We start from the raw sequence: 392,624 nt of genomic DNA on the forward strand, positions 1-392,624 counted from the left end.
TTCACGGAGGTAACAGGGGTTCGAATCCCCTACGGGTCATATATGGAGGCTTAGCTCAGCTGGGAGAGCATCTGCCTTACAAGCAGAGGGTCGGGGGTTCGAGCCCCTCAGCCTCCACCATTTTAGGGGCATAGTTTAAAGGTAGAACAACGGTCTCCAAAACCGTTGGTGTGGGTTCAATTCCTGCTGCCCCTGCCATTTTATTATGAGCCATTAGCTCAGTTGGTAGAGCACCTGACTTTTAATCAGGGTGTCGAAGGTTCGAGCCCTTCATGGCTCATTGTTTTTGTACGTGTTGGGAGAGTATTCATCCCGCGTGTAACTTCTATAATCATCAAAATGGACCATAGTTATAAGCTATACTGACGATGGTGCCTACTGAATATCAAAACCCTTGAGTATTCCTCAAGGGTTTTTCGTTTTTCTCAAATTCTACGGAGTAACTATAACCATCTACTATTCCCCTTAGAAAGTCGCTATTTTAGCGGCTTTTTAGTTTATCGGTGCAAGGGTCTAGACTTAATTACAGATTATCTAAAAATTAAATGATAACTCCCTACACTTTAGCTTAGTTAACGACAGCACAAAGATTACTAAAGGGATTATTATTCTTTACTATGTATAATTATACTATTAAACTAATTGAAGACTTGCATATTAAGTATAATTATTTGAAAGGTTGATAAAAATGAATCTAATCTGTGAAACTCAAGTCGTTGCGGATTATTTGACCGTGACTGACGAGGTCAATTATGATCACCCACTGGTTGCTCGACTTGCTTCGGAATTAGCAGCATCATCGGAAGATCAGGTGGATTATATCAAACAGTCATATATGTATGTCAGGGATCAAATTGCCCATTCCTGGGATATCAAGAGTTCTAGAGTCACATGTTCCGCTTCAGAGACATTGATTTATAAAGAAGGTATTTGTTATGCCAAAGCAAATCTACTATGTGCCATATTACGGAGAGAGGGAATACCATCTGGCTTCTGTTATCAACGACTTACGATCGGGGACACTCCAGATACGGGCTATTGTATCCATGCACTAAATGCTGTCTATATTCATCATTTAGATTCATGGATCCGTTTGGATGCACGAGGAAACAAGCCTGGAATCCAAGCAGAGTTTTCATTGGATGAAGAAAAACTTGCCTTTACGATCCGAAAAGAGTACGACGAAGCCGAGTATATGACGATATTTAAGTCTCCACATGTTAAGACTATTGAAGCTTTGAAAAATAATACAGACTGCATAAATATGTATTTGTACGGGCTGCCTGAACAACTGTGATTAACGAGCTGTGGTGCAATACGGTACAGTTTAGAACTAAGATCAGCATGGGGATAGATAAATTCTAATGCATAACCTAGAAGTACTTTGAGTGAAGAATGGATCAAAATATTATTGAATCTCTATAAAACTCCTTTCAACTATTTTTGAATGGGAGTTTTTTTGTTTTATCAGAACCCATAACTGATTAAGTACTCATTGATCTACTTAAAAGTAAACTTAGGTAAAATATGCTAAAATAGGAATTATAACTAAAAATAACATGCCTGTAGCTTAGACGTTTCTGCTTTGATCAGGTTGATTAGGAGGAAAAAGTATTGTTCTCAATAGTGTCAATCTTTGCAATTATATTTAACTTGGTGTTATACGGATTGGGCATATATGCTCTAATCCTATTTATAAAACTTGCTCAACGTGGAATCCAAGCATTGGATATCTATCTAAGTGAAAAACGCGGGGGACGCTTCTAATTCTCTCATGAATCAACCAACCACAAGATTATCATTTTTCTCTCAGTGTTTTATTTCTACTGGTTTAGTATGATTAACACATCAACTAAGTAAAGAGAGGGCAAATGACATGGTGGATACTTTTTTAGAACAAATCAACGAGTTGAACGATCTTCAAAAAGACTTGGTCAGCATACATCCTTTATTTGCAGAGCATTATCCTGTGGTTGTTGCATTTGAGGCCCTATTATATATGTATGATTACTCAGTAGAGAAAGGGCAATATGAATGGGTGAAAACTGTTCCGGATGATCTTAACATCCCTGACGAGTGTCTGGCAGCCATGCCAGTGCACCACATGAACGAACGAATGTGTGCAATTGTGACAGACTCAGCCTTCCAAAATTTTGAGCAGAAAGTGTACCTGTTTCACGAGTATGTTCATTGTTATGTCCATGAGAAATATGAGGAGATCGGGAATCGTCTTCAAATCAAACATAGGATGGAGAAGATTAAACGTGTGACATGGGAGCTTGATTACGAATTCCCTTATGAGGATGAGAATGTGGTCCAGCGGATCAATTCACTGTTGTCTACCTTGAAGAGCGGAGATGTAGTCCAGGTACAATCAGCAAGAAAAATGTTATTCAGCTCTTTAACTGAGGAACAAGGGGAGTACTGGAACTGGCTGGAGTGGAACGAAGGCTATGCGCGATATATCGAAAATCGGATACGAGAAAAATTCGGGCTGGAACTGAATCATTTGGGGGACGCAGCCCCTTATAATCGTCTGGTTTTCTATGAGTGCGGTTCGGAGTACATCAGTCTGTTGGTTCGTGAACAGCCGGCTCTTCATACAGATTTGGAACAGTTGTTTAATACAATTCTGTTAGAACGAGTTCAGGGATGAATTTGCTTTTCCTCGGCTAAATGCTGTTAAGTAATGGTTCTTATCGGTTCTATGAGCAGCAGACTCTGATCTAAAGGAGAACATTCCATGCCACTGCCTATGGTTCACTTACATGTAGCTGTGCTATTTGCTGATGCTAATCCAAAACGTGTTGATCGAGGTCCGTTCTATCTTGGGAATATTGCACCGGATTCCATTCATATGCGTGAAGGTACAACAAGGGAGGACAAGGAATACACCCACTTCAACCCCAAGGGTGATGAGAATTATGTCGCACGTTTACAAGAGCTATACTCCGTCTACATTCAACAACGTTCAGATGAGGGCTGGAAGTGGTTTATACGCGGTTATTTCATGCATGTCATGACGGATTATTACTGGTTTCGGAGTTTGTATCCTGAATTCGTGGAACGAGTCACCAGCACGGATGAAACCAATGATGTGATGCGAACGAAGGATGAACTCGGCCGGTTGTACTACCAGGAGACGGATCAGATTGATTTTAACCTCTATCATTATGCTAGTTGGAGTGGGGAAGTATGGCATATGCTTAAAAATACTCTGTGTTATGATGTCGAGGGTCGTTTAACAGCAGAAGAGATTCTGCGCTGGAGGGATCGTACAGTTTCTTTTTTTAACGAGCAGGCCAACGAGCCCGGGATCGTGCCCACATATTTGACTGATGATTTGGTACAGGCGTTTGTGACCGATACGGTGCAGCGGTTGATCTTGTTATTCCAATCGTGGGACCCTGAGCTGCAGCATCTGAATGTGAACATGGGAAGCTAAGGGAGAGGGTGTTTACGGATGAAAAAAGGAGCAATCTTCTTATGTTTGTTCGCAGTTTTCCTTGCGAGCTGTACACATACCGATACTTCTGGTTCAGATGAAAATCTTCCCTCGCTCATCACTTTAACCTGTAACCCTGATTACACATTTGAACCCTGCCAAGATATTCAGTTCGATGAGCCAACCGAAGTTCGGGTGATCATGAATGCGATAGAAAACGCGGAACTTTTACCTGGAAATCTTAATTACCTAGCACAATACAAAATGAGTGTAACGAATACGGATCAATCCGTGACCAAATATGATTTTTCTATAGGAACTGATCCTAAAATGAAGGCCCTGTTGGTAGACGGGATAGACACCACCACGGGATATAGCATATCGCTAGAGGATGCAAATCAATTAAGATCATTGATTGAACAGCATACCCATTAACCAGACATCATGAAATGGAGAGACCGTTATATATGGATCAACCGACTATCATTCAACCCTTAAATTCAACAGATGTGGAGGGTGCCTACCTGGTGTTTGAACGTTCCATTACGCAGGCGTTTAATCAAGAGGGATTGGGTTCGCTTCAAGATGATATGAAGGATGAAATTCAACACAAAAAGTCGCTGCTTCAATCAACACTGCATCCGGACGAGTATAGTGAGTCTACTGATACCGGGTCTTTTTTTCTGCTGGCTAAACGCGGAAATAACGTAGTTGGGACGATTTCATATGCACCCTGCGGCGAGGAGATTCGGATTCTGAGTGAGAATCGACTGAATGATATCGGGGAATTGGGTAGCTTATACATACTGCCGGAAGTTCAAGGTCAGGGAATAGGTTCGATGCTCATTGAGGCGCTCGCAACTGAACTTCAGAAGCGAGGAGTTAAGCAATTTTGCCTGGATAGCGGCTACCGGACCGCGCAGAAGAAGTGGAAGCGAAAGTTTGGAGAACCCTATACTGTGGCACACAACTACTGGGGCGAGGGAACGGACCATATGGTGTGGTTATGCAATGTGAAGGATTTTGCAGTAAATTAGAAGCCAAAAGAGATGACAGCCTGGAATGCACAGGGGTCATCTCTTTTACGAAGTGGGACATTTCATGTGAGGGGTTATTCTGCTAAGGTTTTGTATTTCTCAGTGTATTCAATCCAATTTACGCAGAAGAGGGGGAAGAACGTTTGATTCGAATTGTATTCTTCGATGTAGACGGTACATTGTTAAGCGAGACGGATCATAGATTATCATCAGCTACGGCGGATTCCATTCGCGAATTGATACATAAAGGCATACGGGTGGTGCTTGTCACAGGCAGGCCCTACAGTTTGTGCGAGGAATTCATTGATTTGGGGATCGATACCATTATTTCAGCCAACGGGGCATTGATCAAAATCGGGGATGAGATTATACATAAGTCCGTGCTCTCTGGACAGACGGTCCGGGAATTAAGTGAATTTGCCGAGTTGAACAATCACAGCATTTCATATTTTACAGAGTCGTTTGCAATGAATGGTGTACGTGCCACGGATGTCCGCGTCTTAGGCGCCTTGCGGGAAACCCTCGGAGTAACGCATTCTCCGCAGCAAATGGATTCTCTGGAGCAGGAAGTGGTTTGCATTTGCTTATATGCGGATGAGCTAGAGGCTAAAAAATTTCAGGACAGATTCCCTTCATTGCGCTTTGTGAGATTTCATCCGTATGTGTCCAATGTGCTGGAAGAAAACGAAGTATCCAAATCTGTAGCTGCTGCGAGAGTCCTTGACTATCTCCATCTGACCAGAGAGGAAGCCATGGCCTTCGGTGATGGAGAGAATGATATCGATCTGCTAGAGTTTGTGGGCCTCGGGATCGCAATGGGCAACGGGGGAGAACGTCTTAAACAAAGCGCAGATTACGTTACGCTAAGAGCGAGTGAGGAGGGGGTCACCCATGCATTGAAGAAATTTAGGCTGATATGAGCAAGAAGGATTTAATGTAAAATATATCCTTAATATGGATTTTAATATAAAATGGTAGATAAAGAGGTGAGGGTGATCGAAGAGTTGATTCTTTTGGTGTGTATCTTGATTATGACAGTCACATTACTTAGCATCGAAGTGAAAACCAAAAAAATAATGCAGGAGCAAGCCCGAATAAATCAGAAGCTGGAGCAATTTTTGGAGAAAGACTCCTAGCAAGGGACAGATTCAAGTAATCTTAGGCAAAGTTAAGGGGGCAGAAGTACAATGGACCAGATTAAAGCCATTATTTTTGATTTGGACAATACCATTTTGAACAGGACACGAACTTTCGAGGGATTTACTCAAAGCCTGTTGAAGACATATTTCAGTCACCTGGAGACTACTGACGATATCAACCAACGAATTATAGAACTTGATCAGGATGGTTATAAGGATAAACCGCTTCTATTCAATGAATTGCTGCAGGAGCTACCTTGGTCCGTGTACCCGCCGCATGCAGAGCTTATGGAGTTCTATGGCAAGGAGTATGTAAGAAGCGCGGTGCTGATGGAAGAGGCGCGGGAAGTGGTACAGCAGCTCCGAAGCAAATACCAAACCGGATTAATCACCAATGGCAAAACAGATATACAGTATGGCAAAATCGATCAGCTTGGAATTCGGGATGATTTTGACCTGATTATTGTTTCAGAAGAAGCCGGGGTGAAAAAGCCCGATCCGCAGATATTTCGACTAGCACTCGATCATTTCGGTCTGTCTCCCGAGCAGTGTATTTACATAGGAGATCATCCGACGAATGATGTTGAAGGAGCTGCTAATGTAGGCATGAACACCATCTGGATGAAAGTCAACCAGCCTTGGCAGGATAGCATCACCGCCCGTCCTTTGCATTCCATCACGCATCTGCGTGAATTGCTGCCCTTGCTATAGGGAGATCGTTGTAAAGAGTGAGGATGTTGGCTGCATCCCCACTCTTTTTTAGTATGACCAAGCTCAAACCAAGCATTGTCTATCTAACAAGGTTCAGGCTGTTATGATTCGAGATTTCGAGCGTCTGTTGCGATTATCAATGGCCTCTTCATAGTCCCTGATCAACCCGTCAAAAATATGTTCCCAGGATCGTTGTAGAGCCAGCTTCCTGCCTTCCAGACCCATCCTTTGAAGCTGATCCACGTGATCGCCCCAGAGACATATCTCTCGAATCAAGGCCTCGGGATTACCCGGCTCAAATAAAACACCACTACGATGATGCACCACCAGATCCTTCACACCTCCAGCATTTGCAGCAAGAACAGGCAGTCCGGAAGCCATGGCTTCCAGCACTACATTACCAAAGGTCTCTGTGCAGGAAGGAAACACAAACCAATCCGACGAAGCATACATAGAAGCAAGCTCTTCGCCATGCACATAACCGGTAAAAGTCACATTGGGTGGGCATTGCGAACGCATTTTGGGAAGCAGAGGTCCGTCCCCTACAATGAGCCAATGTACACGGGATTGAATGTGTTCAGGCAGGTGCTGCATGGCAGACGTGAGCGTAGCGATATCTTTTTCTGGGGCAATTCGTCCAACGTAGAGTAAAATAAGAGGGGCTGTTATATTGTAGCGAGTACGAATTTCATCTCTTTGTTTATCGGGTGCATACAGATCGCAATCAATTCCGCGTGACCAGAGCTTAAGACGCTGAATACCTTGCGACTGGAGTGTGTTTAGCGTTTCCAAGGACGGTGTCAGGGTGGCATCGGCGGATCGATGGAACCATTTGATGTACTTCCAATAGAGGGGAATCATGCTCTTTAATCGGTAATATTCGAGGTAACGATCGAAGTGGGTATGGTAGGAGACCACATGTGGCAGATGATGCTTGAGTGCATACTTGAGACCGAGGAGTCCCATATTGAAAGGTGTGGCGATGTGCAGCAGATCTGGCTCAAAGGCTTGCAGCTGTTGATGGATGGAGTTCCGGTTAGGTAAGGCGATCCGACATTCCGGATACAGAAAAAAGGGGATATTGGCGACCGCTCGTACCGAAGCGGAGTCACTGCCATCAATGACAGACATCGGAGTAAACAGCAGATGTTCGATACCTCTGCGGTTCATGTGGTTACTCAGGCGGTGCAGCGTACCGGCAACACCATTGGTTTCGGGAATGTAGGTGTCGGTAAACAAGGCCAGGCGCATCATTACCCCTCCCATGACTCTTGATGTGAAGATCATAACAATGGATCGTTTTCCGCAGGTCAAATGAAGGTTAACTTCAAGACGTTCTATGTAAATTTGAAGATAGCCTGTCCAGGAGAAATCATGAATGTATTCAATTAAAATAGGTTATTCTGCTATGATATAAAAGTTCAAGCGACTGAGAGGTTGTTTTGACCGTAAATGGGTCTAGTGTATATAGGAGGAAATGGATGAATACCTTACAGGAAGAATTACAACAATTATTGCCTTTGGATCAGCTTGAAGCCATGTCAGGTGAAGAAGTGGTGGGGAGTGTGGCGATGGATCTATACCGTGCGGAGTTTGCAACCATTCGTGAAAGTGGGCCTGAACTTCCGCAAGTTCTGCGTGACGTGATCCTAATTATTGATCTGGATACCGAGCTGTCCATGAACGGCATGACCGGATTTTTGGAAAACGCAAGCGGAGGATTTCTGCAGGAAACCATAACCGCGATGCAGCGGATCGGGAACGAGGCTGATGCAGAGATCTTGAAGAGTATCCAGCTCGAGTTATCCGGGAGTGGTGTCACTTCCGAGCAACTGCGGCAGAATGTGAATGCATTGTCAGAGCACGATGTAGCCACGTCGCTGAAAACACATGGACCGCACATTCATGAAGTCTTACAGCGGGTAGAGTTGCAAGCCAAAAGCTTAAGCATGCAGGAAGATAATGAAGAAGTATTCGATCTTCTGTATCAATATGTGGACAATAACAAAGACAGCTTAAGACAGGAAATCGAGCACATCTTGATGAATTAAATTCAGTTCACGGGGAGAGCTACCATGATTGTGATGATTAACGGAGCGTTTGGATCAGGGAAGACATCGGCTGCGCATAAGCTGCACTCACTCATGGCGGACAGTATGATCTTCGATCCGGAAGAAGTCGGTTATATGCTGAGAAATGTGATTGTGGACGATGTGAAGCTGGAACATGAGAAAACGGACGATTTTCAGGATATGGAGCTGTGGAAAGTCCTTACCGTACAAGCCGCCCGTGAAATCAAGCAGAAATATGGCAAACATCTGATTGTGCCAATGACAATCTATAAAACCGAACAATTCGAGTACATACATCGTGGCCTGCGAGAGATCGATTCTGAGCTGTTTCACTTTACACTGATGACTTCAATGGACACATTACACGAGAGATTGCTAAAACGCGGGGATACGCCCGGCGGGTGGACATTTAAACAAGGAGAGAAGTGTGCTGAAGCTTTCCGTGGATCTCAATTTGAGGAGTATGTAATGACCGACTGCTTAACGACGGATGATGTGGTGGATCATATATTATTCCGACTGATGGGTGAACACACCGTGTAAAAGGGGGCCAACTGATGAGGATCAATAAGCGTTTGTGCGTTGAATCATTACTGGTTACACTGTCCATGATTTTGGGTATGATCGGTTGGAAGGTAGCTCAAGGCATGTGGATGACAGCGACTTACGTACCTGATATGTCAGAGAGCTATTCATCTGCGACTAACATGCAAACCCAAGTTGCTTTTGGAGCTATCGTTCGATGGGATGTCAGCATGATTCTTCTCTATGGAGCTGGTCTTATCCTGTTTGCCGCCGTTTATTATGGAATACGGTCAGGCCTCATGCGGAGAAAGCAACGTTCTTAGAAGCTGCGTTATCTCGTATTTTCTATACACCAAAGGGCAGCTCTGCTCGTCAGGTCATGACGGCGCAGGCTGCCCATTTTGCTACATCGGCATTAGCGAGGCCAGATGACTATTTAGTCGCTTCCTTAAGAATGCCGGCTGCTGCCTTCTGCCCGGATAACACGGCACCTTCCATCGTGGTAAACATGGGCTGTTTGGTATAATCACCAGCAAGATAGAGTCCACGGATTGGAGTCACCTGTTCGGGACGCTTGCGTTCATTGCCTGGGGCGATTCGATAAAAGTTTTCATTCCCTCGGACAATACGATACTCGGTTACGGATGAAACCCCTTCATGAAGTCCGATGGCAGCAAGGCCTCTCCGGGCCCGATGCCAGACTTCCTCATCAGGGAGATCAATTAGCTCATCCGGGTTTACCATAATGATAGAAGCTCTGCCAGGTCGTCCACGAAACGTAGTGCGGGATTGTTCTCCGAACGAACCAACATCAGTACCTGGTCCAAATGTTGTCCGGTCTTCGGGCAGAAGAGGAATTGCCGATTCGAATTGTACCGTAACATGCGGCATTGCATCCAGGGTCAGGAAAGGTTGGAACCATTCATGCTCACTGAAATGCTCCTCAAGCAATTGCTGGGAACGACGGATATTGGCCGCAACAACGATACGATTCGCTTTGATTCGTTCACCATCTTTTAATTCCACACCTTCCAAACCATTCACTCCCACTAACAATCGCCTTACAGGGGCGTTGGTGCGAATGTGCCCTCCTTTTTGCTCGATTGCTGCTGCAAGAGGGGCACACATCACATCCGTCATGCCCCCGGTGAAGGCACCAATCCGCATTTTATGAATACGCGGGATGCCCGGCAGAAAGAGGCCGAAGAAGGCGTATGCCGAATATTGCTCAAGAGGCATGAAGAAAATGCCGGAAGATAACGGTTCAACGATGCGCTCCAGAGCCTGCTCATTTACTCCGTGCTGCTTAGCATAATCAAGCAGCGATATCTCATCCAGTTCCTCAGGTCTAGAGACACAGTCCTTGAACCCTGCAGCCAGAAACGGGACAAGGGAAGCCTTATCGCCAGGTGTAATAAAATCATTATTGCCTAGTACGCCTGATAATGTTTTAAGTGGAGCATGGATAACGTCCAGTCCAAATTCACCGTACTCTTCTGCATCAGGATGGCGGACTTGCATGGTTGTTTCCCAAGCCAGCATCTGATCCAGATCTATGCCTGCCCGCTCAAGTAATTTTGGCAATTCTTTATAATATCCGATGAATTTATGAAATCCCGATTCGACTTCCATCCCACGCTCGTCCCAATTGCCTGTGCGTCCCCCCACATATGGGGCTGCTTCGAGAATCAGCACGGGCTTTCCCTGGTCCACAAGTTCAAAGGCACAGCTTAAACCAGCCAGGCCTGCGCCAATGATAATCGTTGGTTCTTCGTTCTTTTCCTGATTTTCACGTTGTGCACTCAAGTGAAATTCGCCTCCTCTGTTTCTATTTAATATACCCATTATTTCCAGCAGACAAGCTGGATAAGAAGATCCCGTAAGAGGCTATCTATAATTCAAATCAACAAATGAAAGAAAAATAGCCCTCTTACCGCATGAAATGCAGTCTGAGAGCTGTTGATACTACAAAAATGAATTTATAGATGCTTGGAAATGACTTCTTCAAGCCCTTGGGCTACAGAGTGAGCTCCTCGTTCCAAATGTCTGTCATACAGATGCAGGCGCACGAAGCTTTCATCCGTACCCATCGCTTCCGCAAAAATGCCGCCAAGACCACGAGCTCTTCGGTCGATCTGCAGCAGCAATTCCATGGAATCGCCCATCGGATAGAACAGTACTTCGAGTTCATCCAGGTATCCTCTGAACTTGTTTGTAGGCACAAACTCGAACTCCTGTACAAATGGCAGATTGCCGCCAAGTTTTGGAGCATAATCATTGGTCACTTCCCGCAGCCGGAAACCAAGGATGTCGATGGCATCCAGCACGGTACGCATATCCTGAGTGGGCACAACGCGAAGTCTATCCCGATCTGAAGGGTCAACGGCGCTTGAGATATCCAGGCCGGTCTCTACCCAAACCTCTGCGCTATGGAGCGTAATTGGAAGGTTTTCTGGCAGGTCGAACGAGAATTTCTTCTCAAGCTTCGTCCCAGGTTGCAGTGTAAATCCTTCGGTCAGCAAATATTTGGCGACTACGGCTGTTTCCTTTACTTTGCGATCATCATGTTCCCTTATGTAATGCGTGTTGATGGTCAGATAGATCCGGTCCACATTTTGTTCCACATCTCCAGCTTGAATATAGACGGTTCCCGAAAGGACTCCTCCTGGCTCAACCTCTGGTGTATCGAGTTCCGTGTTGACCTTAGCTGCCCCCACACCTACGCTGGCTAACATTTTCTTGAAAAAAGACATCCGCTCAACCTCCAGATCATAATGGTTTATACATGGAAAATAATTCGACTTGGACCTTAATACGGAATCGATGAGATAGTCGTTTCAAATTTGTTGTGAATGGTTGTTGCGAACGAACATAGCATTCGTTTAGCCAAAAAAGATAATGAAAAAGACAGGAGAAATAAACTCCAGTTGTCGAATATTGTTTATTTAGGAATTTCCTTCTGGAAGGAGATGTAACGATGGGAATGGATTGGTACGATATGATCGCCCTGCGAAACGGAGGGTATAAGGGGAGGTCTACATACACTTGGGAAGGTCAATCGGCTGAGGGCATTTTCGAGGAACGATTGATCCGGTTACTTTCTCAGCATCGAACCGTGCTCGATGCAGGCTGTGGTGATGGTGATTTTACACTAAAAATGTCGGCACATACCCGTCATATTACGGGCTTTGATAATTCTAAGGAGCTGCTGCATATCGCACAGGCTGCGCTTGAAGCGGCAAGCGAAGTGAACAATGTTGACTTTGTCTATGCCACAACGAAGACTGAAGTCCCTTTTGAAAATGAACAGTTCGATCTGATCTATGACCGCAGAGGGCCTACTTCCATCATTGAACATGGAAGAGTGCTACGAAGTGGCGGCATGATCTTCGGCATACATACAGACGTAAGCAAGGTGAAGGAACGATTGCTGCGCAACCGTTATGAGCAGATCGAGATTGAAGAGTTCAATGAGGCGTTCATGATTTTCCCGAATGAAAAGGAATTTGCACTCTTTCTCTCCGATGTTCCAGGCAATCCGGATTACACACTGCCCGAGTATCGCGAACAATTGCAGATGAAAATTCAGGAGCATTACATGAACGGAAGAATTGCTGTGCGAGAGCATAAGTACATCTGGAAGGCCGTAAAAACCGCCACATAACAACAATTTATCGGTATGAGATGCAACGATATGCAAAAAGGCAGCTAAGCAGTCAGGGGGATGGACTAATGCGAAAACGAACCATATTTTGGATCACGGGGATCGCTATTGTAGTTGTTGTGATCCTGCTTACCTACAACAACTTGGTCCCCAGTCTGAAGGAGCAGGATGTCAGCATGAAAGGCACCATTCGTCAGGTCGATACGGATAAGTTTGAGGTGGATATGCAGATCACCCGTACCAGAGAAGACAATGGTATTCACATGGTATACCCCGTGATTTTCGGTTGGGGCAATCTGTCTTTCAATGAGGAACTGAACGATTCATATTTCAGACCTTCTTCCGTGGGGACTTCAGGCGAATCGGAACAGCTCGTTCATCAAGCATTGCAGGATGAGGGGATTAATACGAGTAACGAAAATGGGGATTTCGCGGGATTCTCCATACCTGATGAAGCAGGTAGTTACAGGGTGCGCTTCACGATCTCTCCTTTGAGTGAAAATGTTTATTCATTAAATAATCCCAAGATCTATTATGTGCATCAAGAGAAGGTACTCGGAAAAAATCTAAACTGGGTCAAGAAAGAGCACATGGTGATGATTAAGGAGAATGTGGAGTGAAGTTAATATACCGAATCAATGAGATTGTTGTACGATTGTTGGGAAAAGCAGACGAAGTTCATCTGGTTCAGTGGCTGTCTGACCCGGCCGTACTGCAATATTACGAGGGTCGTGATCAGCCGCATGATCTGGAGCGGGTAAGAGAACATTTTTACAGACAGGAGGATGCCACGAGTCGTTGCCTGGTTGAGGTGGAAGGTAAGCCCATAGGCTATATTCAATTCTATGAGCTTGAAGAAGATGAACGAAATGAATATGGCTATGGAGATCCAGTTGAGAAGATTTATGGAACAGATCAATTTATTGGCGATGTAGCGTACTGGAATAAGGGTATTGGCACAAAACTTGTGCAATCTATGGTAGCCTATTTAACAGAAGAGAAGCAGTCTCAGAAAGTGGTCATGGATCCCCAGACATGGAACGTACGAGCCATCGCTTGTTATGAGAAATGCGGGTTCAGAAAAATCAGGCTGTTGAGGGAACATGAGCTCCACGAAGGCCAGATGAGAGACTGTTGGTTGATGGAGTATGACAAGGAGGAATGGAGAATGGATTTGCGTTATCCGATAGGCACATTCGAACATACCGACGAGATTACATCCGCACAGAGGGATCAGTGGATTCAGGATATTGCCGAGCTTCCAGAACGTGCGAGAGAAGCTGTAAAAGGATTAAACGAAGAGCAGTTGAGCCTGCCCTATCGTGAAGGTGGATGGATGCTCAAACAGGTTATACACCATATGGCAGACAGTCACATGAACAGCATGATCCGTTTCAAATTGGCTCTCACCGAGGATACACCAACGATAAGACCATATTATGAAGAGCGGTGGGCAGAGCTAAGTGATTCAAGGGATTTGGATATTGAGTTCTCCCTGCAAATACTGGATGCACTGCATCGGCGATGGGTCGCACTGCTGCATACATTATCCGATGAGGATTATGCTAAACCATTCTACCATCCGGGTTCGCAGGAAACGACGAGACTGGATTACAACCTGGGGGTTTACTCCTGGCATGGCAGACACCATGTTGCTCATATCACTTCGCTCAGACAAAGGCTGGGGATCTAACAGAGAGGTGCAGCTATTGTGAAAGAGCCGAAATGGTTTTATTTGAATGAAATGGAGCAGCCTGAACGAGGAATTGCATTCGTGATTATGGTTACACAGTTTCAGGAGAAATACGTCGTTGTTTACAACAATAAACGCAAAGGATGGGAGCTTCCCGGAGGTACTTGTGAACCCGGTGAAACTCCGCTGAACGCTGCAGGCAGGGAACTCTACGAAGAGACAGGAGCAATAAGGTTTAATCTTGAGCCTTTTGGTATTTACAAAATGAATGGGAACCTCGGTATGGTTTATTATGCTTCTGTCGACGAGTTCAACTCCATATCTGTAGAGCTTCCGAATCATGAAATTGGAGGGCTGAAATTGGTGGATGCCTTGCCTTCGGGCATGAGCTTTGGAGAAATGTTCTATACTTTTTTGGATCAATGGATAGCGTACCCCTCTAAGGGAACTATCCAGTATGATATGGATTTAACGGATGCATTACTAAAATCTAAACGATGTGTAAGGGAGAGACAAGATGAACATACATATTCGAACGTTGAATGAGAATGATCCAGCCTTAATCTCTCGGGCATTTCAGGAACAAGGCTGGATCAAACCTGTGGAACAGTACCTTCACTACCTGGTAGAACAGGAAAAGGGTGAACGCGTCACATTGGTCGCCGAGCTGGACGGAGCATTTGCGGGATACGTCAATGTCCTATGGAATTCACCATACCCATCGTTCAAGGAGCAGGGAATCCCTGAAATTAATGATTTCAATGTGCTCATCCAATATCAGCGTCAAGGCATAGGTTCACGATTAATGGATCGCGCGGAGGAATTGATTCAAGAACGCACGACTACTGCAGGGATTGGGGTTGGCGTATTCACCGATTATGGCAAAGCCCAGATCCTGTATGCGCGCCGCGGATATATCCCGGATGGCAAGGGAATTCACAAGCATGATCGCTATCTTATGCCAGGGGATGAAACCATCATTGATGATGACGTCGTACTTTATTTAACGAAGAAATTGAGGACGGTTTAAAATTAATAATATACATTTGATCGTGGCAGTAAAACAGGGCTTGAGCAGAGGTTATTCTCCTGCGATAAGTTCTGTTTTTTTGATTCATATTAACTAGGTTTTATCTATGGAAACGTACAAAAAAATAGAGATAGTTCGGCAAAAATGGTATAATATAGTGTGTAGTTTTAAAGCAATATGACGAGTTAAAAGGGCTAGATATTAAGGGGTTTGCATGGATAACTAACGATTAGTTTCATACATAAAAGAGAACAGGTGGGAACACTTTTTGGTGGAATTTGAGGAGGGATATTGCGTTGGAGAAGACGATTAAAAATGTACAGGATCTATATAATATGCTGGATGCAGAGTTTAGGTCAGCGAAGCAATTCTGGGAGCCATTCTATGAAAATCGGGATCGTCCGATTCCCTTTTTCCCTAACAAGCCTGATGAGAATCTGGTCGAGCAAGTGAATTCGGGCTTGCTTACGGGCGGAAAAGCGATGGAGCTTGGGTGCGGACCAGGGCGGAATGCACTCTATTTGACACAGGCAGGGTACAGCGTCGATGCGTATGACCTTTCCGAAACAGCGATTGCATGGGCCAAGGAACGAGCTGCCGAAATGCAGTTGGATGTGAACTTTGAATGCCGATCCGTATTTGAACTAGAACCGCAGCAGGAGTATGACCTTGTCTATGATTCCGGCTGTTTGCACCACTTGCTACCACACCAGCGTATCCCGTACATTCAGATGATTACTGATGCACTCAACCCTGGGGGTTATTTTGGCATGACGTGTTTTGCTCCCGGTTTTGGAGGGCTCGGCGGACCTGAGACCGTGATGAATGACTGGGAAGTGTATCAAGAGAGATCCATGAAGGGCGGACTGGCTTTTACAGAGGAGAAGCTTCGTTATTTGCTTGAAGATCCGTTTGAATGCGTGGAGCTGCGCCCGATGCAGGCGATGGGTAAGGAAGATCATCGTTTCGGCCTGCAGATCCTGTGGGTGACGCTATGGAGAAAACCACTTACTGAGAAAAGAAAGGGTGACTAAGCATGAGGAACAGAGGGTTTATTATTACTGGTGCGTCCAAGGGGATTGGCTTGCAACTGGCCCAGTTGCTACTGGAACAGGGAGATCGGGTCTATGGCGTTTCACGGGAAACTGCTGAGCTTCTGCATGGCCATGACCAGTATAGGCATTTTAAGTATGATCTGAGTGATCTGATGGGCATAGAGATGTTGGTGACACGAATACTGGAGCATATTCCTTTACAGGAAACCGAGTTCATAGGACTTATTAATAATGCAGCAATGCTCGAACCCTTGAAACCGATAGATCAGTGCAGCACAGAAGAGATAAGCAAGAATTTGAATATTAGTTTGGGAGCCCCGATGATGTTGAGTTCTTCTTTTATACGGCAAACTAATCATTTTGCCGCGCGGCGGAAAATTGTGAATCTGACCTCGGGTTCAGGTAGTTATCCGGCACCCTCGATGGCCGCATACTGTACTTCAAAAGCTGGAATTAACATGTTTTCGGCGTGTTTGGCGATGGAACAGTCTGAGAGGATGAACCCTGTAGAGGTCATAGCGTTTGATCCTGGCATGGTAGATACAGAACTTCAGGCTGTGGCAAGAGGTAAGAGTACAGATGAATTTGTGCTATCTGGTCTATTTAATCAAGTATATGAAGCGAAGCAATTAAGATCGCCACGGGAGGTAGCCAAGCAGCTCATTGAACGGATCGAAGAGATCAGTGATACAAACAAAGTCATACATACCATGGAGAGCTAGCATTATCCATTACGTTTTCTCGATTTTACTGCTCCATGTTAAGATCTTTTTGATCTAACTTCAACTTCGCTGTACACTGACAACATACTGAGATGGGATTAGTTCATTTGTAATGAACTTATTCCAGCCTTAGAAGAACGGAAATGTGGTGAAGGAACTTGTTTAAAATTATGCTCATTGAAGACGATGAATCCTTATTCAGCGAGATCAAGGAAAGGCTGTCCCAATGGTCTTATGACATATATGGCATACAGGATTTCAGTAAAGTCATGCAGGAGTATAGTGACGTTCAGCCGCAGCTGGTCATTATTGATATACAATTGCCCAAATATGACGGTTTTCACTGGTGCCGGATGATTCGAGCTCACTCGAACGTGCCCATTATCTTTTTGTCCTCACGGGATCATCCTACGGATATGGTCATGTCCATGCACCTGGGAGGGGATGATTTTATCCAGAAGCCCTTCCATTTCGACGTCTTGATCGCGAAAATCCAGGCCACATTGCGGAGGGTGTATAACTACAACACGGAACGCATTGAACTTCGAACCTGGCGAGGGGCTGCGATAGAATATGTGAAGAATACACTTACACTGGGTTCTGAAGCGGTTCTTTTGACCAAAAACGAGATGTTTATTCTCAAAGTGCTGGTAGAGCACAAAAATCAGATTGTCACCCGTGAGGAACTGATTCGAAGCTTGTGGGATCATGAACACTTTGTAAGTGATAACACGTTGACGGTCAACGTCAATCGGCTTCGGAAGAAGCTCGAGCCAATTGGGCTGGATGGGTATATCGAAACGAAAGTGGGACAGGGATATATGGCAACGGAAGAGGCCGAAGCATGATCGGCAAATACATCAGAGAAAAGCTTAGCTGGATCTTACTGCTGGTAGCCATGCAGCTCATCATTTTGTTTGTTGCCTATATGGATTCTTCCATCCCTCTTCAATCATTGGCATACGTTGTTATCCTGAATGTGGTGATTTGCATTGTGTTTATCTGGGCGAGATATCCGAGGGAGACACGTTTCTATAAAAAACTAACGACCTGGGACCATACCTATGATCTGGCAGATCTGGATACAGCCGATAGTCCCTACGAGCTTATCGTACAGGATGCTGTAACCTCTCAGACCGAGCGCTATCGGAAGGAATCCTCATCTAGTCTGATTCTGCTCGAGCAGGAGAAGGACCAGATGTTATCCTGGATCCATGAAGTGAAGACACCGCTCACGGCGCTGCAGTTAATGATCGAACGCACCCCGGATGAGAAACTCCGGAATCAGATGACGTACGAGTGGCTGCGAATTCATCAACTGCTTGATCAGCAGCTGCATCAGAAGCGGATTCCATTTATGCATAACGATCTGTTTATCGAAGAGACGGAGCTTGAACCGATTTTGAATGCGGAGATTCGAGCCTTGAGATCCTGGTGCATTTCCAAAGGCATCGGTTTCGATGTGTCTCTAGGTGTTACGCGTGTTCTGACCGACAGCAAATGGCTGAGTTTTATGATCCGGCAGCTGCTGAGCAATGCGGTCAAATACAGTGAATCCTCGGATATTATCATCGGGAGCTGGGAGCAGGAAGGACATCATATTCTCTCAATTCAGGATCACGGGCGAGGGATTGAAGCGCAGGATTTACCCCGTATCTTCGATAAAGGTTTCACCTCAACCCGAGGCAGGCTGGAAGGTGCGGCTACCGGAATGGGGCTGTACCTGACCCGGCAGGTGGCCCAAACGCTTCATATGGACATTCACGTCGAGTCTGCTCCCGGCGAAGGCACAACCGTCAAACTAACCTTTCCCCGGAAAAACGACATGGTGCATCTTGCGGGCGTGTGACAACAATGTCACATGCTTTTTCATTTTGTTCGGTGAATCGCACGATAAGTTGGCAGATCCCGCCTATGATAGAGACATACCGAAGGAGAGTGTGTGGGATATGTGGATACTGGAAGCCAAAAAAATCAGCAAAGTATACGGCAACAAACTAAATAAGCAGGAAGTGCTGAAAGGAATAGATCTCGGGGTTGGCAGAGGAGAATTCGTAGGCATCATGGGACCCTCGGGTTCAGGAAAAACAACACTGCTTAATGTGCTCTCTTCGATTGACCGGGTAAGTCAGGGTACCATTGAGATCGAAGGTAAGGAATTCACCGGGATGAAGGAGAAGCAGCTTGCTGAATTCCGCAAGCATCATCTTGGTTTTATATTTCAGGAATATAACTTGCTTGATATGCTTACCGTGAAGGAAAATGTGCTGCTGCCTCTGTCCATAACGAGCGTTCCGAAGCAGGAAGCAAATCGGAAGTTCGAACAAATTGCCCGTGAATTGGGCATCTATGAACTAAAAGACAAATACCCATCCGAAATTTCGGGTGGTCAGAAACAGCGGACCTCGGCTGCGCGAGCCTTTGTTCATGATCCGAGCATCATATTTGCGGATGAGCCGACAGGCGCACTGGACTCCAAATCAGCTTCGGATCTGCTTGGCAAATTAAGCGAAATGAATATCAAGCATCAGGCTACCATCGTGATGGTCACTCACGATCCGGTTGCCGCGAGTTATTGCAGCAGGGTGATTTTCATCCGGGACGGGCAGATCTATACTCAATTGAATAAAGGAGACGAGTCCCGTCAGTCCTTCTTCAACGACATTATCAAAACCCAAGGCGTGTTGGGTGGTGTGCAGCAATGAGTTTGCGTTACATCATCTTCCGTAATCTGAGAAAGAACCTGAAAAGCTATTATTTATATGTATTTGCGCTTGTTTTTAGCGTGGCCTTATATTTTTCATTTGTGACACTGCAGTATGATCCTTCCATGGATGAAGTGGCAGCCTCGACCAAAGGAGCGGCGGCGATCGGTACGTCTTCCGTATTATTGATCGTCATCGTGGGCATTTTCCTGCTCTACGCCAACACCATCTTTATTAAGAGACGGAGTAAGGAGATTGGGCTATTTCAGTTGATTGGGCTGACCAAAGGAAAAATTTTTGGCATTCTGAGTACGGAAAATTGCATCCTCTATTTTGGCTCCATGGCAGTCGGTGTTCTGATCGGTTTCCTTGGTTCCAAGTTGGTGCTGATGATTTTGTTCAAGATCCTTGGCATTGATGCGATGACGAAACTGTACTTCTCTCCAATGGCCTTGGTCCAAACCTTGATTGTGTTTGCGGTGCTGTATTTGCTCATTATGCTGATGAATTATACCTTTATCAAGGCACAGAGTATTCTCTCGCTCTTTCAGGTAACGGCCAAGGCTGAGCAGCAGGTGCAAAAGATGTCTATCGCACAGATCATCATCGGCATCCTGGGTATTGTCCTGATCGTGTTCGGATACGTATTATCCGCAAGGATGTTCAGTGGCGAGGCACTGGATATGCAGCAGCTGATGTATATAATGCTCTTGATCCTGTTTTCGGTCATCCTGGGGACGTATCTGTTCTACAAGGTTTCAGTCAGTTTTATATTCAATTTGATTCGCAAAAGCAAAAACGGCTACCTTTCCATCCATGAAGTCTTGTCGCTATCCTCGATCATGTTCCGCATGAAGTCGAATGCGCTGCTGCTTACGATTATTACGACGGTGTCCGCGCTTGCCATCGGCATGCTGTCACTGAGTTATATTTCATACTATTCGGCTGAAGCCCAAGCGAAAGAGAGTCTGCCGGAAGATTTCTCTTTTGCTCAGGCAAGTGTAAAAAATCGGTTTGTAGCAGAGCTTAAGGAGAAACAGATTCCATACGAGGAGAAGCACAGACAGCCCATTTATATTGAAATCGATGCCAGCGAAGTAATGGACGATTCATTGAAAGGAGAGCTTCTGTTCAGCAGCGTGGTCAGTGACAGCATGGTCGATGACATGGATCTGAAGCCCGGTGAAGTGATCTTTATGGGGTATGGCAATGTTGTTAAGCAGATGATTTCCATTCAGGAAAAGGGGTCAATCGTTCTGCATGGCTTGAAGCAAACCATCGATCAACAGTTGATCGGTACAACCAAACAGGCAGTCCTTCCCGTATACTATACCAAGGGCACACCCGTAGCTGTGGTGGATGACACGGTCTATCAGCAGCTTCAGAAGGATCTTGATCCTTCATTGCAAGAAGGTGAGCCGACGGATTATTATGGTGTACGCATTGTGAATACACAGCAAGCAGAAGAAGCTTACGGCGTTTTCCAAGAACAGCAGCTTACGGCCCCAAGCTTCTCGCAGATCGAGTTCAGAAATAACCAGCGCACTAGTATGGGGCTGATCATGTTTATTGTCGGTTTCCTTGGTCTGACCTTCCTGATTACTTCTGGATGTATTCTGTACTTTAAACAAATGAATGAAAGTGAAGAGGAGAAACCGAGCTATACGATTCTGCGCAAACTTGGATTTACACAGGGCAATCTGCTGCATGGCATTCAACTCAAGCAGGTCTTTAATTTCGGAATTCCGCTGGTGGTGGGATTGAGTCATAGCTATTTTGCGGTGAAATCCGGTTGGTTCTTTTTCGGTACGGAACTGTTGACACCAACGGTCATTGTCATGATTCTGTACACACTGCTATATTCGATCTTTGGATTGTTATCTGTGTGGTATTACAGACGGGTCATTAAGGAAGCGTTGTAGATCGGAATATATGATATGGCAAAATAAAACGTAAAAAGGTCAGGCTGTATCACTCGCAGCCTGGCCTTTTTTGTTAACACGATAAAGGTTAATTGAATCCGCTTTTATCCAGCAATTGCTCCATTCCATAAACATGAAAATCCGACTCTGCTCTGAACCTGACATTATAAACATGCTATGCATATTCAAATCGCCTGCTGGCTAGTCTTTTTGTGTAGGTTCAGATGTCACATTCAAAAAATATCCTTTGGAAAAACAGGTGATAATTGGTTGTTGGGCGAAATGATTAGAAGTAAGAGTACTTTCGGATGATCTTATCATGGAAGGGGGATGTACGATGAATTGGGCTAATCGAATCACGCTCGCGAGAATGGCTTTAATTCCGTTGTTTATGCTGTGCTTTGTTCCGTTATCGCCTTCAATTCTGGGGCAGAGTGGAATTCTGCAGATCATGAATCAGCATGGAACTACCCTTGGTGTAATTATTTTCATTATTGCTGCCGGTACAGACAAGCTGGATGGTTATGTTGCCAGAAAGTATAGCCAGGTGACCAATCTGGGGAAATTGCTGGATCCACTTGCGGATAAACTGTTGATTTCCGTAGCCCTGCTTATCATGGTACAACAAAATATGATCGGCTCATGGATCGCGGTTATCATAATTGGACGTGAGATTTTGATTACGGCAATAAGAATGGTCGCAACCGAACAAGGTATTGCTCTTGCGGCTGATCAGTATGGCAAACTCAAAATGGTGCTACAGGTTGCTGCAATCATTGCAATATTGCTGGGCAATTACCCATTTCATCTGCTGACGGATATCCGGGTTGACATGGTTCTACTCTGGGTGGCAGCAGGCGTTACACTCTTATCCGGTATGAATTACATACGGGTGAACTATAAGATGCTTCAACTAGGAAAATAGATTAGGAAATACGGTTTACCTGTTCAGATGAAGGGGGTTCAGGGCACTGATTAAAGCTAAAACTTTGCTTCTCAAACCAGGTTCATTAATAGAGGAGGAAACGGGGACAGATAACTGGCTGATTGCCGTGACACAACAGCCGGAGGTTCAGTATGCCGATGTAAATGATCGTAATCAGATAAATCGATTGATGATGAGTAGAAAATTTGGACTTGATGCTCTTCAGATGGCTATTCACGTATTCGATGATAGCGGACAACCGTTGATCGGATATGAAGTCCCGAGTGGTTTGAATATCTGGCACGATTATCTGAAAGCGATTGGCAAGTTGTTGGAGCAGGGCAAAGCCTCTGTGGGTTATGGAATTGATCCGTACTTGCTTGAAATGGAGCAGTTTGCAAATGGACATTTAAGGTTTACTATACTTTTGGAGCTGGTTCCCCACCATATACTCACACAGTTCACCATACATGCCCGGACGTTTTTGTTGGAAATTTTGAGATCTATTGAATTTCTATGGATCAAGATGCTGCGTGAGTACCCTATACCAAGTGGGCTTGATATAACCAGACCAAAAGATGACGGTGAAGAACTATTTATAGAAATTGATGCATTGCGTAAATGGGTATCTGAGTTACCCGAATAGTATACATTACAAAACGGAGCCTGCATGAAAAATGCAGGCTCCGTTTTTCTATAACACGACAGCCATCAAAAAAGTATAGGGCCTTAGCAGAGTTCCCGAGTATACTTGTAGTAGTAGCTGAAACCACATGATACATATCGGAAAATGGCACAAATGTGCTGATTCAGGAGGATTTTAATGCACCAAGAGCATACCGTGGGTCTAGAGGATAACTGGATTCAATTCATGATTTTAAAGACCAAACTGGAACTGCCTCCTTTGCCTCCAAATATGTTGGATCGTCCAAGGCTCAGTTCAACCAGAGAACAATTATACAAGTTTAAAGTTACGTTACTTACTGCTCCGGCGGGCTCCGGCAAATCCACATTGTTAGGCAGCTGGGTGCAGCACGAGCAAGCAGCCTGTGTTTGTTTGGATGACAAAGATCAGGACCCGCTTCAATTTTGGTTATATATTATTCACGCACTTGATCGGGTTAAGCCGGATTTCTGCCGTGAAATCCTAGCGCATTTTTTGCGAGGCTACAGCATGGATCCGCGATCAGCACTGGTGTTGTTAATGAATCACCTTGCCTTGGCAGAGAGTCCGGTATTACTTTTTTTGGATGATTACCATGCTGTAACCCAAGCAGAGATTCATGACCAAATGGAGTATTTTGTTGAGAATATGCCTCCGTCCGTTCATCTCGTATTATCGAGTCGGACATCTCCGCCGCTCAAGCTGGAGAAGCTGAAGCTTCGAGGGGAACTCAGGCAGGTTATGCTTCAGGATCTGGCGTTCACTGCCGAAGAAGGAGTAAAGTTCTGTCTGGATGCCCTGAAGATCAATGTTACCAGTTCCGATGTCCATGACTGGGTGCGGCAGACGGAAGGGTGGGTGGCCGGGCTTAAGCTGCTGGCACTGTCCTATACCGATAGCACAGAACAAGTAAGATCGCGCAGTGCCAATCGACTGGCTCCAACTTCTCAGGATGATCAGCATCACTACGGTGATCGGTCAGTTTCCGAATACTTGCTGGAGGAAGTGTTTCATCGGCAATCCCCGGAAATGCAGCATTTCTTGCTCAGCACCTCTATCGTACAGCGGATGAATGGAGATCTATGCAGAGCACTGACCGATATAGGGGAAGCTCCGCAATTGCTCAGACATCTGGAGAAGGAGCATCTGTTCCTAATTACAATGGATCGGGGAGCGTACTGGTTCCGTTATCATCACATGTTCTCATCCTTTTTGCGGCGTGAGCTTGCTCGTTCGGGAACGGAACAGGTGAACGCACTTCATGCCAAGGCTGCACGGTGGTACGAACAGCAAGGATATGCAGCCGAAGCACTGGATCATTATATTCACGGTCAGCATGTGCAGGATGCGGCCCGGCTGCTGGAAGAGTTGTTTGCACATTTTATTATGGGTGAATGGTGGACACTTCGAAGGTACTTCGATGTTCTGCCACAAGATGTAGTTAAGACTCGTCCCAAATTATATATGTCATATTTATTTCTTGTTGCTCGTGAACGGCCATATGGTGAGATGATGAAGGAGCTTGATGGACTGGAGCACATGATTCAAGTGCATTTACAGGACCAATTGCCACCTGAGATAAGCAGTTACTTGCTGCAGGTCGTTTGTGTGATGAGGGCTTATATGGCTTATCTAAACAGGGATTTACAAGGGCTGTCTGATTATCTCATCTCCTATATCGATCAAGGTTATCCGGATGATATTGCGTTTCAGTATATGGATTATGACCGGAGGGAAAGCATGCGTCTGCGCAGCTTCCACGGTGTGAACGGTTCCCTGCAACGAGGCGAACAATGCTTCGGTGCAATCACGAATCGTTGGTTTGAAGAGAGTTCTTATGTGACCTCCTATTATGGTACTGGCTACGCTGAAATAAAGCTGGAGCAAAATCGCTTGTCCGAAGCGATTCATTATGCGGATCGTGCTCTTAACATTGCACTCCAGATCAAAGTCGCTGCACTTCTGGTGCCTGCCTACGTTCTCAAAGCAAGAATAGAAATGGCTCAAGGCAGACCAAATGAAGGGGTGAAGCTGCTGCAGCAGCTCTGCATTCTGTTATCTGTCAAGGATCTGGAATACTGGCAGCCGATCATTCAGGCACATCAATACCGATTGCAACTCGGGATTCAACCTACAGCAACAGCACAACTTGTGGTTGATGACTCCCTTATCGAAATCGTGAACCCTGAGATCAGCTGTGATCAGGTATTCAGCTCGCTTTTACGTGTGCGGGCTAAACTCCTGTTAGGGGATGATGAAGAATCCTTGAATGAGCTGAAACGCATACGTACGCTTGCTGAAGAACGGAACTGGTTAACGGAACAAGTCGAATGCGGACTGCTTGAGGCTCAGATTCTTCAACGCCAAGGGCGTCAGGAGGAGTGTATGGCTCCGCTGCTGCGTGCTATAACGATTGGGAGTACCGAGGGCTACATTCGTTCTTTTATAAACGAAGGCGAACCGGTCAAAAGCCTTTTGCAGCATTACCTGCATCTGCGTCGTACGCATTCCATACCAGATTCGGGCATTAAACTGGCCTATGTAAAGGAGCTGCTATCTGCATTTGCAAAAGAAAATCGGGATGGCATTCCCTCCGTGAGACTTAGTCCCATGGAACAAAGAGTATTTGGATACATTGCTGAAGGGTTAACCAGCAAACAAATCGCAGCTGAGTTTGGGATTTCGGCAGGAACGGTTAATACGCATATCAGGCGGGTGTTTGCGAAGCTGGGCGCGAGTAGTCGTGCGCATGCCGTACAGATTGCTGAGCAGCAAGGCTGGTTGTGAATGTACAGCAACAAGTTGTCTATCGTTTTGTAGACTATTTTCTCATGGAAGTCTCTCCTACAATAAAGACAATTAACAACTTTGCTTTTTAAGAAAAAGCACGGTTAGAGTCATGTGGGAGGTAAAGCTTAACCATGTCAACACATCTATCCAAAGGAAAAACACGAAACAAAAGCAACAGAATCTTACCTTATCTGGCAGTTCTATTGTCCGTCTCATCACTTACTGTTCCTGGTAACGTAGGGGCAGCTGCGGGAACCGGGAGCACAAATGACTTACAGCAAGCCTCGTCTTGGGCGAAACAGGCCATTGAGATTGTTACAGAACAACAGATGTTCCCAGGTACGCAGGATGGATTGTTTCATCCGGGAGGGAGTCTTACACGCGGTGATCTGGCGTATATTTTGGTCCGCATGGCGGATTTGAATCAGGAGTCTGGAGTTCAGAATTCATCCGAAGCTTTCAAGGATCTGAATTCAGGGACGGATCACCTTGCTTTTATTGAATTGATAAACTCTGCAGGAATCATGAAAGGCTATCCTGATGGCACATTTCGTCCGGACGGATTGGTCACCAGGGAACAACTCGCAGTGACTCTGATGCGTTTGATTCATTTTAGAGGATTTACTGAAGCAGGGGGTACGAACTCCATGCTATCTTTCAAGGATGCTTCCAGTATCAGTCCATGGGCTGCAGACAGCGTGAAGCAGGCAGTTAAACTGGGCTTGTTAAAGGGCGAGAATGGCCAGTTTGCTCCGAAACGTGCTACAACAAGACAAGAAATGGCTGTAATTGCTTTGCGCGGAAGCGACGCGATCAAGACGCTTGAAGAATCAACGGAACAGGATGATGCTGCTTCAGATTCTGATTCGGATAAGCCAGATCAAGTGACGGAAGTTGAGGGGACGACTACAGGTAGTGGAGTTACAGGGAATTCTGGTGGAAACGCAACGAATGGGAGTGGAAACAATTCCGGCAGTGGAAGTGGAAATGCAGGAGGAGGCAGCGGATCAACGCCAACGAATCCAACCAATCCAGAAACTCCTTCCAACCCAGAACCTGAAAATCAAGCCCCAGTGGAGATCAACGATGGGTTACCCGATCAGGAACTTATTCTGGACCATGCGTCTCTGGAGTTTCAGGTCTCCTCTTACTTTAGTGATCCGGATGGGGAAGTCCTGCAATTTAGTATTATAGATGGAGATGAAACGGTTGTTTCTACTGCGGTAGATGGTCAGACAATCAAGCTCACAGCAGTGGCAGAAGGAGAAGTTGTACTGACAGTCAAGGCTGTCGATAACCAGGGTGCCAGTGTTACTGCACAGCTCAAGATCACGGTCCTTGCGAATACGATCAGCAGGCAATTCCCTGATCCTAATTTGGCGGCAGCTATTGCCTATTGGCTTGAGAAGGATGTGAATGATCCGTTAACCAAGCAGGAACTGGTGGATGCACTGGTACAGACGGACGGAGGACTGTATGCGCGAGATGCGGGCATCTCTGACCTGACAGGATATGAAATTTTCAAAGGCATGAACGTTACGGAAATTGACCTATCCGGGAATAACATCAGCCTTGTGAATGCTGAAGGTTTTACACAATTGAAGAAGCTGGATTTATTCAGCAATAAACTTACAGAGGTCCATGTGTCAGGACTTTCAAATCTTGAGGAGCTGGTATTGTCCTACAATCAGTTGACATCACTTGATGTAAGTGGCCTGAATTCCCTTCAAGTGTTGGACGTGGGCGATAACCAACTGAATCATATCCCTATCGGAGTTGCTGACCTGACTTTACTGCAAAACTTAAATATCCGTTACAATTCCATTATGCTCAGAGACGAGCCTGACTTTACTTTGCATATGGGTCTGATTGAACGTTTACCGATGTACGATTTCGATGATGTTGCTCCAGTTCTGGTGGAGGCCCCCGCTGGGAACACCGTTTATGTTGGTGACGAAGAGACTGAGATCGATCTGGCATACATGTTTGAAGATGAAGATGATGACCGTTCAACACTGATTTTCACAGCAGAGTCACCGGATCCGCAGCTAGCTGAAGTCAGAATGGAAGGACAGAAACTCTACGTCAGAGCTCTTGCATCAAGTGAAACCCCGATTCGAATCCACGTGCAGGCTAGAGACGTGCTGGGCAAAATGGACATAGGATACGTAGAGGTCATGCTTAAAACGAAAGAAGAATTGCTCTAAAATTAGTAGCTCTTAAATCCAAGCAAATGAATCATAAAGGTGTTGCGCATCTCCTCTGGAGGTGCGTTTTTATGTTACATTCAGCCCAATAATGTTAATATATTCAAGGGATGTACAGGAATGATTTTGTTTATAACGGCGAGAGTGACAGGAAGGAGAATGAAAATGTCCGAAGGTACGTTGAATCCAAGTAATGCAGAAGAATCAGCCTATGTGCGTAATCAACTGATTGCATTTAATGCGGCTCATCTGAGCGAGGATCTGAAGCATCGGTATGAGGAATTGAATTTTAATATCAAAAATGAGGCAGGGACCATCGTTGCCGGCGTCCTCAGCACGCTGTGCTGGAACTGGTTGGAACTTGATATCCTCTGGGTGGATGAGAAGCAGCGGCATCAAGGCTATGGTTCCCAATTGCTGCTCGAGATTGAACGTATTGCGCGTGAGAAAAGCTGTGATTTTATTATGCTGAATACATTTTCGTTCCAGGCACCGGGCTTCTATGAGAAGCATGGATACCAATTGATGACAACTCTTGAGAACGCGCCAACTGGGCATCGTCATTATTACTTTAAGAAGGATCTAACGTAGGGTAAGATATAGAGTACGGAACAACATGATAGGAACTTAGGAGGAACGATCTATGGTTACAATCAAAGCCATTGAACTTCAGGATTTGCCGGCGTTAAGCCAATTGTATAATGAGTTGATGGGAACCCCCACCAATGAGCAGCAGATGCAGAAAATGTTTCGATACATACAGCAAAATGGTCATTATCATGTGCTTGGTGCATTTTACAATGGCGAGCTGGCCGGATCTGTCATGGGGATCGAATGCATGGATCTCGTGGGTCAATGCAAGCCCTTCATGGTTGTGGAGAATGTGATCGTATCCGATAAGGTGCGGAGACAGGGACTCGGTCAGAAGCTGATGCTCCAGATTGAACGGATTGCGAGAGACCTCGGGTGCGAGTACATGATTCTGGTTTCTGGAGATCAGCGCAAGGAAGCACATCTTTTCTATGAAAAGCTTGGATTCAAGGATGAGAAGGTTCAAGGGTACCGGAAGCATTTTAACTAACCAGGAGGATTACTTAAGGAGCAAGGCGAATAAGGCATAGTCAAAATGATAACAGCATGGATCTGAGGGAGGCACTCTCGTGTTCAAAAAATGGGCTAATGTCTTGATGATTGTGAGTTTGATCTTCGCCGTATGTTCCCCAACATCCTACGCCGCTGCCAAAACGCTTAAGGTAACAGTGACGCTGGTCAGCGCCGAGCTGGTAGAGAACAACTCCGTCGGCAACGAATGGGCGATAGGCGCAAGCGTAAACGGCAAAAACCTGAAGGAAGGTTCATCGGTTACATTAAATCTGAAATCAACCGATACGCTGAAATTAAAAGCGGAAGCCGAAGAACAGGATAAGATTCCGGATATCGGAAGTAAGAGCGCCAATGTCAAAGTATCTTCATTCTCCAAATCAACGAATAAGACTCTTTCCGTTGTTGTGAAAGAGAATAGAGGCCGTTATTCGGGTAACACGGCAACATGGGAGTTCAAATTTAAAATCAGCAAAAAGTGATTTGTATTGGAATTGATTCGGAAGAAAAGGGAGCTTAGGCTCCCTTTTTTTATTTATATTTGCAGGGCTGTACTGAAGGAATTGATAGTATCGGCAGGATACTCACTTTTGGTAAAATGAAGAAAGCTTTGGAAAACGAACGTGTACCAGTTGAGTTGATATAAGTTAGATGAGGAGGTAGACATAACATGAGAATCGTGGATAACATCAAAGTATGGGGGGAGCCGCTGGAGAATGCAGTGAGTCAGGCGGTGACGTGTTCACAGCATGGAGATGTGCTCGGTGTTGCACTAATGGCTGACCATCACAAAGGGTATTCACAACCGATCGGAGGTGTTGTCGCCTACCGTAACATGATCAGTCCTTCTGGCGTTGGATACGATATTGCCTGTGGAAACAAGGCGGTACGCACCAATCTCATGTGGGAGGATATCAAGGACCAGATTGCCGTTATTATGGATGATATCAATGCAAACGTATCGTTCGGCGTGGGTCGCAATAATCCAACTCCAGTTGATCACGAGCTGTTTGATGATGCGAGTTGGAAGCTGTTCGATTCGATTGAACCTGGGCTGGAGCACAAATTGAAAACACTCGCACGCAACCAGCTTGGTACGGTAGGCAGCGGCAACCACTTTGTGGATATTTTCGTAGAGGAATCAACGGGTAAAGTATGGGTTGCGAATCATTTCGGCAGTCGTGGTTTTGGTCATAAAGTCGCAAGTGGTTTCCTCAATCTGGCTGCGGGTCGTGAGTTCAGCGGGAAAGCGCCCGGAGAATCCATGGATCAGCCACCAACGTTGTTTGACTTGAACAGCGAAATGGGCGAGTTAAAGGTATCTCTATAAAATCAATTGTACATAAATATAAAATTCATCCAAAGCCTTCTCTGACCTGAGAATATGTCTTAACATAAAATGTACATAATGATAGAATTGCACATAAGTGGCCTTAATAATGTACATAAAAATCATGAATAAGTATACATACCTTCACATTAAATCGTTTCTCTTTAGTCCAGCGTGAAAAGCATTAAAGCTATAAGAACAGCGGATCATTGTGATGATTGGATGCTTTTGTTCAAGTATAGGCAGCTCAGTTTAATAAAAGCGTAGCATCTCAGTTGCTAACATAAGGCGGATGTATACTGGTAATAACTTTGGTCTCTGGAATTCCTTTATAAAAAATAGCTTGCCATGAAAGATAATTTATCATAAACTGTTGATATATCAACGTTGATATATCAACATTTTGAAGAGAAGTTACGGAGCAGTGATTTTAAGATTGCCCGTAATAAAAGGAGAAGAACAGATGACAAAGACAGCATTAGTAACTGGTGCAAATAAAGGAATAGGATATGAGATCGCAAAAAAGTTATTAGAAGCAGGATATCGTGTTTTAGTTGGAGCGCGTGATCAGGAGCGAGGAGAGACGGCAGTGACTTCCCTTCGAGCTTTTGGTGATGCACAGTTGCTATTGGTAGACGTAGCTGATTTACACAGTATTGAGGATGCGGTGGTAACGATTACACAGAATTACACCGATATATCGCTATTGGTGAACAATGCTGGTATTCCAGGCGATATGCATAAAGTGGGATGGGAGTTTACTGTGGAGGAGCTTCAAACCACTCATGAAGTTAACTTTATCGGTCCTTTTGCACTCTCCAAAGGCTTGCTCCCGCTACTGATTGCCAATAATGGCATTATTCAAAATATCAGTATACCTATCGAGCCTTTACCTTACTTCAATGCATTTGCCTATACAACATCCAAGGCTCCATTAAATGTCATGACAAAGTCTTGGGGGATGAGTTTTGAGAAGGAGAACATACCTGTAGAGATTTTTACAGTGATGCCTGGCGCAGTTTCAACAGATTTGAACGGACATATGAAAGGAGATTTTGTGAAAACACCTGCTCAAGCAGCGGAATTAATCGTTAATTTTGTGCTGGATGATGAAAACCACAATGGACAAGTGATTAATTATGACGGTACGCTGTCCGTCTACTAAGTACTATTTTTTGGATAGCCCTCTTTCTAGTTGAGAGAGGGCTTTTCGGTTTTGAATGGGTAGGATGGCGGCTCCAAACGAAAGAAAACCATGTTTTTGCAGGGGAGTAAGGCAGCCTACTTGTAAAAAAAGAAAATAAATTGTATATTGTGTAATACATTGCAGGCACCTAGCAGTCAAATAATATTACGAAAGATGTGATGGTTTTGAGCAAAGATTGGTCAGAGGAGTCGAAGTTGTTATACGAGATGTACCGTGTGAACAACGCCATAAATACTACATTTGACGCTTACATCAGCATCAGCCAATCTCGCTTTGAAATACTCGCATTAATATATCAAGAGATTGAAATAAGTCAGGGGGATTTACAAAAGAAAGTAACCCTTGATAAGGCAGCTGTTGCAAGACATCTCAAACAGCTCGAAGACAATAGGATCGTATCACGAAGAAAGAAAGATGGGGACAACCGTATAATTATAGTCCAATTAACGGATTACGGAAGAGAATTGATTGAATCCTCACAGAAGGAAAAAGAGTATTTCGCCAAGGAATTATTAACTGATATACATGATTCAGAACTGACTGTGCTAAAAAAAGTATTAGTGCAGTTAAACAAAAATGTTGAACAAATGAAGGAAAGTGTTTGATATATAGAATAACAAAAACGCTCTTATTGGAATCTAATCAGAGGTAGGGTCGCTATTTTAGCGGCTTTTTTCAATTTATTTGTCATTTGTACGCGCATCCGGCTTTAGCTCCAACGAAGTAGGGCTTGAAGTACTGCAAGAGCATTGACCTTTCCGCAGGCTCTAGTATGAAACCCGCAAGGCAAGCCTTTATGCTTCAAGATTACATATAAATAATGCATGTCTTCTCCCAAAGACTCAGATACAAAACAATGACAAGGGACAAAGAAAACTTGTGGGGGTACAATAGCAGAATGGAAACAAAAGCAGCCAAATCATTGAACTGCACCCCAATTGTTGGACACCATCTAACAATCGGAGGTGCAGTTTTTTTGTCAAAATTTAATTTAGACTTGAAGATAGAGGCTATTCATCAATACTTATCAGGAAATGAAGGGATTAAAAGCATTGCGAAATCCTTAGGAATTAACCATGAAATCCTGCGTATGTGGATCAAGCAATACGAATATCACGGTTTAAAGGCTTTTGAAAAAACCTATACAGCTTACTCCCTAACCTATAAACTAGACGTACTCAACTACATGAACGAAAATGGGACGTCTCCAAATGAAGCAGCTGTCATTTTCAATATCTCTTCTCCAGGGGTTATTCGAAGGTGGCGTAGTCAGTTCAATGGAAATGGAATCGACGCCCTAAAACCAAAGATAAAGGGGCGTCATCGTATGACGGATAAGAATAAAAAAGGACTTAAAAAACAAGAACCTGCTGAAGGATCCCTTGAAGCTTTACAAGCTGAATTAGAACGTTTGCGTATGGAAAACGCCTACTTAAAAAAGTTGAATGCCTTAGTTCAAAACAAGGAAAAATCACCAAACAAGACAAAGCACAAGTAGTCTATGAGTTAAGGCTTGAATTCCCGGTGGTTGCATTGCTAGCGTTTGCTAAAGTCCCACGTAGTACCTTCTATTACTGGGTGAAACAGTTTGACAAGCCCGATCTAGACGCAGACCTGAAACTACTTATTCAATCCATTTACGAGGAGCATCAGGGGCGTTATGGCTATCGCCGTGTCCGTGCTGAACTATTTAATCGTGGACATCGAGTTAACCACAAAAAAGTACAGCGTATCATGAAAGAATTAGGCCTGAAATCCGTGGTGCGTATGAAGAAATATCGTTCCTATAAAGGAACAGTCGGTAAGATTGCACCTAACGTACTGAATCGTAATTTTAAGGCAGAAAAACCAAATGAGAAATGGGTTACGGATATTACAGAATTCAAGTTGTTTGGAGAGAAGATGTATTTATCACCTGTCCTGGACTTGTATAACGGTGAAATTATTACTTACACAGTAGGCTCTCGCCCTACGTATTTATTAGTCTCCGAGATGCTCAATAAAGCCTTTAAACGCTTATCCAACGAGGATGAACTCCTTCTGCATTCGGATCAAGGCTGGCACTACCAGATGAAACAGTATCGACAGGCTTTAAAGGGACAAGCGATTACCCAGAGCATGTCACGCAAAGGCAATTGTTATGATAACGCAGTAATGGAGAACTTCTTTGGCATTTTGGTCCGAGTTTTTTTATCTTCATGAATTTGAAAGTGTAGACCACTTCAAGAAAGAACTAGCACGATACATGAATTACTATAATCACAAACGCATCAAGTCAAAATTAAAAGGCATGAGCCCGATACAATACCGAGCTCATGCCCAACAAGTTGCATAAAAATATTTGTCTAACTTCAAGGGGTCACTTCACATATGATCGGCTGCTTTTGTACCTTTAAACGTAGATTGGTTTAGCGAAAAAAATTACATACGAGATTGTTTAGGAGTCCGTTCTTAATTAGAATAAACAGGTTGAACTTTAATATAAAGTTGTATATCCTTCATCTTAGTTTTAGTTATAGGTGAGAGGATAATATTGTTTCAAGCTGCATGGCTTTAGGTATAACTCAGCAGAGTGCAATTATAAATTACGTGTTATATAATATTATAACGATCAGAAATCTAAACGAGGTGCTGAATTCAGTGAATACAAAAGAGCGAAGAGAAGAGTTGCTTATTGAAAATGCACTCATGTCTTCCATGTTTAATAAAATTTGGTTGACCGACTGGAATTCAAAAAATCATCTGAATCTTTCTATGACTGAGGTAAGCATACTGGAAATGTTAGCTTCTGAGGGGCAAAAGCGTGCAAAAGAATTATCTGAGCCACTTCATATTACTTCTGGAGGAATAACGGGTATATGTAACAGGTTGATTAAAAAAGGCTTTATTGAAAGGACACGGGACGAGTCGTTTGATCGCCGTTCGGTTGTTCTTGAGATTACCGATACGGGCAGAAAAGTTGTCCAGGAAGCCTTTGATATGAGACTGGAAGTATTATCTACTCATTTTAATTCGCTGACGGATGAAGAAATCAAAGAATGGAATCGAATATACAAAAAATTGCTTAAACAGGTTATCTCGAAGTAGATAAACTCATACCTTAAACAGGCGAAGCAGGACCATTGTTTCGCCTTTTTTTTATGCCTGCAGACTGCCTGATATATTAATATGTGAAAAATATCACGATTTTAATATTATCAAGTGACAAAATTATGAATTGTAAAAAATAAATATTAGGAGTATTATTTATCTTGCTAGTAAGATAATTATTGAAAAGAATCTTTTTGATAATTTAAAACATAAATGAAAAAAGGATGTGCAGACAGAATGAAAGCAGTCACGTACAAGCAAGGTCAATTTGTAGTCAAAGAATTACCGGAACTTCAACCAAACCAAGATCAATTGTTGGTAGAACCTCTCGCCATAGGTATATGTGGAAGTGACCTTTCAGCCGTTGAACACACGGAGGATTTTCTTGAGAGTGTTACCAAAGCAGGGAGTGTAGGACAAGCCTTTGATCCGAAGAAAGACCTTGTTCTAGGTCATGAATTTACAGCTAAAGTGATTGAGGTTGGCGAAAATGTGACGGAATATGCGCCTGGCGATCTGCTCGTTGTTCTTCCGTGGGTCATTGGCGATGATGGAGTTCCCTACACCGTTGGATATTCCAATGATTATCCTGGCGGATTATCCGAACGTGTTCTTGTTGGAAATGGTGGACATTATAAAATTCCTGATGGGGTGAACCCTTATCACGCTGCGGTTACCGAGCCTCTTGCAACCGGATACAACAGTGTTCTACGAGCTGCGATCGATTCTACAGGCGGAGCGATCATTACAGGTGCTGGTACAGTGGGACTGGGAGCTGTAATCGCATTAGCCACCCGAGGGATTCATCCAATTGTGGTGTCAGATCCCTCCGAGACGCGGCGTAATATTGCTCTGAAATATGGCGCTCATGCAGTAGTCAATCCAATGGAACAAAATCCGGTAGAAGTATACAACAAATTGGCTAACGCAACTCAAAGATTGTATGTATTTGAAGCCTCTGGCGTTCGAAATCTGATTAATAGCATGATTGATTCTGTACCTCACTACACTAAATTTCTCATTGTGGGTGCATCGATGGCGGATAACACGATTAAGCCAACTTCTCTGATTAATAAGAACATTACATTGGATTTCATTACAGGTCCTGGCTATGGAGAAACCTCGTATACCGCTCTAGGTGAGACATTCAGTGACATGAAAGAAGGAAAGTTTGATCCATCGCAGATTGTAACTTCTTATACAGGATTTGAGGGCGTTGGTAAGGCTTTTGCTGCACTGCGTCCAGGCGGAGATAAAAAAATTGATCAAGTCAAAATCTTGATTTTGCCTCACCTACAGGGGGACAGATTCTATACTTCAGATGAATTGGAACTCTAAAATTGATTTAATTTTTGTTTTTAAAACTAGATATTACAGCCAAAGAGGTGAATACAGTGTTGTCAGGCTTCAAGAGTCAGACAGCATGAAATTATGGAAAGTCAGCCTAGTTACTCTAAATATCGTTGGGTTATGCTCGTATTGTCTGCTTTAACATCTTTGGTACCTACGATCATTTTTGTAGGGCCAACGGTCTTTATTCCCATGATGATGGAAGACTTGAATATTACTACAGCAGAAGCTGGAATTATCGTTACAATTGTTTTGTTGGGAGCGGGGTTAACAGGAACCTTAGGGGGTCCGCTTATGAGCAAATTCGGAATTAAACATACCCGAACCATTGCCCTTGTGTTTTATACAATAGGAGGGTTGGTACCGCTCTTTACGTCTAGCTTTACCGTACTCTTGCTAAGTCGTATATTGATCGGAGTTGGGATGGGGATTGCTGCAGGTACCTCTGTTGGAGTAACCATGGATTGGTACCCCCCGAAAGAAAGACCGTTAATTAATTCATTAAATTCCATTCTGTCTTTAGCCGGATCTTTCTTAGCGCTCGTTCTTGCAATACCTGTCTACAATCTAGTGGGTGGAGATTGGAAGATGACATTGGAATTGTTTGGCGTTGTCATGCTGATTACGACAATTCTTTGGATGATTTTTGCCAAAAACAATGTACAGGCTAAGACAACCGCCCCAGTGGGCGTAGATGCTGATCCTTCTAATGTTCGTCCAAAAGAAAGTGTACTGAAACAGGTGTTAAGAAGAAAAGAAGTCATTCTTCTTATCGTTGCTTATTTATCCTTCATGTTGGCGAGTCAAAGTTTGCAAACCTTCCTGCCAACCTTCTATCAAACAGATCTTCAGATGTCTGCAGCCAAGTCAGGTACAATCACCAGCTTGATCTCTCTGGCTTCCGTAGTGGCAGGTGTACTTGTGGGTGTTCTCATGGCCGCTTCAGGTAGACGGAAAATCTTCATGTGGCCACTACTGGTGTTGCTACTTATAGGCTGCGTTGGTTCCGTAACGTTACCAGATGGCTGGATGCTCTACGCTTCCGTCATTTTAATTGGTCTTGCTTTAAATGGCTGGCTTCCTGCTATGTTTACGAGTGTAATGGAACTCGAAGGCATGACTCCAGAGAAAGCTGGTGCGGCACAAGGTGTGATTTTGAGCGTAGGTATGTTCGGTGGAGCTGTTTCGACGCTTGTCATCGGAATCATTGCTGAACACACGGGACTTCGTAACGCGTTGCTGTATTTCAGTTTTCTTGCAGTATTCGCGATTATAGCTACCTTAATCTTCCCGGAGACGGGGCCCAAAGCCAAACGAAATAAAGTCACAATCCAATAGCTTTAAATGAATGAACTGGCAGTTTCCTTTTAATCAAAAAGGGCTGTCAGTTTTTCTTGTGTAAACATAAACTTTACCATATTGCTTACCGATAAGATACTTACGAGAAATATATTTTATAATCATTAGACTGTACGAATACAAAGGGGAGATTGAATATGATAAGAGCAATGAAGAGGATTTATAAGAAATTAAAAATAAAAAAATTAGGCACAAAGCTGATTGTAATTGTGTCTTTATTAATCGTGATTCCACTGGGCATACTCGGCAAGATATCTTATGAGGAAGCTAAAATGCAGATTGCAATTAAACTTGGAGAAACTGCAAATGGAACCGTAGAGACATTAAGCACAAGCCTATCCAGTTCCTTTTACGCCCAACAATTGAATGTACAACAGTTATCTTTGCTAGTAAGTGATTTAAATGAAAATAATAGTTATTCTGAAATCGACATAATGATAGATGATTTCCTACGTCTACATCCTGAATTGAAATCGATTTTAATAGTAAATGATGAAGGCAAGTCAGTAGCTGCCGCAGGAACGAATCTAGAACAAGAGAATAGCAATGAGAGCCAATGGATTAAAGATGCGAAATCCCAACCGGATGAAGTGATTATTTCTTCCCCTAAACCAGAAGGAGATCAACAAAATTTAACTTTACATATTTCAAAATCGCTGGAGAACAAACAGGGAGTCATAACATTCATTTCTGCCGTAGATCAGCTTGGATCATTATTCAGTTCAACTCAATTGGGACAAAGTGGATTTATTTACGTGCTCGATCAGAATGGTACAGTAATTTATCATCCTTATGTCCCTCAGGGGACATTACTTCACGATGATGCCAGTAATGAAATTATGAAAGGTGATCAGGGAGAATTGACGATAGTTAACAATGATACTGGTGAGATGGGGCAAGGGTACTACTACACAAATGAAATAACAGGATGGAAAGTTATCGCAATTATTCCTTTTCAAGAGTTTGCCGACGCAGCTACTCCAATTATGAAGAAGACCTTATGGGTTCTCTCCATTAGTGTATTGGCAGCTTTGATTTTACTTGTAATATTTACTCGTAGTATTACGAGACCTATTAATCAGATTGTCCAGTTATCTCAGAGGATCAGCGAAGGTTATTTAAATGAACGTGTTCGAATCAAACAAGATGATGAGATCGGTCGTTTAGGTGATAATTATAATCATATGGTAAATTCACTGCATGATATCATTCGCAACGTTTCCAGATCTACCGTAATTCTTGCTGAATCAAGCAATGAGTTAAGTAAAAGCTCGGATGATACTACTGCAACCGTAGAACATGTAGCTAGTTTACTTGAAACCTCAGCTGAAGGCGTACGAGCACAGTCACGATTAACTAAGGAAGCCGCGAATGCGATGGAAGAGATGGCCGTTGGTATTAGTAAAATTGCAGAATCCTCAGCCAATATTGCTGAACTTTCTAGTGATACTGACCACGAAGTCAAAAACGGAAGCAAAATGGTCGAAACCGTTGGGAGTCAAATGGAGCTAATTCGATCATCAGTTAAAGAATCTGCAACATATATTGAGGAGCTAAAGCACCTGAATTTCAAAATAACTGATATGAGTAAAGCTATTTCTGATGTATCGGAGCAAACGAATCTTCTAGCTTTGAACGCATCGATTGAAGCTGCACGTGCTGGAGAACACGGAAAGGGATTTGCCGTTGTTGCTCAGGAAGTAAAAGTACTGTCCGAACAATCGAGAGCATCCTCGGTACAAATACAGGAAACTATTACACTAGTTAATCGACTGGTAGATAACGTGCATGAAGTGATGACTGATCGAGTCATCGTTGAAACCGTTCGTGGTGTAGAATTATCGGCAGAGGCACTAATTGCATTAAAAAAAATTGAGATATTTACACAAGATGTAGTTAAGCAGATGTATGATGTTTCAGCGGTAACAGAGGAATTGTCAGCGAGTACAGAACAGATTACAGCCTCTGTTACTGATATATCTCATGTTTCTTCGAATTCGTCTTCGGCTTTTGGTGAGATTAGTGGTGCAGGTCAAGAACAACTGGCATCCATGGAGGAAATCTCAGCTTCAGCACAAAATATAGCTAAGATTGCATCAGATTTAGAAGGAAAAGTGAATAAGTTCATCCTCTAACAAGAATAATATCTGAAGTTTGTTCATAGCCGGCCATTATCACTGTCTCCCAGGATGTGGCCATAGAAGACAGGGAATCCACGGAAATTGTATACTGCATTCTGATATTTGTAGTTAGACAACAATCGATCCAAGGAACTTGTACTATAATTCCATTTGTCTGTTACATTTCTATTCATCGTTTCGCTTAACAGGTCTCCATCCCACCAAATTCGTAGGGCCGGCCATGGAGATTTATCAAAGGTAGTAATCTGTGTGTTCGTTGATCCGTTATAGATCCCGGAGAAAGACCATGTTTCGATACCAGGGTAACGCGGGTCGATATCACCGATGTCACCACGACCAACATCACCTGCTGGTGGCGTGGTACTGTGTTCCTAAATTATTTCGCCTGTGCTTGCATTATAGTAATATTCTAGCAGTCCGTAAGGATTGTCCTGCTATATTCCGTAGCCTTGGAGGCCTTCTGCGTCGGGATCCAGTTTGCCAATATAGAACCTGTCTCCATGAATAACATTATACTTAGTAAGTGTGTATTTTAATGTGCCATCTCCATTCAATACATAACCGATTTGAGCAATCTCATCTTTGCCGTCGCCATCCAAGTCAATGATTCTGAATTGGTGACCGTCTGCGCCTTGTTCATCGCCAGGAGTCCATTTCCAGTCCATTTCAAGCTTGTTGGTTCGATAATTGAATGCTGCAATCATGACATTAAAGCTCCCTCGGTTGGGTTTACGGTTTTTCATATATGCGACAATGCTTGGCGTCGTCCCGTTGAGATAACCGATGCCCAGCTGCAGGGCCAGAGGACCATCGGATAGGAAATCTTCCGGGATATCAATAGAACTGCTCAAAGCTCCCGTCATTCCATCTACCACAGCAAGCCACTGTTTATCATCGGAGTACTTCGTTGACCATGTCATACCATCCCCAAACGTCACACCGTTTGCAATGCGGAACACCACTTCGGCCTTTCCATCGCCGTTTAAGTCGTATACGTTAACGCCGTCCCAATGTCCCACATCAATCGTAGTAGATCCGGGAGAAATATTATTTTGATTTGTGCTATTGTACCCCAGTTGTATAGACCACAGAAATGTGCCGTCACGTTTGTATGCTTCAATCGTCTGGGGGTTGGTTTGCCGGGATAGAACGTAATCGTATTCGTGATCACCATCCAAATCTCCTACCCAAACGTTACCGATAGGTCCTCCTTCGCGTAAAGGTACGACAAATGCTGGTCCGATTGCACTATTCATGGAGAGAGTGTACGTATCATTTGAACTCTGCTCGATCCCTTTAACTACAGGTTTAACATAATAAGTGTTGTCCTGAGTTAAATCTGCAGTCTTGTCTGTAAAATTGGTTCCTTTCTCGAGAATAGAATCATTCAGTTTTACATCTTTCCCGTTTGGAGTAGATCGAAAAAGGTTAAATCCCATACCGTCCGGATCAAACGCGAGTAAGCGCCAACTTATAAATACACTGGAACCAATACGCACAGCGACAATCCCTCTTCCCAAATTCTCCATTTCCCTGGATGCTGATTCAGCACTGACAGTGACAGACGTATAAGAGAAAGCGGATGTTGAAAAGATCATTGCCGCTATTGCTAAGAACATCGTAAATTTTCAGTAGTTTACCTCTCGTTTTCATGTGCAAACCTAGTCTCCTTTACATGATAAATGGGTAAACAATTAATTCGAGACAACAAGATTAGATGGCTAGTAGTATAAAATCCCAATAGTTCTTTGAACTGGGCCCCCAAATGTAGAAGCGGAGATTCGTTGTGTAGATATACATATTTCTTAATGTTATTAATAAATCTTTCAGGAATAACAAGAACTAGCCTGACATAAAAACAAGATAAAACTCTGGCATATGTATATTTGGTATTGGGGGCTCTTTTGATGTGGATCGGCCAATTGTTAGAGAATGAGAAGGATAGCGTGTTATCCTAAGCATTTCTACGGTAATCACTCGGAGTAACATTCATCAGTTTACGAAATACTTTACGAAAATGTCCTATGTCTCTGTATCCTGTTAATGCAGCAATTGTAGAAATTTTCTGGTCCGTTTCAAGCAATAAATGACATGCTTGCTCAATGCGCTTAAGTTGAAGATAGTCAGAGAACCCCATACCTGTTGCTTTACGAAATAATCGAATGAAATTCCTTGGGCTTATATTTCTTTGTTCGGCAAGTTGCTCGAGAGTTAAAGGTTCATAAGCATGATTATCTATAAAAGAAACGATTTCGGACATCCCAACATCTCCAACACATAGTGAACCCAGCGATGAAGCATAGGTTTTTTCAGGTTTTTGTAGCCTAACAATATTGATTATTAATTGCATTAAAGCCCCGAACATACTTGTTTCCCAGCCTAAACGTTTCTCGGTATATTCCCAGTATATTTGTTCAAACCAACGATTTAAGTTCATGTTGCGATCAACGAGCGATATGTAGCCAAGAGGAGGAGCGGTAAACATAGAGAGTATATCATAGTCCTCCAAATATGGTTTCAGCCAGCTTTTCAGTGTGGCTATAAACTCTGGATCAATACAGAGATTATAAACAATTAATTTTTTTTTGGTTGATGTATCATTGGGACGTAGAATATGAGATGTACCTACTGGCACGATGTATAACTTACCTTTTGTGATTCGTTCGACTTGACCACCAATATAATGGTACCCCTCACCAGACTTGATATATACAATCTCCCAATAAGCATGATCATGCTCTCTCAGATGAAATCCTTCTTCCCAGATATTAATAAAAAGTGGAAATAGATCTATAAAATGATCAGAAATTAATGAGTGATGTACAGGCGCTTTTTCTGCCCTTTGTGATGTGTTAATTTGAATTTTGTCATTATTAACTACCATTGTTGTCACGTTCCTCTCCCTTTATTTTTATTTCTTTATTATACAATCGAATCAATGAACACGGAACTGAAAAGGAGTGTTGATGAAGATGAACTCACAAAAGGATGAATCAAAGTCTTTATGGATTTGGTATCCAGGAGATTTTGAAATACGATTGCATGAAAAAATGTCGATTAAACGCAGAGCACGAGATGTCATGTACCCTGTATTTTGGAGACTAGACCGGCACTACTCAAATATCCAATTTAGATATACATACGATCTTCCCGAAGAAGAAACTGTTAAGATCTCTGCTGAAGGTGAATTTTCTTTATATCTGGATGGTAAAGACAATTTTCGATTTAATGACTCTATTTTAACGCTTCCAGCAGGTTGCCATGAAATTAGAATAAGTGTCTTTAATGATACTGACGCACCTGCTTTGTTTATAGAAGGACAGCATGTTTACACCAATTCATCTTGGCAGGTCACTTCCTACCAAAATGAGTGGAAGCAAGTGGGTTCATGGACATTTGACTCCTTGGAAAATAGACCTTCATGTTTTCGACTTGAGACCGTCCCTCAAGAACCAGTATCCGAACAGCTTCATCAAGGATTTCCGTTATTTGACTTTGGCCGTGAAACGTTTGGTTACTTACGTTTTCATCGAATTAAGGGATTTGGAGCAGTACGCATATTTTATGGAGAATCGTTGGCAGAAGCATTATCATCCCAGGAATGTTACAGTTTGGATCAATTTCAAGTTAAAGATGATAAAACAGGACCGAAAAATGGAAGAGAAATATATACGGTAAAAGAAGCGAAAGCTTTTCGCTACGTATGGATACAAGCTGATCCTGAAATCACTTGGGAACGAATTTCAATGTTGTACGAGTATGTTCCGGTGAAATATCAGAGTTCTTTTGAGTGCTCAGATCCCAGAATAAATGAAATTTATAATATGAGCCTGTATACATTGCATCTGAATACAAGAGAATTTTTCATAGACGGAATCAAACGAGATCGCTGGGTTTGGTCAGGAGATGCCTATCAATCGTTTCTAATGAATTATTACAGTTTTTTTGATCTCGATGTAACACGAAGAACATTGATTGCATTGAGAGGTAAAGATCCGCTTGTGATGCATTGCAATACAATTCTGGATTATTCCTTGTATTGGTTCGTTTCCATATACGACTACTATCAGTATACCGGCGATCTCGAATTTATAGAGCAGTACTACGACCGAGCTGTCACATTAATGGAGTTCTGTCTTGCACAGCGGAATCCAGAAGGCCTACTTGAGGGCAGGCCGGAAGATTGGGTGTTTGTGGATTGGGCAGGTTTCGAGAACACAGGTGCTGTCAGTAGCATTCAGCTTTTATTAGCTCGTAGCTTAGAATCCATGAGTTTGTTTGCCCATTTGCTTGGGTACGAGACGGATTCCGTGACATACGGGAAACTTTCAAGTGAACTGAAAGATAAGACAATCGAACTTTTCTGGGACGATACCCAAGGAGGACTGTTACATCACCGGACTGAAGGTGTCACACGTTTGACTCTAACAAAGCATGCTAGCATATTTGCATTAGCATACGATTATCTGACTGCTGAGCAAAGACACAGTATTATCCAGAATGTAATGTTGAATGCTGAGGTTCCTAAGATACGTACGCCATATATGCGTTTTCACGAATTGGCGGTGCTCTGTGAGAATGGACAGCATGAACATGTTTTGAGCGAAATAAGGTCTTACTGGGGAGGGATGATCGAGCTTGGCGCGACGACGTTTTGGGAGGAGTATGATCCATCTTTAAAGAATGATGCCCATTACGGCATGTACGGCGTGACTTTCGGTAAAAGTTTATGTCATGCTTGGGGGGCCAGCCCCATATACCTTATTGGTAAATATTTCCTGGGAATTACTCCTTTATCACCGGGATATGAAAGTTATTCTATACAACCTAACTTAGGCGGCCTTGAGCATATGAAAGGAACCGTACCTACAGGCAAAGGAAAAGTAACTGTTGAGATGGATGGGGCGATGATCCGCGTAGAGAGTACGTACGGTCTAGGCACATTATCATTTGTTAGCGCAGATATTCCAGAATGTGCTGAAACGGAGGTTGTCTCATCGGGCAGGGGATGGTACAAGGTTAACATTGAACCCGAAAAAGTGTATATGATAACCTACAAAAAATAGCTTCACTCTTTGATATTAACTGTACAAGAAAAAAGGGGGGATCTTTAGGCAAATAGACTCGGAAGTATACGAAAATCCGAGATGTAAGGTATATTTTGAAGGAACCAGGAAAAATATCTCCTGGTTCCTTATCGCTTTCGAGTTTATATACCATTCTTACAAATCATTAAATTGATGAGACCATTCAATTTATAAACCTTCTCGAGTGGAAAGTCCTCGTCGAATTCAAGCTCTTTGCAAATAGGATATATAACTCCCATATTTATTGCACAAGTTAATTAATACGTAACATCATAATAAGATACTAAGTTGCAAGAATTAGATATTTATTAACCTTATGTTAGGTGTGTAGAATTTAATGATCAAGAGAGGAGAGACTTTATTATGCGAATTGATGCTCATCAGCATTATTGGTCAATCACCCGTCAGGATTATGGTTGGATAAATGAAGAACTACCTATTCTATACAGAGACTTTTTACCAGAAGATTACGGAATTCATTTAATTAAACATGATATTGACGGATCAATAGTAGTGCAGGCTGCACCTACAATAGAAGAGACCGAATATTTATTAGAATTGGCCAATCTGTCGGATTCGATATTAGGTGTAGTCGGATGGATAGATTTATTTACATCTCATAAGGAACAGTTCAAACGTTTTTGTAAACATAAGAAGTTCGTTGGCTTCCGTATTATGATGCAGGAGATGTCTGATGTCAGCCGAGTGCTTGAACAGTCATATTTGGAAGCGCTTAAGTACTATGAAGCCTTGGATCTGCCCATTGATATTCTTGTTAAAGAAAATCAACTTGGTGTGCTTAATGAACTTCTCAGAGAGGTTCCTGATTTAAGGGCTGTTATTAATCATATTGGTAAGCCTCGCATAAAGGAACAAGTTTTTGAACCATGGGAACACCTCATGGGAGAGATAGCAAAACACCCAAAGATACATTGTAAAATTTCTGGGATGGTAACCGAAGCTGATCATCATAACTGGGAAATTGGGAATTTCAAGCCATATATTGAGTATATCCTTCGTATATTCGGTCCAGAGCGTATTATGTTTGGTTCTGATTGGCCGGTCTGCTTGCAAGCTGCAAGTTATGATGATGTGCTTAGTATTTTGCACAATTCAATCCCACAATCTTGGATAGAGGAAAATAGCTCAGGTCTGTTTGGAGAGAATGCAAGAAAATTTTACAAGTTAGGGTAGTTCCGGTGTTACCTGATTTCTCACTTTTATTTTAAAATCCAAAATAACTTTCATCCTCATAACACTGCGGTGTCTGTTGACCCTCCACTTTGAGTGTTTGATGCCACTAGGAATTCGACCATGAGACAATCATTTGAAATTGTGGTCTATGATGATAATTGTTGGCTAATGAAAGAAGATTAAATTTTCTCAAGTGATCAGACATGTAATGATACTAATAGACACATTTCTTAAAGAGTGAAATTATCGGTTCATTCGGAATTTAAGTCGATCCGGAATTGAAAGTGATTAAGATATTATTGATGTGTAGATGTTATTCAACAAGAAATAATCAATCATTTTGTGCATTCAATTAAAAGGGAATCCTCAATTAGCGGATTCCCTTTAATTGTCGAAAAAATTGGAATTCAAATACCTATTCCGTTTTTTGTATCGTGATAAAGAAATAAAATAGATATTGAGGATAGACCTGATTACTCTCGAATTTTATAAAATAGTGTAAGTAAGTGAATTTATCTAGAACCTTCCACAAACTATACTATAAAAAGAAATTAAATGACTACAACAAGGAGAAGTGCAAATGAAAAAAAATGTTGTGAAAGCGCTTAGTTTATTGACTTCAATATTATTAATCGTGGTTATTACAGCATGTGGGAACGAAAATAGTTCTAATTCAGGGTCCGATTCCTCCTCAGATGATTCGGCTACAGGAGGAAAAGTTTCAATCACGCTAATGGAGAAGTATTCCGATCCAGTTGAAAAACTCCCCCTTGATTATGCATTAGCTGAATTAAAAGAAGAGTTCCCAAATGTTGAAGTGAGAATTGAACCAATGCCACGAGACAGTGGACAAAAACTGAAGGTTCTTGCGGCAAGTGGTAATCTTCCGGATATCTTCCATCTAGAAGGTGCACAAGCAGAGGTGTTCTATAAGTCGGGATCCCTTCTCCAACTTGATGAGTATGTTGCGGATACTGAACTCGAATCCAAAATGAAACCACAAGCTTTTGAAAGTTTGAAGGGGACTGATGGACATATTTACTATTTACGTACAGAAAACTCCGACAATGGATTGCTATTCATAAACAAAGACTTATTTGCTCAAAACAATGTCAAGATTCCCGGAAATTATGATGAACTTCTTGAAGCAGTAAAAGTATTCCACTCAAAAGACATTCTGCCTATGGCCATTTTTGCCAAAGAGAAATGGCCTGGATTAACCTTTTTTGACATGTTTCTAAGTCGAGAGGTTCCAACAGGATACAAAGCGTTAGTGGATGGATCGATTAGCGCAAATGATCCTTTAGTGCTGAAAGCTGCGCAGAAAGAGCTGGAACTCGTAAATTCAGGTTTGATCTCCAAAAGTGCTTTTACTACAAGTTATGATGACGCTTTCGCACTTTTTTCATCTGGAAAAGCAGCGATGCTACCTAACGGATCATGGGTGACAAAAGATATGTATGATAAAATGGGTGATTCCGTTGATTTTCTCTTGCCGAGTGTTTTCGCTGATGGTGAAAAGGCTGAAACTACAAAAGTTAATGCCGTAGGTGGAGGTGGATCTTACGTAGGAATAGGTGTATCTGCCAATACTAAAAACAAAGAAGTGACTGCAAAATTCGCAGCTGCACTTGCACTGAAATTAAATGAAGGATTTACCGTGAAAAATGGTGCGCCTACAACCATTTTAAAAGAAAATCCAGTATACGAAGGTACACTTGACCCACTATCACAGAAGAAAAATGATTACGTGGAGACTATAGAAACAATGTCTATCTTTGATTGGGAATTTACAGACATCAAGGTCAAGACAGCCGTTGGGGATGCGACTGAAAAACTACTTGGCGGATTTGTCACAGTTGAAGAGTTCATCAAGCAGCTAGAAAAAGCTGTCGAGACAAAATAAGCGTCTTTTATTTACCAATTCCCTATCCTGCTAGATTTCCACGATGGCTTGATAGGGATATTTCTTAATATAGAAAGTGTAGGGTGATGAGACAAATGCGGGTTGCGAGCAAATGGAGTTACAAATCCAAAATAGGGATTTTTATTCTTCCGGCATTCATCGTGTATACAGTAATTGTAATATATCCGATTCTGCAGACACTATATCGTAGTCTCTTTGACTGGGATGGTATTGGATCAGGAACATATATTGGTTTTGAAAATTATACTAGATTATATGAAGATCCTCTATTCATGATTTCTTTGAAGAATGGCCTAATTTTTGCTGGATTAATACTTGTCTATCAATTGACAATGGGCACGATTCTCTCTTTGATTATGATCTCAAAGCGTAAGATTTTTGCAAAACGGCTGTTTAAGACCAGTTACTTTATTCCAGTAGTTTTATCAGCCACTGTAGTAAGTCAGCTCTGGTTGTTTTTATACAATACGGATCGTGGCGTTGTTAATAAGTTGTTTGAAATGTTAAACATTAATTACACTCAAAATTGGCTTGGTGATACTACTCTGGCGATATTTGCTATAGCATTTGTTAACGCTTGGCAATACATGGGCTATCAATTCAGTCTTATTTATACAGGTGTAAAATCTATACCTGAAACTTATTATGAAGCAGCACTTATTGATGGCGCCTCTTCCTTTACAGCCCACCGAGTGGTCACTCTTCCCTTATTAGCAGATGTCTATAAATTTTGTATTATCTTGAGTATTACTGGGGGACTGAAAGCCTTTACTGAGATGTATCTCATGACCAATGGTGGGCCGGCTGATTCTACATTTACCTTTTCGATGATGATGTTCAAATCGGCTTTCATATTAGGCGAGTATGGTTATGGATGTGCGATTTCAATCATTCTTGTTCTGCAATGCTTATTATTTATGCTGATAGTTAACCGGATTTTTGCCAGAAGTACACAACAATAAATAGGAGAATGAAAAATGAAAGCAAAGGAAAATTCCATTTCCATACTAAAATACTTATTCCTGATATTTCATTTCGGTATATCAATATATCCATTGATTTGGATGGGACTCAATTCTTTTAAAGACAATGAAGAGATTTTTTCTACTAATCCGTTTGGGCTTCCTCAACAATGGAGAGTAGAAAACTACTTTAAAGCTCTAACAGAATTAAACCTTCATGTTTACTTTAAGAACAGCCTTATCATTGGACTTTTTGCAGTTATTTTTACTGTTCTACTATCTTTAATGTTCTCGTATGCTACGGCAAGGATGACATGGAAAGGGTCATCTCTAATGCAGACCTACATGTCTCTAGGGATGTTCATACCCATTCAAATCGTCATCATACCCCTAGTAATTCTTGTCCAGGATTTGCATATACAGCAAACCTATACATCCATTATTCTTCCTTATATTGCTTTTCAGCTCTCATTTACTTCCATGGTTTTCTTCGGTTTTCTGAAGGGCATACCAAAAGAGGTTGAAGAAGCAGCTGCAATTGATGGCGCAGGATTATTTAGGACTTTCTTTCAGATTATTGTACCGCTTGTGAAACCATCTATCGCAACGATGTCTATTTTCATAATACTTAACAATTGGAACGAATTTTTTGTATCCAATATTCTTATTTCCGATGATAAGATTCGTACATTGCCTTTAGCGGTCATGTTTTTACAAGGGAGATTTGATCAAGATTGGGGAACTACAGCAGCTGTTCTAACGCTGTCTAGTTTACCTGTAATTATTTTGTATCTTATCTTTAGTGAGCAAGTGGAAAATGCTATGACCGTGGGTTCAGCTGTCAAAGGATAAGGTGGAGGAAATTTAATATCATTAACGAATATTTATAGCAAAGAACTAAAGGACTGGGGGATCATAAGTTGAAACGATGGTTTCGTAACACTCCAATTAGGTATAAAATAATCATCGTTTTTCTTCCTTTGATTATCATTCCTTTGGTATTGGTAGGCTTATTTACGAATTCAATATATACACGAGTGCTAATTAGCAAGTCTATTCAAACCGTAGAAGACGATTCGGATCTCATCATTACTCAGTTAAATTCAATTCTCAAAGTAACCGAAGCCAGTATCAACACTCTATTACTTGAAATTGACAGGACAGAAAGAGAAGTAGAGCAGATGAACGCTACTGATAAGAACGAATTACTTCTACGGAATGTTTTACAAACAAAATTATCGTTAGCAACAATGAATTTCGAAGATATCGATTCAGCAGTCTTCGTAGATTTTAACCATAATATATACGCAACGGATGATTTTTTTACAAGGGGCTCTCAATTTCCATTTATTAATGAAACGATGAATAAGGTTATGACAATTCCCACAATTCAATCCGTATGGTTTCCCATGCGTAAAACAGCTGAACCTAATAAAAACGGAGAAACTTTTTTTCTTACGTTGGCTAAAAAAGTTATGAACACTGAGACAGGCGATATTTATGGAGTCGTTTTATTAAATATCCGAGAGGGGACAATAGCCAACCTATATCGTAATGTGGGAGAAACAGACAATAGGGATTACTATATTGCGAGTTCAGAAGGAGTTATCTCATCAGTTAATAAAGAACGAGTACTCAAGCCCATTATGGATGAAGGTTTAAGAAACAATATTATAACAGACAATTCGGGTGCCGAACTGTTAGAAATTAATGGAGAAGATAAACTGGTCACAACAGCTAGTATTTCCCACTTGGGTTGGAAACTAATGAGTGAGACCCCTCTCTCTATTTTAACGAAAGAAACGAAAAAAGTATCAAGACTACTTTTTTATATATGTTGCATTTGTCTCATCTGTGCATTAATCTTCGCAGGACTCCTATCTAAAATGATTGTAAATCCTCTGATTAAGCTCACTGCCACGATGAACCAAATTAAGCGAGGTAATTTTCAAGTACGCAGCCCTATTGTTTCTGAAGATGAAGTAGGCTTGGTGGCTTCAGTCCTTAATCAGATGATTAATCGGATCAATGAGCTGGTAGTTGATATAAGCATACAACAGAAGAAAAAGCGGGAGATGGAGCTGGCTCTTATTCAAATGCAAATCAAGCCCCACTTTCTCTACAACACCTTAGATCTCATTTATGTTATGACAAGAGCGGGTGAATATAAAGAAAGTGAAAATGCAACGTTGGCATTAGCACGTTTTTATCGAACCGTTCTAAGTCAAGGAAAAGAGATTATTACTATTGCGGATGAAATCAATAACGTAAAGAATTATCTCATAATTCAGCACAGCCGTTACGCTGATATATTTGAATATGAAATCAACATTCCTGACGAGGTAGCGAAAAGCGAAATATTAAAATTAACACTGCAGCCATTGGTAGAGAACTCAATTTATCATGGTTTGAAATATAAAGTTACTCCAGGAAAAGTGTCTATAACAGGCTATTTGGAAGAAGAACGAATCATCATAAGCGTACTGGATACAGGAATCGGTATTCCTGCCGAAAAAATAAAAAGCTTATTTAGCGAAAACAATATCTCTGAGACGGGGTCTTCATTTGGTTTTAAGAGTGTTGATGAAAGAATCAAGCTCCACTTCGGAGAAGCTTATGGCTTATCTGTTAGAAGTGAATACGGTTCCTGGACAGAAGTTCGAATTACATTGCCAAACGTTGGAGGGAACGATTAATGAATAAGGTACTTATTGCTGAAGATGAATTTCGCTTCCGAAATTTCCTACGAACGGTAATTAACTGGAATGAATTTGGATTTGAAATCTACGCTGAGGCTAGAAATGGGGTCGAGGCACTAAATTATGCAATCGAGATAAAACCAGATCTCGTGCTCATCGACATCAATATGCCTTTCATGGATGGTTTGGAAGTAACAGCGAGGCTAAGAGAGTTGTACCATGACTTACCGATTATACTAATTACGGGGCATAGTGATTTCGAATATGCCAGAAAAGGTATTAAGCTGGGCATACTTGATTACGTCTTAAAACCCTTCAACGAGGAGGAATTACTTCCATCTATACAGAAGGCAAGAGCTTTAATACGTAAGCAATTGGTTGAACAAACATTCTCATTAACTGACTCACTCCTCCGAAGAGAGAGGCTTTTGAATCTTCTAATAAGTAATGAATGCAAACTGAGTGAAATGGAGATTATCACTCAGCTTGCAGAACTTGGTGTATCAATAAAATCAGTCAATTTTATTGTGAGTAGCATTGAGATTGATTTTCTTTATAAACGTTGGAGCGATCCTAAAGAGATATCACTTTGGAAGTATGCTGTATCCAATATAGTAGATGATGTTCTAAAACCAAAAGAAAACTATATCTCATTTAACGGTCCCGAGGGACGAATCATTGTGATTGTTCAGGTAGATGACGTACAAACCGAGTTAAAATCAAAGGTTAAACAGTTACAGAAAGTTTGTGAGCTTGTTGAGAGATATTTGAAGTTTTCAATTACTATCGGAATTGGAAAAAGTGTAAATGAGTTCAAGGAACTTAGAGTGTCGTATACCGAATCCATTATGGCACTTACAAACAAAATGTTAATAGGCTCAGGACAGACAATCGAACATGTTGTATTAGAATCAAGAAATGCTAATATTGGTTTCTATCCAAACGAAATTAATGAAAACCTAACAATGGCACTCAGGTTGAATGACTCCCCAGAAATTAAGGCAAATTTAGATCAAGCTTTTCGATATATACAACAAAAAAAACTTTCTTTTGACTTTACCAATATGGTATTGGTAAATCTAGTTTCTTTATGCTTATCGTATGTTACTGAGATTGGTCATAGTATTGATGATGTGTTTGGGAAAGGTTTCTCTCCCTTCTCAGATCTTAAAAAGATGGGATCACTTGATGAGATATTTGTATGGATTAATAAGCTTTTCGGACAAGTATTAGATTACTCGAGTGCTAAAAAATCTACGAAATCAAAGAATCTTTTGGAACTTGCAAAGTCATATATAAACAATCATTTTTCAGATAGTGAATTAAGTGTTGAACAGATTTCGCAAGATCTTTATATCAGCTCAAGTTACTTGAGGAAGATATTTAAGAATGAATTAGACATCACTGTAACAGACTACATTACCAAATTAAGGATGAATAAAGCTAAAGAATTAATTTTACAAGGCAATGTGAAGATTACTGATATTTCTAGTATGGTCGGCTATAATTATTCTCCATATTTCAGTACTAGCTTTAAGAAATTTTTTGGGGTCAGCCCGAGTGAATTCGAAAACAATAAAAATCGGAACGGTAATTAAATGATGCGAAATAAATAAGTTTGTCCCGAATTCTGAATGTATTTTAGCCCGAGTTGAAGTTAAGATAATTATGCAATTCATCGTTCGCAAGTGGAGGTGAGAGACAGGTTTAGAATGATGAATTGTATTAAATTCCGGGAGGATCGTTCTTGATGAGAAAAAAAATGACCAAATTTGTAATCGCTTTCTTTGTTGTGGCCCTCGCTTTCTTTGATTCTATTTATGACCAAAGTGTGTATGCAGAGGATGCAACTACGGATTTTACATGGTCTCTTGGTACGTACAATGCATTGCCATACTCAGTATCTGGCGATGGTCAAGGAACGATAATGAAGATAGGTAGCGAGTATTGGTTTTTCCTTACAAGATCTTCAGACCCTTATGCCAAACTAAGACGGTTTAAGGGAACTAGTGTAGATAATATGACGGAACAAACCGCCGGATCAATGGACACCACTAGCTTTACTAAACCTAATGGTGATGATAGGTATTGGTGGATTGGAGGCATGTGGCGTGATCCAGCAACCGGTCTACTATATGCACCAATGCATGTAGAATACGATTATTCAGGGGTCGAACACACGTATAGCCGAAGTGAGTGGACTTGGGCATTTCGAAGAGTTGTACTAGGTGTTAGCGCAGACAATGGTCTTACTTGGACTAATTCCGGTGACATTGTAACCAGTGATAACCCTAGTCAGCGCGGCGATCGATCTAAATATGCTGGCTCTTATCAAATGACAGGTCTTGGGGACCAAAGCATCGTAGTGGATAATACAGGCGGCTATATTTACCTTTACTCTAGTTACGCATGGTATCCAAAAATCAACAATAGTAAGTCCTTTTGGGGACCATCTACGTGGGCAGTACAGGTTTCAAGGTCAGCTATAAGCGATAAAATGGCTCCAGGAACCTGGAAAAAGTTTTACAACGGGACATGGACAGAGCCAGGACTTGGCGGGAAGGGTAGTGATGTGTTCGCCAACGCAAACGTAACCTCAGTTTCATACAACACATATTTGAACAAGTTCATGGCAATAGGTAATTGGCAAGATACACAGTCCGGAGTTGCGTCTACATTTATTACTACTGCTTCTTCACTGGAAAGCCAAGACTGGGCACCGCAACAAGAGTTCATTGATCATGATAATTCAAGATGGTATAACTGGTTCTGGAATCCTACTGAGGAAACGATGAATACTACAGGTCAAACGTTTAGGTTTTATTCAGGAAAAGGTGGTACTAATTATGGATACTACAATGTAACACTAGGGGAAGGAAGTACCACATCTGTAACACTGCCTCAAACTTATCCTTACGAACCAGTAGACGAGGACCAGCCCATGTATGGGAATCGCGGGACAAAGATTATAGATGACACGGCTTCAAATATCACATATAACGGAACCTGGGCCCAAAATTCGAGTGGTGCTTTATATGGCGGAAAAGGTCGCAATACGAATGCAACTAACGCATCTGTAGAATTTACTGCTAAAGGGCCAGATATATATCTATGGGGTGCGCGGAACGGAAATGCGGGTATAGTGGACATCTATGTTGACGGAGAATATATAGCAACATCTGATATGTACGCTCCTGTATGGCTGACCAATAGTTTTATATATGCAATCAAGAATCTGAGTGATGATAATCATACAATTAAGATAGTTAACACAGGCCAGAAGAACAGTAAGTCAAGTGGTACCTATCTTTACTTCGATGGGTATGAGTATTCAGCCGAATCATACAAGGCTTCTGCGGGTTTTAGCTCCGTGCAAGGAAAAAAGAATTGGTACTATCAGCGAATGTCAAATGGCAGATACGCTAACTTAAGTTTTGATTCCAGCGCATACTGGCCACCGTCAGGCTATAGCTTTGATTTTGCTGCCAGTGACCCACTAGCTTCTACACAGGCTAGCTTAAAAAGTGAGCGTAATAATTTTTGGGTGGGTAATGAAGCATGGTTAAGAGTTGGTCCAAATTATCAGCATCCTGGTGCGAACTCAGATTCAGTGAGAAAATTTGTGGCTCCTGAATCAGGGACTCTACGTTTTGAAGGTACACCAAAACTTGAGGCAACAGGTGGCGATGGAGTTATCGTTAGTATTCAGAAGAACGGAACCACAATTTGGGGACCTAATACGATTACAACCACAACGGGCAGTAGTTATGATTTTTCAATTGATGTAAATGCAACGGATTCTATTACATTTATCGTCAATAAGAACCAAAACAATACCAGTGATAAAACACTCTGGGATCCTGTATTGACATATGAGACCAGCCAGGTATCTTTTAATACTAACATGAATCAAGATGAGTGGGAAGCAGAAGAAGTCGAAGGGCTGGAACCGCTGGAACCGCTGATAGAGCATTAATCGATCAGTATACCGTAGGGAATGCTTCTCATCAAAAGATAAGAAATTTTGGAGGTAAAGCGGATCATTCACAATCTGGTGATCAATTAATACAAAAGCCAATTAATGCGAATGATCTTTCGATGCTGTCGGAAGTCACTGATGTACGGTGCCTCTGTCATCGGTTGGTCTTATACAGGTGTTGATACAACTAAGGAGTTTTGTTTCTATTTCTAATTAAGAGATGTTGAAGCATCTATTTGCTTCAACATCTCTAATTGCGCTCTCAATGGAGGGGATTTGATTGTTTAAATTTTCATATAAGCACAGAAGAGCCATTTTAGTCCTACTCATGGTAGTTGTGGCAGTTACATCGATCATAATTATAAGAAATGTACAAGAAAGCGGAAGCCAAAAACTGAAGGATTCGGTAATTGGAACTCTTGGTAACCGGGAGATACATGGTTGGGAATTTGATTATTTTAAGTCAGTAGTGTCGGATGAGTGGGAAAGTGCTAATCCAGGGAAACAGCCTGACAAAGCTCATTTACGCAAAGAAATTTTATCACGTTTGACAAGTTATGTTATTGAGTCACAGAAGGCAGAGGAAGAAGGTGTTCAACTTAGTGAACAAGAGAAATTATCAATCTGGGGGATGATTTCAGACAATGATAATAAACTTAGTAAGCAAGACCGCTATATACATTGGCCAAAAAATGTATTTGGCTCGGTTACGCAGGAACAGCTGTTTGAGATTGAAAGCAACAAAGAAAGGATAAGTAAATTGTTTAACAAAATTAATTTCGATGGAAAAAATGTTACAGCTGAACTTAAAAAAATCTACGAAATGAATAAGGAGAGCTACAGAATTGATCGACGCTTTAAGGTGAAAAAAATTGTTATTAAGCAACAGAGGGATAATGAAGAAAAACCTCCTGCACTAGTTGAAAAAGCATATAAGGAAGCTTTAATAAACAAAGAATTTGAAAATGTAGTTGTACAATATTCTACAGAGCAACCTGTTAGGGATTCTAAGGGTGATGACTTTATTATGGAGGGTGCATCAGATGATACAGTTTACGCTGCTATTCATGGACTTAAGAAAAATGAGATTACAAGACCTATAAAGGTTCAAGAGTATTGGGTCATTTACAAACTTATTGATATTATCCCTCCTTCATATCGGGCATTTAATGATGCTGATACCCAAAAGAGCCTTACAACATTATTGAAAATTCAACGAATTGAGGATTTGAAGCAAGAATGGAAAAAGGAACCTGATATTGAATATGATGACGATCTCATTACAAATTTAGTTTCTTAATCAATCTAGTTGAAGAGAAGTGAGGAATTCATTACAAATTGGAGATTGGGGATTTTAAAGACTTTCTCACAGAACAAGATGTTAATCGCAGACGAAAGGCAGATAAACGACGGACCGCTGTGGACTGCCCCTCAATGTCGTTTAGCAGTTTCGTTTTTCAGTCCTAAATTTACATCTCTGAGTGAAGATGCTCGTTATTAAATATAGAGAAATGAACGTATTGAAAGAAGATGATTCATGTAAATATTTATCAGTTAGGCAGAGCACATACCTAGACTTTAGTAGGATTAATAGTTGATATTTCTTGTATTCACTTATTTTGATGATTAGTCACAGTGAGATCCAAGAGTTCACTCAAAAGGGACTACGATGAAATTATAATGAACATAGTATTTTATTTTTCCTATCGCTACAACTGATATGTAAAATTCATTAAAAAGGAGAACTTCTATTACTTCTTGGGAGCGCTTAGATCATATGTAATCTACTATGACTGGATTTAAGAAAGAGAGGATTTACATGAATTTATTTTATAAAAGGCCAGCTCAAATATGGACTGAAGCACTTCCCGTTGGGAATGGGCGTTTAGGGGCAATGACTTTTGGAGGAATTGAAAACGAAAAGCTTATGCTAAATGAAGAAACGTTATGGTCAGGTATGCCTACAGATTGGCATAATCCTAAAGCTTTAAATGCTTTGTACGATGTTCGTAACTACATTGCACAAGGGAAATATACGGAAGCTGATCGAAGCACACTTGATATGATGGGGCCATATACGCAGTCATACTTGCCTTTAGGGGAACTTATATTGAAGTTTGAACACGGCAATATAGCTGAAGATTATACGCGTACTTTGTCCCTGGATAAAGCAATTGTTCTAACTGAATATCAGATCAGTAATACAAGATATACAAGGGAAGTGTTCGCTTCCCATGAGGATGGAGTAATCGTTGTTCACCTGAATTCGAGTACCCCGGGGGATTTAACTCTTCATGCAAGTATGAGCAGTCCCTTAAGGAGTTGGGTAGACGTTAGAGATAATCAGCTCTCCCTTCAAGGACAAGCTCCTGAACATGTGTCACCAAGTTATTATGCTGAAGACAAGCCCATCCGTTATGGAGAGTTTGATACTACAAATAGTATACGTTTTGTGGGTAGACTATCTGCACATCATGCAGGTGGGACAATGACACTTGCTCCAGATGGTTTGAGGGTTGTTGGTGCAAATTCTATAACCCTTGTATTCGCTGCAGCTACTACATTTCGGGATTCCAAAACTGTGCCGGGTAAGAACATTCAGGAAGCAGAAGTTAAAGCTGCAACCTCAGTTTCAGCTGCATTATCATATAGTTATTTAAAATTGCGTGAACGACATATTGACGATCATAACCGCCTGTTTGGACGAGTTAAACTACATCTAGGGACCGAAGAACACAATAAGTCTCCAGATAAGACAACAGATAAGAGAATTATGGAAAAGGGGGCACAAGATTCACAACTTATAGAGCTTTTATTCCATTATGGAAGGTATTTATTGATCGCAAGTTCCCGCCCAGGAACATTACCTGCAAACCTCCAAGGTATTTGGAATGCAGATACCAGACCACCATGGAGCAGTAACTGGACCTTAAATATCAATGCAGAAATGAATTACTGGCCTGCAGAGACTTGTAACCTAGCAGAGTGTCACGAACCTTTACTACGTTTTATTGAAGTTTTAGCATCTAACGGATCTGAAACTGCTAAACGACATTACGGAGCCACTGGTTGGGTAGCCCATCACAATACGGATATCTGGGGGCAAACAGCACCTGTCGGTGATTATGGTCGTAATGGTGATCCTGTCTGGGCTTTGTGGCCTATGGGAGGCGTTTGGCTTTGTCAACATCTGTGGGAACACTATACTTTTGGGGGGGACGAACAGTTTCTTCGCTCAATTGCTTATCCGACGATGAAAGAAGCAGCTCTGTTCTGTTTGGATTGGCTGATTGAAGATGAAGCAGGTCAACTGATAACCTCACCTTCTACATCTCCCGAACACAGGTTCCACACCCTTGACGGGCTTGCGGGTGTAAGTGCAGCGTCAACGATGGACTTGTCACTCATTTGGGATCTATTCACAAACGTAGCGGACGCAGCCAAACGTATTGGGAAAGATGAAGAGTTCCGGAAAACGGTAATAGAACATAGAGATAGACTTTTTCCTCTACAGAAAGGCCGGAACGGGCAACTTCAGGAATGGTTTTTAGATTTTGAAGACGAAGATATTCATCATCGACATGTCTCGCATCTGTTCGGTGTATTTCCCGGACGGCAACTTACAGAGCAGAAATCGCCTGAGTTAATCGAAGCAGCCAAAAGATCATTAGAATTACGAGGTGATGATGGTACCGGCTGGAGTCTTGGTTGGAAGATTGCATTGTGGGCCAGGTTGAGGGATGGTAACCGCGCTTTTGCGCTTATCGATCGTATGTTAGAACTTGTGGAGGATAAGATACCAGTTGATTCTCATCACGGGGGTGTTTACGCTAATTTACTCAGTGCACACCCACCTTTTCAAATTGATGGGAACTTTGCAGCAACAGCAGGAATCACAGAGATGCTTTTGCAGTCGCATCAAGGCTTTATAGATTTTTTACCAGCACTCCCAGAAGCATGGCCTTCCGGATCCGTTAGTGGACTTAGAACGCGTGGTGGGTTTGAAGTTTCGTTCTCGTGGAAAGACGGTAAAGTAAAAGAGGCTGAAATCCATTCAGTAAGAGATATTGAATTTGCAGTCCGGATACCGATGGGAACAATATTCACCAGTGAAGAGGAGAGACTTCCCACGTCTTTGGTCAGAGATAATATAGTTGCTTTTACAGCTGAAAAGGGGAAAAAGTATCGTATTATTTCGAAACCAGAAAAATGCTAATTGCAGCTAGTATTCCTCCGAATCAACTGTTTTGGGGAATTAATCAGTAGGTGAAAACTTTTTTAGAGCGCGTTTGATAATTGCAGGAGTAAATGGCAGTAGGTAGACAATCTACTCTCGAGGGATAAAAACATTATTCCCATTGAAGTCGCTAACTTAGCGGCATGTTTTTTTATAGTTACAAGTTCGTGTCCCGGACAAGGACAAGAACTTGTAACGATTACCGGAATTGACAAGAACATAGTCCGATTGATGATTAGGTGTACATCTAATCAATATTTTTCCAGTTACTCATTAAACTAACAGGCAGGGTAGTTTAATGTCTCTGCAATTTCACAGTATAAGCGTAAAGATGCTCGAAGATCGTCATCGCTTTTCGTGAAAGTTTTAAAACAATGAGTTGACTACCATACTGTTTTTTTAGTAGGTAAATAGCAGCTAAAGAATGCGGCTTTAATCAATTTATGATCTTTGGGCTAATTATAATTTATCTAAGCAAGCTCCCGCACATGTTAAGAAGAAGGTAGCATCAGGTCAATTAAATCAATAGCTAAAGATTTTGATCCACTCACGCCTTTTATATATTTTAAAGGTCCTTCTGAAGACCAATTTAATGAGGTAAGTCTGTTCACATACTTATGCATCAAATCATAATTTAATCTTCCACGATCATTAACACATTTGGTTAGAACCTTTGCTCCAGCAATTGAAAGAGCATCCAAACAAACAATATGAGTTATGCGATATTCCCCATAATTCATCCATTCCTTCGTAAAAGCATCTTTGATATACCTATAATAATTTAAAGCTATTTGATATTTTTCTTCGTTCGTCAAACCTAGAAATTTTTGTTCTTTAAACAATAATTTAAGTGTCTTATACAGATTTTGAAGAGTAATATATCTTCCACGAGTACGTTTACCAATGATGCTCCCAATATTGTGAAAAGGACTTTCGGTGCGTGTTACTAGCTCAGTCGCTATCCAGCTATAATCATCGTCATTGCGTCGCAAATACTTGCTTAGAGAGGTCCCAATGCCTTTGGCTTTAGTATTTATGGTATCAAAGAAATGTATTTCCTCATCCTCATCAAGATAATGGAAAGCTAGAAAAGGAACATTGATTTCTGTGTTTGTTTCTTTAATATAGCGTTCAATACCGCCAAGACGGTGTTGTCCGTCCATTAGCGATGCCTTTCCTTTACATACTAGTCTCCCATAATTTGTTCGCATGTTATCGTAAGACGAAAATTCCCAATGGCCCGCAGCATTCAATAAAACAGGTGCAAACAAAGCATCTTCACCTTTAGATAAATATAAGGCAAAATCTTTGCTTCTTTTTGTATCAACTGGTCGCTGATAACCTTTTCCTGTTGGATCATCATAACGCTTAACATACGTAACATTTATAGCAGTGGAGGCAGTTAAGTAACTTTGGTAGGCAACTTTACCACGCATTTTGTATTGAAGGACATTTTCAATAACAATAGTCGTAGGTAAGCTATTCATAATTATTCACCTTTCCTGTATCTCAAAGTTGTCTTAGCCTAATATAGACCCAAAATTATATATTATCAAATAGAAATATATAACATGAGTATCTTTAATGCCTGGAGCAACTTACCTAATCTGTTAGTAGAGGTGGTTGCGTTGGGAATCAGAATTACTGAATTTGTAGGAGAACAAGTAAGGACTATCCGAAAAAGCAAAAATTATACCCAAGAACAGTTGGGTGAGAAGGTTGGTTTACCTCAGCCTTATATTGGAGGCATAGAACGAGGTGAGAGAAACATTTCGTTGGATACTTTTGAACGTATTTTAGAAGCTCTTGAAGTATCTCCTAGCGAATTTTTCAGAAGTTACAATGATAATTATTTCTCTGAAAGCGAGAAAGGGAAAGAGACAGTTTTGATTAAATTGAGTGAGTTATTATCCAAAAGGTCCATTCATGATATTGAAATGGTTCAACTCTTGGCTAGTAATGTTTTAGCTACAATTGATAATCATATTAAAACTGAAAAAAAGAAATAAAAAAACTACCCGCTACAATAAAACGGGTAGTTTTTCTTTTGCCTTTATTAAAGTGATTCTAGACTTTATTAAATTTTTTAGAGGCTTCTCCATTATCACAACTTTAGCAAACTGATCATCCACCTGATCTATATTTCCCCCTGTAGCCTATTCAGTTTGAAATAAGAAAAAAAGTAAGATGTTGTTCTGGTACAAGACGAAGTTTTTTTAAAACTATCTGGAGATCTACCGTTCTTTTTTAAATATATTCCGGTACTTGTCTTCCATTTTTGACAGACTGGAATTTGTTTCTGATAAATCCGATCCTTCTGTTTCAAAAAATGTTTCTAAATCTTCCAAACTGACATGTTTTCTGTTGTTTTTATCAAACTGTATTAAATTGTGTTTGACCTGGTATTGAGAATGTAGGTGAGAAAAGACACTCGAAACCATTTGCTGATTATATAACTGTTCGTAATGTCTTACTTGTGATTGCAACAACCGTATCTCATCGTTTTTCATTTTCAACTCAGCACTGTAGTCTTTTCTTTGATTCAGCTCTTTTTTTAAAGTGTTAACCTTACTATATAGCTCGTGGAATGCCGTTTCAATGAAATAAAGCTCGTTAATTATTTTGTTCTTATCATTTTTATAATAGTCAAAAATTTGTTCAATATTTGGGAAGTAGACATCATCATTTTCGGATATTCCTACTGACACTGAAACAGGATTATTTAACGTTTCTAATGTATCAGGAATACGTCTACTCCACGTATTTCTTCCGATACCGGTTTCTTTCTCTAATAATAAATAAGTTAGTTTTTTACCTTTAAATTTCTTTTTTATGTCCAACGCAATTTCCTTGAGTTGTTTGTCAGTATAATTGGAAGGTCTGCCTTTCCCGGCTCTTTTTTCTTGTTCTTTAGTCATATCTTTCTTCCTCCATCAAGATCGACTCCACGACTGCTTTATGATTCATGTATTTAACAAGTTTCATCGAATTTGTCTTTAAAATTTCATCCGAATAAGGATGCTTTGATAAGAGTGATGAACTGCTCTGTTCCTTCATTACTAGGTGTAGTTCATTCATTCGTTGATTAAGCATACCGGAGTAATCCTGCAGCCATTCAATCCCTTGTTCATATTTCTCAATATCCGGTTTAAAAACGTAGTTATTGCATATCCTACAATCTTCAACACACGAAGATGGGAAAATTTCTTTCATTTCCTTACAATAACCGTAGTCTACTTTTAACATATCCCATGTGTCTTGGTTATTGTAAATCTTTCCTCTATCGTATGCATCCCGTCTCCATCCAATAAATCCTTCAGGCATAGTATCTGAAATCTTACGTTCTAGCATTTTTTGAGCCAATATATAGACATATGATTGAGAGAAATGTTCGGCGTGTGAATAATAATTATCCTGTGTGGCAATAACATCGTGCCCAGCCATTCTGGCGATAGAAAGCATGTTAAAGCCCTGCAGGAACATATTGATAATTGCAAAATGTCGGGTATCTCCAGGCTTAATTTTTTCAAGGTTTGTCTCCGAATATAAACCTTCAACAACCTCGATATAAAATTCCTGCAGCAAAAACTCAAAATTGTACAGTGTCATTCGATTGAATGCTTGACGTTTTGGTTTTTTTCGAAACATCTGATAGAAATCTCTTGGAAAAAGGTATTCATCTTTAATTCCAAATTCATTTAGCTTCATTTTGTAGATAGAGATTAATTGGTAGGTTTTGGCGTCTATTTGGATTGAATCATACTTAATAACTCTTTCTGGTGAATCACTTTCATTTTTGATCCTGGGGACTTTAAGCCACATGGATTCATCGTTTCTATGTTCAAGGCAGTCTATATTCATTAAGAGTAACTCAGTCGGTCTTTGAGGCAAGATATTCGTGATAAGCCACCAAAACATAATAGGCATAAATTTTAGGGTGTTTTCTATTGGTTTGGTTTGAAAAAAATCATTTACAATATCATTGAAAATAAGTACATCGTGGAAGTGTGGCAAGTTTCTATTTCCGGATGTTGCAAAAGGAATGCTACTACAGATCCGTAATACTTCCTCTCCTTGTTCGAAGGGGAAGAAACTGATGAAGTTCTTTAGTACGTTTGAAAGGGTGTAAGCACGTGGTTCTGACATTGATAACAACTTGTCTTTCAAGTTATTTGTTTGTTCTAAACCCTTGGATAATCGTATAGTTTTTTTTAAAAATTGCAATTCGTCATAACACTTATGCGAGCTTACTCCAGAAGATTTGCGCAAGGTTATAAAGGCTTTAACCGCTTCATTTAGGTCCCCATATATATCAAGATCAAATACCAGTTGAAAATCATTCGCCTTTATCTTGCAAGGCAAAGTCCAAATATGGTCATAAAAAGAATCTGCCACAATATACCCATTTTCTTTTAGAGTAGAAAAATTGTTCAGATATAATGTGCTATCTGTTTTATCGTACTGTAAATGTTCGATCACACTTACTGTTGATTTTCCAACCAAGTCTTGAGAAAGTTTAAATTCCAAAATGTCCACCTTATTCAATATATATTTTGTCTGCCAGTTGGCTGAGTTTTTCTCGAACATATTGGATACTTAAAAATGCCTCAATATATTCCTCACCAAAAAAGTTGATTCCTTCGTCAAGAAGGAGTAGTAAATTTAAAAGAAAGTAAGACTCTTTTTTGCGAATGGCATCATGTTCAGTACTTTCAATCGAATTAATTAACCGATCAAATTCACCACTAAGTTCAATTAATAAGTAATTCTTTGGAATGATGTTTGCGCATGAATAACATGAATTCAATCGCGGGTATTCACATTTTGGAAATGTAATGCACTGAGCGTTTTCTGTTTTTGACGGCATCTCTCCTTTAAAAATCTTTACTATTAATTTAATACAACTTTCTTTTTTCAACTTTGCCAATCTCGACATAACTGAGCTTCGTTTTTCCCTTATCTGCAAGAGAAATTGAGCCCATAATTCGGTTTTAACAGGACTAGCTAATTGATTTCGCATTGCTGAAATGGCCAGTGTTTTATCTTCCAATGTTCGGTACATATCATCTTTTTCGTTGGCCAACAATATTAAGTAGTTATATAACCACCCAAAGTGTCCTCGTCTGAATAAGTTGGACGAGACCTGATCCAAGCTCCCGTCTTTGTTTGTAGATTGAACATAAATAGCCGTGGTTTCAGCTTTGTTGTGAGACCGTACCCTTTGAGTTAGTTCTAACGCTATATCAGAATCATTTCCATCTTCTTTACTAATACTAAAAAAAAGGTAAGTTAAGGTGCTATTGTTAAACTTCAAGCTTTTAAAAGGTTCAAGTGTCGAATCCCACTTGAAAAAATGATGATGCCGGTCTTTCCCAGAGGTGGCAATCGTCTTGATTTGGGTCCCTATAATGAAGGATTCAAGAAGCAATGAGTCTCCATTTTTCTTTCTGTGCAATTCAGAGACAATCATTGCTGTTGATAGTGGCTCCACCAGATCTGGATCGACTAGGAATGTAACGAATGAAGTTGTTTTGCTTGTCTTGGTCGAGCGAAATTTTAAATACAATTGATTAACGACTTTTTGGCATTGTGTTTTCGTTAATGTATTATTATTGAACCAGTCCAAGGAGTCGACTTGAATGGAGGAGAGATCAAGAGTAGGAGTCTTAAAAACAATATCCGACGCTCTCCATGCGTTCGTAAGATGCATAATTGTAAAGAACCACATGTTTGCATAATACTCATCAATAATGGCATTAGGTAAGTGTAACACTATATCTTTTACATACCTGTAAAAGGAATGAAATATCACAGGTGAATATATTTCTTTTTCTTTTTTTTTAAAGTTGTTTTTATTAGATACTACATATTGTTTGGGAACAGGGAGGTTCCGACTGGAAAAGTAATAGTAATAAAACTGAACAAAAATTCGTTTAGTATGTGCATTAATCAGTTGTTCAAATATGATTTGGTCTAGTTCATTAACGCCCAATTCATGTAAATTTTTGTCCTGACTCCTTAATTTTTCGAACAAAGATTTGTAAATATTGAAAAAAGAACGGATGTGTCTTGGGTTTCCTCTTAACTTACTAAATTTAATTTTACAAAACTCTGAAAATAGGTCAGCCGTTTTTCCTAAATGAGATGGCAAAGGAAAAACAGTCATATAATCTAATAGCTCTTCTAAGGCGTATTTATTCGTGTAGATATCTAACTTATTATCGTAGTTGTGGTGGCGAGTGTTCTCAATAAATTGATTAGCCTCATCAATTGGTACAAAATACATTCCTTTAATCTTTAGGGCATTTGGAAACAACTGTTTCTTTCTAACTTTCAATCGAAGTGAACCTTGTGGCACTCCGGTTTTTTCGGCTATCATCCCTAGACTTAATGTATTTACAGGAATACGCTCTGCTTTCTTTTTCTCAATTAGAGAAACAGGAATACGATCTACTTTCTTTTTCTCTATTAGAGAAATTCGAGGTTGTTTATAATCAGCAATTGATTCTAGAGGAATCATCCATCTGGTCTGGTTTTTGTTTAACGGAACTTTAATAGCTTCTTTAATTTCTCCTGTGTTTATAAGATAGTACACCCTCATGAGATCGATTTGTAATATCTCGGAAGCTGCTTTGATAGTTACATAGTTTTCGTAACCTGGAATTAAAAGATGTACTTTATTTGAAGGGGAGACTTTAGGCTTCTTATCATTTACTAGCTCTTTAATAAGATCTAAATCCTTATGATGTATATATGGAGTGTCCATATGCAAGATATACGGTATTTTTGATTTCCAATATTGAAAATCAAAGTCTATATTCAATATTTTTTTAGCCTGAAATATTCTTAAGTATTTATCTGGACTAAAACCAGTGAAATATCCAATGCTTTGTTTAATCTCCCCTATAGAATCCACTTTAAATAAGTATTTGTCTTTGTAGTAATGGAAGTCTACAAGTAAGCCACTTTTAATAAGCCTATATATTTTCTCAGGATTAATATGCAGAATTTCACTCAGTTGTTTGACATCTATACAATCATTTTCATTTACGTAACCACTCAGTTTCTTTATTACATCAATGGAGCTAAGGGGGATAAAGGCTCCCTTGCCATTCTGAAAAACCCGATCTTTTACCCATCCTTTTTTTATCCAATTCAGATATGTTTCATGACTGATATTAAAGAGCTCAAGAAATTCTTGCAGACACATATGCTCGTCAGTATTTATATATCCGAGATTCTTTTTTATTAAGGGGATAGTTTCCTGTGGTATTAAGAATTTATTATCCATTTTAATGATTGATTGAATTTTCCCCTCAGATATCCATTTTAAAATGGTGCCGTAGGTGACATTAAAAACTCTTGCAAGTTCAAATGTAGTAAGATATTCAGATGTATTATTCAATTCATTAATGCTCCTTTTGACTGTTACGTTCTTCAATCAATTTTGGAATGTATAAGCCATGCATATTATTAAATTTATCTTCTAGTTTCTTTCGGATGCGTTCAGTCCTCGACATATAGGAAAGAGAAGAAAGAAGGCTTTTGTCACCGCGAGGAAATGCGATATCGTAAGGATTTTCAGCTACCTCTGCTAATATATTTGTAAAAGTTCCTCTACCAATGTGGGTGGACCAATTCATCATGCTCAAATGGTGGGCAATCAGTTTATCCTCGCTGTTTCCGTATGACTTTAGGTATTCTATAAAGCTTCTTTTTAATTTATCAAAGTATTGACGATAACTACGTCCGGACATCGCTTTTCCATCTCTGTTTACAAAAAGCGCGTTGCTTTTATCTGTCGGTGCGAACAATTCAATATGATCAAGGAATAGAGCCTCACCCCAATCCCTAATTTGAAAAACCCTTTGGTTTCTACTACGTTTTACATTACTGCTGCCAGAACTATCCTTAAGGTCAGTACGGAAGTTTTGATCCTTGATTTCAAATAGAAAATCTCCATTTACTATTTTTCTTCGTAGCTGAGTACGCTTTAAATTGACAACTTCTCCAGCCCGAAGCCCACCAAACATTTGTAGATAGACTCCAAGCGCAATCGGCCTTGCGACAAGGATAGCTATTTCTATTAATAGAGGTATATATTGAATGGGGAATGAATGCTCCACATTTGATGGACGATGATCCGGGTAGATTACTTGAAAAGGGGATTCGTAATAGTATTTTCCGTACAGTGTTTCTTTTTTGTTAAACTTATTTATGTTTAGGTTACTTACGCCCTTGTTAATCAACCAAAGATAGAAGCGTGTAAGAGTCCTTTCATTGTCTTTTACTGAACCTCTAGATTGTCCTTCAGAAGTAAGTAAATTAAGATAATAATTTCCCTCCACAAAAGTCAAATCAGACAGCGAGTGAATATTCATATTACGTTTATTTAATAGTAAGTAATTAAGGAATTTAACAGTATTCAGGGCGTGCTTCCGCTGAGTGTTGAACTTCCTTGTCTGCCAGTAGTTTAAGATAAACTCTGTAAATGGATGGATTATGTGAGTGCCAGTTGTAAGATTTTTTAATGCTATCACTGCGAATTGCTTTTTTATAATTTTCCCGTCACTTAATGTTCCCCAATCAATCCAAACAGAAATCATAATAAATTTAAATTTCCGCAATTTAATTATTGTAGATAATTTTGATTTGCCCATTTGTCCTCCAATAGGAATGTACTTTTGTACAATATTATCAAATTGTAATATGATGGATATAATATGTTTACCATAATAACATTTTGATATTTTCGTACAGTTAATTTTTTCACGAAAACCCTTAGAATCTTTAATTTCAACTCTATTTTTCAATTATTTTTGTGCATTTTATTTTTGTGCAAATGAATGGAGATAAATGTATTGGGACGGAATGACACTCGCTGGCCGGTATGCCTATGCAGGACGAGATTATGTTATAGAACAGGTCCTTGGTATTCTTGGAGCGAGTGCGGAGTACTCGGTGCATAACCATCATAACTTTGCCTGGAAAGAACAGCATATGGGTGAAGACGTGGTTGTCGTCCGCAAGGGAGCAACCCCGCTGGCACCCGGGCAGCTTGGTTTTGTCGGAGGCAGCATGGGAGATATCTCAGTGATTGTCGAGGGCATCCACAGCGAGGAAAATACGGAATCCTACCGCAGCACGGTACATGGGGCTGGACGGATCATGAGTCGTACCCAGGCTGCCGGGAAAATGAACTACAAGCTGCGCACCCGCATGGGCGGGGAGATAAGTGAAGAACAGATGCATGCGGCCATACGTGCGTATGGCGTGGAGCTCAGGGGTGCAGGTACAGACGAAAGCCCATTTGTGTATAAAAAGCTGCAGGACGTCCTGAATGCTCATGCAGACACTCTGAAAATCAATCATGTGCTGCGCCCTGTTGGCGTTGCCATGGCTGGTGGCAATGAATTTGATCCATATAAGGACTAGTGAACGAGGTTCTGTCCGGGAGTCCTTGTTTAATTATGAATGATATGAACTTAAAAGAAGAAGGTGAGCACCATGAGAAACTGCGCATTGTACAGCTCCCAGTTTGACCTGGATCAGCTGTTGGAACTTATTCAATCCATCTATCCACAGGATAAGATCATACGCAAGGAAGACAAGACTCATATTCAGGTTATCCGCAAGAAGTGGCTCAGCAAGACAACCAAGGGCTTCAACATCATGACAAGTCAGACACATCCTGAAGAATTTGCTTCAATGATGAACGGCATGATGGGGTTCATGAGTCAGATTGAAGGACGAAATCCGGCACTGCAGGAAAAAGTGCTAATTAAATGCTCGACCCTGAATATGGTTGTTGGAATTGAGACCGAAGAGGACATATCGGAGGAGTTTTTCCAAGAATTATTGAAGCTTGCTCAAGGGCTGGATGCGGTTATTTTTTGGGGAGGCGGCTCCCTGCTGAACGCACAAGGGCAGCTGTTGCTGGACGTGAATGGGGAATCGGAGGTAGAGGATTACCAAGTGACAGCGCACACCAGTCTTTTGGATGATGTCAGACCACCGTCCGAGACAGGCACTCGCCGCAAGGAAAATTCCGAGTCTATTATGGCAACGCAGGGGATTCCATTCAATGTGCACTTACCCGCAAGGGCTGGAGATGAGCATACAACAATCCGAAGCGTGGAAGAAGTGGCACAACGAGCGGTAGCTTTATGTATTGCAGCACTCAAGGGTGAATGCCTCGGTGCAGGAGAAAGTGCAGAGGACACGGCAACACTCGTTCAGGAAGTCATCGACAAGTACGATGCAGCCTCATTTTTCTCCCCAGCGGAGAAAAGGTTTATCGAGCAGCATGAAGCGCAGCAGCAGGAAGTCATCACCTTTTCGTGGGGATACGAAGCCTATCATGTCATGCTGTGGGCGCTTGGTTATGTCGATGAGCTGGGAGCTCCAGTAGAGCTATGTAACGTTGGACAGGCCGTAGGTCATTTGCAGCAAAAGGATAGCTTCGAGGAATTCCTCGCAGGTGCATCCCTGCGGAGCAAAAGTGAAATTCTCGATGCGGCCGACCTGATCTACCGTTACAACTGGGTTTGTGTGAACAGCCGGATTAATGAGCAGACACCTCCCGCGGGATTGAATGGAGGCGTGGCTTACGAACGCCACCGTGCATTGAATTGGCTCATTTGTTATATGGATCAGGGATGGGATGACGTTCGGACAGATACGTAATAAGCATAGCGGACTATAATATGTAGGCATGATCTCAAAATCCCCCAAGCCAGTCAAACACTGGCGTGGGGGATTTTTTGTCGTTAGCGTGGTTTATCCACTATGCCGGCTATATTGCTCCCGAATGAGGACATCAGCCATAATCAGCTTTTTCTCCACATTACTTTCGGGGTTTATAATCCGCCATAACATCTGGTCCACTGCACGTGCACCGATTAGTTCCTTGTTCACATTGACCGTGGCAAGCACGGGAATATTGTCGTACGTGTTATCAAAACCGGTGACAACACATTGTTCTGGTACGCTAATCCCCATGCTCTCCAGTGCTTCAATGGTGTAGAGGGCGAAGAAGTCATTGGCACATACAAACACCTCTGGCAAGTTCGCTTCATGGACCACAGAGGTAAATGTTTGCCGGAAATCATCAACCGCAGGACTGCACAATTCAGGTATTTGATTCATCTCTATCCCGTTACCCATAAGCACAGAGCTGTAAGCAATCCAACGTTCATAAAAGCTGTGGGCGTCACTGGTGTTTCCAACAAATTGAAAGCTTTTGAACCCCTTACGAAGGAGATATAGCATAATTTCACGCATGGAAGCAAAGTTATCCGTAAAAATGCTGTCACTGTGGAAGACTGGATCGAGATGATCCACCATAACAACAGGTATTCCCAGACGTTTAATTTCTAGCAAAATGGGTGTCGTAATCGAACCGACTGTAATAATGCCCCGAATGGCATCGGGATTCAGCAGTGTAAATAATTGATCTGTAGAAGGCTCCGTCAGAGTGAGGATATTAAACCCTTTCTGGTTCAGTCTGGCTGATATCCCGTTAAAGATAGGACCCCAGTAGACAGATTCCTGGTTCTGATAACGGACATTGGGAAACAGAATGAGAATCGTTCCGCTCCACCGTATGTTTTGAGGGTCGTGAAGTTCATTGCTGTTGTTCATATCGCCAGATAACAGGCTATTATCTTTGAAATATCCAAGTTTGCCAGCGGCCTTGAGGATGATATCACGTGTTTGGTCGCTCACACCGGATTTACCCGAGAGCGCACGTGAAACCGCAAATTTTGACAGACCCGTAAAATGTGCAATTTCCTGAATTGTTACCTTCGTCTTCATCATACCATCCTTACATTCTTAGTTCTGCCGTATTCTTGACCATGTAGCATGAAACTGATTCCAGTATATCATGATATATTTCCTCTAATCTAATAACGGATGCAGAATAAAAAATGTTAGTGATTCTATCGTTGTGGGTGGGCCTTAAACGGGAATGATGAAGCTTGGTAAGAGAAAAGCTCAGAATATGTCATTGGATATTATTCATTTGTTATTTAATTAAAATAACAAATTTTAACGATTTAGAAATCGCGAAACAAAGGTTAGGAGAGGGATTGATTTTCGAAATATGCTTATAAACAACAGTTTTCAAGGGTTATATCAGCATCTTATCAGATAAATTAGAAAATGTTAACAATAAAATGTTGACGCTTACATTTTGCTGTGTTAAATTTTGTTTGTTCAAACCAAACGTTAAAATAACAAATGGTGGTGGTGTGCTGATTTCATTAGGTGAGTGAGTGCTAGTAGTTTGATATGACCATTTCAGGCATACACATTCGGGGAGGTTGTAAAAAAACATGATTAGAAAATGGAACGTTCTGCCGCTGATGTTACTGGCTGTGATGCTTTTTGTATCCGCTTGCAGCGGAGGTGGGACAGCACAAAATGGCACGGATTCAGAGGGGACGGTCAATTCGGGCACGACAACCGAAACCGCCGAGACAGAGACAGAGACAGAAGGTGGGGCCGAAGAAGTTGCGGCAGATATACCCGATCTGGGTGGACGTGTCATCAAGGTTGCTGCCTGGTGGGATCTGACGCCAGCGGGGGAGACCGCATCGGATAAGGCCCGTCTCGATAAGATTGCTGAAGTTGAGAAAAAATATAACGTGAAAATCGAGTTTGTTAATGTCCCATTTGAAGAGTACATGAATAAATTCACCACGACTGCGCTGGCTGGCGAGCCATTCGCAGACATCGTTCAGATGGAATACAAGTCCGCACTTCCCGCCATCCTCAAAGGGCAGCTACTGCCGATCTCCGAATTCACCACAGCTGAGAACAACATCAATCAGGAAGCAAACCTAATCACCAAATTTCCCGCCATCGCGGGCGAATACTACTCATTCGATAATCCGATCAGCATCGGTCTGGGACTTCACTATAACCGCGACCTCTTCAAAAAAATGTCGCTGCCTGATCCACAAGAGCTCTATAACCAAGGCGAGTGGAATTGGGATAAATTCATGGAACTGGCCAAACAGGCAACGAAAGATACGGATAACGACGGCAAAATTGACGTATACGGATTCTCCGGCTGGCCGATTGACGTGCTTCGTCACCTTACCGCTGCCAATGGTGGCACGATCGTAGATGACGAAAATTCAAAAGAAGGATTGTCCGATCCCAAAACTATTGAGGCTGCCGAATTTGTTAAACGCCTGTATAACGTGGAGAATGTCGTGAAGGTCAAAACAGGCGACAAAACCAACTGGGAGGAAAGCAACACATTCAAGGATGGAGACGTTGCTTTATTCACCGCTGCTGAATGGCAGCTTGGTGATATCACCTTCGCTGCTGGTGTTGTTCCCATTCCGAACGGACCTCAGGGCAGCAAGGATGTGACGTACGCCAACAACGCAGCCTCAGCGAAATTCATTCCCAAAGGTGTAGAAGATCCTAAGATTGTCTACCAGATTTATGAAGAGACCTATGATATCCCGCAGATTGAAGAGTATCCGGGTCAGGATTACCTAGAGAGCCGCTATACCGACGAGAAGGACATTGCCATGATTCGTGAGCATATTGCCGGAACGGGACGTATCCTGCTCGATGATGCCTACGCAGGGTATCCAATCGGAGATTATGTGAACGACATCATCAAAAATAACGCGTCCGTTACTGCGACAGCTGAGAAATATAAGGCCCAGGCACAAGCTGCAGTTGATAAACTTGGCAAGCAATAACACCAGAAAGTGATTCAGAGAGGGGGTCCAGTGCCTGTAATCATGCACGAAACCCCGTTTTTCTGAATTCTAACCAGGGTGTTGCTGTCATCAGCCTTGATGAGGAGGACTCGTAGAATGGCTGGAATTCTACAACGAAACCAATGGATCCTGCCTACTGTAATCGTAGCGGCTGCAGCCGGCATTTTGCTGTATTTCGCCTCTGGTACGGATGTAGAGAGTGCAGATGTCCCACCTGGTAGTCTGCCAACTATTGAGGTGGATGCGATCTTGCAGCAGACGAGGCAGAAGAAGGGATATGAGCAATATTTAATTCAAGCAGGTGAGGCATTGCGACCAGAGGTGGATATCACCATTGAAGTGGAGGACTACATACGAGCTGAAGGTGAAGAGGTCCGCACACTGATCGATTATGAAGGCAAGGAAGGGGTCTCCTTGTATACCGGCGAGACAGGAGAGGTCGATTGGGTTGTCAATGTGCCGGAAACCGGAATGTACAATCTCTCGGCAGAGTATTTTCCGGTAGAAGGCAAAAGTTCCGCGATTGAGCGTGCGCTATATATTGACGGTGAACTTCCATTTGCGGAAGCCGCCTATTTGCAATTCGACCGGGTATGGGGCAGTGAGAAAGAAGTCGCTGAGCAGGATAATCAGGGGAATGATCTTCGTCCGAAGCAGGTGGAGAAACCCCGCTGGATGGAAGAGACGTTCCAGGATTCAGATGGGTACGAACAGGCACCATTTAAGTTTTTTCTTGAAAAAGGGGAACACACCCTAACGCTGAAATCATCGCGTGAACCGATGGTCATTCGATCCTTGCGCCTCTTTAATGAGAAGACAGCCCTTCCTTATGCAGAAACCACAGGGGCACAGCAGACGGATTCTTCCGGGCAGCCGAAAGATGTACTCATTCGGATTGAAGGAGAAGCGGCGATTGCCAAATCTTCACCAACGTTATACCCGACCAGCGAAAGATCAAGTTCAGCGGTATTCCCTTATAGTGCTTCCCAGGTGCGCGTCAATACGATCGGTGGCTACAACTGGCGTCTGCCGGGACAGTGGATTGAGTGGGAGGTAGATGTACCGGAGAGTGGACTTTATCATATCGGCTTTACCGCACAGCAGAATTTCGTCAAAGGCATCTATTCCACGCGCAAACTGACCATTGATGGTGAAGTGCCATTTGCTGAGATGGCGAAAGCATCTTTTCGTTACCAAAGCGACTATCGCGTGGATGTGATGGGAGGGAAGGAACCCTACAAGTTTCAGCTGGAAAAAGGCAAACATGTCATAAGGCTGGAGAACAGCCTTGGTGACTTCGCGCCGCTCATCCGCAATGTAGAGGACAGTCTGTATAACCTGAACTCCATGTACCGGCGAATTCTGATGATCACAGGCACGAAGCCGGATGAATTCCGGGATTACCGAGTGGAGAAGCAGATTCCGAACCTGCTGGAGGTATTTGCCGGGGAGAGTAAACGACTCAAGGACGTGGCAGCGCAGCTTCGCCTTCTGTCTGGCCAGTCCAGTGATCAGGAAGCGTTGATCAAGACGATGGCGCAACAGTTGGACGAGATGATTGGCAAGCCGGATACCATTCCAAGACGGCTTGCAGCTTACAAGACCAATACGGGTGGTCTCGGAACATGGGTACAGCAGGCACGGGAGCAGCCGCTTGAAATTGACGCTCTGTATGTCACGTCCATCGACAGCAGCATTCCTCATAAAGGGATGGGAGCACTGGCGAAGGTCGGCCATGAAGCGAAGACATTCTATCATTCGTTCTTCATTGACTATAACCAAATCGGCAATGTTGCCACTTCGGAAGACCAGCGTACGGTGACGGTTTGGATTGGCAGTGGACGTGACCAGGCCAATACGATGAAGGCAATGATTGATGAGACCTTTACGCCGGAGAGCGGCATTAATGTCAATCTGAAGCTGGTCAACATGGGGACGTTATTGCCGGCTACCTTGTCCGGTGAAGGGCCAGATGTAGCGATGCAGATCGGCAATGATCTGCCGGTAAACTTTGCTATGAGGAACTCGGCTGTGGATCTGACGAAGTTCGCTGACTATTCCTCGGTGGAACAGGAGTTCAGGGAAAGTGCCATCATCCCCTATGTCTATGATTCAGGTGTGTATGCCCTACCGGAAACACAGACCTTTAATATGCTCTTTTACCGGAAAGACGTGCTCGCAGAACTGGGACTTGAAGTCCCTCAAACGTGGGAAGACGTCGAGAGCCTACTGGCCATATTGAGCAAAAACCATATGGAATTTGGCATGCCGGTTGTAACTCAGGCCAATATGCAGGGTGTCAACATTCCGCCCAACTCGCAGTACGCAACCATGCTTCTACAGAATGGGGGATCCTTCTATCGCAATGATGGCAAGGAATCCGATCTGGATTCTCGTATCGGGATCGAGACATTCAAGCAGTGGACAGAATTCTATACCGATTACAAGCTGGAGCGGGAATATGATTTTGCCAACCGCTTCAGAACAGGGCAGATGCCGATCGGCTTGACGGATTACACGATGTATAACCAGCTATCCGTATTTGCACCGGAGATTCGCGGACTATGGGGCTTCGTTCCTGTTCCGGGTACGGTACAGGCGGATGGAACATTGAATCGCGATGTGCCTGGCGGGGGCAGTGCAGTCATGATGCTGGAGAGCGCTAAGGACCAGGAAGCCGCGTGGGAGTTCATGAAATGGTGGACCAGCACGCCGGTACAGGCTGAATTCGGCCGTGAGATGGAAGGACTGATGGGCGCTGCTGCGCGTTATCCAACGGCCAACATCAAGGCGCTTGATTCATTGCCGTGGCCAGCTGAGGATTATGCCAATCTTAAGGCACAATTCGAAACGGTGAAGGGAATTCCCGAAGTGCCAGGCGGTTATTTTACTGGGCGCCATTTGTTCAATGCCTTTTACAAAACGGTGGTTGGTCAAGTGGAAGCCAGAGAATCCATTATGGACTACACCCAGTATATTCAGGACGAGATTCGGATCAAACGTAATGAATTTGGTCTTCCGTAAGCAGAGGGAGGGTTAACAGTGTCACAAATATCACTCCGAGACGGTCAACACAGTCCTCCTGAGAAGGCTTCAAGGATGGGCATGAAATCATGGTGGAGCTGGAAGCTCCAGGAGATGAAAGCCAGCAAGCATTCCTACGTCCTGCTAGCTCCCTACATGATTCTGTTCACCATGTTTACCGTGATCCCGGTTGTTATCTCAATCATACTCAGCTTTACCTATTTCAACATGCTGGAGTTTCCGCGATTTATTGGCTGGCAGAACTATACTCGGCTGTTTTTGGAGGATGACGTATTCCTGATTGCCATCAAGAACACGCTGCTGTTTGCCATTATTACCGGACCCATCAGTTATATTGCCTGCTTCGTGTTTGCCTGGATCATTAATGAATTGACGCCCAAATGGAGGGCATTCATGACATTGATCTTCTACGCGCCATCCATTTCCGGAAATGTCTACTTTATCTGGTTGATGATCTTCTCGGGCGATCGTTATGGCATCGCCAATGGATTATTGATCCGATGGGGCTTCCTGCTGGAGCCGATTCAGTGGCTGAAGACGGAGGCGTACATTATGCCTATCCTTATCCTCGTGCAGCTGTGGCTGAGCTTGGGTACAGGGTTTCTGGCATTCATCGCTGGTTTACAAACGGTTGACCGGACGTTATATGAAGCAGGTGCGGTAGACGGGGTCAAAAATCGCTGGCAGGAGCTCTGGTATATTACTTTGCCTTCCATGCGGCCGCAGCTGATGTTCGGTGCAGTCATTCAACTGACCACCTCGTTTGCCGTGGCGGACGTCTCCATAGCTCTGGCTGGGTTTCCAAGCGTGAACTATGCGGCAGAGACGGTGGTCACTCACCTGATCGACTTTGGTACAACACGGTTTGAGATGGGTTACGCTTCGGCGATTGCCACCGTACTTTTCATGATTATGGTAGGTACCAACTTACTGGTACAGAAATTGCTGCGAAGGGTGGGAGAATAACTATGGCTGCAATTGCGACAGGAAAAAAGCGGGTGAATCGATCGTTATCCGGCAGTCTCTCCCTGTTTGCCCTTTTGCTCGTATTTGGTGCCTTCATGGTACTGCCGCTGATCTATGCAATCAACAATGCCTTCAAACCGCTGGATGAGATTTTTACCTTTCCACCGACGCTTTTTGTCAAAAATCCAACGTTCAGCAATTTTACGGATTTGCTGAATCTGCTGAGCGACTCGTGGGTGCCCTTCTCACGATATATATTCAATACCGTATTTATTACGGGCATTGGTATTGTGGGTCATGTGCTCTTGGCTTCAGCAGCGGCTTATCCACTTGCCAAGCATAAATTTCCGGGGAAAGTGTTCATGTTCCAGGTGGTTGTGCTATCGCTCATGTTTACCCCTGCCGTAACAGCAATTCCCAATTATATGATCATGTCTTGGCTCGGCTGGATCGACACGTATTGGGCCGTTATTATTCCGGCATTCGCCTATTCACTTGGTCTGTATCTGATGAAGCAGTTCATGGAGCAGATTCCGGATGCCCTGCTGGAAGCAGCGAAGATTGATGGTGCGAGTGAATACCGGATCTTCTGGTCGATTGTGATGCCGAACGTGAAGCCAGCCTGGCTGACCTTGATTATCCTGCTGTTCCAGATGTTATGGGGCAGTGACGGCAATGGCTACATTTACAGCGAGCAGCTCAAGACACTACATTACGCAGCAGGACAGATTATTCAAGGCGGAATATCCCGGGCAGGAGCAGGTGCTGCGGTGGCACTTATTCTGATGAGTGTGCCGATTACACTGTTTATTTTCTCGCAGAGCCGCATTATTGAGACGATGGCGAGCTCGGGCATGAAGGATTGAGGGGGAGCGATATGGCACGCACAGTGAAAAGATGGCTTGTTCTCCTGGCGGCAATATCCCTGCTGCTGGCGAATGCCGTGCCTGCGGCGGCTTCTTCGGCGCCGTATGAGAGTTATAACTACAACTCGTGGAGAGAAGCCGTTCCTTCCCCGGATGCCTATCTGCCCAAGCGAACCATCTCGGGCAGCGATTTGGGCATCGGGGAGTTCAAGGATCCCGCTGATGTGAATGTATCTCCATCGGGTCAGATCTATATTTTGGATAGCGGGAACAGCCGAATTGTTATATTGGACGCTGAGTATAAGCTTCTTCAGGTCATGGACGGATTCACGAGAGAAGGCAGCAAGGAAACATTTGAGGCTCCAGGTGGACTGTTTGTGGATGAAGAGGAGCGAATCTATGTCGCAGATACAGGGAACAGTCGGGTCGTGATCCTGGATGCAGAGGGACAATTGGATCATATGATCCAGGCACCCGAGTCGGATGTTCTGGCGACGGATTTTCAATTCCAGCCGCTGAAGTTGACGGTTGACCATGTGGGCCGGGTTTATGTAGTAGCTCAAGGCGTTTACGAAGGAATTATGCAGTTTGACGAGACGGGGAAGTTCATCGGATACGTCGGCACCAATAAGGTGGAGCGGGACTACGGCGAATATATTTGGCGCATGTTCTCCACCAAGGCCCAGCGGGCACAGATGGTCCTGTTTGTACCGACCGAGTTTTCGAGCGCGGATATCGACCATAAAGGGTTTGTCTACGCAACCAATATCGATCCTGGTTCGAATGAGCCGATCAAACGACTCAATCCGTCCGGAGAAGATGTGCTGAAGCGGTTTGGTTATTTTGACGTCAAGGGAGACATCCGGTTCCGTAACAATACGGGGCCATCCAAGCTTATTGATGTGAAGGTGCTGGGCAACGGCATGTACAGTGTGCTGGACGCGACACAGAATCGCGTGTTCACTTACGACGACGAGGGTCATCTGCTCTACATTTATGGTGGCAAAGGAAATCAGGTAGGCACGCTCAAAACACCCGTTGCCATTGAGCAATCCGGCGATCACCAACTGGTTCTTGACCGTGGGAAGAGCAACCTGGTGGTCTATGAGCCGACTCGGTTTGGAACAAACGTAAATGAGGCGGTTGCCCTTCATTATCAGGGTGAGGATACGGAAGCTGTACATATTTGGCAAGAAGTACTGAAGCTGAACGCCAATTATGATATTGCCTATATCGGGATTGGCAAATCCTTGCTCATGGAGAAGAAAAATAAGGAGGCTCTCGGTTACTTCGAGCTTGGGATGGACCGCAAGAGTTATTCGGTTGCGTTCAAAAGGTACCGGCGGGAGATGATGAAGGAACATTTTGGCACGTTCCTGACTGCAGGTATTGCACTGATTTTCATTCTGATCCTGGCCCGGGTGGCGGTTAAATGGAGACGGAGGAGGCAGATTGACCGTGAAGCAGGATTACATTAAGTTTCCGCTGCATCTCATTTTTCACCCTATCGATGCATACTGGGACCTTAAGTCGGATAACCGGGGACGGATGCTTGTTGCCTTTTTGGCACTCGCGCTAACCATCATCATGATGACTTTGCAAAAGCAATACGCGGGATTTCTCGTTAATTTTACTGATCCTCGCACCATCAACAGTATTGTGGAAATCGCAACGGTAGCGGTGCCGTTCTTTCTATGGTGCATTGCCAACTGGTCGGTGACGACGCTGATGGAAGGGGAAGGCAAGTTTAGAGAGATCTTTCTGGCGACAGGATACTCGCTCATTCCGGTTATTTTGATCTATGCGCCGATGATTGTGATCAGCCGGTTCATGGTGCAGGAGGAGACTGCTTTTTATTATCTGTTTAATAGCATTGCGTTCTTCTGGTTTCTGCTGCTCCTGTTCATTGGCACGATGACGGTGCACCAATATACGGTGTTCAAAACGATCATTACGATGCTGCTGACCCTCATTGTGATGGGGATTATCGTTTTCCTCGGAGCGCTCGTGTTCAGTATGCTGCAGCAATTATATGAATTCGGTTATAACATATACCGCGAGTTGATTTTTCGGACCTAAAGGAGGCGGCATCCGTGATCAAAAGGCAACGATTATATACGGTGCTGGCCAGTGGCACAGCTGTGATTCTGATGACAGCTGGGCTGCTGTATATCAACAACAGGGGAGTACCCGCTGTAGAAGTAGCGGCTTATCTGGAAGCAACAACGGAGGCAATACCAGTCGAAACGAATTCACTGAAGTATCTTACGGATACCTCACAGGGAGTGCCAGGCATGCAGTTGGTCGCTGAGGATCAGGGCTTGGCGCTTTATTATAACGAGGAGACGACCGAGATCGCCGTGCGTGACGGGGCTAGCGAGGAGATCTGGTACAGCAATCCGAAAGAACGTGCCCAAGATGGTCTGGCTTCGGCTTACGAGAAAGAAGTCCTGTCGTCCCAACTAAACGTCTCCTTCCGGGATGCGATGGGTACACTGGAGAACTTTCCGAATTTCAGCACCAGTATTACCAACAAACAATTTGTTGCTGCCAATGTGGATGGGGGAATCCGGATTACCTACACACTTGGAGATACCTCGCTCGGAATCGATGCATTGCCCAGATTGATTAGCAAACAGCGCCTGGAGGAGAAGGTTCTTTCGAAACTGGATGCCACCGCCGCAAGGTACGCTTCTGCCCGTTACTATCCAACCAAGGACAACCCGGATGTTCTGGAAAGGCTGGATGGACAGATCTCGAAGCAGCTTGTCCTGAACAAGATGCTGGATGCCTTTGAGACAGCGGGTTACACGGCAGACGACCTTACTTATGACAATCAGGAAAATGGGGTTGATGGCGGTGGTGCATCGGATAAGCCCAGCTTCGTCATCCCAGTGGAATATCGGCTGGATCAAGGCTCTCTGGTAGTGACCGTACCTCTGAGTCAAGTGGAAGAGAGTGGTCAATATCGTATTCGTAACATGGATTTGCTCGCTTACTTCGGTGCCGCGGATACCAAAGGACAAGGGTATATGTTCGTGCCGGACGGGTCAGGCAGCTTGATCCATCTAAATAACGGAAAGGTCAAGGAAGAGCAATATGTACAACGTGTATACGGTGCAGACCCTAACGACAATTCGCTCAGTCGGCCCCAGGTCAGCGAATCCGCACATATGCCTGTATTTGGCCTCAAGAACGGGGAGCATGCCTGGTTTGCCGTGATTGAAAAAGGAGACGCAATGGCCAGCATCTCTGCCGATATCGGAGGCAGGCAGAACAGTTACAACCATGTACATGCGACCTTCTCCCTGCGTGGGGAGGATGAACTGGAGATGTACACCTCGCAGAAAATGCAGGAGATTCAACTGCTGAGTGAAGAGCCTTTTCGCGGAGATATCCAGGTCCGATATCATTTCCTGCATGGGGAAGATGCCAGTTATTCCGGTATGGCTCGCCTTTATCAGCAGCAGTTGGTAGATGGGGGTGTGCTGAAGCCGCTTGAAGAACAGATGGAGCTGCCGTTTTACGTGAGCATACTTGGTGCAGTTGACCAAAAGGCCTCTTTTCTGGGTGTGCCTTATCGGACCACACTAGCCATAACAACGTATGAACAGGCTGCCGACATGGCAGCAAAGTTACAGCAGGAAGGTGTGAGCCGCGTACAGATGCGGTATCAGGGCTGGTTCGGTGGTGGGTTCAGCCACCATACGCCGACCCAAGTGAAGCTGGATCGTGAAGTAGGCAGTCGTTCTGAGCTGCAGGAGCTGTCTGCCCGATTGCATCAGTCAGGGGGAGCGCTATTCCCTGATGTGGCATTCCAGCGGATCTATCATGATGACTGGCGTTTTGCGCCGTCTTCCGATGCGGCCCGGTTTGTAACCAAGGAGACGGCAGAATTGTATCCTTACAGTCCTGCTCTCAACAGAATGGACCAGAGCAAGGATAGCTATTATCTGCTCTCGGCTGCGAAGCTCCCATATGTGATCAGCGAATTTGCCGGGAAAATCACAAAACTGGAGCTCGGCGGATTATCGCTCCGTGATCTCGGGCAGGTTCTGACTTCCGATTATCGGGATAGCCGTGTCATTCACCGCGAGATGGCCAAGAACATTGTGAAGGAGCAGCTTGGCAAGCTGCAGCAGGAATATCCGAGCATGATGTTGTCATCGGCTAATGCTTATGCATGGGGATATGCGGAGCATGTAGTGGATGTGCCTGAAGGCTCCAGTTGGTTCAACCTTACCGATGAAGAAGTTCCTTTTTATGAAATGGTCATTCATGGATATATGAACTACGCAGCATCTCCCATGAATACGTCAGGAGATCAGGACTTGCGCAAGCAGCTGCTGCGAAGTCTTGAGCTTGGTGCAGCTCCGCATTTCCAATGGACTCATGAACCATCATCCAGGCTGAAGTTAACGAATTATGATTCGGCTTATGCTACCGCGTACGAAGACTGGATAGATGATGCGGTTGCACTGTACAAGGAAGCAAATGAGGTGTTGAAAGGATTGGGGAATCAGCGGATTACCGGACATGAACGAATTCAGGAAGGCGTGGTCCGGGTCACGTACAGCGGCGGTACGTCTATCCTGGTAAACTACACTGACGATCGGGTAACTGTAGACGGAGTGTCGGTTGGCACAACGGACTATGCCGTGGAAGGAGTGAGCCAATGAGAACCCTGCGTTTATCATTGAAATCACGGAGAGCGCTGCTCGGTCTTGCATTTATCTCACCGTGGCTGCTTGGTTTCATCTTCCTTTTTGCCACGCCGCTCCTGCAATCGATTCGGTTCAGCTTCAGCAATTTGTCAGTGGCTCCAGGAGGATACGTTCTTGACTTTGTTGGGCTGAAAAATTTTAAGGATGCACTTCTCGTGGATGCTACCTTTAACCGAATCCTGATTGACTCGGTTGGGGCCATGGTGCTGAATGTGCCCATGATATTGTTTTTCAGCCTGTTTACGGCGACCTTGCTCAATCAGAAGTTCAAGGGCAGAACCATGGCGCGGGCGATCTTCTTCCTGCCCGTTATCCTAGCCTCCAGTGCGGTGGCGGCAGCCGAATCCGCAGGTCTGATCAATCTGATGGGCGACGCCAGCGCCGTTGAATCGACAGTTGATGGAGGCGCTTCGTTTAACGTGGTTTCCATCGTGCGGATGCTGGCTGATGTTGGACTACCGATGGCCTATGTGGATTACATCGTAGAAGCCATTATGCGAATTTACGAAATTATTAGCCGCTCAGGCGTTCAGATTCTGATCTTTCTTGCCGCCCTGCAGTCCGTACCGGGCTCGATGTATGAAGTGGCCAAAATTGAAGGAGCGACAGCCTATGAATCATTCTGGAAAATTACATTTCCAATGGTGAGTCCGTTGATATTGACGAATGTCATTTACACGATTATTGATTCATTTGCAGGAAGTCCGGTCACACAAGCCATCTACCAAACGGCATTTAAGACCCAGAATTTTGGCTTAAGCTCGGCGATGTCCTGGCTGTATACACTGGTGATTGGCCTTGTGCTGCTCGTTGTCGGCTGGGTATTGTCACGGCGGGTGCATTACAACTGACGGTTCATGTAAAAGGAGGGCTACTAGACTATGGCTGTGTCGGGAACGGATCGCATGGTGGTGGTTCCGAAGCAGAATTATCAACTGCAGAGAGTTCGAAACAAAACATCGGACCTCCTGTATTCCATATTCAGATATGCATTGATCATCGGCATTTCATTTATTATTCTGTATCCGTTATTTCTTAAAATTTCGGTTGCGTTTAAAGATAAACAAGACATCTATAATCCAACCATTTATATGATTCCACAGCATTTTACGCTGGACAATATCAGGCTGGCGGCACAGGTAATGGATTACCTGCCCTTACTGGCGAACACCTTGCTGTTTGTTACCATAACGACGCTTTTGACGGCAATATCCTGTGCGCTTGCCGGATATGGATTTGCCCGCTTTACTTTTCCAGGAAGCAATGTCCTCTTTGTGCTGGTGATTCTCACCATTCTGGTGCCGACAAGCACGTTGATGGTGCCGATGTATCTGCATTTCCGCAGCTTCGACTTTCTGGGCATCATACAGCTGTTTACGGGCAGGGAAGGGGTCAATCTGTTAAACACCTATTGGCCTTCCATGATTACTGCAGCGACGGCCGGTGGGCTAAAGGCAGGGCTGTTCATTTATATTTTCCGACAGTTCTTCAAGGGTATGCCCAAAGAGATCGAAGAAGCTGCGCTGATCGATGGTGCGGGCGGGTTCCGTACATTTGCCCGAATCATGCTGCCCAACGCCATTTCACCACTGATTACAGTCATTCTGTTTTCCTTTGTGTGGCAGTACAATGACACGTTCTATTCGGCGCTGTTCATGAGTGAAAGCTCACTGATCTCGCTGAAGGTCGCTTCATTACCCGCTCAGGCGAATCAGTTGATTCCTCAACTGATGGGGTTTGGTTCGGGCTCCGGCATGAAGGCCGATCCGAACTATGTCGCGATGATCGTGGATACAGGCATTTTGCTGGCGATTGCGCCGCTGATTATATTGTATCTGTTTGTACAGCGTTATTTCGTGGAAAGTATTGAGCGTTCTGGCGTTGTTGGTTAAGCGGACCTGGCGTAGTCAGATAGGATACGCAATTCGGTTGATTTTGATATTGGGGTCGCTATGTACCCTGCCTTGGAATGGGGGATTATCAATGACGGAAAATAAGATAAGCAGTACCTTGGTGAATCAAGATGCGACTTCCGAGGCCAGGGAATTGATGAAGTACTTGTTAAAGAGTTATGGGACAGCAGTACTCGCGGGTCAGCAGGAATACAGCAACTTGAACTGGATTAATGAGAATACGGGACGGAAACCGGCTGTGATTGGGTTTGATCTGATGGAATACTCACCTTCAAGGACAGAGCGGGGGGCGACCTCTGAGGAAATACGAGATATGATTGCATGGCATCAGCAAGGCGGGATCGTGACCTTGTGTTGGCACTGGAATGCACCGTCCCAACTGATCGATGAACCCGGCAAAGAGTGGTGGCGGGGATTTTATACGGAGGCCACAACGTTCGATCTCGCCTCCGCGCTGGCTCACCCCGAATCGGATGAGTATGCCTTGTTGATCCGGGATATCGATGTAATCGCCGGCCATATGCAAGAGCTTAAGGATGTAGGTGTACCTGTGTTATTCCGCCCACTTCATGAAGCTGAAGGAGGGTGGTTCTGGTGGGGAGCGAAAGGACCGGAGCCTGCCAAACAGTTGTATCGTCTGCTGTATGATCGATTGGTCAACACGCATGAGCTAAATAATCTCATCTGGGTGTGGAACTCGGAACAGCCGGAATGGTATCCGGGGGATGATGTTGTGGACATTGTGAGCGTGGATGTATATCCGAAGTCAGGGGACCATGATCCACTTGCAGAACGTTACGAGAACTTGCGGAATTTGGTGAGTGACAGCAAAATGATAGCACTCGCGGAGAACGGCTCCATTCCTGATCCGCAGCAGATGGAGGAGCAGCGCATTCATTGGAGCTGGTTCTGTACCTGGACAGGTGAGTTTCTAAGGGGTGGCCAGCATAATACTGTGGAATTCTTAAAAGAAGTGTACAACAGCGACTATGTCATAACTCTGGAACGATTGCCTGAGTGGAGTTGGAAATAGTCGTTCAAGGCGTTCAGCGCATTGTGAACCTAAAAAGCGTTAGCATGGCATAAGAAATTATGCGGATGCCAGCGCTTTTTTATTAGTGATTTACAACAGTTATTTCCATCATTGTTCACATGATGTACACTATGACTAATAAATGTAAGGCACAGAAAGGCCTGATTCGCTATGAGAGAAGAAGTGGTCGTATCGGAATATGACCCAAGATGGGTTGAGGATTATCACGAAGAACGTAATAAAATCATGATGGTGCTGACAGAGATCTGCGTGGATTTTAAACATATTGGGAGTACATCCGTGCCGGGTCTAGGCGCGAAACCATTAATCGATATGATGGCAGGAGTACATGAGTTGAACGATGTGAAGGCAGTACATATAGAAGCATTGGGACAACTGGGATACGAGTATGTGCCCAAGTCGGATTTTCCGCAACGTTTGTTTTTCCGAAAAGGACAATGGAGAGCAGGAACGCATCATCTTCATGTCTACAAGTACAGGAGCCTGGAATGGACGGATAACTTGCTGTTTCGCAATGCTCTCAGGAGAGACTCGGAAATTATGCAAGAGTACTACGCGTTGAAGAAAAAGCTGGAACAGCAGTTCAGACATGACCGTGTGGGGTACACCGCAGCCAAAGCTTCTTTTATTAAATCCGTCATCCGGAAGGCCAGGCTGTATGATGAATAGATAACGCTAGATTGATAGAAGAGTGTGTATTTGTATCAATGACAAAGGTGTGATCTGTATGACAGACCTGAACGCATATCATTATTTTGAGAAAAGTATTGGACCGTTCCGCAATCTCTCCAGCTTGTCCGAACAGGATGCTGAAGTTGTTGCACAGCAAATCAGGCAGGAAGGCCGAAATTTTGCCAGTCAACGTTCAGCAGATTACTTGATGATTCGCAGAATGCTTGAACAACAAGCGTTAGAGCAGTTTACTGCCAAAGGTGGGAAACCGACAAGTTCCTATCCCCATTACATGACTCTGGGTAAATGTGAGTGGCTAACATCGTGGTATACCTTACCTAATTGGATTGCAATTCCTTGGTGTAATCTGCCTACCGAATCCGTTAGTTTTACTTATGGAGACCTCTTCCCAACCATGCGTTATTCGGATGATAAGCCGTATCGTAAGCAGGTATATACCAAAGATGAAATTTTGCAGATCATTCAGTACTATGGATGGCCACAGGAATGGAACCGGAATGGGGAATTGGGCCCGGAACGTTATATTGAAGTTCAGGTGTGGGATGAGCTGATCATCCAACCATACCAAGGCATTTGAGGTCTATTTACTGCCATGATTACCAGTGCAAAAAAGTGCAATTGCAGGAAATACGGGTGTTCGTTATAGTGAGTGAAAGCTTTGAGGTGACCGGGAATAATCTTTTCCAGGGTCAGTCAAAGCCCCTTTTTTAATCGTTAATCCGATTAATACGATAGGTTTAAGAGACTAAGGAGGATGGGAAAGCCTATGCTAAACGTGGGGAAACGTAACACCCGTAATTTGATCTGGATCATTTCCGTTGTGTTGGTCTTGTCTGTCTTGCTTAGTGCATGTGGGAGTCAAGAAGCAGGGCAAACGAGTGGAAGTGGCAGCAGCGGCAATGCGAATGATCCACTGGAAGTCAGCATCATGACCATTACACCCAGTGCGGTTCCAGCGGCTGATGACAATGTAATCAAACGGGCGATCGAAAAAGCAACGAATTCCAAAATGAGCATTCAGTGGGTTTCGAACAATATTTATGGTGACAAGCTGAACCTGACGCTCGCTTCTGGCGATATTCCTGATCTCATCATGATTAACGATCCATTTGGAAGCACCTTTACCAAGATGGTCAAGCAAGGAGCGTTCTGGGATATCACGCCATACATCCAGGAATATCCGAACCTGAGCAAGGGCATCCCCGATATTGCCTGGGAAACAACCAAGGCAGCAGACGGCAACAATTACGGCATACCACGCCCTAGGCCGGTGACGGGAGATTCCTTTTTCATTATCCGGAAGGACTGGCTCGACAGATTAAACCTGCAGGTTCCTGAGACGACAGATGAATTATTCGATGTTATGAAGGCATTCGTAGAGCAGGATCCTGATGGCAATGGACAACCGGATACCACAGCGCTCGCCGCTTATGTCAGTCCGGATGATCTCGGTTGGGGTGGCAATCTCGGCCCGGTGCTGGGTGCCATTGAGAATTCTTTTATCGGAAGCAACAGCAGTTGGAAGTGGGATGAAACAGAGGGGAAACTGATATATAGGGAGCTGCTGCCCGAGGTCAGGGAATCTCTCCAATATCTGACGAAAGCCTACAGCAGCGGCATGATGCCCGAGGACCTTCTGTCGCTCAAGCTGACACAGGCAAGAGAATTGTTCAAGCGCAATCAGGCAGGCATTATTGTGGACAAGACAGGCACGATGCGCAAAATTTATGCGGATGATCTGAAGAAAGTCGATCCTTCCTTTAAGTATACGGACTTCTACCCTCTGACCAATCTGAATGGCTACAACCCAAAAGGCTCAGGTTACAACGGCATTCTGGCGATTCCTGCAAGCGTATCGGAAGAGAAGATGAAACGAATTCTCCAACTTGTCGATACCTGGATGAACCCGGAAGTGTTTGAAATTCAGCAGTTTGGGATCGAAGGTACCCATTATGAAGTGGTTGATGGCAAAAAAGTAGTAAGTACCGAGAAATTAACGGCGGACAACGCCTCGGATTTTAATCATATCGTTAACGTTATTGATCTTCCTTGGGATACCACGGGTGAGACAGAAGAAGAGACCCAGGCGAATGAACTATTCAAAAAAGTAGAGGCCGAGAGGGAAAAAACGAGTGTAGCCGATCTGTCCGCGGGTCTTCAATCGGAGACAGGACAGAAGATTCTGCCGGAATTAAACAAGAAGATACAGGATCTCAAGGCCAAAATCATTCTGGGCCGCGAGCCCATCGAAGCTTGGGATACCTTTGTGGAATCTTTGCGAAGTGATCCAAATGTCCAGGCTATGAGTGATGAGATGACGGAGGCTTACAAGAAAAGAAACGGACAATGAATCTGAAGGGGGGAGCTGCAGCCCATGAGCGTAACCGAGCAACACCTTAACACACACAAGGGAAGGCAGACTTCATCCAAAAGAAACAGACGGACGAAATGGCTCTCCGCACTGCGGCGCGATCGATCGTTATATTTGCTTGCCCTACCGGGCATCCTGTTCTTTCTCGTTTTCAAATATATCCCGATGTGGGGCATCGTCATTGCGTTCCAGGACTATTCCCCCTTCCGGGGAATTCAGGGCAGTGAGTGGGTTGGGTTACAGCACTTTACCACCTTTTTTGCCAATCCAGACTTTGTCCTGCTGTTTCGAAACACACTGGCAATCAGCCTGCTGAATCTGATCTTGTTTTTTCCATTCCCGATTCTGATCTCGCTGGGGCTCAATGAGCTGCGTAACGTGGCGTACAAGCGATTGATTCAGACGGTGATCTATATGCCGCATTTCCTCTCCTGGGTCATCATTGCGGGACTGACATTCCTTCTGTTCGCCAAGGGGACAGGACTGGTCAACGAGTTATTTGCCTTATGGGGCTGGCCGAGGGTGGACTTTCTGACGAACCCGGACAGCTTCTGGATTATGGTCACCTTGCAGGCAATGTGGAAGGAAGCCGGATGGGGAACGATCGTGTTTCTCGCTGCCATGGCAAGTGTGGATACCCAGCTGTATGAGGCAGCACGAATGGATGGGGCGGGACGGCTCCGTCAGATCTGGCACATTACGCTCCCTGCCATCCGGAGTGTCATCGTCGTGCTTCTCATTTTAAGACTGGGAGACATCATGGAGGTAGGATTTGAACAGATCTTCCTGATGTACAACGGTGCAGTATCAGAAGTGGCTGAAGTGTTTGACACTTATGTATACCGTACGGGAATTGAGCAGGGAGATTTCAGCTACAGTACGGCGGTTGGATTATTCAAATCAGTGGTTGGACTGGCGCTCGTCGTGATTGCAAACCGTTTGGTGAAGCGCATGGGTCAAGAAGGGGTCTATTAGTACCTGTGCTTCCGGTCCGTGTCTATAAGAACTAGTGGGAGGGAGGAGGTCTTGAGATGCATCGTTTGAAATGGAGTGAGAGGATTGGTCAGTCTCTGAATGCAATCGTCCTTGGGCTGCTGGCGGTGGCGATGTTTTTTCCGCTGTACTATGTTTTTGTCGTTTCGTTCACCGATCCTGGAGAGTATCTGCAAAAGAAAATCGTACTCTTCCCGCAGCGCTGGTCTGCGGAAGCGTATACCTATCTTCTATCCACGCCTGCCTTCGCACGCTCGCTGGGGAACAGTGCCTTTCTAGCAACTGTAGGTACAGTGTGCAGTCTCGCCGTATCCTCTTCCCTGGCCTATGCCTTGTCCCAGAAGAGGTTTTATTTCCGAAAAGTACTGATGTTTCTGATCGTACTGACCATTTTGTTCAGCCCTGGAATTATTCCGAACTACTTGCTGGTCAGGGAGCTCGGGCTAATCAACAACATTTGGGCATTGATTCTGCCTGCGCTTGCCAATGGCTGGACGGTGCTGCTTATGAAAAATTTCTTCGACAGCCTGCCTGCGGAGATCAGTGAAGCGGCTTCCATCGATGGTTGCAGTGCGATCCGGACCTGGTACACCATTGTGCTCCCCTTGTCGATGCCTGCGCTTGCGGCATTTGGCTTGTTCTTTGCAGTAGGGTACTGGAATCAATTTTTCGCGGCACTTTTGTATTTGAATGATTCTGCGAAGTGGCCCATTCAGGTGCTGCTGCAGAACATGCTGCTGAATGCATCCAATATTGATCTGGTTGCACCTGGACAGCAGGTGGAGACACCGCCAACAGAGATGTTGAAGATGGCTGCCATCATTGTAGCCATTATGCCGGTGCTGGTGGTATACCCGTTTATTCAGAAGCATTTTGCAAAAGGAGCCATGGTCGGCTCAGTGAAAGGATAATCTGCATTCAGACGGGTATTCCCGGAAAGGAGGTACAGCGAGATGTTATTCAAGCGTACACGAGATCCTATGCCCAAAGGGCGTTATTTCAGGCGCAGCCTGATGATGATTCTGTTGATCGCCTGCATTCCGGGAGTCATTACGGGAGTGCTGCTGTATGGATGGATTACTATCAAAATGGAACATATTTTGCAGCAAACGCATCTGCGGCAATTTGAACAACGCACCGCATGGGTCGGCGAACAATTGGATGCGCTTGAACTGACTTTCTCACAGTGGGCCTTCGATCCGGTGTTCGATAACCGCCTGAAGGAGCTTGATTTTGTCTACAAGTACAAGCAGGTTCATGAGCTCTATCGACTGCTCCTGATGATTCAGAATTCCAATACGCTGATTGGCAAGGTTCAACTGTATCTGGAAGAACCCAGAGCGGTGAAGATGGATTCGGAGCGATATGATTTTATGAGCGACCCTAAGGAAATTGAAACGTATCACAGCCTGACTGAACAGCCGCGTGCCACCTATTGGTCCCGTTCCTTGGATGGCGCCTCCATGATGATGGTGAATCGGCTTCCGAGTGGCAGTGACGATGCTCTGGGTGCGTTAACTATAACCTTGGATAACAAACAGCTTGGCAGCATGCTGCAAACCTTGTCTCCGTATGAGAGCGGGACGACCTTTTTGCTGAATGAACAGGGAGTACCCTTGCTTCCACAGGACAAAAATCTGGGTGGATTACATCAAGCTGTCCGTGAACATGTGCTCAAGCTTGAAGAGAAGCCCAGCTCCTTCCTGATGGAATACGAGGGTATGACCTATTCGATTCAGTCGGGCACATTTCGCAGATTGGGTACAGATTGGACTTACGTATCTGTGGCTCCGTTGAATGAAATTGTAGCTCCGATTGTGTCAGTACCCCGAATCGTTCTGCTCATTAACGGAGGTGGATTGTTACTGGCTCTGCTCCTGTCATGGGTTGGTTCGCTACAGCTCTACAAGCCATTCACGAGATTGCTGCGAATATTTACTGCAAACGGTGAGGCTGAAGAGGTTGCTGTTCCTGCTCGGACTTTATGGCCAAATAGAGCGGCATCGTCTAGCTCGGCCGTGCAGCTGGATGAAATCAAGCATATCGAACAGCACTGGATTGGCGTGAATCGGGAACGTGAATCCCTCCAGCGGCGGCTGGAGGAACATCTACCACTCGCGAGGGAGAGTCTGCTGATCCAGCTGACGCTAGGTCATCTGCTGTTACCCAGTGACCGTGAATGGCGGGAACGTCTGTCCCAAGTGGGATGGAATCTCCACGACGAGCAGTTCATGATTATGCTGGCTCATATACGTCCGAGTGCTGTTACCCTTCAAGAGGGCGGCTACATCAATCGGAGTGAATCACCAGAATGGATCAGTTTGGCAGCAGCCGAGATTTTGGGAACACAGCTCGAAGATTTCCCCTACCCCTCAGAAATACTCAATTATCACGACATGTCGATCGCTCTGCTGCTCGCCATTTCTCCAGATGACCAACCGGAGGCTCTTGCATTCCGGGAACGATTCATTGCAGTAGGGCAGCGATGGTTGGATACCGTGCAGTCCGAGTTGGATGTACGCATGACGATCTCCATTAGCAAGATCACATCCGATGCCTCTCATATACCGCAGCTGGTCAGAGAGTCGAGAGCTGTTTTGAGGCAAAGGCAGTTTTCTTCAAGTGCAGGCATCATCGATATGAATGAAAAGGCAGAACAGGATAGGAAGGAACAGGGAACGTATCCGCTTGAATTGGAACAGGACATCATCTCGGCCTTACGTAACGGCGATCGGGAAACAGCCATGGAGCGCTTCCGATTGTTCATTGGCAGCTACGCCCATGTAGAAGCTACAGAGAATCAGGCCAGACAGGCAGTTTTTCAACTGCTCGCCCGGATCCAACACACCCTTTTGCAGTTAGGCGAAGATCCGGTACAGCTATTCGGTTTGGCGGTGTATGAAGAGGTGCTGCAGCTTGGTGACCTGGATGAGTTATTCTCATGGTTCAAGGAACGAATCGTGCATGTTTGCGTGGAGGAATTCACTGGCAAGGAGGAGAAGCAGATACAGATGGCTGTGCATCAGATCAAGGAGCATGCGGAACAAGAGTATGCAGAAGCGTTATCGCTCGATGAACTCGCAGACATTCACGGAATTCATTCCTACACGTTAAGCCGGGCATTCAAGCAGGCATTCGGACAGAATTTTGTGGACTATTTGACAGAGGTGAGACTCAGTCGGGCTAAGGTACTGCTCGAATCCACAGACGTCAAAATCAATGAAATTGCAGAGCAGGTTGGTTATCAGCCCAGTTATTTTAACCGTTTGTTCAAGAAAAGCGAGGGAACGACACCCAGTCGATATCGGGAGGACGTTCGTAAGCAGCGTGAGCATACTCGGGGCAACTGCTCCGTCTAATCTTCGGGACTAAGGAGAGTGGAATGTAACGTGTCACAGGTCAAGCCCGACATTATTTTTCTGATGACGGATCAACAGCGATGGGACTGCATTGGAACATTTAACGAACATATTCATACGCCGAATCTGGATCGACTTGCTTCGGAAGGGATTACGTTCCGTGAAGCGGTATGTCAATCTCCCATGTGTGCACCAAGCCGTAGTTCGATGATGATGGGATATTACCCATCACAGCTTGGAGTTCGCACGAATTATGGCGGTCTCTTTGAGGAAGACAAATTGCCCTCCGAGCCGCTGCCAGCATTAATGCAGCGAGCAGGGTATCAAACAGCCGGATTCGGGAAAACCCATTGGAATCATGGCGAAGGCGTGGATGAACCCTCTACACGCGGGTTCGAAGTGAGGTCCATCGGCCTCTCCCGGCAGAGCGGTCATTACGAGCAAGGGGCTACCATGATGGGAGATTCTCATCCTGAAGCGCTTGAAGCTTACCATCAGGAGACGAAGGACTTTGGTGGCGGAGAGGAAAACGTCAACGGCTACACGGGTCTTACGAGCCAGATTCCCATGAATCAGCATCGAGACGGATGGGTAGCCGAGCAGGCACTACAATTTTTGGATGAGGGAATAGACCCGGAAAGGCCATTGTTTTTTTATCTGTCCTTCCTGAAGCCGCATGCGGGATTCAATGTACCTCGGGAGTTTGAAGAACTCTACAAGCTGGAGGACATCCCGGACATTCCTCAGCCGCCATGGGAAGATGAAGCTTCAACGCATCTGGCAGCTTCGGATGATCTGAATGGCAATAGTCGTGATGCGTACCTCGACAAGAAGAGAGTGTGGGAGGAACGAAGTCCGGAAGAGCGGCGGAGGACCACACTCAGGTATTGGGCAAACTGCTCCTGGCTGGACCATTATTTTGGACAGGCTTTGGAGAAGCTGGAGAAACTGGGAAGGCTGGACCATGCACTGATTGTATTTGTATCGGATCATGGAGAAATGCTGGGAGAGAGGCAGTACCGCTTCACCAAATATAATCTGTATGACAGCAGCGTAAGAGTGCCGCTCATTCTGGCGGGTACCTACATTCCACCTGACAAGCGGGGAACGATGGACCGGATGCCTGCGGAGCTTGTGGACCTGGTACCGACGTTAACGCGAGCAGCAGGACTTGCCGCGAACCCGATGTTACCGGGGGTGGATTTGCTGGGTAATCTCCGGCACCGCGGAACATTTTGCGAATTTCATGGCAAAGGTGTAACGGCGCCCCATTCAGCGCCAGCTTATATGTGGCGGACAGCGGAGTGGAAGCTTATTCTGTACATTGAAGGTTCTGTCGCGGAGTCTGCTTCCAGAGTGCATGAAACCAGGGGCGAATTGTATCATCTGACTGCTGATCCGCATGAATGGACGAATCTGTATGAAGAACAGCAGCATGCCAGCATTAGGGAGCAGTTGAAGACGGAGCTGCTGATGCATCTGGCGGTTAGCTGGGCGAAGGGCCCGTTTTTCTACGATCGTGGAGGAACCAAGCCGTTAGAGTCGTGAGAGCAATAGTTGCTCTAATACTCATTGACATTTCCTAATGAAAATTCATCCCGTTGTACAAGTAAGAACAGGTTGGATAGAAATAGCTGTTGACCGGGCAGCCGGAGGCAAAGCGATTATCACTAAACCAGATCAGTCGATCTCACTCGACTGGGTCATGGGGAGGAGGTAGCAGGCTTTGCCTTTTTTGATATGCATAGTGGTAGGTCAATCCAAATAATGGAGGGGAAGCGTTGATGAAATCCATAACGACTGCAGCAAGAAAAAATAGAGTATGGTTAACCTGGCTTTTGGGTGGATTGATAGTGTTGTCTGGTATAACTTCACCGGAAGGTAGTATACCTCGGGCACATGCTGCAGGAGGGTCTGTGCCGCGCCTGGTTGAAGATCTGGGAAGAGGTCTTACTGCCGTATATCTGGGTGATAACAATGTATATCTTAGCTGGCGTCTGCTGGGTACCGAGCCACGGCAGGTTACATTTGATATTTATCGCCGTACAGGGTCCGAAGAGATCAAGCTGAATGATCAGCCACTTGCCCAAGGAACGAACTACACAGATGAGGATGTAGATGTAACCCAGAGTCATACGTATATTGTGAAGTCTTACGTGAGTGGGACTTTGCAAGGGGAAAATGCAGAGGTGGAGCTCGCAGCCGACCCTGAGATTCGCAATTACTTCCGTATTCCAATGCAAGACATAACGTCCAATCCTTCCGATTATTTTGTGCAGCATGGCTGGCCAGGTGATCTGGATGGCGATGGAGAATACGAAGTTGTGGTGACCCGGATCCCTGTCAATGGGGGCAACAAATATGTGGAGGCGTACAGCCTGACTGAAGGTTTCCTATGGCGGATTGATCTCGGTCCCTATAGTGTTACAACCATTGATACTTATAACGCACCACCTGCTTCCGTCAGCGAATTCGGGGTTGCAGGACTTGGCGGGTGGCGGGATAACGATAATATTACCGTGTTTGATCTCGATAGTGATGGGAAGGCCGAGGTGCTGCTGCGTACCTTTGAAGGTGTAACCTTTGCTGATGACAAGGTTATCCCTGCTTCAGCAGAGCGTGCGCAATATGTGTCTGTTGTGGATGGACTGACCGGTAGAGAGGCAGCACGCACAACCATTGCCAATGATTATGCAGCCGATGGTCCACTCAGCGGCCACTTTGGCATTGCCTATCTGGACGGGGAGCATCCCAGCCTGATTACAGCACTTAAGAATCGTGCACTCAGCCGCAATTTTCAGTATGTGACGTCAGCTTATGACTATACAGGTGGAGCATTGAACGAGCGTTGGAGACACGCCGGAGCGGACGGCGAATTTTTCCACCAGATTCGCATATTGGATCTCGATGAGGATGGGAAGGACGAGGTTTCCTTTGGCGGCTGGGCACTGGATGATAACGGGGAAACGTTATACAGTCTGCCTGGTGTAGTCCATGGCGATCGGTTTCATATCGCGGATATCGACCCGAATCGTCCGGGATTGGAACAATTCGGTATTCAGCAGGCCGAGAACGGAAATGTGAATCAATTTCCTTGGTTTTATGCCGATGCAAAAACGGGCGAGCTGATTCGCACAGGAGAACTTCCGCAGGACGTTGCACGGGGGACACTGGCCGATATTGATCCTCGGCACAGCGGGCTTGAGATGTGGTCCAGCTCAGGCAATATTTACAACGTGGACGGCGAAGTGATCAGTTCAGTCCAGCCTTCGACCAATTTCATAATTTGGTGGGACGGGGATGTGCTGGGTGAACTGCTGGACAAGAATTTTGTGGAAAAGTGGGACTGGGATCAGAATGGTACGATACGTCTGTTTACCGCAGATGATGTTCGTGTGAATTCCAGAAATGCTCCTGTTCTGTATGGTGATCTGCTTGGAGACTGGAGAGAAGAGGTTCTCTACGAAACAAGTGACTTCAAGGAGCTGCGCCTGTACACAACAACGATACCTTCTGACGTTCGCATCTACACACTGCCGCATAATCCGGCTTATCGCAATGGCCTGGCTGTAAAAGGATACATGCAATCCCTCCTGACCGATTATTATCTGGGCGACGGCATGTCAGAACCTCCGTATCCGAATATTCGTCCAGCTGTGTACAATAAGGAATAGGCCATAATCCTGCGGAAGGAGATGTTTCAGATGCATGATCAGTTTCGCCAAAGCACATCATCCTGCTGCTGTGCTGCAAGTCGAGGCGGGCAGTTGAAGGAGAAGACCGTTCCTTTTAGCGCATCGGAGGTTTTGGCTTCCAGGGAGCTTGATTCGCCATCGGCTGGTGAGAAGGAATCGGGACGCATCTTAATTGAAAGTGGACGTTTCCTGATGGGTACGAATGACCCCGAGGCCTTTACAGCTGATGGAGAAGGACCTGTCAGGGACGTCAAGGTAGACTCCTTTTACCTGGATGCATGTACGGTCACCAATGCTGAGTTTGAACGATTTGTAAGGCAGACAGGCTATCAGACTGAAGCTGAACAATTCGGCTGGTCCTTTGTGTTCCATTCGTTCGTCAATTCGCAAACGGCAGCACAAGTTCGAACAGTAGTTCAGCAAACGCCCTGGTGGTGGGTGGTTGAAGGTGCAAATTGGGCACACCCTGAGGGTCCGGACACGCATATCCGTGAAAGGGATGACCATCCGGTTATCCATATTTCCTGGAATGATGCTAACGCCTATTGTCACTGGGCTGGTAAACGGTTGCCAACCGAAGCCGAGTGGGAATATGCAGCCCGTGGGGGATTGATTCAGAAGAAATACCCTTGGGGAGATACCTTGCGACCTGAAGGCCAGCACTACTGCAACATATGGCAGGGCGTTTTCCCAACCAAAAACAATGCAGCGGACGGTTACGCGGGTACGGCTCCATCCAGATCATTTCCACCAAACGGGTATGGATTGTATAACATGGCAGGCAATGTGTGGGAATGGTGTGCGGACAACTACGTCACAAATCACGAGAAGCCTGCAATGGCTGACACTGCATTGTACGATGAAGTCCGCAAGGTGTTAAAAGGGGGTTCCTACCTATGCCATCGCTCCTACTGCAACCGTTACCGAGTGGCAGCAAGAATTCCCAACACACCGGATACATCCACTGGACACATCGGTTTCCGATGTGCCGCGAATGTGTTGACCGTATAGCTGCTAGACGTCAATCCGCTACTTTGACCCGAATCAGCAATCCAAACAGCCCCAACACGGCAAACGCGATAAATGCTGTCGTATTGGAGAACACATCAATCGTGTAACCCGCAATGGAAGAGCCAAAGAACTGTCCTGCACCCAGCGCAAGAAAGGCAAGGCTAATCCCAATCGACGTATTTGGACGAAATAGTCTGGTCGCCCACACGATAAACACGCTGGTCAGGAAGATGTAGGTGCTTCCGAACATAACGGCAGACGTCAGGCTCGCGGTCATGGATGGCAGAATAATAACACCAAGGGAAATGGCGAGCAGCAGGATACCGACATGATAGGAACGCCCAATTCCAATTCGTTCGATAATTCGGCCGGCACAACCGCCCAAAATTCCCAAAATACCCATCACAATCCAGAACAATACGGCTTCCGAATCGGAGGCCCCTTTTTCGTCCGTCAGAAAGCTTCGCGCGAACGTCCAATAGATCGCAGAACTAAAGCCTGTCAATAGGGAAGCCATAAGCAGAGCTACACCAGGTCTGGTGGGTTTCATGCAAGCCCAGAGTGATTTGGTGCAAGGCTCAGTTTTGAGTGGAGAAAGAGCGCGTCTGTTCCACAGTAGAACCAAAACACCAAGAACGGCGAAAAAAATGTAGGACCAGCGCCAGTATTCACTGAACAATAGATAAATTGGGCCGGAAACGATAATGCCGAAGCTTGTTCCCGTGTTAATCCAGCTGTTACCCCTGGCCTGCTGCTCAGGCTGAAGTTCCGCATAGACGGTGTTACCCAAGGCAGGAGAAGCCAGGCCTGTGCTCAGTCCCGCGAGAAATACGGCTATGGTTAGGACCAAGGCATTTGGAGAAAGGGCGATGCCAAGTAAACCAAGTATGGCGCTTATACCTGCCATATGAATAACCGGGTAGTGACCGATGCGATTAATAATCAAAGGTGCAATGATCAAAGACAGACAATAGGCAATATAAGTAGCCGAATTGATTGCACCGGACTGGGTATCATCCAGCTGCAGCGATTCCGAAATTTCCGGCATGAACAGACCATAACTGAATCTTCCGAACGCATAACATACCGAAATAAGTGCGATCCCGGGAAAAATAATTTTTTTCAACATATCCACCGCCTTTTTAGATAGAACGATCATTATATTTCTGCAGAAATAAAAAAGTGAGTTGAACTATAACTCACCCGGTGTGGGACGACTTGAAACTATTTCGAGTCATGTCAAGTAGTTCCCGACAGACAATACCCACATCTTGGGTCTCAGCGAGCGCGGTGGAGCCCTCCAAGAGTAGGAAAAATCGGATCATATCCCGATCCGTTATCGATGCATCCAATTTTTTTATCAGAGTCATCACATGTTTTTTGTGTGCATGGACAGTCTGGACAATCATGTGTTCCGAATCACCGCCAAACTCTTCCTTGGCACGCAAAAACATACAACCTCGGGACTCGTGCTCCATCAGCCAACGTGCATGCCCTTCAGCTAGATTCAGAAACAGGGATTGCGCCTTGTTATCTGCGTACTGTCTCAGTTGTTCCAGATATCGTTGTTCTCTCCGAAGGAGAACTTCCACGATGAGGTGATCCTTGGAATCAAAGTGATTATATAAGGTCATGATGGCAATCTCTGCATCCGTGATAATCCGCTTCAGGCCGATGGAGTGAAATCCATGGTGATAGAATAATTCTTCCGCGACGTTCAACAGCATTTCCTTTTTGCTGCTCATAGCTACAAACTCTCCCTTTAGGCTCAGATAGAACGATCATTATACCCCAAATTATAACAATCCAATTCGGTTGTCAAATTCTGTGAACCATTTCGATCTCCATTCCGTGCAGTGTGTCTACCCACTCTGCGGGACATCCATCGTCCGTGATCACCATGGAAATCTGATCCAGGGGTGCGATCTGTGCAAAGGTGGAACGTCCAAATTTGGTATGGTCCGCTACAAGAATAGATTCCTCCGCACGTTCCATCATCTTGCGGGAGATCTGGGCTTCCTCCAGCATATAATCTGTGATGCCGTCTGTTAACGATACACCCCCGGCAGAGATGAATGCTTTGTTGACTTTGAACTGATTCAACAATTCATGAGCAAGATGCCCAGTTGAGGCTTGTACCGCGGGATTGATATCGCCTCCGGCAAAAATGATCTTTCCTGCGAAATCCTCCAGTGCACAGGCAAGAATGGGCACAGAGTTGGTAATAACCGTGATCTGCGACCGATTTCTCAGCTGACGCATGATTTCCAGCGTGGTTGTTCCATTGTCTAACATTACAGTTTCCCCATCCTCAATAATTGAGGCTGCAGCAGTGCCGATGCGCTGTTTCTCGGTCATTTGCAGTAATGAACGCTTCTGAAAAGAGGCTTCAATCATCCCTGATCGCACACGAACTGCACCGCCATAGACTTTACGCAATTCGCCTTCCTTTTCAAGCCGGTCCAAATCGCGCCGGATGGTCTCCGTTGATACCTGAAAGTGGTCAGCCAGCAGCTGCACCTGAACTTTTCCCTGGGTTGCCAATTGAGCTAGAATGGTCTGTCTGCGTTCTTCGTAGGTTAATGACATAAAATGTCCTCCGTATTCCATTTCGTACTTTTTTCTATTCTACGTTAATTTTCATACTTCTAGCTATAGTCTGCTTGTTGCATGACCGGAATAATGTATTGACAGGATGAAGAGGTGGAGATAAGATCGGATCAAATAATCAACATAAAACCACATAAAACCACAATGATGTGGTATAGGTACATAACGAACTATTAGGGGGAACCAATATGAGAGTTCAGCTTGCATTTCAAGCGGATGAAACGTTCAAAATTGTTCAGTTTACAGATCTGCATTGGAAAGATGGTCGGCCTGAAGACTTGCGTACCCGTCAGTTGATGAAAACGGTCATTGAAATAGAGCAGCCGAATCTGGTCGTATTTACGGGTGATGTGATTTACACAGGTCCTGTTGATCCTGGGAAGAAGGCATGCGAGCATCCCGAACAGGCCTTCTGCGAAGCCGTATCTGTTGTGGAGGAATGTGGGATTCCGTGGGCCTTTGTGTACGGTAACCATGATACCGAGAATCGCATTACACCGGCTGGTCTGATGGATGTGATTCAGGAACATCACCACACGGTAACGGAACCGGGTCCCGAAGAAATTGCAGGGCTGGGCAATTACACCCATGAGATTGCAGGAGCAAATGGCACTCCGGCAGCCGTGTTGTATTTTCTTGATTCGGGAAGCTATTCGGTGTTCCCGGAGATCCCCGGTTATGGCTGGGTTCAGCCCAATCAGATCCAATGGCTGATGTCTGAATCCACACGCGTGAATCCCGGCCGGAGCCGCGGGGAGAAGCTACCAGCCTTGGCGTTTTTCCATATCCCGATTCCCGAATATCAAGTGATGTGGGACACTAAGACATGTTACGGCAGCAAGCACGAACCCGTCTGTGCTGCGCAAGTCAACTCTGGTCTGTTCTCGGCGCTGCTGGAGATGGGTGATGTGATGGGAACGTTCTGCGGGCATGATCACGTAAATGATTTTCACGGTGAACTCCACGGCATTCGTCTCTGTTACGGGCGCTCGAGCGGGCACAATACCTATGGAAGAGAAGGCATGCTGCGCGGCGGAAGAGTCATTCAGCTGAAGGCAGGGCAGCGCAGCTTCAATACCTGGATTCGTCTCGAAGACGGATCGCTCGTCGTAGAACAGCCGGAACATCAACCTGAGAACACTTCAGCTAAATAGACTTGAAAGAGCAAGGGAAGTAGAGAGGAACGAATGACGTATGATTTTACCGATATTACTGGTGCTCGCATCCGGAATGGCTCATGCCGTCTGGAGCATGTTCACCAAACGAAGTTTGAATAAAAGTGTATTTTTGTGGTCCATCATGATGATTCCTACTGTCATCCTGCTGCCTGTACTCATTGTGGAGTTGGTACGTGAACCCTTAACCATGCCGGCTTATGCCCTGTTGGTTCTGTCAATGGCTTTGCAGGCATTATATTCCTGGTTGTTATCCCAAACCTACGAGCTGGGTGACTTGTCTCAGATTTATCCAATTATGCGGGGAACAAGTACCTTGCTGGTGCCTTTGATCGGTGTTATTTTCCTCGGGGAAACCTTGTCTTCGTTCGGATGGATCGGGATTGCCTGCATGCTCGGTGGATTTCTAGTACTTAGCGGGGTAGGAGGAGGAAATGATGCCAGGCAGGGCTCCCGTACACAGGGATTGAAGCCGGTCCTCATGGCTTTATGTGTAGGGTTATGTACGACCAGTTATGTATTTGTGGACAAATTGAACCTGCAGCATATCTCGCCCTTGTCGCTGCTTGAGGTGACGAACATCGGATTTGTTGCCGGACTGACTCCCGCGCTTCTGGCTTCCCGGCAATTACGCCAGGAGTGGAAAGTGAACCGATCCACCATTATGCTTGGGGCACTATTGAACCCAGGTTCGTACCTGCTGTTTCTGTTTGCTTTACAGCAGGCCCCCATGGCGAGACTGGGCCCTTTGCGTGAAGTGGGAACGGTATTTGCGGCGTTCCTCGGCATTTTATTGTTGAAAGAGCAGCAGGGGAAAAAGCGGATTCTTTGCTCCATCGTCGTTTTTGGCGGAATCCTGCTTATTGGCATGTGGGGATGAATATTCAATTCCAGTTTTTGGATATATAGTGTATACTCATGAATATTGAACCGCTTTCACAAGGAGGATGAATCATTGAAGGTACACCGCTTGGAAGATATTCATTTTCGTGATCCCTACATACTGGCCTTACCATCCCGCAAGAAATACTATTTATACGGTTCCATTGGGCAAAATGTGTGGAACGGTCCAGCGATTGGTTTCGATGTGTATGAGAGCGATGATTTGGTGGCTTGGCATGGGCCCATTCCGTGTTTCCGTCCGCCTGCGGACTTTTGGTCTGATCATCATTATTGGGCTCCGGAAGTGTATGAGTGGGAGGGGCGATATTATATGTTTGCCAGCTTCAAGGCTGACCGTGTCCCAAGGGTAACCGGTGTGCTGGTGGCTGATCAGCCCGAAGGCCCGTTCGAATTGTGGAGCCGCTCCCTCACTCCTCCCGACTGGGAATGCCTGGACGGCACGCTCTACGTGGATGATCATGGGGATCCCTGGATGATATTCTGCAAGGAATGGGTACAGGTCGAGGATGGCGAGATGTACGCTGTCCGACTGACACCGGATCTAAAAGGAACGATTGGCGAGCCCTTGCTGCTGTTCCGGGCTTCTGAAGCTTCATGGTCAATCGGAAGTGGAGAGCAGCACAGCCGTTATGTCACGGATGGTCCTTTTCTGTACCGGATGCAAAATAATGAGCTGGTCATGATGTGGTCCACAACAGGACAAGACGGTTATACGCTGGGTCTGGCCCGCTCGGTATCAGGCAAACCGCAAGGTCCATGGAAGCAGGATGATACACCGCTATTCACCGAAAACGGCGGACATGGCATGTTATTCCGTACCTTCGAAGGGGAGCTGTGTCTTACGATCCATGCACCAAACGATCATCCGAATGAACGTCCAATTATCATTCCCATTCAGGAAAAAGACGGGCAGCTTATGCTAGTCGAAGATTCCAAATAAATCTTTCAAATCCCCTCAGTGTAGACGTATCTTATGAAGCATCTGTCCAGATGATCTTCAAGGTATGGACTGAGGGGATTTGTGTATTTTATCGAACGTGCTCAAGCGTGGTATATTGGAGTTAGAGAGTTTCAAGAGGTAGAGTCATAGATTTAGGCCTAAAGAGCAAAGAAGTAAGGGGAGGATCAGGTGCTGCTTGAAGAGAGATTCACCCAGTCCATTAAGGCACATGAGAAATTAATGCAAGATTTGCGGCAGGTTCGGAGTCTTGAGCTGCCTCAGTGTTACATCGGTGCGGGGTATATTCGTAATTACATTTGGGATCTTCTCCATGGATATACAAGGCGCGAACTGCACAGCGATATTGATGTGGTATACTTCGATCCCGAGGACATGAATGAAGGGCGCGATGTACAATTGGAGCAGCAGCTGCGGAAGGCGACAGACAATCCCAAGTGGTCTGTGAAAAACCAGGCGAGAATGCATCTGCGCAATGGCACAGTGCCTTATCAGTCTACAGAAGATGCCCTGCGGTACTGGCCCGAGATCGTAACCGCCATAGGCGTCCAGTTGGATGAACAGGACCAGATTGGGTTCTGTGCCCCGCATGGATTAGATGACCTGTATGCATTAACTGTTCGCCGCAGTCCATTATACGAGAATGTCCTGGAGTACAACCAGCGTGTAGAGAAGAAGCGCTGGCAGGAGCAATGGCCAAAGCTCACGATTGTGAAAGGATGAGTTTCAAAGGCCGTAATGGACCCCATAATGAACCTGCTTACATACGATCCATGGAGCCTGGGGGCAAATTTGGGTCGTAACGAACATTCATTATCATTTGTTTATTTGGTATACAACAGCCTGATTATGGGATCCGTAGAGAGCAAGCGGTGCAGGTTTAAGAAGGAGTGTTACCCGGTTAATGAAAAAGTTTATTCAAGATAAAGGGCTGATCATTGATCTTGTTCTGGTAGCCTGTTTTGTCGTTTTTCTGATATTCTGGGGCCGAAATTTCGCGGTAATGTTGTTTGGGCTGCTTACGGTGGCTTTTATCGTACTTCGACGGATTGACTACCAGAAGCACGTGGTGCTTAAGCGCATTTTGTTAACGGCGTTCAGTGTTGGTGCGGTTTCCTTTGTCATTATTGAAGCGCTGGTATTTACGCAGCTGAATGCGAATGATCCGGAGCAGGCGGATTATGTCATTATCCTGGGGTCAGGCATCAGAGGCACCGAGCTATCACTAACACTGAAGCAGAGGCTGGATGCCAGTCTGGACTATATCCGCAACCATCCGCAGACACCGGTCATTGTATCCGGAGGCCAGGGGCCAGGGGAGTCGATCCCTGAAGCACTCGCCATGAAAAACTATCTTGTGGACCAGGGAATTACGCCAGCCCAGGTTATTATGGAAGACAAGTCAACGAGCACGCAGGAGAATATGGCCTTTTCCAAAAAAATCATCGACGAAGCGGGGCTGGAGCACCCCGAGATCATGATTGTCACCAGTGACTACCACATGTTCCGTTCCAAGTACTTGGCTGCCAAAAACGGCTACGCAGCCGAATACGGCATTTCGGCCCCGTCTCCGGGATACCTGAAACCGATCAACATGATCCGTGAGTATTTTGCGGTGGTCAAGGCTTTTATGTAAAGTTAATCTTCTCTATTCACAATTAAAAGTTTAACGAGGTTCTGAATCTCAAAACATGTATGTGCAAAAAGCAGTTAAGCAGAATGAATTCTGGCTTAACTGCTTTTTGTCGTTGTTCAAGTGAATTCAAGGATACTCAGCCAAATCATGTTATAATATACGTCATTAATAGAAGAACGATGTAGGAGTGAATGACGATTACCACTTATATGTTACCTGCTCTCTATGAGCAAAAGAAGATTTCAATGAACGACATGGAAGAAATTGTACGACTGCTTGCACAAGCACCATTATTATATGATGACGGCTTAAGCATCCGGGTCGAGGATTTCACGGAAGGTTTGGACATGGAAATCAAGCATGAGGTTCGGCCTGCTCTAATGGAGCTGTATGACCTGGCTGTTAAGGCCTGTCGGCAGTTCCCTGATCCGGCTGCGTATGAGCAGTTTCAAGATGCCCTGGGGTTACAGGCAGAACTGTGGCAGGAAGAAGTGCTTGATCTTGCCTCGTGGATGAACTGGCTGAAGCAGGTTGGGGAAGGACAGAAGGCCCTGCCGGAGTATGATTTTGCAAGTATGCTTGGGACACTGCCCGAAGGATTCATGATTCATGATTTCTATGATGAACTCCGTTATCAGTTGGAGCAGAATCCGTCAAACACCTGGGCTATTCAAGAGCGGGATCGGCTGTATGCAGCCATGGGTGCCAGATAACATCGAACGAAACGTGCAGTAACCGTGTTTATCCATATATGAGGGATTGTCTTATCGCTTATGGAAATGAGGGGATCACGTGAAGAAGGTTGTATTGGCCGGAGGTACGGGATTTGTCGGTCAGGATTTTGCGCAAAGGTTCAAGAAGCTTGGATATGAGGTGCTCATCATCTCACGTCAGCCAGGTCATATTGCCTGGGAGGACTTCAATGGTATCAGGCGAGCACTTGAAGGTGCCGAAATGTTGATTAACCTGGCCGGGAAATCTGTAAACTGTCGTTACACCGATGAGAATCGCAGGATTATCCTAGAGTCCAGGACCAGCACGACACGTATTCTTGGCGAGTCTGTCCTTGAATGTGATCATCCGCCTGAACTATGGATCAATTCAAGTACGGCCACGATATACAGACATGCAGAAGACCGCCCCATGACAGAAAAAGAGGGTGAGATTGGCTCCGGATTCTCTGTGGATGTTGCCAAGGCGTGGGAACAGGCTTTCTTCGAATTCAGTCTGCCGTCTACCCGCCAGATTGCCTTGCGTATTGCAATTGTGCTTGGCAAAGGCGGCGTCATGGAGCCGCTCACGAATCTGGTGCGTTTTGGCTTGGGCGGATCCCAGGGAGCTGGAACACAGCAGTTCAGCTGGATTCATATTGAAGATTTGTTTCGCATGGTCCTTTATTTTCAGCAGCACCCGGCACTTGAAGGGGTATTTAATGCTTCGTCTCCGCATCCGGTTACCAACCGCCAACTGATGGAGAGCCTGAGAAGTCATATGGGCGTCCGCATTGGACTCCCTTCCCCTCGCTGGATGCTTGAAGTGGGAGCGCGATTTATCCGGACCGAAACGGAGCTGGTCCTCAAAAGCCGCTGGGTTATCCCAGAGCGGATGGAGCAGGAAGGGTTCACATTTGTATACGATACACTCGACACCGCTCTAGATGAAATTCTGAAATAGTGTGGATTACTGAACAACCATATTGAATACAAAGTTCCATTCGGAAGGGCAGATGATCTGCCCTTCTGCTGTATGTTCTGGAGATTCGGGTCCGCTGACGTTTCGGGATCTCTGGTGCAGTGTAAAAGTCATTTGAATCAGTCAGATGAAACAGAAAGAGGTTGGGGAAATGCAACGTAGAAGAGTGAGAATTGCCGGAACGGGGAAGTATCTGCCGGAGCGAAAAGTAACGGACGAGGAGCTGGATATCCGCTTGAATGTGGCGGCAGGCTGGGTCTCCAAAGCCACGGGCGTAGGTGTTCGCCATTATGCTTCCGGTCAGGAGACATCTTCGTTCATGGGGGCGAGAGCAGCAGAAGCTGCGCTTGCCGACGCAGGACTGCAATTTGCCGACATCGACTGTCTGGTGTGCACCAGCGGTACGAAGGAGCAGCCTTTGCCAAGTACTGCGGTATTTATTCAACAAGCCATGGGAGAACAGGAATCAGGCATACCGGCATTTGATATGGATGCAACCTGTCTGAGTTTCCTAAACGGTCTGGACGTCATTTCCTATATGGTGGATGCGGGTCGTTATCGCCGGGTACTGCTCGTAGCAACGGAGATCGCTTCTGCAGGTTTGAATTGGTCGGATAAGGAGAGTGCGGCCCTCTTCGGCGATGGAGCCGCCGCGGTCATTATCGAACGTTCCGAAGAAGAGCAATCCTCCCGGATTGTGCATGCTTCCCTGAAAACGTACAGTCGAGGGGCGAGATTCTCGGAAATTGCCGGTGGGGGGACACGGCTGCATGCCTCCAATTATGTGGCCGATCAGCCGGAGCCTTACCTTTTTCACATGGATGGGCAGGCAATCTTCCGGATGGCTTCCAGGCTTCTTCCGGGGTTCATGGACGATATGCTGAAGACCTCCGGAAACCGGATGGAAGATTTTAAACTGGTCATTCCGCATCAGGGCAGTGCCATGGCCATGAGATTGATTCGCAAGAAATTGAATATTCCCGAAGACCGCTTTATGGACATTACACGAAACCATGGGAATACCATTGCCGCATCCATTCCCATGGGACTGCATGAGGCGATCAAGCAGCAGCGTATCCGGCGAGGTGATCGGGTGCTCCTGATCGGAACGGCCGCTGGATTGTCATTGGGAGGACTTATTTTTGATTACTAGATTAAGAGAATCCGATGATGCTTCCGCAATCCGAAGTGTGTTACTCACTGGGGGACGTGCTCCCGTTACGCTTGATCTGGCACGCATGCTTCGGCGCGCAGGTTATCGTGTGTATGTTGCGGAGAGTGCATCACGTCATCTGTGCAGACTGTCCAGAGTGGTGGAGCAATGCTTTGTTGTACCATCCCCGCGTCATGAAACAGCCGCATATCTGTCTGAACTGGAGCGGATCATTCAAGCATCGCAGATCGACCTGCTCATTCCGATGTGTGAAGAGGTGTTCTACATTGCGCAGGGAGCAGAGAGCTTGCGTCCTTATTGCCATGTCCTTGTTTCTCCACTGGAGCAATTGCATAAGCTGCATCACAAGTTTCGATTTATCCAGCTTGCGCAATCCATAGGCCTTGCAGTACCGGATACACGTCTGATTACCAGCCGGGAAGAATGGATTCATACACAATCTGTTCTGGACACGGAAGGGAAGTGGGTATGGAAGCCGGTATATTCCCGATTTGCCGCTAGAGTTCGCATGCCTGGCTCACGGAACGTTCCTCCGGGTGAGGAAGAAATATCATCCGCTCTCCCTTGGGTAGCTCAGGCTTACGTTCCTGGGCGAGCGTTGTGCACGTACAGCGTTGCGTATGAAGGGCGAATTGTGGCCCATACCACGTATGACAGCCGCTATCGCACAGGCAGCGTGGGAGCCAGTGTCTATTTCGAACACGTGGAGCACGAGGGTACATATGAGTGGGCTCAACAATTTGTAGAGGCTACCGGATTTAGTGGTCAGATTGGTTTTGATTTTATTGAAGGGCCGGAGGGCCGAGTGGTTGCAATTGAGTGTAATCCCAGGGCTACGAGCGGAATCCATCTCTTCTACCCGGGGGATGAATTCGTGCTTGCCATCGTTACGCCTGAGTCGCTCGCAAAGGAAGGTATCCTGATAACTCCCAAGCAGCACAGCAAGGCGATGCTCATGCTGCCTATGCTGGGTAGCGGATTGCAGCAGATTGGACGACCGGATCAGTGGCGAGCATGGATGACAGCCTGGCGAGGTACAAGAGATGTCGTACACCTGCAAAATGATAGACGCCCCATGCTGGAACAAGCGGCCGTGGTGCTGTCCGCCTGGCGTCTTGCACGCAAATACAAGCTATCTCTGACTGAAGCATTGACTCACGACATAGAATGGAACGGTGAACAACCATGAATAGAGCATTGGTTACAGGAGCAACAGGGTGTTTGGGCAGACATCTGGCTTTAAGGCTTGCGGAACAGGGCTGGCGAGTGACGGGGATGGGCCGAAAAAAAGAATACGGTGTTCAGCTGGAAGCCGAAGGTATCTATTTTTATCAAGGTGACCTACGTGACAAGTCAGTTGCGGCTGAGGCATGTGCCAATCAGGATGTAGTCTTTCACTGTGCGGCGCTATCGTCGCCTTGGGGCAAATATCAGGACTTTTACAGCAGCAATGTGGAAGCGACGCAGCATCTGGTCGACGGTTGCAGGCGAGCGGGTGTACAGCGATTCATCCACGTATCAACGCCCAGCGTGTATTTTAATTATATACCCCGATATGACATTCATGAGGATGACCCTATGCCAGTCAAACCAGCGAATCATTATGCAGCGACCAAAAGAATGGCGGAGCAAGTGGTGCTTCGGGCCCATGCAAACGGACTTCCTTCCATCATGATTCGCCCGAGAGCCATCTTTGGCCCGTATGATCAGACGCTTTTCCCCAGAATCGTTGCAGCCAACCGTAAATCAGGAGTGCCCATGATTGGGGGCGGCCACGCTGTCATTGATCTCACCTGTGTGGATAATGTCGTGGATGCACTGCTGTTATGCTGGAGTGCGCCGCCTGAAGCACTAGGGAGAGCATACAATATTTCCAATGGCGACCCGAGGCCGTTCCACGAACTAGTAAGTTATTTGTTTGAATTGCTTGAGATGCCGCTGCACCGCCGAAATATTCCCTACAGGGCAGCTTATGGAGCAGCATCGCTGCTGGAGGGTGTGCATCGTCTCCTGCCTCTACTAGGCGAACCGCAGCTAACCAGATACACCGTGGGTTCGTTAGCCGTCCCGCAAACGCTGAATATTTATGACGCCCGAGAGCAAATAGGCTATACACCCCGAGTAACCATTGAAGAAGGCCTGCAGCAGTTTGCAGATTGGTGGAGGGCAGAATCATGCTGACAACAACGAAGGTAGAACTTCATCTGGGCGCGGCAGGCTTCTGTACCCATCCGGAGTTTCTGACCATTCGGGGCGGAAGCTTACGGCCAGTGCCCTTTCCTGCGGGCTTTGCCTGTATTATTCATCCCGTGCATGGTCCGATGCTGCTGGACACGGGGTACAGCTCCCGTTTTTTCAAGGAGACGGCACATCTGCCGAATGCGCTGTATCGCCATATTACGCCTGTGGTGTATCGTGAAGAGGACAGTGCAGTACAATTTCTGGCTAGGTTAGGGTTAAAAGCATCTGATATTCGTTACATCATTCTCTCCCATTTTCACGGCGATCATATCGCAGGAGTGCGTGACTTCCCGGAGGCGCAGTTCATCTATCTGCCCCAGGCGTATGAGGCGGTGCGATCACTTGGCCCGTTGGCGGCTGTGAAATCCGGATTCTTATCCGGACTTTTGCCTGTAGATTTTGCAGACCGATCCTTGCCCGTGATGATACAGCCAAAGCGATGGACGAAGACGGGAGACGACTTCCCTTTTTCTGAAGTATACGATCTTTTCGGTGATGGCAGCCTGCTTGGTGTGGAGGTATCCGGTCATGCAGAAGGCATGATGGGCATCCTGCTCAGCACGGGGGAACAGGACTACTTCCTGTGTGCGGATACGGTGTGGTCCAGCCGGGCCTTCCGTGAACAGCGCAGACCGCATGTGCTCGCAGGCATGATTATGTCGGATCGATCCGAATATAGAATGAATTTCGATAAGCTTGTGCAGCTGCATCAGCAGTTTCCCGAGATTCGGATTGTACCCAGCCATTGCTTGGAAGCGCTGAATGCCTGGGGGACGGGAGGAAGTTACATATGAGTACCATGCGTATTGTCTATCATTATGCCTTGGCGCGTGGACTGCGAAAATGGAAATCACGTAAGGAGCTTGAACACTGGCAGGAACGTCAGATCCTCCGTCATATCGAGCGAGTTCGTGTACAGTCCCCGTTTTACCGAGAGTGGTGGGGAGATGCTGAAGCATCCGCCTGGAGAAGCTTTCCGATAATTGATAAAAAGATCATGATGCAGCATTTCGACCAGCTCAACACGGTCGGGATTTCGAAGAACGAGGCCATGACCCTTGCCGGAGAAAGTGAGGATACACGTGATTTCAAGCCGTCTGTTCAAGGTATTACGGTTGGTCTCTCCTCTGGGACATCGGGGAACCGGGGATTATTTCTTGTGAGTGAGCGGGAGCAAGATGCCTGGACGGGGACAGTGCTGGCCAAACTGCTGCCTGGAGGGCTGTGGAAGCCTGCCAAGATTGCCTTTTTCCTGCGGGCTAACAGTAATTTGTATGAATCGGTGCAGCGGGGCAAGCTGCAATTCCAATATTTTGATCTGTTGGAACCCGTGCATACCTTGGTCGAGCGTATGGAAGAGTATCGTCCCACCGTGTGGGTAGCTCCTCCATCGATGCTTAGAATGCTGGCCGATGCATATCAAGCGGGATCCCTGACGGCGACACCCGAGAAAATCATCTCTGTTGCCGAAGTTCTGGATCCACTCGATCACAAGGTGCTGGAGCGCGTCTTTGGTCAAACGATCCATCAAGTCTATCAGTGCACAGAGGGATTCCTGGGTGCGACCTGCCGTCTTGGCACACTGCATTTGAATGAAGATATTGTCCATATTGAAAAAGAGTTTATTGATCCCGCTTCCCGGCGATTTGTACCCATTATTACGGACTTCTCCAGGACATCACAGCCGATAATCCGGTACCGGCTAAATGACATTCTAACCGAGGCGGCCGCCCCATGTGATTGTGGCTCTCCCTTTACCGCCATAGATCGGATCGAAGGCCGCTGTGATGATACGCTTTACTTTTCACATCGTCATACCGGCGAGGAGGTACCTGTATTTCCGGACTTCATCACCCGTGCGGTCATTGCCGCTTCACCGGATCTGGAGCACTACCGGGTTGTTCAGCGCAGCGACGGATCGCTGGAAATCGCTCTTCGCCTTGGTGGAAATAGTGATGATCTCGAGTGGGTGAAGGGCGAAGTGCAGCGTCAACTACTGAAACTGGGAGAGCGGCTTGAGTGCACTGTACCACAGACGGATTACGTTCCGTATACATTCGAACCCGGAATGACCAAGCTGCGCAGAGTGGAGAGACAGCGTGGTTGAACTTGGACTTAAGCGAAGCGAATATTCCGCTATGTTCAGTCATGTGATGATAGAAAGGGAGAAGCGAATAGATTCATTGGAGGAAGGTGGACGGGGAGATGGTACAGAACATTAAGGGAGAGACTGCACCTGTAGCGTTAATTACAGGCACCTCGAGTGGGTTCGGAATGCTTACTGCGATTACACTTGCCAAGCAGGGATACCGGGTTGCCGCAACCATGCGCGATCTGAGTCGGAATGAAGAATTAGTCCAGCTGGCAGAACAAGCAGGCATTACGGATCGATTGCATTATATGCGTCTGGATGTGACGGATTCGGATTCGGTACAGGCGGCTGTGGCGGCAGTGCTTCAGATGTATGGGCGAATTGACATGTTGGTGAACAATGCAGGGTTTGCTGTTGGTGGTTTCATTGAGGAAGTAACGATGGACAATTGGCGGCGGCAAATGGAGACGAATCTCTTCGGTCTCATTGCAATGACGCGTGCGGTTCTTCCTGTCATGCGTGAACAGAAGCGGGGACTCATCATCAATCTCTCCAGTGTGAGCGGTTTGTCGGGGTTCCCTGGCTATGCACCCTATGCTGCTTCCAAATTTGCTGTGGAAGGTTTCACCGAAAGTCTTCGGCATGAGATGGCTTCGTTTGGCGTAAAGGTAGTCCTGGTTGAGCCGGGAGCGTATCACACACCTATTTGGAATAAAGGACTGGGTGAAATTCATCGCAATGATGACTCCCCTTATAAAGAAAAGCTGGATGCGGTGCTTCGTTACTCTGCACATGCGGGCCAGACTGCGCCCGATCCGCAGGAAGTGGCTGACCTGATCGCCCGCATTGCACGCATGCGTGCACCACGGCTCCGCTATGCACTCGGCAAAGGATCTCGTGTGCTCATTATTGGCAAAACGCTGCTTCCGTGGAAGTGGTTGGAGTGGATTATTGCGCGTGGTCTGAAATAGGGCAGACCTTATTAATTTTAGTCAGGAGGGCTTGAACTTGTTTGAAGTCATCGTGATTGTATTGCTTTTAGTCGTTGTAGGACTGTTATTCCGGATCAACAGCAAGCTCCCTGAACGTGATTGGGTGAAGGAAGCGATGGAGCGAGACGTGTCGAAATAAAAACATGGGAGGTTTTCACGTTGAAAATTGCTTTTGTTTTGTTTGATGGTTTAACTTTTCTTGATTTTGCAGGATTTTATGATGTAATCAACCGGCTGAATTTCTTTGAACCAACCAAGGGCAGTACATGGGAAACTTGCGCGATGACCGATCAGGTCACGGACGAATCCGGACTAACGCTCCAAGTGGATCGAGTGAAACCGGACTTGGGTGAATACGATATGGTTTTTGTACCTGGTGGCATGGGTACGCGCAAACTTCGGTTCGATGAAGCTTTCGTGGGATGGCTGAAACAGGCGGAGAAGGTTCCGATGAAGGTGTCGGTATGTACGGGCTCTTTGCTGCTGGGTGCGGCTGGTTTTCTTTCTGGTAAGAAGGCAACGACTCATCCTAATGTATATGATCTACTGCAGCCGTACGCAGATGAGGTCATCAAGACCCGGATTGTAAAGGACGGAAATGTCATTACGGCCGGTGGTGTCGCCACGTCGATTGATCTCGGAATTTATGTACTGGGATTGCTTGCCGGACAGGAGGCAGCCGAGAATGTGAAGCGGCAGATCGATTATCCTTACGAGATGCAAGGAGTGATCGAAGAATGAGCGAAGATATCAAGCAGAGCCGGTTCATTATCCGTAATATCGGGCGCGAAGAAGCCGATCAATACTGGTCTTTGCGTCTGGAGGCACTGAAAAATCATCCGGAGTCCTTCGGAGCATCATACGAGTTGTCTGTTCAGCTTCCCATGAATGAAGTGCAGGATCGCATACATAATGAGCCTGATGATTACATTCTTGGAGCCTATACAGCAGAAGGAACAGAAGGAATACTGGCTGGAATGATGGGTTTCAAGAGAGAATACGGCATGAAACTCAGGCACAAGGGATTCATCTGGGGGGTATATGTGGCCCCGCAATATCGGGGGCATGGTCTTGCTTCAAGGCTGCTTCGAGAAGTATTGAAACGGGGAGAGACCTTGGAGGGCATCAGGCAAATTAATCTGAGCGTGGTTACGACAAATGAATCAGCCAGACGGTTATACGAAAAGTACGGATTCGAAACGTATGGCATAGAGAATTATGCTCTTGAAGTTGGGGGACAAGGTTATGATGAAGCCCATATGACATACGTTTATCCAACTGTGAGTTCCATATGACAGAGGCGGTTCATCTGGAAGTAGACTGGCATGCCTTCGTATTACAAGAGTCCCATTCTTTCGAATGGTTACGGCCACTGGGCAAGGTATTTCGCGTATTTGATCAGCAGGATTCCGGAAATCTGTCCTTTGGTATCATGCAGCAGGATGGAACAAGGCTCTTTGTAAAATATGCGGGAGCACGTACCATTCATGCGAGTACACTCAATAGTCCGCCAGAAGCCATCCGAAGTTTGATGTCTTCTGTTTCAGTCTACGAGGATTTGAAGCATGACGCTTTGATTCAACTAAGAGACCACTTTGCAACGGAACGGGGTTATGTCTGTGTATTTGATTGGGTGGATGGTGAATGTCTGCATTCCCAGTGGTATTTTCCGGCTCCAGCGAAATATGAAGATCCCCGTTCACCGTATTATCGTTTTAGGCAACTCCCTATTCAGATGCAGATTCAGGCAATGGAGCAGATCCTAAGTTTTCATATTGAGGTGGAGCGAAAAGGGTATGTGGCTGTTGATTTCTACGATGGCAGCCTGATCTATGATTTTGAGCAAAATAGGATCAAAATTTGTGATATCGACCTGTATCAGAAGGGTTCGTTTACCAATACCATGGGACGCATGTGGGGTTCATCCCGCTTCATGTCTCCCGAGGAGTTTGAATTCGGTGCTTCCATCGACGGAGTAACCAATGTATTTAACATGGGTGCCACGGCATTCGTACTGCTTGGTGGAGAGAAGGACCGTTCATATGCCAAGTGGGACGCTGGAGAAGCTTTATATCAGGTTGTAATTCGAGCAGTAGATCCTGATCGGGCCCGTCGCTATGCATCCGTGATGGAACTCGGTGAAGCCTGGAAGCTGGCGGTAAGACAGGATGAATGTATTACTGGTGAATGATGGATCAAAAAATTCAGTTCAGTATAATCCCCATTAGGAATTGCCAGTTTGCATTCGTATCTCCCTGGAATATACCGTATAATGGAAATTAATGAGGGAGGTGCAGCTCTTTGTGCAGATATGCCATGTCAGGACCATACAAAGACACATATGCCTGTTTCGACTGCCGCAAATCATTTAAGCAAACATCGAGACATGATCTCGTTCCTGAAGTGTATGAAAGGCTTGAATTTAAATGCCCGCAGTGTGCGGCACCCATGGTTAGCATGGGACAAGATTTTAGAGCACCGAAGCAAAGTGATCTGAAACAATGGAAGAAGGTAGCGATTCTTTATCGCCACGGAATCACCTTCCATAGTTGTGGATGCGGGCCCGGATATCGTCCGGCCGAATTGCGGCAACTGCCCGAGTTCCTGGAAAAGTCTGTTCATAAACGAAGTGAAGGCGAGCGGTTATTACTAAGGTTGGCTAAATAATATGGATTCCCTATTCAATATCGAACCGTCTGACTTGATGAAAATACAGGCACAGACCTTATATACGATGAACATGCAGCAGCGTCTGACTGGTATTAACGAACCGGAAGGCGGGCATGCGCCTGCCTTGTTTATTGGCATGACTTCTGCTGGACTTCTGCCTTATTACCATGAGCACTTGCCGCCAAACCTTACGGATCAGCTGGCGACTGAAGCGAAGCTTCCGCTTGACATTCCGAAGCTGCTAGGGACGATCGAGGCTTATAAGCCCGTCAAGCATCTATGGATGGGACCTGCATTTGTCTTCCGGGAGAAATGGGACAAGTGGCATTCACGTGTGCAGCTTATTGACCGTCATCATACGTTTTTGCTGGAAGAGCATTTTCCCGATCTCATCGGGCGATTGCATGCAAATGCGCCTGTAGTTGCTTATGTTATTGGAGATTCCGCCGTAGCCGTATGCTGCTCCGCCCGAACTTCGGAGCTGGGCGCAGAAGCGAGTCTGCATACCATTCCTGCGTCCCGAGGACATGGATATGGGGTGGAGACGGTCAAATGCTGGCAGTACCACGTGCAAGAGAGCGGACGCATTCCTCTCTACAGTACATCCTGGGACAATCTTTCCTCGCAGCAGGTGGCCCGCAAACTGGGACTGTACCAATACGGCATGGATTTCAGCATAACGACTTCGTCATAGAGGGTGAACCCGGTGATTAGAACATATGTACAAAAGGAGCTGCAACATGTCATTGGAGCTCATATCCGAATTTACCGGGAGGAGTATAATGATGAAGACAGAACCTGAATATGCGCAGAATACCATAACGGGAGTCCGGTTTCGAGGAGCGTTTTGCTGGTATGTAACTGAGCGGGAGTACTGGTTTTTGAATGTGGAGATGGAGGAACGGTTCGGCATCGAAATACTGAACGAGGAAACCGCTGCAGCATTCCTGCAGGCCATTCAGGACGAGCGAGTAGCGGCCGCAGAACTGCGAGACTGTCTCTATCAATTTAGGAAGCAGTACCAAGAAGGTGACGAGTGGTTAAAGTTTGTGCCGTCATTCCTTGTGGATTTTGACCAAAGGCAGTTTTGCTCCATGTTTCCTGAGCCGGCGTCTTTCGAACATTACATGCCTCAAGGTTGGGTTGGATCCTATGTGGATTTTCTGGATCGGGTGCCTGAGGAACAGCGGTATTGGGAAATGGACGGCAGGTCCCTATTTCGTTAAACTTTCGTTGAAGGGCGTGGTCCGGTGATACGAAAACATTTGGTACGTTGCCTGGTATCTCTGAGTACTGTATTTGTGTTGGGAGCGTGCTCGGTCCAGACCGAGGAACAGCGTATATCAGGGGTGATTGAGCACAGCCTGCAGAAGATGGTTGGTGAATCTGCAATCATGGGCAGCAGTAATCCTAACGATTATATTGCAGGCAGCCCGGAGGCGTATGGACTAATCCTGAATACGGGTGAGGAAGGGTTGCTTGTTCTTTTACAGGAACTTGAGTCCAGCTCCGATAACGGTCTAAGGGAATGGATCATGGCTCAGGCAAGTACGGAGCTGCTCGGGGACCGGAATTCCGTGAACGAGTGGAATAGTGGAAAAGACTGGCTTAGACAGTATAAAATGAGTGAAGAATAGTAAATTCTCTAGAACAATCCTCACCTCCAGTCATCATGAGCAGGAAATAAAGGTTCCTGGACCTGGAACCCAAAAGAATACGTTATAGAGGTGAAACCCTTGAATAAGAAAATTGCATTTTTTGACTCGGGCATCGGCGGTTTAACCGTCCTGCATAAAGCTTTGCAGCAGCTGCCTGAAGAACAATTTTTGTATTATGCAGATACGCTTCATGTCCCATACGGAACCAAATCTGCAGATGAAGTAAGAGGGCATGTCTTTGATTGCGCCGAAGCGATCGTACGGGAACATGTAAAAGCAATCGTGGTTGCCTGCAACACGGCGACAAGTCTGGCGGTAAAAGATTTGCGTGCCAAGTATGATATCCCGGTTATCGGAATGGAACCTGCGGTGAAGCCGGCCGTAGAGATGAACCGTGAAAGCGGGAGAAGAGTTCTTGTATTTGCAACGGCACTAACCTTGAGTCAGAGCAAATATAACGAACTGGTATCCCGCGTGGATGACCATCACAGTGTGGATTCTATGCCGCTGCCTGAACTCGTGGAATGGTGTGAACAGCTGAATTTTGATCCAGAAAAAAGTGCTGCGTATTTTCGCCAGAAACTGGCTGATCTGGATCTGAAATCATACGGTACGGTTGTACTTGGTTGTACGCATTATCCGTTCTATTCACATATCCTCCGGACAGTACTTCCAGATCATGTGCAGATTATTGATGGCAGTGCAGGCACGGTCAACCGTCTGAAGCATTTGCTGGGGTTAACGGAACAGCATGGGACGCGACCGGAAGAGCAGGTTACATTTTTGAGTTCAGGAGGACAATGGGAAGACCAGGAGAAAATGAAGGCTGCTCTTCGGTATCTAGACACGATCTCCAGATGAGCTGTACCAGAGGAGGAGAGAATCCTGCAATCGATCTACCTCATTCGTCACGCCAAGGCAACAGGACAGGAACCGTATGCAGAACTTACAGATGATGGTCTTGCTCAGGCAGAGCAGTTGGCGAAGAAACTTGCTGTCCATTCTGTATCTTACATTGTCTCCAGTCCGTGGAAAAGAGCGCTCCAGACGGCAGACCCACTCGCCAGAGCTGTATCGCAACATATACATACCGATGAGCGCTTTCAGGAAAGAGTGCTCAGCACTCGCCATCTGGAGAACTGGATGGAAGTGCTGGAACGGACATATACGGATGAAAACTTCGCAGAAGAAGGCGGAGAGTCGTCACGCATCGCGACCGCACGCGGGATGGAAGTGCTGGAAGAATGTTGGAGCCGCACTGAGCGATCTGCGGCTGTTATCACTCATGGCAACATGCTATCTCTGCTCCTTCGCCATTATCATAAGTCCTTTGGTTACGAAGAGTGGATGTTGCTAACCAATCCCGATGTGTATGTGCTGGAAAGGCCACGAGGAGAACAGGAGCCACCTTCCATTCGCAGAATATGGACAGATTAAACAACAAAGAGTGCTCCAGCGATCATCTACATCGGCTAGAACACTCTTTTTCGTTTACCATCCGTCTGCATTACAGAACAGCAATAATGACCATGACCCATCCGGCAAGGAATGCGACTCCGCCAAGCGGAGTAATCGCACCAAGCTTGCGGACACCCGTTATGCTCAGTGCATAGAGACTGCCTGAAAATAGAAGGATGCCTGCGAACAGCAGCCATCCTGCTGCCATAATGAGCGAGGACTGTTCCAGTCGGTCCGCAATCAGGCCCAGAAGGATCAATCCGAGACCGTGGGCAAGGTGATACTGAACTCCGGTTTCGTATATTTTGATCATGTCCGCAGATAATTTGCGCTTGAGCGCGTGAGCACCGAACGCCCCGAGGGCTACGGCGAGAAACATCATGATACTACCGAGTACAACTAAGGTTTGCATAGGCTATAGTCTCCTTTAGTAGAGTAGAGGGGTAGTGTGACCTTCGGTACAGCTTGCTGATAGCAACTACAGTTTGCGCAGTTTGATGTGCTGAATCGAGTGGTCAGCTTCTTTTCTTAAGATTAATCTGGCACGTCCCTTGGTTGGCAAAATGTTCTCGTGCAGATTCTTAGCGTTAATGTCCTGCCAGATCTGACTGGCCGTTAGTACAGCTTCCTCTTCACCAATGTTGGCAAAGCGATCATGGAAGAAGGAATCTGCATTCTGAAATGCGGTGCTGCGCAGCAGCTTGAAACGTTCAATGTACCAATGACGGATGTGCTCCTCATCTGCATCAATATAGATGGAAAAGTCAAAAAAATCGCTGACAAGCAGCGGTGTTTCCTTTTTCACCTGCAGGACGTTAATACCTTCAATAATGAGGATGTCTGGTTGGCAGATCGTTTGCTCTTCTCCTTGAATGACATCATAGGCAAGGTGGGAATACACTGGCGCTTTTACTTCAGGTTTACCCGATTTTACATCGCCCATGAACTGAATAAGAGATTTGATATCGTAACTTTCGGGGAATCCCTTCCGGTTCATGATGCCTTTCTCTTCCAGTATGGCGTTGGGATATAAGAAACCGTCGGTCGTAACGAGGTCAACCTTGGGTTTGTTTTTACCTCTGGCGAGCATGGCCTGGAGCAAACGGGCTGTCGTGCTTTTGCCCACGGCAACACTGCCCCCAATTCCGATGATGTAGGGAGCGGGAGATTGTTCCTTTTTCAAAAAAGAAGCCGTCAATCGATTCAATTCACGTGAAACTCTTGCATATAAGTCAATAAAGTGGGTAAGTGGTAAATAAATATCTTCCACTTCCTGAATGGATACTTCTTCATTCAATCCCTTTAGTTGTTCCAATTCGGCTTCCGTCAGTGGAAGGGTGGTCTGATGTTCTTTCAGTTCAGCCCATTCCTTGCGGTTAAACTCGATGTAAGGAGAGTATAAATTCATGAGATCCCGCTTTCTGTATGTAATGTAATCAGTGACACAATCTTTAGTGTACCAAATTTCAGGCAACTGACAACACCTTTACATTTGCAAATTTGTTATGCCGTCCGGGCGAAGAAGAATAAGTGAAGTGATAACGGGAAGATTTATACCAGTATATGTAAAAGTCGAAGTATACCATGCGGAAGGGTGACAGCAAATGATCGTATATGAGAGAGAGCATGATTTTGTTTTGACCGCACAGCATGAGCATGGACAAGTAGCCGGCGTGATGGCTTCCCACTGGAAAGATGAACTGCTCGCTGATTCCCGTCACCGGGAGGAACTTATCCTTGCAGCAAGAGAACATGACCGTGGCTGGATTGAGCTGGATTCTGCACCGTTCTGGAATGATTATAGTCAGTCACCGTATTCGTTTAGGGATTTCCCGTTACGCCCGCGTTTTGTATTTTACCAAAAAGGGATTGATGAAGTCCGTGAAAAAAGTCTGTATGCCGGGCTATTGTGCAGCATGATGTACACGGAGCTATTTCAGAACACCCTGGGTGCTAACGCTAACGATGATGACGATATCCGGGAATATCTGAAGAAAGAACAACGTTTTCAGGCAGACTGGCAACAGCAGCTCGGCGGAGGAGATGAACTCAAGCGCAGATTGCAAAGCGACCTGGAGATCATGTTATTCTGTGATCAGCTCAGCCTTTTTCTCTGTATGGAGGAGCCCGGAACCCCTGCATCGCGCTATGATTTTTTTGCCGAGGGACTCAGCTGTACCTTCGATGCCTGTGGAAGAGAACCGATCCGGGCTGAATGGATCTCAGGTGATAAAGTAGGGCTCTCTTACTTTCCATTTACTCAGGAATTCACTGTCGGTCTGCCTTACAAATCGGTACCCAAAGCAAGCATCCGCAAATTTGGCCTTCTTCAGGCCTATCGGCGTGCCGAGTGGAAAGAACGCAGAGTGTTGATTACAAGTATGGACTGAGTTGGGACATGGATATAACTTTTACTTTGCAACAAAGTAAAAGTTATATCCATAAAAATAAACATCTTGAATATACATAAGTAGCATGAGCCGTTGTTTCTTACTTTTTGAGAAAGGCTGGACTGCTATGGACAAAGAAAAAACAAGATACCTCAATCTTTACAGTGGGATAACTGAAAAGGATGAGATTCATAGTGAAAAGTTATCCGCTAACTTTACTCAAATTGATGAAGAAGTTGCGGATCGGGGAGTTCACATAACATGGAATGGTGCAGATCGCACTGGAGTTAAGAGTAGCTCTGCTGCACTAAGTTCCCTTATTACAAATGAAAAGGATATTATCATCATCCCACAAGGCGTATTTTTATTAGACAAGGATGTCACCATTCCCGCTGACAAGCAACTTGTTTTTCAACGCAATGGAAGGTTTAAAATAAAAAAAGGAGTCACATTAACAATACAAGGATCAATTGATGCAAGGCCTTATGATTGGGTATTTGATATTTCATCGGGCGGAATGGTAAATGGGGAATTTCAAACAGAGTCAGTTTATCCTCAGTGGTTTGGCGCCAAAGCTGATGGTGTTAACAACGACGCTCCCGCTATTCAGGCGGCTGAGAACTTCGTTTATCAAAGAGGTGGCGGTATTGTTGTTTTTCCATTTGGAACCTACGGGGTGAAAAGTAAAATTATTAAGCGATCCAGTGTTCATTGGCGAGGGGCGCAGGCAAAAATAAAGAGAATTGATAATCTGGATCCCGTAGGAGCAGCATTTTCGCTGGTCCACGCTGAGGAAGGGACCTTTGATTGGTCTATTCAGTCATTGGAGTTTGAGAACATACCTCAGAACATTTTATTGGAAAAAGGTACTTATCATAATTTTGGACCTGGAAAGAACAACAGTTGTATTGACGCCTATCGTTGTTCTGAGTGGATTGTTCAGGACTGTGTTTTTCGTAAGTTTTCTCAAGGGATTTTATACCGTGGATGTGACACATTCACAATCTCTAACAATTGGTTTTATGGTGAAAGTGGAAAATCAGTTGAATCAATATTGGATGGTAGCTTCGTCTCATTTTCAAGTTATGTTTATACTGGAGCGATTATTTTTGCGTTTACTTCTTCGGCGGCGGAACTTCGTAATGCGGGGAATTTTCTTATATCTGATAATTATATCGAAGTCCCTGGACTTGATATTGGTATTGATGCTCTAGCGCAAACATGGAATGAAAATCCTTCAATTGTCAGTGAAAATATAATACTTGGTCCTAATTGTGGTATTCAGATATATAAGGGCAGCTTCCACGATCCTCTAAATGCACCGACCTATCGTGGAAATATTCAAGTACACAATAACCGTTTATATGCAACATGGGAACAAGGTATTTATATTAGATATACTAATGGTGTTACTATTTCACATAACTACCTTGAACGTGTTGCTCAAAAACCTGGTGGAGATAATGGCAGTTCTGGTGGTGGAATTGTAACCCGTGTTAACCCCTTCAACTTAACTCCTCACTCGCCAGGACCTTCCGATCATGTAGGCGTTGATATTCTATACAATCGAATCGTGAATCCGGGGCAAAACAACAAAATATTTGATGGTGCAATCCATATTCGAATTCCAAATTGTAGAGTCATTGGTAACGATATAATAAGGGAAACAAATTTATATCCAAGTTCGTTAGGTAAAGGCGTTTTGATTGATAACGGGGAAGGGGTTTTACAAGCAGAAATTAGTGGTAATCGGATTAGAGGGTTTGAATATGGAATGTTTTGGGCGGGAACAGCAAAAGAACACGCTGGCGGGGAGCCGTGTATTATAAAAGATAACACTATTCGCGATTGCTCAACAGCAATTTTCCTTGATCCGTTACGAATAGATGGTATTCAAATACGAGCGAATAACATAATTAATGCGAATACAGGTTTGATATTAAAGAGAGCGCCTTATTCATTCATTGAAGGCAATCACTTTCATTCCTGTGTTGCTGGAGTAGTTTTAAGATCTGGAAATCTGGCAAGTGATTATGTAGCTTTAAAATCGGGGGGGACCTACAGCAGAGAGGACACTGGCATGAAAGCTGGAGGAACTGTTACGATGAGAAGCAATATTTTTATACAAGTTGATATACCTCATAGTGTTGCAGAAACATCACAAGGCGATGCAACCTTTCATGGCCGCTGCATTAGTTGGGAAGGTGATAGTGTTAATAGCCGTATCCTAAGGAATAACGATTTTCCTGATGCTAGACATCCCGTTACTTACACTGCAAAAATATGGAGCAAATATGATCGAGTAAATAATACAACTTTTGCATTAGGAAAAGTCCATGAGAGGATTTGTGTGACTGCCGGAATGTATGGTAGACCCCCAACGACGCCTATTAGAGGAACAATACTACAAAATTCAGCTATCGTTACTCAAGTTTCAAGTGTACTAAATATTGGTGTAGGGCAGTATTTGAATATTGATGGAGTTAACGTTTATGTACTAGAAGTGGATTATACAAACCATTCTGTCCACACAGATGTTAAATTTGGTTACAATAAATCCAATGTGAATATTCTAATAAGCGAACCTGTCTTTATGGATTTAATAACGCCGACATGAAATCAATAAATCATTTAAATAAAAGTTTAATATTTCCTGTAACCATAAACGAGCTACTATCTGATGATTATGATATATATAATTATGACAGATGGACCTCTAGCATCTCCTCTACTCGTTACCTTATCAGGTAATTAAGTTATGAAATGTTATAGTGCTTATCAACAAAACTCATATATTGTCATCCTAAATCGCTAAGTCCTTTTTATCTAAAAGGGCTTACTTAGGTTTGTTTAGTTATTTTCTTTGCTTGCCCTGAAATTATATCTGGAGGCAGGAAAATTCAAGGGATGACCAGAAATGTTAATGTACAACCATGTGAGATCAACGGTAGGAGGATTACGATGAGTACCAGAATTGACATATTTACGATGTGTATGATGTGGGACAAGCACAATGGAAAGGTTTTGTTGATGAACAGGCCTGATCGCAAGGGGTTTCCGGGATATATTGCGCCGGGAGGTAAGGTGGATTTCCCAGAAAGCATTGTGGACGGAGCCATGAGGGAAGTGAAGGAAGAAACGGGACTTGCGGTCCGTGAAATTACATACAAGGGTTTGGATGAGTTTTGCGATCCCGAGCAGGGACTGCGCTATATGGTTTTTAATTATCTGGCCACTTCATTTGAAGGTGAACTATTGCAGGATCCGCCTGAAGGCGAATTGCTCTGGATACCTGTCGAACAGGCGCTTGATTTGCCGATGCAGGGTTGGTTTGCAGAACGATTCCCGCGCTTCTTTCAAGAAGGCACATTTGAACGAAGCGTGATCTGGGAAAAGTCGACAAACCGTACACTACAAGAAACGTTTATGGTGTATACCGATATGGCAATGGAATAGAAGTAATTAAGGACATGGCAACAGATGAATACTCACCGGGATTGAACAAAATGTATCATCCATTTCTATGTATACGTATCCATATATTGTGATATAATGAGGTTTGCTTTTTTGAAGGGAGAGGTCAGCGATGAGAATTTCGTACCGTTCGAATCTGGACGGAATAGGTGTGGGACAACTAAGTGAACATTTTTTTGATGGCTGGCCGAATCCACCGTCGAAGGCGACTTTTTTGAGACTGTTGGAGCAATCGTATGCAGTTGAGCTTGCAGTGGATGATGAGACAGAGAAGGTCATCGGTTTTATTCAAGCCATTTCGGACGGGGTGCTCAGTGCATACATTCCATTGCTGGAAGTGGTGCCGGAGTTCCAAGGTAAGGGAATTGGGACAACGTTAACAGAGAGGATGTTGAATAGGCTTCAGGGTCTGTACATGATCGATCTGTTATGCGATACGGAAACGCAGCCTTTCTATGAGAAGCAGGGCATGCACAGAGCCAGTGGTATGATGGTTCGCCATTATTCCAATCAGAATGGAGCAACGCAGCAGTAATAGTTATATTTAATTAGATGTCCTGCTATAACCAGATTAGAAGAGAGTTCAAGATGTATTTCGCTATTAATCCTAGTGCCGGCATGTGAAGAGAATTACCCCAGTTTAGAGTTTTAGCTGATACATAGGCTTCTGCAAACGGGCTGTAAATGAATATTGTACGATGAAAAGGTGGAGATTCGCATGAGACTAACGTTCCGAATACTGGATTGGGAAGAGGAAAAGCCCTATGAACTTTTGCTAATGGCTGATCCCTCCAAAGCCAAAGTAGACGAATATTTAAGTCGTGGCGTATGTTTTATCGCCGAATATGAAGGCGAGATGGTAGGCGAGTTTGTTTTGCTTAAGACCCGTCCTGAGACTGTTGAGATTGTTAATATTGCCGTTCAGGAAGAATTGCAGGGACAAGGCGTCGGCAAGCACATGATTAAGGAAGCAATTGAAGCAGCAGACAGGCTGGGCTGCCGAACTGTCGAGATCGGAACAGGCAATTCTAGCTTTCATCAGTTGAAGCTGTATCAACGTTGCGGTTTTCGCATTATAGGAGTTGATCGTGACTATTTTGTAAGACATTACGAGGAAGAGATTATTGAGGACGGTATTCGCTGCGTGGATATGATCCGTCTGGCGGTGGACGTGGATACCTTAGCGGAGGAAAACAACAAGTGAGAATTTACCGTGTAGAGCCTGAATATGCGCGAATCGTTACCGCTTTTGGAAGTAGCGGAGCTAAAATTGCGCCAATACTTCAAAACACCTCGGGTTGCCATGTGTCTTATCTCAAACTTACTGGAGGCGGAGAATTGGGGCAGCATCCGGCTGTAGGGGAGCAAGTGTTTCTGGTACTTGAAGGTGAAGGTTGGGTTGAAGGTGAAACGGGGGAACGTGTAGTTATCCAGGCAGGAGAAGCCGCGTTTTGGATGGACGGTGAAAACCATCGGTCCGGTTCGGAGCATGGGTTAACCGCCATGTTGATCGAAGGAAGTGAGCTGGATATTCGTTTGTCATTGCATTCTAAATGAATCTGAAGAGGGGAGCTGAAGCCTTTGAGTATGCTCTGGGTGGTTGTCATTATAACGGGGTTAATCTTCACTCCATCGTTTTATCAGATGAATAAGCGGATACGAAAATTGGAGGAACAAGTCAGATACCTCACAGATGAAAGAAGGAGTCATCCATGAATCAACATACACATCTGGGGGTATATGGCCTCATTCGATGGGGTCACAAGATATTGTTAATCCATAAAGCACGAGGGGCGTATAAAGGGTGTTGGGATCTGCCTGGCGGCAGAATGGAATTCGGAGAACAACCGGAAACTGCCCTGCACCGCGAAATCGAAGAAGAAACGGGACTTACAGATGTGCAGGTGACTATTCGTTCTGCGGAATCTACTGTTGTGCATTGGGTGTATCAGGAGATACCTGAGGAGCTTCATCATATCGGCATTTTGTATGATGTGCAGTTGAAGTCTGACAAGCAGGCAAGTGAGATCAGGAAGGACCCGGATGGTGAAGATTCATTGGGTGCGGCTTGGTTTGCAATGGAGCAGATTCACCAGCTCTCCTTAACACCATTTGCTTCACATATGATCTTTGGACGTAGTTAGGAGTCAGAGTTGGATATCGAGATACAAGTATTCGGTACGAAAGTGTTTTTAAAGAAACACATAGGTGGACGCAATGTTATATATTGCCAGATGAAATGAGCATAAGGTATAATTTGGTTATATTTTGAATGGGGTCCCGCATTAGGATCCAGCGATTTGGGGATACGGAAAAGAACTACACGTTATAATTCGCGAATTCAATTTGCGATTTATCGGGGTATAGCGCAGCCTGGTAGCGCGCACCCTTGGGGTGGGTGAGGTCGTGGGTTCAAATCCCGCTACTCCGATTCGAAATGGTACACAGAAGCGAAGGCTGTGAATCTGACGATTCATGGTCTTTTTTTGTTGAATGTGTTCTCAAATGGTTAATGTTTAACTGGACGGTTTGTTTTGACTGGTTATGGACCACAATTCTTATTAAAGGGGGTTAATGCGGAAACTTTGGAGCTCATGTATTGGCGATATGCAGAGTTTATGCTCCATTTATCTGATTCATCTAATTTATGCATCAATTGAACTAAAAATAGGAAATGCTCCTGAGCGTAAAAGTTTATAGAATAGACATTAGAAAACGAATTCGATTTACATTGAGTTAGATGTAACCCTCGAACAGATCTGAACACTATTCGACATCTGTGTCGGCGGGATTTCCAATTATTGTTTATTATGTTTTTGAAAACGCAGACAAACCTTGACGGGAGCGTCGGAACAACGTTATTTACCCCCAACATCACGATGATTGGACTTCATGAAAAATTTCGCTTAAAATGTTGAACGAACGCAAATTACGGCTTAGTCAATGATTTCCGTCAAAAAACACGACTAAATCAAGACGGAGGGAACGTCGATGACGATCGAGGAACGCAACAAGAAGCCCTGGGAAAGTTACTATGGACCCAATTTGGGATACGTACAAGAACAATATGAATTATTCTCACAGGATCCTGAATCGGTTACACCCGCATATCGGGAATTGTTTGAACAATGGGGTGCTCCGCCGATGCCTGGCAGAGATGCACATACAGCCACTTATTCCGGCAACGCCCAAACAGCTTCCGGGAGCGTGGATATTCAATTATTACAGAAAGCGGTTACAGCCGGGAAACTGGTTTGGAATATTCGAACTTATGGTCACCTTGCCGCGGATATTGATCCGCTTGGCATAAGTGAAGATTCAGATACATCTTTATTGGAACCGAAGCATTTTGAATTGAATGAGGAAGATTTGAAAGCACTGCCCGCATCCCTGATTTGGGAAGGTGCAGATGGACAGACGACCAACGGCTGGGATGCCATTCAGCGTCTGCGCCAGATCTACACAGGTCCAATCGCTTATGAATTCAGCCATGTTCATGAAGTTCATGAACGCGAGTGGCTTAACCGCCGTGCAGAATCCCGTACGTCCCCGGCACCACTGGATCAGGATGAACGGAAAGCACTGCTGGAACGTTTGGTTGAGGTAGAGCAATTCGAGGATTTCCTTCACAAAACGTTTGTGGGACAGAAACGTTTCTCTATTGAAGGAAACGACGTGCTTGTACCGATGCTGGATGAAGCAGTACGCATTATGGCACACTCGGGCTCAAGCCATATTCTGATGGGGATGGCTCACCGGGGACGTCTGAACGTGCTCGCTCATGTCCTCGGCAAACCATACAGCAAAATTTTCTCTGAATTTCATCATTCCCCGAACAAGGATCTGGTTCCTTCTGAAGGATCGACAGGAATCAATTACGGCTGGACGGGGGATGTCAAATATCACCTTGGTGCGAACCGCTTTGTAAAAGATGGCGAAGCAGTACAGGCTCGTCTGACACTTGCTAACAATCCGAGTCATCTGGAGTACGTTAACCCAGTTGTTCAAGGCTTTGCACGTGCGGCGCAGGATGATCGGCGTGATCCGGGATATCCGAAACAGGACGTTACAAAAGCAGCGACAATTCTGATGCATGGCGATGCAGCCTTCCCTGGTGAAGGTATTGTGGCGGAAACGCTCAATTTCAAAGCACTCCCTGGCTATCAGAACGGCGGAACGATTCATATTATCGTGAACAACCGTCTCGGGTTTACAACCGATAGCAGCGATTCCCGTTCTACTTATTACGCGAGTGACCTTGCCAAAGGTTACGAGATTCCGATTGTGCATGTGAATGCAGACAATCCGGAAGCATGTATCGCAGCGATTCGCATGGCAGCAGAGTACCGCAACAAGTTCAAAAAGGATTTCCTAATTGATTTGATCGGTTACCGCCGCTATGGTCACAATGAAACGGACGATCCGGAGACAACACAACCGAAAGTCTATGAAAAAGTAAAAAGTCACCCTACAGTGAGTCATCTGTATCAAGACCAGCTCAAGCAGGAAGCGGTTGTTGATGATGCATCCATTGGCAGCATTCGTGATGCAGTGACGAACCGTCTGAAGGATGCTTATGAACAAATGAAGAAAAACGAAGTTCATGAACAGTCACAGCTGAAAGCCACTCAACCAGAGGCAGTGTCATTGATTCCAACCGCCGTACCGATGGAGAATCTGCGCAGCATTAATGCCGATCTGTTGAAATGGCCAGAGAACTTCAATGTATATCCGAAGTTGCAGCGTATTTTGCAGCGTCGCAGCACTTCCCTGAACGAGGGCGAAAAAGTGGACTGGAGTCTTGCCGAGACACTGGCATTTGCCACGATTTTGGCTGACGGCAAGCCAATTCGGATCAGCGGACAGGACGCTGAACGTGCAACCTTCGCTCACCGAAATCTGGTATTGCATGATTCGGAGAACGGGACAACATTTTGCCCGCTGCATCATCTGCCGCAAGCACGTGCAGCGTTTGCAATCTACAACAGCCCGCTGTCGGAAGAGTCGGTACTTGGATTCGAGTATGGATATAACGTGTATTCTCCGGATACGCTTGTCATCTGGGAAGCTCAATTCGGTGACTTCGCCAACTGTGCACAGGTTATATTTGACCAATTCGTATCTGCTGGCCGTGCCAAATGGTCTCAGAAATCGAGTCTCGTCATGCTGCTTCCTCATGCCAATGAAGGACAGGGACCTGAGCATACAAGTGCCCGTCTCGAACGTTTCCTGCAGCTCTGTGCAGAAGATAATATGACAGTTGCCAACTTGACGAGTGCATCCCAGTATTTCCATCTGCTGCGCCGTCAGGCTTCATTGACTGAAACAGAAGATGCACGTCCTCTGGTTTTGATGTCGCCGAAGAGTCTCATTCGTAATCCGCGTGTTGCGTCACCTGCTGCAGCACTTAGCGAAGGCACGTTTGAGCCCGTACTTGAACAAGCAGGGCTTGGAACCAAACCGGATCGCGTAGAACGCATCATTCTGTGCAGTGGTAAGATCGCCATCGATCTCGAGGACGCTTTTGAGAAAGACAAAGCAGACTGGTCCTGGCTTCACATTATTCGTGTTGAACAGCTGTATCCGTTCCCGGCGGAAGAAATCAAGCGCGTACTTGCACGTTTCAGCAAGCTGAAAGAGCTGGTTTGGGTTCAGGAAGAGAACAAAAACATGGGAGCCTGGACATACATGGAACCTCGCTTGCGCGCTATTGCACCGGAAGGAACAACCGTGAGATACGAAGGCCGCCCGGAACATGCGAGTCCTTCCAGCGGTTATCAAACTGTGCATAGCATGGAACAGCAACAGATTATTACATCCGCGTTGAAGCAAACGACGAAGAATAATATTCCACTGGGGAGGTAACAGCTGTGAGTGAAATTAAAGTACCTGCAATGGGTGAATCGATTACCGAAGGAACGGTTTCCAGATGGCTTGTCAAAGAAGGCGAAACCGTAAATCAGGGCGACGTTCTTCTGGAGCTGGAAACAGATAAGGTGAATATCGAAATCAGTGCCGAAGAGAGCGGAGTACTCGAGAAAATTATTCGCCAGGAAGGCGAGACCGTTGAAATTGGAGAAACTATTGGTACGCTCGGAGCAGGAACAGGAGGAGGAAGCGGAGCACCCGCTTCCCAGCCGGCTGCTGAACAGCAACAGGCCCCAGCTCCAGAAGCAGTGGCAGTAGCAGTAGCAACTCCACCTGCAGCTGCAGCTCCGGAATCTTCCGAGAATGGCACCAAAACGGCATCACCAGCTGCACGTAAACTTGCCCGCGAGCGCGGCATTGAGCTGGATCAGGTGCAGAGCAAAGATCCGATTGGACGTGTGTATCAGGAAGATGTAAAAAGTCATAACACGCAGGCACCGGCCTCAACGCCAGCTCCTGCAAGCAAAGCTCCGGCAGCACCAGCAAGTTCTCCGGCAGCTGGAGGTTCTACTTATGCTAAACCGGTTGAACGCCAACGCATGTCCCGTCGCCGGGCTACCATTGCGAAGCGTTTGGTAGAAGCACAGCAAACGGCGGCAATGCTGACAACCTTTAACGAAGTAGACATGACTGCAATCATGGATGTTCGTAAACGCCGTAAGGACAAGTTCAAAGAGAAGCACGATATCGGCCTGGGATTCATGTCTTTCTTTACCAAAGCTGTGGTTGGCGCATTGAAAAAGTTCCCGACAATTAATGCTGAGATTGATGGGGAAGATGTTGTACTCAAAAAATATTACGACATCGGAATCGCAGTCTCTGCCAAGGAAGGTCTTGTTGTTCCTGTCGTTCGCGACGCAGATCGTCTGGGCTTCGCTGAGATTGAGAAGAGCATTGCGGACCTGGCTTCCAAAGCTCGTTCCAACTCCCTTGCGCTCTCCGACCTGCAAGGCGGTACGTTTACGATTACCAATGGCGGAACATTTGGTTCCTTGTTGTCAACGCCAATCCTGAATACACCTCAAGTGGGTATTCTCGGTATGCACAAGATCCAGCTTCGTCCGGTTGCGATCGACGCAGAGCGGATGGAAAATCGTCCGATGATGTATATCGCATTGTCCTACGATCACCGCATTATCGATGGTAGCGAGGCAGTACGCTTCCTCGTTACGGTGAAGGAACTGTTGGAAGATCCAGAATCCTTGCTCATTGAAGGATAACACGGACCGAAACATCATTAGCAATCATTATAGATTCACCTAGCAGAAAGCCCCTACCTGGAGCACAGCGCAAACTGTGTCCCTTGGTTGGGGCTTTCGTATTGTTATTAACTTGCAAGGAAAGTCAGACAGTGTCAGCGAGTGTGTCGCGAGTCTCATTCGTGCTGTCTTGCTCTGAGCCAGGCGTGTGACGCTCTAACCAGTTAACCACATGCAAGCATACTTCTTCACGATTGGTCTCGTGCAGCATCTCGTGCCGTCCTTCGGGATACAGGCGATACTCCACATCATGAATCTGAAGCTGTCTGTATTGGGAGACCAGATTAAATACGCCTTTACCATTCAGTCCGACCGGGTCCATCTCTCCGGAGAACAGATACACTGCTTTATCTTTTGGAATCCGCTTCATGTGTTCGGGCATATGGATTTCCAACAACAGTTTGAAAAAATCACGAAAGAATCCGGCTGTACAGATGGCTCCGCATAATGGATCGTCGATAAATCGTTTAACTTCGTCCGCATCACGCGATAGCCAATCAAATGGTGTGTTTGCTGGACGGAAAGAACGGTTAAATCCGCCAAACACGATGGCGTTGAGCAGCATGCTCGGATGTGCCGGACCTTGGATACCACACTGCATGAGTGCGAGTTTTTCACCAAATCGGAGAAGACCGCGCTTCCCATTGGTTCCGGACAAAATAAATGCATGGTAACGTTCATGTGCAGCATACATCAGATACTGTACCAAGAATGACCCCATACTATGTCCCATCAGAAACAAGGGGATTCCCGGATTTTCCTTGGATGCGACCTCACCGAGATTGATCATATCACTTGCCATCCAGCGAAAGGCGTCTGTTCCGGCATTGCCGAGCAGTTTCGGATTCTCGACGGATTTTCCATGTCCTCGGTGGTCATTGGCGTAGACAGCATACCCGTGACTGGTAAGACACTCGGCGAATTCTGCATATCGTGCTGCGGTCTCGGCCATGCCATGCGCAATCTGTACAACGCCTCTGATATCGCATTCCGGATCGGGAAGCCAGCGGTAGACATGAATGCGGGTACCTTCATTACCCACAAGGGCAAACGTAGATTCCTGCATCGTGTAACCCCTCCTTCACTGGTTTGATTAAGGTAGATAAGAACGAAGAACTGTCGTATTGCCATCCAGCGTATACGCTCCAAGATTGGCAGGCAGCAGGTAGCATTGTCCAGCGCTTAATTCAATTTTTTCCTGAGTATCATTGTCCCATTCCAAGGTTCCGTTCCCTTCACAAACGACGAGAATGGTGAAACTGTCAGCATGGGTAGAGAGTTCCCACCGATCTGTAACAATTCCTTTTTCTACGACAAAGTAAGGGCATTCCGCAAGCTTCAGCCATTCGCCTGGTGTCGCATTATTGGTTTTCATTGTGGTAGCACCAGCACCCTCATAGGCAGTCACATTCAAGGAATCTTCAACATGCAGCTCACGTGGTTTTCCATCCAGTCCTGGGCGATTATAATCGTAGATCCGGTAAGTTGTATCCGAATTTTGCTGGATCTCGGCAACAACCACTCCTGCGCACAGAGCATGTACCGTTCCGGCTGGGATGAAGAATGTATCTCCCGCTTCAACCGGTACTTGACGGAGCGTATCCATCACCGTGCCATTCTCCAGTGCTTCCTTTAGGACCGCACGATCGACTCCTTCGTTTAATCCATAGATGATGTGCGCTCCCGGTTTCGCGTCCAGCACATACCACATTTCCGTTTTGCCAAGTTCTCCTGGAGGCAGGGCTTCATAATCATCTGTCGGATGAACCTGTACGGATAAATCATCATTGCAGTCAAGCAGTTTGATCAAAAGGGGGAAGCGTCCGCCTTTTTCAGATACACCTTTTGTTCCGAGCCACGAAGTACCTAGCTGTTCCCGTACTTCATCGAGGCCTTTACCAGCAAGTTCGCCATTAATGACCTTGGTTGTACCGTTAGGATGATCTGCAATCATCCATCCTTCTCCAATATGTCCTTCAGGTGGTGTCAGACCGAATTGCTCCAGCGCCCGACCTCCCCATACACGTTCCTTAAACTCAGGTTGAAATTGCAGTGGGTATGGCTTAGACATCGTAATCTCTCCTCTAGTATATGAAGTGGTGAATCGCTTTAATCAATTCCATGCCTGTACATTCCGGATTGTATACGGTTGCAGCAGACAAGTATGTAAAGCACGCATCGTCATAGTAAACGAGCCAAGGTTAGAGCTTGGCCCATTCGTGCACAGCGATGTCGTGCTATTTAATGTGTTTATTTTATGGCATTTGGAGAGTAAAGGAAATTACTTTTTCTCAATGCCAATCAGAAAAGGAGAGGCTGCGCGCTGCAGCTGGCGGTAGATGACAACTTGTGCCTGGTCTACAGGCAATGCCGAACACCAGGCAAGTACTGCATCTGCCTCCTGTGCACCACCATCATGACCCGGGTACAATACGGCTGTTATTATACCGCGTGGCCTCAGTAAGCCCAGTGCGGCTTCTAATGCTCCAATCGTGCTGTCCGTTTGGGTAATCACAGAAGCATCCGCACCTTCGGAGGGCAGGTATCCCAAGTTGAACATGACTGCGCCAACTTGGCCCTGCCATTGCTCGGGAACAGCTTCAGCCATTCGGTCATGGCTTAACTCCATCAGGGAGATGGAACCGAGCTTTGAGCCGTCTTCCTGTTTACGAATTCGGGCTTGAGCCAGAGTTAGTGCTTCATTTTGGATATCAAAACCGATGACCTGACCGCGTTTGCCAACTTGCTGTGCGAGAAACAGGGTATCCGCACCTGTACCTACTGTGGCATCAATGGCAGAATCCCCGGGCTGCAAACGGGAGGATACCCATTGATGGGCACAGCTAAGAACCGAGAGAAAGCCCATCTTATGCTCCCCTCCAATATTTACCCTGCCATGAATCACGTAAACGCAATTCGCGGTCAATGGAATTAAGCACTTCCCATTTTTTCATGGACCACATGGGTCCAATCAGCAGATCACGCGGAGCATCTCCAGTGAGGCGGTGCACGATCATCTCCGGTGGAAGCATCTCGAGTGTATCGACAATCAGTTTGATGTACTCGTCTTGTTCCAGGAATCGAAGAAGCCCGGCTTCATACTGTTTGACCATTGGCGTCTTGCGCATGAGGTGCAGGAGATGGATCTTAATGCCTTGCACATCCATATTGGCTACGGCACGTCCGGTATCCAGCATCATTTCATGCGTTTCCTGAGGCAAGCCATATATGATATGTGTACACACGCGTATATTCCGTTTCCGCAGCTTCTCTACCGCTTCTTCATAACATTTGGTGTCATGCGCGCGGTTGATTAGCGTTGAGGTAGACTCGTGGACGGTTTGAAGTCCCATTTCAACCCAGAGATAGGTACGTTCATTCAATTCGGCCAGGTAATCCACAACATCATCAGGCAAGCAATCGGGGCGAGTGGCAATGGAAAGACCGACCACACCAGGCTGCTGTAAAATCACTTCAAAATACTCACGGAGCTCCTCAACAGGAGCATATGTGTTGGTATAAGCCTGAAAATAGCCGATATACTGGGCCGTAGGCCATTTTAGGTGCTGTTTGTCCCGAATCGTATTAAATTGAGTAACCAGATCATCCCGTCTGCTGCCGGCAAAATCTCCTGATCCCCTGGCACTGCAGAAGGTACATCCGCCCTTGGCAATTGAACCGTCACGGTTTGGGCAGGTGAATCCTGCGTCAAGCATAACCTTGAACACTTTATTGTTGAACTCATTTCGCATTTCGTAATTCCAGGTGTGGAATCGTTTATCTCCCCAGGAAAGAGGAGGTTGTATTGCAGGTGCATTCATCTTCAGGGTGCTCCTTTGGGCTGCCGCATTCCCTCTTGGGAGAGACAGATGTTTATCTATTCACGTGATAGAACGGATCTTTAAAATCCGTGTCTCCATGGACTTTAACCATTGTATCAAAAAACGCAAAAAAAGGGGAATTCAAACTCAAAAATAGACTGGTTTATCAAGGTTTTTCGCTTGCTATAGTTTACACCATGTGTTATATTTAACTTAACGTCAGACAGCATCCAATGGGTACTATTCATCATAGCATTTGAATCAAAATTGACGTCATGGACCATACTATACCGTGAGGTGATATGAATGAATTCCCAAGTTAAAAACAATAATCTTCACCATGTTTCAGTAGAACTGACGGCAGAAGAGGCACTGGCTTTGACAGGTGTTCGTTTTAATGGCAATCCGAAAGTGGAAGCGGCTGCAAGACAAAAAGTTCGCACAGCTTTCGAAAAGACATTTGATTTTTCACACCAAGATAAGGTAGACTATGAACTATTAAAGTAGTTGGACCCCAATTCCAAATAAATCGAAGAGGGAATCTTTGAGATTTGCCCCAAGTGGCAGATCCGAAGATTCCTTTTTCATTGCTCTTTACAATTGGCCGGTTCTTCGGCAAAATGAGTCTGAGACAAGTATGGACAAACGGAGGAATAAAATGCGTTTACGTGGCAGAAAAGGGATTCGGGAAAATCTGGAGGAGCAAGTGGACCTTGTTGTTCTGGAACCTAAACAGTACAAGGGAAAATGGTCTGAACTGTTTGGCAACGACCATCCGATCTTTGTTGAATTTGGTATGGGTAAAGGTCAATTTATCAGCCAAATGAGTTATAAATATCCGCAATACAATTTTATCGGCATTGATATGTATGATGAATTGGTGCGCCGGGCTAGTGAGAAGGCCCGTAATGCGTGGAGTGAGGCTGATGTAGAAACTCCGCCCAATGTGAAGCTTGTACTGGCAAACATTGAACAGATCGAGGAAGTGTTCGAAGTGGCTGAACTGGAACGGATCTATCTGAACTTCAGTGACCCATGGCCAAAAGCCAAGCATGCACGCCGTCGTTTGACTCATCCGCGGTTCTTGAAAAAATACACGGAGCTGCTTAACGCCAAGGGCCAAATTCATTTCAAAACCGATTCGGAGACATTGTTCGAGTTCTCGCTCAATGCGATTGCCGACTACGGTCTGCAAATGACCAACCTGTCCCTGAACCTTCACCGTGATGGATTGAATGAAGAGCATGTCATGACGGAATACGAGCAGAAATTCATGGGCAAAGGCATGAACATTCACCGCGTGGAAGTCATTGTGGGCGAAGAGGCGCTGCGTGAGTATCAGCAGATGCGTCTGGACAAGTACAAAGTACGTGAAGCTTCGGATGATTCCGGCGAAGACCAGGAGTAAAATAAATAAGCGGCACATGAAGGTGTGATTCATCACCTCGTGTGTCGCTTTTTTGATTTTTCTTCTTCAAGATTATTAGAAGATTGTTACATTTGCTCGGAGCGCAGTTCCTTGCGACGATAATCATTCGGGGTCACACCATTGAACTTTTTGAACATGCGATAAAAGTAGGAGCTGTTGGTGAATCCCGTCTTCTCTGCAATATCCGCAACGGAATTCTCGGTCTCAATCAGCAGATGCTGGGCTTTGATGATTCGTGTCTCGTTAATCACATCCGTTAGTCCTTTTAACGTGAGTTGTTTATACAACCTGCTGATATAGATGGGTGACATGGTGAGTTCATCAGCAATGGAAGTGAGACAGAGATTGGTGTCCGCATAATCCCGTTCGATAATACCGTTAATTCTGCGTAGGAGCTCTTCATGCCTCAACGTTCGTTTCTCTTCCACTTTTAATCCCAACTCATCGAATAGACGATAGAAATGGGCATGGACTTCACGGAGTTCCTCCGCTTCATGGAGAGGAAGCATCGCAGCGTCCGAGATGGTGCTTAGTGTAAGCTGGTTATTTTTCTTAAGTGTGTTACGTACGTGGTTCAGTGTCATCGTCAGATGGGACAGAGCCAATTGGAATACGGTAAAAGGGTATGCTGCCGTTTCATCCACGATATCTGAATAGATTTGTTTGGCTTCGCATGTTTTGCCTGTCATGAGGCAATCGATGAGCTGCCGCTCTTTACTTGCAGGAAATGCATATTCCTTGTCCTGATACGCCATGATGTCGGTTGTATACAGCAAGCAGCCCGGGCCACTGAATAATCGGTGCAGGGAAGCCTCCGCTGAGTGGGGATAGCCGGCGATCGCATCCTCGAAAGAGTCTTCCTCGGGCCCTACGGTGAACGAAACGGAGCATTTCAGATGCAGCATTACCGCATCCTGCAGCATGCGCAGTAGTTCTTCCATATCCGCTTCTGCAGCCTGTGCGTTTTGCTGATCCGAATTTTTGTGATTGAAAAGAAGACTAATCATGTCCCCACCCATATCGACGGTTTCCGTGTGGTAGCGAAATTCCGCCGATTCCATGCAAATGTTCATCATCGCATATTTTACCAGCTTGATATCGTCCCGGTAGGTTTCGCAAAAATCAGCAAAACGGTCAATACGCAGTAATACCAGCCTGGACGGACGATGAACCTGGACAGACGAACCGTAAAACTTCATGCGCTCTTCCAAAATCCCGCCGGATACTGTCTCACGCCCCTGTAGAGCACCACGCAAAAAATCCTGACGTAAAATGTGCAGACTTCCACGACGCTCGGCTTCCATAACTCGCATTCGAACAATGACTTTATCGATGGGGTGATATAGCTTCCGAGAAACCAGGTATGAGAGCAACAGTCCAGCAATAAGCAAGCCCAGACAAAACAGGACGGTGTGCGTGCGCATGCTGCGTATATCAGCAGTGATCAGATGATCAGGTGTAATTCGTACATATCGCCATCCCAAATTATCAGGTGTGGTATAGGTGATAAGTGATTTTTCCCCGTCAACGTCTGCGGTAAAATAGGCAGATTGCTCCGTATTTTGCAAAATGGGACGCATGAAGGCTTCCTTGGAGAGATCCTGCATTAACGTCCGATCTCCAAAATCGGATAGCAGCTGTCCGTTTTCGTTGATAATAAATGTTTTGCCCGGCTGATCCGCTGCATTGATATTGGGACTTAGCCAATCGTCCTTGATATTGACTACGACTGCGTAGTTTAACTCGGCATTATCGTTGATGGTGTCATAGCAGAGATAGGTGTAACTGTTCACTTCAATGTCTTCTGTAGAACCAACCTGGTAAGTACGCGGAATCGGAACAAAGGGTTTATATTCATGAAATCGCTGGAGGATATCCTTTATGCCTTGATCGTCTAATTCGGCTAGTGTTTGCTGACCATTGCGTGTTTCAGAACTAATAAAGAATTCGTTGCTTTTGGAGTTGTATACATAGATGGATTCGATAAAAGGAAGGGACATGCGGTAATTATCAAGCTGCTCCATGGCCGGAGTGATTTCGTAGATGCTTGGTTTGGAGTAAAGGAGCAGTGCAGAGATGCTGTAGTCCTGATAAATCTGATAAGACAAGGATTTGGCCGTTTCGGTCATTTTGGATACTTCCCGGCTGGTCTGTGTAAGACTGTTCATATCGGTGCGATAGACTTGACGGAGAGCGATGCGATTGTAATTGACGTAGAGAATGGCAGAAGCTACGAGCAGGGTAGCAACGGTACTGACAATGATGCCAATCAGTATTCGAGAAAATACGTTTTGACTGTCCTCTGAACGTTTGCGCATCAATCAGTTCCCCCTGAACATCTGCATTTTGGGTGAGATAACTTCATTTCACAGCGTTACGCTCTGTTTCACAGCAGGCTGCTGTGCATGAGGATAGTCATTCAAATTATATATCATGTATGCGTTTACATCAATATTGTACAAGGTTTAAAAGGTTGTTTCAGTACATATCGTTCAACTTTCGCTGAATTGTTCACTATGCCCAGGTTATGCACGATATCAACATTTGTGAACGTACTGGAGTTCTTTTCAGTGTTGGTTCACATTGTTCATATCAGGTTTGGCAATATCGTTCATTTTCCGGCGCGAAGCTTCAGTATCCGGGAGCGGGAAGGGCGTCTACACTAAAAACAGAGCTCCACGGCGCATCCGCGCTGCAAGAAATCCGGGAGGGATCGAGCCATGCTCAAAGAATTGAACAAAAACAAAATCATGTTCCTGATGCTGCTGCCTACACTGATCTTTTTTCTCATTAACTCGTATTTTCCGATGGTGGGTATCTACTATGCGTTTACCCGGTACGACTTTGAGGGAGGATTATTCGGTAGTCCGTTCGTAGGGCTGGAAAATTTCAAGTTTCTCTGGCAGTCCGGCATGCTGCTGAAACTTACGACCAACACGGTTGGTTATAACTTGGCTTTCATTATACTGGGAAACGGACTCGCCATTTTCTGTGCCATTATGTTAAGTGAAGTCCGTGGGAAGCTCTTTAAGAAAATTACGCAATCCGTGATGTTTCTACCGTATTTCATCTCATTTGTACTATTAAGTGTAATCGCTTACAACATGTTCAACTATGAATCCGGTTTTGTGAACACGGTGCTCAAACGTTTTGAAGCCGGCCCAATTGATATTTATAACACGCCATGGATATGGGTGTTTCTGATCATTATTTTTTACCTATGGAAAAACCTTGGATACAGTATGGTGATCTATCTGGCGGCTATCACCGGGATCAGTGACGAATATTATGAAGCTGCCCGCATTGATGGAGCGAATATTTTTCAACGCATCTGGTATATCACCGTTCCCATGCTGAAACCGACCTTTGTCATTCTGCTTCTGTTCTCTCTGGGGAGCATTATGAAGGGACAATTTGATCTCTTTTATCAACTTATTGGGAATAACGGTGTGCTATATAACGCCACAGACATTATTGATACGTACGTGTATCGTTCTCTGAAAGTGACCTTCGATATCGGGATGGCTACCGCAGCAGGCTTGTACCAGTCGATTTTCGGCTTCATTCTGATCATGACCGTGAACTACATTATCCGGAAAGTGAATGAGGATTACGCTTTGTTCTAAACCGCCCACAGGGCAGAAGGGAGAGCCGCCATGCATACTACCCGTGCCAGAGACTCAGAATTTACCTTGCTGTTTCAGATTATCGCCTATGGCGTCATTCTGGTTTTGTCCATCATGTGTCTGCTGCCTTTTCTTCTGATCTTATCCGGCTCGTTCAGCAGCAATGAATCGATTGTGAGAGACGGATATCATCTCTTTCCAACAGACTTTTCCCTGGAAGGCTATCAAATGGTGTTCAAATTCCCTACTCAGGTGCTGAAAGCTTACGGAGTGACCGTCTTTACAACCGTTGTGGGGACCGCGCTCGGACTATTCCTCATTACAATGGCGGGATTCGTGCTGCAGCGCAAAGATTTTAAATACCGCAATACCTTCTCTTTCTTCATTTACTTCACCACGCTCTTTGGCGGTGGGTTGGTGCCTTGGTACATTATGTTGGCAAATTACTTCAATCTGACGGATACGTATACCGTACTGATTTTCCCTGGATTGATGACGCCATTTCTCATCATTTTGATGAAAAATTTTATCCGTTCTGCTGTTCCGGATGAACTGGTTGAATCCGCCAAAATGGATGGCGCGAATGACTTCCGCATTTACTTCAGCATTGTATTGAAGCTGGCGATGCCCGGGATCGCAACCGTAGGTTTGTTTTTGGCCCTGGGATACTGGAATGACTGGTTTACTTCGTCACTGTTCATTAACAACCCGGATATGTATCAGCTGCAGTTTTACCTGTATAACACGATGAATACGATTACTTTCATCGATCAGATGGCCATAGGTACGGGAATTACGCTCAGCCAGGATGTGCCTACGGAATCAACCAAGATGGCCATGGCGATTGTGGTGACGGGTCCCATTTTGTTCTTGTACCCGTTTGTACAGCGTTATTTTGTCAAAGGTCTTACGATTGGTGCGGTAAAAGGTTAGAACGTGAAAATGCTCGGGGCGCCAGCTGGTTATTCGTTTACTTCTGCATGCGTCCTGGCGGTTTACGCTAACATATAAGGTTTCCTACAAAAGGGAGGATGCGTATGCGCAACAAAATAATTCGGCACCTGTCTCTGGTGCTGGCCCTGATGATGTTTGCCGGGGTATTAGCCGCGTGTAATAACGGATCTGGGGGATCGGCGCAAGGGAGTGAGGAGGGCGCTTCATCTCCAGACAAAGGTGAGAAGGTGACCCTGCAGTTTTACATGCTTGGAGACGCGCCAAAAGACTTGCCTGTTATTGAATCCGAGATTAACAAACTCGCTGAGGCCGATCTGAACGTCAACGTAAAATTTAACTACACTTCCTGGACGGATTGGGATCAAAAATATAAGCTGCTCCTGTCTTCTGGCCAGCCGATTGATCTGATTTTCACTGCGGACTGGACATTCTATCAATCGTATGCCAAAAAAGGAGCATTCTTGCCGCTCGACGAACTGCTGCCGAAGGCTGCACCAACATTGCAATCCCATGTACCTGATGATATGTGGAACGCTGTTAAAATTAATGAAAAAATCTATACTGTACCTTCGACCTGGATCGAGTATGTCACAGAAGGAATTGCTTACCGTGAGGACCTGCGTGAAAAGTATAATTTGCCCAAACCAGAATCCTTGGAGACGCTCGAAGCTTATCTTGAAGGGATCAAAGCCAATGAACCGGGCATGATTCCCATTGCGGACAGTAACTCCAATCACACTCACGGCATCCGTCAGTTAACCTCCAAACTGGTGAATACGGCTGGTCAGCTCCCTTACGGGCTTGATATTATGTACGATTCGCCGTCAAGCATCACGTCCTATTGGGGATCAGCCCAGCATCTGGAGGACCTGAAAACGTACAAACGCTGGATGGATAAAGGATTTTTCCCGAAAAACGTGCTGAATGTGAAGGACACATCGAATTCACTGCTGCAAAATGGCAAAGCTGCTGTTGTTCTATCAGGTGAAAACCCGAACAAATTTAATGCAGATGTCATCAAGGTCCAGTCTACGCATCCTGATTGGAAGCTGGGATACTTCGCTTATCCGAATGCCAAAGGTTTTGCACAACCTGTTCATCCGATTCACAACGGATTCGCTATACCGCGAAGCAGCAAAAATCCGGAAAAGGCACTGGCTTTTTATGAGAAGCTGGTAACTGACAAACGTTACAACTGGCTCACCGAATACGGTGTAGAAGGCAAAAACTTTGAAGTTCAGGATGGCTATTACAAAATGGTGGGCGATGCTCAGACCAATGGATTCCCGCGTGAGGGCATGAACGGCTGGGCTTGGCGGAATCCGGACTTCATGCTCTACGATAAAACGTTCGACGATGTACTCGCCATGTTCGAGGATTTGGACAAAATCAAGAAGCCGGATATCTTTACCGGATTTGCTGAGGATTGGACACCGTTTCAGGCGGAGAAGGCTGCGCTTGAGCAAGTGGAGAAACAGTATCTGTATCCACTGAACGTTGGTTTGGTTGCAGACGTTGAAGCAGGCCTGAACACATTTATGGAAAAAGCTAAGCAGGCAGGACTGGAGAAAATACAAGCCGAGTATACCAAACAATGGCAGGAATATTTGAAATCGGCGGGCATTCAGTAGGTTGGATTTATTTCATTTTTAAAATAGACATGAAAAAGGTGCCTTCAGGTTGAAGGCACCTTTTTTTCTTTGTATAAGTGTATGCGGCTTGTTTATCGAACTTTTGATCATAATCTGGCCTGATCAGCCTGGAATGGCCGAAGGTCCAGAAGATCGATGATGCTTTGAGCACTTTCCATCGGACGATATTTGGCGATCTGTGCCAAATGACGTTTGCGTTTACGGACGATGTCGGGATATTTATGTAACAATTTATTCATCCATTTAACCACGACATCAAGCGAAGTGATCGGTTCGCCCAGTCCTCTAGCGGTAAAATATTGAACGTTCTCTTCCTCCTGGCCCGGAATGGGATTATGGAACAACATCGGAATACCTTTGGCGAGTCCTTCCGTACATGTCATTCCACCAGGCTTGGTTATCAGCAGGTCGGAAACTTCCATTAGCTTATCCACTTCTTTGGTGTATCCGATAATGTGAATATTTTCTTTCCGGTACTCCGGGTTTTGTTCCATGCTGATCCGGATTTTGTCATTGCGTCCGAGACAGAAGATGATCTGAATATCGTTATGCCAGCGAGTCAGAAGCTTATTGACTACTTCATCGCTAAGCATTCCCCAGCCGCCGCCCATGACAAGAACGGTGGGCATATCTTTCAGATTAAACTTGGCACGGATCTCATCACGGCCAGGATGCTCCCAAAAGTTGGGGTGTACCGGGATGCCAGTAACTCGTATTTTGTCTACGGAAACTCCGCGCAGCATTAATTTGGATTTAACCTCATCCGTAGATACCAGATACAAGTCCACCTCGGGACTGATCCAAGTGCCGTGCGCATCGTAATCGGTAATGACCGTGCAGAGCGGTACTTGTACACCGAGGCGCTTTAATCTGGATATGACGGCACTTGGTATGGGATGCGTACATACAATGGCATTTGGACGAAGCTGCCGTACGACACTACGTGTATGTGTGTAAAACAGCTTGTGCAATGCGAGTGTAGTCAATCGGTTCAAAGACTTTTTATATTGATGCCTGTATACGTATCCGACAAGTTTGGGTTGGTTGGTTACCGTTTTTTTGTATGCCGTAATAATAAGTGGTGCGACTCTGGGGTTAAGGAAACTACCCAGTTCGAGCACTTTGGTCTGTACTTCCGGAGAGAGCTTTCTCAAACTGCTGGACAGTGCATAAGCGGCTTGTGTATGACCGGCTCCAAAGCCTTCGGAAAGTAGTAATACTCGTTTTTTCTCCACGCTTGCTTCACCTGTTCCTGCTAGGTTTTCCTTAGTCTAACATATCTGCTTTAGGTCCATAATGCAACTGTCGCTAGTGCGACTAAAGTACCGATTGTGGCACCCGCGAGCACATCCGAAGGATAGTGCAAACCCAAGTAAATTCGGGAGAATCCGACAATCAGTGCAACCGGCAGCAGCGTCACCAGCAAAATAGGTTCCATAGTCATAAACGGAACGGTTACCGAGAAGACAGCGGTTGTATGTCCTGAAGGAAATGAATGGTCCGTCAGGGGATTGCGGAATGTGATCGTTTCCGGCATGGCCAGGTAAGGCCGGATGCGAGGATACAACCTTTTGGCGATTGCTACGGGAATGTGGCTCACAGCCAGAGCGATACATGCCTGTAGGCCTGTCGTACTCCAAGGGGCTGGAGCGAGCAGCCATATCAATAAGGATACGGCAATAGAAAATGTTGCTCCGCCTAGATGGGTGAGATAGTACAGCCAAAAATTCATAAATCGATTATGAAGTCGACCATTAATCCACATAAACACATTGCGATCGTACGCTTGAAACTTAACGAATAAACGGCTCATATTGGCCTCCTGCCAGTCAGGCCGCCCGAATTGGCGGCAGTATTTCCGGTATATTTTCTGTGTCCGGTGTTGTCCTGATTACTATATAACCGTTTTTCGAGAAGTTCAGGTTATTTCAGGTATATGTTTATCATATTTTTAAATGTTGTCCTTTTCAAGAAGAAGACATGTGAACAACGTAAAATTCATGTTAAAGAGTGGTTAATCATCCAACTTAACTTTTTGACTCGGACGAGCTAAAAAAGATACAATGATTCAACATGGCTGAAATGAGGTTAAAAAAATGTGAGTTTTATATTGAACTTTTTGGTGTCCGTTTGCGTTATTTTTTGTATAGCCTCTGGTTGGACAGTACTGGGTAATGAAAAAAGCAGGGACTTTAGAAATAAAAATCAAGCAAACGGCTGAAAATAAGATATAACAGGCATGAATGCGAGGGCGCAGTATCACGAACTGCCAAATCAGCGTTTAATGTTCACATTTCTGCTTTAGGAAGTGAAATTGCGGTTTTGACAAATAGCTGAAAAGCATCCAAAATCGATAAAGCAGCCAAATTGGAAGCAACCATGCTTGAAATACTTGCGTAGTAAACAAAAGACCAGGGTCATATTCTGCACATTACAAAAAAACAAAGATGCAGAATCAGGTAGAGAAACGCTAAAGTAAACAGGGTTTGAAAAAAAGGGGGTAACAGAGAACGATGTTGGACGCTATATTCGTCACGATGCAGGTCATACTGGCACTGCTAGCCGTGTACCAATTCACGTTTTCGCTGTTCGGTCTGTATAAGAAAAAGAAAAAGAAACATTATCCTGCCACAAAATCTTTCGCTGTACTCGTTGCAGCACACAATGAAGAGCAGGTCATCGGTGCGTTGATGGAGAACCTGAAACAACTCGATTATCCGGAAGATCTGTACGATGTATTCGTTATCTGTGATAACTGTACGGATGGTACGGCTCAAATCGTCAGAGATCATGGCTTGAATGCATGTGTGCGTACAAACGCTGATCTCAGAGGTAAAGGTTATGCTATTGAGTGGATGCTCAAATATCTGTGGAAATTGCCGCGTCAGTATGACGCCGTTGTTATGTTTGATGCTGATAACCTGGTTGATCGCAATTTCTTGCTTGAGATGAATAACGACTTGTGCAACGGATCGCGTGTTATTCAAGGTTATATCGATACGAAAAATCCGGAAGATTCCTGGATTACTGCAGCTTACGGGGTATCGTACTGGTACATTAACCGTTTGTGGCAGTTGTCCCGTCACAACCTCAACATGGCCAACTTCCTTGGCGGTACAGGTATGTGCTTTGAAACGAATTTGCTGAAGGAAATTGGCTGGGGTGCGACTAGCTTGGTCGAGGACTTGGAGTTTACGATGCGCAGTGTGCAGCGTAACGTGTATCCCGTGTTTAACTATGATGCAAAAGTATTTGATGAGAAGCCTCTGACATTCAAAGCTTCAGCAAGACAACGTCTGCGCTGGATGCAAGGTCACTTTACGGTAGCGCGGAGATATTTCTTCCCACTGTTGTGGCAAAGTATTAAGGAAAGAAGCTTGGTCAAGTTCGACCTTGCCGTATATGGTGCCAACGTATACGTTGTATTACTGACATTCCTGATGACAGCTGTTATGTGGGTGGATACAGCCGTATTCAGCGGACCGCATATTGCCAACATCTACGGATACTTCCCATTATGGGTAGGCTTCGTGGCCATTGGTTTGAACATTCTGACATTCCTTTTGTCGATGGCACTGGAGAAGGTTACTTTTGCGAAAGTGTATCTGTATCTGATTGTATTCCCGATCTATCTGCTATCGTGGTATCCGATTACGTTCTACGCGTTCTTTACGCAGAACAACAAACAATGGAGCCATACCCAGCATACACGTGTTGTACGTTTGGATGAGGTGCAGAGCAAGCAAGGGTAAGAGTGTTTCTGGCTAAGCAGGCCATGTATTTAATAAAAATGTTTCAAAGGTGTTGACTATAGCCGAACATGATGTTATAGTATTCAAGTGCGTTAAATGAATAGCAATGGAATCACAAGCAGAAGTCCGACTTCTCACCTGACCAACATTAACGTTGGCTGGTCAACGATCCCAATAATTTATGAAGTGTATACTCATGAAGAATTGTGTTGATTACAGGGATGTCGGTAGCTTGACCGGCATCCCTTTTATTTTTGTTTAACAGTATTCAAAATGACCTGGAGGTGGACGGTTATTAGTAAAGATCACATGATTAATGATGAGATTCGGGCGAAGGAAGTGCGCCTTGTCGGAGCTGAAGGAGAACAAATTGGGATCAAGCCCATTCGGGAAGCACTGCAAATGGCGATTGATCTGAACTTGGATCTGGTCAATGTGGCACCACAGGCTAAACCGCCGGTATGCCGCATCATGGACTATGGCAAGTTCCGCTATGAGCAACAAAAGAAAGACAAAGAAGCCCGTAAGAACCAGAAAATTGTTGACATTAAAGAAGTATGGTTCCGTTCCAATATTGAGGAGCACGATTATCAAACGAAGCTTCGTAATGTAATTAAGTTTTTGAAAGAAGGCGACAAGGTTAAATGTTCTGTTCGTTATCGCGGACGTGAAATTGCCCATGCCGCCATTGGTCAACGGATTCTGGAGCGCGTTAAGGTGGAAGTGGCAGAACTGTGCACCATCGAACGCCAACCAAAATTGGAAGGCCGCAGTATGATCATGATTCTGGCTCCTAAAGCCTGATAACATTGGAGGAGGAAACACAAAATGCCTAAAATGAAAACACACAGCAGTTTGAAAGGACGCTTCAAAATTACCGGTTCCGGTAAAGTCCTTCGTTACAAAGCACACAAAAACCACTTGCTTTCCCACAAATCAAAACGTGCTAAGCGCGTTCTGAACGGCAACCCAGTAATGGCAGCCGGGGACGTAAGACGTTTGAAACAAGGTTTGGCTAACTTAAAATAGTACATCCGTATGGGGGATCGGCTTAGGCCGTACACATACCACGGATACATTTAATATTTATTTGGGAGGTTCTTTAATATGGCAAGAGTAAAAGGCGGTTTTGTAGTACGTCGTCGTCATAAAAAGGTTTTGAAACTGGCAAGAGGTTATTTCGGTTCCAAACACCGCATTTTTAAAACAGCTAACGAGCAAGTAATGAAATCCCTGGTTTACGCATACCGTGACCGTCGCAACACGAAACGTAACTTCCGCAGACTGTGGATCGTTCGTATTAACGCAGCAGCACGTCAAAACGGTTTGTCTTACAACAAACTGATCCATGGATTGAAACTTGCTGGAGTGGACATGAACCGCAAGATGTTGGCTGATCTGGCCGTTAACGACATCAATGCGTTCAACTCTTTGGCTACTGTAGCTAAAGGCAAAATCAACGCTTAAATTGTAACATGCAAGCCGCCGTACCTTATGGCGGCTTTTTTCACGCCAGAAAGCGTCGGACGAATACACCGAGGTCCGGGAGGACAAACTTAGATTGGATGCGGTTGACAGCTATCAGGCCTTTGGCAGATACATAAAAACCGAACGTTCATATAATGCAAACTTAAACTAGGAGTTACTGGCTAATGGTGATAATGATGGTATATTTTTGTTATATAACATTACATCGTTGTAACGTTAGTGTGTTAAACCGCTAAAATTTTAAGCGTTTTCAACAATAAAAGTCTAAAAATATGTGATTTTTAGTCATGAAACATCTGGATTTTAACACTGGTTGAATGTATAATCACCTCTAGTAGGCTAGTCCTAAACTTTTCTCTCCTAGTCATAATGTTCGGTTTTTCGGCAGATGATCCGGTAAAGATAAGGTGTAAAGGGGCTCTTTATGTCGAAGAAACCATACATTCCGCATAAAAGTCATATCAGACATCTGTTCATCGTTCAATATCGACCTGGGTAGGAATTAGGTATATATCATTAAGGGGGAACAAGAGAAATGAAAAAGATGCTCAGCTTGTCTTTGGTCATGTTGCTGGCAGTATCGGTAATGCTCGCAGGTTGCGGAAGCAAACCGAAGGAAGAAACAAATGCCGGAGGAACAACAGGTGGCGAATCCACTGAAGCGAAATCCGATTTGCAGATCGGTATGGTTACTGACGTAGGTGGCGTTAACGACAAATCCTTTAACCAATCCGCTTGGGAAGCCCTGCAAGCAACTGAAACTGAAACAGGTACGGCTGTTAAATACCTGCAAAGTAAATCCGATGAAGAGTACATTCCTAACCTGAACGAATTCGTTAAAGGTGGATATGATCTGACTTGGGGTATCGGTTTCCAATTGGCTGACGCAATCAAAACGGTTGCTGACCAAAACCCTGAATCCAAACTGGCGATCATCGACAGTGTTGTAGATTCTCCTAACGTTAAATCCGTAACATTTGCTGAAGAGCAAGGTTCCTTCCTGGTTGGCGTTGTTGCCGGTCTGACTACAAAAACGAACAAAATCGGTTTTGTTGGCGGTATGGACAGCCCACTGATCAAGAAATTTGAAGTTGGTTTCAGAGAAGGGGTTAAAGCAGTTAACCCTGATGCAGAATTGATCTCCAACTATACAGGCGCATTTGACAAACCAGACCTTGGTAAAGCAGCAGCAGCTACAATCTACAACCAAGGCGCGGATATCATTTTCCACTCTTCCGGTGCTACAGGTAACGGTGTGTTCAACGAAGCAATTGCCCGTAAAAAACAAGGACAAGATGTTTGGGTAATCGGTGTGGATAAAGACCAATCTTTGGAGTTTGGTGACGATGTTACTCTGACTTCCATGATCAAAAAAGTTGACGAAGCAGTTAAGAAAGTAAACCAAGAAGTTATTGACGGCACATTTGCTGGCGGTTCCGAAAACCTGACTCTGAAAGAGAACGGTGTAGGTATTGCTGATACTTCTACAAAAAATGTTTCTGCTGACATCCTTGCTAAAGTCGACGAATACAAAGAAAAAATCATCAACGGCGAAATCAAAGTACCTACAGAGTAATTGCTTCGCCTGCGAATTGAATAATCACAAGGCCGGTCTTGACCGGCCTTATGATTGTCAGGACAGGAAAATTTGCTCACGCCATCATAACATTTGTACCTAGTTAATAAGGTGCTGCTGGAAACCTTCCAAATGCAGAATCAATGTTTTAGCAATAACGCTCCGGAAGGAGCTTTTCTTAAGATTATGGAATGTATACATTTCAGCTGTGCTGGATGGATTCGATAATCTCAAGAAAAGAAAAATGACCGCAACAAAGCGGTTTTTTTCCTTGAACATACGTCGATAGACGTTTTTCTTACGTTTGCGGAACCACACTATATCAGTTATAAGGGTGATTACATGGGTGCAGCAACCCCCGTCGTTGAGTTAAAACAAATCACGAAGCGTTTTCCAGGCATTGTTGCCAACGACGCCATCAGCCTTCAGCTTCGTAAAGGCGAGATTCATGCTTTACTGGGCGAAAACGGCGCTGGTAAATCAACGTTGATGAATATTGTATTTGGTCTCTATCAGCCAGATGAAGGTTCCATTGAAGTGAATGGCAAGCCTGTCATGATCGATAGCCCGAACAAAGCAATCGAGCTTGGGATCGGCATGGTGCATCAGCACTTTAAGCTTGTTCAGCCGTTCACGGTAACAGAGAACATTATTTTGGGATCTGAACCAACGAAGGGTCTCAATATTAACTATAAAAAAGCGGCTGCCGAAGTGCAGCGTTTGTCCGAGCAATACGGACTCAAAGTAAATCCACATGCCAAAATCCATGATATTTCAGTTGGTATGCAGCAGCGCGTTGAAATCGTAAAAACATTGTACCGCGGCGCTGATATTCTGATCTTTGATGAACCAACAGCTGTTCTGACTCCTCAGGAGATCAAAGAACTGATGGTCATCATGAAAAAACTCGTGGCAGAAGGCAAATCGATTATCCTGATTACACATAAGTTAAAAGAAATTATGGAGATCTCGGATACGGTCACCATTATTCGACGCGGGAAAGTAATCGACTCTGTCAAGACATCTGAAACCAATCCCAATGAGCTTGCCGAAAAAATGGTTGGTCGTAATGTCACGTTTAAAGTGGATAAAATACCCGCAACGCCTGGAGCCAATGTCCTTGAAGTCAGCAAACTGACTGCCAAGAACAAAGAGGGGATTTCTGTTCTGAATGAACTGAACTTGAATGTTCGTGCTGGAGAAATTCTGGGTATTGCAGGTGTAGATGGCAATGGACAGAGCGAATTGATTGAAGCTCTGACGGGATTGCGCAAAGTGGATAGCGGATCGATCCGTTTGCAAGGAAAAGAATTATCCAACCACTCACCGCGTCATATTTCGGAATCGGGAGTAGGTCATATTCCGGAAGACCGACATAAGCACGGATTGGTTTTGGATTTCTCGGTCAGTGAAAATATTGTTCTGGAATCTTACTACAAGTCTCCTTACACGCGCAGAGGATTTCTTAATTTCGATGCGATCAAAAAGCAGGCCAAACGTCTTGTTGAGGCGTTTGACGTGCGGACACCGAGCATTGAAACCAAAGCACGGTCTCTTTCTGGGGGTAACCAGCAAAAGGCGATCATTGCACGGGAAGTCGATAAGAACCCGGAACTGCTTATCGCAGCACAGCCAACACGTGGCTTGGACGTAGGTGCTATTGAGTTTGTCCAGAAACAGTTGATTGCTCAGCGTGACCAAGGAAAAGCGGTATTGCTGATTTCCTTCGAGCTCGATGAAATTATCAACGTTTCGGACCGCATTGCTGTCATTTATGAGGGCCAAATTGTCGGTGAGGTCCTGCCGGAAGAAACGAATGACAGGGAGCTCGGCTTGATGATGGCGGGCAGCACCCAAAAGAGAGGTACTGTACATGAGTAAAGTATTGAAATGGTTTACCCGTGATTCCTTTATCCTGCCTATCGTTGCAATCCTCATGGGGTTAATTCTGGGCGGTATCGTTATGCTTATTGGAGGATACAACCCAATTGAGGCATATGGCGCATTGTTTAAAAAAGTCTTTGGTGACATGTACAACTTCGGTGAAGCTGTACGTGAGATGACGCCTTTGATCATGACAGGCCTCGCGTTTGCGTTTGCGTCTCGTGCGGGACTGTTTAATATCGGTGGAGAAGGACAATTTCTCGTCGGTATGACAGCAGCCACATTTGTGGGGGTTAAGTTTGCTGGTCTGCCAATTTACATTCATGCTCCACTGGCGTTGATTGCCGGTGCAGTATTCGGTGGTCTGTGGGCAGCCATTGCCGGTTACCTGAAGGCCGCTCGCGGAGTGAACGAAGTAATCAGCAGTATCATGCTGAACTGGATCGGTCTGTATTTGGCCAATCTGATTGTACGGCAGTTTTTGCTGCTTCAAGGGGAAAACCGTTCGGTAGATATTAGTGAGTCAGCTTCAATCAGCTTGACTTGGTTGTCTGAACTAATGGGCAACTCCCGTGTTCACATGGGCACATTGATCGCTTTGGTTATGGCTGTTCTCTTTTATATTTATATGTGGAAAACCAAGCAAGGGTATGAAATCCGCGCTGTAGGTCACAACCCGAATGCGGCTGAATATGCAGGTATGCATGTTAATCGCAATATCGTAAAAGCCATGTTTATCAGTGGTATGCTTGCGGGTCTTGGTGGAGCTTTCCAGGTACTTGGTGTATTCCAGTATCAGACAGTCATGTCGGGATCTCCAGGAACAGGTTTTGACGGCATTGCCGTTGCCTTGATTGGTTTGAACCATCCGTTTGGTGTGCTCCTGGGGGCGTTGTTGTTCGGTACGCTTACCTATGGATCTGCTGGTATGAGCTTTGCTGCGGATGTACCGCCAGAGATTATTCGGATTGTAATCGGTTCGATTATCTTCTTCATTGCGGCACAAGGCATCGTGCGCTGGGTTCTTAAACCGTTCTACTCCAAGCGCAAGAAAGAGAAGGTGTTGTAGATGGACTTGTTGACAATTGGGCAAATTATCAATACGACGCTTGTCTTTGCTACGGCATTGATTTTTGCTTCCCTTGGCGGGATATTCTCTGAAAAATCCGGTGTAACCAACCTGGGACTTGAAGGTTTTATGGTCTTTGGTGCGTTTGCTGCCGGAATTGGGGCTCACTATGCCCAAGAAGCTGGAATGGGTGGTACAACGTCCGCCTGGATGGGTGTTTTGGTTGCCGTAGCATTGGGCGTACTCGTATCTCTTATTCACGCTGTTGCATCGATTACGTTCAAGGCGGACCAGATTATTAGTGGTATCGTTATCAACTTCCTGGCAGCAGGAAGTACTCTATATTTGGTTAAATTGTTGTTTGAAGGATCAGGGGACTCACCTTTGGTGCAGGGCTTCAGCAAATTTGATGTGCCACTTCTCAAGGATATTCCTTTGCTTGGGGAAGCGTTGTTCAAGAATGTTTACCCAACAACATATCTGGCGATCATTCTTGTATTCCTGACGTATTACATTCTCTTCAAGACGCCATTCGGCCTTCGTTTGCGCTCTGTGGGTGAACACCCGAGCGCGGCTGATACTGTAGGTGTCAAAGTTCGTCGCTATCGTTATGTTGGCGTAATGATCAGTGGTGCACTGGCTGCAATCGGTGGTGCTGCTATCACACTGACAACAACAGGCACATTCTCGCACAATACGGTTTCCGGTCAAGGATACATTGCTATCGCAGCGATGATTTTTGGTAAATGGAATCCAATCGGAGCATTTGGTGCTGCTGTATTTTTCGGGTTCTCACAAGCAATTCGAAACTATGTGCAGCTGTTTGAATGGTCTCAAAGTATTCCCCAGGAAATTATTTATATGCTGCCATACCTGCTCACGATTATTGTTCTTATCGCGGCAGTCGGACGTTCGTCAGCTCCGTCTGCACTCGGTGAACCGTATGATCCGGGGAAAAGGTAGATGTAAGCAATTCATTAAACAATATTATGAGTTTTATCAGAAAATGGGTCCGCTTCGTGCGGGCTCTTTTTTGTTATACAAATAGCAATTCACACGTTTCCATCGTGTCAGGGTAGAGACCCATATTTTCAAGTAGGGACAAAGAAACAGGCGAAGCAAGTGATGGACGAATACACTGTTTTGAATGATCCGAGGAGGAGGGGAAAGTATGAAACAACATGTTACGCGTCGTGAAGCGTTGAAATTCGTAGGCAAAAATATCGTTGCGGTGAAAAAAGACGGCACTCGGGTTACGGGGAAGCTGTTGAAAGTATCGGGCAATAAATTAGTGCTAAAGCGCATGAATGGCAAAAAAGTACGCACAAAAGCCATTCTTCCACTGGTTCTGTTTGATTTGCTTGCAATCGCCACATTACCTTACGCTTACGGCCCGGGACCTGGCTTTGGAGGTCCTGGTTTTGGAGGCCCTGGATATGGACCAGGCTACGGACCTGGACCAAAACCCGGCCCCGGATATGGTCCAGGCTTTGGTCCGGGCCCCGGATTCGGACCGTACGGGCCGCGTCCACCAGGATTATTCTAGGAGAACCTAAATGTTCTTTTCCATTTCGTAACAGCGGCTTATCATAATATAACGAACGGTGCTATATCCATTTTTTTGATAAAACTGCAGCCCTTTTGTATTGCCTTCGTCGACCATCACTTTGGATCTTTTGCAGCCTCGCGATGCGGCAAAATTTTCGGCTTTTTGCAGCAAAGTCTGACCATACCTTTTGCGCTGTTCCTTTGTAGCAACTGCCATCATATCGACATATAACAACTCGCCGTGCATAAGAAAATGTATAAATGCGACAGCTTCTTTGTTCGGGTCAGGTGAGACAACGAAGGTCATGCCCCTGTTCATACGCAGGGGTATGTCTTTGCGTATTTTGTTGATTTCATTGGTGCTCATATGGGATAGAGGAACAAGTTGCGAGTCAATTAAACTCATGATGGCGCCATCATCCAGCCTCGAATTGCGTTGCCGAATCACCATGCGGATCCTCCTTTCAAGACCAGTCGTGCTGCTCGTATATCCTATGCCTGGAGCAAGATAAAAGGTGACTGAATGAAGTGAAGGGAATAGGGTAACGTTAAGAATCGTAGTAGCGTGATACAGGGCGTTTAAAATTTTTATCCAAATCAGGTATTGACTTATCGGTTGGAGGAATCATATAATGTTCCTAACATTTAACGAGAATATTTAATCGGCTATGAAGAGGACGAAGTTTTAAGGGCTCTTTTGCTCAGAGAGTGGCTGGATCTGCTGAAACCACCACCATAATCCCTTATATACGAGCTCACCTCGGAGCTGTTTTCCTGAAAAGCATTGGATGTCACTCCACTCGCGTATTAGGGAAAATCGTATGTCTGCGTTACAGACAACAGGTATGGAAGACGGCTATGTCCGTTTGACCTATCGTTTTTTGTACCTGGTAAGGTCCGTTATTGCGAAATTTCGGACAAAGTTGGGTGGTACCACGGAAGCAACAACCTTTCGTCCCTCGCAAGCATTAATTTGTTTGCAGGGATGAAAGGTTTTTTTTGTAACTTCAAATGTCAGAATGATGTAAATTCCGAGAGGAGGATGACTGATGGGAGCTCAAATTCCAGAAGTACGATCAACAGATGAATTACGTGAAAAATGGATGAAGCCGGAGGTCATTAGCGGTTCTGAGATTCTGCTAAGAAGCTTGTTGCTGGAAGGTGTCGAGTGCGTATTCGGTTATCCGGGCGGAGCGGTGTTGTACATTTACGACGCCATGTACGGTTTCGAGGACTTCAAGCATGTACTGACTCGGCATGAACAAGGTGCGATTCACGCAGCAGACGGATATGCACGTGCGAGCGGCAAAGTTGGTGTTTGTATCGCAACATCCGGTCCGGGAGCAACGAATCTTGTAACCGGAATTGCAACGGCATATATGGATTCCGTACCGCTCGTTGTCATTACGGGGAACGTCATTTCCAGCCTGATTGGTTCGGATGCTTTCCAGGAAGCGGATATCACGGGTATTACAATGCCAATTACCAAACACAGCTATCTGGTAAAAGACGTTAAAGATCTGCCGCGTGTCATTCATGAGGCATTCCATATTGCCAATACAGGACGTAAAGGTCCGGTGTTAATCGACATTCCGAAGGATGTTTCTGCCAACAAAACCTTGTTTGAACCAAGTACTGAACCAGTGACACTGAGAGGCTATAACCCTCGGACGGTGCCAAACAAGCTTCAGGTTGATCGTTTGGCTCAGGCCATTCAGGAAGCAGAGCGTCCGATGATTCTTGCAGGTGGCGGGGTCGTTTACTCCGGTGGACACGAAGCACTGTTCGAATTTGTTGAGAAAACAGGCATCCCAATTACAACGACTCTTCTTGGACTTGGTGCTTTCCCAAGTGGACACGAACTTTGGACCGGAATGCCGGGTATGCACGGAACATACACGTCCAACCAGGCGATTCAACAATCGGATCTGCTGATCAACATCGGAGCTCGCTTTGATGACCGGGTTACAGGTAAACTGGACGGTTTTGCACCACATGCCAAAATTGTACACATCGACATTGACCCAGCGGAAATTGGCAAAAACATCGCGACGGATATCCCGATTGTTGGCGATGTGAAGACGGTACTCGAAATAGCCAACAAGGAAGTGCAGCGTGCCGAACGTGCGGATGCCTGGAGAGACCAGATCAAGCAATGGAAGCAAGAGAAACCTTACAGCTACACGGATTCCGAAGATGAGTTGAAACCACAATGGGTCGTTGAGTTGTTGAATGATACAACCAAAGGTGAGGCGATCGTGACTACCGACGTTGGTCAGCATCAGATGTGGGCGGCGCAATACTACAAGTTCAATCAACCTCGCTCATGGGTAACTTCCGGCGGACTCGGAACAATGGGCTTTGGATTCCCTTCGGCAATCGGAGCACAGATGGCGAATCCGGACAGACTGGTCATCTCCATTAATGGTGATGGCGGAATGCAAATGTGTTCACAAGAACTGGCAATCTGCGCGATCAATAATATCCCAGTCAAGATTGTCATCATTAACAACCAGGTGCTTGGAATGGTTCGCCAGTGGCAGGAAATCATTTACGAGAACCGTTACAGTCACATCGATCTGGCGGGAAGCCCGGATTTTGTAAAACTGGCTGAGGCATATGGTGTAAAAGGACTGCGTGCCACGAACAAGGAAGAAGCTGAACGGGCATGGCAGGAAGCACTGGATACACCTGGACCGGTCGTTGTAGAATTTGTTGTTCGCAAAGAAGAAAATGTATATCCAATGGTTCCGCAAGGAGCAACAATTGATCAAATGCTGATGGGGGATGCTGAGGAATGATTAGACATACGATTTCGATTTTGGTCAACGATCAGCCTGGCGTCCTGCAGCGGGTATCGGGGTTGTTCGGTCGACGTGGATTCAACATTGAGAGCATTACGGTAGGTCAGTCGGAAGAAGCGGGCTTGTCCCGTATGGTCATTGTCACGATTGGTGATGACAAAACGCTGGAGCAGATTGAGAAACAGCTCTATAAGATCATTGACGTAATCAAAGTGGTGGATTTCAGCCTCAAGCCGATGGTTGCCCGTGAACTCGCTTTGATTAAAGTAAAAGCAGAACCTTCCGAGCGCCCTGAAATCATGGGAGTGGTTGAAACGTTCCGCGCGTCGGTTGTGGATATTGGTCCAAGCAGTCTGATGGTTCAGGTTGTTGGAGATACCGACAAAATCGACGCCATGATTGAGCTTCTTAAGCCGTATGGTATTCGCGAACTCTCGCGGACTGGAGTAACTGCACTGGTACGTGGAAACGTATAATTGCCAATAGATCTAATTCTATGGTCTAATATGCATATCGGGTAAGCAACGAAGGATACGAGAAGAAGCAGTATTACAGACTGCAGGTGATCCTTGAATGACATCGTGATCCTGCATCTGCTGCAATTCAACATTTTAGTGATGTAACGCTTGAAAAGAGAGCTACACACCCGCATTAAAGGGCGGGTGTCTGAACGGATCGGATCAGACCATAGTTGCTGGAACAGCCAGCATACCGGTCCCTTGAGACACCCGCTCATTAATGAAGGGTTCTTTACAATACAAAGGAGGACTTATAAACATGCCAGTAACTACTTATTATGAACAGGATGCAGAGCTTAGCGTATTGAAAGGAAAAACGATCGCCGTAATTGGTTACGGTAGCCAGGGCCATGCCCAAGCACAAAACCTGCGTGATAGCGGTTTGAATGTAGTCATCGGACTTCGTGAAGGTAAATCGTTTGACACTGCAAAAAATGACGGATTTGAAGTATTGTCCCCGGCTGAAGCAACTAGCCGCGCTGATGTTGTTCAAATCTTGCTCCCTGACGAAACGCAAGCTTCTGTATACAAAAACGAAATCGAACCTAACCTGAAAAAAGGCGCAGCATTGCTCTTCTCCCACGGTTTCAACGTTCATTTCGGTCAAATCGTTGCTCCAAAAGACAGCGATGTTCTGCTGGTAGCTCCTAAGTCCCCTGGCCACATGGTACGTCGTACCTACGTGGAAGGATTCGGTGTACCGGGCCTGATCGCGATCGAGCAAGATGCAACAGGTAAAGCAAAAGACATCGGTCTTGCATATGCAAAAGGTATTGGCTGCACACGTGCAGGCGTTATCGAAACATCCTTCCGCGAAGAAACAGAAACAGACCTGTTCGGTGAACAAGCTGTTCTGTGTGGCGGTGTAAGTGCCCTGGTAAAAGCTGGTTTCGAAACGTTGACAGAAGCTGGTTATGCTCCTGAAATGGCGTACTTCGAGTGTCTGCACGAATTGAAACTGATCGTTGACCTGATGTATGAAGGCGGACTTGCAAGTATGCGCGATTCCATCAGTAACACAGCCGAGTACGGTGACTATGTAACTGGACCTCGCGTTGTAACTGAAGATACGAAGAAAGCGATGAAAGAAGTCCTTTCCGATATCCAACAAGGTAAATTCGCACGTGACTTCATCCTGGAAAACCAATCCGGTCGTGCGTTCCTGACAGCAACTCGTCGCAACGAAGCTGAACACCCAATCGAAGTGGTTGGCGGACAATTGCGTGAGATGATGCACTGGATCAAGAAGTAAGAATCTGTATTTATAAATAAGCAATTTTACAGCTTTAACCGGAAATAGCGGCCGTGCTTATGCGTGTGCCGCTATTGCTGGTTTAGAGGCAATCATACATTACAGTCTAGGAGGTGCGAGGCGTGCGTAAAATCTATGTATTCGACACAACGCTGCGTGATGGAGAACAATCCCCGGGAGTCAATTTGAACACTCGTGAAAAGGTGGAAATTGCCCATCAGCTCGAGCGGCTTGGGATTGACCGGATGGAAGCCGGTTTTCCGGCAGCATCTCCAGGCGATCTGGCAGCGGTAAATGCAGTAGCGAAAGCGGTTAAAAATATTACGGTTATCGGCTTGTCCCGCTCCAGAGAGCAGGATATTGATGCGGTTAGAGAAGCGCTGAAAGGTGCACAGGACCCGTGCATTCACGTATTTTTGGCAACTTCACCCATTCACCGCGAGCACAAATTGCGCATGGACAAAGCGCAGGTGCTGGATACAGCTCGTTCTGCCATTCGTTATGCGAAGAAGTCATTTTCCAAAATTGAGTTCTCTCTTGAGGATGCAGGCCGTACCGAGTATGACTTCCTCGTTGAAATGGTGAACATGGCCGTAGAGGAAGGCGCTTCGGTAGTTAACATTCCAGATACAGTAGGGTATCTGAGTCCTTATGAGTACGGTAACATTTTCAAGCATCTCAAAGAGAATGTTCATGGTATTGAAAAAGTGCAGCTGAGTGCACATTGTCACAATGACCTGGGTATGGCAACAGCCAACACTTTGGCTGCCATTTTGAATGGTGCAGATCAGATCGAAGGTACGATTAACGGAATTGGTGAGCGTGCAGGAAATACGGCTATCGAAGAGATTGCCATGGCACTGGAGACACGCCAGGAATTCTTCCAGGCGAAAACTTCTCTGCAGCTTTCGGAAATCGCACGTACCAGCCGGCTCGTGAGCCGTTTGACAGGAATGGTCGTTCCAGGAAACAAGGCCATTGTTGGTGCGAACGCCTTCGCACATGAATCCGGTATTCATCAGGATGGCATGCTGAAAGAAAAAACAACGTACGAAATCATGACGCCAGAGACGATTGGTCTGAAGGAAAGCAAGCTCGTCCTGGGTAAACACTCTGGACGCCACGCGTTCCGCGAGCGCTTGATTGAGCTGGGTTATGAACTGGATGATGAAGCACTGAACCGTGCCTTTGCCCAATTTAAAGATCTGGCTGATAAGAAAAAAGAAGTCACTGATGAGGATTTGCTCGCCGTGATCGAAGAGAAATTGCAGGATGCACCTGAGGTGTACAAACTGGAATCCATCTTCGTGACGTATGGGGATGAATCGACTCCGACTGCCAAAGTCCGTATTGCTACGCTTGACGGTAACACCGTTGAACAGCAAGCGGAAGGTAATGGTTCCGTTGATGCCATTTACAATGCGATCGACAAGGTGAGCGGGGAGGAAGTTACGCTTTCCGATTACTCGATCAAGTCCGTTACACATGGTAAAGATGCACTCGGTGAAGTGCATGTTGTATTGACTCAGAACCAGGTTTCCGTTCAGGGACGCGGTGTAAGCACCGATATTTTGGGTGCAAGTGCACGTGCTTATGTGGATGGCCTTAACCAACTGATTGAAAAAAGAAAAACATACACCAACCGTGTTAACGTGAATCTGTAAACGGACGCAGCAAGCATTAAATGGACTTGAACTGCACTACAATTTGTTGTGCAACCCAAAAAAGTCTGACCCTAGATAATGAACTAAGGTCAGACTTTTTGCTATATCCTGAATGATATGTTGATCAATAAGGACGGATCAAGAGTATTGCAAATAGAGCAGATTACCACGCATACGCGTTAGGGGCATGTCCACCCGGACCCGGGAATATCTCATCAAGACGTTTAAGTACCGCTTCATCCAATGTGACTTCAAGACATTTGAGCGCAGTTTCGAACTGCTCCAGCGTACGGGGGCCGATGATTGGTGCGGTCACTGCCGGATTGGCTGCAACCCAAGCCAAAGCAATCGTATCCTGTGGTTCGCCAAGATCGCGGCACAGTGCTGCAAATTCTTCGAGCTGGGTTTTATGATGTTCAATGCGTTCAGCGATGCCGCCGCTGCGCGTGCCCTCCAGCTTCTGGAGAGCGTTACGACCCAGCAAGCCACCATCAAGTGGGCTCCATGGAATCACGCCGAGGCCCAGCTCTTTGGCTGCAGGCAGTACTTCAAGTTCAGGCAAACGACAGTTAAGACTATATTTGTGCTGCTCGGATACCAAACCGAGGAAGTGACGGTTTTTGGCCTCGCTTTGAGCAATGGCAATCTGCCATGCAGCGAAGTTACTTGATCCGACATAACCAATTTTGCCTTGATGGACAGCATTTTCGAATGCCCCCCATAGCTCGTCCCATGAAACCGCCGGGTCCACGTGGTGCATTTGATATAGCTCTACATGGTCTGTCTGCAAGCGGCGAAGGGAACCTTCCAGATGACGTCTGATTTTATAGGCGGAGAGCCCAGCATCGTTGTTGGGACCATCCGTTTCATCATGCATGGAACCATACACCTTGGTCGCGAGCACCACTTTTTCACGTCTGCCGCCACCCTGGCTGAACCAGCGACCGATAATTTCCTCGGTAAGGCCAGAATTTTCACCCCAACCATAAATGTTAGCGGTATCAAAAAAGTTAACGCCGGCATCGAGGGCTGCATCCATGATTCGGAATGCTTCTTTTTCGTCTGTAGCAGGCCCAAAATTCATGGTGCCGAGACAAATCCGGCTTACTTTAAGACCTGATTTTCCCAAGTACGTGTATTGCATGGTTTGCAATCCCTCCTGAGTTACCTGAATTTGACTTCACATATTATTTTACTCCAGTCTGACGAGCAGAACAACAGACCTCCAACCTCTTATAGGTAAAATCTATTAAAGTCATAGAATGTATATCTTGGTCAAATGACCACTGAATATGATACAAAAGAGAGAGTGAAGTATGACACGTTCGATTGAGAATGAATGAAGGAGTTGGACAACCCATGACAGACGTAAAAAAAATTGCAGTCATCGCAGGTGACGGAATCGGTCCAGAAGTTGTAGCCGAAGCAGAGAGAGTACTTAAACGCACGGAGGAAGTATTCGGATATCGTTTCGAAACCGAGCACGCACTGTTTGGCGGAATTGCCATCGATGAGAAAGGCACACCACTTCCAGAGGAAACACTCACCGTATGCAAAAGTGCAGATGCAGTGTTGCTCGGAGCCGTTGGCGGTCCGAAATGGGACAACAACAGCAAGGAACTCCGTCCAGAAACGGGCTTGCTGGGAATTCGCAAAGCACTCGGATTGTTCTCCAACTTGCGCCCGGCCGTTGTGTTTGACTGCCTGAAGGATGCATCCACATTGAAACCAGAAGTACTGGAAGGCACGGACCTGATGGTGGTTCGGGAGCTGACTGGAGGCATTTACTTTGGTGAAAAATTCAGACGTGAAGGCTCACAGGGGCAAGAAGCTGTGGACACTTGTGTATATAATGTAACCGAAGTGGAGCGGATTGTTCGTCAAGCATTCGAAATCGCTCAAGGACGCCGCAAAAAACTCGCTTCCGTGGATAAAGCAAATGTACTGGAGACATCCAGACTCTGGCGTGAAGTGGTTAACCGGGTAGCTCCGGAATATCCGGATGTTGAAGTGGAGCACGTTCTCGTTGACAACTGTGCGATGCAGCTGCTGCGTCGTCCAGCCAGCTTTGACGTAATCGTAACGGAAAATATGTTCGGAGATATCCTGAGTGATGAAGCAGCAATGCTGACAGGTTCAATCGGCATGCTTGCTTCTGCATCACTGGGCGAAGGCAGCTTTGGTCTGTATGAGCCGGTACACGGTTCGGCACCGGATATCGCCGGTCAAGGATTGGCGAATCCAATTGCCACGATTTTGTCAGTAGCACTCATGTTCCGTACAACCTTTGGTTATGCAGAAGGTGCGGATGCCATTGAGGCAGCTGTGTCCGAGGTGTTGAATGCCGGACACCGTACAAGTGATATTGCAGTAGATAAGAGCAAAGCTATCAGCACTACGGAAATGGGCGATCTGATCGTTGCAGCGATCCGTAAACAGGCATAATGAAGACATCATGATCGGGCAGCCCTTAGCTTTCCAATAGGAGAGATCGAGGGCTGTTCCTTTATATTTTGGCACGAAAATTTCTTATTTATAATTATTATAAAAAAATAACGTTTATAATCTTGACTTTGAGAAGTCCGGATGATAACATTTTACTTGTACTTGTTATCAAGTATCAAACCATTTTAATAAGCAGAAAAGCGTCCGCGTTTTTCTTGATGATGAGCAATCCATATGGATGCTTACATAATCCCAAAGGAGGAATTTTTAGTTATGGCAGAACGTTTGGTTGGTAGACCAGCACCAGATTTCGCAATGGAAACAGTATCGGGAGACGGACAAGACTTCGGTTCCGTTAAACTGTCCGATTATCGTGGCAAATGGCTCGTATTCTTCTTTTATCCTTTGGACTTCACATTTGTGTGCCCAACTGAAATCACAGCTTTGAGCGATGCTTCCGAGCAATTCAAAGCTTTGGATACAGAAATTCTTGGCGTGAGCGTTGACTCCGTACACAGCCACAAAGCTTGGATCAACACACCTAAAGACAGCAATGGCTTGGGTCAATTGAACTTCCCACTGGCTTCCGACATCACGAAGCAAGTGGCTAAAGATTATGGCGTTCTGATCGAAGAAGAAGGCGTTGCATTGCGCGGTCTGTTCATCATCGATCCAGAAGGCGAATTGAAATACCAAGTGGTTAACCACAACGATGTAGGCCGCAGTGTTGAAGAAACACTTCGCGTACTGCAAGCTCTGCAATCCGGCGGATTGTGTGCAATGAACTGGAAACCAGGCGACAACAACCTGTAAGCCTGATTAACTTGAACGTTTGTTGTTCAAGCCCTCATCCCATTCGGGATTGAGGGCTTTTTGCACCCTTTTACCCAAATAATAATTTGGAGGTTGTATTAGGGTGTTTAGACAGGGCAAGAAACGTGTTAATGATGTATTATAGGAATGAGAGGATTTAACATCTCCTGAAAGAGGAATTGAAGGCCTTCGAGGCGAATAGGGTATGGAAACCCCGTAAATATTTTCGGGCCATCACCATGATAATATGGTAATGAATGAGATACACTGATGGAACGATTTCTTTTTCAGAAAAGCTGCAGGTGCAAGGGAGACCCATTCTACATAAAAGGTCTCGGCACGTAATAAGGAGGGTGAACAAAAATGAGTTACTGTTGTGGGGCAAGTATGGTGGGAACAAAGGGCACGCTGAAGCATTACCGCACCCAGGTTCATAATGTTCCCCTGCTGTTTTGTCCGGTATGCCACCGGGTAGAAGTGCATTACAAAGTGGAAAATGAATATGAAATCCTGGCTGAATATGCGCATGGTGATGGAGCTTCCGAGATTGACTTTCAGGATTATGTGACTGAAGATGAGGATGCAATCTTCGAAAATTGCGTCAACCGCGAGAGCGAGGATGCGATGGTTATTGTTCAGCGACAGATTGACATGTCACTCGACCTCCTAAGACTGGCCAAGGAAATGAAGGATGAGAAGTGGGAGAGCGAACTCAAACGGCGATTAGCCGTAATGAGCCAGCGCAGACTTAAGATTCAGCACAATAAAAGCGGACTATAGATTAACTTGATGATCATGCTATAAATCGTTATGTAATCATTTGAATACAAACGAAGCTGATTCGCGATAGTTGCGAAAAGGCTTCGTTTTTGTGTTTTGAAAATCGGGTATTTCGAGGTTTTTCTTAAAATAATTTCCATTCGACACTTTCTCTGATTGACTCTCTTCTATAAACTTGTCTATGATAAAAACAGACTTGCAAAAGAGGCGGAGCAAATAAAATGTTCGTGTTTGGGAATAGGAGAAGGTTTTGAATGGAACAAACATATATTATTTTCCGGATCAATTGTTGGTTACCGGGAATAGACCAGCTAGGTTCCGGACGTGCCATCCATATTTTCGGCTCAGCCCCCCAATTGAAAGGGCACCGGTAATGAAAAATAAATCGGCCCTTCCTGTTTCTGTGATGATATGATGTCCGAATGGCAAGTTTATCATTTACGTGAAAAGGAGGAACCTGTCATGATTAGTGAATTTCAGGATACAGTGCCTCAACCAACGAACGGATTCCCGCCTGTACATCTGGATCACAACAAATATGAAAATGTCCTGGAGCATTTGGATAGCGGTATTATGTTGTTTGACAGTAATGGTGTACTGACGTTTATTAACGTTCAAATGGCAAAATTGTTGGAGCTTCCCCGAAGTCTGTTGAGCGGCTGCACCCTGATGCAAATGCTGCATCATCCACAGATGAGCCGATTCAAGAAAAAGAAAATTCTACGCATCTACCGGGAGACCATCTTCCACCGTAAGCGCTATCATGAGCTGATTGATGAGTATGGAAGGCACTGGTTGGTCACGGTAACCTACGGAGATCAGATGGATGGAGATTTTTTGTTCAGTGTCAAGGACGTATCGGATTATAAACAAATAGAACAGACTGCTTATCAGAATGACAAGCTTGCCATGTTAGGACGCATTTCAGCATCCATCGCGCATGAAATTCGCAATCCTTTGACAGCGATCCGCGGGTTTATACAGCTGCTGCGCCCGCATCTGCTGCAATTAGGAAAAGATGAATACGCCAGGATCATATTGACGGAAATTGACAGGGCGAACGATATTATTTATGAATTCCTGAATTCCTCCAAACCTTCGGCACCACAGAAGACAATTATGTCGGTAGATTCCTTACTCAAAGAGGTGGTCTTACTAACGGAAAGCGAAGGCTTGATGAAAGGGTGCGAGATTACCCTGGATGAAGCAGACTCGCCGATGAACGTCTCCATTGATGTTAAACAGATTAAGCAGGTTATTCTGAATATGGTGAAAAATGCAATGGATGCCATCGAGGGCGTAGGCGAGGAGCATACAGGACTCATACGGATCTCCACAGAAACCGAGAACAAGTATGTGCAGATCTCTATTACAGATAACGGTCAGGGTATGGATCACAACACGCTTGTACGTCTGTTCGATCCATTTTTCACGACTAAAGAGAGCGGGACAGGCTTGGGACTTTCGGTAAGTTATCGCATCATCAAAAACCATGGGGGCACAATCTCCGTTGACAGTAAAAAGGGTGAAGGAACCCGGTTTATGATTATGCTCCCATTAGTGTAATACGGCAGTATGGGTAGGAATCGGCTTGTTGGCCGGTTCCTTTTGTTTTTTTTTGGAAGCATTATGGGTTATAGTTAGAATGAATGCGGATACATACTCATAGCTTGCGAAAGGAAGGTGCATGATGAATATTCAGGAAATGGAACAGATGAATAAAAATCTGACGAATCATGTGGGACAGGTTATTGTAGGCAAGGAGCGGACCATAGAACTGATCATGACCGCAATTATCGCTTCAGGACACGTATTGCTTGAGGACGTACCAGGTACAGGCAAAACAATGCTAGCCAAATCGGTAGCTTCATCTTTGGATTGTACGTTTCAACGCATACAATTCACCCCTGACTTGCTGCCGTCTGATCTGACGGGGATTCATTTCTACAATCAAAAGTCTGGTGACTTCGAATTCAGAGCCGGGCCGTTGTTCGCGAACCTTGTGCTGGCTGATGAGATCAATCGTGCTACACCGCGAACCCAATCGAGCTTGCTGGAATGCATGGAAGAGCGACAGATCAGTATTGACGGTTCAACGAGGCAGCTGGAACGACCATTCATCGTGATAGCAACCCAGAACCCGATTGATAATCAGGGGACCTTCCCGCTGCCTGAGGCGCAAATGGATCGATTCATGATGAAAATTCGGATGGGTTATCCAAGCAGTGATGAAAGTGTGGAGATTCTGAGAAGGACTGTAGCCGGTCGTTCGGTTAGCGATCTTACATCCATATTAAGTCGTGAGCAGCTGCTTGAGGCGCAGCGTACATACCAGTCCGTCCAGGTCGAAGAAGACCTGCTTAAATACATTATTCGTCTTACAGAAGAGACCCGCAGACATCCTGAGCTTTCGCTTGGTGTTAGTCCGAGGGGAGCGCAAGCCTTACTGAAGGCGTGTCAGGCATGGGCAGCATTACATGGCAGGGATTATGTTTTACCAGATGACATCAAGGTTCTGGCTGAACCTGTACTGGCTCACCGACTCGTATTCCGTAACAGGGTGCGACAACAGGAAGGCGCTGCGGAGCGGATCATTCATGAGATTCTGAGCCAGGCAGAGGTGCCAACGGAGAGCATTGGCACCGGCAGTGGACGGTAATTATGGCACTATTATGGCTTGTCATTGTAGGGGGCATTATTATTGGCATACAAGGTATATGGTTTGGACGCCCGGCATTACGAAAGCTGAAGTATACACGTGAATTCAGCAAACTGCGCTGTTACGCAGGCGATGAACTTGAGATGGTGGAGACGATAGCGAATGAGAAGCGGGTCACCGTACCCTGGCTGAGACTTGAAGCGATGATGCCCGGATCTTTTGTATTTCGGAGCGGTTCGGGCATGGATATTAGTCAAGGCGATATTTACCAGAATCACAAAAGTATATTTACTCTAAAACCGTTTACGAGAATTATACGCAAGCATCCGTTTATGTGCAGTAAACGTGGTATATACACGTTGAATACCGTGACCATGACAGGCGGAGATTTGTTCGGCGTCTGGCGCAATACCCAACCAATTCCTGTTCATCTGTCCATGATCGTATATCCTGCCCTGGTAGCGGCCGAAGATCTGCCTGCCATTTATCAAGTGTGGCAGGGGGAGGTTGAGGTATCACGCTGGATTGTGGAGGATCCATTTCTTATTCTTGGCGTACGTCCTTACGGAGCAGGAGATCCCATGAACCGAATTCATTGGAAAGCAAGCGCACGTACCGGTGAGCTGCAGGTGTACAAGCAAGGCTGGACAGCTGATCCACAGTCCTGGATTATTGTAAACATTCAGGAGTCGGAGGATATGTGGAGTGTAGTAACCCGACCTGAGCCGATTGAGCGAGCGCTGAGCTATGCTGCAACTGCTGCAGCCGATGCGATTGGTAGAGGACTGCCCGCCGGATTCGCTCATAACGGCTATCGGGTAAATGGCGGGCGTGATCCCCTTCGAATTGAACCCGATTATGGCAGCCCACATCTGGAGCTGCTTTTGGAAGCAATGGCTGAAACTGAACTGAAATGTATGGTTCCCATGGAACAATTCCTGAATGATGAAGTGAAGCGCAATGAGGAAGCTCAGCAGGTACGAAGCTATCTTTTGATTACATCTTACGTTTCTTCTGCCATGGAGCATGAGATTGCTCGACTGCATGAACAGGGACACCGGGTAACCATTTTGCCTGTGGAGCCAGATTACAGCGGTGCAAAGAACAACAAGGCGGTGAGTGCATGAGTGATCCGACTTGGGAAAGTAAATCAAGCCTAGGGATATCTCTGCTCGCGACGCTGTTAATAGGCGTTTATGTGTTTCCTTTGTTGACGCTTACTTCATTCTATGCAAACGGTCATTTTCCTTATATTCTGCTGGTAATCTACGCTCTGGCAAGCGGCATCGGCGTGCTGCTGGGCCACAGGTTTCAAGGATTAGGAACCCACATGTGGCTTCGGCTAGTTGGAGCTCTGCTCCTAGGTGTATTTGTATCCTTTATCGGGGCTTGGATAACTGGACTTACGGGACCGGAATTAATCACAGCCCTTCTGTGGGGGACAATATCGGCTTTTGTAGGTTTGGCGCCAGAACCATCGCTTCGCTCCACCTTGATGTGGAGATGGCAGGTCTTCGGTGTTGTCGGCTCTATTATAGGAGGCATTTTATCACGTTGGTTCGAGCCCTTATACCCGTTGCAGACATATGGAGGAACCTTATATGCAACAGGCTTCATCAGTTTTGTTGCTTGTCTACTTATTGTCTACAGTTCACAGATGGATAGAGCGGTGTTAAATGATGGGAAGAGAAAGATTGTGCTCCGGGAATTCAACAGAGCGAATCATCAGCGGTTGATATGGATGTTGTTAATCATTGCAGGTATCGGAGCATTTCCCAGTCTAGCTGCCTGGCTCGCTCCACTGCGTGATCGCCTACTCGCATGGATCAGGGGATTAATAGGCCCGTCTTCCGATGCGCAGTTGCCCATTACGCCGATCTCTGGTATTGACCCGTCAATGCTTCCAGGCAGAGTGACAGAGCGGTCAGAACCATCTGTTTTCTGGGATATGCTGGGATGGTTCGTTCTAGGTGCTTCTGCTGCGCTGATTCTATGGCTTATCTTCCGATTGGGACGAAAGACAATACACCGGCTTATGGACCGATTGAGGGGGATTATGGAACCCAGGGAACGGAGGGCCGAGCCGCGGACTGAATACATCGATATTAGTGAAACCTTGGAAACACCCGTGAGAGCACGCAAACCCTGGTTCCGTAAAAAAGAAACACCCCCGTCACAGGAGGCGGAGCGCGTTCGTTACTACTACAGAAAATGGATAGATCAAGCCAGACAGCGAGGGGTGGAAATTGAAGCTGCACAGACTCCGCTGGAAGCAGCAGAGAAAATCCTGCATCATAAGCAATCCTCTGACAAGCAAGAGACGCAGAGATTTTCCGACATTTTAACAAGTGCCTATAACGCGGTTCGTTATGGAAAAAAAGCTCCGAATCCTTCCGAGATGTCCGAGATTGATCGGAACTGGAAGTCCCGATAGAACCATTAGACCCAATAACGTGTTTATCCCTTTACTTTTCTTGTCACGTTCAAGTATCATGAGAGGAATACACAAGTTGGTCAGAAAAGGAGCAGACAAATGAAGACAAATCATTGCAAAATTGTAGATTGTACCATTCGTGATGGCGGATTGGTAAATAATTGGGACTTTAGCGTGGACTTCGTTCAACAGCTATATGCTGGTTTGAATGAGGCAGGCGTTGATTATATGGAAATCGGTTATAAAAACTCGCCGAAACTGCTGAAAGGTGCCGAAGAAGCTGGACCATGGCGTTTCCTGAATGATGACTTCCTGCGCAAAGTGATCCCGCAAAAAGGAAACACCAAATTGTCTGCTCTGGTTGACGTCGGACGTGTGGACGAGAATGACATTTTGCCACGCAGCGAGAGCATGCTGGATCTGATCCGTGTAGCCTGCTATAGCAAAGATGTGGACAAAGCTTTGGCACTTGTTCAAACGTTCCATGATCGTGGATATGAAACAACACTGAACATCATGGCTCTGTCCAATGTTATGGAGAACGAATTGCTTGAAGCCTTCGAATTGATCAAAGAGAGCTCCGTAGACGTTGTGTACATCGTTGACTCTTATGGCAGCCTTGACCATAACGACGTGAAGTACCTCGTTGAAAAGTTCAAAACCCATTTGCCAAACAAACGTCTCGGTGTTCACACTCACAATAACATGCAGCTTGCATTCTCCAATACGCTTGTGGCTGCTGAGCTTGGCGTTGAACTACTGGATGCTTCCGTATATGGTATGGGCCGTGCAGCAGGTAACTGCCCGACTGAACTTCTTGTGGCGCATTTGAAGGGAACAAAGTACAACTTGCGTCCGGTACTTGGCGTATTGGAACAGTTGATGGTTCCTCTTCGCGAAAAAGAAGAATGGGGCTACATCCTGCCATATATGATCACAGGAGCACTCGACGAGCATCCGCGTTCGGCAATGGCCCTGCGTTCGTCAACTGAGAAGGATAACGTAGTGGATTTCTATGATAAATTGACAACGCCTGAAGTGAATTTTGATAAATAATTTCGGGCAAACATCCATACAGCAACGGTCACTTATCAGGTTCTCTGCAATGTACTTTGTGTGGGAAAATAGTCTGAAATACTGTTGTAAACTAAAAGGACATGAACTCCAACTGGAGATTCATGTTTTTTTAGTTCTTAGTACCTTGTTTTTCTACGTGGATGTGAATACATATTCCTATTTTCAACTATTTTTTAGTTCACGTCCGCAGAATTAAATGTTATTATGTACCAGATAGCATGTATTGCATGTGAATTGAACGTTGGTAAATTTTTATTGTCGAATGGTGTAATAATGAAAGTTTTCAAACCTTAACGTCACAGGCGAGGGCTAAAGGTTATTCAGGATAGGTGATCCCGGGAAGGAAAAACAAGGCATGAAGGTAAATTCGCAAGATCAGAGAAAAGTAAGTTGGGTCGCACTAGGCGGCTTATTGTGTTTCCTCGTAAGTCAATGGTATCGTTCCTCGGCAAGCTCTGATCTAATCATATCCGGATACCCTGTGCTGACGCTACTTGGCGGATTCGCTGCAGCTGCAGCCTGTATCGGTATTTACAACCAAAGCTGGTTGTTCCAGACCCAAAAGCTAACCCTGCGCAGGATCATGATCACAACGCTCTTTTTGTTGATTGGCCTGTTTGAATTGATTCACATCGTTTCATATGCGGAAGAAATGCCGAGTGGCGCGATGATGGAATCTGAATTTTCGCTCAAAATGATGACGCTGGGCTCTGTGGTCTGTACAGTGGGATTATTGCTTATTTATGTAGTGAGAGAAAAAGAAATTGCGTTACCGCGTAAATTTTTACTATTTAGCGGAACGCTGGGTACGTTTGTCATATTGTACACAGCGGGTGTTCAGGAATGGAGCTGGCTACCCAAATTAACTCAGCAAGAAGTACTCAGCGAAACGTTTACGAGAATTCACTTCGTGATCGGTCTTCTGTACGGGATCACTGCATTTATGTTGTTTTTAAAATGGAAAAAGGGCAAAGATGGGGACTTGCCTTCTATTCTGTGTGGAGCCCTGTGCTTCTTCTACGGAGAGTGCTATTTGATTTCTGCAACGCAGGTCAGCGACTTGAATCTATTATTTGCATTGTGGATGAATTGCCTGGGATATTTCTTTGTACAAAAAGGACTTTATACAACGGTAGTGGATACCCCGTTTCTGAAGCAGCAGGCTGCTGAAGCCAAAATGAACTATATTGCTCATCATGACGATGTAACGGGACTGCCGAATCGCCGCCGCCTTTCCCAGAGACTCAAAAGATTGATGGACGAAGCAGTGAAGCAGGACGAGCTTGTCGGCGTACTCGTTTTGAATATCAACCGGTTCAAAACAATTAACGACTCCCTCGGTCAGCAGGCCGCTAACCGTGTTCTTCGTCAAGTAGGGCAGCGTCTGAAGCAATCGTCTCTGCCGGGCGAAGAAGTGTATGGTCTTGGTCGGGATGAGTTCGTGGTCACGATGACGGATTTCTGGACCACAGAGAACGCTTTGCGCCGAACAAGATCGATTTTGCAGCTGTTTGAAAAACCGGTTATGGTCGATGGTAACGACTATCATATTACGCTTGGGATTGGCATGGCCATATATCCTCATGACGGGGGGTCCCCGGAGGAAATCATTCAAAATGCGGATACTGCCCTACATAACGCGAAGGAACAGGGGATTGAATTGAATCGGTATGCTCACGCGATGCAGATGAAGGCACAGGAACGACTGCAGCTGGAGAACGATTTGCGCAAAGCGCTGGATCGGGGTCAATTCTACCTTGTATATCAACCACAGATCAATATTGCGAGTGGTTTAATCGTTGGTATGGAGGCACTGGTACGCTGGCAGCATCCGCAGCGAGGTTCGATCTCCCCTGCAGAATTTATCCCACTGGCGGAAGAGAGCGGGTTAATTGTACCGCTGGGCGAGTGGGTTCTTCGGGAGGCATGCGTGCAAAACAAGCTATGGCAGGAAGCTGGTTACCGCAAACTGTGTGTGTCTGTCAATCTCTCGATGAGACAATTCAGACATTCCCATCTACTGGATAACATCAACGGCATACTGAGGGAAACTGGCTTGGAGCCTGATTGGCTGGAACTGGAGATTACCGAAAGTATGACATTTGACAAAGATCGTGCGTTTGAACAACTTCGCAAAATAAAAGAGATTGGTGTGCAAATTAGTATTGATGATTTTGGAACAGGATACAGTTCGCTGCATTATCTTAAGGATCTACCGATTGACCGGCTCAAAATTGACCGTTCATTCGTGAACGAAGTCATGGAGGATCGCAATAATGCAGCGATCGTCTCCACCATTACGTCCATGGCTCATCATTTGCAATTGAAGGTGACAGCTGAAGGGGTGGAGAACGAGTCGCAGCTGGTGTTCCTTCGGGATCAGCATTGCCATGAAGCACAGGGATACTTCTTCAGTAAACCGATTGTGGCGGCTGATTTTGAAAAACGGTTTTTACGAGATGTGGATAAACCTACTGGATAGCCATCAGACAGGAGCGGGATTCGCTTCTGTCTTTTTCGTTTGAGACCAGAAAGGAGAAAATGGGAATTAAAAGTTGCAAGGACTGGATGAACGTGTTATATTAGTTTTTGTAAAAAGTATGTTAAGATTCAATCGTGCGGGTGTAGTTCAATGGTAGAACTTTAGCCTTCCAAGCTAATAGCGTGGGTTCGATTCCCATCACCCGCTTAATTTTTTCAACAAAACCCTCTTGTTAATAACAAGAGGGTTTTGTTTTTGTACTCAAAGTAATTAAAGTGCAGTAATTTCTTGCATTCATTCAAAGCTTTGCAATTACCCCAACTTCTGGTACAATAACGGAGAAATTGATACTACACATGAATGAGAGGTAACCACACGTCCCATGAAGTAAGACACATGAATTGAACCCCAGTAACTGCAGAAGATGTATGACGCAGTCAGCCGAAGCGGCTGAGCAATGAGGGGATTCGTGTGTCCAAATTCGGCAATGGGATCAGGTGTGTGTGAGCGAGCCGAGTATTATGGCTTGTGTACCCTTTTTGGGTGTTTATTTGTCATACCTGGGTGTACCTTATGCTTGTTTTTTGACGCTTTATCCAAACCTGAATTGCCAGACCGCCGGCGGATGCCAGCGGTTTTTTTGTTCAGGAAATGATGTCTAAGGTTTCCTGCGGGCCGAGGCAGCACTGCGTGATCGAGATTAACGGCATCATCTCGAAGAAGCTCGGGATGGATTTGATTTTTAACGCAGGGAGATGAAATCATATGATGACAATGGTACGCCTACATGAAGTATCAAAAGAGTGGAACGGAATGGAATTGTTTACCGGATTGAATCTGGAAATTAACGAAGGTGAGCGGCTTGCGATTCTCGGTCGCAATGGATGCGGCAAAACCACATTGTTACGCATCATTTTAGGGGAAGAGGAGGGAGGCGGACATATTGAGCGCCACGTCCCGCAGAAGGAGTGGGGTTTCATGCGTCAACGCTCTCTAATTGACCCCGGAATGAAGGTACTGGATGCGGTACGGAAGGAAAGTGGCCGGATCTATGAAGTGAAATGTGAGTTGGAAGAACTGGAACGGCGCATGGGCATGAGCGGGAGTGAAGATGAGCAGCGGCTGCTTGAAGCCTATACTGTAGCCATGGAGCAATATGAGCAGCTGAACGGCTATATGTGGGAGACCGAGGTGGAGAAGGTGTTGACCCGTCTGGGTTTAAGCTCGGAGCACTGGAACAGATCCTATCATTCCTTGAGTGGCGGACAAAAAACCAAGGCAAGGCTGGCAGGACTGCTGGTCAGCAAACCTAAATTTCTTATTTTGGATGAACCGACAAATCATCTGGATGAAGATAGCATGCGCTGGCTTGAAGAGTGGCTATCCAATTACACGGGCACGCTGCTCTTTGTTTCACATGACCGGACCTTTATTGATCAGGTAGCAACAGGTGTCATTGAGTTTAGTGCGCAAGCGCTGACCAAATATAAAGGCGGGTATTCTGACTACAAAGTTCATAAGGATAGGGAACGGCGTGAACAGGAAACCCTATACCGCAAACAGGAACTGGAGCGCAAAGCCCTTGAAGAGACCATTCGCAATTATCAGGAGTGGTTCCATAAGGCCCACAATTCAGCAACGGACGTGGAGGTAAAGATCACTCAGAGCTTTTACAAAGCCAAAGCCAACAAAAACATTTCGCGTTACCATGCAAAACAGAAACAGTTGGAACGCCTGGAGAATGAGCGGGTAGAAAAACCTCGTGATACAGTCAAGCTAAACATGGAACTACAAGTTGACACGTTAGCGGCACGCCAGCTGCTTGAAATGAGAGAGGTAAGCTTTGCATATTCGGAGGGACAGCCGTTATTTAACAATCTGGGAGTTGCCGTCGGGCGAGGGGACCGGCTTGCCGTACGTGGACCGAATGGTACGGGTAAAACGACCCTGCTGAAGCTGATGATTGGTGAACTTGAACCAGAGCAGGGTGTAGTGAGAAGGCATCCACAGCTGAAGATCGGTTACTTTTCTCAAGAGCTTGAGGGACTTCCCGAGAATCAGACTCTGCTGGACAGCTTGCTCAGTCTCCCATCCATGACTCAGAGTGCAGCACGAACCATTTTGGGATGTTTTCTTTTTACCAGAGAGGATGTGTTCAAGCGCATCGGAAACCTGAGTATGGGAGAGAAATGCAGGGTTGCGTTTTTGAGATTATACTTTGGCGGTGCCAACCTGCTAGTTCTGGATGAGCCAACAAACTATCTGGATATTGATACCCAGGAAGTGATGGAGAATGTATTAAAACAGGCTTCGGGTGCTCTGGTGCTTGTCTCTCATGACCGAATGCTGACGAAGATGCTGGCGAATCGCTTGCTTGATCTGGAGCCAGGAGGAAAGGTTACGGTATTTGAAGGAGGAGTTCTGGATTGGGAACAGTCGAGGAAACTCCGAGATTCTTCACTTGGCCAACGGGAATCGGACGATGAACGATTACGCCTGGAAATGCGACTTTCCGAATTGCTATCTCCCATGAGCGATGCGGGGAAAGATACCTTTGCACATCCGGAAGCTGCTGATGAACGTGCTGTGGAAGCCGCAGAGATCAGGGACATTCAAGAGCGGCTAATTCAGCTTAGGCGGAAGGATGCGAGCAAAAATTAGATGATTGACTGGCTTGCTATTTCGATTGAATTTGCATATAATTATGAACGATCATCGATAAATACGTCGATATAGGTTTGATTCATTAACAAACGTGATGATGGAGACAAGTAAGCAGTGCCTCTGGACAGGGAGGAAGCGCCGTAGATTGAGAGCGTTTCTGTAGAACAAGGCTGCCGAAATTCACTCCGAAGCGGTTCCCTGAACTTGACTTGGCAACAATTGCTGGGGCTCAACAGTAGGGGCAAACGGTTAACGGTCGTTATTCCGTACAGAGTGAGACAGACGTGTTACAGGCCGGAAGGGCCAGTCAGCACTGGATGTCTAACAAGGGTGGTACCACGGTCTTTTCGTCCCTTTTGGGGAGAAAAGGCCTTTTTTTGTTGCAATAACACCACATAAAGGGGGCAATTACACATGAAAGAACGTTTAGAAGCATTGAAGATTGAAGCGCTGGAACAATTGTCCGGCGTGAACGATCCGCAGACGCTTGGTGATCTGCGTGTGAAGTATTTGGGGAAAAAGGGTGCATTGACCGAAATTCTGCGTGGCATGGGTGCGCTTAGTGCAGAGGAACGTCCCGTAATCGGGCAAGTGGCCAACGATGTTCGCGGTGCCATTGAGGAAGTCATCGACAGCAAGCAGGAGCAGTTCCAGAAGGAAGAGACGGCAAAGCGTCTTCAGTCCGAGACCATTGATGTCACCCTGCCAGGGCGTCGTGGACGTCAAGGCGGTCTGCATCCACTAACCAAAGTGGTACAGGAAATCGAAGATATTTTCATCGGCATGGGATATCGCGTAGCAGAAGGTCCTGAGGTGGAAATGGATTACTACAACTTTGAAGCACTCAACCTGCCGAAAAATCACCCGGCGCGCGACATGCAGGATTCCTTCTATGTAACAGAAGACCTGCTGATGCGTACCCATACGTCTCCGGTGCAAGTACGTACCATGCAAAGCATGAAAGGGGAAGTACCTGTCAAAGTCATTTGCCCGGGTAAAGTATACCGCCGTGATGATGACGATGCTACGCATTCCTTCCAGTTCAATCAGGTTGAAGGTTTGGTCATCAGCGAAAACATTCGCATGAGCGACTTGAAGGGTACACTGCTGCAATTTGTGCGTGAAATGTTCGGTGCTCACACTGAAATTCGTCTGCGTCCAAGCTTCTTCCCGTTCACCGAGCCGAGTGCTGAAGTGGATGTAACCTGTGTACAATGCGGCGGCAGCGGCTGCCGAGTATGTAAACAAACCGGATGGCTTGAAATTCTGGGCGGTGGAATGGTTCATCCGAAGGTGCTGGAAATGGGTGGATATGATCCTGAGAAGTACAGCGGTTTCGCCTTCGGTATGGGCGTAGAACGTATCGCGATGCTGAAGTACGGTATCGATGATATTCGTCATTTCTATAACAGTGATATGGCATTCCTGAAGCAATTCGGACGGCTGTAACTTTACAATAAGCAGCGCAAAGACAAGATAGCTAAACCAATTTATAGATTAAGGAAGTGAACGTCCATGAGAGTATCGACAGATTGGCTGTCTGATTATATTGCCCTTGAAGGTGTGACGCCACAGGAACTGGCAGAGAAAATTACACGTGCAGGGATCGAAATCGATGTAGTGGAGAACCGCAACCAGGGCGTAAACAAAGTGGTTGTAGGGTATGTGAAGAGCAAGGAGAAGCACCCGGATGCGGACAAATTGAACGTATGCATCATTGACGCCGGTCAGGAAGAGGATCTTCAGATCGTATGTGGTGCGAAAAATGTGGATGCGGGTCAAAAGGTAGCCGTAGCCCTGGTTGGAGCGAAGCTCCCTGGCGGTTTGGATATCAAAAAAGCCAAGCTGCGCGGCGTCGTTTCACTTGGCATGATCTGCTCTGCAAAAGAGCTCGGCATGAACGACAAGCTGCTCCCTAAAGATCAGCAGGAAGGCATTCTTGTTCTGCCGGAGCAAACGGAAATCGGCACACCAATCAGCCAGGTGCTTGGTCTGGACGATCATGTGCTTGAACTGGACCTGACACCAAACCGTTCCGACTGCCTGAGCATGCGTGGTGCAGCTTATGAAGTTGGCGCCATTCTGGGTCGTGAAGTGAAGCTGCCTAATCCGAAAGAACAGCTGGTTGAAGTCGGTGATTCTGCGGCCGATCATATATCGGTGGAAATCACAGCTCAGGAACAATGCAGTCATTATGCAGCCCGTTATGTAACAGGTATCAAACTAGGGCCTTCTCCGCTCTGGATGCAAAACCGTTTGGTTGCAGCTGGTGTTCGTCCAATTAACAACATCGTGGACATCACGAACTATGTGATGCTGGAGTACGGTCAACCGCTGCACGCCTTTGATGCAGATAAACTGGAAAAAGGTCATATTGAAGTACGCATGGCTAAGGAAGGCGAAACGATCGTGACTCTGGATGGTCAGGAGCGTAAGCTGGAACCGCATATGCTTCTGATTACCGATGGTGTGAAACCGGTAGCCATTGCAGGTGTTATGGGTGGCGAGAACTCCGAGGTATCGGAAGGCACAGTCAATCTGCTGCTCGAGTCCGCCAAGTTCGACGGCGGAACGGTTCGGAAAACGTCGCGCCAATTGGGGCTGCGTTCCGAAGCAAGCATGCGTTTTGAGAAGGAAGTTGATCCGGGGGCTGTTATCACGGCGCTGGACCGTGCAGCTGAATTGATTCAGCGCTATGCTGAAGGTCAGGTACACCAGGGGATCGTGGAAGCTGGAGCCGAAGTGGCGGAAAAGGTTGTTATCCAGCTGTCACTGGACAGACTGAACCGTTATCTGGGAACCGACCTTTCACTGCTTGAAGTGAAAACCATTTTTGCTCGTTTGCACTTTGCATGCGGCGATGCTGAACAAGGATTGCTTGATGTGGAAGTACCAACGCGCAGAGGCGATATTACCCGCGACGTAGATCTCTTTGAAGAAATTGCCCGTTTGTATGGATACGACAACATTCCTACCACATTGATTGAAGGACCGACAACACCAGGTGCCTACACGCGCTCCCAGGCGATGCGCCGTACCATCCGTGGCCTGCTTGCAGGAAGTGGCTGGCAGGAAATGATTAGCTACTCCTTTGTACATCCGGATAAAGCGTCCTTGTTCCCGGCATTGACTGAAGGAAGCAAGGCTGTGAAGCTGGCCATGCCTATGAGTGAGGATCGCAGCGTGCTTCGCACAAGCATTCTGCCGCAAATGCTGGATGCAGCAGTGTACAACATGAACCGGAAACAGGATTCACTTGCTGTATTCGAAGTGGGCAGCGTGTTCTTCACTGAAGAAGAAAAGCTGACGAAGCAGCCGCATGAAATTCCGGTCCTAAGCTTACTGCTTACAGGTAACCGTGCCGCTCAGCAGTGGAATGTAGGGGTAGAAAAAGTAGACTTCTTCGATCTGAAAGGTGCGCTTGAAAACCTGTTCTCCTATGTTGGATTAGAACAACGCATTCGTCTTGTTGCAAACAGTCCGGAAGGGTTCCATCCGGGACGTTCTGCCTCCGTGTTTTTGGAAGGGAAGGACGGCGGTGAAGGTAAATTGATCGGTACCATGGGTCAATTGCATCCTGAACTTCAACAACAATATGATCTGAACGATGTGTATATCGCAGAGATTGCTCTTGAGGCAATCTATAGTGAAGCAGACGTGGATATCCGTTATCGTGAGCTTCCGCGTTTCCCGGCTGTTGAACGCGATATTGCCGTAGTCGTAAGCAAAGACATTGAAGCAGGAGCTATGCTCAGCTCGATTCGTGAGGCTGCAGGTGAGCTGCTGCAAACGGTACAGGTATTCGATGTGTTTACAGGCAGCAAACTGGGTGAAGACAAGAAGAGTGTGGCCATGGCGCTAGTGTATCGTAACCGCGAGCGTACGCTGACGGACGAAGAAGTTACCGAGGTTCATGCTCGTGTGGTTGCCCGTCTGGAGGAGCAATTCGGAGCAGAATTGCGCAAATAGAACAGAAGCCAATTTTTTGAACAACAATTAGCAGGAATTGCTTGAAGTCACATCGAATCCTTAGCATTAGAGGATCGATGTGACTTTTTTGTCATTACAGCTTAGAATCAACATACAGACTTGAAGGAGGGCACAACTGTGACTACACCTGATCGTACACGCGTCACCGTAGAGATCTACGGGACTTCCTATAAACTGGTTGGCAGCAGTGCCGACTATATGAAACAAGTAGCTAATCTGGTGGATGAGCGCATGAGCGCAATTTCCAAGCACCATTCCCGTCTGGATACCCCGCGCATTGCGGTACTGGCGGCTGTACATATGGCTGAGCAGTCTCTTCAGACCCAGGAGATTCGAAATGAACTGAAAATGCTGACTGGTGAACGGACAGAACTTCGAAATGAATTGAACAGGCTGAATGCGATTCAAGGTGAACATCAGAAGGAGCTGGAGCGTCGAGACCAGGCACTTTCTGAAGCGACCAAGCAGAAGACTGAGGCAGAGCAGGCTATGGCGAAGCTGCAATCCGAGAAGCAGGATGAATTAAACAAGCTGAAAGCATTGCTTGAACAGGAGCGAAGTCAGACTGCAGCACGTGAACAAAAATTGCAGTCACAGACCGCTGCTCAGCTGAAGGAAGCCGAAGAGAAGCTGAAATTGCGCCTGAAAGAAGCAGAAGAGAAGGCGGCTAACCAGCTCAAACAGGCTCAGGCCCAGGCAGCTGCTGAGCTGAAGGGAGTACAAGCCGAATTGCAGCAGAGCCAGGCGAAGGCAGCTGGACAGTACAAGGAACTGCAGGACAAGACAGCAGCCCAAATAAAAGAAGTGCAAGCACGCGCTGCAGCCGAATTGCAGCAGAGCCAGGCAAAGGCAGCTGGACAGTACAAGGAGCTACAGGATAAGACAGCAGCCCAGATTAAGGAAGCGGAGAGCCGTGCTGTAGCAGAACGCCAAAAAATTGAGGCAAAGGCGACACAGCAGGTACAGGCAGCCAAAGAGGAAGCTGAGGCTGCGATTTTGTCCGAATTGGAGCAGGCTGAGAGTCAATTGAAGAAGGTTCAGGAAGAGGCTGAGCTTCAATACCGTGAACTTCAGTCCCAAACAGATCAGCGCTTGCAAGAGGCGAAGCAGCAGGCAGCCGAGCAGTTACAATCCCAGCTCGCTAAGATCCAGGAAGAGCAGGCGTCACAGCTACAACAAACGAAAGAGGAACACTTAACAGAGATCGAAAAGCTGAAAGCCGATTTCCATGAATCTTCAGAACAGGCCGAACTGGAATGGATGGAAAAAGAAGCAGCCTATGAGGAACAACTGCTACAAGCAAAAGAAGTGGCAGCTACTCAGGCCACCGAAGCTGCGACTAGTGCTGAAGCCAAACTACAGGAAGAGCGCGCGAAACTGCTGCAACAGCTGGAACACGAGCGCACACAAGCTGAGGGTCGTGTAGCAGAAATAGAGAACCAGCTAGAGGATATACGCAAGCAGCTGAAAGAGGCACAGGAAGTGGCTCTGGTTCAGGAGCAGCAGCTCCAGCAGGAACGCGCTGATCAGGATGCATTGCGCAAGGAACAAACACAGCGCAAACAGGATCAAGAAGTTCAAGCTCGGCGCATAACGGAACTTGAACAGCAGTTGGGGCAGCTGAAGGAAGACAGTACCCAGCTCCAAGAGCAGCTGCGTGAAACGGAAAGTGCTTTGCAGAAGTCTCGTGAAACGGAACAAGAATGGAAACAACAATACAACGAGACGGTGGAGAGAGAAACTTCCCTTACTGCTCAGCTTCGGAAAGTTCAGGAGCAGCATGGACTGCTTGAGAAAGATATTCAAAAGCTTCGTGAGGCTGAAGAGAAGTCCGAGAATGAACAACGCAGATTGCAGAAAGTTCTGGAGCAGGCTCATGCTGCCGTACGTACACTGCAAAGTGAAATCAGTACGCTTACCGAAAGCGAAAAATCATGGAAAGACCTGGCTGAACAGCGCCTTGTCGAAATGGGAGAGCTGGAGACTCAGGTGCTTGAGGCAGCAGAACAGAATGAAACACTGGAGTCTGGTGTACAGGCACTTCATGATGAATTAACCGTGGTTAAGGAAGAAGCTCGCGGGTACAGAGAAGAAGCGAATCGTTTTAACGAGCAGGCAAGTCGTGTGCAGCAGGAGCGCGAACAGCTTGAAGATGATCTGAACCGTATCCGTGAAGAACTGAACAAACTTCAGGAATCCTATAAACAAATCCGCAGCGATTATGGGGATGCATTGCAGCGTGAGGAGGATCATACTCGTAAGCTTGTTGAGCTGGATCAAGAAAAGCTGTCGCTGGAACAGGCACTAGCAGCATCCGACGAGCATGCTGCCACGCTATCCGAGCAAATCGCAGAACATAGAAACTTGCTTGCACAGACAGAGGAAGAAGCACTTGAATGGCAGATTAAGCATGAAGAATTGTCTGCGAAACAGGCAGAGCTTACATCAGAACTGGATGAGTTAAAGGAGCGGGAGACCCGGTTACTCTCCCGGGTTGAACAAGCCGAACAGCAGGACCAGGTCTGGCAGCGTCGTGCAGATGAATGGGCCGTACAGGAGCAATCCTGGCAGGAACGCTGGAACTTGCTTGAGAATGAATTGGACGTTTGGCAAAAGGAAAGTGCCGCCAGTGTTGAAAAGGTGGAGGAGCTTGAACAGGAGCGTCAGCAGCTCGATAAGCTCCGTAACGAAGCCATAGAAGAGAAACAAACGATGGAAAATGAACTGCTGGAGATTGGCGAGCGCTACGAACTCGCTGCGAATCAGCTTCGATTGCTGCAGGTTGAACGCGAAATGGAGCAGGAGAAGGCAGAGCAGCTGAACATGGAGTATCGCCAGCTGCGGGATGAATATACGAAATTGCAGACGGAATATAACGAATGGATCGAATTGATTGAACAGGATCAGACCTAACGGCATCAGATCATAACTGGAATCATGGGCATCGTACGATTGTACAATTTGTTATAATACAGAAAGAGCTCCCGTCGTTACGGGGGCTCATTGTCTTGGGACTTATTCTTCGACAATAATTTTGGAGATCATGCTGCTATGTCCACTTCCACAGAACACGGAGCAGGACATTTCAAATTCTCCAACCTTGTCAGGAGTAATTACTTTGGAGTTGTTTCTGGTGTCCAGCTGAAGATTCAGCTCAGGAACGAGAATGCCGTGATTACCATTGACGTTTTCGTAAACAATGTTAACGGGGACTCCTTTTTTAAGATGGTATTCAGGCTGGTCAAATTCATAATTGCTCGCCTTAATTACAAGTTCCTCGCTTGCGGTTACGTCGGCATCGGATTCACCGCTGCTGCCCGAGTCTGCTGATTGTTTGCCTCCTCCGCAAGCGGCGAGAACCAGGATTAACATGCAGGCTGTAAGCCAAGCCATAGTCTTTTTCATCATGTGCCTCCTTAAGCATGATATAGATGAAATTTTAATCATTTCTCAAGTCATCATACCGCAAAATGGTAAGGCCTGTACATGAAGGCTATGTCGTTTTTTTGAAGATTAGCTAGTAAGATTTTCTCTCTAATCTCGAGAAAAGGCTGAGAGGTTATGGAAATGAAAAAACCTCATCTGGCATATGGCCATCAGAGGTTGAAGGAAGAATCGCAGGTGTTGCATGCAGTTGCATAATTAGGTGCTTCTTAGTTATTCTTGGAGCTTCGTCCTGCTTCAAAAGGTGTGGATACCGGAATGAACAAATCGATAATCCCAATCACCAACGCAGCAAGAATAGCGCCAAGCAAACTAACTTCGACATGGTCAACAATATATTGACCAAGCCAGATCACCAATGCACTGACAATGAAGCCGACGATTCCGCGGCCAAAAGGAGTGACCCTTTTGCCAAAGACGCCTTCAATGATCCAGCCGAGTAGTGCAATAACCAGAGCGAGCAGCAGAGCGCTCCAGAAACCACCTACAGCAAATCCGGGAACGATCCAGCTGACAACCATCAATACGATTGCAGCGATGATAAAACGTACGACATGTCCCAAGAAGTTCAATGTGTTTACCTCCTTTAAGTTCAGATCGGATTATGCATCTGGATCCATCGCACATGGAGAGGTTGCAAAATCCTGACACCTGTAGTTTGCGGCATGATGTCAGAACTTATGTGTGGAAGGATTCGTTAAATAGCGCAGTAAAGTTTCTTTCGTTATAATACAGATATAGTTTGGAAGGAGTTGTACAATTGGACACGAAAATTTTACACACACTGGAATACCGCAAAATTTTAAATACATTGCAAAGCTATGCCCAAACAACCATGGGTAAGAAGAAAGCGGAACAACTGGAACCCATCAGTGAGTTGGAAGAAGTAAAACGATTGCTCCAGCAAACTGATGAAGCCTTCACTTTTGATCGTCTGAAGGGCTCGCCTTCGTTTGGAGGCATTGTGGACATCACGGCATCCGTGAAACGGGCCGAAATTGGAGGAACCCTGAATCCGCATGAACTCCTCGGGATTTCCAATACAACCTTGGCTGCTCGCCGCTTGAAGCGCCAAATTGCCGCTCTTCACGAAGATGAGAAGATTGAATCCCTGTTCTTTATTAGCGATCAGTTATCGGAGCAAAAAGCACTTGAAGACGCGATTCGCGTCTGTATTGATGACAATGCAGAAGTGGCCGACAGTGCAAGTGTAACGCTGGCTCAAATTCGGCGTGAGCTGCGGGGAGGGGAAGCCAGAATCCGTGAGAAGCTGGATTCCATGATTCGTTCCTCAACCGTATCCAAAATGCTTCAGGATCAGCTAATAACCATTCGTGGAGATCGATTCGTTATCCCGGTAAAAGCGGAATACCGCTCCTACTTCGGCGGGATCGTACACGATCAGTCCGGTTCAGGAGCCACGCTGTTTATCGAGCCAGAGTCCATTGTTGCGATGAACAATAAATTACGTGAGACCCGAATCCGGGAAGAACGCGAAATCGAAGTGATTTTGCAGAAATTGACAGCACTTGTCAGTGAGCAGGGTGAGTGGCTGTTGTATGATGTTGATTTGCTGGGCTCTCTGGACTTTATCTTTGCCAAAGCACGGCATGCCCGTGAATTAAAAGCCACCTTGCCGCGCATGAATGATCGTGGGTTTATTAAGCTCAAAAAAGGGCGCCACCCGCTGATTGCTATTGAAAACGTAGTGCCGACCGACATTGAACTGGGCAATGATTATACATCCATTATTGTGACGGGGCCGAATACGGGTGGTAAAACAGTAACACTCAAAACCATTGGATTACTAAGCCTGATGGCGATGTCCGGCTTGTTCGTTCCTGCTGAAGATGGCAGTCAGCTCTGTGTATTTGACGCAATCTATGCCGATATTGGGGACGAGCAGAGCATTGAGCAAAATCTAAGTACGTTCTCCAGCCATATGACGAACATTATCCGTATTCTGAAAAATATGACTACCAAAAGTCTGGTGCTGCTTGACGAGCTTGGTGCAGGGACGGATCCTGCTGAAGGATCGGCACTGGCGATCTCCATTCTGGAACATATGCATCAGACAGGATGCCGCATGGTAGCGACAACACACTACAGTGAGCTGAAAGCTTATGCTTATGAACGTAAAGGTGTCATTAACGCCAGCATGGAGTTTGATGTGAGTACGCTAAGCCCGACCTACCGTTTATTGGTCGGTGTTCCGGGACGAAGCAACGCATTTGCGATCGCTGAGCGTCTTGGTTTGCCAGGATACATTCTCGATTATGCTCGTGGCGAAGTGAAGGAAGAGGATCAGCGTGTGGAACACATGATTGCTTCCCTTGAAGAAAACCGGCTTACAGCCGAGCAGGAACGGGAAAATGCAGAGCGTCTCCGTCAGGATATGGAGAAATTGCGGAGCCGTCATCAGTCCGAGCTCGAGAAGCTGGAACAGCAACGTGAACGCCGCATTGAAAAAGCGGAGGAAGATGCTCGTAACATCGTGGATAAGGCGAGAGCCGAAGCAGAGAAAATTATTGCGGACCTGCGTCAGCTTGCGATGGAGGAAGGCGCATCCGTGAAAGAGCATAAGCTGATTGCTGCTCGCAAACAACTGGATGAAGCTGAGCCGGAGAGACGCAAAAAGACAGTGAAGCGTACGGGATCAGCACCAAAAACCCGAGCGATCGGCCCAGGAGATGAAGTGCATGTGTACAGCTTGAACCAAAAAGGGCATGTTGTGGAATTATCGGGCACCAAAGAAGCCGTAGTTCAGCTGGGGATTATGAAAATGAAAGTATCCCTGGATGATCTGGAACTGAAGCAAGCTGCGCCAGAAGCTAAGCCTAAGCAAAAACCGGTCACTAGCATGAAGCGTACACGTGATGACAACGTGAAGAGTGAACTGGATCTGCGAGGAACCAATCTGGAGGAAGCATTGATGGAGACGGACCGTTTTATCGATGAAGCCTTCCTGGCGAATCTGGGTCAGATATATATTATTCACGGTAAAGGAACTGGAATTTTGCGTTCCGGTATTCAGGATTATCTGCGTAAGCATAAACATATTAAAAGTTACCGGCTGGGCAATTACGGAGAAGGCGGAAACGGCGTAACCGTTGCAGAATTGGAATAGCCGGACCTTGAAACAACGTTGTTCCACTGCGTGGTGAGAGGGGCAGTGGAACAGGGAAGGGGAACAGGGAGTGAAAGGGACGATTGACCAATTGCTGTCTCATCCCTTGGGGATGGTACTCGGGTTTTTCTCAGTAGCCATAATGGAGCTGCTTGTGTTTCTGGCTTGTTTTGAACTTGTAACCAAATACAAATGTTGGGATGAGATCAAGAAAGGCAATGTGGCTGTTGCCATGGCTACGGGAGGCAAGATCTTCGGGATCTGTAATGTGCTTCGATTCTGCATACAAGCCAAGTCTTCTGTCTATGAAGCCATGACATGGTCGTTTGTAGGCTTTGCTCTACTGCTTATTGCTTACTTTCTGTTTGAGTTTCTGACACCGGTTTTCTCCATTGACAAGGAAATTGAGCGGGATAACCGGGCAGTGGGCTTGATATCCATGATTATTTCTGTCTCGTTGTCATTTGTCATCGGCGCGAGCATCATGTAGGGGGACCTGGCATGAAGATATTGATACGAATTTTGTTTGCGGCTTCCATTGTGTTTTTTGCTATCGGTGTTATATACGTCATGAACACCTGACAATAAGATTGTATAAAAGAAAGGTTGATTCAATTGGAAACAACAGTATGTCCGTGGTGCCACACCGAGATTGTATGGGATGAGGAATTGGGTCCCGAAGAAGAGTGCCCTTATTGTCACAATGAACTGAAGGGTTATCGTACATTGAACATCAACATTGGAGAAGAAGAGGATGAAGAAGAAGTAAGCGATATTTATGATGTAGATGATGCTCAGGACAGCGATCAAACCACTGACCTCGCTGCATTGTGGGGAGATGAAGTCGAACTGAAACTGCCTGAACTGCGAACACTAACCAAATACGCGGACGAAGGCAATGATCTGATCCTATATGAAGAAGGCGTGGAGAAACAGCTGGATCTGCAAGAAGAAGTACCGGAATGTCCACATTGCCGTGAATTCATGATTCTAGCAGGTACCCAAACGTCTACGAAGGACACATTCACACCTGTAGCCAACGCAGTTTCAAGAACGGATTCCCTGCTGGATGCACCGTTTACGGTACAAATGTATGTCTGCTCCGGATGTTTCCAAGTTCAATACAGTTTATCCGAGGATGATCGTCTGCGCCTGATTCAAAACCTGAGCGCCAAGAAGTAATTTCCATTCACTGAAAATGAAATATTCCTGAGATTCGTCATGTTTTTCCTCTGCTTGGGGTACGTTAACCCTGAGACTTGCCGCGAAGCGCTGACTTCAAGCGGAAGAAGGAGGGAGCAGATGAAGGTATCTCTGGGCCGACAATCCATTCTGCTTCTGGGCGTGAACGGATTGTTTGTGTTAGCCGGAGCTTTGTCGGGGACGTTTCTGAATGTATATCTATGGAAGAGTCGTCCGGACTATGCAATGCTGGGATGGTTTACAGTAAGTCAGCAGTTGGCGCTCGGATTGACATTCTGGTTAGCCGGTAAATGGGTCAAGGAACATAATAAAATGAGTGCTCTGCGTCTAGGCACAGCATTATCTGGCATTTTTTATATGCTTGTCCTATGGGCTGGCCCAAGAGCGGTGGATTGGATATGGCCACTCGGCGTATTGCTTGGATGTGCTCTGGGTCTGTTCTGGATCGCTTTTAATGTGGTGTACTTTGAAGTTACAGACCGGGAGAACCGGGACCTGTTCAATGGATGGGTCGGGTTGTTAGGCTCCATGACAGGAATTATCGGTCCCTGGTTCTCGGGCTTGATTATTTCGAAGATGGCGGATAATTCTGGTTATCGGCTCATTTTTACCGTGTCACTTGTGATATACGTGATCGCGGTAATTTTCAGCTTTTTTCTAAAAAAGAGAAAAGTCAGCGGCACCTACCGCTGGTCAGAACCATGGTACCAGTTATCCCGTTCAGGAAGCGAGTGGAGACCACTGGGAATGGGATTGTTTGCCCAGGGTGTAAGGGAGGGCGTATTCGCCTTTCTAATTGCGCTGCTGGTTTATGTAGCAACGGAACAGGAATACAAGCTGGGACAGTTTTCATTAATTACGTCCGCCGTAGCTTTGGTCAGTTATTGGATGGCGGGCAAGTGGTTCAAACCGCAATATAGATCGAAAGGTATGTTGACCGGGGCAATTATATTATTTCTCGTTCTTCTGCCTCTGATCTGGAAGGTAAGCTATGGCACGCTTTTGATTATGGGAATTGGTTCAGCGCTGGCCATGCCGTTATACATGCTTCCCATGATTTCCGCAGGATTCGACTTGATGGGCATGAGTGGCGAAAATGTGGAGAAAAGGGTTGAACTTGTCGTTTTAAGGGAGCTCTGTCTAATGACAGGACGTTTATCCGGCCTTGCCGTGTTTATCATTATCGTAATGAATGGCCCCTCTCTTCGTACGTTAACCTGGCTCATTGTGGTTTTGGGAGCATTCCCGTTGGTCGGCTGGGTCTTTATGCGCAAAATGTTAGTAGGGCCGGAGCAGGGTAAGCCTGCGTCCTGACAGCCTTGGTCACAACCGAAAAAAGGTGCAGAATCAGGAAAGCCATTCCTGCTCTGCACCTTTTTCTATTTACACGGGGGAAGGTTTAGTGGTTCTGGTCAGAGAAAACAGTTCCATGTCTTCGTTATGGCCCCCAGTTATCACATCCGTAAGAATGGATGCAGCAATCATGCTATATACCGTCCCGTTTCCTCCATATCCTTCGATAAAGTAACAGTTCGGGTATTCAGGATGAGGGCCAATCAGTGGAAGACCATCATGGGTGCTGCCGAATACGGCTTCCCAGGCATAGTCTATTTCGAGATCCGGAAGTGGGAAGTAGTTAGCTACCTTTTTAAGTAAATCCTCACCCCTATGCTCGGCTCGAATTGCACGCTGGTCTTCACGCGGAATTTCCTCATCTAGACCTCCGGCAATAATTCTGCCATCCGGGGTGGTCCGCATGTATAAATAAGGGCGAGCCGTTTCCCATATCATGCTGTGGTTATACCAGCTGCTAAGATCTCTTAGCGGCTTGGTTGCAATCGCATAAGTGCTCTTCAGATATGCACCACGATCATTTTTGATCTCTTGGGTCTCATAACCCGTAGAGAAGATAACCTGCTTGGCGCGAATCGCTCCGTTCGGAGTATAACAGAGGACACCATCTTCACCATATTCACAATGAATCATCTCAGTTCGTTCGTACACTCGAGCTCCTTCTTTTGAAGCGGACTGAAGGAGACCATGTACCAGTCTATAAGGGTTAACTTCGGCATCTCCTTGGGTATACAGCGCCATCGGTTTGCTGAATGGGAAGCTCGTACTAATTTTGTCTCGGTTCCACAGCTCAACATCAAAGCCGTGGGTTTTGAGCGTATGATATTCCTCTTCCAACAGAGCAATATCTTCTTCAAGGCTTGCACAATACAAACTGTTACGAGGAATATACCATGGATCAAGGTCCAGACTCGAAGCTGTTTCTTCCAATTGCTTCATGGCAGTGCGGCATAGTTCATAAAATCGTACCCCACGTTGTTCACCAAAGGTATGTATACACGAGGTGAGCGTTTTGTCATTGGAATATTGAAGTAGTCCGGTGTTTGCCATACTGCTGCCATGACCGATTTCTCTTTTATCAATAACGACCGTACGCAAACCTCTTTCGGTTAATAGTTTGGCGGACAGCGCTCCTCCCATACCACCACCGATAATGAGACAGTCACAGGAGATCTCGCCTTCTAGAACAGGATAACTGTATGGAGATGTGAATGTAGTTGGCCAAAACGTATTACCATTAATAAGTTCCATTTATGAATCACCTCGGTTTGGATTGTTAAATAAGTATACTTTTGCAGGACAAGGTAACAATAAATTCGCATAAACTTTAGGTTAAGGAGGAAAAAAGCACATGCAAAATACGCAGATGCAGGCGCTTAGCCCCAAGGAACTGAACTACATTGCGGATTCGATCTCCAATGAAGAAATGCTGATCAAACAGTGTGCAGCAACAGCTTCCATCACACATAACCCGCAAATCCAGCAAGCTCTGAATCAGTATGTACGCTCACATGAACAGCATCTGAACACACTCGTCAATGCCCTTCAGCAGCATCAGTCCCTTGCACCAACACAGTCTTAGGTAGTCCCAAGATATTAAATGTATAGGAGGAAACCGCATGTACTCTCAATCTTTGTCATCTGGTGGAAATTTTATGCAGGAGCAGGATCTGCTGAAGTCGATTCTTGCGGATTTAAGACGAACTTCCCGTGAATATACTACAGCAACGACTGAATCTTCCTGCCCTGTTACCCGCAGAATGTTTACAGAACTCACGAACGATACGCTTAGATTGCAAGGCGAGCTGTTTAACCTGATGCAGCAGAACAACATGTATTCCGCTTCTTCCAAAGCCTCTCGGAGCGAGCTGGACAAGACGATTCAGTCTGCACACCAAACGCAGCAAAAATGTCATCAGTTCATTCAGGAAAAGAATACACTTTCCAGTCCATATAGCCAGGCCCCTAATGTGCCTCAGCATCAACCTAATTACGGTAACCCTTATTACATGTAACCTTTTTGCGAACAGGTTGAAGCATAACCGGAAAATAAGGATTGAAGGACAGATTGTCCGGACCATACCACCGCTTGCCTGAATTGAGGGCAGGCGGTTTTTAGCTTTGCACAGACGTTAAATTCATGTAATATAAGTATTAATTCATTTTCAGGAACCTGGATGACGCTGGAGGGAAAGTCATGAAAGATTTGAACGATCTGCAATTAAAAGTTCTGGATCTGCTGAAGGAAGACGCAAGAAGGTCTCCGGCGCTGCTGTCAACACTGCTGGGGGAGTCTGAAGACAAGATCAAGAACGCCGTGGCCCAGCTCGAACAGGACCACGTCATTGTAAAGTATGCTACAGTGGTTAACTGGAGCAAAATTGATGATGAGAAAGTGACAGCCCTGATCGAAGTACAGATCACACCGGAACGTGGTCGTGGTTTTGAGGGTATCGCCGAACGCATTTATTTGTATCCCCAAGTGAAATCCGTCTATCTCATGTCAGGTGCATACGATCTGCTCGTAGAAGTAGAAGGTGGCAACCTGCGTGAAGTCGCTAACTTTGTATCGGAGAAACTGTCTCCAATTGATTCTGTGCTCTCGACCAAAACAAACTTTATTCTTAAAAAATATAAACAGGACGGGATCATTTTTGAAGACCATCAGGAAGATAACCGTCTCATGATCTCGCCGTAAAGGAAGATGTGTCATGATAGTGAATGAACAGACAACAGGGAACAACAAGAAGATGACCTCGTATCTGGCACCTCTGGTTCAGCAGATACCCCCATCCGGGATTCGGAAGTTTTTCGACCTGGTTGGTGACAACAAGGATATCATTACGCTCGGCGTCGGGGAACCCGACTTTGTTACGCCTTGGCATATGCGTGAAGCTTGCGTATACTCCCTCGAGAGAGGTATGACAAGTTATACGTCCAATGCTGGGATGCCCAAATTGAGAGAAGCTATCAGTAATTATCTTGATACTCAATTTGATACCAAGTACGATCCCAAGGATGAGATTATCGTTACGGTTGGCGGTAGTGAGGCGATTGACCTTGCTCTGCGTGCATTAATTGTACCAGGAGATGAGATTCTCATTCCGGAGCCTTCGTATGTGGCCTATTCACCAATTGCATCAATTGGCGGAGGAGTTCCTGTGGGTGTCGAAACTTATGCCAAAGACCAATTCAAATTGACTGCAGAGTCACTGGAAGCATCCATTACACCGAAGTCCAAAGTGGTGATTTTGTGTTATCCAAGCAATCCGACCGGTGCAATTATGACGTACGAAGATTGGCTGCCGATCGCAGAAGTCATCAAAAAGCATGATCTGATCGTCATTGCTGACGAAATTTATGCAGAACTGACGTATACTCAAAAACATGTCAGCTTCGCTTCGATCCCGGATATGAAGGAGCGGACGATTCTTGTGAGCGGCTTCTCCAAAGCTTTTGCCATGACAGGTTGGCGGATTGGTTACATGTGCGGTCATCCAGAACTTATCGCAGCCATGTTGAAGATCCACCAGTATACCGTAATGTGTGCTCCAGCGATGGGACAGGTCGCGGCGCTTGAAGCGCTAACGAATGGATTGGGAGAGAAAGACCGCATGGTCGAGTCCTACAATCAGCGTAGACGTCTTATCGTACAGGGATTCCGTGACATTGGGCTGGATTGCCATGAACCTCAGGGAGCCTTCTATGCATTCCCGAGTATTCAAAATACTGGTTTGAACTCTGATCTTTTTGCCGAACGTCTTCTGACCGAAAATAAAGTTGCTGCAGTTCCCGGTAACGTGTTTGGTCCTCAGGGGGAAGGCTTCTTGCGCTGTTCTTATGCTACTTCAGTAACCCAATTGAATGAAGCTTTGGAACGAATCGGAAATTTTGTTTACAAACTGCAAAAAGAGGGTTAATAAGAAGTAGAGTGATTTTTTCAAATGTGGACATTTTGCAACTTAGAAAAAAATAACTTTCATTTACAAAATATTGTGATATAATTTCAATTTGAAATATGTTTTTCATATATTTGGAAACTAATTTTCCAAGGAGGGGTTAGCATTGTTTTGTGTTGAATATGATTTACCGACTAATCGTGGGCATTACCTGGCTGAAGGCGATCAAGGCGACCGATGGTCGGTGAGACCAGATCACGAATCTTTGCATGACATTTCCTTGGAAGATGAGATCCACATGCTTCGTCGCAAGATGGAACAGATCTTTATGGAGGAGAAATCCTTTACTTCAGAAATTGTGATTGAAATCAGCAGTTTATTGGATCTGAAGATCAATGAATATATGAAAGCTAACCCGATAAAAGGAAGATAAGCTGATACTTACGAAAACGTTACCCATATGAAAGTTAAGGAGACCCTTAGGGGTCTTCTTTTTTGATGGGGTTAAGAAATCTCTTATTTGTAAGGGTTATTTTTTTGCGTGGAACAATTGTGATATATTGTACTAAGGAGACAAAAGGGGGAACTGGAATGAAGAGATTTTGGGGGCTAACCGCAATCGTATCATTGATTTTTCTGCTCGCTGGATGTGGTGGTAAAGACGGATTTACCATTTTTATCATTGATAATCAAGGTAATCCATCCGTGATCGGAGAACAGTTACAGACCAATCTGCAGCAAAAACTGGGTGAGGAACCTAAAGTGGAAGTCATTACAAGCGCAATGTATGATGTACAGAAAATTATGGTAGAGTACGCAGCAGGCAGTCATGATATCTTCATTCTGCCAGAGGCAGATATGAAACAATACGGAAGCAATGGTTCTAACATTCCGCTGGATGATACATTTGATCCTGAGAAGTATGAGCGTGGTGTATTTGAGGGAGCAGTGTTGGTTGAAGATGGACAAGGAGACAATGGCACCGATATGAAGCAAGAAACCCATCTCTATGGCATCCCACTCGAAGATATGCAGATGTTCAAGGATGTGGAATATGCTGCCCAAAATTTGTTTGCAACCATTCCGCTATCGGCTGCCAATGTTGAAGAATCCAAAAAAGTGCTGAAGGCGCTGACAGAATAGCGTATAAGTATGGTAACTGAAGGAGGGGAGCGGATTGCTGATTACGGTCACTGGCGGGATAGGGAGTGGTAAAACCAGGTTTGCCCTAGGTTATGCAGCTCAAATCAGCCGGGAAGGAATCTATTTATCCACAGGCGATCATGATCCGGTGATTCCGGAACTGCCATCCGCTCATTATCGAGCCATTTCAGCCGGAAATGGCCATCACCTGACGGAAGTCATTCACCAGATTAATCGGGAATCGAATCTGTTTCTGGCTGATCAGCGAATTGTCATAGTAGACAGCCTGACATCGTGGATGGCTGCCGGATTTAGAGCAACGGATGATCTTGATCAACAACGCGTACATACACAGCAGCTGCTTGATGCCTTACTATCTTATCAAGGCAAGCTGCTGGTCATTACCAATGAAATGCATGGTTCCCTGTATCCATCGGAAGAGGAGCGTATTTTTGCCGCAAGGATGGCATCGGTGAATCGTGCACTGCAGTCTCACTCGGAACGCTTGTACATGGTGGTATCGGGACTAGCCATTGATCTGAAGAAGCAAGAAGTAAGGTACAACGGTAACTGAGCATCATAGGTCAAGATGACAGGCAAACAAAAGCCTCCGTAACCACAGGCTGTGGTACGGAGGCTTATTTATATGAGAGATGTATAATTCCATTTCAGTTGCGTGAGAGGCGATTCTATTTGCGTTTTTTCATACGTCTGATCCACCAGATTACGCATCCAACCAGGATAATGGCGAGCAGCGCATATACCACCAGTGAATAGACGTCCATAAAGTGCAAAATGTTTTCCCAAGAAGCGCCAAGCGCGGCCCCAACCGAGACCAAAATAATGTTCCAGGCGAGTGTCCCGATGGTGGTGAAGAGGACGAATAAACCGAATTTCATGTTGGACATGCCTGCAGGAATGGAGATGAGACTGCGAACAAGAGGCACCATGCGGCAGAATAATACAGTCCACATTCCATATTTGTCAAACCATGCATCTACACGGTGGATATCTTCTTTTTTGATTCGCAGAATATGTCCCCAGCGATCTACAATTTTCTCCAGACGCTCCACATCAATCAGCAGTCCGATCCCATAGAGAATCACTGCACCCAGCACGGAACCGATGGTAGCCGCAATGATAACACCTGGAAGAGTAAGGCTGGTGTAAGTCGTCATAAATCCGCCAAAAGGCAAAATAATCTCCGAAGGAATGGGAGGAAATACGTTTTCGAGCGCAATAATGAGTGCGATGCCTATGTAGCCGTATTGTTCCATGAAATCGGTTATCCAGTTTTGCATAATCGTCTCCTCTACTTTTGATTTACCTGAATTTGACGTATACTCGGGCAGAGCACGCCAATTCATATATACGTGCAAAGGGTACAAGCGGTTTCTGAAAAAAATGCATTTCCGTATCAAGCAGAGGTCAAGTATACTGGTTAAGTTGAGATTAGAAGGGCAGGCATATTAAGAATTAACCGATGTTATGCCATATGATTGAAATTAAACATTTGGAGGGATTGCAAATGGGTATCTATACACGAACAGGTGATGAAGGGCAAACTTCGGTCATCGGAGGACGGGTTATTAAAGACGACGACCGCGTTGAAGCTTACGGTACCATCGATGAGTTGAATTGTTTTGTCGGCCAGGCAATCAGTTTGATTGATGATACAGAGGGGAAATTCGAGGATTTGCGCGAACATTTGCTGGAGGTTCAGCAAGAATTATTTGATTGCGGGTCGGACCTGGCGTTTGTGAAAATCAGCGAAACCAAATACAAAGTGCGGGATGACATGGTCACCCGGCTTGAACAATGGATTGATCAGTATGACGCGGAGAACCCGAAAGTGGAACGGTTCATTATCCCGGGAGGCAGCCCGCTGTCTTCAGCACTTCATGTGTGCCGTACAGTATGCCGCCGTGCTGAGCGCCGCACGGTAACATTGGGACAGCATACGGATATTAATCCTTCGGTACGCCGTTACTTGAACCGTCTGTCTGATTATTTCTTCGTTGTAGCACGGACCGCCAATGCCAGACAGCAGGTGTCGGATATTGAATATGTACGGAGCAAAAAAGTGTTCCGCCGCAAAGAATGAGCGGCTATTATTCGCCGATTGTCTACACCGTTCCCGAACATGAAGATGGCTGGCTGCTGAAAACCGTGCTTCAGCGGCGGCTGCAGGTATCGCGCAAGCTCTTGTCCAGGCTGAAGATCACGGAGCAGGGAATTATGTTAAATGGAGAACGCGTGTATATCAGCGTGAAAGTATCGGCTGGAGATATCGTGGAAATTCGGATGGAACAAGAGGAATCGGATGACATTTTGCCGGAATCCATTCCTTTTTCCATTTTGTATGAAGATGAGCATTTGCTTATTGTTAACAAGGATGCCGGCGTCATTGTGCATCCGACACATGGACACTATACAGGAACGTTGGCGAATGGGGTTGTACATTACTGGAAGTCCAAGGGAGAGCGTTTCCGGTTTAGACCCATACATCGTCTGGATCAGGAGACTTCCGGGGTGCTGGCCATTGCCAAAAATCCATATGTGCATCAGCATGTGTCTGAACAGATGATCGCGGGAACCGTAGATAAAAAATACATTGCATTTGTGCATGGCAGCCCCGCTCCTGCTCAGGGGTCCGTTGATGGCGCTATTGATCGTGATCCGGAGGAGCCTCATCGCCGTATTGTCACGCCTGACGGCTACGCAGCAAGGACGTTGTACAGCACGGGTACCCGGTGGGACGGAGGGACTGCAAGTGCGGTCAGCCTGAAGCTGGAGAGTGGAAGAACTCATCAGATTCGTGTACATATGACTTCTGTCGGGTGTCCGTTGATCGGAGATCGAATGTACAAGACACTACCTACGGATGAGATTGATGAACAGACGGCTGCAATGCGAGAAGAACGGGACTTGTGGATCGATCGCCAGGCATTGCATGCCTGCGAGCTGTCGTTTGTTCATCCACTTACACAGGAACGTATGACGTTCCATGCACCCTTTCCTTCAGATATGGCTGCGCTGGAGAAACGTTTAGATAACGAGGCGAAGCCAAGGGAAGAGTTGTAGGGGCTCGAATTACCATTTGTGGAGTCTATTAAGATGCTGCTGCGATCTAAGGAGGCAGACATTCCTTGTTCCATGTTGTTTTAAATCGTTTTAAACGTATGGCGATGGTATTGATTTAGCTCGACTTTTGGATTTGCGAAGCAAACCAAGGTAAGAGATAAATCAAAACCGGAGCATTTTAGGAGGACATTGTAATGAGTAAACTGAAAGTGTATCAGTATGCAAAATGCGGAACTTGCCGCAAAGCAGTAAAATGGCTTGAAGCCCAAGGACACGAACTGGAGTTAATCCCCATTTTCGACACACCCCCGTCTGAGGCCGAATTAACCGAGCTCATTCAGAAGAGCGGACTTGAAGTGAAGAAGTTTTTCAATACAAGTGGAGAAGTGTACAAGGAGCAGCAGTTGAAGGACAAGCTGCCTGGCATGTCTGCTGAAGAGCAGATCCGTCTGCTCGCCTCCAATGGCCGTCTGATTAAGCGTCCAATCGTGACAGATGGGGAGCAGGTGACCGTAGGATTCAAGGAAGAGACGTATGAACAGCAATGGAACAACGCTTAGAAATAGGCTGAGTGACGTGTCTGTCCATTCATAAATGAAGCCGATTAGCAGCCCTGAAATGTTCAATATTCAGGGCTTTTTTGGCTGCACGATGCTTGGCGGAACTATGCTATAATGATAGAATTAGTTTCGATATTTTATTGCTATATACAGATAGGAGAGAACAAAATCAAGTGAATCAACGTAATGAACCTACTTTGTTGCTGGTAGACGGTATGGCGGTGTTGTTCCGTGCATTTTATGCGACATCTGCAAGCGGATATATCAGACGTACAAAGGCAGGCTTGCCAACCAACGCGGTATACGGATTTATCCGTTATTTCTGGGATGCGGTTCAGACTTTCGGACCAAGTCATGTGGTATGCTGCTGGGATATGGGTGGCAAGACGTTTCGCGGTGAAGAGTACGCGGCATACAAAGGCAATCGTCCCGAAGCGCCGAATGATCTGATTCCCCAGTTTGCATTGATTCGTGAAGTCATGGACAGTCTGGGTATTCCGAACATTGGAGCAGAGGGGTATGAAGCCGATGATTGCATCGGTACACTGGCCAAGTATTATACGGAACAGACGGATATGAACGTGATGGTACTGACCGGCGACCATGATATGCTTCAGCTGATCAATGACCGCACAAGCATTATTATTATGAAAAAGGGCCACGGCAACTACATGGTTTACACGCCTGAATCTCTGATGGCAGAGAAGCAATTGACCCCTCGCCAAGTCATTGATATGAAAGGTCTGATGGGGGATGCAAGTGACAATTACCCTGGAGTACGTGGAATCGGTGAGAAAACAGCTCTAAAACTCGTGCAGGAATATGGCACCATTGAGGGTATTCTGGATAATCTGGATAAACTCACACCATCGGTACGAAAAAAAATCGAGAATGATCTCGACATGCTGCATCTGTCCCGTAAACTGGCAGAGATTCACTGCGCTGTTCCGGTAGCCTGCGCACTGGATGTATGTGAATTGCGTCTTGATCCGGATATGGTGATGGACAAGTTCGAACAACTTGAGATGAAGAGCCTGGGCTCTTGGATGGGAGTGGCAATAGGGTGAGCAACATGCAGACAAAACGTGCCGGTAGAAAGTGGTGGACAGGGGCTATGGCCCTCGTCCTGGCTTTGCCGGTATTACTATCAGGCGCAGTAAGCGCTCCGCAAACAGCCGATGCAAAAGCGGCAATTAGCACCAAAGTACAGAAAGTAAAAGCAGCAGGACGAAATTTCACCGTACAAACGGTAAGCATTCCCAAAGGAACACCGGTTACTGTAGGATTAGCCAAGAAGCAGGTAGGACAAACGGCAACATTGCCTTCCATTGTAAAAGCATATGGTGCTCAAGCAGCCATTAATGGGGCGTTCTTTGAAGCATATAATGGAGCACCAGATCCTTATGGCATGTTGATAGCAAATGGAAAAGTCATACATATTGGACGATACGGAACAACGATAGGTTTCAAGGAAGATGGAACAGCAATTATGGATTCACTTCAGGTAAGTCTTACAGGTAAAGTTACCGATTCAGCAGGTAAGTCACGCAGCTGGTACGCAACATTCATTAACCGTACGCCTTCTGCGAGTGCAAGCATTTCAATGCTATATACTCCAGAGCGTGGTCCAAAAGTTGGATTCAAGGGTGGTACTGCAGTTGTGATGGAGAAAGGGATTGTCACCAAAAAAGTAGCCAATAACAATGTGGCGATTCCAAAGAATGGATCTGTATTGGTCTTTACGGGCAATCAGAAATCCACTGCAGATCGCTTCGCTGTGGGATCAACTGTAGAAATGAACTATAAATATACCAACGCATCAGGCAAAGAGATCCCTTGGGAGGACGTAGTAACCGCTGTTGGTGCTGGTCCTCGTCTTGTGAAAGACGGTAAAGTTGCAGTGAACCCAACCAGCGAAGGATTCAAGGATACCAAGATTCTGAATGCCTCGGGTGCCAGAAGCGGGATCGCCATCATGGCTGACGGTTCAGTAATGCTTGCAACTGTGTCGGGAGCCACCATTAAGGAGTGGGCGGCAGTCATGCAGAAGCTGGGTGCCAAGCAGGCCATGAATCTGGATGGCGGAGCTTCCTCGGGCTTGTATGCAGGTGGCAAGATGTTGACTTCACCAGGGCGGCTGTTAAGTAATACACTCGTTTTTGGCGGCTCAGTCCGTTAAAGTACTAATTGTTGTGGGAGGTATGAAGCACATGACAATCGCACATGATCAACAGTCAGCAGAACGTAATACAGCTGTTCTTGCTATTAATGTGGGCAAGCCTCAGCCATTGCCTGGCCAGAAGCGTGAAGTGCTAAGCGGGATTGTCAAACTTCCCGTATCCGGCCCGGTTTTCCTGTCATTCACTGGAATGACAGGAGATGGCCAGGCGGACCTGGAGAATCACGGCGGACCGGATAAGGCTGTTTGTGTATACGATTACAGTCGATATTCCGCACTGGAACAACTGATGGAGCGCAAGCTGGAATGGGGAGCTTGTGGTGAGAATTTAACGGTTGAAGGCTGTTCCGAGGATCAAGTCCGGATTGGTGATGTATATGAACTGGGCGGAGCCTTGGTTCAGGTTAGCCAGCCAAGACAACCCTGCTTCAAGCTCGCTGCCCGGTATGATTTCAAAGCGCTGCCTGTGTATTTCCAGGAAAGCGGCTTTACCGGCTTCTATTTTCGCGTACTGGAGGAGGGAGAAGTCGCTCTTGACTCTCCGTTCAGGCGTATCCGCACAGACCCTGCATCTATGACCGTTCTCGAGGCCAACCGGGTCATGCATCAGGGAAAGAAGGATGCCGCCGGAATGCATGCATTGCTGGCTATTCCATCGCTATCAGATAGCTGGAGGAGAACGTTATTGAAACGTTTGGAGAAGCTGGAGAGCGGGCAGTAGATTCACAACATATCATCGTCCAGAACTAAAAATGAATTTCACTTTAAACTAACTTGGGAGTGTGACTAACTTGACGATTTTAGGCGCAATTGAAGCTGGGGGAACCAAATTTGTATGTGGGATTGGAACTGAAAATGGTGAGGTGCTTGAACGGGTAAGTTTTCCTACAACGACACCGGAAGAAACGATGGCGCAGGTTATCGCTTTCTTTGAAGGCAAGGGGATTGTAGCTTTGGGCGTGGGTTCTTTTGGACCGATTGACCCGATCGAAGGAAGTCCTACGTACGGATATATTACAACTACACCGAAGCCTCATTGGGGCCAGTATGATATCATTGGCAAACTCAAGGAACATTTTGATGTGCCGATGACGTTTGATACGGATGTAAATGGAGCTGCGCTTGGAGAAGCAACCTGGGGAGCAGCACAAGGACTGGAGAGCTGTCTGTATATCACTGTCGGAACAGGTATCGGTGCCGGTGCAGTTGTAGGCGGCAAAATGGTTCACGGCTTGTCTCATCCAGAGATGGGACATATTATTGTACGCAGACACCCTGAGGATACATATGAAGGCTTTTGTCCATACCACGGGGACTGTCTGGAAGGGCTGGCAGCGGGACCAGCCATCAATAAGCGTTGGAACCAGCCGGCATATGAGCTGCCAGCAGATCACAAAGCCTGGGAGATTGAGGCACATTATCTGGCGCACGCACTCATGAATTATGTACTGATTCTCACTCCGGAAAAAATTGTGATGGGTGGCGGGGTCATGAAGCAGGAGCACCTGTTCCCTATGGTGCGCAGCAAATTGCAGGAGCTGTTAAACGGATATGTTCAGCACCCAGCCCTTCACTCGGGGATTGATGAGTATATCGTTCCGCCAGGCCTTGGCGACAATGCCGGTTTGTGCGGATCGCTGGCCTTGGCCAAATTGGCTTTGAGCAAGTAATTCAATTTATCACAAGTGGTTGACGAATTTTTCCATTGTGGTAAGATATGAGCAACAGCATACTACGGTTAATGAGGAAGCACCTCTCTTGCAATGAATTTGCGGGAGAGGTGCTTTTTTTGTTGCCTGGAGGCGGCTCATCTAACTGTGAATAGGCTGCAACATTAAGGAGGGGAAATCGATGGAAGTCATTTTCATGAACAGATTGTCCAAAATGGCAGGTCAACATGAAGAACACGCTCAGCTATGGATTGGTGAGGAGGAAGGTGCCTGGCATCTCGGGTGGAGCCATTATGAGGAAGGAGATCGCGAAGACAGTATCTGGTATGAGGGAAGCTCCTGGGAAGAACTGCTCCATATTTATCGTCACCAGTTGGCGATTCAGATGAGTGAAGGTTACCGCCCATTGATTCAGGGACTGTTTCACGAGACGGAAGAATTGAAATCACGCAGTTATGGCGGACAACGTCTTCATTGTTATAGTGAACGCTACGGCAATGAAGAACTATATGCTGACCTGTGCACTTGGCGGAGAAGACGGGCTGCGTCTGACCGGAAGGCCCCGTATTTTATTGCAACGAATCGTTTGCTGCGCATGATTAGTGCATTCGTTCCACAAACCATGGATGAACTCATGCAGCTACCAGGTGTTGGGGAGAGCAAGGCAAGTGAATACGGTCAGGAGTGGATGGAGCTTACAAGCGGAGTGGAGCGTTCTACGGCTTTTCCACTTGATTGGGTGCAAACGGTATTGTCCGAAGATGAATATGAGAGCTGGTTGTACAAGCAAAAAGAACAGAAATACAAGCAGGAGCTGGACAAGTTCACCACTCGCAAGCAGGTGCTTGAGGGCATGAAGGAAGGGTATACGCTTGAAGAGATTGTGAACCGCTCCGGACTATCCCGCAGAGAGCTGATTGAACTGCTGGAGACACTCGATACGGAAGGATATGATACGGATAGCCTCTTGGATGCAGAGCTTGCGGTCATGCCTGAGCAGGAGCAGGAGGCGGTCTGGAGTGCGTACGAGGAACTGGGAGACAGTTTCCTGAAACCTGTATTACATAGAGTATACGGCGGAGATAAGCCGGTTAGCGGCAATCTGGAGCAAGTGTACGAGAGACTGCGCATGATCCGCATTCGGTTCCGAAGACATGTAGAAACAGAGCGGAACGCCGGGTAGACAACCAATATTTTTGACAGAAGTTTTTGAGGAAGGCAAAAAAAGACGAAGCAGTTTCTCCCTGGGTGGAGCGCTTCGTCTTTTTTGAATGAATGCGTTCAGATCCAATCTTTTTTGCGGAAAATAAAGAACATGCTCAGGCCGAGGGTCACCATCAGGCCAATGACAACAAAATATCCATACTTCCAGTCCAGCTCAGGCATGTTCGAGAAGTTCATCCCATAGATGCCGGTGATGACCGTGAGGGGCATGAACACCGTTGTAATGGCGGTAAACACGCGCATGATTTCGTTCGCCCGATTGGCGATACTGGATTGGTAAGCTTCTCGCAAGTTTCCCATCAGGTCGCGATAAGTTTCAAACGTCTCGGATATTTTCACAGCATTCTCATAGATGTCGCTGAAGTACTTCTGCAGCTGGTCGTCGATGAGACGCAAATCCTTTTTGTTGAGCGTATTAATGACCTCTTTTTGAGGTCCCAGCACTTTTTTGAGCCATAAAATCTCACTGCGCAGCCCGATAATTTCATTCAAATGGGATTTTTTCGTGTGCATCAAAATATCTTCTTCCAGTTTCTCAATGCGTGCTTCGATCCGATCTCCGACCGTAAAGTAGTTATCCACAATCAAATCGACCAACAGATACAGGAGACGATCCGGGGTGCTGACTTCCTGTTCCCACAGAATAGGCTTCAAGGTCCGCAATTCGCTGACTTTGTGCTTCGTAACACTAATGATGTAGTGTCTCCCTAGAAACAGGTTAACCGCACGCAAAAAGATCTCTTCGTCATCAAAACGAATGCTGTTTACGACAATAAAATAATGGCTCTCATAAATTTCAATCTTCGGACGCTGTTCTTCATCACTCAAACAGTCCTCTACAGCCAGATCATGCATCATGAACAGCGGCTGAAGTACCGCCAGATCATCAACGTCTGCATCGATCCAGTAAAATCCCTCAGCTGGTGGCGTCAGCGCCTGCTCGATATCGTCCACCGGGATAAATACACCGTTGTTTACCAACCGGATTTTCATCGTTCATCCACTCCTTCTGCACCCGCCAAACAGGCGGATTTTCATCAATATGGGCGCAAAAAGAACAGATCAGCCGGTCGACAGCGGAGCCTGGGAGTCAGGACTGCGTTCGCTCTATAATCAAACGGAAATAACGTCCCGCTGCCGGCATGCTGATGTCAATTCTCTATGCAGTTTGTCGGAATACGGCTGACAGTCAGGCCTCGGGTCGCCATCCATTGAATATGTCACCTCTCACATAAGGGTTTGTAACACTTGTTTAGTATACCGCTGGTACATGGTGCTTTCAAGCGCAAAAATGTGTCTATTTCGCGCCCTGAAGCAGTGTATGACAGCGATAGACAAACGGTTCCGGCCTACATGAACAGACACAAAACTACATGCTTGACGTGAGAGGATTAATGTTTTAAAGTAGACGGTGAAGTACACTAAATACACAATTGAATATGGCGAAATCTTATCAAGAGTAGGTGGAGGGACTGGCCCGATGAAACCCGGCAACCGGCGGTATACCGCACGGTGCTAATTCTTGCAGCGACTAAGTGTCCATTGAGGCACTGTTGTAACTGAGAGATGAGAGAGGCGCATATCTATTTACATATGACCTTTCTCGGAATCCGAGAAAGGTCTTTGTTATATGCACCGACTTCTCAGCACTGATTTTCGCTACGGAACTTGAGTTTGTTAGCTTAGAGCGTTGCGCTATTTGCAATTCTCCACCTATAGACAAGCTCAAGGCAGTCTAGAGCGGTATTGATGTGAACACATCAAGCCTGTAATGGCTGCATCTATCTATGCACAAGGAGGAGTTTGTACATCATGCCAATTAAAATTCCAGACGCACTGCCTGCCAAGGAAGTCCTCGCAGGCGAGAACATCTTCGTAATGGACGAGACACATGCTTACCAGCAGGATATTCGTCCACTACGCATTGCTATATTAAACCTGATGCCTACCAAGGAAACAACAGAAACCCAACTGCTTCGTCTGGTGGGGAACACCCCAATACAGGTCGATATCGTTCTGGTTCATCCCAAGTCCCACACGTCGAAGAATACGTCACAGGAATATCTGAATCTCTTCTACAAAACCTTCGACGAAATTGAACACCGCCGTTTTGACGGGATGATCATTACAGGTGCACCTGTTGAGCAAATGGATTTCGAAGACGTGAATTATTGGAAGGAAATTCAGGAAATCTTCGAATGGACCAAAACTAACGTCACATCGACCATGCATATTTGTTGGGCTTCTCAGGCTGGTCTGTACCATCATTTCGGTGTACCTAAGGTAGCTCTGGAAGAGAAGTGTTTTGGCGTATTTCCACATACGATCAACAAATCTCACGTGCAGCTGCTTCGCGGATTTGATGAAGTGTTCAATGTCCCACATTCCCGCCATACCGAAGTTCGGCGCGAGGATATTGAGAAGAACGATAACCTCGAAATTTTGGCCGAATCAGAGGAAGCTGGCATTTTCCTGGTTGCCACCAAAGACGGCAAACAAATTTTTGTGACAGGGCATGCGGAGTATGATCCGTTGTCCTTGAAATGGGAATATGACCGCGATGCATCCAAAGGATTGGATATCGCACTGCCAAGACACTATTTTCCAAACGATGATCCATCCCGTGTTCCTCCGGCAACCTGGCGGGCACATGCAAACTTATTATTCTCTAATTGGCTCAATTACTATGTGTATCAAGAGACGCCTTACGATATTGGCCCGCAAATCTAATCGAGATTACAGGAGGATACTGCAATGGAAGACAATAAGTTGAAAATCGAAAGCCGCTTGGCTCAAATCGGATCTGTCAATGAACCGGGGACGGGTGCCGTAAATTTCCCCATCTATCAATCGACGGCGTTCCGCCATCCGAAGCTCGGACAGAGTACAGGCTTTGACTACATTCGTACGACCAATCCAACTCGTAAGGTACTGGAAGAAGCTGCAGCCGCACTCGAATCAGGGGATGCCGGTTTTGCCTGTAGCTCGGGCATGGCAGCGCTGCAAACGATCTTCGCCATGTTCGGACAGGGAGATCATCTGATTGTATCGCTGGATCTGTACGGGGGAACGTATCGTCTTCTAGAGCGTATCCTCTCCCGTTTTGGCGTAACTGCAAGTTACGTGGACACGAATGATCTGGTAGCCATGGAAGACATTCGTCAGCCGAACACCAAAGCCGTATTTATCGAGACGCCGACCAATCCACTTATGATGATTACGGATATTGAAGCGGTCAGCTCCTGGGCGAAAAGTCATAACCTGTTGACCATCGTGGATAATACACTATTGACGCCATTCTTCCAACGTCCTATTGAACTCGGAGCAGATATTGTTATTCATAGCGCAACCAAATACCTGGGTGGGCATAACGATGTGCTTGCCGGACTGATTATCACCAAGGGTGAGGAATTGTCAGCCGAAATGGCATTCCTGCATAACTCCATTGGTGCCGTGCTATCTCCAAGTGACTCCTATCAGTTGATGAAAGGCATGAAGACACTCGCGCTTCGTATGGAGCGTCATGAGTATAATTCACTTACCATCGCCAAGTATTTGCTGGAACATCCATCCGTGGGGGAAGTATATCACCCTGGTTTGTCAGATCACCCTGGATACGAAGTGCAGAAGAAACAATCTAGAGGAAATACAGGCATCTTCTCTTTCAAAGTTAAAGATGCCCGTTTAGTTGAACCGTTGCTGCGCCATATCAAGTTAATTGCTTTTGCCGAGAGTCTTGGCGGTGTGGAATCGTTGATGACGTATCCTGCGGTGCAGACGCATGCAGATATACCGCTCGAAATACGCGATGCCATAGGTGTCGATGACCGCTTGCTGCGATTCTCCGTAGGGATTGAGCATGCAGAAGATCTGATTGCGGATTTGGGGAATGCCCTGGAAGCTGCGCAGCGTGAGGTTGAAGGAGGCGTACATCATGAGTGAGCAGAACAACAAGCAATCCGAATTGAAGTTTGATACCAAGCTGCTGCATTTTGGTGACGAAGTGGATAAAACAACAGGAGCCTCCAGCGTGCCAATCTACCAGGCGTCCACATTCCATCATTTTGATATCTTTAATCCACCGCAGCATGATTACAGCCGTTCAGGTAATCCGACGCGTCAGGCGTTGGAGGATTATATCACCCTGCTTGAAGGTGGAGCTCGAGGATTCGCCTACTCTTCAGGAATGGCTGCAATCTCCAGTGTCTTCCTGATGTTCTCGGCAGGCGACCACATGATCGTAACAGAAGATGTGTATGGAGGAACATACCGCTTGCTCACGTCCATTCTTAGCAGAATGCAAATTGAGACGACGTTTGTGGATATGACCAATATTGAAGAAGTGAAGGCGGCTATTAAGCCGAACACTAAGGCAGTCTATATGGAGACACCTTCCAACCCAACACTGCGGATTACGGATATTGCTGCCGTCACAACGTGGGCACAGGAACATGAACTGATCACCATTCTCGATAACACATTCATGACGCCATATTATCAGCGCCCGATTGAGCTCGGCGTGGACATTGTCGTACATAGTGCAACCAAGTTTCTTGGTGGACATAGTGACGTACTTGCCGGACTTGCCGTTGCTCGCACCGAAGAGCTGGGGAGACAACTCAAACAGCTTCAAAATGGGCTTGGTACCGTACTCGGTGCTCAAGAATCCTGGCTTCTGATGCGCGGCATGAAAACACTCGGAGCTCGTATGGCACACAGTGAACAAAGCACGGCTAAGCTGGCTGCCTGGCTTAACGGCCGCAGCGACATTACTGCAGTATACTATCCTGGACTGCTGGAACATCCGGGTCGTGAAGCTCACGAGCGTCAATCCACGGGTTATGGTGCAGTTGTCTCATTTGACGTTGGCTCAGGTGACCGTGCCAAAGCGGTGCTTAACCGGGTGAAACTGCCGATCGTGGCTGTCAGTCTGGGTGCTGTGGAGAGTATTTTGTCCTATCCTGCGATGATGTCCCATGCAGCGATGCCTGCTGAGGTTCGCCTTGAACGCGGCATTACTGATGGATTGCTTCGCTTCTCAGTTGGATTGGAAGATATCGATGATCTGATTGCTGATCTGGATCAGGCCCTTCAGGAATCCTAAATCATCATTTTTCGGCTAGCTGAAAATCCAACAGATACGTCTAAAAAAGCTGGAATTATAATAGAATGAATATGTCAATATTTTTACTTAAATTTAGGGCACCTTTCCATAAGGTGCTTTTTTTCACATGTAACCTGTGTTACGATAGACAAAGTACAGAAATGCGATGTTGCCACCAGCACTTGCAAGCGATGCGTCTTATGCATAGATTCAATGAGCCGTTTTTTCAATAACCCAGAATGGATCGAAAGGTTCCAATCCATCTAGAATTTCTATTTCTACGCAATCGTTTGGAACCAACTAATCATGCACAAGGCTGGCATATATACAAGTCGGGACGGATCGTGATCATATTTCTCTTCATGAGGGAGGCTTTTTACGATGAGTACGGTAGACCGTATCTTAGATAAAGCCCTTCGGGGCGAACGATTAGACCTGGAAGACACAATTCAGCTGTTTGAATCGAACGAAGTCGACAAAATCGGGGCAGCTGCCAATGTTATTATGAAGCGCATGCACCCTGAGCCATACAGAACATTTGTCATCGGGCGTAACGTCAACTACACCAACGTGTGTGATGTGTACTGCCGTTTTTGTGCTTTCTATCGCAGACCTGGATCAGATGAAGGATATGTATTGCCAGACGAAGTAATCTTCCAGAAAATTCAGGAAACGCAAGATGTGAACGGTACTGAGATTCTTATGCAAGGCGGAACGAATCCCAACCTTCCTTTCAGCTATTACACGGATCTGTTAAAAGCAATCAAAGAACGTTTTCCGAACATTACCATGCACTCCTTCTCACCAGCGGAGATTATGAAAATGGTAGAAGTTTCGGACGGTCTTACTCTGGAAGAGGTTGTACGTGCCATTCACGAAGCAGGACTGGATTCCTTGCCAGGTGGAGGCGCTGAAATTCTGGATGACCGTACACGCCGCAAAATCAGCCGTCTGAAAGGTTCATGGCGCGACTGGATGGACGTTATGCAGACAGCTCACCGGATCGGGATGAACACAACGGCAACAATGGTCATCGGTTTGGGCGAATCGATGGAAGAACGTGCACTTCACCTGCTTCGTGTACGTGAAGCCCAGGATGAGTGTATTGCGAACCAATATGACTCAGAAGGGTTCCTGGCATTTATTCCTTGGACATTCCAACCGGATAATACGAATCTGAAACTGGAGCGTCAAACTCCGGAAGAATATCTGAAGACGGTAGCGATCAGCCGACTTGTACTTGATAATATCAAAAACATTCAATCTTCATGGGTAACCATGGGCCCTGAAATCGGTAAGAAATCACTTGAATTTGGCTGTAATGATTTCGGCAGCACGATGATTGAAGAGAATGTCGTATCCGCAGCGGGTGCTACATACAAAGTCAACATTGGCTCGATTCTTCAGCTCATTCGTGAGGCGGGTTACATTCCGGCACAGCGTAATACAAGATATGATATTCTGCGCATGTTTGATGAAGAAGAGAATTCTGTGCAGCAAGATTTTGTCATGCAGAACTAGTAACAGGATTTATCCATTTATAAGATGAGAATGAAGACCACGGGTTACCGATCGAAGGTAATCCGTGTTTTTTTGTTGGATCCTCGTCGTAAGGGGCCATTTCCGAGGTCATGAAAGAGTACATATTACGCATTTGGCGATATTTTATAATGATATTGAACTGTTAAAATGAAAGAAACGGAGCAATAGACATGCTGGGAAGGAGCAAGTGAATGAAGAGAAGAATGCTTGGCAGGACCGGTTTGGATGTACCTGTGTTGAGTTTTGGCGCGTCTTCCCTGGGTTCGGTATTTCGTGATATTGACCGCGAGGAAGGTATTCGTACGGTACATGCAGCTCTGGATGCTGGAATGAACTATATAGATGTGTCACCCTATTATGGTCTAACCAAGGCAGAGACGGTACTGGGAGAAGCGATACGAAGCCAGCCGCGCAGTTCATATATTTTATCAACCAAGGCAGGACGATACGGGGAGAATGAGTTTGATTTTTCTCGTAAGCGCATTCAGGACAGTGTCCAGGAAAGTCTGGACCGATTGCACACCGATTATATCGATATTCTGTTCCTGCATGATATTGAATTTGCACCAGTAGAGATCATTATTGAAGAAGCCTATCCAGCCTTGCTGGAGCTGAAAGAGCAGGGTGTAATTCGTCATGCGGGGATTTGTGGTCTGCCCCTGCCCTTGTTTGAGAAAGTGCTGCCGCAGATTGATGCCGATGCCATCATTTCGTATTGTCATTACGCATTGAATGATACATCATTATTGTCCTTGTTGCCGTTAGTGGAAAAGAAGGGAGTAGGCCTCGTTAATGCTTCGCCTCTCTCCATGGGCTTATTAGGTACCAGAGGGACGCCCGCCTGGCATCCGGCAGAGGAACGCGTCAAACAAGTCTGTCTGGAAGCTGCGCAGTTCTGTGCAGAGCAAGGCACGAACATTGCCAAGCTGGCTGTACAGTTTGCTACGGCAAATGAACAGATCCCAACCACACTGGTGAGCAGCGCAAGTGAACGTAATATCCGTCATAATGCGGAGTGGGTGGATGAACCGCTTGATGAAGAGCTTTTGGCAGAGGTACTGCGCATTCTGGCACCCGTTCATAACGTGACATGGGCAAGTGGTCGTGCCGAGTATAACGAACCACAACAAAAAGCAGCGAAGGGGGAACAGGGATGAAGGCTGTTGTGTGTGAAGAGATCAATCGATTGACAATAATGGATACCGACGAACCCATTCGAGCTGAACATGGGGCTATTGTATCCATAAAGCGGATTGGAATCTGTGGGACGGATCTGCATGCTTATAAAGGTAACCAGCCCTTCTTTACATATCCTCGTATTCTGGGACATGAACTATCAGGAATCATTGATGATATTGGCCCGAATACTGCCGGGCTGCAAGTTGGGGATCAGGTAAGCATTATTCCCTATCTGCATTGTGGTCACTGTATTGCCTGTCGAACAGGAAAAACCAATTGCTGTGCATCCATGCAGGTCATGGGAGTACATGTGGATGGAGGTATGCGCGAAAGAATCAGCGTGCCGGTTTCCCATTTGATTAAAGCGGAAGGACTGACCCTGGATGAAACGGCGATGGTTGAACCGCTCAGTATCGGTGCCCATGCAGTAAGAAGAGCAGGTGTGCAGCCTGGGGAACAGGTTATTGTCATTGGAGCCGGGCCGATTGGTCTTGGAGTCATGGCTTTTGCGAAACAGGCCGGAGCTAGAGTAATCGCCATTGATCGAAACCTGGATCGATTGGAACTAAGCCGCACCTGGGCAGGAGCAGATGTTGTAATACAGGCAACAGATCAGGTGGTGGAGCGGGCAGCTGAAGTGACGGAAGGTGATTACGCTACCGCTGTATTTGATGCAACAGGCAATGTGCAGTCCATGAATGAGGCCATTCGGTATGTAGCTCATGGCGGACAATTAATTTATGTAGGTTTGGTCAAAGCCGATATTACGTTCCATGATCCTGAGTTTCATAAGCGGGAGATGAGCATACTGGGCAGTCGCAATGCAACGCGTGCAGATTTTGAGCAAGTGATATCGACTTTGCGTCAGAAAAAGCTCAGCATGGATGGCTACATTACGCATCGGGAGCATTTAACGCAGCTTCCTTCCTCCATGGACAAGTGGTTGCTCCCGGATACACATGTGGTAAAAGCTATCGTTGAACTATAAAAGCATAGTGCATCGAAAATAAGGCAAGCAGGAATAGAAACATAAAAACTCTCTCTAACCTGAAGTGATATTCTATCACAGGGTTTAGAGAGAGTTTTTGGGTTCATGATTTTTGTGGAGCTTGTGGTCATTTCTCCGGATGAGTGACAATTCCAGCGTGCGGATCAATATGGCGCACAATGGATTTCAACCAGATCATCTCCAGAAAATGAACTTCATAGTACAATGCCCCAGGAATATTGTGAACCCATCCTTCAGCAGGCACGAAGGCAGTCGATTCAGAAGATGCCATAGGAGAGCCGGGTTCCCGTCGCAGACGTTTGCGAACGGCTTTTTCAACCTGCGAGCTTTGGGTAGTCAAAATGTACAATTTGCGAGTGGTCCTGAATCCGCGAAATGCGATATAGACCATTTCATATGCAATAAGATAGGCAATAACAGAGTACATCGCTTGATCCCAACCAAAGACAACACCAGCGGCTGTCAGAATCAGCAAGTTGAGCAGCATGATTATTTTTTCGATAAGCATCCGTTTCCCGCTAAATACCCGTTCAGGTGGCCGGGAGGACGGATCACCGATTTCCAGCGTATCCAGTGTCCCGCCATACCGCACCACAAGTCCGATTCCAACACCCAGACATAGTCCGCCGAACATGGCGGCAGCCAGCGGATGTTCAACCAGAGGCGGCATGGGATGAAGCACGATGGCACCAATCGAAAAGACAACCAGACCCAGGACAGTAACGAGTACGAATTTCTTCTGCACTAGCCTGTAGGATAAAAATATAAATGGAACATTGAATAAAAACAGGAACAATCCAATTCTCATCTCCGTCCAATGGGCGAACAGAGAAGATATGCCTGTAATGCCTCCAATAATAATCTTATTGGGATGCAGGAATAATTCAAGTCCCACGGAGGCCAGAATCCCGCCTACGATCACCAGCAAAAGATTCAGGAAGCGGCGCGTGGATGATATTCTGGTTTTAGCAGTTTGTGGCACCGGATTAGCCGATATCAGAGGTGCTTTCATACGTCATCCTCCTTTGTGCGGCTGGCGAGCCATTCTCCCTGGGTTCATCACAGAAAGATCAGCGAAGAGCCGCGGTTACGATCATGTGCCTATTGTGAACAGACACAGGTTTTATCCTTCTTTCTGTAAAACCTTCGGTTCTTCTTTCTTCTTCCGGGGATCTTTGAACTTAAATATTTTATCCAAAATTCTAAACACATGTTTGGACTCTTTGGTTAATAGTGGTCCAAGAATGGCCAGAATCAGTACGTACAGTGCGGCAAAAGGTTGGAGAAGCGGCAAGAGTCCACCGGCTTTACCCATGTTGGCCATGATGATCGAAAATTCACCGCGGGATACAATGGTTAAACCAATATTAGCAGAAGCTTTTGGAGATAGTCCTGCACTGCGTCCAGCCAGCATGCCTGCCAGGAAGTTACCGAATAGTGTAATAACAACAGCAATCAAAGCCAGCCATACGGCATCTCCACCAAGGGACAGAGGGTCAATGGACAATCCGAAGCTGAAGAAGAAGATGGCTCCGAAGAAGTCACGGAACGGCAGGATTAGATGCTCAATCCGTTTGGCATGTTCTGTCTCTGCCAGGACCAGACCAACAAGTAATGCACCAATTGCTTCAGCAACATGAATCGTTTCCGAGAATCCGGCTACGAGGAAGAGTGCTCCAAAAACGACTAGGGAGAACAATTCATTAGAGCGAATTTTGAGTAGCTTGTTAAGCAGTGGTGTGGCTTTCCGTCCAAGTATAATAACAATGAGCATGAATCCAAGTGCAATGAGTGCTGAAACAATGACGCCTCCAATCGAGGATGAATCACTGAGCACAAGACCAGACAGGATGGAAATATATACGGCAAGGAACACATCTTCAAACATGATGATACCTAGGATCATTTCCGTCTCCGGATTTGCCGTTCGTTTGAGATCAACCAATACTTTGGCCACGATGGCACTGGAGGATATGGTTGTGATACCTGCAATAACAAGTGCTTCTGCAGGAGGGAAGTCCGCAGCAAAACCAAAGATCAATCCAAGGGTAAAGTTAATCCCGATGTATATGGAGCCGCCAACGGCAATCGATTTACCTGACTTGATCAGTCGTCCAACCGAGAACTCCAATCCGAGATAGAAGAGCAGGAACAGGATACCAATCCGGCCCATAAATTCGATGAATGGCTGACTTTCAATAAAGCGGAAGTCCAGATGCCATATTTTCATGGCATGTGGTCCGACGGCCATCCCGATCAGAATGTAAAACGGGACGACCGAAAAACGCAATTTGGCAGATAAGAGGCCAGCGGCTGCAATAAGAACGAGCGCCAGACCTACTTCAAATATCAGATGATCCATCGACTCACCCCCTTCCGGTCAGGAGGAGGGATTTGAAGAGTTTCTGCTGATTGCGTTCACCAACGGCGACAACTGTAGACTCAGCAGTAATCACGACCTCAGGACCGGGGCTGATATGTTTTTTGTGGTTTTTCTCTACAACGGCAATGACCGTTGCCCCAGAGTTTTGACGTACATCCAATTCACCGATGGATTTGCCGATACTTCCGTAAGAGGATTCGACTTTATACCATTCGATAATCAGATCATCAAAAGTAACTTCAATATTTTCAAGCTGTTTTGGCTTATAGGTTAATCCGCCAACGATAGCGGCAATTTGTCTGGCTTCATAATCATCGAGCGTAATCATGGAGATGCTTTGATCCGGATCGTCGTATTCAAAATGGTACATTTCACGCCGTCCATCATCATGAATAATGATCACAATTTTATCTCCGCTGCTTGTTTCAATCTGGAACTTCTTGCCGATTCCCGGCAAATCTGTTTCACGTACATCCATGGATAGTATGCCTCCTTAAATTAGGGGCTGGCCACAGAAGACAGGCTTATTTCCCGAAAATAGAATGATCTGTATTTGGAAGGAACATTAAATGATGCGGGCAAACAGAGCCAGGTACTCCTGACACACAGCCGTATACATTGAATTTTTAAAAAAATGGATATAACAAACACAACATCGTGACACACTGTTAACCTTGTTGTTAACTAACTTTTGCTTAAAGGGTTATAAGTTATGCACAAGTACACCGTCTGTTGGACAGAGATGTCTCTATGCATGGCAACCAAACATACGGTGCAACGCCTAGTGAAGGGCGTTTACGTATCTTGGTGCAGTAGGGGCGAGGGACAAATACATACTGGTGAATTTAATGGGTAGCAGAAATAATCTGCGCTTAAACAGACAAATCAACGGTTTAAAGGGCAGACGTGGAGTAGGAATTCGCAGCATCAGCAATAAGGCAAGCACCAAAAATACAGGCTTGTTATTCGTCACTGCAATCAGCTTGACCATAACTTGCGAGTATTTGCGGATAGCAGGTTTTTGCTGAGTCTCGGGTATTTGCAATAACACTTCCTTGTTGGAAGTGGCATCAACGGATACGCCAACAGCGGATTCTGTCTGCATCGGAATAGGGAAGCACAGCGCTTGGAACAAGCACAATATAATGATGAAAACACTGCGGAGCATTCTTGGTTGTTGTCTCATTGTGGCTTCCCCCCTTTTCCGTGAAACATACTGTTATCAAAATAATAACACATTTTTGTCGGAACTCCAAACCTCTTTATAAATATACTGAGAAATGATGACACGCTTTCCATCAATCCGCTTCGTATATCCCCATCGGCCTTGCCATATACTTTGAACAGGAAGGAAAGGAGTGATTCTTGTGGAGCTGTTCGCCGTATGGACCGATGTGTCAGGGCAAGAGGAAGCAGATCAATTTTATCGCTGCATCAAAGAAAAAACCAAAGGTTTACATATAAGCAAAAGAGGTTTCCGGCTCACCTTCAAACATAATGATGGCAAAGCAGCCTGGGTCTGCCGAGGGAATGAAAATCACGTGGACTTTCAGCAGTGGCTGCCTCAGATCAGTGATTTGCTTGCCAAAGGACTGGCTGATTTCATTATGGATACCCGGGAGCGCTCCATTGTAGAAAACATGATTTCCAAGGCCTGTTCCGTTATGGATGAATATGAAGTGGAGAAGGTAAACCGGATCTGCATGCCCTTGTTATTCAATGGTGATCTGGATCAACCAGGGCTTCGAGATAAACGGCGCCTAACCCTTGCAAATGGTCTTAGACATGATCTGGAGGAGGTTCATTTCTTTCACCTCGAAGGCATTCTTCATTTTCGAATGAAGCAATACAAACAGGAACTGCACGAACTGGTGGAATATGCACTGGATGAATTCTGGATGGATCGTCAATACGAAGAATTTATGGGACTGTTAAAATATTTTGTGTTCTTTCAGGAAGCCAAAGTTCCTTTGGTCCACCTGGTGCACAAAGGCTCGCATGAATTTCAGGTTCTAGATGCAGGGCTTAACCTGCTGCCTGTGCAAAAAGATGAGCAAGTCGTTGTGGAGATGCCGGGTCTTGAACTGGAAATGGATATTGAAGACATGATTGTAAGCACACTTATATCGATATCTCCCGAAAAAGTGATGCTTCATACAAACACACCCGAACTGCCGATTATTTCGACGATTCGCCAGATCTTCGAGGACAAGGTACAATTATGCCATCATTGCCCGGAGTGTGAAGTGCTTCGTTCCGGATTGCTGTCAGGCCTTGACGCAAGTGATCTCGGCAATTATAATAACTGTTGATCCATGAATTAATGAACATGTTTTTATGGATGAACTTTTACCAATAAGCAAAAGCGTTGACAAAGACAAGGACCATACGCACGGTCGGTGCAGAGAGAGGGAACCAGGCTGAAATTTCCTCCGGATGCCACGTTTGGTTTACCCCTTTGTAGCTGCAGTTTTGAAAACGGAGATGAATTTAATCGTTCCGTGAGTAAGGATATGCCGGGTCATGCCCGTTATCGTCATGCCAATGAGGGCTGTATTTTCAATTAAGAATGAAGCAGCTGAATTAGGGTGGAACCACGAGTATACCAACACTCGTCCCTTTGCCGGGACGGGTGTTTTTTGCGTTCTTTGCCAAATCAGCAGGAATAGCAATAGATCATCAGTCCATGATGTTGATGGACAAGGTTACATTTACAGGAGGAATGAGACAAATGGCAGTTAACATTAAACTACCGGATGGTTCAGTACGTGAGTACGCCGATGGCAGCAGCATTGAGGACGTAGCAGCATCCATTAGCAGCGGATTGCGCAAAAACGCCGTAGCAGGGAAACTGGATGGAATTGTGGTGGACTTGTCGACCAAACTTCATGAGGGAGCTTTGGTGGAGATCGTGACTTTTGATTCACCAGACGGACTTGAAGTGATGCGTCACAGTACAGCTCACTTGCTCGCTCAAGCTGTGAAGCGCCTATACGGAAGCAAAGAGGTTCACCTCGGTGTTGGACCTGTCATCGAAGACGGATTCTACTATGATATGGACCTGGAACACCCGCTTAACCCCGAAGATCTGCAAAAGATCGAGAAGGAAATGGAACGTATCGTAAGTGAAAACCTGCCAATTGTACGCAAGGAAGTCAGCCGTGCTGAAGCAATCAAAACGTTTGAAGAAGTAGGCGATCCTTACAAACTCGAATTGATTCGTGATTTGCCGGAAGACAGCGTGATTACCATTTATGAGCAGGGCGAGTTCTTTGATCTGTGCCGTGGTCCTCACGTGCCTTCCACAGGCAAGATCAAAGTGTTCAAATTGATGAATGTTGCTGGTGCGTACTGGCGTGGTGACAGCAAAAACAAAATGCTGCAGCGTATCTACGGTACAGCTTTTGTGAAAAAGGCTCAGCTGGATGAGCATCTGCACTTCCTGGAGGAAGCGCGTAAACGGGATCACCGTAAGCTGGGTAAAGAACTTGAAATGTTTACGTTCTCCCAACTGGTAGGACAAGGTCTGCCAATCTGGCTGCCAAACGGCGCCAAACTGCGTCGTACGTTGGAGCGTTACATTGTGGATTTGGAAGAAAGTCTTGGATACCAGCACGTATATACACCGGTTCTCGGTAACGTGGAATTGTACAAAACGTCCGGACACTGGGAGCACTACCAAGAGGACATGTTCCCTAAAATGGTAATGGATAACGAGGAACTCGTTCTCCGTCCGATGAACTGCCCTCACCATATGATGGTGTACAAGTCCAGCATGCACAGCTACCGTGACCTGCCGATCCGGATTGCCGAGCTCGGCATGATGCACCGGTACGAGATGTCTGGTGCTCTAACTGGCTTGCACCGCGTTCGTGCGATGACCCTGAACGACTCACACATTTTCTGTCGTCCGGATCAGATCAAGGAAGAATTCGCTCGTGTTATTGAATTGATCCAAACGGTTTACAAGGATTTTGGTATTCATGAATATCGTTTCCGTCTGTCTTACCGTGATCCGCAGGATACCGAAAAATATTTCCAAAACGATGAAATGTGGGAAATGTCCCAACGCATGCTGCGTGAAGTTGTGGAAGAACTCGACTTGCCTTTCTATGAAGCAGAAGGTGAAGCAGCGTTCTATGGTCCGAAACTCGACGTGCAGATCAAAACAGCACTGGGCAAGGAAGAAACATTGTCCACAGTACAACTGGACTTCCTGCTCCCAGAACGATTTGAACTGGAATATGTCGGAGATGACGGACAAAAACATCGGCCGGTCGTTATTCACCGCGGCGTAATCAGTACAATGGAACGTTTCACTGCATTCTTGCTGGAGAACTTTGCTGGCGCATTTCCACTGTGGCTCTCTCCAGTTCAAGCAAAAGTCATTCCGGTATCCGGAAACTTCGACGATTACGCTCGTGAAGTGGAAGCAAAACTGAAACGCGCGGGGATTTCTGCGGAGGCTGATTTGCGCAACGAGAAGCTTGGATACAAAATCCGTGAGGCACAGCTTGAAAAAATGCCTTATATGTTTGTCGTTGGTGAGAATGAGCGCAGTGCCGAATCAGTGTCTGTTCGTAAACGCGGAGAAGGCGATCTTGGCATGAAACCTGTAGATGAAATCGTAGCTCAATTGAAAGAAGAAATTAGCACAAGATCGATATAAATATACGCATTTGAGAAAAACCGTCTGGGTATGGCCTAATCCATGCCTCCTAGACGGTTTTTTTGCTATTTTCATGTAATGAAACTTGACGAAATTGAAAAATGTATAAGCATTTCGCTTTTTGGAAAACCTTTGCAGTAAGGGGGAGGTTTTAAATTGAAAAAGCAAAATGCAATGAAAACAAAACAATTACGGGTTCTGATTTCAAGTATGGTCATATCCATTGGGTTGGTATTGTCCTGGAATCAGGCAGAGGCGTATACATTTGAAGAGGAAAATGAAGTGATGCATGTCATCAAGCGGCAGGATCAAGCTGCCACGCGCCAAGTTGGAATTCAGCCCGAGGTATCGATCCATGATTATGAATACAGTGATCAGGCACAGGTCACGACGATGGTTTATATGGCTTTATTGTGGTCTCCACAGCCCATTGTCATCCCTAAGCCGGATGTCCCAGGCAAGCAGCTTGTGCTCGACCCATCCACGCCTGTGATGGCACCACGCTCCGAACAGGTGCTGGGAACCCAAAAGGTGACCGCGACGGGGTACACGGCAGGTATAGAGTCAACCGGTAAAGGACCGAAGCATCCTCAATATGGTATTACTTACTCCGGGGTGAAGGTACGAAGAGACAAAGAGACGGTGTCAACCATTGCTGCTGATCCCAAATTATTCCCGCTTGGCTCCATCCTCTATATTCCCGGGTATGGTTATGGTATCGTTGCGGACACAGGTTCAGCCATCAAGGGTAATAAAATTGATCTTTATTTTCCGACAACGAAGCAAGTGTATAAGGAATGGGGCAAAAAGGACGTCGAGGTACAGGTGATTAAACAAGGTGACGGAAAGTGCACGGAAAAGATGCTGGACGAGTTGTCTGAAGCGATCGATGTGTACAAATCCGTGCCGGATTCATGGTTAGACAAGGCCGTTTAATTTGGGATGTTAAGGATGAATAACTGAAGTGCTCTCTTCACATAATACTGACTGGGGACGAACCCCGCGCAGCAGCAGTGCAGCGTAAATATGAAGAGAGAGGTGATTCGTTGTGGCTAAAAGAACACAAGGTCAAGGGTATCAAACGCCAAACGAGAAGTACAATGCAGAGTTTGGACAAGAAACTGCCGCAGGCAAAGTGAAACAATCCCAGCAAAACAAAGTACAGGAAAATTTCCAAACACCTGATGAAAAATACAATGCAGAGTTCGGTGTAGAAAACACAGGACAAACAGGCCAAGTGGGCCGTGCAGGCAAATTTCAAAAATAAATAATGATTCAGGCACCCTGGAGCGTTTGCTCCAGGGTGTTTTCATTTTTAATAAATTTTACATAAATATCCTCTGCCCTCAGTCTGGAGACCGAGACCAATTCCATCTGCCGCCGCTGTTATCAAACCCTTGTCTGAGGTACACTGGATACAGAATACAGACGAAGGAGACATGAGCGATGAAACGATCTATGCGAGACCGCTGGTGGGTTGGCATACCGTTGATTGCCGTTGGTGCAATCATTTTGTTTCGGCAATTGGGTTATGACATTGATATAGGATATATATTTAGAACATATTGGCCGCTGTTTCTAATCTGGTGGGGCGTAAAAGGAATGACCGAAATTCGTCGCAATGGCGGTTATGCCATGATTGGACCTGTCATTGTACTTGCTATAGGTGGATACTTCCTGTCACGAAATCTCGGCTGGATTGATTATTCCATGGGTGAGTTCATTCGATATCTCATTCCAATCATGTTAATTGGAGGAGGATTGTTTGTTCTGATTGGGCCTCGTCGCCGTGATCGCAAACATCAGGACAAAATGCAGCCACCTCCACCACCTGAACCCTACCAGCCTTTGTCTTCCGAGGACCTGGAAATGCCTTCTTCTTTTGACGAACAATTCGAAAAGACGTTTGGGAAACCCAAACAGGAGCCGAAAAATGATCACTACGATCCGTATTCCAATAATGGGGCTGAAGATGAATCGCATCAGGGACATCACCATAAGAAAAAACATCATTCTCATTCCCATAGACATTCGCACGGTCCAGATAGTAACGGCTATGGAAACCACTATGGTGATGGCGGATACGGTAGTGACTATGAAGATTACGGTAACAGAAATACCGTTAACAAATCAGCATTTATCGGTGACCTCTACATGGGACAGGAAGTGTTCTCCCTAAAACCAATGAATATCTCGGCGTTTATCGGTGATACGGTTATTGACTTGACGAAAGCACAAATCCCTTATGGCGAAACCAAAATCAACATTTCTTCATTTATTGGGGATGTAAAGGTATTCGTGCCGGAAGACATGGATCTGGGAGTCACTGTCACCACGAACTCGTTTATAGGAGATATGTCGCTGTTGAACCAAAAACGGGGTGGATTCCTCAGTAGTGCCCAGGCTGAAACTTCCCATTACCGCGAAGCAGGAAAAAAGGTGCGGATCGTAGTAAGTGTATTTATCGGAGACGTCAAAGTAAATAAGGTGGGTTAACACATGATTCGAACGATTCTCAAAGCCAACAAGTGGGAACTAATGATGTATTTTGTCCTAACCGGGCTGATTACACTGGGCGGGTTCTACTTGCTGTACGGAGAGGTGTTGATGGGAACAGGACGACAGCGCGCATGGACGTATGTGGCTGTCGTTGTGCTGGCAACTGTAGTTACCGGATATATTGCTGCACTCCGGCTTCAGCGCAAAATTGATTTGCTGGATCTGAATATGCTGAAAGTATCCAAGGGGAACTTGGCCGTTCGCATGCCTGAGGCAGATGATGCCTCTTTCGGCCGGGTATATCAGGAATTTAACGTCATGATGGATTCGATTGAGAAAAAAATGAGACTGCTCCAGCGCCTTGGTGAGCAGGAAGTCATCGAGAAAGAACAGGCTTCCGAACGAGCGGTTCTTGAAGAACGCAGACGGATGGCGAGAGACCTGCATGATACAGTCAGCCAGCAGCTATTCGCCATCCATATGTCAGCATCTTCCCTGCCCAAACTGCTGGAGATGAATCCGGAGCACGGACATAAAGTACTGGACCAATTAATCCAGATGTCTCATGTCGCGCAACGTCAGATGCGAGGTCTCATTGCTCAGCTTCGTCCGGTGGAGCTTGAAGGAAGGGACCTGGCTGAGGCGCTGGATCGATGGTTTCCGGACTATTGCAGACAGAATGGATTAAAGGGAGTGAAAGAGCTGGAACTGGATGGCGGCGTCTCGGATGCCATCGAGCACCAGCTGTTTCTTGTTATTCAGGAGGCCGTTGCCAATGTGGTGAAGCATGCGGAGGCTGGCCTTGTAAGTCTGTCCATACGGGAGAGCGAGCATCAGATCAGCATGAGCATAAGCGATGACGGTCAGGGCTTCATGCAGCAGGTTGAGCGGCCAGGGTCCTATGGATTGTCCACCATGCGTGAACGGGCAGAAAAGCTTGGCGGAGATGTCCAGATAATTTCGAAACCGGGAGCGGGAACAACAGTACGGGTGCTTATCCCGAAATTCCCGGATGAACCAGAGGGGGAAACGGAATGAACGGAAAAGTGAATGTAATGATTGTGGATGATCATGATATGGTGAGAATGGGCCTAAAAACGTACCTGATGCTTGAGCCAACATTTCATGTTATGGGAGAGGCGGGAAATGGACAGGCTGCGCTTGACCAGCTGCGCAAGCTGGACCAGACTGAGATGCCTGATCTTATATTAATGGACCTGATGATGCCTGTCATGAACGGTGCTGAGGCGACGCAAGCTATCATGAGCGAATTTCCGGGATCCAAAATAGTCATGCTTACCAGTTTTCTCGAGGATGATCTGGTGGTGCAGGCCATTGAGGCGGGAGCGGTCAGCTATGTCCTGAAAACTGTATCTGCTGAAGAATTAATCTATGCTCTTCAGGGAGCCTATCGGGGAATGCCTGTCATGACGGGAGATGTGTCCCAGGCGTTAACCCGGGGAATCAGGCAGCGCACGGCGAGAGAGAACGAATCCGGTCTGACCGAACGGGAGAAGGAAGTCCTTTTGCTCATTGCAGAAGGCAAAACCAACAAAGATATTGGAGAAGAACTACATATTAGTATCAAAACCGTCAAAACACATGTAAGCAACCTGTTAATGAAGTGTGAAATGGATGATCGAACACAACTGGCCATTTACGCTCATCGTCAGGGTTGGGTGAAGAACAAGGATTAAAATGCTGATATAACGGGAAAAATGTTCTATTATTGCGTGCTTTTATCTCCTTTTTAATTGTTTTTAAGGTACGGTTAAGGTTTAAAGTACAAAATAAGGACAGTTAAAGAATATCTCTTGCGAAGAAGAGATTGGGAGGTAGAAAGCATGGACGAACGTAATTACAGACCGAACCGTCAAGACGAGGAAGACCAAACAAAGCAAGCGGATAACCGCAATACATCCGGAACGGACGATTCCTCTTACTATTATTCTTATGGACCTTTTCAGTCCGTGAATCAGGAAGATACAGCAAGCAGTCATGTGAATCAGAGCGACCGTGAAGAGGGCGATGTACAGATTACGAGACCCGAGCCGGTCAAGCCGCTTCCGATGTATTACAACAACGGATCTTCTGAACAGGCGGGCCGCAGCAACGGAGGCAGCGGTTCCGGGAACGGTGGAGATGGTGGAAACGGTGGCAAAAACGGAAATGGGAATTGGAATTACAACAACCGTAAGCCGCGCTCTTCGGTCAGATCACTATTGTTTTCCTTTATAGCAGGGATGCTGGTCATTACGGTACTGATGTACACGGCAGACCGCACAAACATGTTTACTCCGCAAGAAGCCTTAACAGCTGAGAATCAAAGCACAAGTCAGGAATCGACTTCTACGAATACGGGCAGCAGCAATAATGTGACTGCATCACTTCTGCCAACAGGTAAAGAGGATGTCTCTTCCGTAGTGACGAGCACAAGTCCTGCTGTTGTGAAAATTGAAACACTGGCTACGCAGTCCACACGCAGTGGAAGCCAAGGCGGATCCACGATGAGTGATCCGTTGTATCAATACTTCTTCGGTAACGGAGGTAGCGGAAGCGGCGGAACGGATAGCAACCAAGGCCAACAGCAGCAGCAACAGGGAAGCAATCAACTTGTTCCGCTCGGCATTGGTTCCGGATTTATTTTTGACAAAGAAGGATATATCCTGACGAACCAGCACGTTATTCAAGGTGCAGATGTCATTCAGGTTACACTGGAGAACAACAGCAAACCTTACGAAGCCAAACTGCTGGGAAGCAGCTTCGATCTGGACCTTGCTGTATTGAAAATCGAGAAAAACAGCGGTGATGATGATTTCCCTGTTGCTCCGCTTGGCGACTCAAACAGCACACAAGTTGGTGAATGGCTTGTTGCTATTGGTAACCCAGAAGGGTTTGAGCATACCGTAACTGCAGGTGTACTGAGTGCCAAAGAACGTACAATCAGCATTCCGGACGAAGAAACAGGCAAAACCCGCGAATACAGCCACTTGCTTCAAACTGATGCATCGATTAACCCGGGTAACTCTGGTGGCCCATTGCTCAACCTTAATGGTGAAGTCATTGGGATGAACGTAGCCGTTAGTGCTGATGCGCAAGGTATTGGATTTGCGATTCCTTCAAGCGTCATCTCAGATGCCGTGAAATATCTGAAAGAAAACAAAGAGGTTCCAAAAGAGCCGGTACCGTTCATTGGTGCGTCCCTGATGGCTCTGACGCCTGAAGTGGCGAAACAAATGGGAACCGATATTACTGAAGGTTCTGTCGTAGCCAGCACGATCTATCAGTCTCCGGCTTATCAAGCCGATCTGCGTGCCTATGATATTATCACGGGTGCGAACGGAACGCCGTACAGCACAAGCCAAGACCTGATTGATTTCATCAAAACTCAGGAAATCGGCAGTGAAGTTACATTGAATGTGGTACGTGATGGCAAGAAGATGGATGTCAAAATTAAAATCGGTAACAAAAACGACTATGATACTTCACAGACATCTGAGCAACAGCAACAAACACAACCATAACTTGAATGGTAGTTCGAGATTCAGAAAAGCGGAAGGGTTTGAGGGCCCTTTCGCTTTTTTTGTCCTGGGGAAGCGAAAAAGGTTGCCAAGATGCAGATTGTGCGTCTGCCTGTTACAATGAGATAAAAACGTGAGAGTAAAGGAGAAAGACCATGCGCTCAACTATTTTAATTGTCGATGATGATGAAAAAATCGTATCCATGCTCCGCCGGGGGCTGGCATTTGAAGGTTATGAAGTACAGACAGCCGCCAATGGGGCTGAGGGTCTCAGTAAATTGATGGATAAGGAACCGGATGTAGTGGTGCTGGATGTGATGATGCCTCAGATCGATGGGTTCGAAGTGTGTCGCCGATTAAGGGAAGCAGGGAGCAAAGTACCTGTGCTCATGTTAACCGCGAAGGATGAGGTTCAGAGCCGGGTGACCGGACTGGATACGGGAGCGGATGATTATTTGGTGAAACCATTCGCACTGGAAGAATTACTGGCCCGTGTCCGCGCCTTGTTGCGCCGTAAATCGGATATTGCAGAAACGCCGGATAATCGGCTCGTCTACGAAGATATTATATTGGATAATGACTCCCGCGAAGTGCTGCGTGACGGGAAACGCCTTGAGCTGACAGCAAAGGAATTCGAACTATTGAATTTATTTATGCAAAATCCGAAAAGAGTACTCTCTCGTGATCTGATCATGGATAAGATCTGGGGCTATGACTATAGCGGTGAGTCAAACGTACTGGAAGTATATATTGCGATGCTCCGGCAAAAAACGGAAGAGTATGGAGGCAAACGCTTAATCCAAACGATTCGTGGAGCGGGTTATATTCTGAGAGGTGACTCCTGACATGTCCATTCGGTTAAAACTAACCGCATGGTATTCTGGCATCTTGGCAGCTGTGCTTATTTTTTGGGGTGTCGTAATCTATGCCTTTGTTTATTTCAATACGTATCAGGAAGTCGAACAGCAGCTAAAGTCGAAGAGTGCACGAATTACGGACCAGATCGGGGTTAACCCGTTGTCTCAAACGCTTGATCTGGACCCCTTTACCGAGAGTCAGCTGCAGGAAGCCCAAATTTACATTCAACTCTGGGATTACCAAAGTCAGTCTGGCAAAATCTCCGGAAATATGGAGAAGTTACGTATTCAGTTCCCGGTTTTGGAAACTAGTGAAATACTTGAAAAACGGGGGATTTCCAAGATTTACGTGGATGGGACGCCGTTCTTGGTCAATCAGCAGCCTCTGTCTCTACAGGGAACCAATGAAATCAGAGGACTTCTCCAGGTCGGTGCCAATGTGAGTTCACAGGAACGATTGCTGGAGGCACTGCTTAACATTCTGATCTTTGGCTGGCTTGTGGCCATGGCGCTGGCCATTACTTCAGGTCTCATTCTTGCCCGCAAATCGATGCGTCCACTCGTCAATGTCATTGATGCAGCCAATCAGATCCAATCCGGTGACGATCTGAGTGTCCGGATACAATATACCGGTCCCAAGGATGAAATTGGTCGTTTGATCGAAACGGTGAATAACATGCTCGAACGGACAGAACTGTCTTTCCGCGGCTTGGAAGAGACGAATGCTGCCCAGCGCAGATTTGTATCCGATGCCTCCCATGAGCTGCGTACACCGCTGACCACCATTCGGGGCAATGTGGATTTCCTGAAAAAGTTATGGGATCAGGAGGGCAATGATCGACCGAATCTGGACGAAGAGACCGTCAAGGAGATGTCCCTAGAAGCGATTGAAGACATGGCGGACGAAGGCAAACGGATGAGCAGGTTGATTAGTGACATGCTTTCACTGGCAAGGGCAGATACGGGACAGAAAATAGAACTGAATCCGATTCCGCTGCAAATTTTGGTGCAAGAAGTGGCCCGGAGAGCTCATTTCCTGGATCATCACGCTGAATGGCGGGTTGGCGATTTATCGATTTTAAATGGAATTTATGTGAACGGGAGCAAAGACTATCTTCAGCAGATGCTCTTTATTTTCATTGAAAATGCTTTTAAATACACACCGGACGGATCGGTAACGCTTGACGCCATCCTATACAAAGGGCAGGTTGGTCTCCGGATCACTGATACAGGAATCGGTATGGATAAGGATGAGGTGCCATTTATCTTCGATCGTTTCTATCGTGCGGATGAATCCCGCGGAGCTACACCGGGCATCGGACTGGGGTTATCCATCGCTAAATGGATTATTGAGGAGCATATGGGCTCCGTTGAGGTCGTAACCAGACGGGGTGAAGGAACGACTTTCATCATCTGGATGCCGGTTGTCTTTGCTCCACCTATCGAATAAAGGTATAATAGACTGGACTGCAATTACATCGGCAGTGATGCTGAAAAAGAAAGCGGGTGGCAACCAAGTGGAAGTACTGCGAATTTCGCCGCGAGGGTATTGTTACGGAGTTGTGGATGCCATGGTATTGGCACGTCAGGCAGCACGTAATCTTGATTTACCACGGCCTATATATATATTGGGTATGATTGTGCATAACAAACATGTGACGGATTCCTTTGAAGATGAGGGGATCATTACATTGGATGGTCCGAACCGCATTGAAATCCTGAGTCAGGTGGAGAGTGGTACGGTCATCTTTACAGCCCATGGTGTATCTCCTGAGGTGCGCAAGATGGCACGGGACAAAGGGCTGACTACAGTGGACGCAACATGTCCGGATGTAACGAAGACCCATGACCTTATTCGGGAGAAGACAGCTGAGGGTTATCAGATCATCTATATCGGCAAAAAGAATCATCCTGAACCCGAGGGTGCTGTTGGGGTAGCTCCAGACCAGGTGCACCTGATTGAGAAGGAAGAAGAAATCGATGCACTGAATGTGCCATCTGGCAGAATTCTCATTACCAACCAGACAACGATGAGCCAATGGGATATCAAACACATCATGAGCCGTCTTCTGGAGAAGTTCCCAGGCGCTGAAATTCATAACGAGATCTGTCTGGCGACACAAGTTCGTCAGGAAGCTGTGGCTGAGCAGGCAGGTCAGTCTGATCTGGTTATCGTTGTGGGTGACCCGCGCAGTAACAACTCGAACCGGCTTGCACAAGTATCTGAAGAAATTGCGGGTGTAACGGCCTACCGGGTATCGGATGTGTCCGAGATTAAGCAGGAATGGCTGAAAGGTGTAAACAAGGTAGCCGTAACTTCAGGTGCTTCGACGCCGACTCCGATTACCAAGGAAGTTATCAGTTATCTGGAGCAGTATGAGCATGAACAACCGGAGACGTGGGAAATTAAGCGTACCGTCAACATGAGTAAGCTGCTTCCTCCAGTGCGGGAGAAGACCCGCACAACTTAATATATACCGAAAAATCCTGTGTTGCAGTCCTGTATCTGGGCATGCGGCACAGGATTTATTTGTGTTAAGCGCACCTGTAGCCATCTTGACGAGAAAGGCAGACTATGATATATTTACTTTAGTGGATAAAAGCTTAAAAGCGAACAAGCGTTTAAGCGCGACAGAACTTTTAATTATAATCAGATGCACATCGTAACAGTTTGGTGCTCTCATACAAGGAAGGATGGGAATTAATTATGATCGTTATTGCAGGTAAGGCAACGCCGGAGGAACAGATTCAGGATATCGTCGCTGTAATTGAGAAGGAAGGGCTTCAGGTGCATATCTCTCGCGGAGAGGATCGTACCATCATCGGATTGATTGGCAAAGTGGAACCCAAAATGCAGGAGCATCTTCGTCAAATGAAGGGTGTAGAGAACGTGGTAAGAATCTCGAAGTCCTACAAATTGGCCAGCCGTGACTTCCACCCAGAAGATACAGTCATCTCCATTAAGGGAGTGGATATCGGCGGAAAAGAACTCGTTGTTATGGGTGGACCATGTGCGGTTGAATCTGCTGCCCAAATTGATGAAATTGCCGGTCTTGTTAAAGCTGCTGGTGGCCAGGTACTGCGCGGTGGTGCATTTAAACCTCGTACCGGTCCTTACAGTTTCCAGGGAACAGGAGTAGAAGGGCTCATCATGATGGCTGAAGCTGGCAAGAAACATGATCTGTTGACCATCACGGAGGTCATGACTCCGGAATACGTGGATATTTGTGCGGAGTACTCGGATATTCTGCAAGTCGGTACACGGAACATGCAAAACTTCGATTTGCTGCGTAAGCTTGGCGAATGCGGTAAACCGGTATTGCTGAAACGTGGCTTCAGTGCGACATACGATGAGCTTCTGAACGCGGCTGAGTACATCCTTGCTGGCGGTAACCCCAATGTAATGCTCTGTGAGCGCGGCATTCGTACGTTTGAGTCCTATACTCGTAATACGCTCGATCTGTCGGCAATTCCTGTGCTGCAGTCTCTTAGCCATCTGCCTGTCATTTCCGATCCTAGCCATGGTACTGGACGCCGTGAACTGGTAGAACCGATGACGAAAGCTTCTGTTGCTGCTGGTGCCAATGGATTAATTATCGAGATGCACACAGATCCAGACAACTCCATGACAGGCGACGGCGTACAATCCCTATTCCCTGACCAATTCGCCAACCTGCTTCAGGATTTAGAGAAACTCGCTCCAATCGTAGGCAAAACGTTTAATACAGCCAAACAACCTGCCGAGTTTTTCCCGGCAAGAGTAGGCGTCTAATCTTATCATTAGCGACAATACAATCGGACATTTCCCACGTTTCATTCTTGAGAATGGAGCAGGGGGATGTCCGGTTTTTCATATCAAGGGGGTATTGAATGCATTTATTAATCAATAGTGATAAGAAACATTTATGATGTAATGTTTTTCCCATGTTTTAGGTGGTTATTATGGTTACTTTACCGCATTAACTCGGTTAAATGTATAGTTAATATGTTGTTAAGTGAAGTTAGTGGATTTATAAAATGTAAGTATAGCTAACATAGTCGCAAAAAATACCTTACATAAGTATTGACGATGTCATGTTTGAGAAATTATAATGACGACAGAAAAAAATTCGAATATGGACATTTTCTTTCGTGGGGTTGTTTATTGTTCGGAATATTTGGGAGGACGAATACATGTCGGTTGAAAACGTATTGAAATCAATTCAAGAGAACAACATCGAGTGGGTAGATTTTCGTTTTGTAGATTTAGCTGGTCGTGCACATCACATCTCGTTGCCAGCTTCGGCTGTTGATGCAGACACATTCGTAAATGGAGTAGCTTTTGACGGTTCTTCTATCCAAGGTTTCCGTGGAATCGAAGAGTCCGATATGGTTATGATGCCAGATCCTGAAGCGACTTATGTCGATCCGTTCACTGCACACCCTACATTGAATGTTATGTGTGATATCTTTACACCAGATGGCGAGCGCTATGAGCGCGACCCACGCAGCATCGCTGTTAAAGCTGAAGCTTTCCTGAAAGAGAGCGGTGTAGGTACAGCAGCATTCTTCGCACCCGAGTCCGAATTCTTCATCTTCGACGATGTACGTTATGAGAGTGGTACGAACAGCTCTTCCTACTATGTTGATTCCGAAGAAGCATCATGGAACACGAACCGCAAGGAAGAAGGCGGTAACCTGGGTTTCAAAGTTCGCACTAAAGGCGGATATGTTCCAGTAGCTCCAGTTGATACTCAACAAGATATTCGTAGTGAAATGTGTCGTCTCTTGGAAGAAGCAGGTTTGTCGATCGAGCGTCATCACCATGAAGTGGCGACAGCAGGTCAAGCCGAAATCAACTTCCGCTTTGATACGTTGAAGAAAACAGCAGATAATCTGCTTGTATACAAATACATCGTGCATAACACTGCACGTCAATATGGCAAAGTAGCTACATTCATGCCGAAACCATTGTTCGGTGATAATGGTAGCGGAATGCACGTTCACCAATCCATCTTCGATGGCGATTCCCCATTGTTCTACGACAAAGCGGGATATGCAAACCTGAGCGAAATGGCACTGCACTACATCGGAGGAATTCTGTATCACGCACCAGCACTGATTGCGTTGACTAACCCAAGTACAAACTCATTCAAACGTCTTGTACCTGGTTACGAAGCACCGGTAAACCTGGTTTACTCCAAAGGTAACCGCTCTGCAGCAGTACGTATCCCAGTTGCAGCTGTGACACCTAAAGGTTGTCGTATCGAGTTCCGTACGCCTGACTCCACTGCTAACCCTTACCTGGCATTCTCCGCAATGCTGATGGCGGGTCTGGACGGAATCAAACGCAAAATCAACCCAACTGAGCTTGGTTACGGTCCACTCGACAAGAACATCTATGACTTGTCCGATGCTGACAAAGAAAACATCCGCAGCGTTCCAGCTTCCCTGGAAGAGGCGCTTGATGCTCTGGCAGCAGACAATGAGTTCTTGACTGAAGGCGGCGTATTCACGAAAGAATTCATCGAGAACTACATCAACCTCAAACGTGATGAAGCAAAAGCTGTAGCTATTCGCATTCATCCGCACGAGTACAGCCTCTACTTCGATTGCTAATCTGATCGAAACATGTCTTACCTACAATTAAGCCTCCGGGACTCGCTCTCGGAGGCTTTTCCATGAATAGACGATGTAGTACGTTAACTTTGCAGGGTGATAAAGTATTTTGATGACCCTAATTGCTAGCTTCAGTGCTTATTGCCCTTGATGCGGATAGGGAATACTGATATCATAGCGATAATATTCACTTCATATGTAAGCTACGGATGGAAAGGGCGGGGGAAAAATGACAAAGAGAGCGTATAATTTTAATGCAGGACCAGCGGCACTGCCACTGGAGGTTTTGGAGCGTGCGCAAGCAGAATTTGTTGATTTTCGTAACACGGGCATGTCGATTATGGAGATGTCTCACCGTGGGGCAGTGTACGAGTCCGTACATAATGAAGCTCAGGAGCGTTTGTTGTCGCTCTTAGGCAATCCGAAGGGATACAAGGTTCTATTTCTTCAGGGCGGAGCGAGCACCCAGTTCGCCATGCTGCCAATGAACCTGCTGGGGGCAGGCCAAACTGCAAGCTATGTCATGACAGGCAGCTGGGCCAAAAAAGCATTGTCTGAAGCGAAGCTGATTGGTGAAACCCACATTGCAGCTTCTTCCGAGGCCGATAAATACATGAAATTGCCTGATGTATCGAATCTGAGTTTGCCTGACCGTACAGCTTATGTACATCTGACATCCAATGAGACGATCGAGGGTACACAGTTCAAGTCTTTCCCGGACACGGGTTCTGTACCGCTAATTGCTGACATGTCGAGTGATATCTTCTGTAAACCATTCGATCTGAATCAGTTCGGCATGATTTATGCGGGTGCACAGAAAAACCTTGGACCATCCGGGATTACAGTGGTAATTGCTCGGGAGGAGCTGGTAAGTGAATCACCAAAAACGATTCCAACGATGCTTCGTTACAGCACACATACCGAAAACAATTCCCTGTATAATACTCCGCCTTCTTTCTCTGTTTACATGGTCAATGAAGTTCTGAAATGGATTGAAGAACAAGGTGGACTGAAAGGGATCGAACAGAAGAACGTTAAGAAAGCAGAATTGCTCTATAATACGATTGATTCCTCAGGCGACTTCTATCGCGGCTGTGTTGATGCTGCAGACCGCTCCCTGATGAACGTGACATTCCGCCTTGCTTCGGAAGAATTGGAGAAACAATTTATTAAGGCTTCCGAACAGGAAGGGTTCGTCGGATTAAAAGGACACCGCAGTGTTGGAGGTCTTCGTGCTTCCATTTACAATGCAGCGCCTTATGAGAGTGTTAAGGCACTGACAGACTTTATGAACCACTTTCAGAAGACAAATGGATGACAGGCCTTAGCCTTCCAATCTAGCCCTTCCAGAGCCTTCCACATTGACGTGTGGGAGGCTTTTCTTTAGAATTAGAGGATTGCAACAGATACATGAACTTAAAGGAGATTGAACACATATGGCTTTGCATATCGTACTGGTTGAACCGGAGATCCCCGCGAATACCGGTAATATTTCTCGTACCTGCGCGGCTACGGGTACGCATCTGCACCTTGTTCGCCCACTCGGGTTCCGGACGGATGATGCTACTTTGAAACGGGCTGGCCTGGATTACTGGCATGCAGTTCACATTGAATATCATGATTCATTTGCTGAGGTTCAGGAAAAGTATCCGGAGGGGCGCTTTTTCTACGCAACCACGAAGGCGAAGAATAACTATAGCGATTTTTCATTCCAGGATGAAGATTTTTTGGTTTTTGGCAAAGAGACCAAAGGACTACCTCCTGAATTAATTGCTGCCAATCCGGAAACTTGTATGAGAATGCCTATGACAGGTGATGTACGTTCATTAAACTTGTCCAATTCGGCGGCAATTATCGTATATGAAGCATTACGACAGTTGGATTTTCCGGGCCTGGATTGATTCAAATTTGCGTCCAAGTGCTTGTTAGAATTCGCTAAAAAAACATTTTTCAAAAAAAAGGACAAAAAATGTTTATTTCCAGCAGGATTCGACAAAATCTTGGCGAATCTTTAAACATAGTACAATTGTACCTAGAAATTTAGAGTAAGATAGGAGAGGTGTGCCGTAGCTATGAAGCCAGCTGGAGTAGTTCGCAAAGTTGATCAATTGGGTAGGATCGTATTGCCTAAATCTTTGCGTAAAAGGTATCAAATGAATGAGGGAGATCCTGTAGAGATCTTAGTACAAGGGGACCATATCATTCTGGAGAGATACCGTCCAAAATGTATTTTCTGCGGATCGATGGAAGAAGTCAATGAGTTCAAAGAGCGTTACATATGCGCACAATGTCTAGATGAAATGACCCAGCTTCCACAGCACGGGTAAGTAAAATAAAGAAGTATCATGACCGATAAAGGCATGATACTTCTTTTGTTTTTCAATATACTTTGCAAAAACACAATTAACTGATAATCATATATACTAGCTTAATGGTTTGTTTTCAAGATGGGGAAGGATATCAGACCAGATCAGGTCCAAAATGGCCTGCATGTTCAATTCGTCACTACTAACGGCAACTACAGCGTCCAATTCGGGCAGAACAACGCATAGTTGACCATAAGCCCCATCAGCGCGGTATGCATTGTGAGTACATAGCCAAAATTGATATCCGTATCCTTGTCCCCAATCGCCTTCACCTGGCGTCGTAATCTGGCGAGTTGTAGCTAGGTCTATCCATTTCGCTGGAACCAGCTGATTGCCTTTCCAATTGCCCTTCTGAAGCAAGAACTGTCCGAACCGGCCTAATTCCTCATTCGTAAGCTGCAAGCCCGCACAGCCTAACGTAATGCCCAGTGGAGAGGTTTCCCATTCCACGTTGTAAATCTCCAGTGGTTCAAACAGTCTGGGAATCAGATAATCTTTTACAGTCTGGCCCGAGGCTGCCTGAAACATGGCCGAGATCATAAAAGTATCGGCACTGCTGTATGTAAATGCTTCGCCAGGGACTCTGTCGATTGGAAGTGACATGTAATATTTAGCCCAATCTTTCTCCGCAAGCGTGGCCCGTTCCTCCGCCCAGAGCACAGGCACATCATGCCCTGAAGACATCCGCAGTAGATCATACAGTGTGAGATCCGCAGGAGAGAATGCTGTTAGGTCCGGGGCGGGTGTTGGCCATGTGAAGTATTCTCCCAGTTTGGATTCGAGTGTGAAAATGCCTTCTTCGAGTGCCAATCCTACAGCCATGCAGGTAAACGACTTACTGATTGAATGCTGTAAGCGCCGCGCATCCTCAGTCCGATCCCACATTCCACGTGTTTCTCCATGCTGCAGAACACGAACCGACAGTACGTTTAATTGCTGAGCCTCAATATGATGAACAAAGCTATTAACGATGCTGGACATAACAACATCCTTTCCTTAAAAAAGACGATATTTTGAGTTGGTGAAACGTTTCCGTAATCTGGAACCAAAATTAGGATTTATGTTAGTACAATCTGAAAGTGATGTCAATGAAAGATGTGCAAACGGTTACCAAAAGGTTATATTTTCACAAATAAAGTGCCTTTTGACGCAAATTTACACTTGGAAAAGAAGTTTTTTGAGAAAATAACGCGAAATTTGTAAAAAGGTTATTGACAGGATTTACTGATCGGGATTATGATTTATTCGAAACGATTCGAAGAAATCGCTTCCAAGTAAAAAGTGCTGTTTTTAAGTCCATGTGAATCAACGTTAGCTATGTTTTGAAACGATTCGAGAAAATCGTTTCGATAACGAGTAGTCTATGGGGGAACGTCAAGAAGTCGTAGCAGAAAAGCTAGAGTAGAGAGAGTACAGGCAACAGCTGATGATGAAAGGGGTTGCATATGGCACACATCACGATCGAAACCGGATCGCCTACATTATGCATGAACACAAGCATACATGTAGTGTCCAGTGACTCCGGAGAGACTTCAGGCGGTACGCTATATCTGCTGCATGGGGCTGGCGATAATGCGAGTACATGGCAACGATTGACTACAATTGAAATGTACGCTGCACAATATGGCTGTACCATCATCATGCCGGAGGCAAACCGAAGCTACTACACCGATATGGAATACGGCCTGAATTACTTCCATTACATTACTCAGGAGTTGCCTGAGTTTTGCAGACGTCAGCTCAACCTGAACACGGATCCCGAGAAGACTTACATTGCGGGATTGTCCATGGGTGGATATGGTGCTTTGAAATGTGCACTGACTTATCCCGAACGTTATCGCAAAGTGGTTTCCTTATCTGGAGTAACCGACATTCAGACACGGCTTCATGATCCCACTATGCCACCCGGTATGATCAAGGAAATGAAAGCGGTTTTTGGAGAACGGTTACAGGTAAAGCCCGATCAGGACATTTACGCGCTCTCAGACAAATTGTTACATGAGGGCAGGCCTTTGCCGGATGTGCTGAGCTGCTGCGGTGAAAGTGATCCATTTATTGAAATGAACCGCAGATTTGCCGAGTACATGAAGGGAACTGCGTATCATTTCCGGTACGTTGAATCTCCGGGAGCTCATGAATGGAGATTTTGGGAGCATCACCTGAGAACCATGTTTGATTTTCTGTATAACGACAAGACCAAAGTAGAGTGAGGAGATGCAAATTGAAACCTGCAGCCGAAGGACCTAGCAAAAAGCTGAAGGGAAACTTGAAAGGGAATTCGCTCTGGAGTGAAATCTGGAAGCACAGAATGACGTACACCCTGCTTATTCCGGGGCTTGTCTGGCTCATCCTGTTTGCTTACATGCCAATGGGCGGTCTGTCTCTGGCATTTAAGGATTACAAAGCGAACCTCGGAATCTGGGGAAGCCCATGGAGCGGATTTGAAAACTTCAAATACGTTTTCCGGGATCCAACGTTTATAGACGCGGTATGGCGGACATTGTATATCAACATTTTGAAGCTGATTATTCAATTCCCTTTCCCGATTATATTGGCCCTGTTACTGAACGAACTGCGTATGCGCAGAGGGAAAAAGTGGTTCCAAACGATTCTTACTTTCCCTCACTTCCTTTCATGGATTATCGTATCCGGGGTTGTCATCAATGTGCTGGCGTATGACGGATTGGTGAATAGCACGCTAGCATTGCTTGGATTGCCAACGATTAACTTCCTGGGTTCCGAATCCAATTTTGTACCGATGCTTCTATTAACGGATATCTGGAAATCAAGCGGATGGAGTGCCATCATCTTCCTCGCTGCGATCTCGGGTATCGATCAGGATCAATATGAATCTGCACAGATCGACGGAGCTTCACGTTTGCAGCAAATGTTCCGCATTACGCTGCCGAACATCCTGCCGACCATCACCGTTATGTTTATCCTGTCTGTCGGCGGATTGATGTCATCCGGTTTCGATCAGATCTTCAACTTGGCGAATGCCGCAACCAAAAATGTATCGGAAGTACTCGATGTATATATTTATCGGATTACGTTCCAATCATCAACCGACTTCTCGTTCTCGACAGCGGTCAGCTTGTTCCGTTCCCTTGTGAATATGGTCTTGCTGCTTCTCGCTGACAGATTTGCGAAGCTGCTTGGCGGAGACGGATTGTTCCGATAAGAAAGGAGGAAAAATGAAATGAGCAAGAATGCTACCAAAAAGTCGAAGATAGGTACAGAACGAATGACGCTTCTGGATTACGTTATCTTCGCCATCTTACTTGTGCTTGCCTTGATGATTCTGATTCCGTTCTGGAATGTCATCATGATTTCGTTCGCAACACAAAAAGAATATGCCGACAATCCATTATTGATGTTTCCTAAAGAGTTCACTTTGGATTCCTATAAAGCACTGTTTGCGGACGGGACTATCCTTTCGGGGTACAAAAATACACTGATCCTGCTGGTGATTGGCTTGCCTCTCAGTATGTTCCTGACAACAAGCATGGCGTACGGATTAAGCCGCAGCAACTTTCCGTTTAAGAAATTTATCTTTTTCTTAGTGCTGTTCACCATGATCTTCAATGGTGGTATCGTACCACTCTATCTGATCATGAAATCACTTCATCTGACGGGATCGCTATGGTCCGTTATTCTGGCGGGAAGCTTCAGTGCATTTAACATGATCCTGATGATGAACTACTTCTACACTTTGCCAGAATCGCTAATGGAATCTGCGCGACTGGATGGTGCAGGGGAGTGGAGAATACTGTTCAACGTCGTTCTTCCGCTCGCTACACCCATTATCGCTACGATCACGCTGTTCTATGGCGTGGCCTACTGGAACAGTTGGTATGATGCGATGATCTTCCTGCGAAAGGCGGATCAGTTACCACTGCAAAATGTACTTAGGACGATTATTTCTACATCACAAACCAATGCTTCCAACGCTTCCAGCGTGGATGCAACGCAAGTCAGCAATTTCTCAATGGGGATGAAAATGGCTGCGGTATTTGTCACTATGGTGCCGATTATGTGTTTCTTCCCAATGCTGCAAAAACATTTTGCCAAAGGGGTATTAACAGGGGCTATCAAGACCTGATTATACGTATAGGATTTTGACTTGAAATTCTACTAAAAAACATGGGGGTAAAAGCATGAAGACGAACAAAAAGTTGTCTGTTAGATCCATTTTTGCCATCACGCTTTGTATGTTGATGTTGGTGGTGACAGCTTGTTCCAGTAGTAGTTCGGAAGGTAGCAACGAGAAGGATGCAGAGGGAAATTATACAGATAACCTGACCATCTCTGTAGCTAACCTGACGGAAGTAAAAAACGGGAACATGGATAATGAGTTCCATAAATTCTGGACAGACAAATTCAATGTAACTTGGGATTACAACTATATTGATTGGGACTCCTGGGGCGAGAAACTTCGCCTGTGGATCAACTCAGGTGATTTGCCGGATGTATCCGTATGGAACTATGTTCACGGTGATGCCTTGAACAATATTGATCAAGGACTCTTCTACAAATTCCCGGACGACTGGAAGGAACGTTGGCCGAACGTGGCAGCAGCTTACAACTTGACAGGACTCGGAGATAAGTTGGAAGAACTGACTGGCGGAACGTATCTCTTGCCTAGACCAATTTATTATGAGAACAAGCCTGCTGATCCACTGACAAACCAAATCGGGGTAATTGCTCTCCGTAAAGACTGGGCTGAAGCGGTTGGTTTCGAGTTGAAAGATGCATATACAACATCTGAAATTAATGAATATGCTGCGCTTGTGAAAGAAAAAGATCCAGGCAAAGTAGGCAACAAACTTGTACCTCTCTCCTACAATGCAGCAGACGCTATGACAAACATGATCATGCCGAACAGTGTGCATGCCATGACGGATTCTCCGTTCTATAAAGGTGAAGATGGTCAGTTCCATTGGGGACCAGCAGATCCTGAGACGCTGACAGGACTGAAATTGATGCAAAAAGCCTATAAGGATGGATTGCTCAATCCGGAGTTCTACACATGGAAAAACAATGAAGGTCAAAACAACTTTAAAGTAACAGGTACTGCTGCAGTTACAAGTCTGGGTGGATTGGCTTCATACAGACAAGGTTTGGACACTGATATGAGAAAGAACCTGGGTGTAGATAGTGATGAGCTGGTACACACGGCAATCGTTCTTGGAGATGACGGAAAATACCGTAACTTGGAGCAAGCAAACTTCTGGTCCGCGCTGATTTTCAACCCTGAGATCAGTGACGAGAAATTTGAACGGATTATGGACCTGATCGACTACTCCGCAACAAAAGAAGGACAGCTGCTTATTAACATGGGCTTCGAAGGAACGGACTGGAAATATGATGAAAACAACGAACTGGTTAGCTTGTTGCCAGAAGGAACAGTTCTGGAAGACAAATACCCAGCACGCTTCGAAGGTCTGTATCTTCTGGGTGACGACTTCAGTGTTGTAAACCCTGCTATTAAAAAGGATTACCGTGATAGAGCCGTAAAACTGTTCGAGGAAAAAGCAAAACTCGGTACAGAAGGCCAATCGCTCGCAACATACGACTGGGATGTCAACCTGTACGATTCCAAAGCTAAGAGTCAGGCTTCATTCGATTACCAAAACGAATATGCCAACCTGATCCTCAAAAGTGGAGATCTGGAAGCTAACTGGAAAGAATGGGTGAACAGCAAGATGTCCCTGGTTCAACCTTACCTGGATGAACTGAACAACGAATTCAAGTAATCATTCAGTAGTTAACAAGATGGGACATGACAGGACGATTCTGTCGGCCCACCATTCTGAACCCGGTGCGCGGTCTCTCCCCGAACGCAGCCGGGTTCTTTATTTCAACAACATGCAGTGGAGGATAACAGCTATGAATAATGAGCAGTTGCTTGACTTGGTCAAACAGATGACGCTGGAGGAGAAAACGGCACAGCTTCTACAATTGACCGCCAATTTTTACGAGGGAACAGAAACCCAAGGCCAGATTACCGGACCGATGGAAGAGATGGGCATTACAGAGCAATCTGTCGTTGCCAGTGGCTCCATTCTCGGCTTGTCAGGCGCACAGGCCATTATTGATGTACAGCAAGCCTATCTGAAGAAAAGCCGTCTCGGTATTCCGCTGTTGTTTATGGCGGATGTCGTGCATGGTTTTAAAACGATTTTCCCGATTCCACTGGCGATTGGCTGTTCATGGGATACGGACTTGGCTGAGAAAAGCGCAGAGATTGCTGCCCGTGAATCAGCAGTCTCCGGTTTGCATGTGACATTTGCGCCAATGGTGGATCTGGTTCGTGACCCGCGCTGGGGCCGGGTGATGGAGACGACAGGCGAAGATCCGTATCTCAACAGCCTGTTTTCGGCCGCTTTTGTACGTGGATATCAGGGAGACAGTTTGAAAGATGATCCGGAACGTCTCGCTGCCTGCGTCAAACATTTTGCAGCGTATGGTGCTGCTGAAGGCGGACGTGACTATAACACGGTAGATATGTCCGAGCGCAATCTGCGTGAGTATTATTTGCCAGCATACAAAGCTGCCTTGGATGCAGGCGTCGAAATGGTGATGGCTTCGTTCAATACGGTAGATGGTATCCCAGCGAGCGGTAATGAAAAGTTGATGCGTGACATTTTACGTGACGAGTGGGGCTTTGATGGTGTATTGATCTCGGATTGGGCTTCCATCCGCGAGATGATTGCGCATGGTGCAGCTGAGGATGATCGTGAAGCGGCATACCGTGCCATTCGTGCAGGCGTGGATATCGAGATGATGACCCCTTGTTATGTTAATCATCTGCCTGAGCTGATCCAGAGCGGTGAAGTGGAAGAGAAGCTTATCGATGAGGCAGTACTCCGCATATTGCAGCTAAAAGAAAAACTGGGATTGTTCGACAATCCACTCCGTGCCGCTGACCCGGAACGCGAACGCGAGATTGTATTCTCGAAGGAACATCGTCAAGTATCCTACGAGCTTGCAACCAAATCGGCAGTTTTACTGAAAAATGATAACAGCGCACTTCCGCTTCAGCCGGAAGCAAACATCGCATTGATCGGGCCTTTTGCCCAAAGTGAAGACATTCTCGGCTGGTGGTCTTGTGAAGGCGTGAAGGCGGATGCGGTCAAGCTGGGAACGGCACTGCAGAAGCGTCTGCAGGACGGACAGGTTCATATCGCCCAAGGAAGCGGCGTTCACACGATCACATCGGAACAAATCGCTGAAGCCATGGAAACGGCGAGCAAAGCGGACCTTATCGTTCTGGCTCTGGGTGAAGATTCTGAAATGAGCGGTGAAGGTGGTTCGCGTACCGATATTCGTCTGCCGGCAGCTCAGCTTGAACTCATCAAACAGTTGAAGACGACAGGTAAACCGATGGCTAGCGTGATTTTTAATGGACGTCCTTTGGATCTGCATGGCGTGTTTGAAGAATCGGATGCCGTTCTTGAAGCGTGGTTCCCTGGTAGTGAAGGCGGAGCAGCAATTGCTGATGTTCTCACAGGCGCAGTGAATCCATCTGCACGTCTGACGATGTCGTTCCCGCAATCCGTAGGTCAGATCCCTGTATATTATAACCATTTCAATACAGGACGTCCTTTGAACCCGGAGAAAACGGAAGAACGTTATGTTTCGAAGTATATGGATAGCCCGAACGATCCACTGCTTCCGTTTGGTTATGGATTGTCATACACCACGTTTGAATATGGTGATTTGGAGGTATCCAGCCAGGAGATGACTGCCGATCAAGCGATCAGCATCCAGGTTTGTGTAACGAATACCGGACAGCGCGCAGGTGTGGAGACCGTTCAACTATATGTGCGTGATGTAACCGGTGAGGTAGTACGTCCAATGCGTGAGCTGAAGGGCTATGTGAAACTTGCACTCGCGCCAGGCGAGAGCGGTACGGCAACATTTTCGTTAAATGAGGAACAACTTCGCTATCATCATTCCGATCTGACTTACCGCAGTGACAAAGGGACATTCCAGATTTTTGTCGGACCCAACAGCCGCGATACCCTGGAAAGCACGTTCAAGTTGGTGTAATGAATGCATGTTGCGGTAAGCGATTGGATTTTAGAATAAAAATGCAGTGAAGCTGCACTACCTTCTTCCATTCCTGCTTGGCAGGGGAAGGAGGCAGGATAGGAGGATATGAATAGATACATGAATACGATGACTAGATCGCAAATCAACATTCAAGCCGGCGAACTGAATTTTACCTTCTGGGAGAGCGGTGATTTGTTCCAGGCTGTAAGTGGACAGGCCATGATCAATCAATTAATGACAAGCCCGGTGGACGGGGCCATGAATAATCTCTATTTGCGTTTTCATGACGAATCAAGTATTCGTTTTGTTCGAATGCTCGGTATCCATTCCGACAGCCAGGTTCATCAGGATGGAGAGCGCTTGGTGTGGGCGGGAAATGCGGAAGGTGTGACTTATCAGGTTGTTTTTGCACCGACAGCTCAGGGAGTCTGGTTCTGGGATGTTACGGTTAACGGCCAGGGGGAAAAAGTGGATGTCATCTACGGCCAAGACATTGGCATAGCTGACCCAGGAGCGGTACGAAGCAATGAAGCCTATCTTTCGCAATATATCGATCATGCCGTATTTGAGGATGACAAATGGGGTTATGTCGTAGCTTCCCGGCAAAATCAGCCCCAGGGCGGGGTATTTCCTTATGTGCAGCAGGGGTCTTTAACTCGTGCTACGGGGTATTCAACCGATGGATTCCAGTTCTTTGGCTTAAGTTACAAGGAAACGAACATTCCGGAAAGCCTGCTTAAACCGTCGCTGGCAAATGAAGTATATCAATATGAATTTGCATATACTGCCCTTCAGTCAGAAACTGTGGTTTTGAATGGCGAAGCCCGCTTTGTATTCTACGGCCTTTTCCAGGCGAATCATGCGGCAGCCATCAAGCAACTGGAATACAAGGATGTGGTGGAACAAGTCTGGAACGAGTATGAAGCGAAGCGTGCTGGGAACGTTTCGCTTGCAGCTGGCTCTGCCAACGCTTTGTCTAAAGTGTCCCTGAACCCGGCTCTGGGTGAGCCGCTTCGTACTTTGGCTATGTCTGAAGACGAAGTGAATGCCCGTTTCCCGGCTTCAACAAGACATCAGGAAGAACGTGCTGATGGCGAACTGCTGGCATTTTTCACAGACACATATGAGCATATTGTTCTCAAGGAAAAAGAAATGCGCGTGGAGCGTCCGCACGGTCATATTCTGATGAGTGGAAACAATGTGAAACTGGGCGAGAATGTAATTACGACGACTTCCTATATGTACGGTATTTTCAACTCACACATCGTTGTGGGCAATACGAACTTTAACAAAATGATGAGCAATGCCCGCAGTGCGCTGAATATCGCGAAATCCTCCGGTCAGCGGATCTACGTGGAGATGGACGGAGTCTTCCATTTACTCACTATGCCGTCACTCTTCGAGATGGGCTTCAACTATGTACGCTGGTATTACAAAACGGCTCAGGACACGCTGATTGTCACGAACTATACAACACTGGATACTCCTGAAATACGACTGCATGTGAAATCGGAAAAAGGAATGGCCTATCGCTACCTGATCACCAATCAGATCACCATGAATGTGAATGAATATGATTTGCCTGCCCGTGTTACTGAACAGAACGGTGAACTTCGCATTAAAGCGAATATGGACAGCCTCAGCGCCAAGGAATACCCGAATCTGGAATATCGCATGTCGATGAGCGGAGCGGGAGTGAAGGTTGGCGACGAGACCCGATTGGCGAGTGGTGTGAACCCTGGAGACGGTTCTCTTTTCACTTTGCAGCTGGGAAGTACGGATGAATGGACAATGACCATTCAAGGCCTGCTTGAAGGAGAAAGTGTGGAGTTGTCCACACGCAGCTTCGAGGAGGAAGTGGATACTTATCGTGCGTTTTATGCGGAAGTCATGAACGGGTTCCATCTGTCACGTCCTGGGAAGCCGAATGCAGATGAGTTGTTCAAGGTCAATGCACTTGCATGGTGGTATACCCATAATATGTTGGTCCATTACTCCGTTCCGCATGGCTTGGAGCAATATGGTGGGGCAGCTTGGGGAACACGGGATGTATGTCAGGGGCCTGTCGAATACTTTATGGCTACACAGAAATATGAGCAGGTCCGCGATATATTGAAAATGGTGTATTCGCACCAGTATGAGGATGACGGCAACTGGCCGCAATGGTTCATGTTTGACCGTTATTTCAAAATTCAGCAGGAAGAGAGCCATGGAGATATCATCGTATGGCCGCTTAAAGTACTGAGCGACTACCTGATTGCTACCAAGGATTACTCCATACTGGATGAAGAGGTTCCTTACACCGTTAAACATGGTTTCCATTTTAGTGAAGAGAAAGCATCGGTGCTGGAGCATGCGCAGAAAGAGCTCGAATATATCCGCAGCCACTTCCTGCACGATACATTCCTTTCCTCGTATGGTGATGGAGACTGGGATGATACACTTCAACCCGCCAATGCCCAATTGAAACAGTATATGGTCAGCAGCTGGACCGTTGCCCTTACGTACCAAACACTGAGCCAGCTATCCAGAGCACTTGTGCCTGTTAAGCCGGAATTAGCGGCAGAATTAAGCAGCATGGCTGCAGGTGTTAAAAAGGACTTCAACAAATATATGCTGGATACCGATGTTATTCCTGGTTTCGTATATATGGAAGACCCGGAGCAAGCCAAACGGATGCTGCATCCGGATGACAGCGAGACTGGCATTCAGTACCGTCTGTTGCCGATGACGCGCAGCATGATTGCCGAGCTTCTGGAGCCTGAACAGGCGGCGTCCCATTATCGTTTGATTAAGGAAAAATTGTTCTGCCCTGACGGTGTACGGCTTATGAACCGTCCAGCCCAATACGATGGAGGGGTAAGCACACATTTCAAGCGTGCAGAACAAGCGTCTAACTTCGGTCGTGAAGTTGGCCTGCAATATGTTCATGCACATATTCGCTACATTGAAGCCATGGCGAAGCTTGGCAATCCCGAGGAAGTATGGAACGGCCTTGGCATCATCAACCCTGTGGGTATTCAGCAAGTTGTGCCTAATGCGGATCTCCGCCAAAGCAATGCTTACTTCAGCAGTTCTGATGGTAAATTTAACAACCGCTATGATGCACAGGAGCAGTTCGATAAGCTTCGCACCGGTGATGTTCAGGTAAAAGGCGGTTGGAGAATCTATTCCAGCGGACCAGGGATTTACATGAACCAACTGATCTCGAATGCACTGGGCATTCGTCAAGAGGAAGAGGATCTCGTACTCGATCCAATCCTTCCGGCAAGTCTGGATGGCCTGCACTTTGATTTCCTATATAACGGTAAGAAAGTGACCTTTGTCTATCATCTTAGCGGAGAAACGGTACAACGTGTGCTGTTGAACGGCAAGGAACTGGAGACGACGAGACTGCAACAGGCTTATCGTCAAGGGGGACTGCGTATTTCACGTACAACCCTCGAACAGGGTCTGGGCGAAGGTAACGTGATTGAGATTTACAGTTAAACAATGCATGCAAAACAACTCTGGGGATAAAAGCGATCGAAAGATGATTCTGTAACCAGGGTATCATCAAATAAAGGTTAATCCGTTTACCAAATATTCAAAAAGTCAGGTCCTCCAGCCCGGAGGGCCTGATGAACATAACAGGGGAGCGAAGATTGTGGTCAGTATCAAGGATATCGCCAAAAAGGCGGGAGTTTCGATCTCCACCGTGTCTTATGCGCTGAATGGCAGCAATAAAGTGACAGATGAGACCAGTTCCAAAATTTTGGCTATTGCCAAAGAGCTGAACTATGTTCCGAATGCTGCCGCAAGAACGTTGAAGAAGAGGGAATCCAAAATTCTCGGGGTATTTCTGACAGACTTTAGCGGAGATGTATACGGGGATTTACTTAGTGGCATGAAAACGGTCTGTAACGCTCAGGGTTATGACTTGATCGTCTGCAGTGGCAAGCAGTCCCACCGGATGCTTCCGGAGCGAATGATTGACGGGGCAGTTATTCTCGATCATACCTTTGCCAGCGAGGAATTGCTGCAATATGCCGACCGGGGACATAAAATTGTCGTTCTTGACCGTGAGCTTAACCATCCGAACATCAATCAGGTACTGCTCGATAACAAGGCGGGAGCTACACTGGCGATGGAGCATCTGATTGAGCAGGGACATACGAAGATTTATGTCGTAACGGGTCCTGAAGGTTCATTTGACTCGGCACAGCGGATGAAAGCAGTACGGCAAGTGACCGAGCGGGAAGCAAATGTGGAATGGATCGAGATTGTGGGTGACTTTGAGAAAAGTGGCGGAGAGCAGGCTGCTGAGTTGATTATTCAAGAGTATACGAGACCGGCTGCGGTATTCTGTCTCAATGACGAGATGGCCATTGGGCTGTGTAATCGCTTGGCCGAAAGTGAGCTGCAGATTGGCCGGGATATTGATGTGATCGGTTTTGACAACATTGAACTGAGCAAGTATGTTCAACCAAGGCTGGTGACCATTGATTATTCCAAAAGGAAATGGGGTTCCCTTGCAGCGGAGCAGTTAATCAAAATTATTGCCGGAGAACCGGTGGATCATGAGCGGATCTACGTTACATTGGTAGATGGCGGGTCAGTCTGCAGTCAGGTTCCACAAGAGATCCCATCACCCATTCGACATGAGCGGGCGGTTAGTTCTTGATGCCAATGGCTGGACATGCAAATTGTATCCTTACGAATAGCTTCAACGATGTCGGTGCTGTACCCCGAGAGACAAGGCTTAGAAGAATTACAGCATTCTTTTAAGCCTTGTCTCTTGGTATATTAACAAAATAAAAAAGCCTCTCACAAGAGAGGCTTGGCCATTAAAGGCCCTTGGTTTTGTCGTTGTTGTAGGCTGCAGTGAAAATGCCTGTCATAAACAATGCAAGTACGATTGCGATAATCCAGAATGTCAATGAGAACGACATACACTTGCCACCTCCTGTACATTTAGCACTTTCTTCTATTATAACCAATAAAGGAAGAAAAGGAATGCCTATACATAATCATTTGTAAAATAAAAAGTGAGTAGGCACAGGTCTGAGATTGCCATCTGATGGATGATTCACGACCCGATTGTTCAGGATTAGCGAGGAGGAGCCGCCGCCATCCAGATTGTAGGCATCCACTACGCCCAGTTTGTATAATCGACCCTGAAGCTCTTCAAGAGTGGCACCAGAGCTTCCGCTTTCGTTGTATCCATCCACGACGATAATAAGCAGCTGATCATCCTTGTAATTGCCAATTACGGTACGCGGGGCCCTCTTGGGGGACACCTTCCACTTGGCAGGAATGGCTGTTTTCTTGCCGTTCTGAAGCAGGACAGGTACAAAAGTTGCGCCGAACTGTGGTTTGAGGCGGTCCAGGGAGTTTTTATCAAAAAATTTGCCGCCTACCAGTTCGCCTGTATCGTTAAGCCCTACAAAAAACAGATCCTTGAAGCTGGCTTGGAAGCCGTTCACATATTTACCGTCCATGACCGTAGTGCTGAGCGGATATCGTTTCCCGCCGCTATCTGCGAATCCGCCTGCATTGATTCCGGCGATCGCACCATTTCGCTTAACGGCCTGCATGGTTGTCTCCGCTTTTCCAGGTTCGCTGCTCAGAGCCATTTTCATGGCCGTAGGGTCCTTCAGTTTAACTTTCATCGCGTACCCCTTATACGTGCCTGGGTTTACTCGGTAGAGTTCAATCGTAAGCCGGTCACTGTTAACCCGTTCAATGGGAACGCCAAGCTTGGAGGAAATACGCTGATTGTATATCGTTTCCGGACGTGCGGCTTGTACCGACGCCGATTGTACGATGGTAGACATCGTACTGGTCGTACGATTATACAGCTCTGTCGTTCTTTTAATAGAAGAAGAAGTTTGAACGGCAGCTTCCTTGGCCCCAGCAAGCTCCTGGCGTATAGCCTGGGTCTGGGGAGTAACGGTTTCCTCTGACAGTCCGGAATGAATTAATTCCCCGGGTTCAAACGGGGGGCGAAGCAGCAGCAAACAGATGATCAATCCAATAAAAGGAGCAAGTGCAAGCATAAAAAAACGATTAACCTGTTTTACGGGTGTAATCATTTGAGCAGGTCCATCTTTTTCTGGAGAGTTTCCAGTTGCTTTTTGACTTCGCTCAGCTGTGTGTACAATTTATTGCTGTTATCCGTTTTGTCGCTTGCATTATCCTTAGTAAACGTCAGTAGCTCATTGAAGGATTGAACTTGTCCCTGCAGGTCGGCTACTTCCTTCGATATCGTTGTTAGCTGATTTTCGTAATCCGCTTTTAGCGCGGCAATCTGCTGCTGATTATGGGCCTGAATCTGACTAAGCATCTGCTTCTGAAGATGGTTACTATAGTAGTAGGTTCCCACAACTCCCAGTGCAATGAGAACAATCCACATGACCAGAAAAAGCTTGACTGAAGATCCGGCCTTGCCTTTGGCGCTCCGGGTGTGATGGATGTCAGAAGGTTGAGCAGAAGGTTTCATATCATCACTCCTGGTTATTAATAGGTACAAAAAAAATTCCAATCCTCATTCTATCATGCCACTATTGATTACGCAAAAATGAAATTCTTTAAGTAATAGGACAAAAAGAGATTGCATCGGATGGAAGTCCTAGGATACAATTTCTTATAGATGCAATAAGTAGGAACTTTGGGCATGATTTTCGACCTTTTTAGCTAGAGATACAGGAAAATTATACTATATTTTGCATGAGTGAGGCATATATATTGCAATGTCATGATGCAGTTTTGATGAAATAAAGCAGTTGTATCGCTGCTTGGCTATTTATTCATCAAATTTCGACATTATTCGACTTTACTTCTTCTATACGTGGACTGTCGCAAGTATGGTAATAGAATCAGGCAAAAAAGTAGAAAAGTATTTGTCCAATACATAACCAGGGGGAACAATCATGAAAAAAGTATGGCAGGTGGTCATCGTAGATATCCACCCCACCAGCATGCTGGGTACCAAATTGATATTGGAAGAGCAGCAGGATTTACTTGTACGGGGGATGACCTCAACAGGTACAGAAGGACTAGAATTGGTGAAGATCCATCAACCCGATCTCATTTTAATGGATTATCGGCTTCCTGAAGGGCAAGCAGATCCATATATTACTCAGATGAAAAATGCATCCGTGCATAGTCATGTTATTATTTTGACAGATGAAGACAATGTGAAGCTGTTTCGTCATCTTATGGGTCTTGGTGCAAGCGGCATGCTGTCGAAACAGGCTTCCCCTAGCCAGCTGATTCACCTTATTTCCGGGTTGCGGGAGGGATGCGTATCCATTCCGATCTCCTGGCTTACAAGCACTGAATGGGCTCAACCATCTGACTCTCCGGGAGAAGAATTTCTGGTGGAACTGACAGAAACCGAAACTTTTATCATGGAAAGAATTGTTCAGGGCGTAACCTATGATAAAATAGCCAGTGAGATTAACGTCAGCCGACGTTCCATTGATAACTATCTGCGCAAAATCTATGTGAAGCTGGATGTAAGCAGCCGCGCGCAAGCTATTGAACGCTATGCCTTATATGCGAGACAGGCCAAGACACTCTCCTGATAACCGTTCTTCATTATAAAGGTGCAGGCTTTGAATCAGGAGGCAGGTCCGATCGTCATATTCGGCGTTCAGCAGGAATAGGTTGAAGTGGCTGTGGACTGCGAGCACAGTTCGGAATTGATGAAAGGGGAACGGACCGATGAAATATTTCTTCGCCTCCCGTACAAACAGGCTGTTGTCTTCGCCACTCCGGGATATTCGTGAGATGTCTGGCCGGGATTATTTCATTTCTCTGGCCGAAGAGTTACCTGCAGAGGAATTATTTCCGTTCAAGCTGCTGGAAGAAGCGGCCGTGTCTGTATTCAGTTCTGGGCCATCTGCTCTTCAGTATGGTGAGCCGGCAGGCTACAGGCCTTTGAGAGAATGGCTGGACACGGACTGGAATATCCGAAAAGACATACGTACAGTGCCAGAGCAGATTTTATTAACCACAGGAACCCAGCAGGCGATTGATTTGGTGATGCGTCTGCTGCTGGAGCCGGGGGATTCTGTGTTGGTAGAACATCCTACCTCTCCGGGCTGTCTTGAAGTTCTGGAAATGCAAGGGGCCAAAATTGTGCCTGTACCTGGAGATTCAGATGGCATATTGCCAGATCTATTGGAGCACCACATGCAGCAGCTTAGACCGAAGCTGCTTTTTGCTGCGCCAAGCTTCTCTAATCCGACTGGCATGTTATGGTCCATGGAACGGAGAGAGGCGGTGCTTGATCTGTGCTCTCGTTACGGGGTTTTGCTTGTAGAGGATGACTCGTATGGCGAACTGCACTTCGACGGTTTGGAGACGGCGGACTTTTATCGCAGGTTTCCTTCGTTATTTGCGCTCGATACTGCTGATCAAGGCGGGCATGTACTATATATTGGTTCGTTCAGCAAAACGGTTGCACCTGCACTTCGCACGGGCTGGGCAGCAGGACATCCTGCCTTGATACAAGCCATGGCTTCGGTCAAACGGATTGCAGACGGGCAATCCAGTCCAATGAATCAGCGATTATTATATCAGCTGCTCGCCCAGTCTCCATTTAAATGGAGTGACCATCTCTCCATGCTAAACCGGGAGTACAAAATCAGACTGAAGCTGATGCTTGAGTTGCTCAAAAGGCCTGGCTGGAAAGGGGTTCAATATACCATCCCCAAAGGGGGCATGTATCTGTGGATTCAACTTCCCGAGGGGCTGGATAGCGGAGCATTGCTCAAAGTGGCACTTTCCAAAGGTGTGTCCTTTCTGCCAGGTTCTCTCTGTTCCACAGGCGTCCAGGATCACCGTCACATTCGATTGAATTTTAGTCATCCTGGACGCGACGAGCTGCTGCTGGGCATGAACCTGATCAGTGAAGCCATCTCAGAATTCACTGCCCGCAATTAGCGGAATGTTAAAATGAGCGAGAGCGGCTTCCTCTAAAAGAAAGTGAGAACTGCGATTCCTAAGTAAATAAGATGAAATTTAGAAGAACAAATAAAGGGATATCATAACCCAAAGTAATTACGTTATTGCATCCACTAACATTTTTATATATAATATGATTTAATGAGTTGTTATTTTCTTTCTATATGCTGTATTCAACGCGATTTCAGGAGAAGCACTCATATATTTTAACTAACGGGGGAACGAACATGTCCAACATTTTATTTGTAAAAGCAAACGACCGTCCTGCGGATCAAGCAGTCAGCGTCAAATTGTACGATGCATTTTTGAGCGCATACAAAGAATCTCACCCAGGTGACACCATCACTGAGTTGGATCTCTACAATACAGATATCCCTTACTACGGTAACACTGTAATTACAGGTGGATATAAAGCAGCTAACGGTATCGAAGCAACTGCTGAAGAGCAGCAAGCTGCTGCACTCGCAGCACAATTGCAAGATCAATTCCTGGCAGCTGACAAAGTGGTATTTGCATTCCCACTGTGGAACTTCACTGTTCCTGCACCACTGGTAAACTACATTTCCTACCTGAGCCAAGCTGGAAAAATGTTCAAATACACAGCTGAAGGCCCTGTAGGTTTGGTTGGCGACAAAAAAGTGGCATTGCTGAATGCACGTGGCGGCGTTTACTCTGTTGAGCCAATGGCATCTGCTGAAATGTCCGTAAAATATGTAACAAACGTACTGAACTTCTGGGGTATCCAAAACCCTGAGCTCGTTATCGTTGAAGGTCACAATGCTTCACCTGATCGTTCCCAAGAGATCGTTGATGCTGGCCTGAAATTGGCAACTGAAGTAGCAGCAAGCTTCTAATCGCTATTATATAGAATTATTTAGAAAGAGCCTGTGATCTCCTCGGAGATTACAGGCTCTTTTGTATGCAACATAATTACTGCAATTATTTATTTTCATCTATTTATTTATTTTGGGACAACGGGCCAGAAGCTTTGCCTTGGTGTACCAGATACTGCTCTCTTGCCTCCGCAATTTCCCCTAGCTGTTCCACAATAAAATCCTCGGGAGAGTCCAGACTCCCTGGCACCATTAGATGATGTTCTAATGTATCATGGTCTTCCAGCATATGAGAATGCTCGGTAAGGGCTTGAGCCCCTTTGATCGTAAGTACGTATTTTCCGCGTGACAATCGTTCGAACCAACCATAGTAATTTTTCTGCAAAATGGCTGCAGCAGATCCAACTCCGGTTTGTCTCGCAAGCACGGCAGGGGAGGCTTCGCCTTGGGTTCGCAGGGCAGAAGCGACACGCAGCGCCTTCTCCCGATATGCGGTTACCAGCTGCCTGCGGGTACTGCCGCCCGTGTTATAGTCTCCGCTGCGTTCTTCAAATTCCCGCAGCAGCCGCTGACGCCTTACTCCACCTTTACGGGAAGAAGTCTGGTTTGTACCGTTCATTGCCGCAGGCTCGCATAGCACATCAATGAGTGGTGATTTTGTCTTGTAGAACGTCACCGTAATCAGGCCAAGCCCAAGCTGGTGGCACAGTGCTGTGAGTTCGCTCCAGCGCTGGTTAACAGCCCCGCGTTTGCTCCGGTTGCGCTCTACAGCCAGATAAACGAACGGACTAAGTTTTAGTCTCTGCATCCCCTGGAGCAACAACGAAAGATTGAAGGTCTTTTTCATCTCCACAATAAGGGGCTCGTCTTGATCAGATCTGACTCCGACGAGGTCACAGTGTTTGACTTCTGCCTTGATCAGGAATCCCTGCTTCTCGAAAAATGCTTTTAGAGGCGAATATAACTCGGTCTCGTATTTTACTGCCATCGTTCCTGCTCCTTTCTTAAGAAGTTGTCCGTGACGGGACGTTGTCCGGTTTCCTGAATTTAGAACCTTAATTATATCATAACCGTGCTTTTTTTTCTGAGGGCACAAGATGTCTGATAGAACAGGGAAAAGGAGAAATTATGAACCGTGAATTGAAAAAAAGAGGTCAACTTATCCGATTTGCCGCATAGGTATGTAATACACTTTTCACAACAAAACAAGACGTTTGGACAGAGGGTGGCGGGACTAATCCGGACCGCAGATTGGTATTCAAGCAGGAGCTGCAATTCTATTGATTTCTTCATACCATTCGGAATGGTTGACAATCACACTAAAGGAGCCATGGGAGGTACCAAGCATGAATATTTTTGAACGCGTTGCGGAATATCGGGCAGAGAGTGACCGTTTGTCTTGGAATGGAACATTTGAAGATTATATTGCTTTGCTGAGAGAGGACCCGACTCCGGCGATGACGGCTCACGCACGAGTGTACCAGATGATTGAATCGTTTGGGGTGGAAGAAGTCGGGGGGCATAAACGGTACAAGTTTTTTGAACAGGAAATTTTCGGGCTGGATCGCTCCATTGAGAAGCTGGTCGAGGAATATTTCCATTCGGCAGCACGCCGTCTGGATGTACGGAAACGGATCTTGCTCCTTATGGGTCCTGTAAGTGGAGGCAAGTCGACGCTCGTCACATTGCTGAAGCGGGGTCTTGAACAGTTCTCGCGGACTGAAAAGGGTGCCGTTTACGCCATCGAGGGATGCCCGATGCATGAGGAACCCCTGCACTTAATCCCTCTGGAGCTTCGTCCCGAAGTGGAAAAGGAGATTGGTGTTCGCATTGAGGGCAACCTGTGCCCATCTTGCCAGATGAGACTACGTACCGAATATGGCGGGGATATCAGCCGCGTCAAGGTAGAACGGGTTATCATCTCCGAGGACAACCGAATAGGAATCGGAACATTTAGTCCGTCCGATCCGAAGTCACAGGATATCGCAGATCTCACAGGCAGCATCGACTTCTCGACCATTACCGAGTTCGGTTCCGAATCCGACCCGCGTGCGTATCGTTTTGACGGCGAGTTAAACAAGGCGAATCGTGGATTGATGGAGTTCCAGGAGATGTTGAAATGTGATGAAAAGTTTCTGTGGAACCTCTTATCGCTAACGCAGGAGGGCAATTTCAAAGCAGGCCGGTTTGCCTTAATCAGTGCCGATGAAATGATTGTTGCTCATACCAATGAGTCCGAGTACAAATCATTTATCTCGAATAAAAAGAATGAAGCCCTGCAATCCCGGATGATTGTTATGCCTATCCCATATAATCTGAAGGTCTCCGAAGAAGAGAAGATTTATGGAAAGCTCATTCAGCAAAGTGACATGAAACATGTTCATATTGCGCCGCATGCGCTGCGGACCGCAGCTATTTTCTCCATACTTACCCGCTTGAAGGAAACGAAAAAACAAGGCATGGATCTCGTTAAAAAGATGCGGATGTATGATGGTGAGGAAGTTGAGGGTTACAAGGAAGCCGATCTGCGTGAAATGCAAAATGAGTATCTGGATGAAGGTATGTCCGGCATTGATCCACGTTATGTCATCAACCGGATATCCAGTGCTTTGATTAAGCAAAACCTTCAGTGCATTAACGCGTTGGATATTTTGCGGGCAATCAAGGACGGTCTGGATCAGCATGCTTCCATTACCAAAGAAGAACGCGAGCGTTACCTGAACTTTATTGCTCTGGCGCGTAAAGAATATGATGAACTGGCCAAGAAGGAAGTGCAAAAAGCATTTGTGTATTCGTTTGAAGAGTCTGCCAAAACGCTGTTCGAAAACTACCTCGATAACATCGAGGCCTTCTGCAACTGGTCCAAAATCCGTGACCCGTTAACCGATGAGGAGATGGATCCGGATGAGCGTTTAATGCGTTCAATTGAGGAGCAGATCGGTATATCCGAAAATGCGAAAAAAGCATTCCGGGAAGAGATTCTGATCCGTATCTCAGCATACTCCCGCAAAGAGCGCAAGTTTGAATACAGCAGCCACGACCGACTGCGGGAAGCGATTGAAAAGAAGCTGTTTGCAGACCTGAAAGACATCGTCAAGATTACGACTTCAACCAAAACACCAGATGCTACACAATTGAAACGGATGAACGAGGTCATCAAACGATTAATTGAAGAACATGGATATACGGCAGCCAGCGCAAATGAACTGCTGCGTTATGTGGGCAGTCTGTTGAATCGCTAACTGTATCAAAACCATTCCGGATCAGGCTCCTGATGCCTGCTGTGAGGCTCCTTCACGGCAGGTGAAGGGGTCTTTTTGCATGAACAGTTGATAAAACAAGCGAAAAAACTGACACCATAAGTTAAATTCGTGACAAATTAGTTCTAATGGTTTATGTAAATTTAGGTCATTTAGTCTATAATCGGTACAGTAATTTTACAAATTGGTGATTTTTAGTAGTTATTAAGGAGTTGACGGAACTAGTTATGAGTATTACTGCAGCAAGACAAAAGCAACTCGATTATATTGGTCTGACAAAAGCAGATCTTCAATTGCTTGCCGACCACAGGCCGGTATTCCAGAAGGTTGTGCATGACGTGGTGGATCACTTCTACAATCATGTCGGGAGGTATCCTGAGCTTGCAGAAATGATCACCCGGTTTTCTTCCATTGAACGGTTGAAGGAAACGCAGCAAATGTACTGGCTGTCCATGACTGACGGCATAGTGGACGAGGCTTATATTGAACAGCGTATTGCCATTGGATTAGTGCATTCACGCATTGGATTATCTGAAGATTATTATCTGGGGACATATATGGTTTATCTCGATATTGCAACAAGCATCTTTCAGCAAGTCATCCCTGAGTCCTGGCATCGTGTTATTCAGGCGCTGAGCAAAATGTTTAATCTCGACTCCCAGCTTGTTCTTGAAGCTTATGAGAAGAAGGAAAAGGAAAAACTGAATCAGCTTGCTGAAGAACAGGAGCATACTTTGCAGGCGGTTACGCAGATTACCCAGCAACTTACGGGAATGATCTGCGAATTGAACGAGAATGCCCAGGCTATTTCCGATGTTGCGAGAGAAACGGCTGCCTCACAGGATCAAGCCCATGAATTGCTGGAGGCATTAACAGATGAGATCCATCAGATCGGCAAGATGGGAGAACTCATTCGTGAAATTTCGGAGCAAAGCCATCTGGTTGGTCTGAACGCAGCCATCGAAGCTGCGCATGCAGGCGAATTCGGACGGGGGTTCGAGGTTGTTGCAAGTGAAGTCCGGAAGCTCGCAGCCAGTTCACGTGAGGCACAGGGGAAAATCCAGGCGAACCTCGAACAGATTATGAGGAAGCTTGGAAGTGTACAACAAGAATCGCAGCACACATCTCAAGGAGCGAGACGCCAAGCTTCCCGTTCGGAGGAACTTGCTGTATTCGCAACCACGATGGAGAATCTTGCCCTCGATCTGAGAAAATTGGACAGGCAAATATAGGCTGTTAGCACTCCAGTATCCTGCGATACCGTTTCTGGCTGTTTTAAGCTATAATGGGTAGACAAACCTGCCGAATGACATAGTAAATGCAGCCGGAGACAGGGGATTTGAAAGAGGTTGAGGTGATCAGGTGGCTTCTATCCATGATGTGGCCAAAGAAGCGGGCGTATCTGTTGCAACCGTTTCCAAAGTGCTGAACGATTATCCCGATGTAAGTGACAAAACTCGCAAAAAAGTCAATATAGCCATCGAACTATTGAAATATCAACCGAATGTAGTGGCTCGCGGACTTGTAAAACGCCGTTCTTGGACGGTAGGGGTGCTGCTCACGGTTCCCTTTACCAATCCGTTTGTTTCAGAATTGCTGGAAGGTATCAAGACAGCACTGGAGAATAGCGGTTATGATCTTGTCCGTTTGTCCACACGTTTCGACGATCCGGGATACTCGTTTATCAAACATTGCCGCAGCCGGAATGTGGATGGCGTTGTTGTGTTCGGAGAAGGAAGAGACAACAAAAGTATCGAGGAATTGGTTCAAGCAGAGATCCCGACCATGTTTATTGACACGGATTTGTTTGGCAAACGGGCCGGGTATATTACTACGGATAATTCCAATGCCATTGCAATGAGCGTCAAGCATTTGCATGAGCTGGGCCATCACAAGATAGCCTATATTTCGGGTACACTGGGACCTGCTGTAGCCAATCTTCGGCTGGAAGGCTACCGTGAAGGACTGCGCGAATGCGGTATTCCGTATTCCACAGTTTATCTCGAAGTATGTGATTATTCCTTCGAAGAGGGAAGTAAGGCAGCACGGCGATTGCTGGCATTGAAAGATCAACCAACAGGGATCGTCTGCGCTTCAGACATGGCTGCATTCGGTGCGATTCATGAAATTGAGAAACACGGTCTAAGCGTGCCTGAGGACATTTCGGTCGTTGGCTTCGACAATACGTATTACGCTCAGGTATTTAAGCCTGGATTAACTACGATTAATCAAAACATCTATTCTATCGGCATCAAGTCGATTGAGTATTTGATTGCGATGATTGAAAACCCGGATTACTCTCCGCCGGTTGTTACGGAGCCGTCCAATCTGGTTGTCCGGCAGACCACTGCACCTGTCAAAGAGTGACGGTCGCGAATAAGCACAGCCGCTCTGGCTGTGCTTATTGAGTGTGTAAAACGAGAGAAGACTACATAGATGCCCTTAAGGAATCTTCATGTTCAATGGCTTCATTCTTGAAGTTTAAATACCTGTATTAATGGTCCGTATTACTGGAAAAAAGTGTTGATTTCCGTCACTAGGACGTTTAGACTATAAACATCACTATTAACGGGTTTCTGATGTATGACTGCCGTGCTATGAAAGCTGGTGGTCACGAGTCAAAATGAAACGAAGGGAGTGCCTGTCACCCGGACAGTGCACTGCCTTCTTTTTTACATTATGCCTACATACAAGATACTTCCCGGTTGAAAGGAAAGACAGAGTGGAACACCTACATGGAACGTATAACTTGGAACTGGTTGTTTTATCTTACATTATTGCTGCTCTTGCATCATACGCTGCACTTGACCTTGCTGGCCGGGTAAGCTTGGCAAAAGGAATATCTAGAAGGATATGGCTTGCCAGCGGAGCCATGTCCATGGGGCTTGGCATCTGGTCCATGCATTTTGTGGGCATGCTGGCTTTTGTTCTTCCCATGCACGTGTCCTATTCCATGGACAAAGTCGTCCTGTCCGTCCTGCTCGCGGTTGCTGCATCAGGGATTGCGTTACACATTGCAGGCCGGAAATCGGGCAGTGGGCGCCAGATTGTTGTCGCCGGTCTGCTCATGACTGCGGGCATCACCAGCATGCACTATGTGGGTATGGCTGCCATGTCCGTTCCAATCAGTTACGAGGCAGACATGGTGTTTGCTTCTGTACTCATCGCAGCAGGTGCCTCCTTTGCAGCACTATGGCTTATGTTTTATTTGAGCCAGCACCGGACGCGGTTTACATGGGTTTACAAATTGGGCAGTGGGCTCATTATGGGGCTGGGAATTACAGGTATGCATTACACAGGGATGTCCGCTGCGCAATTTCATCAGCATTCGCATGCACAGATGGTAACTTCCATGATGCAGATTGAACCGGGGTTATTGGCGTACCTGGTTGCAGCAGGTACGTTCCTTACTCTTGGATTGACACTCTTTGGCATTTATATCAATCAACGAATGTCCATGAAAGATCAGCGAATTCGTGAAAATGAGCAGTGGTATCAAGCTCTGTATGAGAACCATTCAGACGCCATTATATCGGTAAACAATGAGGGAATTGTCAAAGGATTAAATGCGGCAGTTACGCGTATTACAGGATATCCGGAGCGACTGGTGATTAATCGTTCTCTGGATGAAATATCGAAGCATATTGATATCCACTGGAGTTCGAATCAGCTTCAAAGCTTGGATTTATCGGGTGCAAGCCTGGAACAACGTTATTATACGGCAAGTATGAAAGGGATTCATGGACAGCACTTGGATTTAAGCATTAGTGTAGTACCTGTTTTGATTGAAGGCAGCGATGTTGGCAGCCATATTTTGATCAAGGATATTACCGAGGAGAAGCAGGCACAGGAGATGATTCGTCATCAGGCCACACATGATCCGCTTACCGGCCTGCCAAACAGACGTAAACTGGATGAGGTTTTGGCTGAAACAATTGCAACTTCCGTGATATCCAATCATTCGTTCGCCGTAATGGTGATGGATATCGACCGTTTCAAAATGATCAATGATTCACTGGGCCATTCCATTGGAGATGTTTTTCTTAGGGAGGTCAGCGACCGAATTCTTAAGGCAATCCGTGCATCCGATCCTAAAGGCATGGATAACGTGATGCTGGCCCGAATGGGTGGTGACGAATTCACACTCGTCGTCATGAACGAGCAGGGGAATGAGGAACGTGTGGCGAGCTTGGCAGAGCAAATTGTTGGAGCCATCCAATTACCGTACCGGTTAAAAGAGAATGATTTTTACGTTACAGCCAGTATCGGTATTGCCATGTACCCGGAACATGGAACGGAAGTGGATACCCTGTTGAAGCATGCGGACACTGCCATGTATGAAGTGAAGAAAAATGGCAAAAACGGATTTCAGTTCTATACCACACAACTGGATTCCGAATTGTATGAGCGGATTGAGCTGGAGGGATATCTGCGCAAAGCGCTTGAACGCGATGAATTGCTCCTGTATTACCAGCCGCAGATTCGCACAGCAGATAGCCGGATGATCGGCGTGGAAGCCCTGATTCGCTGGAATCATCCACATAAGGGGATTTTGTCACCAAATTTGTTCATTCCCATTGCCGAGGAAACGGGTATCATCTATGACATAGGGAACTGGACGCTGCGGGAAGCCTGCAGGCAGATGAAACAATGGCATGCCAGCGGCGGTCCGTTGATTCCGGTGTCAGTAAACCTGTCGAGCCAGCAATTCCATCAGTCCAATCTCGTGGAGCAAGTTCAGAATGCCCTGGCAGAAACAGGGCTGGAAGCCCGCTACCTGGAACTTGAAATTACGGAAAGCATGATGATGGATGCTTCCGTCTCAACAGGCATTCTGAATGAACTTACTTCACTCGGAGTCAAGATTAGTCTGGATGACTTCGGTACAGGGTACAGCTCGCTGAGTTACCTGAAGCATTTTCCGATTCATAAGCTGAAGATCGACCGTTCGTTTGTTACAGACATCACCGAGAATCAGAGTGACCAGGCGATTGTCGGGACCATTATCACCATGGCACAGAATCTGAAGATGGATGTTATTGCAGAAGGCATTGAGACCAAAGGACAATTGGATATCCTGATGCAGAACGACTGCCGGGAAATTCAGGGATATTACTTTAGCCGTCCATTGCCAGCAAGTGAAGTGGAACAAGATTTCTTTGTTCCGCTGCGCCTGCCGGGAAATCCCATCATTCTTGGATAAGTAAGTTTGTTTAGATATGCCAAGCGGCAAGTCCCCGCCATCTGCCAGGGACTTGCCGCTTTTTTTGGTACGCTTTTATATAGAAGAAACCTACATAAATTTCCGGTGGTGCTTCTTGCCGTCATAGGTGAACCAGATTGGTTTATCCTCGACTCGGGTTTCCAGATGAACCGTTCGCCCCCAGAGCCGGTACAGATAAGGGAGGGTGCGCTCCATATACTTCAGGTCCAGCTCGATACCTTCGTACTGGTGCTTCAGCACAAGTTCACCTGTCCGCAGGTAATCGGCGTCTTGAACGACCAGGTACGGAGATCCTCCGTTAATACGAGAGAATACAAGTTGATCGCGTATGTTTTCCCAGGACTTGTCGGTGATTTTCCAGTCCGGGCCTTTTTTCTCGAATACATAGAGATCCAGATCTTCAGTCAGCTGCTTCGTCATGTAATTTCGGATGAAGGAGGTATCGGAATCGAATTCGCGAACCTCGAACATTTTGGCACGGCCCTGACCCGTTTTGCGGCCAAAGCGCTCCTGCTCTTCCCTGGATGGATGATCCCAGCGGCGTTCAATATCTTCAAAAATTTTCAGCCCCAGATAGTACGGATTCAAACTTTGTTTGGATGGCTGCACCACGGAAGAATTCAATTTGGCAAATTCAATGGTATCTTCACTACTCAGGTCGAGCTCGCGTATAATGCGTTGATGCCAGTAGGAAGCCCAGCCCTCGTTCATGATCTTGGTTTCCATCTGCGGCCAGAAATACAACATCTCTTCACGCATCATACTCATAATATCCCGCTGCCAATCCGTCAGCACTTCCGAGAACTCCTGAACAAACCACATGATGTCCTTTTCCGGCTCGGGCGGGAAGTGATGGACCTGTATTCCTTCGGATGGAGCTTCCTCTTTCTGCATATCGTCAAGCGACCATAAGTCGTCATATCGACCTTCTGGACGTGGTGCCTTTTCGCCACGCTGCTCCCGCATTTTCATCTCCATATAACGTTGTTTGTCCAAATGACGGGGTTTGATGAGTTGAGGGTCCACATGTTCCTGAATGGCGATAACGGCATCGATGAATGACTCAACAGCTTCGGTTCCGTACTCCATTTCGTAGTTGCTGATCCGATCCGCCGTGGCGGCCATGCTTTCGACCATATTGCGGTTTGATTTGGAGAAACGGGCATTGTTTTTGAAGAAGTCACAGTGCGCGAGCACGTGGGCCACGATCAACTTGTTCTGAATCAGGGAATTGCCATCCAACAGGAAGGCATAGCAAGGGTTGGAGTTAATGACGAGCTCATAAATTTTACTAAGCCCAAAATCATACTGCATCTTCATCTTGTGAAACGTTTTGCCAAAGCTCCAGTGACTGAACCGGGTTGGCATCCCGTAGGCTCCGAAGGTATAAATGATGTCTGATGGGCAGATCTCATAACGCATCGGATAGTAATCCAGGCCGAATCCATCGGCAATCTCCATTATCTCGGCAATGGCGTATTCAAGGTCGCGGATTTCATCTGTCATCTTACGCTGCCTCCTTCCCGTTTCTGGAAAAAGCTGCGCAAAGCTTTGTACACTTCGCCTTTTTCTTTGATCACATAGTACATAAACTGATCCATCTTAATATGACGGTAAGCCGACATTAATGTACTGCTGCGGTTATATTGATTGACCTCTCCATATCCAAACATGTTGCTGCGCTTCATTAACTCACCAATCAGTTTCACGCAGCGTTCATTATCCGAGGTAAGGTTATCCCCATCTGAGAAATGAAACGGATAGATGTTGTAGCTGGAAGGAGGGTAACGCCGATCAATGATATCAAGAGCCTTCATATATACAGAGGAGCAGATCGTTCCTCCGCTCTCGCCGCGAGTGAAAAATTCTTCTTCCGTTACTTCTTTGGCTTCAGTGTGATGGGCCAGAAATACAATTTCAACCTTCTCGTACTGGCGGCGCAGAAAACGTGTCATCCAGAAGAAGAAACTGCGAGCGCAGTACTTTTCAAATGAACCCATAGATCCTGAAGTATCCATCATGGCGATAATGACGGCGTTGGACTGCGGAATAATTTTGTCTTCCCATGTCTTGTAACGCAGGTCATCCGGACTGATATGGTGAATACCGGGATTCCCGGTTGTGGCATTGCGCCGAAGGTTTTCAAGGATGGTTCGTTTCTTGTCAATGTTGGACTGCATGCCTTTTTTGCGGATATCATTGAATACCACGGTATGTGTTTCAATCTGATCCTTGTCTTTCTGCTTCAGATCCGGAAGCTCAAGTTCAGAGAACAGCATATCTTCCAGTTCTTCAATACTGACTTCGGCTTCTACGATATCATGACCAGGCTGATCTCCGGCTTTTTCGCCTTTGCCCGGTTTTTGTGAGGCAGGATCACGACCGATGACATCTCCGACCTGACTGTCACCGTCACCTTGACCGACATGTTTTTGCTTTTGGTAGTTATACACAAAACGGTACTCATCCAGACTGCGGATTGGTACCTTGATGATTTGTTGTCCATCGGACATGATAATATTTTCTTCCGTAATCAGATCAGGCAGATTTTGCTTAATGACATCTTTAACCTTTTGCTGATGGCGCTGCTGGTCCTGGTACCCTTTGCGGTGAAGCGACCAATCTTCCCGGGATACGACGAACGAGTAAGGCTGGTGTGAATTTGACATGTAGGCACCCCCCATTGATTACGCGGCACAGTTTGGCCTGTCGGTAATTAAGTATATTCACCGGCGGGGACGATATGTGATGCGAGAGGAGATAAAATGATACAATTTAAGCGACTGCGTTTTTGATAACAGCTCAAAATGCCTGATGCAACGGGAACTTTTTACAGAAACGATGAACATGTATGACAAACTTCCTTTAAAATAAGGACAGGCATTGAATTGGCATTCTGTCTAGAATGCATGAAAAGGAAGGATTCTACTTGGATAAACGGGCCGTTAAAGCTTGGATTATGTACGACTGGGCCAATTCTGCATACGCGACCACGGTACTGGCCGCCGTACTTCCGGTCTTCTATGCTTCGGTAGCTGCGGCAACGCTGGATGCTGACACAGCGGCATCTTACCTGGCCTATACGCACTCGGTCGGGATGTTATGTGTGGCCTTGTTAACCCCGCTGCTGGGAGCGTTGTCGGATCTGTCTGGCCGCAAAGGGGATTTTCTACGCGTATTTGCTATCACGGGAATGATTGCAACACTTGGCTTCAGTAAGGTTGGAGAAGGGGACTGGCTGCTGGCTTCCGCCTTGCTTGTGATCTCGACCATTGGATTTGCTGGCGGGAATACTTTCTATGATGCAATGCTGCCTGATCTGGTGTCTGCGGAACGCAGGGATATGATTTCATCCAAAGGGTATGCGTATGGTTACATTGGCGGTGGATTACTGCTGGCAGTCAACATGCTCATGATTCAGCAGCCTGGTTGGTTCGGGATGGGAAGTACGCTGGCAGGTACCAGACTTGCTTTTATCTCTGTAGCGCTCTGGTGGCTGTTATTCTCCATTCCGCTATTTCGTCATGCTCCCCGCCGCCCTGCGGCACCGGATATGCCTGGATCGTGGAAGGGGTACGCAGAGGTAGGGATACGAAGATTGCGCCAAACCTTTCGCCAAATGCTTCGTTTTCCCCAGTTGATACGAATGCTGGTGGCTTTTTGGTTTTTTAATGATGGGATCAATACGATTATTCTAATGGCGACCATCTATGGGACAAGTATTGGCATTGGGACAGCCGATCTGATGCTTGCGCTGCTGCTTACCCAATTTATCGGTTTTCCATGCACCTTGCTGCTTGGCGCATGGGCGCAGCGCTGGGGAGCGAAGCGGATATTGATGTTGAGTCTGTCCATCTACGTGTGTATTGTCATCCTCGGTTATTTCATGACAGAAGCCATCCATTTTTACTTGCTTGCCGGACTGGTTGGCGTAGTGCAAGGCGTCAGTCAATCGACTGCCCGTTCATTGTTTAGCAACCTAATGCCTTCAGGCAGGACAGGGGAGTATTTTGGCTTTGTTAACATCACCGGCAAATTTTCATCCATTTTCGGCCCGTTTGTTTTTGGCTGGGTGGGCCAGATTACGGGTTCAAGCAGGTGGGGCATTCTTTCCCTGCTCTTTTTCTTCCTTGCGGGTATGGCCGTTCTAATGACAGTTAAAGTGAAGCAAGGCATGAACGACGCACTTGAGGCAGATCAGGAAGAAGGCCGTATTTTGGGATCCGTTATCCCTTCTCCTGGAGTGAACGCCAAGGCATAGTGGATCAATAGAACATAATCTTTTTTTGAAAACAAATAATGAAAAATAGCTGCTCCGGAACTGTTTATCAGAAACAGATTCGGAGTTTTTTCATGTTTGCGCACAGTCATATTTCGTAGGGACAGTGGAATAAGTATGGAGTGCTGAGTTGTCGGTGGAGGAAAATAGTGTACGGAAAAGGAAATTATGAAAAAGTGAAAATAAAAGATTGACATGATACATTTTGTATCATAGAGTAAAACTATGAATACAAACCGTATCTGAAAGATGTCGAAACATCATAGAATTGAACTTGTGCATCTTCTGTTTCGTCAAAAAAAGGATGAGAATTCGATGACCAACTGCATGCTCATTATATCGGACAGAGGAGGGGATGCCGGTGGTAGATGTTCAAGGTAACGGACTTGTCTTTTTACTCTGTGTCCCTCGTAGTGGAAGCTCACTATCCACCGTCATGCTGCAGAACCACAGCCGCATATTTGCAACACAGGAAATGTGGTTTCTGATGAATCTGGTGGATCTGTCGAAAGCAGATGCTCGTCCTTACGGAGGAAGCCCCATTGTTCGTCAGTTTTATAGTTCCATGGTCTCAGATGATGTATATGAAAAGGCATGCAGGAGCTTTGCCCTTGAAATATATAACGGATTTCTGCAGGGGAATGCAGCAGATTTCGTTGTCGATAAATCTCCACGTTATTACTATATGCTCGAATGGCTGGACCGACTTTTTCCAGAGTCCAAGCGTATCCACCTTCAGCGTAATCCACTCTCCATCGCAGCTTCCTATAAGAAAGTTAATCGTAACCAAGGAGAAGGGTTTGATCTGGTCAGCAGTCTGAAAAGCCCACATTTGAATATGAAAGCCGTCGATCTAACGCTCGGCTTGCTTCGCCTAAATGATTATTTCGCAGTAAAGAATGCCAATGCACATGAGCTTCGTTATGAACAGCTAGTCTCCAAGCCAAAAGAAGAAGTTGAAAAGTTATGTGCGTTTCTCGGCGTTGGATATGAAGAGGGCATGGAGCAATATGGCCTTCATATGGATAGTTCGAAATCCAACATGTTCTACAGTATGGGGGTCGGGGACCCGTTCTTGTCTACACATCAAGAAGCACACAAAAATTCTGTTAACAACTGGAAAAGTATACTGGATACAGCTGAAGTCGAAACATATTGCCGTGTTTTGGGGGCAGACGTGTTCCATCGTATGGGTTATTCTGAACAGCTGCATGAGGCGGAACAATGGACAGGAGTCCGTTATGAAGCAGCGCCGGATCAGGAAGTCATTGAACGACTTGGCCAGCAGTTTACGGAAGCATCGGGGTGCAGATGGAAACCACATTACGGCATACAGGGGGCCCCATCCATAACTAAGGCGAGAGATGAGATGCACGGAGCAGCCCACACTTCGGAGTCCAATACAGATCCCACCTTAGCTGCGCTTGCCACAATCAGACAATTGGAAGCAGCACTTCGTGCAGCAGACAACCGCTTGGAGCGAGGATACAGTGAGCAGGAACGATTGAAGAAGCAGCTGGCTTCTGCTCATAGCAAGCTTCAGCGAATTAAATCCTGGATTCCATTTGGTAACCAAATCAGTGCGTGGGCATCCCAGCGCAAGATACTTCGGGGAGGAAAGTCATGAGTGCCATAGCGGGAATTGTTCATACCGATGGTCAGGAAGCGTTTTGGGAAGATAGCTGGCGCCTGTACGCAAGCTTGGGACATATTCCGGCGGATACAACCGGGGTTTGGAAAGGAAACCAGGCATTCCTGAGTTGTCATGCCCAGTGGATTACACCTGAATCAGTCAACGAGAAGCTGCCTCTGGTTGATGAGGTCAGTGGTCTTACGATAACCGCGGATGCTATTTTGGATAACCGGGAGCAGCTCGCTGATCAGTTATTCATCTCCAGAAGCCAGTTGTCCGTCCTCTCGGACAGTGAACTGATCTTGAGAGCCTATCAGCAATGGGGTGAACAGGTAGCCAGCAAGCTGATTGGGGACTTTGCTTTTGCAATCTGGGACGACCGCAAACGGACATTGTTTGCAGCAAGGGATATTACCGGCATGAGAACGTTCTATTATCGGCATGACGGCAAACGTTTCTCATTTTGCACACTCATTGGCCCTTTGCTTGATCTCGAAGGGGTAACCAAGGATCTGAATGAGACCTGGTTATCCGAATTTCTCGCCATCCCGGAAATGCATGGCTCGGCAGATATTCACATGACGGCATATCGTGGAGTGAACCAATTACCTCCTGCTCATACTCTAGTCTTCCGAGCGGCCACTTTCAAAGTGGAACTGAAGCAGTATCATCGCTGGGACGAAGTAGAGCCGCTGCTTCTCAAATCGGACGGGGAATACGTTGAAGCATTTCGTGATGTATTTACTCAGGCCGTCAGTGCCCGCTTACGAACCCATCGGCAGGTGGCAGCTGCATTAAGCGGTGGACTGGATTCTGGTGCTGTTGCCGGCTTTGCTTCGGGGTCTCTGCGCAGTCAGGGGAAGAGGCTGAATGCGTACAGTTACGTGCCTGTGTCTGATTTTACGGATTATACCTCCAAAACGCTGCTAGCTGATGAACGACCTTTCATTCGCTCCACAGTGGATCACATCGGAAATATATCGGAGAACTATCTTGATTTCGAGGGCAGGAGTCCTTTTAGTGAGATAGATACCTGGCTGGACATGATGGAAATGCCTTATAAGTATTTCGAAAATTCGTTCTGGATCCGAGGCTTTTACGAAAAGGCAAGTCAGCAGGATGCAGGTGTTCTCCTTACAGGAGCCAGGGGGAATTTCACCATTTCCTGGGGGCCTGCACTGGACTATTACGCCAGTCTGATGAAACGTGGCCGCTGGATCCGCATGCTGCAGGAGATGAGGCAATATTCCCAGCGAACGGGTATGAAGTTTTCCAGAATTGCTCGTATTACTGCACAAAAAGCCTACCCGGAACGTTTCCACAATGCCTCCAAAGGGGCTGCAAATGTCGCGACCAACCAACTTATCCATCCGGAATTTGCGAGCAGAACAGGGGTGCTGGAGCGACTCGGATCACTGGTTATGCTTCAGGGAGGAGCTAGGGCAGATGCACTGAAAGTAAGAGCCGAGAAATTCAACAATCTGGCCATAGCAAACAAGAATGGAGCAGTAGCTACCAAATGTTCCTTGCGTTACCGGGCATGGGAGCGTGACCCTACCAGTGATGCCCGCGTTATTCAATTTTGCCTGTCGGTGCCTATCGAACAGTATGTCAGCAAGGGAACAGATCGCTCCCTAATCCGGCGTGCAACTTCACCTGAATTGCCTGATAAGGTAAGACTCAATCAACGTGTTCGCGGCATACAGCCCGCGGATTGGCTGCACCGGATGATCCCTGATTGGGGCGCTTTTACCGCAGAGGTGCAGACGCTTTGTTCTGATAGTCGTGTAGCCGGCATATTAAACACCGAGCGAATACAATTGGCGCTAAAAAACATACCGGATCCACGGCCAGAACTTGCCTCTCACCCGGATATGCGTTTGATGATGCACAGCCTGATCGTCTACCGCTTCATCCGCAAATTTTGAACGCTAGATTTACATACTAGGCAGCATTGTAAACTCTTGAAAGGAGGTGACAACAATGGAAAAGAAAGAATGGCAAGCACCTGCACTGGAAGTGTTGGAAGTAAACCAAACTATGGCTGGAACTGGATTCAGACAAATCGACTGGATCTCCGATCACGATGCTGATCTCTACGATCCAACTTCCTAAGTTATTAAGTTTTACGAAGAGCTATCATACTTAAAGGGCGGAAAGACAAGATTATCTTTTCGCCTCCGCCCTTATATTTGATTCCTATGAATATAAGGGCTTTTTTACATTCAGCATTGCTAAGGAGGAGTCATTCATTGTTGCCTGTGCAGTATGAAGCATATGGATTGCGTTGGCTAAGCCAATTTCAAATGCCAGAACTCCAGATCGTGCAGAACAGTAGTCAGGATGCTGGTGATATTGACGTACATATCCAGTCTGCCGATTTAACCACGCTGTGGGAAGCGTGGAATGTGGGGAATGAAAATTTCGTATCTCGTGACGGCAGTCTTTTTTTTCGAATTGAAGATACAGGCATCTTTCTGATTGAACAAGGACGCAGAATTATCGTTAACCCTAAGCAGAACGCTGATGAAAAAAAAGTTCGCTTGTTTATTCTTGGTACTTGCATGGCTGTCATCATGATGCAGCGGGGTATCCTTCCACTACACGGAAGTGCTGTGGTTATTGATGGCTGGGCTTATGCATTTGTGGGGCATTCAGGTGCGGGGAAATCCACTTTATCAGCGGCTCTGGCTTCACGTGGGTATCCGCTTCTGACCGATGATGTCGTTGCACTAACATGGGATGCCGGAGGAAGAGCTATTGTATCTCCAGGGTATCCACAGCAGAAGCTGTGGCAGCCCAGCCTGGATGGGTTTGGCATGAAAGAGGAGAATTATGCCACCGTGCATGCCGAGATAACGAAGTATGCCATACCGGTTCAGCATTATTTTCATGAGAGAGCTGTCCCGCTTGCCGGCATTTTTGAGCTGAATCCCAAACCGGATGACGTAAAGAAGCCGATTCAATTGACGCAGGTTCACGGATTGGAAAGACTTCACCTGCTGTGTACACATACCTTCCGAAGTACTCTTGTCGCAAGACAAGGCCTTGCACAGTGGCTGTTCGAGACCGTTTCGAGATTATCAGCGAGCATAGAAATTAATAGATTGACGAGGTCAGGTTCTGAATTTACTGCATTTGAGATGGTTGAACGGATCACAGATCATGTACGCAAAGGAGTGCACACCGAACAATGAAAAGTACAAAACAATTTGATTGGAAAGATCGTGTGAAGCAGAAGGAAGGTAATCTTGTCAGTGATATGGGCGGAGAAAAGGTCATGATGAGTATCCAAAGTGGAAAATACTACAATCTGGGCAGTACCGGCGGGCGCATCTGGGAACTCCTGTCTCAGGAACGGACAATCGCCGACTTGGTTGATGTTCTGGCTTCCGAGTACGAGATTGATGCGGATACGTGTCACGAACAAGTTATCCCGTTTCTTGAGCATATGTCCCGTGAGGGATTAATCGACGTTGTTCACGAGGATTAAGACGATGTTACGCAAAATCAAAGCTTATCGTTCATTGCCACGTGAAGTCAGGCTTATGGTATGGGAGGCTTACATTCATTTGGGGTGGGCACGAATCCTCAAAGCGAGACCTTTTGCCAAAATCGCCCCTGGGCTCGGCACAGCACAATATGAAACCTCGATGAACGGAATGAATCGAAATCAGATTATAGCGACTAGACATGTTTCCAAAGCCATTTTGCTGGCGAGCAGGTACACATTATGGGAAAGCCGCTGTCTAGTCATGGCGATCGCTGCAATGAAGATGCTGGAACGCCGCAAAATAGAGAGTACGCTGTATATGGGAACTGCGCGCAATAAGCAAGGACAAATGATGGCTCATGCCTGGCTGCGAAGTGGGAAGATTATCGTAACCGGAGCAGATACTATGGACCAATATACGGTTGTCGGCGTGTTTGGCAAGCGTTGTCCGGAGAAGGGAACTGGAGAAATTGTCTATGAATCTTGAATTTGATGATTACACAAAAGGGTTTCCACAGGAGCTCAAACTGATTTTGACGATCATGAAAGATGAGCTGCACGGACTTGCTCCAGAAGCAGTCAAAGCTATAACTGAAAGAATAGACTGGAAGCTCTTTTTACGACTTGTCTATCATCACAGACTGTACTCGGTCCTATATATGAAACTCAAAACATTAGAATCTCCCTTCATTCCTTCGTCTGTTGTGGAGAGTTTAAGGCAGGAATATACCGCGAATACGTTTCGCATGCTGCATCTGACCGCGGAGATGGAACAGGTCTGCGGAGCTTTCAACGATCAGGGAATTCGGAGTATTACGTTAAAAGGACCGGCACTCGCCCACGACCTTTACGGAGATGTATCCTTAAGAACATCCAAGGATTTGGACATTCTCATTCCTTTTGATGATGTGGAGTCTGCGGAACAGATTTTGGAAACGCTCGGTTATGTATCCAAGGAAGGCAAGCGGCGCCCAACCGTGCAGAGCTGGAAGTGGCGGGAGCATCATATCTGTTATAAGCATCCTCGCAAGAAAACTCAAGTGGAAATCCACTGGCGGCTTAATCCGGATTCCGGCAAAGAAACGGATTTTGAGTTGCTTTGGCAGCGCAGTCGGTTCAGTACGTACACGCAAACCCCGATCCGCATGCTGGAAAGAGAAGACTTATGGGCATATCTGGTGACTCACGGCGCCCGTCATGGATGGTTCAGACTACGCTGGCTCATGGACATCGATCAGATGATTCGCAGCATGCCTTTGGATGTGAACCTGTTAACCAGACGCCTGAAAGCCGAAGGGCGGCTCGTTATTGGTGCCCAAGCGCTCCGCCTTGTATCCGTGCTGATGAACACCCCACTGGATGCCGATTATCGCGGATTATTATCCTCTCAAGAACGTGCAGGAGAACGCCTGGCTAAACATGGTGTGTTATTTATGAACGATATGCTGGACACGCCAGCGAATTTACGTAGTTACCGCTCCTATTTGTTTGCACTGAGAAGTACCAGACAGAAGATGTTTTTCTTCATTGAACGATTATATCCAAGTACCTGGGATGTGGAACAAATGCCGCTTCCGCGCTCTTTGCACTTTCTGTATTTTCCGTTACGTCCTTTCCTCTGGTTCTGGCGGCGAATGAAAAGGAACGCGATGACGGAAAGGGGTTAACCAATGATTTCAGAACTTCGATTTTATATGCGCAAGCTTCGTGATGTAACAGGACCCGTTCTCTATTGGAACTTACTTGGCATGATCTGCATTAGTTTGATGGAGGGAATTGGAATTTATATGCTAGTCCCCATGTTAAGTTTGATTGGGATATTTGAGATGGGCTCGTCCGGTTTACAGTTATCCTGGCTCTCCGAATGGTTAGGTCGGTTCTCCGACAACAGTCAATTAGTATTGATATTGAGCGTTTTCGTCGTTATCCTCTCCGGACAGGCTTGGCTCCAACGTCTGCAGACGATTCGAAATACCCGAATTCAACAGCAGTTTATAAGAACTCTGCGACAGGAAACGTACCGGGCCATCATTATGGCCAAATGGTCTTTTTTTCTCCAAAAACGAAAATCCGATTTTAACCATATATTAACGACAGAACTTGCCCGAGTCAGTCAAGGCACGAATCTGATCCTGCAAATGGCGGCGTCCTTGATTTTTACAGCGATTCAGATTGGGCTCGCTTTTTGGTTATCCGCGAAGTTAACTGCGATTGTCCTCGTCTTTGGACTTCTGTTGTTTTTCGTTCTCAAGAAGTTCGTGCAGCGGGCCAAGCAGATCGGTGATCAGACATCCGAACTATCCCAACACTATTATAATGGTATTACAGAGCATTTTAACGGTATCAAGGATATCAAGAGCAACATGCTTGAGGAGTCGCATATCGGATGGTTTGAAAAAATATGCAAGCGTATCGAGCGTAATGTCATTCAATTCAGCCAGTTGAACAGTGGAACACAACTCATTCACCGCATATCCTCCGCTGTTATTATTGCCGCCTTCATTTACCTGTCACTGCGTGTTCTTGCTGTACCCCCGGCGAGTTTACTGCTGATCATTCTCATTTTCTCCCGGCTATGGCCCAGGTTCACATCCATTCAGTCCAATCTCGAGTATATTAGCTCGATGCTGCCCGCATTTCAGCTGGTCAGAAAGCTGCAGGCTGAAACTGATTTGAGTCGTGAAATTAGCAGATCTATCACAGATACAAGAGCTTCGAACCGGAATGCCGAAAAAGACATTCATCCGATTCAGCCGCTTGAATTGATGCGATCCATTGAATGTATAAATGTCAATTTCCGCTACGATGGCAGTTCGTCTTATTCACTCGATAACGTTAGTGTATCCATTCCTGCAAAAGGAATGACAGCCATTGTGGGCAAATCGGGTGCAGGAAAGAGTACCTTAATTGATCTTATTATGGGTCTGGTCCGTCCAGAGAGTGGGCGAATTATCATCGATGGTGTCCCACTTTCTGAGGAGCGATTACTGGCGTGGAGAAGTTCTATCGGATATGTATCTCAGGATCCATTTCTGTTCCATACAAGCATTCGTGAGAACTTGCGATTGGTTGACCCTAATGCGAGTGAAGAACAGATGTGGCAAGCCTTACAGTTTTCCTCCTCTGCAGCGTTTGTCCGCAAACTTCCTCACGGATTGGATACGATGATTGGAGATCGTGGGATTCGTCTATCTGGAGGGGAACGTCAGCGTCTTGTTCTGGCAAGGGCGATGCTGCGTAATCCGTCTGTACTCATTTTGGATGAAGCAACAAGTGCACTAGATAGCGAGAACGAGCAGCATATTCATGAGGCACTTGAACGACTTAAAGGACATGTTACCATTATCGTAATTGCCCATCGTTTGTCCACGATTCGTACAGCGGACCGGGTGATTGTACTGGAGGAAGGCCGAGTAATCCAGCAAGGAGGCTACCAACAATTATCCACTGACCCTGTGGGAACCTTCAGCAAATTGTTGAATATGCAGGCCGGTGTTGTAGGGCAGTAACAGGTGGAACAAATCATACTGACGTACATTTCAAAAAGGCACAGGATCGTCACTGTGCCTTTTGTCTGCAATGGATCCATAACCTGAATCCATACGTATATGGATTAAACTTGATTGGTAGTGGGAGCGAGAGGCAGCTGAAGTGCTCCTGTCAATTCGAGGTACTGCACAATCTTTTGAACGGCTTCGTCCAAAGGTAGTTGTTCCGTATCAATAATAAGTGACGGATCCTCTGGAACATCATAAGGTGCCGAGATTCCGGTAAAATGGGGGATATCCCCCTTGCGGGCTTTTTTATACAATCCTTTTGGATCGCGTCTTTCACATTCTTCAATGGAACACTGCACATAAATTTCAATAAAATCTTCAGGCTCAAATAGTTGTCTGACCATTTCCCGATCCTGTGCATGAGGAGAAATGAAGGCTGAAAGAACGAGTAACCCGGCATCCACCATCAATTTGGCTACTTCACTAATACGGCGTAAATTTTCCTGTCGATCTTCCGCTGTAAAACCAAGATCGCGGTTGAGCCCATGACGTACATTGTCTCCATCAAGCACATAACAACGAACGCCTCGATCATGCAGATGCTGTTCCAAGGCAAATGCAAGTGAGGATTTACCAGCACCGGATAATCCGGTAAACCACAATGCACGGCTGCGATGGCCGTTATGTAATTCACGTTCATTCCTGCTTAAACTCGATTGCTGCCAAGTAATATTGCGCTCTTCCTTCGACATGGAAATCCGCCTCTCCAACTCATGATATGTAATATATTTTAACATATTTACAAGAATATAGCACGATCTTTAATGATCTGAGGTTTAGCGTGAACTCCATCATTTTCGGGTATAGAAGTAGTACACCCATAGCAGGAGGAAGAGCAATATGAATGAAAAAATACAGAACATACAGGTTAGCTTTCAATGTGCGGACTGTGAGCATGACATTCTTGTGAGTTTTGCTGCGCAACAGGTCAGTACCGTACGATGCTCCGGGTGTAATAGGGCTTACACCTTAATGAAACCAACGATTGGTGAAGAAATATTGCTCGATTGGGAGCAAGAGGCGTTATATCATAAGATGCGGGCAGATCGTTCAGAGATGGATTATGACAACATGTCTGCACTTATCATTAAAGTTATCGAACTGCTGACCTGGCGTGACCGTGGTGACGGGCAAACGAAGGCGATCGAAACGGTCAGGGAATGGTTGTCCTCCAGCGGCAAGCCGCAAACATTAATTGAATTGCTGCATCAACCCGAACAAAGCAACAAACGATTCTAATGCTGTCATGGCAAGTGTCATTGAAAAGGTACATAGATTAGCGGTTCCTGTGGCATATTACCTGAAGGGCTCGTGATAGGAAGCGACAACCCATTATTCAGGAACAGGAGCGGTTGAAAATGAAGCGACTGGTTTTATATATGCTGTTGACTGCCGTATTGGCGTTCAGCATTTTTCCGGTGCACACTGAAGCATCGCCCGTTACCGGAGCATATCACTTTGGCTTCAAGAGAAGCCAAAACGGGCAGCTGCCCTCTATTGACCAGGAAGGTTTTAAGTCGATCCTGGAGCATAATGACGCCATCTTTTTGGGGGATACCAAACAAAAAGAATTGTATCTCACGTTTGATAACGGATATGAGAACGGATTTACTCCAGCCATTTTGGATGTGCTGCGTGATAAGAAAGTTCCTGCCGCTTTTTTCGTCACTGGTCATTATCTGAAGGATCAGCCGGAATTGGTAAAGCGCATGGCAGCAGAGGGACATATTGTTGGCAACCATTCCTGGAGCCATCCGGATATGACTCGGGTATCCAATGAAAAGCTGAAAACAGAGCTTGAACAGGTTAAAACGGAAGTGAATCGTTTAACTGGCCAGCAAGCCACTTTTTTGCGTCCGCCGCGTGGTATTTTCAATAACCGTACGCTAGCGGAGAGCCATGCTCAAGGGTATATTAATGTGTTCTGGTCACTGGCTTACAAGGACTGGGATGTCAATGTACAACGCGGAGCTGACTATGCAAGACAACAGGTGCTCAAACAATTACATCCTGGTGCTGTTATTCTCCTGCATTCAGTCTCCAAAGATAACACAGAGGCACTGGGCTCGATCATAGATGAAGCGCGGAAACAGGGATATGCATTCAAAAGCTTGAATGACCTGAAAACAAAAAGTTATTAGTTGTACAGGGACAATGTAAAAAGGGCATCCTTGGCTGAGTGCAGCCGGGATGCCCTTTATGCGCTGGTTATCGTCGTTTAACCAATGCTTAAGTGAAGCACTTTTTTTACAAAACCGTATTATAAATGATACCGATCGTTTTAGGTCCACAATGGCTGCAGATGACACATCCCGCTGTAGTTAATTCAACCCGTGCACCCGTTTGTTCCCGCAGGGATTTCTGCAGCTCAAGTGCATCCTCTTCAGCCATAGTGTGTACAACAATGATTAGGTCTGTGTCGATCTGATGCTTTTCGCTGAGTGTATTCTGCAGCATTTGATCCAGAGCCTTTTCCCTTTTTCCACGGACTTTGTAGGCTGGTGACATCTTGCCATCTGTTACGCGAATGACGGGGCGAATTTTGAGAAGGCTTCCGATCAGATTTTGCATACCTGAACAGCGTCCACCCTTGTGCAGATATTCCAGAGTGTCAATTACAAACTCGGTCCGTACATTTGGCTTCACTGCTTCAACCAAATGAGTAATTTCTTTCAGGCTCTGACCTTTCTCCGCAGCATGCACTGCCTTCATGACAAGCAGTCCAATTCCGGAGGAAAGATTAAGGGAGTCAACAACAGAGATGCGGCCTTCGGGAAACTCTGAACTTGCTAGCAGTGCGTTTTGATAAGTGGATGAAAGCTCAGAAGACAAACTGATATACAGGATGTCGTCCCCTTGTTCTATGTAAGGTTGAAAAGCTGCCATGAAATCAGCAGGGGATGGAGCAGCCGTTTTGGGCAGTCGTCCGTCTTTGCTTACGCGCTCATACAGCTGTTCAGGTGTGATCTCAACACCATCCTTCAGCGATTCATCACCGAATACAACGTACAACGGAATGATCCCGATATCGTGAGTCTTAATCCAGTCTGGATTCAGATCACTCGTGCTATCTGCAAAAATCTTGATTCTTGACATGTCAATCTCCTTTGGATACGAGAATTTGGCTAAACGGTTGTGGTCTGGTTGTATTACGTCATATAAATGCCAGCCAGAATGAGTCCTGCAAATGCGAGGATCATGATACCGTTAAGGATTGTACCGATAATGGGGAATACCTTTTTACGCTTTTTAAGCACAAGACCGATGACTCCGAGAATAAGACCGGCCAGATTAAGAACAAGGCAAACTAGGATAAACAGGGATGCCAGCAATACAGCTGGATGCAAAGCAATTTCCTCAACCTGCACAGGCTGTGTTATCGTCCCAAGAGCACTGCTAAGTGCAATGGTGGCAAGGAAGAAGGTCAAAATATAACCCAATAGTGCTACCAGTCCAATGACAAAACTTGCGATACCCGGACCGGAATGTTTCGTTCTGTTCAGTGCGGGATCTGTAGGATCTGCCGGATTGGTCGTAAAGGGATCATTGCTTCCGGATTGTTTATACGTATTTTGATGTTCCATTAATATCATACCCCTCCTTACTCATTATGGATTGTTATTAACCTCATTTATGCATGGTGATTCTCCTGAAGGTTACAGGAATACAGACCCTTTTACTTTTCCACAACTACCGATAAAAATCAAGGTTTCTCTTTACTTTATGCACTATCATTAACATCCTTTCGATCCGCATCCCAACGCCATATGTATGGAAGCTCATAACATCCCGCTAAACTGGTAAACAACTCAGAGATTCGTTAAAATAATCATTAGTGTGACATGACATAAGGGGAGAGAAGTGAAATGCAACGAGTATGGATGACGGTTGGAGCCGTAATGACAATGCTGTCTGTAGCGATTGGCGCGTTCGGTGCCCATATGCTTAAAGAGAAAATCGGCGCAGATGCCATTGCCGTATATGAAACCGGAGTACAGTATCACATGATTCATGCCTTGGCCTTGTTAATTGTTGGGTTAACAGCTGGTCAACTCGGGGCGTCCTCCAAGCTAAAATGGGCGGCGCGTCTACTGTTTATCGGTATTATTGTGTTCTCTGGCAGCTTGTATGTACTTAGTATTACGGGCATCAAAGTTTTAGGTGCCATTACACCTATCGGTGGTGTTGCTTTTATTGCTGGATGGTTGTTATTTGCTTTAGATGTGTGGCAACGAGGGAAAGAGCGCTCCTAATTAGAGTGTGACTACCCGACGGATAAATGGTCTGCTGGAAGTAGGATTCAGCTTACATGAGAATGGAAAAAGCAGCTTACGAGGAATGATGTGAAATTTCCACGTAAGCTGCTTTTTGGGTTTGAGTTCGTAATGGATCTACAAAAATTCGTCAATTTCATTCGTTCGGAATGAGTAGACTTGTTTTTCATCCACATGGTAGACACTTACAATGCTGTTATCCCGATCAAAATTCAAAATGCGGCATGGAATACTCTGATGTTTGCCGTTCTTGTTGTTGACCACAATTCGTGTAAGCCGGTTTTCCTTAATGAGGGTATCAATCCATTCATCAAAGGAATTTCCCTGAGAAGAACTGGCCGACTCTGGTGCAGCTAAATTCTGAGAAGAAACCGTTTCCTTTTGGTCTTGTGGTTTTGCCGAGTTTGATGAATTTGTTGATTCATTCGATGGAGCTGTTTTCAGTCCGCTCAATTGAGATTTTTTCCGTTCGTGGTGAAGGGAGGTGATCGAATCTTTCCTGGACTGGATCGTTGCTTCAATAATTTTGCCAAGCTCTAAGCCGGATTGAATCCGAAAGTCCGCAATTTGTTCCTCTTTGTTCATGAGCTCCAACAGGGACTGTAGCGCCAAGGCATTCGAGCGGCTTTTGATAAGAATGTCGACATTAAATAAAAAGCCAACTTCTTCTCCGTTGGATAAGGTTTCCTTCATTCATCCCAGCCCCGTTTGTAGATATGTCAGTCGATAAATACGCTTCAATTCACTATATCATTAATGTGGCAATAATCATAGTACTAGAGACGCAGAAAATAACGGGCAGCATTGCGGGGCTGAACCAGTTTTCATATGACCAGATACATTTTCTGCATCTATTTAATTTTATGGGATGTCGTGAGAAATTTAGTGTGATCTTACTAATTCAGAAGTTATATAAAATACGTCTTTCATGAAGGCACATTGGACAAGAGAAGGTTTGAACTATTGCTATAGCATTAAATTTTAAATTTCTTTAGCAGTGTATTAGTAAGAAAGACGATGATGAATATAGCAATAAATGATCCAATTTAAAGTGACCTTTTTAAGCCTTTTAGTTTGTTTTCCGCAGGTGTCCACACCGACACTCGGAATGGGGCATACAATTATCCTGACCTGCGGGAATAGGAGGTGGATCGGAAGATTATGGTGAGCATGGAGCCGATTGTAGTTGGAGAGCATGTGCTGGTTGGGGTGGAAGTGAAGTTACCCAAAACGACGTTACTGACAATAAACACATCCAAAGGATATATCATGTGTGGAGCACTTGATGTCGGATTACTTAACGAAAAGCTTGGGGATCGCAAAATTATTGCGGCTCGGGCGGTTGGGGTGCGAACGCTGGAACAGCTGTTACATGCGCCGATGGAGTCCGTTACAACCGAAGCTGAAGCGATGGGCATAACGGTTGGTATGACAGGTGTAGAGGCGTTGCTGAAGATGATCTGATTCGGGACAACGTCCGGTGAAACGATGTGAGTGGCTGAGATAGCTTCGAAACAGTGCTGATGCGGCTACAACCTAATTCTACAAATGGTTCACAAGAAAAAAAGTAAAAGGGCCCCCCTTCGGAGCCCTTTTTATCTGCATCATCTAGATAGATTCTACATTATACTTCTTCCTTGGCAAACAAGGCAGCTAGGTTTTCTTTGAACGGAGCACGAACGACACCTTTTTCCGTAATGATTGCTGTTACATACTCATTAGGGGTTACATCAAATGCAGGGTTAAATACTTTCACCCCTTGTGGTGCTGTACGTTTGCCAAACCCTTCGGTTACTTCCTCGGCAGAACGCTCCTCAATCGGAATGAGATCTCCGGAAGGTGTGGATAAGTCAATTGTGGACAGCGGGCTGGCTACATAAAACGGAATATTGTGCGCTTTGGCAAGCACCGCTACACTATATGTTCCGATTTTGTTCGCCACATCACCGTTTGCCGCGACGCGGTCTGTACCCACGATAACGGCTTGGATCCATCCTTTGGACATCACCATACCTGCCATATTGTCACACAGAAGGGTAACATCGATACCCGCTTGCTGCAGTTCGAAAGCCGTCAAGCGTGCACCCTGGAGGACAGGACGAGTTTCGTCTGCAAATACTTTGAGTTGAATGCCACGTTCCTGAGCGAGATACATTGGGGCGGTTGCCGTGCCGTATTTGGCTGTGGCAAGTCCACCAGCGTTGCAGTGTGTAAGCACACCCATACCATCTTCGAAGAGTGGAAGGGCATGTTCTCCGATCATCCTGCAAACCTCTTCATCTTCTTTCTGAATCAGAAGGGCTTCTGCTTCGAGTGCAGCATTGCTGTCTTCGATGCTTGTTCCAGCTTCGGCCAGATCACTTGCCTTTTGCATCATTCGATCCAGTGCCCAGAACAGATTCACCGCTGTTGGGCGTGAAGTAGCCAGATGGGCACAAATGGATTTTACATGATCAAGCCAGCCTTGAATGATAAGTCCATCGTAAGCTTTAGCCCCCAATACGACACCGAACGCAACAGCGATTCCGATAGCTGGAGCGCCGCGAACTTTCATGGAGTGAATGGCTTCCCACACTTCTTCAGGTGTATATAGCTTAAGCATCAGAATCGTTTCGGGCAGAAGGCGTTGATCAAGCATTTCAAGCTTGTCCTGTTTCCAGATGAGGGAGGACAGAGGCTGATGTTTAGGGGTTGTCATGGATGTTCCTCCGTTCCTAAATTTAAACTTTGATTGAGGAGATGGCTGTGGACACAAGGTCCAGCACTTCACCAATGGTATTCAGTCGGCGATTGTTTTTGATTAACGTTTTACCAATAGCAAGTGCTTTGCGCTGAGCACGTTCACGTTCTGTAGCATCCTGAATCGTATCAATATCTGCCACGTGGGCAAGGCCGACAATGCGACGTACCATTTTCGCACCCGCGAAGCCAATGGAATCTCTGAACAATTGTTGCACATAAAGGTCTTGATAACCTGGTGCTTTAGCCACCGGATCGACGAGATCAGATTCCCATAATGCACGGAAGCGGGTCTCAAACTCATTCCATACATCACGAACCATATCAAGCATAAGCGTTTCGCGATCACGCAGCTCAATTTCATTCTGAATCCATCCTGGCAGAGATGCATAGTTCAAAAGCAGGTTGGCGAGTACAGCACCCACGTCGAATCCGATCGGACCATAGAAAGCAAACTCGGGATCAATGACTTTAGTCGATTCTGGTGTGGCAAAAATACTACCCGTATGAAGGTCACCATGAAGGAGAGCTTGTCCATGTGTGAGGAATTTTTCCCGAAGCAGAGCCACTTCCAAATGCAATGATCCGTCTGTACGAAGGGCTTCAGCCTCGTCCTCAATGGAAGCTTCATAATTGTTTTTCTCAGCGATCCGGTATGGTTCGTCAAAGATCAGATCTTCCGTGATTTTACACTGATCCGGATTAACGAATCGACCTTGTTTTTCCTTCTTCAACTGTTGATTCATGCCGAGATCGGATGTGAAGAAAAGCGTTCTTGCCATGAATTCTCCAATATGCTGTGCGAAGAGAGGGTAAGTGACACCTTCGATGAGGCCTTTGCGCATAATCACGTGATCACTGAGATCTTCCATAACCGTCAGTGCGAGATCGTCATCATAGTGATACACCTCTGGAACCATCCCTGGGCATAGACGATATTCTTCCTGCAGAATTTCACGTTCAATGCGGGCACGAACCAGAGACAGAGGCCAAGATTCGCCAACCACTTTCGCATAAGGAAGGGCTTGTTTGATAATGATACTTTTATCGGAGTTCTGATCCGTGATATGGAAAACCAAATTCAGATTACCGTCTCCGATCTCACGACATTCCAGATTTGCATCTGCCGTAAAGAGACCCGGTAAGGTTTTGGCCAGTTCGATTGCTTCTTGGGGGGTTAAAGGGTGATATTGAGACAAGGATGCCACCTCCATATATATGAAGAAACAGGAAAACCCACTTCTTTGCTTGGTATAAGTCAGTATATCGGAATTAACCCGTTTTTTGTACCCTTTTTTTAAAGCAAGCCCTGTTTGGCTTGTTTCGAACACGGTGTGCCAGGGTAAAAACAAATAGGCCGGACGGTTCACATATTACCCCCGACAAGGCCTGCCGCTACACAGCGGTGACGAACTGTTTAACTCTCTATTATGTAAGGCAGATGAATCTGTCAACCCTACATAATAGACTAATTTTATAATAAAGGATGGGATTCACATGGCTACAAAAAACAAAACAGATCAAGCAAAATCAGTAGAACAAGTACTTAATCGTCAGGTAGCTAACCTGAACGTCCTGTACGTCAAAATCCATAACTATCACTGGTATGTAAAAGGACCAAACTTTTTCACACTGCATGTGAAATTTGAAGAGTTCTATAATGAAGTTACTGTGCAAATGGATGAAATTGCTGAGCGTATTCTTACGCTTAAAGGCAGCCCTGCAGCTACAATGAAAGAGTATCTGGAGCTCTCTTCCATCCAGGAAGCTGCAGGTGGTGAAGATGCAAAAACAATGGTGCAAAACCTGATCGAGGACTTTGCTACACTGTCCAATGAGTACCAGGAAGGTATCGAAGTAGCAGATGCTGCAGAAGACCAACCGACATCCGACATGCTGACCGGTTTCAAAGCTGATCTGGAGAAACACATGTGGATGCTGCGTTCCTTTTTGGGTTAAGCCACAGCTATAAAGCCGTGTAATAAGTTTATGTCTTCTATAAAGGAGCACTTCCCAAATGTTGTTCTTAAGTTGTTGTCAGGAACAGGCAAAGCGTCTATACTGCTGACAAGACTGATTACGGGAGGAGATCCGCATGTTAGGCACAACGATACCGGCATTAAAAGAGTGGGCTTCCGCAATTAAAGCGCTGGAAAACGGTCGCCAGATTTTGGTGATGCGCAAAGGCGGTATTGTGGAGGAAACCAGACATTTTGAGCTGAAAAGTCCGGCATTTTATCTGTATCCGACTTATGAACATCAGCGTAAAGAACTGATTAAGTCCTCTGATCATTCGTATGTTGAAGAATCACTGGCCGAATGGGTGCCCGAAGCTTCGACAATTCGCATCACTGCATATGCCGAAGTGATACAGGATTTGGAGATCAGAGATCAGGAGATGCTGGACCGACTTCATGACTTTCATATGTGGACATCGAATTTTGCCGAAGACCGCTTAAAGTGGAAACGGAAAGATCCGTTACATGTATTGATACTCCGTGTGTACCGTTTGAACGAACCGATGGAAATACCGGTGCTGCCTGAATATAATGGGTGCCGTTCCTGGATTTCCATTCCGAATGGTCCGGTGCCGCGCGAAATGACGCCGGTGGTGGATGTTGCGGATTTTGACGAACAGGTACAGAAGATTAACGATATGCTCAAAATATAAATGTAATAAGGAAGGGCTTGTCCAGATTATGGATAAGCCCTTTTTGGCAGATTAATATGGAATGAAATAATGAATTACAGTGATTTTTCTCACTGTGAGTTGGAAGAAATAACGGTTTCACATTTGATTCAAACCCGCTTTTATTATAGAATCAGGTAGAATCATGTTTCCAGAGAGGACAAGTGTTCTCGGAAATGACTTGATAATCAATGAGAATCAGTTTAGAATTATTCTAAAGTGATTATTGCTTTGGAAATTGCGGTACTTGTAGAAATTCAGGGGAAGCCCTGTTCAGATATTTAATAGGCGCTTTTTCGTTTTCGACAGCAAACATCAATTTAATCAATGGAGGGAAACAATACACATGGCTACGAATTTCGTCATTGAAGGTCTGAAAGCGACGATCGAAGGTAAAGAAATCCTGAAAGGCATTAACCTGGAAATGAAAGGTGGAGAAATCCACGCAATCATGGGTCCGAACGGAACAGGTAAATCCACATTGGCATCAGCTCTGATGGGTCACCCTAAATATGAAGTAACAGACGGTACAGTAACCCTTGATGGTGAAGATGTACTGGACATGGCAGTAGACGAGCGTGCGCGTGCAGGTCTATTCCTGGCTATGCAATATCCGAGCGAAATCGCCGGCGTAACGAACTCCGACTTCCTGCGCAGTGCAATTAATGCACGTCGCGGCGAAGGTAACGAGATCTCCCTGATCAAGTTCATTCGTCAAATGGAAGGCAAAATGAAAGAACTTGACATGAATCCAGAGTTTGCACATCGTTACCTGAACGAAGGTTTCTCCGGTGGTGAGAAAAAACGTAACGAAATTCTGCAAATGATGCTGCTTGATCCAAAAATCGTAGTTCTTGATGAGATCGACTCCGGTCTGGATATCGACGCTCTGAAAATTGTAGCAAATGGTGTGAACGCAATGAAGAGCGAAGATCGTGGATTCCTCATCATCACTCACTATCAGCGTTTGTTGAACTACATCACACCTGATTATGTGCACGTTATGATGCAAGGTCGTATCGTGAAATCTGGCGGACCTGAACTGGCTCACCGTCTGGAAGCAGAAGGATATGACTGGGTTAAGGAAGAGCTGGGAATCACGGATGAAACTGTAGGCCAAGAAGCGTAAAGACAAAACGGAGGAGGATAATCGATGACTACACAAACAATTCTTCCGGTTGAATCTGAAGCGCTTCGCGCCTTGTCGGAAAGTAACAACGAACCCGGCTGGTTGACCGAGCAGCGGCTTGAAGCCCTTAAGCTTGCAAGTGGTCTTGCGCTTCCGAAACTGGAAAAACAAAAAATCGAACGCTGGAATGTCAGCGAATATGGCACATATAAAGCAAGTGAAGCTATTTCTTCTCTAGAAGAAGTACCTGCTTCGATCAAAGATCTCGTTCAGGACCAAGCTGAAGGCAGTCTGGTTATCCAGCGCAATTCCAGCACAGTATACTCCAAGGTATCTGCTGATCTGGCAGCCAAAGGCGTTATTTTCACGGATCTCGCTACTGCGGTTCGCGAGCATGGTGATCTGGTAAAACCTTACCTGAACACAGCTGTGAAGGCAGATGAGCATTCCCTTGCTGCTTTGCATGCGGCTCTTTGGAACGGTGGAGTATTCCTGTATGTTCCTAAAAATGTGGAAATTGAAGTTCCACTTCAAGCTGTTTTGCTCACAGATGATGCATCTGCAACATTTGCACCTCATGTGCTCGTTGTTGCTGAAGCGAACAGCTCTGTAACTTACGTTGATAACTATGTTTCCGGCGAACTGTCCGCACCTGTTTTCCATAACGGTGTTGTAGAAGTCTTCGTTAAATCGGGTGCAAAAGTACGTTTCGCGTCTGTTCATCAGCTGTCTACGAATGTTACTGACGTTTCCTTCCGCCGTGCAGTGGTCGAGAACGATGGAACAATCGAGTGGATCGTTGGTGAAATGAACAACGGCGATACAGCTAGCAACACGATGTCCGTGCTGAAAGGTAATGGCTCCAGCTCAGATTCGAAAGTCATCGCTGTTGGTTCCGGATCCCAAAAAATCAACTACACTACAGAAGCTCGTCACTTCGGCAAAAACACGCCGAGCCAGATGATTACTCGCGCAGTTATGCGTGAAGAAGCTTCTGCCATCATCAACGGAATCACGAAGATTGAGAAAGGTGCAACCAAAGCGGACGGTCAGCAAACAGAGAAAGTACTGATGCTGAGCCCGAAAGCACGTGGAGATGCCAACCCAATCCTTCTGATTGACGAGGACGATGTTACAGCGGGTCACGCGGCTTCCGTAGGTCAAGTCAATGCTGAACAAATCCATTACTTGATGTCCCGCGGGATTAACCGTACGGATGCTGAACGTCTGATTATCTACGGCTTCCTGGCTCCGGTGGTGGCGGATATTCCTCTGGAAGCACTGCGTACCCAATTGCAGTCCCTTATTGAACGGAAACTGGGACAATGAACCCGTCCATCCGCGAGCAGTTCCCGATCCTCCACCAGGAAATTAACGGACACCCGCTCGTATATTTAGATAACGCAGCGACTTCTCAGAAGCCGCTGGCCGTTATCGATGCGATTAAACATTATTATGAATTTGAGAACTCCAATGTGCATCGCGGTGTGCATACACTTGGAAGCCGTGCTACGGATGCCTATGAAGGTGCACGCGAGAAGGTAGCCAAGTTTATCAATGCACGTCGTACACAGGAGATCATTTTCACACGTGGGACAACAACAGCCCTCAATTTGGTGGCTTCGTCCTATGGCCGGTCTGTCTGCAAAGAAGGCGACGAGATCGTTATTACACCGATGGAACATCACAGCAACTTGATTCCTTGGCAGCAGGTAGCCAAGGAGACAGGTGCAACATTGAAATATATTCCGCTTCAGCCGGATGGCAATATCGATTTGGCAGATGTGGAGAAGACGATTACGAACAAAACAAAAATTGTAGCAATCGCATATGTATCCAATGTCATGGGTGTCATTCATCCGGTAAAACAAATTGCTGAAATTGCACACCGCAATGGCGCTGTCATGGTTGTAGACGGCGCACAGAGCACTCCGCATATGAAGGTGGACGTACAGGATCTCGACTGTGATTTCTATGCATTGTCTGGTCACAAAATGTGCGGACCAACCGGTATCGGTGCACTTTACGGCAAAAAGGCGCTGCTGGAGTCCATGGAACCGGTTGAGTTCGGCGGTGAAATGATTGATGACGTTGGTCTCTATGAATCCAATTGGAAAGAGCTTCCGTGGAAATTCGAAGGCGGAACCCCTATTATCGCAGGTGCGGTAGGTCTGGGTGCAGCCATCGATTTTCTGGAGCAGATTGGCATGGATGAGATTGCCCATCATGAAAGTGTATTGGCAGCTTATGCAACAGAACGTATGGCAGAGATTGACGGGCTGACCATCTATGGTCCAGCGAAGCGTCATGTTGGCGTGGTCACCTTCAACCTGGGGGATGTACATCCACATGATGTGGCAACTGTTTTGGATGCGAGTGGTGTAGCCATTCGTGCCGGACACCACTGTTGCCAGCCGCTTATGCGCTGGCTGCAAGTCAGCTCAACAGCTCGTGCCAGCTTCTATCTATATAACAATGAACAAGATGTGGACCGGCTTGTCAGCGCCTTAATTCAGACAAAGGAGTATTTTGGCGATGCAACTTGATGATCTGTACCGGCGTGTCATAATGGACCACTACAAAAACCCGCGTAATCGCGGAACGTTTGATAATGACGCTGTCACGGTGAATTTGAACAATCCTACGTGCGGCGACCGGATTTCATTGCAGCTTTTACTGAAAGACGGAATCGTCCAGGAAGCCAAGTATACGGGAGAAGGCTGTTCCATCAGCATGTCGTCGGCGTCCATGATGACCGACGCTGTCAAAGGCAAATCGATGGAACAGGCACTCGATCTGGCTGACCGTTTTTCCTCACTGATGAAAGGGGAAGAAGTCGATTTCGACGATTATGAAGATCTCGAAGCCCTATCCGGTGTGAACAAGTTCCCTGCACGCATCAAATGCGCCACTCTGGCCTGGAATGCATTACGCAAAGGGATTGACGAAGAGGACAATGTACAATAACGATAGGGAGGTAGAGCAAGATGGCTAAAAAAGCACCAGAAATGGAAGAGTATAAATATGGTTTTCGCGATGAGCACAAATCCATCTTTCAAACCGGTAAAGGTCTGACTGCAGAAGTTGTTACCGAAATTTCCCGGATTAAAAACGAACCGGAGTGGATGCTCGAGTTCCGCTTGAAATCTCTGAAACAGTTCGAGAAAATGCCAATGCCAAAATGGGGAGGAGATCTCGATGAGCTGGATTTCAACGATATCCAGTACTATGTTCGCCCTTCTGAAAAACAAGGGAAAACATGGGAAGAGGTTCCTTCCGAAATCAAGGAAACCTTTGATAAACTGGGTATTCCTGAAGCCGAGCAAAAGTTCCTTGCTGGTGTATCCGCTCAGTACGAATCTGAGGTTGTATACCACAACATGCAAAAAGAGCTGGAAGACCAAGGTGTAATCTTCATGGATACCGATACAGCTCTTAGAGAGCACCCGGAAATCCTTCGTGAATACTTCGCTACGGTAATTCCGCCAGCGGACAACAAATTTGCAGCACTGAACAGTGCCGTATGGTCCGGAGGAAGCTTCATCTACGTGCCTAAGGGCGTTAAATGTGAAGTGCCTCTGCAAGCCTATTTCCGGATTAACTCCGAGAATATGGGACAATTCGAGCGTACGCTTATCATTGCTGACGAAGATAGCTTCGTTCACTATGTTGAGGGCTGTACAGCTCCAATTTACAGCACGAACTCACTCCACAGTGCCGTGGTTGAGATCATCTGTAAGAAAAATGCCCGTGTTCGTTACACTACGATTCAAAACTGGGCACCTAACATCTACAACCTGGTAACCAAACGTGCAGTTGCTGAAGAGAACGCAACAATGGAATGGGTTGATGGTAACATCGGTTCCAAACTGACAATGAAGTATCCAGCCGTTGTACTGAAAGGCCGTGGAGCAAAAGGTTCCGTACTTTCCATCGCTGTAGCTGGTAAAAACCAGCATCAGGATGCAGGTGCGAAAATGATCCACTTGGCTCCAGACACGACTTCAACGATTGTATCCAAGTCCATCAGTAAGCATGGTGGTAAAGTAACATACCGTGGTCTGGCTTCCTTTGGTCGTCAAGCAGAAGGTGCCAAGTCCAATATCAAATGTGATACGCTCATCCTGGATAATGAGTCCACATCGGATACAATTCCTTACAATGAAATCATGAATGACAACATTATGCTGGAGCATGAAGCTACGGTATCGAAAGTATCTGAGGACCAACTCTTCTATCTGATGAGCCGTGGTCTGACTGAAGCTGAAGCAACACAAATGATCATCATGGGCTTCATTGAGCCGTTTACTAAGGAATTGCCAATGGAGTATGCGGTAGAAATGAACAGATTGATCAAGTTTGAAATGGAAGGCAGCATTGGTTAATTGCTGCATGCACAAGGACCGGGGGATTTCCTCCGGTCCTTGTTTTTTTGAGCACGAAAACAATCGGATTGTATACGAATAGACGGACTTGTATCGCAGAAAATCGGATGGTTGAATCGCTGTTTTTAGCATAAAATAGGTTCAACAGCACAAGCGATTTCATAGATTGCTGCATCTATTGATAGAAAAGGATGGTGAATCTATGAGCTTCAATCCTTTTGAAGGATATCGCATTACAAGTTCGTTTGGTTATCGTATCCATCCAATTCATGGTGGACAGACCTTCCATCGGGGAATTGATCTCGTCACAGAACCTTGGAATGGCCCTGTATACGCATTTATGGAAGGGGTCGTACGATTTGCTGCTGAAGGAGCTACGGGCTCCGGATTCGGCGGTTATGGGCTTACAGTTGCTGTACAGGATCATCGTGGGTATCTGCATTGTTACGCCCACCTGTCGCGAATTACGGTTAGTGTGGGTCAGCGGGTGAAACGAGGTCAACTCTTGGGCAACCAGGGGAGTACAGGGCAGAGTACAGGGCCCCATGTCCATTACGAAATTCGTAAAACGAGTGCCCCATCTTACGGGTATACAGCCAGTGTGGATGGAGTGGTTGAGCCAGAAGCATATTTACAATTGGAATTCGGTGCCACATCTGAAGAGCAGGAGGCTCTGCCGATGACAAGTGAAGAGAAGAAAGCTTTTGAAGCGATGGAAAAGACACTGGAAGCTCAAGCGTCCTGGATCGCGCAGCAGAAGAATCTATCCAATATGCCCTGTCCGCCTTGGGCAGTGGAGGCCTATAATTACTATCGTTCTTTTATCATGACGGATACAGGCAGTTACGACTTCTGGCGATTGTTGGTTATTATGTATCGCAAGGAGAAAGGAATTCAGGTCTCATCAGATTCGGGGAAATAATAAGGTCCAGCGTGTTGATTACGATGATTCGTATCGAAGCAGGCCATAAACCATTTATTGAATATTGCCATTTCGCCCGGTTCGCTTCCTCTGCAAGATCATATGTTAGGGTATACCTGATGAAGAGGAGGCAATCACATGAGCGAAGTAGGATATGGTTGTGGTGGCAACGTAGGCGGAATTGGTGGATACAACCCATTCACATCGGTAGGCGCAATCTTGGTATTGTTCATTCTGTTGGTTATCATCACTAAAGCATTCTGCGTGTAATAAGCGCATCAAACCTGATTAAAGCAAAAGGGAAGCCGAAAAATCGGCTTCCCTTTTTACTTTCATAAGATAAATTCTTGTAGTGTTCATCATTCATTTTTCTATTTTCTAAGTGCTGCTAAGAAACGATTGAGCTATTGAATATAAATTTCGACGATGGCGATATCTCTTTCTTTCGCTAAATCAATAAAGGCTGTAGATGTCTGAACAAGTGGACGGAAATAGTCTGCAGGGTTATTCATTACGATGATCCCCGTTTCCCCTGAGGTGAGAAGTACCCTTTTGCCTATAAAATTAGGCAGCATGTGTTTGATGAGCTCCTGGGTAGCTTCTCCATTGAGTTGGCCAAAGCTCAGGCTGTACAGCTCGCACAGGACGGAGATTAACTCCTGCTTGGTCTGATATACCCGGTTGGTCGTCATGGCGCTGTAAACGTCAGCTACGGCCGTAATACGGGCATATGGATGTATATCGTTCCCTTTCAATCCATGAGGATAGCCGCTTCCGTCTTCCCGCTCATGATGCTGAAGGGCGACCGTTGCAAGAATTTCATCCTGCGTAGACTCTTTAACAATCTCATATCCGTATAACGTATGTTTCTTCATTTCTTCGAATTCTTCCGGGGTTAGTTTTCCCGGTTTATGTAGCATTTCAGGAGAAATCTTGGATTTTCCAATATCGTGCAGATAACCTGCTTTTGCCACTGTCAGGCATTCTTCGGGATTGTAGCCCATCCAGCCAGCAATATAAAACGCGAGCATTCCCACTTGCAATGAATGGTTGTAGGTATAATCATTATCGCCGTCAAGCATAAGTAGGAGGGAAACGACATCCTTCTGTTTCTCCAGTTGAGTCGTCAGGTTAATCAGAATTTCATCGACCTGAGTTTCGTCAATAAACCCTTTCTCCATCGCTTGCTGAAACAGAGATTCGGTACCTTTGATCGTATCGTCAAACAGGGTAGTTAACAGACGGGTCTGATCGGAAGGCATGGTTTGCGTATCAGAGTGTAGGTCGGATGTTGTATGTTCTACATCTGCGTAATCGATTCCATGTTGCAGCAATTTGGTAATATCGTCTTCGCTGAGTAAGGAACCTTTCATCAGCATGTGGAGACCTGAACTGTTGTAGACATCATTTTTTAACAGATCACCAGGTTTAAGATCAGTAACATGCACTCTCACGTATAAACCACCTTTTCCTCGACTTATATCGACATATATGCTTATAATAACAAGAAAAAAATGGGTTGACAACGACTTATTTACTAATTTAATTAGCCTTGCAAGAGGTGGAATGACTAATTATTAATTATCCAAGGGGTTCCAGGGTCCCAGTTGATGCCCCTTCCACTCGGAACCATCTTCCCATATTTCCTTTTTCCAGATCGGGACCGTTTGTTTCAGTCTCTCTATAGCGTAGCGACTGGCGTCATAACAATCACTGCGGTGAGGCGAGGAGACGGCGATAACGACACTAATCTCCGCGACATCAACCTGACCGATCCGGTGGCTGATTGCACATCTGACACCTGGCCAGCGCTCGGAGATTTCACTTCCGATGTTAGCCATCTGAGAAAGCGCCATAGGTACATAAGCTTCATATTCCAGATGGACCGTTCGCTGTTCACCAGTCATTTCACGAGTAGTACCTACAAAAGTCAGTGCTGCCCCGTGGTTTGCGGTAATGACCAGCGCTGTTGTTGCTTCCACAGACAGGGGGGACTTGGTAATCATAAACATCCCGTCCGAAGTACGATGTTCGGAGAGTGAAGACCTATGATTATCCTCGGAACCTGAACCCTCAGTACCGTCTCCTCCTGAAACTGGGGGGATTAAGGCAAGTTCATCTCCGGGATTAATCATTGTATCGGCAGGAGCATACTGCTGGTTCACTGCCAGAAAGGAAGTTCGAATCTGTGAAGCAGCCTCAGGATAGGCGAGTGCCAGGCTTTCTTTGAGAAGAGCTGCGGTCAAAGGACTTTCTGTATATTCATATTCAAGCAGGGACGTGCCCAGACGTTCAGCAATGCCTGCAAACAGTTGAATGGTTAGTATCATGCTTATGCGTCACCTCTTTTTTATCTCTAAACCCTTTCAATATATCATAACGACGCGGAAAATGTTATGCTTATCTATTAGAGGAATGTACGTTAAGCAAGGACTGAGAGGAGGCGGTGTGATGAGCACCAAGGAAAAACAAACGTTAACCATTCTGCACACCAATGACATCCATAGTCATTTTGGTTCCATGAGCTCTATCGCCGCCATGATTGGACAAGAGAGAGAAAGAAGCGAAAACGTTCTAGTTCTGGATATCGGGGATCATATGGATCGCATGGCCGTAGAAACAGAGGGGACACTTGGGGGAGCCAACGTCGATGTGATTAATTTGACGGGGTATGATGCCATAACAATTGGCAATAACGAGGGACTGACGTTTACACCAGAGCAGCTGGCACAGTCTTTTTCAGGACTATTGTGCCCTGTCGTGTGCGGGAATGTTGTGGAAGAGGCCAGCGGTCTGCCTCCAGTATGGATGAACTCATCCCTTATTGTGGACAAAGGTCCATTTCGGATAGGGTTGCTCGGAGCTACTGCACCGTTTACTGCTTTTTACGACTTGCTGGGATGGAAGCTGCTTGACCCGGTGGAAACACTGCGTGAGCAAGTTGAAGCGCTGCGCCCCAATGTGGATATTGTCATTATACTCTCCCACCTGGGTCTATCAACGGATCGGAAACTGGCGGAGCAGATTGAGGGCATTGACGTGATTCTTGGTGGACACACACACCATGTGCTCGAAGAACCTCTGGTTATTGGGAATGCGGTGCTGGGAGCAGCCGGAAAATTCGGTCAGTGGCTTGGTAAAGTCGTACTTGAACGGGATAGCGGTGCGAATAAGCTTAGACTGGTTAGTAGTGGCTGCTTTCCATTGAAGGATCAGATGCTGGATGAGAAGGTTGCACTGGCCATCGCCGCACATCGCGTTGAGGCAGAGCGTGCTCTTGGACAGACAGCTGTAATAATTGACCGAACTCTTCCGATAAAATATGAGAAGGAATCACCATTCGCTTCGCTGCTTGCTCAGGCAGTAAGGCATTTTACGGGAGCGCAGCTGTCTCTGGTTAACGCTGGTCAACTCCTTGGTGAACTTCCGCAAGGGGATATCAGCAAGGGAATGCTGCATTCTCTATGTCCTTCTCCGATCAATGCTTGTACAATAAGGCTGAAAGGCAGAGAGATTCGTGAAGCACTGGAGCAGTCTTTGCTCCAGGAGTATGCCGACAAGCCCATCATCGGATTTGGATTTCGCGGGAAGATTCTTGGAACGCTGTGTGTGGATGGTATTGAGGTGGAGTATGATCCTGAGGGTCATCCATATCAAAAAATCAATGCATTACATGTCGATGGTAAGCCTATGGGTGATGAACAGGAATATGTAGTCGGAACACTAGACATGTTTACATTTAATGTGGGATATCCCTCATTGGCCCGTGGAACCGAGATCGCATACCGACTTCCTGAATTTATACGAGATCTGCTGGAGATCGAATTAAAAAGACCAGGGGCGTTGGATGATAGCCTTCGATCCCGCTGGCATGAAAGAATTTAACGAGTACTTGCCTTCTGCTGAAGCGGCGGCTAGTGGAAATTACATCTACGGAGCGGGAGAGGATAGGCTGTGCGTTTGGTACATATAAACCTATTGCAGCCTGGCATGAAGCTGGGGAAACGGATTTATAGCGAAGAGGGTTTGGTTCTGCTCAGCGAAGATGTGGAACTGACCGAACGGTTGATTGGACGTCTAAAAGACCTTGGCGTAGGTTACGTATATATTAAGGAAGCAGCGACAGAGGATATTATCGTTCCCGATATGCTTCAGGAAGAAACCAGACGCAGGGCACTGGTAGAAATCAAGCAGCAGTTTCAGAGTATGTCGGGTTTGAAAACCAAAAGCCGGATTCCGCATTTTGGCAAAGCGCTGAGTGGTCTGATGAATACCATTTTGGAGGACATCGGTGGTCAAAAGGAAGCAATGATCATGCTGATGGATATGAACTCCAGTGATCTTGATCTGTACAACCACTCCTTGAACGTATGTGTGTATACTCTGGTTTTGGGCGTTGCCTCAGGGTATTCCAGACAGCAGCTGATGGAAATTGGACTGGGTGCCTTGCTGCATGATATAGGAAAGACACAGATTGCTCCAGATGTTTTGCATAAACCAGCTAAATTGAGTGATGAGGAATTTAAAATCATACAGCAGCATACTACATATGGACATCGTATTTTAAAAGATGAACCTGGCATACCGCTGCTGGCTGCACATTGCGCCCTGCAGCATCATGAGCGAATCGACGGTAGTGGCTATCCGTTTGGCCTGAAGGGTCCTGAAATCCATGAGTATGCCAAGTGGATTGCACTGGCTGACTCGTATGACGCGATGACGAGTAATAGGGTATACCGTCAGGCATTGCTGCCTCATCAGGCGGTGGAGGTCTTATATACAGGCTCTGGCTCGTTGTATGAACAGCGCATGTTGGAGAAATTTCGTGACTGTGTGGCAATTTATCCCGTAGGTCTATCGGTGACGCTGAGTACAGGAGAGGTAGGCGTGGTTGCATCTATCGATTCACGTGTCCCGCAGCGGCCGCGGATTCGGGTGTTGAAGAATACGGATGGACAGACATTAAACGCACCTTACGAAATAGATCTGTCCACAGCCTTATCGGTTATGATTACTGGTGTTGAAGGGGATGAGGGCGTGCCTCCGATCCCTTCCTGTGATGAATTTTCTTGATCACTGTTAACTTATTGCCAGCAGGGAGACTGCGCTCATAGCAATATCCGGGCCGGGTCGGCCCTGGAGTTGTATGGGCGTTTTTGTCATGTAATGGACAGAGCACTTCATGCCGAAGCGTTCGAAATTGTGCTATGATAAAAGATAGCTCCAAAAAGATCATGACGAAGTATGATGTAAATAAAACTTTTTAGGTTAATAAAAGGAATAAGGTGAAGAACAATGACCATGCTAAACTCAGGATCGGTTGAACCGATGCCTTTATCGCCGACTAATGATCCATGGGATCCGATCGGCTCTTTGCGTACATATGGACGCCACGTGTTAACCAGTGTTGAAATGACGGTGACTCATCTGTGCAATATGCGATGCGAGCACTGTGCTGTAGGGGATATGCTCACAATGCGTGAAGCTCCCGCACTGCCACTGCCTCTAATGCTGAAGCGGCTGGACGAAGTGGAGCATCTGCAGACCATCAGTCTGACAGGTGGTGAGCCAAGTTTCAGTCAAAAGACAGTCGATGAAATGATCATTCCACTGCTGAAATATGCCAAGGAGCGCGGTATACGATCACAGATCAACTCTAATCTGACGCTGGATCTCAGTCGTTACGAGAAGCTGCTGCCGTACCTTGATGTGATGCACATCTCATTCAACTATCTGAATGCTGATGATTTCCATCAAGTCGGTTTTGCCAACAGTGGCAGATCTGTCAAGCGAGAAGTAGCGGTAAAAATGTATGAGAAAATGATAGAAAATTCACGCAAACTGAGTGAAGCAGGCATGTTTATCTCTGCCGAATCCATGATTAATTTCCGTACTCATGATAAGTTGGATGGTATCCATCAACTGATTCGGGAGATGGGTTGTGTGCGTCACGAAGTACATCCGATGTACAACTCGAATTTCGCTTCCACATTGCCTGTCCTGTCTCTGGACCATATGCGTGCAGCCATTCATCGTTTGCTGGATGTGCGCGACAAAGACATGTGGATGTTGTTCGGTACGCTCCCATTCTTTGCATGCAGTGCGGCCGACCAGGACAGGGAATTGATCAATCGCCTGTACAGTGAGCCTAATGTGACCGTACGAAATGATCCGGATGGTCGAAATCGCGTCAACGTTAACATGTTTACAGGCAATGTGTATGTTACGGATTTTGCCGACATTCCTGCCTTTGGCAACATTCGCGATCGGAAGCTGGACGATGTATTCCATGAATGGTCAGCGGAGCATCCGCTTAATCAGACCGTAAACTGTCACTGTGATGCAGCGTCCTGCTGTGGGCCTAACCTGCTGGTGGCGGATATGTATTATAAAGGTGTGGATTTCAAATCCAGAAAAGCAATCACGCGCTGATCAGGCGCTGATATTCCAGGTATATTCCTGAAAAAGATAGAAAAAGGGGAGTGTCGACTTGGATATTCATACCGAATTTCATCTCGGGCAGTTGGTTTTCAATTTGGTTTGCGTTTTTCTGCTCGTATTCTTGAATGGCGTATTTGTTGCAGCGGAATTTTCTCTGGTTAAAGTCAGGCAAACCCGGTTGACTCAATTAGAGAGCGAGGGGAATCGGCTGGCTGGGTATGCACTGAAGGTGAATGGAAAACTGGATGCCTACTTGTCGGCAACCCAGTTCGGCATTACCCTGACATCCCTGGGGCTTGGCTGGCTCGGTGAACCCGCCATCTCCGAATTACTGGTAGAGCCGCTGATGTTCAAACTGGGCGTGGCGGATACAGGACTGATCTCTACCGTTTCCGTTATCATCGGTTTCTGTATTATTACGTTTCTGCATATTGTACTTGGAGAACTTGCACCGAAGTCGCTTGCTATTCAAAAAACAGATGGCGTGGCTCTGCTATTATCCGCACCACTTCTGTTGTTCTACAAAATCTTTTTCCCTTTCATCTGGATTCTCAATGCATCGGCCAATGCGCTGCTGCGACTGGCAGGGATAGAGCCTGCGAGTGAGGGAGAGGCCCATTCTGAAGATGAACTTCGGATTTTGATGAAGCAGAGTGCGAAGAGTGGTGTCATTGACAAGGATGAAATCAAATTAATGGATAACATCTTTGATTTCTCCGATATGCTTGCTCGTGAAATCATGCTGCCACGTACAGATATGGATTGTTTGTATACCCATCTGTCCTTGGAAGAGAACCTGAAGATTATTAATGCAACGAAGCATTCCCGTTATCCTGTTGCCGTCGAGGATAAAGACGAAATTATTGGATTTATCCATATTACGGATCTGCTTTTGGCAGCGCCGGAACAGCAGCAGGATCTGGCTTCACTTGTTCGGCCCATCTTGAATGTTCCGGAATCCATGGAAATCAGCCATGTCCTTCAACTGATGCAGAAAAAGCATTCTCAGATGACCCTTGTTGTTGACGAATACGGCGGCACCGCCGGATTATTGACGGCTGAGGAAATTTTGGAGGAGATCGTAGGGGATCTATACGATGAGTTCGAGGATGAGCGACCTCATATGGAACGCAGCGGCGATTCCTTCTCCATTGATGGACGATCTCTCATTGAAGAGGTTCATGAATGGACCGGAGCTATCATTGATGACGAAGAAGTGGATACCATTGGCGGTTGGTTGTTCAAAGAGCTTGAAGGTAGCCCAGCCAAAGGTAAAACACGGGAGCAGAACGGCTATGTTTTTGAGGTGGAGGAATCCACCCGGTTACGAATCACCCGAGTCAAGGTGTATAAGAGCCCAGTTTCTGAAGAAGAGGCTGCTGCTTTGGATGAGGCTCGGGACGATGCCGAATCGGACAAGTAGTGACGTATGAGGAACTGCCATATTGAAATGAATGTGACCTTTGGAACACTTCCCGTGGGGGAGTGACCAAGGGTCTTTTTTTTGTGAAGAAGAAGGCGTGAGAAATTCCAAGAGTTGTTTCGGCTGAATTGGGATTAACTTAAGAACGATGACATATGGATAATAGACGGGAAAAGCAAGGATTTTGGTCGCCTACCGACGAGTGACCAAATTTCAGTGAAGGGAGGCGTTTGAAAATGATTGATCCACAGCTTCGCGCATATGCCCCTTTCGTGGGGCCGTTTGATCCGTGTAAACCGATTGAAATTAAAACATACCTTGTTCCTCCACAGTTATTTATCCCTTTCCAGCCGATGGGCTGGCCTCAATACAGTCCGGCAGAAGCGCTGAGACTAGGAACGTTGTGGCCTGCGCTATACAGTCCTTATACATCCAAAAAAGCAAAGGGGAGGGAGGTAGGAGCAGATGGAGCCTGAAGCAGCAACAGCGTGTGACGCCAGATATTATGAGTTGCTGGAGGAACTGCAAGCCTTGGATTTCGTGTTGGTGGAGCTGAATCTGTATCTGGATACTCACCCGGGGGACTATCAGAGTATTGAACAGTATAACAAGTTTAGCCAGGAGCGGATGAGGGTAGCCCATGAATTTCAGCAGCTGTATGGACCGCTTATGAACTTTGGGCATGCATTCTCCAAGTATCCTTGGCAGTGGTCAGAGGCACCCTGGCCTTGGCAGGTGTAATGGACGTTTGAGTTGATTCTGCAAGTATACTGTACCCGGGTTTTCCGGAAATGCTGAATCGGGATACCCGGGAAGTGGAAGAAACAACTAACCGAATTGGGTCACATTCAGTTCGCATTTTTGAAGGAGGGATCGTCCAACATGTGGGTATACGAAAAAAAGCTGCAATATCCTGTTAGGGTAAGTAAATGTGATCCTCATATGGCCAAATTGCTGATGGAACAGTATGGTGGAGCAGACGGAGAACTGGCTGCAGCCCTTCGATATCTGAATCAGCGCTATACCATTCCAGACAAAATTATCGGTCTGTTGAATGACATCGCTACGGAGGAGTTTGCTCATTTAGAGATGATTGCAACTATGATCTACAAACTTACCAAGGATGCTACCATTGAACAGCTGGAGAAGGCAGGCCTGGATGCTCACTATGTGAATCATGACAAGGCCCTCTTTTACAGCAATGCGGCAGGTGTACCTTTCACTGCAACCTACATTCAAGCAAAGGGTGACCCTATTGCAGATCTGTATGAAGATATTGCTGCGGAAGAGAAGGCTAGGGCTACATATCAATGGCTAATTGATCTGACGGATGATGTGGATCTACAGGATAGCCTGAAATTCCTGCGGGAACGGGAGATTGTGCATTCGCTGCGTTTCCGTGAGGCGGTCGAAATCCTGAAGGATGATCGGGAAACCAAAAAGATCTTCTAATCATGCAACCTACCTTACACATATTAAAAAGAAGGATGCCCCTTTTGAAGTGAAAAAGGACATCCTTCTTTTCGTATGAGTGAAACCAGCTTAGTATTCGACCACCATGGCAACATTTTGCCATCCGGCTCCGACCGTCCAGAACAACACTTTATCACCACGCTCGACCTGACCTGAGGTGATGGCTCGATGCAGAGCGATAAAGGGACTGCTAGTTGATGTATAGCCGAATTCGTCTCCAATATAGACGGCAACATCATTAGCGATACCAATGTTCTCCGATACCGCACGAATATTACCGATGGATAACTGGGAGAAACAGGCTGCTTTGATCTGATCTGCTGCAATCTCGTTACGGCCTAACAGAGTAAGAATAGATTCAGAAGCGGCGTCGACGCAGATCGAATCATCGAACGGTGTGAATTTGACATGAAAAGCTCCTGCATCCACCCCGTTCTGTCCCAGTTTCGCCAGACCTTCTGCAGGAAAGAGGGAATTACCGTACACACAAGTATCCGTTTGATATATGGAATCAATGAATCCGGTGGCCTGTTCGTCGCGTTCTAGGATGACAGCTGCGGCTGCATCGCCGAAATTGGCATAGTAGACAGGATCATCAGGACTGGCGTGTGGGGCTACATAATCCGAACCGATAATCAGTGCTCTTCGAATTCTGGGATTCCCCAGCATCTGCCGGCTAACCTGTTCAAAGGCTGCCGTCATCCCGGCACAGTTGGCGTTGCTGTCGATACAGATTGTATGGGATGCTCCATTAATTAAACGATGAATCATTAAGGAATTCGTAGGGAAAATGTATTCCGGCGTTTGACTTGCATACGCAATCAGGTCGATATCTGCCCCGGTCAGTCCGGTCTTTTCCAAAAGGTTACTGGCTGCCTCAAAAGCCATGCTTAGTGAGTTCTCGTCATCGTTGTTAATTTTGTAACGCTTATCACGCCCAAGCGCTTTTAACAATCCCCGAATATCTACCCCTCTCGCATCAAAATGTTCAATGTAAAAGTCATTGTCCACCTGGTGCGCTGGATGATAAATATCCATATCCACAATACGAATTCCGGCCATCTTCATTCTCCTCTTGAGCGGATGGGTGGATCCACAACTTGTCCGCCTGATTTATTAGGTGGTAACGGTAGATATAATTTCGAGGTTGTCCAGTCCGACAGCACGTCCAAGCCTGGACAACTGCATTTTCAAAATGGCATTATTTTCGAGTGTGAGTACAACCTTTTTGAAGCCGTCCTTTTTAAATAGTGCCAGGCAGCCTTCGAGCAGAGGTACAATTTCTGGAGCAGTGACATTCAGCTTTTTGCAGTCGATACGCAGTTCATACTCCGTTGGGTTAATAGGAGCAATCGTATCCTGATAAGCGGAGATGGAACGCAATCCATCTTCTTGAGAGAAAGATCCCTCCAGTTCAATGTTAAGCACCTTGTTTGGAACGTCAGTCTTGAGTATAAAGCTTCCCATAATTGTCTCTCTCCTTTGAATGAGTTAAGGCTATCCTGTTACCAGGGACGAGGTGTCATCGCCACCATTGATGGCTTCTAAGATGTAAGCTGAGATCAAGGATAATTTACCCATATTATAAAGGCGCAGATGTAATGAGATCAAGAATAAAGTCGAATTGTGTATGAATATGTAGAATAGTTAATTATTGGATTTCATTTAGCGTCGCAAGTAGGACGTTAAATGCACTAATAATGCGCGGAGCCCCTACGCAAGGTGCCAAATGCAGAAGAATTCCTTTGAGCTCCTCCACAGTTACACCGACACGAAGTGCCATGACATAATGAACACCCAGTTGTTCAAACTGCCCTTGTGTAATCAGTGAGGAGATAACGGCAATTTCTTTCCATTGATCCGAAATGCTGGTGCGCTCGAAAATGTCTCCGTATGCTGTACCCATAATGAATTCTGCCAACTCGGGAAAGTGTTCCTTGATGGGGGCCAAGGCTTTGGCCCCGTATTCTCCAGAAAGATTCGCGAAACGCTCCAGCCCCTGAACAACCTGTTCACTCATGTTTTGCTCCTCCTAGTTCAAATTCACGGTACGATGGGCCGTAGGCGGAATCTCATCGCGATCTGTCAACAGCTCGATTACAGCGACTTGTTTCAGTTCTTGTGCTGCCTTGAGGGCAGCGATGAACTCGCCATGTGTTTCTGCCCGAAAAGCGACTGCACCGAGAGCTTCAGCAAACTTCGACGCATCCATAGGCACTTCGAACAAGGTCCCGTCGATCCGGCCTGTTGTTTTCTGCATACCTTTGAGCGCCATATCCAGCTGTTTATTATTCACTACGATGAAGATGACCGGCAGATTGTGGCATACAGCGGTATTGATCTCGGCTCCGAGCATCATGAAGCAACCGTCACCTGTAATACAGACGATCGTCTCGTCCGGCGCTGCTGCCTTTGCTCCGATCGCCATTCCAATGGCATTCCCCATACAGGCAAAGTATGCGTCAAATACAAAACTGCCAGGTTTCTTCACTTTATAGCGCTGAACAGCATGGAAGCCGTGACTTCCGTCATCAACGAATAAGGTATGATCATACGGCAGCATATCGCTCAGTTCATCCAAAATCGATGCGAGGGAGAGGTTAGGCAGAGTTGGCAGGGGGACAGTATAGTCCACTGCCGTGGACTCTCTCTCGGGAGCTTCATATTCCGTCAAGTTACCCAGTAGAAACTGCAGATTGTCTTTTAGATCGCCAGTAATATGTAAGGTTGGTGAGTGGAGTACTTTACCGACAAAAGCAGGATCCGAATCGAACTGAATAACATGTGCAGGATGATTCTCCGGTTTGAGATTGCAGATCGTCATGTCGCTCAGCCGCGATCCAAGCACGATATAGAGATCACTGCGGTTGAGCAATTCGTCTGCATGGGGGAAGCCCCCAACACCACAAGGTCCATGATATAACGGATGGTTCCAAGCGATAGCACCTTTCCCACCAGGCGTCGTGATAACAGGAATTTGGAATTGTTCTGCAAGATGCAATAGCTCGTCATGAGCTCTGGCTCGATTGACGCCTTTGCCTGCAATAATTAATGGGTGACTGGACTTGTGAAGGAGGGGAAGAATTCGATTAAGGTTAGAGATGCTAATTCGTGGCTCGGGTTCAGGCATGACAATTCGGCATTCGGCAAGCAGTTCGGTCTGGATGTCAAAGGGTAGACAAAGATGAACCGGACCTTTGTTCGGGCCAAGTGCAATGGAGAGGGCATGATTGAGCAAAGTGCCGAAGTGGTCGCCACGCTCCACCAGTTTGCTGAATAACGTAACGGGTCTGAACATCTCTGCGAGATCTGCCAGATAGGAGGAAGAGTCCTGGCACTGTGGAATCCCTAATTCCTGAATGGATTGATGCCCGGTAATAAACAACACCGGAAGATTATTCGCTTTGGCATGAGCTGCAGCGGTTAGAAGGTTGGTTCCACCCGGACCTGAAGTGGCGAATGCAACACCCAGCCTTCCGGTTTGGAGAGCGTAACCACCTGCTGCAAATCCTGAACTGGATTCGTGGCGACCTGGAATGAACTCAAGGCCGTGATCCACCATCTTCAGGACAGCAGGGCATATCGATTTTCCAATAATACCAAAGACGTGAGTAACACCAAGCTTGTGCAGCGTTTCTGCCAAATAGTCCGCAACGGTTTTCATGCGGGACACCTCGCTTCATAAAATAGGTTTTAAGACCCATAGGGTATAATCCAATTTTTTTCGAATGCAAGTGGTGGTCTAAGGTTGTAAAAGGAAATATATCCTTGTTAATACGAAGGTTATCTTTTTATGTGGTTTTTTGTCAACTTATTTTTATAAGAAAAAATACCTGATTCTTAAGTTGGTAACGCTTAACTACTTAATAGATATAGGGAAATGAAATGGTTATATATTCCTGCAACAAATGTCCTAATCAGAATGATTTACATTATATGTAAACTGAAGACTCGAAATATAGACTTACCCGTTACTTGATGATAAGCACGACGGCATATGCTTTTCTTTGCATGTTAACGCAAGAAAACGGATCCTATTTAACTTCTGTTATAATGAGAATCAGATTGGAGTGAGACTTAATGACAATATTGAAAATGGCAGTGATCGGCTTAGGAAAAATGGGTTTACATATGATTCAACAGGCGGAGCAAGCAGAGCTGAATGGAAGTATTAAGCTTGTGGCTGTATGTGAAGCACACGAAGAAACACTTAGGAACTTTGCTGATGGCCATGCGGAAATTAGCGCATATAGCGATTACATGCAGCTGCTGGATGAACATAAAATTGATCTATTGTACATTGCTGTACCGCCTAAATTTCATTATCCTGTCGTCATGGAGGCCTTACAGCGGAAGATCCATGTGTTTTGCGAGAAACCGCTGGCGAACAGTACAGAAGAGGCGAGAGAGATGCTTGAGGCCGCGGAGCAGGCAGGGGTAGTCCATGCCATTCATTTCTCCATGCCTCATGAACCTTCTGTATTGAAGCTGCAGGAACTGGTGGAGCAGAGCAGCATAGGTGCGATTCGTAAAATAGATCTGATTCTGCAATTCCCTCAGTGGCCGCGTGCATGGCAGCAGAATTCATGGATTTCAAGCCGTGAGCAAGGGGGCTTTATCCTTGAAGTGGGCATCCACTGGATCCATATGATACAGCATGTGTTTGGTCCAATTACGGAGGTGAGCAGTGAGGTCCAATATCCCGATAATGTGGAAGAATGTGAACATGAGGTGCAGGCTGTGATGAAGCTGGAAGACGGAACTCGTATTCAGCTTAACGGAATTGCTCATTTTGCAGGTAAGGAACGAGTTTCCATGGTCGTATACGGAACTGAAGGCACGATCGCTCTGGAAAACTGGGAAGAACTGATGATAGGGCCAATTGGACAGCCGCTTGCGCCAGTTGAGGTAGATGAGTCGATGGGAGAGCTGCCTGTTCTCAAACATGTCATTGCTCGTATCCAGGGACAACCGGCGAAAATATACGATTTTAACGACGGATACCGTGCCCAATTGGTGTTGGAGGCTTTGCGTAATCCGGAGGGGAATACGATCCAGATCAGCCGCTAGTCGGCAGTGTTGCCGTCTTGGATCAGATGCTGGAAGCAACAATAAGCTTAAATAATTTATACTTTTGCAGAAATAAAACAAGAAGCAGCTTCCTTAATAGGAAGCTGCTCTTTTTGTGTTAGTTGTTGTAATCACCGGTTAAGCTAGCTTGAATCGTTTCACCAGTTCGTCGAGTGCATCGGACATTTGATTCAGCTGTTTGGAAGTGTCGCTCATTTCCTGTAAGGAGGCAAGCTGTTCTTCGGTCATGGCCGATACTTCCTCCGTAGCAGATGCGGTATCTTCTACAACGATCGATACTTCGTTAATGGAATTCATGACAGCTTCACTGCCCGATGTGAGTTCTTCAACCACCGCGGATACATCCATCATTTGACCGCTGAGGTCGTGTATATGTTGTGTAATATTTGCAAAGGCATGCCCTGCGTCCTCGATGGTCCGCAGTCCCTCGTTAACATGAACCGTGCTCTCATCTACAACATCCACTGTGCTATGAACACCTGCGACCACCGTTTCCAATATGCTCGTAATTTCCTTGGCTGATGTGGCGCTTTGGTCCGCAAGATTGCGAATCTCTGCTGCAACAACTGCGAAGCCGCGTCCGTTTTCTCCTGCACGTGCAGCCTCAATTCCGGCATTCAATGCTAACAGATTGGTTTGTCTCGCGATCCCTGACATGGCATCCGCAATGTTAATGACTTGATCGGACATCTTGGAAATATCATTAATGGCTTCCTGTACAGAGAGGAAGGATTGCTCAATAACTCCCATTTTGCCGACCGCATTGTCAATACGCTGCTGCCCATCAATGGCTATGGATTCGGTACGTACCGCCCGTTCAGCCACGTCTGCAGCAGATGCGGCCACCCGGCTGAGTCCGGTTTGGGATTGTTGAATTGCAGCGACCATCGTTTGGGTAAGAGCAACCTGCTCATCTGCCCCTTCAGCTACTCGTTCCATGGCTGTAGCTACTTCTTTGCCGGCCAGGTGGCTGTCCGCCACACCTTTATCCATCCGATCTGATGCTGTGTTGAGAACAGTGGCATTACGCTGGATGTCCAGCATCATTTGCTGCAAGCCTAACAGCATCGTATTCGCAGACTCGGCGAGTTCTCTCGTTTCGTCCCTCATCGGGGTAGCAATGCGCAGGGTCAGGTCGCCATTGGAGGAACCGATGTCATTCAGTGCATGGGTAACGGTACGAATGTTTTTAACAATGGCACGGGACAAAATCAGTGCTGCAAAGATCGATATTAAGGCAACAAGAATAAGAGCTCCGTATAGTTCCCAGTTCAGAATCATATTTTTTTGTTTTAATGCTTCTGTACGTGTTTCTGTCAAAGCCAGTTCGTTGTTCCGGAAAGTAATTAGGGAGCTGCGAATCTCGTCCATATCTGCTTTGCCTGGATCTGTTGCAAAAAACTGACGAATGGCATCCAGATCGTTAGCCTGACGCAGAGAGACAACAGGCTCCCCGGCCACTTGAATCCAGTCATTCATGGAGCTATGTATATCTTGCAATAATGTCAATTGAGCTGGGTTATTGGAGATAAGGCCCGCTAACTGATCCTTGAGCTCGACTAGCTGCTCTTTTCCCGCTATATAAGGTTCCAGGTAATTTTCCTGTCCTGTGATCACGTAACCACGCTGTCCGGTCTCCATATCCACCATGTTTTTCTCCAACTCATACGTCAAAGCATGCACTTTCATGTCGTGATCGACGAGATAATCAAGCTCCTCCTGCAGCTGACCAATACTGTTCTGAATCAGTAGAATGCTTCCAGCCAGTACCGTCAAAACAAGCAGGTAACCCAGCCCGATTTTATAAAAAATTTTGAATGTTCTCCGTTTCGTCATGATTCCTTTTCCTCTCTTTTGGGTATATGTATTTGTCGAAAAAACTTGAAAAATGGCAACTTAAAGGACTTATGGCTCAGGAGTCTTAAGAACTATTTTTCAGTATTATACGTTATGAAAGTAAGTTTGTACATAGTTCGTTTATATTTTGTATATGGTTTGTATCGCTGCATAAGACACGACCGAGTAAACCTTTTACAGTGTTCGGTTTACACTGCCAAACGTTTTTGTTTATCATGGAAAGGGTATGATGCTGATTACATATTTCAATCCGAAAGGAACGGATCCTGAAAATGAGTAAAGAGACCGTATTGCGAAAACCGGAAGCGATGATTTTTGATATGGACGGAACGTTGTTCCAGACAGAGACCTTGCTGTTGCCTGCTTATCAAAAGCTTTTTGATACACTGCGTGCCGAGGGACACTTCGAAGGGGAGACCCCTCCTGAGGAACGGATGCTGGGAAGTTTGGGTATGCTGCTTGAAGATATATGGAAAGTGGTCATGCCGGAAGCCTCTGAAGCGGCACATCGTCGTGCAGATGAATTGCTGCTTCAATTGGAAATAGAGGGACTTGATCAGGGAAGTTCCCAACTCTACCCGCATGTAAAAGAGACGCTTGAAGCCCTTAAGGAACAAGGTGTTCGTTTGTTTGTAGCGAGTAATGGGCTGGAGGACTATGTCAAAGGGGTTGCGTTTGCCCACGAGATTATGCCTTTATTCGAAGGTGTATACAGTGCAGGACAATACCAGACACCTTCCAAGGTAAACCTGGTGCAAATACTGCTCGAAAAACACCGGATTCAGGATGCCTGGATGGTAGGAGACCGCTCGTCCGACGTTGAAGCAGGAAAAATGAATGGACAGACGGTCATTGGCTGTGCATATGCCGGCTTCGGGCGTGATGAAGAACTTGCAGGGTCAGATGTATTAATCTCTGATTTTACCGAGCTCACTCGTCTGTACAGAGAAGCCGAATAGCAAGCACTACATCTTGAACCAATCTGGATTAACGTTCAAAACCGGAAGAGCCTTTATCTCCGAAGCCTGTTTAACGGGCGTGGCGGAGATAAAGGCTCTTTGTGATGCCATGAGTATCGATTGTAAGATGCTTAAAGGCCAGGCCCCTTAGTGAAGCGGCTACTTTAATCTTGATTTCCGGGATCTTCGGGCTGCGGTGGTCTTACCGGTTACAGGTTTGGTTACTTTCACCTTGTTCGGAGTACTAGCCGTCCGGTTGCGGTACACCCATAGAGCATATTCCAACGGCTGAGTAATTGCTTTGTAATAAATATTCCGCTCACCAATCCGTGCAAATACTTCACGTGCAGGTTTGGGATTCACTTCAAGCAGGAAGATGTGGCCATCCTTGTCGATCGCTAAGTCCAGTGCAAGCTCACACAGGTCACCGTACGTATCTTCAAGGAATGAGGCTACTGAAATACCAAGTTTCTCTGCCGTAGCATTAATTTCGTTTCTCAGTTCCTCATCGGCGATCCATTGTTTCATCAATCGGTGCATAGCAACGGCCTGGCCGCCGCCATGCAGATTCGATGTTACACTTTTCTCTGCTCCCATGCGTCCAGCACAACCGGTCAGCTCCCATTCTCCCTCGCCATTCTTCTGTACGAGCATGCGATAATCGTGTACACGACCGTTTGGGAGCTGGAGCTGTATACCTTCCTGAACCAGATACTTATCTTTCATGTTCCAATGCTGGAGCAGAGAACCGAGCCTTGATAAATGGACTTTGCGCGGGGTAATGATGCGTCGTTTCTGATCACGTCCTTGGACCAGGACCATGTTAGCGTCGCTACTGATGCGTTCGATCCGCAGGATTCCTCGTCCGCCTGTTCCATTTATGGGCTTCAAATAGATCAGCGAAGAAGCTTTAAGCATTCGATTGACATCAGACATATCCTGGAACAGAACGGTCTCCGGCAAATGTTCACGAAAGGCGGATTTTGCCGAAAGGGTCTGATGTATGGTCCATTTATTGCGAAGTGGCCTGTTTAGGAAAAGCATGTGCCCGTATTTCTCGCGAAAGGCGAGCAGCTGCTGGAATCTGCGATTTCGCTGTATGCGGCAGCGGTCGAAGATCATGTCCGGAAATGGGCGCCATTCCCTGGACCACCCCTTTTCCGAATGGAAGACCATCGCCTCGATTTGTTTGCCTCCGGAATGGACATCCGCAGGTGTGAACACGTAAATGTCGAGTCCCCGCTTGCGTCCTTCAAGGATCATTCTGCGGTAGATGCTCCGTTCTTCCAAGGCGCGATGTTCGTTTAAGTACAACGTCATAATGCCTAGAACAGGTGAGGACACAAACAATCACCTTCTTTAGCTGTTATTCCTTTCCATTATCGTTTGGACTGGCGGGCCAGATAGGCGCTATATTGGAAAATGCGCTCCAATGATTTTTTACGAATCTGGGGTTCATCGAATTTCATTGGTTTCGCATTGGCTTCGAAGAACCAGATTTCTCCGAGATCATCGATACCCAAATCCATAGACATCTCCCCAAGCGTATGGCCAGAGCCTCGTTCAACCTGCCGTGCAATGGTTAATGATGTCGATCTGACCTTTTTCATTAGTGTAGTGGTTGTTTCTTCCCCGAACAGGTCGGTAAGAAGCTTCTCGGGATCCTCAACGCTGCCTCCACGTGGAACGTGGGTTGTAATGCTTCGCGAACCAGCCAGTCTGGCACCAACCCCTGTTACACTCCACTGTCCTTTGCCATTCTTCTGTACCAGAACGCGCAGATCGAAGGGGCGCTTACGGGAGGAGGCAAGTTCAATTCCTTGCTGCATGATATAAGGCGTATGCCCGGTTTCCCGGCGAATGCGAGACCATAACTTCGCAAGTGTTGCTGCCTTATACGTGGTGCTCTTTCGGGAACTTTGTATTCTGAGCCGGAACGGCAGACGTTCCTTCTCTTGAAACTTTAGCATCATTATGCCTTTTCCCGCTTTTCCACTTTCGGGCTTCAGATATAGATACGGAAATGCCCGCAGCACCGTACCCAGCGTAGTAGCACTTCGCATCCGGCGTGTATGAGGGATCAGATGCTGGGTAGATTTGGACTTCTTCAGCCATTCGAACAGATCCCATTTATTGAAGAAAAAAGGGTTATACAGCTCAATCCCCGATTGCATGCATTCCTCAATTTTCCGCTGAACGGAGGGCTTTCGCTCATCTTCCCGATAGGGAATTCGATTGTACAGGACATGAGGGAGAGGGAAGGACTGTGAAGTCCACTTTCCGCTCCCTTTGTTATACGTGTAGCCCTTAACCGTAGGACCGCTCACGTTCAGATCTCTTACAGTTACGATATACACCTGATAACCCATGTTTTCGCCTGTTTGTATAATGTCCAGAAAATTTTGATGGTTTCCCCTGAATCCCCGGTGGTCGTCGTGCATGGTCAACACGGCAATGACAGGTTTGAAATCATCATGAAGGCTCATCAAATGCCGTCCCTCTTCCGGAATTTGCTCAAATACAGGCAGTGTTCCAAAATGTGCTCCACCGATGATTTTCCCTCCACCCGGAGTGAAGGGTGACGGAAGATGGAGCGCCCGGGTTTGGCGTTCGCTTCGAACATCCATACATGTTCCTCCTGATCAATGCCCAGATCAAAGCCAATCTCACCAATCAGATGCTGGTGCTGGGTTTCAATCGCCTGGGCCAGTGTAATAGCGACGGATTTGGCCTGCTGAAGCACTTCTCCCGCACGTTCGCCGAAGTTACGGCTGAGCGCCTGTTCAGGGGTCATCAGAGAGCCGCCATTTTTGATGTGGGTAGTCACGCTGCCCCGACCAGCCTTCTTGGCACCGATACCGACGACGACCCATTGATTGCTCCCGTTTTTGTGCATGTGGAAGCGAAAATCAATCGGACACTCATCGATCTCAATGAGCCGGATCCCCTGCTGTACGACATAGCCTCGCAGCTGTTTTCCATGCCTGCCCTGAAGCATGCGCATTAAGCCATTGAAGGAGCCGAAGCGCAGAAGGGCATTGCCGCCTTTTTTGCGGTAACGCGCGAAATATCCGCGTTTGGGCGAATAGGTCAAGCGATAGATTCCGTTACCGAGACTCCCAGCAGTGGGCTTATAATATACGAACTGGTGTCGTTCCAGCATTTCTCTCATTTGTTCAACGGTCGGATTGGTGATCGATTCAGGAATATACCGACCTGCTTCAAGATCATTCTCCAGCAGCTTGTAGATGTCCGATTTATTGAAAAAGCTCCAGTTGAAAAATGGAATTTTACGACGGACAAACCGTTCCCTCAGTTGATTGATGGCAGGCGAGAAATCGGAACGGCGGCTGGGTAACCTGTTATAAACAACGTCTGGCAGAGGGACCGTTTTCCGAACAAAGCTTCCGTTTTCGTTCAGAAAAAAACCGGATACCGTTTCATTCTGCCAGTTAATATCCCTTGGAGTGAACGCATAGATATAGGATTTGCGGCTGCCTTCACGGAGCAATTGCTTGATGAACCCGGTACGGGAGCCAAACGGATTCGAGCTCGTTGCAGGTCCGTCGGACAATACTCCAATCAGTGGACCGAGCTGGACTTCATCATTTTGCAGGTTGCGCAGATAGATGCTGCCCCGCTTGGGAACGTTCATCAGATTGCGTATGCCCGAGGCGAGATAGAGATGTTTCCCTGCTTTCTTGATCGGTTTGATGGTTGCAGGCACCCGGTCTCGCCCAAACCGCAGATTTATCGTTTTTTTGCCGGATAGATTCAGACTTTTCATTAATGCGTTGGATACATAAACCACTTTATCCGGTTGCTGCGTAAAATGCAGATTGCAAAAGGTCAAACTCATGATTTATCCTCCTATCCTGAAAAAAATCCTTCGGCTCCATGGCAAGCGGGCGCTGCGGGCCTAGCCGCCTTGAATCGGGATGGGTTTCAGGCCAGCTGTGCTGGATGTATTCGGGATTTTCATTGGACGAACGACGTCCGTGAGAACATGTTGTTGCAGCAAATAACGAGCATAGGCAAGCGGCTGGGTGTACGTCAGTGTCTGCATGTGTCGGTCGCCTGCCTCTGCGAATGAAGAGCGCCCTGGCTTCGAATTGACCTCCAGCAGCCAGAGACGACCTGTCGAATCTGCTCCAAAATCCAGTCCCAATTCAGCAAGTCTGCCGAATTGCCCCTCCAGCAAGGGAGGGATTAGAGCAGCAGCATGGTTGATCCCTTCTAGAATGGTGTTGGCACGCATACTTCCGTATCGATCGATAAGATAAGAGTGGGCTGGATACGCCCTTCCTCCGCCATGCAAATTGGAGGTAAGGGAGCCCTCGGCACCTTCACGAACCATACATCCCGTCAGGGTCCAGCGTCCGTTTTTGTTTTTTTGCACCAGGGCCCGGATGTCGAATGGATGCCCATCATGACTCAGGTCCAAGTATGGCTGCATGATCATCCGGCGACTGGCAATCCTGGATTCAAGCCAGGTTGAGAGCGCATGACGTGTATAGAATGTACGCTGAAAACGTTCATTGTCCTGATCTCTGCCTTCAATAACCCATGTGGGTGTATCTTTTCCTTGGGTGAGACGAAACGTTTCCTTGCCATGGGTTCCTGAAACGGGCTTGAAGAAAAGTCCCTTGGGCCATCGTTTCAGCCAGTGCTCCCATGGAGCATGAGGTTGAAGGAGTACGGTGGGGACGAGAAGTTTGCTCAGCTGTTTGTCGCGAGACAATGCCCGGTGGACTTTCCATTTACCCGGGAGGGAAACAGACCAATACGGTCTGATGTGCCCGCTGCCGGATAAAGCAAGTTCATGAAGCTGCTGTCTCCATTGTCTTGGGAGTGGCAGCAGGCACCGATCCATTAGCATCTGCACCCCGTGAACAGGAGCTGTTTTCCATTGTCCGTTACGGTAAATATATCCTTTTTCTGGTAGAGGGTTATCTCTATCGCCGGATATGGGCAGCACGATGATATTCAGGTCATAACGATGACTTTCCAAACTGAGACGGCGGCAAAAGAGTTCATCCGAAAACGGCGGTGATCCTTCTGCACCACGGACCAGGATGGCTATGGTTGATGTTTGCGGCGATGATGACATCGGAATGCACCTCCTGTAATGGATCACTCTTCAGAATCCGGCCAGATACGTGGAGTATTCCAGCATGGCTTTGACAGAGGGCCGGATCTTACTCTCGCTCAGTGGCGTATTGTCATTCTTGGACGGTTTCGAATTAACCTCGAGCAGCCAGACACGACCAGTGGTGTCCATCGCAAGATCAATCCCAAGTTCACCGAAATGGGCAGGGATTGCATGCTCAATTCCTTTGGCAATGTCGAGCGCTGCCGTATGAAGATTTGTATAAGCTGAGGCTTTGGCTGATCCGGGAAGCTGGGTTTTGGCCACGGCCTCCTTAACGGTACTGAGGCTTCCGCCCCGGGCTAGATTCGATACATAGTGGCTGCCTCCGGCAATGCGGGCTACGATGGATGTAACACTCCATTTGCCTGATCTGTTTTTTTGTACGAGGGCACGGAAATCGACGGGCCTGCCGCTGTTATCGATGAGAGATAGGCCTTGCTGGATCTGGTATCGCGTCGTTTTCATTTTTCCGGACAGACTGGCATAGAGTTTATCCAGGGAAGTATACGTTTGTTTGCGGGTGCCCCCTACACTGGTTGCGAGTGTAAGGAAACTGCCGTCAATTTGACGGGAGACTCGGATGATTCCTTTGCCAAGCGAACCTCGCACAGGCTTGAGAAATACAACCGGATACCGGGTGCACATCGTTTTGAGCGTGGCAGAGGACTTCAGCAGATGAGACTCCGGCAGGACCCTTTTGAGCGTTGTAATGGACTTCAAGGCATCAAACACTTCATTTTTGTCCAGGAACTTTTCATTAAAGGTTTGTGTGCCGTAGAGAGATTTTACTTCTTTCATGAAATGCTGTACGCTAGGTTTGTTCTCAAGCTTACGGGATGTCAGCCTGTTATTGACGACGTCTGCAATGGGCAGAACCGTCTTTTTCCAGCCGTCATCATACACCCAGCCCTGAATATGACCCGTTACCGCTCCGATATCCTCTGGTGTGAAAAAGGATACATAGGCGCCCTGCTTACGGCAGGCGTTCACCAGCTCATGACAGAACATCGTGATGGAGCCAAAGGGCCGATCGGGCTGATCGGGATAATCCTGGCTTACCAGCACACTGATGAAGGGTCCAAGGCGCAGCGTACGGCTGGCTGAACGATAGGATACACTCAGGACCGAACGGGGAACCAGGCCGGTCTTGCTGGCTACCGTCTGATTGATGCGAAGGCCGTCATATCTGGGAACCGGAATAACGGTGACTTCACGGCGGTAAGAGCCGAATTGTAGCTGAAGCGGCCTTCCCGAAGGGATTTTAAGGGCCTTGAGCACCCCTTCGCCCAGCATGATGACGTCGTCCTGCAGGATGCCCGAGCCGGTAACCTGAATCGTTACTTTTTTAGTGGACATCACGGATCTCCTTCCGGGCGGCAACTTGATGTCTGATCTCGAAGTTGAACGGCATCTGAACATGGCATGTGCTTCATCATATGAGGACATATACCCCTTGGTGATTGACCCATTAGGATTAAATGCAATTGATTTGGCATCGGAATCGATGACCTGTTCGGGTCAGCCAATGTTTGAGAGAAGAGAAATGCGTGTATAAACACGGGTGAACGTTGCGACGAGAAAAATGAGGGAATGAATGAATAGCAGCAGAACAATCCAAATTGAGGAGGAATAATAGTGAATATTTATGACAAAGCCAATGATCTGGCCAAAGCACTGAGAGAAAGCAGCGAGGTGGAAGAAATTACTTCCGCGATGAAGCTGATCGAAGCTGATCCAGAGGCAAAACGCATGCTGGACAGCTTTCGTGATCAACAAATGGAATTGCAACAGCGCATGATGAGCGGCGACATGCCGGCACCGGACGAGATGGAGAAAATGGAGAAGCTGTTTGAGGTACTGAGCCTGAATCTCAACATCCGTCGCCTATTTGATGCTGAGCGTCGTCTGAGCGTAATCATTGAAGATGTGAACAAAATTATTGCTGACAGCCTGGGCCATCTGTATGGCGGTGCTGAGGCGTAAGACGTTTCACAGGTTATTTGTCTGAATCTTTCATATTGCACAGTTCCCGTTCATAGACTAGACATATAGAGTCGATCAAGAACGAAGGAGCTGTGTATGGTGAAAAGGTTGAAAAAGGCAAAACATGTGATCTATCTGCTTATCGCGCTGTCAATGCTGGTTATCGCGCTGCCGCGAATTTCCTTCGCTGGTGGAATGGACTGGGTTAATATTTTTGGCATCGTATGGGTGCTGTTCTCCCTATTAATCATTGGTGCGCACCTTCATTTCATTCTCGGTGTAGATGAAGAGAAGAAGCGTGCACTGGAAGCGGTTCGCCGGGCCAAGCTGCGGCAGTGGGAGATGAAGCTGGTGGACAAGCAGGAGCAGAGCAAGTCTGTATAAGCCTTGCATCAAGGCGCCAGGACAGAATTCTTAGACCGATGATCCTTCAATCCGATGGATCATCGGTCTTTTTACGTTGATAAACGAAGAGCGGGGAATGGGGTTATTTTCCTCGGAGCGTGTTATAATAGATACAGAATAGTACAGATGCATCTTCGGGGGTGGTACAGATGGACGGACAGGAAGAGAACGTGACGAAGCACGAGCAGCTGCTGCAGCATATCGAGCAGTTAAAAGTCGGCAGTAAAATATCGGTTCGTGGCCTGGCAAGGGAGCTCGGCGTAAGTGAAGGGACAGCCTATCGGGCAGTCAAGGAAGCAGAGAACTTCGGGCTGGTGGTGACCAAGGAACGGATCGGAACGGTACGTATCGAAAAGAGACCGCGCGGCATGTCAGAACAGCTGACCTTTGCCGATGTGGTCACCATCGTGGAAGGTCATGTGCTCGGAGGAAGTGATGGCTTGGCCAAACCGCTCCACAAGTATGTGATTGGTGCGATGAAAGAGCAGGCCATGGCCCGTTATATAGATGCTGGAAGTCTGCTTATTGTAGGTAACCGGGATAATGCCCATTCGCTCGCGCTTGAGCAGGGAGCGGGTGTACTCATTACCGGTGGATTCAGCACAAGTCGTGAAGTCAGATTGCTGGCAGACGAACTGGGACTGCCGATTATTTCTTCCAGACATGATACATTCACCGTGGCTTCGATGATTAACCGAGCAATCTTTGACCGATTGATCAAGAAAAAAATCATGCTTGTGGAGGATATTATCGGTCAGAAGCCCCGTCTTCAAGTGCTCAAGGTCACCAGTTCTGCTGCTGATTTTCACAAGCTGGTTGCCGAAACGGGAGATCATCGCTTCCCGGTAGTTGACGAATGGAATCGGGTTATCGGTATTGTCAGCCTGAAGGATGTAAGCGAACTTCTGGAAGAGCAGAGCATTGAGAAATGCGTCGTTCGCCGCCCGGTTACAGCCTCACTGCAAACCTCACTGGCTTCTGCCGCGCAGATCATGACTTGGGAAGGCATTGATTTTCTACCCATTGTGGATCGCAATCGGAAGTTGATTGCCTCCATTACGCGGAAGGAAGTACTGCAGGCCATGCGCGACGCGCAGAAGCAGCCGCAGCTCGGCGAGACCTTTGATCATCTGATCTGGAATGGGTTCGCAGAGGAACGCGGAGAACAGAATGAATTGATGTTTCATGGATTCATTATTCCGCAGATGGCGACAGACCTAGGCACGATCTCTGAAGGGGTGCTGCTGAACGTCATGACGCAGGCGGGACGGCGGGCTGCCTGGGACGTGACGGGAAATGATTATGTCGTGGATAATGTGACAACGTATTTTGTTCATCCGGTGCAGATTGAGGATCAGATTCTGGTTCGACCCGTCATTCTGGAGACGAGCCGCCGAACCTGCAAAATGGACATTGTCATTACCCGTGAAGGAAATGTCGTATGCAAAGCAGTCATGACACTGCAGTCCATTGACCACGGCTAGTTCAGGTGTTTTGTGAATCACTGCTCCATATATAACAAAGAGGATATCCACCACTGTTGTCATGTCGAACCGCTGTTCACAGCCGGCATTCAGACATGTATCGATGAGTGGATATCCTCTTTTCGCTGCAGATAAGTTATAAATACGTGTATTAAACAGACTGCCTGGACGCGCTGCCTGACTGATTTCCGCTGTGCTCCCGTAGACGAGCAAAGTAGCTGCGGTTGCGCAAACCGGCGAATAAATTGTAGGCGCCGATAATCAGAAAGAGCGCTTCCACAACAATGGAGAGGCTCGATCCGGTGAAGACAAACATGAGGATTATGGACAATACAATCAGCATGCCACCCATCCAGATGTTGGTCCACGAGCGGTAGAGGCCAGCGTCAGCGGCACTCGCGGCCCGGTGCGAACGAATGCTGTTCAGAGCCGAGCAGACCATGGCTAGAGCAAAAATGGCGATCAGGACATACTTGAGAACATCAATCAACACGAATGAGCAGCTCCTTTTCTGGAAAGCATTTACTGCCCTTATTGTACCATGCGAGCCAAGGACAAGGGGCAGTTTTTTCTAACTGCTTCCCAGTGGTTAAGCTGGAACGTGCATCCGAATTTGTACCCAAACCTGAAGTACGCCTTCCATAACAAGCATCGTTTTGACCTGAACGGTGTATTCTTTTTCTCTGACTGTGTATACTTTCTGGTTCAACATGATGCGTGTCATTTTGCTGTACTCATCGATATTAAATACATCACGCCCGCGAAGAACTTCAAGCTCGTCCCCCAGCTTCTGCAGCATGATTTTAAGTGATGCCTCGTCAGGACCTTTGTCAGACTCTTCGGCTCGCACCTTAATTTCCTTAATGACGGTCTGCCGTTTACTGTATTTTTTCAGTGTTTTGATATCCTCCTCATTCTGATGCAGCTGGAGCTGCAATTCCTGATTGGTTAGCCAGAGTTTGTTATAGCTCAGGTGATATACACCGTTGTATACGATGCTTCCCGCGATCATTCCCAGGACAAACACGGCTGTCATGCGCATAAGCGGGCGGTAGCGTGAAAAAGGCGGAATCCTCATGGGCTCAGTCCCGAAGTCATATTAACCCCGCCCTCCGCCGCATACCCATTTTACGAGTTCGGTTCCCATATGAGCGCCCATAAAGGCCGAGATCAGGTACAAAATTTGCTTGACCGCAGGCGACAGGTTGCCGTCGAGAAAGTTGCTCTCAATGACCCTCATCGGATCAATGGTGCCCCCAACTGCGGCTGCAAGTGCCCATATCTTGATTTTGCCGGAAATATCAAGCATCGTCTGAGTCGGAGGCTGGAGAGAGATAACAGCACCAATTCCTCCGATCATCGCACCGCCCAGCACGATACCAAACGCAATAAAGAAATCAAGAATGGCTTTGGATAAAAATGTACTCACCCGCAAACACCCCTTTCAGACCCAGCAGCGCACCTCCTGTCAGTGGTCCGAAACAGGGGGAGCGGCTTGTACTCCTATTGTATGGGCGTGCCCCCGGACGATATGATAAAATAGAATAATAAAGTACTGTTGTACCTAATGAAATTTTATTCATTTATTGTATTCATATAGAAGAAAGATAGGCAGCAGCTGGGCTCTGAAGACAGATGCTGCAGCTATCCGCGGCGAAAGGAAGTAACGAACATGAGTTCTTTTGTGCATTTGCACGTTCATAGTGAATATAGTTTGCTGGACGGCGCTGCGCGTATTCCGGATCTCGTGAACCAGGCCGCAGATCTTGGAATGACCACACTCGCATTGACCGATCACGGCGTCATGTACGGCGCTGTTCCCTTTTATAAAGCCTGTATCGAACGAGGCATCAAGCCGATTATCGGTTGTGAGGCATACATGACCGCAGGGTCCCGCAAGGAGCGGGGGAGTCGCAAGGATCAGCCCATACACCACTTGATCTTGCTGGCGAAGAACATGACGGGTTACCGCAACTTGATGAAATTATGTTCAATTGGGCATTTGGAAGGTTTCCATTACAAGCCACGTATTGATATGGAGAGTTTGGCTGCCCATCACGAGGGCATTATCTGCCTGAGTGCTTGTCTGGGAGGAGAAGTGCCTCAGCATTTGCTGCATGGACGGGAAGAAGAGGCCCGGCGGGCAGCGCTTCGTTATAAACATATTTTTGGTCCTGATTTCTATCTGGAGCTTCAGGATCACGGCCTCGCAGAGCAGAAAAGAGTCAATCCCCAATTGATTCGTCTAGCCGAGGAACTGGATATTCCACTTGTGGCAACCAATGATGTGCATTACCTGTCGGAAGCGGACGCTGAGCTTCAGGATGTACTAATTTGTATCGGAACCGGGAAAACCGTCGACGACGAGAGTCGTCTTCGGATTGGGACCAATCAGCTGTATTTGAAAAGTGAGCAGGAGATGGCCCGCTTGTTTCCTCATGTGGAAGAAGCGTTGAAGAACACGGTTCGTATTGCCGAATCCTGTGAACTGCAGCTGGAATTCGGCAAATCCATCTTGCCTGAATACAGACCGCTGCCTGAGGGACAGAGTCCTTCGGAGTACCTGAGAGAGCTCTGTGAAAAAGGCATGGAAGAACGTTATGCCGAGTCAGAACGCTGGACGGATTCGGAGCTTCGTTCCGGACTGGAGCAGCGATTGAACTATGAACTTCAGGTTATCGACAGTATGGGCTTCTCGGATTACTTCCTGATCGTATGGGATTTTATCGCTTACGCCCATAGACAAGGGATCGTTACCGGCCCAGGCCGGGGTTCCTCGGCGGGAAGTCTTGTTGCTTATACACTGCATATTACCGATGTTGATCCAATGAAATATAATTTGCTCTTTGAACGTTTCCTGAACCCTGAACGTATTTCCATGCCCGATATCGATATCGATTTCAGCGATGAGCGGCGGGATGAGGTTATTGATTATGTCGCAGACAAATACGGAAAAGCACATGTGGCGCAGATTATTACCTTTGGTACAATGGCTGCACGTGCAGCAGTAAGGGACGTTGGACGCGCGTTAAATGTACCCTATGGCGAGGTGGATAAGGCAGCGAAGCTCATCCCTGCGCAGCTCGGGATCAACATCCGTCGTGCCATGGAAGCAACGCCTGAATTGAAGGCTTTATATGAAACGAAGCCAAAAACCCGGGAACTACTGGATATGGCCATGAAGGTAGAAGGCATGCCGCGCCATGCGTCCACGCATGCTGCCGGGGTCGTTATATCCCGCGATCCTCTGACCGATGCCGTTCCGCTTCAGGAAGGAAGCGAGGGCACTGCGTTAACCCAATACTCAATGGAGAACCTGGAGTCAATCGGTTTGCTCAAGATGGACTTTCTCGGACTGCGAACCCTTTCCATTATTGAACGCTGCCTGCGTTGGATCGGAGAAGAGGGCGAAGTTCCGGATTTCCGCTATATCGCGGATGATGATGCAACGACGTATGAGATGCTTGGCCGTGGTGACACGATGGGCATATTCCAGCTGGAATCGGCAGGCATGCGGCGTGTGCTGAAGGATCTGAAACCGACGGTATTTGAAGACATCATCTCCGTTCTCGCTTTGTATCGTCCGGGTCCGATGGAGTTCATCTCCAAGTATATTCAGGGCAAGCATGGACAAATTGAGGTCGATTATCCCCATGCCGATCTGGAATCCATTCTTAAGGATACGTATGGCATCATCGTCTATCAGGAACAGATCATGCAGATTGCTTCACGCATGGCGGGTTTCTCGCTGGGAGAAGCGGACTTGCTTCGCCGAGCTGTTTCCAAGAAGAAACGGGAAGTGCTCGATTTGGAACGCGGACATTTCGTTCAGGGCAGTCTCAAACAAGGCTATAGCGAGGAAGAAGCGGACCTGGTCTACGACATGATTGTGAAATTTGCGAACTACGGTTTCCCGCGTGCCCACGCTGCGGCATATGGTGTACTGGCGTTCCAGACCGCATATCTGAAGGCTCATTACCCGGTTCATTTTATGGCCTCCATGCTGACTGCCGTTATGGGCAGTCACCGCAAGGTTGCGGAATACGTCGTGGAATGTCGTCGTATGGGAATTGAGGTCTTGCCGCCTGACGTCAACGAAAGTGGCATACTGTTTACTCCAGTTTTTGCAGTACCCGGCAAACCGGAGAAAAATCTGACTGACGAGTCCGAGATGGACAATGGGAACAACACAGAAAATGATTTGTATGATCATTCCGGTCAGGATGAATATGGTGAAGCACCATTGCCAGATGACCCTGGTCCAATGCCTGAAGAAGGTGAAGATTCGTATGGCTGGCAAGCTTCGACCGTGATGCCTGAAGACCTGAAACAAGAAGGGCTATCTGGAAACACTAGTGAATCGTCAGCAATAAAGCATGTGGATAGGGATGAAACAGGTTTATCCGGCGGAACGGAGCAAAATCTGTCTGATGTATTTGCATCGGGTTCCATTCGTTTTGGACTGGCTGCTGTGAAGAATGTCGGAACGCAAGCCATGGAGAGTATCATGCTCGTCCGCAAGGAGCGCCCATTCGACAGTTTGCTCGATTTTTGTCGCCGTGTTGATCTGCGTGTCTGCAACAAACGTGTCATTGAATCGCTGATTCAGGCGGGAGCCTTTGACACTTTGCCCGGACACCGGGCTCAACTGCTCGCGATGCTGGACGAGACGGTGGAAGCTGCTCTGAAGTGGCGCAAGGAGCGCGAGGATCTGCAGATTCAGCTGTTCGATTTTGTTGAAACGCCCAATTGGGAGATTGAATATCCACAGATCCCTGCATATTCAGCTACTCAGCAACTGGAGCTTGAACGGGAGTTGTTGGGTCTGTATCTCTCCGGTCATCCGCTTGATGATTATGAAGATGTGCTCGAATCGAGTGGAGCGGACCGGATTATGGAGCTGACAGAAGCAGTCGACGATACGATGGCCGTCGCTGCGGGGATGGTAGTGTCCGTGAAGTCGATCACGACGAAACAGGGCAAGGCCATGGCGTTCATGGAACTGGAAGACCAGATTGAACGATGCGAAGTGGTTCTCTTTCCCGAAGTATGGCGGCGGAGCCAGCAGCATGTCGGGAAAGGTGAACTGCTCGTCGTGCGTGCCAAGGTGCAGCAGCAGGACGAAGGGTTTAAGCTGCTGGCTGAGGAAGTGGCGCCGCTCACACAGGCGGCACTGGAACAGCAGCTGCGCAGCCGCGAACGGCGCGGGAAGCCTGGCAGCGGCAGTCCTTCGCGCCCGGCGGGCCCAGCGCGGCAGCCAGCCGGTGCGAAAGCTCCAGCTGCAGCTGTACGCAGCATCGCAGGCGGAGTGCCTGCAGCAGCGCACAGCGGAGAAGGCGCAGGTAAGGCAGAGGCAACGTCTGCATCATCACCAGGCAGCACCGGTTCTGCCAGTGGATCCGAGCAGAGTCGCCGGTCTCAGACTGCACAGCAGCGGGTGTTCGTGAAGATCACTCCGCAGTCCGAGAAACCGGAACTACTGACACGTTTGAAACAGATGCTCCAGCAGCATCCGGGTCCGGTTGCGACGGTACTTTTCTATGAGCAGCAGCAGAAGTTGCTCGCGTTAAGCGATGCTTACCGGATTAAACCGTCTCCTACACTGTTCTCAGAGATGGAACAGATGCTGGGCGAGGGTACAGTTAAAATCAAGTAATGGCCTTGGCAATGCCCATCGCTAGAGTAGGAACCTGTCCGGTAATACCGGACGGGTTCTTTTGTTTGGCCAAACGAGGGGAGACTGCTGCCTGGGGAGCCCCGTTTAACCCCGGACAGAAGTCCATTCGTGTTTTTTTATGAACGTTTTGCAGGTTTGCCGCATACACTTGAGAACACCGAAGGACCTCGCGGTCCTCGGGGGAGCGATGCGGGAGGTCGAGATATGTCATATGAAATCGTAGAAGCCATGCTGGCCCGGCGGGGTGTACAGATTGATGCAATCGCTGAAATTGTATATCGTCTGCAAAAAGGGTACCACCCGGAACTGACTATGGATGACTGTGTAACAAGTGTGAAGTCGGTACTACAAAAAAGAGAAGTTCAGTATACGCTGTATACTGGCATTGCTCTGGATGAACTGGCTGAAAAACGTCTCTTGCCCCAGCCGCTGCAGGCCATTATGGAAGCGGATGAATCCCTGTATGGAGTGGACGAGACTCTGGCCCTTGGCATTACCCATGTGTATGGCATGATTGGTTTAACCAGTTTTGGTTACCTGGATAAAGAAAAAATAGGCGTCATTCACGATCTGAATGAAGATGGATCAGGCATTCATGTCTTCCTGGATGATCTCGTTGCCGGTCTGGCTGCCGCGGCTTCCGCACGTATTGCCCACAAAAATCTTAATGCCAAAAAATACGCCACGGATTAATAATTTCCTCCCTAGCTGCAGGACATTCAGGGCGGCAAGTGCTGCCCTGGAGAACCTGAACGTCTTATCTCCCTTGCCAGAATATCGGACGAAGTGTTAAGCGTATCGGTTATCCTAGTGGGACAAATGTCCCCCAAGATCCCGTTTTCTCCCCTAAGGTCCTGAACCCTTCCTTGCAGAAAAAAACGGAGGTATGGTATCATTAGTCCAATATACGGGCTCTGAACATTAGCTTAGGGGGCGGACATGGCATGTGGACGGTGATTTACATTGCACCGACAGCAAAGGTTGCGGACAAGATTAAGACCAAGCTTTCGGAAGAAGGTTTTCTGGTACAGACCCGTCCCATCAGTTTATCCAAGCAGCAATTTGAGATTCGCGTCCCTTCTGGGGAATTGGAAGAAGTCCAGGAAGTGCTGAATTTGATTCTGCATTCCTGATTTGAATTCAACATCAGAGGTGCCTTGGCGAAGAAGAAAGTACCATCGGTACATAAGGGGCTGACCGCGCAAGCGGAGAGAGGAATCGACTTGCATGTATTGTATGCTGCTGTCCTTCCTTCTTTTTTTGTTAGGCTATGGACTGACCAGGCTGCTCCCGGAGACCCTACCGAGACAAGTTCAAGTATTTCGCGCAACAATCTATCGGTATTACAGGTAACATCAATCGTGCTGACAGAAGCCACTGATTCTTGCCTTATGCCGGCGGATTTTTTTGTTGTGAATGCCTGGACAAGGCCCATTGCAGCGTGTGGGTCGTAAACGGTTCACCGCAGTACCTCTGTAGAAGTCGCTTTTCGCGATGTACTACAGGGTGCGGCTATCAAATCAACGGCTGGAGAGGTGTAGTTGTGTTCAAAGATATATTCCAGAAAAAACGGAAGTACGCTACCATACCTTCCGAGCGTGCGGTTCGTGGCGAAGGCCAGGAAGTCGTAGAACGTCCAAAGCGTGAAATCCCTGAAGGACTTATGAACAAGTGCAGCAAATGCGGCACGATTCAATATAGCAAGGAATTGGAGAAAAATCTGAAAGTATGTCCTGCTTGCGGCTATCACATGCGCTTGAATGCCATGGAACGTATTGCCATGGTACTGGACGAGCAAGGCTTTGTTGAGCTGGATGCAGACATGGTTTCGGTGGATCCTCTTGGTTTCCCGGGATACAGCAGCAAGCTGGAACAACAGCGTCTGAAGTCAGGCTTGAAGGAAGCTGTAATTACAGGAGAAGGAACCATTGAAGGTTTACCTGTGGTTGTGGCTGTTATGAGTTTTGATTTCTTCACAGGAAGCATGGGTTCTGTTGTAGGGGAGAAAATCACTCGTGCTGTAGAGCATGCGACTGCGAAAAACTTACCCCTGATTATTTTCTCAACCTCTGGTGGAGCGCGGATGCAGGAGAGTATCCTCAGCTTGATGCAGATGGCCAAAACTAGTGCGGCACTGGCTCGTTTGGATGAACAGGGAGGACTTTATATTTCCGTCATCACGGACCCAACCACCGGTGGGGTATCAGCGAGTTTCGCCAGTCTGGGCGATATCAACATCGCTGAACCAGGTGCTGTATTTGGCTTTGCCGGCCGAATTGTCATTGAGCAAACCATTCGTCAGAAGCTGCCTGAGGATTTCCAGACGGCAGAATTTAATATGCAGCATGGTCAGTTGGACTTGGTGATTCACCGGAAGGAACTTCGTACGACCCTTGCCAAGCTTCTGGATATGCACAGCGAAAAAGGAGGGGTCTAAATGGCGGGTGAGTTGCCATATGAAGCGCCTCTGGTTGAGATGCGCAAAAAGATTGAGGAGCTTGTACAGTTCGGACAGGAGAAGGGCATTGATTTCACGGATGAAATTGCCCGCCTGGAGGAACGTTATCATAGACTTGAAGAAGAGATTTATTCCGGCATAACCGCAGCTCAGAAAATGCATCTGGCGCGTCACCAACAGCGTCCAACTGCACTTGATCTGATCCAGCTCATCTTTACCGATTTTATCGAACTTCATGGTGATCGGATGTTTGGCGACGATCTGGCCGTCGTTGGCGGCCTTGCGAAGCTGAATGGAAGAACGGTAACTGTCATCGGACAACAGCGGGGGAAAGATACGAAAGACAATATCGCCCGCTTTTTCGGGAGCGCGCATCCGGAAGGTTTCCGCAAAGGACTGCGGCTGATGAAGCAGGCGAACAAATTTGGTCGTCCAATTATTACATTTGTTGATACTAAAGGAGCCTATCCGGGTAATACTGCAGAAGAGAGAGGTCAATCGGAAGCCATCGCCCGTAACCTGATTGAAATGGCGAAGCTCACGGTGCCTGTAATTGTTGTGGTTATCGGCGAGGGTGGAAGCGGCGGCGCACTGGCCTTGGCTGTAGGCAATCGTGTACTCATGCTGGAGCATGCCATTTATTCAGCGATCTCTCCGAATGGTGCAGCGTCCATCCTGTGGAAGGATGCGTCCAAGGCAGATCAGGCAGCTGAAGCGATGAAGATAACAGCCAAGGATCTGCTGGAAATGGAAGTTATCGAGGAAATTGTTCCTGAACCACGTGGTGGTGCGCATCGGGATTATGAAGGTGCTGCAGCAGCGATCAGCGAAGCTCTGGTTCGTCATCTGGAAGAGATGAAAGGCTGGAGCGGGGATCAGCTGAAGCAGGATCGGTACGAGAAATTCCGCAAAATCGGATCCGTTACGTTCGAATCTCCAACCCCACAGGCCCCGGTTGAAGCTCCGGAGGAGCCCGTTCGAGTGGATGCAGTGAATAATTTGTCGGGAAATGCAGAATGATGTGACGAATTTCCTATACAAATGAACGAAAGTATAGTAAATTTAATAGTTGGAAAAAGAAAAAAGACATATACAGAGAGACCTTTTAAAATCGGAGGAAACCCAAAATGCGCAAAACGAAAATTGTATGTACAATCGGTCCATCCAGTGAATCACTGGAGAACACCAAAAAACTGATTATGGCCGGTATGAACGTGGCCCGTCTGAACTTCTCCCACGGTGATTTCGATGAGCACGGCGGACGGATCAAAGCGATTCGCCAAGCATGCGAAGAGTTGAACAAAACCGTAGCAATCCTGCTGGACACCAAAGGACCGGAAATTCGGACAGGTAAACTCGAAGTTGAACCGATTGAGTTGGTTCAGGACGAGTACATCACTTTGACAACAGAAGAAATTCTGGGCACCAAAGAACGTCTTTCCATTACGTATGCAGATCTTCCAAATGATGTTGAGCCAGGATCTACAATTCTGATCGACGACGGTCTGATCGGACTGACTGTGGTGGAAGTGCAAGGCACCGAGATCAAATGCCGTATCGTGAACGGCGGAACGATCAAAAGCAAAAAAGGTGTTAACGTTCCGGGCGTTGCCATTTCTCTGCCGGGTATCACTGAAAAAGATGCTAACGATATCGTATTTGGTATCGAGCAAGGTATCGATTTCATCGCGGCTTCTTTTGTTCGTAAAGCAAGTGACGTGCTTGAAATTCGTGAACTGCTTGAGAAGCACAATGCTGGACATATCCAAATCATCTCCAAAATTGAGAACCAACAAGGCGTAGACAACCTGGATGAGATCCTTGAAGTGTCTGATGGCTTGATGGTAGCTCGTGGTGACCTTGGTGTGGAAATTCCTGCGGAAGAAGTACCATTGGTACAAAAACGCATGATCGAAAAATGTAATGTTGCAGGCAAACCGGTTATTACAGCTACACAAATGCTGGATTCCATGCAGCGTAACCCGCGTCCAACTCGTGCGGAAGCAAGTGACGTTGCGAATGCGATCTTCGACGGAACAGATGCAATCATGTTGTCTGGTGAGACAGCTGCGGGTAAATACCCGGTTGAATCCGTTCTGACAATGTCCCGTATCGCGGAAAAAGCAGAGTCCGCTCTGCCTTATCAAGAGCTGTATCTGAAACAACGTGTTGCACAACAAACAACTGTTACAGAAGCAATCAGCCAATCCGTTGCGCTGTCCGCTCAAGATCTGAACGCAAAAGCGATCATCACTTCGACTGAATCTGGCCATACGGCTCGTATGGTTTCCAAATACCGCCCGGAAGCTCCAATTATTGCCGTGACTACGGAAGATAGAACTTCCCGTCGTCTTGCACTGGCTTGGGGTGTTACACCAGTGAAAGGCAGACGTTGTGACTCAACGGATTCCTTGTTTGAGAATGCAATCGAAGGCGGTTTGAAATCCGGAATCGTCAAAGAAGGTGATCTGGTTGTCATCACTGCGGGTGTACCTCTGGGTCGCTCCGGTTCCACCAACTTGATCAAAGTAAGCCAAATTCCAAACAACGCTTAATTGAACATTAAGCTGTAGATGGATCAAAACAGGAATGAAGCAATGGGGCAATTGTCCCGTTGCTTTTTTCCATCTTTATGACACTTTTCACAGGATGAGTACGTATGAATGGTAGACCGAAGGAGGCCGATAACATGCAAGAGCAGCACCATGGAAACTGGTATGCGGCACGTCTGCGTGTGCGCTATCAAGAGAGTGATCAGATGGGTGTGGTCTATCACGCCAACTATTTGAATTGGTTTGAAATCGGTCGAACCGAGATGATTCGCCAAATGGGGTATACATATCGTAAAATGGAGGAACAGGGGCTACTGCTTCCCGTAACCGGACTGGATGTGAAGTATCATAAGCCAGCAAAGTATGATGATGAGATTATGATACTCACCCGAATTGTTGCATTTAGTGGTCTGCGATTAAATTATGAGTACGACGTTAGACGCATGACGGAAGACCTTGCTGCACAATTCGGCATTGGAGAACAGGTATGGGCTTCTGATGAATCGCTTCCGGGAGAACGACTGGTTACAGGCTCTACCCAGCATGTGTGGGTGAATGGAGACTGGAAGCCAGTAAGACTGGATAAAGCCGCCCCTGAGCTCTATAGCGCACTAGAGAAAGTGTGGTTCTCAGGAAAGGAGTAATGGGTAATGCGAAAATGGATGTGGGCTATATTATTATTCGTTCCGGTTATTGAATTGTTTGGATTCATTCTGATGAGTGACTGGATCGGAGCCGGGAAGACATTGCTTCTCATGATTCTCACGTCCTTGATTGGTATAGCGATGCTGCAGTTTGAAGGGCGAAAAGTACTCGTCGATGCCAAAGCCGAGATGGAACGCGGTAAAGTGCCTGGACGGAAAATGGTAGACGGACTTTTTATTTTTGTGGGTGGTTTCTTGCTGTTAATTCCAGGGTTTGTTACGGATATCATCGGATTTACCCTGGTATTTCCGTTAACACGTGCTGTGTACCGCTTATTTTTCCTGGGTTGGCTTGAGAAAAAAATGAAAAACGGCAGCATCACGTTCTACCGCCGTCCGTAATATTGTATTGGTTTATTATTAAAGGCTCCTTCTTGCAGATCTTTTTCTGCGGAAGGAGCCTTTTTGATGGTATTAAAAAATGTACAAAAGCTATCGGACCCGCCCATTGATAATGTACGTTCTCAGGTCGCGCAGCACATTCGCACGATTGAATGCATCAAGGATGACCAAGCTGACAGGACCGATGATTAGGCCGAGTACGCCAAAGAGCTTTAGTCCAACAAACATGCCCACAAGTGTTGCAAGTGGATCCAGACCAACACTGCTTGCGAGCACCTTTGGCTCAATGATCTGTCTCGCAATCAGTACGATGAGATAAACAACCGAAATACCAATTCCCAAATAGAGGTCTCCGTTCATAAACAGGTAGGCTGCCCATGGAACCATGACCAGTCCAACGCCAAGATAAGGCAGAAGATCAACCAGGCCGATTAGCAGAGCAATGGTGAAAGCAGACTTCACCTGTAAGATGAGCAATCCAATCATCACAAATACCGCAGTAATGGAAATCATAATAAGCTGAGCACGGGCATAGCCGAACAGTGCTTTTTTTAGGTCGTTCCATATGTCTGTGATTGGTTTGCGGATTGAAGAAGGCACCCATCCCGAGACCGTAATGCCGTGGCGGGTCCAGCTTTTGCTAATAAAGAATGTGGAGAGAAGAACGACAATTAATACGGCTCCCATGTTGGGAAGCGAGGTCAGCAGGCCCAAAATCATATTGAAAAATCCGGTAACCAGATCGCTAACAGCCGTACCTACCGTTTCGGTTGTTTTGCTGATATTGCTGTTGATCGTTTCCTGGTAATTAGGATTTTCCTTATAAAATTCGTTAATCTGACCGATCAGGTTCTGGATCGTATCGTTTTGGGTCCAGCGGACAAAGGTTTCCTTGATCTCGTCCACATGCAGGTCAAAACTTGTGGTGAGTGATATGACTTCCTTTACCATGCGGGTTACCGCTGCCGAAAGTATCACAACAATTGCTCCAAAATAAACGATCAAGGAAAGGGTCACGGCTAACCAGCGTGGAAAGTGGGCTTTGTCCTGAAGCAGCTTCACCAGTGGATTCATCGCGTAAGCGATAATCCATGCAATAACGAAGGGGTATAGAAGCGGGAACAACAAGTATATGGCAAAGGCGATCAGAACGGTCGCAATAATGACCCACAAGCCGCGCAGCAGGCGTTTCATAATAATTCTGTCCAAACGTCACGTCTCCTTCTAACAATTTCGATCAGCATAGAAGCTATCTAGTTAATATAGAGCAATTGCAGCGTTTTGAAACGTTTGCTTGGCCTGCCAAGGTGCATTTATTTTCTTTTGCCTAGAGTATGCCAGAACACACGGATATATAGCAATATTCATGGAGCAGACGCACAGAATTATATAAATAGGATAAAATGTCAACCTTGTTTTTGTAAAGGCTTTCAAAAATGATTTATAGGCGTGATAAAGAAGTTTGATGTGCGAATGGCCTTTCGTGATGTTCACATAACCGACAAAATCCAGTATGATGTTATAAGGAAATACCGATTGACAGATAAGAAACCCGAATTTTGACGGTTTTACTATTTAATGAAATGTAAATGTTTTCAACACCAATTATTATGCTATTCTAAGAGCTTCATCATGCTTTGTGGTTTCTTGATTTCGTTTATTAAAGGAGAGATGTAATATGACAGCTACCAAAGGTCTGGAAGGCATCGTTGCAACAACCTCTTCGATCAGTTCCATTGTAGACGGTGTACTTACATACCGTGGCTACAATATCGACGATTTGGCTGAACACGCAAGCTTTGAAGAAGTTGCTTATTTGCTGTGGTTTGGCAAATTGCCCAATACGGATGAATTGAAATCCCTTCGTAAAAGCCTGAGCGATTACGCGCCGATTCCGAGCGAGTTGATTGCACAAATCCAATTGTATCCGAAAAACATGAGTACCATGGCAGCACTGCGTTCTGCAATATCCGCACTGGGACTGTATGATGAGCAGGCTGACGAGATGACAGCTGAAGCTAATGAAAATAAAGCGGTCAAATTGCAAGCTCAATTGCCAACCATTGTGGCAGCCATCGCCCGCATCCGTCAGGGAAAAGAGCCTGTGGCTCCTAAAGAAGGCGTTTCCATCGCTGAGAACTTCCTGTATATGATGACAGGTGAAGAACCTTCCGATACGGCAGTTAAAGCGCTGGATCAGGCTCTGGTTCTGCATGCGGATCATGAACTGAATGCTTCGACGTTTGCAGCACGGGTAACCGTAGCTACGCTCTCCGACATTTATTCAGGCGTAACTTCCGCTATTGGCGCACTGAAGGGACCTCTGCATGGTGGTGCGAACGAAGCCGTCATGAAAATGTTGAATGAGATCGGCACGCCGGATCGCCTGGAAGCTGCTATTCAGGAGAAGCTGAACAATCGTGAGAAAATCATGGGCTTCGGACACCGTGTATACAAAAACGGTGATCCACGTGCCAAACACTTGCAGAAGATGTCCAAAGAGCTGGGTAGCATGAACAATGACACCCGCCTTTATGAGATGTCTGTGAAGATTGAAGAACTGGTTACCGGGCAAAAAGGGTTGAAGCCGAATGTCGATTTCTATTCCGCTTCCGTGTATACCCAGCTGGGTATCGAACAGGAACTGTTCACCCCGATCTTTGCCATCAGCCGGGTATCCGGATGGACAGCTCATATTCTGGAGCAGCTCGCGGATAACCGCATTATTCGTCCGCGTGCAGAATATACAGGTCCAACAGATCAGCGTTACATTTCAGTTGAGCTTCGCTAATAGACTGAAAACCAGTATAATAAACTGGATGGGGTGAAGGGTCCCAAAAACTGGCTACAAGGCTAGTCAGACATCAAGACCCTTCCTTCGATAAGACAAGCGGTATCATGATACCGGAATTATACCAACACTCAAGGAGGAATTATGATTATGAAATTAGAAAAATTCGCTCATCCAACTGAAGGGGAAAAAATTCAGATTGATAACGGAACACTGCAAGTGCCTAATAACCCGATCATTCCTTTCATCGAAGGTGACGGTACAGGCCGCGACATCTGGAAAGCTTCCAAGCGTGTATTGGATGCAGCTGTTGAAAAAGCTTATGATGGCAGCAAAAAAATTGCATGGTATGAAGTGTTTGCTGGTGAGAAAGCATTCAATACATACGGTGAGTGGTTGCCAAATGATACGCTTGAGGCGATTCGCGAGTATATCGTAGCCATCAAAGGACCTCTGACAACGCCTATCGGTGGCGGAATTCGTTCCCTGAACGTAGCATTGCGTCAAGAGCTTGACTTGTACACTTGCCTGCGTCCTGTACGCTACTTCGACGGAGTACCTTCTCCGGTTAAACGTCCGGAACTGGTAGATATGGTCATTTTCCGTGAGAATACAGAAGATATCTACGCAGGTATCGAGTATGCTGAAGGTTCCGATGAAGTGAAAAAAGTAATTCAGTTCCTGCAACAGGAAATGGGCGTTAACAAAATCCGTTTCCCTGAAACTTCAGGTATCGGTATCAAGCCAGTATCCTCCGAAGGTTCCAAACGTCTGGTACGTGCAGCCGTTCAATACGCCATCGATCACAACCGTAAGAGCGTGACATTGGTACACAAAGGCAACATCATGAAATTTACTGAAGGTGCCTTCAAAAACTGGGGTTATGAAGTAGCTGAGGAAGAATTCGGCGATAAAGTGTTCACTTGGGCACAGTACGATATCATCAAGGAAAAAGAAGGTACGGATGCAGCGAATGCAGCTCAAAAAGCAGCTGAAGATGCGGGTAAAATCATCGTTAAAGATGCGATTGCCGACATTGCTCTGCAACAAGTATTGACTCGTCCAGGCGAGTTCGATGTTATTGCTACATTGAACCTGAACGGTGACTACCTGTCCGATGCACTTGCTGCACAAGTTGGTGGTATCGGTATCGCTCCAGGAGCGAACATCAACTATGTAACAGGACATGCGATCTTCGAAGCTACACACGGTACTGCACCTAAATATGCGGACAAAGACGTCGTGAACCCTGGTTCCGTTATCCTGTCCGGCGTTATGTTGCTTGAGCACCTGGGATGGCAAGAAGCAGCAAACCTGATCTACAAAGGTATGGAAACTTCCATCAACAATAAAACCGTAACATATGACTTCGCACGTCTGATGGATGGTGCTACTGAAGTTAAATGCTCTGAGTTCGCTGATCAAATCATTAAAAACCTGTAAGGGGAGTTGAGAGGCATGACTATTCAGCGCAAAAAAATCACAGTAGTCGGTGCCGGATTTACCGGAGCAACTACAGCTCTAATGCTTGCTCAAAAGGAGCTTGGAGATGTTGTGCTGGTTGATATTCCTCAATTGGAAAACCCGACTAAAGGTAAAGCACTCGATATGCTGGAGGCGAGCCCTGTTCAAGGCTTTGACAGCAATATCGTCGGAACTTCAAACTACGAAGATGCGGCAGGTTCAGACATTGTGATTATCACTGCAGGTATTGCCCGCAAGCCGGGAATGAGCCGTGATGATCTGGTGAATACCAACGCTGGAATCGTGAAGTCCGTGTGTGAAAATGTGAAAAAATATTGCCCTGATTCCATCGTCATTATTCTGAGTAACCCGGTAGATGCGATGACTTATGCTGCATACAAAACACTAGGATTTCCTAAAAACCGAGTTATCGGCCAGTCCGGTGTCCTGGATACGGCGCGTTATTGCACATTCATTGCGCAAGAGCTGAATGTTTCCGTTGAGGATGTTCGTGGTTTCGTTCTTGGTGGCCACGGAGACGACATGGTACCACTTGTTCGTTATTCGAGCGTTGGTGGTATTCCAATCGATACATTGATTCCGGCAGATCGCATTGAATCCATCGTACAACGCACACGAGTTGGCGGCGGTGAAATAGTCAATCTGCTGGGTAACGGAAGTGCCTATTATGCCCCTGCAGCTTCACTGGTTCAGATGACCGAGGCCATTTTGAAGGACAAAAAACGGATCATCCCAGTGATTGCTTACTTGGAAGGCGAGTATGGTTATAACGATTTGTTCCTCGGTGTGCCAACCATTCTGGGTGGTAACGGGATTGAGAAAGTATTTGAACTCGAGCTCACACCTGAAGAAAAGGCGGGACTCGACAAATCTGCGGATTCTGTTCGAAACGTCATTTCAGTCGTGACCATATAAGTTTGAAAACTTCTTGAACACGAAAAGTGAGAAAACCTCCGGAAACCCGGAGGTTTTCTTTTCTTTGGATAAGTTCCCCAGTATAATGGGATGTGATGTATAGCACACTGAAAATGTTGAGGAGGATGGAAATTTTGACAATGATTATGTATTTGCTCCATATCATCGGAGCGCTATCCATGGGGTTCTATCTGATCTTGCCGTTCGTCGTTGGTAAGATCCGCACGTTGAATGCTGCGGCACAGGAAGGCGCATTTACATCGGTTCGTTCATTGAACCGCATCGCCCAGTATGGGTTGGTTATCCAGCTTCTCACAGGGGGATACCTCATGACGAAGGGGGAATATTCCCACCTGTGGATGGGTGTCGTTGTTGTTCTATTGCTTGCCATTGCTGCCATTGGCGGTATTATGGGTAAACCGCTGCGTCTCGCAGCAGAAGGTGTAAAAAGCAACCGTGATGTGAGCCCGGAGCAGGGCAAGATTCGTACGTTCAGTACAATCCTGGCTGTCCTCTTGCTCATTATGGTTTATCTTATGGTTGATCGCACGATAATCTAACTATTCATCTGCAAGATTGTTGTTCGATACAGTCTGTTAACCAGAATCTAAAACGCTTGCATAAAATGCGGGTAGACAAGCCCGACCAGGTAAATAGTGTAGTAATAAAAATAGACAACCCATAGGGCTGTCTATTTTTATTTGCTTAACATATTGGATTAGGCAAGGCTGACGGAATGAGCAAATACAGCGTTGCGTCCATTTCGTTTGGACTCGTATAATGCACTATCAGCATCCCGAAGCAAGGATTCAAGTGAATCCGTTTCACTCCTATATTGGGCAACGCCAAAGCTTGAAGTAATGGGCACAAGATTCCTCTCCACATGAAGAGGGTCATTCAGCAAAGCCACACGTAACTGCTCGGCTAGCCGCTTTCCATCCTGAAGAGCTGCATTCGGCAGGGCAATGACAAATTCCTCTCCGCCATACCGGGCGAACACCATTTCAGAGTTCAAATAACGATTGCATACGGAGACGACGTGAACAAGGGCCTGATCCCCAACTTCGTGTCCATAGGTGTCGTTGATTCGTTTGAAATGATCGATATCAAATAGAATAAAAGTTGCGGGCTGATGGCTAAGCTGTGCTTCGTTCAGTATTTCACGGCCTTTATGCAGGAATTGCGTTCGATTGTATATTTTGGTCAAACCGTCGAAATAAGCGAGCTGCTTCAATTGTTCTTGCAGAAATCGCTGCTCCGTAATATCGATCAGCATGATCAGACTTCCAACGGCCTCTCCGTTCTTGTTATACACATAAGATGTTCTGACCTGATAACAGACCGTCTGCCCATGCAGCTGCCAATAAAGATCAGTCTGCAGGCCTTCTCTTCCGTATTCCACGGGAAAAGTCTCACCGGCCAGTGAAAGCCAGATATCATTCAGCGGCTGTCCAACCATACTTGTCTCAAGTTCAGGCAGCATACCACGCAGCGCTTTGTTGTAATCGACTAGACGATTCCACCCATCAAGAACAATAACCCCCTCGCGCATGCTCTCAAAGATACTGTCTTTGGCAATAGGAACGATGGTCAATAGACGAGAAGACAGGATTGCCCAGATGTACATGGATGAAGTGACACACATGAGTACCGGGACGGGATCCATTCCTCCTGGCGTCAGTCCCATTAAGTAGAGAAAGGCACCTGTCATCGGTATCAATTGAGAAGTAATCAATGTAAGCAGCTGACGGCGATACATTTTCTTGGTGTGTTTCCATTGCGCAATCAGGATCAGACACGCACATAACAGACATGAAAACGTAAATGCTCCGTGAACAACATACCATTGACCAGCAGCAATATCCATCAGAGGAACAGAACTATCCGTTCGAAGCCATACTTTTTTGTAGAACAAATGGTGATAGTCATTGGTTGCAACCATAAAGAGCGTAATCGTCGGAATGACGAACAGCGCTGCAGTAGCCTTTTTCGATAATGACTTTCCCGTGTACTGGATCATCAGGATCAAGCCGAGGGAGGCTGAGAAAGGCATGCCCATGTACTCCACTACCGTCCAGAATTTCATTTGTTCCAGTGTATTACTGGCGAGCTCAATGGCATAACCAAAGGTATAAACGGATAAGGCAGCCGTATAGAGCATAAACACGTTGGCTCTTGAAATTTCTGCTCTTCTAAAATAGGTGTATACACACAAAAAAACATTCAGGACGGCTGAAGTGGTGACAAGGGATATATAAGCGTTAATGTGCGATTCCATTGTTTGGCTCCATGTCAGATTGAGAATCTGTTATTTGAGATGCTTGGTCGAACGCAGGATATGTACCGGGTATAAGGTACTAAAATCACATTTGTATACTGTACATTGTACATCAGCCCAAGCGGCATAGGAATACAATTTGTGTCTTGAAACGGGGCATTATTGAAAATTAATCGAAATTTCATACAATCTACAATTCATAATTTTTTCTGTTTGACCTCCAAAAGAGAGTGGTAAGTAAGTATCGAGACAGCCGTAGTGAGTTTTGGATGATGTCAGCTGCAGCAGGAATAATCTGCACTGTTCATGCCATCCTACAGAATGAGAAGTTTACAGCCATTCATTTTGAGAGGAGAATGTGAAATGTCAACCAATACACAAACCCAAAAAACGATGCCAGCACAGCATCAGGACCAGCGTCCCGGTATTGAATCGGAGATGCACCCTAAGCCGGAGTTCGAAAAACCGCAGTATAAGGCAGCTGACAAATTGTTGGACAAAGTTGCCCTTATTACCGGAGGTGACAGTGGAATTGGGCGTGCCGTTGCCGTTACGTATGCCAAAGAGGGTGCGGATGTAGCCATTGTATACCTCAGTGAGCACCAGGATGCGGAAGAGACGAAACGTCAAGTCGAGCAGGAAGGACGCAAGTGTATCCTGATTGCTGGAGACATCGGTGATGATTCATTTGCCAAAAAAGCTGTTCAACAGACGGTGGAACAGCTGGGCAAGCTGGACATTGTGGTTAACAATGCGGCCGAGCAGCACCCACAGCAGCAGCTGGAGGATATTACACCTGAACAGCTGGAGCGGACGTTCCGCACCAACATATTCGGGATGTTTTATATCACGCAGGCAGCCATGCCACATCTGAAGCAAGGCAGCACAATCATCAACACTACGTCCATCACAGCCTATCGAGGTAGTCCAACTCTGCTCGACTATTCGTCCACCAAAGGAGCGATCACGTCATTTACGCGTTCCCTGTCCATGAATGTTGTTGAGAAAGGCATTCGTGTAAATGCGGTAGCTCCAGGCCCAATCTGGACACCACTGATTCCATCGACATTTGATGAGAAAAAAGTAAGCGAGTTCGGCGCAACGCAGCCAATGAAACGTCCTGGTCAACCGGATGAGCTGGCTCCTGCGTACGTATATCTCGCTTCGGATGATTCGTCCTATGTGAGTGGACAAGTCATGCACATCAACGGCGGCGAAGTTGTTAACGGATAAGTTGAAGCTCGGTTTGAGTTAGTATTTCATATCACATATCTAAGACGTATCGTTCAGCTGCTGCTGGCGGTACGTCTTTTAGTTTTTTAACAAATATCCCAAATTACAGTGCTATGTTTACAAAAGTCAGGATCAGAAATGATAGTTACATGATATTCTTGATAAATGTTCTCTTTGACCTCGTACAGCAAAAGTACTGCATGTCGTACTGTTTCAATTAGAAACCAATTTGTCCCGAAGGCAACTGTGATATGATAGACGGAACATACATATCGGGAGGATACGACATGAAGATTAGCAAACAAAACGCAGCGCATTACATATGGGGTGCACAATGTGATGGATGGCATCTCGTGCAGAACGAGGGTTTAAGTATTATTCATGAGCGCATGCCTGCAGGAACAGCAGAAATACGTCATTACCATAACGTGAGCCGCCAATTCTTTTTTATCCTTAGCGGAGTGGCGTGTATGGAGCTTGATGGAGTAGAGTATACGCTTGATCCGCATGAAGGACTCGAGATTCCACCGGGAGTTCCTCATCAGATGCAAAATACAAGTGCAAAGGAAGTAGAGTTCCTGGTTGTTTCACTGCCAGGTACACGTGGCGATCGGATAGAGTTAACTGACCTATAATTTGAGATTAACTAAAAAAGGAAGAGATTAATGAGACCGTTTCGAGTTCGCCTTTCCATCATCATGATGATACTAATTGGTGTATCCGTCATTGTGGCTGGATATACGATGGGCAGAGTATTTAAAACAACACACACCACTGCACTGGAGCAAACGATGGTGCGTGAAATCAATTTGCTGAAGGCGACGTTTCCTTTCCACGATGCGACCGATCCAACCTCGCCAGAAACAAGAAAGTACTATTCTGACCGTGCAGGCGAGCTGGAGAAGCTTACCGATTCAAGGGTAACGTTTATTAATCGCGATGGAACTGTCATTGGAGATTCAGAGACGGATCCCGCTACAATGGATAATCACCTGGACCGGGAAGAAATCAAGGGTGCAGTCGGTGATGGTTATGGCCAGTCCATCCGATTCAGTGAGACGCTGGGAGAAGATATGTTATATGTAGCGCTGCCCGTGAACTCGGATCAAAGTGACATGGTAGAAGTGCCCGGAGGAGAATTCGATGGTTACATCCGATTATCCATGAGTTTGGCTGCTGTGGACCAGGGGTTACAGCGTGGCTGGTTAATCATGTTTGTAGCCTTGGGACTGTTGTTCCTGATTGTGGCCCTGGTCAGTTATCGGGTTGCGCGGGGATTAACGTCACCGATCGAACACATAACGAAGGTAGCTCACCGGATTACCAAACTGGAGTATGATGCCAGGGTAGAGGTAACACGCAGAGATGAAATTGGACAACTTGGACTGGCGATTAACGGGATGGCTGACAGTCTACAGACCCAGCTCAAAACAATTCGTGATAATGAGGCATTACTTCAGAGTGTCCTGGCCAACATGGCAGGCGGCATTGTCATGGTTGATGCGTCCCAATCCATTGCACTGGTAAATCGGGAAGCAGAGCGTATGCTGGGTATTCAATCCGAACGCGTGACTGGTAAACCCTATATCGAATTGAAGAAACATTATGAATTAACTCGGACGATTGAAGAAAGTGTAGCTGTTCAGGAACGGATGCATGAGGAAGTAAGTATTTTCAACCCGGAGGAACGTCTGATTCGTATTGACGGTGTCCCGATGACTGAAGATGATGGAGGATACCGCGGGATGCTGTTCCTTTTGCAGGATGTTACGGCGATACGCAGACTGGAATCGATGCGCAGTGAGTTCGTTGCGAATGTTTCCCATGAATTGAAGACTCCTGTGGCCGCGGTCAAAGGGTTTGCTGAGACGCTGCTCAGCGGGGGAGTGCAGGACAAAGAGACGGAACGGTCATTCTTGCAGATCATCTATGACGAAGGGGATCGATTAAACCGATTAATCGGGGATATTCTGGAGTTATCCAAGATCGAATCCAAGCGGGCGCCGCTGCAATGTTCTCCTGTACATGTGCATTCCTTCTTCGAGATGGTTCTGGGTACACTATCCAAAGTGGCAGAGAAGAAGCAGATTCGTCTGCAGATGTTTGTGCCGGAGGAGCTGTATATCGAGGCCGACGAGGATAAAATGAAACAGATTTTCATTAACCTGCTCTCGAACGGGATTAACTACACCCCTGAGGGTGGACGTGTCAAATTACAGGTGACGGTAGAACATGGTGAAGACGAGGAACAGGTGGTATTTGCAGTGTCTGACACCGGGATTGGTATTCCGAAGAAGGACCTGCCGCGCATTTTTGAACGGTTCTACCGGGTAGACAAAGGAAGATCACGCAACTCTGGTGGTACCGGTCTTGGGTTGTCCATTGTGAAGCATCTGGTTGAGCTGCATCACGGCAAGTTATCGGTAGAGAGTGAACTTGGCATGGGTACAACTTTCAAGGTAATCCTTCCTCTGATTCAGGATGAAGAAATCTAGGCCTGGAGAAGTGAATTGTAAAATCGAATAAATTGCTTTACACAGCGTTAACAAATAAGTGCTATGATATAAAAAGTGTTGTGGCAACAGACAACCTATAAGGAGAGAAGGGGTATCATGGCACAGCGTTTGCTAGTTATTGAAGATGAACCTACATTATCGAGATTACTTACGTACAACCTGACACAGGAAGGTTATGACGTTACCGCTGAGGATCATGGATCTTCAGGATATGACCGAGCAGTTTCCCAGGACTTTGATTTGATACTGCTCGATCTGATGCTGCCAGGAATGAACGGTCTGGATATTCTGAACAAATTAAGAGTTCAAGGTGTAACTACACCCGTCATCATCCTTACGGCGAAGAATGGTGAAGCCGAGGTAGTACAGGGTCTGAAATCCGGAGCTGACGACTATATCACGAAGCCCTTTGGCGTTTCGGAACTGCTTGCCAGAGTGGATGCCGTATTAAGAAGATATTCCAATGGCGATGACCTGCCGCAGCCAGAGGACAAGGATGGTTCACGAATTGTACTGGGCGAACTTGAGATCTATCCACTGAAGTATGAAGTGACGCTGGGTGGACAATCCATAAGTTTGCGTCCCAAAGAATTCGAGGTTCTGCTCTATTTGGCTAAGAAGCCAGGCGTTGTACTTACACGCGATGATCTGATGAATGCGGTCTGGGGCTTCGATTATATTGGAGGCCAGCGTACCGTAGACGTCCATGTCAGTTCGTTACGTAAAAAGCTGGAGCTGGACCCGGAATCTGTACACATTGATTCCATTCGAGGTGTAGGTTATAAATTGGTTGTAAAAAGAAAAACTCCCCATCATTCAAGTTCGTAATGATCGGGGAGTTTTATTTTACCACCAGTTTACATAAACCTTTATTTTCCTTTACACAGAGGGAGTAGCATGAACTTGTCTGAGTGATTCTTAGGACCTACATAACCCATCTCAGGACGGAGCTCATACGTAAAGGAGATTGCGCATTTATGCCCATGTTGCTCGAAGTGAAGCCTGATCTACCCGTAGAAGATACATATAAGCATGAGGATGATTCAATTCGTTTAACTCAGGATGATCTTACAGAATTAAACCTTAATAACCAGGTGTCCATCCGAGAATACTGCCGTCAGGTTCCCATGGTGGGGTTGCATACCACCTGTGGAGAGGCTGCTAGCATATTGAGTCAGGAACAGAAATATCCATGTGTAATATTGGGTGATGATCAGAATCGCCCGCTGGGGTTATTGATGCGGGAAACACTATATCGAATACTGAATGGACGTTTCGCCGCGGACTTGTTTTATCGCAAGTCCATATCGCATGTTGCTGATTCATCTCCGGTAATCGTGGATGTACTAGCTGATGCGCCAGAAGTTATTGATGTAGCCTTGTCACGAAGTGAGGAGCATTTCTATGATTGCATCATTGTAACGGAGGAGAACAGGCTGCTTGGCGTCTTAACCATGCGGGATCTCATGTCCCTTTCCAGAAGGATGCAGCAAGAGGCTGGAGAAGAGCGCGTTCACACCATTACAGAGAGCCAGAAAGAGATATCCCGGATTCATGAGTCGATTACGAAACTGGTTCAATCCGCTGGAAAGACAGGGGAAGAGGCGAAACAGATTATTCAATTGTCTGAACAGGGAGCAAGCAGTCTTATGCAGGTCGAGGCTTCGTATAACCGCGTACATCAGCACATGGGAGGACAGCGCCAGCATGCGAATGATATGCTGACTTCAATAGAAACCGGAGCGGGCATGGCACGTTCCATTCGTTCTCTGGCCGATCAGAGTGCGTTGCTTGCGATGAATGCTTCCATTGAAGCAGCTCACGCTGGTGAGTATGGGCGAGGATTCCAAGTGGTTGCTGGTGAGATTCGGGCCTTAGCCAAACAAACCCGTGAGGTTGCGGGAGATATGTCCTCCTTGCTCGAAGGGATCGGTGAATTAACCAAGCAAACCGTTGAACTGGTTCGCGCAAGTGCTGCTGAGATTGACGACAGCTCTGTACATGTTACCGAAGGAAGTGCAGCTTTCAATCGGTTAAACTCAGCCGTTGAAGCTATGCTGTATATTACTGCCAACATCGCAGAGGAAGGCAAGCAGACTGGAGAAGTGGCGGATTATATACGAAGAAAACTGGAGTCCATGGTTTCCGGGGGATAATTTCAAACAAATATAGACATCATTTACCATCTATGATCGTAACGGGAAGATCATGGCTTGTGAAGGATGTCTTTTTACATTCCGTTAACATGAAAGTGATACTGTTTTTACAATGAGAAGGTAGGATATTAAGGATGACCGAGAAGCTGAAGATTATTGATCTGGCCTCGGCCTCAACGTAAAGGGAGCTTGGTTTGTCCCTCCAGCGAAGGAGAAGTGAACATCCATGAAGGAACTCATTCACATTGAAGGACTTAATTTGTACTATGATACGCATCATGCGCTTAAAAATATATCAATGGACCTGCCGGAACGGACCGTAACAGCATTCATCGGACCATCAGGTTGTGGTAAATCCACGTTGCTTCGTACATTAAACCGGATGAATGACATGATTCCGGGAGTACGTGTTGAAGGACAAGTTTTGCTCGATGGATCGGATATCTACAGTAATGAAATTGAAGTTGAAACGCTTCGCAAACGAGTAGGCATGGTGTTTCAGCAGCCCAATCCTTTTCCGAAATCAATCTATGATAATGTCGCATACGGCCCCCGTTTGCATGGTGTAACCCAAAAGAAAGAGCTGGATCAGTTGGTTGAGCAAAGTCTGGTTCACGCTGCATTGTGGGATGAAGTCAAGGATGTACTCAAGAAATCGGCGCTCAGTTTGTCCGGTGGACAACAGCAGCGTCTCTGTATTGCACGAGCCCTTGCGGTACAGCCTGATGTATTGCTGATGGACGAAGCCACTTCGGCCCTGGATCCAATCTCCACATTGAAGATCGAGGAACTGGTCAAGGAACTGCATAACAAGTACACCATCGTCATGGTAACCCACAACATGCATCAGGCTGCCCGTGTATCGGGTAAGACTGTATTTTTCCTGAATGGTGAAGTTGTGGAGGCCGCTGATACAGAAACGCTGTTCTCCACGCCCCAGGATTCCCGAACCGAGGATTATATATCCGGACGGTTCGGTTAAGCAAGCTGAATTCGAACGAACCCGGCGTATCCGGAGATGATGGACAAGGGGGACATGGAAACCTATGATTCGCAGGAAAGAATTTGATCAGGAGCTTGAAGAGCTACGCATTTTGCTTCGGCAAATGGGTGAGCATGTAGGAACGGCATTGGATGGTGCCATTGAGAGTTTACGGACATTGGATGCCGAGAAAGCTCAGGTCATCATCAAGAATGATGCGAATCTGAATGCGTTAGAAGACAAAATCATGGAACTGGGCTCCAAGCTGATTATTACCCAGCAGCCCGTCGCGAAGGATTTGCGCCGCATTATTGTTGCGTTCAAAATCTCAAGTGACCTCGAGCGCATGGGCGATCTCGCCTTGGACGTTGCCAAAGTTACGCTTCGTATGGAAGGCCAGGAGCTGATTAAGCCGCTTGTGGATATCCCGCGTATGGCGGAAATCGTCAAAGAGATGATTGATGAATCCATTGAGTCGTTCCTGAAGGAAAATACGGATCTGGCTTACAAAATGGCACAAACGGATGACCAGGTTGACCAACTGTACAGTCATATGATTGGCGATCTATACAGTTTCATGACCTCTCATCCAACTCAGGCCTCTCAGGCTATGCTGCTTATGTTGGTAGGACGGTATATTGAACGCATAGGCGATCATGCAACTAACATTGGGGAGAGCACGGTTTATCTGGTAACAGGTAAGCGTCCGGATCTAAACCAATAATCATTAACGGCAAATCATTGGAATTGGGGACGATTTGCTGTGAAAACAAGGGACTTTCTCCCGGCAGCCTGCAAGCGACAGGCTGTCTGTGGAGAGAGTTCTTTTTTTGCTGGATGGAATGTGTAAAAAGATGCCCAATCTTTTTTGTTGTAACAGGTGTGTATGTTATCATGAGAGTAGATGTACTTGAGGGTTTGACCATACGATACGTGAGGTGCTGGAATGGAAAAGTTTATTCTCATAGATGGAAATAGCATTATTTACCGGGCGTTTTTTGCAATGCCTCCTCTGACCAATTCAAAAGGACTGCACACCAATGCGGTATATGGTTTCACCACCATGCTGCTCCGATTGCTGGAAGAGCATCAGCCGACCCATGTCATGGTGGCATTTGATGCCGGCAAGGTCACTTTCCGTCACGAAGGCTATCAGGAGTATAAGGGCGGCCGCGAAAAAACACCACCCGAGCTGTCGGAACAGTTTCCATTACTCAAAGAATTGCTGCAAGGACTGGGTATTGCCCAGTTTGAGCTGGCCGGGTTTGAAGCAGACGATATCATCGGAACGTTAACCAAACGCGCAGACGAGGCTGGAAGACAGGTATTGGTTGTATCGGGTGACAAGGATATGCTGCAGCTTGCCTCCGACCATGTACATATCGGACTCACGCGCAAAGGGGTAACCGAAATCGAACTGTATGACCCTGCTCAAATTAAGGAACGTTATGGTCTGACGCCACTCCAAATCATCGATCTCAAAGGCCTGATGGGCGATGCGTCGGATAATATTCCGGGTATCCCGGGAGTTGGAGAGAAGACCGCCTTGAAACTTCTGCATCAATTCGGTTCTGTAGAGGAAGTATTGAACGGCACAGGTGAATTAAAAGGTAAAATGAAAGAGAAGATTGAGGCACACGCCGAAGATGCTCGGATGAGCAAACAACTGGCGACCATTCACCGCGAAGTGCCACTGGAGCAAACCTGGGATGACATGCAGTTCGACGGGTTAAAAGAAGAACAGGCAGGGCCAGCACTGGCCAAGCTTGAATTCAAATCCTTGCTTGAACGCTTGTCATTCAGTGGGAGTGCAGGCTCTACGGCAGAAGCGGTACCTGCTGCGGAAGTGGAATCCACGATTGCTACAGAAGAAACGATTGGCGAACTGTTTGGCTCTCTTGAATCCATTGATGTACTCCATGTAGAGACCCATGGCGATAATCCACATCAAGCGAAATTAATTGGGTTAGCGATTGGATCTGGTGAGGCGTATGTCTTCCTGTCACCTGAAGTATTAAACGCTGAAGCTGCGGCTCCGGTTCGCGAATGGCTTGGTAATCCGGACAAGCCCAAACGTGGTTATGATCTGCATCGAATCGATCTGGCTCTGCACGCGCATGGTCTTGAATTCGCCGGGGCAGCCTTTGATGTGCAGCTTGCTGCCTACTTGCTTGACCCGACGGAATCCAATCAGACCATTAGCGGCTTGACTTCGAAATATGGCTTGCCTTCCCTGGTTGAAGACGACACAGTTATGGGCAAAGGTGCACGGTACAAGGTGCCTGATGTAGAAATACTTAGCGATTTCCTGTGCCGTAAGGCTGCTGCCGTGGCTGCCATTATTCCTCTTCAGGAGCAGGCACTTGAGAATGATGAGATGAACGCGCTCTTTCACGAATTGGAGATGCCGTTATCACGCATTCTGGCAGACATGGAGAAACAGGGGATTAAAGCGAATACAGCGGATCTGCAGGCCTTGGGTCGTGAGTTCGAGGAACAGATCAGCAGGCTGATGGCGGAGATTTACCGACTTTCCGGTACAGAATTCAATCTGAATTCCCCAAGACAATTAGGTGAGATTTTATTCGATAAACTCGGCCTTCCTGTGGTGAAGAAAACCAAAACAGGTTACTCAACCGATGCAGAAGTACTGGAGAAGCTCGCTCCTTATCATGACGTGGTACAGTTGATTCTTCAATACCGTCAGCTTGCGAAGCTGCAGTCCACCTATGTAGAGGGTCTCCTCAAGGAAATTTCGGATCGGGACGGCAAAGTCCATACGTATTACCGGCAAACGATCGCTGCGACAGGGCGTCTCAGCAGTCAGTTCCCGAACTTGCAGAACATTCCGATCCGTCTGGAAGAGGGACGCAAAATCCGGAAGGTGTTTGTTCCTTCCGAGCCAGGCTGGTCCATTTTGGCTGCCGACTATTCCCAGATTGAATTGCGTGTACTCGCCCATATTTCGGATGACGAACGGCTCAAGGAAGCTTTTGTTCATGATATGGATATTCATACCAAAACAGCTTCTGATGTATTCGGGGTGAAAGCCGAAGAGGTGGACAGCGACATGCGTCGTTCGGCCAAGGCTGTTAACTTCGGAATCGTGTATGGCATTAGTGATTACGGGCTGTCCCAGAATTTGAACATTACCCGTAAAGAGGCAGCCCAGTTTATCGATCAGTACTTTGAAGTGTTCCAGGGCGTTCGTCGATATATGGACGACATTGTGAAGGAAGCACGCCAGGATGGCTTTGTCAAAACGCTGCTGGAACGCCGTCGCTACCTGCCGGAAATCAATGCAAGCAATTTTAATCTGCGTTCATTCGCTGAGCGTACAGCGATGAATACCCCGATCCAGGGGACAGCCGCAGATATTATCAAGCTTGCCATGGTGCAGATGGATGAAGCGCTGCGTGAACGCCAATTGAAGAGCCGCATGCTGCTCCAGGTGCATGACGAACTTGTATTCGAAGTACCAGCAGATGAGCTGGAGCTGATGAAGGAGCTTGTGCCTTCCGTTATGGAAAAAGCATTGGAGCTCTCGGTACCACTCAAGGCAGAAGTCAGTTTCGGGGAAAACTGGTACGAAGCCAAATAACCAACGGTTGTGGATTTCCGTTATTTGACAAGCATTACCTCGCAAGGATTCGACACAAGAAGGGGTCCCGCTGAAGCTCAACTTCCGTTATAATATAGGGGAGGTGAGAACATCATGCCGGAATTACCGGAAGTCGAAACAGTCAGAAGAACATTGAATCAGCTTGTTGTAGGTAAGACCATTGAACGCGTAACCGTTAACTTGCCGCGCATCATTCAGCGGCCGGACGATATAGAAGCATTTGCACTGGAACTCGCAGGACACACCATCATCGGAGTGGAGCGCAGGGGGAAGTTTTTACGGATTTTGTTGGACGGGCTGGTACTGGTCTCCCATCTGCGGATGGAAGGTAGATACGGCGTATACGAGCAGCACGAAGAAGTGGAGAAGCATACCCATGTTATCTTTCACTTCACGGATGGCACGGAATTGAGATACAAGGACGTACGGCAGTTTGGAACCATGCATTTGTTTGCAGCGGGAGAAGAGCTCGTATCCAAACCATTGTTAAAGCTCGGCCTTGAGCCGCTGGATCCAGCTTTTACCGTGGCTGCTTTTCGTGAAGCTGTTGGTAAACGGACAACCAAAATCAAGGCTGTATTGCTAAATCAGGCATATGTTGTTGGCATCGGGAATATTTATGTGGACGAAGCCCTTTTTCGCGCAGGCATTCACCCCGAAACCATTGCCAAGACGCTGACTGAAGCCCAATTGACGGTGCTGCACGAGGCTATTGTAGCTACACTGCAGGATGCCGTAAATGCAGGCGGATCCTCCATCAAATCGTATGTTAATGGACAAGGTGAGATGGGGATGTTCCAGCACCAATTGAAAATTTATGGTCGCAAATCCGAACCTTGCACAACGTGTGGTACATTGATTGAGAAAAGTGTTGTTGGTGGTCGCGGGACGCATTACTGTCCGAAGTGCCAACCCCTAAAGTAAGCCAAAATTGAAATGGTCGTTTACACGCTAACGGTTTGAATTTGTACGGAATGAACGAAATGATTAAAACGTAGCACCCATGGATTACTCCCTCCATATACTGATATGGCAGAAATAAGCGGGCGAATACCTACTTGTAACGGTAGGTGGAAACGAGTTCCCGCACAGGGGAGGAATCCAGGGTGCTGCATCATTTTATTTCATTGCTGGCGCTTGCTTTGGCGCTTAGTTTAGATGGTTTTGGTGTTGGGATTACATACGGGCTGCGCAGGACGAAGATCCCGCTGTTATCCATTGCTGTCATCTCCATTTGTTCGGGGTTGGTCATTGCGTTGTCCATGCAGGTGGGAGTACTGTTATCCCATGTGGTATCTCCTGATGTGGCTTCGTTCGTTGGTGCAGTTATTCTGATTGCCATCGGTGCGTGGTCATTAATTCAGTTGATCCGTAAGCAGGGGAAGGATCGCCTCGAATCGGAAGAGGGAACGGAATCAGTCGGAGATAAAGAGCAAGCAATCGATGCAGCGCGGGTCAAAGGAAGAAATCAAGTGCTGGCACTTGATCTTGAGCCATCTGCCTCCGGCGGATCGCTGGAACGCATGGTATTTACACTGGAACTTCGGAAATTAGGTGTTGTCATTCAAATATTACGCAGTCCTTCCAAAGCGGATATGGACAATTCGGGAAGCATATCTGCTCAGGAGGCGATGTGGCTTGGAATCGCGCTATCACTGGATGCCTTCGGTGCAGGGCTCGGAGCTGCTTTGCTCGGTTTCCCCACATTGTGGACTGCGCTTGTCATCGCGCTGTTCAGTGGCGCGTTTCTGTTAATAGGCATGAAAGTCGGATTGCGTTTTTCAGCTCTGCGCTGGATGAGAAGGCTGTCCGTACTGCCTGCGTTGTTACTGATGATTATGGGAATAATGAAGCTGTTATGAGGTGAAACGATGAATATTGGCTTAACCGGCGGGATCGCAACGGGAAAGAGCAGTGTTTCCGCCCTTCTTGCCAGTAAGGGAGCGCTGCTGATTGATGCAGACGTGATTGCCCGGGAGGTCATGATGCCCGGGCATCATGTTTTGGCTGCCGCCGTACAGCGGTTTGGACAAGCCATATTAAATGAAGACGGGACACTGGACCGGAAAAAGCTGGGCAGCATTGTGTTTCAAAATCCCGATGAGCGTAAAGCCCTCGAGGCAATCACACACCCGGCTATTCGCCAGGAGATGCGGGAACGTGCTGCTGCATATGAAGAGGCCTACCCGGACAAGCTTGTGGTATCGGATATTCCTTTATTGTTTGAATCCGGTCTGGAAAAAGGATTTGATGAGGTTGTCGTTGTTTACGTCCCGAGATCCCTGCAGCGGGAGCGGCTGATGAGCCGGGATGGCATGACAGAGGAACAGGCTGACGCCCGTATTAATGCGCAGATGGATATTGAACATAAGAAGCAGCGTGCTGACGTGGTCATTGACAACAGCGGCTTATGGTCGGAGACGGAGCAGCAGGTTATTTCATTTTTGCATCATAAGGGTCTGATATGAAGTTATTGCGCAAGAAACGGGTACTGCTGTTGATGTTTGTTTCATTTGTATTGGTACTGTTCCTGAATACAAACTGGATGGCGTGGTTTTATCCGATTCATTACAAGGAAGAGATTCGTGCGCAATCACAGAGCTATGAGGTGGACCCTTTCCTTATCGCTTCCATCATTAAGGTGGAAACCAATTTCAAGACAAGCAAGGAATCCAGAAGAGGTGCCATCGGGCTGATGCAGCTAATGCCGGATACGGCCAACTGGATCATGGAGCAGGCCAAAATTCCGGGAACCTCGTTAGAGGAGCTGAAGCATGAACCGGGCAGGAACATTCAGCTTGGGACATGGTACCTGCGTAACCTCTCAGAACAGTTTGAAGGCAATGACACGGCCATGATTGCCGCATACAATGCAGGACCAGGCAAAGTAAGTGGATGGATCAGAGATGGTGTCTGGGACGGCTCATTCGAGACAGTCAAAGACATTCCTTTTGGAGAAACCCGGCACTATGTACAACGAGTGATTTATTATTATAATCAGTATGTAAAGATCTATAATACGTTCTAATGGCTGATTGCTCTTGGATTATGCGGTAGTCTGGAGTAAAATCGGTTTGAATTGAATCTGGATATCGTATGTCTTATTTAATAGTAGAAGCACAGAGCAGGCCGGTTGTTCACCGGCCGCTCCATGCTCCTCTGTCTAACGTATTACAATGCAGATATTATTGGTATTGACCTGCCAATTGCTGTTCTGCAATTGTTACCAGACGTTTCGTGATGTATCCACCGATCGAACCGTTCTCGTAAGAAGTCATGTTACCTTGGTATCCGTCTTGTGGGATGCTGATTCCGAGTTCTTGAGCAACTTCATATTTCATTTGCTCCAGTGCTGCGGAAGCGCGAGTTACTACCAAGTTGTTGGAGTTACCGTTGCTGTTTTGGGCCATTGCTGTTCACCTCCTCGCGGTTGGTAAAAGTATTATGTGTCTTCAATGCGATTTTCATAACTAGAAGTGCCAGGGAATTTATGGTAAAAGAAAAACATGGGAAGTGATCTGAGTTGAAATGTCCTTATTGCGCCTATCTAGGTACAAAAGTGCTGGATTCTAGGCCTGCTAATGAATCAAAATCCATCCGCCGTCGTCGTGAGTGTGAGCAGTGTAGTCGCCGTTTCACAACGTTTGAAATGGTCGAAGAGACACCGCTGATCGTGATCAAGAAAGATGGCAGCCGTGAAGAGTTTAGTCGCGACAAAATTCTCCGTGGCCTTATCCGGGCTTGTGAGAAACGTCCTGTCTCTGTAGAGACGCTGGAGATGATGGTTTCCGAGGTGGAGAAGTCACTGCGTAACACTGCTGAAGCTGAAGTGGAAAGCCGCCAGATTGGCGAGCTGTTGATGGAGCAGTTGTTCCCGGTTGATGAAGTTGCCTATGTGCGGTTCGCTTCTGTGTATCGCCAATTCAAAGACATCAATATGTTCATGAAAGAACTGAAGTCGTTGTTATCCAAAGAGGATCTCGACGATTAAGAAGTGGATTATGGGAGAAGAGCAGTCTGCGCTTGTAAAAATGAGTGTTCTTGTCTGTACAGAGGTTGTTCTTCTCCAAACACTTTGCGTTCTGAAAAAGTTATTGACAGCTAAAGCTGCATTTTATATGATATAGGAGTCGCCTGTGAAACTTCGCAGAAGCGGACAAGTACATATATAAATGTGGGGCCTTAGCTCAGCTGGGAGAGCGCATCGCTGGCAGCGATGAGGTCAGGGGTTCGATCCCCCTAGGCTCCATAAAATTATGAAAAAGTCGATCTGAGAAGATCGGCTTTTTTGCATATTAAATGCGCTCTTGCTTCAAGTTAAGCTACTTATTTGTATAAATTAAACTCACTTCTTCATTTTAGTTTTCACCTCATTAGCCCATTCCCTCCGCGAATGTCCTTCATACAGTATAAGGTGCCTATATCGTATGACGGAAGAACATTAGTTGAAATTGAAAACGGAGCTTACAGGGAGAGTTATTTTCAAAGGAGATCCGGGCTATGAGGCCGCGCGGAAGAATTGGGATCCTCATACCGACAGATATCCTAAAGTGTTTGTCTTTGCCAAGAAAACGAAAGACGTTTCGAATGCCATCAAGTGGGCTCGGGAACATAAGGTGCCCATTCGGCCAAGGAGTGGAAGACACTCTCTGGAGGTGAATCTTTCACAGGTAAACGGTGGAATCGTCATCGATGTGAGTGATTTGAATACAGTGAAACTGAACAAAAAGAAGGGTACGGTCGTTGTGGGAACCGGCAACCGTGTGGGAAGAATCGCCAATATGCTGGCACGACAAGGATTCATCGCTCCCTTCGGTGATAGTCCTACGGTAGGAATCGGCGGTATCACATTAGGCGGTGGAATTGGACCTCTTCAGCGATCCATTGGTCTCATCAGTGACAATCTTCTTGAAATCGAGATGGTCGATGCAAACGGCAAAGTGATTCGTGCGAGTAAAACCTGTAATCCAGACCTGTTTTGGGCCTCTCGCGGTGGTGGCGGAGGTAATTTCGGTGTGTACACCAAGTATAAATTCAAAGTACACCGAGCCCCAGCGAAGGCTACCGTATTTCGCATCACTTGGCCATGGAATCAATTCGAAAAGGTATTTAAAGCATGGCAAAAGTGGGCTCCATCCGTTAACTTCAAGCTGGGTAGCGAGTTATCCATCGGACCGAAAAAAGGCGGTAATGTCAGCATGGAGGGCTTGTTTTTGGGTTCCAAAACGGAGGCACTCCGTTTGCTAAAACCGATTACGAGCGTTGGAACACCCACAAATTCAATTATCCGGCTAGTGCCGTACCCAGAAGCAGTGAAATTCCTATTGCCTCCTGATCCAGTGCTTACGCAAAGGTACAGCAACCAATTCTCTTCTGGCTTTGCCAAATGTCCGTTTCCTGATAAAGCTATTAAACCCATGCGGGATTTTTTGGAGAACGTGGAAGGAGAAGATGCCGGCTTCTTCTTCCTTAACTGGGGCGGTGCTGTGAGCCGTAAGTCACCAAAATCAACTGCATTTTACTGGCGCAAAGCGAAATTTTATGTGGAATGGAACAGCTCATGGACCAAAGCATCCGAAGCCGCCAAAAACATCGCTATCGTTCGTATGACCCGCAAGAAACTGCAGCCATTCATTGTAGGATCCTATATTAACGTTCCGGATCAGGGAATTAAGAACTCAGGGCCCGTTTACTATGGAGCGAACTATGCCAGATTACGGAGAGTCAAAGCTAAGTATGATCCAAAAAATGTGTTCAATAATCCGCAAAGCATCATTCCAGCGAAGAATGCAAAAGTAAAATAATATGGTTGAGTTAGCTTGGAAGAAGAGGACAGAGGCTGCTGTAAAGCAGCATATCAGCTGTAGACATCTCAGGTCTGGAAGCGATAACAATGCGTAGTATAGGAAAATGCCCTTGTACAAGGGCATTTTTTTTCGCAATGGTTATTTTATCTTGGTTAAGGTTTGGTTACTATTTAGTGCTATGAAGTGGAATTCGTAAATCTTCATCCGACTTCTTCGTTGTATAGTTCGATACATAAAGATCAATGTCTTTACCCTTAAAGTCATGAAATACTTCTGTATGTTTATTATCGGTATCGTTGAAATACAGTGGCGTTAAATATTGCTTTTCTCCCTGCTCAAGGAAATAAGTCTGGTTGATCCCGCCAAATGTAGACTCTGGGCTGGACGACCCAACGTACAGGTTCCCGTCCTTGAGATAATAAGTCCAGTTGATATGGAACCCTTCGTATTCACTTGTTATCGTTTGTGGCTGAGTCGAAATATCCTTTAGACGAATAGAAGTCTGGCCACCAGCATGCTCATCAACTCGGTCCTTCGCAATCAAGGTTACGGGTTTGTTGGCCACAGAACTTACATCTATGAGAGATGAGTCGGACTGCTCAAATCGCAGTTCAGTCTGGTTAGGATTCAACGTGCCTTCGAGAGAAACATAGCCTTCCAAAACTTTGCCACCCACTTCCAACTGATAAGTCCGATATGGCAGTCTGTAGTAGTCTTCTTGATGATCAATAGTTAAACGAATCTGGGTTGGCGTTACCACTATCCCACTGATTCTAGCCTCTCCATCCAATGACTGCAGTGGAATATCCATTTCTTTCTTGACTGAACCTGTTCCCATCTGCTGTTGAGACAAGGAGAGATCGACGTTCCAGGTTCCATCTGTTCGCTCTTTCTCATGTGTATATGTGAAGGCAATCCGATTAGCTTCTTCTTTGAATTGCTTCTCATTAAATATTTGCATACTGGAGTATGCTCCGGTTGCACCTTCTGTACCGTAAACTGGGCTTTCCGTTTCTTTAAGCATGTTCCCGTCTGCATCATAGGCTGTAATTCTGGCCCAAGTCTGTTCATTCAACTCCGTATCTGTAAAAGTCACGTTGGAACGAATCATGATCTGATCTTCCGTGTGCTGGAAGGATTGTACTTCTACCGTTTCGATTCCGTCTTTTTGTATATTAAATTTCTGAGTATTAGTGTTCTTGGGATCGAGTGTAATGTCCTCTTGAATGTCTTGCAAATATGTTACACCTGTAATGGCGAATTGTAGATCGGATTGGTTCTCTGACATCACCCAGTCCGTTTCGAAGTATCCCTGATACACACCTTGCTCTTCGTTCCATTGTTGATAATAGTGCCCTTCAATAGGTGTACCCTCACTGTCTTTCAAGACCATCTGATCATATCTGATTTCTGCTCCGTCTGTTTCCATGCCAGATTTAATCGTATAGAGAAGGACTGTTCGGTTATCGTCCACAAAAGCGTTATGCACCGTTAAGGTTACTCCGTGAGCCGTGACGCTTTTTTCAATAGACTGACCATATCCGGCTTGGAGAGCTGATTCAATTCCTGACTTATGGGATAAAACATCGCTCCAATCATATTGAAAGGCCGCATATACCGGAGTAGCCATTACAGCTACAGATACACCGAGGACAATAGCAACTTTCGTCTTACTGCGCTGTGATCTTTCCTTGAGCTGATCTGCCACCCGTAGCTCGTCCATCTGTATGCTGTTAAACATCTTATCAAAATCCGGATATTCGATGTGGTCTGAATGTTTCATGTGGTTCTTAACCTTGGATTCTACTGTATTCAAAACGATTCTCTCCTCTCAGGTTAACCTTCTCGTAGTACTCAAGTTTCTTTCGCATCAATTTGAGAGCCTTGTGCAATCTGGATCGCACGGTGCCCTGACGTATATTGAGGATTTCCGAGATTTCAGCAACAGATAGATCACCGATGTATCGCAGGGTTATAACACTGCGCAGCTTGTCAGGTAATTGGCGCAATTGTTTCTCCAATTCAGCGAAGGATAACTTTGCCATGACCATTCCATCCACTGAACTTCTAGCAAGAGCCTCGGATTGTTGTAAGTTCTGTAGTTGATCTTGCTTATCATTTTTGACTTTGTTCTTACGAATAATGTTGAGGCATTGATTCATGGCGATCCGCATAATCCAGGCCTTGAGGTGTGTAACATTTCTCCAGTCCTGCCGAAACACAGTTACAAACACATCATGGCATACATCCTCGGCATCCTGAATGTTTTTGAGCATATACAAGCAGGTACGATATACATCTTTGTTGTAAGAATAGAAGAGTTCATGCTCGGTCACTTCTGCTACTCCTTTCTTGTTGGGATATATAATAGACAAGTGAGCGCCGAAAATGATTCACTTTTTTTTATCCTAGCCCACATATAGAGAGTGTTGAGACATTCCAGTACCGCTGGTGATTCATTGGAACATGCACTTATTATGCTATTATTAAATCTATAATTTTCTTAATGAGGAGGTTTTTTGTTATTGTAACCCAAGAGTTTGAACAGTCCAATCCTATCCATATTAGCACGCCCTTATCCTCGTACATTCCTTACATAGAATGGGGAATCATCATGTTCTTCATCATCCTTGGCAGTATCTTTGTAATTAGAATTGGTCAGAGAATCATTAGACTGCTTGATCTTTTAATTATTGAAAAAACTAACAGTAATAAACAGATGCAATCCGACCGGACAGATCAAAGCAAATAATGACAGGCCGCGAAACAAGTATTCCTCTATTATAGAAATCAAGGAGTGGTCAACCGTATGAACTGGATTGAATCGTTGCAGAAGGCTATACAGTATATCGAAGAGCACCTACTCGAAAATGTAACGATAGAGCAGATCTCAGCGCAGGCGCATATCTCGCCTTTTTATTTTCAACGTACGTTTACGCTGTTAACAGATGTTACCGTATTCGAATATATAAGGCGTAGACGATTAACACTGGCAGCACATGAACTGTTGCAGAGTGACCACAAAATTATTGATCTGGCGCACAAGTACGGATATGACACTCCTGAATCTTTCTCTAAAGCTTTTCGCAGACAGCATGGAATTGCACCCAGTGAAGCACGAAAAAGCAGCAATTCAGTCAAATCGTATAATCGCTTGGTTATTCAAGTCAGTTTAAAAGGAGCGGAACCGATGAATTATAAAATTGTTGAACAGGCTGCATTTACATTGGTTGGGATCAAGCAAGCTTTCTCTTATGTAGATGGAGAAAATTTACGAGAAATCCCGAAGATGTGGCAAGAAGCGTATTCGAGCGGAACAGAAGACCGTTTACTGGAACTTAATAATGGGGCTATACGAGGATTACTTGGAGTCTGTGTAGATCAGACCGAAATTGAAGAGAAGCAAATGGAATACTGGATTGGTACGGCGTTTGATGGTGAAACACCTGAAGGACTATCATCCATCACCATTCCTGCTTCCAAATGGAGTGTTTTCGAAGTTCAGGGCCCAATGCCTGAAAGCATACAGAGCTTGTGGAAACAGATCGTTTCCGAATGGTTTCCATCTAATCCTTATGAGCATGCAGGAACTCCGGAATTAGAGGTTTATCCAGGTCCTCATCATGCGCCACAGATTTGGATACCGATTAAATAAGGGAGTGAGCGTAATGACTTCGAAATTTCATCATCTGGCAAGGGGAATTATTATCAATCAGGATCAGGTTCTGCTCGCCCATGCCATTGGTCATCAAAATACGTTCTTGCCAGGAGGCCACATTGAATTTGGTGAAAGCGCACCTGATGCACTGAAAAGAGAGATTGAAGAGGAACTGGGGCTGTCATGTTACATTGATGGATATTTAGGATCAGTAGAGCATCGGTGGGAGAAAGATAAGGAGTTACACTGCGAAATGAACCATGTTTTCAGAGTGAACGTTCCTGAACTGGATGTGTTACGATCTCCTGTATCCCTTGAGTCTCATATTGAATTCTATTGGGCGTCCGTGTATGAGCTTGCTGGGCATCATTTGCAGCCTTATCCATTCCGTAAGTTAATTCCACAGCTTGTCAGAGGAGATACATCGATATGGTGGGAAAGTACGTTGAAGGATGGCATAACAGCGGATAATATCGAATAAGGTTACTACTCTTGTTAGGTGAGAGTAAGGAATTCATTCCGTTTAATATTGTTCTCTATATTTAGAAGATGGCGGTGTCTAAAAGCCTTTCAATACCCTTCATCAACACCTTAGTTCAAAATCTTAGTTCAACACCATTTTTTAAAACCATAGATTAACACCTTTAATTAATACCTTTTTACAGGCGAAAAAAGTGTCTCAAAAGGCTTGATCCATAAGGGCTTCTGTATCTGGATAATTTTAGATACGGAAAGCTCTTATTTTTATGCAAAATGATAACGCTAAGGTACACATTAGGAAACGCCAAACCAACACTACATGTATAGAAATACCCATTAACGATCAATACATCCAAATGAGCAAAATCAGTATGAACATCACTTACATAACAAAATCACATGAGATAAAACGTTATCCACAGTTTTATTGACGAAATTGGGATTCACAGGAAGTTATGAGATCACATCTATTTCGCTATTTAAAGAGCAGATCCAACTATAAGCTCACAATAATGGGAAGAATAGAAAAAACAAATAGCAGTCATTCTACCATTCGTAGAACCACTGCAACATAAATTAGACTGAAACCAATGATAAGGATGCACAAATAAATCTAACCTTATAGAAATTAGACGACGTGTGCTTGAGATTGATTATTTATTTGTTTTTTCATATACTTCTCAATTTCCATCTTGATCTCCAGAATTGGAGCTGGAAGAGTTCTGATCCGGTAATAATGTTGGACAAACCATTCAGGTTGTTGTCTGAAACGATTAAGCCAGCAGGAATGAATGAGACGAAGTTTGTCCCACACTTTAACTTGTTGGCTATGCGCTGCTTCGATTAGTTCTTGATTCATAATGGAGATCTCATCATTAGCAGATAGGTTGGTCTCCGCCATGTGTTTCTTTTGTTTGATCTGTTCAAGCTCCACAGATAGTTGAACTGCATAGTTTAACTCGGCTGATTCCATAACGGACCGAAAATAAGCGCTGATCTCATTCAGTTCATTCTTTTCTTCATTCACAATATAGGATGAATCTTCTCTGTAGATCATGTTAAAGAAGGTCTGTGACCGTCTGCTATAATTTTGAATGCTAAAGAGAGCATGGTCGAAAATTTCAGTTGCATACTCATATCCAAATTTCGCATAGTAATCTTCCATGACTTTGGCTATTTGCCAAACCGCTTTCCGGGATATAAAGTCACAACAAAAACGATGCTTCATAAGCTGTTTGGTCACCCACAGCTCAGCACCTTCAGAATAGATTTCACCCATGTCAATCCATTTGGAGTGAACGTTTAGTACTTGGAAGTTTTCAGTATGTATTTTGATCTTCAGATATTTAGAAGCCTTCTTAAGGATCGTGATCGCTTCTTTTGGCGTGCGAACGTTAAGCAGTCCAGTTGGTCCATAAAGATCATTAATATAACCCCAGCGGAAATTACCTGGAATATAGATAAGCTCTTTGCCAACATAATGAAGCACAAAGCGTTGAACATTTCGATCTTCAGACAGAAATTCATCGCAAGTAAAGAAGGCAAAATTTTTGGCATAGAGCGTTTCTTGTGAAACTTCCGCTTGATCACGCACAAAGATATAACGGTCAAAGAACAATGTACCAGCGTTATTGTAGTGAATAATACCCTCGTGTTCTAACTTGTGGAGAAGAATTCGGATTCGATAAGTGGAGGTACCCATTCGTTTAGCAAGTTCGGTCTGAGAAAGAGGAACTTCTCCACCATATGCGCAAACGGTACCCAGCAGGAGTTTAAGTTTGAAAAGCAAACGAGTATCATGATGTAGGGTCTGTGCATCGAATAGATCAGGATGGTGTTTCATCTGCGCTTCTCCTTACTCCCAACTGTAAAAATGGGTATGGAAAATAAGGGTTTTGGCTTTTGTTTTTTTAGAAGACATGCTATAATGAACACATCAAAAAAGAAGCAAGACCAAGACCCCGACTTTTCGTGGTTTTAATAAGTGCCAGTCGCCAAACTATCCACTTATTAGAACGATATCGTTGGGTTCTTTTTTTTATTTTAACAGAGATTTTTATTAGCTTTCCATTTACTATAAATAGATTATAGCATCCGTCTATTTAATTGGGAACACCATGAAAAGTACGAGAAATGCGTAATAAAAATAGAAATGAAGAATGAAACCTAATTTTACGATCATACATATAGTACGAGAAAAAAGGTAGAAATTAAAAATAGGGCTACAAGCTTGCATTTATGTTGTACTCGACAAAACTATAAATTTTTTTTGAACTTTATAGTACGTGGAATTCGTAATAAATTTATTAAGGTACGAGTTTTGAGTAATAATTATTAGAAAGTACGAAAAAAAAGTGAGAATTACGTTAATATTCAGGTTGGTACCCTGTAGTGTAAAGCTTGAAACATCAAATTGAAGTACGAGTTTTTCGTAATAAAAATGAGACAGTCTTTTCAATCCATTTTATATTGAGAATAATGAATTGAAGTACGAATAATAAGTAAGAAAATGAAATCAGGTACGTAGTTTTCGTAATAAAAAAATGTGATGTAGCTGCTCTAATGGCGTTACATTCAGATATTTATTTTTATTACGAGATGAAGTACGAAAAAAAAGTAATAATTTAATGCCAGTACGAGAAATGAGTAATAAAAATTCAATGAAGAAGCACAGAAAAAGAAGCCCGTAACTCTAATCATCAGGTTAAATGGGGCTGTATGAGAACCTACATAAGCAAAAAAAATTGGAGAATGAGGTTCATTCTCCAATAAGTTCAGTCTGTATAGGAAAGGTAAGCTGAATAGGCGGCTCCGCTTGATCGAAAAAGTCATGCATCTCCGTGTGTGTCAATGGAATAAACGAGATCTCAAAAGAGGAATGAAGTCGTTTATAATCGGCAATGAGGAAATTCAGGCTTTTGAACTCCTCTAGCGCGTCCTGGATCTTTTTCATGTTTTGTTCCGTTTTTCTTTTGTCCATTCGGACTTTACGCAAGAAGTAGCTGAGCGGGAAGATATCGATGAATTGGTTCCCTTGTACATACCGCTCCAGACGCTCTTTCTGTAATGCATGTACCAAAATTTTAGAGATGTTTCCTTCAATGGAATTGAGGCTGTCTCTATAGATTTTGACGGTCTGTTGATTAATGTACTGCTGGTGGAAATACGTACCGATAACAATTTCGGCGTAACGTCTGCCATTGGGATTGGAGTTGATGACAACCGAGTCAAATATCGACCAGTCGGCAGAACCGGATCTTGCTTTTTCAGACTTCTTCTTAATTACGGCCTGGAAGCCAAACGACCTGATTTTACGCAATCTTTTCTCAATCTCAACGTAGTTTTTAACACCAGAAGAATTATAGGCTTTGCTGACCAGCTTGGAAATATCAACAGTGATCGTCCGATCCGTGTAAAAGGATTCATCCTTCTGGGAAAGGACATAGAAAATGATATCCCGATCAGTACCATCCAATGATTTCGTAAGGCTTTTATCCGCGAGCAGGAAATCTCCATCCTCAACCTTGATAATGGTGCGCAGGAACTCATTGTCACTGATCTCATAATCATCAAAATAGGTTTGTTTGTTGGTGATTTCGTCCAATTCCATTCGGATCTTAAGGTTTGTTGATTTTTCCGCAAAAACGACATCTTCGATCAATCCATGAGGCTGCACATCGACTGCATTGGTTAGATCGTGTTTATCAATAATATCAGCCACAATAAAGTGCAGATCGGTGTCGATGGCCTTTTTGATCTGATTGGTTTTTTTACTCGACAAGTAACGATAGTCCGTGAGGTAAGTGGAGCTGGTGGTTGCCCACTCACTAATTTGTTGCAAACGTAGAGCGGGTAAATCATTCAGGTCCTTTACGCCAATCAATCTTTCGGATTCAGCAACGATATCCAGTCCCGCATTCGATGCTTTCATTTGCTCCAGCGCAAGTTTCCAAGAGCTAATTTCGATCAGAACAGGATTGTTTGGCACGGAATCCAGTTCCTCTTTAAATTTCTTGAGCCAATACTTTTTGCTCTGTTGTCTTTTACGATAATTTTTATCCCGAATCTCAACGTGGTCTTCCAGATGAGGCGTATCAAATCCAAAATTCTGGATTAAGAGCTCCTTGATTAGCTCAAAGAGCCACGTCTCTTTTGAGGTGCTGGTCGTTTCCTTGTAAACGTACATGTATAGATGATCGACAATTCTTGGTGGTAAGCACTCAATTGTCTTGGTAATTGCAAAAAGCGAAAGTTTAACCATAGCCATTCTCCCTTAAAAAAACTTCTCCCTAAAAATATATCATAACTTCATATCAATTAGGGCAGGGATTATCATGGAAACGGATTTAGTTTAGGGAAAAGACGACGTATCCATGTCTATCTCTTCATCTATATTGCGTCTCATTCCATGCTGCAAGGTGAGAGGACAACAGGCAGGTTCGTTGAACTATAAGTAGTAGACTATCAAAAGGAGAGACTATAAATGGATAGAACGACAAATGAGCTTCTAATAGAGGCAGACATCACTTCTCTACAGTCCGCGATGGAATCCGAATTGTTATCGTCAGAGGTCTGCGTTCGTTGGTATTTGGAGCGAATTGCGAGGCTCGACCCTAAACTGAATTCGGTACTCGAAGTCAATCCGGACGCGATAGAGGAAGCTATTGCGCTTGACGCGGAGCGGAGGGAACAGGGAGTGCGCGGACCGCTTCATGGTATCCCCATCCTGCTCAAGGATAATATCGATACAGGAGATCACATGCATACCAGTGCGGGTTCGGTCGCGCTAGCAGAACATATTGCACAGTCAGATTCAATGGTGGCTGCACAGTTAAGAGCGGCCGGAGCCGTATTTATTGGAAAGGCAAACATGACGGAATGGGCAAACTTCATGTCGAGCACCATGTGGTCCGGATATAGCTCAAGGGGCGGACAGACCTTGAATCCATACGGTCCTGGAGAGCTGTTCGTTGGGGGTTCGAGTTCGGGCTCCGCAGCAGCCGTAGCTGCTAATCTGTGTACCGCCGCCATAGGTACAGAAACATCAGGTTCAATTATTAGTCCAGCCTCGCAAAACAGCCTTGTTGGCCTTAAGCCGACGATCGGTCTGGTCAGTCGTACAGGGATTATCCCCATTGCCTATAGCCAGGATTCAGCCGGCCCGATGACGCGTTCGGTCAGAGATGCTGCAATTTTGCTTGGTGCGATGACTGCAGTGGATCCGGATGATGCTGTGATGCATGAGAACGGAAGGAAAGCTTATACAGATTATACGCCCTTTCTGGATGCAAATGGACTGCGAGGCGCAAGAATTGGCGTTCCGCGATTCTACTATAAGGATCTGGATGAAGCACGTGCAGCAGTTATCGAACGAGCTATCCGTGTATGTAGAGAACAGGGCGCAATCATTATTGACCCGGTGTCATTGCCTTGTGAGAGTGCGAAGTGGGACTGGGACGTAATGCGATATGAATTTAAAAAAGGGTTAAATGACTATCTGGCCAAAGCCGGTTCTGGTGCTTACGTTCAAACGTTAGATGAGCTTATCGCTTATAATGAGGCAAATGCTGATGTTGCGCTTAAATATGGACAAGATACGCTGATCTGGTCGAATGAAACAAGTGGTATCTTGTCTGAACCGGAGTATGCCGAGAGTCTGCAGCTTAATCGTCAGCTTTCCCGGGACGAAGGTATTGACTATGCAATCCGTGAGAATGAGTTAGATGCGCTAATATTTCTGGGTAACGAGGAAGGACTCGATTTGTCTGCACGCGCGGGTTATCCTGTAATTACCGTTCCGGGCGAATACGTTGACACAGGCATCGTTGGTGAAGATGGATACACGACCAAAGGGCCACAGGGAATTACATTTGTCGGAACTGCCTACAGCGAGCCTGTCCTTTTTCGACTAGCTTACGCCTACGAACAAGCGACCAACTATCGTTTCGCACCTAATGATGAGCTCTAATCTGTTTATCAAAAACCATACGTAAAATATCTGAAATGTACAGTACAGTTAAACACTATAGACGGTAACCACCACTGGTTGCCGTTTTATTGATTAACGAGACTAGTGAGAGTTAGATATTATCAGGTAAGCTGATGAGATTCATTGAAAAGTGTTATGTTTAATATTTCCATTAGTGTGATATGATCCCCTTAATCCTAGTACTCATACCAGATTAAGGGGAGGTATCATGTTTCTATTTGAACGACTACCTGAGGCAGCACGATTGTTTTCTAATGCCCCTGCACTTAGGCGGCATGGACATTCTATCACATATGGTGAGCTGCATCATCTTGTTGAAAAACTTGGGCGTGCCTTCTATGCTAATGGTCTTCGGCCGGGAGATCGTCTTGCTTTTCTCGGGGATCCAGATCCTCAACTGGTTGTTTCCCTTTATGCAGCCGTTGAAGTGGGTGCGATACCAACAGCGATTTCACCATTACTAAGTGTCCCAGAGATTGCAGCCATTCTTGAAGACGCTGAACCCAAATTCCTAGTTCATGATAATTCTTCGGCTGATGCAGCATATTCCGCTGTAAAACCTCTCTCGAGACCTCCAATCCTTTATTCTACTGAAGAAAGTTCAGTTTCTAGTTCGATGACAGCTATTTTACATCAGGATCTAGCACCTATTCCTGCTGAGACCATTGACCATCAATTGGATGATATCGCTGTATTGATTTATACAGGAGGAACAACAGGCAGACCCAAAGGAGTAATGCATTCACATCGTGGTATGTCTGCTTGGAACCAGTTTACACCCAGTAATGGTTTTGGATATGACAAAGATCGCCGAGTGTTGGTACTTAATCTTTCACACCTTGTTGGCCAATTCCAACTATGGGCGACGATGGCTGCTGGAGGCTGTCTGGTCTTTCTTGATGAGTATCCGGCTAATATCCAGCATATCGTTGAGACAGTGGATCGCGAACAAATCTCACATCTAAGCACGGTCGGGCAATTGCTGCGTGACTTGACCAATGAGGTAATCGCTACGGGTAGGGATTTACCAAGTCTTAAAGTCATTGGGTGTGGCGGATCAGTCATATCACCAGAGACTCTTAAGAAAGCGGTCGAACATTTCACAGAGGCATTGATCGTCAACAACTACTCCCAAGCAGAATGTGGTATGGCAATTAGTCGACTACTACCTGTACATCATATGGATAATCTAATGGTTCTACGATCAGTAGGCCGTCCTAACGACCTAACTGCTCAAGGAGAAAAAGCTTTTCAGGTACGGATCGTTACTCAAGATGGACAAGATGCAGCAGAAAATGAGTCTGGCGAAATTGTAGTTCGTGGAGCCCAAACGATGTTGGGGTATTGGCGTCAACCAGAGACCACAAATGAAATTAAAAGAAATGGATGGATTCACACCGGGGATGTTGGTTGTCTTGATGGTGAGGGATATCTGTATGTATTAGATCGTCTTAAGGATATGGTCATCATCAACGGTTCCAATGTGTTCTGCCCTGAAGTGGAACAAGTATTAGTAGGTCATGCACAGGTTAAGGACGTGGCGGTTATCGGAATCCCTCTCCCCAGTGAAGGGGAGGAACTTGTAGCTTGCATTGTTCTACGTGACGGGGCGAGTCTGAAGATGGAACAATTGTGGGAGTTTTGTAAACTTAGGCTAGCACAACATAAATGGCCAACAAAGATCTACATTCTCGATTCTCTGCCTCGAACTGCTGTGGATAAAGTAGACAAAAAAAGTTTGCGCATACAGTTGTCCTTATTGCGAAAATTTAATTGAAAAACAGAGGCAAACAGCAACACCATCTAGAAGAGGAAGCTACTTCTGATATATAAAAGTTTAGGGCGGGCATTCACCAACGTGGATGCTCGCCCTTTCTATGTTCAGAATATGTTCAACTCTGCCCTGTATAATCGACGTTAGAATTTTTCGATATGAGGTGGTTCGTTGTTAATCGGTGTATATCGCAAAAACGACCCTCTGCATACGTTGCCCGAGAGACGCATTAGCGAGCTTGTTGCAGAGGGATGGAGGCAGGGCGTGGACGTATTTTTCTTTGACGCCAGCAGTATTGATATGGAGCAGGAAAGCATCAAAGGCAAATTTCAGATAGGAGATTCCTGGATGGAGAAAAGGGTGCCCCTGCCGGATGTTATCTTGAACGAAGCACCTGATCCGGTTGAGCGTAGACCTGAGAGCGAGAATTGGCTGCGCCGCAGAGTTCCCTTTACGACATTTCTGATCCATGGCAAGTACGAGATTCAGCAGAAACTGGAGACTCATTTCCAAGAACATATGGTGCCAACCGAGAGGCTGCTTGATCTGAACGGACTGCTGGCATTTTTGGATAAACATCATGAGGTTATAGTCAAGCCCGATCAAGGCTGTAGAGGTAATTCCATTTTTACTGTGAAGAAAGATGATCAGAATTACATATGCCGTCAGCATGCTACAGAGCGTCAGCTGGACTATTCTGCTCTGGAGAAGCATCTGCAGGATGTTCTGGCACAAGGTCCATGTATTATGCAGCCGTATGTTCCTTCAATTAATGAAATGCAGGAGGTCGTGGACTTCCGAGTACATATTCAGCGTAATGGTACAGGAGGGTTGGTGCCAACCAAGGTGTACCCTAGAATTGGGGCTCCGAATTCCGTCATTAGCAATCTAAGCAAAGGCGGCCGTACCGCGGATGCGAGAAATGTATTGCAACAGTTGCTCTCAGATGACACAGATCTGAAGATCCGAGAAATGGAACGGCTGTCGATTCGTATGGCAGAGGAAATCAATCGTTCGTATTCCTTTCTGATTGATGAGCTAGGCATGGATTTTATCGTGACACTCGATGGCAAGTTATTGTTTTTGGAAGCCAATATAAGTCCTCAAACGAGGTTTCATGAACGAGAGCGCGCTGCAAATGCGATTGCATATGCACAATATGTGGCCAGAGCAGGTCGCATGGTGCCAAGTCCCGTTGTCGCCATGCTGACCGCTGACCCAGCAGACAAACCGCTCGCAGCTGCCTGCGCTTATGCGGCGAAGTGGAATGATGCTGAGTTCTATTATTTTGGCCCAACAGACGTGCATGCGGAATGGCGGTTTATTAAAGGATACGTCTACCAGAATGAAGAGTGGGAAGCAAGGTACTGTCCTTTTCCGAATGTGGTCTATGACCGACTGAAGGAGCGTGGGAATGCGGATTTTGGTAACGTCTACGCTGCCTTGAGACATGTACCTTTCACGGATGAACGAAAAGGAGGTTCCTTCAGCAAGAAAAACATATATGAAATGATACAAATGGATCCAGAGTTATCGGATCATCTTATCCCTTATCAAGCAGTGAAACACAGCGACGAGGTTTTGGCTTTTATAGACATGCATGGTACCTCTGTCATCAAGCCCTCTCTGGGCTCGTTTGGCGAGGACATACTCATTGTTCAGCGGGAAAGGGGTGGTTACGCTGTTAAGGATCAGCAGCATATCCGCCTAATGAGTGAGAAGGAATTTACCGAATTGATCACGATGATCGCAGCGAAGAACAGTCACCTTATTCAAACGTTTATTCGAAGTGAAACTCAGAATGGACTGCCTTTCCATATAAGGCTTCATCTTGTTCGTAATGGAGAAGGAGAATGGTCATTCATATCCGCATTTCCCTTTTTGTCCACACAAAGTGACCATAAGGTCGTCAACCATCCGGGATCTCTGCGTGCGTTTACTACCTGGGACTGGCTCTCTAGGCATGAGTATCCCGATAGGCAAGAAGCGATGTTTGCCACACTTCAACGGCTCGCATTGAGAATGGCAGATTATGTTGCCGCCAATATATCGGAACGAATTTGTGAGTTAGGGATTGATGTCGGAATCGACCCGTTGTGCAAAGTATGGTTATTTGAAGTGAATATGAACAAAATTGGATCAACACATAGAGAGTTTGAAGTTGCGCAGAGCATGATCCCATTTGCCCTTTCTTTGCAATGAATCTTCAATTTGAATCCCAATTAAATACATACCCCGCAAGCGTAAGAGGCATTCTAACCAAATTACGTTAAGGCTATCTTTTGTCTTTTGGACTAGAGATGGCTTTTTGCTTTTGAATCTCAACCATAACATAGGAATTCACCACTTTTTCGAATCTCGTGATAGAATATACCTTTGAAATTGCAGAAAGAGGTCAATTGCCATGATGGACATAGATGAAATAGCCGAAATGTTTGCAAGAGAGTCATTTGAAATACAAAGCGTGAATCGTTTGGTTTTGCAGCCCCAAAGTATACTGCGTGAATTCAGAACCATGCACCATGGGTTCCTTTTTGTTATTCGTGGAGAAGCCAGAATGGAGGTGGATGGTATGGTATACGACTTAAAACCCGGAACGGTATTTCATGCAGCTCCTGGCATGCAGTTGGACTCCCGGATCATTGGTCAATCTGAGCTCGAATATTATACGCTCTTTTATCGTTTCGACAGAATGATAGGGGACTACGGTTACCAGGCATATACCTCACATTTCAAAATGGAAGCTGGTGCAGATCCGAGGGTTGTTGAGTTGTTAATGCTGCTGCAGGAACATGCGTATGCACAAGATGGGATTGGAAAGCTCCGGGTGAAGGAATTGTTTCTGGGGATTATGGTTCAGATTCTGACAGGATACCGGCAGCGGGAACATGCAGATTCACCGGGTGAGCAGGTGATTAGGGAAGCTGTATCCTATATTCATGGACATTACATGAACCCTCTGACGTTGAATGAGTTAGCAGCCTTACATGCAATGAGTTCCAAACGGTTTTCTTATTATTTTTACAAATATACAGGACTTCGCCCAATTGACTATGTCATTCAATACCGTATGGAAAGGGCCAGAGAACTGCTGCAGACAGGAAATTATCTTATCCGTGATGTAGCGACCAGTGTTGGTTATACCAACCCGCTCTATTTCAGCAGAGTCTTTAAGAATAAGTTTGGCGTATCTCCCTCGGCTTTTACCCCCAATTGGAATAAAGGCTAATTCAATAATAATCCATATCCAATTCGTGATTTGTGCATTCGCATTTTCAAGCGTCCTTGCTATAGTATGTATTGATAATGAGAATCATTATTATATTGGTATTAATAAAACTCTTATTTAAAATACTCTTATACTGAAATGGGGCGCTAGTAGAATGACCGATCATGAACTGTTTGATGTAACGATTATTGGCGGTGGACCTGCGGGATTATTTTCTGCTTTTTATAGCGGTTTGCGTGAGATGAAGACCAAAATTATTGAATTCCAGTCTTATCTGGGCGGGAAGGTACATGTGTATCCAGAGAAGATGATCTGGGATGTAGGTGGATTGGAACCCCTTCCCGGTGCACAGTTGATCAAGCAGATGGTGAAGCAAGGGCTAACGTTCCAGCCAGAGGTGGTTCTTGGGGAGAAGGTCACGTCCATCACCAAGGATGAACGAGGCTACTTCGTACTGCACACGGCGTCGCAGGAGCTGCACTATTCCAAAACTGTGATTTTGGCAATTGGAGGAGGGATCCTGAAGCCGATTAAACTGGAGATTGAAGGTGCGGAACGATTCGAGGTTACGAACTTGCACTATACAGTCAAATCGCTGGCACGGTTTAAGGACAAAACGGTTCTCATCTCAGGCGGGGGAAATGCTGCAATCGATTGGGCAAACGAACTCGCCCTCATTGCCAAACAAGTGTATCTAACCTATCGGAAAGATACGCTGAAAGGCCATGAAGCTGAAATATCCCGGCTTGAGAGAAGTGCTGTTGAATGTCTGCTGAACACAACGATCGAGAAATTGGTGGCCACGGATGACCATCAAAAGATTGAAACCGTGGTGCTGAAACGAAATGAGAACGGAGCATCGCTTGAACTGGCCGTGGATGAAGTCATAATTAATTATGGTTACGAACGTGATAAGGAATTGCTCGTGAATAGTCACATTAAGATTGATCTGAAGGATCATTGGATCGCCGGAACTTCAAACAGTGAAACATCCGTACCAGGCATTTATGCAGCAGGGGATATTTTGCACCATGAAGGTAAGCTTCATTTGATTGCAGGAGCGTTCCAGGACGCAGCTAATGCTGTCAACAAAGCGAAACTGTATGTAGCGCCAGATGCCAATACGCAGGGGATGGTTTCCTCTCACAATGAATTGTTCACGCAGAAAAACCGTGAGTTAATGAAGTATTTGTATACCAAATAGTAAGTCGAGGGATAAATATAGTAGCTCTGATAGCTTCTACAAGAAAAAAGCCGTTCCTAAAGTCAAATGACTTTGGGACGGCTTCTTGTTGTTTATTAGGCCACAATGGAGCTTATAATCTCCATTAACGACCCCGAAATCTTATCTTAGTGTTTAACTGCTTCGCCAGCAAATACTTCCACGTTCATCGGTGCAGCCATGAATGCTGCAGCTTGTTGAACAAATCCTTGGAAATGAGCGCTTGCGTTGTGAGCAGCTGTAGCCGCTTCGTCTTTCCACAATTCGATCATGGTATACTGATGTTCTTGCTCAGTGCTTTTGTTCAGAACATAGCTGATGTTGCCTTCTTCATTGCGAGTTGCTGCAACGAGTTCTTTGGCTGCTGCCAGGAATGCTTGCTCTTGATCCGGTTTAATGGACAGGTGTGCGTGAATGATAATCATGTGTGTTTACCTCCGTAATGTATATGAATGGTTTGATTGTTGCCAAAAGTTAATGGTGAGACAGTTCAATGAAAATTGTGATACGTCAATTATGCCCAAGTTGTAATCGTATCAACTGGCAGACGGTAGGATGGATGACCCTCTTTGGCTGATTTACCCATGGAGATCAGCATCACTGGTTGATAGCGTTCTTTGTCCATACCGAACGCTTCAGCGATTTGATCTTTTTCATAACCGCCAATAGGGTTTGTATCATAACCGTGCGCACGGGCTACTAGCATTAATTGCATGGAAACCAGACCTGCATCAATCAGGTTGACATCGCGAAGAGCGGATTGCGGCATAACATTATAATAAGGCATTACTTTGCCCAGCTGCATATCTTTAACTTCTTGTGGCATATAACCAAGCTCTACCGCTTTACTGAAAATTTCTTCCATGTATTCGATGTTGTTCATGTCAACAAATACACCAATGACTGCAGAAGAAGTCAACACCTGATTCTGATTGAATCTGGCAAGAGGAGCAAGCTTCTCTTTACCTTCAGCTGTGTCCACAACCAGGAAGCGCCAAGGCTGCAGGTTGATGGAGGATGGGGCACGTGAAGCTTCAGCCAGAATCTCGGTCATCTCTTCACGGCTGATTTTTACCTCTGGATCATAAAGTTTAACGGAACGACGGCCGTAAGTGATTTCGTTAAAATCGTTTGTTTTTTGAAATGTACTTTGAAAGGTACTCATTCAGTGGATCTCTCCTCTATATATAAGGTATCAAAAATTGTGCTGCATGCGTTCCAGATAACTCGCAAGGTCCTGGATTTCATCTTCATTGAAATCATGTAGTATCTGATGAATGAAATTTTTCTTCTCTACTTTGTAACCCTCAATATGTTTCCGGCCATCATCGGTCAGACGAACAAAGGTGACCCGGTTATCTTCCGGATTTTTACGTCTGCTCACCATGCCGTCAGCTTCGAGCTGCTTCAAGTGGCGGGTGATGGCGGCACTGTCGATATTGATGATTTTTTGCAGCATCGATTGGTTAATCTCGTCGACCTGGTCCAACTCATACAAAATCTCAAAGCGAGATGAACTGATTCCTGTGCACCGCTCGAACTTCGGGCTGATTTTGTTGCCAAGTGCATTAAGCAGATTGATAATCTGCTCTTCTTTTGAAACGATACGTGTCATGACTAGACCTCCCGGGTGAATCTGGACATGAACAACGGCTTATGTTCACACAATCCGATTGTGGCCTTTTTACGATGCCAATATTGATAAAAAATAATGGATGCCTCAACAATTGATATGTCAATCATTGATCGCTCAATTAATATATCATGCCTCTTTTTATTTTGCAACCCAAAACAATATGAAAAAATATGCACATCAATTCAATTCCTTCGTAATCATGCTATGCAGTAGGATGTCCTGTTATAGACAGAAATATTGAGATTATATTGTAAATGAGAATGGTTATCAACTATAATAGGTGAAGAACTTGAGTTAAATTCATGTTTCAAACAGCGAGATATGGAAGCATATCCCGGCTGTACAGAAGGGCAATATTTATTTTTATGGGTGAACGTCATGCTCAATAATCAGAAGTAGAATACAGCCAGATTTAACATTCATTCTCTGCCGACATGAGGAATCAGTGAACTCACTGTCTTGTATCGCATGGTACGGATCTGCTTCAGCTGGTTCATATTATCATCGAAGCTGATTTGGGCAGCCTGGGCCAGACCTTGGGCAAAATCCTTTTTATACATAAAGGGAGCCTCGGGGTACAGCGCAATAATATGCAGCTGATTCCATAGCGGATAGTCCGGGTGGTGAAGCCACACTTCTTCTGTCTCCAGCGCATAGAAGCTGTGGCACCATTTTCGTTCACTCAAAATGAAGTTCATCGCAGGCCCATTACGCTGGATCATAATTTTGCGGAATGCATCCAGTTGATCCAACTGAACATCGACATGCTCCACAACCTGCAGCGGCTTAAGCCAGCGTCTGCGGGTTTGTTGCGTCTGAATGGGATAGTTGCTGTTAGGTGTGCTAATGAGCAGTTCCTGTCGCACAGGGATAGCTTCCGGAAAGGGCTGCTGCTGATTCAGTTCTTGCATGAAGGCTGCTGCCTGATCCTTATTCGTGAGCTCAATAACGTGCAACATATTCCAGGATGGAAAATCACCATGTTTCTCGGTCGTAAACTTATGAGTGTAAATGTTATAAGCATTGATGGATATGCCTATCTTGAGCTCATAAGCAGGAATGATATGAGTACGCAGGTGATTGTGATAATCGTGGAGCTTAGGTTTCGGGATATGATAACTGAGTGCAATGTAATAGATATGGTCGTGTGATTTCATGTGTGAATGCTCCTTATAGTGTGGAAGTCAATAAAGTGCTTGTTATTGGATACGGATAGTTACAGATTACACGTATGCATACAACCTTGCTGCCTCAATCGGGAGCATGAATATCTGAATTAGGAGGAAGTACATGTCAACATTTTATCTGCCAGAGCAGGTTGGAAAAGGAATGTATCAGTCGATGACCCTCGGATCGTACGCCACCTGGTCCTTCTGCGACATGACTCCCTGCAGGGATATCATCGTGGACGAGCAGGATGAAACGAGAGGATTGGTGCTTGCATTCAACTTGTCAGGGCAGCAGCAGTGGAGGAATCGCGATACGGGGCGTCGTCATGTGTTTCTTGAAAACAGTTTTGGAGTGTTTGACGCCGGACCTTTTGCTGCGTCTAATGTGTTTGAGAAGGGGCAGCGGGTTGTGCAAATGGGACTACATATCCATCCCGGCCGGTACGATCCCCTGCTGGAGGCGATACGTAAGACAGGTGCCATCAGCAAATTCAATGATCTATCTCCACATGCGGGAATGGATATGCCTACTTTGGCTCGTCACGTGATTCAAGAGATGTTGGAGTGCAAATATATGGACGAGATTCGTGAGTATTATCTGGAAGGCAAGCTGACAGAGCTGCTTGCCATTGTGGCAGGAGAACTAACGGGAAGAGACCAGACTGCTCTCCAAACTGTTAAGCTCAGTGAAACGGATCGTGCAGGACTCGCGACAGTCAAACGTATACTGGATGAAAATTATGCCGAATCTCCTACAATTCCGGATCTGGTGCGACCCGCCATGATGAATGAACACAAGTTGAAGCGTGCGTTCAAGCAGCAGTTCGGAATTTCCATTCATGCCTACATCATTCAAAAGCGAATGGAGAAAGCGTATGAGCTGCTTCATAGCGGCAAGGTCAATGTTACCGAGGCAGCCCAGCGGGTTGGCTACGTCAACAGCAGTTATTTTATCAGCCGATTCCGTCAGATGTATGGCTATAACCCAGGCATACTCAAAAAGTAGAATGAGCTATATTTTACAAAGACAGATGTTATCCTATATACTTCAAGCTATTGATCAATTAATTACTACAGTTAGAGGTGAAACGACATGGCCAAAGATACAACAGCTTCAGTTAATCGACGGAACGATATTATCTCAGCGGCAATTGATGTATTTGCAGAAATCGGATATTACCGTGCAACGACAGCGCAAGTGGCTGAGAGGGCACAAATTTCGCAACCGTATATTTTCCGCTTTTTCAAGACGAAAGAAGCCCTGCTCCTGTCTGCACTGGAAGTATCATGGACGCGAGTCATTGATTCATTTCGACAGGTTGTGGAGACAGCAGCATCCGATCAACTGGAGCGCGAATTGATTGAAGCATACGAGCAGATTCTGGAATCGCACCAAAGTGAAATCCTGCTTCAGATGCAAGCTCAGACCATTCAGGAAGATGTGATTCGTCAGGCGATGCAGAAAGGCTTTAGTGAAGTGAGAACGATGGTCTTGAATGCTTTTACCCATGCCGGCATTGCCGAAGCGAAGCAAAGAACGTTGGTTTTCCTGGCCATCGGCATGTTATGCAATGTCTCGATAGCACTGGATATGCCTGAGCTCAAAGAGAGATAGGAAGGGTAAATGCCCTTTTTCAAAACAAGTTATTGATCAATCACTAAATATGCGTTATATTGTGTTCAGGAGTTGTGAGTAATTGATCAATAACTAAATGGGTGAGAGGATGTATGGAGATGAAAAAGGCGATTGTTATTGGTGCAACGGGCGGAACAGGCTCAGCCATAACACAGGAATTGATTAAGCGGGGGATTGCAACGATCGCCTATGGACGTTCACGGCACAAATTGGAACAGCTTGCTGCAGAGCTGGGTTTCCCAGATCATCTTCAGCTCGCTGTGGGCGATGCATTTAACTCGGATGAAATAGTTGCTGCTTCCCAGAATACGGATGTGATGTTCCACTGTGCCAACGTACCTTACCATGAGATGGAGAGCAGACTCCTACCACTGGGTGAATCCGTTATGAAGGCAGCTGAACAGCTTGGTTTGAAAGTCGTGGTCATTGATGGGATCTATCCTTACGGGAGAAGGCAAATGAACGAAGTAACAGAAGAACATCCGAAGCAGCCACATACTCGAAAAGGAAAAACAAGACTCGCCTACGAGCAGATGTTATTCAGCAGCAGATGGTCCAGAGCCCAAGTCATGATTGTACGTTTGCCTGATTATTATGGTCCGACAGCGAATGAAGCCTCTTATCTGGGATCAACACTTGAATCCATTGCCAATGGGAAAATGGCTTTTTTCATCGGCAATATGAAAATACCACGGGAATACATCTATCTGCCTGACGCAGCTGTTATGATAGTGGAGCTGGCAAGCAGGGAGAACACATACAATCAGAACTGGAATATACCCGGAGCTGGCATTATTGCAGGCAAAGAGATAGTTAGGATCGCACAGAGAGCGGCGGGTATGACGAAACCAGTAATGGCACTCGGGAAAATAGGACTGTCCCTGATTGGGCTAGGGGTGCCGGTCATGAAGGAAGTCGTAGAGATGCTATATCTAACCAAGGAGCCTCTCGTATTAAGCAGGCAGAAGTATGAACACAATGTTGGTCCTGTGAAGGCAACGCCATTCGCAGAAGGGATTGCTGAAACGATTGCACAGCTTCAGAAAAAGTGAATATATTTTTTTAATAATTAGTAATTGATTGATCACTAACATCAAAAAAATGATTACTGCTTATGAATAATAGACAGATCCGGAAGCAATAACCCGGGTCTTTTTTTATATTTCCATGCCATGGTCATGAACGATATCATCTAATTTTTCAGTTACGGACAACGTTTTTTCAGGTGTATTTCGTAATGGTCAACAAGCATGTTAGCTATTTTTAGATTGGATGACAATAAAGCTACCATCATATTCAAAAAAGCAAAGGGAACCCATATACTAACGCTAATATTAATGTCGTAGATGCAGGGATAGCACTGGAAAAACAAGTTGAATATGACATCAAATTAACGTTTGGCTAAGAGTGAATCAGATCGATTAGTGTACCTTGAAGGGGTTGAGGATCATGAGCCTGGAAGCTTTGAATCAACGAGTAAAAGAAGATCTCGCATATCTGGCCTATGGCGGCGCGAACTGGGTGCGTTCCACGGAACATACTGATGGTCATGTATATGACGTGATTATAGTGGGAGGAGGACAGAGTGGCCTGGGAGCTGCTTTTGGCCTGCTGCGTGAGCGGATTTCTAACATTTTGGTTATTGACGAAAATAAAGCTGGACTGGAGGGGCCCTGGGAAACATACGCCCGTATGACGACCCTGCGTACTCCTAAACATCTGACTTCCATTGATTTGGGCATTCCATCCCTTACCTTTCGTTCCTGGTGGGAAGCTCAGTTTGGATTGGAAGGCTGGGAAACGGTGGACAAGATTCCACGTGGGGATTGGATGAATTATTTGCGGTGGTATCGGGACGTGCTGAATCTGCCTGTAATCAATGAAGTAAAACTAAAATTGATCGAACCCGCATCTGAGGGGCTTCACCGACTTCATGTGGAGGGCTCCGGTGTTAATTGCGGCACATTGCTGGCGCGAAAGGTCGTACTGGCTACCGGCATACAGGGAGGGGGAGAATGGCACGTACCTCCCATGATTGCAGAACGACTGCCGAGAGAACTTTATGCTCATACTTCCGAGGCTATTGATTTTGAGCGATTGCGCGGCAAAAGAATTGCCGTGTTAGGGGGAGGGGCTTCCGCTTTTGATAATGCGAGTTTTGCGCTTGCTGCAGGAGCTGCTGAAGCACATGTGTTTGTGCGGCGAGAGCAACTTCCCAGTGTCAATCCCATACGCCAGATGGAGCAATCCGGGATGATTGAGCGCTTTCATGCATTACGGGAAGCTGATAAATATGCGGTAATTTCGCATTTCTTTCAATACAATCAACCACCAACTAATGATACCTTCAACCGGGCAGCAGCCTGGCCGGGTTTTGAACTGCATTTGAATTCACCCTGGCTCGGTGTGGAGGCAAACGAGGATGGAGCTGTAGTGACAACAGCCAAGGGGAAATTTGCTTTTGATTTTCTGGTGATTAGTACAGGGCTGCTAAGTGATCCCGCATTGCGGCCTGAACTCAAATTGGTGGAAGACCATATTGCTCGTTGGGGGGATTGTTATGAAGCGCCGGCTGAGCAGCGCAATGAGCTGGTGGATGCACATCCCTTCCTTACTTCCGGATTTGCCATGACGAGCCGAAGTGAAGCAGGCGAGTCACAGCTGCACGGGCTATTTGTTTTCAATTACTCTGCACTTGCAAGCTGTGGTCTGTCCGCTTCTGCCATCTCGGGTACCAAAAGCGCAGTTCCCAAACTGGTGTCAGCCATAGCCGACCAATTGTTTTTGGATGATCGGGAGTCAATCTTACAGCAATTTTTTGATTACGATGAGCGGGAGTTCACAGCATCTTGGGTAAAAAGCAGCGTGCCCAGCTGAACCAACCATCTCCAAACCATATTACAAACCGTACAGTGAGTTTCTGCTGTGCGGTTTGTTTATTTTATAGGAGAACTTACACTCTGCGTGGTTTTGTTGTAAAATGTCGGATGGAACATGTAAAGGCAGGTGTAAGTTGATGAAAGAAATGACCTACGAACAGTTTAGAGCCCATTTGAAAAAAGCTTCACGGAAATGGGGTGTACCCATAATCAAGATTGTTGCTTTTCAGGAGAAATACATGAAGATTGAAGATATTCAGTTCTTCGATGTCGAGCAAAATTATATGAGTGTACAGGCTTGTAATACACTTTGGATGAACCTGGAGAACAAGTCTTTTCGAAATATGGTGTCTCATCCTCTGCAGTTTTATAGGGATATGGAGGATCTGGGAAGACAATCGCTTGAGAATATGATTAAGGAATTATATGATACGGCGGTTCCACTCTGGTTGGATTATGACCCCAATGATTATTACACATCGGAACAGCTCGCTGAGATTCTGGCTACCGATGAGCTGAAGCTGATTGAACAGCTCGAAATGGGGCGCTTCAAGGGTGCTTTTATAAATGAAGAAGGAAAATGGCTTAAACCCAAACCGGGAATAAACCAGTAGTGCCTGTGATGATCCTGCATGCGATGAACGGCTGCAGGATTTTTTGATGTAAATAGGCATGGGATAGACCAGGCAAGACACAGGGACACAGATATAGGATTTTAGTATTGGATGATTGTGAACGTTTTGGTTAATATTATGGGAGATAATGGAGTGCAAAAGTCGAAAGATGCAAGTTTTTGAAGGTTTATAAATTATTTTGAATGAAAATGATTGTTTTTTGCGGAATTTATGTTACTATAGAAGCAGTTGGAGGAATGAAGATGCTGACGGAAGAACGATATGCTGCAATTATAGAGCGCTTACATCAACAAGGGATAGTTAAATTACAGGAACTTGTCGACGTTCTTGGTGCTTCTGAATCAACAATAAGACGCGATTTAATTGACTTGGAGAGCCGTCAGATGCTGAAACGCATCCATGGCGGGGCAGCGCTGATGAATGAGAAGACGCTCGAACCAGGCATGGAAGAGAAAACATCCAAAAACATCCAACAAAAAGTGACGATTGCTCGTTTGGCTGCTCAGGAGATCGAAAATGGCGATTGTATCTATCTGGATGCAGGTACGACGACGCTGGCCATGATTCCTTATATTGAGGCCAAGGACGTAACGGTTGTGACCAATGGTTTATCCCATGTGGAAGCACTGGTTAGCAAGCGGATTCGAAGTTATTTGCTCGGTGGCATGATGAAAATCCATACCAAAGCCGTCATCGGGAGTATTGCATTACAAAATATGGACAACTTCCGTTTTGATAAATGTTTCCTTGGAACCAACGGGGTGGATGCCGAGATGGGGTATACGACTCCTGATCCGGAGGAAGCCTTGATTAAGAGACGGGCGCATCAATTGTCCGGAAAATCGTATGTGCTGGCAGATGCCAGCAAGATCGGTGAAATTACGTTTGCCAAGTTGTTTGAGCTGGAGGAGGCAGATCTGATTACCGAGCAGATGCCAGCGCACTGGCGGGCCGTAATTGAGCAGAAAACTAAAATAATTGAGGGATAACAATGATATATACGATAACACTTAATCCTTCCATTGATTACATCGTGGAAGTGGATGACCTGAAGCTCGGCGGATTGAATCGCATGAATCGGGATTTGAAGCTTCCAGGTGGTAAAGGCATCAATGTATCACGTGTGCTGAATCAGCTGGGAGCAGGTAACACGGCAATTGGATTCCTTGGTGGATTCACAGGGCGTTTCATTAATGACAAATTGCAGGCGGATCAGATACAGACCGATTTTGTTACCATTGCGGATGATACGCGGATCAATATCAAGTTGAAGCATGGAGACGAGACGGAAATTAACGGTCTTGGCCCAGCCATTCGTGAAGAAGAAGCAGAACAACTGCTGCAGAAATTATCCTCGCTGCAAACGGGAGATATCGTCGTTCTATCGGGTAGCGTTCCGCCATCCCTAGGAAGTGATTTTTATGATCGCCTCATTCAGGTCTGCAAGCAGACAGGTGCAGAGTTCGTCATTGATACCACTGGCCCGGCGTTAATGGAAGCTCTTGTGCATAAACCTTTGCTGGTGAAGCCGAATCATCATGAGCTGGCTGAACTTTTCGGGGTAAATATCGAAACTCGGGAAGAGCTGGTCTTGTACGGTCGCAAACTTCTGGAAGCAGGGGCCAAGCAAGTATTAATCTCCATGGCCGGAGATGGAGCCCTCTTAATTACCGGATCGGATGTATACCATGCGAGTGTGCCAAAAGGAATTGTGAAAAATTCGGTTGGGGCTGGTGATTCCATGATCGGAGGATTTGTAGGCACCTATGTAATGAATGGGGACATCCTTGAGGCATTTCGTACAGGTGTCGCTTCAGGAAGTGCCACTGCTTTCTCAGATGACCTCGCTACACGTGAATTCATTGAAGAGCTTCGAGGCGAGGTTACCATTACCAAGTTGTAGATCGACATTTCAGAGCAAGCCAAATGTAATTTATAATTCGGCCTGACAAGTGCAGGCCGACTGAACTCAAGGGGAGTGTAACAGATGAGAATAACAGACCTGATGATCCAGGAAACGATGATCATGGACCTGCAAGCCACAACCAAAGATGAAGCAATTGATGAACTCATTGCAAGTCTGAACAAAAGTGGACGCATTAATGATCCAGTTCTGTTTAAGGAAATGATTTATAAAAGGGAAGCAGAGTCCAGCACAGGAATTGGTGGCGGTATTGCAATGCCCCATGCGAAGACATCTGCAGTGAATGAACCAACGGTAGTATTTGCAAAAAGCAGAAATGGATTGGATTTTGCAGCGCTGGATGATGAGCCAGCTCATATCTTTTTCATGATTGCTGCTCCTGAAGGTGCAGGTAATACTCATCTTCGCACACTCGCTGCTCTTTCCAGGTTGCTGATTGATAGCGATTTCATTGCTCAACTGATGAGTACAAATACGCCTGCAGAAGTAAGTGCATTATTTGATGCGAAGCAGGAGGAAGCAGCGAAGAAAGAAGCTGCCAAGGAGAAAGCGAAAGCCGAAAAGGCTGCAAAAGCTGCTAGCGAAGCGAGTTCTGCGCCTCAGCAAACTCCTGGCGTCATTGTAGGTAATGAAAATTCTGAAGATTTCGTCGTAGCTGTTACAGCATGTCCGACGGGAATTGCTCATACCTTTATGGCTGAGGATGCACTTAAGAAGAAAGCTCAGGAAATGGGCATTAATATCCGCGTAGAAACCAATGGTTCCGAGGGAGCCCAGAACGTTTTGACCGCAGATGAGATTGCCCGTGCCAAAGGGGTTATCGTCGCGGCAGACAAAAATGTGGAGATGGCCCGGTTTGACGGCAAACCGGTACTGCAAAGACCGGTAAGCGACGGAATTCGCAAGTCCGAAGAGCTGATTCGCAAAGCGGTGAATGGAGATGCTCCGATCTATCGCAGCCAAGGCGGTAGCAATGTGAAGGAAGACGGAGCTAGTGCGAGTAAAATGAGCGTAGGAAGCAAGATCTATAAAGATCTGATGAACGGAATTTCACACATGCTTCCGTTTGTCGTGGGTGGAGGAATCCTCCTTGCGATTTCGTTCCTGATCGAACAGCTTGCGGGCGAGGATAATCCCCTCTTCCAGCTGCTGCAGACGATTGGCGGCGGAACGGGTGCGTTCCACTTCCTGATTCCGGTGCTGGCCGGATTTATCGCAATGAGTATTGGTGACCGTCCAGCCCTGATGCCGGGTATGGTTGGTGGATTGATGGCCGTGAACTCCAATGCTGGTTTCCTTGGCGGACTTGCTGCCGGTTTCCTCGCTGGTTATGTTGTAATCGGTTTGCGTAAGCTGTTCAAAGGTTTGCCAAAAGCCATTGATGGCTTGAAACCCATTCTGCTGTATCCTGTATTTGGATTGCTCATTGTTGGCGCAATCAGTTACTATGTTTTCGATCCGATCTTTGGCTCGCTTAACACGTGGCTTGTAGATGCACTTGGAAATATCGGAACAGGGAATGCTGTATTGCTTGGCTTGCTGCTTGGCGGCATGATGTCCATTGATATGGGTGGACCGTTCAACAAAGCAGCGTATACATTTGCAATTGGTGTATTCACATCAAGCGGCAACACGGACGGTGCCTGGATGGCTGCCGTAATGGCAGGCGGGATGGTTCCACCTCTGGCTATCGCTCTGGCTTCCACGTTCTTCAAGTCCAAATTCACGGAACAAGAACGAAAATCCGGCTTAACGAACTATGTACTCGGATTATCCTTCATTACCGAAGGTGCCATTCCATTCGCTGCGGCTGATCCATTGCGTGTTCTGACATCCTGTATCATTGGTTCGGCCGTTGCAGGTGGACTGACACAGCTCTGGAGCATTAACGTACCGGCTCCGCACGGAGGGATTTTCGTAGCAGCACTGGCTAACCATGCTCTGTTGTTCCTGCTCGCCGTTGCGATTGGTGCAGTCATCTCGGGACTGATATTGGGATTGTGGAAAAAGTCACCAACGGTTGTAAAATAAACATGGTTTTATCGTAACCAGACAAGGCATTTCCTGAGTGGCTTCATTCAGGGAATGCTTTTTATTTTCGCTTAGCCCTGATCTGTGCTAAAATAGTTACAATAATTTAATTTTTGAAACGATGTTTCATCTATCGGAACATTAGGCAAGGAGGAAGTAGAATGACTCATGACGCAATGAAAGGACAAGTGCAGCAGCAATTCGGCAAAAATGCCGAGAAGTATGTGACCAGTCCCCTGCATGCCAAGGGCAAGGATCTGGATGTGCTGGTGGCTTCATCTGGGGCAAGTCCTGATATGCATGTACTTGATATAGCAACAGGAGGAGGGCATGTTGCGTGTGCACTGGCCCCTCTTGTTAAGCAGGTAATCGCTTTGGATTTAACAGAGGAGATGCTCCAGGTAGCTGAACGCTTTATACGGGAGAGCGGTCATCAGAACGTGAATTTTGTACCGGGAGATGCGGAGCATTTACCCTTCGAAGATGATGTCTTCGATATCGTCACCTGCCGGATCGCCGCGCACCATTTCCCCGATGTTTTGTCTTTTCTAACGGAGGCGTTCCGGGTAACGAAACCAGGCGGAAGACTGCTGCTGATAGACAACGTGGCACCGGAGCGTGATGAATATGATCAATTCTACAATGAAGTAGAGAAGCGCCGCGATCCCAGTCATGTTCGTGCATGGCGCAAGTCGGAGTGGATTCGAATGATGGAAGTGGCGGAATACCGCGTGGAGGCGATGGTTTCCTTCGAGAAAACCTTCCTCTTTGAAGATTGGTGCAAGCGTGCCGGACTGCCGGAAGCGGATGGACGAGAACTTGAAGCAAGCATGCTCTGTGCACCTTCGGTTATTAAAAAGTTCTTCCGGTTTGAAGAGGTATTGCCGAATAAGCTGTTAAGCTTCGGGGGAGAGAGTGTACTCATTCAGGCTTCAAAAGTGAGATAGCTCAAGAGAGATAGAATGGTACCATTTATCATCCGGTCTGGCATATGAATAACAACACAAAAGGCAGATGACCTGTACAAGGGCATCTGCCTTTTTGGTTTTGCTCATTCCTCTATATTAAGGCTTCAGCACAACTTTGGTGCATTCGTCTTCATGATCGTTGAAGATCCGATACGCCTCACTGGCATTTTCCAGCGCAATGCGATGGGAGACAATCTCGGTCGGATCGAATTCACCTGCTGTAATCTTGCGGAACAATTCCGGCATATAGTGGATGACAGGAGCCTGTCCCATTTTAAGATTAACGTTACGTTCAAACATACTGCCCAGCGGGAACATGTTGTAAGACGAGCCGTATACACCTGTAAGCTGCAATGTGCCAAATTTGCGAACGGCTTTCATACCAATTTCAATGGCACTCAGGGCACCTCCATGGAGTTTCAGCTTCTGTCCGATTTCCTCCAAAGTGGATTTCTTGCCGTCCATGCCGACACAGTCGATCACCACGTCGGTACCTCCGCCCGTGATCTCGCGGATATGTGCACCCATATCATCATAATTCTCAAAATTAAAGGTTTCCACATCGTTCATGCGCTTGGCTTTGTCAAGACGATACGGAAGGCGGTCAACAGCGATAACTCGCTTCGCGCCTTTCATCCAGGCGAACTTCTGGGTCATCAGGCCAATGGGCCCACTGCCCAGTACGGTTACCGTATCTCCGGGTTTAACACCGGCATTTTCGACACTCCAGTACGCGGTAGGAAGAACATCGGATAGAAACAGCAAGGCTTCGTCTTCCAATTCACAGGATTCCGGAATGACAAACGGCATGAAATTACCGTACGGCACGCGCAGGAATTCTGCCTGGCCACCGGGGTGATTGCCGTACCGTTCCGTAAACCCGAAATAACCACCGGTGTGAATATCCGGGTTACCATTGGAATTGTCACATTGGCTTTCCATGTCGTGGTTACAATAGAAGCATTCGCCACAAGAAATGTTAAAAGGCAAGACCACACGGTCCCCCTTTTTTACGCGTGTCACTTCAGGACCGACTTCCTCCACGATCCCCATCGGTTCATGTCCGATAACATAATCCTTTTCAGCTGGTAATGCTCCCTGATAAATATGAAGATCTGATCCACATATGGCTGTAGAAGTAATACGAACGATAATGTCATCCTTTTGTTGCAGTCTTGGATCTTCAACCTGCTTCACCTGAATATCCTTGGTCCCTTGAAAAGTAACGGCTCTCATCTTCATATTCCTCCTATCGTATAGTAGTTCTCTGAGAATTACCCCGTTTGGGACCATTTGATAGAGATACATATGAAATTAGACCACTGGCCATTTCACTTTGCGCAGGGCATCAAGCAGCTCCGTTGGAGCATTCAGATTGTCGCGGACAAGCTCACGAGGTGTCAGTGCCATCCATTGGTTCAATGAGATATCTTCGAAACGATCACTTCGGAAGATCTCCAAAAACCATAGGGTATCACTGCCCGTATTTTGAACATAGTGTCCCATAGCTACAGGAACATACCCTACATCTCCGGCTCTGTAATTGAATGTGCGTGCCGTACCGTTGCCTCCAAACACCGTCATTCTTCCTTGTCCCGTGAGGTAATACTGCCATTCATCCGCATTCGGATGCCAGTGTAATTCACGCATGCCCCCAGGCTTAATCTCGACCAGTGCAGCGGCAACGGTTGTGGAGATCGGGAAGTTGGTGGAATCCACGATGCGTACACTTCCTCCGGGCGTTATAAGCGGTTCCTGAGCCAGCAAGCGATGTTTGAAAGAAAAGGGGACTGTACCATAGGGTGAAGGAATCTCCTGACTGGCGAGTGAACCTGGAACCTGATCCTGAAAAATATAGACCTGATCTGTCGGCCGGGACTGGAATGCAGATTCTGGCACCCCAAAATTGACAGACAACACCTCTGCTGGGGTGTGCGCGAACCAGTCGGAAATGGATAACGTGTTAAGATCGGAGAAGGAACCGTCATCAAAAACAAGCAAAAATTCACAGCCCTCTTCCAGTCCCTGAATGGAATGGGGCAGACCTTTGGGAAAGAACCACAGATCTCCAGGTCCGACATCAGCGATAAAATTCCGCCCCTCCTGATCCACGGATGTGATTCTTGCCGTTCCCCAGATCATATAAGCCCATTCGGATTGCTGGTGCCAGTGGAGTTCCCGTACACCGCCTGGAGTCAAACTCATGTTGACCCCCGCCAGTGTCGTGGCAATGGGCAGATCGCGTACTGTAATCTCACGTGACCATCCACCATGGTTTAACTGCATATGTGTATCGGAAAAGGACATCTTCAGATTGGGCAGCAGCCCTGCATCTGTTGCTGGAGGAACCAGCATATCCGGATTTTCAAGGTCTCTCATGACATCACGTGGACCCAAATCAGGCCCGCCTGCCCCGTCTCTTCGGATCGGTTGTGGAACAATGATTGGTTTACCGTTATGTTGTGATTCTTTTGTCATTCGTTTATCACCCTCCAGTACAGATCATGCTGATGCAGACCTGGTCGTCATTGATACATTTATGAAGCAGGGCCTGGATATTATGAAAGACAGGGGGATCGGCGGGAGCAATGGCTTGTCTGTGCCGCAGACGCTTAAGACCAGGACGGTGATGAAGACGTTTTTGTCATTTGCTCGGTTTTGGTTTGGAACAGAAGGATTGACGTACATCGAATTTCATAGTACCCTGTTATTGTTTCGTATGAAACAAAATTAGCAAGCGGTATACATACTTATTCAGAAATGAGGAAGTTCATATGACAATAGCCGATACGATTCGCTCTCGACGAAGTATCCGCAGCTTTAATGCACAACCGGTGTCCACGGACTTAATTGTTGAATTGCTTAATGATGCGGTCTGGGCACCTAATCATGGCATGCGAGAACCATGGCGTTTTATTCTCGCGGAGCGTGCAGAAGCCAAAGAACATGTGGCCGGCCTGATGCTGGAATCGGTGCAAAACATGAAATTGATGAAGTTGATGCCCGGCAAACTGCAGCAGGCGCTGAAAAATAAGTTCAGCCGTATGCCTGCGCACCTTATTGTGGTAATGAAAAATGAAAAGGATCACCATAAGCAGGAAGAAGACTATGCGGCTGTAAGCTGCGTTATTCAGAATTTTCAACTACTTGCCTGGGAACAGGGCCTAGGTATGATTTGGTCGACGATGGAATACATTCATTCCCCCATTTTTTGTGAGGGTTTGAGCGTAAAGACAGATGAGCGAGTCGTCGGTGTGTTGCATATGGGGTACTTCGACAAAACACCGAAACCCAAGTTGCGCACATCTGCCGAACAAAAGCTCACCCTGCTGTAATCCCTGAACAGGAGTTTGATATATCGCATCCATTCTGATTATATTGTTTCAATTGAAACAAAATTCGGTGTATAATAGTTGTTATTCAAGCCTAGCTTGCATAATAGACCGAGACAAGAAAAGGTTGGGGGAACTATGGATCAGGAACAGACGGATCTGCGTTACATTTATGGGTTGTTTATTAAGCTTTTGCATCAAAAAGAACAAAAGGATGACCAGGAAAATCTATTTTTCATGAATATTATTCGCAAGACTCTGTCGTCAGACGCAGCTATGAACATGACGGATGTGCATGTGATTGCGTGTATTGGGGAACACGAACCCATTAATTTGACTTCCATAGCAGAACGGATGGAGCTCAGCAAGGGAAACACCTCCAAAGTGGCCCACAAACTGCTGAAGCAAGGATGGCTTCGAAAAACACAGTTAAATGACAACAAAAAGGAGATTTATTTCCGGTTAACCTCACCAGGCAAAAAGCTGTTTCACGTTCATGCCGATCTGCACGAAAAGATTGAGAATCAATTCCTCCGTTTTCTGGGGGAATATAACAAAATGGAGCTTGAATTCTTAAAGAGATTTGTGCTGGATTTGACACGTTTCTATGAGCAGTTGGATACTCGAAGTTTAATGGATGGCCTGGAGGAAGAGAGCGATCTGACAGGGAACAAAACTTGAATAGAGAGGACCCCGTGGCGACACGGGGAGAATGTTGCTTGCTAAGTAAAGTATTTCGAGTTGTTAATCGCTTTTTTGATTTCCACTTCCTGTAGGTACTGATAATAGAAACTCTTGCTCATATATTTCATGGACTCTCTTCAAAATGAAGGGGCCTTGATCTTTAAAACGGAGTTCAGTCGCTTTGTTTTTAATCAAGAACGTGCCTGATTTGTGAGTGGTCTGTGAAAATGCAGCATTATACAGTAACGAAGCACCGTGACTGGGAGGAGGAAAGAACAGTTTCATGACGGGCTTGATATAAAAGGGCAAACCGGATCTTTTGCTGCCGCGTAAAGTATTGTTTCCGCCAGGGTCTACACTCAGAAGACGAATACCGTCTGACTTAGCAGCATCAGCTACCTCGCGTGTCCATAAGGAGAGGCCAAGCTTCGAGGTGGCATATGGACCAAACAGCTTTTTGAATTCAGTTGGACGTTCCAGAATGTCCAGGTTGAACTGGCGGACCATACTGAATGCACTCGTTGAAGTATTAACAACGGTCTTGAAGGTGCTTCTGCGTATAAGATCATATAACTCCATATAAATGATATATGGAACGATGGTTTGAAGTTCGAAGTGCATTTCATGCCCTTGGTCAGAAAAAAGGAGCTCGGCCGCACTGCCCCCTGCGTTATTAAAGAGGACATCAATCGTATCCAATTGGAGTTTAATCTGATCGAGGGCGATTCTCAGACTTTCGTAGTTGGTCAGGTTAGCTTGAACCAAATGAAGCTGACCTGAACGTAATGCACGTTGAATATCGCCTTGCTCTGCCGGAAAAGGTGAACGGTTAAGGCCAACGACCTGCCATCCTTCGGCCAATAACGAGCGGGTCAGTTCGAGGCCAATTCCTGAACTTGATCCCGTAATCAGCGCGGTGCGTAGTTGGTTTGGTTTATTCATAGTTACCTCCAGTATGTTGGGAATGACAGAACGAATCTGTATGCTGCGCTCATTCTATAATTTGGAGTCGACTCCAAGTCAAGCGGTTGGATCGAATGAATTTTGAACGACCATGTTGATTGGTTTTAGGGGATGAATCCGGCTTGACTTGGAGCTGACTCCAAGTTGTAAGATGAAGGTATGAGGATGAGGGAGGCTGAGACGGATGAGTAATGAGGCATTATATTCTATTAAGGAAACAGCGGAGAAGGCGGGATTAACGGAAGATACGATTCGATATTATGAGAAGATTCAGCTTCTGCCCCGGGCAGATCGGAAGGCGAACAAGCACCGTGTATACCGTCAAGAGGATATTCGAACCATGAAGCTCATTTCTTGTCTGAAAAAGACAGGTATGTCTCTGGAGGATATGAAGCCTTACCTGCACATGTCGATGGATTCGAATCTGGACGAATTCCCGGAAGAGCGTGAGATGCTGGTGAGTCATCGAATGAAAATAGAAGCGCAGATTGCCTCGCTGCAGCAAGTCGTTGATTTTATAGATGAGAAGCTGGAGAAGCGGAGCATGTTTCCCGATGAGTGTCCTATAACTGGAGAGAATCAGCTGTCGGTTTTTGAGAAAAAGAACATGTTCTCCTGACGGGTAACCCCTCCTATGCTGGGAGGAACTCTTTTGGTATATAATAGAACCAATTATACGAAAAGAGGAATAACACGTTGACTCTGCAACAATTAAAATATGTGATTGAAGTTGCCACGCGCGGTTCCATGAATGAAGCGGCCAAACGGCTTTTTATCTCCCAGCCCAGCCTATCGAACGCGATTCGCGATCTGGAACAAGAGATGCGTATTACCATTTTTGAACGGACAAACAAGGGAATCTCTCTGTCCAAAGAAGGCGTGGAATTTCTGAGTTATGCCCGGCAGGTCGTGGAGCAGGCAGAATTGCTGGAGAATCGTTATTTGAATGCCAAGCCCTCTCCGCAGCATTTCTCGGTATCAACCCAGCACTATGCGTTTGCCGTTAATGCTTTTGTACGTCTGGTACAGCAGTATGGTCAGGATGAATATGAGCTGGCACTGCGGGAAACGAAGACATATGAAATTATCCAGGATGTTAAGAGCCTGCGAAGTGAAATTGGGATTCTGTATTTGAACGAATTCAATGCCAAGGTCATTAACAAATTATTAAAGGATGCCGGTTTGGTGTTCACAAGCCTCTTTACAGCCAAACCGCACATCTTCATCAGCGTGAAGAACCCGCTGGCTAAGCAAGCATCCGTGGCGATTGAGCAGCTTAAGGACTATCCTTACCTGTCATTTGACCAAGGGGAGTACAACTCTTTTCATTTTTCCGAAGAGATTCTGAGTACGTTATCCCATCCCAAGAGCATCCAGGTCAATGACCGGGCGACGTTGTTTAACCTGCTGATTGGTCTGAATGGTTATACGATATCAACAGGTGTACTCAGTGCTGATTTGAACGGAAATGAGATCATTCCTGTTCCGCTGGAGTGCGAGGAATCGATCAATGTGGGTTGGATCAGCCACAAGAGCACCTCTCTCTCCAATCTGGGTGTAGAATATGTCAAAGCATTGCATGAGGCCATAGAGTCCTGATTATACGGACAAGTTGGGTATTTCCAGAAAAGATGAGCGAACCTGTTCCAATCCCGTATTGGGGTTTGTGAATATTAAAATGTATAAGCTTATCTCCAGTCATTCAAAACCGTTTCCGGGTAACCCTGAACGGTTTTTTATCATTTTTATGGAGTGCGACGATAGAGAATTGTTATAATGAAAAATAGTTTTATTTGCACGTAGTGGATGGAACTTGAGAGGAGTATGGCTCGTGAGAGTTTTATATCGGAATATGAGTGAGCAGCATGCGTTAACCGTATATGATACAACCAAGCTTTATGGGGAAAAAGGGCATTTCCGGGTTTTGGAGTTTTCGAACGAGGCTGTTCAGGGAGCCATGGATCTCGATGAGCCTTCACGAATGCTGCTTGAATACCCAAGGGCGATGGTTCATTTAATGGAGCGGAATACGCCTGAATACGAAAAGGTTTTTGTAGTGGGGCACGGCATTGGTACGCTCTCGACTTATCTGTCAAACCGCCAGGTGAAGATCGCTGAGTTAGACGAAGAAGTGGTTGAATTAAGCAAGACTCTCTTTGGATATGAGGGCAGTGAAGTCATGGTGGGAGATGGCCGGGAGCTGCTGCAGCAGGAACCACCTGGAACATATGATTATATTATTGTCGATGCATTTACCGCAACAGGAACGCCGAAGCAGTTTACCTCCAGATCTTTCTTCACGATGGCTCAAAGCAAGCTGCGATCTGGTGGGAGCATACTGTTGAATGTATTCGGACGTGCGGGCAATGACAGGCTTGTAAACGCGGTATATGCAACGATGGCTGATCAGTTTAATTACACACGTTCATTCGCTCTACCTACGGAAACGCAGGAAGAGATACAGAATCGAATTCTGGTGGGAAGCAATGCTCCTATTGAGTTCCAATCGCGCTTTATGGCTGGGTTTGTGGAACAGGAACCCGGAGAAGGATACATTATCGAAGACCAGCTTTGATCCTGGAGAAGAAGACAGACGCCTGATTTATGAAGTTAGTCATGGAGTTGTCAATTTTAATTGAAGAAATTGTAAAATATTCATACAAAATTAATACATTCATAACAACTTTCGTATAGAATAGAAGGAATATGCCTTTTCATGAAAATCCGGGGGAAAGCAATAATGATCGCAAAGAACAAAGCATCCAGATGGCGAAGACAAGCGAGAAAGTATAAAAAAATCAGCCTTCCCGCCTTGCTCAGTGGGCTGGTCACCATTTCGGTGCTGATGACCTTAACTATCATGTTTATTTCGTCTTATACAACGCAGAAGCAGTCTCTCATTGATAATACCTTATCTCTTAATTATTCAAGCGCAGCTCAAATGAGTCAGACACTGGATTCGCTATTTCAGTCCATGCAGAACAGCTTGAAATATGCTGCAGACTATTTTCCGCAGATGGACTATTCAGATACGGAAAAATTGGATTCAACGCTCGAATTGATTCAAAGCAGCAGCAACTATTTTAACTCCGTAGCCCTTGTGGACGAGAAGGGTTTGGTACGCAGTATGTCGCCGTATTCGGCTTTATCTGTCGGAGTGCATGTTTCATCAGAGGCAGCGAAAAAAGCGATGGAACTTAAGGCGCCTTATATATCCGAAGCATACCAGACCCCTAGGACGAAGCGCAGAAATGTTTTTGTCAGTGAACCGATCTTTGATGCAGCTGGACAATTTAAGGGGACCATTGGCGGTAATATTTATCTGCAGGAGAATAATATCTTGAACCTCTCTTTTGGAAGTCAGCTCAGGACAAGCAATGGTTCATATTTTTTTATTGTCGATGCCAAGGGTACGCTTCTATTTCATCCAGATACCAAAAGAATTGGTGAGAACATCAGTAAAAATGAAATTGTACAGAAGTTGCTGAATGATCAAACCGGTAAGGAGCAGTACAAAAATCTGGCCGGCATAGATTCCCTTGCCGGATATCAGAAAGTGCCTGCTACCGATTGGGGGGTCGTAGTCGTATCTCCAACCCAGACCGTGTATGATCAGCTGAATGAGCATATTCGCATGTTGTTGCTGTATACTTCGGTTCCGTTTCTCATCCTGACCCTGATTGTCATTCGGGTAGCGCGGAAGCTGGCGAGTCCGTTTGTATATCTCGCCGATCTGGTTAATCAGGTAGATCAGGGAAAAGTGGACCTGCCAACGATGAAACCGCATTGGAACAGGGAGGCCGATTTGCTAACACGCACGGTTTTGGGTGCATTGGCGAATTTTCGCAAGCAAACGGACCAGCTTACCTATGATGCCAGAACGGATGTACTGACAGGCATGACGAATCGCAGGACATTTGAAGAAGTCATTCAGCAATGGATTGATGAACAGACGCCATTCTCGATTATTGTTCTTGATATCGACCGCTTCAAATCCATTAACGATACGTACGGACATCATGCTGGAGACGAGGTTCTGAAGCATATTGCAGATCTGATCAAGCTAGCCGTTCGGCCGCAGGACGTGAGTTCTCGCTTCGGCGGGGAGGAGTTTGTCGTGCTGCTGCGCCATACCGGGGCTGAAACGGCCTATCATATTGCCGAGTTTATCCGTGTATCGGTTGAGGAAAGTATCATGCCGGTAGAACGCTCCGTGACGATTTCGGCAGGGGTTGCCGAATATCCGCTGCATTCATCTTCAGCGACGGAACTGTTCCATCTGGCCGACACGGCTCTGTACCAAGCGAAGGAAGAAGGGCGCAATCGTACCGTGACCATTCAGACCATAGAAAGGTCATAAAGAGGCCGGGAATCCCGTCTGTGATACACTATAAAAAAGCTGATCCCTTGTGAGAAGGAATCAGCTTTTTTTGCGTTCACTATACTTCCTGTGACTTGGCCTGAACGACTTCATTCGTATAGGTTTCTCCCCAGTCCCGCATGCTGAATATGATCGGACGGAGCGTTTCCCCAAATGGCGTAAGTGAGTATTCCACTTTGGGTGGCACTTGAGGGTAGATTTCTCGGTGTACGATCCCGCTGCTCTCCAATTCTCTTAATTGCAAAGTGAGCATCCGCTGCGTAATGTCGGGAAATAATTTGCGGAGTTCATTAAAGCGCAAGGAACCCGAAAACAAATGATACAGAATGGCTCCTTTCCATTTGCCTCCAATAACACTAAGTGTAACTTCTACGGCGCAGCCATAGGGTTTAGGGCATGTCTCGGTTGAGATTTTTTTCATCTATCTGCACCTCCGTCAGCTATGTGTATAGTATCAATTTAAGTACTACGTACCCAAAATGTGTGTATATTCTCTTCAAAGCATACCATGTCTGATTCGGATTATAAACCCTGGATAACGGATCAATGAAAAGGTGCAGTTTATAGTGAAAAACCCGTTTTCGCTATACGAAACACGGGCTGAGATAAGATTCAGGGTATACAGTAGCAAGTATATGTTAGACCAGTGAAGACAAGATGGTATCACACAGAGCCATCGTTCCGATATTATCCTTGCCGCTTGAATGCGGAAGCGAATTATTGTGGCAGCATGACATGAAATGTGCCATCTCGCCTACAAATCCACGAAGGTAGAGATCGCGGTATGCGCCAGACATGGGAGAGGCGGAAGGAGTAAAGACCGTATCCTGCTCTTCAAGTGACTTCCAGGGAAGGTTGTCCGAGGTACGAGAGTGATGAACGGTAAGTGTATTCATTTCATCTGCTGATGCAAAACCGTGATCGAAAGTAACCAATACACTTTCGCTTTCGCGTGACCATGCACTCATGCCTGCGAAGTAGGCACTGCCCACGACACCGTTATCAAATTTCAGGGAGATGCTCTGATTGATATGTTCCCCATCCTTAACTGTGGTACCCGTCACTTGCTGTACTTCGCCGAAGAGGAAACGCATCAGATCGATCATGTGGATGGCAGCGAGTTTCATAAACTGTTCTTCATTTTTGCAAAAGGGAGTACTATCAACAGCAAATTTCATCTGAAATGAACGTGTTCTACCCATCGAACCGCCATCAATCAGTTCTTTTAATTTCATATATACAGGTGCATAGCGTTTCATGAATCCGACCATCAATACAACGCCTGCCTTTTCGGCTGCATCTGCAATTTCGGCAGCTTCTCTGGCAGTCCAGCCAAGGGGTTTGTCAACATAGACATTCTTGCCCGCCTTGATGCATTCCATAGCGAGAGATGTTTGATCCTGAGGTTGAGCTACCACAACAACGTTGTTGCAGTCTTCGTTTTGCAGCATTAGAGTTGCGTTATCATATGCTGACCCCGTACTGCCGTATCGCAGCAAGGCGGCTTGAGAACGTTCGATACTGCGAGTGGAGATGGCCTGGATGGTAGCACCTGCTTCTACAGCAGATGGGTATATATTGGTCGTTGCATGAAATCCGGCACCGATAAAACAAAGATTCGTTTGAGTCATAACCATTCTCCTTCTTCAATGATATCTGGTGCTAACGATAGGAGGTTTTTTATTTCTATAAAAGGACATATGTCCTATAAATTTCAGATCATAAAAAAGTATTGCATTCTTCTTCCAGAGCCTGTATACTCTTAATTACGGTGAAACGAGAAATTGAATAACCGGATGCTTTTCATCGAGGATGAGAAGATACATATTATGCGGTCGTGGCGGAATTGGCAGACGCGCACGGTTCAGGTCCGTGTGGGCTAACCCCCCGTGGAGGTTCGAGTCCTCTCGACCGCATCGAAGAGAAAAAGGTTCGAAGATTGCTTTTGCAATCTCTCGAACCTTTTTTTATTTTTCTACGAATTTGAAATGACCTGAAACAGGCTTTGATTATGTGTCCTCTTGGTTCAGTTGTTAGTGTTGACGCTGACGCTGGCGTAGGAAAATCGCTGTCCATAGTCCGGACAAGGCACCAATGATGCCGAAAAGGG

345 protein-coding genes, 7 tRNA genes, 5 pseudogenes and 1 riboswitch are annotated in these 392,624 nt (G+C 46.0%); of the genes and pseudogenes, 279 read left to right on the forward strand and 78 right to left on the reverse strand.

Annotation, left to right across the window (positions count from 1 at the left end; all coding sequences use genetic code 11):
* The first annotated feature begins 44 nt into the window (after positions 1-44).
* The 10 genes from MH144_RS18420 to MH144_RS18465 all read left to right on the forward strand — a co-directional run bounded on the left by MH144_RS18420 (position 45) and on the right by MH144_RS18465 (position 6,332).
* Positions 45-120 (forward strand) — tRNA-Val (locus tag MH144_RS18420).
* A gap of 4 nt (positions 121-124) precedes the next feature.
* Positions 125-198 (forward strand) — tRNA-Trp (locus MH144_RS18425).
* A gap of 9 nt (positions 199-207) precedes the next feature.
* Positions 208-280 (forward strand) — tRNA-Lys (locus tag MH144_RS18430).
* 408 nt (positions 281-688) lie between these two features.
* Positions 689-1,297, forward strand: coding sequence for a transglutaminase-like domain-containing protein (locus MH144_RS18435; protein WP_239302746.1), 609 nt, complete (start codon positions 689-691; stop codon positions 1,295-1,297).
* Between the two features lie 579 nt (positions 1,298-1,876).
* On the forward strand, positions 1,877-2,656 hold the full coding sequence (locus tag MH144_RS18440) for a hypothetical protein (RefSeq protein WP_239302747.1): 780 nt from the start codon (positions 1,877-1,879) through the stop codon (positions 2,654-2,656).
* A gap of 87 nt (positions 2,657-2,743) precedes the next feature.
* Entirely contained in the window at positions 2,744-3,445 is a 702-nt protein-coding gene (locus MH144_RS18445) for a hypothetical protein (protein WP_239302748.1), read from the forward strand.
* A gap of 18 nt (positions 3,446-3,463) precedes the next feature.
* Entirely contained in the window at positions 3,464-3,880 is a 417-nt protein-coding gene (locus MH144_RS18450; protein WP_239302749.1) for a YhfM domain-containing protein, read from the forward strand.
* 32 nt (positions 3,881-3,912) lie between these two features.
* Positions 3,913-4,482: a GNAT family N-acetyltransferase gene (locus MH144_RS18455; RefSeq protein ID WP_239302750.1), complete on the forward strand. Its 570-nt coding sequence runs from the start codon at positions 3,913-3,915 to the stop codon at positions 4,480-4,482.
* A gap of 143 nt (positions 4,483-4,625) precedes the next feature.
* On the forward strand, positions 4,626-5,402 hold the full coding sequence (locus tag MH144_RS18460) for a Cof-type HAD-IIB family hydrolase (RefSeq protein ID WP_239302751.1): 777 nt from the start codon (positions 4,626-4,628) through the stop codon (positions 5,400-5,402).
* Positions 5,403-5,669: 267 nt separating this feature from the next.
* Positions 5,670-6,332, forward strand: coding sequence for an HAD family hydrolase (locus MH144_RS18465; protein WP_239302752.1), 663 nt, complete (start codon positions 5,670-5,672; stop codon positions 6,330-6,332).
* A 93-nt stretch (positions 6,333-6,425) separates the two neighbouring features.
* On the opposite strand, the gene MH144_RS18470 is transcribed toward MH144_RS18465, so the two are convergent.
* Complete coding sequence (locus tag MH144_RS18470; protein WP_239302753.1) at positions 6,426-7,583, reverse strand: glycosyltransferase family 4 protein; 1,158 nt, start codon at positions 7,581-7,583, stop codon at positions 6,426-6,428.
* A 230-nt stretch (positions 7,584-7,813) separates the two neighbouring features.
* On the opposite strand from MH144_RS18470, the gene MH144_RS18475 reads away from it, so the two are divergent.
* The 3 genes from MH144_RS18475 to MH144_RS18485 are packed head-to-tail and all read left to right on the forward strand — an operon-like array spanning position 7,814 to position 9,252.
* Positions 7,814-8,383, forward strand: a complete 570-nt coding sequence (locus MH144_RS18475; protein WP_239302754.1) for a DMP19 family protein — start codon at positions 7,814-7,816, stop codon at positions 8,381-8,383.
* A 24-nt stretch (positions 8,384-8,407) separates the two neighbouring features.
* Positions 8,408-8,947 (forward strand): AAA family ATPase, encoded by a 540-nt coding sequence (locus tag MH144_RS18480; protein ID WP_239302755.1) that lies wholly within the window; start codon positions 8,408-8,410, stop codon positions 8,945-8,947.
* Positions 8,948-8,961: 14 nt separating this feature from the next.
* Positions 8,962-9,252 (forward strand): hypothetical protein, encoded by a 291-nt coding sequence (locus MH144_RS18485; protein ID WP_239302756.1) that lies wholly within the window; start codon positions 8,962-8,964, stop codon positions 9,250-9,252.
* A gap of 109 nt (positions 9,253-9,361) precedes the next feature.
* On the opposite strand, the gene MH144_RS18490 is transcribed toward MH144_RS18485, so the two are convergent.
* Both MH144_RS18490 and MH144_RS18495 read right to left on the reverse strand, forming a co-directional pair.
* On the reverse strand, positions 9,362-10,735 hold the full coding sequence (locus MH144_RS18490) for a hydroxysqualene dehydroxylase (protein WP_239302757.1): 1,374 nt from the start codon (positions 10,733-10,735) through the stop codon (positions 9,362-9,364).
* A 173-nt stretch (positions 10,736-10,908) separates the two neighbouring features.
* Entirely contained in the window at positions 10,909-11,682 is a 774-nt protein-coding gene (locus tag MH144_RS18495; RefSeq protein ID WP_239302758.1) for a sporulation protein, read from the reverse strand.
* A 224-nt stretch (positions 11,683-11,906) separates the two neighbouring features.
* Between MH144_RS18495 and MH144_RS18500 the strand changes: the two genes are divergently transcribed.
* The 27 genes and pseudogenes from MH144_RS18500 to MH144_RS18630 all read left to right on the forward strand — a co-directional run bounded on the left by MH144_RS18500 (position 11,907) and on the right by MH144_RS18630 (position 39,878).
* Positions 11,907-12,593, forward strand: coding sequence for a class I SAM-dependent methyltransferase (locus MH144_RS18500; RefSeq protein ID WP_239302759.1), 687 nt, complete (start codon positions 11,907-11,909; stop codon positions 12,591-12,593).
* A gap of 68 nt (positions 12,594-12,661) precedes the next feature.
* Positions 12,662-13,213 (forward strand): hypothetical protein, encoded by a 552-nt coding sequence (locus MH144_RS18505; RefSeq protein WP_239302760.1) that lies wholly within the window; start codon positions 12,662-12,664, stop codon positions 13,211-13,213.
* Positions 13,210-13,671: pseudogene (locus tag MH144_RS18510) on the forward strand (GNAT family N-acetyltransferase); the annotation flags it as partial. The gene MH144_RS18505 and the pseudogene MH144_RS18510, both read left to right, overlap by 4 nt.
* Before the next feature lie 90 nt (positions 13,672-13,761).
* Positions 13,762-14,286 carry a YfiT family bacillithiol transferase gene (locus MH144_RS18515; RefSeq protein WP_239303583.1) on the forward strand — a complete coding sequence of 175 codons (525 nt, stop codon included), beginning with the start codon at positions 13,762-13,764 and terminating at the stop codon, positions 14,284-14,286.
* A gap of 51 nt (positions 14,287-14,337) precedes the next feature.
* Positions 14,338-14,832 carry an NUDIX domain-containing protein gene (locus tag MH144_RS18520; protein WP_239302761.1) on the forward strand — a complete coding sequence of 165 codons (495 nt, stop codon included), beginning with the start codon at positions 14,338-14,340 and terminating at the stop codon, positions 14,830-14,832.
* A complete protein-coding gene (locus MH144_RS18525) occupies positions 14,804-15,316 on the forward strand; it encodes a GNAT family N-acetyltransferase (protein ID WP_239302762.1) in 513 nt (170 codons plus the stop codon). The genes MH144_RS18520 and MH144_RS18525 overlap by 29 nt, the downstream gene beginning before the upstream one ends.
* A 296-nt stretch (positions 15,317-15,612) precedes the next feature.
* Positions 15,613-16,350, forward strand: a complete 738-nt coding sequence (locus MH144_RS18530) for a class I SAM-dependent methyltransferase (RefSeq protein WP_239302763.1) — start codon at positions 15,613-15,615, stop codon at positions 16,348-16,350.
* 2 nt (positions 16,351-16,352) lie between these two features.
* Entirely contained in the window at positions 16,353-17,093 is a 741-nt protein-coding gene (locus MH144_RS18535; protein WP_239302764.1) for an SDR family NAD(P)-dependent oxidoreductase, read from the forward strand.
* 158 nt (positions 17,094-17,251) lie between these two features.
* The gene (locus MH144_RS18540; protein WP_239302765.1) at positions 17,252-17,941 is read left to right on the forward strand and encodes a response regulator transcription factor; all 690 of its coding nucleotides are present in this window, start codon (positions 17,252-17,254) and stop codon (positions 17,939-17,941) included.
* Positions 17,938-18,942, forward strand: coding sequence for a sensor histidine kinase (locus tag MH144_RS18545; RefSeq protein ID WP_239302766.1), 1,005 nt, complete (start codon positions 17,938-17,940; stop codon positions 18,940-18,942). Before MH144_RS18540 ends, MH144_RS18545 begins: the two co-directional genes overlap by 4 nt.
* 100 nt (positions 18,943-19,042) lie before the next feature.
* Positions 19,043-19,798, forward strand: a complete 756-nt coding sequence (locus MH144_RS18550) for an ABC transporter ATP-binding protein (RefSeq protein WP_239302767.1) — start codon at positions 19,043-19,045, stop codon at positions 19,796-19,798.
* A complete protein-coding gene (locus MH144_RS18555) occupies positions 19,795-21,720 on the forward strand; it encodes an FtsX-like permease family protein (protein ID WP_239302768.1) in 1,926 nt (641 codons plus the stop codon). Before MH144_RS18550 ends, MH144_RS18555 begins: the two co-directional genes overlap by 4 nt.
* Positions 21,721-22,057: 337 nt before the next feature.
* Positions 22,058-22,645 (forward strand): CDP-diacylglycerol--glycerol-3-phosphate 3-phosphatidyltransferase, encoded by a 588-nt coding sequence (gene pgsA, locus MH144_RS18560; protein ID WP_239302769.1) that lies wholly within the window; start codon positions 22,058-22,060, stop codon positions 22,643-22,645.
* 127 nt (positions 22,646-22,772) lie between these two features.
* Positions 22,773-23,291: a hypothetical protein gene (locus MH144_RS18565; protein WP_239302770.1), complete on the forward strand. Its 519-nt coding sequence runs from the start codon at positions 22,773-22,775 to the stop codon at positions 23,289-23,291.
* 177 nt (positions 23,292-23,468) lie between these two features.
* Entirely contained in the window at positions 23,469-26,096 is a 2,628-nt protein-coding gene (locus tag MH144_RS18570) for a winged helix-turn-helix domain-containing protein (RefSeq protein ID WP_239302771.1), read from the forward strand.
* A gap of 134 nt (positions 26,097-26,230) precedes the next feature.
* Positions 26,231-28,306: an S-layer homology domain-containing protein gene (locus MH144_RS18575; protein ID WP_239302772.1), complete on the forward strand. Its 2,076-nt coding sequence runs from the start codon at positions 26,231-26,233 to the stop codon at positions 28,304-28,306.
* Positions 28,307-28,471: 165 nt separating this feature from the next.
* Positions 28,472-28,897, forward strand: coding sequence for a GNAT family N-acetyltransferase (locus MH144_RS18580; RefSeq protein ID WP_239302773.1), 426 nt, complete (start codon positions 28,472-28,474; stop codon positions 28,895-28,897).
* Between the two features lie 52 nt (positions 28,898-28,949).
* Positions 28,950-29,387 (forward strand): GNAT family N-acetyltransferase, encoded by a 438-nt coding sequence (locus MH144_RS18585; RefSeq protein ID WP_239302774.1) that lies wholly within the window; start codon positions 28,950-28,952, stop codon positions 29,385-29,387.
* Between the two features lie 79 nt (positions 29,388-29,466).
* The gene (locus MH144_RS18590) at positions 29,467-29,889 is read left to right on the forward strand and encodes a hypothetical protein (protein WP_236146724.1); all 423 of its coding nucleotides are present in this window, start codon (positions 29,467-29,469) and stop codon (positions 29,887-29,889) included.
* A 188-nt stretch (positions 29,890-30,077) separates the two neighbouring features.
* Positions 30,078-30,722, forward strand: a pseudogene (locus tag MH144_RS18595) (RtcB family protein); the annotation flags it as partial.
* 478 nt (positions 30,723-31,200) lie between these two features.
* Complete coding sequence (locus MH144_RS18600; protein WP_239302775.1) at positions 31,201-31,902, forward strand: SDR family NAD(P)-dependent oxidoreductase; 702 nt, start codon at positions 31,201-31,203, stop codon at positions 31,900-31,902.
* Positions 31,903-32,102: 200 nt separating this feature from the next.
* On the forward strand, positions 32,103-32,549 hold the full coding sequence (locus MH144_RS18605) for a MarR family transcriptional regulator (protein WP_481857378.1): 447 nt from the start codon (positions 32,103-32,105) through the stop codon (positions 32,547-32,549).
* A 371-nt stretch (positions 32,550-32,920) separates the two neighbouring features.
* Positions 32,921-34,279 (forward strand): annotated as a pseudogene (locus MH144_RS18610) (IS3 family transposase).
* A gap of 305 nt (positions 34,280-34,584) precedes the next feature.
* A complete protein-coding gene (locus MH144_RS18615) occupies positions 34,585-35,031 on the forward strand; it encodes a MarR family winged helix-turn-helix transcriptional regulator (RefSeq protein ID WP_239302777.1) in 447 nt (148 codons plus the stop codon).
* Between the two features lie 240 nt (positions 35,032-35,271).
* Positions 35,272-36,372, forward strand: a complete 1,101-nt coding sequence (locus tag MH144_RS18620) for a zinc-binding dehydrogenase (RefSeq protein WP_239302778.1) — start codon at positions 35,272-35,274, stop codon at positions 36,370-36,372.
* Positions 36,373-36,504: 132 nt separating this feature from the next.
* The gene (locus MH144_RS18625) at positions 36,505-37,722 is read left to right on the forward strand and encodes an MFS transporter (protein WP_275440208.1); all 1,218 of its coding nucleotides are present in this window, start codon (positions 36,505-36,507) and stop codon (positions 37,720-37,722) included.
* 158 nt (positions 37,723-37,880) lie between these two features.
* The gene (locus MH144_RS18630) at positions 37,881-39,878 is read left to right on the forward strand and encodes a methyl-accepting chemotaxis protein (protein ID WP_239302779.1); all 1,998 of its coding nucleotides are present in this window, start codon (positions 37,881-37,883) and stop codon (positions 39,876-39,878) included.
* A 23-nt stretch (positions 39,879-39,901) separates the two neighbouring features.
* On the opposite strand, the pseudogene MH144_RS18635 reads toward MH144_RS18630, so the two are convergent.
* Positions 39,902-41,503, reverse strand: a pseudogene (locus MH144_RS18635) (rhamnogalacturonan lyase family protein).
* A 335-nt stretch (positions 41,504-41,838) separates the two neighbouring features.
* Positions 41,839-42,768, reverse strand: a complete 930-nt coding sequence (locus MH144_RS18640) for a helix-turn-helix domain-containing protein (protein ID WP_239303587.1) — start codon at positions 42,766-42,768, stop codon at positions 41,839-41,841.
* An 88-nt stretch (positions 42,769-42,856) separates the two neighbouring features.
* Here MH144_RS18640 and MH144_RS18645 point away from each other — a divergent pair, with 88 nt between their 5' ends.
* The 10 genes from MH144_RS18645 to MH144_RS18690 all read left to right on the forward strand — a co-directional run bounded on the left by MH144_RS18645 (position 42,857) and on the right by MH144_RS18690 (position 59,948).
* Positions 42,857-44,950, forward strand: a complete 2,094-nt coding sequence (locus tag MH144_RS18645) for an alpha-L-rhamnosidase-related protein (RefSeq protein WP_239302781.1) — start codon at positions 42,857-42,859, stop codon at positions 44,948-44,950.
* Between the two features lie 384 nt (positions 44,951-45,334).
* The gene (locus MH144_RS18650; RefSeq protein WP_239302782.1) at positions 45,335-46,165 is read left to right on the forward strand and encodes an amidohydrolase family protein; all 831 of its coding nucleotides are present in this window, start codon (positions 45,335-45,337) and stop codon (positions 46,163-46,165) included.
* Positions 46,166-46,745: 580 nt separating this feature from the next.
* Positions 46,746-48,071 (forward strand): ABC transporter substrate-binding protein, encoded by a 1,326-nt coding sequence (locus tag MH144_RS18655; protein ID WP_239302783.1) that lies wholly within the window; start codon positions 46,746-46,748, stop codon positions 48,069-48,071.
* Positions 48,072-48,232: 161 nt separating this feature from the next.
* Positions 48,233-49,054 carry a carbohydrate ABC transporter permease gene (locus tag MH144_RS18660; RefSeq protein ID WP_239302784.1) on the forward strand — a complete coding sequence of 274 codons (822 nt, stop codon included), beginning with the start codon at positions 48,233-48,235 and terminating at the stop codon, positions 49,052-49,054.
* 15 nt (positions 49,055-49,069) lie between these two features.
* On the forward strand, positions 49,070-49,906 hold the full coding sequence (locus MH144_RS18665; RefSeq protein ID WP_239302785.1) for a carbohydrate ABC transporter permease: 837 nt from the start codon (positions 49,070-49,072) through the stop codon (positions 49,904-49,906).
* Between the two features lie 68 nt (positions 49,907-49,974).
* On the forward strand, positions 49,975-51,750 hold the full coding sequence (locus tag MH144_RS18670; RefSeq protein ID WP_239302786.1) for a sensor histidine kinase: 1,776 nt from the start codon (positions 49,975-49,977) through the stop codon (positions 51,748-51,750).
* Positions 51,750-53,351 (forward strand): response regulator, encoded by a 1,602-nt coding sequence (locus tag MH144_RS18675; protein WP_239302787.1) that lies wholly within the window; start codon positions 51,750-51,752, stop codon positions 53,349-53,351. Before MH144_RS18670 ends, MH144_RS18675 begins: the two co-directional genes overlap by 1 nt.
* Before the next feature lie 152 nt (positions 53,352-53,503).
* On the forward strand, positions 53,504-55,729 hold the full coding sequence (locus tag MH144_RS18680) for a hypothetical protein (protein ID WP_239302788.1): 2,226 nt from the start codon (positions 53,504-53,506) through the stop codon (positions 55,727-55,729).
* Positions 55,730-56,012: 283 nt separating this feature from the next.
* The gene (locus MH144_RS18685) at positions 56,013-57,032 is read left to right on the forward strand and encodes a peptidylprolyl isomerase (protein WP_239302789.1); all 1,020 of its coding nucleotides are present in this window, start codon (positions 56,013-56,015) and stop codon (positions 57,030-57,032) included.
* Between the two features lie 519 nt (positions 57,033-57,551).
* A complete protein-coding gene (locus MH144_RS18690) occupies positions 57,552-59,948 on the forward strand; it encodes a glycoside hydrolase family 95 protein (RefSeq protein WP_239302790.1) in 2,397 nt (798 codons plus the stop codon).
* Positions 59,949-60,460: 512 nt separating this feature from the next.
* Here the strand turns inward: MH144_RS18690 and MH144_RS18695 are convergent.
* Positions 60,461-61,456, reverse strand: coding sequence for a DGQHR domain-containing protein (locus MH144_RS18695; protein WP_239302791.1), 996 nt, complete (start codon positions 61,454-61,456; stop codon positions 60,461-60,463).
* Positions 61,457-61,597: 141 nt separating this feature from the next.
* Between MH144_RS18695 and MH144_RS18700 the strand changes: the two genes are divergently transcribed.
* Positions 61,598-61,978, forward strand: coding sequence for a helix-turn-helix domain-containing protein (locus tag MH144_RS18700; RefSeq protein WP_239302792.1), 381 nt, complete (start codon positions 61,598-61,600; stop codon positions 61,976-61,978).
* Positions 61,979-62,203: 225 nt separating this feature from the next.
* Here the strand turns inward: MH144_RS18700 and MH144_RS18705 are convergent, their stop codons facing one another.
* From MH144_RS18705 to MH144_RS18720, 4 genes are read right to left on the reverse strand one after another with little or no spacing between them, the layout of a single operon-like run.
* Positions 62,204-62,887, reverse strand: coding sequence for a hypothetical protein (locus MH144_RS18705; protein ID WP_239302793.1), 684 nt, complete (start codon positions 62,885-62,887; stop codon positions 62,204-62,206).
* Positions 62,880-64,556 (reverse strand): site-specific integrase, encoded by a 1,677-nt coding sequence (locus tag MH144_RS18710; RefSeq protein ID WP_239302794.1) that lies wholly within the window; start codon positions 64,554-64,556, stop codon positions 62,880-62,882. Before MH144_RS18710 ends, MH144_RS18705 begins: the two co-directional genes overlap by 8 nt.
* Positions 64,507-67,374, reverse strand: coding sequence for a helix-turn-helix domain-containing protein (locus MH144_RS18715; RefSeq protein WP_239302795.1), 2,868 nt, complete (start codon positions 67,372-67,374; stop codon positions 64,507-64,509). The genes MH144_RS18710 and MH144_RS18715 overlap by 50 nt, the downstream gene beginning before the upstream one ends.
* Positions 67,375-67,378: 4 nt before the next feature.
* The gene (locus MH144_RS18720; protein ID WP_239302796.1) at positions 67,379-68,782 is read right to left on the reverse strand and encodes a hypothetical protein; all 1,404 of its coding nucleotides are present in this window, start codon (positions 68,780-68,782) and stop codon (positions 67,379-67,381) included.
* A 43-nt stretch (positions 68,783-68,825) separates the two neighbouring features.
* Here MH144_RS18720 and MH144_RS18725 point away from each other — a divergent pair.
* Both MH144_RS18725 and MH144_RS18730 read left to right on the forward strand, forming a co-directional pair.
* Positions 68,826-69,404: pseudogene (locus MH144_RS18725) on the forward strand (RtcB family protein); the annotation flags it as partial.
* A gap of 72 nt (positions 69,405-69,476) precedes the next feature.
* Positions 69,477-70,655 carry a DUF4272 domain-containing protein gene (locus MH144_RS18730; RefSeq protein WP_239302797.1) on the forward strand — a complete coding sequence of 393 codons (1,179 nt, stop codon included), beginning with the start codon at positions 69,477-69,479 and terminating at the stop codon, positions 70,653-70,655.
* A gap of 93 nt (positions 70,656-70,748) precedes the next feature.
* Here MH144_RS18730 and MH144_RS18735 read toward each other — a convergent pair whose 3' ends face one another.
* Positions 70,749-71,786 carry a LacI family DNA-binding transcriptional regulator gene (locus MH144_RS18735; protein WP_239302798.1) on the reverse strand — a complete coding sequence of 346 codons (1,038 nt, stop codon included), beginning with the start codon at positions 71,784-71,786 and terminating at the stop codon, positions 70,749-70,751.
* 524 nt (positions 71,787-72,310) lie between these two features.
* On the opposite strand from MH144_RS18735, the gene MH144_RS18740 reads away from it, so the two are divergent.
* From MH144_RS18740 to MH144_RS18830, 20 genes are all read left to right on the forward strand, one after another.
* Positions 72,311-73,696, forward strand: coding sequence for an ABC transporter substrate-binding protein (locus MH144_RS18740; protein WP_239303589.1), 1,386 nt, complete (start codon positions 72,311-72,313; stop codon positions 73,694-73,696).
* A gap of 117 nt (positions 73,697-73,813) precedes the next feature.
* Positions 73,814-76,741, forward strand: a complete 2,928-nt coding sequence (locus MH144_RS18745) for an extracellular solute-binding protein (RefSeq protein ID WP_239302799.1) — start codon at positions 73,814-73,816, stop codon at positions 76,739-76,741.
* Between the two features lie 75 nt (positions 76,742-76,816).
* Positions 76,817-77,728 carry a carbohydrate ABC transporter permease gene (locus MH144_RS18750; RefSeq protein WP_095288390.1) on the forward strand — a complete coding sequence of 304 codons (912 nt, stop codon included), beginning with the start codon at positions 76,817-76,819 and terminating at the stop codon, positions 77,726-77,728.
* A 2-nt stretch (positions 77,729-77,730) separates the two neighbouring features.
* Positions 77,731-78,594 carry a carbohydrate ABC transporter permease gene (locus tag MH144_RS18755; RefSeq protein WP_017689719.1) on the forward strand — a complete coding sequence of 288 codons (864 nt, stop codon included), beginning with the start codon at positions 77,731-77,733 and terminating at the stop codon, positions 78,592-78,594.
* Positions 78,595-78,605: 11 nt separating this feature from the next.
* The gene (locus MH144_RS18760) at positions 78,606-80,072 is read left to right on the forward strand and encodes an NHL repeat-containing protein (RefSeq protein ID WP_239302800.1); all 1,467 of its coding nucleotides are present in this window, start codon (positions 78,606-78,608) and stop codon (positions 80,070-80,072) included.
* Entirely contained in the window at positions 80,053-80,673 is a 621-nt protein-coding gene (locus MH144_RS18765) for a YIP1 family protein (RefSeq protein ID WP_095359181.1), read from the forward strand. Before MH144_RS18760 ends, MH144_RS18765 begins: the two co-directional genes overlap by 20 nt.
* Positions 80,674-80,687: 14 nt before the next feature.
* The gene (locus tag MH144_RS18770; protein WP_239302801.1) at positions 80,688-83,273 is read left to right on the forward strand and encodes a DUF5696 domain-containing protein; all 2,586 of its coding nucleotides are present in this window, start codon (positions 80,688-80,690) and stop codon (positions 83,271-83,273) included.
* A complete protein-coding gene (locus tag MH144_RS18775) occupies positions 83,270-84,169 on the forward strand; it encodes a carbohydrate ABC transporter permease (RefSeq protein WP_239302802.1) in 900 nt (299 codons plus the stop codon). The genes MH144_RS18770 and MH144_RS18775 overlap by 4 nt, the downstream gene beginning before the upstream one ends.
* Before the next feature lie 30 nt (positions 84,170-84,199).
* On the forward strand, positions 84,200-85,210 hold the full coding sequence (locus MH144_RS18780; RefSeq protein WP_239302803.1) for a carbohydrate ABC transporter permease: 1,011 nt from the start codon (positions 84,200-84,202) through the stop codon (positions 85,208-85,210).
* A 91-nt stretch (positions 85,211-85,301) separates the two neighbouring features.
* A complete protein-coding gene (locus tag MH144_RS18785) occupies positions 85,302-86,264 on the forward strand; it encodes a glycosyl hydrolase (RefSeq protein ID WP_239302804.1) in 963 nt (320 codons plus the stop codon).
* A 171-nt stretch (positions 86,265-86,435) separates the two neighbouring features.
* Positions 86,436-86,954, forward strand: coding sequence for a GrpB family protein (locus MH144_RS18790; RefSeq protein WP_239302805.1), 519 nt, complete (start codon positions 86,436-86,438; stop codon positions 86,952-86,954).
* Positions 86,955-87,012: 58 nt separating this feature from the next.
* A complete protein-coding gene (locus MH144_RS18795; protein WP_239302806.1) occupies positions 87,013-87,555 on the forward strand; it encodes a hypothetical protein in 543 nt (180 codons plus the stop codon).
* A gap of 189 nt (positions 87,556-87,744) precedes the next feature.
* A complete protein-coding gene (locus MH144_RS18800; protein WP_481857375.1) occupies positions 87,745-89,328 on the forward strand; it encodes an extracellular solute-binding protein in 1,584 nt (527 codons plus the stop codon).
* A gap of 24 nt (positions 89,329-89,352) precedes the next feature.
* Positions 89,353-90,324, forward strand: a complete 972-nt coding sequence (locus tag MH144_RS18805; protein ID WP_239302808.1) for an ABC transporter permease — start codon at positions 89,353-89,355, stop codon at positions 90,322-90,324.
* A 56-nt stretch (positions 90,325-90,380) separates the two neighbouring features.
* The gene (locus MH144_RS18810; protein WP_154895837.1) at positions 90,381-91,253 is read left to right on the forward strand and encodes a carbohydrate ABC transporter permease; all 873 of its coding nucleotides are present in this window, start codon (positions 90,381-90,383) and stop codon (positions 91,251-91,253) included.
* Between the two features lie 42 nt (positions 91,254-91,295).
* Entirely contained in the window at positions 91,296-93,701 is a 2,406-nt protein-coding gene (locus MH144_RS18815) for an AraC family transcriptional regulator (protein ID WP_239302809.1), read from the forward strand.
* Between the two features lie 30 nt (positions 93,702-93,731).
* A complete protein-coding gene (locus MH144_RS18820; protein WP_239302818.1) occupies positions 93,732-95,249 on the forward strand; it encodes a sulfatase family protein in 1,518 nt (505 codons plus the stop codon).
* A gap of 37 nt (positions 95,250-95,286) precedes the next feature.
* Positions 95,287-95,421 (forward strand): hypothetical protein, encoded by a 135-nt coding sequence (locus MH144_RS30830; protein ID WP_275440191.1) that lies wholly within the window; start codon positions 95,287-95,289, stop codon positions 95,419-95,421.
* Positions 95,422-95,485: 64 nt separating this feature from the next.
* Entirely contained in the window at positions 95,486-97,375 is a 1,890-nt protein-coding gene (locus tag MH144_RS18825; protein WP_239303591.1) for a rhamnogalacturonan lyase family protein, read from the forward strand.
* A 30-nt stretch (positions 97,376-97,405) separates the two neighbouring features.
* Positions 97,406-98,407, forward strand: coding sequence for a formylglycine-generating enzyme family protein (locus MH144_RS18830; protein WP_239302820.1), 1,002 nt, complete (start codon positions 97,406-97,408; stop codon positions 98,405-98,407).
* A 10-nt stretch (positions 98,408-98,417) separates the two neighbouring features.
* Here MH144_RS18830 and MH144_RS18835 read toward each other — a convergent pair whose 3' ends face one another.
* From MH144_RS18835 to MH144_RS18845, 3 genes are all read right to left on the reverse strand, one after another.
* Positions 98,418-99,533 carry an MFS transporter gene (locus MH144_RS18835; RefSeq protein WP_239302824.1) on the reverse strand — a complete coding sequence of 372 codons (1,116 nt, stop codon included), beginning with the start codon at positions 99,531-99,533 and terminating at the stop codon, positions 98,418-98,420.
* Between the two features lie 73 nt (positions 99,534-99,606).
* Positions 99,607-100,152 (reverse strand): TetR/AcrR family transcriptional regulator, encoded by a 546-nt coding sequence (locus MH144_RS18840; protein ID WP_239302825.1) that lies wholly within the window; start codon positions 100,150-100,152, stop codon positions 99,607-99,609.
* Positions 100,153-100,225: 73 nt separating this feature from the next.
* Positions 100,226-100,996, reverse strand: coding sequence for a DeoR/GlpR family DNA-binding transcription regulator (locus MH144_RS18845; protein ID WP_239302827.1), 771 nt, complete (start codon positions 100,994-100,996; stop codon positions 100,226-100,228).
* Between the two features lie 209 nt (positions 100,997-101,205).
* Here MH144_RS18845 and MH144_RS18850 point away from each other — a divergent pair, with 209 nt between their 5' ends.
* The 23 genes from MH144_RS18850 to MH144_RS18955 all read left to right on the forward strand — a co-directional run bounded on the left by MH144_RS18850 (position 101,206) and on the right by MH144_RS18955 (position 119,645).
* Positions 101,206-102,171: a metallophosphoesterase family protein gene (locus MH144_RS18850; RefSeq protein WP_239302829.1), complete on the forward strand. Its 966-nt coding sequence runs from the start codon at positions 101,206-101,208 to the stop codon at positions 102,169-102,171.
* Positions 102,172-102,211: 40 nt separating this feature from the next.
* A complete protein-coding gene (locus MH144_RS18855; protein WP_239302834.1) occupies positions 102,212-103,072 on the forward strand; it encodes an EamA family transporter in 861 nt (286 codons plus the stop codon).
* A 75-nt stretch (positions 103,073-103,147) separates the two neighbouring features.
* Positions 103,148-104,035: a glycoside hydrolase family 43 protein gene (locus tag MH144_RS18860; RefSeq protein WP_239302836.1), complete on the forward strand. Its 888-nt coding sequence runs from the start codon at positions 103,148-103,150 to the stop codon at positions 104,033-104,035.
* A 189-nt stretch (positions 104,036-104,224) separates the two neighbouring features.
* On the forward strand, positions 104,225-104,776 hold the full coding sequence (locus MH144_RS18865) for a nucleotidyltransferase family protein (RefSeq protein ID WP_343226069.1): 552 nt from the start codon (positions 104,225-104,227) through the stop codon (positions 104,774-104,776).
* Between the two features lie 181 nt (positions 104,777-104,957).
* A complete protein-coding gene (locus MH144_RS18870) occupies positions 104,958-105,689 on the forward strand; it encodes a YdcF family protein (protein ID WP_239302838.1) in 732 nt (243 codons plus the stop codon).
* Positions 105,690-105,880: 191 nt separating this feature from the next.
* Entirely contained in the window at positions 105,881-106,402 is a 522-nt protein-coding gene (locus MH144_RS18875; RefSeq protein ID WP_239302840.1) for a hypothetical protein, read from the forward strand.
* 79 nt (positions 106,403-106,481) lie between these two features.
* On the forward strand, positions 106,482-107,363 hold the full coding sequence (locus MH144_RS18880) for a TIGR01777 family oxidoreductase (protein ID WP_239302842.1): 882 nt from the start codon (positions 106,482-106,484) through the stop codon (positions 107,361-107,363).
* 169 nt (positions 107,364-107,532) lie between these two features.
* Positions 107,533-108,534, forward strand: a complete 1,002-nt coding sequence (locus tag MH144_RS18885) for a beta-ketoacyl-ACP synthase III (protein WP_239302844.1) — start codon at positions 107,533-107,535, stop codon at positions 108,532-108,534.
* On the forward strand, positions 108,524-109,744 hold the full coding sequence (locus tag MH144_RS18890) for an ATP-grasp domain-containing protein (RefSeq protein WP_239302846.1): 1,221 nt from the start codon (positions 108,524-108,526) through the stop codon (positions 109,742-109,744). The genes MH144_RS18885 and MH144_RS18890 overlap by 11 nt, the downstream gene beginning before the upstream one ends.
* Entirely contained in the window at positions 109,741-110,736 is a 996-nt protein-coding gene (locus tag MH144_RS18895) for an NAD-dependent epimerase/dehydratase family protein (protein ID WP_239302852.1), read from the forward strand. The genes MH144_RS18890 and MH144_RS18895 overlap by 4 nt, the downstream gene beginning before the upstream one ends.
* Positions 110,730-111,590 (forward strand): MBL fold metallo-hydrolase, encoded by an 861-nt coding sequence (locus MH144_RS18900; RefSeq protein WP_239302854.1) that lies wholly within the window; start codon positions 110,730-110,732, stop codon positions 111,588-111,590. The genes MH144_RS18895 and MH144_RS18900 overlap by 7 nt, the downstream gene beginning before the upstream one ends.
* Positions 111,587-112,903: a F390 synthetase-related protein gene (locus MH144_RS18905; RefSeq protein ID WP_239302856.1), complete on the forward strand. Its 1,317-nt coding sequence runs from the start codon at positions 111,587-111,589 to the stop codon at positions 112,901-112,903. Before MH144_RS18900 ends, MH144_RS18905 begins: the two co-directional genes overlap by 4 nt.
* A 98-nt stretch (positions 112,904-113,001) precedes the next feature.
* Positions 113,002-113,859 (forward strand): SDR family oxidoreductase, encoded by an 858-nt coding sequence (locus tag MH144_RS18910; RefSeq protein WP_239302858.1) that lies wholly within the window; start codon positions 113,002-113,004, stop codon positions 113,857-113,859.
* 37 nt (positions 113,860-113,896) lie between these two features.
* Positions 113,897-114,019: a hypothetical protein gene (locus MH144_RS30835; RefSeq protein ID WP_275440192.1), complete on the forward strand. Its 123-nt coding sequence runs from the start codon at positions 113,897-113,899 to the stop codon at positions 114,017-114,019.
* Between the two features lie 20 nt (positions 114,020-114,039).
* A complete protein-coding gene (locus MH144_RS18915; protein ID WP_239302859.1) occupies positions 114,040-114,621 on the forward strand; it encodes a DJ-1/PfpI family protein in 582 nt (193 codons plus the stop codon).
* Positions 114,618-115,175: a GNAT family N-acetyltransferase gene (locus MH144_RS18920; protein ID WP_239302861.1), complete on the forward strand. Its 558-nt coding sequence runs from the start codon at positions 114,618-114,620 to the stop codon at positions 115,173-115,175. Before MH144_RS18915 ends, MH144_RS18920 begins: the two co-directional genes overlap by 4 nt.
* On the forward strand, positions 115,172-116,071 hold the full coding sequence (locus MH144_RS18925) for a serine/threonine-protein kinase (RefSeq protein WP_239302863.1): 900 nt from the start codon (positions 115,172-115,174) through the stop codon (positions 116,069-116,071). Before MH144_RS18920 ends, MH144_RS18925 begins: the two co-directional genes overlap by 4 nt.
* A gap of 110 nt (positions 116,072-116,181) precedes the next feature.
* Positions 116,182-116,547 carry a hypothetical protein gene (locus MH144_RS18930; protein WP_239302864.1) on the forward strand — a complete coding sequence of 122 codons (366 nt, stop codon included), beginning with the start codon at positions 116,182-116,184 and terminating at the stop codon, positions 116,545-116,547.
* Position 116,548: 1 nt separating this feature from the next.
* Entirely contained in the window at positions 116,549-117,244 is a 696-nt protein-coding gene (locus MH144_RS18935) for a GNAT family N-acetyltransferase (protein WP_239302866.1), read from the forward strand.
* A 91-nt stretch (positions 117,245-117,335) separates the two neighbouring features.
* Positions 117,336-117,776, forward strand: coding sequence for a hypothetical protein (locus MH144_RS18940; RefSeq protein ID WP_239302868.1), 441 nt, complete (start codon positions 117,336-117,338; stop codon positions 117,774-117,776).
* Between the two features lie 24 nt (positions 117,777-117,800).
* Positions 117,801-118,187 (forward strand): hypothetical protein, encoded by a 387-nt coding sequence (locus MH144_RS18945; RefSeq protein WP_239302870.1) that lies wholly within the window; start codon positions 117,801-117,803, stop codon positions 118,185-118,187.
* A 99-nt stretch (positions 118,188-118,286) separates the two neighbouring features.
* The gene (gene murI, locus MH144_RS18950; protein WP_239302872.1) at positions 118,287-119,069 is read left to right on the forward strand and encodes a glutamate racemase; all 783 of its coding nucleotides are present in this window, start codon (positions 118,287-118,289) and stop codon (positions 119,067-119,069) included.
* Between the two features lie 42 nt (positions 119,070-119,111).
* A complete protein-coding gene (locus MH144_RS18955; RefSeq protein ID WP_239303595.1) occupies positions 119,112-119,645 on the forward strand; it encodes a histidine phosphatase family protein in 534 nt (177 codons plus the stop codon).
* 70 nt (positions 119,646-119,715) lie between these two features.
* Here the strand turns inward: MH144_RS18955 and MH144_RS18960 are convergent, their stop codons facing one another.
* Both MH144_RS18960 and coaA read right to left on the reverse strand, forming a co-directional pair.
* Positions 119,716-120,078 (reverse strand): DUF423 domain-containing protein, encoded by a 363-nt coding sequence (locus tag MH144_RS18960; RefSeq protein WP_239302876.1) that lies wholly within the window; start codon positions 120,076-120,078, stop codon positions 119,716-119,718.
* Positions 120,079-120,144: 66 nt separating this feature from the next.
* Positions 120,145-121,074, reverse strand: a complete 930-nt coding sequence (gene coaA / locus MH144_RS18965) for a type I pantothenate kinase (protein WP_239302877.1) — start codon at positions 121,072-121,074, stop codon at positions 120,145-120,147.
* Positions 121,075-121,270: 196 nt separating this feature from the next.
* On the opposite strand from coaA, the gene MH144_RS18970 reads away from it, so the two are divergent.
* The 10 genes from MH144_RS18970 (at position 121,271) to odhB (ending at position 132,678) form a co-directional block, all read left to right on the forward strand.
* Positions 121,271-122,056 (forward strand): DUF3891 family protein, encoded by a 786-nt coding sequence (locus MH144_RS18970; RefSeq protein WP_239302878.1) that lies wholly within the window; start codon positions 121,271-121,273, stop codon positions 122,054-122,056.
* Between the two features lie 127 nt (positions 122,057-122,183).
* On the forward strand, positions 122,184-124,673 hold the full coding sequence (locus tag MH144_RS18975; RefSeq protein WP_239302879.1) for a right-handed parallel beta-helix repeat-containing protein: 2,490 nt from the start codon (positions 122,184-122,186) through the stop codon (positions 124,671-124,673).
* A 344-nt stretch (positions 124,674-125,017) separates the two neighbouring features.
* Positions 125,018-125,512: an 8-oxo-dGTP diphosphatase gene (locus MH144_RS18980; protein ID WP_239302880.1), complete on the forward strand. Its 495-nt coding sequence runs from the start codon at positions 125,018-125,020 to the stop codon at positions 125,510-125,512.
* 130 nt (positions 125,513-125,642) lie between these two features.
* Positions 125,643-126,065, forward strand: coding sequence for a GNAT family N-acetyltransferase (locus tag MH144_RS18985; RefSeq protein ID WP_239302881.1), 423 nt, complete (start codon positions 125,643-125,645; stop codon positions 126,063-126,065).
* Between the two features lie 183 nt (positions 126,066-126,248).
* Complete coding sequence (locus MH144_RS18990; RefSeq protein WP_239302882.1) at positions 126,249-126,734, forward strand: GNAT family N-acetyltransferase; 486 nt, start codon at positions 126,249-126,251, stop codon at positions 126,732-126,734.
* Positions 126,731-127,087 carry a cupin domain-containing protein gene (locus MH144_RS18995; protein WP_239302883.1) on the forward strand — a complete coding sequence of 119 codons (357 nt, stop codon included), beginning with the start codon at positions 126,731-126,733 and terminating at the stop codon, positions 127,085-127,087. The genes MH144_RS18990 and MH144_RS18995 overlap by 4 nt, the downstream gene beginning before the upstream one ends.
* A gap of 155 nt (positions 127,088-127,242) precedes the next feature.
* Positions 127,243-127,674, forward strand: coding sequence for an NUDIX domain-containing protein (locus MH144_RS19000; RefSeq protein ID WP_239302884.1), 432 nt, complete (start codon positions 127,243-127,245; stop codon positions 127,672-127,674).
* 213 nt (positions 127,675-127,887) lie between these two features.
* A tRNA-Pro gene (locus tag MH144_RS19005) sits at positions 127,888-127,961 on the forward strand.
* A gap of 560 nt (positions 127,962-128,521) precedes the next feature.
* Positions 128,522-131,395, forward strand: coding sequence for a 2-oxoglutarate dehydrogenase E1 component (locus MH144_RS19010; protein WP_239302885.1), 2,874 nt, complete (start codon positions 128,522-128,524; stop codon positions 131,393-131,395).
* A 5-nt stretch (positions 131,396-131,400) separates the two neighbouring features.
* Positions 131,401-132,678, forward strand: coding sequence for a 2-oxoglutarate dehydrogenase complex dihydrolipoyllysine-residue succinyltransferase (gene odhB, locus MH144_RS19015; protein ID WP_239302886.1), 1,278 nt, complete (start codon positions 131,401-131,403; stop codon positions 132,676-132,678).
* 124 nt (positions 132,679-132,802) lie between these two features.
* On the opposite strand, the gene MH144_RS19020 is transcribed toward odhB, so the two are convergent.
* The 4 genes from MH144_RS19020 to mnmL all read right to left on the reverse strand — a co-directional run bounded on the left by MH144_RS19020 (position 132,803) and on the right by mnmL (position 136,538).
* Positions 132,803-133,783 (reverse strand): alpha/beta fold hydrolase, encoded by a 981-nt coding sequence (locus MH144_RS19020; RefSeq protein WP_239302887.1) that lies wholly within the window; start codon positions 133,781-133,783, stop codon positions 132,803-132,805.
* 27 nt (positions 133,784-133,810) lie between these two features.
* The gene (locus MH144_RS19025) at positions 133,811-134,788 is read right to left on the reverse strand and encodes a type I phosphomannose isomerase catalytic subunit (protein WP_095288348.1); all 978 of its coding nucleotides are present in this window, start codon (positions 134,786-134,788) and stop codon (positions 133,811-133,813) included.
* 210 nt (positions 134,789-134,998) lie between these two features.
* Positions 134,999-135,583, reverse strand: a complete 585-nt coding sequence (gene mnmM, locus MH144_RS19030) for a tRNA 5-(aminomethyl)-2-thiouridylate-methyltransferase MnmM (protein ID WP_239302888.1) — start codon at positions 135,581-135,583, stop codon at positions 134,999-135,001.
* 1 nt (position 135,584) lies between these two features.
* Positions 135,585-136,538 carry a tRNA modification radical SAM protein MnmL/YtqA gene (mnmL, locus tag MH144_RS19035; RefSeq protein WP_239302889.1) on the reverse strand — a complete coding sequence of 318 codons (954 nt, stop codon included), beginning with the start codon at positions 136,536-136,538 and terminating at the stop codon, positions 135,585-135,587.
* 306 nt (positions 136,539-136,844) lie between these two features.
* Here mnmL and MH144_RS19040 point away from each other — a divergent pair, with 306 nt between their 5' ends.
* Both MH144_RS19040 and trmB read left to right on the forward strand, forming a co-directional pair.
* The gene (locus MH144_RS19040) at positions 136,845-137,045 is read left to right on the forward strand and encodes a hypothetical protein (RefSeq protein ID WP_095288345.1); all 201 of its coding nucleotides are present in this window, start codon (positions 136,845-136,847) and stop codon (positions 137,043-137,045) included.
* Positions 137,046-137,196: 151 nt separating this feature from the next.
* Positions 137,197-137,946, forward strand: coding sequence for a tRNA (guanosine(46)-N7)-methyltransferase TrmB (trmB, locus tag MH144_RS19045; protein ID WP_095359134.1), 750 nt, complete (start codon positions 137,197-137,199; stop codon positions 137,944-137,946).
* Positions 137,947-138,032: 86 nt separating this feature from the next.
* On the opposite strand, the gene MH144_RS19050 is transcribed toward trmB, so the two are convergent.
* Entirely contained in the window at positions 138,033-140,285 is a 2,253-nt protein-coding gene (locus MH144_RS19050; protein ID WP_239302890.1) for an AraC family transcriptional regulator, read from the reverse strand.
* 402 nt (positions 140,286-140,687) lie between these two features.
* Between MH144_RS19050 and MH144_RS19055 the strand changes: the two genes are divergently transcribed.
* From MH144_RS19055 to MH144_RS19065, 3 genes are all read left to right on the forward strand, one after another.
* The gene (locus MH144_RS19055; protein ID WP_239302891.1) at positions 140,688-141,593 is read left to right on the forward strand and encodes an ABC transporter permease; all 906 of its coding nucleotides are present in this window, start codon (positions 140,688-140,690) and stop codon (positions 141,591-141,593) included.
* Between the two features lie 30 nt (positions 141,594-141,623).
* Positions 141,624-142,526 (forward strand): carbohydrate ABC transporter permease, encoded by a 903-nt coding sequence (locus tag MH144_RS19060; RefSeq protein ID WP_239302892.1) that lies wholly within the window; start codon positions 141,624-141,626, stop codon positions 142,524-142,526.
* Positions 142,527-142,624: 98 nt separating this feature from the next.
* Positions 142,625-144,178 carry an ABC transporter substrate-binding protein gene (locus MH144_RS19065; RefSeq protein ID WP_481857376.1) on the forward strand — a complete coding sequence of 518 codons (1,554 nt, stop codon included), beginning with the start codon at positions 142,625-142,627 and terminating at the stop codon, positions 144,176-144,178.
* A gap of 107 nt (positions 144,179-144,285) precedes the next feature.
* Here the strand turns inward: MH144_RS19065 and MH144_RS19070 are convergent, their stop codons facing one another.
* Positions 144,286-145,434 (reverse strand): MGDG synthase family glycosyltransferase, encoded by a 1,149-nt coding sequence (locus tag MH144_RS19070; protein WP_239302894.1) that lies wholly within the window; start codon positions 145,432-145,434, stop codon positions 144,286-144,288.
* A 50-nt stretch (positions 145,435-145,484) separates the two neighbouring features.
* Positions 145,485-146,012: a phosphatase PAP2 family protein gene (locus MH144_RS19075; RefSeq protein WP_239302895.1), complete on the reverse strand. Its 528-nt coding sequence runs from the start codon at positions 146,010-146,012 to the stop codon at positions 145,485-145,487.
* A gap of 700 nt (positions 146,013-146,712) precedes the next feature.
* On the opposite strand from MH144_RS19075, the gene MH144_RS19080 reads away from it, so the two are divergent.
* From MH144_RS19080 to MH144_RS19120, 9 genes are all read left to right on the forward strand, one after another.
* The gene (locus MH144_RS19080) at positions 146,713-147,951 is read left to right on the forward strand and encodes a glycosyltransferase family 2 protein (RefSeq protein ID WP_095288337.1); all 1,239 of its coding nucleotides are present in this window, start codon (positions 146,713-146,715) and stop codon (positions 147,949-147,951) included.
* Between the two features lie 309 nt (positions 147,952-148,260).
* The gene (gene infC / locus MH144_RS19085; RefSeq protein WP_239302896.1) at positions 148,261-148,755 is read left to right on the forward strand and encodes a translation initiation factor IF-3; all 495 of its coding nucleotides are present in this window, start codon (positions 148,261-148,263) and stop codon (positions 148,753-148,755) included.
* 24 nt (positions 148,756-148,779) lie between these two features.
* Positions 148,780-148,980 carry a 50S ribosomal protein L35 gene (rpmI, locus tag MH144_RS19090; RefSeq protein WP_062320217.1) on the forward strand — a complete coding sequence of 67 codons (201 nt, stop codon included), beginning with the start codon at positions 148,780-148,782 and terminating at the stop codon, positions 148,978-148,980.
* Between the two features lie 78 nt (positions 148,981-149,058).
* On the forward strand, positions 149,059-149,418 hold the full coding sequence (gene rplT, locus MH144_RS19095) for a 50S ribosomal protein L20 (RefSeq protein ID WP_095288335.1): 360 nt from the start codon (positions 149,059-149,061) through the stop codon (positions 149,416-149,418).
* 556 nt (positions 149,419-149,974) lie between these two features.
* Positions 149,975-151,015 (forward strand): BMP family lipoprotein, encoded by a 1,041-nt coding sequence (locus tag MH144_RS19100; protein ID WP_239302897.1) that lies wholly within the window; start codon positions 149,975-149,977, stop codon positions 151,013-151,015.
* Positions 151,016-151,357: 342 nt separating this feature from the next.
* The gene (locus MH144_RS19105; RefSeq protein WP_095288437.1) at positions 151,358-152,896 is read left to right on the forward strand and encodes an ABC transporter ATP-binding protein; all 1,539 of its coding nucleotides are present in this window, start codon (positions 151,358-151,360) and stop codon (positions 152,894-152,896) included.
* Positions 152,889-153,968 carry an ABC transporter permease gene (locus MH144_RS19110; protein WP_239302898.1) on the forward strand — a complete coding sequence of 360 codons (1,080 nt, stop codon included), beginning with the start codon at positions 152,889-152,891 and terminating at the stop codon, positions 153,966-153,968. The genes MH144_RS19105 and MH144_RS19110 overlap by 8 nt, the downstream gene beginning before the upstream one ends.
* A complete protein-coding gene (locus tag MH144_RS19115; protein WP_095288332.1) occupies positions 153,969-154,931 on the forward strand; it encodes an ABC transporter permease in 963 nt (320 codons plus the stop codon).
* Between the two features lie 208 nt (positions 154,932-155,139).
* The gene (locus MH144_RS19120; protein WP_239302899.1) at positions 155,140-155,514 is read left to right on the forward strand and encodes a hypothetical protein; all 375 of its coding nucleotides are present in this window, start codon (positions 155,140-155,142) and stop codon (positions 155,512-155,514) included.
* A gap of 6 nt (positions 155,515-155,520) precedes the next feature.
* On the opposite strand, the gene MH144_RS19125 is transcribed toward MH144_RS19120, so the two are convergent.
* The gene (locus tag MH144_RS19125; protein ID WP_481857379.1) at positions 155,521-155,964 is read right to left on the reverse strand and encodes a GNAT family N-acetyltransferase; all 444 of its coding nucleotides are present in this window, start codon (positions 155,962-155,964) and stop codon (positions 155,521-155,523) included.
* 601 nt (positions 155,965-156,565) lie between these two features.
* Here MH144_RS19125 and ilvB point away from each other — a divergent pair.
* The 4 genes from ilvB (at position 156,566) to MH144_RS19145 (ending at position 161,754) form a co-directional block, all read left to right on the forward strand.
* Positions 156,566-158,317: a biosynthetic-type acetolactate synthase large subunit gene (gene ilvB / locus MH144_RS19130; RefSeq protein WP_110821114.1), complete on the forward strand. Its 1,752-nt coding sequence runs from the start codon at positions 156,566-156,568 to the stop codon at positions 158,315-158,317.
* Positions 158,314-158,796, forward strand: a complete 483-nt coding sequence (gene ilvN / locus MH144_RS19135; protein WP_095288328.1) for an acetolactate synthase small subunit — start codon at positions 158,314-158,316, stop codon at positions 158,794-158,796. The genes ilvB and ilvN overlap by 4 nt, the downstream gene beginning before the upstream one ends.
* 301 nt (positions 158,797-159,097) lie before the next feature.
* On the forward strand, positions 159,098-160,090 hold the full coding sequence (gene ilvC / locus MH144_RS19140; RefSeq protein ID WP_095288327.1) for a ketol-acid reductoisomerase: 993 nt from the start codon (positions 159,098-159,100) through the stop codon (positions 160,088-160,090).
* 122 nt (positions 160,091-160,212) lie between these two features.
* Positions 160,213-161,754 carry a 2-isopropylmalate synthase gene (locus MH144_RS19145; protein WP_239302901.1) on the forward strand — a complete coding sequence of 514 codons (1,542 nt, stop codon included), beginning with the start codon at positions 160,213-160,215 and terminating at the stop codon, positions 161,752-161,754.
* A gap of 163 nt (positions 161,755-161,917) precedes the next feature.
* On the opposite strand, the gene MH144_RS19150 is transcribed toward MH144_RS19145, so the two are convergent.
* Positions 161,918-162,898, reverse strand: a complete 981-nt coding sequence (locus MH144_RS19150; protein WP_095359120.1) for an aldo/keto reductase — start codon at positions 162,896-162,898, stop codon at positions 161,918-161,920.
* Between the two features lie 215 nt (positions 162,899-163,113).
* On the opposite strand from MH144_RS19150, the gene leuB reads away from it, so the two are divergent.
* The 14 genes from leuB to zapA all read left to right on the forward strand — a co-directional run bounded on the left by leuB (position 163,114) and on the right by zapA (position 184,011).
* Positions 163,114-164,199: a 3-isopropylmalate dehydrogenase gene (leuB, locus tag MH144_RS19155; protein WP_239302902.1), complete on the forward strand. Its 1,086-nt coding sequence runs from the start codon at positions 163,114-163,116 to the stop codon at positions 164,197-164,199.
* A gap of 273 nt (positions 164,200-164,472) precedes the next feature.
* The gene (locus tag MH144_RS19160; protein ID WP_183521295.1) at positions 164,473-165,012 is read left to right on the forward strand and encodes a peroxiredoxin; all 540 of its coding nucleotides are present in this window, start codon (positions 164,473-164,475) and stop codon (positions 165,010-165,012) included.
* Positions 165,013-165,375: 363 nt separating this feature from the next.
* Positions 165,376-165,792 (forward strand): hypothetical protein, encoded by a 417-nt coding sequence (locus MH144_RS19165; protein WP_024628323.1) that lies wholly within the window; start codon positions 165,376-165,378, stop codon positions 165,790-165,792.
* A 462-nt stretch (positions 165,793-166,254) separates the two neighbouring features.
* Positions 166,255-167,358 (forward strand): ATP-binding protein, encoded by a 1,104-nt coding sequence (locus tag MH144_RS19170; RefSeq protein WP_239302903.1) that lies wholly within the window; start codon positions 166,255-166,257, stop codon positions 167,356-167,358.
* A gap of 124 nt (positions 167,359-167,482) precedes the next feature.
* Complete coding sequence (locus tag MH144_RS19175; protein WP_239302904.1) at positions 167,483-168,451, forward strand: AAA family ATPase; 969 nt, start codon at positions 167,483-167,485, stop codon at positions 168,449-168,451.
* A 2-nt stretch (positions 168,452-168,453) separates the two neighbouring features.
* Positions 168,454-169,578, forward strand: coding sequence for a DUF58 domain-containing protein (locus MH144_RS19180; protein ID WP_239302905.1), 1,125 nt, complete (start codon positions 168,454-168,456; stop codon positions 169,576-169,578).
* On the forward strand, positions 169,575-170,885 hold the full coding sequence (locus MH144_RS19185) for a DUF4129 domain-containing protein (protein WP_239302906.1): 1,311 nt from the start codon (positions 169,575-169,577) through the stop codon (positions 170,883-170,885). The genes MH144_RS19180 and MH144_RS19185 overlap by 4 nt, the downstream gene beginning before the upstream one ends.
* Before the next feature lie 99 nt (positions 170,886-170,984).
* Positions 170,985-171,941, forward strand: coding sequence for an aldolase catalytic domain-containing protein (locus tag MH144_RS19190; RefSeq protein WP_239302907.1), 957 nt, complete (start codon positions 170,985-170,987; stop codon positions 171,939-171,941).
* 376 nt (positions 171,942-172,317) lie between these two features.
* A complete protein-coding gene (locus MH144_RS19195; protein ID WP_239302908.1) occupies positions 172,318-174,444 on the forward strand; it encodes a bifunctional diguanylate cyclase/phosphodiesterase in 2,127 nt (708 codons plus the stop codon).
* Positions 174,445-174,580: 136 nt separating this feature from the next.
* Positions 174,581-174,651: transfer RNA gene (locus tag MH144_RS19200), tRNA-Gly, on the forward strand.
* A 558-nt stretch (positions 174,652-175,209) separates the two neighbouring features.
* Positions 175,210-177,105, forward strand: a complete 1,896-nt coding sequence (abc-f, locus tag MH144_RS19205) for a ribosomal protection-like ABC-F family protein (protein ID WP_239302909.1) — start codon at positions 175,210-175,212, stop codon at positions 177,103-177,105.
* Positions 177,106-177,522: 417 nt separating this feature from the next.
* Positions 177,523-178,557 carry a phenylalanine--tRNA ligase subunit alpha gene (gene pheS, locus MH144_RS19210; RefSeq protein ID WP_095288315.1) on the forward strand — a complete coding sequence of 345 codons (1,035 nt, stop codon included), beginning with the start codon at positions 177,523-177,525 and terminating at the stop codon, positions 178,555-178,557.
* Positions 178,558-178,623: 66 nt separating this feature from the next.
* Entirely contained in the window at positions 178,624-181,077 is a 2,454-nt protein-coding gene (pheT, locus tag MH144_RS19215; protein ID WP_239302910.1) for a phenylalanine--tRNA ligase subunit beta, read from the forward strand.
* Positions 181,078-181,215: 138 nt separating this feature from the next.
* Entirely contained in the window at positions 181,216-184,011 is a 2,796-nt protein-coding gene (gene zapA / locus MH144_RS19220; RefSeq protein WP_239302911.1) for a cell division protein ZapA, read from the forward strand.
* A gap of 102 nt (positions 184,012-184,113) precedes the next feature.
* Here zapA and MH144_RS19225 read toward each other — a convergent pair whose 3' ends face one another.
* Entirely contained in the window at positions 184,114-184,503 is a 390-nt protein-coding gene (locus MH144_RS19225; protein WP_239302912.1) for a cupredoxin domain-containing protein, read from the reverse strand.
* 248 nt (positions 184,504-184,751) lie between these two features.
* On the reverse strand, positions 184,752-185,114 hold the full coding sequence (locus tag MH144_RS19230; RefSeq protein ID WP_127539412.1) for a phage holin family protein: 363 nt from the start codon (positions 185,112-185,114) through the stop codon (positions 184,752-184,754).
* 188 nt (positions 185,115-185,302) lie between these two features.
* Between MH144_RS19230 and MH144_RS19235 the strand changes: the two genes are divergently transcribed.
* The 4 genes from MH144_RS19235 (at position 185,303) to MH144_RS19250 (ending at position 190,186) form a co-directional block, all read left to right on the forward strand.
* Entirely contained in the window at positions 185,303-187,669 is a 2,367-nt protein-coding gene (locus MH144_RS19235; RefSeq protein WP_239302913.1) for an endonuclease MutS2, read from the forward strand.
* Between the two features lie 70 nt (positions 187,670-187,739).
* On the forward strand, positions 187,740-188,159 hold the full coding sequence (locus MH144_RS19240; protein WP_164764308.1) for a DUF350 domain-containing protein: 420 nt from the start codon (positions 187,740-187,742) through the stop codon (positions 188,157-188,159).
* A 116-nt stretch (positions 188,160-188,275) separates the two neighbouring features.
* Positions 188,276-188,851: a hypothetical protein gene (locus MH144_RS19245; RefSeq protein WP_343226071.1), complete on the forward strand. Its 576-nt coding sequence runs from the start codon at positions 188,276-188,278 to the stop codon at positions 188,849-188,851.
* A 120-nt stretch (positions 188,852-188,971) separates the two neighbouring features.
* Positions 188,972-190,186, forward strand: a complete 1,215-nt coding sequence (locus MH144_RS19250) for an MFS transporter (protein WP_239302914.1) — start codon at positions 188,972-188,974, stop codon at positions 190,184-190,186.
* A gap of 69 nt (positions 190,187-190,255) precedes the next feature.
* Here the strand turns inward: MH144_RS19250 and MH144_RS19255 are convergent, their stop codons facing one another.
* A complete protein-coding gene (locus tag MH144_RS19255; RefSeq protein WP_239302915.1) occupies positions 190,256-191,476 on the reverse strand; it encodes an NAD(P)/FAD-dependent oxidoreductase in 1,221 nt (406 codons plus the stop codon).
* 100 nt (positions 191,477-191,576) lie between these two features.
* Here MH144_RS19255 and MH144_RS19260 point away from each other — a divergent pair, with 100 nt between their 5' ends.
* From MH144_RS19260 to MH144_RS19290, 7 genes are all read left to right on the forward strand, one after another.
* Complete coding sequence (locus MH144_RS19260) at positions 191,577-191,807, forward strand: hypothetical protein (protein ID WP_095359106.1); 231 nt, start codon at positions 191,577-191,579, stop codon at positions 191,805-191,807.
* Between the two features lie 37 nt (positions 191,808-191,844).
* A complete protein-coding gene (locus MH144_RS19265) occupies positions 191,845-192,240 on the forward strand; it encodes a spore coat protein (RefSeq protein WP_239302916.1) in 396 nt (131 codons plus the stop codon).
* Positions 192,241-192,422: 182 nt separating this feature from the next.
* Positions 192,423-192,923 (forward strand): Lrp/AsnC family transcriptional regulator, encoded by a 501-nt coding sequence (locus MH144_RS19270; RefSeq protein WP_095288304.1) that lies wholly within the window; start codon positions 192,423-192,425, stop codon positions 192,921-192,923.
* Between the two features lie 13 nt (positions 192,924-192,936).
* Positions 192,937-194,145, forward strand: coding sequence for an aminotransferase class I/II-fold pyridoxal phosphate-dependent enzyme (locus MH144_RS19275; RefSeq protein ID WP_275440197.1), 1,209 nt, complete (start codon positions 192,937-192,939; stop codon positions 194,143-194,145).
* Positions 194,146-194,335: 190 nt separating this feature from the next.
* Positions 194,336-194,557, forward strand: a complete 222-nt coding sequence (locus MH144_RS19280; protein WP_307721001.1) for an aspartyl-phosphate phosphatase Spo0E family protein — start codon at positions 194,336-194,338, stop codon at positions 194,555-194,557.
* Between the two features lie 158 nt (positions 194,558-194,715).
* Positions 194,716-195,267 carry a type 2 periplasmic-binding domain-containing protein gene (locus MH144_RS19285; RefSeq protein ID WP_239302918.1) on the forward strand — a complete coding sequence of 184 codons (552 nt, stop codon included), beginning with the start codon at positions 194,716-194,718 and terminating at the stop codon, positions 195,265-195,267.
* Between the two features lie 34 nt (positions 195,268-195,301).
* Positions 195,302-195,841: a bifunctional adenosylcobinamide kinase/adenosylcobinamide-phosphate guanylyltransferase gene (locus tag MH144_RS19290; protein ID WP_239302920.1), complete on the forward strand. Its 540-nt coding sequence runs from the start codon at positions 195,302-195,304 to the stop codon at positions 195,839-195,841.
* A 115-nt stretch (positions 195,842-195,956) separates the two neighbouring features.
* Here MH144_RS19290 and MH144_RS19295 read toward each other — a convergent pair whose 3' ends face one another.
* Positions 195,957-196,568, reverse strand: coding sequence for a DedA family protein (locus MH144_RS19295; RefSeq protein ID WP_239303601.1), 612 nt, complete (start codon positions 196,566-196,568; stop codon positions 195,957-195,959).
* A 227-nt stretch (positions 196,569-196,795) separates the two neighbouring features.
* Between MH144_RS19295 and MH144_RS19300 the strand changes: the two genes are divergently transcribed.
* From MH144_RS19300 to MH144_RS19335, 8 genes are all read left to right on the forward strand, one after another.
* Positions 196,796-197,371 carry a cob(I)yrinic acid a,c-diamide adenosyltransferase gene (locus MH144_RS19300; RefSeq protein WP_095359099.1) on the forward strand — a complete coding sequence of 192 codons (576 nt, stop codon included), beginning with the start codon at positions 196,796-196,798 and terminating at the stop codon, positions 197,369-197,371.
* A complete protein-coding gene (locus MH144_RS19305) occupies positions 197,368-198,351 on the forward strand; it encodes an RluA family pseudouridine synthase (protein WP_239302922.1) in 984 nt (327 codons plus the stop codon). The genes MH144_RS19300 and MH144_RS19305 overlap by 4 nt, the downstream gene beginning before the upstream one ends.
* Positions 198,352-198,545: 194 nt before the next feature.
* A complete protein-coding gene (locus MH144_RS19310; protein ID WP_183521273.1) occupies positions 198,546-198,911 on the forward strand; it encodes an arsenate reductase family protein in 366 nt (121 codons plus the stop codon).
* Positions 198,912-199,084: 173 nt separating this feature from the next.
* Positions 199,085-199,978: a 5'-3' exonuclease gene (locus MH144_RS19315; protein WP_095359096.1), complete on the forward strand. Its 894-nt coding sequence runs from the start codon at positions 199,085-199,087 to the stop codon at positions 199,976-199,978.
* Between the two features lie 5 nt (positions 199,979-199,983).
* Complete coding sequence (locus MH144_RS19320; RefSeq protein WP_239302924.1) at positions 199,984-201,090, forward strand: phosphodiester glycosidase family protein; 1,107 nt, start codon at positions 199,984-199,986, stop codon at positions 201,088-201,090.
* Between the two features lie 31 nt (positions 201,091-201,121).
* Entirely contained in the window at positions 201,122-201,811 is a 690-nt protein-coding gene (locus MH144_RS19325; protein WP_239302944.1) for an MOSC domain-containing protein, read from the forward strand.
* Between the two features lie 70 nt (positions 201,812-201,881).
* Positions 201,882-202,760 (forward strand): ROK family protein, encoded by an 879-nt coding sequence (locus tag MH144_RS19330; RefSeq protein ID WP_275440199.1) that lies wholly within the window; start codon positions 201,882-201,884, stop codon positions 202,758-202,760.
* A gap of 181 nt (positions 202,761-202,941) precedes the next feature.
* Complete coding sequence (locus MH144_RS19335) at positions 202,942-203,943, forward strand: HRDC domain-containing protein (RefSeq protein WP_239302972.1); 1,002 nt, start codon at positions 202,942-202,944, stop codon at positions 203,941-203,943.
* 98 nt (positions 203,944-204,041) lie between these two features.
* Here the strand turns inward: MH144_RS19335 and corA are convergent, their stop codons facing one another.
* Complete coding sequence (corA, locus tag MH144_RS19340) at positions 204,042-204,977, reverse strand: magnesium/cobalt transporter CorA (protein ID WP_239302991.1); 936 nt, start codon at positions 204,975-204,977, stop codon at positions 204,042-204,044.
* A 49-nt stretch (positions 204,978-205,026) separates the two neighbouring features.
* Here corA and MH144_RS19345 point away from each other — a divergent pair, with 49 nt between their 5' ends.
* From MH144_RS19345 to MH144_RS19375, 7 genes are all read left to right on the forward strand, one after another.
* Positions 205,027-205,170, forward strand: a complete 144-nt coding sequence (locus MH144_RS19345) for a hypothetical protein (RefSeq protein WP_239302993.1) — start codon at positions 205,027-205,029, stop codon at positions 205,168-205,170.
* 261 nt (positions 205,171-205,431) lie between these two features.
* Positions 205,432-205,557: riboswitch (SAM riboswitch) on the forward strand.
* A gap of 239 nt (positions 205,558-205,796) precedes the next feature.
* A complete protein-coding gene (gene metA, locus MH144_RS19350) occupies positions 205,797-206,714 on the forward strand; it encodes a homoserine O-acetyltransferase MetA (protein ID WP_239302995.1) in 918 nt (305 codons plus the stop codon).
* 24 nt (positions 206,715-206,738) lie between these two features.
* Positions 206,739-207,926, forward strand: coding sequence for a PLP-dependent transferase (locus MH144_RS19355; protein WP_239303005.1), 1,188 nt, complete (start codon positions 206,739-206,741; stop codon positions 207,924-207,926).
* Positions 207,919-209,088, forward strand: a complete 1,170-nt coding sequence (locus MH144_RS19360) for an aminotransferase class I/II-fold pyridoxal phosphate-dependent enzyme (protein ID WP_239303015.1) — start codon at positions 207,919-207,921, stop codon at positions 209,086-209,088. Before MH144_RS19355 ends, MH144_RS19360 begins: the two co-directional genes overlap by 8 nt.
* Positions 209,089-209,469: 381 nt before the next feature.
* Positions 209,470-210,609 carry a cyclic dehypoxanthinyl futalosine synthase gene (gene mqnC, locus MH144_RS19365; protein WP_239303025.1) on the forward strand — a complete coding sequence of 380 codons (1,140 nt, stop codon included), beginning with the start codon at positions 209,470-209,472 and terminating at the stop codon, positions 210,607-210,609.
* A gap of 212 nt (positions 210,610-210,821) precedes the next feature.
* Complete coding sequence (locus MH144_RS19370) at positions 210,822-211,787, forward strand: aldo/keto reductase (protein ID WP_239303034.1); 966 nt, start codon at positions 210,822-210,824, stop codon at positions 211,785-211,787.
* Entirely contained in the window at positions 211,784-212,797 is a 1,014-nt protein-coding gene (locus MH144_RS19375; protein WP_239303036.1) for a zinc-binding alcohol dehydrogenase family protein, read from the forward strand. The genes MH144_RS19370 and MH144_RS19375 overlap by 4 nt, the downstream gene beginning before the upstream one ends.
* Before the next feature lie 127 nt (positions 212,798-212,924).
* On the opposite strand, the gene MH144_RS19380 is transcribed toward MH144_RS19375, so the two are convergent.
* The 4 genes from MH144_RS19380 to MH144_RS19395 all read right to left on the reverse strand — a co-directional run bounded on the left by MH144_RS19380 (position 212,925) and on the right by MH144_RS19395 (position 216,387).
* Positions 212,925-213,830, reverse strand: coding sequence for a YitT family protein (locus MH144_RS19380; RefSeq protein WP_239303038.1), 906 nt, complete (start codon positions 213,828-213,830; stop codon positions 212,925-212,927).
* A 111-nt stretch (positions 213,831-213,941) separates the two neighbouring features.
* Positions 213,942-215,180, reverse strand: a complete 1,239-nt coding sequence (locus MH144_RS19385) for a cation:proton antiporter (protein WP_095359085.1) — start codon at positions 215,178-215,180, stop codon at positions 213,942-213,944.
* Positions 215,181-215,184: 4 nt separating this feature from the next.
* Positions 215,185-215,679, reverse strand: coding sequence for a cation:proton antiporter regulatory subunit (locus tag MH144_RS19390; protein WP_095359084.1), 495 nt, complete (start codon positions 215,677-215,679; stop codon positions 215,185-215,187).
* Positions 215,680-215,982: 303 nt separating this feature from the next.
* Positions 215,983-216,387, reverse strand: a complete 405-nt coding sequence (locus MH144_RS19395) for a hypothetical protein (protein ID WP_239303040.1) — start codon at positions 216,385-216,387, stop codon at positions 215,983-215,985.
* Positions 216,388-216,559: 172 nt separating this feature from the next.
* Here MH144_RS19395 and MH144_RS19400 point away from each other — a divergent pair, with 172 nt between their 5' ends.
* From MH144_RS19400 to MH144_RS19475, 16 genes are all read left to right on the forward strand, one after another.
* Positions 216,560-217,513: a putative sporulation protein YtxC gene (locus tag MH144_RS19400; RefSeq protein WP_239303042.1), complete on the forward strand. Its 954-nt coding sequence runs from the start codon at positions 216,560-216,562 to the stop codon at positions 217,511-217,513.
* A 419-nt stretch (positions 217,514-217,932) separates the two neighbouring features.
* Positions 217,933-219,870: a threonine--tRNA ligase gene (gene thrS, locus MH144_RS19405; RefSeq protein ID WP_095359081.1), complete on the forward strand. Its 1,938-nt coding sequence runs from the start codon at positions 217,933-217,935 to the stop codon at positions 219,868-219,870.
* A gap of 210 nt (positions 219,871-220,080) precedes the next feature.
* The gene (locus tag MH144_RS30840) at positions 220,081-220,806 is read left to right on the forward strand and encodes a 3D domain-containing protein (RefSeq protein WP_481857380.1); all 726 of its coding nucleotides are present in this window, start codon (positions 220,081-220,083) and stop codon (positions 220,804-220,806) included.
* A gap of 112 nt (positions 220,807-220,918) precedes the next feature.
* Positions 220,919-221,137 carry a hypothetical protein gene (locus tag MH144_RS19415; protein WP_239303044.1) on the forward strand — a complete coding sequence of 73 codons (219 nt, stop codon included), beginning with the start codon at positions 220,919-220,921 and terminating at the stop codon, positions 221,135-221,137.
* A 179-nt stretch (positions 221,138-221,316) separates the two neighbouring features.
* Positions 221,317-222,366: a cell wall-active antibiotics response protein LiaF gene (gene liaF / locus MH144_RS19420; protein ID WP_239303059.1), complete on the forward strand. Its 1,050-nt coding sequence runs from the start codon at positions 221,317-221,319 to the stop codon at positions 222,364-222,366.
* A gap of 3 nt (positions 222,367-222,369) precedes the next feature.
* Positions 222,370-223,407 (forward strand): HAMP domain-containing sensor histidine kinase, encoded by a 1,038-nt coding sequence (locus MH144_RS19425; protein ID WP_239303061.1) that lies wholly within the window; start codon positions 222,370-222,372, stop codon positions 223,405-223,407.
* Positions 223,404-224,066: a response regulator gene (locus tag MH144_RS19430; protein ID WP_239303063.1), complete on the forward strand. Its 663-nt coding sequence runs from the start codon at positions 223,404-223,406 to the stop codon at positions 224,064-224,066. The genes MH144_RS19425 and MH144_RS19430 overlap by 4 nt, the downstream gene beginning before the upstream one ends.
* Before the next feature lie 147 nt (positions 224,067-224,213).
* The gene (locus tag MH144_RS19435) at positions 224,214-225,893 is read left to right on the forward strand and encodes a S1C family serine protease (RefSeq protein ID WP_239303065.1); all 1,680 of its coding nucleotides are present in this window, start codon (positions 224,214-224,216) and stop codon (positions 225,891-225,893) included.
* 152 nt (positions 225,894-226,045) lie between these two features.
* Positions 226,046-226,735 (forward strand): response regulator transcription factor, encoded by a 690-nt coding sequence (locus MH144_RS19440; protein ID WP_239303086.1) that lies wholly within the window; start codon positions 226,046-226,048, stop codon positions 226,733-226,735.
* A gap of 1 nt (position 226,736) precedes the next feature.
* Positions 226,737-228,197, forward strand: a complete 1,461-nt coding sequence (locus MH144_RS19445; protein ID WP_239303088.1) for a sensor histidine kinase — start codon at positions 226,737-226,739, stop codon at positions 228,195-228,197.
* Between the two features lie 67 nt (positions 228,198-228,264).
* Entirely contained in the window at positions 228,265-229,218 is a 954-nt protein-coding gene (locus MH144_RS19450; protein ID WP_239303605.1) for a 4-hydroxy-3-methylbut-2-enyl diphosphate reductase, read from the forward strand.
* A 236-nt stretch (positions 229,219-229,454) separates the two neighbouring features.
* Positions 229,455-230,519 carry a 3-deoxy-7-phosphoheptulonate synthase gene (gene aroF, locus MH144_RS19455; RefSeq protein ID WP_239303098.1) on the forward strand — a complete coding sequence of 355 codons (1,065 nt, stop codon included), beginning with the start codon at positions 229,455-229,457 and terminating at the stop codon, positions 230,517-230,519.
* Between the two features lie 401 nt (positions 230,520-230,920).
* Positions 230,921-232,345: a type I glutamate--ammonia ligase gene (gene glnA / locus MH144_RS19460; protein ID WP_095288270.1), complete on the forward strand. Its 1,425-nt coding sequence runs from the start codon at positions 230,921-230,923 to the stop codon at positions 232,343-232,345.
* Positions 232,346-232,574: 229 nt separating this feature from the next.
* Entirely contained in the window at positions 232,575-233,663 is a 1,089-nt protein-coding gene (serC, locus tag MH144_RS19465) for a 3-phosphoserine/phosphohydroxythreonine transaminase (protein WP_239303100.1), read from the forward strand.
* 118 nt (positions 233,664-233,781) lie between these two features.
* Positions 233,782-234,246, forward strand: coding sequence for a tRNA (uridine(34)/cytosine(34)/5-carboxymethylaminomethyluridine(34)-2'-O)-methyltransferase TrmL (gene trmL, locus MH144_RS19470; RefSeq protein ID WP_239303130.1), 465 nt, complete (start codon positions 233,782-233,784; stop codon positions 234,244-234,246).
* 171 nt (positions 234,247-234,417) lie between these two features.
* The gene (locus MH144_RS19475; RefSeq protein ID WP_024629045.1) at positions 234,418-234,672 is read left to right on the forward strand and encodes an AbrB/MazE/SpoVT family DNA-binding domain-containing protein; all 255 of its coding nucleotides are present in this window, start codon (positions 234,418-234,420) and stop codon (positions 234,670-234,672) included.
* 96 nt (positions 234,673-234,768) lie between these two features.
* Here the strand turns inward: MH144_RS19475 and MH144_RS19480 are convergent, their stop codons facing one another.
* Positions 234,769-235,692 carry a serine hydrolase domain-containing protein gene (locus tag MH144_RS19480; RefSeq protein WP_239303132.1) on the reverse strand — a complete coding sequence of 308 codons (924 nt, stop codon included), beginning with the start codon at positions 235,690-235,692 and terminating at the stop codon, positions 234,769-234,771.
* Positions 235,693-236,156: 464 nt separating this feature from the next.
* Here MH144_RS19480 and MH144_RS19485 point away from each other — a divergent pair, with 464 nt between their 5' ends.
* From MH144_RS19485 to MH144_RS19515, 7 genes are all read left to right on the forward strand, one after another.
* Complete coding sequence (locus MH144_RS19485) at positions 236,157-236,921, forward strand: alpha/beta hydrolase (RefSeq protein ID WP_239303134.1); 765 nt, start codon at positions 236,157-236,159, stop codon at positions 236,919-236,921.
* Between the two features lie 11 nt (positions 236,922-236,932).
* Positions 236,933-237,892: an ABC transporter permease gene (locus MH144_RS19490; RefSeq protein ID WP_239303136.1), complete on the forward strand. Its 960-nt coding sequence runs from the start codon at positions 236,933-236,935 to the stop codon at positions 237,890-237,892.
* Positions 237,893-237,910: 18 nt separating this feature from the next.
* The gene (locus MH144_RS19495; protein ID WP_239303138.1) at positions 237,911-238,813 is read left to right on the forward strand and encodes a carbohydrate ABC transporter permease; all 903 of its coding nucleotides are present in this window, start codon (positions 237,911-237,913) and stop codon (positions 238,811-238,813) included.
* A gap of 55 nt (positions 238,814-238,868) precedes the next feature.
* The gene (locus tag MH144_RS19500) at positions 238,869-240,467 is read left to right on the forward strand and encodes a type 2 periplasmic-binding domain-containing protein (RefSeq protein WP_239303140.1); all 1,599 of its coding nucleotides are present in this window, start codon (positions 238,869-238,871) and stop codon (positions 240,465-240,467) included.
* A gap of 133 nt (positions 240,468-240,600) precedes the next feature.
* On the forward strand, positions 240,601-242,766 hold the full coding sequence (bglX, locus tag MH144_RS19505; RefSeq protein WP_239303151.1) for a beta-glucosidase BglX: 2,166 nt from the start codon (positions 240,601-240,603) through the stop codon (positions 242,764-242,766).
* Between the two features lie 120 nt (positions 242,767-242,886).
* Positions 242,887-246,258: a GH36-type glycosyl hydrolase domain-containing protein gene (locus MH144_RS19510; RefSeq protein ID WP_239303168.1), complete on the forward strand. Its 3,372-nt coding sequence runs from the start codon at positions 242,887-242,889 to the stop codon at positions 246,256-246,258.
* A gap of 157 nt (positions 246,259-246,415) precedes the next feature.
* On the forward strand, positions 246,416-247,432 hold the full coding sequence (locus tag MH144_RS19515) for a LacI family DNA-binding transcriptional regulator (RefSeq protein WP_239303170.1): 1,017 nt from the start codon (positions 246,416-246,418) through the stop codon (positions 247,430-247,432).
* Between the two features lie 346 nt (positions 247,433-247,778).
* Here MH144_RS19515 and MH144_RS19520 read toward each other — a convergent pair whose 3' ends face one another.
* Positions 247,779-248,843 (reverse strand): phosphodiester glycosidase family protein, encoded by a 1,065-nt coding sequence (locus MH144_RS19520; protein WP_239303172.1) that lies wholly within the window; start codon positions 248,841-248,843, stop codon positions 247,779-247,781.
* A complete protein-coding gene (locus MH144_RS19525) occupies positions 248,840-249,250 on the reverse strand; it encodes a uroporphyrinogen-III C-methyltransferase (RefSeq protein ID WP_095359067.1) in 411 nt (136 codons plus the stop codon). Before MH144_RS19525 ends, MH144_RS19520 begins: the two co-directional genes overlap by 4 nt.
* A 430-nt stretch (positions 249,251-249,680) precedes the next feature.
* On the opposite strand from MH144_RS19525, the gene MH144_RS19530 reads away from it, so the two are divergent.
* From MH144_RS19530 to MH144_RS19540, 3 genes are all read left to right on the forward strand, one after another.
* On the forward strand, positions 249,681-250,337 hold the full coding sequence (locus MH144_RS19530) for a response regulator transcription factor (protein WP_095359066.1): 657 nt from the start codon (positions 249,681-249,683) through the stop codon (positions 250,335-250,337).
* A gap of 139 nt (positions 250,338-250,476) precedes the next feature.
* On the forward strand, positions 250,477-251,700 hold the full coding sequence (locus MH144_RS19535) for an aminotransferase-like domain-containing protein (protein ID WP_239303174.1): 1,224 nt from the start codon (positions 250,477-250,479) through the stop codon (positions 251,698-251,700).
* A 185-nt stretch (positions 251,701-251,885) separates the two neighbouring features.
* Positions 251,886-252,575: an FMN-dependent NADH-azoreductase gene (locus MH144_RS19540; protein ID WP_481857377.1), complete on the forward strand. Its 690-nt coding sequence runs from the start codon at positions 251,886-251,888 to the stop codon at positions 252,573-252,575.
* A 103-nt stretch (positions 252,576-252,678) separates the two neighbouring features.
* On the opposite strand, the gene MH144_RS19545 is transcribed toward MH144_RS19540, so the two are convergent.
* On the reverse strand, positions 252,679-253,542 hold the full coding sequence (locus MH144_RS19545; RefSeq protein ID WP_239303183.1) for a DUF2161 domain-containing phosphodiesterase: 864 nt from the start codon (positions 253,540-253,542) through the stop codon (positions 252,679-252,681).
* 358 nt (positions 253,543-253,900) lie between these two features.
* On the opposite strand from MH144_RS19545, the gene MH144_RS19550 reads away from it, so the two are divergent.
* From MH144_RS19550 to MH144_RS19565, 4 genes are all read left to right on the forward strand, one after another.
* Positions 253,901-255,796 (forward strand): PrkA family serine protein kinase, encoded by a 1,896-nt coding sequence (locus MH144_RS19550; protein ID WP_095288253.1) that lies wholly within the window; start codon positions 253,901-253,903, stop codon positions 255,794-255,796.
* Between the two features lie 245 nt (positions 255,797-256,041).
* Positions 256,042-257,046 (forward strand): globin-coupled sensor protein, encoded by a 1,005-nt coding sequence (locus MH144_RS19555; RefSeq protein WP_239303185.1) that lies wholly within the window; start codon positions 256,042-256,044, stop codon positions 257,044-257,046.
* A 130-nt stretch (positions 257,047-257,176) separates the two neighbouring features.
* Positions 257,177-258,181, forward strand: coding sequence for a LacI family DNA-binding transcriptional regulator (locus MH144_RS19560; protein WP_239303187.1), 1,005 nt, complete (start codon positions 257,177-257,179; stop codon positions 258,179-258,181).
* A 355-nt stretch (positions 258,182-258,536) separates the two neighbouring features.
* Positions 258,537-261,017 carry an EAL domain-containing protein gene (locus tag MH144_RS19565; RefSeq protein WP_239303198.1) on the forward strand — a complete coding sequence of 827 codons (2,481 nt, stop codon included), beginning with the start codon at positions 258,537-258,539 and terminating at the stop codon, positions 261,015-261,017.
* Positions 261,018-261,107: 90 nt separating this feature from the next.
* Here MH144_RS19565 and MH144_RS19570 read toward each other — a convergent pair whose 3' ends face one another.
* Positions 261,108-262,544 carry a SpoVR family protein gene (locus tag MH144_RS19570; RefSeq protein WP_239303200.1) on the reverse strand — a complete coding sequence of 479 codons (1,437 nt, stop codon included), beginning with the start codon at positions 262,542-262,544 and terminating at the stop codon, positions 261,108-261,110.
* Positions 262,541-263,707, reverse strand: a complete 1,167-nt coding sequence (gene yhbH, locus MH144_RS19575; protein WP_095288248.1) for a sporulation protein YhbH — start codon at positions 263,705-263,707, stop codon at positions 262,541-262,543. The genes MH144_RS19570 and yhbH overlap by 4 nt, the downstream gene beginning before the upstream one ends.
* A 260-nt stretch (positions 263,708-263,967) precedes the next feature.
* Here yhbH and MH144_RS19580 point away from each other — a divergent pair, with 260 nt between their 5' ends.
* From MH144_RS19580 to MH144_RS19620, 9 genes are all read left to right on the forward strand, one after another.
* Positions 263,968-265,299, forward strand: coding sequence for an MFS transporter (locus MH144_RS19580; RefSeq protein WP_239303607.1), 1,332 nt, complete (start codon positions 263,968-263,970; stop codon positions 265,297-265,299).
* Between the two features lie 379 nt (positions 265,300-265,678).
* On the forward strand, positions 265,679-266,944 hold the full coding sequence (locus tag MH144_RS19585) for a sulfotransferase family protein (protein WP_239303202.1): 1,266 nt from the start codon (positions 265,679-265,681) through the stop codon (positions 266,942-266,944).
* Positions 266,941-268,878 (forward strand): asparagine synthase-related protein, encoded by a 1,938-nt coding sequence (locus MH144_RS19590; RefSeq protein ID WP_239303204.1) that lies wholly within the window; start codon positions 266,941-266,943, stop codon positions 268,876-268,878. The genes MH144_RS19585 and MH144_RS19590 overlap by 4 nt, the downstream gene beginning before the upstream one ends.
* 55 nt (positions 268,879-268,933) lie before the next feature.
* Positions 268,934-269,065, forward strand: a complete 132-nt coding sequence (locus MH144_RS19595) for a paeninodin family lasso peptide (protein WP_110821067.1) — start codon at positions 268,934-268,936, stop codon at positions 269,063-269,065.
* 137 nt (positions 269,066-269,202) lie between these two features.
* Positions 269,203-270,147 (forward strand): HPr kinase/phosphorylase, encoded by a 945-nt coding sequence (locus MH144_RS19600; protein ID WP_239303206.1) that lies wholly within the window; start codon positions 269,203-269,205, stop codon positions 270,145-270,147.
* Complete coding sequence (locus tag MH144_RS19605; protein ID WP_239303208.1) at positions 270,144-270,443, forward strand: lasso peptide biosynthesis PqqD family chaperone; 300 nt, start codon at positions 270,144-270,146, stop codon at positions 270,441-270,443. Before MH144_RS19600 ends, MH144_RS19605 begins: the two co-directional genes overlap by 4 nt.
* A gap of 4 nt (positions 270,444-270,447) precedes the next feature.
* A complete protein-coding gene (locus MH144_RS19610) occupies positions 270,448-270,930 on the forward strand; it encodes a lasso peptide biosynthesis B2 protein (protein WP_239303218.1) in 483 nt (160 codons plus the stop codon).
* Entirely contained in the window at positions 270,920-272,110 is a 1,191-nt protein-coding gene (locus MH144_RS19615) for a nucleotidyltransferase domain-containing protein (protein ID WP_239303219.1), read from the forward strand. The genes MH144_RS19610 and MH144_RS19615 overlap by 11 nt, the downstream gene beginning before the upstream one ends.
* A 3-nt stretch (positions 272,111-272,113) precedes the next feature.
* Positions 272,114-273,952: an ABC transporter ATP-binding protein gene (locus MH144_RS19620; protein WP_239303229.1), complete on the forward strand. Its 1,839-nt coding sequence runs from the start codon at positions 272,114-272,116 to the stop codon at positions 273,950-273,952.
* 104 nt (positions 273,953-274,056) lie between these two features.
* Here MH144_RS19620 and cysC read toward each other — a convergent pair whose 3' ends face one another.
* Positions 274,057-274,692, reverse strand: coding sequence for an adenylyl-sulfate kinase (cysC, locus tag MH144_RS19625; protein WP_239303231.1), 636 nt, complete (start codon positions 274,690-274,692; stop codon positions 274,057-274,059).
* Positions 274,693-274,840: 148 nt separating this feature from the next.
* Here cysC and MH144_RS19630 point away from each other — a divergent pair, with 148 nt between their 5' ends.
* Positions 274,841-275,239, forward strand: coding sequence for a hypothetical protein (locus tag MH144_RS19630; protein WP_239303233.1), 399 nt, complete (start codon positions 274,841-274,843; stop codon positions 275,237-275,239).
* Positions 275,240-275,358: 119 nt separating this feature from the next.
* Positions 275,359-276,141 carry a delta-lactam-biosynthetic de-N-acetylase gene (gene pdaA, locus MH144_RS19635; protein ID WP_239303253.1) on the forward strand — a complete coding sequence of 261 codons (783 nt, stop codon included), beginning with the start codon at positions 275,359-275,361 and terminating at the stop codon, positions 276,139-276,141.
* A gap of 106 nt (positions 276,142-276,247) precedes the next feature.
* On the opposite strand, the gene MH144_RS19640 is transcribed toward pdaA, so the two are convergent.
* Both MH144_RS19640 and MH144_RS19645 read right to left on the reverse strand, forming a co-directional pair.
* Complete coding sequence (locus tag MH144_RS19640; RefSeq protein WP_239303263.1) at positions 276,248-277,096, reverse strand: DegV family protein; 849 nt, start codon at positions 277,094-277,096, stop codon at positions 276,248-276,250.
* A 53-nt stretch (positions 277,097-277,149) separates the two neighbouring features.
* Complete coding sequence (locus MH144_RS19645; RefSeq protein WP_239303265.1) at positions 277,150-277,584, reverse strand: hypothetical protein; 435 nt, start codon at positions 277,582-277,584, stop codon at positions 277,150-277,152.
* 282 nt (positions 277,585-277,866) lie between these two features.
* On the opposite strand from MH144_RS19645, the gene MH144_RS19650 reads away from it, so the two are divergent.
* Positions 277,867-278,253: a DUF423 domain-containing protein gene (locus tag MH144_RS19650; protein ID WP_239303267.1), complete on the forward strand. Its 387-nt coding sequence runs from the start codon at positions 277,867-277,869 to the stop codon at positions 278,251-278,253.
* Positions 278,254-278,391: 138 nt separating this feature from the next.
* Here MH144_RS19650 and MH144_RS19655 read toward each other — a convergent pair whose 3' ends face one another.
* Entirely contained in the window at positions 278,392-278,967 is a 576-nt protein-coding gene (locus tag MH144_RS19655) for a hypothetical protein (RefSeq protein WP_239303278.1), read from the reverse strand.
* Between the two features lie 468 nt (positions 278,968-279,435).
* On the opposite strand from MH144_RS19655, the gene MH144_RS19660 reads away from it, so the two are divergent.
* The gene (locus tag MH144_RS19660) at positions 279,436-279,738 is read left to right on the forward strand and encodes a YunC family protein (RefSeq protein WP_095288232.1); all 303 of its coding nucleotides are present in this window, start codon (positions 279,436-279,438) and stop codon (positions 279,736-279,738) included.
* Positions 279,739-279,898: 160 nt separating this feature from the next.
* On the opposite strand, the gene mtnA is transcribed toward MH144_RS19660, so the two are convergent.
* Together mtnA and mtnK are read right to left on the reverse strand one after the other, a co-directional pair.
* Positions 279,899-280,972 (reverse strand): S-methyl-5-thioribose-1-phosphate isomerase, encoded by a 1,074-nt coding sequence (mtnA, locus tag MH144_RS19665; RefSeq protein ID WP_239303309.1) that lies wholly within the window; start codon positions 280,970-280,972, stop codon positions 279,899-279,901.
* A gap of 22 nt (positions 280,973-280,994) precedes the next feature.
* The gene (mtnK, locus tag MH144_RS19670) at positions 280,995-282,212 is read right to left on the reverse strand and encodes an S-methyl-5-thioribose kinase (protein ID WP_239303318.1); all 1,218 of its coding nucleotides are present in this window, start codon (positions 282,210-282,212) and stop codon (positions 280,995-280,997) included.
* A 298-nt stretch (positions 282,213-282,510) separates the two neighbouring features.
* On the opposite strand from mtnK, the gene MH144_RS19675 reads away from it, so the two are divergent.
* The 9 genes from MH144_RS19675 (at position 282,511) to MH144_RS19715 (ending at position 290,408) form a co-directional block, all read left to right on the forward strand.
* Positions 282,511-282,972, forward strand: coding sequence for a Dps family protein (locus tag MH144_RS19675; protein WP_017689542.1), 462 nt, complete (start codon positions 282,511-282,513; stop codon positions 282,970-282,972).
* 136 nt (positions 282,973-283,108) lie between these two features.
* Positions 283,109-283,684, forward strand: coding sequence for a DUF1802 family protein (locus MH144_RS19680; protein WP_239303320.1), 576 nt, complete (start codon positions 283,109-283,111; stop codon positions 283,682-283,684).
* 364 nt (positions 283,685-284,048) lie between these two features.
* Positions 284,049-284,831, forward strand: a complete 783-nt coding sequence (gene sufC, locus MH144_RS19685; RefSeq protein WP_095288227.1) for a Fe-S cluster assembly ATPase SufC — start codon at positions 284,049-284,051, stop codon at positions 284,829-284,831.
* 24 nt (positions 284,832-284,855) lie between these two features.
* Entirely contained in the window at positions 284,856-286,160 is a 1,305-nt protein-coding gene (sufD, locus tag MH144_RS19690; RefSeq protein ID WP_239303322.1) for a Fe-S cluster assembly protein SufD, read from the forward strand.
* Entirely contained in the window at positions 286,157-287,377 is a 1,221-nt protein-coding gene (locus MH144_RS19695) for a cysteine desulfurase (protein WP_239303324.1), read from the forward strand. Before sufD ends, MH144_RS19695 begins: the two co-directional genes overlap by 4 nt.
* Positions 287,367-287,798, forward strand: coding sequence for a Fe-S cluster assembly sulfur transfer protein SufU (gene sufU, locus MH144_RS19700; RefSeq protein ID WP_095359036.1), 432 nt, complete (start codon positions 287,367-287,369; stop codon positions 287,796-287,798). The genes MH144_RS19695 and sufU overlap by 11 nt, the downstream gene beginning before the upstream one ends.
* A 20-nt stretch (positions 287,799-287,818) precedes the next feature.
* On the forward strand, positions 287,819-289,216 hold the full coding sequence (sufB, locus tag MH144_RS19705; RefSeq protein ID WP_239303334.1) for a Fe-S cluster assembly protein SufB: 1,398 nt from the start codon (positions 287,819-287,821) through the stop codon (positions 289,214-289,216).
* Positions 289,217-289,418: 202 nt separating this feature from the next.
* Positions 289,419-290,138, forward strand: a complete 720-nt coding sequence (locus MH144_RS19710) for a M23 family metallopeptidase (protein WP_239303336.1) — start codon at positions 289,419-289,421, stop codon at positions 290,136-290,138.
* A 138-nt stretch (positions 290,139-290,276) separates the two neighbouring features.
* Entirely contained in the window at positions 290,277-290,408 is a 132-nt protein-coding gene (locus MH144_RS19715) for a YjcZ family sporulation protein (protein ID WP_218029803.1), read from the forward strand.
* A 134-nt stretch (positions 290,409-290,542) separates the two neighbouring features.
* Here MH144_RS19715 and MH144_RS19720 read toward each other — a convergent pair whose 3' ends face one another.
* Both MH144_RS19720 and MH144_RS30845 read right to left on the reverse strand, forming a co-directional pair.
* On the reverse strand, positions 290,543-291,592 hold the full coding sequence (locus MH144_RS19720) for an HD-GYP domain-containing protein (RefSeq protein WP_239303338.1): 1,050 nt from the start codon (positions 291,590-291,592) through the stop codon (positions 290,543-290,545).
* Positions 291,593-291,715: 123 nt separating this feature from the next.
* Complete coding sequence (locus tag MH144_RS30845; protein ID WP_275440203.1) at positions 291,716-292,468, reverse strand: molybdenum cofactor biosynthesis protein; 753 nt, start codon at positions 292,466-292,468, stop codon at positions 291,716-291,718.
* 121 nt (positions 292,469-292,589) lie between these two features.
* On the opposite strand from MH144_RS30845, the gene MH144_RS19735 reads away from it, so the two are divergent.
* The 7 genes from MH144_RS19735 (at position 292,590) to MH144_RS19765 (ending at position 299,454) form a co-directional block, all read left to right on the forward strand.
* Positions 292,590-294,023, forward strand: coding sequence for a bifunctional metallophosphatase/5'-nucleotidase (locus MH144_RS19735; protein WP_239303349.1), 1,434 nt, complete (start codon positions 292,590-292,592; stop codon positions 294,021-294,023).
* A gap of 69 nt (positions 294,024-294,092) precedes the next feature.
* The gene (locus MH144_RS19740; RefSeq protein WP_239303351.1) at positions 294,093-295,211 is read left to right on the forward strand and encodes an HD-GYP domain-containing protein; all 1,119 of its coding nucleotides are present in this window, start codon (positions 294,093-294,095) and stop codon (positions 295,209-295,211) included.
* A gap of 222 nt (positions 295,212-295,433) precedes the next feature.
* The gene (gene yfkAB / locus MH144_RS19745; protein WP_239303353.1) at positions 295,434-296,570 is read left to right on the forward strand and encodes a radical SAM/CxCxxxxC motif protein YfkAB; all 1,137 of its coding nucleotides are present in this window, start codon (positions 295,434-295,436) and stop codon (positions 296,568-296,570) included.
* A 58-nt stretch (positions 296,571-296,628) separates the two neighbouring features.
* On the forward strand, positions 296,629-298,002 hold the full coding sequence (locus MH144_RS19750; protein WP_239303355.1) for a hemolysin family protein: 1,374 nt from the start codon (positions 296,629-296,631) through the stop codon (positions 298,000-298,002).
* A 236-nt stretch (positions 298,003-298,238) separates the two neighbouring features.
* Positions 298,239-298,478: a spore coat associated protein CotJA gene (locus tag MH144_RS19755; RefSeq protein WP_183521217.1), complete on the forward strand. Its 240-nt coding sequence runs from the start codon at positions 298,239-298,241 to the stop codon at positions 298,476-298,478.
* A complete protein-coding gene (locus MH144_RS19760) occupies positions 298,468-298,743 on the forward strand; it encodes a spore coat protein CotJB (protein ID WP_239303357.1) in 276 nt (91 codons plus the stop codon). Before MH144_RS19755 ends, MH144_RS19760 begins: the two co-directional genes overlap by 11 nt.
* A gap of 141 nt (positions 298,744-298,884) precedes the next feature.
* Positions 298,885-299,454, forward strand: coding sequence for a manganese catalase family protein (locus MH144_RS19765; RefSeq protein WP_095288151.1), 570 nt, complete (start codon positions 298,885-298,887; stop codon positions 299,452-299,454).
* A 90-nt stretch (positions 299,455-299,544) separates the two neighbouring features.
* Here the strand turns inward: MH144_RS19765 and MH144_RS19770 are convergent, their stop codons facing one another.
* From MH144_RS19770 to MH144_RS19785, 4 genes are all read right to left on the reverse strand, one after another.
* Complete coding sequence (locus MH144_RS19770) at positions 299,545-300,537, reverse strand: 3-oxoacyl-[acyl-carrier-protein] synthase III C-terminal domain-containing protein (RefSeq protein WP_239303359.1); 993 nt, start codon at positions 300,535-300,537, stop codon at positions 299,545-299,547.
* Between the two features lie 54 nt (positions 300,538-300,591).
* Positions 300,592-300,942, reverse strand: coding sequence for a hypothetical protein (locus MH144_RS19775; protein ID WP_239303361.1), 351 nt, complete (start codon positions 300,940-300,942; stop codon positions 300,592-300,594).
* Positions 300,943-301,126: 184 nt separating this feature from the next.
* Positions 301,127-301,495, reverse strand: a complete 369-nt coding sequence (locus tag MH144_RS19780; RefSeq protein ID WP_239303363.1) for a carboxymuconolactone decarboxylase family protein — start codon at positions 301,493-301,495, stop codon at positions 301,127-301,129.
* Positions 301,496-301,507: 12 nt separating this feature from the next.
* Positions 301,508-303,139: a thiamine pyrophosphate-binding protein gene (locus tag MH144_RS19785; RefSeq protein WP_239303365.1), complete on the reverse strand. Its 1,632-nt coding sequence runs from the start codon at positions 303,137-303,139 to the stop codon at positions 301,508-301,510.
* 416 nt (positions 303,140-303,555) lie between these two features.
* On the opposite strand from MH144_RS19785, the gene MH144_RS19790 reads away from it, so the two are divergent.
* Positions 303,556-304,545: a Gfo/Idh/MocA family protein gene (locus MH144_RS19790; protein WP_239303367.1), complete on the forward strand. Its 990-nt coding sequence runs from the start codon at positions 303,556-303,558 to the stop codon at positions 304,543-304,545.
* A gap of 138 nt (positions 304,546-304,683) precedes the next feature.
* On the opposite strand, the gene MH144_RS19795 is transcribed toward MH144_RS19790, so the two are convergent.
* Positions 304,684-306,402, reverse strand: a complete 1,719-nt coding sequence (locus MH144_RS19795) for a methyl-accepting chemotaxis protein (protein ID WP_239303369.1) — start codon at positions 306,400-306,402, stop codon at positions 304,684-304,686.
* Between the two features lie 293 nt (positions 306,403-306,695).
* Between MH144_RS19795 and MH144_RS19800 the strand changes: the two genes are divergently transcribed.
* Complete coding sequence (locus MH144_RS19800) at positions 306,696-307,382, forward strand: HAD hydrolase-like protein (protein ID WP_239303371.1); 687 nt, start codon at positions 306,696-306,698, stop codon at positions 307,380-307,382.
* A gap of 159 nt (positions 307,383-307,541) precedes the next feature.
* Here the strand turns inward: MH144_RS19800 and MH144_RS19805 are convergent, their stop codons facing one another.
* Genes MH144_RS19805 through MH144_RS19825 form a run of 5 tightly spaced genes read right to left on the reverse strand, consistent with a single transcriptional unit; the run spans position 307,542 to position 313,890 of the window.
* On the reverse strand, positions 307,542-308,726 hold the full coding sequence (locus MH144_RS19805; RefSeq protein WP_239303373.1) for a YheC/YheD family endospore coat-associated protein: 1,185 nt from the start codon (positions 308,724-308,726) through the stop codon (positions 307,542-307,544).
* Between the two features lie 35 nt (positions 308,727-308,761).
* The gene (locus MH144_RS19810) at positions 308,762-309,868 is read right to left on the reverse strand and encodes a YheC/YheD family endospore coat-associated protein (protein ID WP_239303375.1); all 1,107 of its coding nucleotides are present in this window, start codon (positions 309,866-309,868) and stop codon (positions 308,762-308,764) included.
* On the reverse strand, positions 309,868-311,241 hold the full coding sequence (locus tag MH144_RS19815; RefSeq protein WP_239303377.1) for a YheC/YheD family endospore coat-associated protein: 1,374 nt from the start codon (positions 311,239-311,241) through the stop codon (positions 309,868-309,870). The genes MH144_RS19810 and MH144_RS19815 overlap by 1 nt, the downstream gene beginning before the upstream one ends.
* 60 nt (positions 311,242-311,301) lie before the next feature.
* Entirely contained in the window at positions 311,302-312,492 is a 1,191-nt protein-coding gene (locus MH144_RS19820) for a YheC/YheD family endospore coat-associated protein (RefSeq protein ID WP_239303379.1), read from the reverse strand.
* Positions 312,493-312,522: 30 nt separating this feature from the next.
* Positions 312,523-313,890 (reverse strand): YheC/YheD family endospore coat-associated protein, encoded by a 1,368-nt coding sequence (locus MH144_RS19825; protein WP_239303381.1) that lies wholly within the window; start codon positions 313,888-313,890, stop codon positions 312,523-312,525.
* Positions 313,891-314,169: 279 nt separating this feature from the next.
* Here MH144_RS19825 and MH144_RS19830 point away from each other — a divergent pair, with 279 nt between their 5' ends.
* The 3 genes from MH144_RS19830 (at position 314,170) to MH144_RS19840 (ending at position 316,406) form a co-directional block, all read left to right on the forward strand.
* A complete protein-coding gene (locus tag MH144_RS19830; RefSeq protein WP_095288137.1) occupies positions 314,170-314,517 on the forward strand; it encodes a YlbF/YmcA family competence regulator in 348 nt (115 codons plus the stop codon).
* Positions 314,518-314,613: 96 nt separating this feature from the next.
* Complete coding sequence (locus MH144_RS19835; RefSeq protein ID WP_076289792.1) at positions 314,614-314,901, forward strand: hypothetical protein; 288 nt, start codon at positions 314,614-314,616, stop codon at positions 314,899-314,901.
* A gap of 170 nt (positions 314,902-315,071) precedes the next feature.
* Entirely contained in the window at positions 315,072-316,406 is a 1,335-nt protein-coding gene (locus tag MH144_RS19840) for a DRTGG domain-containing protein (RefSeq protein ID WP_239303391.1), read from the forward strand.
* A gap of 151 nt (positions 316,407-316,557) precedes the next feature.
* Here MH144_RS19840 and MH144_RS19845 read toward each other — a convergent pair whose 3' ends face one another.
* The 3 genes from MH144_RS19845 to MH144_RS19855 all read right to left on the reverse strand — a co-directional run bounded on the left by MH144_RS19845 (position 316,558) and on the right by MH144_RS19855 (position 317,835).
* A complete protein-coding gene (locus MH144_RS19845) occupies positions 316,558-316,899 on the reverse strand; it encodes a YtpI family protein (RefSeq protein ID WP_239303393.1) in 342 nt (113 codons plus the stop codon).
* Positions 316,900-316,995: 96 nt separating this feature from the next.
* On the reverse strand, positions 316,996-317,484 hold the full coding sequence (locus MH144_RS19850) for a sporulation membrane protein YtrI (RefSeq protein WP_239303395.1): 489 nt from the start codon (positions 317,482-317,484) through the stop codon (positions 316,996-316,998).
* Between the two features lie 21 nt (positions 317,485-317,505).
* Positions 317,506-317,835 carry a YtrH family sporulation protein gene (locus MH144_RS19855; protein WP_090920214.1) on the reverse strand — a complete coding sequence of 110 codons (330 nt, stop codon included), beginning with the start codon at positions 317,833-317,835 and terminating at the stop codon, positions 317,506-317,508.
* A 243-nt stretch (positions 317,836-318,078) separates the two neighbouring features.
* Here MH144_RS19855 and MH144_RS19860 point away from each other — a divergent pair, with 243 nt between their 5' ends.
* Positions 318,079-322,062 carry a DNA polymerase III subunit alpha gene (locus tag MH144_RS19860; protein WP_239303407.1) on the forward strand — a complete coding sequence of 1,328 codons (3,984 nt, stop codon included), beginning with the start codon at positions 318,079-318,081 and terminating at the stop codon, positions 322,060-322,062.
* Here the strand turns inward: MH144_RS19860 and MH144_RS19865 are convergent.
* Positions 322,055-322,294 carry a hypothetical protein gene (locus tag MH144_RS19865; protein ID WP_239303409.1) on the reverse strand — a complete coding sequence of 80 codons (240 nt, stop codon included), beginning with the start codon at positions 322,292-322,294 and terminating at the stop codon, positions 322,055-322,057. The two genes, MH144_RS19860 and MH144_RS19865, sit on opposite strands and share 8 nt — an antisense overlap.
* Here MH144_RS19865 and MH144_RS19870 point away from each other — a divergent pair.
* The 8 genes from MH144_RS19870 (at position 322,288) to MH144_RS19905 (ending at position 328,139) form a co-directional block, all read left to right on the forward strand.
* Positions 322,288-322,776: a phosphatidylglycerophosphatase A family protein gene (locus MH144_RS19870; protein WP_239303411.1), complete on the forward strand. Its 489-nt coding sequence runs from the start codon at positions 322,288-322,290 to the stop codon at positions 322,774-322,776. The genes MH144_RS19865 and MH144_RS19870 overlap by 7 nt on opposite strands.
* Before the next feature lie 251 nt (positions 322,777-323,027).
* On the forward strand, positions 323,028-323,216 hold the full coding sequence (locus tag MH144_RS19875) for a glutamate decarboxylase (RefSeq protein WP_239303422.1): 189 nt from the start codon (positions 323,028-323,030) through the stop codon (positions 323,214-323,216).
* 24 nt (positions 323,217-323,240) lie between these two features.
* Complete coding sequence (locus MH144_RS19880; RefSeq protein WP_239303425.1) at positions 323,241-323,537, forward strand: hypothetical protein; 297 nt, start codon at positions 323,241-323,243, stop codon at positions 323,535-323,537.
* A gap of 89 nt (positions 323,538-323,626) precedes the next feature.
* Positions 323,627-324,520 carry an acetyl-CoA carboxylase, carboxyltransferase subunit beta gene (gene accD / locus MH144_RS19885; protein WP_239303443.1) on the forward strand — a complete coding sequence of 298 codons (894 nt, stop codon included), beginning with the start codon at positions 323,627-323,629 and terminating at the stop codon, positions 324,518-324,520.
* On the forward strand, positions 324,521-325,561 hold the full coding sequence (locus MH144_RS19890; RefSeq protein ID WP_239303445.1) for an acetyl-CoA carboxylase carboxyltransferase subunit alpha: 1,041 nt from the start codon (positions 324,521-324,523) through the stop codon (positions 325,559-325,561).
* 107 nt (positions 325,562-325,668) lie between these two features.
* Positions 325,669-327,096: a pyruvate kinase gene (gene pyk, locus MH144_RS19895; RefSeq protein WP_095288128.1), complete on the forward strand. Its 1,428-nt coding sequence runs from the start codon at positions 325,669-325,671 to the stop codon at positions 327,094-327,096.
* A 134-nt stretch (positions 327,097-327,230) separates the two neighbouring features.
* Positions 327,231-327,737, forward strand: a complete 507-nt coding sequence (locus tag MH144_RS19900; protein ID WP_239303447.1) for an acyl-CoA thioesterase — start codon at positions 327,231-327,233, stop codon at positions 327,735-327,737.
* A 6-nt stretch (positions 327,738-327,743) separates the two neighbouring features.
* Positions 327,744-328,139 (forward strand): FxsA family protein, encoded by a 396-nt coding sequence (locus tag MH144_RS19905; RefSeq protein WP_239303450.1) that lies wholly within the window; start codon positions 327,744-327,746, stop codon positions 328,137-328,139.
* Positions 328,140-328,229: 90 nt separating this feature from the next.
* Here the strand turns inward: MH144_RS19905 and ytvI are convergent, their stop codons facing one another.
* Entirely contained in the window at positions 328,230-329,348 is a 1,119-nt protein-coding gene (gene ytvI / locus MH144_RS19910; RefSeq protein ID WP_239303458.1) for a sporulation integral membrane protein YtvI, read from the reverse strand.
* A gap of 469 nt (positions 329,349-329,817) precedes the next feature.
* Between ytvI and citZ the strand changes: the two genes are divergently transcribed.
* The 4 genes from citZ to MH144_RS19930 all read left to right on the forward strand — a co-directional run bounded on the left by citZ (position 329,818) and on the right by MH144_RS19930 (position 333,890).
* Entirely contained in the window at positions 329,818-330,930 is a 1,113-nt protein-coding gene (gene citZ / locus MH144_RS19915) for a citrate synthase (protein WP_239303460.1), read from the forward strand.
* A 150-nt stretch (positions 330,931-331,080) separates the two neighbouring features.
* On the forward strand, positions 331,081-332,373 hold the full coding sequence (gene icd / locus MH144_RS19920; protein WP_095288123.1) for an NADP-dependent isocitrate dehydrogenase: 1,293 nt from the start codon (positions 331,081-331,083) through the stop codon (positions 332,371-332,373).
* 15 nt (positions 332,374-332,388) lie between these two features.
* Complete coding sequence (gene mdh, locus MH144_RS19925; protein WP_095288122.1) at positions 332,389-333,330, forward strand: malate dehydrogenase; 942 nt, start codon at positions 332,389-332,391, stop codon at positions 333,328-333,330.
* 134 nt (positions 333,331-333,464) lie between these two features.
* The gene (locus MH144_RS19930; protein ID WP_095288121.1) at positions 333,465-333,890 is read left to right on the forward strand and encodes a hypothetical protein; all 426 of its coding nucleotides are present in this window, start codon (positions 333,465-333,467) and stop codon (positions 333,888-333,890) included.
* A 158-nt stretch (positions 333,891-334,048) separates the two neighbouring features.
* Here MH144_RS19930 and MH144_RS19935 read toward each other — a convergent pair whose 3' ends face one another.
* Positions 334,049-335,608 carry a histidine kinase N-terminal 7TM domain-containing protein gene (locus MH144_RS19935; RefSeq protein ID WP_239303471.1) on the reverse strand — a complete coding sequence of 520 codons (1,560 nt, stop codon included), beginning with the start codon at positions 335,606-335,608 and terminating at the stop codon, positions 334,049-334,051.
* Between the two features lie 363 nt (positions 335,609-335,971).
* Between MH144_RS19935 and MH144_RS19940 the strand changes: the two genes are divergently transcribed.
* From MH144_RS19940 to MH144_RS19995, 12 genes are all read left to right on the forward strand, one after another.
* Positions 335,972-336,841 (forward strand): SDR family oxidoreductase, encoded by an 870-nt coding sequence (locus tag MH144_RS19940; protein ID WP_239303473.1) that lies wholly within the window; start codon positions 335,972-335,974, stop codon positions 336,839-336,841.
* Between the two features lie 287 nt (positions 336,842-337,128).
* The gene (locus MH144_RS19945) at positions 337,129-337,476 is read left to right on the forward strand and encodes a cupin domain-containing protein (RefSeq protein ID WP_239303475.1); all 348 of its coding nucleotides are present in this window, start codon (positions 337,129-337,131) and stop codon (positions 337,474-337,476) included.
* Positions 337,477-337,506: 30 nt separating this feature from the next.
* Positions 337,507-339,336, forward strand: a complete 1,830-nt coding sequence (gene pnpS, locus MH144_RS19950; RefSeq protein WP_239303477.1) for a two-component system histidine kinase PnpS — start codon at positions 337,507-337,509, stop codon at positions 339,334-339,336.
* A gap of 117 nt (positions 339,337-339,453) precedes the next feature.
* A complete protein-coding gene (locus MH144_RS19955; RefSeq protein ID WP_095288117.1) occupies positions 339,454-340,185 on the forward strand; it encodes a response regulator transcription factor in 732 nt (243 codons plus the stop codon).
* Between the two features lie 149 nt (positions 340,186-340,334).
* Positions 340,335-341,513: a methyl-accepting chemotaxis protein gene (locus MH144_RS19960; protein ID WP_239303489.1), complete on the forward strand. Its 1,179-nt coding sequence runs from the start codon at positions 340,335-340,337 to the stop codon at positions 341,511-341,513.
* A gap of 226 nt (positions 341,514-341,739) precedes the next feature.
* Positions 341,740-342,495: a phosphate ABC transporter ATP-binding protein PstB gene (pstB, locus tag MH144_RS19965; protein WP_239303499.1), complete on the forward strand. Its 756-nt coding sequence runs from the start codon at positions 341,740-341,742 to the stop codon at positions 342,493-342,495.
* Between the two features lie 64 nt (positions 342,496-342,559).
* Positions 342,560-343,219, forward strand: a complete 660-nt coding sequence (phoU, locus tag MH144_RS19970; RefSeq protein WP_095288114.1) for a phosphate signaling complex protein PhoU — start codon at positions 342,560-342,562, stop codon at positions 343,217-343,219.
* A 222-nt stretch (positions 343,220-343,441) separates the two neighbouring features.
* Positions 343,442-346,096 (forward strand): DNA polymerase I, encoded by a 2,655-nt coding sequence (gene polA, locus MH144_RS19975; RefSeq protein ID WP_239303501.1) that lies wholly within the window; start codon positions 343,442-343,444, stop codon positions 346,094-346,096.
* 114 nt (positions 346,097-346,210) lie between these two features.
* Positions 346,211-347,041: a DNA-formamidopyrimidine glycosylase gene (gene mutM, locus MH144_RS19980; protein WP_239303511.1), complete on the forward strand. Its 831-nt coding sequence runs from the start codon at positions 346,211-346,213 to the stop codon at positions 347,039-347,041.
* 182 nt (positions 347,042-347,223) lie between these two features.
* Positions 347,224-347,979 (forward strand): manganese efflux pump, encoded by a 756-nt coding sequence (locus MH144_RS19985; RefSeq protein WP_239303514.1) that lies wholly within the window; start codon positions 347,224-347,226, stop codon positions 347,977-347,979.
* A gap of 9 nt (positions 347,980-347,988) precedes the next feature.
* Entirely contained in the window at positions 347,989-348,585 is a 597-nt protein-coding gene (coaE, locus tag MH144_RS19990; RefSeq protein WP_239303516.1) for a dephospho-CoA kinase, read from the forward strand.
* Positions 348,582-349,145, forward strand: a complete 564-nt coding sequence (locus tag MH144_RS19995; protein ID WP_239303518.1) for a lytic transglycosylase domain-containing protein — start codon at positions 348,582-348,584, stop codon at positions 349,143-349,145. Before coaE ends, MH144_RS19995 begins: the two co-directional genes overlap by 4 nt.
* 157 nt (positions 349,146-349,302) lie before the next feature.
* Here the strand turns inward: MH144_RS19995 and MH144_RS20000 are convergent, their stop codons facing one another.
* Entirely contained in the window at positions 349,303-349,527 is a 225-nt protein-coding gene (locus tag MH144_RS20000; RefSeq protein WP_193722082.1) for an alpha/beta-type small acid-soluble spore protein, read from the reverse strand.
* A gap of 113 nt (positions 349,528-349,640) precedes the next feature.
* On the opposite strand from MH144_RS20000, the gene nrdR reads away from it, so the two are divergent.
* From nrdR to MH144_RS20015, 3 genes are all read left to right on the forward strand, one after another.
* On the forward strand, positions 349,641-350,108 hold the full coding sequence (gene nrdR / locus MH144_RS20005; protein WP_095288107.1) for a transcriptional regulator NrdR: 468 nt from the start codon (positions 349,641-349,643) through the stop codon (positions 350,106-350,108).
* Between the two features lie 185 nt (positions 350,109-350,293).
* Positions 350,294-350,366, forward strand: a tRNA-Ala gene (locus MH144_RS20010).
* 196 nt (positions 350,367-350,562) lie between these two features.
* Complete coding sequence (locus MH144_RS20015; protein ID WP_239303520.1) at positions 350,563-351,921, forward strand: FAD-binding oxidoreductase; 1,359 nt, start codon at positions 350,563-350,565, stop codon at positions 351,919-351,921.
* Positions 351,922-352,090: 169 nt separating this feature from the next.
* Here the strand turns inward: MH144_RS20015 and MH144_RS20020 are convergent, their stop codons facing one another.
* Both MH144_RS20020 and MH144_RS20025 read right to left on the reverse strand, forming a co-directional pair.
* Positions 352,091-353,740: a DUF4179 domain-containing protein gene (locus MH144_RS20020; protein WP_239303522.1), complete on the reverse strand. Its 1,650-nt coding sequence runs from the start codon at positions 353,738-353,740 to the stop codon at positions 352,091-352,093.
* Positions 353,715-354,260, reverse strand: a complete 546-nt coding sequence (locus MH144_RS20025) for an RNA polymerase sigma factor (protein ID WP_239303524.1) — start codon at positions 354,258-354,260, stop codon at positions 353,715-353,717. Before MH144_RS20025 ends, MH144_RS20020 begins: the two co-directional genes overlap by 26 nt.
* 473 nt (positions 354,261-354,733) lie before the next feature.
* Between MH144_RS20025 and MH144_RS20030 the strand changes: the two genes are divergently transcribed.
* Together MH144_RS20030 and MH144_RS20035 are read left to right on the forward strand one after the other, a co-directional pair.
* Positions 354,734-355,579, forward strand: coding sequence for an AraC family transcriptional regulator (locus MH144_RS20030; protein ID WP_239303526.1), 846 nt, complete (start codon positions 354,734-354,736; stop codon positions 355,577-355,579).
* 13 nt (positions 355,580-355,592) lie between these two features.
* The gene (locus MH144_RS20035) at positions 355,593-356,063 is read left to right on the forward strand and encodes an NUDIX domain-containing protein (RefSeq protein ID WP_239303528.1); all 471 of its coding nucleotides are present in this window, start codon (positions 355,593-355,595) and stop codon (positions 356,061-356,063) included.
* 627 nt (positions 356,064-356,690) lie between these two features.
* Here MH144_RS20035 and MH144_RS20040 read toward each other — a convergent pair.
* Both MH144_RS20040 and MH144_RS20045 read right to left on the reverse strand, forming a co-directional pair.
* On the reverse strand, positions 356,691-357,905 hold the full coding sequence (locus tag MH144_RS20040; protein WP_239303530.1) for a helix-turn-helix domain-containing protein: 1,215 nt from the start codon (positions 357,903-357,905) through the stop codon (positions 356,691-356,693).
* Between the two features lie 915 nt (positions 357,906-358,820).
* On the reverse strand, positions 358,821-360,323 hold the full coding sequence (locus MH144_RS20045; RefSeq protein ID WP_095288093.1) for a hypothetical protein: 1,503 nt from the start codon (positions 360,321-360,323) through the stop codon (positions 358,821-358,823).
* A gap of 222 nt (positions 360,324-360,545) precedes the next feature.
* Here MH144_RS20045 and MH144_RS20050 point away from each other — a divergent pair, with 222 nt between their 5' ends.
* From MH144_RS20050 to MH144_RS20070, 5 genes are all read left to right on the forward strand, one after another.
* On the forward strand, positions 360,546-362,030 hold the full coding sequence (locus MH144_RS20050; protein WP_239303532.1) for an amidase family protein: 1,485 nt from the start codon (positions 360,546-360,548) through the stop codon (positions 362,028-362,030).
* 229 nt (positions 362,031-362,259) lie between these two features.
* On the forward strand, positions 362,260-363,828 hold the full coding sequence (locus MH144_RS20055) for a class I adenylate-forming enzyme family protein (protein ID WP_239303534.1): 1,569 nt from the start codon (positions 362,260-362,262) through the stop codon (positions 363,826-363,828).
* Between the two features lie 168 nt (positions 363,829-363,996).
* Complete coding sequence (locus MH144_RS20060; RefSeq protein WP_239303536.1) at positions 363,997-366,027, forward strand: YheC/YheD family protein; 2,031 nt, start codon at positions 363,997-363,999, stop codon at positions 366,025-366,027.
* A gap of 202 nt (positions 366,028-366,229) precedes the next feature.
* Positions 366,230-367,054, forward strand: coding sequence for an AraC family transcriptional regulator (locus MH144_RS20065; RefSeq protein ID WP_239303538.1), 825 nt, complete (start codon positions 366,230-366,232; stop codon positions 367,052-367,054).
* Between the two features lie 154 nt (positions 367,055-367,208).
* On the forward strand, positions 367,209-368,258 hold the full coding sequence (locus MH144_RS20070) for an NAD(P)/FAD-dependent oxidoreductase (protein ID WP_239303540.1): 1,050 nt from the start codon (positions 367,209-367,211) through the stop codon (positions 368,256-368,258).
* A 146-nt stretch (positions 368,259-368,404) separates the two neighbouring features.
* Here the strand turns inward: MH144_RS20070 and MH144_RS20075 are convergent, their stop codons facing one another.
* The 4 genes from MH144_RS20075 to MH144_RS20090 all read right to left on the reverse strand — a co-directional run bounded on the left by MH144_RS20075 (position 368,405) and on the right by MH144_RS20090 (position 371,069).
* Complete coding sequence (locus tag MH144_RS20075; RefSeq protein WP_127536506.1) at positions 368,405-368,701, reverse strand: putative quinol monooxygenase; 297 nt, start codon at positions 368,699-368,701, stop codon at positions 368,405-368,407.
* 89 nt (positions 368,702-368,790) lie between these two features.
* Complete coding sequence (locus MH144_RS20080; RefSeq protein WP_239303542.1) at positions 368,791-369,441, reverse strand: nitroreductase family protein; 651 nt, start codon at positions 369,439-369,441, stop codon at positions 368,791-368,793.
* A gap of 30 nt (positions 369,442-369,471) precedes the next feature.
* Entirely contained in the window at positions 369,472-369,891 is a 420-nt protein-coding gene (locus MH144_RS20085; RefSeq protein ID WP_239303544.1) for a MarR family winged helix-turn-helix transcriptional regulator, read from the reverse strand.
* A 440-nt stretch (positions 369,892-370,331) separates the two neighbouring features.
* Positions 370,332-371,069: a hypothetical protein gene (locus tag MH144_RS20090; protein WP_239303545.1), complete on the reverse strand. Its 738-nt coding sequence runs from the start codon at positions 371,067-371,069 to the stop codon at positions 370,332-370,334.
* A 133-nt stretch (positions 371,070-371,202) separates the two neighbouring features.
* Here MH144_RS20090 and MH144_RS20095 point away from each other — a divergent pair, with 133 nt between their 5' ends.
* The 9 genes from MH144_RS20095 (at position 371,203) to MH144_RS20135 (ending at position 381,133) form a co-directional block, all read left to right on the forward strand.
* Entirely contained in the window at positions 371,203-372,087 is an 885-nt protein-coding gene (locus tag MH144_RS20095; RefSeq protein ID WP_239303546.1) for a helix-turn-helix transcriptional regulator, read from the forward strand.
* Between the two features lie 87 nt (positions 372,088-372,174).
* Positions 372,175-372,696, forward strand: coding sequence for a TetR/AcrR family transcriptional regulator (locus MH144_RS20100; RefSeq protein WP_239303548.1), 522 nt, complete (start codon positions 372,175-372,177; stop codon positions 372,694-372,696).
* A gap of 119 nt (positions 372,697-372,815) precedes the next feature.
* Positions 372,816-373,769, forward strand: coding sequence for an SDR family NAD(P)-dependent oxidoreductase (locus tag MH144_RS20105; RefSeq protein WP_239303550.1), 954 nt, complete (start codon positions 372,816-372,818; stop codon positions 373,767-373,769).
* Between the two features lie 397 nt (positions 373,770-374,166).
* A complete protein-coding gene (locus tag MH144_RS20110) occupies positions 374,167-375,594 on the forward strand; it encodes a flavin-containing monooxygenase (RefSeq protein WP_239303552.1) in 1,428 nt (475 codons plus the stop codon).
* A gap of 175 nt (positions 375,595-375,769) precedes the next feature.
* Positions 375,770-376,210: a hypothetical protein gene (locus tag MH144_RS20115; protein ID WP_239303554.1), complete on the forward strand. Its 441-nt coding sequence runs from the start codon at positions 375,770-375,772 to the stop codon at positions 376,208-376,210.
* A gap of 263 nt (positions 376,211-376,473) precedes the next feature.
* The gene (locus tag MH144_RS20120; RefSeq protein ID WP_239303556.1) at positions 376,474-377,220 is read left to right on the forward strand and encodes a DeoR/GlpR family DNA-binding transcription regulator; all 747 of its coding nucleotides are present in this window, start codon (positions 376,474-376,476) and stop codon (positions 377,218-377,220) included.
* A gap of 2 nt (positions 377,221-377,222) precedes the next feature.
* Positions 377,223-378,134 carry a 1-phosphofructokinase gene (gene pfkB / locus MH144_RS20125; RefSeq protein ID WP_239303558.1) on the forward strand — a complete coding sequence of 304 codons (912 nt, stop codon included), beginning with the start codon at positions 377,223-377,225 and terminating at the stop codon, positions 378,132-378,134.
* A gap of 84 nt (positions 378,135-378,218) precedes the next feature.
* The gene (locus MH144_RS20130) at positions 378,219-380,186 is read left to right on the forward strand and encodes a PTS fructose transporter subunit IIABC (RefSeq protein WP_239303560.1); all 1,968 of its coding nucleotides are present in this window, start codon (positions 378,219-378,221) and stop codon (positions 380,184-380,186) included.
* Positions 380,187-380,347: 161 nt separating this feature from the next.
* Positions 380,348-381,133 (forward strand): class I SAM-dependent methyltransferase, encoded by a 786-nt coding sequence (locus MH144_RS20135; protein ID WP_239303561.1) that lies wholly within the window; start codon positions 380,348-380,350, stop codon positions 381,131-381,133.
* 117 nt (positions 381,134-381,250) lie between these two features.
* Here MH144_RS20135 and MH144_RS20140 read toward each other — a convergent pair whose 3' ends face one another.
* The gene (locus tag MH144_RS20140; protein ID WP_239303563.1) at positions 381,251-382,390 is read right to left on the reverse strand and encodes a zinc-dependent alcohol dehydrogenase; all 1,140 of its coding nucleotides are present in this window, start codon (positions 382,388-382,390) and stop codon (positions 381,251-381,253) included.
* Between the two features lie 78 nt (positions 382,391-382,468).
* On the reverse strand, positions 382,469-383,632 hold the full coding sequence (locus MH144_RS20145) for an oxalate decarboxylase family bicupin (RefSeq protein WP_239303565.1): 1,164 nt from the start codon (positions 383,630-383,632) through the stop codon (positions 382,469-382,471).
* A gap of 296 nt (positions 383,633-383,928) precedes the next feature.
* Here MH144_RS20145 and MH144_RS20150 point away from each other — a divergent pair, with 296 nt between their 5' ends.
* Both MH144_RS20150 and MH144_RS20155 read left to right on the forward strand, forming a co-directional pair.
* Complete coding sequence (locus MH144_RS20150) at positions 383,929-384,489, forward strand: nitroreductase family protein (RefSeq protein ID WP_239303567.1); 561 nt, start codon at positions 383,929-383,931, stop codon at positions 384,487-384,489.
* Between the two features lie 135 nt (positions 384,490-384,624).
* Positions 384,625-385,167 carry a MarR family transcriptional regulator gene (locus tag MH144_RS20155; protein WP_239303569.1) on the forward strand — a complete coding sequence of 181 codons (543 nt, stop codon included), beginning with the start codon at positions 384,625-384,627 and terminating at the stop codon, positions 385,165-385,167.
* Between the two features lie 63 nt (positions 385,168-385,230).
* Here the strand turns inward: MH144_RS20155 and MH144_RS20160 are convergent, their stop codons facing one another.
* The gene (locus MH144_RS20160) at positions 385,231-386,112 is read right to left on the reverse strand and encodes an SDR family NAD(P)-dependent oxidoreductase (RefSeq protein ID WP_239303571.1); all 882 of its coding nucleotides are present in this window, start codon (positions 386,110-386,112) and stop codon (positions 385,231-385,233) included.
* 205 nt (positions 386,113-386,317) lie between these two features.
* Between MH144_RS20160 and MH144_RS20165 the strand changes: the two genes are divergently transcribed.
* The 4 genes from MH144_RS20165 (at position 386,318) to MH144_RS20180 (ending at position 390,493) form a co-directional block, all read left to right on the forward strand.
* Positions 386,318-386,752: a MerR family transcriptional regulator gene (locus MH144_RS20165; RefSeq protein WP_239303573.1), complete on the forward strand. Its 435-nt coding sequence runs from the start codon at positions 386,318-386,320 to the stop codon at positions 386,750-386,752.
* Positions 386,753-386,829: 77 nt separating this feature from the next.
* Positions 386,830-387,732 (forward strand): LysR family transcriptional regulator, encoded by a 903-nt coding sequence (locus tag MH144_RS20170; RefSeq protein ID WP_239303575.1) that lies wholly within the window; start codon positions 386,830-386,832, stop codon positions 387,730-387,732.
* 232 nt (positions 387,733-387,964) lie between these two features.
* Positions 387,965-388,708, forward strand: a complete 744-nt coding sequence (locus MH144_RS20175; protein ID WP_239303577.1) for a spermidine synthase — start codon at positions 387,965-387,967, stop codon at positions 388,706-388,708.
* 165 nt (positions 388,709-388,873) lie between these two features.
* Positions 388,874-390,493 (forward strand): sensor domain-containing diguanylate cyclase, encoded by a 1,620-nt coding sequence (locus tag MH144_RS20180; protein ID WP_239303579.1) that lies wholly within the window; start codon positions 388,874-388,876, stop codon positions 390,491-390,493.
* 79 nt (positions 390,494-390,572) lie between these two features.
* On the opposite strand, the gene MH144_RS20185 is transcribed toward MH144_RS20180, so the two are convergent.
* Positions 390,573-390,935, reverse strand: coding sequence for a winged helix-turn-helix transcriptional regulator (locus MH144_RS20185; protein ID WP_095288069.1), 363 nt, complete (start codon positions 390,933-390,935; stop codon positions 390,573-390,575).
* Positions 390,936-391,152: 217 nt separating this feature from the next.
* The gene (locus MH144_RS20190) at positions 391,153-392,145 is read right to left on the reverse strand and encodes a Gfo/Idh/MocA family protein (RefSeq protein WP_239303581.1); all 993 of its coding nucleotides are present in this window, start codon (positions 392,143-392,145) and stop codon (positions 391,153-391,155) included.
* Positions 392,146-392,345: 200 nt separating this feature from the next.
* Here MH144_RS20190 and MH144_RS20195 point away from each other — a divergent pair.
* Positions 392,346-392,430 (forward strand) — tRNA-Leu (locus MH144_RS20195).
* The last annotated feature ends 194 nt before the right edge of the window (positions 392,431-392,624 follow it).

This window comes from Paenibacillus sp. ACRRY, from assembly GCF_022346995.1.
Classification (GTDB): domain Bacteria; phylum Bacillota; class Bacilli; order Paenibacillales; family Paenibacillaceae; genus Paenibacillus.

Excerpts from the sequence above, each read along its gene's own strand:
- MH144_RS18435 (WP_239302746.1), top strand. The coding sequence starts at position 689 with ATGAATCTAATCTGTGAAACTCAAGTCGTTGCGGATTATTTGACCGTG.
- MH144_RS18440 (WP_239302747.1), top strand. The coding sequence starts at position 1,877 with ATGGTGGATACTTTTTTAGAACAAATCAACGAGTTGAACGATCTTCAA.
- MH144_RS18445 (WP_239302748.1), top strand. The coding sequence starts at position 2,744 with ATGCCACTGCCTATGGTTCACTTACATGTAGCTGTGCTATTTGCTGAT.
- MH144_RS18450 (WP_239302749.1), top strand. The coding sequence starts at position 3,464 with ATGAAAAAAGGAGCAATCTTCTTATGTTTGTTCGCAGTTTTCCTTGCG.
- MH144_RS18455 (WP_239302750.1), top strand. The coding sequence starts at position 3,913 with ATGGATCAACCGACTATCATTCAACCCTTAAATTCAACAGATGTGGAG.
- MH144_RS18465 (WP_239302752.1), top strand. The coding sequence starts at position 5,670 with ATGGACCAGATTAAAGCCATTATTTTTGATTTGGACAATACCATTTTG.
- MH144_RS18470 (WP_239302753.1), bottom strand. The coding sequence starts at position 7,583 with ATGCGCCTGGCCTTGTTTACCGACACCTACATTCCCGAAACCAATGGT.
- MH144_RS18475 (WP_239302754.1), top strand. The coding sequence starts at position 7,814 with ATGAATACCTTACAGGAAGAATTACAACAATTATTGCCTTTGGATCAG.
- MH144_RS18480 (WP_239302755.1), top strand. The coding sequence starts at position 8,408 with ATGATTGTGATGATTAACGGAGCGTTTGGATCAGGGAAGACATCGGCT.
- MH144_RS18485 (WP_239302756.1), top strand. The coding sequence starts at position 8,962 with ATGAGGATCAATAAGCGTTTGTGCGTTGAATCATTACTGGTTACACTG.
- MH144_RS18495 (WP_239302758.1), bottom strand. The coding sequence starts at position 11,682 with ATGTCTTTTTTCAAGAAAATGTTAGCCAGCGTAGGTGTGGGGGCAGCT.
- MH144_RS18500 (WP_239302759.1), top strand. The coding sequence starts at position 11,907 with ATGGGAATGGATTGGTACGATATGATCGCCCTGCGAAACGGAGGGTAT.
- MH144_RS18505 (WP_239302760.1), top strand. The coding sequence starts at position 12,662 with ATGCGAAAACGAACCATATTTTGGATCACGGGGATCGCTATTGTAGTT.
- MH144_RS18515 (WP_239303583.1), top strand. The coding sequence starts at position 13,762 with ATGGATTTGCGTTATCCGATAGGCACATTCGAACATACCGACGAGATT.
- MH144_RS18520 (WP_239302761.1), top strand. The coding sequence starts at position 14,338 with ATGGAGCAGCCTGAACGAGGAATTGCATTCGTGATTATGGTTACACAG.
- MH144_RS18525 (WP_239302762.1), top strand. The coding sequence starts at position 14,804 with ATGAACATACATATTCGAACGTTGAATGAGAATGATCCAGCCTTAATC.
- MH144_RS18535 (WP_239302764.1), top strand. The coding sequence starts at position 16,353 with ATGAGGAACAGAGGGTTTATTATTACTGGTGCGTCCAAGGGGATTGGC.
- MH144_RS18545 (WP_239302766.1), top strand. The coding sequence starts at position 17,938 with ATGATCGGCAAATACATCAGAGAAAAGCTTAGCTGGATCTTACTGCTG.
- MH144_RS18550 (WP_239302767.1), top strand. The coding sequence starts at position 19,043 with ATGTGGATACTGGAAGCCAAAAAAATCAGCAAAGTATACGGCAACAAA.
- MH144_RS18555 (WP_239302768.1), top strand. The coding sequence starts at position 19,795 with ATGAGTTTGCGTTACATCATCTTCCGTAATCTGAGAAAGAACCTGAAA.
- pgsA (WP_239302769.1), top strand. The coding sequence starts at position 22,058 with ATGAATTGGGCTAATCGAATCACGCTCGCGAGAATGGCTTTAATTCCG.
- MH144_RS18570 (WP_239302771.1), top strand. The coding sequence starts at position 23,469 with ATGCACCAAGAGCATACCGTGGGTCTAGAGGATAACTGGATTCAATTC.
- MH144_RS18575 (WP_239302772.1), top strand. The coding sequence starts at position 26,231 with ATGTCAACACATCTATCCAAAGGAAAAACACGAAACAAAAGCAACAGA.
- MH144_RS18580 (WP_239302773.1), top strand. The coding sequence starts at position 28,472 with ATGTCCGAAGGTACGTTGAATCCAAGTAATGCAGAAGAATCAGCCTAT.
- MH144_RS18585 (WP_239302774.1), top strand. The coding sequence starts at position 28,950 with ATGGTTACAATCAAAGCCATTGAACTTCAGGATTTGCCGGCGTTAAGC.
- MH144_RS18600 (WP_239302775.1), top strand. The coding sequence starts at position 31,201 with ATGACAAAGACAGCATTAGTAACTGGTGCAAATAAAGGAATAGGATAT.
- MH144_RS18605 (WP_481857378.1), top strand. The coding sequence starts at position 32,103 with ATGGTTTTGAGCAAAGATTGGTCAGAGGAGTCGAAGTTGTTATACGAG.
- MH144_RS18620 (WP_239302778.1), top strand. The coding sequence starts at position 35,272 with ATGAAAGCAGTCACGTACAAGCAAGGTCAATTTGTAGTCAAAGAATTA.
- MH144_RS18625 (WP_275440208.1), top strand. The coding sequence starts at position 36,505 with ATGCTCGTATTGTCTGCTTTAACATCTTTGGTACCTACGATCATTTTT.
- MH144_RS18630 (WP_239302779.1), top strand. The coding sequence starts at position 37,881 with ATGATAAGAGCAATGAAGAGGATTTATAAGAAATTAAAAATAAAAAAA.
- MH144_RS18640 (WP_239303587.1), bottom strand. The coding sequence starts at position 42,768 with ATGGTAGTTAATAATGACAAAATTCAAATTAACACATCACAAAGGGCA.
- MH144_RS18645 (WP_239302781.1), top strand. The coding sequence starts at position 42,857 with ATGAACTCACAAAAGGATGAATCAAAGTCTTTATGGATTTGGTATCCA.
- MH144_RS18650 (WP_239302782.1), top strand. The coding sequence starts at position 45,335 with ATGCGAATTGATGCTCATCAGCATTATTGGTCAATCACCCGTCAGGAT.
- MH144_RS18655 (WP_239302783.1), top strand. The coding sequence starts at position 46,746 with ATGAAAAAAAATGTTGTGAAAGCGCTTAGTTTATTGACTTCAATATTA.
- MH144_RS18665 (WP_239302785.1), top strand. The coding sequence starts at position 49,070 with ATGAAAGCAAAGGAAAATTCCATTTCCATACTAAAATACTTATTCCTG.
- MH144_RS18675 (WP_239302787.1), top strand. The coding sequence starts at position 51,750 with ATGAATAAGGTACTTATTGCTGAAGATGAATTTCGCTTCCGAAATTTC.
- MH144_RS18680 (WP_239302788.1), top strand. The coding sequence starts at position 53,504 with ATGAGAAAAAAAATGACCAAATTTGTAATCGCTTTCTTTGTTGTGGCC.
- MH144_RS18690 (WP_239302790.1), top strand. The coding sequence starts at position 57,552 with ATGAATTTATTTTATAAAAGGCCAGCTCAAATATGGACTGAAGCACTT.
- MH144_RS18695 (WP_239302791.1), bottom strand. The coding sequence starts at position 61,456 with ATGAATAGCTTACCTACGACTATTGTTATTGAAAATGTCCTTCAATAC.
- MH144_RS18705 (WP_239302793.1), bottom strand. The coding sequence starts at position 62,887 with ATGACTAAAGAACAAGAAAAAAGAGCCGGGAAAGGCAGACCTTCCAAT.
- MH144_RS18710 (WP_239302794.1), bottom strand. The coding sequence starts at position 64,556 with ATGTTCGAGAAAAACTCAGCCAACTGGCAGACAAAATATATATTGAAT.
- MH144_RS18730 (WP_239302797.1), top strand. The coding sequence starts at position 69,477 with ATGAGAAACTGCGCATTGTACAGCTCCCAGTTTGACCTGGATCAGCTG.
- MH144_RS18735 (WP_239302798.1), bottom strand. The coding sequence starts at position 71,786 with ATGAAGACGAAGGTAACAATTCAGGAAATTGCACATTTTACGGGTCTG.
- MH144_RS18745 (WP_239302799.1), top strand. The coding sequence starts at position 73,814 with ATGGCTGGAATTCTACAACGAAACCAATGGATCCTGCCTACTGTAATC.
- MH144_RS18750 (WP_095288390.1), top strand. The coding sequence starts at position 76,817 with ATGGGCATGAAATCATGGTGGAGCTGGAAGCTCCAGGAGATGAAAGCC.
- MH144_RS18755 (WP_017689719.1), top strand. The coding sequence starts at position 77,731 with ATGGCTGCAATTGCGACAGGAAAAAAGCGGGTGAATCGATCGTTATCC.
- MH144_RS18760 (WP_239302800.1), top strand. The coding sequence starts at position 78,606 with ATGGCACGCACAGTGAAAAGATGGCTTGTTCTCCTGGCGGCAATATCC.
- MH144_RS18775 (WP_239302802.1), top strand. The coding sequence starts at position 83,270 with ATGAGAACCCTGCGTTTATCATTGAAATCACGGAGAGCGCTGCTCGGT.
- MH144_RS18780 (WP_239302803.1), top strand. The coding sequence starts at position 84,200 with ATGGCTGTGTCGGGAACGGATCGCATGGTGGTGGTTCCGAAGCAGAAT.
- MH144_RS18785 (WP_239302804.1), top strand. The coding sequence starts at position 85,302 with ATGACGGAAAATAAGATAAGCAGTACCTTGGTGAATCAAGATGCGACT.
- MH144_RS18790 (WP_239302805.1), top strand. The coding sequence starts at position 86,436 with ATGAGAGAAGAAGTGGTCGTATCGGAATATGACCCAAGATGGGTTGAG.
- MH144_RS18795 (WP_239302806.1), top strand. The coding sequence starts at position 87,013 with ATGACAGACCTGAACGCATATCATTATTTTGAGAAAAGTATTGGACCG.
- MH144_RS18800 (WP_481857375.1), top strand. The coding sequence starts at position 87,745 with ATGCTAAACGTGGGGAAACGTAACACCCGTAATTTGATCTGGATCATT.
- MH144_RS18805 (WP_239302808.1), top strand. The coding sequence starts at position 89,353 with ATGAGCGTAACCGAGCAACACCTTAACACACACAAGGGAAGGCAGACT.
- MH144_RS18810 (WP_154895837.1), top strand. The coding sequence starts at position 90,381 with ATGCATCGTTTGAAATGGAGTGAGAGGATTGGTCAGTCTCTGAATGCA.
- MH144_RS18815 (WP_239302809.1), top strand. The coding sequence starts at position 91,296 with ATGTTATTCAAGCGTACACGAGATCCTATGCCCAAAGGGCGTTATTTC.
- MH144_RS30830 (WP_275440191.1), top strand. The coding sequence starts at position 95,287 with ATGAAAATTCATCCCGTTGTACAAGTAAGAACAGGTTGGATAGAAATA.
- MH144_RS18825 (WP_239303591.1), top strand. The coding sequence starts at position 95,486 with ATGAAATCCATAACGACTGCAGCAAGAAAAAATAGAGTATGGTTAACC.
- MH144_RS18830 (WP_239302820.1), top strand. The coding sequence starts at position 97,406 with ATGCATGATCAGTTTCGCCAAAGCACATCATCCTGCTGCTGTGCTGCA.
- MH144_RS18840 (WP_239302825.1), bottom strand. The coding sequence starts at position 100,152 with ATGAGCAGCAAAAAGGAAATGCTGTTGAACGTCGCGGAAGAATTATTC.
- MH144_RS18845 (WP_239302827.1), bottom strand. The coding sequence starts at position 100,996 with ATGTCATTAACCTACGAAGAACGCAGACAGACCATTCTAGCTCAATTG.
- MH144_RS18850 (WP_239302829.1), top strand. The coding sequence starts at position 101,206 with ATGAGAGTTCAGCTTGCATTTCAAGCGGATGAAACGTTCAAAATTGTT.
- MH144_RS18855 (WP_239302834.1), top strand. The coding sequence starts at position 102,212 with ATGATTTTACCGATATTACTGGTGCTCGCATCCGGAATGGCTCATGCC.
- MH144_RS18870 (WP_239302838.1), top strand. The coding sequence starts at position 104,958 with ATGAAAAAGTTTATTCAAGATAAAGGGCTGATCATTGATCTTGTTCTG.
- MH144_RS18875 (WP_239302840.1), top strand. The coding sequence starts at position 105,881 with ATGACGATTACCACTTATATGTTACCTGCTCTCTATGAGCAAAAGAAG.
- MH144_RS18885 (WP_239302844.1), top strand. The coding sequence starts at position 107,533 with ATGCAACGTAGAAGAGTGAGAATTGCCGGAACGGGGAAGTATCTGCCG.
- MH144_RS18895 (WP_239302852.1), top strand. The coding sequence starts at position 109,741 with ATGAATAGAGCATTGGTTACAGGAGCAACAGGGTGTTTGGGCAGACAT.
- MH144_RS18900 (WP_239302854.1), top strand. The coding sequence starts at position 110,730 with ATGCTGACAACAACGAAGGTAGAACTTCATCTGGGCGCGGCAGGCTTC.
- MH144_RS18905 (WP_239302856.1), top strand. The coding sequence starts at position 111,587 with ATGAGTACCATGCGTATTGTCTATCATTATGCCTTGGCGCGTGGACTG.
- MH144_RS18910 (WP_239302858.1), top strand. The coding sequence starts at position 113,002 with ATGGTACAGAACATTAAGGGAGAGACTGCACCTGTAGCGTTAATTACA.
- MH144_RS18920 (WP_239302861.1), top strand. The coding sequence starts at position 114,618 with ATGAGCGAAGATATCAAGCAGAGCCGGTTCATTATCCGTAATATCGGG.
- MH144_RS18925 (WP_239302863.1), top strand. The coding sequence starts at position 115,172 with ATGACAGAGGCGGTTCATCTGGAAGTAGACTGGCATGCCTTCGTATTA.
- MH144_RS18935 (WP_239302866.1), top strand. The coding sequence starts at position 116,549 with ATGGATTCCCTATTCAATATCGAACCGTCTGACTTGATGAAAATACAG.
- MH144_RS18940 (WP_239302868.1), top strand. The coding sequence starts at position 117,336 with ATGAAGACAGAACCTGAATATGCGCAGAATACCATAACGGGAGTCCGG.
- MH144_RS18960 (WP_239302876.1), bottom strand. The coding sequence starts at position 120,078 with ATGCAAACCTTAGTTGTACTCGGTAGTATCATGATGTTTCTCGCCGTA.
- coaA (WP_239302877.1), bottom strand. The coding sequence starts at position 121,074 with ATGAATTTATACTCTCCTTACATCGAGTTTAACCGCAAGGAATGGGCT.
- MH144_RS18970 (WP_239302878.1), top strand. The coding sequence starts at position 121,271 with ATGATCGTATATGAGAGAGAGCATGATTTTGTTTTGACCGCACAGCAT.
- MH144_RS18975 (WP_239302879.1), top strand. The coding sequence starts at position 122,184 with ATGGACAAAGAAAAAACAAGATACCTCAATCTTTACAGTGGGATAACT.
- MH144_RS18980 (WP_239302880.1), top strand. The coding sequence starts at position 125,018 with ATGAGTACCAGAATTGACATATTTACGATGTGTATGATGTGGGACAAG.
- MH144_RS18985 (WP_239302881.1), top strand. The coding sequence starts at position 125,643 with ATGAGAATTTCGTACCGTTCGAATCTGGACGGAATAGGTGTGGGACAA.
- MH144_RS18990 (WP_239302882.1), top strand. The coding sequence starts at position 126,249 with ATGAGACTAACGTTCCGAATACTGGATTGGGAAGAGGAAAAGCCCTAT.
- MH144_RS19000 (WP_239302884.1), top strand. The coding sequence starts at position 127,243 with ATGAATCAACATACACATCTGGGGGTATATGGCCTCATTCGATGGGGT.
- MH144_RS19010 (WP_239302885.1), top strand. The coding sequence starts at position 128,522 with ATGACGATCGAGGAACGCAACAAGAAGCCCTGGGAAAGTTACTATGGA.
- MH144_RS19020 (WP_239302887.1), bottom strand. The coding sequence starts at position 133,783 with ATGCAGGAATCTACGTTTGCCCTTGTGGGTAATGAAGGTACCCGCATT.
- MH144_RS19025 (WP_095288348.1), bottom strand. The coding sequence starts at position 134,788 with ATGTCTAAGCCATACCCACTGCAATTTCAACCTGAGTTTAAGGAACGT.
- mnmM (WP_239302888.1), bottom strand. The coding sequence starts at position 135,583 with ATGGGCTTTCTCTCGGTTCTTAGCTGTGCCCATCAATGGGTATCCTCC.
- mnmL (WP_239302889.1), bottom strand. The coding sequence starts at position 136,538 with ATGAATGCACCTGCAATACAACCTCCTCTTTCCTGGGGAGATAAACGA.
- MH144_RS19040 (WP_095288345.1), top strand. The coding sequence starts at position 136,845 with ATGAATTCCCAAGTTAAAAACAATAATCTTCACCATGTTTCAGTAGAA.
- trmB (WP_095359134.1), top strand. The coding sequence starts at position 137,197 with ATGCGTTTACGTGGCAGAAAAGGGATTCGGGAAAATCTGGAGGAGCAA.
- MH144_RS19050 (WP_239302890.1), bottom strand. The coding sequence starts at position 140,285 with ATGCGCAAACGTTCAGAGGACAGTCAAAACGTATTTTCTCGAATACTG.
- MH144_RS19055 (WP_239302891.1), top strand. The coding sequence starts at position 140,688 with ATGCTCAAAGAATTGAACAAAAACAAAATCATGTTCCTGATGCTGCTG.
- MH144_RS19060 (WP_239302892.1), top strand. The coding sequence starts at position 141,624 with ATGCATACTACCCGTGCCAGAGACTCAGAATTTACCTTGCTGTTTCAG.
- MH144_RS19065 (WP_481857376.1), top strand. The coding sequence starts at position 142,625 with ATGCGTATGCGCAACAAAATAATTCGGCACCTGTCTCTGGTGCTGGCC.
- MH144_RS19075 (WP_239302895.1), bottom strand. The coding sequence starts at position 146,012 with ATGAGCCGTTTATTCGTTAAGTTTCAAGCGTACGATCGCAATGTGTTT.
- MH144_RS19080 (WP_095288337.1), top strand. The coding sequence starts at position 146,713 with ATGTTGGACGCTATATTCGTCACGATGCAGGTCATACTGGCACTGCTA.
- infC (WP_239302896.1), top strand. The coding sequence starts at position 148,261 with ATGATTAATGATGAGATTCGGGCGAAGGAAGTGCGCCTTGTCGGAGCT.
- rpmI (WP_062320217.1), top strand. The coding sequence starts at position 148,780 with ATGCCTAAAATGAAAACACACAGCAGTTTGAAAGGACGCTTCAAAATT.
- rplT (WP_095288335.1), top strand. The coding sequence starts at position 149,059 with ATGGCAAGAGTAAAAGGCGGTTTTGTAGTACGTCGTCGTCATAAAAAG.
- MH144_RS19100 (WP_239302897.1), top strand. The coding sequence starts at position 149,975 with ATGAAAAAGATGCTCAGCTTGTCTTTGGTCATGTTGCTGGCAGTATCG.
- MH144_RS19105 (WP_095288437.1), top strand. The coding sequence starts at position 151,358 with ATGGGTGCAGCAACCCCCGTCGTTGAGTTAAAACAAATCACGAAGCGT.
- MH144_RS19110 (WP_239302898.1), top strand. The coding sequence starts at position 152,889 with ATGAGTAAAGTATTGAAATGGTTTACCCGTGATTCCTTTATCCTGCCT.
- MH144_RS19115 (WP_095288332.1), top strand. The coding sequence starts at position 153,969 with ATGGACTTGTTGACAATTGGGCAAATTATCAATACGACGCTTGTCTTT.
- MH144_RS19120 (WP_239302899.1), top strand. The coding sequence starts at position 155,140 with ATGAAACAACATGTTACGCGTCGTGAAGCGTTGAAATTCGTAGGCAAA.
- ilvB (WP_110821114.1), top strand. The coding sequence starts at position 156,566 with ATGGGAGCTCAAATTCCAGAAGTACGATCAACAGATGAATTACGTGAA.
- ilvN (WP_095288328.1), top strand. The coding sequence starts at position 158,314 with ATGATTAGACATACGATTTCGATTTTGGTCAACGATCAGCCTGGCGTC.
- ilvC (WP_095288327.1), top strand. The coding sequence starts at position 159,098 with ATGCCAGTAACTACTTATTATGAACAGGATGCAGAGCTTAGCGTATTG.
- MH144_RS19150 (WP_095359120.1), bottom strand. The coding sequence starts at position 162,898 with ATGCAATACACGTACTTGGGAAAATCAGGTCTTAAAGTAAGCCGGATT.
- leuB (WP_239302902.1), top strand. The coding sequence starts at position 163,114 with ATGACAGACGTAAAAAAAATTGCAGTCATCGCAGGTGACGGAATCGGT.
- MH144_RS19160 (WP_183521295.1), top strand. The coding sequence starts at position 164,473 with ATGGCAGAACGTTTGGTTGGTAGACCAGCACCAGATTTCGCAATGGAA.
- MH144_RS19165 (WP_024628323.1), top strand. The coding sequence starts at position 165,376 with ATGAGTTACTGTTGTGGGGCAAGTATGGTGGGAACAAAGGGCACGCTG.
- MH144_RS19170 (WP_239302903.1), top strand. The coding sequence starts at position 166,255 with ATGATTAGTGAATTTCAGGATACAGTGCCTCAACCAACGAACGGATTC.
- MH144_RS19175 (WP_239302904.1), top strand. The coding sequence starts at position 167,483 with ATGAATATTCAGGAAATGGAACAGATGAATAAAAATCTGACGAATCAT.
- MH144_RS19180 (WP_239302905.1), top strand. The coding sequence starts at position 168,454 with ATGGCACTATTATGGCTTGTCATTGTAGGGGGCATTATTATTGGCATA.
- MH144_RS19185 (WP_239302906.1), top strand. The coding sequence starts at position 169,575 with ATGAGTGATCCGACTTGGGAAAGTAAATCAAGCCTAGGGATATCTCTG.
- MH144_RS19190 (WP_239302907.1), top strand. The coding sequence starts at position 170,985 with ATGAAGACAAATCATTGCAAAATTGTAGATTGTACCATTCGTGATGGC.
- MH144_RS19195 (WP_239302908.1), top strand. The coding sequence starts at position 172,318 with ATGAAGGTAAATTCGCAAGATCAGAGAAAAGTAAGTTGGGTCGCACTA.
- abc-f (WP_239302909.1), top strand. The coding sequence starts at position 175,210 with ATGATGACAATGGTACGCCTACATGAAGTATCAAAAGAGTGGAACGGA.
- pheS (WP_095288315.1), top strand. The coding sequence starts at position 177,523 with ATGAAAGAACGTTTAGAAGCATTGAAGATTGAAGCGCTGGAACAATTG.
- pheT (WP_239302910.1), top strand. The coding sequence starts at position 178,624 with ATGAGAGTATCGACAGATTGGCTGTCTGATTATATTGCCCTTGAAGGT.
- MH144_RS19225 (WP_239302912.1), bottom strand. The coding sequence starts at position 184,503 with ATGAAAAAGACTATGGCTTGGCTTACAGCCTGCATGTTAATCCTGGTT.
- MH144_RS19250 (WP_239302914.1), top strand. The coding sequence starts at position 188,972 with ATGAAGGTATCTCTGGGCCGACAATCCATTCTGCTTCTGGGCGTGAAC.
- MH144_RS19255 (WP_239302915.1), bottom strand. The coding sequence starts at position 191,476 with ATGGAACTTATTAATGGTAATACGTTTTGGCCAACTACATTCACATCT.
- MH144_RS19260 (WP_095359106.1), top strand. The coding sequence starts at position 191,577 with ATGCAAAATACGCAGATGCAGGCGCTTAGCCCCAAGGAACTGAACTAC.
- MH144_RS19265 (WP_239302916.1), top strand. The coding sequence starts at position 191,845 with ATGTACTCTCAATCTTTGTCATCTGGTGGAAATTTTATGCAGGAGCAG.
- MH144_RS19270 (WP_095288304.1), top strand. The coding sequence starts at position 192,423 with ATGAAAGATTTGAACGATCTGCAATTAAAAGTTCTGGATCTGCTGAAG.
- MH144_RS19275 (WP_275440197.1), top strand. The coding sequence starts at position 192,937 with ATGATAGTGAATGAACAGACAACAGGGAACAACAAGAAGATGACCTCG.
- MH144_RS19285 (WP_239302918.1), top strand. The coding sequence starts at position 194,716 with ATGAAGAGATTTTGGGGGCTAACCGCAATCGTATCATTGATTTTTCTG.
- MH144_RS19295 (WP_239303601.1), bottom strand. The coding sequence starts at position 196,568 with ATGCAAAACTGGATAACCGATTTCATGGAACAATACGGCTACATAGGC.
- MH144_RS19300 (WP_095359099.1), top strand. The coding sequence starts at position 196,796 with ATGGGTATCTATACACGAACAGGTGATGAAGGGCAAACTTCGGTCATC.
- MH144_RS19305 (WP_239302922.1), top strand. The coding sequence starts at position 197,368 with ATGAGCGGCTATTATTCGCCGATTGTCTACACCGTTCCCGAACATGAA.
- MH144_RS19310 (WP_183521273.1), top strand. The coding sequence starts at position 198,546 with ATGAGTAAACTGAAAGTGTATCAGTATGCAAAATGCGGAACTTGCCGC.
- MH144_RS19320 (WP_239302924.1), top strand. The coding sequence starts at position 199,984 with ATGCAGACAAAACGTGCCGGTAGAAAGTGGTGGACAGGGGCTATGGCC.
- MH144_RS19325 (WP_239302944.1), top strand. The coding sequence starts at position 201,122 with ATGACAATCGCACATGATCAACAGTCAGCAGAACGTAATACAGCTGTT.
- MH144_RS19335 (WP_239302972.1), top strand. The coding sequence starts at position 202,942 with ATGGAAGTCATTTTCATGAACAGATTGTCCAAAATGGCAGGTCAACAT.
- corA (WP_239302991.1), bottom strand. The coding sequence starts at position 204,977 with ATGAAAATCCGGTTGGTAAACAACGGTGTATTTATCCCGGTGGACGAT.
- MH144_RS19345 (WP_239302993.1), top strand. The coding sequence starts at position 205,027 with ATGGGCGCAAAAAGAACAGATCAGCCGGTCGACAGCGGAGCCTGGGAG.
- metA (WP_239302995.1), top strand. The coding sequence starts at position 205,797 with ATGCCAATTAAAATTCCAGACGCACTGCCTGCCAAGGAAGTCCTCGCA.
- MH144_RS19355 (WP_239303005.1), top strand. The coding sequence starts at position 206,739 with ATGGAAGACAATAAGTTGAAAATCGAAAGCCGCTTGGCTCAAATCGGA.
- MH144_RS19360 (WP_239303015.1), top strand. The coding sequence starts at position 207,919 with ATGAGTGAGCAGAACAACAAGCAATCCGAATTGAAGTTTGATACCAAG.
- mqnC (WP_239303025.1), top strand. The coding sequence starts at position 209,470 with ATGAGTACGGTAGACCGTATCTTAGATAAAGCCCTTCGGGGCGAACGA.
- MH144_RS19370 (WP_239303034.1), top strand. The coding sequence starts at position 210,822 with ATGAAGAGAAGAATGCTTGGCAGGACCGGTTTGGATGTACCTGTGTTG.
- MH144_RS19375 (WP_239303036.1), top strand. The coding sequence starts at position 211,784 with ATGAAGGCTGTTGTGTGTGAAGAGATCAATCGATTGACAATAATGGAT.
- MH144_RS19380 (WP_239303038.1), bottom strand. The coding sequence starts at position 213,830 with ATGAAAGCACCTCTGATATCGGCTAATCCGGTGCCACAAACTGCTAAA.
- MH144_RS19385 (WP_095359085.1), bottom strand. The coding sequence starts at position 215,180 with ATGGATCATCTGATATTTGAAGTAGGTCTGGCGCTCGTTCTTATTGCA.
- MH144_RS19390 (WP_095359084.1), bottom strand. The coding sequence starts at position 215,679 with ATGGATGTACGTGAAACAGATTTGCCGGGAATCGGCAAGAAGTTCCAG.
- MH144_RS19395 (WP_239303040.1), bottom strand. The coding sequence starts at position 216,387 with ATGAGACAACAACCAAGAATGCTCCGCAGTGTTTTCATCATTATATTG.
- thrS (WP_095359081.1), top strand. The coding sequence starts at position 217,933 with ATGGCAGTTAACATTAAACTACCGGATGGTTCAGTACGTGAGTACGCC.
- MH144_RS30840 (WP_481857380.1), top strand. The coding sequence starts at position 220,081 with ATGGTCATATCCATTGGGTTGGTATTGTCCTGGAATCAGGCAGAGGCG.
- liaF (WP_239303059.1), top strand. The coding sequence starts at position 221,317 with ATGAAACGATCTATGCGAGACCGCTGGTGGGTTGGCATACCGTTGATT.
- MH144_RS19425 (WP_239303061.1), top strand. The coding sequence starts at position 222,370 with ATGATTCGAACGATTCTCAAAGCCAACAAGTGGGAACTAATGATGTAT.
- MH144_RS19430 (WP_239303063.1), top strand. The coding sequence starts at position 223,404 with ATGAACGGAAAAGTGAATGTAATGATTGTGGATGATCATGATATGGTG.
- MH144_RS19435 (WP_239303065.1), top strand. The coding sequence starts at position 224,214 with ATGGACGAACGTAATTACAGACCGAACCGTCAAGACGAGGAAGACCAA.
- MH144_RS19440 (WP_239303086.1), top strand. The coding sequence starts at position 226,046 with ATGCGCTCAACTATTTTAATTGTCGATGATGATGAAAAAATCGTATCC.
- MH144_RS19445 (WP_239303088.1), top strand. The coding sequence starts at position 226,737 with ATGTCCATTCGGTTAAAACTAACCGCATGGTATTCTGGCATCTTGGCA.
- aroF (WP_239303098.1), top strand. The coding sequence starts at position 229,455 with ATGATCGTTATTGCAGGTAAGGCAACGCCGGAGGAACAGATTCAGGAT.
- glnA (WP_095288270.1), top strand. The coding sequence starts at position 230,921 with ATGTCGGTTGAAAACGTATTGAAATCAATTCAAGAGAACAACATCGAG.
- serC (WP_239303100.1), top strand. The coding sequence starts at position 232,575 with ATGACAAAGAGAGCGTATAATTTTAATGCAGGACCAGCGGCACTGCCA.
- trmL (WP_239303130.1), top strand. The coding sequence starts at position 233,782 with ATGGCTTTGCATATCGTACTGGTTGAACCGGAGATCCCCGCGAATACC.
- MH144_RS19475 (WP_024629045.1), top strand. The coding sequence starts at position 234,418 with ATGAAGCCAGCTGGAGTAGTTCGCAAAGTTGATCAATTGGGTAGGATC.
- MH144_RS19480 (WP_239303132.1), bottom strand. The coding sequence starts at position 235,692 with ATGTCCAGCATCGTTAATAGCTTTGTTCATCATATTGAGGCTCAGCAA.
- MH144_RS19485 (WP_239303134.1), top strand. The coding sequence starts at position 236,157 with ATGGCACACATCACGATCGAAACCGGATCGCCTACATTATGCATGAAC.
- MH144_RS19495 (WP_239303138.1), top strand. The coding sequence starts at position 237,911 with ATGAGCAAGAATGCTACCAAAAAGTCGAAGATAGGTACAGAACGAATG.
- MH144_RS19500 (WP_239303140.1), top strand. The coding sequence starts at position 238,869 with ATGAAGACGAACAAAAAGTTGTCTGTTAGATCCATTTTTGCCATCACG.
- bglX (WP_239303151.1), top strand. The coding sequence starts at position 240,601 with ATGAATAATGAGCAGTTGCTTGACTTGGTCAAACAGATGACGCTGGAG.
- MH144_RS19510 (WP_239303168.1), top strand. The coding sequence starts at position 242,887 with ATGAATACGATGACTAGATCGCAAATCAACATTCAAGCCGGCGAACTG.
- MH144_RS19520 (WP_239303172.1), bottom strand. The coding sequence starts at position 248,843 with ATGATTACACCCGTAAAACAGGTTAATCGTTTTTTTATGCTTGCACTT.
- MH144_RS19525 (WP_095359067.1), bottom strand. The coding sequence starts at position 249,250 with ATGAAACCTTCTGCTCAACCTTCTGACATCCATCACACCCGGAGCGCC.
- MH144_RS19530 (WP_095359066.1), top strand. The coding sequence starts at position 249,681 with ATGAAAAAAGTATGGCAGGTGGTCATCGTAGATATCCACCCCACCAGC.
- MH144_RS19535 (WP_239303174.1), top strand. The coding sequence starts at position 250,477 with ATGAAATATTTCTTCGCCTCCCGTACAAACAGGCTGTTGTCTTCGCCA.
- MH144_RS19540 (WP_481857377.1), top strand. The coding sequence starts at position 251,886 with ATGCTGTATTCAACGCGATTTCAGGAGAAGCACTCATATATTTTAACT.
- MH144_RS19545 (WP_239303183.1), bottom strand. The coding sequence starts at position 253,542 with ATGGCAGTAAAATACGAGACCGAGTTATATTCGCCTCTAAAAGCATTT.
- MH144_RS19550 (WP_095288253.1), top strand. The coding sequence starts at position 253,901 with ATGAATATTTTTGAACGCGTTGCGGAATATCGGGCAGAGAGTGACCGT.
- MH144_RS19555 (WP_239303185.1), top strand. The coding sequence starts at position 256,042 with ATGAGTATTACTGCAGCAAGACAAAAGCAACTCGATTATATTGGTCTG.
- MH144_RS19570 (WP_239303200.1), bottom strand. The coding sequence starts at position 262,544 with ATGACAGATGAAATCCGCGACCTTGAATACGCCATTGCCGAGATAATG.
- yhbH (WP_095288248.1), bottom strand. The coding sequence starts at position 263,707 with ATGTCAAATTCACACCAGCCTTACTCGTTCGTCGTATCCCGGGAAGAT.
- MH144_RS19590 (WP_239303204.1), top strand. The coding sequence starts at position 266,941 with ATGAGTGCCATAGCGGGAATTGTTCATACCGATGGTCAGGAAGCGTTT.
- MH144_RS19595 (WP_110821067.1), top strand. The coding sequence starts at position 268,934 with ATGGAAAAGAAAGAATGGCAAGCACCTGCACTGGAAGTGTTGGAAGTA.
- MH144_RS19605 (WP_239303208.1), top strand. The coding sequence starts at position 270,144 with ATGAAAAGTACAAAACAATTTGATTGGAAAGATCGTGTGAAGCAGAAG.
- MH144_RS19610 (WP_239303218.1), top strand. The coding sequence starts at position 270,448 with ATGTTACGCAAAATCAAAGCTTATCGTTCATTGCCACGTGAAGTCAGG.
- MH144_RS19615 (WP_239303219.1), top strand. The coding sequence starts at position 270,920 with ATGAATCTTGAATTTGATGATTACACAAAAGGGTTTCCACAGGAGCTC.
- MH144_RS19620 (WP_239303229.1), top strand. The coding sequence starts at position 272,114 with ATGATTTCAGAACTTCGATTTTATATGCGCAAGCTTCGTGATGTAACA.
- cysC (WP_239303231.1), bottom strand. The coding sequence starts at position 274,692 with ATGTCGAAGGAAGAGCGCAATATTACTTGGCAGCAATCGAGTTTAAGC.
- MH144_RS19630 (WP_239303233.1), top strand. The coding sequence starts at position 274,841 with ATGAATGAAAAAATACAGAACATACAGGTTAGCTTTCAATGTGCGGAC.
- pdaA (WP_239303253.1), top strand. The coding sequence starts at position 275,359 with ATGAAGCGACTGGTTTTATATATGCTGTTGACTGCCGTATTGGCGTTC.
- MH144_RS19640 (WP_239303263.1), bottom strand. The coding sequence starts at position 277,096 with ATGTCAAGAATCAAGATTTTTGCAGATAGCACGAGTGATCTGAATCCA.
- MH144_RS19645 (WP_239303265.1), bottom strand. The coding sequence starts at position 277,584 with ATGGAACATCAAAATACGTATAAACAATCCGGAAGCAATGATCCCTTT.
- MH144_RS19650 (WP_239303267.1), top strand. The coding sequence starts at position 277,867 with ATGCAACGAGTATGGATGACGGTTGGAGCCGTAATGACAATGCTGTCT.
- MH144_RS19655 (WP_239303278.1), bottom strand. The coding sequence starts at position 278,967 with ATGAAGGAAACCTTATCCAACGGAGAAGAAGTTGGCTTTTTATTTAAT.
- MH144_RS19660 (WP_095288232.1), top strand. The coding sequence starts at position 279,436 with ATGGTGAGCATGGAGCCGATTGTAGTTGGAGAGCATGTGCTGGTTGGG.
- mtnA (WP_239303309.1), bottom strand. The coding sequence starts at position 280,972 with ATGACAACCCCTAAACATCAGCCTCTGTCCTCCCTCATCTGGAAACAG.
- MH144_RS19675 (WP_017689542.1), top strand. The coding sequence starts at position 282,511 with ATGGCTACAAAAAACAAAACAGATCAAGCAAAATCAGTAGAACAAGTA.
- MH144_RS19680 (WP_239303320.1), top strand. The coding sequence starts at position 283,109 with ATGTTAGGCACAACGATACCGGCATTAAAAGAGTGGGCTTCCGCAATT.
- sufC (WP_095288227.1), top strand. The coding sequence starts at position 284,049 with ATGGCTACGAATTTCGTCATTGAAGGTCTGAAAGCGACGATCGAAGGT.
- sufD (WP_239303322.1), top strand. The coding sequence starts at position 284,856 with ATGACTACACAAACAATTCTTCCGGTTGAATCTGAAGCGCTTCGCGCC.
- MH144_RS19695 (WP_239303324.1), top strand. The coding sequence starts at position 286,157 with ATGAACCCGTCCATCCGCGAGCAGTTCCCGATCCTCCACCAGGAAATT.
- sufU (WP_095359036.1), top strand. The coding sequence starts at position 287,367 with ATGCAACTTGATGATCTGTACCGGCGTGTCATAATGGACCACTACAAA.
- sufB (WP_239303334.1), top strand. The coding sequence starts at position 287,819 with ATGGCTAAAAAAGCACCAGAAATGGAAGAGTATAAATATGGTTTTCGC.
- MH144_RS19710 (WP_239303336.1), top strand. The coding sequence starts at position 289,419 with ATGAGCTTCAATCCTTTTGAAGGATATCGCATTACAAGTTCGTTTGGT.
- MH144_RS19715 (WP_218029803.1), top strand. The coding sequence starts at position 290,277 with ATGAGCGAAGTAGGATATGGTTGTGGTGGCAACGTAGGCGGAATTGGT.
- MH144_RS30845 (WP_275440203.1), bottom strand. The coding sequence starts at position 292,468 with ATGATACTAACCATTCAACTGTTTGCAGGCATTGCTGAACGTCTGGGC.
- MH144_RS19735 (WP_239303349.1), top strand. The coding sequence starts at position 292,590 with ATGAGCACCAAGGAAAAACAAACGTTAACCATTCTGCACACCAATGAC.
- yfkAB (WP_239303353.1), top strand. The coding sequence starts at position 295,434 with ATGACCATGCTAAACTCAGGATCGGTTGAACCGATGCCTTTATCGCCG.
- MH144_RS19755 (WP_183521217.1), top strand. The coding sequence starts at position 298,239 with ATGATTGATCCACAGCTTCGCGCATATGCCCCTTTCGTGGGGCCGTTT.
- MH144_RS19760 (WP_239303357.1), top strand. The coding sequence starts at position 298,468 with ATGGAGCCTGAAGCAGCAACAGCGTGTGACGCCAGATATTATGAGTTG.
- MH144_RS19765 (WP_095288151.1), top strand. The coding sequence starts at position 298,885 with ATGTGGGTATACGAAAAAAAGCTGCAATATCCTGTTAGGGTAAGTAAA.
- MH144_RS19770 (WP_239303359.1), bottom strand. The coding sequence starts at position 300,537 with ATGGCCGGAATTCGTATTGTGGATATGGATATTTATCATCCAGCGCAC.
- MH144_RS19775 (WP_239303361.1), bottom strand. The coding sequence starts at position 300,942 with ATGGGAAGCTTTATACTCAAGACTGACGTTCCAAACAAGGTGCTTAAC.
- MH144_RS19780 (WP_239303363.1), bottom strand. The coding sequence starts at position 301,495 with ATGAGTGAACAGGTTGTTCAGGGGCTGGAGCGTTTCGCGAATCTTTCT.
- MH144_RS19785 (WP_239303365.1), bottom strand. The coding sequence starts at position 303,139 with ATGAAAACCGTTGCGGACTATTTGGCAGAAACGCTGCACAAGCTTGGT.
- MH144_RS19790 (WP_239303367.1), top strand. The coding sequence starts at position 303,556 with ATGACAATATTGAAAATGGCAGTGATCGGCTTAGGAAAAATGGGTTTA.
- MH144_RS19795 (WP_239303369.1), bottom strand. The coding sequence starts at position 306,402 with ATGACGAAACGGAGAACATTCAAAATTTTTTATAAAATCGGGCTGGGT.
- MH144_RS19800 (WP_239303371.1), top strand. The coding sequence starts at position 306,696 with ATGAGTAAAGAGACCGTATTGCGAAAACCGGAAGCGATGATTTTTGAT.
- MH144_RS19810 (WP_239303375.1), bottom strand. The coding sequence starts at position 309,868 with ATGAGCCTTCATGATGATTTCAAACCTGTCATTGCCGTGTTGACCATG.
- MH144_RS19815 (WP_239303377.1), bottom strand. The coding sequence starts at position 311,241 with ATGAGTTTGACCTTTTGCAATCTGCATTTTACGCAGCAACCGGATAAA.
- MH144_RS19820 (WP_239303379.1), bottom strand. The coding sequence starts at position 312,492 with ATGTCATCATCGCCGCAAACATCAACCATAGCCATCCTGGTCCGTGGT.
- MH144_RS19825 (WP_239303381.1), bottom strand. The coding sequence starts at position 313,890 with ATGTCCACTAAAAAAGTAACGATTCAGGTTACCGGCTCGGGCATCCTG.
- MH144_RS19835 (WP_076289792.1), top strand. The coding sequence starts at position 314,614 with ATGGTGAAAAGGTTGAAAAAGGCAAAACATGTGATCTATCTGCTTATC.
- MH144_RS19840 (WP_239303391.1), top strand. The coding sequence starts at position 315,072 with ATGGACGGACAGGAAGAGAACGTGACGAAGCACGAGCAGCTGCTGCAG.
- MH144_RS19850 (WP_239303395.1), bottom strand. The coding sequence starts at position 317,484 with ATGAGGATTCCGCCTTTTTCACGCTACCGCCCGCTTATGCGCATGACA.
- MH144_RS19860 (WP_239303407.1), top strand. The coding sequence starts at position 318,079 with ATGAGTTCTTTTGTGCATTTGCACGTTCATAGTGAATATAGTTTGCTG.
- MH144_RS19870 (WP_239303411.1), top strand. The coding sequence starts at position 322,288 with ATGTCATATGAAATCGTAGAAGCCATGCTGGCCCGGCGGGGTGTACAG.
- MH144_RS19865 (WP_239303409.1), bottom strand. The coding sequence starts at position 322,294 with ATGACATATCTCGACCTCCCGCATCGCTCCCCCGAGGACCGCGAGGTC.
- MH144_RS19875 (WP_239303422.1), top strand. The coding sequence starts at position 323,028 with ATGTGGACGGTGATTTACATTGCACCGACAGCAAAGGTTGCGGACAAG.
- MH144_RS19890 (WP_239303445.1), top strand. The coding sequence starts at position 324,521 with ATGGCGGGTGAGTTGCCATATGAAGCGCCTCTGGTTGAGATGCGCAAA.
- pyk (WP_095288128.1), top strand. The coding sequence starts at position 325,669 with ATGCGCAAAACGAAAATTGTATGTACAATCGGTCCATCCAGTGAATCA.
- MH144_RS19900 (WP_239303447.1), top strand. The coding sequence starts at position 327,231 with ATGCAAGAGCAGCACCATGGAAACTGGTATGCGGCACGTCTGCGTGTG.
- MH144_RS19905 (WP_239303450.1), top strand. The coding sequence starts at position 327,744 with ATGCGAAAATGGATGTGGGCTATATTATTATTCGTTCCGGTTATTGAA.
- citZ (WP_239303460.1), top strand. The coding sequence starts at position 329,818 with ATGACAGCTACCAAAGGTCTGGAAGGCATCGTTGCAACAACCTCTTCG.
- icd (WP_095288123.1), top strand. The coding sequence starts at position 331,081 with ATGAAATTAGAAAAATTCGCTCATCCAACTGAAGGGGAAAAAATTCAG.
- mdh (WP_095288122.1), top strand. The coding sequence starts at position 332,389 with ATGACTATTCAGCGCAAAAAAATCACAGTAGTCGGTGCCGGATTTACC.
- MH144_RS19935 (WP_239303471.1), bottom strand. The coding sequence starts at position 335,608 with ATGGAATCGCACATTAACGCTTATATATCCCTTGTCACCACTTCAGCC.
- MH144_RS19940 (WP_239303473.1), top strand. The coding sequence starts at position 335,972 with ATGTCAACCAATACACAAACCCAAAAAACGATGCCAGCACAGCATCAG.
- MH144_RS19945 (WP_239303475.1), top strand. The coding sequence starts at position 337,129 with ATGAAGATTAGCAAACAAAACGCAGCGCATTACATATGGGGTGCACAA.
- pnpS (WP_239303477.1), top strand. The coding sequence starts at position 337,507 with ATGAGACCGTTTCGAGTTCGCCTTTCCATCATCATGATGATACTAATT.
- MH144_RS19955 (WP_095288117.1), top strand. The coding sequence starts at position 339,454 with ATGGCACAGCGTTTGCTAGTTATTGAAGATGAACCTACATTATCGAGA.
- MH144_RS19960 (WP_239303489.1), top strand. The coding sequence starts at position 340,335 with ATGCCCATGTTGCTCGAAGTGAAGCCTGATCTACCCGTAGAAGATACA.
- pstB (WP_239303499.1), top strand. The coding sequence starts at position 341,740 with ATGAAGGAACTCATTCACATTGAAGGACTTAATTTGTACTATGATACG.
- phoU (WP_095288114.1), top strand. The coding sequence starts at position 342,560 with ATGATTCGCAGGAAAGAATTTGATCAGGAGCTTGAAGAGCTACGCATT.
- polA (WP_239303501.1), top strand. The coding sequence starts at position 343,442 with ATGGAAAAGTTTATTCTCATAGATGGAAATAGCATTATTTACCGGGCG.
- mutM (WP_239303511.1), top strand. The coding sequence starts at position 346,211 with ATGCCGGAATTACCGGAAGTCGAAACAGTCAGAAGAACATTGAATCAG.
- coaE (WP_239303516.1), top strand. The coding sequence starts at position 347,989 with ATGAATATTGGCTTAACCGGCGGGATCGCAACGGGAAAGAGCAGTGTT.
- MH144_RS19995 (WP_239303518.1), top strand. The coding sequence starts at position 348,582 with ATGAAGTTATTGCGCAAGAAACGGGTACTGCTGTTGATGTTTGTTTCA.
- MH144_RS20000 (WP_193722082.1), bottom strand. The coding sequence starts at position 349,527 with ATGGCCCAAAACAGCAACGGTAACTCCAACAACTTGGTAGTAACTCGC.
- MH144_RS20030 (WP_239303526.1), top strand. The coding sequence starts at position 354,734 with ATGAACTGGATTGAATCGTTGCAGAAGGCTATACAGTATATCGAAGAG.
- MH144_RS20035 (WP_239303528.1), top strand. The coding sequence starts at position 355,593 with ATGACTTCGAAATTTCATCATCTGGCAAGGGGAATTATTATCAATCAG.
- MH144_RS20040 (WP_239303530.1), bottom strand. The coding sequence starts at position 357,905 with ATGAAACACCATCCTGATCTATTCGATGCACAGACCCTACATCATGAT.
- MH144_RS20045 (WP_095288093.1), bottom strand. The coding sequence starts at position 360,323 with ATGGTTAAACTTTCGCTTTTTGCAATTACCAAGACAATTGAGTGCTTA.
- MH144_RS20050 (WP_239303532.1), top strand. The coding sequence starts at position 360,546 with ATGGATAGAACGACAAATGAGCTTCTAATAGAGGCAGACATCACTTCT.
- MH144_RS20055 (WP_239303534.1), top strand. The coding sequence starts at position 362,260 with ATGTTTCTATTTGAACGACTACCTGAGGCAGCACGATTGTTTTCTAAT.
- MH144_RS20065 (WP_239303538.1), top strand. The coding sequence starts at position 366,230 with ATGATGGACATAGATGAAATAGCCGAAATGTTTGCAAGAGAGTCATTT.
- MH144_RS20070 (WP_239303540.1), top strand. The coding sequence starts at position 367,209 with ATGACCGATCATGAACTGTTTGATGTAACGATTATTGGCGGTGGACCT.
- MH144_RS20075 (WP_127536506.1), bottom strand. The coding sequence starts at position 368,701 with ATGATTATCATTCACGCACACCTGTCCATTAAACCGGATCAAGAGCAA.
- MH144_RS20080 (WP_239303542.1), bottom strand. The coding sequence starts at position 369,441 with ATGAGTACCTTTCAAAGTACATTTCAAAAAACAAACGATTTTAACGAA.
- MH144_RS20085 (WP_239303544.1), bottom strand. The coding sequence starts at position 369,891 with ATGACACGTATCGTTTCAAAAGAAGAGCAGATTATCAATCTGCTTAAT.
- MH144_RS20090 (WP_239303545.1), bottom strand. The coding sequence starts at position 371,069 with ATGAAATCACACGACCATATCTATTACATTGCACTCAGTTATCATATC.
- MH144_RS20095 (WP_239303546.1), top strand. The coding sequence starts at position 371,203 with ATGTCAACATTTTATCTGCCAGAGCAGGTTGGAAAAGGAATGTATCAG.
- MH144_RS20100 (WP_239303548.1), top strand. The coding sequence starts at position 372,175 with ATGGCCAAAGATACAACAGCTTCAGTTAATCGACGGAACGATATTATC.
- MH144_RS20105 (WP_239303550.1), top strand. The coding sequence starts at position 372,816 with ATGAAAAAGGCGATTGTTATTGGTGCAACGGGCGGAACAGGCTCAGCC.
- MH144_RS20110 (WP_239303552.1), top strand. The coding sequence starts at position 374,167 with ATGAGCCTGGAAGCTTTGAATCAACGAGTAAAAGAAGATCTCGCATAT.
- MH144_RS20120 (WP_239303556.1), top strand. The coding sequence starts at position 376,474 with ATGCTGACGGAAGAACGATATGCTGCAATTATAGAGCGCTTACATCAA.
- pfkB (WP_239303558.1), top strand. The coding sequence starts at position 377,223 with ATGATATATACGATAACACTTAATCCTTCCATTGATTACATCGTGGAA.
- MH144_RS20130 (WP_239303560.1), top strand. The coding sequence starts at position 378,219 with ATGAGAATAACAGACCTGATGATCCAGGAAACGATGATCATGGACCTG.
- MH144_RS20135 (WP_239303561.1), top strand. The coding sequence starts at position 380,348 with ATGACTCATGACGCAATGAAAGGACAAGTGCAGCAGCAATTCGGCAAA.
- MH144_RS20140 (WP_239303563.1), bottom strand. The coding sequence starts at position 382,390 with ATGAGAGCCGTTACTTTTCAAGGGACCAAGGATATTCAGGTGAAGCAG.
- MH144_RS20145 (WP_239303565.1), bottom strand. The coding sequence starts at position 383,632 with ATGACAAAAGAATCACAACATAACGGTAAACCAATCATTGTTCCACAA.
- MH144_RS20150 (WP_239303567.1), top strand. The coding sequence starts at position 383,929 with ATGACAATAGCCGATACGATTCGCTCTCGACGAAGTATCCGCAGCTTT.
- MH144_RS20155 (WP_239303569.1), top strand. The coding sequence starts at position 384,625 with ATGGATCAGGAACAGACGGATCTGCGTTACATTTATGGGTTGTTTATT.
- MH144_RS20160 (WP_239303571.1), bottom strand. The coding sequence starts at position 386,112 with ATGAATAAACCAAACCAACTACGCACCGCGCTGATTACGGGATCAAGT.
- MH144_RS20165 (WP_239303573.1), top strand. The coding sequence starts at position 386,318 with ATGAGTAATGAGGCATTATATTCTATTAAGGAAACAGCGGAGAAGGCG.
- MH144_RS20180 (WP_239303579.1), top strand. The coding sequence starts at position 388,874 with ATGATCGCAAAGAACAAAGCATCCAGATGGCGAAGACAAGCGAGAAAG.
- MH144_RS20185 (WP_095288069.1), bottom strand. The coding sequence starts at position 390,935 with ATGAAAAAAATCTCAACCGAGACATGCCCTAAACCCTATGGCTGCGCC.
- MH144_RS20190 (WP_239303581.1), bottom strand. The coding sequence starts at position 392,145 with ATGACTCAAACGAATCTTTGTTTTATCGGTGCCGGATTTCATGCAACG.